The following is a 461373-nucleotide window of genomic DNA, read 5'->3' as shown; positions in this document are numbered from 1 at the left end:
CGAGCCAGACGACCGGTGTCCCGATGGACATCAGCCCGGTCGCGAGCATCGGACCGATCGTCTGTGCGATCCCCCAGCACGTTCCGTACGCCGCCAGGTAGCCCGCACGCGTGACGTCCGTGGCCAGCCCGGCCACGAGCGCGATCGGCGGACCGAGCAGGAGCACCTCGCCGAGGGCGACGATCGCGCAGCCGATCGCGAGCAGCGGCAACGGGGCGGCGTACGCGATCACGGCGAAGCCGCCGGCCATCAGGAGCAGACCCGCGCGCATCAACGGGAACGGTCGGGCGGCGGCGCCGCGGAGCAGGCGTTGGCCGGCGATCGTGACCAGCGCGGCGACCAGGAGCAGCCACCCGGTGGCCGCGGCGTCGTGCCCACGAGCGGAGACCGTGAGGGGGAGGGCGACCACGCTCAGGATCCAGGCTGTCGCGAAGCCGGTGCCGAGGGCGAGCATCGTCAGGAGCCGGCGGTCACGCCAGGGGCTTGCACCAGACTCGTCCCGGCGTGGGCGTGGCCTGCTGGTGTCGCGTACGAGCGCGAGAACCAGTCCCGCCGCGCACAGGCACGTGAGCGCATCGGCGACGAAGAGGAGCCGAAGGTCGACGCCGCCCACGATCGCCGCCAGTGCGCCAGCGGCGACGCCGGCAACCGCCATCGCCGCGCCGTAGAGTCCGTACGCCTGTGGCCGTCGCTCTGGCTCGACGGACTCCGCGATCAGCGCCTGGGAGGCGGGCTCGTAGATCTCGTAGGCCAACCCGAGCAGCGTCGCGCCGATGAGCGCTCCGACGACACCAGGGGAGGCGGCGATGACGAGCTGGGCCGCTGCGCAGGCGACCAGTCCCGTGACGATCGTCGGGCGCCGGCCCACGGCGTCGGCCATCCAGCCGCCGAGGAGGCGCGAGGGGATGGTGGCGAGGCCGAAGGCGGCCACGACTGCTCCGGCGGTCGTGAGCGAGGCGCCGTGGACGTCGACCAGGGCGACCGCGAGGAAGGCCATGGCGAACGATCCCAGCCGGTTGACCGCTCGGGCGATGACCAGAGCGACGAGGAACCGCGGCCACCGCACGCGTTCGTGACTGGTCAATGGTTGAATGACAGTCATGAACGAGACCGTAGATCCGACGACCGTGACTGGTCAAATACATTTCGACAGTCACGTGCATACGGTGACCGAGCAGGCGTGCAAGCTCGTCAACGCCCTGACGGCCGGTTACGACGGCACCCGCGCCGTCGACCCGCCGCCGCTCGGGCAGCGCGCCGGGGTCGTGCAAGGTCTGTTGACCCGTCCCGACTACCAGCCGCAGGTCGACGGGGCTGACGCTGATGGGATGGTGGCGTTGGCCGGATCGCTGCGCGTGGTGTTCGAGGCTGCGGCGAGCGGCGACCTGGACACCGCCGCGATCCAGGTCAACTCACTCATGCGCGAGATGGGCTCGGTCCCGCAGCTCGACCGGGCCCGCGGTGGAGGATGGGCGCTCCACTTCCATGGTCGCGATCCTGGTCTCGTGGTCGGCTGGGGTGCTGGTATCGCCGCCGGTCTGGCGCTGGCCATCGGCTCCGACCTGGCCGGCCGCCTCGGCGTCTGTCGGGCCGACCCGTGCGACCGGGTCTTCGTGGACACGTCCAAGAACGCCGGGCGGCGCTTCTGCTCCACCCGATGCCAGAGCCGGGTGAAGGCCGCCGCCCATCGGGCCCGCCGGGCCACCTCCTGAGCTGCGGGATGCGAGCCTGGAGCAGCGGCTTGCCATGGTGATGACGAGATGCCGCTGAGGCCGGCCGCCGCTGCCAGTAGGGTCTGCGTCGTGCCGACGCCTGATGACTACTTCGTGACCCTGGGAGAGCTGCAGTCCGAGTTCGCGGCCGCGTTGAAGCAGGCCGACCCGGATCTGCCGGTGCCGTCGTGCGACGACTGGTCGGTCGGCGACCTCGCTGACCACCTGGCCGGGGTGCACCACTGGGCCGCCGCGATGGCGCGCGACGAGGACGAGGAGCCGCTGCCGGTCCCGTTGGACCTGGTCGCGACCTACGAGGCCCAGGCCGCCGAGCTGCGTGAGACGCTCTCGGCGCTGGGGCCGGAGGCGACCGGCCGGATCCTCAACGGGCTGACCGAGGACGGCCGCGGGCCGGTCTCGTTCTGGTTCCGGCGTCAGGTGCACGAGAGCCTGGTCCACCTCTGGGACATCCGCTCGGCGTTGGGCCTCAGTGCGCCCGAGGCGACGCCAGAGCTCTGGGCTGACACCGTCGACGAGGTGCTGACCGTGATGTATCCGCGGCAGATCGCGTTGAAGCGCGCGCGCAAGATCGTCACCCGCATCGAGCTCACCGCCACCAATATCGACCGCACCTGGGCGATCGGGGCTTTGAACGCGGTGCAGAAGGTGTACGTCTCCGGGTCGGCGCGAGGCCTCGCCCTCCTGCTGTGGCGCCGCGCCTCCCCGAGCTCCGCCGGCCTGACGGTCACCGGCGACTCCGCCGCGCTCAACGAGGCCCTGACCCGCGCCATCGTCCCCTAGGGCGACCGGTCGGCCCGCCGCGTCACTTCCCGCATGTGCACGGAAGTGGCAGCACCCAGCCGTCAGCGTCCGGTGAGCCGCAACCGGTCGGCACGGCCGGTCCAGTGCCCGACCCAGACCGCCCCGACGAGCGAGAAGAGCCCGATCGCCACCGGCGCGGCGGCGATCGAGAAGACCGCGGCCAGACCGGAGACCAGCAGCGGCCCGCCGGTGCCGCCGATGTCGCCGCACAGCCGCCAGCCGCCCAGGAACTGTGCCCGCCCGTCTGCCGGCGCGGCATCGGCGCCGAGCGTCATCACGATCCCTGAGCCGAGGCCGTTGCCGACCGCGATCAGCGCCATCACCGCGCCGAGCGTGAGCGCCGAGTCGGTGAGAGGCAGCAGCAGGCAGCCGATACCGACGGAGAGCACCACCGGGATCGCAACGACCTGGCGTCCACGGTGGTCGAGCAGCCAGCCGCCGGGAAAGGTGAGCGCGATGTCGACCAGCGCGGCACCTGCGAAGAGCAGGGACACCACCGACGCGTCGAGATGGATGTGGTCTGCCCACAGGGGGAGCAGGCCGATGCGTACGGACCTCGAGATCCCGATGATCACCACCGCGACACCGAGTGTCGCGAAGGTCCGGCGGTGGGCCCACAGCACGCTGCGTACGCTCAGGTGGCCGTGCTCGCGGGACCGGGTCCTGCCGAGCTCCGGCATCCAGCCGCCGATCACCGCCGAGCACAGCGACATCGCGGCCGCGAACAGGAAGACCACGTGGAGGCCGAAGACGTGGATGAGTCCGGCGCCGAGCAGCGGTCCGACGAAGACCCCGACCCGGAACGAACCGCCCAGCAGCGACATCGCCCGTGCCCGGTGGGAGAGCGGGGTCGCGTCGATGAGGAAGCCCTGCCGGGCGATCAGGAACGCGGTCCAGCTCATTCCGCTCACGAAGACCGCGATGGCGAGCACGGCGACCGAATTGCTGAGGAACGCCACGGTCATCGCGACCGCGTCGAGCGCCCCTGCTCCCATCAACGTACGCCGCTCGCCGATCCGCGCCACCAGCGAGCCGGCCGGCAGCGACGTGGCCAGCGACCCGATCCCGAGCAGCGCGACCACGAACGCCGCCATCGATGCGTCCGCGCCCAGGTCGGAGGCCTGGAGCGCCAGGACTGGCATCACCGCGCCGTGCCCCATGGCGCTGACGATCGACGGCGCGTACGCCACCACCGCGATGTCTCGGAACCGGAACTCCTCGGTCGTCGTCTCCGTCGTCACCCCTTTACTCTGCCGGATTCCTTACCAATGCTCACTATTTTTCCGCCGGCCGAGACGACCGGAGCGATATCGAGCGGCAGGTCCGCGCTTCCCGCTCGTCCCGAGCGACGGAGCGGCCGCGCGAAGCGCCGAGACGTCACTGCGGTCGGCCGAGACGTCGCTCCCGTCGGTCGAGACGTCACGTGGTGACGCTTCGGCCGACGGGCCTGACGCTTCGGCCGACCGGGGTGACGTCTCGCCGAGAGGTCACCAGCGTGGGTGGACGGCCTCGCGGAAGTGGGTGTCGTAGATCCGGCGTACGCCGGAGAGCAGCGCTTCGGAGAGCGGCGGGAGCGAGCCGGCGGCGGAGTTGGCGTGGGCCTGGGACGGGTTGCGGGCGCCGGGGATGACGGTGGTGACCCCGTGCTGCTGGGCGACCCAGGCGAGGGCGACCTGGGCAGGGGTGGCGCCCGAGGGGCCGTGCTCGGACACCAGTGCGGCGAACTCCTGGGCGGCCGCGACACCGGTGGCGAAGTCGACGCCGGAGAAGGTCTCGCCGACGTCGAAGGCCTCGCCGTGACGGTTGTAGGTGCGGTGGTCGTCGGCGGCGAAGGTCGTGGACTCGGAGTAGCGACCCGACAGCAGCCCCGACGCCAGCGGCACCCGCGCGATGATCCCGACGCCGGCCTCCGCAGCCGCGGGAAGCACGCGGTCCAGCGGCTTGAGCCGGAAGGCGTTCAGGATGATCTGGACGGAGGCCACGGTGGGCCTCGCGATCGCCGCCAGGGCCTGGTCGCAGGTCTCCACGCTGACGCCGTACGCCGCGATCACCCCTTCCGAGACCAGCGTGTCCAGCGCGTCATAGGTGGCCGAGGACTCGATCGTCTCCGACGGCGGGCAGTGCAGCTGCACCAGGTCGATCGTGTCGACCCCGAGGTTCGATCGAGACCGATCCAGCCACGTCCGGAAGGCGCTCAGCGTGTAGTTCTCGGGCACCTGGTCCACCCGGCGTCCCATCTTGGTCGCCACGAAGATCCCCTCGTGCGACCGGAGGAACCGTCCGATCACCTGCTCGCTGCGGCCGTCACCGTAGACGTCCGCGGTGTCGAGGAAGGTCACCCCGTCGTCCACCGCGGCCTCGAGCACCGCCAGGGCATCGGACTCGCTGACCTCGCCCCAGTCGGCACCGAGCTGCCAGGTGCCGAGACCGATGACCGACGCCGAGCGTCCGATCCTGCCGAAGGTGTGGCTCTCCATGCGGCACAACCTAGTGGGTCCGCCGATTTGGCGGCTCCCCGCGGCGTACGCATAATTGTTCTGAAACCAGAGACCGCCGGTTGTCAGGTGCGCATGCACTCGATCGAAGGTTCCGCAGGATGCGGACGGCCAGCGTAGGTGAAGAGCAAGACGACATCATACGTCACGCCCTGAGCCTGCGCTCGGGGCGTTTGTCATTCACGGGCCCGTCGCCGGTGGGATCGATTCCCGGAAGAAGGAGACCCATGGCGCGGGCTGACAAGCAGGCTGCCGTTGCCGAGATCGCTGACGAGTTCAGCGCCTCGACCGGTGCCGTGCTGACCGACTACCGTGGGCTCACCGTCGGCGAGCTGAAGACTCTTCGTCGCTCGCTCGGTGAGCACGCAAACTACGCCGTGGTCAAGAACACGCTGGCCAAGATCGCTGCCTCCCAGAGTGGCATCGAAGGCTTCGATGACCTGCTGACCGGCCCGACCGCGATCGCCTTCATCAAGGGTGACGTCGTCGAGGCGGCCAAGGGTCTGCGTGACTTTGCCAAGGCCAACCCCAACCTTGTCATCAAGGGCGGGTACCTCGACGGCAAGGCCATCGACGCTGCTGAGGTTGGCAAGCTTGCCGACCTCGAGTCGCGCGAGGTCCTGCTCGCCAAGCTTGCGGGCGCGTTCACCGCGTCGCTGTCGCAGGCTCTGTACGCCTTCAACGCTCTGCCCTCGAAGACCGCGCAGCTCGCTGCCGCTCTCGAGGCCAAGGCCGCGGAGGACCCCTCGATCCTCGCAGGTGGTGCCGCTGAGCCGGCTGCCGCCGAGGAGGCTCCGGCCGAGGTCTGAGACCCCGGTCGTAACTAACCACCACCTGTAACCCGGCCCCGCCGCGTACTCAAACAAACAACGCACGGGGCCACCAAGAAAGGAAGCCATCATGGCTAAGCTCACCACCGCCGAGCTGCTCGACGCGTTCAAGGAGCTCACCCTCATCGAGCTCTCCGAGTTCGTGAAGGAGTTCGAGGAGACCTTCGGCGTCACCGCCGCCGCTCCGGTCGCCGTCGCCGCCGCTGGCGCCCCGGGTGCCCCGGCCGCCGCCGCTGAGGAGGCCAAGGACGAGTTCGACGTCATCCTCGAGTCCGCTGGTGACAAGAAGATCAACGTCATCAAGGAGGTGCGCGCTCTGACCTCCCTCGGTCTGAAGGAGGCCAAGGAGCTCGTCGAGGGCGCCCCCAAGGCTGTCCTCGAGGCCGCCAACAAGGAGACCGCTGACAAGGCGAAGGAGGCCCTCGAGGCCGCCGGCGCCACCGTCACTGTCAAGTGATCTGAGGGCTTCGGCCCTAGCTCTCAGCCCGGGTTCGGCGGTTTCCGCCGGGCCCGGGCTTGCTACATAGCGGGAACAATTCCGCTACAGGTCGGTCAAGTTGCAGCGCAGCTTGTGATCGTTCGAACCGCGGGGGGCTACTCGGGAGTAGCCCCCCGCGGTTCGTTTCGTTATCTTGAACACGCGCCGGACGAGAGGATTCGCCCGATCCGATCGCCAAGGCGTCAGCGGGGGACTTCGTCTCGGGTGGTGATCACCGTCACCGTTCGCAGGCCACTATGGTTTACAAAAGTGTGACGCGTGTCGCGGAAAATGCGTAACCACTGTCACACTCTGCCGTTAGTCGGGCAGTAGGGGACTTGAGGGAGACCCCCGCGAACAGGAAGGGAGCCGGCCCGGATGGGTGTAGACGTAAAGATCGAAGGGCTGACCAAGAGCTTTGGTAAGCAGCTCATCTGGAAAGACGTCACGCTGACGCTGCCTGCGGGCGAGATCAGTGTGATGCTGGGGCCGTCCGGCACGGGTAAGTCGGTGCTCCTCAAGACCCTCATCGGTCTGATCAAGCCCGATCAGGGCTCCGTGGTCATCGAGGGTGTCGACATCGCCAGCTGCTCGGAGAAGGACCTCTACGAGGTCCGCAAGCTGTTCGGCGTCCTGTTCCAGGACGGCGCCATGTTCGGGTCGATGGACCTGTTCGACAACGTCGCCTTCCCGCTTCGTGAGCACACGAAGAAGAGCGAGTCCGAGATCCGCAACATCGTCATGGAGAAGATGGACCTGGTCGGTCTCATCGGCGCCGAGAACAAGCTCCCCGGCGAGATCTCCGGCGGTATGCGCAAGCGGGCCGGTCTGGCGCGTGCCCTCGTCCTCGACCCCGAGATCCTGCTGATCGACGAGCCCGACTCGGGTCTGGACCCGGTGCGTACGGCGTTCATCAACCAGCTCTTCATCGACCTGAACGCGCAGATCGACGCCACGTTCCTGATCGTGACCCACGACATCAACTCGACGCGTACGGTGCCGGACAACATCGGGCTGCTCTACCACAAGCACCTGGCCATGTACGGCCCCCGCGAGATGCTCCTCAGCTCCGAGGAGCCCGTCGTGCGGCAGTTCCTCAACGCCCAGACCATCGGTCCGATCGGCATGTCCGAGGAGAAGGACGCCGACGAGCTGGCCGCGGAGAAGGACATGGGCCTGCCGCCGCTCCCGCCGATCCCGATGCAGCTCGAGCCGTCCAACGGCATCCCGCGCAAATACCAGCGTCCGCCGGGCGCCTGGTGCCGGGAGAACGGTGTCACCCCGCCGCCGGGGTCGTTCCAGGCAGATGCCGCCATGGCCCCTGGTGGCGTGAAAGCAGCTCCTACAGAGGCTCCTTACTGATGTCATCTCTGACCGCCGCCAGGGTCCTGAAGCCGATCGGGACCGCTGGCTCGCTCTTCGCGTTCGGGCTGGATGTGGGCCGTGCCGTTTTCCGGCGCCCCTTCCAGTTCCGCGAGTTCATCCAGCAGGCCTGGTTCATCGCGTCGGTGACGATCGTCCCGACCGCGTTGGTGGCCATCCCCTTCGGCGCGGTCATCGCGCTGCAGGTCGGTGGCCTCGTGGCCCAGTTCGGTGCGCAGTCCTTCGTCGGCTCGGCTGCGGTCCTCGCGGTCGTGCAGCAGGCTGCCCCGATCGCGACCGCGCTGCTGGTCGCGGGTGCTGGTGGCTCGGCGATCGCCGCCGACCTCGGTGCTCGCAAGATCCGTGAAGAGCTCGACGCGATGATGGTTCTGGGCATCGACCCGATCCAGCGTCTGGTGGTCCCGCGTGTGCTCGCCTGCATGATGATCGCGGTCTTTCTCAACGGCCTGGTCTCGATCGTCGGTGTCATGGGCGGCTACGTCTTCAACGTCATCATCCAGGGCGGCACCCCCGGTGCCTACCTGGCCAGCTTCACTGCGCTCGCGCAGATGGCCGACCTGTGGCAGGGCCTCGCGAAGGCGCTCGTGTTCGGTCTGATCGCGGCGATCGTGGCTTCATACATGGGCATGAACGCCGGCGGTGGCCCCAAGGGCGTCGGCGATGCCGTGAACCAGTCGGTCGTCATCACGTTCCTGCTGCTGTTCATCGTGAACTTCGTGATGTCTGCGATCTTCCTGCAGATCATCCCGAGCAAGTCCGGATAGGAGGCGAGACGGATGGCGAACATCAAGTCGATCTACGAGAAGCCTGCCAAGAGCCTCGACCACCTCGGTGACGAGCTCGGCTTCTACCTGCGCGCGGTGTCGTGGTTCCCGCGCACGCTTCGGCGCTACAAGAAGGAGATCCTCCGGATCCTGGCGGAGGTCACGCTCGGCTCGGGGGCGTTGGCCGTCATCGGCGGCACCGTCGGCGTGATCCTGGCGATGACCTTCTTCACCGGGGCCCAGGTCGGGCTCTCGGGCTACACCGCGCTCGACCAGCTCGGCACCTCGGCGTTCTCCGGGTTCGTGTCGGCCTACTTCAACACTCGTGAGATCGCGCCTCTGGTCGCGGGGATCGCGCTCGCGGCGACGGTCGGCTGTGGTTTCACCGCCCAGCTCGGCGCGATGCGGATCTCGGAGGAGGTCGACGCGCTCGAGGTGATGGCGATCCCGTCGCTGCCCTTCCTGGTCACCACCCGGATGATCGGCGGCCTGATCGCGATCGTGCCGCTCTACGTGGTCGGTCTGCTGTCCTCGTACGTCGCCACCCGGTTCACGGTGATCCTCTTCTACGGTCAGAGCGCCGGCACCTACGACCACTACTTCAACACCTTCCTGCCGCCGGTGGACGTGCTCTGGTCCTTCGGCAAGGTGCTGATCTTCGCGGTCGTGGTGATCCTGATCCACTGCTACCACGGCTACAACGCCTCCGGCGGTCCCGCCGGCGTCGGCGTCGCGGTCGGTAAGGCGGTGCGTACGAGCATCGTGGCTGTCTCCGTGCTCGACCTGATGCTGTCGATGGCGATCTGGGGCAGCACGACGACGGTGAGGTTGGCCGGATGACTCAGACACTCAGCCGTGACAGCGTCGAGCACCACGTGCCGGCCCCGCACAAGAGGAGCGCGGCAGCGCTCGCGTGGGGCAGGCAGAAGGGGAAGGTCCTCGGCGTCGTCTTCATCGCCCTGGTCCTCGCCGCGCTCGCCCTGACCTGGGCGCAGTTCACCAACAAGTTCGGCGACTTCGAGGAGATCACCCTCAAGGCCGACCGCATCGGTCTGCAGCTTCCCGACCGTGCCGACGTCAAGGTCCGCGGACTGATCGTCGGCGAGGTCCTCGAGATGAAGCCGACCGACGAGGGCGCCGAGCTGACCCTGGGGCTGTTCCCCGAGGAGATCAGCAAGGTCCACCCCGACGTGACCGGTGCGATCCTTCCCAAGACCCTCTTCGGGCAGAAGTACGTCTCGCTGGTCCCGCCCGACACCGAGTTCACCGAGCCCATCCAGGCGGGCGCCGTGATCGAGAAGACGAGGATGGCCACCGAGGTCCAGGCCGTGCTGCGCGACCTCTACCCGCTGCTGCGGACGATCCAGCCGGCCGATCTCAACAACACGCTCAACGCGCTCGCCACCGCGCTCGAGGGGCGCGGCGACAAGCTCGGTGAGTCGCTCGACACCCTCGACTCCTACCTGAAGCGGCTCAACCCCGAGATCCCGGCGCTGATCGAGGACCTCGAGCTCGCCACCGAGGTCTCGGGCACCTACCAGGCAGTGCTGCCGGAGATCGGCCAGATCCTCCGCAACACCATCGTCACCGCGACCACGCTCGAGGACCGAGAGGTGCAGCTCAACAAGATGCTGACCGATGTGACGGCGTTCTCGAACACCGCCGACGGGTTCCTCGACGAGAACGGCGACACGCTGATCCAGCTCGGCGAGGTCGGCCGGCCGGTCACCCAGGCGCTGGCCCGCTATGCGCCGGTGTTCCCCTGTCTGATCGGAGGCATGGACGTGCTGACCGACGAGTTCACCGAGGTGTTCCGCAACTACACCGTCCACATCACGCTCGAGACCCTCCCGCACCTGACCCGTCCGTACTCGACCAAGGACAAGCCGCGCTACGGCGAGGACAGCGGTCCCCAGTGCGGCGAGCTCCCGAACGCGTCGTGGACCCAGGACAAGCCGTTCGCCCCGTTCCCGAACAAGGACGACGGCGTCGACGAGCCCACCGGAAAGGGCGTGATGCGCTCCGCCACCGGGACCACCGAGTATTCGGCCCTGTCCTACGTCGGTACGTCGGCCGAGGCCGATGTCATCAACGAGCTGTTCGCCCCGGGGATGGGCATGAGTGCCGACGAGGTCCCTGACCTCGGCGCGCTGATGCTCGGTCCGGCGGCGCGTGGAGCGGCGGTGAGCTACGAATGAGCGCAGTGAAGCTCTTCGACGCCAAGACCTTCCAGGACTTCTGGAAGCTGATCATCTTCGTGATCGTCACGACGCTGGCGACCGCCCTGCTCGCGATCACGATCGGCAACGTCACCTTCGGGCAGACCGATGAGTACAAGGCGGTCTTCACCGACGTCACCGGTGTGAACAAGGGCGACGACGTACGCATCGCCGGGGTCAAGGTCGGCTCGGTCAAAGACATCGAGATCTCCGACGACGCCCGCAGCGCCGTGGTCACGTTCTCGGTCGACAGCGCGCAGCAGATCGCGACCACGACCGAGGCGACGATCAAGTACCGCAACCTGATCGGCCAGCGCTACCTCGCGCTGACCAACCAGCTGGTGGGCGACGCGTCGGCGATGCAGGAGGGCCAGACCATCCCGGTCGGACAGACCCACCCGGCTCTCGACCTGACCGTGCTCTTCAACGGGTTCAAGCCGCTCTTCCAGGCGCTGTCGCCCAACGACGTCAACACCCTCTCCTACGAGATCGTCCAGGTGTTCCAGGGCGAGGGCGGCACCTTGGAGAGCCTGCTCTCCCACACGGCCTCGCTGACCTCGACGCTGGCCGAGAAGGACCAGATCATCAACGCCCTGATCGACAACCTCACCGAGGTGCTCGAGCACGTGGGCGACCGGGAGAAGGAGCTCTCCAGGCTGATCGTGACCTTCCGTGACTTCGTCGGCGGTCTCAACAACGACCGTGAGGCGATCCTGGGCTCCCTCGACCAGATCTCGGCGCTCTCGGTGGAGACCGCCGACCTGGTGCACGAGGCGAAGGACCCGCTCCTGGAGGATCTGCGCGAGGCCCGGAGGTTCTCCGACGAGGTCGCCAAGGACAAGAAGCAGCTCGACGACGCCCTCCAGCTCCAGCCCATCAAGCTGGACAAGATCGGTGCGACCGCGAGCTACGGCGGCTGGTTCAACTTCTACCTCTGCGGCCTGCGTGGGACGATCCGGGACGCTGAGGGCAAGGACCAGTTCATCGATCTCTACAAGCCCGGTCAAGCGAGGTGCAACCTCGGATGATTCCCTTCCGCGAACGTAACCCTGTCAAGATCGGCGCCGTCTCGATCGCCGTCCTCGCCATGCTCATGGTGATGGCGTTCAAGGCCGACAGCCTGCCGCTGATCGGTGGTGGCACCACCTACTACGCCAACTTCTCCGAGGCTGGTGGCCTGAAGACCGGCGACGAGGTCCGCGTGGCCGGTGTCCGGGTCGGCAAGGTCGACTCGATCGAGCTCGACGGCAACCAGGTCAAGGTCGGCTTCAAGATCCGCGAGAAGGTCAACTTCGGCGAGGGCTCCGGGGCGGGCGTACGAGTGAAGACGCTGCTCGGCGACATGTTCCTCGAGCTGCAGCCCGCCGGTGAAGGTCAGATGCGGGCGGGCGCGACCATCCCGGTGGACCGCACCGAGTCTCCTTTCGACGTCGTCGAGGCCTTCGAGGGCCTGGCCGACACCTCCGCCAACATCGACAAGGACCAGCTGGCCGCAGCGCTCACCACGCTCGCCGACCTGACCCGGTCGACGCCCGAGGAGTTCCAGGCGGCCCTCACCGGCGTCTCGGACCTCTCCCGCAACCTGGCCGCCAAGGACGAGCGCATCGAGTCGCTGCTGACCCAGCTCGACCGGGTGACCAAGGTGCTCGACGAGCGCGACGGAGACCTGATCACCCTGATGAACGATGCCAACCAGCTCTTCGCGGCGCTGATCCAGCGTCGGGAGGCGGTCCACAACCTGCTCATCTCCACCCAGCAGCTCTCGAAGGAGCTCTCCCAGCTGGTCGATGACAGCCGCGCCGACCTCAAGCCCGCGCTCGAGAGCCTCGACGTGATCCTCGACGTGTTCACGAAGAACGAGGAGAACCTCGAGAAGTCGCTGCAGCTGATGGCGCCGTTCTACAAGGTCTTCAACAACACCCTCGGCAACGGCCCCTGGTGGGACACCTACATCCAGAACATGCCTCCCGTCCCGGCTCTTACTGGGGGGAAGACCCCATGAACAAGATCATCGTCCCGACCATCATCGGTGCCCTGATTCTCGCCGTCGGAGCGTGGGCCCTGGTCCGCGACACCGGCGAGAAGACGCTGGTGGCGCACTTCCCGCGCACGGTCTCGCTCTATGAGGGCAGCGACCTGCGGGTGCTTGGTGTCGCCGTCGGCAAGGTGACCGAGGTCGAGCCGAACGGCACCGACGTCAAGGTCACCATGACCTACAAGAACGACGTCAACCTGCCCGCAGACGCGAAGGCAGTGGTCATCTCGCCCTCGATCGTCGGCGACCGCTACGTCCAGGCCACGCCCGCCTACGACGGCGGGAAGAAGCTGGCCGACGGCGCGGTGCTGAGCACCGACAAGACCTCGGTCCCGGTCGAGCTCGACCAGATCTACTCCAGCGTGGACGACCTGGTGGTCGCGATCGGTCCGGACGGCGCCAACAAGAACGGCGCCCTCACCGACCTGCTGCAGCAGACCGCGAAGAACCTCGGCGGACAGGGCGAGAAGATCAACTCGACCGTCGGCGACCTCGGCAAGCTGACCAAGACGCTCGACAACCGTGACGAACAGTTCTTCAACTCCGCCGAGCAGCTCGAGGGCTTCATCGGCACTCTCGCCGAGAACGACAAGACAGTACGCGACTTCGCCCAGGCCCTCGCGGAGGTCTCCTCCATGCTCGAGGGCGAGCGTGAGGAGCTCGCGGCGTCGATGAAGAACCTCTCGGTGGCGCTGACCAAGGTGACCCAGTTCGTCCGGGACAACAAGGCGATCCTGCGCGAGGACATCCAGAGCCTCAACCGGATCGCGAAGGTGCTCGTACGGCAGCGCAAGGCGCTCGACGAGAGCCTCCGGACCGCGCCGCTGGCGCTCAACAACCTGGGCCTGGCGTACAACCCGGAGACCGGCACGCTCGACACCAACGCGAACATCACCATGGTCCTCGACGAGATCCTCGAGAACCCGGCGTCGTTCCTGTGCAGCCTCGTGGACCAGGCGACCAACGGCAGCAGCGCCGAGACCTGCTCCCAGATCCGACAGCTGCCGGGACTGAACCGGTCCGCGGCGATCGGCCTCGGCACCGGTTCGTCCTACGGCGTCCCCTACGACATGTCGCTCGGCGGCCTGGTGGAGGTGAAACGATGACCGCGATGAAGCGTGCCGTCCAGGCATTCGTGGGCGTGATCGTCGGAGCCATGGTGCTGACCGGCTGTGGGACCTTCTCCGTGTACGACCTCCCGCTGCCGGGCGGTGTGGACGCCGGCAACGACGCGATCTCGGTGACTGCTCAGTTCCAGGACGTCCTCGACCTGGTGCCGCAGTCGACGGTGAAGCTCGAGGACATCGACGTCGGCAAGATCGACAAGGTCTGGCTCGACGATGGTGTCGCGACCGTCGAGATGCTGATCAAGAAGGACGTCGACCTGCCGTCCAACGCGCGCGCCTCCATCCAGCAGACCTCGCTGCTCGGCGAGAAGTTCGTCGCCCTGGAGCGCCCGGCCGAGCCTGAGTCGACCAAGCTCGCCGACGGCTCCACCATCCCGCTGTCGCAGACCGGCCGCAACCCGGAGATCGAAGAGGTCTTCAGCGCGCTGAGCCTGCTGCTCAACGGTGGCGGTGTGGCCCAGCTCAAGACGATCTCGACGGAGCTCAACAAGGCGCTTGCCGGTCGTGAGGACGCAGCTCGCTCCGTTCTCCACCAGGTGGAGCAGCTGGCGCGCGATCTCGACAACAACAAGGAGAAGATCGTCGCGGCCATCGAGGCGCTCGATGGGCTGGCGAAGGCCACCAACGCGCAGATGGGCTCCATCGACGCCGCGCTCGACGAGCTGCCCTCGGCGATCTCGAGCATCGACACGCAGCGTGCTGACCTGGTCAAGATGCTCAAGGCCCTCGAGCGGCTCGGGGACACCGGCGTACGCGTCATCAGGGCGTCCAAGGACAACACCATCGGCATCATCAAGGACCTCGAGCCGGTCCTCTCGAACCTGGCCGACTCCGGCGACAAGTTCGTCCGGGCGATGAACACGATCCTCACCTACCCGTTCGTCGACGCGGCCGTCGGCGGTTCGCCGCAGACCGCCCGCAACCTGCACCAGGGCGACTTCGTCAACCTCGATGTCACCCTCGACCTCAACCTGGACACGCTGCTCCAGAACGCGCCGCGGGTCGGTGACACGGTCTGCTGGGGTCTCGACGAGATCAACCGCAAGATCAAGACGTTCCCCGACGAGAAGACGGCCCTCGACTGGCTCAACAACCTCACGAACGTCTGCAACGAGGGCGGGCTGGCCGGTGCCATCGACACCTGCCAGGAGGCGCTGACCGGGCAGTCCGACGCTCCCGCCGCGTGCGTGACGGGGCTGCTCCGATCGATCGGCAAGACCCTCGAAGGTTTTCTCGGGCTCGGCGTGGCGCCGCCCGCCAGCGGCGGGAGCACCACCGACGACGGGTCCGGGTGTGTCCTGATCCTCTTCTGTCGTGCTGGTGCGACACCAGGGACCCACGCGGTGACCTACGACGAGTTGAGCAAGGAGCTCGACCCCGGTCTGACCTCGCTGATGATCCCGGCGCTGAGCACCTCGGGCAACACCCACCAGGAGGGCGTCTCATGATCACCCGCCGAACGAAGATGCAGCTGATGGTCTTCCTGCTGATCACCCTCGTCGGGGTCAGCTTCGTGGGTGCGCGCTACGCGCGCCTGGGGTCCCTGTTCGTCAAGGACCACTACGTCGTGGTCGCCCACTTCGCGCAGTCCGGCGGCATCTACGAGGATGCCGAGGTCGACTACCGGGGCGTCAAGATCGGCCAGGTCGGTGAGCTGGTGCTCAACCGCTCCGGGGTCGATGTGACCCTGAAGATCGACAAGGACTGGCAGGACAAGATCCCGGCAGACAGCCTCGCCGTGGTCGGCAACCGCTCGGCCGTCGGTGAGCAGTACGTCGAGCTGCAGCCTCAGTCCAAGGGCGCGCCCTACCTAGAGGACGGCTCGGAGATCGCCCGCGCTGCCACGACCACGCCGCTGCCGACCGAGAAGCTTCTCGAGGATGTCGCCACGACGGTCAACTCGGTCGACCAGAAGGCGCTCACGACGACCGTCGACGAGCTCGGCAAGAGCTTCGCCGGCACCGGCCAGGACCTGCAGACCATCATCGACACCGGCACCGCCTTCGTGGAGACCGCCGACCAGAACTTCGAGCTCACCACGCAGCTGATCCGGGACAGCAACACGGTCCTCCAGGGGCAGCTCGACAGCAGCTCGGCGATCAAGTCCTTCGCGACCGACCTGGAGCTGTTCACCGGCACCCTGGCCGGCTCCAACAAGGACCTGATCAGGCTGATCGAGAGCGGTTCGGCCAGCTCCGTCGAGCTGCGTCAGTTCCTGGAGCAGAACGAGGTCGAGATCAGCGAGCTCCTCAACGAGGTGCTGGTGACCGGCAAGGTCGTCCGGAAAAACCTTCCGGGCGTCAAGCACCTGCTCTCGATCTTCCCGACCGTGGTCGAGGGAAGCTTCGCGGTCGTCGACGTCGGCAACCCCGGCCTGGCGCAGGCCCACTTCGGGTTGGCGCTGACCACCCAGACGCCGTGCAAGCAGGGCTACGAGAGCACGAAGAAGCGCAGCCCGCTGGACCTGCAGAGCCGTCCGTTCAACACGGAGGTCTCTTGCACCGAGGACCCGAGCAAGTCGAACCCGCGTGGATCCAGCCAGCTGCCGCGGGCAGCTGCTGGTGAGACCGGCTCGATCGCCACCTTCGACCCCGAGACCGGCGAGCTGACCTGGAGCGAGACCGAGGACGCCTCGGTGTCGACCGCGGCTCCGTCCTCCTACGGGGACGACGCCTGGAAGTGGCTCTACCTCCAGCCCATGGAGACCGAGTAGCCGGACCAGCCGACCACCACCACCGCCGCGGACGGGAACGGGCTCCCGGAGCGGTGCCGCATCGGCTCGATCCGGTCGCGGCGTACGGTGTTGATGCTTGGAACTGGCTCCTCGCCGACCACTGACCGCAACGTCTACAGGAAAAGTGATCCTTTGAGCACCACGACCGATCCCGGCCCCGCCGCGGAGACCGGCGCAGCCTCCGGCCGGGCGAGCGACAAGCGGACGATTCTGCTCCGCTGGGGCATCCTGGCGTTGCTGGTCGCCCTCATCCTCGCTGCTGTCGGCTACGTCGGCTGGCAGCTGACCCGCGGCGCCGACGAGTCCGTGGTGAGCCAGCGCGAGCAGGTGATGGCGGCGGCCGACAAGTTCGTCCAGCGGGTCAACGACTACGGCCCCGAAGACATCGGCAGCGACAAGAAGACCATGCCGACCTATCGCGAGAAGGTCGGCGAGCTGCTGACCCCCAAGTTCGAGAAGAGCTTCCTGGGCAACGTCGCCTTCGCCGAGGCCACCGTCGTCCAGCAGGGCGTCGGCCGCACCAGCGACGTGCACAGCACAGCGGTCGCCGGCCTCGACGAGGACAGCGCGACCGTGCTGGTCGTGGCGGAGCTCGCGATCAGCTACCCGAAGTCCGAGGGCTCCGAGGAGCGTGCCGAGGCGGCGCGTCAGCTCGCCCGGACCGAGGTGGAGCTCGTGAAGCAGAACGGGGAGTGGCTGGTCGACGACTGGTATCCCGCCGAGGAGGCTCCCACCGCGGAGCCCAGCGAAGGGGTGACCCCATGAGCTCGCCGATGAGTTCACCGACCTGGTACGACCTGCTCGACGTCGAGCCCGACGCCTCCACAGCCGAGATCCGCGCGGCATGGAAGGCCGCGATCGCCGACCTGGACCCGACCGACCGCCGCTTCCGCACCCTCAACGAGGCAGCCGCCGTCCTGCTGGACGAGGAGAAGCGGGCTGCGTACGACGCTGACCTCGCCGCTCGCCAGGAGGCTGAGGTCGACGAGGCTGAGGTCGACGAGGCTGAGGTCGACGAGGACGAGGCCGGCAACGACGCTGAGGTCATCGAGGAGACCGCTTTCGTCGAGGCCGGGGCGATCGCCGACGTACGCGACGCTCCGGAGCCTGATGCCGACAGCCCTGACGCCGACAGCCCTGACGCCGACGCGAACGAGTCCGCCGGCCGTACGCTGCCGGTGGTCCCGACGTGGGGGCTGATCGCCGCAGGTGCCCTTGCCGTGGCCGCGGTCATCGCCGCCGGCGTGGTCTTCTTCGGGCAGGAGAAGGTCGTCACCGTCTCGAACGACAACGTCACGACCAGCACGGTCGAGGGTGCGGTCGGCAAGCAGATCACCCGCAAGCACAAGCTCCTCGTCGAGGAGCAGGGCGCGGAGGCGCTCGAGGCGGCGAAGAAGGCCGTCGTCCCGCTGCTCTCCTACGACCACAGCAAGATGGACGAGTCGAAGAGCAAGGCTCACGAGGTGATGACGAAGGACTACCGCGAGGACTACGACCGTCTCTTCGCGGTGCTCGTCGACAACGTCCCGCAGACGAAGACCGTGGTGAAGACGCTCCCGCCTGTCGACGCCGGTGTCATCCGGGTCTCCGAGGAGACCGTGCAGGTCCTGGTCCTGGTCGACCGCCAGGTCACCAACGCCCAGCGGAGCACGCCGATCGGCTACCAGGAGTACGCGATGCTGACGATGGCGAAGGTCGACGACGAGTGGCTGGTGGACAAGGTCGAGACGCGGCCCAGCCAGGACTAGTGCGCCGCGGGGCCCGTCGGCCGCGTCTTTGCGCTACCTGTCAAGTGATTGGAACAACTTCCCGGGAGGCGGACCGATTGGCTCGGACGCTTGACCCGAGGTGCCGATGAGGCGCATGATCATCCGCGATGCTCGACAAGGCAGTGCACCACCAACGCCGAAGCTCGGGCGCCGCAGGTGTGAATGAAGGTACGCCGGACTATTAACTAGGCCCGGTGTTGTGAAGTGCGCTTTTATGGCGTACGATGGCGCTTTGCGCATGCCTTCATATGCCCCTCAGCCTGCCCGGTGGCTGTTCGGTGGTCGGCGTGCTGCGAATCCACCTGCGAACCTTGTCGAAGGATTCCTCTTGGCCGCGCGCACCTCGTCGGGTGACTCCACCCCTCGCCGCATCTCTTTCGCAAAGATCTCAGAGCCTCTCGAGCTTCCCAAGCTCCTCGCCCTCCAGACCGACAGCTTCGACTGGCTGATCGGTAACGAGCGCTGGCAGGAGCAGGTTGCCGCCCGCGAAGCAGCGGGTGAGGACGTGTCTCACAAGTCCGGTCTGCAGGAGATCTTCGAGGAGATCTCCCCGATCGAGGACTTCTCGGAGACGATGTCCCTCTCGTTCGAGAGCCCTGTCTTCTACGACCCCAAGTACACCGTCGAGGAGTGCAAGGAGAAGGACTTCACCTACTCCGCGCCTCTCTATGTCTCGGCGGAGTTCACCAACAACGACACTGGTGAGATCAAGGGCCAGACGGTCTTCATGGGTGACTTCCCGCTCATGACCGAACAGGGCACCTTCGTCATCAACGGCACCGAGCGCGTCGTCGTCTCGCAGCTCGTCCGGTCCCCGGGCGTCTACTTCGAGCGCACCGCCGACAAGACGTCCGACAAGGACATCTACACCGCCAAGCTGATCCCGAGCCGCGGTGCCTGGCTCGAGTTCGAGATCGACAAGCGCGACCTGGTCGGCGTCCGCCTCGACCGCAAGCGCAAGCAGAACGTCACGGTGCTGCTCAAGGCCCTCGGTTGGACCAACGAGCAGATCCGCGAAGAGTTCGGCGAGTACGAGTCGATGATGCTGACCCTCGAGAAGGACAGCACCACCGCGCAGGACGACGCGCTGCTCGACATCTACCGCAAGCTGCGCCCGGGCGAGCCCCCCACGCGTGAGGCCGCGCAGACGCTGCTGAACAACTACTACTTCAACCCGAAGCGCTACGACACCGCCAAGGTCGGTCGCTACAAGGTCAACAAGAAGCTCGGTCTGACCGAGGCCTTCGACCAGCAGACGCTGACCGTCGACGACATCGTCGCGACGATCAAGTACATCGTCGCGCTGCACGACGGGCGTACGCAGCTCGAGATGCCGGCCGGCCTCACCGACGTTGCCGCCGACGACATCGACCACTTCGGCAACCGCCGGATGCGTACGGTCGGCGAGCTGATCCAGAACCAGCTGCGTACGGGTCTTGCTCGTATGGAGCGCGTGGTGCGCGAGCGGATGACGACCCAGGACGTCGAGGCGATCACGCCGCAGTCCCTGATCAACATCCGTCCCGTCGTCGCTGCGCTGAAGGAGTTCTTCGGCACCTCGCAGCTGTCGCAGTTCATGGACCAGAACAACCCGCTCGCGGGCCTGACCCACAAGCGGCGTCTGTCGGCTCTCGGCCCGGGTGGTCTCTCCCGTGACCGCGCCGGCATGGAGGTCCGAGACGTCCACCCGTCGCACTACGGCCGGATGTGTCCGATCGAGACCCCTGAAGGTCCCAACATCGGTCTGATCGGTTCGCTGGCCTCCTTCGGCCGGATCAACCCGTTCGGTTTCGTCGAGACGCCCTACCGCAAGGTGGAGAACGGCGTCGTCACCGACAAGATCGACTACCTGACCGCCGACGACGAGGACCGCTACGTCATCGCGCAGGCCAACGCGGCCGTCGACGAGAACATGAAGTTCGCGACCGAGCGCGTGCTGGTCCGCCAGCGCGACGGTGAGGTCTCCGAGCTCCTGGCCGACGAGGTCGACTACATCGACGTCTCGCCGCGCCAGATGGTGTCGGTCGCGACCGCGCTGATCCCGTTCCTCGAGCACGACGATGCCAACCGTGCGCTCATGGGCGCCAACATGCAGCGTCAGGCGGTGCCGCTGGTCCGCAGCGACTCGCCGCTGGTCGGCACGGGCATCGAGTACCGCGCGGCTGTCGACGCCGGTGACGTGCTCGTCGCGAAGAAGGCCGGTGTGGTCAAGGAGGTCTCCTCCGACCTGATCGAGACCCTCAACGACGACGGCACCTACACCTCGTACAAGCTCGCGAAGTTCGAGCGCTCCAACCAGGGCAACTGCGTCAACCAGCAGCCGCTGGTCGACGAGGGCGCCCGGGTCGAGGTCGGCTCCCCGCTGGCCGACGGTCCGGCGACCCAGGGTGCCGAGATGGCGCTGGGTGCCAACCTCCTGGTCGCCTTCCAGTCGTGGCAGGGCCACAACTACGAGGACGCGATCATCCTCTCCCAGCGTCTGGTGCAGCAGGACTACCTCACCTCGATCCACATCGAGGAGCACGAGGTCGACGCTCGCGACACCAAGCTGGGTCCGGAGGAGATCACCCGGGACATCCCGAACGTCTCCGAGGAGATGCTGGCCGACCTCGACGAGCGCGGCATCATCCGCATCGGCGCCGAGGTCACCACCGGTGACATCCTGGTCGGCAAGGTCACCCCGAAGGGCGAGACCGAGCTGACCCCGGAGGAGCGCCTGCTCCGCGCGATCTTCGGTGAGAAGGCGCGCGAGGTCCGCGACACCTCGATGAAGGTTCCGCACGGCGAGGAGGGCACCGTCATCGGTGTCCGCGTCTTCGACCGTGAGGAGGGCGACGAGCTGCCCCCGGGCGTGAACCAGCTGGTTCGGGTCTACGTGGCGCAGAAGCGCAAGATCTCCGTGGGTGACAAGCTCGCCGGCCGTCACGGCAACAAGGGCGTCATCGCGAAGATCCTGCCGGTCGAGGACATGCCGTTCATGGAGGACGGCACCCCGGTCGACGTCCTGCTCAACCCGCTCGGTGTTCCGCGTCGTATGAACATCGGACAGGTCCTGGAGCTCCACCTCGGTTGGCTCGCCAAGCAGGGCTGGGACCTCAACCTCTCCGAGGACCCCGAGGACAGCGCCTGGAAGCAGCGCCTCATCAAGATCCACGCCGACAAGGCCGACCCGGGCACCAAGGTGGCCACCCCGGTCTTCGACGGTGCGCGTGAGGACGAGATCACCGGTCTGCTCAGCGCGACCCTCCCCAACCGGGACGGTCGGCGTGTGGTCGGCACCGACGGCAAGGCCCGCCTCTTCGACGGTCGCTCCGGCGAGCCGTTCCCGGAGCCGGTGGCCGTGGGCTACATGTACATCCTCAAGCTGCACCACCTGGTCGACGACAAGATCCACGCGCGTTCGACCGGTCCGTACTCGATGATCACCCAGCAGCCGCTCGGCGGTAAGGCCCAGTTCGGTGGCCAGCGCTTCGGTGAGATGGAGGTCTGGGCGATGGAGGCGTACGGCGCCGCCTACGCCCTGCAGGAGCTCCTGACCATCAAGTCGGACGACGTGCCCGGCCGCGTGAAGGTGTACGAGGCGATCGTCAAGGGCGAGAACATCCCCGACTCGGGTATCCCGGAGTCGTTCAAGGTTCTCGTCAAGGAGATGCAGTCGCTGTGCCTGAACGTCGAGGTGCTGAGCCAGGACGGTTCGGCGATCGAGCTCCGTGACGCGGAGGAAGACGTCTTCCGCGCCGCCGAGGAGCTCGGCATCGACCTCTCCCGTCGCGAGCCCTCTTCCGTAGAGGAAGTCTGACGAGTGGGAGGTACGCCTCGGCGTACCTCCCTCCCTCAGTCCCCTTTGAACTTTCCAAGAACTAACGAAGGAACTGGAAGCCACCGTGCTCGACGTCAACTTCTTCGATCAGCTCAAGATCGGCCTGGCTACCGCGGACGAGATCCGCGCGTGGAGCCACGGCGAGGTCAAGAAGCCTGAGACCATCAACTACCGCACGCTCAAGCCCGAGCGTGACGGCCTCTTCTGCGAGAAGATCTTCGGTCCGACCCGGGACTGGGAGTGCTACTGCGGCAAGTACAAGCGCGTGCGCTTCAAGGGCATCATCTGCGAGCGCTGTGGCGTCGAGGTCACCCGCTCCAAGGTGCGCCGTGAGCGGATGGGCCACATCGAGCTCGCCGCCCCGGTGACCCACATCTGGTACTTCAAGGGCGTTCCGTCGCGGCTGGGCTACCTGCTCGACCTCGCTCCGAAGGACCTGGAGAAGGTCATCTACTTCGCTGCGTACATGATCACCTCGGTCGACGAGGACTCGCGTCACCGCGACCTGTCCTCGCTCGAGGCCAAGGTCGACCAGCAGCGCAAGATGCTGACCAGCCGGCTCGACGTGGCGATCAACGACCGCGCCAAGAAGCTCGAGACCGACCTGGCCGCGCTCGAGGCCGAGGGCGCCAAGTCCGACGTCAAGCGCAAGGTCAAGGACGGCGCCGAGCGCGAGATGAAGCAGCTGCGCGACCGCACCGAGCGTGAGGTCAACCGTCTCGACGAGGTCTGGGACACCTTCAAGAACCTGAAGGTCCAGGACCTCATGGGTGACGAGCTCCTCTACCGCGAGATGAAGACCTGGTTCGGGAAGTACTTCGAGGGCCACATGGGCGCCACGGCGATCCAGAAGCGCCTCGAGAACTTCGACATCGAGGCCGAGGTCGAGAACCTGCGCGAGACCATCGCCACCGGCAAGGGTCAGCGCAAGGTCCGTGCGCTCAAGCGCCTCAAGGTCGTCGACGCCTTCCGCAAGACCGGCAACCAGCCGACCGGCATGGTGCTCGACGCCGTCCCGGTCATCCCGCCGGACCTGCGCCCGATGGTGCAGCTCGACGGTGGCCGCTTCGCGACCTCCGACCTCAACGACCTCTACCGTCGTGTGATCAACCGCAACAACCGCCTCAAGCGTCTCCTTGACCTCGGTGCCCCCGAGATCATCGTGAACAACGAGAAGCGGATGCTGCAGGAGGCCGTCGACTCGCTGTTCGACAACGGTCGTCGCGGCCGTCCGGTCACCGGGCCGGGCAACCGCCCGCTGAAGTCGCTCTCCGACATGCTCAAGGGCAAGCAGGGTCGCTTCCGTCAGAACCTGCTCGGTAAGCGCGTCGACTACTCCGGCCGTTCGGTCATCGTCTCCGGTCCGCAGCTCAAGCTGCACCAGTGCGGTCTGCCGAAGCAGATGGCCCTGGAGCTGTTCAAGCCGTTCGTGATGAAGCGCCTGGTGGACCTGAGCCACGCTCAGAACATCAAGTCGGCCAAGCGGATGGTCGAGCGGGCCCGCCCGGTCGTGTGGGACGTCCTCGAAGAGGTCATCACCGAGCACCCGGTTCTGCTGAACCGTGCGCCCACCCTGCACCGCCTCGGCATCCAGGCCTTCGAGCCCCAGCTGATCGAGGGTAAGGCCATCCAACTGCACCCGCTCGTCTGCACCGCGTTCAACGCGGACTTCGACGGTGACCAGATGGCTGTCCACCTGCCGCTGTCGGCAGAGGCCCAGGCCGAGGCTCGCATCCTGATGCTCTCGACCAACAACATCCTCAAGCCGTCCGACGGTCGTCCGGTCACCATGCCGACCCAGGACATGATCATCGGTCTCTACTTCATCACCTCGGACCGCGAGGACGAGGTCGGTGCGGGTCGTGCGTTCTCGTCCCCGGCCGAGGCCATCATGGCCTTCGACCACCTCGAGATCACGCTGCAGTCGAAGATCAAGATCCGTCTCGACGACATCGTCCCGCCGATCGGCTACGACGTGCCGGAGGGCTGGACCGCGGGCGACCCGCTCGTCCTGGAGACCACGCTGGGCCGGGTGATCTTCAACGACACCCTCCCCGCCGACTACCCCTTCGTGAACTACGAGGTCGGTAAGAAGCAGCTCGGCGCGATCATCAACGACCTGGCCGAGCGTTACACCAAGGTCGAGGTCGCGGCGTCGCTGGACGCGCTCAAGGACAACGGCTTCCACTGGGCCACCCGTTCGGGTGTCACGGTCTCCATCGACGACGTCACCACGCCGCCGAACAAGGCCGAGATCCTGGAGACGTTCGAGACGCAGGCTGCCAAGGTGCAGAAGCAGTTCGAGCGTGGTCTGGTCACCGACGAGGAGCGCCGTCAGGAGCTCGTCGAGATCTGGACCGAGGCCGCCAAGGTCGTCGGTGCCGCCATGGAGAAGGCGTTCGACCGCAAGAACCCGATCTACATGCAGGTCACCTCGGGTGCGTCGGGTAACTTCAACCAGATCCGTCAGGTCGGCGCCATGCGAGGTCTGGTGGCGAACCCGAAGGGTGAGATCATCCCGCGGCCGATCAAGTCGAACTTCCGCGAGGGTCTTTCCGTCCTGGAGTACTTCATCTCCACCCACGGTGCTCGTAAGGGTCTGGCCGACACCGCGCTGCGTACCGCCGACTCGGGTTACCTGACCCGTCGTCTGGTGGACGTCTCGCAGGACGTCATCATCCGTGAGGACGACTGCGGCACCGAGCGTGGTCTGCCCAAGGTCATCGGTGTCGAGGCCGGCGGCGTCGTCGTCAAGGACGACAACGCCGAGACCGCTGCGTACGCTCGCACGGCTGCCGTCGACATCGAGCACCCGTCGACCGGCGAGGTTCTCGCCGTCGCCGGCGAGGACCTGGGCGACGTCAAGATCGAGGAGCTGGTTCGCGCCGGCATCACCGAGGTCAAGGTCCGTTCGGTCCTCACCTGTGAGGCCCGCACGGGTACGTGTGCCAAGTGCTACGGCCGCTCGCTGGCCACCGGCAAGCTCGTCGACATCGGTGAGGCGGTCGGCATCATCGCCGCCCAGTCCATCGGTGAGCCCGGCACCCAGCTGACCATGCGTACCTTCCACACCGGTGGTGTGGCGTCGGCCGACGACATCACGCAGGGTCTGCCGCGTGTCGTCGAGCTCTTCGAGGCGCGTACGCCGAAGGGTGTCACGCCGATCTCCGAGGTCGCCGGTCGCGTCGAGATCGAGGAGACCGACAAGGCCCGCAAGGTCCTGGTCACCCCGGACGACGGCTCCGAGGTCAAGGAGTACGTGGTGTCGCGCCGCTCGCGTCTGCGCGTTGGCGACGGCGACCACATCGAGGTCGGCGCGCCGCTGACCATCGGTACGCCGGACCCCAAGGAGGTCCTCCGTATCCTCGGTGTCCGCAAGACCCAGCAGCACCTCGTCGACGAGGTCCAGCAGGTCTACCGGTCTCAGGGCGTGTCCATCCACGACAAGCACATCGAGATCATCGTGCGGCAGATGCTGCGCCGGATCACGGTGCTCGAGTCCGGTGACACCAACCTGCTGCCGTCCGACCTGGCCGACCGCATCGACTTCGAGTCGGAGAACCGGCGCGTGGTCTCCGAGGGCGGCAAGCCGGCCTCGGGTCGTCCGGAGCTGATGGGCATCACCAAGGCCTCGCTGGCCACCGAGTCGTGGCTGTCGGCGGCCTCCTTCCAGGAGACCACCCGCGTCCTCACCGACGCTGCCATCAACGGCCGCTCGGACTCGCTGCGCGGTCTGAAGGAGAACGTCATCATCGGTAAGCTCATCCCGGCCGGCACCGGCCTGGAGCGCTACCGGAACATCAAGGTCGAGCCGACCGACGAGGCTCGCGCCGCGGCGTACTCCGTCACCGGTTACGACAACTACGACTACGAGTTCGGCAACACCGGCGGCCAGGCCGTCGCGCTGGACGACTTCGACTTCGGTTCCTACCAGTCGTGATGTAGTCAGCTGATGGCCCCGCCTCCTTCGGGAGGCGGGGCCATCGGTCTTTTCGGCGAAAGCAAACTTCTTCGTGGATCGCCGCAACGAACCCGCGTGTCCGGGCGTTTCAGGTGTGGACGATGAGTTACTGGCTGGGTTTGATCTGGCTGGCATCTGCTACTCGAGGAGCGAAGATGCGGCACCTACGACTGGTGGTCGGCGTCGGGATCCTCGGCGTGCTCGCGGTGGGAGGTTGCGCGTCGACGAACGAAGGGGCAGTCGACTCGTCACCATCTGCCGCCGGGACCGCGGAACCCGCCCGGGCGAGCAGTGCGTCATCGTCCCCGACTCAGTCCTCACCGGCGGCCACGGGGGGTTCGCCGGTGAGGACTGAGTCTTCAGCTTCCTCCGGGCAGGATCCGGCGGCTCCGGCGACGCCGACGTGCACCAACGCCGATCTGAAGGCCGGCTATCGCGCGACCGACGCGGGCGCGGGATCGCGGTTCGGCGAGATCACGCTGACCAACGTCTCCGATCATGCCTGTGCTCTTGGTGGCTTCGGTGGGCTGTCGTACGTCGGGGGTGGCGACGGCACCCAGATCGGCGCACCGGCGGTCCGAGAGGGCTCCTGGCGCACGGTCATCATGAAGCCGGGTCAGGTGGCCATCAGCGAGGTCGCGGAGTCGACCGCCGAGAACTATCCGGTTGCCGAGTGCAGGCCGACCGTGGTCGACGGATTCCGGGTCTATGTGCCGGACTCCTACGACTCCCAGTTCGTCCGTCACGAGACGACCGGGTGTGCGGACAAGAAGGTGTCGCTCCTGTCTCATCGGGCGTTCCACTAGCGGCCACCCCGGGCCACCGCTGATTCGCCTACCCTCGGGGGTATGACAGCTGATCTGGACAGGCACGTACGCGGGATCGTCGACGACGTCGCCTACCTGGTGCTGGCGACGTCGGATCCCGACGGACGTCCGCGTACGTCCCCGGTCTACTTCTCCCACGACGGCTACCGGGACCTCTACTGGGTCTCGGCGGCCGACTCGCAGCACTCCCGCAACATCGTCCGCGACCCGCGGGTGGCCGGGGTCGTCTTCGACTCCTCGGTGCCGCCGGGATCGGGCGCGAGCGCAGCGTACGTGACGGGGATGGCTCGCCAGGTGCCCGACTTCGAGCTCGAGAAGCGTTGCGCGGTGGCGTTTCGCCGGCTCGTCGGGACCGCGCGGGCCTTCACTCCCGACCAGCTGTGCGGCGAGGCGTCCCTGCGGCTCTACGTGATGGAGGTCGAGCTCTGGGAGGCGCACCTTCCCGGGGTCGACCCGGACGACGAGCAAGCGCCGGAGACCAGGGTCGAGGCGGCCCCGGCGCTCTGACGCGTGGCCGCTGGGTCAGAGCGAGTGGAAGAGGAGGTGGATCTCCTCACGCAGCTCGAGCCTCTCGATGCCGATGTCGTAGACCGGTTCCAGGATCTCGGGGCGGAGCACCTCGTCGACCGTCCCGCGGGCGGCGACGCGGCGCCGGTCGAGCAGCACGAGGTCGTCGCAGTAGCGGGCCGCCAGGTTGAGGTCGTGGAGCACGACGATCGCCGTCGTCCCCAGCTTGCGGACCAGGGCGAGGATCTCGTGCTGATAGCGGATGTCGAGGTGGTTGGTCGGCTCGTCGAGGAGCAGGTGGGTCGCCTCCTGGGCCAGCGCCCTTGCGATCAGTACCCGTTGGCGCTCGCCGCCGGAGAGGGCGGCGAAGGACCGTGGACCGAGGTGGGTTCCGCCGACGCGCTCGAGGCACTCCGCGGCGATCTCCAGGTCGCGCTCACCCGCTCTGGCGAAGGCGGAGAGGTGCGGCGTACGTCCCAGCAGCACCATCTCGCCGGCGGTCAGGGCGCCTGAGAAATTTTGGTCAGTGGTCCCGGACTCCTGGACGACGACGGCCAGGCGGCGGGCGACCTCCTTGGCGGGGAGAGCGGTGAGGTCGTCGCCGTCGATCTCGATGGTTCCGTTGCCGTGAAGGGCACCGTAGAGCAGCCGTAGCAGGGTGGTCTTGCCGCTTCCATTGGGTCCGATCAGACCCAGTACCCGGCCTTCGTGGGAGGCGACGTCGATGTCCTCGAGGATGGTCGTTGCGCCGTACGTCCAGGACAGGCCCGCTGCCTCGATCACTGGCCGAACCTGTCGATGATCCGCTCCAGGCCGTCGACCGAGAGGGCCGAGGGGGGCTCGGTGAAGTTGAAGAGCTGCGCCATCACGTCGCCGTTCTTGACGGCGGTGAGGTCCTCGGCGCCGGCGAGCTGGGTGACCGACTCCTCGACTTCCTTCGGGTCGCCGGCGTTGTGCAGCAGGATGATCACATCGGGGTCGCGCTCGAGAAGGTCCTCGGTCGAGACCTCGAAGACGCGCTGGTCGACGTCGGCGAAGACGTCCTCGAACCCGGCCGCCTCCAGCTGCGGGTGGGCCATCGACCGGGTGCCGTAGGCATAGGTCACGCCACCGCCGACGGTGGGGTAGAGCACTGCCGCCGTACGTCCCTCGCCGACCTTCTTCGCCTCTAGCTCGGTGACGCGTTTGCGCAGGTCAGCGATGGCTCGGGCGGCTTCGTCCTCGCGGTCGAAGACCTTGCCGTAAGCCTCCAGCTGACTGTAGACGTCGGCGAAGCCGGGGTCCTCGACGCCCTCTGGACACATCGCCGGCTCCTCGAGAAGGTCGATGTCGACGGCGTCGAGGGTGTCTCGGGAGAGGTTCTCGACCTCGCCCAGGACCAGGTCGGGCTCCTCGCCGATCACGACCTCCTTGGAGATCTGCAGGTGACCGCTGGTGTCCATCTCGTCGGTGAGCAGCGGGATGTCGTCGAGCTCGGCCTGCGTGTCGGCGTCGTAGTAGTCGGCCGGGTAGTCCCCGGCCCTGGCCACGACCCGGTCCATCACGCCGAGCGCGTGCAGGTAGGGCACCGCTGAGCTCTTCAGCATCACGACGCGCTCCGGTGGGGCGTCGATGTTGACCTCGGCGCCGCAGTTGTCGATCGTGACCGGGAAGCCAGCCGGCGTGGCCTTGTCGTCGGCGGCATCCGCGTCCGCTCCGCACGCGGTGGTCGTGGCCAGCACGAGCGCGGCGGTGGCGATCATGGGACGGATCATGTCGGGGCTCCTGGTGATGGGTCGGACGGTGGGTGATCAGGCGTCGCGCGCCGAGAAGCGCCGGATGAGGACGATGAGGAACGGGGCGCCCAGGAGTGCCGTCACGATCCCGATCGGGATCTCCTGGGGCTGGAGGAGGACGCGGGCGAGCACGTCGGCCCAGATCAGCAGGATCGCGCCCATGAGGGCCGCCGCCGGGATGGCCACGGAGTGGGCGGAGCCGACGGCACGACGAGCCAGGTGCGGCACGACCAGGCCGACGAAGCCGATGCTGCCGGCGGCCGAGACGACCACGCCGACGGTCAGCGCTACGAGGATCAGCAGCAGGGTGCGGAAGCGGTCGGGGGAGATGCCGAGGGTGTGGGCGGTCTCGTCGCCGATCGCGAGCGCATCGAGCCCTCGTCCGGACAGGGTCAGCAGGGTGATCGTGGCGATCACTGCGATGGCCACGACGGCGAGCAGACCGTTCCACTGGGCCAGGCCGAGGGAGCCGAGCAGCCAGAACATCACCGACCGCGCGCCCTCGGCCGAACCCGAGGCGAAGATCAGGAAGCTGGTCAGGCCGTAGAGCAGGTAGCCGACCGCGACACCGGAGAGCAGCAGCCGCAGCGAGGTGACCCGGCCACCGCTGCGCGCCAGCGCGAACACCAGGAACGACGCCGCGAGGGCACCGAGGAACGCCGAGCCCGGGAGTGCGTACGCACCCAGGCTGGTGCCGGCGCCGAAGAGGATCGCGGCCGCGGCGCCGCTGGAGGCGCCGGAGTTGATCCCGAGCAGATAGGGGTCGGCGAGCAGGTTGCGGACCATCGCCTGAAGTGCCATCCCGGTGATGGCCAGGCCGGCGCCGACGAGGGCGCCGAGGAGCACGCGGGGGAGGCGTACCTTCCACACGATCGCCTCCTCGGTGGCCTCCCAACCGCCCTCGGGGAGGCCGAGGAGGTGGTGGCCGAGGATCTGGGCGACCGTCCCCGGAGTGACGTACGCAGCGCCCAAGCCGACCGCGACGACGATCGTCGCCACGACAGCTGCGAGGAGGCCCAGGAGCCAGATGGTCGCGCGCCGGCGACGGCGGCGTACGCCGAGAGGGTCGTGCACGTGGGGGCCTTCCGAGATCGCTCCGAGGGTCTAATGCGAAGAACTTGCAATAACCTAGCAGGGGCTCGCTTCGACCTGAGGTGAGGGTTCTTTCGCGGACCGTTGGCCGGTTCTGGGAAGATATGCGCATGACCTCGTCCCTTCCGCAGTCAGCTGACGTGCTCGTCGTGGGGGCAGGGCCTGCGGGCTCGGCCGCGGCGGCCTGGCTGGCGCGCGCCGGGGTCGATGTCCTGCTGACCGACGCGGCCATCTTCCCGCGCGACAAGACCTGCGGTGACGGGCTGACCCCGCGCGCGACCCACGAGCTGATCCGGCTCGGGCTGGAGGACTGGCTGCGCGCGCACCCGGTCTCCAAGGGCCTGCGGGCGCACGGCTTCGGGCAGACGCTGCACCTGCCGTGGCCCGCTGGGAACCTGCCGTCCTGGGGGTCGGCGGTGCCGCGCACCGAGCTCGACGACCACCTCCGCACGGTCGCGATCAAGTCCGGTGCGACGGCGGTCGACGGCGTGCGTGCGGTCGACGTGCGGTGGGACGGCGAGCGGATCGCTGCGGTCGTCTTCGAGGGCGGCCATGAGGTCGTCTGCCGGTCGGTGGTGGTCGCCGACGGCGTGCGCTCGCCGCTGGGCAAGGTGCTGGGCCGGGAGTGGCACCGCGACACCGTCTACGGCGTCGCCGGACGTGCTTACATCGCCTCCGACCAGGCCGACGACGAGTGGATCTCCTCCCACCTGGAGCTGCGTGACGAGTCCGGTGAGGCGCTGCCGGGATACGGCTGGATCTTCCCGCTGGGGTCGGGCGAGGTGAACATCGGCGCCGGTGCGCTGGCCACCTCCAAGCGGCCTGCGGACGTCGCGATCAAGCCGCTGATGCGGCACTACACCGAGCAGTGCCGCGAGGGGTTCGGGCTCACCGGTGAGCTGCGGGCGGAGAAGTCCGCGCTGCTGCCCATGGGTGGAGCCGTCTCCGGCGTCGCCGGTGCCAACTGGGCGCTGATCGGCGACGCCGCCGGGTGCGTGAACCCGCTCAACGGTGAGGGGATCGACTACGGACTCGAGACCGGACGGATGGTCGCCGACGCTCTGGTCGCGGGAGAGGACCTGGCCACCGCCTGGCCGGCGACCCTGCGTGAGCACTACGGGGAGGCGTTCTCGGTGGCTCGTCGCTTGGCCGGGATCGCGACCCGGCCGCGTCTGGTCTCCACCCTCGGACCCGCCGGCATGCGGTCCGACTGGCTGATGACGCTGGCCCTGCGGTGGATGGGCAACCTGGTCACCGACGAGGACCGCGACCGTGCCGCCAAGGTGTGGCGCTGGGCCGGTCGTCGCTCGCTGGCTCTCGACTCCCGACCCCCGTTCAGCTGATGGCGACGCGAAACCGGAGCCGCGGTGGACGGCGACGCAAGCTCCCGCAGGTGCAGCGAGTCGGGGCGTACGCCGTCATCATCCGCGCTGGTGCGGGCAAGGAGCCGGAGATCCTGCTCAGCCGGCTCTCCGAGAAGGTCACGCCGGAGGAGCGATGGACGCTGCCCGGAGGCGGCATCGACCACGGCGAGGACCCGCGCGACGCGGTCGTGCGTGAGGTCTACGAAGAGGCCGGGGTGCCGGTCGAGATCGGCGTCGATGCGCGGGTCTACTCCGTCCACCAGGCGAAGGCCTGGCGGTTGGGGCGGCGGGTCAACTCGCACGCGATCCGGATCGTCTACGACGGCTGGGTGCCCCACGACGCTCCCGAGCCGCAGACGATGGAGGTCGACGGCTCCACCGCCGAGGCGGCCTGGGTCTCCCTGGCCGCTGTGACGAGCGGTGAGATCCCGACGTCTCCGCTGGTCACCGACGCCCTCGACATGCACGCGCCGACCCGCAACCAGCGGCTGGCGGCGTACGCCTTCATCACCCGGCCCGCCGACGGCGCCGTGCTGCTCACCCGGATCTCGCCGCGGGGGTATCACTCGGGCTCGTGGACGCTGCCGGGAGGCGGGCTCGACTTCGGTGAGCACCCGCGCGAGGCGCTTCGGCGTGAGGTGACCGAGGAGTGTGGCCTGGCCTGCGAGGTCGGAGAGCTGCTCGATGTGCACGACGTCAACATCGTCGGCACCGCACCCAACGGTCGCCACGAGGAGTTCCATGGCGTCCACCTCATCTTCGCCGCGACCGTTCCCGAGGGCGCGGAGCCCGAGGTGGTGGAACAGAACGGCACCACCGACGCCGTCCGCTGGGTCCCCCGTGCCGACCTGCCGACGCTCCCTCTCCTGGACGTGGTGTCCGCCGCCCTAGCCGCCGAGAAGTCAGAATCTGACGCCGAGTAGTCAGAATCTGACGCCGAGACGTCACTTTCTGCGTACGAGACGGCGGTTTCTGACGCCGAGATGACGCGATGGATCGAGAATCGACCTCTCGCGGCCAGAAACCGACCCCTCGCGGCCAGAAACCGACTTCTCGCGGTCAAGAACTGACCTCTCGGGGTGGGTGGTCAGTCCAGGCCAGGTCGGCTTGGGTGCCTGCGTCTCGCGCTTCGGCTACGGCCAGGATCAGCTCTGCTGCGGCAGCGTCTTGGACGCCGAGGCCTACGGAGAGATAAGTGAGCGCGTCGGTCGGGGCGCGATCGACCGATGCTGCGCCGGTGAGGAGCGCGCCCAGGTCGATGATCCGGTCGGAGTCGATCGAGCCGGCGGCGATGGCTTCGACCAACGGGCCGGAGTCGGTCAGGGCCGAGGGGCGGTAGTCGACGACGACCGTGGAGCGGGACAGGAGCGAGGGCGGTAGCTCGACGCGGTCTGGGGCGAAGGAGCCGACGCTGGCCACCGTCGTGCCGTCGGTGACCCAGGCGTCCTCGATCACCGGGGTGAGGGAGGAGGTGCACAGGACGACGACGTCGGCGGCGCCTACCGCGGGCTCCAGGTCCTGCATCGCGGTGGCACCGTGGGATCCGGCGATCTCGGCGGCGGCAGTCTGGTTCCGGCCGTGGACCTGGAGATCGGCATCGGGATGGGTCACGGCGAAGGCGTCGAGGTGGGCCCGGGCCTGGGCGCCGGTTCCGACGACGAGGATGCTCCAGGCATCGGGCGCGACCTGCTGCATGGCGAGAGCGGTCGCGGCAGAGGTGCGTAGACCGGTGACGCTGTCGCCGTTGATGATCGCTCGCGGCGCTCCGGTCATGGGGTCGAGGACCGTGATGACCGAGTGCACGGCGCCGAGGCCGCGGGCGGCATTGGTCGGGTTGACGCTGCCGAACTTGCTGACCGCGGGGGCGTCGGGAGCGATCCGGGAGGAGTAGCAGAACGAGACCGATCTGTCCGGTCCCGGGACGAGGAGCCGGGGAGGCTGGACGACCTCCCCGGCGCCCAGCCGGGTGAACGCCTCGCGCTGGGACTCCAGCGCGAGGCGGGGCGTGAAGATGCTGCGTACGTCTGTGGCAGAGAGGATCCTGACGTTCATCTCTGCCAGGTTAGACGTCAGGCGTTCGTCTTCTCGGGGGTTTCCTCGAGCGCCACGTCCTTGGTCTCCTTGCCGATCAGCAGCGAGATCAGGGTGATCACCGCCATCACGGAGAGGTAGACGCCGACCAGGACGGGGGAGCCGTCGGCCTGCTTCCACAGCGCGACCGCGATGAACGGAGCGACCGCGGCGCCGAGGATCGAGGCGACGTTGTAGGAGATGCCGGAGCCGGTGTAGCGCACGCTGGTCGGGAACAGCTCGGGCAGCAGCGCGCCCATCGGCCCGAAGGTCAGGCCCATCAGCGAGAAGCCGAGGACGAGCCAGAGAACGACGCCGACCGTGCCCGCGTTGACCAGCGGCACCCAGGACAGGCCGAAGACGATGATCCCGAGGGTGACCGCGATCAGCAGGCGGCGTCGGCCGAAGCGCTCGGCCAGCGGGCCGGAGACCATGGTGAAGATGCCGAAGAAGATCACGCCGAAGATGAGCATCAGCACGAAGCTGGTGTAGCCGTAGCCCAGGCCGGGGACCGCGAGGTCCTTGGCTGCGGTGCCGAACGAGAGGGAGAACGCTGTCATCAGGTAGAAGAGGACGTACGTCGCCAGCATGAAGAAGGTGCCGAGTACCAGCTGCTTGCCCTGGTTGCGCACGACCGAGGCCAGCGGGACCTTGCGGACCAGACCGGCGTCCTGGCTCTTGGTGAACACGTCGCTCTCGACCAGGCGCAGCCGGACCCACAGGCCGACGACGACCATGACGGCGGAGAAGAGGAACGGCACCCGCCAGCCCCACTCCAGGAACGCCTCGGACGGCCTGGTCGGGTCGGCGCCCTCGGCGGAGAGCAGCGCCGCGATGGTCAGGAACAGACCGTTGGCAAGGATGAAGCCCAGCGGCGCGCCGAGCTGCGGGAACGTACCGTAGATGGCGCGCTTACCCTCCGGGGCGTTCTCCGTCGCGACCAGGGCCGCGCCGCTCCACTCGCCGCCGAGCGCGAAGCCCTGGGCCAGGCGCATCAGCACGAGCAGTGCGGTCGCGACCCAGCCGACGGTCTCGTACGTCGGCAGCGCGCCGATCAGGAAGGTCGCGATGCCCATGGTGAGCAGCGAGATCACCAGGGTCGTCTTGCGGCCGAGGCGGTCGCCGAGGTGGCCGAAGAAGATCGCGCCGATCGGACGGGCGACCATCGCGGCGCCGAAGACGGCGAAGCTCGCCAGGAGGGCGGTGGTCGGGTCCCCGGCTGGGAAGAAGAGAGCGGGGAAGACGAGGACGGCGGCGGTCGCGTACGCATAGAAGTCGTAGAACTCGATCGTCGTCCCGACGAGACTGGCGACGAGCACGCGTGAGCGCGGGTTGGCCGGGGTGGGGGTGTCGGACATGGTCTCTCTCCGAGGTGTGAGTGGCCCGCCTCGCGCGGGCTGTCCCATCATATGAGAGGGGAGTATCGCTCCGTGAGACGGGTCTGGGTTGTGGGTGCTTGACGTGGGCGTTGCTCGGTGATGATGCCAGGGTCTGTGAGAATGAGCGCGTGAATGCGACTGCCTCGGATCTGGCGAATGAGCTGCGCAACCATGGGATCAGCCGGGTCGACGACTCGCCGCTGGCCCGGGCGCTCTACTCCAGCGACGCGAGCCTCTACCGGGTCGTGCCCTCGGTGGTGGTGCGGCCGCAGTCGCGCGACGAGCTGCTCGGGGTGCACTCGGTGGCACGCACCGCCGGGGCTCCGGTGACGATGCGCGGCGCGGGCACCTCGATCGCCGGCAACGCCGTCGGCCCCGGGATCGTCGTGGACACCCGAGACCTGCGCACCATCTACGAGATCGACCCCGAGGCGCGGACGGCGCGGATCGACCCCGGCGTCGTGCACGCCGACCTGCAGCGGGCCGCGGCACCGCACGGGCTGCGCTTCGGGCCTGATCCGTCCACGCACACCCGGTGCACCATCGGCGGGATGATCGGCAACAACGCCTGCGGCAACCGCGCGCTCGGCTACGGCCGCACCGTCGACAACATCGAGGCGCTGACCGTGCTCTTCGGCAACGGCGAGCAGGCCGTCTATGCCGACGGTGTGTCGACCGGCGAGACGGCAGAGAAGCTGCAGGCGCTCGTCGGCGCCAACCTTGGCCACGTACGCACCGAGTTCGGCCGCTTCGGCCGCCAGGTCTCGGGCTACTCGCTCGAGCACCTGCTGCCGGAGCGGGGTGGCCGGGTCGACCGGTTCCTGGCCGGGTCCGAGGGCACGCTGGCGACGATCCTGGAGACGACGGTGCGGCTCGTCGAGGACTCGCCCGGGCGGTTGCTGCTGGTGCTCGGCTATCCGACGATGGCCGAGGCGGCCGACGCAGTGCCGACGCTTCTCCAGGTGGCACCGGGACGGCTGATCGCGTGCGAGGGGATGGACGCTCGGATCGCCGACCTGGTGCGCGCCAAGGGCCGCGCGGTGCCCGACCTCCCCAAGGGGGCCGGCTGGTTGATGGTCGAGGTCGCCGGGGAGGATGCTCCTGACCTGGTGCAGCGTATCGCCGCCGTGTCGGGATCACTTGAGTCGCGAGTGGTGATCGACCCCCTCGAGGCGGCTGCGCTCTGGCGGATCCGCGAGGACGGTGCCGGGCTGGCCGGAGTCTCGCTGCCCACGCCCGCCCACTCGGGCTGGGAGGACGCGGCGGTCCCGCCGGAGCATCTCGGTGCCTGGCTGCGGGACTTCGAGGAGATCCTGGAGTCGTTCGGCCTGCACGGCTACCCCTACGGCCACTTCGGCGACGGCTGCATCCACTGCCGCATCGACTTCCCCTTCGCGCCGGACGCGCCCGAGTCGGCGCAGGTGTTCCGGGAGTTCATGACCGCATGTGCGACCCGGCTGGTGACCTACGGCGGCTCGCTGTCGGGTGAGCACGGCGACGGTCGGGTGCGCTCGGAGCTGCTGCCGCTCATGTACGACGCCACCTCCATCGATCTCTTCGAGCAGGTCAAGGGGATCTGTGACCCCTCCGACCTGCTCAACCCGGGCAACATCGTGCGGCCCGCATCGATCACCGACGACCTCCGTCCGGTGCGGCCCCGCGCTCTCCCGCGGACCGGCCTGCGGCTTCTTCACGATGGCGGTGATCTGGGTGCTGCCGTGCACCGTTGCACCGGTGTCGGCAAGTGCGTGGCCCCGAAGACCGCCGGAGTGATGTGCCCCTCCTACCTCGCCACGCGCGAGGAGAAGGACGCGACCCGTGGACGCGCGCGGGTGCTGCAGGAGGCGCTCGACGGGTCGCTCGTCGGAGGGCTCGGCGACCCCGCGGTGAGCGAGGCGCTCGACCTGTGCCTGGCCTGCAAGGGGTGTGCGTCCGACTGTCCCACGGGGATCGACATGGCGACGTACAAGTCCGAGGCGCTCTACCAGAAGCACGACGTCCTCGGGGAGCGGCGACCGCGCTCGCACGCTCTTCTTGGCCAGCTGCCGAAGTGGGCGCGGCTCGCGGCGCCGTTCACCGGGATGGCCAACGCCTCGCTGAAGGTCGGCCCGCTGGCGAGGATCGCCAAGAAGACCGCCGGTATCGACCAGCGGCGCTCGATCCCGGCGTTCGCGGCCAAGACGCTGAAGCGGTCGGCGCCGACCGCACGGCTCGGTGTCGAGACCCCGGACGTGTGGATCTGGGCCGACTCGTTCACCGACCACTTCTTCGCGCAGTCCGGTCATGGCGCGATCAAGTGGCTGGAGTCGCAGGGCCTGACCGTGCGTGTGATCGGCGAGAAGGCGTGCTGCGGGCTCACCTGGATCACCACCGGCCAGCTCGATGACGCGCGGAAGATCATGGAGAAGACGGTTCGTACGTTGGCGCCCTACGTCTCCTCCGGCGTGCCCGTCGTCGGGCTCGAGCCGTCGTGCACCGCGACGCTGCGCTCGGACTCGGTGGAGCTCTCGGCGCTGCCCGAGGCCGAGGTCGTACGTGACGGGATGCTCACCTTCGCCGAGCTGGTGACCCGCCTTGTCGGCGAGGGGCGGGTGCGGTTGCCTGATCTGTCCGGTGTGGAGATCGTCGCCCAGCCGCACTGCCACCAGCACGCCGTCCTCGGGTGGGCCGCCGACGAGGCGCTGCTCGTGCAGGCCGGTGCGACGGTCACCCGGGTCTCCGGCTGCTGCGGCCTGGCCGGCAACTTCGGGGTCGAGGAGGGGCACTACGAGGTGTCGGTGGCGGTCGCGGAGACGGCTCTGCTGCCCGCTGTCCGGTCCCACCCCGACGCGGTCATCCTTGCCGATGGGATGTCGTGTCGGGTCCAGCTCGACGACCTCGCCGGTGTGCCGACCATGCACCTCGCCGAGCTCTTCGCCTCGCGAGTGTGAGGGGTCGGCTGGGCTGGTCGTCGGGGGTGTAACACGCTGTTCGTGGGTCTACTCGCCTTTTATGACGACCGGATAGACCTACGAACGACGTGTTACCCGCGCTCGCGACGTACGCGCCGGTCGGGCGGCTGAGGTCGTGGATGGGTGTTGGTGCGCGACGACGCCTAGACTGGAACGGTGAACCCGCGTTACCGCCGACTGATCATTCCCGGCGCGCTGGTCGCCCTTCTCCTGGTGGTCGTCGTCGCGGGGGTGCTGAGTTGAGCAGGGAGTCCGAGCCGCTGCTGCGGGCGCTGAACCGGATGCGATCGGTGATCCTCGATCCCGACCAGCTGGTCAAGGCGGTCGCGTCGGGCAAGCAGCGTGGTACGACCCCGGAGTGGCGTCGCGCGGAGATCCGCTATGTCGACCTGAAAGCGGGGCGACACCTGCAGATCACGACGTACGACGCGACTCAGGCGTTCACCGCGAACCACCCCCTCGGCGATCCGACGGCGCTCGACGACCTGCTCGACGTGCCGTTCGCCAACTGGATCGTGACGACCGCGACCGAGCAGACCCAGATCCAGGCGAAGTCGCCGACGACGGCACTCGTCTCGACCACGGAGCTGACGGCTCCGGTCGAGGCCGAACGCGGCCATGACCAGGCGAAGGAGCGGCTGCTGCCGGAGTCCGACCCGGTCTTCCGGGTGCTCGGACTCTCGGACAAGGACGGGAAGCTGAAGCCGTCGCGCCAGGCGAAGTACCGCCAGGTCGAGGAGTTCCTGCGCCAGCTCGACGCCGCCCTGACCGACGCGATGAAGTCCGGCAAGGTCCGTAAGCCCACCGCCGAGGAGCCGCTGCGGATCATCGATCTCGGCGCCGGCAACGGCTATCTCACCTTCGCCGCCCAGCGCTACCTCACCGAGGTCCGCGAGCTGCCCGTCGTCGTCACCGGCGTCGACGTCAAGGAGCAGTCGCGGGAGCACAACACCCAGATCGCGGCCGAGCTGGGGGTGCACGCCGAGTTCGTGGCCGGGACGATCGACGGCGTACAGCTCACCGAGAAGCCAGACGTGGTGCTCGCGCTGCACGCCTGCGACACCGCCACCGACGACGCCCTCGCCCGCGCGATCGAGTGGGAGGCGCCGCTGGTGCTGGCCGCGCCGTGCTGCCACCACGACATCGCTGCCCAGCTGCGCAAGGCCCCGACTCCGGCGCCCTACTCCATGCTCACCCGCCACGGGATCCTCCGCGAGCGCTTCGCCGACACGTTGACCGACGCCCTGCGCGCATCGCTGCTGCGACTCGCCGGCTATCGCGTCGAGGTGGTGCAGTTCGTGGAGAGCCAGCACACCCCGCGCAACACCATGCTCCGTGCGATCCGCACCGGCTCGCCGGTCAAGGGCGGCTCGGTGAAGAAGGAGTACGACGAGCTGGTGGCCGAGTGGGGCGTACGTCCGAAGCTCGGCGAGCTGCTCTCCGAGCGATGAGCTCCGAGCGATGAAGGCCGTCGCCGCGGCCGCGGGCGCACTCGGACTGGTGCTGATCACGTCCGTGCCCGCGAGTGCCGCCGGCGACGACGTTCTCTTCGCCTTCACCGACCCGACGATCAGCGAGGCCAGCGCCCTGACGCCGCTCGGCAAGAGTCTGTACGCCACCACCAACGACTCCGGGGACAGCGGACGCGTCTTCACCGTCGACTCGAGCGGTGACACGGTCGGGGTGACCCACTGGGCCGCGGACCCGGTCGACGTCGAAGGCCTGGCGCCCGCCGGCCGCAACCACGTCTGGGTCGGCGACATCGGCGACAACAACAGCGTCTGGGACTCGATCAGGATCGCAAAAGTACGCGTCGGGCGGGGTGAGCGCACGGTCTCGCCGACCGTCTACGAGCTCGTCTACCCGGACGGCCCGCACAACGCAGAGTCCCTGCTGGCCCACCCCGACGGCCGCGTCTTCGTCGCCACGAAGGACTGGGGAGGCGGAAGCCTCTACGCCGTCCCGAAGCGTCTCGACCCCACCGGCCCCAACCGGCTGAAGGAGGTCGCCCCGGTCATCCCGATGGCCACCGACGGCGCCTTCTTCCCCGACGGAAAGCACCTGGTCGTACGCGGCTACTACTCCGCCACGATCTACGACTGGCCGTCGATGGACCGCGTGGGCTCCTTCCGGACCCCCGACCAGGAGCAGGGCGAGGCTATCGGCGTCACCCCGAAGGGCGAGCTGGTCGTCACCAGCGAGGGCATCCGTGCCGAGGTGATCAGGGTCGACCCCGAGCTGGTCGGCGAGGTGCTGGGCGACGACCCGTCCCCGACCACCGACCCGATCCCGGACGAGTCCGAGCCGGCGACCGACGGCGAGGCCGGCAAAGAAGGCGACGAAGGTGGCGACGACGACAACGGTTCCGCCGGCCCGATCGCCCTGGTAGCGCTCGCTGTCGCTGCGTACTTCATCTTCCGCAAGCGCAACTGACGCCGAGTCGGCTCGTTCTGACCGAGTTTCCCGCCGAGTCGGCTCGTCATGACGAGCCGACTCGGCAGGGTTGTGCGTCAGAACGAGCCGACTCGGCGGGTCAGAGGCGGTCGACGACCCAGTCGATGCAGGCGGTGAGGGCCTCGATGTCGGCGGCGTCGACGGAGGGGTACATCGCGATCCGGAGCTGGTTGGTGCCGACGCCGCGGTAGGCGTCGAGGTCGACGACGCCGTTCTCGGCGAGCACGCGGCGCAGCTCGTCCTTGTCGATGCCGGCGTCGAGCTCAACGGTGCCGACGACAAGGGAGCGGTGGGTGGGGTCCTCGACGAACGGTCGAACGTACGGCGCCTTCTCGGCCCACGCATAGAGCGCGTCCGAGGAGGCGGTGGTGCGGGCGACCATGGCGTCCAGCCCGCCGGAGGAGTTCATCCAGTCGAGCTGCTCGGCCATCAGGAAGAGTGTCGCGACGGCCGGCGTGTTGACGGTCTGGCCGCTACGGGACTGCTTGATCGCCTCGGTCAACGAGAAGAACGACGGGATGTGCCGCCCGCTCGCCGCGATCTCCTCGGCCCGCGCGATCGCGGCGGGGGAGAGCAGCGCCAGCCACAGGCCGCCGTCGGAGGCGAACGACTTCTGCGGAGCGAAGTAGTAGACGTCGCTCTGGGTCACCTCGAGCGGCAACCCGCCGGCGGCCGAGGTCGCGTCCACGATGGTGAGCTGGTCCGCACCCGCGCCGGCGGGACGTACGACCGGAGCCATCACACCCGTCGAGGTCTCGTTATGTGTCCAGGCGTAAACATCGACGTCGCCCTCGTGCGCAGGCACGGCCAGGGAACCCGGTTCGGCCGAGATCACCGACGGGTCGGCCAGCCACGGCGCCGCCTTGGCCGCGGAGAGGAACTTCTTGCCGAACGCCCCGAACACCGCGTGCTGGCTGCGTTCGCGCACCAGGGTGTATGTCACCAGGTCGAAGAACGCCACCGAGCCACCGTTGCCGATGACGACCTCGTAGCCCTCGGGAAGCGAGAACAGGTCGGCCAGCCCGGTCTGGACGCGGCGGACGAGATCCTTGACCGGCTGCTGCCGGTGAGAGGTCCCCATCACCGACACCCCGGTCGCGGCGAGCGCCTCCAGGCGGCCGGCGGGCACCTTGGACGGCCCGGACCCGAAACGTCCGTCGGCAGGCAGGAGGTCGGCGGGGATCTGCAGCGTCATGACCCCATTCTCGCAAGACGCGGGCGGTGGCCGGACGACGGCGTGGCTACTGAGACTCCCGACATTGGTCTTCCCCCGTGTCGTCAGCTCGTGTTGAGTAGGCTCACCCGCACCCTGCGGGCACAAGGGGAGGACCATGATGCGGACCACACTCAGGCTGATAGCGGCCGCGGCTGCGATCAGCACGGGCATCGGACTGGTCGGCGCGCCGAGCGCGACGGCGCGTACGACGCCCACGGGCCAGCCGGCAGGCCAGGCCGACAAGTCGAGTCTCGGTGCCGGCTACACGCCGCCGCCGATCGCATGGGGCGAGTGCCCGACGGCATCGCTGAAGCAGGCCGGAGCGGTCTGCGGGATGCTGACCGTCCCGCTGGACTACAACCGTCCGAAGGGCACCAAGATCCAGCTCGCTGTCTCCAAGATCGCCCACAAGACCTCGGACGCCGACGCCCAGGGCGCGATGCTGGTCAACCCCGGCGGTCCTGGCGGCTCCGGTCTCGGCCTGGCGCGCCTCGGCCAGTTCGTCCCGAAGCACGGCGGCGACCCGTACGACTGGATCGGCTTCGACCCGCGTGGCGTCGGCCGCAGCACTCCGCAGCTGAGCTGCGACGGCGACTACGCCGCGCCGGGGCGCCCCGCCTACGTGCCTGAGGGTTCGGCCACCGAGAGGTTCTGGTTGAGCAAGGCTCAGGCGTACGCCGCCGACTGCGGCAAGGCCAACGCCGAGTTCCTCGAGCACAACCGCACCACGGACACCGTGGCCGACATGGAGTCGCTGCGCAAGGCGCTCGGGGAGCGCAGGATCAACTTCTACGGGTTCTCCTACGGCACCTATCTCGGCCAGGTCTACGCCACCCTCCACCCGGAGCGGGTTCGCCGCTTCGTCTTCGACGGCGTCGTCGACCATCGGAACGTCTGGTACGAGGCCAATCTCAACCAGGAGCGGCAGTTCGACTCGAACATCGACATCTTCTTCGACTGGGTCGCCGACAACGATGACACCTACGGCTTGGGCACCGACGGGCAGAAGGTGCGCAAGATCTACTACGACACCCTCCAGCAGCTCACCGACGATCCCGAGGAGAACTTCGGCGCGGCCGACTGGAACGACGTCTTCGTGAGCGCGGCCTACTACGTCTACGACTGGGACTCCTACGCCCACATCCTGGCGGCAGCCGCGAACGGTGACTTGGCCCCGGCCAAGGAGTGGTACGGAGACCCGACCGGCCCCGGTGCCGACAACGGCTTCGCGGGCTACCTGTCCGTGCAGTGCACCGACGTCCAGTGGCCCAGCTGGCGCAAGCAGCGACGCGACGCTTACAAGTTGGCAGCGACCAAGCCGTTCCTGACCTGGAACAACACCTGGTACAACGCCCCGTGCCTCACCTGGCCGGCCCCGGCGAGCACGCCGGTGAAGGTCAACGGCCGCAAGGCGCCGGGCATCTTGATGATCCAGGAGACCAACGACGCGGCGACGCCGTGGTCAGGCGCGATCGAGGCGCGCAAGCGGTTCCCCCGGTCGGCGCTGATCGAGGGTGTCGGGGGCACCACCCACTCCGGTTCGCTCTCGGGCGTCGCCTGCACCGACGACCGGATCGCCGACTACCTGCTCACCGGCGAGCTGCCGCAGCGAAAGCCGGGCAACAACCGGTCGGACGTGAAGTGTGACCCGGTGCCGACACCCGAGCCGACCCCGGTCGAGGGCGCGGGTGTGGGCGCGGATGCGCAGAAGGCGGCCGGCGCAGCCAGCCGCCTCGGCTCGCTGCGTACGCAGCTGGTCGACGCTCAGCTCGTCAGTCGCTGACCTGCCCCATAGCGAGGCCGCGATCCCCTTCTTGGGGTCGCGGCCTCGCGCAGCCAGAATGTCCGCGTGAGCATTGAGATTCGCCGGGTCGCGTACGACCACCCGGATGCCCAGAAGCTGGTCGACCGGGTCCAGGAGTTCTACGTCGAACGCTACGGCGAACCCGACTACGACCCGACCGTGCCGGAGATGTTCGAGTCGCCCGCGGGCGCGTACTTCCTCGCCTACCTCGACGAGGTTCCGGTCGCCTCCGGCGCCTGGCGACGCTCCGGCGAGCCCGCCCTCGGGACCGTGGCGACCGCCGAGATCAAGCGGATGTACGTCGTCCCCGAGGCCCAGGGCAAAGGCATCGCGAAGCGGATGCTCGCCCACGTCGAGGCCTCTGCCCGCGCTGCCGGCTTCGAGGCGCTTGTCCTCACCACCGGCGGCCTCCAGTACGAGGCCATCGGGCTCTATGCCGCCAACGGCTACGTCGACGTCGAGCCCTTCGGGTTCTACAAGGACGACGACCTCGTGGTCTGCATGGCCAAGCGCTTCTAGCTCGACGGACGCGGCAGCGGAGCAGTGCGCTCGACGAGCCTCGGACGTACGCTCCGTGTCATGACAGATCCTCAAGAGATCGTGATCACCTTGTCGTCGTTAAGTCGACAGAGGTTGTGAAGCTGAGAGTGACCTATAGATCACTCTCAGCTTCACAACTCTGCTACTTCCCCCAGTCGGCGTTCCAGCCCTCGACCGCGTCGGCGGGGCGGGGAGCGGGGCCGGTGTAGACGGCGGACGGCCGGATGAGTCGGCCGGTCTTCTTCTGCTCCAGGATGTGGGCGGACCAGCCGCCGGTGCGGGCGCAGGTGAACATCGAGGTGAACATGTTGGCCGGGATCTGGGCGAAGTCGAGGACGATGGCGGCCCAGAACTCGACGTTGGTCTCCAGAACACGGTCGGGGCGGCGAGCCCGCAGCTCGGCGAGAGCGGCCTTCTCGAGCGCCTCGGCGACCTCGAAGCGGGGCGCGTTGAGCTCGCGGGCGGTGCGGCGCAGGACGCGGGCACGCGGGTCCTCGGCGCGATAGACGCGGTGGCCGAAGCCCATCAGCCGCTCGCCGGAGTCCAGGAGCCCCTTGACGTAGGCGGAGGCGTCGCCGGACTTCTCGACGTCCTCGATCATGCCGAGCACGCGCGAGGGCGCGCCGCCGTGCAGCGGGCCGCTCATCGCACCGATCGCGCCGGAGAAGGCCGCGGCCACGTCGGCACCGGTGGAGGTGATCACCCGGGCGGTGAAGGTGGAGGCGTTCATGCCGTGCTCGGCGGCCGAGGACCAGTAGGCGTCGATCGCGTGGGCGTGGGCGGGGTCGGCCTCGCCGCGCCAACGGATCAGGAACCGCTCGGCGAGCGTCTTGCCCTTGTCGACCTCGCGCTGCGGCACGATCGGCAGGTGGATGTCGCGGGCCGACTGGCCGGCGTACGACAGGACCATGACGGCAACCCGGGCGAGGTCCTCGCGGGCCTGCTCGTCGGAGATGTCGTAGGTCTGCCCGAAGCCGAACGCGGGCGCGAGCATCGGGATGGCGGCCTGGACGTCGACGCGTACGTCACCGGTGTGCACCGGCAGGTTGTAGGCCTCGGCGGGCGGCAGCCCGGGGCCGTATGAGCCGTCGATCAGCAGACCCCAGACGTTCTCGAACGGGACCCGCCCGACGATGTCCTCGATGTCGACCCCGCGGTAACGGAGGGCCGAACCCTCTTTGTCGGGCTCCGCGATCTGGGTCTCGAAGGCCACGACGCCCTCGAGACCGTGCTGTACCTGGCTCACTGCCGTCTCCCATTCTCCTAGTGTCGCTCCGCATTCTGCCCCACGCGTCCAGAAGATAGGCTCGACGGCATGGATCTGGCAGCTGAGCTGGCGGCAGCACGAGAGAACTACACCCGCAGCGGGCTGCACGAGGACGACCTCGAGGCGGACCCGTTCACGATGTTCGAGAGGTGGTACGCAGAGGCTCGTGATGCGGGCATCGTCGAGCCGAACGCGATGGTGGTCTCCACCGTCTCCGCCGACGGCGCACCCTCCTCACGGACCGTCCTGCTGAAGGGCTTCTCGACCGAGGGCTTCACCTTCTTCACCAACACCGCCTCCCGCAAGGGCTCCGACCTCGCTGCCAACCCGAGGATCGCCGTGCTCTTCCCGTGGCACCCGCTGGAGCGTCAGGTACGCATCGACGGGCTCGCCCGCGAGCTCTCGCGGGCAGACGTGGAGGCCTATTTCTCGCAGCGTCCGCGCGGCTCCCAGCTCGGCGCCCATGCGTCCCACCAGAGCCGGGTCGTCTCCGGCCGCGAGGAGCTGGCGGCGGCGTACGAAAGGGTCGAGGCGCAGTTCGACGGCCAGCCGGTCCCGGTGCCCGAGGAGTGGGGTGGCTACCGGGTCGAGCCGGAGCGGGTCGAGTTCTGGCAGGGCCGGCCGGGACGGATGCACGACCGGCTCGTCTACCTCCGCGAGGGCGAGAAGTGGCGGACCGAGCGGCTCGCGCCCTGACGACGTCTCAGGTTGTGACGGACGACCGGTAACGGCGGGGCTTCCCGTCCCCTAGGCCTGCGATGGTGTCGACACGACGAACGGTGACGTCGCGGGCGAGCATGGCACCGAGCCGTGCGGCGACCGCGTCGGCGTCGCCGCCGGCGATGGTCGCGACGACGCTGCCGTCGGCGGCCTGCTCGACGGACCAGCCGCGCGCGCCCGCGTCCTGGAGGTGCTGGGTGAGGTCGACGGAGGGGATCAGGGCGCCGGCCGGGGTGGTGAAGACGGTCGCCTCGCGACCTTCGAGCGCGTCGATGGCTGGCCTGCCGTCGACGCGAACCAGGCGGCCGGTGTCGCCGGTGCGGTAGCGGACCAGCGGAAGGAAAGCGTTCTCGCCTGCGGTGACGACGATCTCGCCGATCTCGCCCTCAGGGAGGGAAAGACCGTCGGAGCCGAGGACCTCCACGTGCACCCGCCGGTCGGCGACCAGGAACGGGCCGCCGTCGGTGCTGACCGCCACGGGACGGGTCTCGTGAAGGCCGTAGACGTCGAGGACCGGGCAGTCGAAAGTCCGCTCCAGGTCGGCGCGCAGCGTCGCGCTCAATGCCATCGCGGAGGAGATGATCGCGATCGGGCGTACGACCTCGCGGAGGTCGAGAAGATGCTCCAGCGAGGTGGGATGGCCGGAGATCACCTGCGGGTCGGCGTCTCGTAGGAACGCCCGCTGGTCCTCGGCCGCCCACTCGCCCGGATGCAGATTGACCCGCGCGACCAGGCTCTCGCCGAAGCCAGGAGCGACCGAGACGTACGTGAACGCCTGGCGCTGCCACACGACCTGCGCCACGGCGAAGCGAGCCGGATCCGGCTCCCAGCCGCCGGTCAGCCCGGCGATCAGATCGCGCAACCAGTGGAACCCGCGGGCCAGCTCGTCGGGGTCGTCGGGCATGACCAGCGCCGCCCCGGTGCTCCCCGAGGAGGTGCCGTGCAGCATCCGCCCGTAGTCGGCGTCCAGCGGCACGAACCCGCCGATGTCGTCGACCAGGTTCTGCCGGGTGACCAGCGGAAAGTCGGTGAGGGTCTCGAGCGGCCCCCGGTGCCGGCGGTACGCAGGGAGCGACCGCGCGACGGCCAGGTGCCGTTCCAACCATCCCGCGAGCGGCAGCTGGGACCGGGCCGCCTCCTGCTCGGCGCCGGTGAGCCGGTGGCCGACCCGGTGTCGCCAGACCGGCGCCGCGGGATGGGTGCTCGCTGCGGCCAGCCGAGCGGCGCCGACGACCGACAGCCCCGGCCAGCGCTCGGCGTCGGTGAGCGCAGCCGACGCCATCGGGGTGTATTCGGCCAGGTGAAGCGGGTCCGGTGTCTCGGTCAAGGGATCACTCCGGGCTGTAGCGGGTGGCGGCCTCACGCGCCCGCGCTTGCTCCAGGCGCCGCCGGATCTCCGAGCGGTGCTCCCGGTCGCGGCGGGCACGCTCCAGCGCCTCGCCGCGGGCCGCGGAGTCGAGCCGGGACAGGATCGCCCGGGCATTCTGCTCGCTCTCGCCGCCCGGGCACTGCCCGCACCACAACAGCAGGGTGCGGGCCGCCTCCTCCCGACGCTCGGCCTCCTCGACCCACCGCTGGGGTTCGACGACGGCGGCGAGCCGTAGCGACATCGCCAGCAGCGCCCGGTCGAGACGATCGAGCCGTAGGTCGGTCGAGAGCCGTCCGGCGAGCTCCTGGGAGGAGACCAGCCACAGCACGACGGCCACGCCCTGCCGGGCCGCGACCTTGGCGGTCGCCGCCGCCTTCCGTGCCGCCGCGACGACCGGTCCTCCGGACTCGTCCAGGACGTCGCCGGCCAGCGCCACGACGTCGACGGAGTCATCGAGGAACCACGACGGCGTGGTCGAGATCCGGGCCATCACCTCGTCCACCGTCGGGCCCGGTTCCAGACCGTTCCACGCGGCGTCCAGATCGAGCTCCTGGTCGAGCCATGCCCCGAACAGCTCCTCGTCAGCCACTGCTCGCTCCCTTCGCTGTTCCCGCGGTTCTGTATCCGGCGATCCGGGCAGCGAGCGCGGCGCACGCCGCGGGCGCCTGCAGCACGTCCGGGATCTCGGCCACGTCGTAGCCGAGACGCTCGGCCTGCTCGCGCCACTGCCCGCCCCAGCGTCCGATGATCATCAGCGACCCGGTGTCGATCACGCGTCGCACGGCAGCGGCCACACCGGCGTACTCCTCCTGGCCTCGGCCGAGGAACGTGTCGAGCCCGGCGTCGGAGAGCACCACGAGATGGCGCTGCCCCTCGGCGGGTCGTTGGACCTCGGGGTAGCGGGCACGCAGGAGGTCCAGCGGAAAGGTGGTGCCGCCGCCGAAAAAGGTGGTCAGCTGGCGCATGATCTCGACCCGGTCGCGCGTGTAGGTGCTGTCGCCGGCGACCTGTCCGGCCGAGCTCCATGAGGTGACCCGCACACGTCCACCGCCGCGCAGGACGGAGAGCGACAGGATCGTCCCGGCGACGATCGCCGCCGAGCCGCGCTGCGGATTGGTCATCGACCCGGAGGAGTCGAGATAGAGGTCGAGCAGGACGGGCTCGTGGTCCGGCTCCGGCTCGTCCGGGATGAACGTACGCCGCCGGGTGGTCACCCCGGGCACGAACACCGCTCCGGTCGTCAATGTCGCCGGCCAGTCGAGATCGGCCAGGTCGTCGCCGAGCTCCCACTCCTCCAACGGGCCGGGGATCGCGGGGCCGGCGGGGGCGAGTCCCCTCTGCACCAGCGGCTGCACGTGCGGACGCGCCTCGGCCTCGTACCAGGCCGCCATCACCGCGTTGGGGTCCGCGCCGGCCATCAGCTCCAGCGTCCGGGCCAGCCCGAGGGCCTGCCCGCTGCCGTCCGAGGCGGCCGGGTCTGCCGGGGTGCTGCCGTCGGCGACGACGACCTCGGCGTCCTCCGGATGGACCAGCGGCTTCTGCAGCCGCGGGTCGCCGATCGCCCCGGCGAGCTCGGCTGCGCTGGGGATGCCCGTCGAGTCCTCGTGGCACCCGTTGCCCTTGAAGCCCAGCAGCAGATAGGGCGCCATCACCATCGCCCAGGGCACCGCCCCGCTGATCGGGTCGGCTGCGAGCGTACGCACCACGTCAGCCACCGTCGTCGCATCGTGAGCCGGGTCGAGGCTCGCGCGCGGGTCGTACTCGAGCTCGTCGACGTCCCGCTTGAGCTGGTAGGTCTCGTGTCGTTGCTTCGACTTCGAGCCCCGCAGCCGGCGCCGGGCGTTGCGGAGCTGTTGGGCATAGTCCGTCTTCCACCGCGTCGGCGGCTCGGGCCAGGCGAGCTCGCCCTCGGGCAGCCGCCACAGATGCTCGTACGCCCGCTGCACCACCCACCACAGCTCGTTGTCCTCGGCGCCGCGAAGGCCCTTCGCCAACGTGGGTGCGGCCAGCGCCCGGGTGAGCAGCACCATGTCGGGGGTCTCGTCGCGGGCGAGCCGGGCGCGCTGGAGCTGCATCACTCGGTCGTTGATGAGCATGTCGGACCACAGGTTGGCGCAGAATCCGCTCGCGGCCGCGAGGTCCAGGCGGTGACGCCGGTCGTAGAGGTCGATCACCCGGGCCATCTGCTGGCGGATCTTCAGGGAGTCGACCCGAGTGCTGGGGGAGAGCACGTGGTGGCCGATCTCGTGTGCGAAGACGCTGGTCAGGTGGCCTTCTCCGCCGTGACGCGCGAGCTCGCCGGGGTCGACGTTCACCTCCGGCGGAAACCCGAACCAGGCGAAGCTGCCCTGGTCGGAGCGGGTGTGCACGACCGGGTCGTGGAGGTCGACGCCCCACAGGTCGAGGGCTTCCTCCCAGGCCTCGCGCTCGGCTGCGGTCGGCGCCCTCACGCGGCGTCCCGCACGACCTCGAGCAGGTAGGACGTGGGCACGCTGACCACCCTGATGTCCGTGGCTCCGGGACCGTCGACGGGCTCGCCGGCGTCAGCCGGGTCCTCGTCGGCGGGTGAGACCGAGTGGCCGAACAGATCGGCGTCGATCTCCCACAGCTCGTCACCGACCTCGACGAGCCACTGTCCTTCACCTGCCGCGATGACATCACCCGGGTGTGCCAGCCAGGGCCCACCGAGCCCGGCGAACCCACCGACCCGGGCGACCAGATAGGCACGGCCGAGGTGCTGCCAGGCGGGCCAGAAGAACCGGTCCGTACGCTGCCCCTCGAGGAAGCCGGCCACGTCGGAGCCCGGCATCCCGAGCGTCGCGCCGACGGCTTCCCCCAGGCCGGCGTCGAGGCAGGACGCCACCGCCCGGAGGGCATCCGCGCGCAGCCCGACGACCCCGGCGCGCCAGGCGGCGACGGCGGCCAGGTCCTGCCCGATCTCGATCGGGTCGGCGCCACGTCCTGCGAGCCCGGCGGCCAGAAAACCGCCGAACAGCCCGGTGTCGCCGCCCCAGCGGGCGACGTTCGCGACGGCCAGATCCAGGTCGAGCCCGGTCGCCGACGGCAGTGTCGCCGGTTCGCGCCGAACCGAGGCGTTCACGGTGTGGCCGGGACGCCGGATCATGAACCCTCCAGCCAGTGGAGGTAATTGGAGTAGCGCTGGTGGAGATACTTCAGCGCGACCAGGTCGTCGTAGTCGCGGCCGTAGATCTTGCCGACCTTCGAGATCCGGCCGACCTCAGACTCGATCCGGGTCAGCCGCTGCGAGACGGTCAGCCGGTCGAGCCCGTCCAGGCCGCCGCCGAGCTCGGCGAGCAGGTCGCCGACCGGATCGGCATTGTCGAGGCCGAGCGCGACGAACTGCTTCATCGCGGTGTCGAAGAGGTCGACCAGCCAGGAGGCCGGGTCGTGGGCGAGCTCCTTGTCGCCCGCCTCGAAGCGCGGGTGCTGCGGGTTGGGCAGCAGCTTCCCGCGGAGCACGAACGGCACCATGGCACGCACGTCGTCGAGCGCGACGGACGAGGCGCCACGGAACCACGCCGAGGCCTTGGCGTACAGGATCAGGGTCTGCAACGCCCGCACGGAGAGGCCGTTGAGCGTCTGCGAGCCGAGGTCGACGACCAGGTCGGCGCCGGAGTTGGCGTCGATCACCGCGCTCACGTCGCCGCCGGCGGTCGCGACGACGTCCTTGGTGCGGTACTCGAACCGCCGCCCGCCGTGCTGCACGAACTCGAACTGGCCGGTGAAGTACTCCAGCCTCCGGCGTACGTCCGCGGGCAGCGGCACCGCCCGGATGGCGGCCAGCATCGTCGACTGCTCGTCGGGGGAGAAGATCAGCGAGGACGGCACATGCTCCTCGGGTCGCTCACCGGCCTCGACCCGGGTGACCAGCTCGTCGAAGAAGCGGCCGTTGAAGCCGAACGCCTGCACGGTGACGTCGAGCCGGTCCTTGAGGGCCTGGATGACCTGGAAGGTGCCGCCGCCGGCGTCGTCGTTGGCGGTGAAGAACCAGCTCTCGACCCCCGCGGCCGGCGCGGTCCGGCGCAGCTGGTCGTGGCTCTCCACATAGCCCTCGGCGACCATGGTGAGCAGCGCCGACTGGGTCTTGGTGGGGATGCGGTTGTACTCGTCGACGATCTTGACGCGTTCGGTCAGCCAGGACTTCCAGGCGATCGTGATCTCGGCCAGCGAGCCCGCTGAGACGAGATCCCGCGGCAGCGGCAGACCGACCAGGTCCGAGACGGTCAGCTGCGGCTGACCCTGCTGGAGGTGGCGGCGTACGTCGTCCGGGGTCGCCCCGGCCAGCACGCCCATCAGCACCGCGAGGGTCGTCTTGCCGCGGCCCGGTCCGCCGATCATCAGGCACTTCCCGCCGACGGCGAAGGTGAGCAGCGGCAGCAGCACGTTGGAGGAGTAGGCCGGCTGCGTCGGCAGCGTGATCTCCGCGCCGGCGTCGCCGAGCGGGAACCGGTTGGCCTTCGCCGCGTCGAACTCGACGTCGTAGAACGGCGAGATCACCGCCTTGTTGACCAGCCAGAAATACGTACGCCGCAGCTTCTCGTCCAGCTCGACGGTCTCCTCCGGGGACCTGAAGAGGTCGGCGGCGGTGAGCCCGTCACGCGGCCCGCCGTGCTGGACGTGTGGCACGGTCGGCGAAGCCGACGTCTTCTGCCAACGATCGCTCACCCTTGTTCCTCGCTCATCTACCCAGCTCCTCCAATGACGGGCCGATCCGGTTGCTTCGCCCGAGCAGCGGCCCGAGAAATTCTTGGGTGGCGGCGAGCCGCTCCAGCACGCTGCCGCGGACCTCGATCCACGGCACCGGCTGCTCGGCCAGCACCTCGCGGAACCGCTCCTGCATCCCGTGCCGGACGTGCTCGCCGTCGCGCATCCCATCCTGCACGAACGGGATCTCGTCCCCGGTCAGGACGTACGCGACCGGCCGGTGCGCGGCGGCACGATCGAGGAGGTGGTCGGGCGTCGGGCCGACGTAACGCTCGTGCCACAGCGTGGTGGCCAGGACGTCGGTGTCGCAGACCAGGAGCGGCTTCGGGACCCGTCGCCGAGCCGCGTTCTCCCACCCGATCTGCCGGTCCACGATGAGGTCGAACTCGTCGCTGCGCCAAGGCCCGAACAAGCCACCGGGGCGGATCTCCGACCACAGCCGGCCGTACTCCGGGACGCAGTGAGTGCCCAGTTCAGCGGCCAGCTCCTCGGCCAGCGTCGTGGTCCCGGTCGACTCCGCGCCGAGCACGACGATCCGCTCGGTGAGCCAGGCGCGGACCGGAGCGGGCAGCTCGCCCCAGTGGGCGGCCGGGTCGCGTCGGATCGCGGTGCCGGAGACGGGGTTGAGCATCCGTCCCGGATCGACCTGGACCCAGGTCGCATCCAGCCGCCGGGCGAGCTCCTCGCCGTAGGCGTCGGAGGAGAAGACCGCGTCGACCGGGGCCGGGAGCAGGTCGGAGATGACGACCATGTGCTCGTCCCAGGCCTCCGGATCGTCGAAATCGACGCGGCCCTCGTCCATCGCAGCCACCACATGGGCGGTCGGGTGCTCCTCGCGGAGCCACTCCGCGCGCACCTCGAGGGGGATCGTCTCGACCTGAGCGCCGAGGAGCTCGACGGTGACCCGGTCGCAGGCGCGCAGCGCCGCGCGGACGAGCGCCTGGTGGCCGGCGTGAAACGGGTAGAACTTCCCGAGCACCAGCCCGTGCCGATAGGTGTCAGACACCCGCGGCCTCCAGCTCACGCGAGGTGACCGTCACCCGGCGCCAGTCCCGCAGCGCGACCAGGACGATCACGCAGAAGCCGAGGTAGAGCACCGCGGTCGGCCACAGTCCCTTGTAGGCGTACAGGCCGACGGAGACGACGTCGACGGCCAACCAGACCAGCCAGCACTGCCACCAGCGCCGGTTGAGCATGATCTGGGCGATCACGCTGCCCGCTGTCACGGTGGCGTCGGGCAGCTCGGTCGTCGAGTCGGTGAAGGCGTGCAGGACGTACGTGATCGCCACCAGCGCCACCACGAACCCCACTGCCAGGAGCAGCAGCGTCCGACCCGTGGCGGCGCCGACGAAGGCCTCGTCGCGGCGCAGGTGCGCCTCCGACTCGCGCCGCCGGGCCAGTGCCCAGTCGATCCAGCCGGTCACCGAGAGCACCATGAACATGATCTGCAGCGCCGCGTCGGCGTAGAGCGCGCTCCCGGTGAAGACGACCAGGTAGAGCGCGGTGTTCGCGATCCCCACCGGATAGGTCCACATGCTCCTCCGGGCGGCCAGGATCACGCACGCGGCCCCGGTGACGACCCCGGCGATCTCGACCCAGTGCGCTACCAGCCAACTCTGCATGGGCGAACACTAAGGGACGGGAAGGGCCCGGGTGCTCGAGATGAGCATCCGGGCCCTTTTCACGGCGGTAGCGATACCCGGCTGACCGGGTATCGCTACATCCGATCAGCGCTTGCCGACCGCCGCCTTGGCGTTGACGATGCCGCTGCCGTAGAAGCCGTTCGGCGCCTCGCCACCCTCACAGGTGTGGGTGGAGGTGGACGTGGTGCCGTCGGGCAGGTGGCGGACGTAGGTGAAGTCCGCCGGGGTCGGGCAGGCCTTGTCGGTGGCCGACTTGCTCAGGATCTTCTCGACCTTGGCGGGCGAGAGGGTCTTGCCGGAGCGGTCGCGCTTGCCGTACTTGCCGACGATCAGCGCGGCCACGCCAGCAGCGTGCGGGGAGGCCATCGAGGTGCCCTGCAGGTACTGGTAGTAGGAGCACTCGCCGCTGGAGCAGTCCGAGACGGCCCACGGCACCAGGACCTCGCCGGTTGCCGGGTCGATCGCGCCCTCGGCCACGGCCAGGTCGTAGGGGTAGGCGGCCAGGATGTTGGCGGCGTAGTCGCGCTTCCCGTCCGCGGTGTCGTACGCATCCCCACCGGGTGCCGCGACGTCGACGAAGCCGTCGCCGTAGCTGGAGTAGTAGGACTTGCGCTCGGACTGACCGGTGGCGCTCACCGCGATGACCCCGTTGCCCTCGGTGGGCATCGAGACGCAGGACTCCGGGTCGAGCATGTCGCGGACGTACGCAGCCTCGCCGGGCTCGCTCGCGAAGTCAGGGCTGCTCGCGTCGGTCTGCGGCTTGGTGTAGTCGATGGCCTGGTTGCCGGCGGCCGCGACGAGGGTGACGCCGCGGGAGCGGGCGTAGTCGAGACCACGCTGCATCGCGGTGATGATGGTGGCCTGCTCGGCGCGGTCCTCGGCGGAGTCGGCCGGGTGGCTGGTGCAGTTGAACAGCCAGGGGTCGACGTAGTAGCTCATGTTGACCACGTCGATGCCGTTGCTGCCGGCGTAGGTCAGCGCGTCGACGGACGGCTGCAGGAAGAAGTAGCCGGAGTCCTGGCCGACGCGCAGGTTGACGATGTCGGCCTGCGGGGCGACGCCGGTGATGCCGACGCCGTTGACCGGGGAGGCGATGGTCGAGGCGACGTGGGTGCCGTGGCCGTTCTCGTCGACGTCGGCCGCGTCCTCACAGGAGGCGTCGGGCTCCTCCGCGCACGGGCCGTCGACAGTTGCGCCGTTGGCGTCGACCGGGATGTCGGTGGTGAAGTTGCGGCTCAGCTCAGCGTCGAAGTTGGGCGCGATGTCGGGGTGCGAGCCGTCGACACCGGTGTCCATGATGCCGACGCGGACACCCTTGCCGCGCTCGGTCTTGTTGGCGGCCGCGGCGTCGATCTGCTCCATGTCCCACTGCAGACCGGAGAGCGGCTCCGAGGGGCCCTTCGGCTTCGGAGCCTTCGGGGACGTGCCCTTGGCGCCGCTGCGGAACTCGGTCTCGACCTTCGACACCTCCTGCTTGCGGGCCTTGTTCGCGGCGTCCGGGGTGGTGGCCCCCACCGCCCTGTCCTGGGCCGCGCCGACGAGCGCGTCCGAGGCGTTCGCCGCCTTGGCGAAGCCCTCGCCCGCGGTGACCGTCGCGACACCGATGGCACTGTTCTCCGAGACGATCTCGCCCCCGGCGGCCTTCACCGCGGCACGGGCGTCGGCGGCCGAGGATCCCTCGGCGTACGCCACGACATAGCGGACCTCCTGGTCGGAGGTGGCGTTGCCCGAGCTCGCCATGACGAGGGTGCCGGTGACCCCCAGCGCGACTGCGGTCGCGCCTGTCAACAACCTACGCATGCTGTCTCCATTCCGGATTCGGTGGTCGAGATTGTCGGGACCACCGCTGCCCTGGCCCCAGTCGGCCCGACAGTGCGCCCCAGCATGCCTTAGTAGGCATCGTGCCGAACAGGGTTTGGAGGCAGCGTCCTCTCTTTAATCGAGTTGTGAGTGAGTGCTCACTCACTTATCCTGTCTGGCGTGGATGAACGACGTACGCGGGCCAAGCCGATTCCTGCAGCCGATCGGCGTGCCGAGATCATCGCCGTGACCGAGGTGCTGCTGATCGAGCACGGCACGGCAACCACCACCCGGCTCATCGCCGAGGCGGCAGGAGTCGCCGAAGGCACGATCTTCCGGCACTTCCGCGACAAGCGGGAGCTCTATCGGGCAGTGGCCGAGAGCGTGTTCGATCCCGCCCGAGCAGGGCAGGCGATCGCTGAGGTCGTGGAGGGTGCCACTGACATCGAAGACAGGCTTCGCGCCGTCATCGACCTGCTCACCACGTCTTCCCGACGCGGCGTCCTGGTCATGATGGCGGTGCGCTCGACCCTGTTCGAGGAGACGACCTCCGAGGGTGCGCGCCCGCGCATGGGGCCGCCGGCGTTCGTCACCGAAGGCAACAACGCGCTCGTCGACAACCTGGCCCGGCTTGTCTTCGAGCCGTATGAGAGCGAGCTGCGACTTTCGCCGAGAAAGGCTGCGCTGGTGCTGCGCAGCCTCACGACCGGGTCCTGGTTCCCCGGCCTCAACCGAGAAAACCAACCGTTGAGCAGCGAGGACGTCATCGATGTGCTGCTCGGCGGGATTCTTATCGAGCACAGCCCTACCAGAGAGACCGCCTGAATGCTTCTCAGACTCCTTCGGGACTACCTGCTCCCCTACAAGAGGCTCTTGGTCGTCATCGCGATCCTGCAGCTCCTCTCGACCTCGGCGTTCATGCTGCTGCCCAGCCTGAACGCGGACATCATCGACAAGGGCGTGGCCGAGGGCGACACCGACTACATCCTCCGGACCGGCGCGATCATGCTCGGCGTGGCGCTGGTGCAGATCCTCGCCTCGATCGTCAGCGTCTACTTCGCTGCCCGCAGCTCGATGAGCTTCGGCCGCGACCTGCGGGCGGCGATCTTCGCGAAGGTCGGCTCCTTCAGTGCTCGCGAGGTCGGCCGCTTCGGCGCCCCGTCGCTGATCACCCGGACCACGAACGACGTCCAGCAGGTCCAGATGCTCGCCGTGCTCACCTGCACCCTCGCGGTGATGGTGCCGATGATGATGGTCGGTGGCGTCGTGATGGCGATCCGCGTGGACGCCGGGCTCTCCTGGCTGCTCGCGGTCGTCATCCCCGTGCTGCTGATCTCCATGGCCGTGGTCGTACGCGGCATGGTCCCCAACTTCCGCAAGGTGCAGGAGCGCATCGACGCGGTCAACCGCATCCTGCGCGAGCAGATCACCGGCATCCGGGTGATCCGTGCGTTCGTACGTGAACCGCAGGAGACCGAGCGCTTCGCCAAGGCCAACGACGACCTCACCGACGTCGCGCTGCGCGCCGGCCGCTGGATGTCGACGATGTTCCCGCTGATGATGCTGGTCATCAACGTCGCCAGCGTCGCGGTGATCTGGTTCGGCGGCATCCGGGTCGACAACGGGCTGATGCAGGTCGGTCCGCTGACCGCCTTCCTGCAATACCTGATGCAGATCCTGATGTCGATCATGATGGGCACCTTCATGCTCATGCAGGTGCCGCGCGCCTCGGTCTGTGCCGACCGCATCGCCGAGGTCCTCGACACCGAGAGCAGCGTGGTGCCGCCGGCCGCGGGCGTCACCGAGATCTCCCGGCGTGGGCACGTCGACATGGTGGGGGCCGGCTTCACCTACCCCGGCGCCGACCACCCCGTCCTCCACGACCTCACCTTCGAGGCCCGGCCCGGCCAGACCGTCGCGATCATCGGCTCCACCGGCGCCGGCAAGACGACCCTCCTGGGCCTGGTCCCGCGGCTCTTCGACGCGACGGCCGGCGTCGTCCAGGTCGGTGGGACCGACGTACGCGACCTCGACCCGGCCACCCTGCGCAGCAGCCTCGGGCTGGTGCCGCAGAAGGCCTTCCTCTTCACCGGCACGGTCCGGTCCAACCTGCTCCACGGCAAGCCGGACGCCACTGACGAGGAGCTCTGGCACGCGCTCGGGGTCGCCCAGGCGCGTGACTTCGTAGAGCGGATGGCGCCCGCGGACGGCACCGGTCTCGACGCCGAGATCGACCAGGGTGGCACCAACGTCTCCGGAGGGCAGCGACAACGCCTGGCGATCGCCCGCGCGCTGGTGCGGCGTCCTGACATCTATCTGTTCGACGACTCCTTCTCGGCGCTCGACGTCGCCACCGACGCCCGGCTCCGCGCCGCGCTCGCCCCCGAGACCCGCAACGCCACCGTCATCCTGGTCGCCCAGCGCGTCTCCACCATCCGCGACGCCGACAAGATCCTCGTGCTCGAGGACGGCGCCATCGTCGGTGAGGGCACCCACGAGGAGCTGCTCGCGGCGAACGCGACCTACCAGGAGATCGTCTCTTCCCAGCTCAGCGCAGAGGAGGCGGCGGCATGAGCGACCCGCGGAATGTTCACCGAGGTAACTCGGTGAGCGCTCACTTCCTTCGTGGAGTTCCGCGAAGGAACTGCATCCACACCGAGGTAACTCGGTCAGCATCCTCCGAGGAGGCCGCAGCATGAGCGACCAGACGAACGGCCAGATGAAGAAGACCGAGCGGATCGTACGTCCCCAGGGCGGCCCCGGCCCGATGGGCGCGGGCGGCGCGGTGGGGGACAAGGCGATGACCTTCGTCCCCTCGGCCAAGCGCCTGCTGCGCCGGATGGCGCCATACAGGCTCCACGCCGCCGCGACCATCGTCCTGGCCGCGATCAGCGTCACGCTGATGTCGCTGGGGCCGTGGCTGCTGGGCAAGGCGACCGACATCATCTTCGGCGGCATCTTCTCCCGGGAGCTCCCGGCCGGCGTCACCCAGGAGGAGGCGGTCGAGGGGCTGCGGGCCCAGGGCGACGACAGGGTCGCCGACATGCTCTCCGGGATGGACTACGTCACGCCGGGCCAGGGCGTCGACTTCGACGCGCTGCGCAATGCGCTGCTCGTGGTGCTCGCCGTCTACCTGGTGGCCTCGCTGCTCTCCTTCGTGCAGGGCTGGATCCTCAACTCGGTCGTCCAGGGCACCGTGAAGGGGCTGCGTGAGGACGTCGAGAAGAAGGTCCACAACGTCCCGCTCTCCTACTTCGACAAGCAGCCGCGCGGCGAGCTGCTCAGCCGGGTCACCAACGACATCGACAACATCAGTCAGACCCTGCAGCAGACCTTCAGCCAGGTGCTGACCGCTCTGTTCACACTGGTCACGGTGCTGTTCATGATGTTCTGGATCAGCCCGGTGCTGGCCCTGATCGCGCTGCTCGCTGTGCCCGTCTCGCTGGTGGTGACCGGCGCAGTGATGAAGCGGTCGCAGGGACAGTTCGTGGCGCAGTGGCGCCACACCGGCAAGCTCAACGGTCACATCGAGGAGACCTTCTCCGGCCACGACCTGGTCAAGGTCTTCGGGCGTCAGGAGGAGGTCGAGAAGACCTTCGCCGAGGAGAACGACAAGCTTTTCGCCGCGTCCTTCAAGGCACAGTTCATCAGCGGGATCCTGATGCCGCTGATGATGTTCGTCGGCAACCTGATGTTCGTGGTGGTCTGCGTGGTCGGATCGCTCCGGGTCGCCAGCGGAGCCCTGAGCCTGGGTGAGCTGCAGGCCTTCATCCAGTACTCGCGCCAGTTCACCCAGCCCATCACCACCCTCGCCTCGATGATGAACCTGCTCCAGTCGGGCGTCGCCTCGGCCGAGCGCGTCTTCGAGCTGCTCGACGCCGAGGAGCAGTCGGCCGAGGTCGGCACTCCGCGGAACGGCGCCGGAGCCGGCGAGGTCCGGTTCGAGCAGGTGAGCTTCTCCTACGACAAGGACAATCCCCTGATCGAGGACCTGTCCCTGGTGGCTCGCCCCGGGCAGACCGTCGCGATCGTCGGTCCCACGGGTGCCGGCAAGACCACCCTGGTCAACCTGATCATGCGCTTCTACGAGCTCGACGCCGGCCGGATCACCCTCGATGGTGCCGACATCGCCTCGATCCCAAGATCCGACCTGCGTGAACGCACCGGCATGGTTCTCCAGGACACCTGGCTCTTCGAGGGCACGATCCGCGACAACATCCGCTACGGCCGGCCGACCGCGACCGACGAGGAGCTGCTCGAGGCGGCCCGGGCGACGTACGTCGACAGGTTCGTGCACTCGCTGCCCGACGGCTACGACACCCTGGTCACCGACCAGGGCGGCAACCTCTCGGCGGGCGAGCGGCAGCTGGTCACCATCGCCAGGGCCTTCCTCGCCGAGCCGTCGCTCCTGATCCTCGACGAGGCGACCTCCTCGGTCGACACCCGCACCGAGCTGCTCCTGCAGCACGCGATGGCAGCACTGCGCTCGGACCGTACGTCCTTCGTGATCGCCCACCGGCTCTCCACGATCCGCGACGCCGACCTGATCCTGGTCATGCGCGACGGTGCGATCGTCGAGCAGGGCAACCACGCCGAACTGCTCGAAGCCGGCGGCGCGTACGCCGAGCTCTACCAGTCGCAGTTCAGTCACCCGCTCGTCGAGGAGGAGCCGGCGACGGCGTGAAATAAACCCTTTGATCCCGATGTCGCTCGGCGCCTACCGTTGAGGCACACGGGAAAGGAGGTGATCCGATCAGATGAAGAACGATTGGATGCGTGAGGTGGCTGCTCGCTAGCAGCCCTCCAACCAGGATGGGGCTGGCAATTCACCAGCAGCCACCCGACCCGCAGGCGTACCGGACTCATCCACCGGGTTGGCCACCCGGCCCGCCTGCGGGTCGCCCCGTTTTCGGACTCGTACGCGACTCGATCCATGGCACAAGTTGGTTTTAGCAACTAAACCGAAGTACATTGGTTGCCGATATTCAACCAATGTGAGCGAGAGCCGAGTCAGTCCTTGTCAGAGTCCCACCAGTCTTCGCAGGCCATCGTCGCGCCGGAGATGACCCACCGCCAGATCATGGAGGTCCTCTCGGGCCTGCTGATGGCGCTCTTCGTCGCCATGCTGTCCAGCACGTCGGTCGCGAACGCGCTGCCGCGGATCGTCACCGACCTGGGTGGCACCCAGAGCGGTTACACCTGGATCGTCGTCTCGAGCATGCTGGCGATGACCGCGACCACGCCGATCTGGGGCAAGCTCGCCGACCTCTACAACAAGAAGATGCTGGTCCAGGTCGCGCTCGGCCTGTTCATCGTCGGTTCGGCGATCTGTGGTCTGGCGCCGTCGATGCCGGTCATCATCACCGGACGTGTCATCGCCGGCCTCGGCATGGGTGGCATCGTCGCCCTGATCCAGGTGATCATCGCGATGATCGTCTCCCCGCGTGAGCGCGGTCGCTACTCCGGCTACATCGGCGCGGTGTTCGCCCTGGCCACGGTCATCGGCCCGCTGGTCGGCGGCGTGATCGTCGACTCCTCGTTCGGCTGGCCCGGCGTCTTCTACGTCGGTGTGCCGTTCGCGGTGATCGCCTTCGTCCTGCTCCAGAAGACCCTGCACCTCCCGCACGTACGCCGCGAGGTCAGCATCGACTACCTCGGTGCCTTCCTGCTCGTCGCAGGGGTCTCGGCGCTGCTGATCTGGGTCACGCTGGGTGGTGAGTCCTTCGAGTGGGCCTCGCTGACGTCGTACGCCCTGGTCGCGGGCAGCATCGTCGTGCTCGCCCTCGCGATCCTGGTCGAGGGAAAGGTCGCCAAGGAGCCGATCATCCCGCTGCGCCTCTTCCGCGACCGGACGATGGTGCTCTCCACGTTCGCCTCGTTCTTCGTCGGTGCCGGGATGTTCGGTGCGACGGTCTACCTGCAGCAGTACTTCCAGACCGCTCGCGGCATGACCCCGACCCACGCCGGTCTGATGTCGATCTGCATGGTGCTCGGGCTCTCCACGGCGGGCATGGTCACCGGCCGGCTGATCAGCTCCACCGGTCGCTGGAAGCGCTACCTGATCTTCGGCGGCACCATGCTGCCGATCGGCCTCTACCTGCTCAGCACCATCGACGAGCACACGAACCTGGCCGTGGTGGGTGCGTTCATGGCAGTGGTCGGCCTCGGGGTGGGGGCGACCAACCAGAACCTCGTGCTCGCGGTGCAGAACAACCTCGACAACCGCGACATGGGCGCGGGCTCCTCTGTCGTCGCCTTCTTCCGCTCGATGGGTGGCTCGATCGGCATCGCCGCGCTCGGCGCCGTGCTCTCCCACCGGGTCGAGGACGTCATCACCGACGGGATCCCGGAGCTGGTGGCCAGCGGGAAGGTCACCCCCGAGGAGCTCCAGAGTCTGCAGAGCGGCGGCCTCGCCGACCCGGCGAGCATGCCGAGCGCGGTGCAGGCGCTCTACGAGCACGCCTTCGCCGTCGCGACCGCCGACCTCTTCCTGGTGGCCATCCCGTGCGCACTTCTCGCCCTGGTCGCTATCGTGGGCATCAGGGAGGTCCCGCTGAAGACGACCGTGGACGATCTCCCCGAGAAGAAGGCCCTCGCTGAGGCCGAGACCGAGGTCGAGGAAGCTGTGCGGAGATGACTGCCACCGACGAGTCCGCTGAGAGCGACCAGATCGACGCCACCCGGGTGGAGGCGCTGATCCGGCTCGAGGCGGAGCTCGGAGTCTTCCTGCGGCGCGGGAAGCGGGCGATGAGCGCCCGTGGACGGATGCTCCACCCCGACCTGCCGCCGGGCGGCTACATGCTGCTGACCTGGTTGGCCGAGCACGGCCCGGTGCGCGCCTCGGCTCTCGTAGACGGCCTCGGCATCGACAAGGGTGCGGTCAGCCGGATGGTGCAGACGATCATCGACCTCGGCCTCCTCGAGCGCCACCCCGACCCGGAGGACGGTCGCGCCAGCCTGGTCTCGGTGACCGTCAAGGCGCGCGAGGGGCTCGACCGGGTGGCGCGGGAGCGCCGCGTACGTTTCAACGACCGGCTTGCCGACTGGAGTCCGGACGACATCGACCAGCTCAGCGGTATGCTGTCTCGATACAACGAAGCCCTCGAACGCCAGGGCTCCTAAGGGATCGCCCTCACGATCTCCGCTGCAGGTCGCCGTCTCGGACACGCCCTGCTCGTTCGGTTTTTCTGATCGATTCAAGGATGTAGGATCAACTCGTGAGCGACCTCATCGACACCACCGAGATGTACCTTCGCACGATCTACGAGCTGGTCGAAGAGGGAATCGTTCCGCTGCGCGCCCGCATCGCCGAGCGTCTGCACCAGTCCGGCCCCACGGTCTCGCAGACCGTCGCCCGGATGGAGCGGGACGGTCTGCTCACCGTCGAGGGTGACCGCCACCTGCAGCTCACCGACGAAGGCCTTCGCCTGGCCACCCGGGTGATGCGCAAGCACCGGCTCGCCGAGCGGCTGCTCACCGACGTCATCGGCCTCGACTGGGAGCTGGTCCACGAGGAGGCGTGCCGCTGGGAGCACGTCATGTCGGAGACCGTCGAGAGGCGACTGCTCGATCTCCTAGGCGACCCGACCGAGTCGCCCTACGGCAACCCGATCCCCGGCCTCGACGAGCTCGGCGGCAAGCCCGCCGACGAGGACTTCATGGCCGGCGTCCAGTCGCTGACGGCGGCAGCAGGCTCCGAGCGCGCCACCGTCCTGGTGCGACGTATCTCCGAGGAGATGCAGAAGGACGAGTCGCTGATGAGCGCTCTGCGCCGGGTCGGTGCGACCCCCGACCAGACCGTGGCGATCAAGGCGACCCCTGACGGAGTCCTGCTCGGCTCCGGTGGGGAGACCGCGGAGATCATCCCCGAGGCCGCGGACCACATCTTCGTCAAGGCGCTCTGACCCGCAGTAACACCGGGTGAAATTCTCTCGACGTCGGCAGAATCTGGCACGCAACTCTGGACCGATTAGGTCCTAGATGCTTATGTTTGACGTGCAGGGCCTGCTGTAACCCAGGTGATCGGTATGGGTTTCAGTGGTTGTCATGTCGAGACTTGCGGGGGTCTCCGGAGGGGAGAGCTCTATGGAGATCGTTCATCTGCCCGCTCGCGGTCGCGAGCTGGATGAGACGTTCCGCCCAGTCGCCGTCCACCACACCGACACCGGCTTGACCCGTCACCTCGAGCGCGGCGAGGAGATCGTGCTCACCGACCTCGGTGGCGAGTTCCACAGCGCGAAGGTCCTGCTGATCGACGAAGGGCCGGTCTACCACTTCTTCATCGGAGCCAGACTGTCCGTCGACGAGGCTGCCGGCCGGATGGGCAGTCTGCCGACGATCGAGTCACGCTCTGCCTGAGGCTCCGGACCTGCTCTGCGCCACGGTGGTGAGGAACTCGCTGGTTCCGACCTCCAGCTTGTACGTCGCCTCCCCGTCGCCCCTGGTGGCGCCTCGGTTGACGATGACGACCGGGGTCCCGGCCTTTGCCGCCCGGCGCACGAACCGGTAGCCGCTCATCACTGCCAGGCTCGATCCCGCGACGAGCAGTACGCCCCTCCCTGCGATTGCGTCGACCGCCTCCATGCACCGGGCGACCCGGTCCTTGGGGACGTTCTCTCCGAAGAAGACGACATCGGGCTTGAGGATGCCGCCGCAGATCTCGCAGTCGGGCACGACGAAGTCCTGGGTCTCCTCGAGCGCGACGTCGCCGTCCGGGCGAGACTCCACGTCCGCATGTGCCTCGGCCCAACCGGCGTTGAGCACCTCCATCCGCTCCTGGAGCTCGCGTCGCGGGCTCACCGTGCGGCAGGAGAGACAGACCACGTCGGCCACCCGACCGTGCAGCGGCACGATCCGACCGCTCCGGGCCAGTTCCGGTGAGGCCTGCTCGTGCAGCCCGTCGACGTTCTGGGTGATCAGCAGCTCAGGCTCGATCAGGGTCAGGGCGCGATGGCCGGCGTTCGGCACCGCGCTGCCCATCCGCCGCCAGCCGAGGTGGCTGCGGGCCCAGTAGCGCTGCCGTTCCTGCGGTCCGGAGATGAACTGCTGGTAGGTCATCGGCTGCCGGGACGGGCTGCCCGGGCTGCGGTAGTCGGGGATGCCCGAGTCGGTCGAGACCCCGGCCCCGGTCAGCACCACGAGTGGACGGTCCTGGAGGAGGGCCAGCGCTGCGGCGTACGAATCGGTGGTGCTCGCGCTCGCCGAAGCGAGCGTCACGAGGCGTACCTGCCCTCGGCGCGAGCCTTGCGCTTCGCGGCCTCGACCTCGCGGTTCTTCTTGGGCGCGTTGGTGACCAGGTCATCGAGAAGATGCCGGGTGATGTGGGCGATCTCGGCGACGGCTTGGTCGAAGGCCTCCTGGTTGGCGGCAGAAGGCTTGGTCGTGCCGCTCACCTTGCGTACGAACTGCAGGGCGGCAGCGGTGACCTCGTCGTTGGTGGCGGGCGGCTCGAAGTTGTGGAGTGGGCGGATGTTGCGGCACATGCCATCCACGGTACCTGGATCGGAGGAGAGGACTACAGGGATCGGCCGGGCGCACGGGAAGGGGACTGGCCGCGGGGATGCGGGGGCATCAGTCCGCCGCTCGGTCCCGCGCCCTTGGGCTGCCTCATGTCGTCGGCAGGGGGTGCAGGTCGCGGCACGACACCGTCTTCGAGCAGCTGGCTCGCCATCAGGGCGGCCTGGGTGCGGTGGCTGACGCCGAGCTTGGCGAGGAGCCCGGTGATGTGGTTCTTCACGGTCTTCTCGGCCAGCACCAGACGATCGGCGATCTGCCGGTTGGAGATGCCCTCGGCGAGCAGCACCAGGATCCGGCGCTGCTGCGGGGTCAGCTCGGCGACCACCCCGTGCATCCGGCGCCGCTCCTCGACGTTGTGGACCACCTTGGCCGCCGCCTCGGGGTCGAAGAGGGTGTGGCCGCTGGCCACCAGACGTACGCCGGAGACCAGGCTCGACGCCTCGATCTGCTTGACCACATAACCGGCCGCGCCCGCCATGATCGCCTGGCTCATCACCTCGTCGTCGGCGTCGGTGGCCAGGATCAGGCATCGGATGTCGCTCTTCATCGCCAGCGCCTCACGGCACAGCGCGACGCCGGAGGAGTCGGGCAGGTAGGAGTCGAGGATGAGCACGTCAGGGCGGAGCGTCGCGATCAGCGGCCGTGCCTCGGCGGCGGTGCGAGCCTCACCGACGACCTCGATGTCGGACTCGGGTCGTAGGACCGTACGCACGCCGACACGCACGACGTCGTGACCGTCGGCCAGCACAACGCTGATCACCGCGTCACCCACAGGCTCGTCTCGCTCATCTCGTGGTCGGGGATGGTGCCTGGTCGCTCATCTCGATGTTCATCACAAAAGAAACCGCCTAAGCGTATCCCTCTTGATGCAACATTGGATCACTCGCCGACCCGTGCCGTCTCGGATTTCGTTGGTTCTGGAAAGGTAGCGGCTATGACGACCTCTCGCGATCTCGACATCGTCCTGTTCGGCGCGACCGGATTCACCGGAGGGCTGGTGGCCGAATATCTCGCCGAGCACGCGCCCCAGGGGCTGCGGTGGGCGCTCGCGGGCCGCTCCCTGTCGCGGCTCGAGGCCGTGCGCGACTCGCTCGGTTCCGCCGACGTCGAGCTCATCCAGGCCGACGTCAACGACTCCGCTTCCCTCGTCGCGCTGGCGGCTCGTTCGCGGGTCGTGATCACGACGGTCGGGCCCTACCTCGAGTTCGGCGAGCCTCTGGTCAAGGCCTGCGCGGAGGCCGGCACCGACTATGTGGACCTGACCGGAGAGCCCGAGTTCGTCGACCGGATGTTCGTGAAGTACGACGAGACCGCCCGCGCGAACGGCGCCCGGATCGTGCACGCCTGCGGGTTCGACTCGATCCCGCACGACCTCGGCGCCTTCTACACGGTGCGCGAGCTCGCTGCCTCCGCCGGCGGCGCGATCACCGCACCGCTGACGATGAAGGGCGTCGTACGCTCCAACGCCACCTTCTCCGGCGGCACCTTCCACTCCGCACTCGGGCAGATGTCGCGGCCCAAGGAGATGGCAGCGGCTTCGCGTGAGCGTCGGGCGCTCGAGGAGCGGCCGGCGGGGCGTAGGTCTCGGGCTGCGAAGCCTTCGGTCGGTCGCGACAGCGACCTGGGCTATTGGCTGCTGCCGCTGCCGACCATCGATCCGTTCATCGTCGCCCGCTCCGGCCAGGCGCTGGAGGCGTACGGACCCGCCTTCACCTACTCGCACTTCGCCGGGACCAAGACGTTGAGGTACGCCGTCGGCGGTGCCGTCGGTGTCGGTGCCCTCGCGCTCGCGATGCAGGTGCCGCCGCTGCGGGCCAAGCTGGGCGAGCGGGTCAAGCAGGGCACCGGCCCCTCCGAGGGCCGCCGCGAGAAGTCGTGGTTCACCGTCGATTTCGTCGCCGAGACCGGAGGTCGGAAGATCCACACCCAGGTGTCCGGTGGCGACCCGGGCTACACCGAGACCGCCAAGATGCTCGCCGAGTCGGCGCTGTGCCTCGCCTTCGACACGCTCCCCGAGACCTCCGGATCGGTCACCACCGCGGTCGCGATGGGGGATGCGCTGCTGGCTCGCCTGCAGGATGCTGGGATCCGGTTCGAGGTCGTCGAGGCGTCGTAGGGCGCGCTGCTATGGGGTTATGTGTGGAACTGGTGCCCCAGGCAAGAGTCGAACTTGCGACCTTTCGCTTAGGAGGCGGCTGCTCTATCCACTGAGCTACTGGGGCGTTCGCGGATATCTTGCCATGATGACGAGTCATACTACGGTTTGGGGTTCGAAGCGGTCTCAGGTCAAACTTGGGATTCTCGCGTAGGTTGAGTCACCGTCGACTCAACCCGAATCCCCCCGTAATCAAGCGACGAGTGACGGTGATCTATGCCTAGCCCCCCTATGCCTCCCCGCCGTGGGGGTGAGGACGCAGGCTCGGGCGTGTCCGGATTCGAGTGGATGTACGGCGCCGACGAGGCTGCGGGCGAGGAGTCCGAGGGGACTCGCTCCGGCCGTGGCGCTCGAGCCGCGGACGTACCGATAGACCAGCCGTCGGCGGAGCCCGGTGGTGGACGGCGGGCCGCGCGGCCGCAGTCCGACTTCGTGTCGCCGCCGCCTCCCGCTCCGGGAGGGTCCGGCGGCGGTCGCCGGGCTGCGCGCCCGATCCGGGAGGAGCCGGCCCAGGCGGATCCCCGTGGCGCCCAGCCGCCGCGCCCTGAGCCGGTACGCCCCGAACCGCCACGCGCCGAGCCGGAGCGACGGGAGCCGGTTCAGCGAGAGGTCCCTCGGGCCGAGCGCTATCAGGCGATGGGCCGGGGGAGCTCGCGGGCCACCCCGACGCCGGCTCCGCCCGCCCCGCAGGAGTGGAACGACCCGGACGCGACCATGGTCGCCCCGCCGCTGCGGGAGACGTCGCGTCCCGCGCGGGACGTACCTCCGCCGCCGGCTCCCGTGCCGCCGGTGCCCGCCGTGGAGGAGACCGCGGTCGCGCCCGCGCAGGAGTGGTATCGCCAGGATCCCCAGCCTGCTCCGCCGACACCGAAGGCCCCCGACCAGCAGCTGGCCCCGCCGGCTGCCCGCGAGTTCGACTGGAACGACCCCGCCGCGACCACCGTCGCGCCTCGCCCGGCCCCGGCCGAGCGTCCCCAGGAGCGCACCACCTCACGCGACGAGCTGCACGCGGCCCGTCACGAGGCCTATCCCGCCGCCGGGCGACGCGATGCTGCGTACGCGGGGGGTTATGACGACGAGCTCTACGACGACGGGTCGCTCCGGGATGGCTACGAGGAGCCGTACGCCCCTTATCCGGCGGACGAACGCGAAGATCGCGACCGGCCGCGGATCAGTGTGTGGCAGGTGCTCAGCTCGACCCTGCTCGTGCTGGCGCTGTTGGTCGGGCTGTTCACCGTCTACACCTACCGCGACCTGCGGTCGAACATCGACACCGTCAGTCTTGGCGAGGAGGCCGCTGATGTCGGCCCGAAGGAACCGATCAACATCCTCGTGATGGGTTCGGACAGTCGTGACTGCAAAGGGTGCAATGTCGACGGCAAGGCAGGAGGGGGGCAACGGTCCGACACCACCATTCTGCTGCACCTTTCGGCCAACCGAAAGTTCGCCTACGGCGTCTCGATCCCGCGCGACACGATGGTGGATCGACCGTCATGCGAGACCGAAGACGGCAAGTCCGATTCGGCCGAGTACGTCCGCTGGAACGAGGCCTACTCGGCCGGCGGCCCCGCCTGTACAGTCACCCAGCTCGAGTCTGTAGCCAACGACATGTGCGGCAAGAAGTGCGACATCACCGTCAACCATGTTGTGGTGGTCGACTTCACGAGCTTCAAGGGGATGGTCGACGCCATCGAAGGTGTGGACGTCTGTATCCCCGAAGAGGTCGATGACCCCTTCACCGGCGCTCACTTCGAAGCCGGCGACCAGAAGCTGACCGGTAAACAGGCACTCAACTATGTCCGCTTGCGGCACGGTCTCGGCAACGGCGGTGATCTTCACCGATCCCAACGCCAGCAGGCGTTCATCGGCTCGATGGCGGCCAAACTGCTCTCCGGGGACACCCTGTCCAGTCCTACGAAGGTGCTCGGCTTCTTGAATGCTGCGACCAAGGGTTTGACGATGGACGAGGGCCTCAAGGACAACCTCGACACGATGGCCAAGATCGGGGTCGGCTTCCAGAGCATCGGGATGGAGAACATCAAGTTCCTTACGATTCCGGTGGTCACCGACCCGCAGAACGACAACACGGTGGTCCTCGACCCTGAGAAAGCAAAGAATGTCTTCAAGGCGATCGCCAACGACAAGCCGCTGACCAAGAAGATCGCTGCCGGCGCACTGGACGCTGGTGAGGCCTCCGGCAAGAAGAGCAAGAAGTCGGACGACGCGGCGGCGGGTGACGAGGCGACCGGCGAGGCGACTGACGGCGAGACTGCTGGCTCGGCGCCCGGCGACGAGTCTGATTCCACCGAGTCCTCGGAGCCTGCCTCCGGTGGCGCGAGCAGTGGAGCCTCCGAGGATGAGCTCGCCCAGATCGCCGAGGATGCCAAGGCGGCCCGCGAGTCAGCAGGACTGTGCTGATGTCCGACCGGGATGTGTCGACGGAGCAGAATGAACCGAAGGAGCCGGAGTGGAAGCGCAAGCAGCGGCTGGCGCGAATCTTCGGTGACGCACTTCCGGAGACGACCAGCGACGAGCGGGAGCCGTCGGCTGAGTCGGGGGAGTCGGCGTCGGATCGTTGGCTGAAATCGCAGGTGCCGCCTCACCACGGTGGGTGAGACGGCACCTGGGGTGCGAACGCGTCAGCGGGCGCTGAGGCTGTCGCGGATCTGCTTGAGGATGTCGACCTCGGTCTCGCCCGGGTCCGGGTCCGGGAAGTAGCGCTCCTTGGCGTGGGTGTAGGGCTTGACGATCATGAAGTAGACCACCGCGGCCATGATGATGAAGGCGATGACAGCGGTCAGCCAGGCGCCGATGCTTACTCCGCCCGGCTCGTAGTCTGAGAAGTTCGGCGTACCGCCGACTTTGCCGATCAGGTCCATGATCACGTCGACCGTCGCTGTGACGACCGAGGCGAACGCGGCACCCATGATGAAGGCGACCGCCAGCTTGATCAGGTCGCCTTGGAGCAGAAACTTCTTGAAACCGTCCATGTCTTGCTTTCTCCTGTTGCTCATTGTGTGAGGTGTAGGAGACCCCGGAAGTGGCGTTCGTTGGGCTGTCAGTACGCGAAGGTGAGGTAGCCGCCCACCCCTGCGGACGTGACGTCCTCGACGCTGTTCGCGGCGACTCCGACGATGACCAGACGCCCCGCCGAAGCGTTCGTGACGCCAAACCCTTCGGTCTTTCCTTGTGTCATCGAATCATCGCCGCTCGGTTCCGTGCCTTGAGGGAGGCTGAGGATCAGCGTGTCGGTAGTGACCAACACGGTCTCGGCGGTCGCGGGATCGGTGGCGTAGAGGTCGACGGTGTCGCCGACGCGGAGCAGCGCGGCCATCTCGGCATCGGGGAGCCGGACCGGCACGGCGACCAGGTCGGGATGGCCGTCGGTCAACGAGGGGCCGACGAGGCGTACGTCGGTGACGGGCTCGCCGCGCCGCAGCGGAGCCGCGAGCCGCTCGCCGAGCGGGGCCTCGGCGAGGTCAGCGGGCATGCGGCCGGGGTCGGTCTCGACGTCGGTCAGGTCGGCGGCGGTGAGGACCGTGCCGACCGGCAGATCTCGGGCCGCGACCGCCATCGTCGAGGTGTCGGGTGGAGCCGGGCGAGTGGCCGAGAACCCGATCGCGACCGCGGAGGCGGTCAGCAGGAACGCCAGCAGGCGTCGGTGGGCGAGGACCCCGCGGCGTACGCGGCGGGACAGGGACGTGAGTCGAGTGAACATGCGGGCACGCTAAGCCGCCCCCGCAGTTCCCGCATCTCGCTATCCACAGTCCTGAGCAGCCTGTGGGAAAACCTGTGGATAACCACCTGCCGAGGCGTCACTCACGTCGTTCGAGATGGCATCGCGGTGCCATCTCGGCCGACGCGCGTGACGCTTCGGCCGACGGGCGTGACGTCTCGGCGTCAGTCGGAGGAGCTGGAGGCCGCGGCGGGCGCCGGCGAAGAGGTCGAGGACGAGCTCGAGTCCGAGGAGCTCGAGCTGGACGATCCGGACCGGGAGTCGGTGCGGTAGAAACCGGAGCCCTTGAAGACGACCCCGGCGGCGCTGAAGACCTTGCGCAGCTTGCCGCTGCACTCGGGGCACTCGGTCAGCGAAGCCTCGCTGAAGCTCTGGAACTGGTCGAAGGCGTGGCCGCACTCGGTGCAGGCGTACTGATAGGTGGGCACGTTTCTCCTAGAACAGAATCTGGCACTCGACGGGCGCGACTGCCAATATTAGCGAACGCCTAGGAGAAGCGCTGCATTCCCTCCGCGCTCGCGGCCGCGCCGACGGCCTGGTCGTGCGGCTCGACGGGCACCGAGACACCGATCTCCCACGGATAGAGGAGTACGCAGGTGAGGGTCCCGGCCGGCACCCGAGCGAGGATGCGGTCGTAGGATCCGCCGCCTCGTCCCATCCGCCGGCCCTGCGGGTCGACGGCCAGACCTGGGACCAGCACCACGTCCGCGTCGGCGACCGCGGTCACGCCCAACCGCTCCCCGCCCGGCTCCAACAATCCGCGAGGCGCCCGAACCAGGTCCCCGTCATAGACGGCCCAGTCCAGATCGTTGTCCGGCAGCAGACACGGGAGCAGGACACGTGTCCCTGCTGCATCGAGCTCGTCGAGAAGCGGTCCGGTGCCCGGTTCGGTGCCGATCGAGACGTAGAGCGCAACGGTTGCGGCCCGGCGTACCTCTGGAATTTCGATGACCACCTCCGCGAGCGAACGCGCGAGCGAACCGAGCTCGGGGAGCCCGATGCGGCGCCGAGTGGTCAGCAGCTGGTCGCGTAGGGCAGTCTTGCGCCCCACGAAGTCAGCGGGGGCTGGACCGTCAGAACCCGGAGGGGTGTGTGAACCCGACACAACGACAGCCTAGGCTCTCCTCTATGGGTAGCCCAGGTTTGGCCAAGGCAATGGCGAAGATGCGCGATGCCGGCGTGGATGACGTCGCCGTGCAGACGTTCGCACATTACTACCGCCAGCTCGAGCACGGCGAGACCGGGATGATCCCCGAGGACACGATCGAGCCGGTCGACATCCCGTCGATCAGCGACGCCGAGGTCAGCGACGAGGAGGCGCACGCCGCCATCTCGACCACCGCGGTGATCAAGCTCAACGGCGGCCTCGGCACCTCGATGGGCATGGACCGCGCGAAGTCGCTGCTGTGCGTGCGCAAGGGCCTGAGCTTCCTGGACGTGATCGCCCGCCAGGTCCTGCACATGCGCGAGAGGTACGACGTACGCCTCCCGCTGCTGCTGATGAACTCCTTCCGCACCTCCGAGGACAGCCTGGCCGCGCTCGAGCGCTACCAGGACCTCCCCGTCGAGGGTCTTCCGCTGGAGTTCCTGCAGAACCGCGAGCCGCGTCTGCTCGTCGACGACCTGACCCCGGTCGAGTGGCCCAAGGACCCCGAGCTCGAGTGGTGCCCGCCGGGCCACGGTGACATCTACACCGCGCTGCTCGACACCGGCCTCCTCGACCTGCTCATCGAGCAGGGCTACGAGCGGGTCTTCGTCTCCAACTCCGACAACCTCGGCGCGGTCCCCGACGAGAAGGTCGCGGGCTGGTTCGCCAAGTCCGGCGCTCCCTTCGCCATCGAGGCCGTACGCCGCACCCCGAGCGACCGCAAGGGCGGTCACTTCGCGCGCCGCAAGTCCGACGGTCGGCTCATCCTGCGTGAGACCGCGCAGACCCGCGACGAGGACAAGGTGGCCCTGCAGGACCTCGGCCGCCACAAGTACTGCTCGACCAACAACATCTGGTTCGACCTCAAGGCGCTCAAGAAGGTCCTGAGCGAGCGCGACGGCATCCTCGGCCTGCCGCTGATCCGCAACGAGAAGACCGTCGATCCGGCTGATCCGAAGACGCCGAAGGTGGTCCAGATCGAGACCGCCATGGGGGCCGCGATCGAGGTCTTCGAGGGCTCGCAGCTGATCGAGGTCGGCCGCGACCGCTTCGTGCCGGTCAAGACGACCAACGACCTGCTGGTCCTCCGCTCGGACGTCTACGACATCGGCGAAGACTTCGTGCTCGACCAGGTCGCCGAGCAGGTGCCGTTCATCGACCTGGACGGCGACTACTACAAGTACGTCGCCAGCTTCGACGAGCGCTTCCCCGAAGGCGCCCCGTCGTTGCGCAAGGCTTCGTCGCTGACGGTCAACGGCGACTGGACCTTCGGCAAGGGCGTCCAGGTCATCGGTGCGGTCGAGCTCGACGGCGCCAACGCCGAACGCGTCGCGCCTGCCACGGTCCTGGCCGACTAGTGTTTCCGGGGTGACACCCCAGGAATATCGCCAGCGCATTCTCGACGAGCTCGAGCCGATGCCGGCCTACCCGCAGCCCCTGATGGACTGCCTCGGGCTGGCGGTGGCCGAGGACATCCATGCCGCGGTCGCGCTCCCGAGCTTCGACAACTCCTCGATGGACGGCTACGCGGTCCGGTACGCCGATGTCACGACGGCATCGGCCGAGGGGTCGGTGCGGTTGCCGGTGGTCGGCGAGATCGGCGCCGGGCAGGCGTCCCTGCTGGCGCTCCAGCCCGGCGCGGCAGCGAAGATCATGACCGGCGCTCCGCTGCCGACGGGTGCGGACACGGTCGTGCCGTACGAGTGGACCGACCGCGGCGTCGCCACGGTCGAGATCAGGCAGGCGCCGAAACAGGCCCAGCACGTCCGCTACGCGGGCGAGGACGTCGCCAAGGGTGATCTGCTCGTCCCTGCGGGCACCGTGCTCGGCCCGCGCCACCTGGGGCTGATCGCCTCCGTCGGTCGCGCCCAGGTGGCGGTGCGTCCGCGGCCTCGCGTCGTCGTGCTCTCGACCGGCACCGAGCTGCGCGAGCCCGGCGAGACGCTCGGTCATGACTCGATCTACGACGGAAACTCCTTCCTGCTGGCGGGCGCAGCTCGCCGTGCAGGCGCGATCGCCTACCGCGTCGGGATCGTGCCCGACGAGCCGAGGGCGTTCATGACCGCGCTCACCGATCAGCTGGTCCGGGCCGACCTGGTGGTCACCTCCGGTGGTGTCTCGATGGGCGACTACGACGTGGTCAAGGAGGCGCTGGCCCCGGAGGGGGTCTGGTTCGGCCCGGTGAACATGCAGCCGGGCAAGCCTCAGGGGTTCGGGCGGATCGGCGAGGAGCGGATCCCGGTCCTGTGCCTCCCCGGAAACCCGGTCTCCTCGTTCGTCTCGTTCGAGCTCTTCGTGCTCCCCGCGCTGCGCCGGCTGATGGGCATGACCCCCGAGGCTCGGCCGGCCCATCGCGCCGCCCTCACCCGCCCGCTGCGGTCTCCAGAGGGCAAGGAGCAGTATCTGCGCGGGTGGTACGACAGCCACGGCGCCGTCGTCTCGCCCGTCGGTGGCGCCGGGTCCCATCTGATCGGCGACCTGGCCGGCGCCAACTGCCTCATCGTGATCCCGCCGGAGACGACAGCGCTGGACACGGACACCGAGGTGGACGTGATCGAGCTGGACGTGGAGTTCTGATGACCGACAGCGAGCCCCGGCTCACCCACGTCGACGAGACCGGTGCGGCCCGGATGGTCGACGTCTCCGAGAAGGCGGTCACCACCCGCACCGCGACCGCGTCCGGACGCGTCCTCGTCTCGACCGAGGTCATCGAGCTGCTGCGCGGCGAGGGCGTACCCAAGGGCGATGCGCTCGCCGTGGCCCGTATCGCCGGGATCATGGGTGCCAAGAAGACCCCCGATCTGATCCCGCTCTGCCACCCGTTGGCGGTCTCGGGCGTCAAGGTCGAGCTGAGCGTCGCCGACGACGCCGTCGAGATCACCGCGACTGTGAAGACGACCGACCGCACCGGTGTCGAGATGGAGGCGATGACCGCGGTCGCCGTCGCCGGCCTGACCGTGGTCGACATGATCAAGGCCGTCGACAAGCGGGCGGTCATCACCGATGTCCGGGTCGAGACCAAGACCGGCGGAAAGTCAGGAACCTTCCAGCGATGAGCGAGCGTCTCCGAGCGGCCGTCGTCGTCGCCTCCAACCGCGCCTCGGCCGGGATCTACGAGGACACCACCGGCCCGCTCCTGGTCGTCTTCCTGGAAGAGCTCGGCTTCGACGTCGGCCCACCCGAGGTCGTACGCGACGGCGACCCGGTCGGCGAGGCGATCGCCCGCGCTGCTGAGGAGGGAGCGCGGGTCGTTCTCACCACCGGAGGCACCGGCCTGACTCCGACCGACCGCACCCCCGAGGTCACCCGTCCGCTGCTCGACCGCGAGATCCCCGGCATCGCCGAGGGCATCAGAGCGGCCGGAGTGGCCAAAGAGATCCCGACGGCGCTACTGTCCCGCGGTCTGGCCGGTCAGATCGGAGCGTGCGTGGTGGTGAACCTTCCCGGGTCCCGGGGTGGCGTGAAGGACGCGATCGACGTGCTGCGTCCGGTGCTGCCCCACGCCGTGGAGCAGTCGGTCGGCAGCGACCATTGATCGGGATCCTCGATGACTGACCCCGGCTGGCCCGCCGTCCTCTCGCACGGCGCGGTGACCGTACGCCCGCTCGACCGTCTCGACGCCAAGGCATGGACCGATGCGCGCCGCCGTTCGGCGGCCTGGCTGCATCAGTGGGATGCGACCGTGCCGCCGGGATCGACTGCCCGGCCCACGACGTTCGCCAACCTCGTACGTCGTCTTCGGCGTCAGGCCAAGCGTGGCGTCACCTATCCGTTCGCGATCGAAGTGGACGGGGTTTTCGCAGGTCAGGTCACGGTCAACAACATCGTGCGCGGCTCCGCGCAGTTCGCCTCGATCGGCTACTGGATCGACCAGGGCTTCGCCGGCCGCGGTGTGATGCCACTGGCGGTGGCGCTCGTCATCGACCACTGCTTCACCACCGCCAAGCTGCACCGGGTCGAGATCTGCATCCGGCCGGAGAACTCCAACTCGCTGCGCGTGGTGGAGAAGCTCGGCATCAACGAGATCGGATATGCGCCCCGATTTCTGCATATCGACGGAGCCTGGCGAGATCACCGTATCTTCGCGATAACGGTTGAAGAATGTCACCAAGGAATGCTGGCCAGACTCGGTTTGTCACCCGAATGAGGCATTGACTCCGGCGTGTCCCGCTGAAATCACACAAGTCACACGCGACACACCACAGCACGTCCGCCTACGGGCTGGTAATGGCTCCTACGCTTCTTGACGTGGACCCGAGCGCACTCATCTTCGTCGCCCTCGCCGTGGCGTGGGCGGTGTACTTGGTGCCTAAAGCGCTCGAGCAGAACGCGACGGCCGAGGACGGGACGAAGAGCCGGGCGAGCGCGGCGATCTCCAAGTCCCGTCGGATCCTCGCACGCCGAGAGGCCACCAGCAAGGACTCCACCGACCTGGTGACCGAGAAGTCGTCGAAGAAGCCGGAGCCCGAGGTCGAGGAGGCAGAGGAGCTTGCTCCGCGACCCGTCCCGATGGCCGTACGCCGCCGCGCGGCTCGTGCCGCGGCCAAGCGCCGCAGCATCGTGCTCGGCGTGCTCGTCTTCGGTCTGGTCGTGGTCGGCGCTCTCGCCGGCTTCGGTGTCTTCGGACCGGTGTGGATCGCGATCCCGGGTGCGCTGGTCATCGCCTGGCTGGTCACCTGCCGACTCAGCGTGCGCCACCAGCGAGAGGTCTGGGCACGGATCCCGTTCCCCGAGGACATTCCCGAGCCGGAGCCGGCCGCTCCGCCCCGGATCACCTTCGACATCGACCAGGACACCGGCGACCTGGTGGCTGTCGTCGAGCACGACGACACCGGTGAGCAGTTCCCCGCGGGCTCCTGGAAGCCGGTGGAGACACCGCTGCCGACGTACGTCTCCAAGGAGGCCGCGCCGCGCCGCGCCGTGCGCACCATCGACCTGGACGCCACCGGCGTGTGGAGCTCGGGTCGCAACGCCGCCGACTCCGAGCTCGTCCGTCAGGCCGAAGAGGCCGAGCGTGCCGCAGCCGAGGCCGCCGAGGCTGCGCGCAACCGCGCCACCGGCACCTGAGGCCATCCTGATTGGGTAACACCCGCGACGAGATGCTAACGTTTCTCATCGCTTGGGGCTGTGGCGCAGTTGGTAGCGCGTCTCGTTCGCAATGAGAAGGCCAGGGGTTCGAATCCCCTCAGCTCCACCACCTGAAACCCGGTTCTGAACTGCATCTTCACTGCAGCGAAGGGCCGGGTTTCTTGCTTGTCGTCGCGCCGCCCGCGTACGTCTTGTCGATCGACTCGTCACGGCGCGGTCCTCGAATCGTCGCGCGCTGTGCTCTGCGGTCCTCATTGCGGGCGCCTATGGCTGCGATAGCCAATCGAGGGGTTCGCCTGGGCGGATTCGCTGCAATCCTGTTTCAGACCAAAGCGCAGGCATCGTAACGAGCCAGAACCATGGGATGGCAACCGCGGGGCCGCTGAACCTGAGGGGTTGTGCTGTGAACGAGAAGCAGACTGCTATCCAGTCGCGCGACGCGGATGAGGGAAGACGCACCCGTCGCAGAGTCGGGGAGTCGTTGGGGAAGCTCGATCCGATGCGCCCGAAATATCCCCATGACCGGCATCCAGCCCTGGTGCCTGGTATCTCCATCGATGAGCAACGGCGCCGCTACAGCGTCGACAGGCTCGTCTTCGCGATCGCCGGAGGGCTCACGGTCGCCTTCGTGATCTGGGGCGTCGCGGCACCGGACAGCGTTGCCTCGGTCGCCCAGACCGCGTTCGACTGGTCCACGCGGAACGTCGGGTGGCTCTTCAACTCGGTCGCCGTCGTGGTGCTCGTCTCGCTGCTGGTCCTGGCCTTCTCGCCCTACGGCAAGATCCCGCTCGGCAAGGACAACGAGGAAGTCGAGTTCAGCACCTTCGCGTGGGTGGCGATGCTCTTCGCCGCAGGAATCGGGATCGGGGTCATCTTCTTCGGCCCCTCCGAGCCGCTGACCTACTTCACAGATCCGCCGCCGCTCACCAACGAGGCGGGATCGGTCGAAGCGATGCACCGGGCGATGGCGCAGACGTACTTCCACTGGGGGTTTCATGCCTGGGCGATGTACGCGCTCGTGGGTGGCGCCGTCGCGTACTCCGCCTATCGCCGCGGCCGAAGCCTGCTGATGTCCTCGATCTTCCGCAACCTCTTCGGGGAGCGACTCACCGAGGGCTTCGTCGGCAAGCTGATCGACATCCTCGCCATCGTCGCCACCCTCTTCGGCACTGCCGCAGCGCTCGGAATCGCGGCGATGCAGATCGGGACCGGCGTCAGCATCGTCACCGGGGTGGGTCAGCTGACGAACGTCATGGTGGTCGGCATCCTGCTGCTGCTCACCGTTGCATTCGTGATCTCGGCCGTCTCCGGTGTCGCCCGCGGCATCCGCTACCTCTCGAGCATCAACATCGTGCTGACGATCGGGGTCGTCGGGCTGATCCTGGCCGTGGGGCCGACCCTGTTCCTGCTGAACTTCCTGCCATCGGCGCAGCTGGAGTACCTGGGCTCGCTCTTCGACCTGATGGGCCGCTCGCTGTCCTGGGGTGAGGAGACTCAGGAGTTCCAGTCGACCTGGACCGTGTACTACTGGGCGTGGTGGATCTCCTGGTCGCCCTTCGTCGGCATCTTCATCGCCCGCATCTCCCGGGGACGGACCATCCGGCAGTTCCTTCTCGGCACGATCCTCATCCCCTCCACACTGCTCTTCGTGGCCTTCGGTGTGATGGGCGGAACTGCGATGTCGATGTCCCAGGACGGCTCCCTCGCCGGTGACATGGCCCCGCCGCAGGTCTTCTTCGCGATGATCGACAACCTGCCCTACCTGGAGTGGCTGCCTTACCTGATCATCGTGGTGCTGGCCATCTTCTTCATCACCTCCGCGGACTCCGCGTCAGTGGTGATGGGAATGCTGTCGACCCGCGGACACCTGGAGCCGAGCCGCTGGGTGGTCGTCTTCTGGGGACTGGTGATGGCCGGCATCGCCGTGGTGATGCTGCTGCTCGGCGACGCGACCGCCCTGGCAGGACTGCAGCAGCTGGTGATCGTCACGGCGGTGCCGTTCGCGCTGGTGATGCTGCTGATCATCGTGGCCTGGGTGCGCGACCTCACCACCGACCCGTACACCCTGCGGCACCGCTACGCCGACGCCGCGATCCGCAACGCCGTGCTCCAAGGGGTGGAGAAGTACGGCGACAACTTCGCCCTCCAGGTGGTGGAGGCGAGCTGTCCCGAGGAGGGTGCCGGCGCCGAGGTCGACTCGACCGACCAGCGGTACACCGACTGGTACCAGCGCACCGACGAAGAAGGTCATCCGGTCGACTACGACTTCGCCTCCGGGGAATGGGCGGACGGCTTCGACCCGGAGACGGGAGAGGTGCCGGCCGTCCGTCCGGACAGGCCGTGACGGATGTTCGCGGCTATCGCCTGAGGTGATTCCACCGTTTGACGGAGGGGACGGCCACGAGGAGCTCGTGGCCGTCCCCGGTTCTCACTGGGAGATGAAGACGCGTTGCCGGCGCTGTGCGTCGGCGTCCGCATCGTCGGGAGCGGCCGGCCCGTCGAGGTCGATCCGCACCGTGTGTACGGTGCCGGTGAAGGCGTTGTCGACCGCGGCGTACTCGTTGGACACGGGCGTGCCCAGGTCGACCCCGATGTCCAGCGTCTCGTCGAAGGAGAAGTAGTAGGGGATCGTCCGATCCACCCGCCCCTGGGCGACCTTGTCGCCGTCGACCACCAGGATCACATCGCCGCCGAGGCCGTGCCCGTCCCCGTCGTAGTGGAACTCCATCCGGATCTGGTGACGTCCAGGGGACAGCGCCTTCTCGGCGCCGACCGTGAAGTGGGTGAGGTCGAAGTAGCTGTAGTCGTAGCGGACCTTGCCCTCGACGCAGTAGAGCGACCAGCCGCCGAACCGACCGCCCTGGGCCACGACCACTCCGGCGGCACCCGTTGTGGGCACCTCGACGTCAGCGGTGATGCTGTGGGAGCGGTTCTTGACGTTGGGCGTGGTCTCCTCGGTGAACCGCCGCATGCCACCGCGGTAGGTCACCGACCGGCGGTCTCCGAGCAGATCGACGCGCCCGGCCAGCGTGGGGTTCTCCCGCTCCGTCACCCTCGGGTCGAGGGGGAACACCTGACGCTTCGCGGCCTCGATGAGGAACAGCTCCTGCAGCTCGCGCAGCCGCTCCGGCTGCGCTGCGGCCAGGTCATGGGCCTGAGAGAAGTCGGTGTCGACGTGGTAGAGCTCCCAGACGTCGTCGCTGAACCGCCGCCCTCCCTGCGGGACCATCTCCCATGGGGTCCCGTGGCGGGTCACCGCCATCCAGCCCTCGTGGTAGATCCCGCGGTTGCCGCACATCTCGAAGTACTGCGTACGCCGCCGCCCGGTCGCGTCGGCAGCGTCGAAGGTGTAGCGCATGCTGGTCCCCTCGACCGGCTGCTGCGCGACGCCTGCGACGGAGGTCGGCTGAGGGACGCCGGCGCAGTCGAGGACCGTCGGCAGGATGTCGATGACGTGGTGGAACTGGTCCCGTACGCCACCGCGGTCCGCGATCCCCTCCGGCCAGTGCACGATCAGGCCGTCCCGGGTCCCGCCGAAGTGGGAGGCGACCTGCTTGGTCCACTGGAACGGGGTGTTGAGCGCCAGCGCCCAACCGACCGGCGCGATCGGGTACGTCTCCGGGCCGCCGATCCGGTCCAGGTCCGCGATCATCTCCTCGGGGTCGTCCACGAGGCCGTGACCGAGCCGATGCTCGACCGTGGTGCCCTCGATCCCGCCCTCCCCCGACGCGCCGTTGTCGCCGAGCAGGTAGACGAACAGGGTGTTGTCCATCGCCCCGAGCTCCTCGAGCGCGGCGACGAACCGCCCGACCTGCTTGTCGGCGTGCTCGGTGAACCCGGCGAAGGTCTCCATGAACCGCGCTGACAGCGTCCGCTGCGTATCGGAGAGCTCGTCCCAGTGGGGTACGCCGTCGGCCCAGCGAGCCAGCTCGGCGTCGGCCGGTGCCACGCCGAGCCGCTTCTGCTCGGCCAGCGTGCGCTCGCGCTGCTCGTCCCAGCCGTGGGCGAACCGACCCTGATACCTCTCCCGCCACTCCGGCGCCACGTGCAGCGGCGCGTGCGAGGCGCCGAGGGCGATGTAGGTGAAGAACGGCCGGTCCGGGGTCAGGGTGCGCTGGGTGCGTACCCATTCGATCGCCCGGTCGGCGAGGTCCTCGGAGAGGTGATATCCGTCCTCGGGCCGCCGGTCCGGCTCGACGGGCGTCGTGCCTTCGTACAGCAGCGGGTACCAGTGGTTCATCTCCGCTCCCATGAACCCGTAGAACGTGTCGAAGCCCTCGCCTGTCGGCCAACGGTCGAACGGGCCCACCGGGCTGATCTCGCGCGGCGGGGTCTGGTGCCACTTCCCGAAGGCCGCGGTGCTGTACCCGTTGCCCTGCAGGATCTGAGCGATCGTGGCGGCAGACTGGGGCCGGAACCCGTTGTAGCCGGGGGCCGACGTGGCCATCTCGGTGGTGCCGCCCATGCCGACGGAGTGGTGGTTCCGGCCGGTCATCAGGGCCTGTCGGGTCGGCGAGCACAGCGCGGTCACGTGGAAGCGGGAGTAGCGCAGGCCGCCCTCGGCCAAGTTCTCTGCTGTCGGCATCGCGCACGGACCGCCGAACGCGCTGGAGGTTCCGTAGCCCAGATCGTCCATGACGACGATCACGACGTTCGGGGCCTGCGGCGGGGGAACGGTCGGGCGCACCGGCTCGAAGGCGGCGGTCTGGTCCTCGATACCGAGTGCTGTCGCGACGACCTGTGCTGGGTCGGGCTCGGGCAGCACATGCCGGTCGGCGTGGAAGCTGGTCACGATGAGATCTCCTCGGGGGCAGGCGGGCGGGATCGGTCAGGCCGACGGGCCAGCAGGTTGCGGCGAACCAGGGTCGGACGGCTCACCGAGTTTCGTCCCGCGACGCTCGTGCGAGCAACGGCGACCGAACTAGGTCAGCGATAGCCGGTTGCTATGACTCAGGGCGCGGAGGTGGCGCAGGCGTTGACGCAGAAGTCGACGAATCCCAGGGCCAGGTCGCTGGCCCGACGCTTGCGCCAGATCACGTGTACCGACCGACGTAGGGGTGGATCGAGCGGTTGAACTCGGGCTCCCTTGGCTGCGGCATCCTCGGCCATCGCCTTCGGCAGCACGGCGGCGCCCGCTCCCGCCAGGACCAGGGGTGCCACTGCGGCCAGGTGAGCCGTCTCGACGGCGACGTCCGTCGACAGCCCCGCGGCTTCGAGCGGTTCGGCGACGATGCCTCGGAGAACGGTGCCGTCGGGCGTACACACCAGGCCCCGTTCCGAGAGATCGCCGATCGTGATGGATCCCTTGTCCTCGTGGCCGAGTGCCGACTCCGCGTCCGGAGGGCATACGGCCATCATCTCGAGGTCGGCCAGCCATCGGCTCGCCAGGGTTCCGCCAGGAGGGGTGCCGTCGACGAGGCCGAGCTCCGCGCCGCCCATCCGGACGGTCTCCAGCACGTCACCGTGCCACCGCGGGTCAGCCACGGTGACCTGGACACGGGGATGCAGGTCGCGGAACTCGCCGACCAACCGGGCCAGTGGCTCGACGGCCCACAGCGTGTTCGTGATGATGGCCAAGCGACCAAAACCGGCCTGCGACACGGCACGCACCGCGCCGCGGGCCACCTCGAACGATCGCAGCGAGCGTCGCGCGGGCTCGAGCAGGGCCTCGCCGGCCGGAGTGAGCCGCGCGCCCCGGCCGTGTCGGTCGAAGAGTCGGGTGTCGAGATCTCGCTCGAGCCACCCGATGGCGTTGGACAGCGACGGCTGGGCGATGGACAGCGCTTGGGCCGCGCGGGTGAAGCTCCCCAGCTCCGCTACCGTCACGAAGTACTCGAGGTGGCGCCGGTCCATGCATGGAGCATAGTTCGTCGGCGCGGCGGTGAGCCGCGTGCGAAGGCGGGTGCCATTCAGTGGGATCCTGGCGATTCCGCTTCGCTCATTCGAACGACACACGGCAATGCAAGGGCAGGTTCGCAGATGATCAGTACGCCGGGGGATGTCGGTCGTGGACTCCAGCATCTGGGCCACCCACGGGTCTGGGGAGCGGTGATCGGTGGGGTCGGCGGCAGCGTCTTCGTCCACGCCAACCGTGGCGAGCTGCCCGCCGCTGTGTCGATGGGAGCACTGCTCGTCTGGGCCGGTGCGCTCGCAGTCTTCGTGTGGGCGGTGCTGATCACGCCCCGCCTGTTCGTGCCGCCCGGGCCTTTGCCGCGCAGCGCGGGCTGGGTGTACCTCGGCAGCGTCGCCGGCATGCTGCTGGGGATCCAGCTGGGGCGGCTGGCTCTGGAAGCGGTGGAGCGCGTCGACGTCCTGCCCTGTGTGATCGTGTTGGCCGTCGGACTGCACTTCCTGCCGTTCGCGCGTGCCTTCGACACCCCCATGTTCACCCGGCTCGGAGTCCTGATGGCCGTGCTCGGCGTGGCCGGGCTCGTCCTCGGTCTGCTGTGGACAGGGACGGCGGCTGCTGCCGCGGCCGTGGTCACCGGAGTGGTGATGCTTCTCGTCATCTCGCAGGACGCTTGGAGCGGTCGACCCGGCCTTGTTCGTGCCTGAGCGTTCCTCCGGCGATGATGGGGGCATGCGACATGTCGACTTAGTGGTCATCGGTTCCGGCTCGGGCAACGCCATCGTCGACGAGCGGTTCGACGACAGGGAGGTGGTGTACGTCGAGAAGGGTGTCGGGTCCCGAGGCTCGTACGGGGGCACCTGCCTCAACGTCGGCTGCATCCCGACCAAGATGCTGGTGCACACCGCCGACGTCGCCGGATCCCCGGAGGAGGGGAGTCGGCTAGGCGTCGACCTCTCCCTGAACGATGCGGACTGGCCGCGGATCCGCGACCGGGTCTTCGGACGGATCGACCCGATCGCCGATGGCGGTCAGAAGTACCGGCAGACCGGCCGGTCCAACACCAGCCTGCTGATCGGCACTGCGCGGTTCACCGGCCCGAAGCAGCTGAGCGTCATCGACGCCCAGACCGGCGATGCCACCGCGCTCAGTGCCGACCAGATCGTGGTCGCAGCGGGCAGCCGGCCGGCTGTTCCCGATGTCCCGGGGCTGGCCGAGAGCAGGTTCCACACCAGCGATTCGGTGATGCGGCTGGAGCAGGTGCCGACGAGCATGACGATCCTGGGGAGCGGCTTCATCGCCGTGGAGATGGCCCACATCTTCTCCTCCCTCGGGGTGAAGGTCACCGTCGTGGCCCGTTCCGGACAGCTGCTGCGTCAGCTGGACCGCGATGTCGCGCGCCAGTTCACCGAGATCGCCGGTGCGCGTTGGGATGTGCGTCTGAACCGCGCGGTTCGACGGGTCGAGGGAGATGGTGACGGGGCACGGGTGTTCCTCGACGGTCCCGACGGCGAGGAGCGCCTCGAGGCCGACGTGCTGCTGGTCGCTACCGGCCGGGTGCCCAACAGCGACCTGATCGGGGCCGAAGACGGCGGGATCGAGCTCACCGCCGACGGTCGGGTCGTGGTCGACGAGACCCAGGCCACGACGGTTCCCGGCGTGTGGGCCTTGGGCGACATCAGCTCCCCGTACCAGCTCAAGCACGTGGCCAACCGCGAGGCTCGCACCGTCGCGCACAACCTGCTCCATCCCGAGGACCTGATCCGCACCGACCACCGCTACGTGCCGTACGCCGTGTTCACCGATCCGCGGATCGCGTCGGTCGGGCTGACCGAGCAGGAGGCCGAGGCCAACGGCATCGCGTATGTGACCTCGACCCAGGAGTACGCAGGCATCGCCTACGGCTGGGCGATGGAGGACACCACGGGGTTCGCCAAGCTGCTGGCCGACCCGAGCACGGGCGCGCTCTTGGGCGCGCACATCATCGGGCCCGAAGCGCCGACGCTCATCCAGCCGCTGATCCAGGCGATGCAGTTCGGACTCGATGCCCGGACGATGGCGCGCGACCAGTACTGGATCCACCCGGCGATGCCCGAGCTCATCGAGAACGCGTTGCTGGCCCTGCCGCTGGTGTGACCGACCCGCCTGCCTTCCGGCGCGGACCATAGGCTGTGGCCATGTCTGCACGTCGGTGGGTGCTCCGTCTGGAGCGAGCATGGGATGCGGCGAGGCTCCGCCGGGCAGGATCACGGGTGCCGACAGACTTCCGGATCGTGTGCTACGGCGGGCACGGGAGCGCTGCGGGGGTCGTCGTGCGTGGCCGGGTCGTCGACGATCCGCCGTCGTCGGTGGCGGTGGAGGGCGAGGGGGCGGTCGCCGCCGTACGCCGCATGGTCCGCCACTTCGTGACCGACGAGCTGCCGGGCGTACCGCTGCGGATCACCGTCGGCGACGCCGCGGTGGAGACGGTCACCGACGACGAGGGCTACTTCGTTGCGCGGCTACAACCGAGCGCTGACACGCTGGAGGTCCCGTTGACCCATGGTGTCGTCGAGCTGGCCGGCGAGTACCGCGGCCTGGACGGGGTCCACCGAGCCCCAGTGGACGTCCTCGTTCCCGCCGCCGAGGCGCGATTCGGGGTGATCTCCGACATCGACGACACGATCCTCGAGACCGGGGTGCAGCGCGTCGGGCGGATGGTGCGCCAGACGCTCACCGGGTCGGCGCTCACGCGCACCGCGTTCCCGGGTGCGCCCGAGCTCTACCGTGACCTCGCCGCCGACACCAACCCGGTGTTCTACATCTCCTCCAGCCCATGGAACCTGCACTCGTTCCTCAGCGCCTTCGTACGCCACCGCGACTTCCCCCGCGGGCCGCTGCTATTGCGCGACCTGCTCGGTAGCGCTGTCGGCCGGGAGCCCAAGACCGAGCGTATCGACGAGGTGCTCGCGCTCCATCCCGAGCTTCGGTTCGTCCTCCTGGGCGACTCCGGTGAGCATGATCCGGAGACCTACGCCGCCACGATCCGCCGCCATCCCGGCCGGATCCTCGCGGTCTACATCCGCGAGGTGCGGCTCGATCCACACGACGGCCGGGTCGAGCATGTGTGGAGCGAGATGGGCGACGACGTACCGCTCGTGCTCGTCGCCGACAGCGAGGCGGTCCGCCGCCACGCCACCGGTCTCGGCCTCCTCTGACGTGGCGGCAGTACGTCACCGCACTCCGTATCCGTCGATCACCCGCTGCTCGACTGAGCCACCGTCAGCTGTGGTCAGGTCGACCAGCAGCGACACGTCCTTGCCGCTCGCGCCGCTGTGGTCGATCTCCGCGTACCAGGCTCCGTCCTCGTGCACGACCGTCGCGTCGCTCCAGGTAGGAGTGGCCACCTCACCCTCGTACGAGTACTTCACCGTCGCCTTGGTGATCTGACCCGGTGTGTAGTCGCCGTGGCCGGTCGCGGAGAGCCGGATGCGGATCGTGCCGGCCTCTACCCGGTTGGTGGTGTCGACCGGTACGTCGTAGCCGGGGAAGACGAGGGGGAGCGTCTGGGTGTGCACGTCTGGCTTCTCCTCGGACCGGAAGCGGAACGTGGTGATCGCTCCCCAGGGATAGCTGACGGTGCGGTTGCCATACGAACGCAACACCACCTGCTGCAGCTCATAGTCCGCCGGCTCGGAGGTCACCGACCAGGAGCCGTACGGCCAGGCGTGGTCCCACTGCTTCACGCCGTCCTTGTACAGCCGCAGGCTGCCGGCGTCCTTGAAGCCCGGTGCGTACATGAAATGCCCGTCGGCGTCGCTGAACAGGGCGCTCTTGAAGCCCATCAGGTTGCCCTGGCGTTCGCCGGCCAGCTGCTTGTTGCCCGCTCGGTCCAGGGCGGCCGTGGGTCGCATGATGCCCTTGAACCAGGTTTCCTTCAGCCGCTCGCCGCCGTCGAAGGCCCATGCCGGGCCGCGCATCAGCTCGTTCGTGCTGGTGCCGGACTCGGACCAGAGGCCGGCGTCCTTACCGGCAGTGAAAAACTGGGTGCGGGCGAAGGGGACCTTGACGGGCTGCAGGACGCTGCCGCCGACGGCGGACGTCGGGTTCCAGGGGCGATAGTTGTCGATCGTATCCTTGAACTCGGTCGCCGTTCCCACCGAGTACCACTGGGACTCGACGGCGGCGAGGTCGGCATCGGCCGCCTTGAGATGGCGGCCAGGGACGATCACGTCCTTGTCGAAGACCCCCAGGTTGTAGATGTACGGGCTGGCGCTACCGGTGCCCGGCTGGACCGCTCGGAACCAGCTCGCCGCCTCGAATCCGCCCGTGTTTACCGCGCCCTGGCCCCAGGTGTTGATGTGCCGGGCGGTGTCGTACTGGGCTGCCCCGGTGTGCACCCACGAGTTCTGCCCGTCGTTCCACCAGCGTCCGAAGGACAGGGTGGCGGTGGCCGTCTCGGTGGGCTGGTCGGTGGCGTAGGTGACCTCGCGGGCCTTGCGGGCGTCGAGGACGATCTCCATGTCCCTGGTGATCTTCAGCTCGGGGTAGGCGAGCTCGTTGACCGTGTCGAGGACGCCGTCGGCGTTACGGGTCGGCAGGACGCCGTTGATGTAGTACGAGCCCGCCCGCAGGCGCAGCTTCTGCTCGCCGGTCGCCGGGTAGTAACGCCCGCCAGAGACGTCGTCTAGGCCGATGACGTCGAGTACGCCGGTGGGAGTCTGCGGTTTGCCGTCGCGACCGATCAGCTTGACCGTGACAGCGACGGTCTCCGGCTCGAGGTGGAAGCCGAACGGGACGGTCACGGTGGTGCCGTCAGAGGCGTCCGCCAGGATCCGGCCGCCGAAGTCGCCGAACTGAGCGTCCTGGACACCCACCGTCGGGTTCACGGTCAGTGGCACCTTGACGGTGCCCCGCGCCGGCACGGTGACCGTGGACATGCCCAGCTTGACCAGAGCAGTGGTAGTGCGAGTGCCGTCATTGCCGAGCACGGGACCGAGCTTCAGCGAGAGCGTGATGGGGAGATCGGTGGTGTTGGAGTACGTCACCGGGACCGTCTTCGCGGCGGTCTGCGGCCACGCGAGGGTGCCCACGGAGACCGCGCCCGGACCGAGGACGGTCTGCTTCATCGCGTTCGGTACGTCGAGGCTGCCCGCGCCGCTCTCGCGCACGCTGCTGGGGATGTCGCTCTGGGCAGCGGAGATCAGCGCCTGCTTCAGACGCGCCGGGTCCCACTCAGGATGCTGCTGCTTCAGCAGGGCGGCGGCACCCGCGACGTGCGGAGTGGCCATCGATGTCCCGGACATCCGCTGGTAGGCGTTGGTGCCACCGTGCCCGCCGTTCTTCGCGGCGAGGACGTTCACCCCCGGGGCAGCGATTTCCGGCTTCGTGGTGTGCACGCCCAGGACCGAACCACGGGAGGAGAAGTCGGCGGCCTTGTCGGCGGCGTCGATCGCGCCGACCGTCAAGACGCTGGGGGCGCAGCCCGGGGAGGTGATCGACTGCGCTCGGCCGAGGTTGCCGGCCGCGACGACGAACAGGGCCTTGTTCTGCGTGGCGAGGGTCTCGGCCGCTTGGGAGATCGGGTCGCTGCAGTCGCTCGGGGTGGAGGTGCCGATCGACATGGAGACGACGTCGGCACCGGAGTCGACGGCCCATTGCATGCCGGAGATGATCCACGACGCGGCGCCCGTGCCGTTGTCGCCGAGCACCTTGCCGACGAGCAACTCCGCGTCGGGGGCGACTCCGCGCTCCTTGCCGTTCTCGCTCGCGGCGCCGGAGCCGGCGACTGTCGACGCGGTGTGGGTGCCGTGCCCACGGCGGTCGTCGGTGCCGTACTTGGAGCCGGTGAAGTCCTTGGAGGCGGCGATCTGCCCGGCGAAGTCTGGGTGCCCGGCGTCGACGCCCGTGTCCAGCACCGCAACGTCGACCCCCGCGCCGGTGAGGCCTGCCGCCCAGGCGGACTCCGTACCGATCTGGGCGTTCGACTCGGCCATCATCGCCTTCACCCTGGCGTCCAGCCACACCTTGGTGACCTGATCGGCGCTACGGGAGTCGCGGGCCGCGAGGTCCTTCCAGGTGGCTGCCACCTCGTCCTTGGGAACCTCGACGGCCGCGCCCTGCACGGTCGGCAGTGGGCGGACCAGGTCCGCGTCACCGGGCAGGGTGCGGGCGGTGTCGTCCTCGGGAACGGCGGCGACGCTCTCGTACTGGGTGATCAGGGGCAGGGTGTCGGTGTGTGCATCGTCGTAGCCCTGCTCGACGAGCCCAGTGACGTTGAAGAGCTCCTTGTCGAGCCAGCCGTCCTGGATCCCGGCAAACGCGGCGACCGGGATCACGTACTTGCCGCCGCTGTGCTCCTCGGTGACGTGGTCGGTCGGCCTGCTGCCCTCTTTCGTCGGCAGCAGATGGGTGCTGGTGCGTCCCTCGGCGTCGGTGCCCACCTCCACCCGGTCACCCGTGATGAGGGTGACCGACGTCGTGGTACCGGTGCGGGCAGCGGAGCTGCCCGTGATCGGCGTATTCGCGTCGGTCGTGTCGGCGGGTTGGCCGATCGCCGGTAGTGAGGCAACGGTGGCGAGGACGGTGACGGTGGCCGTCGTCGCCACGCGGAGAATCGGGCGCATGTGGCGTAGCTCCCTGTCCGTGAGGTGATGGGGACCTCACGATGGCAGAGGTGGCGGTCCACGGTCGCGGGATCAGCGTGGCGAGGATGTGACGTGGCGCAAGGGCGCCAGGGATCGGTCTGCGCAGGGTGCGGCCAAGTCGGGAGTGAGGCCACCGATGCGGCCGGGTATGCAGATGCACACTTCAGGCCGTGGTTCTGGTTGGTGATGCCGATTGTCGGGGGTTCCTGACCACCGGTGAGATGGGGTGACCGCCACCACACACCCTCACCGCCCCTGGAGTCGCCATGTCAGAGCACGGCCACAGCCGGCACGCCGCAGAGCGTGACCGCCTCGCACCCGCGCGGATGAGGAAGATCGCCACCGCGAGCGTCATCGGAACCACGGTCGAGTGGTACGACCTCTTCATCTTCGCCACGGCGTCAGCCCTCGTGTTCAACAAGGTGTTCTTCCCCGAGGTCTCGCCGGCCGTCGGGACGATCCTGTCGTTCCTCACCTTCGCCTCGGCGTACCTCGCCCGGATCGTCGGCGCCGTCCTCTTCGGCCACTTCGGCGACCGGCTCGGCCGCAAGTCGATGCTGCTGGTCTCCCTGCTCACGATGGGCGCGGCGACGTTCGCCATCGGGCTCATCCCCGACTACGCCGCGATCGGTCTCGCCGCTCCGTTCATCCTGCTGACGCTTCGCGTGATCCAGGGCCTGGCGCTCGGTGGCGAGTGGGGTGGCGCCGTGCTGATGACGGTCGAGCACGCACCCGCCCAGCAGCGCGGCTGGTACGGATCGCTCGTCCAGGTGGGAGTCCCGGCGGGCACCCTGATCGCGAACCTGGCCTTCCTCCTCATCACCGCGTTCGCATCCGAGGACGCGCTGGTCTCGTGGGGCTGGCGGGTGCCGTTCCTGGCCTCGAGCATCCTCGTGGCCGTCGGCATCTACATCCGCCTCAACATCGAGGAGACGCCGAGCTTCCAGCAGGTCAAGGAGCAGGGCGCCAAGGCCAAGCTGCCCTTCGCGGTGCTGATGCGCGACTACTGGAAGCAGGTCGTCCTCGGCGCCGTCGCCACCCTCTCCACCGGCTCGACCTTCACCCTCCTCGTCGCCTCCGGGGTCAGCTACGGCACCTCTGAGCTGGGGCACTCCAACGACGTCATGCTCTGGGCCGTCCTGGTCGCCTGCCTGGTCGCACTCGTCGCGATCCCGGCGTTCGGGCGGCTCTCGGACCGCTACGGCCGGCTCCGCATCATCTCGCTGGGCATCATCGGCGAGGCCCTCTTCGCGATCCCGTTCTTCCTGCTGCTCGACACCGGCTCGACGGTCGCCGTCTTCATCGCCTACTCCGTCATGATGCTCGCGTTCTGCGCGAACTACGGTCCGATCGCGACGTTCCTGGCGGAGCTGTTCGGCTCGAAGGTCCGCTACTCCGGCCTGTCGGTCTGCTACATGTTCTCGGGGCTCCTCGGCTCGGCGATCACCCCCGCCGTCACCGTCGCTCTTCTCGAAGCCACCGGCCGGAGCTCGTCGATCGCCTGGTACGCCTGCGGTGCCGCCGTGGCCTCGCTGATCGCGGTCGCACTGCTGTCCCGCCACCACATCGCCGACCTCGACCGTACCGGTGACGACGCGGACGCTCCGGTCGCGGAGCCGGCGCGATGAGCCTGCGGCACATCCGGACGGTCGCCGGAGTCGGCGAGCCGGTCGGCGCCTTCTCCCAGGCAGTGGTCGCCAACGGGTTCGTGTTCACCTCCGGACAGATCCCGGTCACGAGCGAGGGCCCTGTCGAGGGCGACTTCGAGACCCGCCTGCTCGCCACGCTCGACAACCTGCGGGCGCTGCTCGAGGCCAGCGGCAGCGGGTTCGACCGGATCGTGAAGATCAACGGCTACCTCACCGATCCAGAGCACCTCGAGACGTACAACCGGGTCTTCCACCGGGTCTTCGGCACCGCCGCGCTGCCGGCGCGGACCACCGTCGGCGTCACACTGTGGGGTGTCGAGCTCGAGATCGACTGTGTCGCGCTCGTCGGCAAGGGCAGCGAATGACGGACATCTCGACGACCCTGGAAGCACTGGCAGGTGTGGAAGTGCCGACGCTCGGGCACTTCCTGGAGGACGGCTTCTGCGACACCGGTATCGCGCGCGTCCAGCACGAGGCGCGCCGGATGGTCGGTCTCGCCCACACGCTGCACCTCGCCACCCCCGATGCGCTGGCGGTCAACCGCGCGCTCCTGGAGCTCCCCGTGGGTGCGGTCCTCGTCATCGAGGTCGCCGGCGGCGGGCATGCGCCCGTGGGTGCCGTGACCGCGGCGGTCGCCGTCGCACGGCAGGCTGCAGGCATCGTGGTCGAGGGTCCGGTGACCGACGCGGGGCAGCTGCGCAGCAGCGCGGTCGCCGACGCGCTGCCCGTCTACTCCCGCGGCCTGACGTCGCGGACCACCAAGCGCCTCGGCACGAGCAGCGACGGCCTGCGCCACCCGGTCCAGGTGGGCGGGGTGACCGTCCGGTCCGGCGACATCGTCCTCGGCGACGAGAACGGTGTGCTCGTCATCGACCCGGCCACCCTCGACCCCGATCTCATCGAACGCGCGCGCCGCTCGGACGCCGATGAACCGGCGCTCCTGGACCAGATCGCACAGGGCGCCGACCTCGCCCGACTTCTTCCCACGTCGCCCGAGGCGACAGACAGAAAGGCCTGACATGTACGCCGCCAACGAGACCTCGACCGGCACCCTGTCCGCCGGGCACGCCATCGTCGCGCAGCTCGAGCGGGAGGGCGTCGAGCGCACCTACGCGGTGCCGGGGGAGTCCTTCCTCGACGTACTCGACGGACTGCACGACTCGACGATCACCACCGTGGTGACCCGGCACGAGGGCGGGACCGGTTTCATGGCCCTGGCCGAGGGCCGTCTCACCGGCCGACCCGGCATCGCGATGGTGACCCGAGGGCCCGGCGCCGCGAACGCCTTCATCGCCGTCCACACGGCCTGGCAGGACGCCACTCCGTTGGTTCTCTTCGTCGGGTTGGTCCCGGTTGCCGACCGCGGCAGGTTCTCGTTCCAGGAGTTCGACCTGACCGGCTGGTTCGGGTCGACGGCGAAGAAGGTCGTGACCCTCGACGACCCCACCCAGGCGGCGGCCGTCGTGGCCGACGCGATGCACACCGCGCGCACGGGCCGCCCCGGCCCCGTCGTGATCGGATTGCCCGAAGACGTCATCCGGCAGCCGACGCCGACCCGCACCGTCGTGCCGCTCGCGGACCCTGAGCTGGCCGTCACCGACGCTGCTCGCGAGCGGCTGCAGACCATGCTGGCTGCCGCCCGCCGCCCCGTCGTGGTCGTCGGCGGCGAGGGCTGGTCCAAGGACTCGGGTCCCACGTTGAGCCGGTGGGCGGCGCAGCACGGCATCCCGGTGCTCGGCGACTTCCGTGCCTATGACGCGGTGCCGCACGTCCTCGAGGACGGCCCCGGTGCGTACGTCGGCTTCACGGGCTACGGCCGTGGCGACCACGTCGCCGAGATCCTCGACACCGCCGACCTGGCGATCTATGTCGGCGCTCCCCGGACCGACGTCGGCAGCGACGGCTACACGCTGGGGCTCGACACCCCGACCGTGGTCGCGGTGCCCGGCGAGCCGCTCGGTCACGCCGGCCGGTTGGACGCGCTCGTCACCGCCGCGCCGCAGGCCTTCGTCGATGCGCTCGTGGGTCTCTCTCCGGAGGCGGTGGACGCCGACTGGCTCCCGACCGCCCAGCGCCGATACCAGGAGTTCTCCACGCCGCAGCCGACGCCGAGCGCCGAGTTCGTCGACATGGACGCGGTGATGACGGTGCTTCGCGACGAGCTCGACGACGATGCCGTCATCACCTACGGGGCGGGCAACCACTCCGTGTGGCCGAGCCGCTACCTGCGTCACACGACGCCGGCCTCGCTGGTCGCACCGCGCAACGGCGCGATGGGCGTCGGCATCCCGGCCGCCGTCGCGGCGGCCATGGTCCACCCTGGGCGCCAGGTCGTGTCGATCGCCGGCGACGGCTGCTTCATGATGAACGGGCAGGAGATCGCGACCGCAGTCGGCTACGACGCGCCCTTCATCGCGATCGTCGTGGACAACGGCGTCTTCGCGACCATCCGGGAGCACCAGGAGCGCCACTATCCGGGACGGCCCTCCGGCACTCATCTGACCAACCCCGACTTCGCCGCATGGGCGGAGTCCTACGGTGCGTACGGCGAACGGGTGGAGACGGCGGACGGCTTCGCCGCCGCCTTCCGGCGCGCCGTCGCCAGCGGCCGCCCCGCCGTGCTGCACCTGATCCAGGACCCCGATGTCCGTGCCCCGGAGACGGCGGTGCGCGACGCGCAGACAGGAGACGACGCGTGATGACCGACTACCGAGTGGTCGACCCGGCCACCAACACCGTGCTCGAGACGTACCCGTCGGCGACCGACGCGGAGGTCGCTGCCGCGGTCGAGGCATCGGCCACGGCCTTCAGCGCCTGGCGAGCCCGTCCGGTCGCCGACCGCGCCGCCGCGCTCACCAAGGTCGCCGCGGCGATCCGAGGCGAGATCGACGAGCTGGGCGCGATCGCCACCCGGGAGATGGGCAAGACCGCGGCGGAGGCCCGCGGCGAGCTGCAGATCGTCGCCGACATCTTCGACTTCTACGCCGACCAGGGGCCGGGGTTCATCGCGGATCGGGCCCTGCCCGTGGCGACGGGTGAGGCGACCGTACGTTTCGAGCCGCTCGGCGTTCTCCTCGGGATCATGCCGTGGAACTACCCCTACTACCAGATCGCCCGGTTCGCCGCCCCGAACCTGCTGCTGGGCAACACCGTGCTGCTCAAGCCGGCCCCGGCGTGCCCGGAGTCGGCGTACGCCTTCCAGCGGCTCCTGCGTGGCGCGGGCATCCCCGAGGGCGTCTACGAGACGGTCCTGGCGACCAACGAGCAGGTCGCGTCCGTGATCGAGCACCCTGCTGTGCAGGGAGTCTCGTTGACGGGCTCCGAGCGTGCCGGCCGCGCCGTCGGCGAGATCGCCGGTCGTTCGCTGAAGAAGGTCGTGCTCGAGCTCGGTGGCTCGGACCCCTTCATCGTGCTCGACGACGCCGACGTGGTGGAAGCGGCCAAGGCTGCGGTCGTCGGCCGGATGGGCAACGCCGGCCAGGCGTGCACCGCCGCCAAGCGACTCATCGTGGCCGAGGCCGTCTACGACGAGTTCCTGGCTGAGTTCACCAACCGCGTCGCAGCTCTGCAGGTCGGCGACCCGACCGTTGCGGGCACCGACATCGGCCCGCTCTCCTCGGAGGCGGCGGCCGTGTCGATCGTCGAGCTCGTCGAGGACGCTGTCGCTGAGGGCGCCCGAGTCGTCGTCGGCGGTCCGGCACGGCCGGCAACCGGTGCGTTCGTCCAGCCCACGGTGCTCGTCGACGTGCCGGAGTCCGCACGCGCCTATCGCGAAGAGGTGTTCGGGCCGGTCGCCGTCGTCCACAAGGTGGCCGACGACGAGGAGGCGGTCCGGCTCGCGAACGACACGCCGTACGGGCTGGGCAGCGCTGTCTTCGGCACCGATCCGGAGCGGCTGCGCGAGATCGCTGACCGGCTCGAGGTGGGCATGGTCGCCATCAACCACTCTTCACGGACCCAGGCGGACCTGCCGTTCGGTGGGGTCAAGGCGTCCGGGATCGGCCGAGAGCTCGGCGAGTTCGGCCTGCACGAGTTCGTCAACGTCAAGCTGCTGCGTACGGTCTGAGCGCGTACGCATCGAGGGGCGCGGGTGGCGCTACCCGCGCCCTTCCTCACGTACGTCCGGGGTGCTCATCAGGACGTGGGCGAGCGCGGCCTGCTCGGGCACGGTGATGTCGAGCCCGGTCAGGGTCTGGTAGCGATGCAGCCGCTTCAGGATCGTGTTGCGATGGCAGAACAGGGTCTCGGCGGTCGCGGAGATCGACCCGGTGCTCAGATACTCCCGTGCGGTGCGCAGCAGTGTCGTACGGGCGTGGGTCGGCAGCTCGAGAACGGGGTCGAGACGATCCGCGCCGAGCGCGGCGATGGCGGGGCCGAGGTCCTCGCTCATCAGCTCGGGCCAGTGCTCCTCCATGAGCGCGGCATGCTCGGGCCGGGCCAGCTGCGCGAGCTTGCGTGCCACCGGCCACAGCCCGGGCAGCTGACCCAGGTCGCCGGCTCGCGGCGAGATGCCGGCCGGGAGGCGCAGCATTCGCTGCCAGCCGCCCCTGCCCAGCTGCGGCGGATGCACGATGGCCAGCTCGTAGCCGTCGCTGGAGTGGACCGGGAGCCCGGCTTGGAGCGCCTCGATGCCGTTGCGGAACGCGCGGCTGTGATCGGGCCGGGCCACGACCAGGACCAGCTCCTCGGTCGAGGCGACGCCGAGCGTACGGGCGGTGGCTTCACGTTGTCGCTGGTCGTCGATCCCGGTGACGAGGAGCTGACGCACGAGGTATCCACGCTCCAGCTCGGTCTCCCGCCGCAGGCTCATCAGCTCTTCGGTGTAGGCGGCCTGGACATGGTTGCTGTGGGACTCGACGGTGTCCCACAACGTGACCACGTCGCCGGTGAACTCGTGGGCCTGCTCGGGAGCGACCGCCGAGGTCAGCGACTCCCACAGGAAGCGGAAGTCCATCCGCACCGCGCGCAGCAGGGAGTCCAACGGCAGGCCCAAGCGGGCTCGGTGGCGACCGATCGCGGCCGAGCGCTCGGCGAGCGCGGCGGCGACGTCCTCCCCGGCCAGCTGCCGCAGCATCAGCTCCAGGACAGCCCGGGCGGACCGGTGGAGCTCGTCGTCGCTGATGGTCCCGGGCAGGTATCCGGGGAGTGTCCGGACCTCAGCGCGGTAGCGGAGGGCCATCGCATCGACGTCGCCGAGACACGCGCGTGCGGCAGCCTCGAGACGTCCATGGGGATGCATATGCACATCGTAGGCGTCACATTGCGATGCGGGTGTCACTGGCTCCTCGAGACCGGCTGGACCAGACTCGTCGACGTACGACACCGACGAACCGATACGCCGACGGGCGCGGGACCGAGCAGCACGGAGCAGAGATGACCACCATGACACCGCCTGGCGGCGAGGTCGCCGTGACCGACAAGGAAGCGGCCCGGATCGCCCGCGCCGCGTTCGTGGGCACCGCTCTCGAGTGGTACGACTACTTTCTCTTCGGCACCGCCGCGGCGCTCGTGTTCAACCGGCTCTTCTTCACCGACCTGAACCCGACCGCTGCCACCATGGCGGCATTTGCAACCTTCGGGGTGGGATTCGCGGCTCGCCCGATCGGCGCGGTGATCTTCGGCTACGTCGGTGACCGTTTCGGTCGCCGTCCCGCTCTGCTGACGACGATCGTCATGATCGGCGTCGCGACCGGGGTCATCGGCCTCATCCCCGACTACGGCAGCATCGGTCTGGCCGCTCCCATCGCTCTCGCGGTGCTCCGCCTCGTCCAAGGCCTCGCCGTCGGCGGCGAGTGGGGCGGCGCGGTCACGATCGCGGTGGAGCACGCGCCGCCGGAGCACCGTGGTCGCTTCGCCGCCCTGGTCCAGATCGGCTCGCCGGTCGGCACCCTGCTCTCCTCGACCGCTTTCTCGCTCGTCCTGCTCCTGCCCGAGGAGTCGTTCGACGCGTGGGGTTGGCGCATCCCGTTCCTGCTCGCCTTCCCGCTGCTCGGCATCGCCCTCTACATCCGGATCAAGATCGAGGAGTCGCCGGTCTTCGAGCAGATGGTCGACCTCGAGGAGCGCGCGAAGATCCCCGCCCTCGACCTCTTCCGTCACGCCGGCGGGCGGCTGGTCGTGGCCGTGGCGGCCGCCTTCCTCGGCGTCGGCGGCTTCTACGTGATGACCACCTTCGCCGTCAGCTACGGCGCCAACACCCTCGGGGTGGATCGCTCCGTGATGGTCAACGCGACCCTGATCGCGGCGATCGTCCAGATCCCGATGACCGTGTTCGCAGGCCGCATCGGCGAACGCTTCGGCGCGGGCCGGATGACCGTGGCCGGTGGCGTCGCCACCGCCGTCGGTGCCTACCCGTTGTTCCTGCTCATCGACACCGAGAACCCGGTGGCCATCGTCGTGGCCATCACCGTCGGCATCCTCCTGATCACCATCGCGTACGCCGTCACCGGGGCACTGCTCACCGAGCTGTTCCCTCCGCACCTGCGCTACAGCGGGGTCGCGCTCGGCTACAACCTCGCCGGCGCGCTCAGCGGGTTCCTTCCCCTCGCCGCGACGGCACTGCTCTCGGCGAGCGACGACCAGTCGTGGTCCGTCGCTCTCCTGCTCGCCGGCATCGCCCTCATCACCGCCGTCGGTGGGCTGGTCGGCAGCCGTCTCCGCATCACCGACGACCGTCTTGTCACATCGGCTCACTCCTGAAAGGCCCTTCACATGTCCGAGACCGCAACCCCCGCCACCGTCCTGACCGACGCGCAGCGCCAACGGATCCTGGACGCCGTCGACGCGGCGTTCGACGACCAGATCGCCTTCACCCAGGAGCTGGTCCGCCACCCGTCCGTACGCACCAACGAGCAGTCCGCTCAGGACCTGATCTTCGGCGCGCTGGAGCAGCGCGGCCTGGAGATGGACCGTTGGCAGCTCGACCCCGAGGATCTGGCCGAGCACCCCGGCGCCGGCTACGTCGAGGTCTCCTATGACGGTGTCGACAACGTCGTGGGCACCTACCGACCGGCGAGCGAGGACGGTCGGTCGCTGATCCTCAACGGGCACATCGACGTCGTGCCCGAGGGACCCGAGGACCAGTGGTCCCGCTCTCCCTGGGACGCAGCCATCATCGACGGCTGGCTGCACGGTCGCGGTGCCGGTGACATGAAGTCGGGTCTTGTCGCCAACCTCTTCGCTCTCGACGCCGTGCGCGCTGCCGGGCTGACCCCGACGGGCCGCATCCACCTGCAGTCCGTCGTCGAAGAGGAGTGCACCGGCAACGGATCGCTCTCGGCCCTGATGCGTGGCTACACCGCCGACGCCGTCCTCATCCCGGAGCCGGAGGAGGACATGCTGGTCCGGGCCAACGTCGGCGTCATCTGGTTCCGCGTCCGCGTCTCCGGCCAGCCGACCCACCCGCGCGAGATGTCTCACGGGTTCAACGCGATCGACGCGGCGTACCACGTCGTCGGCCGGCTGCGTGAGCTCGAGGAGCGCTGGAACGCCGAGAAGACGAAGCACCGCTACTTCGAGGACCTCGACCACCCGATCAACCTCAACGTCGGCAAGATCAACGGCGGCGACTGGGGCTCGAGCGTCCCGGCGTGGTGCGAGGTCGACCTGCGGATCGCGCTCTACCCGGGCGTGACCGCCGAGGACGCGTGGCAGGAGATCACTGCCGAGCTCGCGAAGATCACCGAGGACGACGGCGGGCACGCGATCGAGGCGGTCGCGACCCGTACCGGCTTCTTCGCCCAGGGCTACGTCCTGGAGGAGGGTTCCTCGGCCGAGGAGGCCCTGCGGGAGTCGCACCGTGCCGCCTTCGGCGGCGCCGAGCTGGGCAGCTTCACCACCCCCGGCTACCTCGACGGCCGGGTCTTCGTGCAGTACGCCGACATCCCGACCCTCGTCTACGGCCCGGTCTCCGAAGCGATCCACGGCAACGACGAGCGCGTCGACATCGAGTCGATCCGCCGCATCACGAAGTCGATCGCACTGTTCATCGCCGAGTGGTGCGGGGTCGACGACGAGGTGTGACCGCCTGCTCCTAGCGGTCCGTGAAGTGGCGGGCGAGGCGCCGGTGCCGGTGGACGAAGAGACATCGGACCACCGGCTCCAGGGGCCTCGCCAACGCTGCGAACCGAGGCTCGAAGCCGACGACGTCGGTCACCTCCGTGTGGCCGGCGTCGACGGCGTACAGCTCGCGTCGGTGCGTCCAACGACGCATCGACGCCATCGTCGAGACCTCCTGGAAGTGTGAGCCGGGCACGAGCTCGGTGACCATCAGGTCGTCGTAGTCGAGGGGCAGAAACCCCAGGTAGAAGAGCCAGGACCTGCCCAGCGGCACCCCGAGCGGCACGGTGTCCATCGCGGTGTCGCGAATGCCGGCCGGAACCCGCATCCGCATCAGAGGCATCAGCTCGTCGTTGATCCCCTCGAAGTCGGTCACCCGTCGCCAGACCGCATCGAGCGGGGCCGCCACGGTCGATGTCTGCCGGACGATGCGCAAGGTCATGAGGCAAGTCAACCGGGCTGGAGCGCCGAGTTCATCCGACCAGGGTCGCAACTCCTGATGTTCGCGGTCGGATCAGCGGGACGGAAACCTGGCAGACAGAGCAACGTCTGTGGTGATGTGTGGTCGACCGCGTCAGCGCGGCCGCTGAGTCGACCCGAATCACGAGGTACCACCCATGCAATCCGCCGATTCCGTCTCGCCCGTCGACTTGGTCCGCCATCTGTTCGCAGCGCGCAGCATCGCCATCGTGGGGGCGTCCTCGAACGGTCTCAAGGCAGCCGGACGTACGTTGCGCTATCTCGTGATGCACGGCTTCCAGGGCGAGATCTATCCGGTCAATCCGAGCCGGGACGAGGTCCAGGGCCTCCGTTGCCACGCCGCGCTGAGCGAGCTCCCTGTCGTCCCCGAGCTGGCTGTGGTGGTGGTCCAGGCCTCCGAGGTGGCGCCGGCCATCGCCGAGTGCGGCGAGCTCGGTGTGCCCGTCGTGATCGTGTTCGCGTCCGGCTTCGCCGAGACCGGTCCCGAGGGCGCCGCCCTCCAGGACGAGGTCGCGGCGGTCGCGCGCCGCTACGGCGTCCGGGTGCTGGGTCCCAACTGCAACGGGGTGATCGGCGCCGCTGACGGCGTCACCGCGACCTTCATGACCGGGATCGACGACGAGTCGCTCGTGCTGCGCGACGACGGCATCGCGTTCGTCACGCAGAGCGGGGCGATGGGTGCCTTCATCCTGACCGAGGCGCAGACGTCGGGTATCGGGCTCGGTCGGTTCGTCAGCACCGGCAACGAGATGGACATCTCGCTCGCCGAGGTGGTCGAAGGCCTCGTCCAGGACGACGCCACCAAGGTCGTTCTCGGGTACGTCGAGGGAGTGCGTACGCCGCAGCGGCTCCGGCAGGCGTTGGCGACCGCCCGGGCGAACGGCGTACCGGTCTGTCTGATGAAGGTCGGCCGCTCCCGGGCCGGCGCGGCGGCGGCCGCTTCCCACACGGGTGCGCTGGCCGGAGCCGACGCCGTCTTCGACGGGCTGCTCGCCCAGTACGGCGCGGTGCGCGCCCACGACGTGGACCACCTGCTCGACCTCGGGCGGGTGTTCGGGCTGAGCGCTCGGCCGAAGGGCGGCCGACTGACCGTGATCACGCTGTCCGGCGGGGCCGGGGTGCTGATGGCCGACGCCATCGAGGACCACGGTCTCAGCCTCGCGCCCTGGGATCGGGCCTGGGCGGAGCGGATGGCCGCGGTGCTGCCGGCGTTCGCATCGGTCCGCAACCCGATCGACGTGACCGGTGCGCTGGTGACCGATCCCGAGCTGCTCCGCAAGGCCCTCGACGTCGCCATCGAGCATCCCGACACCGACATCATCACGGTGCTGGTGGGCAACATGCAGCGTCAGGAGGACCAGGTCTGCGAGATCGTGGAGTCGGCCGCAGCACGCACCGACAGGCCCATCGTCACCGTGTGGGTCGGCGGCACCGGCCGTGCCGTCCCTCGCCTCGCGCGGGCCGGTCTGGTCGGGTTCACCGAACCGGTCCGAGCGATCCGCGCGCTGTCCTCGCTCGTCCGGTTCTGGGCCCCCGCCGAGTCCACGCCGACCACCTCGGCGGCTGATCCCCACGACGAACCGGTGCCGACGCCCGGCCGCGTGGTCGACGAGGTCGAGGTCAAGCGGCTGCTCGCCGCCCACGGCGTACCCGTCGTGGCTGAAGACGAGGTCACGACGGCGGAGGAGGCGGCAGCGACAGCAGCGCGGCTCGGCTTCCCCTCGGTCGTGAAGATCCTCTCGACCGAGGTTGCGCACAAGTCGGATCTCGGGCTGGTGCAGGTCGGGCTGGTCGACGCGGACCAGGTGCGCGCCGCGGCGGACCGGATCCTCGCGGCCGCCGAGCGGCACGACGTGACCGATCGTCGTCTGGTCGTCCAGCCGATGATCTCCTCGGACACCGAGCTGATCCTCGGTATGCGCCGGGATCCGGTGTTCGGGCCGGTGGTGGTGCTGGGGATCGGTGGCGTACTGACGGAGATCGCCGCCGACGTCCAGGTGCGACTGCCGCCGCTGACCTCCGACGATGCACACGCCATGATGAACAGACTGCGCTATGCCGAGCTCCTCGACGGGCCGCGGGGACGAGTCGCCGTCGATCGGGACGCCCTCGCGGCTGCCGTGGTGAGCTTCTCCGAGCTCGTCGCTCGCGAGACAGCCGACCTGGAGTCCCTCGAGATCAACCCGCTTCTCATCGACGACTCCGGTCGTCCGGTCGCCGTCGACGCGCTGCTCGTCCGGAGCTCGTCAGCGGTCGGTGGCCGGGGCGACTTCCGATGAGGTGACATCGTCGCCTTCGATGGGACGCCGTGACCAGTAGCTCGCCAGGGTCGACCCGGACACGTTGTGCCACACCGAGAAGATCGCGGCGGGCAGCGCGGCGGCGGGCGAGAAGTGGACGGTGGCCAGCGCGGCGGCGAGGCCGGAGTTCTGCATGCCGACCTCGATGCTGATGGCACGTCGACTCGAGACGGGCATGCCGCAGACCCGGCCCACCGCGTACCCCAGGGCCAGGCCGGCGGTGTTGTGCAGGATCACGGCCACGACGATCAGGAGGCCGACGGAGAGGAGGGTCGAGGCGCTGCCGGCGACGACGGCCAGCACGACCGCGGTGATACCGGCGACCGAGATCAAGGGGAGTACGTCGATGACGCGCTCGATGAGGCGGGGCAGCAACAGCCGGAGCACCAGCCCGAGCAGAACCGGGACGAGCACGATCTTCACGATCGAGACGAAGAGGTCGCTCGCTGAGACGGGGAGGTCCTCACCGATCAGCAGGAGGACGAGGAGTGGCGTCATCACCGGAGCGAGCAGGGTCGACACGGAGGTCATGGCCACCGACAGCGCTGTGTCGCCGCGGGCCAGGAACACCATGACGTTGGACGCGGTGCCGCCCGGTGCGCAGCCGACCAGGATCATCCCGGCGGTGAGCACGGCCGAGAGGCTGAGCATGTGGGCGATGCCCCAGCCGAGCAGAGGCATCACCGTGTACTGAGCGGCGACGCCGAGCAGGAGCGCCCAGGGCCGGCGGCCGATGATCGCGAAGTCGCGCGGCCGGAGCGTCATGCCCATCCCGAGCATGATGATCTGGAGGAGCAGAGGAACCTGGGCCGCCCACCCGTCGAACGTGCTGGGGGTGGCCAGCGCGATGGCACCGGCGATCAGGACGATCAAGGCGAACCATCGACCCACGAAAGCGCTGACCTGTCGAACTGTGTTCATGCTGTTCCTTCCACGACATTCGGTACGGGGCGGCCCGATGCCCCGCCCGCCGCGCGATCCTCTCGCAGGAAGCGCGCGGCGGGCGGGACGGGGTATCGGGGGTGTCGGGTCAGGACACCCAGTCGAGCTCTCCGTCGACGTGCTGGTCGCCGAACCGGACGTCGTCGAAGCGCAGGTCCTCGACGTTCTCCAGGACCATCGGCGTCTCGACCTGATCGATCGTGACGTCACGGAGAGTGACGTCGCTCAGCGGCGCGTCGGCGGGCCCGTGGATGTCGAGCCCGGTCTTTGCCGAGGCGACGGTGATGTCGGAGAAGACGATGTCGCGGTAGACGGGCGGATAGTTGCCGCCCAGCTCGCCGGGGTAGTCCAGCTGGAACCAGATGAACGTCTCGAAGCTGCCGACCTCCATGTTGCTGACCCGGATCTTCTCGACCGTGCCGCCACGGTCGAGGTTGCCCTTGAAACGGATCGCCGAGGCGCCGTCGCGCAGTACGTTGTCGGTGAAGTAAACGCCCTTGATGCCGCCCGACATCTCGCTGCCCAGTGCGATGCCGTCCTCGCCGCCCATGTCGTTGCGGCGGATCACGACGTTCTCGCTGGGTCGGGCGATGGTGCGCCCGTCGAGGTCACGTCCCGACTTCACGACGACCGAGTCGTCGCCGGTGCGGAAGCGGTTCTCCTCGATCAGCACGTTGGTGCTGGAGTCGACGTCGATGCCGTCGTTGTTGGCGCGGTGGCTGTCGACGTTGAGCCCTCGTACGGTGGCCTGATCGGTGTAGACGAGGTGGTTGATCCAGAACGGCGAGTTGGTGACGGTGTAGTCCTCCAGCAGAACTCGCTCGGCATTGAAGAACTGGATGGCGCTGGGCCGCAGGAAGGTGCCCTTACCGAAGACGCGCTCTTCGACGGGGACACCGTCGAAGCCCATCTGGCGCAGCCGCAGCTGATCCGGCTTCTCCTGCGCCTTCCAGGCATGGAACTCGGAGTCCTCGTTGCCGTCGATGGTGCCTGATCCGGTGATGGCGACGTCGTGCACGGCGTTGGCGTAGATGAGCGGTGAGTAGCCGTCCAGCTCGGTGCCCTCCCAGCGCGTACGCACCACCGGCAGGTAATCGTCGGTGTCGGTGCCGAACAGCAGCGTGGCCCCGTCGGAGACATGGAGGTCGATGTTGCTCGCGAGGTGCACCGGCCCTTCGGACAGCCACGTGCCCTCAGGGAGTACGACGCGGCCGCCGCCGTCGGCGGAGGCCTTCTCGATCGCCGCCCGGATCGCCGGCAGGGCGTCGGTCGTGCCGTCGCCGACGGCACCGAAGTCGGTGATCTCGTAGTCGCGGTCCGGGATCGCAGGCTCGCCGATGTGGTCGACGATCTTCGCGATCGCGGCAGCATCCGGGCCTCCGGCGGGCCGCTCGACCGGCTGGTCGGCGGTGGCGGGCATGGCCGCGGCGAGCGTTCCGACGAGACCGAGGGCGAGCAGTAAGGGGGTGGTGCGCTTTCGACGATGACGCATGCGTGCTCCTCAACGTTCGACGGCGGCCGAGGCCGCCGCGCGGGGGACGTGGAACTTGTCACACTAGTGACGTACTTGTCATACGTCTATGCCCTCGGAGGGGTGGAACAGAAAGAAGCCAGGTCCCGGCTGGCGCCGGAACCTGGCTTCTCGCAAGAGATCTTGCGAAGACTCAGGTCTTCTTGTCAGGCCTTCTTGGTCGCCCAGAAGATCTCGGCGATCTCGTCGATCTTGGCGAGGAGCTTGTCGGCTACCTCGAGGTCGAGGGTGCCCTTGGTGCCGGAGGCACCGGCGAGCTTGGTGGCCTCGTTGACGAGGGTGTGGAGCTGGGGGTACTTCTCGAAGTGCGGGGGCTTGAAGTAGTCGGTCCACAGCACCCACAGGTGCTCCTTGACCAGGTTGGAGCGCTGTTCCTTGATGATCACCGCGCGGGTGCGGAAGTCGGGGTCGTCGCTGTCGAGGGCCTTGGCGATGACTGCCTTGACGGACTCGGCCTCGATGCGTGCCTGGGCGGGGTCGTAGACGCCGCAGGGCAGGTCGCAGTGGGCGGATACCTCGATGGTGGGAGCGAAAAGACGCATGGTTGGTTCCTCTCGGTGGTGATGTGGAAAGACCGTCGATGTCGACGGTCAGGAAGCCTTCTCCGGCAGGATGCGTTCGAGCGGGAGGGTGCTGACGGCGGGGCCGAGCGACCAGTAGCGCCGGTCGTGGTGCAGGAGCGGCTCGGCAGTGTCGCCGAGCTCCATCGTGTCGACCTCGAGCAGCACCAGCCAGGCCTCCCCGGCCGGGACGACGCGGACCACGTGTCCGTAGAAACTGGCCGCCGCGTCGCGCAGGACCGGCGGCTCTCCGTGGGAGAGCGCCCAGCCCTGGGCGAGAGTGAATCGTGGCGCGTTCCGGTCGGCGAAGGCAGCGGCCACGTCGGCCTGCGATGCGGTCAGGGTGTGCACCGCGAGACGTTCGCTCGCGCTCAGCGCCGGCCCGGACCGGCCCAGCCGGGAGACCGAGAACGACAGCATCGGCGGGTTCGCGCTCACGGAGGCCAGACTCGAGATCGTTGCCCCGACAGGTCCCGTCTCGGTCGAGGTGGCGGCGATGGCCACGCCCGTGGAATATCGACGGAAGCCGGCCTTGAACTGGTCGGTGAGTGTGTCGCTCACACCCCCTCCTCTCTCTTTCACCGCGACGCTAGGACATCAAGTCCGGTTGAGGTCCAGTCATCCAGGGTGTGATCGCCGACTCATCTGTCCGTCCACGCCTGAGATCATGCGGGAGCGCCAGGATTGCTGCTCGTTAGACTAGTTCAGCACTCGTTATACAGCCCGGGTCGGGTGTTGCGACTTCGAAGGTTTGACCTCGGTCGCCTAATCTTCCCCAAAGAACGAACGCTCTGCCTCACGATCTAAGGAGTCCCTTCGTGGACGTCTCACCGCTCATCTGGTGGTTGACCATCGGAATCGCCAGCGCTGTGCTGCTCTTCGACGTACTCGTCATCGGCCGCCGCCCGCACGAGCCCTCGCGCCGGGAGCTGATCGTCGCGCTGAGCGTCTACATCGGTCTGGCCGTGCTGTTCGGCATCGGCGTCTTCGTCTTCTCGGGCGCGAAGTACGGCACTGAGTTCTTCGCGGGCTGGCTGACGGAGTACTCGCTCTCGGTCGACAACCTGTTCATCTTCATCATCATCATGTCGAAGTTCGCGGTGCCGAGGCAGTACCAGCAGAAGGCGCTGCTGATCGGCATCATCCTGGCGCTGGTCTTCCGCGGCATCTTCATCGCCGTGGGCGCGGCCGCCATCGAGAACTTCAGCTGGGTCTTCTACCTGTTCGGCGCGTTCCTGATCTACACCGCGGTCAAGCTGGCCATGGAGGGTGGCGAGGACGAGGACGAGTACGAAGAGCCCGCCATCGTGAAGTTCCTCGAACGGCACATCCCGATGACCTCGCAGTGGACCAGCGCCAAGATGTTCATCCGCGAGAACGGCAAGCGGATCGCGACCCCGATGTTCGTCGTCATCTGCGCCCTGGGAGTCACCGACCTGCTGTTCGCACTCGACTCGATCCCGGCGATCTACGGCCTGACCAAGGAGCCCTACCTGGTCCTGACCGCCAACATCTTCGCGCTGATGGGCCTGCGCCAGCTCTACTTCCTCATCGGCGGTCTGCTCGAGCGGCTGGTCTACCTGTCCTACGGTCTGGCGATCCTGCTCGGGTTCATCGGCCTGAAGCTGGTCTTCCACGCGCTCCACGAGAACGAGCTGCCCTTCATCAACGGTGGCAACCACGTCGAGTGGGCCCCCGAGATCCCGATCTCGGTCTCGCTCAGCGTCATCGTCGGGATCCTGGCGGTCACCACGATCCTGAGCCTGCTGAAGTCGCGGAGCATGTCCAAGGCCGAGCAGGACGACGCCACCGGTCCGCGCAACATGTGACCCAGCACCGACAGCACCACTGAGCTCGGCCAGTAGCTCAGGTCGTGGGCCCGCTCCGATCGGAGCGGGCCCACGGTCGTTCCTGCGCAACAGGCCCTAGGGTTGGCGCATGACCGTGGCAGCTGCTCCCGGGCCTCGCTGGCTCGGAGACGTCGGACAGGTGGCGCTGGCCGGGGTCCTTGCGCTGCTCCTGCTGCCGGTCGGATGGACGTCGGTGACGGCGGGCGCGGTCGCGACGGGGTGGGAGATCGCGCTCCTGCTCGCGCTGGTGGTTCTTCACGTCGCCGTGGCCACCGCACGACGCCGGCCGCTGGCGTCGTACGTCGCCGGGGCGCTGGCCGAGCTGGTGCTGGTCGCCGCACCGGATCTGGGCGGGCCGACCGCAGCTGCTGCCGGCAGCGACTACGGACCGGTGCTGCTGCCGAGCAGCCTGTGCTTCTTCGTGCTGCTCTACGCCGTGAGCGCACAGGACCGGCGACCGTGGCCGGGGATCGCGCTCGGGATCGCGCTGGTGGGCTGTCTGCTGACCGTCGTACGTCTCTCCGGGTTCGACGGCACCGGGCTGGAGGGCTGGACGTGGTGGCTGATGGTCGCCACCGCGACGCTGGCGGCCACCACGGCGGCATGGGCGCTCGGCCGGTTCCGGGCGACCCGGGCCGCCTGGATCGACCAGCTCGCCGACCGGGCCGCCGCCGAGGAGCGTCAGCGGATCGCGCGCGAGATGCACGACGTCGTCGCCCACTCGCTTGCGGTCGTGGTCAGCCATGCGGAGGCCGGCCGGATGGTCGTCGGACAGCAGCCGGAGCGGGCGTCGGGGATCCTCGACACGATCGCGACCACCGGACGGGAGGCGCTGACGGAGATGCGGGGACTGCTCGGGGTTCTCGGCGGCGAGTCGTCGACCGAGCCGCAACCGGGGCTGGCGGACGTCGGTGATCTCGTCGAGCGGATGCGTGCTGCCGGCCTGACCGTACGTCTCGAGGCGGACGAGCCCGTGCAGGTCGCCCCTGCTGTCGGGCTGACTGCCTATCGGGTCGTGCAGGAGGCGCTCACCAACGTCAGCCGGCACGCGGGTCGCGGAGCGGTCGCGACGGTGTCGGTGACCAGCACGGCACGGCAGCTCCAGGTCGAGGTCCGAGATGACGGCGTGGGGATCCAGCGGCCGCCCGGTCGCGGTCTGCGCGGCATGGGGGAACGGGTCGCGGCGGTGGGTGGCACCCTCGAGGCGGGGCCGAGCAGCGAGGGGTGGCGCGTGCGCGCCATGATGCCGCTATGAGCGAGCCTCAGCGACCGACCAGCGTGGCCGAGCCAGAGACCCCGATCCGTGTCGCGATCGTCGACGACCAGGAGTTGATGCGCTCCGCCCTTCGGATGATGGTGGAGAGCCAGGCCGACCTCGAGCTCGCCGGGGAGGCGGCCGACGGTCACGAGGCGCTCGCCCTGGTGCGTACGAAGCGGGTCGATGTGGTCCTCATGGACCTGCGGATGCCGCGCCTCGACGGGATCCAGGCGACGGCCGCGATCACGAGTGAGAAGCCTGCGACGAAGGTGGTCGCGCTGACGACGTTCGACCTCGATGACTACGCGTTCCCGGCGATCCGGGCCGGCGCCAGCGGCTTCCTTCTCAAGGACGCCCGAGCCGAGGAGATCGTCGAGGCGATCCGCACTGTTCACGCCGGTCATGCCGTGGTCGCGCCGTCGACGACGCGACGTCTGCTCGAGCACGTGGCGGCCGCGCCGGCGGCCGACGGTGGCCGGGCCGCCGACATCCGGGCAAGGCTCACGCCCCGCGAGCTCGACATGCTGCTCGAGCTCGCCACCGGAGACAGCAACGCCGAGATCGCCCGCCGCGTCCACCTCTCCGAGGCGACGGTGAAGACGCACGTCGGCCATGTGCTCGCCAAGCTCGGCCTGCGCGACCGGGTGCAGGCGGTCGTGCTGGCGTACGAGGCCGGGCTGGTCGGCCGGCGTACCTGAGTCTCATCCCAGAGGCTGAGGTGCCCGCGACCTGAGGGCGAGGAAGCTCGGCCGAGCGCGGGCCAGTGTGGAGACATGACCACACAAGCACCTCTGAGGACCAGACCGATTCCGTCGGGCGCCTACTCCTGCCGGCCCTGGCGGATCCACGAGATCACCGAGGACTTCGACCTCGAGGACGTCTGGGCATTGCCCGTACAAGGCGGCCCCGACGACCTACCGCGCTTCGTCACAGCGATGATGGCCGATGACGACCGAGACTTCCCGGCGGCGTACCGCTTCCTCTTCGCGGTCCGCTGGGCGCTCGGCAGGGTGCTCGGCACCGATGGCGACGAGCAGGGCCTGGGAAGACGGGTCGCGCCGCTGCGCGATCGCCTGCCCGAGGATCTCAGGAACCGTCCGATAACCGAGAGCGACACCAGCCCGTTCCACTCGCTCTACCTGACGGATCGGGAGTACGCCGCGGAGATCGCCAACCGCACGATGCACGGTGTCCTGCACCTCGGCTGGGTCGAGGACGACAGCGCCCCCGACGGCTACAGCGCGCAGATGAGCGTGCTGGTGCGACCCAACGGGCGGTTCGGCGAGGTCTACATGGCCCTCATCAAGCCCTTCCGCTACGCCATCGTCTATCCGGCCCTGCTGCGCACGGTCGGACAGCGCTGGGTCACGGCCAGGAGCGTGGCCTGATGGCCACCGTGGTGGAACGTATGGAACGTACGCCGCACCGCTCCGTCGTGCTGCGCGCAGCGCCCTGGGTGGCCGGTGCCTGGGCCCTCGTCTTCTGCGCCCTGGCCGGGCTCGCTCTGCTGGGCAGGGCACCGAACCCGTGGGTCCCCGATGCGGCTTCGCCGCTCGGCGCTCTGAGCGGCACCCAGATGTCGTGGGTGATCGCGGTGCTCGCGCTCCTCGCCCTGGTCGCCGGGGGCGTGGTCGCCAACGCGCGGACGCCGCGTAGAACGAGGGTGACAGGGTGGCTCCTGATCGTTCTCGGGCTCGTCGTGGCCGTGGTCGTCTCCGACGTCCGCGCGCTGATGTTCCTCGGCTATCTGCCTCAGGTCCTGCTTGCGATGGTCGGGCTCGGCCCGGGTGCCGGACAGCTCGAGTGGGGTCTCTTCGTCGACTCCGGTGTCGCTCTGGCGCACGCTGCCGGCGGGCTGGCCCTGGTCGTCACCGGTGTCTCCCTGCTCGGTCAGGCCGAGCCCGGCGGGCGTCTGGACTGGGGCCGCTGGGCGCGCTGGGGGCGTCCTGCGGTGGCGGTCGCCATCGTCGTACCTCTTCTCTACGCCGTCACCCGGATCGCCTGGGCGCTGAACATCCCGCTCGGGATCAGCCGCGAGATGCTGGAGGAGCTCGGCGCGGCGAAGTGGGCCGGCTTCGGGCTCGGTGCCTTCGCCGTGGTCGGGGCGATCCTGACCTGGGGGCTGGTGGCACGCTGGGGCGAGGTGTTCTGGCCCTGGGCGCCCCTCATCGGGGGCCGTCCGGTCCCGATCGCGATGGCCCTCGTGCCCGGGACCCTGGTCGCCGGCGTGGTGATGTCCGCCGGGATCTCGTTCTGGCGGATGGCGATCGCGGACGACCTCTGGAGGGTCCCCGGGGCGACCACGGACTGGGCCGCCTGGGCGCCGGAGATGCTCTGGCCGCTGTGGGGCGTCGCGCTCGCCGTCGCCTGCCTCGCCTACCTGGGGCGGCGTACCGCTGCGCGTGGATGACGCGACGGATCCCGCTTGGCCTGGAACCATCCAGGTCAAGCGGGATCCGTGGGTTCAGTCGGTGACCGCGAGCTCGCCGAGCTCGGACCACTTCTGTCCCGGGATGTTGGTGTTGACGATCCGCGGCGTCTCGGCGAGATGGCGCGGGAGGTCCGCCTGGGCCTGCTTGAAGTGGGCCGAGGTGACGTGGGCGGCGCCGGCGTCGTCGTCGGCGAAGGCCTCGAGCAGGAAGTACTCGTTCGGGTCGTCGAGGCTACGGGCCCAGTCGAACCAGAGGTTGCCGGGCTCGGCCCGGGTCGCCTCGGTGAACGGGCCGGAGATGACCGGCCAGTCCTCGGCGTACTCCGGCTTGATCCGGAAGCGGGCGGCGATGAAGATCATGAGCTCTCCTTCATGGGTCGGGTGGAAGTCACGAGAACTGGATGCCCCCGTCGATCATCACGGACTGGCCTGTCATGTAGTCCGAGTCCTTGGAGGCGAGGTAGGACACGAACGCGGCCACGTCCTCCGGGACCGACACCCTGCCGAGGTGGATCAGCTCCGAGTGCTTCTCGATGGCCGCGCCCTTGCGCAGACCCTCGTGCTTGGCCAGCTCCTCGTCGATGTGGTCCCACATCGCGGTGCCGACGATGCCCGGACAGTACGCGTTGACGGTGATGTTGTGCTGTGCCCACTCCATCGCTGCGGCCTGGGTGAGCCCGCGGACGGCCCACTTGGAGGCCGAGTAGGGGCCGAGCAGCGCGAAGGGCCGGTACGCCACGATCGATGCCGCTCCGATGATCTTGCCGCCACCACCCTGCTTGATCATCTGCTTCGCGGCGGCCGTGTAGCAGAGGTACACACCGCGGAGGTTGATCGACATCAGGTGGTCGAACTCCTCGGGGGTCGTCTCCAGCAACGGCTTCACGTCGGCGATCCCGGCGTTGGCCACTGCGACGTCGAGCCGTCCGAGGTCGGCGGCCACCCGGTCCACCATGGCCTGCACCGCCGCCGGATCGGAGACATCGGCCTCGATCGCGGTCGAACGCCTCCCCATCGACTCGATCTCTTCCGCGAGGGTCTTGAGCTGGTCGCCGTTGGCACCGATGTCGTTGACTGCGACGTCGAGCCCGTCAGCGGCGAGACGTAGGGCGATGCCTTTGCCGATGCCCTGGGCTGCCCCGGTCACGAGGGCGACGCGCGGCGATTCTTGGGTTGTGGACATGACTGCCTCCAATATTTGTCGGTACGAATTTCAGGGCTGGGACGCGGGGAGCGGCCGTCCGGATCGGTCGACCGCGGCCTGGATCCGCCGGCCGGCGATGTCCGAGAGCCAGCCGAGGCAGGCGCCGACCACCAGCGCGATGACCGTGCCGCCGAGGTCGAACGAGGTGCCGAAGAGCACCGCGGTGCCGGCGAAGGCTCCGGGGATGAAGGACAGCAGGTCCACGGCCGCCTGCAGGCACAGGATGAATGCGACGACCGTGACCGCCAGGGCGACCGCTCCGGTGAAGGTCGCGTAGGTCAGGACCAGGCTCGCGCCGTATCCCCACAGCGCACCGGCAAGGTTCGCCGCGAGACCCTTGAGGAATCCTTCGCGTCCGCCTCCGGCGGCGAAGTAGCACGCCCAGGCGACGAACCCGACCCATGTGATGAGCGCGAGCTCGATGCTCACCTGGGTCCAGACGCCGGCGAGCACTCCGACCGAGATGCCGATTCCGAGGAGCTTCTTCATCGTCGGCTCCTCAGGGGACCAGGATCGCGCGGCCGCGGACCCGGCCGGCGTCGAGGTCGGAGATGGCGGTCTGGAAGTCGTCGAGGGCGTACTTCTGGGTGTGCAGCGTGACCGCGCCGCGGGCGGCGAGCGCCATCAGGTCGCACAGGTCGTTGTAGGAGCCGACGAGGTTGCCGACGAAGTTGATCTCGGCCGAGATGATGTCGATGGTCGGCACATCGATGTTCTCGCCGTAACCCACGACGTGGTAGTCGCCCGCCTGGCGGAGCATCCGGACTCCCTCCGCCGTCGCGCCGCCTTCGCCGACGAAGTCGACGAGGACCTCGGCGCCATGGCCGTCGGTGAGCTCGAGGACCTGGTCGACCTGGGTGCCCTCGGCGACGACACCGTGGTCGGCGCCGATGTCGAGGGCGAGCTTCACCGCGTCCGGGTTGCGGTCGACCACGATCAGCTCGGCCGGACTGAGTGCCTTCAGCACCTGGATGCCGATGTGCCCGAGCCCGCCGGCGCCGATGATCACGCACCTGTCGCGCGGGGTCAGTCGCCGGGCGGCCTTCGCCGCCGCGTGGTAGGCGGTCAGACCGGCGTCGGCCAGGGCGGCCACGTCAGCGGGCTCGAGGGAGTCGTCGATCTTGACCACTGAGCGCGCGGAGGTCTTCAGGTACTCCGCGTAGCCGCCGTTGGTGTCGATGCCGGGGAACTGGTTGAGCTCGCAGTGCACGTCGTCGCCCGAGCGGCAGGCGCGGCAGAGCCCGCAGGTGATCAGCGGGTGCAGGATCACCTTGTCGCCCTCGGCGACGTTGGTGACGGCGTCACCGACCGCGTGCACCCAGCCGGCGTTCTCGTGGCCGATCGTGTAGGGCAGCGTGACGCCTGACTTCTCCGCCCACTGCCCCTCCAGGACGTGCAGGTCGGTGCGGCACACCCCGGCGCCGCCGATCTTCACGACGACGTCGAACGGGCCGGTCGGCTCGGGGGCCGGGACCTCGGCCATCGCCAGCGGCTGGTGGTAGCCGACCACCTGGACGGCTCGCATGGTGCTCATGATGATGCTCCTTCTCGGTGCAGGTCGGTCAGAGGTACGAAGGCGGGCGAGGTGACCTCGTCGCCGTAGCGCGTCGCCAGCAGACCGCGGCAGAAGTGGGCGTTCCCGTCGATCGAGATCCGGGTCGAACGCGCCCTCCGCAACGCCAGCGGGATGTCGCCGGGCTGCTCGTTGTCGTGGTCGACCAGGACGTACGCCTCCGGCAGGTCGGGCAGCCCGAGGACCGCCCGGCGCCGCCGGAGCGAGGCGGTGAACTCGTCGTCGGGGAGGTCCTGGAGCCGGACCTCGCCCACGGCGTCCGCAGGCAGGTCCGGCTGCCCTCTCAGCAGCCGGGTCAGACAACGCTCGAGCGCAGCCGTGTGTGCCTTGCGGTGGAACGTGGTCCGCAGCTCGTCCAGGGACGACTCGGCCTCGTGGCGGAACGTGCCGACATAGCCGGCATCGGCCGCCAGCCCGGCGTTGATCAGGTCGGAGTCGTGGTGGTCGTCGAGCTCGACGACCACGTGGCCGGTCCACGGCAGTGCGGTCAGTGCGTCCTTGGCGTCGCTCGCCATCAGATAGGCGAAGTTGGGCGAGCAGAACGACGTAGGCAGCCGGAGGTGGGCCTCGACCCTGACCGTTTCGCCGCCCGGCGCGGTCGGGGAGACGGTCAGCGACCGGACGAAGCCGAGATCGGTGATGGGCTCGTCGAGCTCGGGGTCGACGACGGCGTGGAGCGCGGCGTACGCCTCCGCGGCGCGGGTGCTCTCCTGGGTCAGCAGCGACATTTCACACCGCCGCGAGGTCGGCCCGCTCAGGCTCACGGGGACCTGTCGCGGTCTCGTCCGCCTCGGGCAGCCGCAGCTCGGCGGGCACCTCCAGGTCGTACATCTTCGCGGCGTTGAGGCCGAGGATCTTCTTCTTCTGGGTGACCGTCAGCGGGGCGTACTCGGTCATGTCCTCGGGGATCTGGAAGTCGACGAACCGCTCGATCAGCCATCGTGGCGTCCAGATCGCGTAGTCGGAGGAGAACTGGATCCGGTCCTCGCCGATCCAGTAGATGAGCTCCCCGAGGATCTGCGCGAAGTAGCGCGGCCGGGTGTGGATGAACGGCATCGCCACCGCCAGCCCCCCGTGCACGTTGGGCTCCTGGGTGGCGATCCAGCAGAAGTCCTCGAGCCGGGGCAGGCCGACGTGCTCGACGATGAAGTTCAGGTCGGTGAAGTCGCTGGCGACGTGGTCGATGTCGGCGACGTCGAACGCGTCGCGGTCCAGCGGTCGGATCGTCGGGCCCTTGTGGATGTGGATGTTGGTGATCCCGAGTTTCCGGCAGGCCTCGAAGTAGCGGTACGCCCAGGGGTCGGTCAGCTTCCAGCCGCGCGATTCCCCGTGCCACTCGGCGGTGTAGAGCTTGACGCCCTTGAGCCCGAACCGTTCGGCGTCGGCGTGGAGCTGTTCGAGCCCGGCCTCGCCGTTGCGGGGGTCGAAGTGGTGGTTGTACGTCAGCCTGTCGGGGTGCTTCGCGGCCAGTTGCGAGGCTTCCTGGGTCTGCCCGAACCCGTTCGTGTAGAACTCGCCCAGGTGGGCCGGCTGGAAGATCGCGTGGTCGACGTAGCCGACCTCGAACAGGTCGTGCATCAGCCGCTCGCCGCCCTGGTAGAGGTAGTCCTCATAGGGCCAGGCCTCTTCCTCGGGGGAGAGGTTGCGGTGATAGTCGTAGAAGCAGTCGATGAACTGCTTGCCGTGGATGTTGCGCTGGTTCTCCGGACGGGCGTCCCAGAGCGCGACGTGGGCGTCGACGATGAAGTACGACTCGTTGTTCTTGGTGTACATCGGGGTCTCCGTTCTGTGGCTTCCGTCACAGGACGCTAGGGCCGGCGAGGCTCGCGGATCAGGGGTGCGGCGTCTCAATGTGAGATCGCGCCCGTCTCAATCTGAGACGCCGCTCGGCTGCCGTCGGCCACCAACGGATGTAACGTCGATCACATGACAGGTCGCCATCCGATCGCGCAGCGCACCGGGGCCGTCGATGCGACGGCGCTGGCGCCTCGTGTCCGGGCGTCCTGGCAGCGGAGCCAGGAGTACGGGGTCTCCGTCGAGGAGGTCGACCCGGTCTTCTCCGGTGCCTATGACAAGGAGTCGCTCTTCTTCCAGTGCGGGCAGGAGGTGCTCCACGACCTCCATCGGACCCTCGTCGGAGAACCGGTCAGCCTGATGCTCACCGACCCCGTGGGTCTGGTGCTCAACCGCCTCAGCGGTGACCAGCAGCTGCTCCGCGACCTCGACGCGGTGCACCTGGCTCCGGGGTTCAGCTACAACGAGCGCGCGGCCGGCACCAACGGGCTCGGCCTCGCGCTGGCCGACCGGACCCCGACCGTGGTCCGGGCCGACGAGCACTACTCGCTCTCGCTGTGCAGCTACACCTGCGCGGCCGCCCCTGTGATCGACCCGATCAGCGGCCGCCTGGAGGGCAGCGTGAATCTGACCACCTGGTCGGAGTCGTCCCACGAGCTGCTGCTGGCCCTGGCCCAGTCGGCCGCGAGCAACACCGCGTCGCTCATGGTCGCGCGTGCCCGCGGCAGGTTTCCGCGGCCGGCTCCCCGCGGCGAGGTTTTCCGGGTCGAGGCGCCCCGGCTGGAACCGGGCGCAGGCACCCTCCGCGACCTCTCCACCGTCTGGTGCGAGGCGCTGGGGAAGGTGCGCGACGCGCTCGCCGTCGGCCGGCGGGTCGCCGTGGTGGGAGAGCCTGGGGTGGGGCGTACGACCCTGGTCGCTCAGGCCTTCCGCGACCTGCGGCCGCGTGACCGGATCCTGGCGGCGTCCGCCCCGGATCCTGCCGATGCCGAGGCCTGGCTGTCGCTGTGGACGCCGGAGCTCGCCAAGCAGGACACCGCGGTGGTCGTACGCGACGTGAACATGCTCCCGGCCTGGGTGGCGGAGCGGCTGCACGCTCTCCTGGTCGAGGCGACGCCCGGGGCGGTCGCAGGAGTGCCGTTCGCGGTGACCGCCGACACCTTCGAGGGCGTCCCCGCGGCCCTGACGGATCTCGTCGACACGGTGGTCGAGGTGCCGCCGCTGCGGGAGCGGCCGGAGGACGTGCTCCCGCTGGCGCAACGGGTCGGCCTGCGGGTGCGGGGCAGGGAGATCGCGCTGACCCCGGCCGCGGAGCGGGCCCTGCACGACCATGGCTGGCCGGGCAACGTCACCGAGCTCGTCCATGTCGTCCAGCGGGCCGTGAGCGCCGGAGACCAGGTCGACCTGCGTCACCTTCCCGCTGACGTCCTCTCCGACACCAGGCGTCCGCTGTCCCGCATCGACGCCTTCGAGCGCGGTGAGATCGTCCGCGTCCTGACCCGTCGGGGGATCACCATGCAGGAAGCGGCCACGGAGCTCGGGATGTCGCGCGCCACCGTCTACCGCAAGGTGCAGCAGTACGGGATCAGGCTCCGACCGGGCTAGCCCCTCGGGTGCGAATCGAACTCTTGGCCACGCCCAGGAAAACTCTCGGCTGCGACCGGTCCCGAAGGGCTGCTCACCAGGGACTATGGGCCCATGCGGATCCGTCCCCCACGTGCCGGTCGCCAGCATATGACCCATCTGACCGGACAGGGCGGACCTGCTCTGGACGGTCGGAGTCTTGCCGGCCGGCTTGTCCAGGAACATCGACTTCAGCCCGGTGAGGCCTCTGCCATCGTCGGGCAGATCGCGCGCATCCTCGCCGGCGGCCACGCCGCCGGGCAGGTGCACGGCGACATCCGGCCGGCCACCATCGGGTTCGGGGAGGACGGCACGGCCATGCTGATCGGCGCGCCGGCGCCGCGTCCGGGGGAGAGCCTTCCCTACCTGGCTCCCGAGCAGATCGAGCGGCAGCGAGTCGGCCCCGCCAGCGACATCTACTCGCTGGGCGCGGTGTTCTTCGAGCTCCTTGCGGGACGTCCTCCGTACGCAGGGACCGAGCCGGAGCGGATCGGCTCGGTGGTGACGGTGCCCGGTCAGATCGACGGCATCGTCACCGCGATGATCGCCGCGGACCCGGCCGAGCGACCGCGGGCGGACGAGGTCGTGACCGTGCTGGAGAGCGGACTCACCGCCCCGCCGAAGAAGATCGTCCGGCAGCCCGGAGCGAACGCGCGCCGCGCCCGGATCACGTCGACCGTCCTGGGTGTGCTCATGGTCCTGCTTCTGCCGGGGCTGGTCTTCGGCTGCTGGAGCACGCTCCGGGCCGGCGACACGATGTCGAACGTAGGGAACGCTGAGCCGCTCGCGAACATCTTGCCGACCAGCTTTCAGCTCGCCTTCGACCTCTCGATCGAGCGCGATGCTCTGCGGACCGATGCGGCACTGACCGAGGACCTCCTCCAGATCACCGACAGATCCATCGAGGCCTGGGCCGACGAGGTGGAGGCGCTGGACACCGCGGATGATCCGGGTCTGCAGCGGCGTCTGGAGAGGTCGGCGGCTGCCCTCGAGCGGCTCTCCGACATCCGTGCGGCCGCGCGGGCCGGGGACAGGTCCGGCAAGGTGGTAGCCGTCGAGATCTACACGCACGCGGTCAACGGGCTCTTCGACCTCGCCGCCGAGCTGCCTTCGTTCCAGGACGACGAGCTGGCGAAGCAGACGCGGAACCTGGAGCTGATCGGCTCGGTCTCGGAGGTGCTCGGACTCGAGCGGAGGATCATGGCGAACGCCTTGCGAAACGGGCGGATCAGTGACCAGGGGATCGCCGATCTCAGCGCCGCCCAGGACTCCTGGGCGACCCATTCGGCGTCGATCTACGCGCGCGCCGACCCCGGGATGCGGCAGACGCTCGATCGGATCTCGGGCCGGTCGTTCGAGTTCGGCTCCTACGCGGTCTCGTCCCAGCGCGCCGTGATCCGAGTGCTCAACGCCCGTGACGTCGAGGACGTCGTGAGGCAGCTGGAGGCGACCGCGGACGGCAGGCCTGTGGACCAGCTCTGGCTGGCCGATGCGGCCCGCTACGTCCAGGATCTCAAGAGCGTGGTCGTCGACACCGCTCGGCGGCTCGCTGAGGGCGTCGAGCGCGAGCACAGTGACGCTCAGAACCAGACGATCGCCTGGGGTGTCTTCACCGGCATCACGTTGGCCGTGTTCGCGGTGGTCGGGGTCGCCCTGCTTTACGTACGAAGGCGAGCGGTTGACGCGTAAACCGAAGACGACAGCAAAGATCGGCGGGTTCCATCGGTGCGTACACAAGACGCACGGGGTGTGAGTCCGACAACATATGCGCATGCGAACGCGCCCCCCGATCGCAGGCCGATACCGCCTGCACCGCCTGCTTGGCCGCGGCGGGATGGGCGAGGTCTGGCAGGCCGCCGACATCAGGCTCGAGCGCTGGGTGGCCGTGAAGATCGTCGAGATCTCTGCCGACCCGAAGGTGACCGAGCGATTCCGGCGTGAGGCGCTCTCGACGACGGCGGCCAGCCACCCGGGCACGGTGCAGGTGCACGACGTCGGGGTCGAGGAGACCGAGTACGGCAGCATCGTCTACCTGGTCATGGAGCTGCTTCCCGGTCCGACGCTGGCCGATCGGCTCGAGAAGCAGGGGCGGTTCACCGTCGAGGAGGCGAGCGAGGCCGTGGTCCAGGTCGCGCGTACGCTCACCGCGGTCCACGCCTCGGGGATCATCCACCGCGACATCAAGCCGTCCAACCTGGTCTACGACGGCGACGGCCGGATCCGGGTGCTCGACTTCGGCATCGCCCAGCTGGCCAGCCACCAGGCCGAGCGGCTCACCTCGACCCGCCACGTGATGGGGAGCCTGCCCTACATCTCGCCCGAGCAGGCCGCCGACACCGTGGTCGGACCGTCGAGCGACATCTACGCGCTCGGCTGCGTGTACTTCGAGCTGTTGACCGGTCGCGCTCCCTACGCCGGCTCCGAGCCGGTCTCGATGATCTACCAGCACGTGACGGCGCCGGTCCCGCACGTCAACGACGTGGTCGACGTGCCTGCTCACGTCGACGAGTTCGTGGCGGCCATGATGGACAAGGACCCGTCTCGGCGACCCACGGCCGGTGAGGTCGTCGCCTTCGCGCGCCGGCCCGGGGTCATACCTGCGGCCATCCCCGGTGGCCGGGAGCTGCCCTCGTCCCCGAAGCCCGCCGCGATCGCCGCCCCGAAGGCACTCTCGGCTCCCGCGCCGTCATCGGCGACAGCCGTCGCGGGAGTGGTGGAGTCGGCGCAGCGTACGCCTCGGTCTCATGCGGCCCCGAAGCCGGGCGTGCTGCGCACCCGGGTGCTCGGCGCGCTTCTGGTGCCGGTGGTGATCGCGATGGTGGTGGGCGGGTTGGTCTTCGCCGACGCGCTCGAGGAGCGAGGTGTCTCCACCGAGGCGATGACGATCGCGGGCGCGCTCCCGGAGAGCTACGAGCTCGGGATGGATCTCATCTTCGAGCGTGACGCGTTGAGCTCGGACCAGGTCCCGGACGCGGTCCGGCAGGCCTATCGACAGGTGACCGACGACTCGATCGAGGCGTGGCACGACGACATCACCAAGATCGATCTCGCCGAGACCCCGAGCCTGCGGGAGCGGGTCGAGCGCACCTACACCGTCCTCGAGGGCATCGACGCCTACCGCAAGGATCTCGAGGACGGCGACAAGGCGAGCACGGAGGCCGCCGTCGCCGCCTACACCGACACCGCCTACGAGCTGCTCGACTTCGCGGCCGAGATGCCCAACATCCGCAACGAGAAGATCTACAAGCAGGTCGCCAACCTCAAGTACGTCAGGTCGGCCGCCGAGTCCTTGGGGGTCGAGCGCGCGATCATGGTGCCGGCGCTGATGACGGGCCAGCTCGACGAGGAGTCGATGAAGGCGATGAGCGAGGCGCGTACGTCGTGGCAGCTCACCTCCCGCTCCTTCTATGCCGATGCCCCGAAGGCGACCCAGGAGGCGTTGGACAAGATCTCGGACGGCACCTTCGCTGACGGCTCCCGCGGCGTGGTGTCCCAGAACGCCGTGGTCCGGGCCATCAACGACGGCTCGCTCGAGCAGGTGATCCCGGACCTGGAGAGGCAAGGCCCGGGCAGGCCGGCCGCACAGATCTGGTCCGAGGACATGAACCGGTTCATCCAGCTCCTCAAGGACACGATCGTGTCGATGACGCTGATCGTCGCGGACGATGTCGGCGAGGAGCACCGGGATGTCCAGACCAAGGTCGTCCTGAGCGGCCTGCTGGCCGTGGTCGCCCTGCTCGCGGCGTTCGGGCTCCTGGCAGGCATCTTCCTCGGGCGCCCGCTTCGCGGCCGTCGACGGTCCGTCGCAGCCGCGAGCGGCGAGAAGTCGTGGCGGCAGTCGCTCAGACGAGCGCGCTGAGGTTCGAGACCAGTACGTCCCAGCGGCTGTCGACGTCGAAGCCCATCTGGCTCAGCATCGCCCAACCGAAGCCGACGACGGCGTAGAGGCTGATCGGGGTCATCACGACCCACTCGCGGATGGAGCCCGCATCACCGAGGATCGGGAGGGCGAAGTGGCCGCCCCGCGTCCACATGTTGTCGAACGGGAGCCACTTGTTGCGCCGGACCCACTTCGGTGGCTTGGGTGCGATCGGCCAGAACACCGGGATCCCCATCGTGGTCACGAAGTCACCGAGCAGGTGCACGACGCAGCCGAGGGCGACGGAGAACGGCATCCACCACCATTCCTCGGGCGCGAAGATGGCGATCACCGCCGCCAGGGCCACCGCCGGGATCCACGGCCAGTGGACGCCCTTGCGGGTGAGCTTCAGGGCATCCATGGCGAAGGCCACCAGCAGGACGCACATGATGCCCGGACCGATCAGGACGCTGCCGAAGGTCTCGGTCTCGAGCGAGAGCTTCCCCGCGCCCCAGGCGAGGCCGGTGAAGGCGAGCACACCGAGGATCGAATGGGTGCCGTTGCGGTGGCCGCCGGAGACCTTTCCGACGATCTTGGTCAAGCCCTCGGAGACCGGCGGCAGCGAATGAGCGATCGTGCCGTTGTGGTGATCCGCGTCCGGAAGCAGCGCGGCGCCGGCGCACACCAGGGTGCCGGTCATCACGCCGATGTCCGAGACGCCCGGATACCACCCGAGAGCGATCGGTGCTGACGATGTCACTGCGATCCACGCGGCCGCGCCTGAGGCTGCGTGATGCCCGCCCATCATGTGAAGTTGTGTCCCTCTCCAGTGCTCCCCGCCGAATGACCGCGGACGAACGTACCGGTCCGTGGGTTGCTGTCGGCGCGTTGGGGTGGCGTGTCTGGCGACGAGATTCGAATCACTGTTCGACGGAGGATTCGCACCGCGAAAGAGATGCGGTGAGGGTGGCAGTTTCAATATGATGCCCGGTCATGACGACTCCCGGCACCCAAGGCGATGTCCGCCGCGCGCCGTGGGCGTTCGAGACCGGCCGGTGTGCGGCGACGGTGACTCCGGAGGCGATCGAGTTCCGGTTCATGGTCACCGCGCCCGACGGCTCGCTGAGCGAGATGCTGCTCTCGGTGGGCCGGCACGACATGCCGACGCTGCTCGAGGAGATCGCCTACGAGATGCCCGAGGCGCTCGAGTGGATGTCGGCCGCGATCATGACGGTCGCCAGGGATCGTCGTCTGGCCGCGGAGGCCGCGTCCGTCCCGCAGCGACGCGGGGCATAACCTCGCAGCGAGCAGGGTTGTCGTCTCGAAGAGCTCGGGGTGCCTCTGCGTCCAGACCCCGACACCTGAGATCCGAGGAGAGACCTGTGACCACCACGCACGACTTCGAAGCGACGGCCGCCGACGGCAGCACCGTCCGGCTCGGGGACTACCAGGGCAAGCTGCTGCTGATCGTCAACGTGGCGAGCAAGTGCGGCCTGACGTCCCAGTACGAAGGCCTGGAGGCGCTCTACCGGGCCACCAAGGACTCCGGCGTCGAGGTCATCGGGTTCCCGACCAACCAGTTCCTGGGTCAGGAGCCCGGCAGCGACGACGAGATCCAGGAGTTCTGCAAGACCACGTACGACGTCACGTTCCCGGTCCTGGCCAAGGTCGACGTCAACGGGGAGAGCTCCACACCTGTCTACGAGTTCCTGCGCGCCGAGGCACCCGGTGACTGGGGCCCGCACCTGGGCCAGTTCTACGAGGCGGTGAAGGACATCAGCCCGGCGACCGAGCCCGGAGACATCAAGTGGAACTTCACCAAGTTCCTCATCGGCCGCGACGGCGAGGTTCTCAAGCGCTACGAGCCCCCGGTGACGCCGGAAGAGATCCAGTCCGACCTCGCCCAGTACCTCTAACCGCCGAAGCGTCAGTTCTTGACGCCGAAACGTCGATTTTTGACGTCGAGAGGTCAGGAGAACTGACTTCTCGACGTCAGAAACTGACTTCTCGACGTCAGATTTCGACGTCTCGGCGAGTGGGGACGGGATAGTTGGCTGAGAGATAGTTTGGTATGGGATGATTCGCTAGGATCTATTCATGACCGGACCGCGCATCGACCTGTTGTTCCTGCTCAATCAGTCTGCTCATGCCTTCGCGGCCCAGTTCGGCGATGCGCTCGCCGGCGTGGGGCTGTCGGTGCGGGAGTACTGCGTGCTGCTGAAGGCGGCCGAGGGGACGTACACCCAGAACGCTGTGGCTGAGATGGCGATGCTCGACAAGACCACCATGGTCACCACGCTCGACAACCTCGAGCGCCGCGGTCTCGCCGAGCGGCGGGTCTCGGACACCGATCGCCGCGCGCGCATCGTCGCGCTGACCCGGGCCGGGGAGGAAGCCCTCGAGGAGGCCTCGAAGACCTACAACGCGACCGTGGCCAAGGCGCTCGAGGGTCTGGCGCCGAGCGAGGGCGAGGCGTTCGTCGAGGCGCTCCAGCGCCTGGTCGAGGGGCCCTGGGCGACACCGTCGCACACGATGACGCTGCGACGCCGTGCTCCTGCCTCGGCGCGCTGAGAAATAGATCCATAACTGAATATCCCGAAAAAGATTGTTTCATAACAAACAATCTTCTATGGTCGTATCTATGACGACCAAGACAGTCGCGCTCGCGACCCTCGCAGCCACTCAGCTGATGGTGATCCTCGACGGCACGGTCGTGACCGTCGCCCTTCCTGCAATCCGTGACGACCTCGGCTTCGGCGATACCTCGCTGGCATGGGTCGTCAACGGGTTCCTGCTCGCCTTCGCGCTCGTCCTGCTCCCCGCAGGCCGGGCCGGTGACGTCTTCGGCACCCGCCCGGTCTTCCTCACCGGGCTGAGCATCTTCACCCTCGCCTCGGCATGGTGCGGCCTCGCCTGGGACCCGGCCTCGCTGGTCCTCGCGCGGTTCGTCCAAGGTCTCGGCGGCGGCATCGCCTCGGCCGTGGTGCTCGGCATGATCGCCGGTCTCTACGCCGAGCCCCGCGAGCGGCTCCGCGCCTTCGCGGTGCTCGCCTTCATCGGCTCCGTCGGTGCGTCGGTGGGTACGGTCCTGGGCGGTCTGCTCACCGAGGTCGCATCCTGGCGCTGGGCCTTCCTGATCAACCTTCCGATCGGCATCATCGCGTTGGTGGTCGCGCTCCGCGCGGTGGCGGGTACGCCGCCAACCGGTGCCAAGGGTGGCCTGCTCCCGCGCGCCCTGTTCGCCGAGCACCGGTTCGTGCTCGGCAACCTGCTCCTGCTGAGCCTGACCTTCGGTGGCTTCACCTTCCAGTTCGTCACCACGCTCTACCTCCAAGACATCCTCGGCTTCGGCGCGCTCACAACCGGCCTGGCCTTCCTTCCGGTCAGCGCGGTGATCGCCGTCGCGTCCCTCGGGTTCAGTGCGGCGCTGGCGGGTCGGTTCGGTTCGGAGCGCGTCATGCTGGTCGGCGTGCTCGGCTTCGCCGCAGGCATGCTCTACCTCGTCCGCATCCCCGACTCGGGCAGCTTCGTCCTCGACGTCCTCCCCGGCACGGTCGTGATGGGTCTCGGCTTCGGGATCGCGATGCCGCAGGCGACGGCGCTGGTGATGGGCGCGCTGGCCCCCGAGCTCTCCGGGATCGGCTCGGGCCTGACGACGACCACCCAGCAGGCCGGCGGCTTCCTCGGCACCTTGATCGCCGCCGGTCTGGTTGCGACCGTCGGCTACCACGCCGCCTACGCCTCGGCGGCGATCGCGCTGGCCCTGGGGGCTGCGGTCGCGGCGTACCTGCTCGTGAAGGCCCCACGTGGCCACGACCCGAAGGTCACTGAGCACGTAGTGGAGGAAGCCGCCACAATCTGACTCCTCGACGCCAGATACTGACTCCTCGACGCTATTTCCGGGCCGGGAGGGTCAGCGTCGAGGGGGTCGTCGCCCCGTGGTGGACGGTCACCACGCCGGCGACGCCGCGGACCAGCTGCTTGACGTTGGGCAGCAGGTGGGGGACGTCGTAGGAGTGGACGGTGACGCGGAGGCGGTGGCCCTTCTTGATCACCGCGCCGGTCGGGAAGACCTCGACGGGAACACGGTAGATCTGGCCCGGCCTGACCGGCTGCTCGGCCTCGCGGGTGAAGGGATGCCAGGGCTGGACGACCTGCCCGTTCAGCGTCCGCGACCTCGCCGGATCGACAGCACGATGGCGCAGGGTCTGCCAGCCGCCGGTAATGCGGTCGACGGATCCGTCGGGCGCGACGTCCTCGACCGAGACCGAGATCAGGCCGTCGGTGCCGGTCGTGGAGACGGACAGGTCGGCGTTCAGCGGACCGGAGAAGGCCAGGTCCGAGGTCGCCGGCGCAGTCTCGTAGGAGGCCCCGAGCGCGTCGTTGATCCGGTTGTCGGTCTCGCAGCCGGGGATCGCGAGGGCGCCGGCGGTCCACTGAGAAGTGCTGCGCGAGCACAGTCCTTGCACCGGCAGCGGCAGGATGGTGTCACCACCGACGGGCTTCAGGGTCGACCCGAGGGCGTACGTCTTGGCGCGGACCTCGCTCCCGAGCCACGACTGCATCGTGCGCCACTTCCCGGACCCGATCTCGTGGTAGGTCACCGGCGCGACGTCCCGGTCGAGGGTGGAGTCCGGCCGGCCCATGAGGTGCGTGTCGAACCACCGCAGCGCCATCTCGTTGAGGCTGTTGATCCCGCTCCCCTCCAGTCCGGCGGCCGTCGCGGCCTCGGTGTGTGTCCACGGCCCGACGAGCAGCTTGGTGTCCACGCCGTTGCGCTGCATCCGGTCGAAGAGCATCGGGGCTCCGCGCTGGAAGATGTCGTACTGCCCGGCCGTCACGAACGTCGGTACGTCGATCTCGTCGACCACGCTCAGCGGCGAACGCTTCCGATAGAAGGCCCCGTCGTAGGCGGCGTCGCTGCCCAGCACCGCACTGGCGAGCATCGGCACCTGGAACCCGAGCGCACCGCTGGCGTGCTGCAGCAGCGTGGTCAACGTGGCCTCGGGGCGGGCCTTGTTCACGGCCGGCGGCACCAGTCCCGCACCCGTGACGAGCCCGAACCACAACGGGATGAACCCGGCGTCGATCTGTCCGCCGGAGGCGACCACGTCACGGTAGACGTCGCCGGCCGGCACGATCGGGAACATCGCCTTGAGCCCACGCGGGTGCTGGGCGGCGGTGAAGAACTGGTTGATGGCCATGTAGGACGCGCCCCACAGGCCGAGCTCGCCGTTGCTCCAGGGGCGCTGCTTCGAGGTCGCCCAGTTGGCGACCTCGAGGCCGTCCTTCTGCTCGCGGTCACCGAAGGCGTCCCACTGGCCGGCGGAGGAGCCGGTGCCGCGTACGTCGGTCTGCACGAACACGTACCCGCGCTGGACGAAGTAGTCGCCGCCGCTCCCGCCGGACGCGTTCTTGTTGTAGGGGTTCTGCGTCAGGATCACCGGGAACCGACCTGCGGCCGGAGTGCCGTCGGCCTTCGCTGGACGGTGGATGTCGGCGAGCAGGACGACTCCGTCGGACATCGTGATCGCGACGTCCTTCTCGACCACCACGTCGTACGTCGCCGGGCGCGGCTTCCACGCCCCGACCCGTGCCTGCGGCGGCTGAGCGGCCACCGCAGGCGCGGCCTGGGCGGCGCTCGGGGTGAGCGCCGGTGGCAGGAAGGTCGTGATGAGCGCCAGGAACGGGAAGAGGAATGCCAGTCTGCCGAGTTTCACGACTCACTCCAGGGGTGTGGTGGGTGTCACACCTCGAACGACGGAGTGCAAACGCGAGTTACGTCTCGGCGTACCCGGTTTTGAATAGTGAGACTAAGCAGTCAGGGCGACGGTCTTGTCGACGACGGGGGCCCCGGTGGCCGCGACGACCTCCTCGTACGTCACTCCGGGAGCGAGCTCGACGAGCTCGAACGCTTCGCCCGCCACGTCGAGAACGCCCAGGTCGGTGATGACCCGCTTCACGATCCCGCGTCCGGTCAGCGGCAGGTCGCAGGCCGCGAGCAGCTTGGGAGCGCCCTTCTTGGTGACGTGCTCCATCAGCACGATCACCCGCCCGGCGCCGGAGACGAGGTCCATCGCGCCGCCCATGCCCTTGACCATCTGGCCCGGCACCATCCAGTTGGCGATGTCGCCGTTGGTCGAGACCTGCATCGCGCCCAGGACGGCGACGTCGATGTGGCCGCCGCGGATCATCGCGAAGGAGGTCGCGGAGTCGAAGTAGGAGGCACCCGCGAGCACGGTCACGGTCTGCTTGCCGGCGTTGATCAGATCGGGGTCGACCTCGTCCTCGTAGGGGAACGGGCCGACGCCGAGGATGCCGTTCTCGGCGTGCAGCACGACCGTCGAGGTCTCCGGGATGTAGTCGGGGATCAGCGTCGGCAGGCCGATCCCGAGGTTGACGTAGTCGCCGTCCTGCAGCTCCTGTGCGGCGCGCGCGGCCATCTGGTTGCGGTCCCAAGCCATGACTCAGGCCTCCTTGCTCGAAGTGGTCTCGGTCGGGCGATCGCCCCGCGTCGTACGCTTCTCGATGTCCTTGCGCGCTGCCTGCTCGGGCGTCAGCGCGACGATCCGCTTCACGAAGATCCCCGGGAGATGTACGTCGGCGGGGTCGATCTCACCCACCTCGACGACCTCTTCGGCCTCGACGACGGTGATCCGACCTGCCATCGCGGCCGGGACGTTGAAGTTGCGGGTGGAGGCGTTGAACTGGGCGTTGCCGGCCCGGTCGACGCGGGTCGCGCGCACCAGCGCGAAGTCGGTGACGATGCTCTCCTCGAGCACCATCTGCTTGCCGTGGAACTCGCGGACCTCCTTCGGCTCGGAGGCCTCGGCGATCGTCCCGTCGGGGTGGTAGCGGTAGGGGAGGCCGCCGTCGGAGACCATCGTGCCGACGCCGGTCGGCGTGTAGAACGCCCCGATCCCGCTGCCACCCGCGCGCATCCGCTCCGCGAGCGTGCCCTGCGGGGTGAGCTCGAGCGTGAGCTCACCGGCCAGGTACTGCCGGCCGAACTCCTTGTTCTCGCCGATGTAGCTCGCGATCACCCGGGTGATGCGGCGGTCGTCGAGCAGCAGCCCGAGTCCCGCGCCGTCGACGCCGCAGTTGTTGGAGACGACCATCAGGTCGTCCGCGCCCTGCTCCCGCAGCGCTTCGATCAGGAACCACGGGATCCCCACCAGGCCGAAGCCGCCGACGGCCAGGCTCGCTCCGCTGTGAATGTCGGCAACCGCTTCCGCGGCCGATCCGACCACCTTGTCCAGACCCATGTCTTCTCTGCTCTCTGTGTTTCGGTGGTCGAGCTTGTCGAGACCCACCGTCGTGATACCTCAGCCGGGCTCCGCTTCAGCGGACCGACTCGAACACTGCCGCGAGCCCCTGCCCGCCACCGATGCACATCGTCTCCAGGACGTAGCGGGCCTCGCGCCGCTGCGCCTCGCGGGCAGCCGTGGCGAGGATCCGCGCGCCGGTGGCGCCGATCGGGTGGCCGAGCGAGATGCCCGAGCCGTTGGGGTTGAGCCGCTCGTCGGTCGCGTCGACCTTCCACTCGCGCAGGACGGCGAGGACCTGAGCGGCGAAGGCCTCGTTGAGCTCGATCAGGTCGATCTCGTCGAGGGTCAGCCCGGCGCGATCGAGGGCGGCGCGGCTGGAGAGGACGGGCCCGATGCCCATCCGCTCGGGCTCGCAGCCGGTGACGGCCCATGACTTGAGCGCCAGCAGGGGAGTCAGGCCGCGCTTCTCCGCCTCGGCGCGGGTGGTCACGACGCACATGGCGGCGCCGTCGTTCTGGCCGGACGCGTTGCCGGCGGTGACGGTCGACTCCTCGTCGACCTTCAGCCGGATCGGGCGCAGCGAGGCGAGCTTCTCCAGCGAGATGTCGGCGCGCGGGTGCTCGTCGCGGTCGACGACCGCGTCCGGCTTACGGCGCCCGCCAGGCACGGTCACCGGGACCAGCTCGTCGGCGAACTTGCCGGCCTCGTGCGCGGCCACCGCGCGCTGGTTGGAGCGCAGCGCGAGCTCGTCCTGCTCCTCGCGCCCGATGCCGTACTCGCGGCGCAGGTTCTCCGCCGTCTCGATCATGCCGCCAGGGATCGGGTGGTCCTTGCCGCCGGCGGTCTCGCGGGCCCGGTCGAGGCGGTCGAGCAGCTGGATGCCGCCCTGCTTCACCCCGCCGCGCAGCCCGAGCGCGTAGTGCTCGACGTTGGACATCGACTCCGCCCCGCCGGCCACGACGAGGTTCGCGGCGCCGGTCGCGACCGAGCCTGCGGCGTACAAGATCGCCTGAAGACCGGAACCGCAGCGGCGGTCGATCTGGAGACCGGGTACGCCGTTGCCGAGCCCGGCGTCGAGGGCCGCGATGCGGCCGATCGCGGGGTTCTCGCCGCTCGCGTAGCCGTTGCCGAGGATGACGTCGTCGACGTCGCCCTCCTGCAGGCCGGTGCGTTCGACCAGCTCGCGCAGAACCGTCGTGGCGAGGTCGGTCGCGGTCAGCGGAGCCAGGGCACCGAGGAACCGGCCGACCGGGGTGCGGAGGGGCTCGCAGATGACGATGTCGTTGGCGGCGCTCATGTCCTCGACGGTACGCGGGGGGCCATGACTTGAGAAGTATTCATTTGTGGTGCATTGAAACTTGCGAAGTCTTGGTCTGAGATCAGGCGATGCGCGGAGACGGCTATTGCGATAAGTTCGCGTTTAGCAACCCCCACTCCAGACCAAGAGGTGACCATGCACGTCCCCGACGGCTTCCTCGATGCGCCGACGTCGATCGCCACCGGCGCTGTCGCCGTCGCCGCCGTCGGCGTCGCGCTGCGCGGCGCTCGCCGCGAGCTCGACGACAAGACGGCCCCGCTGGCCGGCCTCGTGGCCGCGTTCGTCTTCGCGACCCAGATGATCAACTTCCCCGTCGGGGCGGGCACCAGCGGTCACCTGATGGGTGGTGCGCTGGCTGCGGTGCTGGTCGGTCCGTGGAGCGCGGTGCTGTGCGTCTCGGTCGTGCTGATCGTGCAGTCGCTGCTCTTCGCCGACGGCGGGATCACCGCGCTCGGCACCAACATCCTGCTGATCGCCGTCACCACCGTGGTCGTCGGCTGGTTCGTCACCAAGGTGCTGCTCAAGGTGCTGCCGAAACGGGTCGGCATGGTCGCCCCCGCGGCCGCGATCGGTGCTTTCGTCTCCGTCCCCGCGGCGGCGCTGGTCTTCACCGGTCTCTACGCCGTCGGCGGCACCGCCGACATCTCGCTGAGCACGCTGGCCACCGCGATGCTCGGATGGCACACGATCATCGGTCTCGGCGAGGCCGCGATCACGTTCCTCGCGGTCGGCGCGATCCTGTCCGTACGTCCCGACCTCGTCTACGCCGCCCGAGGCGTGATCGCCGATCGTGAGCTGGTCATCAAGGCGAAGGAGTCGGTGGCATGACCGCGGAGTCGAAGAGGGCCGTGCCGTTCAAATGGGTGGCCCTCGGCATCGCCGTCGTCGCGCTGCTCCTGGCCGGTGTGGTCTCCTACTACGCCTCTGCCAACCCCGACGGCCTCGAGTACGTCGCCGAGGAGACCGGCTTCCTCGACCGCGCCTCCGAGCACGGTGCGGCCGACGGGCCGTTGGCGGACTACAGCACCAAGGGCGTCGACGACGCGCGGCTCTCCGGCGGCCTCGCCGGGGTGATCGGCACAGCCGTCGTGCTGCTCGTCGCGGGCGGCCTCGTCCTGCTCGTACGCCGCCGGCCCACTGCCTCCTCCGATGAGTAGTCGCGCGCCCGTGCCTGCACATCTGAAGGTGGTCGCGCTGGTCGGTTTCATGCTCGTGGTGGTCGCCACCCCGCGGGAGTGGTTCGCTGCGTACGCCTTCTTCCTCGCCGTCCTGGTGACCGTCGGCGCGGTGGCGCGGGTGCGGCCGGGGTGGGTGCTGAAGCGGATGGTCGTGGAGACGCCGTTCGTGGTCTTCGCGCTGCTGATGCCGTTCATCGCGCAGGGGCCGCGGGTCGACGTGCTCGGGCTCAGCCTGAGCGAGTCGGGGCTGCTCTCGGCCTGGGGGCTGCTCGCCAAGGGCACGCTCGGCGTGATCGCCGGCCTGCTGCTCGCCGCGACGACGACGCCTCAGGAGCTGGTCCGCGGCCTGGAGAGGCTACGGATGCCCGAGCAGCTGGTGCAGATCATGGCGTTCATGGTCCGCTACCTGGAGGTGGTGACCGACGAGATGCGCCGGATGGCGGTGGCGCGCGCCTCGCGTGGTTTCGAGGCCCGCAACCCGCTCCACTGGCCGGTGCTCGCCCGCTCGGTCGGTGCGCTGTTCATCCGCTCCTTCGAGCGTGGTGAGCGGGTACACCTGGCTATGGTCTCGCGCGGCTACACGGGGAGAATGCCCCGGTGACCACTCCAGTCCTCGACGTACGCGGCTTGGCCTTCGCCTACCCCGACGGCCATCAGGCGCTCTTCGGTGTCGACCTGCACGTCCATCGCGGCGAGCGGGTGGCGCTGCTGGGTCCCAACGGGGCGGGCAAGACGACGCTCGTCCTGCACCTGAACGGCATCCATCTCGCCGGCGCCGGGTCGGTCACGGTTTCGGGGCTGCCCGTCACCAAGGCCAACATCAAGGAGATCCGCCGCCGCGTCGGCATCGTCTTCCAGGACCCCGACGACCAGCTCTTCATGGGCACCGTCCGCGAGGACGTCGCCTTCGGCCCCGCCAACCTCGGCCTCCGCGGCTCTGCGCTTGATGCGAAGGTGACCGAGGCGCTCGCGAAGGTCGGCATGGAGGACTTCGCCGACCGCCCGCCCCACCACCTCTCCTTCGGCCAGCGCCGCCGGGTGGCGGTGGCGACAGTGCTGGCGATGGACCCCGAGATCCTGGTCCTCGACGAGCCGTCCTCCAACCTCGACCCGGCCTCCCGCCGCGAGCTCGCCGACATCCTCCGCGACCTCGACGTGACGGTCCTGATGGTCACCCACGACCTGCCCTACGCCCTCGAGCTCTGCGACCGCTCCGTCATCCTCGACGGCGGCATCGTGGCAGCTGAGGGCCGCACCGTCGACGTACTCTCCAACGCCGACCTCATGTGCGCCCACCGCCTCGAGCTCCCGTTCGGCTTCGACCCTGTTGCCGCAGCCGCCACCCTCTAGCCGAGGCGTCACTTAGGTCGGCCGAGACGTCACGTGGGTCGGCCGAGTTGGCACTGCGATGCCGACTCGGCCGACGTACGTGACGTCTCGGCCGACGGGCCTGACGTCTCGGCCGACGGGCCTGACGTCTCGGCAGGGGTCAGTCGGCGAGGCGGCGGGAGCGGTAGTGGATCTTGGCGCTGACGTAAGCGCGCCAGCCGAGGAGGGTGACGCTGAGGAAGATGATCGAGACGACGAGGAAGGCCGGCGCGAGACCCTCGCCGGTGAGGCCGCGCAGCGCCATCCCGATGACGTACGTCGCGAGCCAGACGATCACACCAGCCGGCCAGGTGCGAGCGGCGGTCCAGCGGCGCCAGGCCAGGACGGCCCAGGCCACGGCGAGCCCGATCAGGAAGGGCCAGGCGATGCGGAGCACGACGAGCGCCGGGCCGGAGTCGTGCGACTGGCGCCCGGCGAAGGCGAAGAGGAGCACGAAGAAGACGTCCGCGGCGAACGCGGCGAGCGCCCACTTGGGCACGAGCCCGGCGATGAGTGGTGACGTGTCGTCGGGTTTCGTGGAGGACATGGTGCCCAGAATACGAGCCTGGCCGGAGGATCAGGACAGTGTGGTCAGCCAGGCCCCGCCGCGCATCACCCGGGCCGGCTGCAGCGACTCGTCGGTGAGCACGAGGTCGGCGCGGGCGCCGGGCTCGAGGCGGCCCGCGTCGATGCCCACGACCGATGCCGGCCGCAGGCTCGCAGTCTTCATCAGCATCGCCAGGTCGATCCCGGTGGCCGCATGCCGGCGCACCTGGTCCAGGAGTCGCGAGGTGCCCCCGGCGATCGATCCGTTGCCGGTCCCGTCGGCGACGCGGGCGACCCCGGAGCGTACTTCCACGGACAGCGGGCCGAGCTGGTAGTCACCGTCGGCCATCCCGGCGGCGGCCATCGCGTCGGTGACGAGCACGACCGAGCCGGGCACCATCGACATCACCGCCCGGACGGTCTCGTCCGCAAGGTGTACGCCGTCCGCGATCAGCTCCACACAGGCATCCCCGACACCCGCGGCTCCCAAGGATCCGAGCACGGGGCCGGGGTCGCGGTGGTGTGCGGGTGGCATCCCGTTGAAGAGGTGGGTGACCAGGCTCCCCGGGCCGGAGAGGAACGCGCGGGCCTGAGCGGCGGTGGCCGCGGTGTGCCCCAGTGCCACCACGACCCCGGCCTCGGTGAGGATGGCGGCGACCTCGTCGGCCCCGGGCAGCTCCACCGCCAGCGTCATCACACGCAGATGCCCTCGGGCGGCGGCGATGAGCTCGCGGGCCAGCCCGGCGTCCGGCGCCATCAGCAGCTCGGGGTCGTGCGCTCCGCGGCACGAGTGCGCCAGGAACGGGCCCTCCATGTGGATCCCGGCGATCAGGCCGCTCTCTGCAGCCGACGCCAGCGCAGAGACCACCGACAGCAGTCGTGAAGGCGCGTCCGTGACCGTCGAGGCCAGCAGCGTGGTCGTGCCGGCCGCGTGGTGAACCCCGGCCGCGACGGCGATCTCGTCCGACGAGGTCGAGTGGAACGACGCACCACCGCCGCCGTGGTTGTGGATGTCCACCAGGCCGGGGAGCAGGATCCCCGACGACTCGGGATCGCCGGCGACAGGCCCTCGGACGTCGGTGACGACCCCAGCGGCCACCGTCACGACGACATCGTCGAACCCGCCCGGCCGGGGCGCCTGCCCGCGCACGACATGCTCTAGATCCATCGCTTGAACCATATTCTCGTCAGCCATTCCTGCCGGGTGAGCAGCTCGTCGGTGTAGATCGGCCAGAACCACGCGAAGTTGCAGATCACGAGCACGACGAAGATCCCCCCGGCGACAGCCCCGCCGACGCGCCGCCGGGTGCCACGACTGCCACCGGCCAGCGGTGGCGGTCGGTCGAGGAGCTTGCCCAGGCACAGACACAGGCCGAGCACCAGGAACGGCAGCGCGATGATCATGTAGAAGGAGAAGATCGGCCGCCCGGCGTACTGCAGCCAGGGCAGCCAGGTCGACAGCACCCCGACCACGGCGACCCCGAACCTCCAGTCCCGCGCGGCGACCCACATGAACGCGGAGACGATCAGCGCGACGAACGCGCCCCACCACAGCACCGGTGTGCCCAGGAGCAGCACCTGCCGCAGGCACGTCCCCGCCTCGTCCGGGCCGTCGCCGTCGGGATCTGTCGAAGGGGCGGCGTCACACATCTCGCCGCGCGACTTCGAGCCCGACAGGATCCCGGTGTCGGCGGCGACCCCGACCGGGCGGTTCAGGACGAGCCAGCCGATCGGGTGCGAGCCGTAGGTGTGCTCTGCGCAGTCGAGGAAGTGGGTATGGAAGGTGAAGACGTCGCGGTGGTAGTACCATAGCGACCGCAGCGACTGGGTCGCCTCACCGAGCCCGGACGCGTCCGGCTCGGTCGCGGTCGGCCACCGCTTGTCGTTGAGGTTCTCGGGGACGTACGACTTGTCCTTGCAGTGACCCTCGCCGGTGTAGCGCGTGTACTGCGTCGCGGAGAGCGACTCCTCGTAGACGTCGGCGTGGGTCATCCACGGGATCCACGTCATCACGTAGACCGCGAGCGCGACCCCGACCAGATGCACGAACGCCGTCGGCCCGTCGGCCACACACGCGCGGAGCCAGGAGAGTCGTACGCCGAAGGAGCGCCGCATCCCAGCGGACCAGGCCACATAGAGGAGACCGAAGGCGGCCAGCGGGTAGAGCGCCTCCCACTTGCAACCGATCGCCAGCCCCCACGCGACACCCGAGCAGAGCAGCCACGGGCGGAACAGCATCCGGCGGATCGGTCCCCAGGCGCCGGGCTCGGCGAGCTGAGCAGGTACGAGCGAGGCGAACCGGCGCCGACACCAGTCACGGTCCATCACCATCAGGTGCACCGCGAGCAGCAGGAAGAACGCCACGAAGAGATCGAGCAGGGCCAGCCGCGAGAGGACGAAGGCGAGTCCGTCGAACGTGACCAGGAGGCCGCCGACGAGGCCGAGCAGCATGGAGCCGGAGACGCGGCGTACGAACCGGATCGTCAGCAGCACCAGGAGCGAGCCGACCACGACCGAGGCGATCCGCCAGCCGAACGGATCCATACCAAATAGTTTGATACCGATCGAAATGATCCACTTGCCGACATCGGGGTGGACGATCATCGACGGTCCGTCGGCGAACTGTCCGTCGAGCTGCCCGGCCAGGATGTTGTCGTCGGCACCTTCGATGAAGTTGCGCGCGTAGCCGAACTCGAGCAGTGACCAGGCGTCCTTGGCGTAGTACGTCTCGTCGAAGGCGAAGACCTTCGGGGTCCCCAGGTGCCACAGCCTCAGCAGGAACGCCAGCACGGTGATCCCGATCGTCGCCGCCCAGCCGGCTCGCGACCCGCCGTTGATCCGGCGTCGGGCGCGTTCCCAGGCGGTCGGCAGGAGGTGACCGGAGGGGGTGCCGGCCACGCCCTCGATGGGCTCCGGCTCCTCGGTCACCGTCGTCGTCACGAGGGAACCTTATAAGCCTGCAACAATATCGGTGTGGTAGATCCAGAGGACGGCGTGCTCGTACTTGCGGCAACCCCGATCGGACGGGTCGAGGATGCCCCACCCCGGTTGGCTTCCGAGCTCGCCACCGCGGACGTCATCGCAGCTGAGGACACCCGTCGACTGCGTCGTCTGACCACCGATCTCGGGGTCGAGATCAAGGGCCGCATCGTCTCCTATTTCGAGGGCAACGAGAACGCTCGTACGCCCGCGCTGCTCGCCGATCTCCTCGACGGCAACCGCGTCCTGCTGGTCACCGATGCCGGCATGCCGTCGGTCTCCGACCCGGGTTATCGGCTGGTCGCCGCAGCGGTCGAGAAGGACGTACACGTCACCGCGGTGCCCGGCCCCTCGGCCGTCCTCACCGCCCTGGCCGTCAGCGGCCTCCCCGTCGACCGGTTCTGCTTCGAGGGCTTCCTGCCCCGAAAGGCCGGCGAGCGCTCTCGTCGTTTGACGGGCCTGGCCAAGGAGGAGCGCACCATGGTCTTCTTCGAGGCCCCGCACCGCACCGAGGCCGCGTTGGCAGCCATGCGCGACGCCTTCGGCGACACCCGCGCCGCAGCCGTATGCCGCGAGCTCACCAAGACCCACGAAGAAGTACGCCGCGGGGGACTCGCCGAGCTCGTCGAGTGGGCCGCAGACGGGGTGCGCGGTGAGGTCACCATCGTCGTCACCGGCGCCGACCCCTCCGCCGAGGTCGCCAACGACCCCGACTCCCTCCGCGCCGCCGTAGCCGACCTGGAGGCCGAGGGCCGCACGAAGAAGGAAGCCATCGCCGAAGCAGCAAAGCGAGCAGGAGTCCCCAAGCGTGAGGTCTACGACCTAGTCCACAAACCCGCCGACTAGTCAGTTTCTGGCGCCGAGAAGTCAGTTTCTGGCCGCGAGAAGTCGGTTTCTGACGGCGAGACGGCAGCTTCTGACCCAGGAGGTCGATCACCTGACGCCTCGACGTCAAGAACTGACGCCTCGACGTCAAGAACTGACCTCTTGACGTCAACAATCGACGCCTCGGCGTCAGAAACTGACTTCTCGGCGGGAACTAGGATCGGGGGCGTGAGTTTTCCGCCGCTTCCTGAACCGCTGCCCGCGCCTGTTGTCGACAACCACACGCACCTCGACATCGTCAGGGGGGACGAGAGTCTCCCGGTCGAGGAGGCGCTCGCGCAGGCGGCTGCGGTGGGGGTGACCAGGGTGGTGCAGATCGGGTGCGATCTGCCGGGCGCGCGCTGGGCCGTGGAGGCTGCCGAGACGTACGACAACATGGTCGCAGGGGTGGCGCTCCACCCGAACGACGCACCTCGCCAGCCCGACCTCGAGGCCGCGCTCGACGAGATCGAGAAGCTCGCCGGGGCGCACGACAAGGTGCGTGTGGTGGGGGAGACCGGGATGGACTTCTTCCGTACCGACGAGGAAGGCCGGGAGACCCAGGCCTATTCGTTCCGGCGCCACATCGACATGGCCAAGCGGCTCGACAAGACCCTGATGATCCACGACCGCGACGCCCACGAGGCGGTGCTCGAGGTGATCGACAGCGTCGGCCCGCCGGAGCGCTGGGTGATGCACTGCTTCTCCGGCGACGCCGAGTTCGCCCGCCAGTGCCTCGACCGGGGTGCCTACCTCTCCTTCGCCGGCACGGTGACGTTCAAGAACGCGCAGTACCTCCGCGACGCCCTCGCGATCACGCCCCAGGACCGCATCCTGGTCGAGACCGACGCCCCGTTCCTGACGCCTCACCCGCATCGCGGCGCGAACAACTCGAGCTACATGATCCCGGCGACGATGCGGGTCATGGCGGACGTACGCGGCGAGGACCTCGAGGCGCTCTGCAACGCAGTCAACACCAACACCGATACCGCTTTCGGCGGCACCTGGTAATCAGGCACCGACGGGAGAAGGGCCCGAGGCGATCGCCTCGGGCCCTTCTCCGTGCTGTGAATCAGATCAGGAGACGTTGATCTTCATGATGCCCTTGCGCTCGTCCGAGGAGAGCACCTGGATCTTGACGCCGCTGCCGGCCGTCTTGGTGGAGTGCGCCGGGTTGGCCGCGTCCCAGTACGCCGTCTCCGAGCTGTCGAAGAAGGTCGGCACGCTCTTGCGGCGCGGTACGTCGAGGACGTTGTTCGGAGCGCCGGCGACCTCGTTCTCGAGGTGGAGCCGGTCGGTGCGGTCCACATCGAACGTCGAGTCGTACCCCTGCATCCGGTTGCGCGACAGGGTGCCGTCCGACCACTTCTGGACGCCCGAGGTGGAGTCGACGATCAGCGCCTGGCCGCCGCCGGGGTGCTCAGAGGTGTTGTTGTCGTTGAACTCGCCGTTCTTGTACCAGATCAGCAGACCGTCCTGGTAGGCGTAGTGGTCGACCTTGTCCGGTGCGGTGACGCCGTAGCCGAAGTTGTACGGACCCGTGGCCAGCGTCTTGTCGTAGCCCTGGTACTGCCGGTTCTCAGCGATGTAGAAGCGCGGGTACGTCGAGATGTAGGTCCCGTCGGTGATGCCCATGTACTCCTTGTTGGTCCAGCCGTCGAAGGACGAGAAGTCCGTCGTGTAGGCCGTGCCGACCGAGAGGTCGTCGATGGCGAAGCCGTAGTAGGCGACGCCGCCGTCGTTGGCGGTGCGGAAGCGGAGCTTCACGTTCTTGCCCGCGTACGCCGCCAGGTCAGCGGTCAGGTCGACGTACTCCTCCGGGTTGTGGTCGGCGCAGTTGCCGTCGCAGCTGCTGTCGGAGGTGCCGTGGATGCCGTTGTTGTACTCCGCCGAGGACAGGTTCGTCGCCAGCGGGGCGGACCAGGTGGTGCCGCCGTCGGTGGAGGCCTCCAGGAAGGTGAAGTCGTACTCCGCCTCGAGGTCGTACTTCACCTTGGCCGAGAGCGTGCCGCCCGCGGGGACCGCGATCTCCGGGCTGACCGCGGTTGCCGTGCGGTCATCGCCCTTGCCGGAGTAGAGGAACGACTTGTCGGAAGTGCCGGAGCCGACGTCGTGGGTGGTCTCCCCGTCGGGCAGGTTGACCACGAGTGCCTGCGGGGTCTTCGACCCGGTGTCGTGGACGCTCGGACCCAGGGTCAGCTTCTTGGACGTACCGGCCTCGACCGTGTCGTAGTTGAGCCAGCCGAGGAAGAGCTTCTCCGGGGCACCCATGTGGTTGGGGGTGGTGCCGATGGATCCGTCACCGTGGCCCAGCCAGGAACCCGAGCTCATCAGGGTCCAGAAGCCGGTGCCGTTCTCGCCGCCCGCGGTGTCGTAGAAGTCCGGCAGACCGAGGTCGTGGCCGAACTCGTGGGCGAAGACGCCCAGGCCGCCGTTCTCGGGCTCGGTGGTGTAGTCGCGGATCCAGATGTCGGTGTTACCGATCTTGACGCCGCCGGCCTTCGGGAAGTTCGCCGGACCGTCCGAGCCGGAAGCGTTCGCCGCCCAGCGGTGCGACCAGATGGTCCACGGGTCCGCGCCGGCCTCCTCGCCCTCGCCGGAGTGGATCGCCTGGAAGTGGTCGACGTAGCCGTCGGCCTCGTTGAAGTTGCCGTCACCGTCGAGGTCGTAGCGGTCCCAGACGTCGTAGTCCTGGAGGTAGGCCGTGATCTCGGCGTCGGTCTTGCCGGCCGCCTTCTGTGCGTCGTACCAGGCGTTGGCGCTGTCCTGGATGAAGTTCTTCATCGAGGTGGCGGACTCGTCGCCGGTCTCGTCCTGGTAGTAGGACTCCGCGTGCGGAAGCGTCACCCAGTCGCTCACGTCACCTTGGAGGTCGAAGCGGCCGCTCGACATCTCCTTGTAGACGTTGTGGAAGGACTCGGTGCCCTTGTCCTGGTTGAAGAACATGTTCATGTAGTGCTCGCGGGAGAAGTCCTCCTCCCAGTAGGTGGAGTTGTCATCCCCAGCCGGCGGCGCGATCTCGTTGTGGAGCGGGCCGGAGGTGTTCTCGGGGAAGGCCGGGTTGCCGCCCTCTCCGAACTCGACCAGGAAGCTCAACAGCTGGGACTTCTCGGTGGGCTCGTGCTCCACCCAGCGGGTGTTCTTGCCCGAGCCCATCTTGACGACTTCGCTGCCGTTCTTGGTGACGGTCTTCTTCTCGCCCGTGGCGACGGCGGTGGCCGCGTTGGTCTTGAGCTCGCGGCGCTTGGTGTTGAGCGCGTCGGGCTTGTCATCGACCTTCTGCTTCACAGCGGCGGCGGCTGGGGTCCCCGCGTCCTCGACGGCGCTTGCCGACGAGTGCGTCAGGGCCACCGGCGTCACGCCTGCGACCGCGACCGCAGCGAGAACGCTGGTAAGGCGTCTGTTCATCGTTCCTCCGGAGTCTGGTGACATCGCGCACATGTGCTTTACCCGAGATCCGCCCCGGCACGATGGGCCATCACGACACAGATGGCTCGGAGTACAACACCAAGCAACACAGTTACCTGTAAAGGATTTGTCGCCTATTGGCCAGCGAGCGTGATAATTCGTGGCGGGATTACGACATCCGCCCCGATCGGCCCGCTTGACCTGCGGATTCGGGTGGTGAATCGCACACCTGTCATTCGCTACGACAGGTATGGACAGCGTCCCCTGGCGGCCGTTCGATGCCGAGATTGCATGCTTGTAATTGCCTGCGGAGCGGTCGGGCGACTTGCATTTAACCGACCGAATTTGTTCCGCTGTCGGGCGAGAAAGCCGGGATCGGGACAGATCCGGACGGTGTTGGGGGTGGGCCTCAGCGCGTAGATCACCAGATCTCGCAACACCGTTCGCCCGTGCCCGGGTAGAACGAACATCGGAGCATCGTGCCCGCCAGCAGCACCAACTCGTGGTTCCGCAACATCGCTTCAACCCGCCGTCGCAAGGCCATCGTGGTCGGCGGACTCGCCGCAGCTGTGGTCGCCGCCGGCGGCGCAGCGTACGGGGTCAAGACCTCCCAGACCGACGTCATCGTCTCGGTCGACGGCAAGGCCAAGGACGTCAGCGTCAACGCCGACACCGTCGGAGAGGTCCTCGAGGCCGAAGGCATCAAGGTCGGCGACCGTGACGCCGTTGCTCCCTCGGTCGACACCAAGGTCGAGGACGGCAGCGCGATCAGCGTTCGCTACGCCCGGCCGCTGAGCCTCGAGGTCGACGGCAAGGCCCAGGACCACTGGGTCACTGCGACCACCGTCGGCGGTGCTCTTGCCGAGCTCGGCCGCGACTACGACCGGGCCGAGCTCTCCACCAGCCGTGGTGCCTACATCGGCCGCGACGGGATGTCGCTCGACGTCGTGACTCCGAAGAACGTCAAGGTCGAGCTGGCCGGCAAGAAGGCCAAGAAGGTCAGCGTGACCGCGCTGACCGTCGCCGACGCGCTCAAGGACCTCCGGGTCGAGGTCGAGCCCCGGGACAAGGTCTCCCCGGCCCCCGGCAAGGCCCTGAAGACCGGTCAGAAGATCGTCTTCACCGACTACTCCGCCAAGGAGCAGAAGGTCGCCCGCGAGGCCGTCGACGCGCCGGTCGAGGAGCGCGAGGACCCGTCGATGTACGAGGGCGAGACCGAGGTCGTCGAGGAGGGCTCCGACGGGGCCCGTTCGGTGACCTACCGCGTCCTCTACAAGAACGGCGAAGCGTACTCCCGCGATGTCCTCACGCAGAACGTGATCGAGAAGCCCGAGCCGCGCATCGTCAAGGTCGGCACCAAGGAGAAGGAGGCCCCTGCGGCCAACTTCGCCGGTGGCAGCACCGTCTGGGACCAGCTCGCGCAGTGCGAGTCCGGCGGCAACTGGGCCATCAACACCGGAAACGGCTACTACGGCGGTCTGCAGTTCAACCTGCAGACCTGGCAGGCCTACGGCGGCTCGGGCCTCCCGAGCGAGAACAGCCGTGAGAGCCAGATCGCGGTCGCGACCAAGGTCCGCGACGCCAACGGCGGCTACGGCTCCTGGCCGCACTGCTCGCAGCAGCTCGGTCTGCCGCAGTAAGGCTGTTTTGGTCCTCGGGCCATAGTCTGTACCCATGACCGACCGCACCCCGCCGCGCCTGTTGGGCCCGGCGGAGGTGCGGTCGCTCGCATCCGAGCTCGACCTTCGCCCCACCAAGCAGCGCGGTCAGAACTTCGTGATCGACGCCAACACGGTGCGCCGGATCGTTCGCGAGTCCGGCGTCGGCGCCGACGACGTCGTGGTCGAGGTCGGTCCCGGTCTCGGGTCGCTCACCCTCGCCATCCTCGAGACCGGCGCCAAGGTGACCGCGATCGAGATCGACGAGACCCTGGCCGGGCGGCTGCCGAGGACCATCGCGGAGTACGCCCCCGACCACGTGGACGCGTTCAGCCTGGTCCGCGCGGACGCGCTGCGGGTCGAGTCGGTCCCCGGGCTGCCGCCCACCGCCCTGGTCGCGAACCTGCCCTACAACGTCTCCGTCCCCGTCCTGCTGCACCTGATGTCGCTGCTGCCCTCGCTGCGCCACGGCCTGGTGATGGTGCAGGCCGAGGTCGCCGACCGGCTGGCGGCCAAGCCTGGGTCCAAGATCTACGGCGTCCCGTCGGTCAAGGCCGCCTGGTACGCCGAGGTACGCCGCGCCGGCGTGATCGGCCGCAACGTCTTCTGGCCGGCGCCCAACGTCGACTCGGGCCTCGTCTACTGGCGCCACCGCGAGCCGCCGTCGACCGCGGTCTCGCGCGAGGAGGTCTTCGCGGTCATCGACGCCGCGTTCGCGCAGCGGCGTAAGGCGCTTCGTGGCGTACTCAAGCCGCTGGCCGGCTCCGCCGACGCCGCCGAGAAGGCGCTGGTCGCGGCAGGCATCGACCCGCTGGCGCGAGGTGAGTCGTTGACGATCACGGACTTCGTACGCATCACCGAATCGCTCCAGAAGGTGTCCTCATGACGATCACCGTCCGCGCGGCCGCGAAGTTCAACCTGCACCTCGGGGTGGGCCCGGTCCGCGACGACGGGTTCCACCCGCTGGCGACCGTCTACCACGCGATCGGCCTCTACGACGACGTCACCGTGACCGAGGCCGCTCAGTGGCAGGTCACGCTCACCGCCGAGGACCACATCGCCACCGCGGAGGTCCCGACAGGGGACGACAACATCGTCGTACGCGCCGGCAAGGCCCTCGCCGCTCATCACGGCGTCGAGCGGGCGGCGACGATCGCGATCCACAAGGGCATCCCGGTTGCCGGCGGTCTCGCCGGCGGCTCCGCCGACGCGGCCGCGACGCTGGTCGCCCTCGATCGGCTCTGGTCGCTGGAGACCAGCGACGAGAACCTTCTGCGCCTGGCGGGACAGCTGGGATCCGACGTACCTTTCGCGCTCATCGGGGCCACCGCCATCGGTGGTGGCCGTGGCGAGATCGTCGAGCCGGTCACCGACAACGGTGCGTGGTGGTGGGTCGCGGTCGGCAACGAGCAGGGGCTGTCGACGCCCGCGGTCTACCGTTCGTTCGACGAGCTGGCCGGCACCGAGGTGGGCGACCCCCACGTGCCCGAGCGCCTCCTGATGGCCTTGGAGAAGGGCGACGCGGAGCTCCTCGCCGAGGCGCTCGCCAACGACCTGCAGGCTCCGGCGCTGGCACTGCGCCCCGACCTCGCCCAGACCTTCGCCGACGGCGCCGAGGCCGGTGCCCTGGCCGTGCAGCTCTCCGGCTCGGGCCCGACGGTCCTGATGCTGTGCCGCGACGCCGCCCACGCTCGCGAGGTCGCCGGAGCGATGCAGGCGAAGGCGTACGACCGCGTCTGGACCGCACCGGGCCCTGTCGCGGGCGCCCACGTCGTCACGTACTGATCTCAACCCCTGCCGAGACGTCAGCCCCGTCGGTCGAGACGTCAGCCCCGTCGGTCGAGACGTCAACTACGTCGGCCGAGACGTCAGCGCGTGACGCGTCGACCGATGCGAGTGACGCCTCGACCGGCGTACGTGACGCCTCGTCGGCGGAGGTCAGGCGGCGCTGGAGACGACCTCGTCGGAGATGGCTGCGGCGGCGCGGCGCAGGTGGCGGGTGATGCTCGCGGCGTTGAACCCGGTGGCGCTGCCGGAGACGGAGACGGCGGCGATCGCACGGCCGTCGATCATGATCGGGACTGCGGCGCAGACGATGCCGATCTGGGCCTCCTCGCGGTCGAAGGCGATCCGCTCGCTGTTGGCGCGGCGGAGCTCGGCGAGGAACTTCGCCGGGTCGCCGTGCGAGTGACGCGTACGCCTCACCAGGCCGGACTCGAGCACGGCCGCGATGTGGTTGCGGTCGCTGAAGGAGAGGATCGCCTTGCCGAGCGCGGAGCAGGCGGCGGGCGCTCGCCCACCGACGTACGTGTCCGGCTGGATACCACCGCGGCCGGTGATCTTCTCCAGGATGACGATGTCGGTGCCCTCGAGGATCGCGAGGTGGACGGTCTTGCCGGTCGCCACGTAGAGCTCGGCCAGATGTGGCATCGCGGTCTCCCGGATGCCCTGTGGGCGACAGATCTGCACCGCGTTGCCGAGCTCGAACAGCCGCCGGCCGAGCACGTAGTGCCGGCCGGTGCGCTCGACGTATCCGCTCTGCTCGAGGTGGCGCAGAAGACGGAAGGCGGTGGACTTGGGTAGCCCCGCGGTGCGCGCGATCTCGCTGACACCGAGCTTGGGGCCGGCTCCGAGAAATGCCTCCAGGATCTGGAGGGCCTTCGTCGCAGACGGGGTCGCCGAGGAGGTCGTCCTCGGGGAACCTTCATGGTCGTGCTGACTAGCCAGGGTGGGGATAGCAGAGACGCTCATGGGGGGATCTCCTTTACTGAGACAGAGGCGCACCACGATGGGGGGATCTGATGGCTCTGACTCTCTGTGACAGCAGTCACTGTAACGATCGTTCCGGAGGTTGTGGGAGAAATGTTGAATAAATCTCATTCCTGACCTGCGGAAATAGATGACACGGCACATATTTCGATACGTTTTCGACCGTTAGCGTCGTGGATCCTCTGTGGATCCAAGGTAGTCGGTCAGTGACTTATCTGTGTAGGAAACGGCGTCGCCGCGACCAGTCGCGCCAGCAGGTCCGAGGTCGTGGCCGCTGGCATGTCGGCGCGTTCGAGGGCTTCGGAGAAGAGAAGTCCGTCCGCGATCACGAGCAGTAGCGCGGCCATCTCGTCGGCGTGCTCGGCCCCGTCATCGCCGAGCGCTCCGCGGAACCAGCCGGCGAAGTCCTCCCGGGACTGGCGGCGTACGGCAAGGAACCGGTCCTGACCCGGTAGCGGCTCGAGGCGCTTCGGGAGCACCAGCATCAGGCCGATCCGCAGGAATGGAGGCAGCCGGCGGAGGCTGGCCACCAAGGGTGTCAGAATCCGGGGGAGCTCGATGGACCAGTCGATGTCCGCGCTCGGTGGTTGCCAGGAGGACTGCGCACTGCTCCAGGCGCGGTAGGAGTCGTCCACGGCAGCGGAGAACAGGTCGCCCTTGTTCGCGAAGTGCCAGTAGACCGACGAAGCCGGAAGGCCCGCCGCGGCACAGATCCGGCTGATCGAGGCGCCTTCGTAGCCGCTCTCCGCAGCGACCTCCAGCGCTGCCGCGATGAGCCTCTCGCGGCTGCTGCTCCCGGCCTCGTACGTCGCCGGCGCCACGTCCACCGCAGCCGGCGTCGCCACCAGGTCCTGCTTCCCGAGATGGCCCGCGACCTCGATCAGACCGTCGGCCAGCCGTTGCCGGAGCGAGTCGACCTCGGCGTACCCCCCGGTCTGGGTGTAGATGAAGAGGCCGTCGTGAGCAGCGAGCGTCAGGCGCGCCAGGATCTCGGTGTGCGCGGGCGGAAGGTCGACGGCCTCGGACCACCACAGCTCGAAGCCGGCCAGCGTCTGGGTGCGGATCTGAAGGAAGCGCTCTCGTGGCCCGTCGCCGACCGTCGGTCCGGACTCGAGCGCGAGCATCAGCCCCATCCGCCACCAGTCGGCCGACGAGTCGTGGGTGTTCGAGGTCGTACGGCGCAGGTTGGCCAGCAACCCGTCGCGGAGGTCACCGCCGGTGCGGGTCGGCTCCCAGCGCGGGACGACGCGTCGCCAGCGGGTGTAGCCATGCTCGAGCGCCTCGGCGAGGAGCTGGTCCTTGTTGGGGAAGTGCCAGTAGAGCGAGGAGGGCGGGAGGCCGGTCGCGCGCCGGACCAGCGCCATCGTCGTGCCGACGTAGCCACGCTCGGCCGCCAGCCGGAGCGCGGCTTCGAGGATCGTCTGACGCGACCCGGGGGTGTGCTCGCGGAGCGCCTTCTCGACCATTGCACGGAGTCTAGGCAGGTCAGGGGCTCTTTGTCCGCCGGCTGTGCCACTGGATGGCCGCCGCGATGATGGCCGCCTCACCGGCCTCGGGGACAATGGGAGGCGATATGGCGAACCTCCTCAACCTCGAGCACGTCTCCAAGGCGTACGGCATCCGGCCCCTCCTCGACGACGTCTCCCTTGGCATCAACGCCGGCGAGCGGATCGGCATCGTCGGACGCAACGGCGACGGGAAGACGACACTGCTTCAGGTGATGACCGGTCTGGAGGAGCCCGACTCCGGCCGGGTCTCGCGCCAGCGGGGTCTGCTGGTGGGGTTCCTGCACCAGGGCGACCAGCTCATCGACTCCCACAGCGTGCGTGAGGCCGTGCTCGGCGGGCGTTCCGACCACGAGTGGGCGGGCGTCCCCGTGCTCCGCGAGATCGTCGAGCAGCTCTTGGCCGGGATCGACCTCGACCGCTCCGTCATGGGGCTCTCCGGCGGCGAGCGCCGTCGCTGTGCGTTGGCAGAGCTGCTCCTGGGGGACCACGACCTGATCGTGCTCGACGAGCCCACCAACCACCTCGACGTCGAGGCCGTGGCCTGGCTCGCCTCACACCTGGCTCAGCGCGCCTCCGCTCTCGTCGTGGTCACCCACGACCGCTGGTTCCTCGACGCCGTGTGCCAGTTCACCTGGGAGGTCCACGACGGCCAGGTCGACGCCTACGAGGGTGGCTATGCCGCCTTCGTCCTCGCCAAGGCCGAACGGTCCCGTCAGGCGGCCGCCTCCGAGGTACGCCGCCAGAACCTGGTCCGCAAGGAGCTGGCCTGGCTGCGTCGCGGCGCCCCGGCGCGTACGTCGAAGCCGAAGTTCCGCATCGACGCGGCCAACCAGCTCATCGAAGACGTACCTCCGCCGCGCGACCGTTTCGAGCTGCAGAAGTTCGCCACCCAGCGGCTCGGCAAAGACGTCATCGACGTCGAGGACGTCGACCTCTTCCGTGGTGAGCGCCAGCTGCTGTCGCACGCGACCTGGCGCATCGGTCCCGGCGACCGGATCGGCATCGTAGGCGTCAACGGTGCCGGCAAGACCTCGGTCCTGTCGCTGCTCGACGGCACGCTCCCGCCTGCCGTCGGGAAGGTACGCCACGGCCGCACCATCGCTCTCCAGCACCTGACCCAGCAGCTCGACGACCTCGACCCCGAGGCGCGGGTCCTGCCGACCGTGGAGTCGATCAAGCGGGTCACCAAGACGACCGACGGGCAGGAGCTCTCGGCCACCTCGATGCTCGAGCGCTTCGGTTTCACCGGCGACAAGCTGGTCACCCGGATCGGTGACCTCTCCGGTGGCGAGCGCCGCCGCTTCCAGCTGCTGCGTCTGCTGCTCACCGAGCCCAACGTACTGCTGCTCGACGAGCCCACCAACGATCTCGACATCGAGACGCTCAACGTCCTCGAGGACTTCCTCGACGCCTGGCCCGGCACCCTGATCGTCGTCTCCCACGACCGCTACTTCCTCGAGCGCGTCACCGACTCTGTCTGGGCTCTCCTCGGCGACGGCCAGATCTCCATGCTGCCGCGCGGCGTCGACGAATACCTCGAGCGCCGCCTCCCGATCCCCGTCGGCGGGTCGGCCCCGTCGGCACCGCAGGCCGAGGCGTCACGCGCGTCGGCCGAGACGTCACCGTCGAGCTCGTCGAAGGCCAAGGCCGGCTCCGCCGAGGAGCGGGCCGCGAAGAAGGTCATCGCCCGGATCGACAAGCAGCTCGAGCGGATCGCCGAGCAGCAGCAGAAGCTCGAGCTCGCGATGGCCGAGGCGGTCAACGACTACACCCGCCTCGCCGAGCTCAGCGCCGAGCTGGACAAGCTCTCTGCCGAGAAGGACGAGCTCGAGATGGAGTGGCTCGAAGCCGCGGAGGCGTTGGAGTAGCGCTGGTCGGCGAGCACGGCTGTTCGGCGGCTCGCGGAGCTGTAACACGCTGTTCGTAGTACTACTCGCCCTATCAGAACGACCGGATAGTGCTACGAACAGCGTGTTACACGTGTTCGGCGCGCCGCTCGCGGCCCCGCGATCAGCCCGAGAACGGGACCAGCAGCCGACGCAGCAGATCGGTGAGCTGGCTCTGCTGGTCGCCGGAGAGGCCGGCGAGGAACTCCCGCTCGGCCGCGAGCAGCGCCTCGAAGGCGCTGTCGACGGTCGCCTTGCCGTCCGGGGTGAGCCGGACGAGCACACCCCGCCGGTCCGCCGGGTCCGGCAGCCGTTCGACGAGGCCGCGGGCGGCCAGCCGGTCGACGCGGTTGGTCATGGTTCCGCTGGTCACCAGGGTCTCGCGCAGCAGTCGTCCGGGGGAGAGCTCGTAGGGGTCGCCCGCGCGGCGCAGCGCGGCGAGCACGTCGAACTCCCAGGACTCGATCCCGGAGGTCGAGAAGGCGTCGCGTCGCGCGAGGTCGAGGTGGCGCGAGAGCCGCGAGAGCCGCGAGAAGATCTCGACGGGGCCCAGGTCGAGATCGGGCCGCTCGTGTGCCCAGGCCTCGCTCAGGTCGTCGACTTCGTCGCGCATGGCGTGAGCGTAGCCCAAGTTCGCCTCATCGAGAATCTTGACATCGAGACAAGCCGGGAGGACGATCAAGATATCTTGACGTCAAGAGAAACCGAGAGGACGTACGCCATGACCGCATGGGACCCCGAGCGTTATCTGACCTACTCGGAGGAGAGGGCTCGACCGTTCACCGACCTCCTTCGCCGGGTCGGCGCAGATCGGCCGAAGGCCGTGGTGGACCTCGGCTGTGGTCCGGGCAATCTGACGGCCCTTGCGGCCGACCGTTGGCCGCAGGCGCGCGTGGTCGGGCTGGACTCCAGCCCGGCGATGATCGACAAGGCCCGCGCGAGTGTCGACGGCATCGATTTCGCGGTGGCGGATCTGCGTGACTGGGCCGAGTCTGCGGCGCCCGGATCTGTCGACGTACTCCTCTCCAACGCGACCCTTCAATGGGTTCCTGGCCACCTGGACCTGCTGCCGGCTCTGGCCCGGGCCGTGAGTGACCGCGGCTGGCTCGCCTTTCAGGTCCCCGGCAACTTCGACGAGCCCAGCCACCGGCTTCGCGCCGAGCTGGCCGCCGGGGCGCCGTACGCCGATCACACCCGCCATCTCGAGGCGCCCGCGTCGCACGACCCGGCCGTCTATCTCGACGAGCTGGTGAAGGAAGGCTTCGAGGTCGATGCCTGGGAGACGACGTACCTGCATGTGCTGACCGGCGATGACCCGGTCTTCACCTGGATCGCTGGAACGAGTCTGCGCCCGACGGCAGCCGCCCTCGAGAAGGCCGGCCTCTTCGAACCGTTCGCCGTGGAGCTCAAGGATCGTCTCGCGCGGGCCTATCCGGAACGAGAAGATTCCGTAGGAAACAGTTTCGTGCTGCTCCCGTTCCGCCGCGTCTTCGTGGTCGCCCGCAGGCTGGCAGCATGATGCGGATCCATCACGTGCAGGTCGGCATGCCCGCCGGCCACGAGGACGAGGCCCGAACCTTCTACGCGGATGGGCTCGGCCTGACCGAGGTGCCGAAGCCGACCGAGCTGGCCAAGCGCGGTGGCGCCTGGTTCCGTTCGCCCGGCGGCGCGGAGATCCATGTCGGGGTCGAGGAACCGCACCGACCGCAGGCCAAGGCCCACCCCGCGCTCGCGGTGGAGACCGAAGCGGACCTGGAGGCGATGGGGGCGCGGCTGATGAGACTCGGCTTCGACGTCGACTGGAGTCAGCGCCACAACGCCGACGGATTCCAGCGATTTCACGTCCATGATCCGTTCGGCAACCGTGTCGAGATCGTGTGGCCGCTCGACGGATAGCACGATCTGCGTCTCTGTGTGGGCGAAAACTGGAATCAAGCAAAAAGGACCGTAACGCCCACTGGTCTGGACCGTTGTCCCCCGGGGGATACAACAACGATGCCAGAAACGATGGAAGGCAAGACTTTGACTGACGACGTGACCGTCCCCCAGCCTCGGGACGCGGAGACGACAAGCGTGGTCAATCGAGTCCGCCGGGCTCAAGGCCAGCTCGGTGGGGTGCTCCGGATGATCGAAGACGGCCGTGAGCTGGCTGACGTGGTCGGGCAGCTCAAGGCAGTGACTCGTGCTCTCGACAAGGCAGCTTTCGCGCTCCTCTCCAACGAGCTGCGCCGCGCGCACGCCGACGGGGATCGCCCCGAGGAGATCGAGGAGCTCGAGAAGGTCTTCCTCTCCCTCTCCTGATCTCGGGCCAGGAGAGGGGAGGAGGTTACCCTCGGGTAACCTGACTGCCATGAGCCAGCTCTACGACCTCTGGAAGTCCTTCAACCGCGTCCCGGTTGTCGGCAAGCGAGCATTCTCGGTCGCGTTCGCGAAGAAGGCGCCGTACTTCGGGTCCATCCACCCGCTGGTCAACCAGCTGCGGCCCAACTATGCCGAGGTCGTCGTGCCCAACCGCAAGGGCAACCACAACCACATCGGGACCGTGCACGCCATCGCGCTGTGCAACGGTCTCGAGATGGCGATGGGTGCCCTTGCGGAGGTCACCATCCCGCGCGACAAGCGCTGGATCCCCAAGGGGATGACCGTCGCCTACACGGCCAAGGCCTCCACCGACATCACCTGCATCGCGGAGACCGACCAGGAGCAGTGGGACACCGCCGACGGTGACCTCGAGGTGAGGGTCAAGGGCCTCCGCGAGGACGGCACCGTCGTCATCGAGGGCACCATCAACCTCTGGGTGACGCCGAAGAAGAGATGAGAACGAGTACGTAGCGGTCCGCTGCCCCTAGGGGCAGCGGACCGCTTGTCGTTCTAGGTGCCACCTGCCAGCGTTACCGCCGGGGCTGGCCTACTTGGCCAGTGCAGCCTCGTCGGCCACAGGGTCGACGGCGCCTGCGTGACCGACCGGCGCTGCGGTGCGAGCCACCCGCCGCGTACGTCCCTCGATCCAGGTGGCCACCAGGCCGAGGACCGTGTTCAGGGCGATGTAGATGACTGCCACGACGATCGCCGCCGGGATCAGGTTGTGGAAGTTGGTGTCGAGTTGCTTCACCTGGTTGAGCAGTTCGCTGTAGCCGAGCACATAACCCAACGCGGTGTCCTTCAGTAGCACCACTAGCTGGGCGATGATCGCGGGCAGCATCGACCGGACCGCCTGCGGCAGCAGGATTGTACGCATCACTTGGCCACTGGTGAGGCCGATGGCGACTCCCGCCTCCTCCTGGCCCTTCGGGAGAGCACGTACGCCGGCGCGGATGATCTCGGCGATGACGGAGCCGTTGTAGAGCATCAGACCCAGCACGACGGCCCAGAAGATGCTGGTCGGTGTGATCCCGAGCGAGGGCTGCATGAAGTAGATGAAGAACATCAGCAGCAGCATCGGGATCGATCGGAAGAACTCCACGACGATGCCGCACGGGATGCTGACGAACTTCAGGTTCGAGAGCCGCCCGACAGCGAAGACGAATCCGAAGACCATGGCGAGCAGCGACCCGACCGCGAATGCCCGCAACGTCTCGATCATGCCGGGGATCAGCAGGTTGTTCCACACGTCGGCGTCGATGAACGGCGTCCACTTCTCACTCTCCCACTGGCCGGTCTCGTTGAACTTCGAGAAGACCAGCCAGGCGACGAAGCCGAGAACGACGAGGGTGACGCCGGAATAGACCCAGTTCAGCGCCTTCGCGCGGGGGCCGGGAGCGTCGTACAGAACAGAGGTGCTCATCGGATCACCGCGAACTTCTTGGAGGCCCAACCGGCGAGGAAGCCGACGGGCAGGGTCATGAGCATGAACCCGATCGAGAAGATGATGAAGATCAGCACGATCTGGTTGGGCTCGTTCTCCATCATCGTGCGCATCTGGCCGGACGCTTCATTGACGCCGGTGGCGGTGACGACGCCGATGGTGACCGCCACCGTGGTGTTCTTGATCATCGCGATGATGACGCTGGCCAGTGGGTTGAGCACCGACCGCAAAGCCTGCGGAAGGACGATCAGCCGAAGGTTCTGGGAGAAGGTGAGCCCGACCGCCCGGGCGGCCTCGGCCTGCCCGAGGGGGACGGTGTTGATCCCCGAGCGGAGGACCTCGCAGACGAAGGTCGAGGTGTAGACGGACAGCGCCAGCACTGCCATCCAGAAGTTCTGCTCGCTGAGGGAGAGCGTGACCTCCTCGGGCGGGCCGTAGATGTGGAGCTGGTAGACGAGCCCGAAGAGCGCGAAGAACATCACCAGCGTCAGCGGCGTGTTACGGAACGTGTAGACGATCGCGGCACCGATCCAGCGCAGCACCGGCACTGGAGAGACCCGAAACACGGCGAGTACGACGCCGAGCAGCAGCGCGAAGGTGCCGCTGAAGACAGCAAGTCTCAGGGTCAGTAAGAACGCTTCGAGGATGGCCGACCCATACTCGGAGAAGAGGTCCATGAGGTCCTTCCAGGATTTGCGGAGACGCCGAGTCGGCGCCGGACGGTCCGCGTTGCGGTCCGCTTGGCGCCGACTCGGCTATCGCTGAACGCTCAGTAGCGATCGACGGTCGGGGGCTCCGGCAGCTGGTAGCCGGACTCGCCGAGGTTGTCGTTGAACGCCTCTTCCCAGGCGCCGTCCTCGAAGGACTTCTCGATCAGGTCGTTGATCTTGTCGCGGTCCTCGCTGCCCTTGGGCAGACCCACGCCGTAGTTCTCCTCGGAGAACGGCGCGCCGACGATCTTGAACTCACCGGGGAACTGCTCGGCGTAGCCGGCCAGGATGATGTCATCGGTCGACATGGCGTCGATCTGACCGCCCTGCAGCGCCGTGACGCACTTGCTGTAGGTGTCGAACTCCTGCAGCTGCGCCTGCTTGGAGTAGTTGTCCTTGATGTTCTGGGCCGGGGTAGAGCCCGTCACCGAACACAGCTTCTTCCCGTTGAGCGAGTCCGGACCGGTGATGTCGGTGTTGTCTGCCTTGACCAGGAGGTCCTGACCGGCGACGTAGTAAGGCCCGGCGAAGTCGACCTCGGCCTTGCGCTCGTCGGTGATCGAGTAGGTCGCCAGGATCATGTCGACGGTGCCGTCCTTGAGGAACGTCTCGCGGTTGGCGGAGACGGCCTCGACGAACTGGATCTGGTCGTCGTCGTAGCCGAGGCCCTCGGCGATGTATTCCGCCATGTCGACGTCGAAGCCGGAGTAGTCGCCGTCGGCCTCCTTGAAGCCGAGACCGGGCTGGTCGAACTTGATGCCGATCTTGATCTTGTCGCCGCCGGCGTCGGAGCCGGTGTCGTCGCTGCCGCCACAGGCAGCGAGCGAGCCGGCGAGCGCGAGAGCGCCTGCGATCGCGGCGATCTTCTTGAGCTTCATCGTTTCCACCTTCTGGAATGTTTAAGGGTTTGGTGCGGTGCGGGGTTCAGGAGCCGAACGGCTCACCCGAGACGTACGTCAGTGCTTGAGGATCTTGCCGAGGAAGTCCTTGGCGCGCTCGGACTTCGGGTTGTCGAAGAACTCGTTCGGAGTGTTCGACTCGACGATCTGGCCGTCGGCCATGAAGACGACGCGGTCTGCGGCGACGCGGGCGAAGCCCATCTCGTGGGTGACCACGATCATGGTCATGCCCTCCTTCGCGAGGCTGACCATGACGTCGAGCACCTCCTTGACCATCTCCGGGTCGAGCGCGGAGGTGGGCTCGTCGAAGAGCATCACCTGCGGCCTCATCGCCAGCGCCCGCGCGATCGCGACGCGCTGCTGCTGGCCGCCGGAGAGCTGCGCGGGGTACTTCGCGGCCTGGGCGCCGACGCCGACGCGGTCGAGCAGCTTCTTCGCCTCCGCCTCGGCCTCGGACTTCTTGAGCTTGCGCACCTTCATCGGGCCGAGCGTGACGTTCTGCAGGATCGTCTTGTGGGCGAAGAGGTTGAAGCTCTGGAAGACCATCCCGACCTCGGCGCGCAGCTTGGCCAGGCCCTTGCCCTCTGCCGGCAGCTCCTTGCCGTCGAGCGTGATCGTCCCGGAGTCGATCGTCTCCAGCCGGTTGATCGTGCGGCAGAGGGTCGACTTCCCCGAACCCGAAGGCCCGATCACCACGACGACCTCGCCACGCTTGATCTCCAGGTTGATGTCCTGGAGCACGTGCAGGTCGCCGTAGTGCTTGTCGACGTGGTCAAGAACCACCAAAGCGTCTCCCGAAGGTGCGCTGGCGGGTTCGGTGTCAAGCACGGTCATGCCGCAGACCTAACCACATCCTGCATTGCACATCCATGACTTGGTCCCCGGTATCGGTTACAAGCAGATAACTGGTCGGGATTTCCTGCCGTTGGACCACATCGCCGTACTCTTGAGGACGCTATGACCGTGTCCACCGCCTCGAGCTCCGCATCGGCCCGTACGTACGAAGTCCGCACCTACGGCTGCCAGATGAACGTCCACGACTCCGAGCGCCTTTCGGGGCTGCTCGAAGATGCGGGCTACGCCAAGGCGAGGGCGGGCCAGCAGGCAGACGTGGTCGTCTTCAACACCTGCGCGGTCCGGGAGAACGCCGACAACAAGCTCTACGGCAACCTCTCCCACCTGGCCCCGATCAAGCAGGCCAACCCGGACCTCCAGATCGCCGTCGGCGGCTGCCTCGCCCAGAAGGACCGCGACACGATCACCAAGAAGGCGCCGTACGTCGACGTCGTGTTCGGGACGCACAACATCGGCTCGCTCCCGGTGCTGCTCGAGCGGGCCCGGGTGCAGGAGGAGGCCCAGGTCGAGATCCTGGAGTCCCTCGAGGTCTTCCCGTCCACGCTGCCGACCAAGCGGGAGTCCGCGTACGCAGCCTGGGTCTCGGTCTCCGTCGGCTGCAACAACACCTGCACGTTCTGCATCGTCCCCTCGCTGAGGGGGAAGGAGAAGGACCGGCGACCGGGCGAGATCCTCGCCGAGATCGAGGCGCTGGTCGCCGAGGGCGTCACCGAGGTGACCCTGCTGGGCCAGAACGTCAACGCCTACGGCGTCGAGTTCGGTGACCGGCAGGCCTTCTCGAAGCTGCTGCGCGCGTGCGGCGAGATCGAGGGCCTGGAGCGGGTCCGGTTCACCTCGCCTCATCCCGCCGAGTTCACCGACGACGTCATCGACGCGATGGCCGAGACGCCCAACGTGATGCCGTCGCTGCACATGCCGCTGCAGTCCGGCTCCGACCGGGTGCTGAAGGCGATGCGCCGCTCCTACCGCTCGACCAAATTCCTCGGCATCATCGAGCGCGTCCGCGCCGCCATCCCGGACGCGGCGATCACCACCGACATCATCGTCGGCTTCCCGGGGGAGACCGAGGAGGACTTCCAGGCCACCCTGGACGTGGTCCGTGAGTCTCGTTTCGCCTCGGCCTTCACGTTCCAGTACTCCAAGCGCCCCGGCACCCCGGCCGCCGACCTCCCCGACCAGATCTCTCCCGAGGTCGTCAAGGACCGCTATCAGCGCCTCGTCGACCTCGTCAACGAGATCGCCCACGAGGAGAACAAGAAGAACGTCGGGCGTACGTTGGAGCTCATGGTCGCCGAGGGCGAGGGCCGCAAGGACGCCGAGACCCACCGGCTCTCCGGTCGCGCGCCCGACAACCGCCTGGTGCACTTCAACTCGGCTGGAGCCGAGGGCGTACGTCCCGGCGACATGGTGAAGGTCGAGATCACCTACGCGGCCCCGCATCACCTGGTCGCCGACAGCCCCGTGCTCGAGGTGCGCCGCACTCGGTCCGGTGACGCCTGGGAGGCGCGCCAGGTGGTCTCGACGAGCTCGACCAACGGAGCCTCGGCGTCGGTCGGACTGGGCATGCCGTCTGTCGGGGTGCCCGCTCCGTTGCCGGCGGCTCCGGCCTGCGGCTGATCATTCGGAATCTCGTTACCCCGACAGCAAATTATCCGTAGCACCGTTCCCGGCGAGGGTATTTCTGCTCTAGCCTGAGGCAACTTGTCTCAGGAAGGGATTACCCATGTCGATTCCCAAGCTGGTCAACAGAGCAGTGGCGATGGGCGCGCTCGGAGTGCTCGTCGCGTCAGGTCTGGCAGCCGCGGCACCCGCAGGTGCGATGCAGGCGGCCGGGGGAGGCGGTGAGTGCTTCGACCCGCACGAGGCCGGTGCCGCCCGGGTCGCCGAAGGCACCAAGCAGGTCCACGACACCAACCACCTGACCGCGAAGCAGGCCGAGGCCAAGGAGAAGGCGCTCGCCGGCGCGCTTGCTGCGAAGGGGAAGAAGGGTGGCAACGCCAACCTCGGGCCGACGACCATCCCGACCTACATCCACGTCATCCAGGAGAACGCCACCACCGGCGCCGTCCCGCAGGCGAACATCGACGCTCAGATCGACGTGCTCAACGCGGCGTACGCCGGCACGCCGTTCTCCTTCGAGGTCGCCGGCCAGGACACCACGGTCAACCCGGCTTGGTATCCGATCATCTCCGGTTCGACGGGGGAGCGGGACATGAAGACTGCTCTGCGCCAGGGCGGCGACAACGCGCTCAACGTCTACATCGGCGAGATCGACGACGGACTGCTCGGCTGGGCGACCTTCCCGACCAAGAACATCGGGTCCCAGGACGGTGTGGTGATCCTCGCGGGCTCCCTGCCCGGTGGTGACGCGGCGCCGTACGACGAGGGTGACACCGGGACCCACGAGGTCGGCCACTGGCTGCACCTCTACCACACCTTCCAGGGTGGCTGTAAGGGCAAGGGCGACCAGGTCGCTGACACCCCGGCCGAGGCGGCCCCCGCCTTCGGCTGCCCGGAAGGATCCGACACCTGCACGGCTCCGGGCCTCGACCCGATCCACAACTTCATGGACTACACCGAGGACGCGTGCATGGACGAGTTCACGCCGGGTCAGGTGCAGCGCATGATCGACGGGTGGGTGGCGTACCGCGCCTGATCGCTGCTTGATCGGCTGTCTGTGAAAAGCGTCGAGCGCCGGGTCCCTTACGGGCCCGGCGCTCGATCCGTGTGATCAGCAGATCTGGATCAGTACTGCGACTGGCCCTGCTCGCCGCCGAAGCCGCCCTCGTTCGAGCCCTCGTTCGAGCCCTCGTCGGAGCCGTAGGAGGAGCCCTCGGACTGCTCCTGGCCGCCTCCGAAGCCGCCCTCGTTGGACTGCTCGCCGCCGCCGAAGCCACCCTCGCTCTGGCCACCCTCGGAGCCGTAGGACGAGCCGCCCTCGTTGGACTCCTGGCCGCCGAAGCCGCCCTCGGACTGCTCCTGGCCGCCTCCGAAGCCGCCCTCGTTGGACTGCTCGCCGCCGCCGAAGCCACCCTCGCTCTGGCCACCCTCGGAGCCGTAGGACGAGCCGCCCTCGTTGGACTCCTGGCCGCCGAAGCCGCCCTCGGACTGCTCCTGGCCGCCGCCGAAGCCGCCCTCGTTGGACTGCTCGCCGCCGCCGAAGCCGCCCTCGCTCTGGCCGCCCTCGCTCTGGCCCTCGGAGCCGCCGAAGCCGCCCTCGTTGGAGGACTGCTCGCCGTAGGAGGAGCCCTCGTTGGACTCCTGGCCGCCGAAGCCGCCCTCCTGGCCGCCCTCCTGGCCGTAGTTCTGCTGCTCGTCGCTGTTGCCGTAGTTCTCAGACATATTGGTCCACACTTCCGAGTAGTTGTGATCGGACCGGACTCGAAGCATGCAGGGCATGCTCCGCCCCCCGGCTGCCCCCTCGGTGGGGGCACGAGATTGAGACGGTCTAGACCGTTCCACGTGACGGCACTTCTGGCAACAGGTCCGTAACAGTGTTTCGGAAAAAGCCACGAAAAATGTCCATCAGGTGTACAAGGTCCGCAATGCGAGGCGGGGAGCAACCCGGTATGGGCTGCTCCCCGCCTCGCGGTAGGCGATGGCTCACTCGTTGCCGAGGTGCTCGTCACCCTTCTCGCGGGCGACGTCAACGCCCTGGTCGATCTTGTCGCTGAACTTCCCACCGGTCTTCTCGTCGACGGTGTTGCCCACCTGGTCGAGTCCGCCGTCGAGTGCCTTGTCGCTGATGCCCTCGGCCTTCTCGCTGCCGAGCAGGTCCTTCGCCTTGTCCAAGAAGCTCATGCTTCCCCCTCTGGATCGGTGGCTCCCCGTTTGAGCCAACTTGCGGCCAGACTAGTCACATGAAGGACGGCAGCAACAGGGGGACACGCGACGTAAATGGCTCATCTGAACTATCCGATCCAGGGACTTTTGCCCTACCGGGTATTCCGATCGTAGCCGTGGTCGGTGCCACCGCAGCGGGGAAGACATCGCTCTCCCTGGACCTCGCCGAGGCCCTCGATGGCGAGATCATCAACACCGACGCGATGCAGGTCTACCGCGGCATGGACATCGGGACGGCGAAGCTTCCGGTCGCCGAGCGACGAGGGATCCCACACCACCTGCTCGACCTGCTCGACATCGCGGAGCCGGCCTCCGTCGCCGACTTCCAGAGGCTGGCGCGAGACGAGATCGCGATGCTCAGGAAGGCCGGGAAGACGCCGGTCCTGGTCGGTGGCAGCGCGCTCTACACGCGCGCGATCCTGGATCGGTTCGACTTCCCGGGGACGTCGGACGAGATTCGGGAGCGACTGGAGCGAGAGCTCGAAACCGCAGGTGAGAAGGCGCTTCACGACCGCTTGCGCGCCTTGGATCCGGTCGCTGCCGAGCGGATCGAGATCGACAACGGTCGTCGTGTCGTACGCGCGCTGGAGGTCATCGAGCTGACCGGCGAGCCGTTCAGCGCGCGCCTTCCCGAGCAGGTCTACCACGACCCTGCCTCCATCCAGATCGGCGTCGACATCTCCCGAGAATCCTTGGACGTACGCATCCGGCAGCGCGTCGCGGAGATGTTCGAGTCCGGGTTCGTCGACGAGGTTGCCCGCCTTCTGGAGGCCGGGCTGGGACGGTCGCGGACGGCGGCCAAGGCCATCGGCTACCAGGAGGTCGCGGCGTACCTCTCCGGGGAGATGACCTTGGAGGGCGCCATGGAGCGGACCGCCATCAAGACGCGGCAGTTCGCGCGGCGCCAGGATGCCTGGTTCCGCAAGGATCCGAGGGTCGTGTGGGTCTCATATGATGATCCTTTTCGTCTCGAGAAGGCCGTCGCGGCGGTGCGGGCGGTGGGAATGTGAGCGAGCACGAGCGTGACCGTCTGCGGGAGCTGCTGGACGTGGTGCTCGCCGGCGCCGACAACGGCGAGCCGCGCACGCTGGCGCAGATGGCGGGGGACGCCTACACCTCGCCCTATCACTTCAACCGGCTCCTCTCCCGAGGCGCGGGCGAGCCGCCGGTGGCGATGCGGCGGCGGGTGATGCTCGAGCGGGCGGCCTGGCAGTTGAAGCACGGACGTACGGTGACCGATGCCGCGTGGGCGGCCGGGTACGAGTCGGTGGAAGGGTTCTCGCGGGCGTACGCGAAGGCCTTCGGCCACCCGCCGAGCACGGCCGCGGCCAGCCACTGGCTGCCGGCGCCGAACGGCATCCACTTCCACCCGCCGGAGTCGCTGTGGGTCGACTCGCAGGAACGGGTGCTCTCACCGCTGACCGAGCAGCTGGTGATGCACGACCTCGACGACACCAAGGCACTGCTCGACCAGGCCGCGGGCCTGCCCGAGGAGGTCCTCACCGAGGTCCGGCTGCCGGGTCACGAGGTCCTGACGTGGGACGGGCCGGAAGAGTCGATCCTCCAGGTCCTGGCGGCCACGGTGTGGTCCAAGGAGTGCTGGGTGGCCTCCATCGAGGGACTCTCGATGCCGGTCCGTGGCACTCCTGGCACGATCGCCGAGCTGGCCAGGCGTCACGATGCCGTGGCAGAGCGGTGGCTCGCCGTCGTGCACGACATCGAGCGTCGCGGAGCCTGGGAGGATCGGCTCATCGATGCCTTGTGCGAGCCACCGGAGAGCTTCCAGATCGGGTCGGTGGTCGCCCACGTCCTGACGTACGCAGCTCATCGGCGTCTGCTCGTCCGGGCGATGCTCCGGATGGCCGGTGTCGAGGTGGACCAGGGCGACCCGATCGAGTGGCTGCGGGCCCGCCGGGGTGAGGTGCCGTCGGTCTGAGCAGCCGCGGAATTGATTCGGCGCCCGTGCCGGGGCCTCGTACCCTGGGGCGGTGACCCCTACCTGGACTGAGATCAGCACCCTCGAGCAGCTCGTCGACCTGGTCGGCACCCCGCACGAGCGGGCCGTCAACAAGGGGCGGCCGGCGCTGCTCGACATCGACCGGGAGTGGCTCGCGGCGACGCCGTTCTGCGTGGTCGCGACCTCGGACGAGTCCGGGAACTGCGACGCCTCGCCCAAGGGGGACCCGGCCGGGTCGTTGGTGCACGTCATCGACGACAAGACGATCGCGATCGCGGAGCGTCCGGGCAACAAGCGCGTCGACGGCTACCGCAACGTACTCGTGAACCCGCACGTCGGGCTCAACTTCCTGATCCCGGGCCGTGGCGACACGCTGCGCATCAACGGGCGCGCGCGACTGGTCTCCGACGCGCCGTTCTTCGACGAGATGGTTGTCAAGGGCAAGCGGCCGATCCTCGCCCTGGTGGTCGACATCGACGACATCTACTTCCACTGCGCGAAGGCCTTCCTGCGCTCGGGCCTGTGGGACCCGGAGACCTGGGACCCCGGCCACCTCCCCAAGCGGGCCGTCATCGCCAAGCAGGTCGAGAACGACCCGCGTACGCTGGCGGAGATGGAGGACTACTACCGCACCGACACCTACTCGAAGTTCCTCTACTGATGACCTACCCGTATGTGAAGGGGCACGGCACGGAGAACGACTTCGTGCTGCTGCCGGACCTCGACGGGTCGGTGCACGGGATGCTGTCGGACGGGGCGATGGCCGATCGGGTCCGCGCCCTGTGCGACCGGCGGGCCGGCATCGGGGCGGACGGGATCCTGCGGGTGATCCGGACCGCCGCCTACGCCGGCGAGGACCGTCCGGTCAGCGACGCCGAGTGGTTCATGGACTACCGCAACGCCGACGGCACCGTGGCGGAGATGTGCGGCAACGGCACCCGGGTGTTCGCGGAGTACTTGCGCACGGCCGGGCTCGCCGGCGACGTCGTCACCTTCGCCACCCGTGCGGGCGACAAGACGCTGCGCGCGTCCGGTGACGTATGGACCGCCGACCTGGGCTCGCCGAAGCTGCTCGGGTCGACCCAGGTCTCCGTCGCCCACCACTTCTGGTCGGCCTGCAACGTCGACATGGGCAACCCGCACGCCGCCGCCGAGGTCGAGTCGATCGACCCCCACGGCCCGGTCGGCGACCTCTACGAGTCACCGATCTTCGACGAGGCGGTCTATCCCCACGGGGTCAACGTCGAGTTCTTCGTACGCGTGGCCGACCGCCACGTCGCCATGCGGGTCTTCGAGCGGGGCGCGGGCGAGACCCGCTCCTGCGGCACCGGCGCCTGCGCGGTGATGGTCGCCGCCGCCGAGGCGGACGGTCTCGGCGTCGCGCGCGATGCTGACGTGACGTACCGCGTCGACGTCCCCGGCGGCACCCTCCACGTGACCTGGACGACCGACGACCGCATCCTCCTCACCGGGCCTGCGGTCCTGGTCGCCGAAGGCACCACCACCCTCTGACCCGCCCTGCCGAAGCGTCAGGCAGGTCGGCCGAGACGTCGCTCCGGTCGGCCGAGACGTCATCCGGTGACGTCTCGGCCGACGTACGTGACGCCTCGGCCAGCGCGACTGACGTCTCGGCCAGCGCGACTGACGTCTCGGCCAGCGCGACTGACGTCTCGGCCAGCGCGACTGACGTCTCGGCCGACGCGAGTGACCTCTCGGCGAGATGGTTAGCGGGTATTCACCTCAGTGAGGGCAGTCACGTCTAGGGTGCTGCCCATGGAGTTGACTGATAGCACAGCGATCGTGACGGGTGCGGCCAGCGGGATCGGGGCGGCGACGGCCCGGGCGCTGGCGGCCAAGGGTGCGACGGTGATCGTCGCAGACATGCAGAAGGACAAGGGCGAGGCCCTGGCGGAGGAGATCAAGGGGCTGTTCGTGCCCGTCGATGTCACCGACACCGACCAGATCACCAACGCCGTGGAGCGGGCCGTGGAGATCGCCCCGCTGAAGGCGGTGGTCAACTCGGCCGGGATCGGCTGGGCACAGCGCACCATCGGGCGCGACGGTGAGATCGGGTCGGCGCACGACCTGGATGCGTACAAGAAGGTCATCGCGATCAACCTGATCGGCACCTTCGACATGTGCCGCCAGGCTGCGACGTACATCAGCCGCAACGAGCCGGACGCCAACGGCCAGCGTGGCGCGATCGTCAACCTGGCCAGCGTGGCCGCCTTCGACGGCCAGATCGGACAGGTCTCCTACTCCTCGTCCAAGGGGGGCGTCGTCGGCCTCACCCTCCCGCTCGCGCGCGACCTCGCCGCGGTCGGGATCCGGGTCAACACCGTCGCCCCCGGCCTGATCGACACCCCGATCTACGGGGAGGGCCCGGAGTCCGAGGCGTTCAAGGCCAAGCTCGGCGAGAGCGTGCTGTTCCCGCACCGCCTCGGCGTACCCGAGGAGTTGGCGAGCATGGTCGTGGAGTGCCTGACCAACGACTACATGAACGGTGAGACGATCCGCGTCGACGGCGGCATCCGGATGCCACCGAAGTGACCGGACGGGACTGAACCCAGATCCCACCGGACGCAAGGAGTACCCCGACGGCTGGCGCACCGCTAATGTGTGCGCCAGCCGCGGACAGCCCAGACCGCTCCGCGGACGTCGGAGCCAGGAGAGTTCGCATGTCCGATAAGGCGGACACCAGTACGTCGAAGGCGCTCGCGATCATCGAGTCCGAGGAGCCCGCCGAGCAGGCGGCGCCGACCGAGCCCGAGCGAAAGCTGCTGCTCACCCGGGAGACCATCGGCGTGATCGCGGTGGCAGCGGGCGTTCTGGCGGCGTGCCTGGTCGCGACGGCGCTGGTCGCCAACGGCAAGCCGGCCACCAGCGTCAGCCGGACCTGTCTGGGCCCGCCGATGACGGTCGCGGTGGCTCCCGAGGCGGAAACAGTCGTTGGTGACATCCTCGAGGACGCCGGCTGCGGTCAGATCGAGGTGCAGGCGACGAAGGCCGACCAGGTCCTCCAGCCGATGGCGGTCGGCGGTGATCTGCCCGACGTGTGGATCCCGGACTCCTCGCTCTGGCTGGAGCGCATCAAGCCGGCCGTCGAGCCGGTCACGCTGCGGGCCTCGATGGCCTCCTCCCCGGTCGTGCTCGTCTCCGGTGACGGGCTCGCCCGCACCTCCTACGCCGAGGCCTTCGCCGAGGACGACCTGCTGATGGGCGATCCGCAGCGGATGCTGAGCGCGCTCGGTACGGTCGTCGCCAGCCAGGGGAAACCTGAGCGCGAGACCAAGCTGGAACCGTACGCCGCAAGGATCGCCTCCGGCGAAGAGGGCATCGCGCCGACCGACACCGCGCGCCTGGCAGAGCTGCAGACCGTGATGAGCGGAGTGACTGCGACCAGCGAGCAGCAGTGGTCGACGTACGCGCCGATGCTGAAGGCCAGTGCGCCGAAGGAGGGCACGGTGGTGCTCGACTACCCGGTCCTGATCACCGCCGACTCCTCGCGTCGCAACGCGATCGCCTCCACGATCACCGCCTTCGCGCGGGTGCTCGACAGCGGGGCCGCCGACACCGCGCTGACGCAGGCCGGGTTCCGCACCGCCGGCGCCGGCAAGCCGTCTCCCAACGTCGGTGCGTTCACCCGGGTCGAGCCCGCCGTCGTAGACAAGGCCGCCTCGGACTGGAGCGCCAAGCTGCTGCCCACCCGAACGATCGCGGTCGTGGACGTATCCGGGTCGATGGCCTGGCCGGCTGCTCCCGACAGCGCGACGACACGCCTCCAGGTCACCCAGGCGGCGGTGTCCGAGGCCCTCGAGGTCCTGCCGGGCGGCGCCGCGCTCGGGCTGTGGGCCTTCTCCGAGAAGACCGAGGGCGAGCTCGACGGCGACCACGCCGTGCTCGTCCCGACCCGCCAGCTGGTTGCGAAGGGCCAGCGCACGCAGCTGACCGAGGAGATCTCCGGTCTCACCGGGCGCACCGGCGGCGGCACCGCCCTGCACGACAGCGCGCTCGCCGCCTACCAGGCCGCGGTCGCCTCCTATGACCCGCTCGCCTCCAACAGCGTGCTGATCTTCACCGACGGCACCAACGACGACCCCGAATCGCTGGACCTCGACGAGCTCCTGCGTCAGCTCGAGGCCGCCTCCGACCCACGGCGGCCGGTCCGGGTGCTGGGCGTCGGGATCACCGCCGACGCCGACATGGGCGCGCTGCAGGCGATCGCGGATGCGACCGGTGGGGCTGCGTACGTCGCAGAGCGCCCGGAAGACGTGGAGAACGTCCTTCGAGAGGCCCTCGGGCAGCGCTGAGGCGCGCTCTTGGACAAGCCTTCAGATAAGCATTGTCCCCCGGGTGGTGTGGCGCCGTATCCTTGTTGGTATATGACGAACAACGCACACGATTTTTCACTCGCTGACGAGCTCGAGGCCACCGAGGACTGGGACGCGCTCGACACCGAGCCCGATGCGGATGGCTTCGAGAGCGCCGAAGAGTATGGGTACAGCGCCGACGAGGATCCCGAGGACATCGACCCGACCGTCGGTGCCATGGAGCTCGCCGAGCGGCACGCGCTCAAGCGAGTCGCCAGCCTGCGCACCGAGCTCGAGGACATCACCGAGGTCGAATACCGCCAGCTGCGGCTGGAGCGAGTGGTGCTCGTGGGCGTGTGGGCCGGTGGCACCCAGACCGACGCCGAGAACTCCCTGGCCGAGCTCGCACTGCTCGCCGAGACGGCCGGCTCGGAGGTGCTCGAGGCGATCTACCAGCGTCGCCAGGCGCCGGACCCCGCGACGTACATCGGACGCGGCAAGGTCGAGGCGCTCAAGGAGATCGTCGCCGCGACCGGCGCCGACACCGTGATCGCCGACGGCGAGCTGGCGCCGAGCCAGCTGCGAAACCTCGAGGACCGCACCGGGGTCAAGGTCGTCGACCGCACCGCGCTGATCCTCGACATCTTCGCTCAGCACGCCAAGTCGCGTGAGGGGCAGACGCAGGTGGAGCTCGCCCAGCTCAGCTACATGAAGCAGCGGCTTCGTGGCTGGGGTGGCAACCTGTCGCGCCAGGCCGGTGGCCGGGTCGCCGGTGGTGCCGGTATCGGTGGACGTGGTCCCGGTGAGACGAAGATCGAGACCGACCGCCGTCGGATCAACACCAAGATCGCCAAGCTCAACCGTGAGCTGAAGGCGATGAAGGGCACCCGCGACACCAAGCGTGCCGACCGCAAGCGCCACCACATCCCGGCGGTCGCGATCGCCGGCTACACCAACGCCGGCAAGTCGTCGCTGCTCAACCGGCTCACCGGCGCCGGCGTGCTCGTCGAGGACGCTCTCTTCGCGACCCTGGACCCGACCACGCGCAAGACGACTACCGACGACGGCCGGGTCTACACGATGTCCGACACCGTCGGGTTCGTGCGCCACCTGCCCCACCAGCTCGTCGAGGCCTTCCGCTCGACGCTGGAGGAGGTCGCCGACGCCGATCTGGTCGTGCACGTCGTCGACGGCTCCCACCCCGACCCCGAGGGTCAGCTGGCCGCGGTGCGTGAGGTGTTCGCCGAGATCGGTGCCAGCGAGGTGCCCGAGCTCGTCGTGATCAACAAGGCCGACATCGCCGACCCGCTCGTGATCGCCAGACTGCAGCGGGCCGAGCCGCACTCGGTCGCGGTCTCGGCCAAGACCGGCGAAGGTATCGACGCGGCCATCAAGGCCGTCGAGACCGACCTCCCGAGGCCGGGCGTGGAGTTCTCCGCGCTGGTTCCCTACGAGCGAGGTGACCTGGTCAACCGGATCCATCAGCACGGTGAGATCGACCACCTCGAGCACACCGCCGAAGGCACCGTCGTCAAGGGCCGTGCCAACGCGGACCTGGCCGGCGAGCTGGCCGCATATTCTGCGTGACCTCAGACCGCTGACCTCAGGCCGCTGATCCAGCGGCGGTATCGGCGTTTCGACGTTGGCGATGCCAGGCTCGTCCCGCACACTTGGGACGATCGGTCGTTGGGGAGGGCACGGATGCGAAGACAGGTACGCCGGGCGACGCGCGCGACGATCGTGAGCGCGCTGGCCGGTGCTGTCCTGGTGGCCACGCTCGCAGGCTGTTCCCGCGAGGAGGACGGCGCGCTCCCCGGGCAGGTGCCGGGCCACGAGACGCAGGTGACCCAGGACCTGTGCACGCGGCTGGCCGCCGAGTCGGTGGCCCGTGCCGCGGTGGTGACGGGGGCCGGTGAGCGGATCGTCGTGATCGGTGACTCCTGGGCCTCCGGCTTCGGGCTGGACGACCCCGGCCAGTCGTGGCCGCGCTACCTCGACGGCGAGGTGCGCGTCTCCGGCTTCGGGGGCACCGGCTACTCGCGTGGGCTGATGGAGCGGTGCGGCCCGATCTCCTTCCCAGAGCGCGTTCCCGACGTGCTCACCCAGGGAGCCGACCTGGTCGTCCTCGAGGGCGGCATCAACGACTCCAAGAGCGATCTCGACGAGGTCGAGAAGGGCTTCCGGGCCACCCTGGACAAGCTGAAGGACTACGAGGTCATCGTGCTCAGCGCCCCCAAGGTGAACTCGCGCGCCAAGGCCATCAGGGTCGTCAACAAGATGATGCGACGGGTCGCGGCGGAGTACGGAGTGACGTACATCAATGTCTTCGACCTGGAGCTGCCCATGCTCGAGGACAACACTCATCTGACCGTCGCGGGTCACATGCAGTTCGGGGAGATCGTCGCCCGGCGGATCGCGGAGAGCCGATCGGAGACTGTCCCCGCGCACGGCTAAGGTTGCCCGAGTGACCGCAACCGAAACCGTCCCCCAGTCGCCCGTTCGCGAAGCCCTCGCGGATGCGGTCGCGACCCTCGGCGGGGCCACTCGCGAGGGTCAGGTGCTGATGGCCGACGCGGTCGCGCAGGCGCTCGCCGACGAGGAGCACCTGCTGGTCGAGGCCGGCACCGGCACCGGCAAGTCGCTGGCCTACCTGGTCCCGTCGCTGCTCCACGACAGCCGGGTCGTGGTCGCCACCGCGACGCTGGCGCTGCAGCACCAGCTCGTCGAGCGCGACCTGCCGCGCCTGGTCAAGGCGATCGGCTCGCGCCCCGGCGTCGACGCCTCCTACGCCGTCCTCAAGGGCCGCTCCAACTACGCCTGCCTTCATCGCGTGCGCGAAGGGGCTCCCGACGATCAGGGCACCCTGGTCGACGTCCCGCTGGGCCCGATGGCCGAGAAGGTCCTCGAGCTTCGCAGCTGGGCCGAGAAGGAGGCCGAGAAGGGCGGCAGCGGCGAGCGTGACTCCGCGCCCCGCCACACCGACCGCGAGTGGCGTCAGGTCTCGGTCAACCACCGCGACTGCCTGGGCGCCGCCAAGTGCCCCTTCGGCGAGGAGTGCTTCGTCGAGGTCGCCCGCGACAAGGCCCAGAAGAGCCACCTGATCGTCACCAACCACTCCCTGCTCGCGATCGACGCGATCGAGGGCGTGCCGATGATCCCGGAGTACGACGCCGTGGTGATCGACGAGGCCCACGAGCTCGTCGCCCGAGTGACCCAGGCGGCGACCGACGAGCTGACGGCCGCCGAGGTGGAGCGGGCCGCCCGCCGGGCTCAGAAGCACATCGACGGATCCGAGGCCGACGACCTGGCCGACGCCTCCGACGCGTTGCGGGCGGCGATCAACGAGAGCTCACCCGGGCGGTTCGTGACCCTCCCCGAGGTCATCTCCGACGCGCTCGTGCTGGTGCGCGACGCCGCGCGGTCCGCTATCTCCGCGCTCCCCAAGCCGAAGGACTCCGACGGCGCCGACCCCGGCTTCCAGCAGGCCAAGGGTGGCCTGCAGGAGGTCTTCACCACCGCGGAGCGGATGGCCGCTGCCTCCGAGCACGACGTGATCTGGCTCAACGAGGGCGGCGATCGGATCCCTCCCCGCCTGTGCGTCGCTCCGCTGCAGGTCTGGGCGCAGATGCGCGAGAAGCTGCTCACCGAGAAGACCGTCGTCTTCGCCTCGGCAACCCTCAAGCTCGGCGGCGACTTCGGCCCCGTGGCCGGATCCCTCGGGCTGAAGGCGGAGGAGCGCACCGAGCTGGGCGCCGGGGCACAGCGTACGGACGATGTGCTGCCGTGGGTCGGGCTGGATGTCGGCAGCCCGTTCGACTACGGCAGGCAGGGGATCTTGTACGTCGCCCGCCACCTGCCCCCTCCTGGGCGCGACGGCATGGGCGCCAAGACCATGGACGAGATCGTCGACCTGGTCGACGCCGCGGACGGGCGTACGCTCGGCCTCTTCTCCTCACGTCGTGCCGCCGAGGCGGCGGCCGAGGTCGTGCGTCAGAAGCTGCCCCACCTGACCACCCTGGCCCAGGGCGACGCCCAGCTGCCCGAACTCGCCGCGCAGTTCGTCGCCGACCCGCACACGGTGCTCTTCGGGACGCTGTCGCTGTGGCAGGGGCTCGACGTGCCCGGCGACACCTGCCAGCTGGTGATCATCGACCGGATCCCGTTCCCGCGGCCCGACGACCCGCTGATGTCGGCCCGGCAGCAGGCCGCCGACAAGGCCGGCGGCAACGGGTTCATGCAGGTCGCGGCCACCCATGCGGCGCTGCTGTTGGCGCAGGGGGCCGGTCGGCTGATCCGCACCACCAGCGACCGTGGGGTCGTGGCGGTGCTCGACGCCCGTCTGGCGACCGCCCGTTACGGCGGGTTCCTCAAGGCGAGCCTGCCGCCGATGTGGGCCACCACCGACCCCGATGTCGTCCGGAAGGCGCTCAAGCGGCTCTCCGAGCTGGCCTCTGCCTGAGCCGGCGGCTATCGGCTCGTCCAGACAAAACTCACGCCGAGTCGGCTCGTCAGAACGAGCCGACTCGGCGTGAGTTCGTGCGTCAGCGGTAGGTCTTCGCCCACCAGCGGTGGGTGGCCTTGTCGGGCGAGGCGACACCGCGGCAGGAGAAGGCGGTGCCCTGGCCGCACTTGAAGTTGCTGCTCGCGTTGGCGAAGGTGACCTCGACCTTGCGGATCCGCTTGGAGGAGAAGCCCTCGATGGTCTTGGTGGCGATGCCCTTGCTGTTGGGCTTGAGGTGGTAGACGCCGCGGGTGCCGTCGGTGCGGAAGATGCTGATGACGGCGGCGTTGGCGCTGGGGCGAGCCACGTCGACCTTGATCCGCAGCTTCCAGCCCTTGCCGACCTTCTTCGGGACCAGGCGCTGGGAGGCGTAGGTGAGGTGCTTGAGGGTGAACTTGCCGTCGACCGTCTGCCGCTTGGCGGGCAGCGCGGTGCGGCCGTCGTAGACCGGCGCGTAGTAGGCGCCGCCCTCGCTGTAGTTCTTCGAGGGAGCCAGGTTGGCGGCGGCGAAGCGGGCGTACTGAGTCTTCAGGGTGGTGCCTCGGGCCGCGAGCGCCCGGCGGATGGCGAGGGTGGAGTAGGTCGACGGGGCGCGGTTCCAGACGTCGAGGACCACCGCCGGCAGGTCGCCGCGCTCCCGGGTGAAACGCTCGGAGAGGTAGCGGAAGAAGATCCAGTTGCCGTAGATGCCGAGGTTGGAGGCGTAGGAGTTGTCCAGCGGCTTGCGCTGGTCCTCGAGCTGGCCGTAGCCCAGATACTGCCGGTTGTCGTTGATGCTGTCGTAGACCTCGTCCTCGACCCAGGTCGCGGTGGACTCCATCATCCAGCGGTCCTCGCCGGCGTCGTAGGCGAACTGGACCGCGTGGAAGTACTCGTGGGCAGCCGTCACCCGAAGGTTCTCGGTCGGTGTGTTGAACGAGCCGTACTCGCTGGTGGCGTAGTCGTTGTCCAGGACGCAGTAAGCGGTCGCGGCGGTCTTGGAGACCTTCGTCTCGGGCGCGCAGTAGCCGTAGTAGCCCTCGTCGTAGAGGTTCTCCAGGTAGATGTCGACCTTGCCCGGGGTGACCGCCTTGTCGGCTGCGGGCTTGCGGTAGCCGGCCTTCACGTAGATGTTGTGAACCTTGGTGACGACGTCGCGGACCTGGGTCGCGTACGCCACGGAGGCCCTGTCGCCGCCCTTGCCCGGGGTGTAGTGGACGCAGACCGCGGTGCTGCAGGTCTGGGTGGCGGCGCGGGGGCGGGCGAGCAGCTCGCGCGCGGCCGTCTCGTTGGAGCCGTCCAGGGCTTCCTTGGCGTTCCACAGGTCGGCCAGCGCGATCGTCGCGTCAGGCCGGCCGGCGACGTGCCGCCCGGGCACGACCTGTCGAGTGCCGCGCACCGACTGGTTGCGCTTGATCTTCTTGGCGGTGGCGAGCGCCTCTTCAGCCGCCTCCTCCGTCACCGGCTGCGCGGTCGCCTGCTCCTCGGCGCTGACCTCACCGCCGGTCCTCACCGACGCAGGGGTCGACCCGGTTGCGGGCATGGTGGCGGCGAACGTCGCTACGACCATGCCTGCGATCAGGACGAGGGAGCGTTGTTTGCGGGTGATCCGGCGGGCAATGTTTCGCATGAGATACCAGACGTTCGGGAAGGCAGACCAGGGCAGTCTAAGCGCAGGGGGCCGACCCTACACCGGTGAAACGCCTGAACGGGCCGCGAGACGTGATGGAGGCGGTTGCTCCCGGTTGCGGTGGCGTACGCCCCGCTCTGCGTGAAAACGACGCAGCCGCCGACCCGTCGTGGGTCGGCGGCTGGACTTCACGCAGTAGTCAGGCCTCAGAGGCTACGGAGAACCGCTGTCACCTTGCCGAGGATCGTCGCGTGGGTGCCGTCGATCGGCTCGTACGCAGCGTTGTGCGGCAGCAGCCACACCTTGCCGTCCTTGCGGGAGAGCGTCTTGACCGTCGCCTCGCCGTCGATCAGCGCGGCCACGATCTCGCCGTTCTCCGCGGTCGGCTGCTGGCGGACGACCACGAAGTCGCCGTCGCAGATGGCGGCGTCGACCATCGAGTCACCGGAAACCGAGAGCAGGAAGAGGTCGCCGTTGCCGACCAGCTGCTTGGGCAGCGGGAAGACGTCCTCGACGCTCTGCTGGCTCGAGGTCTCCTCGGCCAGGATCGGGCCACCGGCCGCGATCCGACCGACCAGCGGGACCATGGCGGCGTCGGGGTTGGGGTTGACGGCGGCCTCGGCGGCGATCGTCGACTCGGCTGTGCTGGTCTCCTCGGGCTCGCCGGACATGGCCTTGCGGTGGGCCATCACCTCCGGGAGGAAGACCTCGAGGGCGCGGGGTCGCTTCGGGTCCTTGCGGATCAGACCACGCTGCTCGAGCGCGCGGAGCTGGTGGGCGACGCTGCTGGTGCTGGTCAGCCCGACCGCGGCGCCGATCTCGCGCATGCTGGGCGGGTAGCCGCGCTGCTCGATGCTGTCGCGCAGGTGAGCGAGGATGCGCTGCTGACGCGGCGTGAGCCCGGTCGCGTCCGGCGGCCCGTCGGGCAGCTCGCGGACGCGGCTCTTCTTCGAACCGCCTGATCCGGTGCCTGTCTTCTGCGTGGTCATGTCATCACATTAGTCCCTCTGGCACCACGACTTCAAACATCTGTTCGATCTCTTCTGCATCGCGTGTCGGCGGTCGAAAAATCTTGGGCGCGTTACTTGCGTTGTTCGAACACGTGATCTAACTTCGAACATGTGCTCGATCGAACACGTGATCGAGAGACTCATGATCTGGAGGCCTTGATGAGTGCAACCGTCTATGTGCTGCCCGTAGCCGAGCCGCCCCGTCCTGTGCGGGAGGAGCGCCGTTCGACCGTGCGGCTCACCCGGCGGGGACGGGTCGTCGTGTTCGCGTTCGCGCTCGTCGTCCTCTTCGGAATCGCGCTGATCGGGGCGCGGGTGGCGTTCGCGGCGGAGAACGGTGCCGAAAAAAGCTCCGGTTCCTCCGCCCACACGATGGTCGTCGGCGATGGCGACACCCTCTGGGACATCTCGGCGAAGGCCGTCGTCGGCACCGATGCTTCGATTCGGGAGATGGAGCAGGCGATCAAGGAGCTCAATGGCCTCGAGTCCTCGATGCTCCTTTCCGGGCAGACCCTGATCGTCCCGACTGCGCCGTAGGGCGCTCCACAGATGTCCGGCTGCTCCCTCACCCTGGCGGCCGGCCACCGGGAAGAAGTGAGAGTGCTGCAGACGATGGGAAGCGTCTGCAGCACTCTCGCTGTCTCCGGGTCAGTGGCGTCCGCGGTAGGGGCCGTCCGGCTCGGCCGGCGGCCACTGCTTGTTGCGGATGCTGTGGCGCGGTGGCCACTCCTCGTCCGGTTGGGCGGGCGGCTCCTGCGGCTGCCGCTGAGTCGGCATCGCCTGCGTCGCGCCCGGGTCCGGGGTCAGACGAGCCCTGGAGCCGGTCTGGCCCTGGCTGATCGGGGCAGGGTAGGAGCCCGACTGGTACTGCGGCGTTCCGGCCTGCTGGGTCGGATAGCTGTCGGTCGTGTATCCCTGCGCTCCGTACCTCGGGATGCTCTGTGGTGTCGAGGCCGGTGTCGAGGTCGGCGTGGTGGGGCTGGAGTAGTAGGGCTGCGGGGTCGGCGGGGGACTGGTCGGCGGCTGGTAGGCCGATGCGCCGTAGGCAGCCCGGCTGCCGGTGTTGCCGTATCCCTGGTCGTCTCCGGGATAGCCGTACGGCGACTGGGAGCCCGCGTCGGTGTAGGCCGAGCGACTCCCGGTGCCGCCGTAGGGCGGCTGGCTCCCGGTATCGGTGCTGTGTCGGGCGTAGGAGCCGGTGTCCTCGTAGCCGTAGGAGCCGGTGCCGTAGTAGTCCTGGTCCGAATAGGCCTGCTCGGAGTAGGCCTGGTTGGGGTAGTCCTGCTCCTCGACGTAGGCGTTGGAGTGGTTTCCGGCGTAGTCGTCGGTGGGCGGCGGGGTGGAGGAGCCGGTGAAGGCCCGCCAGGCCTTTCCGGCGAAGGTGAAGGTCAAGAAGAGACAGGCGACTGCGACGACCGCCGCGATGGCGAGCTTCACCCAGGCGCCGGAATCGCCTCCCCGTGCGTCGGCCCCGAAACCGACGGCGACCCACACCAGCACTCCCCAGATGATCAGGAATGCCAGTGTCGCGATCGCAGGCAAGATGAAAGGTGGCCGGGGACCGCTTCTAGGGCGCGTGCCTCTCCGCGACCCGACGCGATTTCCTCCGGAAATGTTTGTCACGGGGGTCATTCTTACGCATGGAGTCCAGCCCGGTGCCGTTGAACCGGAATCTTTCGGTGTTTGGCTCGGCGACACGCCGTGCAGGCGGGAAACCCGACGCTCGCTTGCATCGACTGAGGGGCGGGCGTACGGTTACCACTACATCTAGTAGTTACACGGCTGTAGTTATCCACATCTAGTTCACATGAACGGGTGGATGACTCACAGCCATGAGGGTGTTGTTCCACAGGGGTCCACGCTCGTATCCACAGGTTCCACAGGCTCGGGCCGCCGTTGAGACGGCCTGGATCCACAGGCTTCATGAGAGGGGCTCGACCGTGCACTGTCCGTTCTGCCGACACAGCGACACCAAGGTGCTCGACTCCCGTGTGGCCGAGGAGGGTGGCCAGATCCGGCGCCGCCGGGTGTGCCAGGAGTGCGGGAAGCGGTTCACGACCGTCGAGCAGATGCAGCTGATGGTGGCCAAGCGCTCCGGCGCAGCGGAGCCGTTCAGTCGCGACAAGGCGGTGCACGGCGTACGCAAGGCGTGCAAGGGCCGCCCGGTCACCGAGGACCAGCTCGCCTGCCTCGGCCAAGAGGTGGAGCAGGCGCTGCGCAGCCAGGGGTTGGCCGAGGTTCCCAGCCACGAGGTGGGGTTGGCGATCCTCGCGCCGCTGCGCGAGCTCGACGAGGTGGCGTATCTGCGCTTCGCCAGCGTCTACCGGGCCTTCGGGTCGGCGGACGACTTCGAGCGGGAGATCCAGATGCTGCGTACGGAACGGGAAGTCAAGAACTTCGAGGCAGAGCATCCGGTCGAGGCGCCGGTAGGCACCGACTAGATCACACAGACCGGCCCGGGCAGGCCGTGGGGAAGCGACCTGTCCGGGCCTCAAAACGGCAGAGCCAGCACGACTCAGAACAAGAAGTACGAAGCCCGAACGGGCGCAACAGGAGACTCCACCATCAGCACCGACCAGCAGCACGGCACAGCGATCGATGACAACAGGGGGAACGGAATGACAGACACAGCAGCAGAGGCACAGGCATCGGCGAAGGCGGGCGCCGGGCTGAAGATCGAGCGGATCTTCAGCACCGAGGGCGTCCACCCGTACGACGAGATCACCTGGGAGCGACGCGATGTCGTCCAGAAGAACTGGAAGACCGGCGCGACCGTCTTCGAGCAGACCGGTGTGGAGTTCCCCGACTTCTGGTCGATCAACGCCTCGACGATCGTGACGACCAAGTACTTCCGCGGTGCGCTCGGCACCGAGAAGCGTGAGCAGAGCCTGAAGCAGCTGATCGACCGGGTCGTGAACACCTACGTCGCCTCCGGCAAGGAGAACGGCTACTTCGCCTCCGACGCCGACGCCGATCTCTTCGGTCGCGAGCTCACCTGGCTGCTGGTCAACCAGCACTTCGCGTTCAACTCGCCGGTCTGGTTCAACGTCGGCACCGAGTCCCCCCAGCAGGTCTCGGCCTGCTTCATCCTCTCGGTCGACGACTCCATGGACTCGATCCTGAACTGGTACAAGGAGGAGGGCCTGATCTTCAAGGGCGGCTCCGGTGCCGGTCTCAACCTCTCCCGCATCCGCTCCTCCAAGGAGCTGCTGAAGTCCTCCGGCGGCACCGCCTCCGGCCCGGTCTCCTTCATGCGTGGCGCCGACGCGTCCGCGGGCACCATCAAGTCCGGTGGCGCCACCCGCCGCGCGGCGAAGATGGTCGTGCTCGACGTCGACCACCCCGACATCGAGGAGTTCGTCGAGACCAAGGCGCGCGAGGAGGACAAGATCCGCGCGCTGCGCGACGCCGGCTTCGACATGGACCTGGGCGGCAAGGACATCTCGTCCGTGCAGTACCAGAACGCCAACAACTCCGTGCGCGTCTCCGACGAGTTCATGCGTGCCGTCGAGGAGGGCAAGAAGTTCGGCCTCCGCGCGCGCACCACCGGTGAGGTCATCGAGGAGGTCGACGCCCGCGAGCTGTTCCGCAAGATCTCGGTCGCCGCGTGGGAGTGTGCCGACCCGGGCCTGCAGTACGACGACACCATCAACGACTGGCACACCAACCCGGAGACGGGCCGAATCACCGGCTCCAACCCGTGCTCGGAGTACATGTCGCTGGACAACTCCTCCTGCAACCTGGCGTCGCTGAACCTGCTGAAGTTCCTCAAGGACGACGACACCTTCGACGCCGTGCGCTTCGAGCAGGCCTGCGAGGTCGTCTTCACCGCGATGGACATCTCCATCTGCTTCGCCGACTTCCCGACCGAGGCGATCGGCCAGACCACCCGCGACTACCGCCAGCTCGGCATCGGGTACGCCAACCTCGGCGCGCTGCTGATGGCGATGGGTCTCGGCTACGACTCCGAGGGTGGCCGCACCATGGCTGCCGCCATCACCTCGCTGATGACCGGCGCCGGCTACAAGCGCTCGGCCGAGCTGGCCGGTGTCGTCGGTCCGTACGCCGGTTACGCCCGCAACGCCGAGGCCCACCTGCGGGTCATGCGCAAGCACCAGGCCGCCAACGACGCGGTCCGCTCGATCAACCCGGTCGACCGCAACATCATCGACGCGGCGACCAAGGTGTGGGCCGACGTCATCGAGATCGGCCGGGTCAACGGCTTCCGCAACGCCCAGGCCTCGCTGCTCGCGCCGACCGGCACCATCGGCTTCATGATGGACTGCGACACCACCGGCATCGAGCCCGACTTCTCGCTGGTCAAGTTCAAGAAGCTCGTCGGTGGCGGCTCGATGCAGATCGTCAACCAGGTGATCCCGCGGGCGCTGAAGAAGATGGGCTACCAGCCCGAGCAGATCGAGGCGATCGTCGACTACATCGCCGAGAACGGCCACGTCATCGACGCGCCGGGCCTGCGCCAGGAGCACTACGAGGTCTTCGACACCGCGATGGGCAAGCGCGCGCTGAAGCCGATGGGCCACGTACGCATGATGGCCGCGACGCAGCCGTTCCTCTCCGGTGCGATCTCCAAGACGGTCAACCTGCCCGAGACCGCGACGGTCGAGGAGATCGAGCAGGTCTACATGGAGTCGTGGAAGCTGGGCCTGAAGGCCACCGCGATCTACCGCGACAACTGCAAGGTCGGCCAGCCGCTGGCCGACGGCAAGTCGGAGGGTGCGAAGAAGGACCAGGGTCTCTCCACCGCTGCCGCCGCTGCTGCCGTGGCTGCTGAGGCCGAGGTCGAGCCCGAGGTCGTCGAGAAGATCATCGAGAAGATCGTCTACGCGCCGACCCGCAAGCGCCTGCCGAAGTCGCGCGTCTCGCGCACCACCTCCTTCACGGTCGGTGGCGCCGAGGGCTACATGACCTCCGGTGCCCACGCCGACGGCGAGCTCGGTGAGGTCTTCCTCAAGCTCGGCAAGCAGGGTTCGACCCTGGCCGGTGTCATGGACGCGTTCTCCATCGCGGTCTCCGTCGGCCTCCAGTACGGCGTTCCCCTGGAGACCTACGTCTCCAAGTTCACCAACCTGAAGTTCGAGCCCGCCGGTCTGACCGACGACCCGGACGTACGCATGGCGCAGTCGCTCATGGACTACGTCTTCCGCCGGCTGGCGCTGGACTACATGTCCTTCGAGGACCGCTCGGCGCTCGGCATCTACTCGGCCGACGAGCGTCAGCGCTACCTCGAGACCGGCTCGTACGAGCAGCTCGCCAACGGCGGCACCACCGCCGCCGAGCTCGTCCAGAAGCCGGCTCAGGAGCGCAAGGCCGCCCCGGAGGCGAAGTCCGAGGTCGTCGACGCCGACATCAAGGAGGAGGTGGCTGCGGAGGAGGCGCCCAAGGGCGAGGCCAAGACCGCGCACACCACCGCCGAGCTGCTCGAGTCGATCAGCGGCATGGCCATCGACAGCCCGCTCTGCTTCACCTGCGGCACCAAGATGCGCCCCGCCGGCTCCTGCTACGTCTGCGAGGGCTGCGGCTCGACGTCTGGTTGCAGCTGAGCCTGAAGTCTGAGTGAGTCCGGTCCCGCACCCGAGTTTCTGGGTGCGGGACCGGACTCATGTGTGGGGTCCTAGGGTTGCGCGGGTGGATCCATCGAGCGCTGGGGCCGGGTATCGCGGGGACGACTTCTACTGCGACGTCGCGATCCCGCACCCCGACCGGCTCGAGGTGGTTCACGAGGACGATCGGGTGCTGGCGTTCCACCACACCCGGCCGTTCTGGGCTGTTCACATCGTCGTCGTTCCCAAGCGGCACATCCCGTCGTTGACCGCCGCGACGGCTGCTGACGAGGCGGATGTCCGTGCCCTGCTCGAGCTGGTGCAGGCGGTGGCGCGCGAGGTGGAGTCGACGCACGGTGCCGCCGCAGTCCTCACCAACCTGGGTGCGTACCAAGACTCCAAACACCTCCACGTCCACATCCACAGTGGGAACCGCGTCGTCGCACCGTGACGTGGGACTTCTGGTGTCACTGGGTGACGCCAGGACTCCCAGGTCCGGAGGGTATGCGGACGTAGTTGTCGCGGTTCCAGCCGGACTCGTCCAGGACGAAGCGGAGGAGCACGGAGTCGCCTGTGCCGACCAGGTCGGGGGCGAGGTCGTTCATCGTCGAGGAGCCGAGGCCTGGGACGCACGCATCGAGGGCCTGCCTCCTTCTCGCCTCGGTGGTAGATGGTCCGGTGATCGTGATGCCGTCGACGCGGGAGTCGCGGTGGGTGGCGTCAGGACTCCCAGATCGTCCTCGAATACCCTGCGGCGTGTGAGAGACGAGGATCTGGCCGAGGTGATGGCGCTCGAGCGCGAGCTGCAGACTGCGGCGGTTCGCGCGGACCAGGAACGACTCGTCGGACTGCTGGCGCCAGACTTCGAGGAGATCGGGGCCTCGGGGCGGGTGTGGGACCTCCAGTCGATTCTGGGGATGCTCTTGGCCGAGGATGACGAGACTCCCGACATCGAGGTCCACGGACTCATCGGGCGCGCGATCACGGAGGACGTGGTGATCCTGCGGTGGCAGTCGGTCAGAGGCGATCGCCGGGTCCAGCGAACCTCTCTCTGGCAGCGACGTCCCGAAGGTTGGCGCCTGGTCCACCACCAAGGAACACCCGCGTTCTGACCAGGTGCGGGAGAAACAAACCGACGACGTTGGAGTCTCGGTGTCACTGGGTGACCCTTCGACAAGCTCAAGACACCGCCTCAGAACTCCCAGGTCGCCAGGTCACAGCCTTTGCCACAGGGGAGCGGAGTGCCTGTCCAGCCTCGGTTCTTGAGTATCTGGCTGACTCTGGCGGCGGTGCGGCAGGCGGTGTCGTAGACCTGGGGCCAGCGGAGCCTCGCTGTGGCACGACCGCCTCGGGCCAGGTCGTCGAGGTCGCGGTCGGCGTCACGGCCCTGAGCTTTCCAGGACTCATGGTTGAGTCGGCCGTCCAGCTCGACGACGAGGCCGTACGCCTCGTACTCGACGTCACGGAACTCTCGGCCGTTCGGCGTCTGACGTGGGCTCTGGCGGGTGCCAGGCGGCAGGCCGTGGGCGCGTTCGACGCGGATGAGGTAGGCGTGCTCGAGGACCGAGCAGGCGCCGGCGTCGATGTCGGCGAGGAGATCGATGACGAAAGCGCGGCGGGAGAGTCGCGGGTGGCGCTTGAGGGCGGTGCGTACGGCATTGGTGGTCACGCCGCGGCGGCCGATGGTGTCGGCCAGGAGGCCGATGACCTCCATCTCGGAGGTTGCGCCCCGGGCTCGGAGGAGGGCGTTGTCCTCGAGCTTGAGGCGGGGTGGGCGTGCGCCGGCGAACATCTGGCGGGAGAGACCGACGACTCGGTGGACGACGATGCCGGGTGGTGGGTCGAGGCGGCGGGTGTGGTCGATGGCTACGTGGATGGGGCCATGGGACTCGTCGGTGAGCTTCGGCTCGAGAACGGATGGTCCGCACAGCGCCGCCGGCCCGGCGTAGAGGACCGCTGCCCAGGCGCGCTGGCGCCAGGTGAGGGGGCCGGTGTGGGTGACATAGACGCCACGGTGGACAGGTTGCAGCTCGCGGCGCCTGATCGCGCGACGGATGCCGTTCGGGCTGTATCCACCCCAGGTGAGCTGGGCCCGGCTGGCGACGCCGTCCTGCAGCTCCAGCTCACGGGCAGCCCACATTCGCCGCGCTGCGAGATCGCGAGCGGTGCGCTCGGCATCGATGTCGGTGTCCATCGTCCTGCCTTTCGAACGCCCGTCTCCGGTTTCCCGATGCTGTCTCTCGAGACGATAGGTGCGGCCACCGACAGTCTTGTGAGGATCGTGTAGGCGCTGGTCAGTAGGCCAATTACTGTCCACAGGCGAGTTGGGGATCGAGTTATCCACAGGTCCGTCGAAGAGGGTGGCGGAGACATGCGGATCGGAGATCTGCTGGTCCCATGCCCAAACGAAAGAAGCGCGAGAAGGCGCCCCGGCCGCGCAACAGATTCGGGGACCCTCGGCGGCGGTCGTTCGCCGAGAAGGTGGTCGACAGTCCCTACTGGCCGGCGATGTTCGCGGTGAACGACGCCGAGGCTCGAGGTGATGTGAAGGCGGCCCTGGAGATCGTTCGGCGGACCACCGACCAGCTCGACAAGGAGCAGTTCTGGCATCCGTCGCGACTCGAGCGGCTCGAGCAGATGTGGCTGCTCGGGGCGCTCATCCCCCGATGGGCCCACTCGCGGTGGCTCCTCGCCCAAGCGCTGCAGGGGACCCATTCGCGCAACAAGTGGCGGATGGCGAAGGCGATCAACCTCGCTCTGGACGTCCGTGGCGGACCCCATCCCGGCCGCGACCGCGAGGAAGACCGGATCCAGATCTTGGATCGCGACTGGGTCTACCGCCAGACGTTCCTCTACGACCTCGGCGGGCTCGAGGCGTTTCTGCGCCACGACGCGTCTGGCGACCTCATCGCCGGCGCCGACCGGATCTGGGAGTGGGCGCGGGCGCCGATGCGCGGCGTACGTCTGCTGGCGCGCGAGCCGCGGCAGCTGCTCTGGGAGGATCCGGCGACCGGAGAGCAGTTGTCGACGATCAACATCGGCGCAGGACTCCTCGTCGATGACGGCGAGTGCGTGATCGGCCGGAGCGTGCCGATCGACGGCGGCCGGATGTTCGAGACGGCCCCGCTGCGGGTGCCTGAGGAGGTGGCGTACGCCGTCGCGGACGAGCCCGAACGGTGGATCGACGCGCTGCGGGATGCGAGCGAGCGGCCCGAGCATGACCCGGGGGAGATCTGGACGCACCGTGGTCTGCGCGACTACGGCCTGCTCACCGACATTCCCTACGGGCTGGCCAATCTCGCCATGGATGCGGGCCTGCACGCGTTCCGAAACCCAGACGAGGAGCATGACGAGCTCGATGAGCTGTTCGACCACGCCGCCGACTATCCAGCGTGCCTGGCCGCGTGGCTGGTGCGGCCGGCGACGATCAAGGCGCTGCGTGGGGGTGTGCCGGTGGAAGGCCTTGCCGCGCTCGGCGGGTTCATCGACTTCGTCCACGAACCAGCCGCGAGCCTCATCCGCGAGCTGACCGACCATCACGAGGAGGCCGCCTGACATTCCGCAAGAATCCCGCACTCGACCCCGAGGTTTGGCTTAGTTTGATTGCAGTCGAGACGTGGGGGTCGCCATGGCTGCACAGCAGGCCGCATCGGACACCGAGCCTCAGCTGAGCCGTCGCCGGATCAACCTGATCTTCGGCACCGTGCTCCTCGGCATGCTGCTCGCGGCGCTCGACCAGACGATCGTGTCGACCGCTCTGCCGACGATCGTGGCCGATGTCGGAGGCGCCGGCCACCTGTCATGGGTGGTCTCCTCCTACCTGCTGGCCGAGACCGTGGCGACCGTGCTCGCCGGAAAGTTCGGCGATCTCTTCGGCCGCAAGCTGCTGCTGCAGGTCTCCGCCGGGCTCTTCATCCTGGCCTCGGCGGCGTGCGGCTTCGCGACGGACATGGCCTGGCTGATCGGTGCGCGAGCTGTCCAGGGCATCGGCGCCGGCGGACTGATGGTGACCGCGACGGCGCTGATCGGCGACATCATCCCGCTGCGTGAGCGCGGGAAGTATCAGGGCGCGCTCGGTGCCGTCTTCGGCGCCACCACCGTCCTCGGCCCGCTCCTCGGCGGGCTCTTCACCGACCACCTCTCCTGGCGCTGGGCGTTCTACATCAACCTGCCGCTCGGGATCGCGGTGATCGCGATCGCCAGCCTCACGCTGCCGCAGATCGCCCGCGGGAAGCGCCCGTCGATCGACTACCTCGGCATCCTCTTCGTCGGTCTCGGCGCCTCGATGTTGACGCTGGCGGTCAGCTGGGGCGGGACGGAGTACGCCTGGGGGTCGGCGACCATCATCGGCCTGTTCGTCGGCTCCGCCGTCGCCTTCGCGATCTTCGTGTGGGTCGAGTCGCGGGCGGTGTCGCCGATCCTGCCGCTGCGACTGTTCCGGGACCGGGTGTTCACGGTGAGCGTCCTGCTCTCGTTCATCGTCGGCTTCGCGATGCTCGGCGCGATGACCTACCTGCCGACGTATATGCAGTATGTCCACGGCGTCTCCGCGACGTCGTCGGGAATCCGCACTCTGCCGATGGTCATCGGCCTGCTGGTGACCTCGACGCTCGCGGGGTCGATCGTGGGCCGGACGGGGCGCTACAAGATCTTCCCGGTCGCCGGGGCGCTGATCATGGCCTTGGGGCTCTATCTGCTCTCGACCATGGACGCCGACACCAGCACCTTGATGATGTCGGTCTACCTGCTGATCATGGGCATGGGTGTCGGCCTGAGCATGCAGATCCTCACGATCATCGTGCAGAACACCGCGGCCTACGAGGACCTGGGTGTGGCCACCTCCGGGGTCACCTTCTTCCGGACGATGGGAAGCTCGTTCGGAGCCTCGATCATGGGCACCGTCTACGCCAACGAGCTCGCCGATCGGCTGCCGGCTGCGATCGCCTCGGCAGGGGTCTCCGCCGACGCGGTCGCGACGCCCGCCGCGCTCCATGCGTTGACCGACGCCCAGAGCGCTCCGATCATCGACGCCTACGCGGAGACGCTGCATCTGGTCTTCCTTGCCGCGGTGCCGGTCGCCGGGCTGGCGTTCCTGCTCGCGCTCTTCCTCAAGGAGGTGCCGCTGCGCGGCACCTCGCGGGCCGCCGCGACCGACGCGGGCGACGGTTTCGCGATGCCCAGCTCGTCCGACAGTGCGACGCGGCTCGCCGTCGCCGTCGCCCAGCTGGTCCGCCGTCAGCCGCCGGAGACCTTCACGATGCTGCGGGAGTCGGCGGTCGACCTCGGCGCGGCGACCGCATGGTGCGTACGTCAGGTCGGGATCCGTGAGCGGGTCGGGGCTGACACCTCGCTGGTGGCGATCGGCCATCGCCTCGGGATGCCCGGTGAGGTGCTGGCGCCGGCGTTCGCCGCTGCCGCCGCGCAGGGCTACCTCGCCGGTGACGAGACGGCGTACGCGTTGACGGAGGCCGGCCGGGCGGAGCTGGACGAGCTGGTCGCCGCCTTCAAGGCATGGCTCGCCGCCGAGCTCTCCGACTGGGGCGCCGACGACGCCAAGCTCGACGCGGCGCTCGCCGCCCTCTCCCGCAGGATCGTCGACGACGAGCAGGATCTGCAGAACGCCGGGACCGCCTTGATGCCCCGCCCATAGAGGCTTTTACCCTTGTCGTGTTTGAAATCGGCGAAACGGGGTAGGACGAAGACATGACCGAAGACATGCACGTCGATCCCGACGATCTCAGGTCCATCAAGAACACGCTCAACACCGCCGGCGGCGACCTCTTCAAGCAGGCCGAGCCGCTGCAGAAGACGCCGGACGTCGGCGAGTCGTCCTCCGAGGTCGCGACCGCGCTGGCGTCGCTGGCGGCGGCCGTCGGTGGCATGTCCGAGGGCCTCGGTTCGCTCAGCGACGGCGTACAGAATGCTCTCGACCACGCGACCACCAGCGACGAGGCGGCCGGCGAGGCGGGCCGGCGTCAGGAGCAGAAGGTGAGGGGCAGCTGATGCCTGAGGCGATGGACACCAAGGTCTACGGCGACGCGGCGGCGGCGCAGACCGCGGCGGACGCGTGCACGACCGCCAAGGATGCGGTCGGCGATGCGCTCGACGACCTGGGCAAGGCGATCAAGACCGCCGGCTCGTGGAAGGGCCAGGCCGGTGCCGCCTTCGAGACGAAGGCGGAGAAGCGCAAGAGCGACCTACGTCAGCTCGAGTCGCGCATCGAGGCCATGGGCAAGGGCCTCTCCACGTTCTCGGGTGACCTCAAGGCGGTCGAGACCAAGATGTCCACGATCCGCGCCGAGGCCAGCGGCGCCGGGCTGACGGTCAGCGGCACCATGATCTCCCCGCCGACCGACCCGGGCGAGAGCGCGTCCGAGGGCGACGTCAAGGCTCACAACACCAAGGTCGAGAAGTGGAACGCGCTGGTCAGCCGGGTCGAGACGGCTCGCAAGGACGAGGACAACGCCCACGAGGACCTCGGCAAGGCGATCTCGAAGTCGACCGGTGACGGCTGGATCGAGGACCGCCTCGAGGACCTGGGTCTGCTGCCGAAGGACTTCTCTGACGGCATGCAGATCGGTGCGTACGCTCTGGGCCTGGCCGGCCTCGGCGCCGGCGCCGGCATCGACTGGATGGTGAAGAGCCGCTACGGCGTTTTCCAGCCGCGCGTCAACGGAAACTTCGCCAGCCCGGCGAGTCTGACCAAGCTCGAGCGTGCCGCGAAGGTGCTCAGCGACAAGAACTGGCACGCGAAGGCCTACAAGGCAGAGGTACGCGGCAAGTGGCTGACCGCGGGCAAGTGGGCGACCCGCGCCGGCTGGGTGGTCACGGCCGGCACCTCGGCGTGGGAGCAGTGGCAGAAGGACGCCGACGACCCGTCGCTGTCGACGACCGAGCGCGTGAGCCGCACCGTGAGCACCTCGGCGATCACGACCGCAGGCGCCGCGGGTGGCGCCTGGGCCGGTGCCCAGGCCGGAGCCGCCATCGGCAGCATCTTCCCCGGACCGGGAACGGTCATCGGCGGTGTCGTCGGCGGTCTGGTCGGCGGTGCGATCGGCTCCGGGCTGGCAGGCAAGGCGGCCGACTTCGTGGTCGACGAGGCCGGTGAGCTCGGTGAGGCCGTCGTCGACGGGGTCAGCGACTTCGCGGAGGGCGCCGGCGAGGTAGCCTCCGATGTCGGCGACGCCATCACCTTCTGGGACTAGGACCGCAATGATCTGGGCCGTACTCATCCTGGCCGCCGGTGCCATCGGCGCCGGGGTCAGCATCTGGCAGCATCTCGGGCTCTCGGCCGGCGCCCGCTCCTGGGCGAGCTCGTGGAACCGGGGCGGAGTGGGCGAGGACGTCGTCCTCATCCATCTGCCCTGCATCTCCGCGCTGGCCATCACCGGCTCGACGGCGTTCGGGTTGGTGCCGGAGCAGACCGCGGCGTGGACGATCATCGGTGGGCTCTTCCTGCTCACCTGCCTCGTCTACCCGCTGCTGGTCATCCTGCCGACCCCGCCGTTCATCAAGCCGAAGTGGTATCGCGAGTCGCAGCCGAAGAAGAAGCGCACCGCGGGAAAGAAGTGACCGTGCCCGAAAGCTCCGACGACCAGACGACCATGACCCTCCCGGACGGCTGGGAGAGCGTCGAGCCACCCGAGGGCGTACGCTTCCTGGCGCTCGCGCCGGTCGACGGCACCTTCCGCGCCAACATCACGGTGACCGCGCAGACCAACGGTGACCTGGGGTTTCGCGACTGGCAGGTCGGCTCGGAGATGGCGTTCGCCGAGATGATGCCGGGCTACACGCCGATCGACCTCGAGCGACTCACGATCGCGGGTCAGGAGGCGGGGCGGCGGTTGGCGATGTACGACGGGCCGGGCGAGACCGCGCTGACCATGGAGCAGTGGTTCGTGGCCATCGACGGGGTCGGCCACACCCTCACCGCGACGGTTCCGACCAGTGCCTACGCCACCTGGGCCGCCCAGATCGACGCCACCGCTGCGACCTGGAGCCCGGCATGAGCGCCGCGGCGGAGGTCGCCTGGATCCTGGCCGGTCCCGGCGGGCGGCTCGAGCACCGCGCCACGGTCGGCCCCGAAGGCATCCACCTCGAGCTGGGCGTCGACGGCACCCGTACGCAGCCCCTCGACCTCCCGCGCGGTCACCTCGTCCCGAGCCTGGTCCGCACCCTGAAGATCCGTCCGGTCAAGGGCGCGGCCGGGTCAGTGCGTCCTTTCCCGACTGCCCGGATGGCCGAGCTGCTGGGCGAGGACCAGGCCGTCCGAGACGCGGCCCTGTACGAGGTCAGCGCCCGCACCGCCTGGTCGATCACGGTCGGCTCGTGGCAGCTCGCCGGTGTCAACGGCTCCGATGGGGTCCATCTCGCCCTGGGCGACAAGCTCACCCCGATGACCAACACCGCCTTCTACCGCCTGCTCTGCCAACAGCTCGGCGCCTACTGAACGATGAGATGGCGCCGGTGCTCGACGGTCGCGGCACTCCTCGTCGCGCTGAGCGGCTGCGGGTCGGCTGTGCCGGGATTCGAGGACGGTGGCGAGCCGCCCGACCCGAGCTCGCCGGCAGCCACACCCGACGTCGACTTCTCGGCCGACATCGAGGCCGACCCGACGACGGTCGCGGTGACCTACACGGTCACCAACAACGAGGCGACCGAGGTCTTCGTCGCAGACCGGACGCTGGTCTCGTCGGGGGCAGGGACGAAGCTGTCGACCGCCCCGTACGTCACCGCCGAGAGCAGTGAGGACGGCCCCGTCCTGGTGCTCTCTCATCGAGCGTTCCCCTGGCCGCCAGGCGTCGAGCTGGCAGTCGCGCCCACGGGTGGCGGTCACCTGTTGGCTCCGGGGGAGACGTTGACGGTCGAGACCGGCACCGACCTCCCGGCGACCCGCAACCAACCCTTCGGGGACGATCTCGGGCACGGGAAGATCACGCTGCCTCAGGAGCTGGTGGCCGTACGCTTCTGCGTCGGCGTGGTCGCCTCGCCGATCCCGTCCGCGCCGAAGGTCGAAGAAACCGACGGGGGTCTCACCTTCGCGCACGGCAACGCCGGTCACGATGCGCAGCATCTGTTCTGCAGCGCGACCGAGCCGTTGGCTACTGATCCCTCTTGAGGGTGAGGGTCGCGAAGTCGGCTCCGAGAATGCGGAAGGCGTCGACGAGGAGCCCGGCGACGAGCGACGCTTCGGCCCGGGGGACCGTGCGCCAGTAGTGCGGCGCCGCCGGAGCCGGCGCGATCGGGTCGGTCTCGTCGGGCGTCAGCCAGCCGGCCGCGCGAACCGCCTGGTGCTGGTCGGCGGAGGCCTCCCAGGTGCCGCCGATGTGCTGCGTACCGGCGAACTCGGCGTAGAGCACGTCATCCACGCACAGCACCTGTCCCCAGCGTGACGGCGCAGCTGACCGGGATGCCTTCGACCTGAGCCGGGCCAGGAATCCGGTCGGCTCCGGGGCCGAGGGCTCGGGCTCGCTGATGATCACGAACTCCTGCTGCCGGAGGCCGGCGAGCTCAGAGGTGATCCGTTCCTGCCACTGCGTTGCGTCCACCGGTCCATCCAAGCAGGGAATGGACGGCGGACCGATCTCAACCGTGAGCGTCGGTTGACGACAGCGGTCCTGGGCTGGCTACGTTGAACAGGTGGCGAAGAACCGGAAGAAGGCCGACCACCCCCGACGCCCGAGGATCGAGCGCAGGGAGGTGACGACGCGCGCCGAGGACATGCCGTTGATGAAGGAGTTCAAGCGAGCCCTGTACGCAGACCATCCCCTCGACCTCCTTGCTCTCGTGTCCTCGGTGATGGAGTTGGCCACGGTTCCGCCGCATCCGTTCGAGGACAAGCCGCAGGGCCCGGGACTGGCCGAGCTGGTCGAGAGCTTCCTCGGCACGGACCTGGCGCCCTCGACCGCCGCGCTGCACGTGATCGCAGCACTCACCGACGACGACGAGCTCGCGGGCCGGATCCGAGAAGCGCTGGCGACACGTACGCAACCTATGCCGGGGTGGCTGCGTGACCTGGCTGCGGCGAAGGTTGACCGCGTCGTGGAGATGAAGGACGCGGCGCTCCTGGACGGCGAGAACTACTACATCGGAGTCGAGCTCGCCGACGGGTCCGCGTTCACCTTCGTTGCCTACGTCGACAACAACCTCGGGCGGGTTCTCAAGGACGGTTTCGTGGTCCCGGAGGCGCTGGACGAGACGGTGCTGATGGTCAGCGCGCACCCCGAGCGAGACTCCGACCTGACCTTCGGCCATGTCGATCCGGCATGGGCACGGGCATACGTCGAACGGGCCGTCGACGTTGGTGCGATGACGTTTCCGCCGCTCACGTCGGAGGCCTGGCCTCAAGCCCGTCCGCTGCTGCGCTGGGCGCTGCGGCTGCTGCCGGAGGGTGGTGTGCTCCCTGAACAAAAGCCGATGTCCGAGGCAGCGAAAGAGGCACTGATCGAGGAGTTCGTGGCTTCGCCCGAGGGCAAGGCGTACGCCGCCGACCCCGAGGCCCGCGGGCTCGTCGGTCCGCTCATCTGGCTCGGCACCGAGTACGGCAACGGCGACCCGCTCCGGTGGAGTCCGGTGCGAGCGGAGATGCTGCTGGCCGACTACTTCCCGCGCAAGGTGAGGGCACCGCTCGAGGAGATGGTGCTGCTGCCGGACGTCCTGACAGCATGGGTACGTTTCGGCCACCGCCTCCGCGGCATCCGCCGGGACCGCACCGAGGAGACCGTTCGGGCCATCGCTGCGTGGACTCCGACGTACCTGTCGCGGATTCCGCAAGGTGGCGGCTACGGTTTCGGGCCCGGCCAGCTAGCGGACCTGGTCGGTGGACGCGAACCGCTCGATGCTCTGAACGCCGATCCGCTCCCCGGCGATGAGCCCTTCGACTGGACCGGCGTACGCGAGGACATCCGCCCGAAGATCGAGGAGATCCTGGCCCTGTGCGATGCCTCCGCCGAGCGCGATCTCGACCTCGAGCACCGCACCGCCAACCGTCGGCTCCTGCACCGTCTCGCGGTCGCCGACCCCGATTACTTCCTCGGCCGCGCTGCGGCCCGTACGTCTGCTGCTGCGGTCGCGTGGATGATCGCTCACGCCAACGACTCCGTCGGCCCTTACACCCACGTGACTGTCGGTGAGCTCCTGGAACCGTTCGGTGTGAAGTCGGCGTCTCAGCGAGCCAGCCGGTTCCGCAAGATGCTCGGGTTGCCTGAGCACTTTCCCGCGGACGGTGCGATGGTCCTCGGCACCGCAGACCTGCTCGTCTCCGGCCGCCGGGCCGAGATCATCGCCGACCGCGACGGGATCGACCCCCTCGATCTCCTCCTCGACGAGCTCGCCGACCTGGGCGATCTCGACGAGGACGAGGACCTCGAGGACTGATTCCGGCCGCTCGTTCTCGCAGATCAGGTCGTCTGTGAGAAGTCGAAGAGCGCGATCGGGGCCGAGGTCGGCTCCTCGGACCCTCCGTCGGGCTCGACGGTGATCCCGGCGGCGCTCGCGTCCGCGGCGTCACCCTCGAGGACGATCGTCTGGTCGCTGTCGTCGGGCATCAGGCCGGCCGGGACCATGACGTCGTCGTGCTGGAGCCAGAGCTCGTAGACCTTGCCGTCAGGTGCCGGCGGCATGTCGGAGGTGACCAGCACCGCCTTGCCCTCCGAGACCGAGCGGACGATCCGGGCATGAGCACCGCGAGGCAGCTCGACCGCGACGGTCGTGGCGTCCTCGGCGCTCAGCACGCGCTCGGCCGTCGAGACGGTCTGGGTCGAGTCGTCGCGGGTCAGCTCGACCACGGCGACCGTGCCGGTGCCGACGATCGCCAGCACCGCCGCTGCGGCCGCGAGCAGGCGCCACCCTCGGCGACGAGGTCCGGCTGAGCCCGAGGGGCTGGAGGGAACGGAGCTGTCGGCGTGAAGCGCAGCGCCGATACCCTCGATGCTGGACGGAGTCTCGGGCGGCAGCGGGCGGATCTCCTTGATGCCCGCGAGGAGCCGATCACGCATCTCCGGCGGCGGAGCGACGTCGGTCAGCGCACCGAGCAGGCCGGCGCTCTCCTGCAGGCTGGCCACCTCGGCGCGGCAGTCCGCGCAGACCGCCAGATGCTGCTCGAAACGGGCACGTTCGATGTCGTCGAGGGCGTCCACGGCGTACGCACCGGAGAGAGCGTGGATGTCTTGCGTTGTCATTGGTTCACTCCCATCGCGTCGCGAAGCCTGATCAGCCCGTCCCGGATACGGGTCTTTGCGGTGCCGACCGGCAGCTCGAGCATGGCGGCGACCTCAGTGTGGGTGTAGCCGCCGAAGTACGCCAGCTGTAATGCCTCGCGTTGAGCTGCGGTCAGGGTTTCCAGTGCGGCATGGACCCGGCGAGCCTCCAGCGAGCTCTCCGCCGCTTCGGCAGTGGTGTCGTGCGGCGGAGCATGCGTGGTGCCGTGGTAGGCGGTGTCGTTGCGGCCGGCGGACTCCGCCGACCTGACCCGGTCCACCGCACGACGATGAGCCAGCGTCAGGAGCCACGAATGGGCACTGCCGAGGTTCTCGTCGTAGCGGCTGGCTTGGCGCCACACCTGGAGGAAGGCCTCCTGGGTGACCTCTTCGGCCTGGGCCCGGTCACGAACGACTCTGAGCACGAGCCCGTGGACTCGAGCGGCGGTCTGGTCGTAGAGGGCCGCGAAGGCGGCTTCGTCGCCTCGGGCGATGCGACGCAGGAGCCCCGCAAGCCCGGGCGACCCGGTTCCCTCCGGCGACGGGTCGCCGGAGGGAACTGAGCTGAGCGGTCTCATGTGTCGATCCTCGCGGATATCCGGTTGGATGTCTTGATCAGGGCATCAGCACGGTGTCGACGACGTACACCGTGGCGTTGGCGGTCGGGATGTTGCCGCAGAGAACCTTGGCGTTCTCCTTGCCGACGGTGAACTCCTCGCCCTCTCCCTCGACGGTGATCATGGTTCCGGCCAGGGTCTCGTGCTCACCCGCGACCTCTTCGGGGCTGAGCTGTCCGGCCACCACGTGGTTGGTGAGGACCTTGGTCAGCGTGGGCTTGTCCGCCAGCACCGCGTCCAGGTCGGCCTTCGGGATCTTCGCGAAGGCGTCGTCGGTCGGCGCGAAGACGGTGAGCGCGTCCGCACCGTTGAGGGTGTCGACCAGGTCGGCCTCGCCGACGGCCGTCACGAGCGTCTTGAGCAGCGGGTTGGCGCTGGCAGCGGACGCGACGGGTGCGGTCGCCATGCCGTTGAACGAGCCTTCGCCCTCGGCGGGGATCAGCTTGCAGCCCTCGCCGAAGGTCTCCGCGCCGGCCTCGGTCGCCTCGGTCTCCTCCGACGTGGACTCGGACGACTCGGAGGTGCCGGAGCCGCTGGAGCCGGAGTCGCTGTCGTCAGAGCCGCAGGCCGAGAGGCCGAGACCCATCATGAGAGCCAGGGAGGCGGCGACGCCGCCGGTGCGCGTGATGGTGTTGAGCTTCATGAGAGAGCCTTTCAAGGAATGTTGCTTCTCTTGCTGTCATGAGTGCTTCGGCGTGCTCGCCGAAGCGGATTTCCTCCAGCGGGTTTTCTTTCTGCGGACTTTCAGCCGACGGTGACGACGATGTCCTGGATGCCGCTGGAGCCTTCGGGGAACGGAGTGGCCCGGTCGGTGCTCTGCAGCGTTCCGTCGCGGTCGGTGACGCGGACGGCCAGCTGATGGCTGCCTTCCTCGGCGACCCAGGGCAGATACCACTGGCGCCAGTAGTCGATCCCGGCGTCCGGGCCGAGCTCGGCTGGCTGCCAGCGACCTCCGTCGATGCGTACCTCGACCTTGGCGACCCCGTGCTGCTGGGCCCAGGCGACCCCGCCGATCACGGTGCGACCCGCCGGGATGTTGCTCAGCGGTCGCGGCGTGTCGATCCGGCTGGACAGCTTGATCGGGGCGTCGGTGGCCCAGTCACGGTCGGTCCAATAGGCGGTCGCGGCGTCGTACCTGGTCAGGGTCAGCTTGGTGACCCACTTCGTGGCGCCGACGTAGCCGTAGAGACCGGGTACGACCAACCGTGCCGGGAAGCCGTGGGTGCGGGAGAGGACCTCGCCGTTCATGCCGAGGGCGATCATCGCGTTGCGCCCGTCCAGCGCGGCCTCGAGCGGGGTGCTGATCGTGAAGCCCTCGACATCGGTCGAGAGGATCTGGTCGGCACGATCGCCGATGCCGGCCTCTTCGAGAAGGTCCTTGAGCGGTACGCCGGTCCAGCGGGCGGCGCCGACCAGCTTGCCGCCGACCTCGTTGGAGACGCAGGTCAGGGTGATGTCGTGCTCGACGTTCTCGCGTTCGCGCAGATCGTCGTAGCTGAAGGTGAGCTCCCGCTCGACGTCCCCGTCGATCGTCAGCGTCCAGCTGTCCTGGTCGACGATCGGGACGGCGAGCTTGGTGTCGACCCGGTAGAAGTCACGGTTGGGTGTGCGGAACGAGGAGATCCCGTCGTACGTCTCCTCCAGGCCGGTCGGCAGCGCCGGCAAGGGCTTGCCGACCCGGGGCAGCTTGAGGTTGGCGATCGCGGTGCGGCTGCGCACGACCAGCTCTCCGCCGGCCGCGGCCGCCGCAGAGAGCAGCGTCAGGGCGCCGAACCCGATCAGGACGTTGCGGCGGGTGGAGAGGCCCCCGCTCTCGGCGTCCGTCGGGTGAACGGTCGGGCCCTCGGGCGTCTGGCCCGGAGTGTGCTCTTCGGCGGCGTTCAGAGCGCGGGTCAGGACCACCAGCGCGGCAGGCCCGAGGACGAGCGCCACGAGCGTGGGGATCAGGTCGCTGGCCTTGAAGAGCGGCTGCAGGACCACTGCGGCTCCGGGGAGCAGAACCAGGCCCGCGAGGAGCAGGACGCCCAGCCGCAGCCGTCGTCGGGCGACGACGCCGATCACGGCGGCGAACGCGATCGTGGCCAGCAGCACGCTGCCGATCAGGATCGGCTTGTCCGCGTGGCCGAGCTCGCGTACCGCCCACTCCTTGACGGGAGTGGGCGTCGCGTTGATGACCGCGGTGCCGACCGCGAGCGCTGGAGATGACGCCGGGGTCAGCAGCGCGGCCGTGAGGTGGGCGACGGACATGCCGACCACCCCGGCGAGCACGCCTGCGGCGGCATGGGCGATGGTGCGGCGATTCAGTCGTCTCATGGCGGGGGTTCGTGCCCGAGCCCCGATCGGATTTGATGCCGCGAGCGCGGAGACGCTCCGGGAACCGCCTAGTCGGAGTCGCGCATCTTGGCGAGCCTGGCCCGCAGCCCGGCCTCGCGATGCGCGTTGGCGCGCAGACCGACGTACGCATCGCCGTAGACCCAGAGCAGCGCGTCGTCGAGCCGCCGGACCGCACCCGGCGGATAGCGGTAGTCCATCCGCGCCATCAGGGTCTCCTCGTCGACCGAGCGCAACGCCTCGCCGAGCTCGGTCAGCGAGGTGATGCCGAGCTCGAGGATGACGCCGGAGATCCAGCCGTAGTGGTCGGTCCGCGACCAGCCGGCGTCGGCGTACTGTCCCGCCAGGAACGCTGCCAGCTCACGCGGGCTGATCCGCGGGTCGTCGTCGAGGGCCTCCGTGCCGGCGGCTGCCGCGCCCTCCCGGAGCCGATCCCTGATCGTGGAGAACTCCCGGTCGGCGAGCTCGAGCAGGCCGGCGGCGAGCGTGAACCGTCGGTCGAACTCGGGGACGTGCTCGCTGGGGATCGTGCCCTTGTAGCGGATGTCGTGCTCGAACTCGGCCCAGGCGTGCTGCAGCACGGTGCGGATCTGGATCTGCGCCTGACGGCCTCGCAACAGCTCGTACGCCGCCTGGCTCTCGCGCGCGGGGTCGAGACTGACCAGCAGATGGCGGCTGGCATACCCGAACCGGCCCTCGCTCGCGGTCTCCTCGCCCATGTCACGGTCGTCGTGGACCACCACCTGGTCGTCGAGGAGGTCGACGACCGCCTGGACGTCGCTGTGGACGTAGGTGATCACCCGCAGCCCGATCTGGTCGGTGATCTGGCGGAGCGGGTCGGTGAAGACCTGCCGTCCGTCGACGGTACGAGCCGCCTTGGCCGCGAACGACGCGACCGACTTCGCGCGCGAGGTCACGGTGAGGTAGTTGATGCCGGCGTCGTCGAGGATCGAGGTCACCAGCTGTACGTACTGGTCGGCTGCTTCTTGCAGCGTCGGCTGCATCGCGGCGTACTCACGGACCGCGGTCGTGGGGTCGTGGGCCTTCGCCCCGGCCCGCCCACGGGGTGTCGGGGTGAGATCGTCGGGCAGCGTCGGAGTGACGATGTAGCCGGTGGCGAAATCGCCGTAGGTCGTGGTCCGGTCCGGTGCGCGGGTCGCGAACAGGCCGATGTAGGCGCACAGCACCGCGTCGACCTGGTCCTCGACCACGCGCAGCTCGCTCTTGCGCACCGCACTCTCGGCGGCCGCTCGCAGGGTCTTCCAGGACGGGTTGTCGAGCAGCAGCGGCGGGTCGGCGCTGGCGAGACCCTCGACCAGACCGAGCAACATGATCAGCTCGGCGCGGAGCTGGTCGATGTCACGCCCCGACTTGTGCTTGTACTTCAGCGTGCGGCCCAGGCGGAAGAGGGCGACGGTGGCGGGGTGGGGGTAGACCTCGATCGCCCGGCGCCGCCGGCCGGACCGGGGGTCCATGTCGAGCCCGAGCCGAGCCGCGATCCGGGCGCCTCGAGGCTGCTCGCTGAACTCCGACTTGCTGGTGTTGGAGGGGTGCGCGCCGGCGTCGAAGCGGGCGAAGTCCTTGTTGAGCGCGGCCTCGGCCGGACGGTTCCCGGTGGGGTTGGTGACGATCAGGGGAGCATCGATCGCGACCAGACAGTCGTTGTCGGCGTAGGGCTCCAGGGCGGCGACGATCTCGTCGTCGGTCTTGGCGGCAGAGACGTGCACGAGGCGGCCCTCCTCGTCCAGGACGGCCAGACCGGTGGGCCTGCGCACGCCCCAGGCGAGGTCGACTCCGAGGAAGTACATGGGGCCAGACTGCCCTGCCTGCGACGATTTGTGGCAACTCCACGCGGCTGGCGCCGCTGGTCGGCCGAGCTCCGCCGGTCGAGCCGGGTTCGTGAGGAACGAACGAATCCGTGTCGAGACCAACACAGTCCCTTGGCCGCTCGATAGAACCGTGTCGGTGTCGACACCGCTCGTGAGTGCTCGCGGCTCAACCAGCGGCGCGAGTCGCCTGCACGATCGTGATCGGGCCGAACCGGTGGTCGATGTGGTCGACCTCGCGGGCGTCGGTGAACCCGGCGGCGGTCAGCAGGCTGACGATCCCGTTGTCGAGGTTGCGCTCGGTATAGGCGTTCATCCCACGGTGGCGGCGGCTCCCGTGCTGGTGGTTGTGGCCGTGGTCATGGCCTGGCCCGTGGTCGGGGGCGCCGAAGTCGACGATGGTGACCCGCCCGCCGGGCCGCAGGATCCGGTGAGCCTCTCGTCCGAACCCCTCGCGCCCGGCGTCGTCGACGTGGTGAAGCGCGAGCGAGGAGACGACGTGGTCGACGCTGCCGTCCTCGGGCAGCAACCGGTCGGCGTACCCCTGCACCAGCGAGAGACGTACGCCTCGCCGACCCGCCTTCCGAGCGGCGATCCGCAGCGCGCCGGCGTCAGGGTCGTGCCCGGTGACGACGGCTCCCGGGACGGCACGAAGCACCGAGAAGGAGAGGTTGCCGGTGCCGCAGCCGACGTCGAGCACCGTTTGCCCAGGCGAGATGCCGGCGAGCTCGACCGTCCGGTCGTGGAGCGCGCGCACGCGGGCGAACCGGGTGAAGAGGTCGTAGAGGGGAAGGAGCCAGGTGCGGCCCATGCCGGGGAGGAACGGGCGGTCCCGTTCGCCCTCGGCGCGGCCGTCGATGATCTGTATGGTGGTCATAGCTCCACGATGGGACATCTTGCGGATCTACAGTGGGAGGGAAGTCGGTCGACATGGGACGTTCTTCGGATTCGACCTCGGTGCTCGCTCGAGCCGTGCGTACCGTGCGCGCCGACGGCACCCCGGTCTACGCCTGGGACCAGCGCCCTGGCAGACCTGCCGTCAGGGTCGTACCCCTCGATCCCGACTGCGACACCGAGCACCTGCCGCCCGACAACCGGCACGCCCACGACTTCTGGATCCTCGCCTACGTCGAGCGCGGCGGCGGCACCGTCGACCTCGACGGCGAGCAGGTGGCGCTGCGCGACGGCGAGGTCCACGCGGTGGCTCCCGGCGAGGTCGTCGCCTCGGAGTCGCTGGCCGAGCTCACCCACGCGCGGGCCTGGTCGGTGGCGTTCACCCCCGACGCCATCCCCTCCCTCGCCTCCATCTCCCCACTCACCTGGGCCCACCACCCGCTGCTGGCCCTCTTTGCCGCCGACGGCCGCCTCGGCATGGTCCCCGAGGCCGAGCGCCCCCGCTGGCACGCGTGGCTCACCGAGCTCGACGACGAGCTACGCCACCCCGAACGCCTCGGCTCCCACGACGCCGTCACCGCGATCCTCACAAACCTCCTGGTCGCGTCGGCGCGGTTGGCCCCCAGCGCCCCCATCGCCCCCGACCCGCTGGTCAGCCGCGTCTTCGACGAGATCGAGAGGACGTACGCCACCAAGGTCTCCGCCGGCGACCTCGCCCGCACCCTGGGCTACACCCCAGGCCACCTCACCACTGTCATCCGCCAACGCACCGGCCGCACCCTCCTCGACTGGCTCACCGAGCGCCGCCTCACCGAAGCCCGCCGCCTCCTCCGCGAAACGGATCTGCCCTTGTCGGTCATCTCCACCCGAACCGGCCTCACCGACCCCGGCTACCTAGTACGCCGCTTCAAGGCCCGCTATGGCACCACCCCCGACCGCTGGCGTCGGGAGGCGTAGGACCAGCGCGATCCGGATCCGCCGCCCGTGCGGCGCGGACGTTCGATCTGAGCTGTCGACACGCGGGCCACCACCGTTTAGCGCTCGTACGCGCGTCTGAGATCTCGTCGGCCCGCCACCAGCCCTCGGGTTCCGGGGATACGCTGATCGGGTGCGTGGTGCTGGGGATCGATTCACCGTGGGTGAGCGCGTCGCGTTCTATCGGCGCAGACGCGGACTGACCCAAGGTGTGCTCGCTGGTCTTGTAGGCCGGTCCGAGGACTGGTTGAGCAAGATCGAGCGCGGTGAGCGGGAGTTGCGCAAGGTCGATCTGCTGGTGGAGATTGCTGGATATCTCAAGGTGACCGTCGGCGATCTGCTCGGGCAGCCGGTGCTGCTGGAGGACGAAGATCCTGAAGCGCAGGACATTCCCGCAGTTCGAGACGCGCTGATGTCGCCACGGAGGTTGTCGCGGGTGCTGTTTGCACGTCGAGGCGACACGGCCGTTGTGCCACGTCACGTCGCGGTTTTCGCCGAGCAGACATGGAGTGATTTCCAGTCCGGCAGGATCGGGCTCGTTGTCAAGGCTCTGCCTGGCCTGATCGAGTCGGCGCAAGCCTTGGAGGAGCTTGACGAGCCAGCATCGCGATGGGCGGTTTCGGCGCGGATCCATCACCTTGCGGCGTCGACGTTGAGCAAGATCGGCGAAAGTGACCTCGCCTGGCTGGCGGCCGAGCGGGCGATGCACGCGGCCGATCGATCCGCAGATCCACTTGTGCTGGCATCTGCTGCACGCGCCGGGACACATGCACTTCTTGCAGCCGGGCGCTATGAAGAAGCCATCGAACTGGGCAGCTCGGCGGCGGAGTGGCTGAGGCAAGACATGATCGCTGACGATCCGAGCGCGATCAGCCTCCTCGGGATGCTTCACCTTCGAGTCGGTGTCGCTGCTGCACGGCACGATGATCGGTCGACAGCGAACGATCATCTGCGGCTGGCCGAGGAGCTCGCCGACATTCTTGATGGGGATGGCAACTACTGGCAGACCGCGTTCGGTCCGACGAACGTCCGTCTCCACCAGGTCTCGATAGCCCTGGATCTAGGAGACGTGGCGTACGTTGTCGATCACGCTGATGATGTCGACACGACGGCGGTGCCGGTTGAGCGTGGCGCCTGCCACCGCATCGACATGGCGAAAGCACTCAGTTTGGTCGCCGAGGACGAGCGGGCCCTGGCCTTCTTGTTGGAGGCTGAGGGGCAGGCGCCACAGTTGGTCCGGCATAGTGCGACCGTCCGTCAGACCGTCAAGGCTCTGCAGCGCCGTGCCCCCTCGACCGGGCAGGCATCGTCGCCTCTGATGGCTCTCGCAGAGCGATGCCGGGCGGTCGGATGAGTGTTGTCGCCGTTGTCGGCTGTGCGGCCGGAGGTTTGGAGACGTTGCTCGATGGTCTCGTGCGCCCCCTGATCGAGGAGGGACACATCGTCCCTGTCGTGGTCACGCCCGCGGCGTACGCGTGGCTCGTCGACATCGGCCACGACGCAACGATCGCAGAGGTGACAGGACTGCCGTTGCGATCGGCTGCGCGCCTACCGCGGGAGCCGAGTCCGCATCCGGCACCTGATGTGCTGGTAGGTGCACCGATGAGCGCCAACAGCGTCGCGAAACTCGCTCTCGGCATAGGAGACAATCAAGCGCTCACGCTGCTGTGTGAGAACCTCACTGTCCGGCCGACCGTGATCTTTCCGAGAGTCAACGCGGCGCACGCGAGACAACCCTCCTGGGCCGGCCACCTTGCCGCCCTGCGATCGGCCGGTGTCGACATGGTCTATGGCGAGGATGTCTGGCCGCTTTACGAACCACGCGAAGCGCCGTCGGGGCGTGGGCTCCCGTGGAACGCGGTGCTGGCCCGCACCAGGGCGTTGTTGTCAGCCTGACCTGCGATGACGATGCCCGGACAGTTTGTCCGGGTCCAAGAACTCGCACGGCAGTTTGATGTTCTCACCGCCGCCGCACGGAGCGGCAGCGTGAGAGGAATGCCATGTCCACGATCACCGATTTCTCGGCCGCCAGACGTCCATCAAGTGCGAGGCCCGCGCGCGGGCGACGAGCTGGCCGCCCGCGGCATACGGGCCAGAGCGCATCGACCGCACCGCGTGACGACATCCTCGACCACGCCGCTCGCCTGTTCACCACCCGCGGTTACGCAGGCACGTCCACCCGCGACATCGCCGAAGCCGTCGGCATCCGACAGTCGTCCCTCTACTACCACTTCGCCGATAAAGCCGAGATTCTCAGCGAACTCCTCGACCAGACGATCCGCCCCACCATCGACAAGGTCGAGGAGATCGAGAGTCTCGCCGCCGAGCACGGCTGGGAGACCGTACTGTACGTCCTCGTACTCGTCGATGTACACACCCTTGCCGTCGCGCCCCACAACGCTGGGATGCTCCCCAGGCTGCCGGATGTCACCCGTCAGCCGCTGTTCGATCGCTCCAAGACCGTACGCCGTGAACTCATCGACGCCTACGACCGCATCGCCTCACGCTTCGCTGACCGCAGCGACCACGACCTCCACCTCGGCAACGTGCTCCTCCAGCTCGTCGAAGTCGTCATCAGCATCCGCCGCTCCGGTGACACGTTCACCGACACCAGATGCCACGCCATCGCAGCCTCAGCACTCCGTATCTGCGATGTGCCCGAAGAACAGATCTGGACCGCCGCTCTCACCGCAGAGCGCGTGGTCGGCCAGTTCACCTAGTCTCCCGGCCGGGGCGCTCCGATGGGGACTGATCGTGGGGTTCGTTGGCCCTGCTGATGTCAGCGTCTGAGCACAAACTGCTGAAATTCCTTCCAAGTGTCGGGTTCGTTACTAGTCTCGGCAGAGTGGAGCGAACTGGGATGCGAGGCGTGCGGTCGGGCGAGACTGTGGGGCGACCGAGTGAGTCGAGCGCTGAACGCGTCAGCATCGTGCCTGGTGTGTCGATCCTGGGAGTCCTCGGTCACCTGAACTACGAACCGTGGTTTGCGCTGGCTGAGTACGTCGATAATGCGATCCAGAGCGCCTCGAAGTCGTTCGCGCAGATCGTCCGCGTCGAGCCGAAGTACAGGCTGCGCGTTGACATCGACTACCAACGCGAGAATGGCGGTCGCATTGTCATCGCAGACAATGCCGGCGGGATTGCCCATCAAGACTTTCCCCGCGCTTTCAAGGCAGCCGAGGTGCCATCGGATCGAACCGGACTGTCCGAGTTCGGCATGGGTATGAAGAGCGCCTCGATCTGGTTTGCACAAAACTGGCGGGTCGTCACGACGAGCATTGGCGATCCAACGGAGTACTCGATCGAGTTCAACATGGAATCGGTTCTGCGTGACCAGGTAGAAGATCTGATCGTCACTACTCGACCCTCGCCGCCGGACGCGCACTACACGCGGATCGAGCTCTGGGACCTCAACCAGTTCCTTCCCGGGCGCACCATGGGCAAGGTGCGGGACCACCTGAGGGAGATCTATCGCGGGTTCCTACGAGACGACCGCCTGATCCTGACGGTCGCGGGGCAGAACATGGAGTACGAGGAGCCGCAAATCCTCCGCGCCGTCGACGTTCGCTCCGAGGCCAACCAGGATCTCTCCAAGGAGCCGAAGGAGTGGCGCAAGGAGGTCGACTTCGCCTTCGGCGACGACGTCAAGGTCGCCGGGTGGTGTGCGATCCGAGCCGAGGGCCGAACCAGCGGCAACGGACTCTCCCTCTTTCGGCGTGGGCGAGTCATCGTCGGAAGTGGCGAGTCGCCGTACCGCCCCACTCGCATCTATGGAGGCGGGAACTCCTACAGGTCTCAGCGCCTCTTCGGCGAGCTCGAGATCACCGGACTGCCGGTCAGTCACACCAAGGATGGATTTCAGTGGCACGGACATGAGGAGGAGTTCGAGGAGAACCTGCGCGCGGTCCTCGATTCCGAGCCCTTGCCGCTGCTAAAGCAGGCCGAGCACTATCGCGCGCGGCAAGCCTCCAAACAGGAGCAGAAACGAATCCGCGAGGCGACCGAGAACACCGCAGACGTGGTCGAGCGTGAGCTGCCAACCGCGCTGGCCGAAGTCATCAAGGACCCGGCTGACTCGCCCGTTCCTTCGGATGCCGACACATCGGAGGACGACGTCGGTGACGTGGAGAGAGAGTTCTCGTTCGACCACCAGGGCCGCACGTGGACGCTCCGGATGACCGCGTCCTCCCGACCCGGCGAGGCTCGCTGGCTCGTGCGGCACGTCGAGGCTGAGCCACGGACTGGGGATGTAACGGCGCACGTGGTTCTGAACACGGCTCACCCGTTCCTCAAGCAGTTCGCACTGGGCAGCACCGACGCGATCGAGGCCGTGCTCCGGATAGCGGTCGCAATGGTCGTCTCTGAAAGCGTCCTCAATTCATCAGGTGAGGGTGAGATCGCCGGAACCTTCATGCGTCAGGTCGAAACGCTGCTGAGCGGCGCACTGGCGAAGCGGCTGAGGAGCGACGCTTGACCGGCCCGACGATGTCGCCGGCAAGTGCGGCCGACAAGATGCCGACCGTTGCCTCAGGGGATACCTTCGCCGGCTTCCTTAGCGAGGTCGTTCGGCCTGAGGCGCGGCCGGCAGTTCGGGCAAGTGCGGTTGAAGTCCTGCGCGGTGCGCTGGCAGCAGGGCCGAGGTCTACCGGTTTGGTCGTAGGCCGGGTCCAGTCCGGAAAGACTTTGTCGTACGAAGGCGTCATCTCTCTCGCCCGCGACAATGACTTCGCGGTCGTGATCGTCATCAGCGGTATCTCGAACCCGCTTCTGGCGCAGGGCCAGCGGCGACTCAAGAAGGACCTCAACGAAGCGTCGCCGGCCGGGTGGACGTTCCTCGACCCTGCGGACAACCTCCAGCCGTCGGACCACGTTGAGCGGGAACTTGTGCGTGTGAAAGCGAACTGGATGAATCCTGCAACGCCGGCTGCCTACAAGGAGACCGCTGTTGTTGTCGTCCTCAAGAACTACACCCGAATCGCAGATCTCGCTGGAGCGCTCGAACGAGTAGATCTCTCAGCTCTCCATGTCCTGATCGTCGACGATGAAGCTGACCAAGCCAGCCTCAACACATTGGTTCGGCGTGGCCGAGAGTCCTCCACGTACTCCAACTTGCAGGCGCTGCGGCAGGCAGTGCCAAATCACTTCTATCTCCAATACACGGCGACTCCACAGGCGCCACTGCTCATCGCAATCGACGACGCGCTATCGCCCGATTACGTCCGGGTGCTCGAGCCGGGCGAGGGCTACACCGGAGGCGAGGTCTACTTCGGTGGCAGCGAGCCATCCCAGCACGTACATGTCATCGACGCCGCGGACCTTCAGGCGGCGAGCAATCCGAACGGTCCACCACCCTCCGGATTGCGTCAGGCATTCCTGCTCTTCCTCGTAGGAGCCGCGCACGTTGTTGCCGGTGGACGGCCAGAGACGAGGTCGATGCTGGTCCATCCATCGCGAGGGACAGCCGACCAGGGCACCTTTGCCACCTGGATCCGCGACATGAAGACCACATGGCAGGACCGTCTCGAGCATGCCGGTGACGCCGACCCCGTCAAGCTTCGCGGCGACTTCCGGACTGCTTGGGAGGATCTCAAGAAGACGTATCCCGAGCTTGTGGACTTCAAGAGTTGTTGGCAAGCGCTCGGATTCGTTCTCAACAACCTCGATGTCACGGAGGTCAACACTCGACTCGGTCAGACGCCTGTCATCCAATGGATAAGGACCAAGTTCTACGTGCTCGTCGGGGGCCAGGCGATCGATCGAGGCTTCACGGTCGAGGGTCTCACGGTGACGTACATGCCGCGGGGCGCTGGCATGTCCGTCGCAGACACCATCCAACAGCGCGCCCGGTTCTTCGGATACAAGGCCGCGTACCTAGGACTCTGTCGTGTTTTCCTCGACGCGGACGTGCGAGACGCCTTCGTAAACTACGTGCACCATGAACGAGACATGCTCGAGTCACTGAGAGCGATTCAGGACGGCTCCGAGACGCTGAAGGAGTGGCGGCGGAAGTTCCTCCTAGACCCCAGCATGCGGCCGACCAGGGCGTCGGTGATCGGGATGCCGCTAACTCGAGTCGCGATGGCTGACAAATGGATCACTGATCGACAGCCAGTAAGAGTGGATGCCCCCGCGCTCGACGACAACGTCAGGACGGCCGAACGGATCCTCCAAGGCGTCAGTTGGAGTCCCGACCCTTACGGCCATCGGCGCGCGTACACCTCACCGCACGTCGCGCTGGAACTTCTCGAGGCCGCGACGCCGCCGTCGTGGCTGGGCGACGGACAAGCGCAGGCGCTGTCGCTCGCGCTCGCGCGTCTCTCCGACGAACCCGGGGGCGATCACTCGATAGCCGTCTACTGGATGAGGCCCGGCGAGCCGGGCCGCCGGCAGGAGACAGCTGGAGGAGGAATCCAGATCTTCCAGGGACGCTCTGGCGATTATCCGGGAGATCGGAGAATCGGCGCGGATCACCATGGCATCGCAGTTCAGTTACATCGGGTGGCGGTTGAGTCGCGCGACCGCGAGCCTCTCGGGCGCTATCTCGTGACTGCATGGCACGTTCCGAGCTCGGCTGCTAGTGGGTGGATCATCGAGGTCGGGTCCTAGTGTCAGTAGACCGGCGCGCCGAGTTGCGTGACGCGATGGCGTCCGGCTCTGAAAGGGCTTCTGCGGAGGGCCTGCTCGATCAGACTCTCGCTGTCAGCGCCATTGCAACGGAGGCCGGCGACACCTTGGCGTACGCGGGCGGCGCGGCCAGCGGGGAGTACGTTGCCGCGATCGTGGCTCGCGCAGGGACCTCGAGTCCGGTCCCGGTGCGAATGGCTGCACTGAGTGCCGAGTTCGGTGTCCGGTATCGCCTTGACGATGGGATCACACAGCGGACGATGCGGGTCTCGGTGATTCGCTGCCGCAGCGTTGATCCCGAAGTACAGACCTTGTTCGCTTCGTTCATCCACGAACTGCTTCTCGCGCTTCCAAGCGACCCGGCCGAGACTGATGTTGCTGACGAACTCGCGCGGTGGCTTGGCCTGTTCTGGAGGCTTCAGGCTCCGCCAAGAACCGACGTGGTGGGCTTGGTCGGCGAGTTGACGTTGATCGGCGCCGCCAGGCGACCTGAGGCTTGGGTTCGCGGGTGGCACAGCGTGCCGACGAGCACCATCGACTTCGTGCTGACACAGCCGCCTGTCGAGGTCGAGGTGAAGGCGACCCAGTCCGCCACGCGAGCCCACACGATCTCTGCAGACCAGGCGTTCAGCTCGGGGAACCGCTACTTCGCCTCCGTTCGGGTCGAGTTGCGTGAGAGTGGGATGACCATTGGCGACTTCGCTCGAAGGATCGCGGACGGCCTAGGTGCCAGTCAGGATCGAGAAGCGTTCTGGGCGATCTTGGCGGCGGAGTGCGGGGCGTCGTTCGGAGAGTTCATGGCGGAGCGGTTCATCGCAGACGTGAGCGACCGGAGCCTCGAGTTCTTCAGGCGGGAGGACGTTCCACGGCCAGAGCTCGGATACCCGCTGCCTCCCGACGTCTCGGGTGTGACCTTCCGATCTGACTTCTCAGCCTCACCCTCACAGGGCCCGGATGACTTCTTCGCAGAATTGGGACTGTGATCTCTGATCTGCGCCTTACGGGTTACGAGGCTGCGACGCTGGTCGAGACCAACGGAACATCGATCCCCAGCGACTCCAGGATGGACGTGCCGGCCGGTCCGCATGCAGCGATGTCATCGGCGTTCTTCTCAACGAATGCCTTGAAGACGTGTCGTACCACGCCGACGTTGACGGCATTGCCCATCTGCTTGTAACTCGCGCTGTCGGACTGATCGGCGAACGAGAACGTTGCCGGATCGAATCCCTGCAGCCGAGCGGCCTCGAGTGGAGTCAGCCGGCGACGACGCGGACCGAAGATCGGCGTTTGGCTCATGGCCACAAGCGCCGGTGCATAGGTTGCCTGTTTGACGCGGATGCCGGACGGCCTGAATTGCATCAGGTGCTTCCACAGATTCCGCTCGCCTGAACCGGCCTGCCACTCAAGCTTCCTGCGGGACGCCGGAAATCTGGAGAGTGGAATCTCTCGATCCCTTGATCGCCACGCATCGATTGCGCCGCGGTGTGCCAGGTAGAAGTCCCGGTTCTGTTCGACGAGTCGCTGCTTCCAGGCCGGCATCGTTCGAAAGCCGTTCGGGCGCCGCTCGTGCCACGCAAACTCCCACAGCGGAAAGCCAGACAATTTGGCATCGCCCAGCATCTGGAGCAACTCGTTCCAGGTGTCGATCCAGGCGATCTCATCGCCGCCGAGCTTGTAGCGGTGGATGTCAGCCGCCGATGGATCAGGTAGGAGCACGTCCGACTCGATGTTCCAATCACCTACGCGCCACCCTTGTTCGACTTCGTGGGGAACGACCGGGTCCAGATCGACCTCTGTCATCGCCCTGTCTCGACCGACCCAGACGCCGAGGATGTAGACGCGATCCCGAACTTGAGGAGCGCCGCCCGAATCGGGTGACAAGAGGTGCGGCGAGAAGACGGTGGGCCGACTCCCAACTCGGTACCCCGCCTCGCGTAGGCCCCGCAGGATGCGGGACCACGCCGCACTTTGGCGTGGTCCCGCGAGGTTGCGGACGTTCTCTAGCATGACGACCGGAGGCTGCTTGGCCGCCAGAATTTTCAGAATGTCCTCAAAGAGCGTGCCTCTGTCTTCGGCAACACCGAGTTGGCGACCAGACTTGCTGAAGGGCTGACATGGGAAGCCGCCCGTGAGCACCGAGTGGTCCGGGATCGTGTCCGGATGCTGCGCGAGCTCGCGGACGTCCTTCTCGGGCTTCAGGTTCCAGTTGTGCTCGTAGATCGCCGCAGCCTTCGGATCGATCTCGCAGGCTTGAACGGCTCGCCCGCCGAGGCCGTCCAGGGCAGCATGAAACCCGCCGACGCCAGCGAAGTAGTCGACGAAATCGAACATGGGGCAAGCTTACGGGTAACCACCGACAAGTTGGCGCAGAACCCGCGACCATGCCTTCAGAATGTGACCTAACCATCACTGAGATGCGACGTCACGAGGCTCAGGCGTGGCGACGGGATGGTTCCTGAGTCGTTTGCAAGACGGCCGCGGGTCTGTGCGGCAACCTGGTTGACATGGGCAGTAGTCCGTGGAACGACGAAGAGATCGGGGTGACGGTTGACGTCGACTTCAGAATGCTGACCCTCGAGCTCGCGGGCGAGAACTACACCAAGCCTGAGTTTCGAAGAGAAGTTGAGCGCGATGTCGATCGCTCGCCCGGCGCGATCGAGTACAAGTTCAACAGTGTATCGGCGATCCTCGATGAGTTGGGCTGTCTGGATCCCCAGCTACAAGCCGCTGCGCAACGTCCAGGATCGCTTACGGACCGTCCGCGAGCGCTTTGAGGAGGGCAGCGAACTCCGGGCCTTCGTGCTCATGGTGGTGGCTGACGGTGACGTCCCCCACTCCGAGATCGGCCCAGAGGTTGACCCGCCGAATGCTGACTGGCCAATGAGCCGGAGAGCGCGCCTTACTGTCCCCGACGTCAACTTGACCGCCATCGAGTCTTCCAGCTGGGCTCTCGGCCGCGCCGGCGAGGAATCCGTCGTTGCCGCTGAGCGAAAACCGTCTGACCGCCGCCGGTAGGGAAGATCTGGCGGTCGAGGTCCGACACGTTTCGGTCGGCGACGGCGACGGCGACGGCCTCGGGTACGACATCCAGTCCTTCCAGGGACCCGCCGGCGAGCCGGTCTTTATCGAGGTCAAGACGACCGCGGTACGGCAAGGAGGTGCCCTTCGACATATCTGCAACCGAGGTCGAGGCATCCATCGACCGGGGCCGACCTACCGGCTGTGGCGCCTCTACCGCTACGGCAAACCGGACACTGGTCACTATCGGTTGCCAGGTCCGCTGACGCAGTGCGCATGCCTCAGACCAGACTCCTATCGCAGGTTGCCCTCAGTCGGATCCTGACCCCGGACGGCTGTAACAACGGTCGCTGCGACCGACTCGGGATCCTCATGCTCCCAGAAGCGGAGGACGGTCCATCCAGCGTCCTTCAACCGCGTACTCGTGTCGATGTCACGGGCCACATTGCGCGCCAACTTCTCCGACCAATAGGTCGCGTTCGCTCGGGCAACGGTCCGATGCTCCGGGCAGGCATGCCAGTAGCAGCCGTCGATAAAGACCGCGACGCGCTGCTTGGTGAAGACGATGTCGGCTGTCCGTCGTAGTGATGGCTCGGGTCGGTAGTCGACCCGGTAGCGAAGTCCAGCGGCGTGCAGGAGGCGCCGAACTGCCAATTCGGGCGAGGTGTCGCGCGACTTGTTGCCCTGCATGACCCTTCTGGAGGCTGGGCTGCTTGCCCAGCTTTCGTACTCCGGCACAGACCCATTTTGCGAGGAGTAGTCAAGGCCTGTGGATCGGCGAGTTTCATGCAACTGCGGGCTCGCCTCCGGCCTGTTGCTCCTGTGACTGATGTGACTCCTTGGCGTCGCTGCTCGTCGGGCTAACGCTCGACCAACTTGCCCTTCTCGAAGCGTGCGCGCCGGCTTGTAGCAAAGGCAAAGAGCCGTACATGGAAGCGGCGAGGCCCTGACCTCTTACTGAATGTCGGATATGGGGCTGTGCGTGCGACCGGCCAACCAGATCTCCCGGTGGCCGCGGGTGGACCATCCATCTCCGCCAGTGTGGTTCGCATACGCTGACTCATATGATCAGGGGGCCGCTGCGGGCGACGGTGAAGGATGTCGCGGCGCTGGCGGGGGTGTCGCCGAAGACGGTTTCGAACGTGATGAACGGGACGGTGTTCGTACGTCCCGACACGCAGGAGAAGGTGCTGGCGGCGGTCGAGGAGCTGGGGTTCGTACCGAACCTGAGTGCTCGGAGCCTGCGCAACGGCCGGACCGGGGTGATTGCGCTCGCGCTGCCGGATCTGGCGACAGCGTTCTCGGCGGACTTGGTGCACCGGGTGGTGCAGGTTGCGCACGAGCGCGGGATGACGGTCCAGGTCGCGGAGACGGCCGCGAAGCCGCGGCGAAGGGTGCGACTTCGTCTCGTGCGCCCGGGAAGGTCCTCGATAGCCGAGGCTGTTTGCCAGGAGGGCAGCATTCGCAAGGGCGGATACTAGAAGCCCGCTGAGATGTACAACAGGAAGCGGCTGAAACGTACAGTAGGGGCTGCCGGTCTGCGAGGTCGATGGCCCAGGCCGCTTGCGCGTCGGCTTCAGCGAGCACTTCGTCCCGTACCGACCTGGTCGGGGCCGAATGCCTGGCAAAGTCGATCGAGGCGGAACCGCCGCAGCCTGGGGCGAGGGTCCTTGACTGGACGGAACTTGACGCGACGGTGACAGGGCCACCCCACGCGCGGTAGCCATCTCACACGAGTTGGTCGTCCGGGGAGCACTGCGCGGTAGCTCGGGCGCGGCGTACCTAGTGGGCGGCCCGGTGGCCGCGTGTGATCCACACGCCGACCAGGATGCCCAGCAGGTAGCCGATACCCGCAGCGACGAGCATTGTCGTGCTCATCGCGATGGCGGCTTTCGGGACTTCATGCTTCCCATTGGCACTCGTGATCGTGCCGTGGTCGGCCGGCGGAGGGAGGGATCCTCCGAATCGGGGAGATGGCGACCCTTGCCAGGCGGATTGCAACGACGGAATCGTTCCTGGTGACGATTCAAGACCGGCTGAAGGCCGTCTTCGCGGCAACAAGGAGCTCTATGACCCACGCACGTATCACCATCGACCGCGACTTCACGATCGCCGACGTACCCCGACGTCTCTTCGGGTCGTTCGTCGAGCACATGGGGAGGTGCGTCTACACCGGCATCTACGAACCCGGCCACCCGACCGCCGACGACCGTGGCTACCGCAAGGATGTGCTCGAGCTCGTCCGGGAGCTGGGGCCGACGGTGGTGCGCTACCCCGGGGGAAACTTCGTCTCCGGGTATCGCTGGGAGGACGGGGTCGGGCCGGTCTCCGAGCGGCCGCGGCGGCTCGACGGCGCCTGGCACACGATCGAGACCAACGAGTTCGGGCTGCACGAGTTCATGGGCTGGGCGCGTGAGGCTGGCGTCGAGGTGATGGAGGCGATCAACCTCGGTACGCGTGGGGTCGAGGAGGCGCGGGCGCTGGTCGAGTACGCGAACCATCCCGGCGGGACGTACTGGTCGGATCTTCGGCGGAAGAACGGAGCCGAGGATCCCTTCGACATCAAGCTGTGGTGCCTGGGCAACGAGCTCGACGGGCCGTGGCAGATCGGCCACAAGACGGCGCACGAGTACGGCCGGCTGGCGCAGGAGACGGCCAAGGCGATGAAGCTCGTCGACGACTCGATCGAGCTGGTCGCGGTCGGCTCATCGAACCGCTACATGGAGACGTTCGGGTCCTGGGAGCACACCGTGCTGACCCATGCGTACGACGAGATCGACTACATCTCGATGCACGAGTACTACCAGGAGAGATCGGGCGATGCGGCCTCGTTCCTGGCCGAGGCTGTCGGGATGGACGCCTTCATCGACGGTGTGGTGGCCACGATCGACGCCGTCAAGGCGGCCGGCAAGCACACCAAGCAGGTCGACATCTCCTTCGACGAGTGGAACGTCTGGTATTTCGAGGGGTTCGACGCCGACGACCAACCGGACCAGGCGAAGAAGGAGTGGCGCGAGCACCCGCGGCTGATCGAGGACGAGTACTCGGTCACCGATGCCGTGGTCGTCGGGACCCTGCTCAACAGCCTGCTGCGCCACGGTGACCGCGTACGCATCGCCAACCAGGCGCAGCTGGTCAACGTGATCGCGCCGATCCGCTCGGAGGAGGGCGGCCCGGCCTGGCGGCAGACCATCTTCTGGCCGTTCGCCCGGATGGCTTCCCTGGCCCGCGGGCAGATCCTCCGGCTGGCGGTCTCGGCCGACCAGATCGCCACCGAGAAGTTCGGTGACGTCGACGTCATCGACGCGGCCGCGACCTGGTCCGAGGCGGACGGTCGGGTCGCGCTCTTCGTCGCCAACCGAGGGCTCGACGAGGCCGCTGATGTCACCGTCGATCTGCGTGGCCTCGGGGTCTCGCGGGTGGCGAACGCCGAGGTGCTCACCATCCCGGAGGGCGGCGATCGGCACGCGTCCAACGTGGAGTCGGCGCCAGATCGAGTGGGGCTCGTGCAGCTTCGCGACGTAGGTGTCCAGGAGGGTGCCGTACGGCTGAACCTTCCGCCGTTGTCTTGGTCGGTCATCGAGCTCGAGGTGGCGGTGGTGTGACGGCCCGGGCGTAGCTCGACGCCTGGCCGGATCACACGGCGTCAGCGGCGCGTTCCGCCATGCTTTTACTAGACGATGACACTCTGTGAACCGTTCACAAAGTGTCATCGTCTAGTAAAAGGCCCGATTGCCGGGGTCTCCGGTGCGTCGTGGAGGTTTGCCTTGACCCTCAGTGGAAACGGACTCGTTCGGCTGGCGGAGCAGATCAGGGAGAAGGCAGGCGCCAGGTTCGTGCTCGGAATCGTCGGGCCTCCGGGAGCCGGGAAGTCGACGTTGGCGGAGCGGCTTCGGGACGTACTCAACCAGTCCGGGAACGTTGCGGTGGTGGCGCCGATGGACGGCTTCCACCGGAGCAACGCGGAGCTGGACGCGATGGGAGCGCGGGGGCGGAAGGGCGAGCCGGACACCTTCGATGCCGAGGGGTACGTCGCCGCCCTGCGACAGGTCCGGGAGCGGCATGGGCGGGTCGAGTGGCCGACGTTCAGCCGGGTCACGGACGAGCCCGTGCCCGGTGGCGTCGTGATCGAGGACGAGCCGATCGTGATCACCGAGGGCAACTACCTGCTGCTCGATGAGGGGCCGTGGAAGGACGTACGCGGTCTGCTGGACGAGGTGTGGTTCGTCGACGTCCCGGACGACGTCCTCGTGCCCCGGTTGCTCGAGCGGTTCCTCGCCGGCGGGAGGTCGCGCGAGGAGGCGGAGGCGAAGATCGCCGACAGCGATCTGCGCAACGCCGCGCTGGTGCGGGCGACGCGGGATCGAGCAGATCTCGTGCTGTGAGCCGTCAGCCCTCGGCGGTGGCGCAGTCGACGAAGAGGGCCATCAGCTCGGTGGCGTCGTCGGTGGTGAACAGGGTGTCGAGGGCGTGGTCGAGCTCGAGGCGACGGGCGTAGGGGACGGTGACGGCGTCGAAGCCGTTCGAGATCAGGATGCCGTTCATCATCAGCAGGGCGGTGCGTTTGTTGCCGCCTGGGTAGAACCGGGTCCGGGCGGCGGCGCAGACGTAGATGAGTGCCTGGAGCCACGGGTCGTCGGTCTCGGCAAGGTGTTGGCGCAGCATCGCGTATCGGGCTCGGAGGAGCTCGCTGCCATTGCGGCGCAGAGTGCCCTCGCCGCGGAACCTTCCGGCGTCGGGCGTCTCGTGGCGGGCGACGAGGCGGTTGAGCCGGTCGGACGTCGATTTGTCGACTCCGAAGGTGCCGTAGCCGACCAGGTCGCGGAGCGCGCCGTACGCCTCGCGGAGCGCCAGCACCTGCAGCTCCTCCGCGGTCCGGTGGCCACCGACGGAGACTCCGTCGAGGAGGGAGCGCACCTCGGGCAGGGTGAAGCTGTTGCCCTCGAGCCTCGCGGAGTTCCAGATCAGCTCGGGCAGCCGTGCGCGGAACCGACGCCAGGCGCCGTCGGTGTCGCTCGGGCGGAGGCGTGCCGTGTCGACCTCGGTCCACCAGATGCCGGTGTCGCGCAGCTGGTCCTCACGGTCGGGGACCGAGTGGTAGGCGTCATTCGTGACCGACTTGCGGGCGGCGTACGTCTCGGGGTCCGGGGCCCAGCGGGGCTGCTTCGTCACCATGTCCGGATCTCCTCGCGGGCGCGGTCTGCGGCCTCACCGCCGACCGAGATGGCGTCGATGGCGATCTGGATCGGAGCCGCGTAGACGATGCGGTCACGTTCGAACGTACCGAGGAACAGGTCGGGTTCGGCGGCGGCGATGACCACGGTGGCGCGGTGCGGGGCAGAGGCCGGGCGGAAGTTTCCGCCGGAGAGAAGGGGGCGGACCGCGCTCGGGTCCTCGCACCACAGCACCGAGATCCGGGGAACGGCCTCGTCGAAGGAGGGGAGCTCCAGGCCGGCCGCGCCGGATAGCGCCCATCGCTGGCCCGAGGAGTCGGCGGCCGAAGCGAGCCGGCCGACGGTCGCCTCCCCGCTGAGGCGGACGGCGCCCGGACGGTGGAGAACGCCCGAGGCGCGCGCGGCCTCCTCGATGATCTGGACCGGGTCGCCGTCGGTCCAGGCGTCGATCCGGCCGGCCCACAGAGCGATGTCGGCCTCCACGTCGGCTGGATAGTGCTCGTCGAGGATGGCCCGTGCCGCGGCAGCGGCTTCCGGGGAGGCCAAAGGCGAAGCGCTCATCGTCAGATCGAGACCGGCCGCGGCGGTGATGTCGTGGAGCGTCGAGATCGACGGACTGACCTGCCCGTTGAGGATCCGATGGACCGTCGACGCGGACACTCCGGCGCGCGCTGCCACCTGGCGCGCGTTGAGTCCCGAGCGCTCGATGCACTCGGCGATCAGCCGCCCGACGTCCGGTTCCATATATGCAACCCTAGGGCGATCTGTTGCATATATGGAACAGGCGCGACGGGCGTACGTTCTTCTAAGGTGTGCGCCATGACACGACCGATCACGCTGCTCGTCGAGGGAGAGTCGGACAAGGCTCTGGTGGAGGCGCTGGCGCCGCGCTACGGGGTCGACCTGGCAGAGCTCGGGATCGAGGTCGTCTCCATGGGCGGCGCCGGCAACGCGGGACGGTTCATCCGGGAGACGACCGCAGCGGGGCACCGGGTCGGCGGGCTCTACGACGAGGCGGAGGAGCACTTCGTCACCAACGCGCTCGGCCGCCAGCTCGGCGAGGACCTCTCCGGGCAGGGGTTCTTCGCATGCCGGCAGGACCTCGAGGACGAGATGATCCGGGCGATCGGCGCGGCGCGGATCGTCGAGATCCTCGAGGCCAACGGCGAGGGCGGCAAGTTCCGTACGCTGCAGAACCAGCCCGAGCACCGCGGCGAGGAGGTCGCCGACCAGCTGCACCGCTTCTTCGGCACCGCCTCGGGACGCAAGATCCGTTACGGCACGATCCTCGGCGAGGCCGTCGAGCTCGAGTCGATCCCGGACCCGCTGATCGGGCTGCTGACCTGGTGCTGGGGCTGAGCGCGTCTCCGCGAATCTCACCGCGGTGAGAGACGTGGATGCTCCGACTCGTCCGGGACGTGGATCAGCAGGTCGCCGGGTTGGCAGTCGAGCTCGCGGCAGATGGCATCGAGGGTGGAGAGGCGGATCGCCCGCGCCTTGCCGGTCTTGAGGATGGAGAGGTTGGCAAGGGTGATCCCGACCCGGTCGCTCAGCTCCGTGAGGGTCATCCTCCGGTCGAGCAGGACATGATCGAGTCGGACGTCGATCGCCATTACACCGTCAGCCTCTGTTCGTGTTCCAGTCGTACGCCACGCTTGAAGACCTCGGCCAGGAGCAGCAGCAGGATCCCGAAGAGGATTGGGGTGAGCTGCAAGCCGGGCTCCATGGAGCCTAGTTCAAGCCCGTGGACGTCGCTCCTCGTCGTCAGGCCGTAGTCCCAGGCCTTTGGGCTGAGGAACAGCCACAGGAACGGCTCAGCAACTTCCCAGGCGACGAGTGTCGTGCCGATGATCCGTAGTCGACGTACGACCCGGTCTGTAAACGGATCGCCCTGGGAGGCCGCGCGCAGCAGCAGCCACAGCTGCATGAGGAGGAAAGCGACGATGAGCAGGCTGAGGACGGTCATCCCGTACAGCGACGCGATCAGCGGGTTCCAGCCCGGGTCCGCCTCGAAGTACATTCGGCCCTCCAACAGGACACCCGCTGCCCGGACGTCGTCCGGAATCACGACATTCCCTTCCATGCGTTCCTCCCGATGGCGGAAGTTGATGTATTCGCAGTCCAGGGTGGCGGGGTCCACGTTGATGTCGATGCGGGGGCATACGTCGATGTACGCGCCGACCTCCCATGACGGCTGATAGGTCACCTGCACCAGATCGGTCCCGGGGACGAGATTGATCTGGTTGGACAAGGCGGTGCGCCCGGACAGCCCAGAGATGGCGACTGCGGTCAGGATCAGAGCCGCCAGGGTGGTGCCCACCGCGGCCGTGAAGGCGACCCAGGCGGCGATGGCGAACGTACGGTTGCGACGCATGGGGGCTCCCCGCTTTTCGATAGAGTTTTATCGAAAAACAATATAGAACGACGCGCGACGGTCGTCTCGAAAACTGCCGATCTCGTCCCGGCAGGCCTCGGGCAGGGCCCTACGGCTCCATGTCGTCGTGGACGACGACCCGAGAGAGCTCGATGGTGCCGTCGGGGCACTTCCAGAAGTGCAGCCGGCGGGCGCTGGGGGTGTGGATCTGCATCGAGACGCGGTAGCAGACCGCACCGTCTGGACGGGACTGTGGCGCGGAGTTCCCCCCGACAGAGGTACGCAGCTGGTGCAGCTCGCGGCCCGTCGACTGCTCCGCGAGGCCGGTGAGCACCTCCATGACCACGTCGGCGATCTTGTCGGTGGCGATGCCCTCGAGCGCGTCGACGCTGTCGAGGAACTTCTCGCCGATCGCGAAGCCGGGCAGCGGGCGCGTGGGCTGCTCGCCGACCGGGATCCGGCGGGCCCAGGCGGCCTCGACCAGGTGGCGGAAGCCGCGCTCACGATCGGCGAAGACGGGTGGCGCGACCTCGGGCGGGGCGGTCCGCTGCTTGGCGCGACGCAGCTGGGAGCGCATCCGGGCCAGCTCCGCGTCTCGGGTCTCGACCTGACGCGCGGCGCGCGCCAGGTCCTTGGCGAACTGCACCCGCTCGTTGCGCAGCCCGGAGACCTGGTCACGGAGCTCGGTCAGCTCGGCCTCGAGGTGGGCCTTCTCGGCCTTGATCGCGGTGACCTGCAGCGACATCGACAGCACCGCGGCCTTCTTCGCCGGAGCGGGCTCAGTCGTCGGCGCCGGCTCGGGCTCGGGTTCGGGCGGCCGGACCGCGCGGACCGGCTCCCCCTTGCGCCGCGGCATCATCGCCGGGCTCGGGACCGCGGGCTTCGGCGGGGAGGCGGGAGAGGCCTCGGCCGGCTCGACCTCCAGGAGCGGCTCCGGGACTACCGTCGGGGCTGCGGGCTCGGTCTCGACATGCTCGACGGGTGCAGGCGGCGGGGCATCCGGATCGAGCCAGGGCGGCCCGCCGGCGTACAGGGCCAGGGCCTCGCGGGCGGTGTCGTGCTCGCCGACCCCGCGGAGCGAGAGCCGCCACTTGGGGCCGGTCGCGACGACCCGCGCGAGCACGACCTCGCCCGGGGTGAGGAGGGCCTGGAGGTCGTCGTCGGGGTCGCCGGTCACGTCGGAGCGGAAGAGCTCGACGGTGACGTCAGGATGCAGGCGCAGGTCCGCCGAGCCGGCCAGGACCGAGCGGACCTCGGCGGGGACTACGTCCCCGGCTGCGTACGTCTTCAAGGCCTCGTCGGCGGTGGGACGGCTCTCTCGGATGTCGAGCCAGCGGGATTTCTTCTCCAGGACGCCCGCGACGGGCATCCCCGGCGCGAGGACACGCTCGATCGGCACCCCCGCCTGGGCGAGCTGGGGCGGTATCGAGGCGAGGTCGCCGGAGCCGAGGTCGACGAGCGCGCGCTCGCTCATGATCGACAGGACCGTGCCGGCGCGGCGCTCGCGGGTGGAGGCGGTGCGGGCGCTGTCGAAGAGGCCGGCTGCCGCGGCCATGTCGAGGGCGTCGTCGATGAGCTGCCCGGTGAGCTTCTTGCCCTCGGACTTGTTCCAGGCGAACCGCAGCGGCGCCTGCTTCAGATCGATGTTCCACGCCAGCCCGACGGGGTAGACCCGGCCGGCACCGCCGTAGACCTGGGTGCCCGGCGTCATCTTGTTGGAGAAGGCCCAGGTGTGGCCGCCGGTCGTGACGAGGTAGAGATCGGCCAGGTCGCCGATCTCGGCCGCGATCCGCTCCACGTCGGCGTAGGGGTCCGTGTGTCCGGAGGCGACTGTCACCACGACGGTCGGTTTCGTGCGGGTGTCGCCGTTGAGCAACGCCGCGAGGGCCTCGGCCTCGGACGTGTTCGTCACGCGCTTGATCGCAGACATGCCCCTCCTTTCACAAAACGTACAGCGAACGGAAAGCGGACCCAGGGCAACGACCCGGCCTTTGACGGAGCATTCGAGGACGCCGATACCGGGGGTGGGTGTCAATGACGAGCCCGTGTCATATTTGCCTCACCAAACTAATCATAGGTCGTGGCGGTTTTACGACAATGGCAGATATCTGCCGCTCTGGTGCGCCCCGAAAGCCTGCGGCTGCAACAAATCCGGAGAACGCTGTCCGGTGGCAATAATCGATCCGTCCGCGTTCCCGGGAAGTAGCGCACGATCAGTTTCACGGGTTTGCCGGCGGTATCCGCAAGGAGACCCCCTTGAGATATTCACGCCTCGGCCGATCGGCCGTCGTAGCAGCCACCGGCATACTCGCCGTCACGGCTGCGATGTTTGCCGCCCCCTCATTCGCCGGCACCCCTACCGCCGACGACACGGCCCCCGCGGCCAAGCTCACATCCACCCTGGAGTCCACGTTCGAGAAGTCCGGTCCGACCGACTTCTGGCTCCGCTTCTCCGACAAGGCCAACCTCGGCCCCGCCTCCTCCATCAAGGACTGGACCGAGCGCGGCCAGTACGTCGTCGACGCGCTGGAGAAGACCGCCAAGGCATCTCAGGCCGGCGCCGTCGCCGAGCTCGAAGCCGCCAAGGTGACCTACAAGACGTACGCGATCTCGAACGCGATCCTGGTGAAGGACGCGTCCGAGGACCTGGCGCTGAAGCTGGCTGCCGACCCGGAGATCAAGACCGTCCACGAGCGGGCCAAGCTCTCGCTCGTCGAGCCGGTCAAGAAGGAGGCGTCCACCAAGGCGCCGCAGGGCATCGAGTGGGGCATCGACTTCGTCAACGCCCCCGAGGCGTGGGAGCAGGGTGCCACCGGCGCCGGCATCGTGGTCTCCAGCGTCGACTCCGGCACCGACTACACCCACCCGGCCCTGGTCGACCAGTACCGCGGCAACAACGGTGACGGCTCCTTCACCCACGACTACAACTGGTACGACGCCTACGACGACTGCTCGAACGGTCCCTGTGACCTCGACGGCCACGGCACCCACACCATGGGGACCATGGTCGGCGACGACGGCGCCGGCAACCAGATCGGTGTCGCTCCCGACGCCGAGTGGATCGAGACCAACGGCTGCTGCGGCTCCGACGCCGGACTCCTCGACTCGGGCTGGTGGCTGCTGGAGCCGACCGACGCCAACGGCGAGAACCCGGACGTCTCCAAGCGTCCGCACGTCATCAACAACTCCTGGGGTTGGAACGGGGTCGGTCACATCGACTCCTTCTTCGACGACGTGAACGCCGCCTGGAACGCGGCCGGCCAGTTCTCCACGTGGTCCTCCGGCAACCCCGGATCCATGTGTCAGGGAACGTCCTCGCCGGGCGCGAACACGCTCACCTACGCGGTGGGTGCGGTCGACTCCTCCGGCAACATCGCCTCGTTCTCGGGTCGTGGCCCTGGCCAGGACGGCCTGACCAAGCCCAACATCGCGGCGCCGGGCGTGAACGTACGCTCCTCCCTCCCGGGCGGTTCGTACGGCAGCTACAACGGCACCTCGATGGCTGCCCCGCACGTCGCGGGCGCCGTTGCGGCGCTGTGGAGCTACAACCCGACCCTGGTCGGTGATGTCGAGGAGACCCGTCGCCTGCTCAACGAGGCGGCGACCGACGTCGACGACACCACCTGTGGTGGCACCGCCGAGAACAACAACGTGTACGGCGAGGGCCACCTCGACCTGGCACGTCTGATCGCGCTGGCCCCGGCCGAGGGCGGCACCGTCGCCGGCACCGTCACCAGCGGCGGTGAGCCCATCGAGGGCGCGACCGTCGAGCTCGACGGCGCGACCCTCGACCGCACCCTCACGACCGACGCCGAGGGTCACTTCTCGGCCGACGTCTACGTCGGTGACTACGAGCTGACCGCCTCGGCGTTCGGCTTCGTGACCGAGACCGGCTCAGCGGCGGTCGCCGAGGACGCCACCGCGACGGTCGACTTCGACCTCGCCGAGGCTCCGAAGTACACCGTGAGCGGAGCGGTCACCAACGCCAGCACCGGCGCCCCCGTCGCCGGGGCCGAGGTCATGCTGTCGCCGGGCAACCTGTCGGCGACCTCGGGTGCCAACGGTGCCTACACGCTCGCGGGCGTCCCGGAGGGGACGTACACGATCTTCACCGAAGGGTCCGGCTGTGCCGCGCCGACGAGCGCAGAGGTCGTCGTCACGGGCAACAAGACCCACAACGTCAAGCTCGTCTTCTCCTACGACGACCACGGGTACTTCTGTGCGGAGGGATCGAGCGGCGTACGTTCCGGAACCACCGCGCTCGGGCTCGAGGGTGACGATGTGTCCGGAGCGGTGGACCTGCCGTTCAGCTTCCCGCTCTACGGGGGCAGCTATGCCAAGGCGTACGTGTCGTCCAACGGCCACGTGAACTTCCTGGCGGCCAACACCTCCTACAGCAACGTGGCCATCCCGGCCGCCGGGGTGCCGAACGCGGCGCTCTACGCGTTCTGGGACGACCTCGACACCCGAGGCGCGGCCGACGTGTTCACCGGGGCGACGACCGTCGACGGCGTGGACGCGTTCGTCATCGAGTGGCGCGACGTCTACCCGCGGGGCGCCGCGGACCAGCTGATGGACTTCTCGGTGACCCTCTTCGAGGATGGCCGGGTCGAGCTGGGCTACGGAGATCTGCCCGGCGCGGACCGAACGCTCGGCAGCTCGGCCACGGTCGGCATCGAGAATGCGAACGGCTCGATCGCCACGCAGTACTCGTTCAACACCGCCTCGCTCAGCGACAGCAAGTCGATCACCTTCGACATGGCCCCGCGGGGCACGGTCGCCGGTGTCGTCAAGGACTACAACACCAAGTCCGGCATCGACGGCGCCGAGGTCACCCTGACCCCTGCCGGCGGTGGCAACGCCAAGACGGTGACGACGGGCGCCGACGGCTCCTACAGCGTCGACACCGTGACCGGAAAGTACGCGGTCAGCTTCGCGGCGCCCGACTACCAGCCGATCAGCCGCAACATCGCCGTCACGGAGGACACCACGCTCACCTCCAACGCCCAGCTCAAGGCCGGGCGGCTCGCCGTCACCCAGACGTCCCTGGACGCCGGCCTGGCGATGGGCGGGTCGGTCTCTCGCAACCTGAGGATCACCAACTCGGGCTCCGCGCCTGCCGGGGTGAACCTGGGGGCAGCGGGCGAGGAGGTCGTCATCCAGGGTGAGAAGAGCACCTCGGCCGGCGTCACCAAGAGCGTCACGAAGGAGGCCACGAAGGTCGAGACCAAGCCGGAGGCCGGTTCGAAGGCGTCCGGTCTGACTTCGTCCAAGTCGGGGAGCAAGCTCGGGTCGACGGGGCAGCCGTCGGTCACCGCGCTCGCGCCCACTCCGGCGGGTGAGACGACGCTGTCCCACTCGACCTCGCACGAGGTCGCGCAGGCCAGCTCCGTCGCGTGCCCCTCGGGGACCACGACGATCCTGCGGACGTACTCGCCGGGTGACTTCGGGATCTCCGGAGGCTTCACGCCCACCAGCGTGAGCTTCGCGGTCCAGGAGACGGCCAACGGGAACACGCCGGTGACGGCGACGCTCTACACGTTGCCGGAGGGTGCGGCGTTCACCTTCGCCAACCTGACCCCGATCGGGTCGGGTACGACGACGGTGAGGGACGAGTTCGGCTCGCTCTACACGGTGCCGATCGCGACGTCGACGGAGATCGCTCCGGACGACATCCTGGTCGTCGGGGTCGCAGGTGGCGCGGTCTACTTCGGGGGCAACCCCGCGGCCGAGACCTCGCCGACCTATCTGGCCTCCGACGCGTGCGGTACGCCGGAGCCGACCGATGCCGCGGGGCTCGGGTTCCCCGACTCCAACATCATCCTGGACGTGACCGGTGAAGCCGGTGGCGCCGGGGGTGGTCCGGCATGGCTCGACATCCAGCCGCCCGCGTTCACCCTGGCGCCGGGGCAGTCGGTCGTCGCGGTGGCCTCGTTCACCGCTGCGGTCGACCAGCCGGGCACCTACACCGCTGACGTCGTCATCGGGAACAACACTCCCTACACCGTGGCGCCGGTCCCGGCGACCATGACCGTGAAGGCGCCCGCAGGCTGGGGCAAGATCACGGGAACGGTGACGGGCTCGGGTGAACCGCTCGAGGGTGCGGTCGTGGCTCTCGACGGCGTGTCCTACGACGTGACGCTGCGGACGGATGCGGACGGTGGGTACGCCTACTGGATGCAGAAGTCCAACGCGCCGCTCCAGGTGGTCGTCGCGGCCGACGGGTTCGTGCCCGCGACCAAGAAGGCGCAGATCGTGGCTGGTCAGACGACCGTCTACGACTTCGACCTGAAGCCGCTCGAGTAGCTCCACAGCGCGGCCCCGGACGCCGTTCGGTGTCCGGGGCCTTCGCGCCCCGCGATCAGATCAAGTGTTCGGAACGGCGCTGGTGGGGCTCGAATGTCGGTGCTGCGGTGTACGATCGCCGCGCTTGCGAGAACAACCCCCTAACCAGCCCCTATGCCTCATTCCTCCGTGCCGGCCGTCGCCGAGATCCTGCGCCTGCGGGCTCCGTTGAGCCTGCAGGTCCTGCGCGCCGCGTTGAAGGGCAAGCGGGTGCTGCTGACCGAGGAGGAGCTGCTCGCCATCCTGAGCTCGGGCGGTTTCGTCGAGGGGCCTCCGGGACAGTGGAGCCTGGCTCCGGTCTCGTCTGCGGCTCCCGCGCCGGCCCGGTTCAACCAGGCCTCGCTGGCCTCGCGTGCGGGGGTGGATGGCGGCGTACTCCTGAAGGTGCTCGAGGCGCTGGTCACCGACCACCCCGAGGTCAACTGGGGCGCGCTGCGGGACCGGCTTGAGTCGGGTGCCGATGTCGCGGTCTCCGAGCGCACGCTCGGGCTGCTGGAGGAGGGCGTACGCCGCTTCGAGGTCGCCCGGCTCCGTGCCGAGAAGCAGCGGGCCGAGGAGCGGACTCGGGAGGCCGAGCGGCGCCGTGAGCTGCAGCAGCTGGCCGAGAGCGAGGTCGCGATGCTGCGCGCCGAGCTCGACGACGAGCGGCGTCGGGCGCACGACGCCGCGGTGGAGCGGGATCGGCTGCGGCAGGAGGCGGAGAAGCTGGTGGCGTTGAAGGAGCAGGAGACCGCTGCCTGGGTGGCCACGGCCGCCGGCGGCTGGATGCTCGACCTCGGCGCGCCCGAGACCTTCGGCGAGGAGAAGCTCCGCCAGGCGCTCGGTCAGCTCGAGTCGGCCCTGGTCGTGCTCAACGTCCCGGTCGCCGGCCGCGAGATCGAGGCGGTCGTGGTCCATCCCGGCGGGATCGCCGTGGTGGAGCAGTACGACATCCCCTCGACCGCCGGTGTCGTCTCTGTGCCCGCCTCGGGGACTGCATCGGTCGAGGATCGCGCCCTGGAGGTCAGCGACCCGCGCGGCGAGGTGCTCGGCGCCGTACGTGTCCTGCAGAAGGCCGTCTCGCTCGACCTCACCTACCTGCCCGTCGTCGCCTTCCAAGGGCCCGCCGACGCCGAGGGCGAGGACGTGCTCGTCTGCCTCACCGCCGAGGTCGACCTCGCCGTCGACGACCTGCTCCACTCCCAACCGTCGCGCGTCTCGGCCGACGACGCGATCACGTTGCTGGCGAAGCTCGGCGTCCCCGACCTCCCGGAACCCCCCTCAGGCTTCTGACCTCCTGCCGAGACGTCACTGCGGTCGGCCGAGACGTCAGTTAGGTCGTTCGAGACGGCACGTAGATGCCCACTCGGCCGACGGGAATGACGCTTCGGCCGACGGGAGCGACGTCTCGGCGGGGTGTCAGATCAGGCCGGCGGCGCGGGCCGCTTCGGCGTACGCAGCGGCGAGGGTCGGGACGGTCTCGTGGGCGTTGAGGCCGGACGGGTTCGGTACGACCCAGAGCTCGGCGCCGGCCAGCGGCTCCGGCTGGCGGCCCTGCTTGGCCTTGGGGCGGTTGAAGGCGGTGCGGTACGCAGTGATCCCGGCGATCGCTACGACCTCTGGCTTTCTACGTGCGACCAGCGAGAACAGCTCGGCGCCGCCCTCCTTGAGCTCGACGTTGGTGAGCTCGGAGGCCTTGGCGGTGGCCCGGCGGACGATGTTGGTGAAGCCGATGCCTCGGTCCCGGAAGTAGTCACGGTCCTCCGCCGTCATCCCCGCCGAGGCGTCGATCGGACGGGTGGTGATCCCGGCCCGGAAGATCGACGGATAGAACCGGTTGAGCGGGTGCGCGAAGTGGGTCTGCGTCGCCGCGGTCCACAGGCCGGGGTTGATGCCGACGAAGAGGAGGCGCAGGGGCTGGTCGTCTGCGGGAAGGAGGTCGGGGACCGAGGCGCCGTAGTAGGTCTGGAGCTCGGCCTGGGTGAAGCGGGCCACGGCGTGATCTTCCCATCTGTGCAACACCTTGGTGCCGCGGGGAGTATGTGAGATATGCACCCCAAGCGTCTTCTCGCACTCGCACTCGCTGCGACGGCGCTCCTGGTCGCGGCCTGCGGCACCCCCGAGGAGGCGACGGACCCGGTCTCCTCGCCCTCGGCCTCCTCCGCGCCGGCGTCATCCCCGCCGCCCAAGCCGAAGCCCCAGCCGGAGCCGTCCCGGCCACCGAGCTCGGAGAAGCCCGTCCGCGGCATCGTCTCCGCGGGAGGGGCGGCCGAGGGCGCCCTGGAGGCGACCGCAACCCCGCTTCCGGACAGGGCCGCGATCGAGGCGTACGCCGCCACGCTCGGCACCTCGCTCCAGGATCCGTTCACCACCGAGGCGACCAGGCTGCTCGCGCACGTCCCGGCGGGCCAACGGCTCTACGCCCAGACCGTCTACGACGGCTGCGAGTCCCCGGACCCGGCGACCATCACGGCTCGTACGACCGGCAGCGACGTGGTCCTCGACGTCGCGGTGCCGAAGGGGACCACGATCCAGTGCCTGGTCGCCGAGCGGTCGGTCGCGCTGTTATCCACTCGAGAGGCGCCTGTCGGCTAACGTTCCCCGCGTGAGGGAGCCGTGGAACACGTTCGTCGAGGGCGACAACCTCGATGTGCTCCAGGCGCTCGCGAAGGCCGGGGAGAAGTTCGACCTGATCTACATCGACCCGCCCTACAACACCGGCAGCCTCTTCGCCTACCACGACGACCGGCGCGGTGAGGATGGCCGCCGTGCCGGCCGCCACGAGGCCTGGGTCGCGATGATGAGGCCACGGCTGGAGGCGGCGAGCGCCGTCATGTCGGACCGCGCGGCGATCTACGTCTCCATCGACGACAACGAGGCCGCCCATCTCAAGGTCCTGATGGACGAGGTCTTCGACGAGCGCAACCGGGTCGCGCAGATCGTGGTCAACCTCAACCCCAAGGGTCGCCAGCTCGGCAACGGGTTCGCGACCTCCCACGAGTATCTGCTGGTCTACGCCAAGGACGCCCGTTCCTGTGCGCTCGAGTCGAGCATCCCGGAGGCCGTGAACGAGCGGGACTTTCCGCTGGTCACCGACGACGGGCGTCACTACCGACGGCTGCCGCTGCGCAACACCAACAAGAAGTTCAACCCGGCGACCGCCAAGACGCTCCACTTCCCGGTGTGGGGCGACCCAGAATCGGGTCGCGTCGAGATCGAGCCGTTCGACGGTGCCCAGGAGATCTGGCCGGTCTTCGGCGACGGTCGCCCGGCCGTCTGGCGGTGGAGCGCCCCGCTGATCGCGGCTCGCCCCGACGACCTGATGTGCCGCCGCGTACGCGGGAAGCTGGGGGAGCGGGTCGACGTCTATCAGCGCGACTGGCTCTCCAGGGACGCGTCCGGCGACGCGCGCCGGAAGAAGCTCACCACGATCTGGCTGACCGAGGAGATCGGCTCGACCGACTCTGCAGTCGCCGAGCTGAAAGCGCTGGTGGGGCCGCTGTTCGAGTCGCCGAAGCCGACCGGTCTGATCCGGCGGATCCTGGCGACGATGCCCGCCGACGCCAGGGTCCTCGACTTCTTCGCCGGCTCCGGCACCACCGGCCATGCGGTCGCGCTGGCCAACGTGGAAGACGGGGCGCGGCGTACCTGCTGGTCTGTCCAGATCGCCGAGGCGACCAGGGAAGGGTCGAACGCGGCCAAGGCCGAGATGGCGTACGTCTCCGACATCACCCGTGCGCGGCTGCGCGCGGTGGTCGCCGCCCACGGGAACGGCGACACACAGGGGTTGGTCGAGCGCGACCTGGATGAACTTCTCGAGACATCTGGTAACCGCGTTACACGGGGTGCGTAAAACGCGGCATCGTCTGGGAGCGACCGAACACCTCACCTCGGGAGACCCCCATGAAACTCCGTGGCCTGTTCATCCTCGCCTGCGGCGCCCTCGTGCCGCTCACGACTCCGGCGGCAGCGCACGCCGAGTCCTACTCGCAGTCGCTCTCGACCGCCATCGCCGACCTCCCGGTCGCGGCCGAGAACCGCACCGGCTACAACCGTGACCTCTTCCAGCACTGGACCGACGCCGACGGCGACGGCTGCAGCACCCGCAACGAGGTGCTGATCGCGGAGGCCGACGAGGCCCCGACGGTCGGGTCCGGCTGCTCGCTGTCGGGCGGCCGCTGGTACTCCTACTACGACGGTCTCTCCTGGACCGCCACCAGCGACATCGACATCGACCACATGGTCCCGCTCGCCGAGGCGTGGGACTCCGGGGCGCGCACCTGGACCTCGACCGAGCGCCGCGACTACGCCAACGACCTCGGCTTCTACGGCTCGCTCGTCGGCGTCACCGACAACGAGAACCAGGAGAAGTCCGACGCCGACCCGGCCGGGTGGATGCCCGACCTCCAGAAGTGTCGCTACCTGAAGGAGTACGTCTCGGTGAAGATCCGCTGGGGCCTCTCCGTCGACAGCACCGAGAAATCGGCCCTCACCAACCTCACCTCGGCGAACGGCTGCGGCAACCAGGCCGTCTCGGTGACCCTCGCTCGCTGACCCAGCCCCTGCCGAGACGTCACTACGGTCGGCCGAGACGTCACTACGGTCGGCCGAGTGGGCACCGCAGTGCCCACTCGGCCGACGCGAGTGACGTCTCGGACGGCGGGGCTGACGTCTCGGCCGGAGGGGCTGACGTCTCGGCCGACGCGAGTGACGCCTCGGCGGGGGTCTGGGCCGATAGAATTCCGACCATGGCGTTCTCTGCTCGGCGGGTCACACGTGAGCAGGTGGATTCCGACGTACGTCGCCGGCTGGCTCGACTGAAGTCGAAGCGGTGGCACGTGCTGCAGGCCGCGGGGGCGGCGGGGGCGGCGTGGTTCATCGCGGCCGGTCTGCTCGGTCACGTCCAACCCGTCTTCGCGCCGATCGCGGCCGTGGTCAGTCTCGGCACCTCCTACGGACAGCGGTTGAGGCGGGTCACGGAGGTGACCATCGGGGTCGCGCTCGGGGTCTTCCTGGGCGACGTCGTGGTCCAGATCATCGGCGAGGGTGCCTGGCAGATGACCCTGGTGGTCGCGATGGCGATGTCGGTGGGCATCTTCATCTCCTCGGGCCAGGTCTTCCGCAACCAGGCCGCGGTGCAGTCGATCTTCGTGATGGGCCTGCTGCCGACGCCCGGTGCGGCGTTCACGCGCTGGACCGACGCGCTGATCGGTGGTGCGGTGGCACTGGTGGCCGCCTCGATCGTGCCGGCCGCACCGCTGCGGCGACCCGGGGAGCAGGCGGCCGTGGTCGCTAGGAAGATCGCCTCGCTGCTGCGTGCCGCCGGCCAGGTGATGCTCGATGCGGATGCTGTCCATGGACTCAAGGTGCTCGCCGACGCGCGTGCGACCGACCCGCTGATCCGCGAGCTGCAGGATGCCTCCGACGAGGGCATGTCGGTGCTGGCCGTCTCGCCGTTCCGGTTCCGACATCGCAGCCACGTACATCGGATGGCCGAGCTCGTCGAGCCCCTCGACCGTGCGCTGCGCAGCACCCGGGTGCTGGTACGCCGCGCGGCGGTGTCGGCCTATCGCGGGGACGTCGTGCCGGAGAGCTACTACCAGCTGGCGTTCGGGCTCGCCGACGCCGTCGACGTGGTCGAGGCCGAGCTGGCCGAGGGCCGCAGCCGGGACGGACTGAGCCACGAGTCCAGGTCGGTGCTGCTGGCGATCGGCGAGCAGTCGGCCGAGGTGGAACGTACGGAATCGCTCAACGCCGAGGTCATCCTCGTCCAGATCAGGTCGATCATCGTCGACCTGCTCGGGGTCACCGGGATGGGGCAGTTCGAGGCGACCGACGCCCTGCCGCCGCTGCCGCCTCGCTGAATGTTCACCGAGGTAACTCGGTGAACGCGTGCTTACCTCGCGGAACTCCACGAGGTAAGTGACGGCTGACCGAGTTACCTCGGTCAGCATCCGCGCTAGAGCGACCCGCGCAGATCACGTACGACCGAGTCGACCACCGCGACCAGATCACCTTCAGTGGACGCGGCGATGGCGCGTTGTCGCTGGTAGGAGGCGCCTTTGTGAATGATGTCGTGCACCCCGGCGAGCTCCTTCTCGCAGCCGAGGCGGGCAGCCACCGGCTCCAGCCGCACCAGCAGGTCGGCGAGGTCCTCGGTGACCAGTCTCTCCTCAGAGGCGCCGTTGAGGATTACGATCGCGTCGAGCCCGTAGCGGGCCGCGCGCCACTTGTTCTCCTGGACGTGCCACGGCGGCATCGTGGCGATGGGCTCCCCGGCAGCCACCCGCGCGTCCAGGTCGACGCAGAGGCAGTGCGCCAGCGCGGCGATCGCACCCAGCTCCTGGATGGTGGCGACGCCGTCGCAGATCCGGTTCTCGATGGTGCCGAGCCGCGGCGAGGGCCGGATGTCCCAGCGGATCTCGCTGATGTCCTCGATCACGCCGGTGGTCGTCTGGTCCGAGACGTACGCCTCGAACTCCTCCCACGCCGCGAACTGGAACGGCAGCCCGGCGGTCGGCAACTGCTGGAACATCAGGGCCCGGTTGGACGCATATCCGGTGTCCACGCCCGCCCAGATCGGCGACGACGCCGACAGCGCCTGGAAGTGGGGGTAGTAGGTCAGCAGCCCGTTGAGCACCGGCAGCACGCGCTCGCGCGAGGGCAGCCCGACGTGCACGTGCACACCCCAGATCAGCATCTGGCGTCCCCACCACTGGGTGCGGTCGATCAGCTCCTGGTAGCGATGCCCGGCAGAGAGCTCCTGCGTGGTCCACGACGCGAACGGGTGGGTCCCGGCGCCGAAGAGGTCCACGCCGAGGTCGTCGCCGGCGCTCACGACACCCGCGGTCGTCTCCCGGATCTGGTCCATCGCCTCCTCGACGCTCTCGCAGACCCCGGTCACGATCTCGACGGTGTTGCGCAGCAGCTCCTTGTGGATCCGCTCTGGGTTGGGGACCCGCGGCTTGGCGCGGGCGAAGAGGTGGTCGGCGACGTTGACCAGGTCCCTGGTCTCGCGATCGACGAGAGCAAGCTCCCACTCGACGCCGAGCGTCGGCCGTGGCGAGGGATGGAAGTCGATCCGCATGTATCGAGCGTTCCTTGAGCGGGCGTGTTTGTCGAGCACCGTGGATGCCTGTCGGTCACCGGGCCAATGGCACCCTGTGACGGTGGACGCACGCGAGGTGAATCTGACTCTGGACTTCTGCCTCCGCGTCGGTGAGCTGTTGATCTCGACCGGCGCCGGGGCGGCTGACGTGACCGCGACGATGAGGTCGCTCGCCCAGCATCTGGGACTGCGCGAGGCCGAGGTCGACGTCACCTACACCAGCCTCTCGATGAGCTTCCAGGGCGATCCCGAGGCGATCCCGGTGCACACCACCCGTCAGGTCAAGCACCGCACCATCGACTATGACCACCTGACCGCGGTCGACCATCTGGTCCGCCAGGTCGTACGCGACGAGGTCGACCTCCAGGGAGCCCGGATCGCGCTCGGCCGGATCATCTCCGGCGGCCACCGCCGGCCGCGCTGGGCGGTGACGCTCGGCATGGCACTGATGGCCGCGGCGTTCACGGTCTACGTCGGTGGTGAGATCCGCGTGATCATCCTGGCCTTCATCTCCGGTGCCACGATCGACCAGCTCCAGCACTACCTCCACCGTCGCTGGCGGCTGCCGCTCTTCTACCTGCAGGTCGCCGGGGCCGGCGTGGCCACGCTGCTGGCTGTCGTCGCCGCGGCGCTGCCGCTGGACCTGGACGTCTCCACCTCGATCACCGCCAACATCACCGTGATGCTGGCAGGCATCAGCTTCATGGGTGCCCTGCAGGACGCGCTCACGGGCTTCCACGTCACCGCCAGCGCCCGGATCCTGGAGGCACTGGTCTCCACGGCAGGGATCATCGCCGGGGTCACCGGCGGACTGGTCTTCGCGGCCGCGGTCGGGGTGCCGATCCACGGGGCGGTGACCGGCAACGTCACCACGCTGCAGTCGATCACCCTGGCCACCGTCGGCGGAGCGGTCGGCGCTGCGGCCTTCGCCTACGCTGCGTACGCGCCCAAGCGGACGCTGGCACCGATCGCGGTCATCGCCGGTATCGCCGTGGTCCTGTCGATCGCCGTGCCCGGGGACGTCGGACGTACGTGGCGGGTGGCCGTCTCCGCCCTCTTCATCGGTCTGGTCGCCTACTCGGTCGCCACCCGGCTGAAGGTGCCGCCGCTGGTCATCGTGGTCTCCTCGGTCGTGCCGTTCCTGCCCGGCTACTCGATCTACCGCGGGCTCACCATGCTCGCCCAGGAGACGCCGGCGACCACCTCGGTCGGCCTGGTCGCCCTCTTCACCGCGGCCTCGGTCGCGCTGGCGCTCGCCTCCGGCGTCTACCTGGGCGAATACATCGCCCAGCCGCTCAGCCGACGGTCATGGCGCATCGAGACACGTCTGTCCGGGCCGCGCCTCGTCGGTCCGCTGCGAAAGGACAAGTCCACTCCGGTGGTGCCTGCGGCCGAGACGGACTCGTAGGCCGGCAGCGGGGGCGCTTGTTCGTCTAGGTATGCAGAGAAACCGTCACATCCCAAGCGGAGTTCCGCGAGGGATGTGACGGTTCGGCTACATACCTAGACGAACAAGCGCATCGAACCAGCGCTCGGTGGTGACATCGTCGTACGGCGCCCGGCTCTCCTTGACCGCGAGGAAGACGCGCTCGGCGGACTCCTCGGTCATCGAGATGATCTCGGGCGGATAGCCGTACTCGAGCTGGTGGTGCTCGAACTCGTCCTCGTCATCGATGTAGACCGAGCCGTCGAACTTCTTGACCACGTCGAGGTCCAGGTCGATGCAGGTCACCGTCGAGTCCTGCCACTGCGGCGGGGTGCACATGTCGATGTAGATCTGCGAGCTCACGCGGGTGTTGGGCCGGTTGAAGGCGGGGAAGTGCGCCGCGTCGTGGTGGGGGACGAGGCTGACCGACTCCCAGTCGGCGACCCAGCCGTGCCCGGGACGGGCGAACTCGGTGCCGACCGGATGGCCGATCCACTCGCCGTGCTCGTCCTCGCCGAGGTAGAGGCCGGCGAAGGACCAGTGAGGCCGGCCACCCCATTTCGTGAACTCGACACGAACAGGATGACCGGCCTCGAAGCGCATGGCGCTCAGTCTAGGGTCGCGTGCGGGCCTCAGCCGTTCTTCTTCGGCATCACGTACTTCGCGCCGAGGGCGATCAGGTCCTGGTAGCGCGAGCCGGTGAACTTGCCGAAGTTGTGGATCACGTGGGCGTCGAGGCCGACCAGCACGCGGGCCTGCTTCTTCTCGATGCCCTTGATGATGATCTCGGCGGCGCGAGCCGGCTCCATCTTGGCGAGCTTCTCGTCGAAGAACTTCGCGGTCGCGGCCTGGTCGTCCTTGGCCGAGACGCGGGCGCTGCGGGCGACCGCGGTCTTGATGCCGCCGGGGTGGACCGAGGTGACACCGACGTTGTGACCGTCGATCAGCATCTCCTCGCGCAGCGCCTCGGTGAAGCCGCGCACGGCGTACTTCGCCGCGTTGTAGAACGCCTGGTCGGGCATCGAGACCAGCCCGAACAGCGAGGAGATGTTCACGATGTGCGCGTCGCCGGACTCGATGAGGGACGGCAGGAAGAACTTCGTGCCGTGCACGACGCCCCACCAGTCGATGCCCATGATCCAGTCGATGTCCTCCCAGTCGAGGTCGTTGACCCGACCGGACAGGGCGACGCCGGCGTTGTTGATCACCACGTTGACCTGGTTGAAGTGGGCGATCACGCCCTCTGCGTATGTCTCGAACGCCTCGCGGTCTGCCACGTCGAGCTTGTCTGCCTTGATCTCGCGGGCGCCGGCCTGCTTGGCGAGCTCGACGGTCTCGGCCAGACCGGCCTCGTTGACGTCGGAGAGCGCCAGCCGGGCGCCGCGGCCGGCGAGGTCGACCGCCAGGGCGCGGCCGATCCCGGAGCCGGCTCCGGTGAGTACGACTACCTTGTCGTCGAAGGACTTCATGCGGGGACACTCTCCTTGATCGGGGCGGTGGTGGTCGCTGCGGTGACCACGTACTTGTCGACGTCGAACTTGCTGGTCAGATGGCGGAACAGGAACGTGAAGCTCGGCCACAGGGTGGTGTTGCGGCCGTGCTCGTCGAGATACCACGACGCGCACCCGCCCTCGGACCAGACGGTGTTCGCCATCTTGCCCTGCAGGTCGTCGTTCCAGGCCGAGGTGGCGTCCTCGGTCGGCTCGACCGTGGCGTAGGCGTTGGTACGCATGGTGCGGATCGCATCGCGGACGTAGGCCACCTGCGACTCGATCATGTAGACCATCGAGGAGTGGCCCAGGCCGGTGTTGGGGCCGACGATGAAGAACAGGTTGGGGAACTCGGGGACCGTGGTGCCCTTGTAGGCGCTCATCCCGGTCTCCGCGAACCGCTCCGCCATCGTGCGGCCCTTGCTGCCGGTGAGGGCGTGGGCGATCGGGAGATCTGTGGTGTAGAAGCCGGTCGCTACGACGAGGACGTCGATCTCGCGGGTGGTGCCGTCCTTGGCGACGATCGCGTTCTCGCTCACCTGGGCGATGCCGTCGGTGATCAGATCGACGTTGTCGGCGGCCAGCGCCGGGTAGTAGGCGTTGGAGATCAGCGTGCGCTTGCAGCCGAGGGTGTAGTCGGGGGTGACCTTGCGGCGCAGCTCGGGGTCCTTGATGCCGCGACGGATGTTGTTCCTCGCCATGAGCTCGTGGGCCTTGGTCAGCTGGGGCTGCACGGCGAGGCCGAGGACGCGGACCTCGAGGCCCCAGTAGACCGCCGCGCGGGCGAGTCGCTGGACGCCGGGGACGTGACGGAAGGCGGCCTTCTCGAGCTTGGAGTAGCGGTGCTCGTTGCGGGGGAGGACCCAGGGTGCGGTGCGCTGGTAGACGTCGAGACGGGCAGCCTTCTTCTGGATCTCCGGGACGATCTGGATCGCGCTGGCGCCGGTGCCGATCACCGCGACGCGCTTTCCGGTGAGATCGATGTCGTGGTTCCACTTCGCGGAGTGGAAGATCTCGCCCTGGAAGGTGTCGATGCCGGCGATGTCCGGGAGCCTGGGCTCGGAGAGTGCGCCGGGGCCAGCGATGACGGTGGTCGCTGCGTACGTCTTCTTCCCGGCCTTGCCCTCGGTCTCGACGAGCCAGCGCTGCCGGTTCTCGTCCCAGGTCGCGGCGGTCATCGCGGTGTCGAAGACGAAGCGGTCCAGCGTGCCGGATCCTTCGGCGACCTTGTTGATGTACGCCTCGATCTCCGGCTGCGGCGAGAAGCTCATCGACCAGTCGGGGTTGAGCGCGAAGGAGTAGCTGTAGAGCTGGCTGGGCACGTCGCAGGCGGCACCGGGGTAGGTGTTGTCGCGCCAGGTGCCGCCGACGCCGGAGCCCTTCTCGATGACGACGAAGTCGCGCTCGCCGTCCTCCTCGAGCTTGATCGCCGCGCACAGGCCTCCGAAGCCGGCACCGACGATCAGGTGGTCGACAGGGGTGAGGTCAGCAGTGGTCATACTTCGAGTATGGCTTGCTTATTGAACAGGTGTCAATAGGATGGACGGCATGAGCCAACGCACGAGACTGACGCCCGAGCAGCGTCGCGAGCAGCTGCTCGACCTGGGCATTCGCCTCTTCGCGAACCACTCCCTCGACGAGATCTCCATCGACGTGGTGGCGCGCGAGGCCGGCATCTCGCGCGGGCTGCTCTACCACTACTTCGGCGACAAGATGGCCTTCCGTGAGGCGGTCGTACGCCGCGCCGCCGACGCTCTCGTCGCCCAGACCGCGCCGCCCGAGGCAGGGGATCCGGTCGAGCGCCTGCTGGCGTCGATGACCGCCTATGTGGACTTCGTCGACGCCAACTACGAGGGATACGTCTCGATGGTTCGCGGCGCTGCGAGCGACCCGGTCCTGCGCGCGATCTACGACGAGGCCTTCGGTGCCCTCGGTGCCCGCATCTTCGAGGCCGACGTCGACTTCGTCGCCGACACCGCGGCCGCCCGGCTGATCGTCAGGGGATGGCAGGCGATGTCCGAGGAGCTGGTCCTGTCGTGGAAGGCCGACTCGGCCGGGTTGTCGCGCGAGGAGCTGCTCGGGGTGCTGGCGGGGTCGCTGCCGGTGCTGTTGGAGTTGCTGGGTCCGGGGTCGGGGTCGGGGTCGGGGTCGGCTGTAACACGTCGTTCGTAGGACTATCCGGTCGTTATAAAAGGCGAGTAGTCCTACGAACGACGTGTTACACGCGCGGAGGAGCGGCCCGCGGATCAGTCACGCGGACCCAACCGATCCGGCTCCGATTACGTCAACAGGGCGTCGGGGGTCGGAGTCGGAGGAGGAGATCGTTGAGCAGGGACGAGGAGTTCACCGCCTACGTCAGGGAGAGACGCGCGCATCTGTTCCGCGCGGCCTACCTGCTGTGCGGTGACGAGCATCGTGCCGAGGACATCGTGCAGCTGACGCTGTCGAAGGTGTACTCGGCATGGCGAAAGGTGCGGAAGGCCGACAGCGTCGATGCCTACGTACGCCGGGTGCTGGTCAACAGCCACCTGGACGAAGGCCGCCGTCCGTGGCGGCGTGAACGATCGGGCGAGGTCGCCGACCACCCGGTACCGACCGGCCTGGGCGCCGAGGAGGTCGACGAGCTCTGGACTGCGCTGCGATCCCTTCCCGCAGGTCAGCGCCGCGTTGTCGTGCTCCGGCACTACTGGGGGCTGTCGGTCGAGGAGACCGCCGCCGACCTCGGTATCAGTGGCGGAACGGTCAAGAGCCAGACCTCGGCGGCCCTGGCCAACCTGCGACGCACCCTCCGTCCTGGCCTTGCTGCTCCTGATGCTGCCCGAGGAGGCCGGCGATGAACACCTTCGACGATGACACCCTCCTGCGCGAGGGTCTCTACCGCATCGGCGGCACCGCTCCGGTCCCGCGCATCGACCCGTCCGAGGACATCCGTCGCGGCCGCCGGCGCGTGCGCCGGAACCGCCTTGTTGCCACCGCCGGGACCGTCATGGCCGTCGGGGTCATCGCCCTCGGCGGGGTGGCGCTGCGGCCGGTCATCGCGGACCGAGCCACAGATCCAGCAGGTTCCCCGACCTCGACATCGACCTCGGTGAGCAGGGCCGAGTCGGTCGCGCAGGCGCTACCCAGCACCTTCGACCTCGCGATCACCCTGACCTTCGAGGGCAACGCCGTCGAGGCAGGCGTCCCCGACGTGGTGATGAAGCCGATGCATGCCGCGACTGACGAGGCCATCACGATCTGGACTGCGAAGGCGGAGCGGATCGACGCCGGAGAGGACCAAGAGCTCGCGGCTGCCATCTCCGGGGTCCAGCGGTCGTTGGAAGCCCTGCCGGAGACGCGATCCAAGATCCGTACGAAAGAGACTCGGGTGGAGGGGGCGTTGGCCTATGCGTCACTCTCCGACGACCTCCTCGCGATCTCGACGCTCGTGCCGCCTGTCGGCGACGCCGAGATCGACGCCGAAATCGAGGCGCTCGGCCACCTGCGCTCGGCTTTCGAATCGTTCCGTAGGGAGCAGGCCATCATGACGACTGCGCTCGCCAAGCGGGAAGTGATGCAGCGTATGGGCGCTGCGGGCGAGTCTCTCAGCAAGGCGGAGCTCGCCGATCTCGCAGACGCCGAGGCCACCTGGCGTCGATCGCTCGCGGACTTCCACACCTCGACCTCGGACCGTCAGCGCGAGTCTCTTGACCTGATCACCCGTGGCACCGCGACCGAGGGGGCGATCGGCGCTCCCGCGCAGCAGGTGGTGGACCAGATCCTGTCCGCCGGCAACCTCGATCGCGTCACGATGGTCCCGGACGAGTACGTGATGTTCTGCACCGAGCTGATCCGAGCAATGCAGAAGCTGTCGGTCGCGGCCGCGAACGAGATCATCGAGGATCTGGCCGCCCTCGACTGAGCTCCAGAGCCCGGATACGACGGGACGTTCTCGTGGTCTACCAGCTGGTAGCCGACAAGAACGTCCCGTCGTATCGCTGGGGTCAGGCCTTGACGGCCGCCTCGAGCTGATCGAGGGCCCAGTTCAGGTCGTCCTCGGTGATCACCAGGGGCGGGGCGAGGCGGATCGTGCTGCCGTGGGTGTCCTTGGCGAGTACGCCGCGGGCGAGGAGGCGCTCGCAGATCTCGCGGCCGGTGCCGATGGCCGGGTCGATGTCGACGCCGGCCCACAGGCCGCGGGAGCGGAACCCGACGATGCCGTTGCCGACCATCGCCAGCAGACGGTCGCTCAGGATCTGGCCGAGCGCCTCGGCGCGGGCCTGGAACTCGCCGGTCTCGAGGAGGTCGACGACGGCGGTGCCGACGGCGCAGGCGAGCGGGTTGCCGCCGAAGGTGGAGCCGTGCTGGCCGGGGCCGATCACGCCGAGGACGTCGCGGTCGGCAACGACGGCCGAGACGGGGACGATGCCGCCGCCGAGCGCCTTGCCGAGGATGTACATGTCCGGCTTCACCCCGGCGTGGTCGCAGGCGAAGGTGTAGCCCGTGCGGCCCAGGCCGGCCTGGATCTCATCGGCGGCGAAGAGCACGTTCTCGCGGGTGCAGAGCTCGCGCAGCCCGATCAGGAAGTCGTCGGCGGGGATGACGACGCCGGACTCGCCCTGGATCGGCTCGACCAGCACAGCCACCGTGTTGGGGGTGATGGCGGCCTCGATCGCGGCGAGGTCGGCGTAGGGGACCATCACGAAGCCGGGGGCGAACGGGCCGAAGCCATCGCGCGCGTCGGCGTCGTCGGAGAAGCCGACGATCGTGGTGGTGCGGCCGTGGAAGTTGCCGGCCATCACGATGATCTCGGCCTGGTCGGCGGGGACGCCCTTCACGTCGTAGCCCCACTTGCGGGCGACCTTGATCGCGGTCTCGACCGCCTCGGCACCGGTGTTCATCGGCAGCACCATGTCCTTGCCGCACATCGCGGCCAGGCGGGCGGTGAACTCGGCGAACTGGTCGTGCACGAACGCACGCGAGGTCAAGGTGACCTTGTCGAGCTGCTCACGGGCAGCGGACAGCAGAGCGGGGTGGCCGTGACCGAAGTTCAGCGCGCTGTAGCCGGCCAGCATGTCGAGGCAGCGGCGACCGTCGACGTCGGTCACCCAGGCACCCTCGGCGTGGCTGATCACCACCTCGAGAGGGTGGTAGTTGTGCGCGGAGTGTGCCTCGGCAGCCGCAAAGGCGGCGGGGGTCAGGCTGGTCGCAACGGTGTCCTGAGCCTCGTTGAGCAGGGTCATTCGCACTCCTCCATCTCGTGGGGTCCTGGTGATCTGAGCAGGATCATCTGATTGTCAGACAATCCTACGATCAGGGTACGCCACATGTCCCATCGCTGTCGCCGACTCGGTCGCTCGGCAGCCGAGGCGTACGCCTTGATTTGTCTCTGCTATGCGGCGGCTCGTAACCTTGTTCGGTCGTGACTCCTGCCGCGTCCTGCTGTGTTTGATCCTCTTGGTTCGCACGTCGGGGACGCAGATCCGGATGACTGTCGCTGGGAGCTCCCAGAGGCAGGGCAAGCCGGGCCGTGTTCGTCAGAAGCCACGCAGCAACATCCCGCCGCTGCACCCGCTGGGCGGGCACTACGAACTAAGAAGGCACACGTGCGTACTTACGCTCCCAAGCCTGGCGACATCGAGCGCGCCTGGCTCGTGATCGACGCGGCCGATGTCCGTCTCGGCCGCCTCGCCGTCCAGACCGCTGAGCTCCTCCGCGGCAAGCACAAGGCGATCTTCGCGCCCAACGCGGACACCGGCGACTTCGTCATCATCATCAACGCCGAGAAGGTCTCCCTCTCCGGCAACAAGGCCAAGACCAAGCTGTCCTACCGCCACTCGGGCTACCCGGGCGGTCTGACCGCGACCCCGATCGGCGAGATCCTCGAGAAGGACGCTCGCAAGGCGATCGAGACCGCTGTGTGGGGCATGCTGCCGAAGAACAAGCTCGGCCGTCAGATGCTCAAGAAGCTCAAGGTCTACTCCGGTCCGACGCACCCGCACGTCGCGCAGCAGGCCGTTCCGTTCGAGATCAAGCAGATCTCCCAGTGAGCCAGGACCAGGACATGACTGAGAACACCGCAGAGGTCGAGGAGACCTTCGAGACCGACGAGCAGGGCGTTGCTTTCACCTCCGAGAGCGCCCCGTCCGCCGACACCCCCGAGCGCCCGGCGACCATCGCCCCGGCTGCCGCCACCGGCCGCCGCAAGGAGTCCGTGGCCCGCGTCCGGATCGTCCCGGGCACCGGTTCGTGGACCATCAACGGTCGCACCATCGAGGACTACTTCCCCAACAAGCTGCACCAGCAGATCGCGAACGAGCCGTTCGCCGCGCTGCAGCTCGAGGGCCGCTTCGACGTGATCGCCCGTATCGACGGCGGCGGCATCGCCGGCCAGGCCGGCGCGCTGCGTCTCGGCGTGGCCCGCTCGCTCAACATCGTTGACGAAGAGGCCAACCGCCCGACCCTGAAGAAGGCCGGTCTGCTGACCCGCGACGCTCGCGTCGTGGAGCGGAAGAAGGCCGGTCTCAAGAAGGCCCGTAAGGCTTCGCAGTTCAGCAAGCGCTGATCGCCCAAGAGATCGCCTAGCATTGTTGGGGTGCCTCGGCTTGCCGAGGCACCCCAACTCTTTTCGGGCGGGGGCCGACGTACGTAGGAAAGAAGGTCACACGCACGTGGCACGCCTTTTCGGCACTGATGGAGTTCGCGGTCTCGCGAACGGCGAGGTTCTCACCGCCTCGCTCGCCCAGAACCTGGCGACGTCTGCAGCACTGGTCCTGACCGAGGAGCTGCGGGTGGTCTCGACAGGCTCGGGGCCACTCCGTTCAGACCCCGATGGACCGCGCAAGCCGCTGGCCGTCATCGGCAACGACTCGCGCGTCTCGGGACAGTTCCTGCAGGCGACGGTCGCCGGCGGTCTGGCCTCGGCCGGCTGCGACGTGATCGAGGTGGGCGTGCTGCCGACCCCGGGGGTCGCCTATCTCACGGCGGCTCTTCAGGCTGATCTCGGCGTGGTCATCTCGGCCTCGCACAACCCGATGCCCGACAACGGCATCAAGTTCCTCCAGCGCGGCGGGCACAAGCTCGACGACGTGCTCGAGGACCGGATCGAGGCGCACCTCGACGAGCCGTGGGACCGCCCGACCGGCGCATCGGTGGGCCGGATCTCGTTCCACGAGAACCCTGTGGAGGCGTACGCAGCCCACTTGGTCTCCACGCTCGAGCAGCGCCTCGACGGACTGACCGTCGTCGTCGACTGCGCCAACGGCGCTGCGGCCACTGCGGGCCCGCTGGCCCTGCGCGAGGCCGGCGCGACGGTGATCGCGATCAACGACGTCAACGACGGGCTCTCGATCAACGACGGCGTCGGCTCGACCCACCCGGAGATGCTGCAGAAGGCGGTCGTCGAGCACGGCGCCGACGTCGGGTTCGCCTGGGACGGCGACGCCGACCGCTGCCTGGCCGTCGATGGCGAGGGCAACCTCGTCGACGGCGACCAGCTCATCGCGATCCTCGCCCTCGGGCTCCACGACGCCGGCCGGCTCCCGGGCGACACCGTGGTCGTCACTGTGATGAGCAACCTCGGTTTCGTCAAGGCGATGGAGGCCGCGGGCGTCCACGTGAAGCAGACCGCCGTGGGCGACCGCTACGTCCTCGAGGAGATGCGCCGCGGCGGCTATGCCATCGGTGGCGAGCAGTCCGGCCACATCATCATGAGCGAGCACGCCACCACCGGCGACGGCATCCTCACCGCGCTGCACGTCCTGCAGCGGATGACCCTCACCGGCCGCACCCTCGCCGACCTCGCCTCCGTCGTCACCCGACTCCCGCAGGTCCTGCTCAACGTCAAGGGCGTCGACAAGGCCCGATGCAAGACCGACTCCGGTCTCCTCGAGGCCGTCGCCGCCGAGGAGACCGCCCTCGCCGGCTCCGGGCGGATCCTGCTGCGCCCGTCCGGCACCGAGAACCTCGTACGCGTCATGGTCGAGGCTCCGACTCACCACGAGGCCGAGGCGTGTGCCGAGCGGCTCGCGGACGTCGTACGCGCGCGGCTCGCGCTCTGATCAACCACCGTCGGTCGAGCCGCCGGAGCCGCTAGGCGGAGGCGTGTCGAGACCAACACAGTCCATCGAGCGCTGATGGGACCGTGTTGGTCTCGACACGGGTTCGATCGTTCCTCACGAACCCGGCTCGACCAGCGGAGGGATCAGATCTTCCGCAGGCGTACGTAGCGGACGGAGTGGTCGCGGTCCTTGCGGAGGACGAGGGTGGCGCGGGAGCGGGTGGGGAGGACGTTCTCGCGGAGGTTCGGCCCGTTGATCTCGTTCCAGATCGCGGTGGCACGGGTGACGGCCTCGTCGTGGGACAGGGCGGCGTATTTGGTGAAGTACGACGACGGGTCGCGGAAGGCGGTCTCGCGCAGCCGCAGGAAGCGCTCGACGTACCACTGCTTGATGTCGCGCGAGTCGGCATCGACGAAGACGGAGAAGTCGAAGAAGTCGGAGAGGGCCAGCGAGATGGTGCCGTCGGCGCGGACCCGCGAGGGCTGCAGGACGTTGAGCCCCTCGAGGATGACGATGTCGGGCTTCTTGACTGTCACCGTCCGGTCGGTGACGTCGTAGGTCAGGTGTGAGTAGATCGGCGCGCGCACCTCGTCCTCACCAGACTTGAGGTCGACGAGGAAACGGAGCAGGGCCTTGCGGTCGTAGGACTCCGGGAAGCCCTTGCGCTCCATCAGGCCGCGCCGCTCGAGCTCGGCGTTGGGGTAGAGGAACCCGTCGGTGGTGACCAGCGCGACGTTGGGGTGCTCGGGCCAGTGGGCGAGCATCTGCTGGAGCACGCGGGCGGTGGTCGACTTGCCGACGGCGACGGACCCGGCGACGCCGATGACGAAGGGCGTACGCTCCGGCATCGCCTTGCCGAGGAACAGCTCCTGCTGGTCGTGGAGCCTGTCCGAGGCGCTGACGTAGAGGCTGAGCAGCCGACTCAGCGGCAGGTAGACCTCCTCGACCTCGTTGAGGTCGATCTGGTCGCCCAGGCCACGTAGCGACTCGATCTCGGCCTCGGTCAGCGGACTCTCGGTCTCGGTCGCGAGCTCTGCCCACGCGCTACGGTCGAGCTCGACGTAGGGCGAAGAGCCGCGGTCATCGCCGTGTGGCCCGGGGTGTGACATGGCAACGATTGTTACGCACCATCGCCGCCGCTTCCTTATGGGGCCCATGAGAGCCGTAGGATCATCGGCCATGTGCGGCATCGTTGGGTACGTCGGAGACCGGTCGGCGCAGGGCGTCGTGATCGATGGCCTGCGGAGGTTGGAGTACCGCGGCTATGACTCGGCGGGGATCGCCCTCGTGGCGGACCGCGAGCTGGCCGTGGACAAGAAGGCCGGCAAGCTCGCCAACCTGGAGAAGGCGATCGCGGACTCGCCGTTGCCTGCGTCGACGACCGGGATCGGCCACACCCGCTGGGCGACCCACGGCGGCCCGACCGACGGCAACGCCCACCCGCACGTCGGCCGCACCGGCCGCGTCGCGGTCGTGCACAACGGCATCATCGAGAACTTCGCCGAGCTGCGGGCCTCGCTGGAGAGCGACGGTCACGAGTTCACCTCGCAGACCGACACCGAGGTCGCGGCCCACCTGCTCGAGCGCGAGGTCGTCGGCGGAGCCGATCTGACCGTCGCGATGCAGAAGGTCTGCTCGATCCTCGAAGGTGCGTTCACCTTCGTCGCCATCGACGCCGAGGACCCGTCCAGGGTCGTCGCCGCCCGGCGCAACAGCCCGCTCGTGGTCGGTCTCGGCGAGGGGGAGTCGTTCCTCGGCTCCGACGTCGCCGCCTTCATCGAGCACACCCGCGAGGCCCTCGAGCTCGACCAGGACCAGGTCGTCACGATCACCCGCGAGGGGGCGACGGTCACCAACTTCGACGGCACCGTCACCGAGGGTCGCCGCTTCCACGTCGACTGGGACCTGGCCGCCGCCGAGAAGGACGGCCACGACTGGTTCATGCGCAAGGAGATCCTCGAGCAGCCTCGGGCCGTCGCCGACTCGTTGCTGGGGCGGCGTACGCCTTCGGGGTCTCTGCACCTCGACGAGATGCGGCTCGACGACGACGAGCTGCGCGAGGTCACCAAGATCATCATCATCGCCGCGGGGACGTCGTTCTACGCGGGCATGGTCGCGAAGTACGCCATCGAGCACTGGTGCCGGATCTCGGTCGAGGTCGAGCTGGCCTCCGAGTTCCGCTACCGCGACCCGATCCTCGACAACTCCACCCTCGTGGTGGCGATCTCGCAGTCCGGCGAGACCGCCGACACGCTGCAGGCGATCCGGCACGCGCGCTCGCAGCGCTCGAAGGTGCTGGCGATCTGCAACACCAACGGCTCCACGATCCCGCGCGAGTCCGACGCGGTCATCTACACCCACGCCGGCCCGGAGATCGGGGTCGCCTCGACCAAGGGGTACGTCACCCAGCTGGTCGCCTGCTACCTGCTCGCGCTCTACCTGGCCCAGGTCAAGGGCACCATGTACGGCGACGAGATCGACGGCGTGATGACCCAGCTCGAGGCGATGCCCGCGGCAGTCGAGAAGGTGCTGGAGACGGCGCCGCAGGTCTATGACCTCGCGCGTGAATATGCGGGCCGCCGGGCGTTCCTGTTCCTGGGGCGCCACGCCGGCTACCCGGTCGCGCTGGAGGGTGCGCTCAAGCTCAAGGAGCTCGCCTACCTGCACGCCGAGGGCTTCGCCGCCGGCGAGCTCAAGCACGGCCCGATCGCGCTGGTCGAGGAGGGGCTGCCGATCTGGTGCATCGTGCCCCCGCGCGGCCGCGACTTCCTGCACGACAAGATGCGCTCGGGGATCATGGAGGTGCGCGCTCGCGGGGCGCGGACCATCGCTCTGGTCGAGGAGGGCGACGACTCGGTCGACGCGGTCTCCGACACGATCATCCGGCTGCCCAAGGTGCCGGTGCTGCTCCAGCCGCTCGTCGCGGTCGTACCGTTGCAGCTCTTCGCCTGCCAGCTCGCCACCGAGCTCGGCTACGACGTCGACCAGCCCCGCAACCTCGCCAAGTCCGTCACGGTCGAGTGATGCGCTGATGGCTGTGATCGGAGTCGGGATCGACGTCTGCGACCTCGGACGCTTCGAGGAGTCGCTGGAGCGTACGCCGCGGCTGCGCGAGCGCCTGTTCACTCCCGCTGAGGCGACCAAGCCGATGGCGTCGCTGGCCGCCAGGTTCGCCGCGAAGGAAGCGCTCGCCAAAGCGCTCGGTGCCCCGCAGGGGATGGAGTGGCACGACGCCGAGGTGGTCTCGGAGTCGTCCGGGCAGCCGCGGTTCGAGCTCCGGGGCACGGTGCTGGCGCAGGCCACGAAGCTCGGGGTCGTCACCGTCCATCTCTCGCTCTCCCACGATGCCGGGATCGCCTCGGCCATGGTCGTCCTGGAGGACTGACAGGGCTTGATCGAGCCCTTCGGCGCTTGATCGAGCCCTTCGGTGTTGGATCGAGCCCTTCGGCCCGTCCGGTCCAGGGCCGGGACGCGTAGGCTTGGTCGCATGCGGCGTGCGCACTCGGTTGAGCAGGTCAGAGCAGCAGAGAGAGCCTTGATGGCGAGCCTGCCCGAAGGCGCCCTGATGCAGCGTGCGGCCGCCGGACTGGCCTACGCGGTCATCGATCACTTGGGCGGCGCCTATGGGAAACGGGTCGTGCTGCTCGTCGGGAGCGGGGACAACGGCGGAGATGCGCTGTACGCCGGGGCGCTGCTCGCGCGTCGTGGGGCATGGGTCGAGGCGTGGTTGCTGTCGGACCGGGCGCATGCGGGCGGGGTGGCGGCGTTGAGGGCGGCGGGAGGGCACTGTGTTGGTCTCGACACGGGTTCGTTCGTACCTCACGAAACCGGCTCGACCGACGGGGGCGCCGCTCGTCGAGCCGACGCAACGCTGGTCGAGCCGGGCGAGCGCCAGCGAGCCCGTGTCGAGACCAACACGGTTGATGTCGTGATCGACGGGATCGTGGGGATCGGCGGGAAGCCAGGCCTGCGCCCGGAGGCCGAGGCGGCGCTGGAGGGGCTCGCCGGGGTTCCTGTGGTCGCGGTCGACACGCCGAGCGGGGTCTGCGTCGATACCGGGGAGATCGACGGAGCTCACGTGAGCGCGGACCTGACCGTCTCTTTCGGCACCTACAAGCCGTGTCATCTGCTCGACCCGGCGGCCTCCGCGTGCGGCACGGTGCGGCTGGTCGACATCGGGCTCGAGCTGCCGGCGCCGATCATCGAGAGCCTCGAGGCCGTCGATGTGGCCGCCTTGATGCCGCGACCGGCGCCCGACGTGCACAAGTACAGCCGCGGCGTGGTCGGGCTGCGGGTCGGCAGCGCCACCTATCCCGGCGCTGCGCTGCTGGCCGTCTCCGGCGCCAACACCGGGCTCGCCGGGATGGTGCGCTACGTCGGCACCGCCTCGGAGTGGGTCAAACGGCTCCACCCGGAGGTCGTCGGCGACGGCCAGGCGCAGGCTTGGGTGGTCGGCTCCGGCAGCGCCGACGGTGCCAACAGTGCGCTCGCGTTCGCGCGGGCCAGCGGCGTACCGCTGGTCATCGACGCCGACAGCCTGCGTCCGCTGACCGGGCCGCTCGGTGTGCCCGCGATCCTGACGCCGCACGCAGGCGAGCTGGCGGCGCTGATCCGCGAGGACCGCGGCGACATCGAAGCGCGTCCGCTGCACTATGCGCGGCTCGCGGCCAAGCGGTTCGACGCCGTGGTGCTGCTCAAGGGGCGGCGTACCACGATCGCCTCACCCGACCCCGACACGCCGGTACGGGTCAACACGACCGGAACCTCATGGCTCGCCACCGCCGGGTCCGGGGACGTGCTCGGCGGGCTGATCGGCTCGCTGCTCGCTGCCGGGCTCGCCCCCATCGACGCCGCCTCGGCAGGGGCCTGGCTGCACGGCGCGGCTGCGACGCTGGCGAGCGCGGGTGGACCGGTCACTGCGAGCGGAGTCGCTGCCGCGATACCAGCCGTCATCCGATCCCTTCCTGCTGTCTCGCCCCCTTCCCGATAGAGCGCTGCGCACGAACTACCCTTGACACCATGTCACCGAGGCCAGCGACTCGGGCTCCGCTGCGGCGAGCCGAGATCGTCATCGACCTCGCCGCGATCCGACACAACGTCTCGCGGCTGAGGGAATATCTGCGTACGCCGATCATGACGGTCGTCAAGGCCGACGGCTACGGGCACGGCCTGGTCGAGGCCGCGCGGGCGGCCCGTGAGGGCGGCGCGGACTGGCTCGGGGTGGCCTCTGCCGACGAGGCACTCGCGTTGCGTGCGGCCGGCGACCAGGGTCGGTTGCTGGCGTGGTTGATCATGCCCAGCGAGCCCGTCGAGGACCTCGTGGCCGCAGACATCGACGTCACCGCCTACACCGTCACCGACCTGGAGAAGTTCGCCGCGGCCGGCGACGCCCTGGGACGTACGCCGCGGGTGCAGCTCAAGGTCGACACCGGGCTCTCCCGGGGCGGCGCGGCGTTCGCGGACTGGTCGAACCTGGTCGCGCTGGCGCGCATCCTCGAGGCCGAAGGGGCGCTCCGCGTCACCGGGATCTGGTCGCACTTCGCATCCGGGGAGGATCCCGCGGATCCGGCCAGCGCACTCCAGGAGAAGGTCTTCGCCGAGGCGGTCACGATCGCCGAGCAAGCGGGCCTGCGGCCCGAGGTACGCCACCTCGCCAACTCCGCGGGAGCGCTGCTGCGTCCCAGCGCGCGGCTGGATCTGGTGCGGGTCGGGGTCGCGACGTACGGCATCGACCCTGCGCCCGGCGTCGATGGATCGCCGTGGGCGGAGCTCGGGCTCGTTCCGGCGATGACCGTGCGGGCCGAGCTGGCGCTGGTGAAGCGGATCGACGCCGGCGCTGGCGTCTCCTACAACCACACCTGGGTGGCCGAGGAGCCGACGACGGTGGGGCTGATCCCGGTCGGCTACGCCGAGGGCATCCAGCGCCGCGCCGGAAACCGGGCGTCGGTGTGGGTCGGTGGGGTGCAGCGGCCCGTACGTGGCACCGTCTGCATGGACCAGATCATGGTCGACCTCGGCGACGACACCTCGATCGAGCCGGGTGCCGAGGTGGTCCTGTGGGGGACCGGCGCCGACGGTGAACCGACCGCCCAGGACTGGGCCGAGGCGAGCGAGACCATCGCCTACGAGATCGTCACCCGGATCGGCGGGCGGATGAAGCGGCGTTACGTCGACAGCGAGCAGGAAGGCGACCAATGAGCATCGCAACACGAGTCGGCCAGATCGCGGCCGGGACGTTGGGAGCGGCGGCGGTGGCCGCTGCCGCGCGGGGCGCGATGGTGGTCAAGAAGCGCCGTCGCGCGATCGAGGAACGCCCCACGGACCGGACTCCGCTCGGCACGCTGCGATCGTGCCCGGTCACCGTGGTGACCGCCGACGGCGTACCTCTTCACGTCGAGGTCGACGAGGTCGACCCGGCTCACAACGGCGGGTCGAGCGAGGTGACGCTCGTCTTCGTCCACGGCTACTGCCTCAACCTCGACTGCTGGCACTTCCAGCGGGCGGCGTACCGCGGTCTGGTGCGGTCGGTCTTCTACGACCAGCGCAGCCACGGTCGCAGCGGCCGGTCCTCGCTCGGCAACGCCACCATCGACCAGCTCGGTGACGATCTGCTCCGGGTGCTGGACGCGGTGGTGCCGGAGGGGCCGGTGATCCTGGTCGGCCACTCGATGGGTGGGATGACCATCGCCGCGCTCGCCGAGGACCATCCCGAGCTCTTCGCTCCCTACGACGAGGGCGGCCGAATCATCGGCGTCGCCCTGATCTCGACGACCGCAGGTGGCCTGGACCCGAGCCGGCTGTTGATCCCGGTGCTTCCGGCCAAGCTGTCCGGCGGGATCGCCAACCGCACCATCAGGACGCTCGCGAGGGGGCATGGGATCGTCGACCGGTTCCGCGCCATGGGGGCCTCGGTGGCGACCGTGTTCACCGACGTGTTCGCCTTCGGGGACGAGGTGCCCGAGACGTACGTCCAGTTCGTCGACGGACTGCTCTCGCAGACGCCGTTCGAGGTCGTCGCAGAGTTCTTCCCGAGCTTCCGCGCGCTGGACAAGTTCTCGAGCGTCGCCGCGATGGGGCGGGTGCCGACCACGATCATCTGCGGCACCGCCGACCGACTCACCGGGATCGGTCACAGCCGCAAGCTGCACTCCTACATTCCCGGGTCGCGGCTGGTCGAGTGCGAGAAGGCCGGGCACATGGTCATCCTCGAGAGGCACGGTCAGGTCAACGCCGAGCTCGATCAGCTGCTGGCCTCGGCGACCCGGGATGCGGCTTCGGCATGACGCTCGTCTTCGAGCGGGTCGGGCCGGAGGCTGCGGCCGAGGTGCTCGGTATCGTCCGGGCTGCCTTCTCGGCCCGCCCGCCGTTGGACCCGCCGGCTGAGGCGCTCGGCGAGACCGAGGGATCGATGAAGGAGCGCCTCGCCGGGTTCGGGGGCGTGCTGGCGCGGTTGGACGGTGTCGCTGTCGGGGCCGTTCTCATGGACCCCGCGGACTTGACGATGTGGCTGCGCCGGTTCGCTGTTCTACCTGATCAGCAGGGTCATGGGGTGGCGCACAAGATGGTGACGTACGCCGCCGGAGTCGCGCGTGCGGAGGGTTTCGGCGACCTTGCGGTGATCGCGCGCGAGGAGCTTCCGGAGACGTTGCGGTTCTGGGAGCGGCAAGGCTTCAGGCGCGAGCGGGGCCGCGAGCAATCCCGGGCGGTACCTGAGATCCGGCTCCGTCGTCCGCTGAACGAGCACGTCGTCGAGGCACTCGACGCCGACGCCATGTTCGAGCTGGGCCGACGGGTGGCCGCGCTGGTCGACGCGGGGGACGTGCTCGTCCTCTCCGGCGGTCTCGGTGCCGGCAAGACCACCTTCACCAAGGGCCTCGGTGCCGGGCTCGGCGTACGTGGCGAGGTCACCTCCCCGACCTTCGTGATCGCTCGGGTGCATCCTTCGACCGTCGGCGGGCCAGAGCTCGTCCACGTCGACGCCTATCGACTCGGTGGGATCGAAGAGCTCGACGACCTCGATCTCGACACCGATCTCGACGATGCGGTCACGGTCGTGGAGTGGGGTGAGGGCCTGGCCGAAGGGCTCTCCGAGTCGCGGCTGGAGATCCGGATCGTGCGTGCCGAGGCTGACGAGGCTCCGCTGGACCTGGTCGAGGCGCCCGACGGCGCGGATCCTCGACGCGTGGAGATCGTCCCGGTCGGGGCCCGCTGGCGCGGCGTGGACCTCAGCGCGCTCTAGGCTGTGAGTGTGCTTCTCGCTTTTGACACCGCCACGCCACAGGTGACCGTGGCTCTCCACGATGGCGACGACGTCGTCGCCGAGATGGTCTCCGACCGTGCCATGAAGCATGGCGAGCAGCTCGCGCCGCTGATCTCCGAGGTCCTGACGGCGGCCGGGATCGTACGCCAGGACCTGACCGCCATCGCCGTCGGAGCCGGGCCTGGACCGTTCACCGGGCTGCGGGTCGGGCTGGTCACGGCGCGGACGCTCGGGTTCGCGCTGGAGATCCCGGTCTATGCGGCGTGCTCGTTGGATGTGCTGGCGGTGGAGGCTGTGTCGTCCGGGGTGGTCTCGACAAGCTCGACCACCGACGGATCGTTCTTTGTGGCGACGGATGCGCGGCGCAAGGAGGTCTACCTGGCTTCCTATGGCCCCGACGGTGCTCGCCTCGAGGGGCCTGTCGTGGCCCGGCCGGCGGAGGTGGCGACCTCGGTGCCGGTGGTCGGGGAGGGGGCTCTGCTCTATCCGGACGCGTTCCCCTCGCCGCTGGGGCCGCAACGTCCGTCTGCGGGTTGGCTGGCACGGGCGGTGGCCGAGGAGCGGATCGAGCTGATGGACCCTGAGCCGCTCTATCTGCGCCGGCCCGACGCGGTGGATCAGGCTGCTCAGTCCAAGAAGACGGTGACCCCCAGGTGACCGTACGCTCGGCCGGCCCGGACGACGTCGACGAGATCGCCGCGCTCGAGCTCGAGGCTTTCCCCGACGACGCGTGGACGCCTGCGTATCTGCAGGTGGCGATCGAGGGCAAGATGCCCACGGTCCGCATCCTGGTGGCCGAAGATGATGCGGGAACCGTCGTCGGGCATGCGTTGGTGAGCGTGGTCTACGAGATCGCAGAGCTCCAACGGATCGCGACCGCCGAACAGCAGCGCCGCCGTGGCATCGGTGGTTCGCTTCTCACCGCTTCGATCGACCTTGCTCGGAGCGAAGGCGCCGAGCGCCTCCTTCTCGAGGTGCGCGAGAACAACGTCGCGGCCCTCGAGTTCTATCACCAGGCCGGATTCATCGAGATCGACCGCCGCGAGCGCTACTACCGCGATGGGGCGACGGGGATCGTGCTGGCGATGGATCTGCCCGGCTCAGCTGCGTCCTCTGGCTGAAATGTCGGTGGTCTGTGGTGCGATCAATGCCATGGCCTTCAACCGCAACAGGTTCGAATCTCAGACGGCTGGTGTCGCATTGGCGCGGACGATCGGCCGTGACGGCCTGCGTCCACCCACTCTCAGAGTGGTTGCCGACGCAGCGAACATGGGCTCGTCGACGCTGCACACCTGGTTCGCCGGTTACGAGAGCATGCTGCCCCATGCGGCCTCGGGATTTGCCGGCATCTACTGGGAGCAGCTCGCCCAGCGAGTGAACGACCGAGGATGGGACGGGTATCTTCCCTCGACCGCCGACGAGAAGTTCTTCGCGCGGGCCTGGTTGGGGATCGAGGAGCTCGCGAGATCGAACGACGACGTCGGCGAGGCCGTCCGAGAGCTCTGGCACGACGTCAGGTTCTGGTTCCGTAGCTCGATCGGCCGCGAGCTCACCGACTTCGAGTCGAGCGGGCTGGTGATCCTGCTTCGCGGGCTGTGGGACTCGCTCTGCTCCGCAGATCCGATCGACACCGGGGTTGCGCACGACCTCTGGGCCGCGGCCTTCGCCGCGCTGAGCGATGACCAAGGCAGCAGCGCTGACGGTCGTGGTCGTGAGGATCGTGATCGTGAGGATCGTGGTCCTGGGGATCGCGGCCTCGCGGCCTGACGGATCGCGACGATCTGCCAAGTGTTGGCCGGCGGACATCTGCTCGGTCGGCGGGAGGGTGGTGTCTGGCGTGAACGAATGTTCGTTCGGGACGGCGGGGTGAATGAATGTTCGTTCGGGAGGGCGGGGTGAATGAATGTTCGTTCGGGAGGGCGGGGTGAATGAATGTTCGTTCGGGAGGGCGGGGTGAATGAATGTTCGTTCGGGACGGCGGGGTGAACGAATGTTCGTTCGGGACGGCGAGGTGAATGAACGTCCGTTCCGGTCATCGCGGCCGAACGAAGAATCGTTCGGCCGCGAGAGACACCACAGAGCGCGGACGGGGCCAGCGCGGACGGGGCCAGCGCGGACTGCGCGTCCGCCGGGTGCTGCGGCGCCAGATGTCGGGGTGAAGGCAGAATGGGCCCATGACTTCTGGCGCCCTCGTTGATGAGCCCTTGGTCCTCGGGATCGAGACGTCGTGCGACGAGACCGGGATCGGGGTGGTGCGCGGTCACACGCTGCTGGCAGACGCGGTGGCGAGCAGCGTCGAGGAACATGCCCGGTTCGGTGGGGTCGTGCCCGAGGTAGCGAGTCGGGCGCACCTGGAGGCGATGGTGCCGACGATCGAGCGTGCCTGTCAGGAGTCGGGCATCAAGCTTCACGACGTCGACGCGATCGCCGTCACCTCAGGCCCCGGGCTCGCCGGCGCTCTGTTGGTCGGCGTGGCGGCGGCCAAGGCGCTCGCGCTCGGTCTCGACAAGCCGATCTACGGGGTCAACCACCTCGCTTCCCACGTCGCAGTCGACCAGCTGCAGCACGGACCGCTTCCGGAGCCCTGCGTCGCCATGCTCGTCTCCGGCGGCCACTCCAGCCTGCTCAAGGTCACCGACATCACCGTGGGCGTCGACCCGATGGGTGCGACCATCGACGATGCCGCCGGTGAGGCCTTCGACAAGGTCGCTCGTCTGCTCGGTCTCGGGTTCCCCGGCGGCCCGGTGATCGACCGGACCGCCACGTCGGGCAGCTCGATCGCGATCGACTTCCCTCGCGGGCTCACCAACCGTCGCGACCTGGAACGACACCGCTTCGACTTCTCCTTCTCGGGCCTCAAGACAGCGGTCGCCCGCTGGATCGAGGCCAAGGAGCGCAGCGGCGAGCCGGTGCCGGTCGCCGATGTGGCCGCCAGCTTCCAGGAGGCTGTGGTCGACGTCTTGGTGAGGAAGGCCCTCGATGCAGCCTCCTCCGAAGGCATCGAGGACATCATCATCGGTGGCGGAGTGGCGGCGAACAGCCGGCTTCGGGTGCTCGCGGAGGAGCGTGCCACCAAGCTCGGCATCCGGGTTCGGGTCCCACGCCCCGGCCTGTGCACGGACAACGGCGCGATGGTCGCGGCTCTGGGGTCAGAGATGGTCGCGAGGGGACGTACTCCCTCGGCCCTGGACCTTCCCGCCGACTCTTCCCAGCCCGTGACCAGCGTCCTGGTCTAGAAGGGCCGCACCAACAGGCACGTTCCTTCTCCGCCAACCCTGGTCAGCACGATCGTGGCCTCCTCGGGACCGGACAGTGCCAGCCGCTTGCGAAGCTGCTCGGGCACGACCTGTACACCGCGTTTCTTGATCGTCAGCCTCCCGACGCCACGCTCGCGCAGCGCCGCCTTGAGCTGCTTCTCTCGATACGGAAGCTCCTCGAGCACCTGATAACCGCGGGCGAAGGGCGTCTCGAACGAGGCGGAGGAGGTCACGTACGCGATGTGCTCGTCGATCAGATGACCCTGCACCCCGGCGGCGACGGCGGTGACCAGCCCGGCACGGATGACCGCCCCGTCCGGCTCGTAGAGGAACTCGGCGACGGCGCCGACCTCACCGCCCGGGTCGTCCTCGGTGGTGAGCGTCGCCAGGCCGCGCTCGCCGATCACGGTGGCCCGCCGCTGCGTACTGGCCAGCGAGCCCGACCACAGTGCGGCCTCCTTGACCTCGCCACGGTCGCTGACCCACTCGGCCTCGACCTTCTCGGGTACGAGGTCGTGCGGGATCCCCGGCGCGACCTTCACACACGCATCCCGCGCGAAGAGCGTCTCCACCCACGACCACGGCGGCGTCCACCCCTCCGCGGAGAAGACTCGGCCCTTGGCGCCACGACGCGCCGGATCGGCGTACGCCACGTCGAAAGGCGAATGATCGACGGTCGTCGCGTCGGCGACGGTGACGGCGCCGGGCAGCCCTAGGGCGTCGAGGTTCGCCTGGGCGATGGCGACTCGCTCCGGATCGTGATCGACCCCGGCAGCGGTGAGGCCTGCACGCGCGGCCGCGATCAGGTCGCCGCCGATCCCGCAGCCCAGATCGATGACGCTCGCCGCGTTGAAGGCGCGCAGGCGGGCGGCCCGATGGTGGGCGACGGCGAGGCGAGTGGCCTGTTCGAGACCGTCGGGGGTGAAGTACATCTTCGGCGCCAGGTCACCGAACTTGGCTGCCGCCTTCCGGCGCAGATCCACCTGGGTCATCGCCGCGGCCACGCGCTCGGCCGTCTCGTCCTTGCGCAGGGCGGCCTGCACGGCCAAGGCCGAACTCTTGCCCTCACCCTTGCCCGCAGCCCTGCTCGCAGACTTGCCGCCAACCCTACCGCCGGTCGGTGCCGCCGCTGTCATCTCGGTCGCCCGGGCCAACAGCCGCTGGCCGTCGTCGGTCAGCAACCAGGCGAAGGCGGCGAGATCCATACTCCGATCCTCTCAGGCCGGTTTCCGGTCCGGACAAAAGCCCATTACCCCAGTGGGTGTTTCTGCCCTAGGATCCGCCGGGTGTGCAGACCCCCGCGTCGAGTCCCGGCGAGCCTCTGGGCGCTTGCAGGGATGACGGTCCTGCTGTCGTTGCTGTTCGCTGCGCCCGCATCGGCCGACACGATCACGCCGGTGCGCGACTGCGGGCACGGAGACGGCTACCGCGAGCTGGACGGTGACTCCTCGGCAGTGGCGACCTCGCCCGAGGGCTACCTGATCGTCTCCTACTGCGTGGACAGCCGGGGCCGGAAGGGAGGCTCGGAGGTGCGGACGCTCTCCACGCCGCAACGTACGGCGGTCGTCTGGCACAGCGGCGGGCGGCCGCTCGCGGGCTATTCGGTGGAGTACGCCCGGGTCGTCGATGCCTCCGACGAGCCCGACGCCGACAACGACACCGACACCGACGAGCATCCCCAGGACGACCGCGACGACGGGAACGACTGGGACGACCGCGACAAGGGCGACCGCGACGACCGAGACGAGCGCGACGAAGGCCGCAAGCCCGACAAGGCCGACGAGACGGCCGAAGCCGAGGCGCACCAGAGCACCCCGGCAGAGAGCAAGAAGACGGACGCCGCGAAGAGGGGCGAGCAGAGCGAACGTACGCCGTCGGCCAGTGCGTCCCCGGCGACCCCGGCACCCGGTCGGCAGACTCCCAAGGATATCTCCGAGCAGTCCGAGGAGTCGTCACAGATGACGCGGCTGAACGACGGTGAGGAGCTCCGGGTCACCTCGCTCGACGAGGACGACGACGAGGATGGTCTGCGGTCGCTCGTGGTCGCCGCCGGCATCATCATCGTCGGTCTCCTGGCCGGCATGATCGCACTGCTCGTGAGGCTCCCCGGCCAGCGATAGAGCGGTCACGCTGGCACTCATTGCGGGCGAGTGCTAACGTCTGCATTGGCACTCTCCCCCTGAGTGTGCCAACGCTTGCGAGCCGGGTGCGACCCCCGCGACGGCGTACGTGGCACATCGCAAGCACAGACGTAGCAACACCCACCAGTCTGACTCCGTAGAAAAGAAATGGGGAGGTCGACACAGTGTCGGTCAACATCAAGCCTCTTGAGGACCGGATCGTCGTCAAGGCCGTCGAGGCCGAGCAGACCACCGCCTCCGGTCTGGTCATCCCGGACACCGCCAAGGAGAAGCCCCAGGAGGGCGAGGTCCTGGCGCTCGGCCCGGGTCGTATCGACGACAAGGGCAACCGCGTTCCGCTGGACGTCGCCGTCGGCGACAAGGTCATCTACAGCAAGTACGGCGGCACCGAGGTGAAGTACGCCGGCGAGGAGTACCTCATCCTCTCCGCCCGCGACATCCTCGCGGTCATCGCCTGACGATCATCCGTCTCGCACATCTGACGCGGCCGGGCCAGCCGGCCCGGCCGCGTCCGTGCGTACTAGGGAGTATGTGAAATGCCGAAGATCCTGGAGTTCGACGAGAACGCCCGCCGCGCCCTCGAGCGTGGCGTCGACGCCCTCGCCAACGCCGTCAAGGTGACGCTGGGGCCCAAGGGCCGCTACGTCGTCCTCGACAAGAAGTGGGGCGCCCCGACGATCACCAACGACGGTGTCACCGTCGCCCGTGAGATCGAACTGGACGACCCGTTCGAGAACCTTGGTGCTCAGCTCACCAAGGAGGTTGCGACCAAGACCAACGACATCGCTGGTGACGGTACGACCACCGCGACCGTCCTCGCCCAGGCGATGGTCCACGAGGGTCTGCGCGCGGTTGCCGCCGGCGCGAACCCGATGAGCCTCAAGCGCGGTATGGACGCAGCTGCGACCGCCGTCGGCGACGCGCTGCGCGCCGCCGCCCGTGAGGTCGTCGACGAGTCCGACATGGCCTCCGTCGCCACCATCTCCTCCCGCGACGCGAAGATCGGCGAGATCCTCGCCGAGGCCTTCGCCAAGGTCGGCAAGGACGGTGTGATCACCGTCGAGGAGTCCAACACCACCGGGACCGCGCTCGAGTTCACCGAGGGTATGCAGTTCGACAAGGGCTACATCTCTCAGTACTTCGTGACCGACCAGGAGCGGATGGAGGCCGTCATCGACGAGCCGCTGATCCTGCTCGTCCAGGGCAAGATCAGCTCCGTCCAGGAGTTCCTGCCGCTGCTGGAGAAGGTCATCGCCGCCGGCAAGCCGCTGTTCATCATCGCCGAGGACGTCGAGGGCGAAGCCCTCTCGACCCTGGTCGTGAACAAGATCAAGGGCACCTTCAACGCGACCGCCGTCAAGGCGCCCGCGTTCGGTGACCGCCGCAAGGCCATGCTGCAGGACATCGCGATCCTGACCGGTGCGCAGGTCGTCGCCGAGGAGGTCGGCCTCAAGCTCGACCAGGTCGGCCTCGAGGTGCTCGGCACCGCTCGTCGCGTGACCGTGTCCAAGGACAACACGACCATCGTCGAGGGTGGCGGCGACGCTGCCACCGTCGAGGCTCGTGTCAACGAGATCAAGGCCGAGATCGAGCGCACCGACTCCGACTGGGACCGCGAGAAGCTCCAGGAGCGCCTCGCGAAGCTCGCCGGTGGCGTCTGCGTGATCAAGGTCGGCGCTCACACCGAGGTGGAGCTCAAGGAGAAGAAGCACCGCATCGAGGACGCTGTCTCCGCGACCCGCGCCGCCATCGAGGAGGGCATCGTCCCCGGCGGTGGCTCGGCCCTGATCCACGCCGTCTCGGTGCTGGAGAAGGACCTCGGCCTCGAGGGCGACGAGGCGGTCGGCGTACGCGTCGTCCGCAAGGCCGCCGACGAGCCGCTGCGCTGGATCGCCGAGAACGGTGGCGACAACGGCTACGTCATCACCACCAAGGTCCGCGAGCTCGGCGTCGGCCAGGGCTTCAACGCCGCCACGGGTGAGTACGGCGACCTGGTTGCCCAGGGCGTCATCGACCCGGTCAAGGTCACCCGCTCCGCGCTGATCAACGCCACCTCGATCGCGGGCATGCTGCTCACGACCGAGACCCTGGTCGTCGACAAGCCGGAAGAGGACGAGGCGCCCGCAGGCGGCCACGGCCACGGTCACGGCCACTGATTGACAGCCGAGTCGGCGCATCTGACCCCGTGTCTCGCGAGCGAAGCGAGCGGGAGGGGTTGGATGCGCCGACTCGGCGATTTCAGCGAACAACCAGCGAGTCGAGGTCCACGTCGTCGGAGAGCACGTTCATGTCGACGTACGCCTCATCATCGCTGCCCACCCCGTCGAGCCGGTCGCGGCTGGAGTACTGCCAGATCGACCAGTCGCGTCCGTCCGGCACCCGCGGCGGCCAGGCGACGGACCGGAACCAGATCGGATTGTCGGGGTAGCGGTCGACCAGATAGGCACGATAGGCCGTCGGCGTGGTGTAGATGACCGGCGCGATCCCGTAGTAGTCCTCGAGCGTGCTCAGCAGGGGATCGAGGATGGCGTGCACCTCGGTGGCCGGCGGCAGGTTCCCCTTGAAGGAACCGTACGGTTCCAGGTCGACGACAGGCGCGAGCATGCCGTCGACGCGGGGGACCGTGGCGATCATGTTGTGCGCCTGGTCCGCGCCAGGACTCTCGAAGCTCATGAAGTGGTAGGCGCCGGTGGTGATCCCGGCGGCACGCGCTCCTGACCAGTTCGCGGCGAACCGCGAGTCGACGTGCGCGGACCCCTCGGTCGCCTTGAGCCAGGCGAAGCCGATGTCCTGCTCGGCGACCTGCGGCCAGTCGATGGTGCCGTTGTGGTGGGAGACGTCGATGCCGCGTACGTCGTACTTCGCCGCGAACAGGCGGGTGGGCATGACCACGCCGGTGTAGACCAGCAGCGTGAGGGTCAGAGCGACGGCGACGAAGACACCGGCCGCGACGGCGAGGCGGCGCCTCGCTGGGATTCGACTCACTGGGATTCCAACAGCTTCTGCATGATTCCGATCTCGGTCTTCTGGGAGGCTTCGACGTCCTGGGCCATCTCCATGGCGATGGTGTCGCTGCCCTTGCGGAGCACGGGTGCGGCCATCACGAGAGCGCCCTCGTGGTGAGCGATCATCCGGGTCAGGAAGAGCCGGTCGAACTCTTCGCCCCGAGCCGCCCCGAGCTCCTTCAGCTGCTCGGGAGTGAGCATGCCGGCCATGCCGGCGTGGTCCGACAGATCGTCGGCGGCGGGCACCTCGAGGTCGCGAGCCTGGAGCCATCCGCTCATCGAGACGATCTCGGGCCCCTGCGCCGCGGTGATGCTTCTGGCCAGCGATTTCACCTCGTCGCTGGCGGCACGGGTGACAGCCAGCTCGGTCATCTCCAACGCCTGGGCGTGGTGCGGGATCATCATCGTGACGAAGGTGGCGTCGGTCTGGTTCCACTCGGCATCGGCCGGTACGTCCGAAGGCCCGATCGTTCCCGCGGACTCACCTGGAGCGCCCGGCTGCAAGATGGGCGCCGACTGGGTCGACCCTGTCGAGCTCGGTTCGTGGCCGGCGTGAGGCTCCTGTTCTTCGGCACAGCCGGTGAGCAACAGCAGAGCGAGTGCAATGGTGGGGACACCGATTTTCCGCATGGACCTGCCTTCCGAGGCGTACGCAGGTAGCAAACTTATGCAATTTCGTCGTCCATGGAAGGAAATTTCCTTAGACTCGACGAGCCCGTGGTTTGTCCGCACGGCAGTCGACTCGGAAGGCGACCCCCGCATGAGACGTCCCATCCATATCCTGGCCGGAGTCGCATCGGCCATGATCGTCGCTGGAGGGCTGGCCGTCGCGGCCCCGTCCTCGGCCGACGAGTCCCACTCCCACGACGGCTCGAAGAGCGCCGCCCCTCAGCCGAGCTGCACCGAGGCGGAGAAGAAGGTCCTGGCCGCGGCCGGTGACAACTTCGCCTCTGCCTGTGCGCCAGGCAACGACATCGCGAAGCTCGGCGTCAACAACCCGGTCGTGGAGGCCGGCGACACCGATGGCACTCCCAACCTGAACCTGATCGCGAACCTCCCCAAGTCGGGGGCGTTCACGCCGACCAGCGCACTCAACAGCGACCTGGCGTTCCAGGGCGACTACGCCTTCGCCGGCAACTACGACGGCTTCAACGTCATCGACATCAAGAAGCCCCACAAGCCTCGGCTGGTCACCCAGGTCGTGTGCCCGGGATCGCAGAACGACATCTCGGTCCACGGCGACCTGCTGGTCCTCTCCGTCGACTCCAGCCGCAGCAACAACACCTGCGACAACGTCGCGCAGTCGGCGGCGATCAAGGAGTCCTGGGAGGGCATCCGGGTCTTCGACATCAGCAACCCGGCGCAGCCGGCATATGTCGCCGCGGTCGAGACCAAGTGCGGCTCGCACACACACTCGCTGGCGCCTAGCAAGGACGGCAAGGCCGTCTACGCGTACGTCTCCTCCTACGGTCCCCGCGACGAGTTCCCCGACTGCCAGCGGCCGCACGACAAGATCAGCGTCGTGAAGATACCGACGAAGACGCCGGAGACCGCCGCCGTGGTGAACGAGCCGGTGCTCTTCCCAGACGGTGGCTACACCAACACCGCGGGGTGTCACGACATCACCACCTACCCGAGCAAGGACATCGCAGCGGGTGCGTGCATGGGTGACGGCATCCTGATGGACATCTCCGATCGCGAGAACCCGGTCGTGACCGAGCGGGTGCGAGACACCGAGAACTTCGCGTTCTGGCACTCGGCGACCTTCAACAACAGCGGCACCAAGGTCGTCTTCACCGACGAGCTCGGCGGCGGCGGCGCGCCGGTCTGCAACCCGGAGGTCGGCCCCGAGAAGGGCGCCAACGGCATCTACGACATCGAGGGCTCCGACCTGGTCTTCAAGTCGTACTACAAGATCCCGCGCACCCAGTCCAACACCGAGAACTGCGTCGCCCACAACGGCTCGCTGATCCCGGTCAAGGGCAAGGACATCATGGTCCAGGCCTGGTATCAGGGCGGCATCTCCGTCTACGACTTCACCGACTCGGCCAACCCGAAGGAGATCGCCTGGTTCGATCGTGGTCCCTTCGAGGACACGACGACCATCGCCGGCGCGTGGTCGACCTACTACTACAACGGCTACATCTACTCCAACGAGATCCAGCGCGGCTTCGACGTCTTCGACCTGCGTGACCCGCGGGTCGCCTCGGCGAAGAAGGTCAAGTTCGACGAGCTGAACGTGCAGGCTCAACCCTCCTACTGAGAGATAGCCGAGTCGGCGCATCTGACCCCGTATCTCGCGAAGCGAGCGAGAGGGGTCGGATGCGCCGACTCGGCGATTTCAGCGAATGACCAGCTGTCCGAAACCTCCTGGTCACCGGGTGACGCCAGGGTTCACGGCGATGACCGAGACGGCTGCCGACGACGACCGTGTTGGTCTCGACACGCTCGCTAGCGCTCGCGGCTCGACCGACGGGAAGCCCGCTGGTCGAGCCGCCGGAGCCGCTAGGCGGAGGCGTGTCGAGATCAACACAGTCGAATGGGCGATCGCTGCCCTCGTCGGCCTCCTTCTCCTGAGGCTCCTGTGGAGCCTGGCGACCAACGAGAACCTGCTCCCGCGCGCGGTCGTCGGCCACCTGCTCCATCCTGACGTCCTCGCCGGGGTCTGGCTGACCCTCCGGCTCACCGTGCTGGTCTTCGCCCTGGCCTCAGCGCTCGGGCTGGTCCTGGGCAGGATGGAGCGGACGGCGAACCCGGTGCTGAGCAGTGTCGCGGCGGCGTACGTCTGGATCTTCGGCGGCATCCCGGTGCTCGTCCACCTGCTGCTGTGGAGCAACATCGCGCTGGTCTTTCCCGACATCACCTTCGGGATCCCGGGGGTGCACATCGACACGGTCCGGCTGGTCACACCGGTCCATGCGGCGATCGTCGGGCTGGCGCTGGCGCTGGGAGCGTACGCAGCGAGGGCTCTCTCCGGCGGCGACCGGCTCACCGCGCTCGGCGACCTGCTGGTGACGACGCTCCAGGCGACCAGCCTGGTCTCGGTGCTCGCCGTCACCGACCTGCTCGGGGTCGTCCAGGCGCTCGAGGAGCGCAACCATCTGATCATCCCGCTGCTGATAGTGGCCGCGATCTGGTACCTCGTCCTGGCCACCGCAGCGCGCGGCGCGATCCGCCTGCTGGCGACGGTCCACAGGAAGGCACAGACGCCCCGCGGGTGAAGCCGAGGGTAAAAGTCGGCGACTATTGCAAGACCTGGCAACGCAGATCTTTGTAGAGTGCGGCGCGTGACTTTCGAGCAGGCGTGGCAACAGTGGCGCGATGAGCGGGAGGCCGAGCTGAGAAGCCCGGAAGGCTTCCTGGCGATCACCGGCCTGCACTGGCTCGGCGCGCAGCCGCAGCGGTTCCCCGGGATCCCGGGGGCCTGGTCGAACGCCCCGGAGGGCGCCGTCGTGGAGCTCGGCCCCGGCGAGTGGCTCGAGCTCGGTGGCACCACCCTGGCCGGTCGCTACGTCTTCGGGCACGTCGATCCTGTCGGGGTGGTCGCGACCTTCGACGCCGGGACCGTCGAGGTCGCCGACCGTTTCGGCACCCCGGTGCTCCGGCCTCGGCAACCCGACGGCCCGTTCCTGCGCGACTACACCGGCACACCGACGTACGCTCCGGACCCGGCGTGGCGCGTGACCGCCGACTTCACCGCCTACGAGACGAGCCGGCCGATCTCGGTCGGCTCCGTCGTCGAGGGCCGCTCGAGCGTCATCGACGCCGTGGGGGAGGTGGCCTTTGAGGTCGGTGGTCGCCCGCAGCGGCTGATCGCCTTCGACGGCGGCGACGACGAGCTGTGGCTGCTGTTCACCGACGAGACCAGCGGGGTGACGACCTACGCCGCCTGCCGTCAGCTCGCCGTCGAGCCGCCCGCCGACGGCAAGGCAGTCCTCGACTTCAACCGCGCGGCCAACATGCCCTGTGCCTACACGATCCACGCCACCTGCCCGCTCCCGCCCGCCAGCAACCACATCGACGTGCTCGTCGAAGCGGGCGAGCAGACCCCGCCGCGCCCACCCGCCGACTGAGACCCGCAGCCGGCTCCAAGGTTTAACCGTGCGTAACGGACCAGAAACAGCGAACCAGGCAGACTAGGGCCATGGCGGGGACGATCTTGTGGAGAGTGCGTACGACGCTGCCGGACCGACCCGGTGCGCTGGCGGTGCTCGCGCAGCGCTGCGGCAAGGCCGGGGTCAACATCTTGGGGATGCAGATCTTCCCCGGGCTGGCGCAGGTGACCGACGAGTTCGTGCTGCGTACGCCCAAGGACTGGGGCGAGGCGGAGATCTGTGACCTGATCGCCGCATCGGGTGGCGACGACACCGTCATCCAGGCCGCCAACGAGGCGGCTCTGGCCGACCAGCCGACCCGCTACGTACAGGCCTGCCGGCACATCCTGGAGCGGCCGATGTCGTTCCCGGACGTCGTCGCGCACCTCTTCGACGCCGAGGCAGAGGCCCCGCCCGGGGTCGTCCACGACACCATGGAGCTGCGGGTCGCCGACGTCGACGTGCAGCTGCACCGTACGGCCCCCTTCACCGCCACCGAGCACGCCCGCGGCGCCGCCATGGCCGACCTGCTCAATGACGTCCTCGACCGAAGCCGCGAGTCGGCGGCGATCGGCACCACTCCGCCCGTACGTCGCCTCGGCACCGGAAGCACCCCCGATCTCGTCGTCACCGGCGAGACCGTCTCCGCCCTGATCGACGGGGTCGCTGTCGGTATCGGCGAGGTCTTGGGGCCGACCGAGGGGGACGAGAACGTCCGCGAGATCAACCTGCGCGTCGACCCGGCGTGGCAGCGCCGCGGCATCGGGACCCGGCTGCTGGTCGACACCGCCAAGCTGGCGCACATGCTGGGCGCCGACGAGATCCTGGTCACCACCCACTCCGACAACCAGGCCGTGCTGCCCATGGTCCTCGCTGCCGGCATGCGCGGCCGGATCCGGATGGCCGGTGATCTGCTGACCGTCAAGGTGCCGGTGCGGGATCTCAGGCCGCTGGACCGGTAGGGCAACACCACAGGTGTGCCGGAAACACCTGAGAAGTCTCGCCGTTTCGCCGATCCCTGGGGAAGGGCCGTAGCATTTCTCCATGGAGATCCCGGAGAAGTTCGCGACGCTCGGCCTCACCTACGACGACGTCCTCCTGATGCCCGGATATTCGGATCTGGCGCCGTCCGACATCGATACGACCTCCAGACTGACCCGCGAGATCAACCTGCGGGTCCCGCTGATCTCCGCGGCGATGGACACCGTGACCGAGTCGCGGATGGCGATCGCGATGGCCCGCCAGGGCGGCATCGGGGTCCTGCACCGCAACCTGAGCATCGAGGATCAGGCCTACCAGGTCGACCTGGTCAAGCGCACCCAGACGGGGATCATCTCCAACCCGGTCACCATCGGGCCCGACGCGACGCTGGAGCAGCTCGACAAGCTCGCCGGTGAATACCGGATCTCCGGGTTCCCTGTGGTCGACGTCGACCAGAAGCTGATCGGCATCATCACCAACCGCGACCTCCGGTTCACCCCGGTCGCGGAGTGGGCGACCACGAAGGTCAACGAGGTGATGACCTCGCGTGACCTGATCACGGGCCCCTCCGAGATCTCCCGCGAAGAGGCCACCAAGCTGTTGCGCCAGCACAAGCTCGAGCGGCTCCCGCTGATCGACGCCGACGGCCGCATCACCGGTCTGATCACCGTCAAGGACTTCGTGAAGTCCGAGCAGTTCCCCGACGCCTCCAAGGATGCTCAGGGCCGCCTGCTCGTCGGTGCCGCGATCGGCTACTTCGGTGACGCCTGGGAGCGGGCGACCACGCTCATCGATGCCGGTGTCGACGTGCTCGTCGCGGACACGGCCCACGGCAACGTACGCATGCTGATCGACATGGTCCACCGGCTCAAGACCGACCCGGCCACCAAGCACGTCCAGGTCATCGGCGGCAACGTCGCCACCAAGGAAGGCGCGCAGAGCTTCGTCGATGCGGGCGCCGACGCGGTCAAGGTCGGTGTCGGCCCGGGTTCGATCTGCACCACCCGCGTCGTCACCGGCGTCGGCGTTCCCCAGATCTCGGCCGTCTACGAGGCGAGCCTGGCCTGCAAGCCCGCCGACGTCCCGGTGATCGCCGACGGCGGCCTGCGCTACTCCGGCGAGATCGGCAAGGCCATCGTCGCCGGCGCCGACACCGTGATGCTCGGCTCGATGCTCGCCGGCACCGAGGAGACCCCCGGCGACCTGGTCCTGATGAACGGCAAGCAGTTCAAGGCCTACCGCGGCATGGGCTCCATGGGCGCGATGTCGTCGCGCGGCAAGAAGTCGTTCTCCAAGGACCGCTACTTCCAGGCCGAGGTCACCGACGACGACATGATCGTCCCCGAGGGTGTCGAGGGCCAGGTCGCCTACAAGGGCGCCCTGGCGACGGTCGCCCACCAGCTCACCGGCGGTCTGCACCAGACGATGTTCTACGTCGGCGCGCGCACCATCCCCGAGCTGCAGGAGAAGGGCCGCTTCATGCGGATCACCTCCGCCTCGCTCAAGGAGTCGCACCCCCACGACGTCCAGGTCACCGCCGAGGCGCCGAACTACCACGTCTGACCTGCAACAACACGAGCCCCGGATCCACCGATCCGGGGCTCGTCCCATTTCGTGCGACGAGATGATCACGATGTGACGAATTCGGGCACGAATCCGGACCGGTCGGAGTTCAATCCGGTGCCAGCATTCTGAGCCTTCCGGGAGGACCCATGACCGTCACCGATACCGATGTCTTCGCCCAGGAGTGGGCGGCGTGGCACGAGGAGCACGAGAGGAAGCGGGCCTCGGCCCACGGTTTCCTCGCGATCACCTCGATGCGCTGGCTCGCCGAGGAGCCGGAGATGTACGTCGACGTTCCGGGCGCCTGGTCGAGCGGTCAGGACGGCATCGTGGTCTCGCTGGCCCCGGGGGAGTCGCTGGTCGTCGACGGCGTCGAGATCACCGGCCGGCACTCGTTCGGCGTCATCGACGAAGGCGGCGGAGTCACCGCCCTGTTCGGCGACGCGGCGGTGGAGATCGCCAACCGAGGCGGCAGCGCCATCATCCGCCCTCGCCATCCCGACAACCCGGTCCTGACCGGCTACCGCGGCACCGAGGCCTACGCACCCGACCCGCGATGGGCGATCCAGGGTCGCTTCGTCGCCTACGACCCACCGGTGCCCACGACCGTGGGCTCGGTCGTCGACGGCCTGGAGCACGTCTACGAGGCTGTCGGCGAGATCGAGTTCGAGGTCGACGGGGCGGCGTACAGGCTGATCGCCTTCCCCGGCTCCGCCCCGGGTTCTCTGCACGTGCTGTTCCGCGACGGGACCTCAGGCCGGACGACGTACGCCGCCACCCGCTCGCTCTCCGTCGAGGCGCCCGACGCGAAGGGCGATGTGCTGATCGACTTCAACCGCGCGACCAACCTGCCGTGCGCCTACACCGCTCACGCGACCTGTCCGCTTCCGCCGGCCGCCAACCGGCTGTCGATTGCGGTCGAGGCCGGGGAGAAGATGCCCGCCTGAAACGAGCTCGTGCTGCTGAGCGGCGGCGGGAAGCCGAGCTCAGCAGCACGAACGCCCGGGTTCAGGCGGGTTCCACCACCGGACGGCGCATCGGAAGCCCACCGGCCACCAGCGCCGCGGCGACGAGAACGAGGGCGGCGTTGACACCGATCGCCACCTGAAGTGCCCCGAGCGATGCGACGCCGCCGGCGGCGGTGGCCACCGTGGACATGATCGGGATGCCGAGCGCGATCGCGACCTGCTGCGTCATCATCGCGAGCCCGGTGGCCAGTCCCTGCTCGTGGTCGGGGAGCCCGGAGGTCGCGGCGACCATGAACCCGACGATCGCGGCGACGTGTCCGATGGCGCCGACGAAGTTCATCAGGCCGATGAACCACAGCCAGCCGACCGAGGGCCCGATCAGGACGAGCGCTCCGGTGGTCACGGCTTGGAGGGCGAGGCCGCCCGCCACCGTGTTCCGGACGCCGAAGCTCTCGATGAAGCGCGGCCCCACGGCCCCGCCGATGATCGCCCCCAGGCCCATCGCGACGAGCATCAGACCTGTCTGGAGGGCGTTGAGGTCGAGGACATGCTGGAGATACATCGTCAGCACGAAGACGAGCGAGGACTCGAAGGCGAACGTCGCGAAGCCGGCGATGTTGCCGAAACCGACGGTCCGGCGGGTGAGGATCTGCAGCGGCACCAGCGGGTGCGGGTGGGTGGACTCGGCCCGCCAGAAGGCCACCAGCAGCACCACCGCGACGGCGATCGCGGCCAGCCCCCACGCATCGGTGATGCCGGCCTCGCCGAGGCGGGTCGCACCGTAGACGAGCGCCAACAGCCCAGAGGTCACCAGGACGGCGCCGGGGAGGTCGAGCCGCGACCGCTCCCGGTCGGCGGAGTCACGCAGCACGAACGGCGCGACGGCGACCACCAGCAACGCGATCGGCACGTTGACGAGGAACGCCCAGCGCCACGACAGCAGATCGGTGAGTACGCCGCCCAGCACCGCCCCGGCAGTGAACCCGGTCGACATCACCACGCTGTTGAGCCCCAGCGCACGCTGCCGCAGCGGCCCCTCGGGGAAGGAGACGGTGAGCAAGGAGAGTGCCGCCGGAGTGACCGCAGCGGTCGCCAGACCTTGAGCGACCCGGGCGGTGAGCAGCAGCTCGGGCGAGGTGGCCACCCCGCCCAGCAGCGAGGCGGCACCGAGCGCGACCATGCCGATCATGAAGACCCGGCGCCGGCCGACGTAGTCGCCGATCCGGCCGAAGAGCAACGTGAAGCCGGCCGCGCTCAGCGCGAACGCGGTGGCGATCCATTGCACGTTGGCCTCGGCGAAGCCCAGGCTGGCGCCGACGGTGGGCAGCGCCACGTTGAGGATCGAGAAGTCGACGGTGAGGGTGAACTGGGAGGCGAGCAGCAGCAGGAGCACCAGCAGCTGCCCGCGAGTCATGGTGGCCTTGCGTACGGGCTCGGCCTGGGTTGTGGTGGTCATGGGCTCAACGGTCCGCCGGTCGAGGTGCCCCAGCCAGACACCTGTCTTGCCATCCCTCCGCGTGCCTAGCACTGACAGGGTCAGGAAGAAACCTCGGTTCGGCGGCACTATAGAGACCATGACGACTGAGCTGGGCGAGTTCCTGCGGAGCCGACGGGCGGCGATCAGCCCGGAGGAGGCGGGCGTGGTCTCCTACGGTGCCCGACGGGTGCCGGGGTTGCGGCGCGAGGAGCTGGCGATGCTCGCCGGTGTCTCGCCGACCTACTACACCCGGTTGGAACAGTCCGACCACCAAAACGCCTCCGACTCGGTGATCGACGCGCTTGCCCGTGCACTGCGGCTGAGCGCCGAGGAGCACGACCACCTGCGCCGACTCGCCCGCCCGGCCGGGCCGGGCCCGGGGAGGGCCCGCGACGAGGAGCCCCGGCCGAGCGCGGTCGCCATGCTGATGGACTACCCGGGTCCGGCCCTGATCGTCGACCACGCCAACTACGTGCTCGCCTGGAACGACCTCGGACACCGCATCTACGGGCACGGGCTGGACTTCGACGCTCCCTACGCGGATCGCTCGATGCGCCCCAACCTGGTCCGTCGGTTCTTCCTGGAGCCGGAGGGGCCCGAGCTCTTCGTCGACCCCGGCGCCGCCGGGCTGCAGCTGGTCGGCTTCCTGCGCTACTCCTCCGGGCTGCACCCCGAGGACCACATCCTCAGCTGCCTGGTCGGCGAGCTCGTGCAGCGCAGCGACCTGTTCGCCGAGCTGTGGGCCGAGCATCCGGTGATGGACTGCGGCTATGGCATCAAGCGACTGCGGCATCCGGTGGCCGGGCGGCTGGACCTCTCCTATGAGGCGATGGTGCTGCCGGAGACCAGCCAGCGGCTGGTGCTCTACCGGGCCGAGCCCGGCTCGCCGTCAGCGGACGGGCTGTCGCAGCTTGCCGGTCAGTGAGTTGTGAAGCTGAGAGTGGTCTATGGGTCACTCTCAGCTTCACAACTACAGATCCTTGGCGTACGTCGCCGGCGGCTGTCCCACGACGTCGCGGAAGGTGCGCACCAGGTGGGCCTGGTCGCTGAAGTCCAGCTCTGCCGCCACCGCGGCCCAGTCGACGTCACCGGAGTGGGCGCGGGCGGCGACCTCCAGCACGCGGAACCGCTGCACGACCCACTTCGGGCCGACCCCGACGTACTCGCTGAACAGTCGCTGCAGCGAGCGCAGGCTCAGCCCGGCACGTTCGGCGAGCTGCTCGGCGCGGGTGATCGAGCGGTCGTCCTCGGCGAGGGCCATCCAACGGCGAACGTCCTCGGCAACCGGGTCCGTGGGGAGACCGACCGCCAGCAGGTAGGTCTCCAACGCCGCAGCCATCTCGGCAGGGTCGTCGGAGGCGAGAATCTGGTCCGCCACCGGCCGGTCGTCGACGGCCAGCAGCTCCTGGGCGGGGAGGACCTGATCGGCGATGGCGCTGACCCGGCTGCCGAGCACGGGACGGAAGAGCCCGGGCAGGAACGAGACGCCGAGCGTGTGCCCGCGGCCGGTCAGGTGGCGCCGGAACGGCCTGCGCCCGATGCCGTGCACGAGCAGGCGGCCGTCCTCGGCCGCGATGTGGATCCGGGGCTGCGGGATGATCTGCTGGTCGTGCGGCTGCTCGAGATCCCAACCGACGTACCAGTGGTAGTCGACGTGTCCTGCGAGCGCCGGGGACACCGCGAACCGTTCCGTCGTGATCGTCCGTGCCGCCGTCACCGGCCGCACGATCGCGTCCGGATAGCCTCTGCTCTCCGCGTCGCCAGCCATGCCGCCAACGATATGGCGCGTTCCTTCAATCGCGCGCCCCTGCTTCCGCGACAGGGTGGACCCATGAGCGAACAGAGCACCGACAAGACCTACAGCAACAAGGCCAGCACCACGATGACCGTCGCGCGCTGGCAGGAGGCGGCCTACGTCGACATCGACGGCGAGGGCACCAAGATGGGCGACGACGTCTACATCCCCCACCGCGGCCTGACCACCGCCGAGACCGACTACACCTACACCGGCGAGATCCAGGGCACGGGCGTGGCGCGGATGATCGGCGCCTACGGCAACCCCGCCGGCGGCGCGATCTTCGAGGCGTACGAGCAGTTCACCGGCTCCATCGCCGGCCAAGAGGGCTCGTGCGTGTGGCGGATCAGCGGGACGTACGCCGACAAGACCGTGCGCTCCCACCTCACCGTCGTCCCCGGGCTCGGCACCGGTGGCCTCGAAGGGCTCGTCGGCGAGGCCGAGATGGTCCTCTCCGAGGAGGGTGGCGGGGAGACGTACGGATTCGTGCTCTCCTACGACTGGAGCTGAACGCGGGGGCGGGGGACGCGGGCGGCCGAGGACTGGCCTAGCCAGGCGGGGAGGGCGCGGCGGACGCCCTCGGTGGCGGTGATGGTGACCCTCTCCGCGCGCAGGGCAAGCGGCCAGGCCAGGTCGCCGCGCCAGATCTCGGTGAGCGTACGCAGGCTGCAGGTGAGCCGCGCATCGACCTCGAACCCCGGGTCGAAGTCGCAGACCTCGGCCTGGTCGGCGGCGACCACGAGCCACCAGCGGGCGACCTTCGGGTCGACATCGGTGAGGTCGAACTCGACGACGGTGCGCTGCCGTCGCCAGGCGTCGACCGGGATCGTGCGGCGCATGTCCCAGAAGAGCAGGTGCGGGTCGAGGTCGGCCTGGCCCAGCGACCCGACCCAGCGCGCGCCCCACTCGTTGAGCGCGGTCACGACCGTGGCGAGCTCTTGGCCGGAGGCGGTGAGGTGGTAGGACGTACGTTTCCCCTCGCCGCGCTGCTGGACGATGCCCGCGCGCTCCAGGGTGCGCAGCCGTTTCGAGAGCAAAGCCGGCGACATCTTCGGGACACCCCGGCGCAGCTCGTTGAAGTGGGTGCTGCCGAGCAGCAGCTCGCGTACGACCAGCAGCGTCCACCGCTCGTCGAGCACCTCCATGGCCTTCGCCATCGGACAGAACTGGCCGTAGCCCGCCATCGGACCGCCTCCCGCTGGTGCGGCCCGAGATCCGCTCCTCCCAGTAGACCGCTGGAGGGGTCGGGTGGCAAGTACAGATCCAGAACCTTCCGAGGTTCAGATCCGGCACTATCGGTGCGGCGCGCTACCGGCGAGTCTGGGGTCAGCTCTCGGGTCGACGTTGGAGGAGACATGACCGCTACACCCGTTCAGCCAGACCTCAAGGCCCGCCATCGCGCGATGTGGGGGCTGGGGAACTATGCCCGGGTCGCCGACGAGCTCATTCCCGAGCTCGGCCAGGTGATCGTCGAGGCGTGCGAGATCGCTGCCGGCGACCGCGTCCTGGACATCGCCGCCGGCACCGGGAACGCCGCCATCCCCGCCGCCCTCGCCGGCGCGGACGTGATCGCGAGCGACCTGACCCCGGAGCTGCTCGAGATCGGGCAGACTCATGCGGAGGAGGCGGGCGCCGGCTCACTCACCTGGCGGGTCGCCGACGCCGAGACGCTGCCGTTCGACGACGCCGCGTTCGACGTCGTCATGTCCTGTGTCGGGATCATGTTCGCGCCGTTCCACGAGAAGGCGGCCGCCGAGCTGCTCCGGGTGGTGCGTCCGGGCGGCCGGATCGGCCTGGTCAGCTGGACCCCCGAGGGCTTCATCGGCCAGATGTTCGCGACCATGAAGCCGTTCATGGCACCCCCGCCCGAGGGTGCGCAGCCGCCCCCGCGGTGGGGCGACGAGACCCACGTACGCGGCCTGCTGGGTGACTCGGTTACCGATCTCCGGGCCGAGAAGCGCACGGTGGCCGTCGACTCGTTCGAGACCGGCGCGGAGTTCCGCGACTTCTTCAAGGCCTGCTACGGGCCGACGATCGTCGCCTACCGCGGGATCGCCGAGGACGAGGCCCGGATCGCCGCGCTCGACTCGGCGCTCGCCGACCTGGGGGACCGCTACCTCACCGCCGGGACGATGAAGTGGGAGTACCTGCTGCTGACCGCGGTACGTCGCTAGCGGCCCGACGGCCCAGGTCGGTGCGTGCTTTCCGATCTCGATCCGGTCCCGTGGAACAATCCGTCATGTGACTGAGATCGAGATCGGCAGGGCCAAGCGGGCACGACGGGCGTACGCCTTCGACGACGTGGCGATCGTGCCGTCGCGGCGCACCCGCGACACCACCGAGGTGAGCACCGACTGGCAGATCGACGCCTATCGCTTCGACACCCCGCTGATCGCTGCGCCGATGGACTCGGTGATGTCGCCGTCGACCGCGATCGCGATGGGCAAGCTCGGCGGCCTCGGGGTGCTCAACCTCGAGGGCGTGTGGACGCGGTACGACGACCCGCAGCCGCTGCTCGACGAGCTGGCCGGGATGAGCGGTGTCGACGCGACCCGGCGTCTGCAGGAGATCTACGAGGCTCCGATCCGGGCCGAGCTCATCACCGAGCGGCTGCGCGAGGTGCGCGCCTCGGGGGTCACCGTCGCTGGGGCGCTGTCGCCGCAGCGTACGAAGGAGTTCGCCAAGGCAGTCGTGGACGCCGGCGTCGACCTCTTCGTCATCCGTGGCACCACGGTCTCGGCCGAGCACGTCTCCTCGCAGTCCGAGCCGCTCAACCTCAAGGAGTTCATCTACGAGCTCGACGTCCCGGTGATCGTGGGCGGGTGCGCGACCTATCAGGCGGCGCTCCACCTGATGCGCACCGGCGCGGCCGGTGTGCTCGTCGGCTTCGGCGGTGGTGCGGCGCACACGACCCGGACCGTGCTCGGCGTGGCCGTGCCGATGGCCTCCGCCGTGGCCGACGTCGCCGCCGCGCGTCGTGACTACCTCGACGAGTCCGGCGGCCGCTACGTGCACGTCATCGCCGACGGTGCCGTCGGCCGCTCAGGGGATATCGCCAAGGCGATCGCCTGCGGCGCCGACGCCGTCATGGTCGGTAGCCCGTTCGCCCGGGCCACGGACGCCCCCGGCAAGGGCTTCCACTGGGGCAACGAGGCCCACCACGCCGACCTGCCCCGAGGCCAGCGCGTTGCCTTCGAGCCCGTCGGCACCTTCGAGGAGGTCCTCTACGGTCCCTCCCACGTCGCCGACGGCACCATGAACCTCGTGGGCGCCCTCAAGCGCGCGATGGCCACCACCGGTTACACCGACCTCAAGGAGTTCCAGCGGATCGAGGTCGTCGTCGGCTGACCTCCGCCGAAACCGCACTTCTGGCGGGCCGAATCTTCGGTTGTGGGCGACGAAACCCTGGTTTCGTCGCCCACAACTGCTTTTCGACGCGCCTTCCCGTCATGTGACCGACATGCCGAGGCGTCACTCCGGTCGGTCGAGGTGGCACCGTCGTGACGTCTCGGCCGACGCGCGTGACGTCTCGGCCGGCCGGCGTGACGTCTCGGCCGACGTACCTGACTTCTCGGCATTGCTTGGACATCGACCTTCCATGTTCTTGGGCTACCCCGTAGAGTGACCGTCATCACCACCTAAGCAAGCGCTTAGATTAGCCGAGCACAGACGAGGGATGGAACATGTCGAGGTTCGAGGGACGTACGGCGATCATCACCGGGGCCAGCCGAGGGATCGGGCTGGGTATCGCCCAGCGCCTGGTGGACGAGGGCGCCAGGGTCGTCATCACCGCCCGCAAGCCCGAGGCGCTGGCCGAGGCGGTCGAGTCTCTCGGGGGCAAGGAGTACGCCCTCGGTATCGCTGGCAAGGCCGACGACCCCGCTCACCAGGAGGAGGTCGTCAAGGCGGCCATCGACACCTTCGGCAGCGCCGACTTCATGGTCAACAACGCCGGCATCAACCCGAAGGCGGGCGGGCTGATCGACCTGGACCGGGAGTCGGCCCGCAAGACCGTCGAGGTCAACTGCCTCTCGCCGATCGGCTGGACCCAGCAGGTCTGGCGGCAGTGGATGTCCGAGCACGGCGGCGCGGTCGTCAACATCTCCTCGGTCGCCGGTCTCGCCCCGACGCCGCTGATCGCAACCTACGGCGCGAGCAAGGCGATGCTCAGCTACATCACCCAGGAGCTCTCCGTCGAGCTCGGCCCGAAGGTACGTGTCAACGCGATCCTCCCGGCCGTGGTGAAGACCAAGTTCGCCGAGCTCCTCTACGAGGGCCGCGAGGAGGAGGTCTCGGCCGCCTACCCGCTCAAGCGCCTCGGGACCCCCGAGGACATCGCCGGTGCCGCCGCGTTCCTCCTCTCCGAGGACGCAGGCTGGATGACCGGGCAGCTCGTCACCGTCGACGGCGGCCTCACCCTCGCCGGCGGACGCGTCTGATGCCCATCGCTCCCGACAGCACCGCCGTCGTCACCGGCGCCGCGGGTGGGATCGGCCGTGCCCTGGCCGCCCGCCTCGTCACCGAGGGCGTCCGCGTCGTGGTCAACGACATCGACGAGGTACGTCTTGCCGAGACGGCCACGGAGATCGGCGCCCACCCGGTGGCCGGCGACGCGGCCTCCGTCGAAGGCGTGGAACGCCTGGTGGGTGCGGCGAAGGACCACCTCGGTCAGATCGACACGTGGTACGGAAATGCAGGCATCGACCGCGGTGTCGGCCTGGACTGCCCCGAGGAGGACTGGCAGGCATCGCACGAGGTCAACGTGATGGCGCACGTCCGGGCGGCCAGGCTCCTCGTCCCCGACTGGGTCGAGCGGAAGAGTGGTCGCTATGTGGTGACGGCGAGCGCGGCGGGGCTGCTGATGATGATCGGCGCGCCGACCTACACCGTCACCAAGCACGCCGCGGTCGCCTTCGCGGAGTGGCTCTCGGCGACGTACCGCCATCACGGGGTCGTCGTCCAGGCGATCTGCCCGCAGGGCGTGCAGACCGGGATGCTCGAGCGGTCGGGCCAGATGGCCGACCTGCTCGGCCGCGACGGGACGCTGACGCCCGAGCAGGTCGCCGAGGCCGCCTGGGAGGCGACGAAGGACGACCGCTTCCTGGTGCTGCCGCACCCGGAGGTGGGCGACTACTACGCCGCGCGCGCCACGCAGACCGACAAGTGGCTCGGCGGGATGAATCGACTCTGGCAGCACGTGGAAGGACAGGTATGAAGGCATGGCGGATCGGCTCGCTCGGCGAGCCCAAGGACGTGATGCGGCTCGAGGAGGTGCCCGACCCGACCCCCGGAGCCGGTCAGCTCGTCGTGAAGGTGCTGGCCAGCCCGGCCAACTTCCCGGATGTCTTGATGGCCCGAGGTCTCTACCAGGTCAAGCCCGAGCTCCCGTTCACCGCGGGCGTCGAGCTGTGCGGTGAGATCGTCGCGCTCGGCGAAGGCGCGGAGGGTTTCAACGTCGGGGACCGTGTGATCGGCGGCGGATCGCTGCCGTACGGCGGCTTCGGCGAGCTCGCGCTGATGGACGCCGCAACCACGTTCCCGGCGCCGGAGGCACTCACCGACGCCGAGGCGTCGAGCCTCTACATCGGCTACCAGACCGGCTGGTTCGCGCTCCACCGCCGTGCCCACATCCAGCCCGGCGAGACGCTGCTCGTGCACGCCGCGGCCGGCGGGGTCGGCAGCGCCGCGATCCAGCTCGGCAAGGCCGCCGGGGCCACCGTGATCGGTGTCGTCGGTGGGCCGGAGAAGGCTGCGGTCGCCAAGCAGCTCGGCGCCGACGTGGTCATCGACCGCCACACCGAAGACTTCGTGAAGGTGGTCAAGGAGGTCACCGGCGGCAAGGGCGCCGACGTGATCTACGACCCCGTCGGCGGCGACACCTACGACCGCTCCACCAAGTGCATCGCCTTCGAGGGCCGGATCCTGATCATCGGCTTCGCCGGCGGCCGCATCCAGGAGGCGGCGCTCAACCACTCGCTGATCAAGAACTACTCGATCGTCGGGCTCCACTGGGGCCTCTACAACATGCTCGGACCCGAGCTCGTCAAGGAGTGCCACGCCGAGCTCACCCGGATGGCGGACGAGGGCTCGATCAAGCCCCTGGTCAGCGAGGAGCTGTCCCTGGGCGAGGTGGCCGACGGCGTCCAGCGTCTTGCCGACGGCACCACGGTCGGACGGGTCGTGTACGTCGCATGAAGGCTGTCATCTTCGACTACGGCGGGGTGCTGACCACGCCCATCGGCGACTCGATCCGGACCTGGCTGGCGGCTGACGGTATCAAGCCGGAGAGCTTCACGAAGGTGCTCAAGGAGTGGCTGGGCCGCTACGCCGACGCCGGCACCCCGATCCACCGCCTCGAGCTCGGCGAGCTCTCGGTCAAGGAGTTCGACAAGCTCCTGGCCGCTCGCCTGGAGACGTACGACGGTGGCCCGGTCGAGCCCAACGGCGTCCTGTCCCGGCTCTTCGCCGGGATGCGGCCCAACCCGGAGATGTTCGCGCTGGCCGAGGAGCTCCGCGACGCCGGGATCCGGCTCGCCCTGCTCTCCAACAGCTGGGGCAACTTCTACCCCCGCAAGCAGGTCGACTCGCTGTTCGAGGTGGTGGTGATCTCCGAGGAGGTCGCTATGCGGAAGCCGGAGCGGCCGATCTTCGAGCGCACTCTGAGCAGGCTCGGTCTGCCGGCCGAGGAGTGTCTCTTCATCGACGACGCCGAGCCCAACGTCCTCGGCGCGCGGGCGGTCGGTCTCGACGCACTGCTGCACACAGATCCGGCGAGCACCCGCGCAGCGCTCGCCAGCATGATTCCCGCCCTCGGAGGTGCCGCGTGATGACCGATTCTCTGCCTGGACTCGACCTGGACCGGCTCGGTCCGTGGCTGGCCGAGAACGTGACGGGCGCCGGGGAAGAGCTGAGTGCCACCCACATCTCCGGAGGCAAGTCCAACCTGACGTACGCCGTCTCCGACGGCACCCACGAGTGGATCGTCCGGCGCCCGCCGCTGGGCCACGTCCTCGCCACCGCGCACGACATGAAGCGGGAGCACACCGTGATCACGGCGCTGCGCGACACCGACGTGCCGGTGCCGCACACCTACGCGTTCTGCGGTGACGAGGAGATCCTCGGGGCGCCGTTCTACGTGATGGAGAAGGTCGACGGCCGGCCCTACCGTTTCGCCCGCGAGCTCGAGCCGCTCGGTCCCGAGCGGACCACCGCCATCTCCGAGCAGCTCATCGACGTGATGGCCGCGCTGCACGCGGTCGACCCGGCCGAGGTCGGGCTGAGCGAGTTCGGCCGCCCCGAGGGGTTCCTCTCGCGGCAGGTCAGGCGCTGGAAGAAACAGCTCGACGCGTCGTACTCCCGCGACCTCCCCGCCGCCGACGAGCTCCACGCGCTGCTGGAGGCGCGGGTCGGTGCCGCCGAGGCCGCTTCGACCGGGCCGGGGATCGTGCACGGCGACTACCGGCTCGACAACGTGCTCACCGACGAGGCCGACCAGATCAAGGCGGTCGTCGACTGGGAGATGGCCACGCTCGGCGACCCGGTCACCGACCTGGCGATCCTGCTCACCTACCAGCAGATGGCAGAAGTCTCCGGCGACGGCACCGTGACCGACGTCAGCAACGCGCCCGGCTGGCTCACCGAGGACGAGATCATCGCCCGCTACGACGCCGCCAGCCCGCGTGACCTGAGCGAGTTCGGCTTCTACCGCGGGCTCGCCGCCTACAAGCTCGCCGCGATCCTCGAGGGGATCCACTACCGCTACCTGAAGGGCCAGACCGTGGGGCCCGGATTCGACAAGATCGGGGACGGGATCCACCCGCTCCTCGACATGGGCATCAACGCGATGAAGGGAAAGTAAGCGTGGACTTCAAACCCGACGCCAGGACCGAGGAGCTCGTCGCCTCGTTGCAGGACTTCCAGAAGACGCACGTCGAGCCGAACGAGGGCGTCTTCCACGAGCAGCTCGCCGCCCAGGACGACAAGTGGGCCTGGGACACCGTCCCGGTCCTCGGCGAGATCCGCGCCGAGGCCCGCAAGCGCGGCCTGTGGAACCTCTTCCTCCCCGGTGAGGGCGGCGCGGGTCTGACCAACCTGCAGTACGCCCCGCTGGCCGAGATCACCGGTCGCAGCCACCTCGGGCCGGCCGCGCTCAACTGCGCCGCGCCCGACACCGGCAACATGGAGGTGCTGCACGACTTCGGCAACGACGCGCAGCAGAAGGAGTGGCTCGAGCCGCTTCTGGAGGGACAGATCCGCAGCGCCTTCGCGATGACGGAGCCGGGCGTCGCCTCCTCCGACGCGACCAACATCGAGACCTCGATCGCGCTCGACGGTGACGAGTACGTCATCAACGGCCGCAAGTGGTGGATCACCGGCGCGATGAACCCCAACGCCAAGATCTTCATCGTGATGGGCAAGACCGACCCGACCGCCGAGCGTCACAAGCAGCAGTCGATGATTCTGGTTCCTCGTGACACCCCCGGCCTGGAGATCAAGCGCGGGATGGAGGTCTTCGGCTACGACGACCACGACCACGGCGGCCACGCCGAGCTGATCTTCACCGACGTCCGGGTTCCGGTCGGCAACCTCATCGGGACCGAGGGCATGGGCTTCGCGATCGCGCAGGCGCGCCTGGGTCCGGGCCGCATCCACCACTGCATGCGTTCCATCGGGCTCGCCGAGCGGGCGATCGAGCTGATGTGTGCTCGGGTCGAGGACCGCGTCGCCTTCGGGAAGCCGCTCTCCGAGCAGGGAGTGATCCGCGACTGGATCGCCGAGTCCCGGGTGCGGATCGAGCAGCTGCGCCTCCTCGTCCTGAAGACCGCCTGGCTGATGGACACCGTCGGCAACAAGGGCGCCCACACCGAGATCCAGGCGATCAAGATCGCCACCCCGGCGACTGTCCAGTGGATCCTCGACAAGGCCATCCAGGCGCACGGCGCCGGCGGGCTCTCGCAGGACTTCCCGCTGGCCCGCGCCTACGCCGGCATCCGCACCCTCCGGTTCGCCGACGGCCCCGACGAGGTCCACAAGAACGCGTTGGCGAAGGCGGAGCTGCGTAAGCAGGCCGCTCGACGGGCCTGATCGGTGGTCGAGCTCGTCGAGACCCACCCCACGAAGAATGCCAATCCGAGAGCAGAGGTGTGATGAAACCCGAAGATCTGACCGCGCGGGTAGAGGAGTTCCTCGCCGCACATGACCCGGCGGCAACGCCGCCGGGGGAGTTCCTGCACGCCCGCTACCGGGCCGGTCTGGCCTGGGTCGCCTTCCCGGAGGGCTACGGCGGTCTCGGGCTGCCGCGGGCGATGCAGCCGCAGGTCGACAAGCTCTTCGCGGCAGCTGGCGCCCCCGACAACAACCCCCGGCGCAACGGGATCGGGCTGGGCATGGCCGCGCCGACGATCCTCGCCTACGGCACCCCGGAGCAGAAGTCGCGGTTCCTGGAGCCGCTGTGGTGCGGTGATGAGATCTGGTGCCAGCTCTTCTCCGAGCCCGGCGCCGGCTCCGACCTCGCCGGGCTGGCGACCAGGGCGGTTCTCGACGGCGACGAGTGGGTCGTCAACGGCCAGAAGGTGTGGACCTCGGGCGCCCACAACGCCGACTTCGCGATCCTCGTCGCGCGCACCGATCCGGACGTCCCGAAGCACCGCGGTCTGACCTACTTCTTGTGCAACATGCACGATCCAGGCGTCGAGGTACGTCCGCTGCGCCAGATCACCGGCGAGGCCGAGTTCAACGAGGTCTTCCTGACCGACGTGAGGATCCCCGACGCCCACCGGCTCGGCGCGGTCGGTCAGGGCTGGGAGGTCGCCAACGCCACCCTCAACAACGAGCGCGTCGCCATCGGTGGCGCCGCCATGCCTCGTGAGGGCGGGATGCTCGGCCTCGTGGCCGAGTCGTGGCGTACGCATCCGGACAACCACACCCCGGAGCTGCGCGACCGGCTCCTGAAGTTGTGGGTCGAGTCGGAGGTGGCCCGGTTGACCGGGACGCGCCTGCGGCAGAAGCTGGCCGTCGGCCAGCCCGGCCCCGAGGGGTCGGCGATGAAGCTGACCTTCGCCAAGGTCAACCAGCAGCTCACCGGGCTCGACCTGGAGCTGCGCGGCGAGGAGGGCCTTCGCTACGAGGACGGCGACGGCTGGGCGATGGTCCGGCCCGAGCACGTCGACTTCGGCGGCCGCGACGCCGTCTATCGCTACCTGCGTGCCAAGGGCAACTCCATCGAGGGCGGCACCTCGGAGATCCTGCGCAACATCGTGGCCGAGCGAGTCCTCGGTCTCCCCGGGGAGCACCGAGTCGACAAGGACGTTTCCTGGAAGGAGATCCCGCGATGAGCACTGTGCCCACCTCTGAGGTCGAACTGCTCGACAACGAGCTCGATGCCGACCTGCGTGCCACGGTCAGGTCGTTCCTGTCCGAGCGTTGCGAACCTGCCGAGGTCGTCAAGGCGTACGACGGCGACAGCTCCCTCGCCCCGGTCCTGTGGAAGGGCCTCTCGGTCGAGCTCGGCTTGGCCGGTCTGCTGGTCCCGGAGTCCTACGGCGGAGCCGGAGCGTCCGCCCGCGAGGCCGCGGTGGTCCTGGAGGAGCTGGGGCGCTCGGTCGCCCCGGTGCCCTTCCTGACCAGCGCGGTGGTCGCGACCTCTGCCCTGCTCGTCGCGCCCACCGAGAAGGGCGTGGAGCTGCTGGGAGGCCTGGCGGCAGGAGAGCGCACCGCGGCTCTGGTCGTCCCGTTGACCGCCACGACTACTCAGCCGCTCGAGCCCGAGGAGGTCACGGTCAGATCCGTTGCCGGTGCCCTCGAGGCCGACACGCTCCTGGTGCCCGTGGCGACGCCCGCCGGCACCGAGGTCCGAGCCGTCCCCGCCGGCCAGGCGACGATCACCCCGGTGAGCTCGCTCGACATGACCCGTCAGCTCGCCGACGTACGCCTCGACCCGGCGGCCGGCGAGATCGTCGTGTCCGCGGAGCACGGCGCGGATGCCGTACGTTCCGCTCTGCTCGCCGGCGCCGCGCTGATGGCCTCCGAGCAGGTCGGGGTGGCGCAGTGGTGCTTGACCGCGACGGTGGAGTACCTCAAGGTGCGGCGCCAGTTCGGCCGGATCGTCGGTGGCTACCAGGCGCTCAAGCACCGGCTCGCCGACCTCTACACCGGCGTCGAAGGCGCCGGCGCGGCCGCACGCTACGCCGCCGGGGCGCTGGCTCTCGGGAACGAGGAGGAGGCCCAGATCGCGACCCATGTCGCCGCTGCGTACTGCGGTGATCTCGCCGTCACCGCGGCCGAGGAGGCCGTGCAGCTGCACGGCGGGATCGGGATGACCTGGGAGCACCCCGCCCACCTCTACCTCAAGCGGGCCAAGGCCGACCAGATCGCGTTCGGCCTCCCCGGCCTCCACCGCGACCGTCTGGGGGCGCTCGTCGACCTCTGATGCCGAAGCGTCACTCCCGTCGGCCGAGTTGGCACCCCGGTGCCAACTCGGCCGACGGGAGTGACGTCTCGGCTACTTCTCCAGGGCCATCAGCGCGAGCGCGAACAGAAGGCGGTCGTGGGGGTTGGTGATGCTCCGGCCGGTGAGGTCCTGGATCTGCTTGATCCGGTAGATCACCGTGTTGCGGTGGCAGATCAGGTCCTGCGCGGCGTGGGTGGGGGAGCCGCCGTGGGCGATGAGGGCGCGGAGCGTCGCCAACAGCACGTCCGACTGGTGCGTCGGCTGGGTCAGGATCGGGCCGAGGGTGCGGCGGATGAGCAGATGGGAGACCGCCGGGGAGGCGGTCAGGAGCACCTGCGGGAGCCGTTCGTCGACCACCGCGATGTCCGTACGCCCCCGGGGCACCGTCTCCACCGTGTGCGTGGCGAGCTGGAAGGCAGTGCCGAAGCCGCTCAGGTCGTCGGCGGTGGCGATCCCGACGCGGCCCGAGTTGCAGCCGGCGAGCTGGGCGACCAGATCGGCAACGGCGTCCGTGACCGGCCGCGAGCCCAGCGGGACCAGCCCGAAGTGGTGATCACCGCGGACATGCCAGAACGACATCAGACCGTTCTTCTCCAGCCGGTCGTCGGGGTTGCGCAACGGTGAGTCGCGGTTGCCGTCGAAGGCGGCGACCACACAGGCCATCTGCGCGTCGGCGGCGACCCCGAGGATGTCCTGCACCTCGGCGGCGAAGGCCGGGTCGCCACCGCGGCCTTCCGCCAGCCCGTCCAGGAGCCGGCCCTGGAGCTGCAGGTCGCGACGCTGCAGCAGCGCCGCCTCCTTCCGGTAGGCCCCCGACATCACCGAGTTCTGCACGTCCAGGTCGGTCCACACCTGACGCCCGGCGAGCACCATCACCCGGTCGTCGATCCCCAGTGCCTCCTGCTGGTGGACCATCGCCTCCCACAGCATCCGGGTGCCGACGGTGTAGGCGTTGAGGCAGAACTCCAGAGGTACGCCCTGCCGCGCGCGCCGCCGACCGGTCTCGCGCCACAGGTCGACGGGATTGGCGCCCGGAGTGAGCCCGGCCATGGCGCGGATGCCGCGGCGTACGTGCTCACGGGTGCTCGAGCGCAGGTCGGCTCGGATCGAGGGGTCGGCGTTCCGGTGCCATTCCGGCTGGATCGCGATGAGCGTCAGGGTGATGTCGTCCGCGATCGCATCCGCCTGGCTCACCAGGGAGGCCCAGGCACGCTCCACCAACGGACGAAGTTCCGAGTCGGGAGATGTGTCACGCATCACATCCATGTGCGGAGCGTCCCACGCGGACCGCCGTGTCCGCCAGCAAACCAAGGAATCTCAGACGGAGCGCCTGAAAGATTTTGTGCGCACTGCCCATACCCCCGGTTGTGCGGAGAGTCCAAAGTGATAGCCGTCACAACAGGGCGAAGGGAGCACGATGCAGATGCCTGGCGAAGGCCCGCTGTTCGCGGTCGAGGGGGTCTCGGTCCGATTCGGCGGCGTGCGCGCGCTCGAGGACGTCTCCTTGGAGGTCGCGCCCCATGAGGTGCACGGCGTCATCGGCCCCAACGGTGCGGGAAAGACCACCCTGTTCAACGTCGTGTGTGGCTTCGTCAGCCCCGGCGAGGGCGAGCTCCGGCTGCGCGGCAAGACGATCGACGCTCTCCGTCCGCACCAGCTCGCCGGCCACGGCATCGCCCGGACCCTGCAGGGGCTCGGGCTGTTCGAGAAGATGACGGTGCTCGACAACGTGATGGTCGGCGCCGACCGTCTCGCCCGCGCCGGCTTCGTACGCGGCCTGCTCGGCCTCGGTCATCGCGACGACGCCCGGTTGGCAGCCAAGGCGCGAGAGGTGCTCGGCGAGCTCGGCATCGAGTCGTACGCCGCCCGCTACCCCGGCAGCCTGCCCTACCCGATCCGCAAGAAGGTCGCGCTCGCCCGCGCGCTGGTCGCCGAGCCGGAGCTGCTGCTCCTCGACGAGCCCGCCAGCGGGTTGAGCGCCGAGGAGATGAGCGAGCTCGGCGAGATCATCGCCGGTCTGACCGAACGCACCGCCGTGATGCTCGTCGAGCACCACATGGACCTGGTGATGTCGGTCTGCCACCGGATCACCGTGCTCGACTTCGGCCGCGTCATCGCTGCCGGCACACCCGACGAGATCCGCAACGACCCGGCCGTCCTCGCCGCCTACCTGGGCGACCAGGTCGAGCACGACGACAACGCCGAGGTCCATCCGCTGGTTTCCACGAACGCGACCGCCGATGGGGAGGACGCCTGATGTTCGCCGTCGAGGACCTGAGCGCTGCGTACGGACCGGTCAAGGCGCTCAACGGCGTCAGCTTCACCGCGGAGAGAGGCCAGGTCACCGCGGTCCTGGGTGCCAACGGCGCAGGGAAGACCACGTTGCTGCGCACCGTCTCCGGGCTGGTGAGATCCACCAAGGGCAGCGTGAAGCTGGATGGCAAGGACATCACCCGCACCGCGACCGAGAAGCTGACCTCGTACGGCCTCTCCCACGTCCCGGAAGGACGCGGCGTCATCGCCGAGCTGACCGTCGTGGAGAACCTCCGCCTCGGCGGCCTGCACCGCGCGACGGGCTCCGAGCCGATGTCGATCGAGCGGGTCTTCGAGCTCTTCCCCCGCCTGGGCGAGCGCCGCGAGGCCACCGCCCACATGCTCTCGGGCGGTGAGCGGCAGATGCTCGTCATCGGCCGCGCGCTGATGGCGCGACCGACCGTGCTCCTGCTCGACGAGCCGTCCCTGGGGCTCGCGCCCCGGGTGGTGGCCCAGATCTTCGACCTGCTCCGCGGGCTCGTGCAGACCGAGGAGCTCACCGTCGTGCTCGTCGAGCAGAACGCCCGTAGTGCCCTGTCCATCGCTGACCACGGCGTCGTGCTCAACCTCGGCAAGGTCGTCGCCTCGGCGCCGGCCGCCGAGCTGGCCGCCGACGAGCAGCTCCGCCACGCCTATCTCGGGTTCTGAGGAGCAGACACAACATGCAGCAGTTTCTCGACACGACCCTCGGAGGGCTCGTCCTGGGCGCGGTCTACGCCGCGTTCGCGCTGGCCCTGTGCCTGATCTGGCGCTCGACCCGGATCGTCAACTTCGCCCAGGCCGCGATGGCCATGGTGACCACCTACATCGCGCTCTCGCTCATCAACGTCGACGTCCCCTACTGGGTCGCCTTCCTCGCCGCGATCGCCGCCGGATTCGTGCTCGGCGCGGTGATCGAGCGGGTGATCATCCGCCCGGTCGAGGGCAAGGCCGAGCTCAACGCGGTCATCCTGACCCTCGGACTGTTCATGGTGCTCCACGGGCTCACCGCGCTCGTCTTCGGTGTCCAGCACCGCGGCTTCCCGGCCCCGGTCAGCACCAACGCGATGACGGTCGGGGACACCTCGATCGGGATCACCCCGTTCGGCATCCTCACCATCGTCGTGGTCGCTGTGGTGATGGCCGGGCTCGTCGTCCTGTTCCGCTTCACCGACCTGGGCCTGCGGATGCGGGCCTCGGCGTTCAACGGGGAGGTCTCCCGGCTCCTGGGCGTACGCGTGGGCCGCATGCTCACCCTCGGCTGGGCGCTCGCCGCAGCCGTGGGCGCGGTGGCCGGGATGCTCATCGCCGGCGGCGACCTGGTGAACCCGGCGTTCATGGACCCGTTCGTGATCTACGGCTTCATCGCCGCGGTGCTCGGCGGCCTCGACTCGCCGATCGGATCGGTGATCGGCGGGTTGATCCTCGGGCTCTCGCTCTCCTACGTCACCGGCTACGTCGGAGAGCACCTGGCGCCGCTGGTCGCGCTGGGGATCTTGATGCTGGTGCTGCTGGTGCGTCCCAGCGGCCTCTTCGCGGCGGCTGCGGCCAGGAGGGTCTGACTCATGAAGCTCACGGAGCGTCTGCGTTCTCTCACCCGTCCGGTCCGGAGCGTGCCGCTGGCTCGGCACCTCCTCGTCGGCCTGATCGCGTTCCTGGTGGTGGCGGCGATCATCGGTTCCTCCAGCCAGTATCTGCAGACCCGCTACGCCGAGATGGCCTTCTTCGCCATCGCCGCCGGCGGCCTCACGGTGCTGACCGGGCTCTCCGGCCAGCTCTCGCTCGGCCACGGCGCCCTGATGGCCGTCGGGGCGTACGCCGCCACCCTGGTGCTCGAGCGCACCGGCGGCGAGACCTTGGCCGACGTCTTCGTCGCGCTGCTGGTCGCGATCGCCGTCTGTGCCGTGGTGGGGGTGATCGTCGGGGTACCGGCAGCGCGGTTGCACGGGCCGTACATCGCCGGCGCGACCCTGACGCTGGCCGTCGCGGTGCCGCGCCTGGCCAACCAGTGGGAGTTCCTCGGCGGCGAGCAGGGGCTCCAGGTTCCGGTGCCGCGGGCTGCTGAGCTGCCGGTGTGGATCCAGGACCTGGTCTGGTTCTTCACCGCCGCCGAGATCGACCAGTACTCCTTCCTCGCCTACCTCGGCTGGTTTCTCCTGATCCTCGCCTTCGTCGCGCTCGCCAACCTGAGCCGGTCCCGGATCGGCCGCCGCTGGCGGGCGGTCCGCGACGACGACGTGTCGGCCGAGCTGGCCGGCATCCACCTCGGCCGGGCCCGTGTGGTCGCCTTCACGGTGAGCGCCATGTGCGCCGGGCTCGCGGGCGGGCTGATGGCCATGAACGTACGTCTCACGGCGCCGGGCGCGTTCACGATCACCCTCTCGCTGACCCTGCTGGCAGCAGTGGTCCTCGGTGGGCTGGGCAGCCTGACCGGGGCGCTCATCGGGGCCGGCGTCCTCGCCTTCCTTCCCCACTTCGCCACCGATCTCGGTGAGTCGGCCGGGCTCAGCGCAACCCAGGCCGCGGAGGTCACTCCGGTGGTCTACGGGCTGGTGCTGATGCTCGTCATCCTCCTCGCCCCAGCAGGGATCGTCGGCAGTCTGCGCATGTTCCTAGCGCGCTCATCTCTCGGGCAAACCAAGGAGAAGACAACATGAGAAACACTGCACGCAGAGCCGTTCAGGTCGTCTGTGTCCTCACCACTGCCTCGCTCCTCGCGGCCTGTGGCGCGGGGAAGGAGCGGCCCTCCGAGGACGGGACGGCGGTGGGTGTCACCGACACCACGATCAAGATCGGTGCGCACTTCCCGCTGACCGGTCCTGCCGCGCCCGGCTACTCGGAGATCCCGTCGGGTCACCAGGCGCTCTATGAGTACGTCAACGACAACGGCGGCGTCCACGGGCGTGAGATCGAGATGGTCGTCAAGGACGACGCCTACAACCCGACCAACACCAGCGCCGTCACCAATGACATGATCCTGCAGGACGAGATCTTCGCGATGGTCGCGGGCCTCGGCACTCCCACGCACCGCGCGGTCGTGCAGCGCCTCAACGACGACGGCATCCCCGACCTGTTCGTCTCCAGCGGCTCGCTGCAGTGGGGCGACGACCCGGCGACCTCGCCGATGACGTTCGGCTGGCAGCCGGACTACGAGATCGAGGGCAAGATCATCGGGCAGTACGTCAAGGAGAACATGCCCGACGCGAAGGTCGGGCTCTTCCTGCAGGACGACGACTTCGGCGAGGACGGCGAGAAGGGTGCGCGCCAGTTCCTCGACTCCCAGATCGTCGACGTACAGAAGTACACCCCGGGCGGATCGACCGACTTCTCCCCGCAGATGTCGTCGTTCAAGTCCAAGGGCGTCGACCTGGTCCTCGGCTTCAACACACCCTCCTACACAGCACTGAGCCAGATCGCCGCGCAAGGTGTCGGGTTCAAGTCGAAGTGGTTCTACTCGAACGTCGGCGCGGACCCGGCGCTCGTCGGTGGCCTGCTGGCCTCGATGACCAAGGGCAAGATCCCGGCCGAGCAGGGCGTGAAGCTGATGGACGGGATGATGACGACCGAGTACATCCCCGGCGTCGACGCTCCTGACGACGAGTGGGTCAAGCTCTGGCAGAAGGTCTGGGACGAGTACTCCAAGAAGGGCTCGGAGAAGCTCACGAACTACCGGATCTACGGCATGTCGCAGGCCTACACCTTCGTCCAGGCGCTGCAGGCCAACGGCAAGGACCTGACCCGGGAGTCGATCGTGGAGACGATCGAGAAGGAGGGCGCCTCCTTCGAGGGACCTGGCCTCGCGCCGTTCCGGTTCTCCGAGGACTCGCACATGGGCATCTCGGGCGCGAGCGTCGTCGAGCTCAAGAACGGCGCCGCCGAGCCGCTGACCCCGGTGCTCGTCACCGACATCGGCGACGCGCCGATCGAGGAGGACGACAGCGCCGCCTCGGACGCGCCGCCCGCCTCGGGGCTGCCTGAGTGAACAGCTCATACTGATCCACCGGTGGTCGAGCTTGTCGAGACCCACCACACACGTACTGATCAGTAGGTTGCTGCACGTTCACGGACCGGCCTCGGTTACAGTGGTTGACCCTCACTAACGCCACTGGAGGTGGTCGGTCCGTGAACGTACTCGCACCCGGTAGCGGCGTGGTTGTGACCGGAGCAGCCCGCGGGATCGGGAAGGCCATGGCCACGCGGTTCGCTGCGGAAGGGTGCCGGGTCGTCGTGGCAGATGTCGACGCCGCCGAGCTCCGCTCGGTGGCCGACTCGATCGGCGCCTTCGCGGTCCCCGGCGATGCCGCCTCGGCGGCAGGCACCGCAGCGCTCGTGGACGCGGCGCGGGAGGAGCTCGGCAAGATCGACGCCTGGTACGGCAACGCAGGCGTCGAGCGCGGCCGCGGCCTCGAGGCCTCCGACCACGCCTGGTTGACCTCCTACGAGGTCAACGTCCTCGCCCACGTACGCGCCGCACGGCTGCTGCTGCCCGAGTGGGTCGCCCGCGGGGCCGGGCGGTTCGTGGTCACCTCCTCGTCCGCCGGTCTCCTCACGCTGCTCGGCTCGCCGTCCTATGCGGCCACCGAGCACGCCGAGATCTCCTTCGCCGAGTGGCTCGCCGCCACCTACCGGCACCAGGGCGTCGTCGCTCAGGCGATCGTCGCGCGCAGCGTGAAGACCGCGATGCTCGAGCGCTCCTCCGGGCTCCCGGGTTTCCGGTCGGCCGAGGGTGCGCTCACCGCCGAGGAGGTCGCCGATGCCGTCTGGGAAGCCGGGCAGAGCTCGCAGTTCTGGATTTCGCTCGAGCCCGACGTGGCCGAGGAGTACGCCACGCGTGCCTCGGACGTCGACGCCTGGATCGACGGCGTGAACCGTGTCCGCCAGGAGCTCGACGGGCTGTCCGACCAGTAGTGAGGTGGGCGAGCGCCACGAGCGCTCGCCCACCTCACTGGCCGGGTGCGCGGTCAGTCCGCGGGCGTCACCTCGGCCGTGACCGGGTTGGAGCAGCGGTCGGTCCCGGTGTCGCAGATCCGGTATTCGGACGACGATGTCGAGCGGTCCACGATCTCATCGGTGTAGCGGCCGGTGTTCGGGACTGTTGCGACGACCACGCCGCCGCGGACGACGTCGACCTGCGGGGCGGTCGCGCCGTGCCAGGCCAGGTCCGCTGCGAAGCCGGTCCGGGTCTCGTGAGCCTCGGCGCTCAGTCGATAGGGCGCGCCGACCCGGACCTTGACCACCTTGCCGGGGCCGGTCCTGGTTCCGAAGTAGACATGCTCGCCCTTGGGATCGATGATCGCCGAGACGAGCCCGTCCTCGCCCTTGCCGAGAGTGACCGACCCGGACTTCTCGAAGGTGTCGAGATCGATGTTGAACACCCGACCTGGTGTATCGACGGTGCCGAACGTCGCGAACCGACCGGAGGGGTCGATGACGCCGGAGGTCAGCCCCACGGCCACGTCGATGGCCGTGTCGCGCTTGAACTCGGCCAGGTCGACGCGTACCAGCTTGCCGGCGCTGGCCTCGCCGCTGCCGAAGTAGGCGTAGCGGCCGGCCGGGTCCATCACCGACGAACGCAGGTAGCGCTCGCCTGAGCCAAGGGTGATCGAACCGACCTGGGCCATCGTGTCGAGATCGACCTTCACCACACGGGCTTCGGGATAGTTCATCGTGCCGAAGTAGCCGAACTCGCCCGCGGGATCGATCACTCCCGTGGCCAGGTATTCACCGGTGACCACGGCGGCACCCACACGGGTGAAGGTCGCGAGGTCGACCTTGACCACTTTGCCCGGGTTGGTCCCGGTGCCGAAGTAGGCGTAGCGACCGTCAGGGTCGATGATCGAGGAGCGGATGTTGTACTCGTCGGCCGCCAGCATCAGGATCTTGTCCATCTTGAAGGTGTCCAGATCGATCCGCACCACGCGCGCCGGCGAGGTCGCGATCCCGAAGTAGGCGTACTTCCCGGACGGATCCATGACGCCGGTCTGGAGCATCTTCTGGCCGATGCCGACGCTGATGGTGCCGACCCGCTTGAACGTCTTCAGGTCGTACTTGACGATGACGCCCGGAAGCGGCTCTCCCAGGTTGGCGGTTCCGAAGTAGGCGTACCGCCCGGCCGGATCGATCACCGCGGACTGCAGGTACTTCTGCAGGCTCGCCGTCTGCAGGCTGCCGACTCGTGCCGGGATCGGCGTACCGGCGCCTTGGACGCTGATCCGCTGGTCGGGGTCGGCGCTGCTCGCGATCGCAAGACTGGTCTGCGACGGTCCCTGCTCGGTCGGGCGGAAGCTGATCTCCAGCGTGCAAGTCTCCAGCCTGCTCAGCTGGAACGGAACACCGGAGCACGTCCCGCCCTCGTGGACGAACCCGTTGGCGTGGTCGGTCACGTCGAACACGGTGACCGGCACCCCACCGGTGTTGGTCAGGGTGATCGTCTCCGCGTCGGCGGTGGTTCCGATGGGGACCGAACCGAAGTCGAGCGCGTCGTCGGACAGCGCGAGAGCCTTGCCGGCAGGTGCCTCCAGCGCCAGGTCGACGGTGGTGGTCTCGCCGGTCCCGACGGCGGCCGGCTGAGAGCCGTCGACGTAGGCGGTCGCGGAGGCGGTGACGGTGTAGCTGCCGGTGGAGACGAGGGCCGAGAAGCGGCCCTCGGCGTCGGTCGTCGCCGGCAGGCCGACCGGGCCTGACGACGCGTTCACCGAGATGGTGGCGTTCGCCACCGGCGCCCCGGTCTCAGCGTCGGTGACCGTCCCGGACACGGTCCCGGTCTCGCCGCGCGGCGCGGCCGCAGCGGCGGCGTACGTGTCGAGGCGGCCCTGCCCCCACACGTTGTTGTCTCCGGCGGTCCCGCCGCAGCTGAGGTCCTCGACGTCGATCGCGGTCTCGTCCAGAAGCCGCCGGGTCAGGTCGATGTCACGCCTGACGGCGGGTGCTGCCGACCACAGCAGTGCGATCGAGCCGGCGACGTGCGGGGCGGCCATGGACGTGCCGCTGCCGACGGCGTACTTGCTGCCGGGGTAGGAGGAGCGGATGGCGACGCCGGGCGCAGAGACGTCGGGCTTGATCAGGTCGTCGTCCCACTGCGAGGGACCGCGGCTGGAGAACGAGGCGATGTTGCCGTCGGCGTCGAACGCGCCGACGCCGTAGCTCGCCTCCATGTTCCCGGGGTTGCCGTCGCTGCCACAGGTGGGGCCCTCGTTGCCGTTGGAGAACACCGGGAAGATGCCGGCGGCGACCCAGGCGTCGACCGTCTGCTTGAACCACGGGTCCTCACCGGCGGCCGCGCTTCCCCAGGAGTTGTTGATCACGTCGGGACGGAGGTCCGGGCGCGGGTTGCGGCCGCCACGGGTGGTCGGCGCCAGCATGAACTCGCCGCTGGACAGCAGCATGCTCTGGTTGCAGGTCGAGCCAGAGCATCCCTTGGCCGCGATCCACGTCGCCCCGGGCGCGACACCGATGTGGTTGTCGCCGCCGTCGTCGCCGACCATCGTGCCGACGGTGTGGGTGCCGTGACCGACGTTGTCGCACGGCACCGTGTTGATGATCCCGCACGAGACGCCCGGGTCCCACCAGCTGTAGTCGTGGCTGAAGGTGCCGTCGCCGTTGTTGCCGCGGTACTGCTCGACCAGCGCCGGATGGTTGTACTGGACGCCGGAGTCGATGCTGCCGACCACGATGCCCTCGCCGTCGGCGTCGAACTCGTCCCAGACCTTGGGGGCGCCGATCCGGTCGATGCCCCATTCGACGTCGCCGGTGGCGGCGATCTCGCCGGCAGGGGTCGGCTCGGGCAGCGTGTAGGTCCGGTCGGCGGTGACCTGGTCGACCTCCGGCAACGAGGTGATCCGGTCGAGCAGGTCGGCGTCCCCGGTCACCTCGACGGCGTTGGCGATCCAGAACGGCTGGTAGTCGGCCCCGGCCTCGTCGAGGACCTCGATCAGGCCGGCCTGGCTGGCCTTGGCGGTCTCCTGCAGCTCGTCTCGTACGACCTCGCCCTGCCGGGCGCGATCGGTGATCCGCGCCGCGTCGTCGAGTTCGGCCTTGCCCTCGAGGTAGACCCAGAAGGTCGTGGTGTCGTCGCGGGACAGCTCCGTGAGGACCCGTGGCTCGACCTCGGGACCCGCTTCCGCGTCAGCTGCGGAGGCGGCGGACAGGGTCGCTCCGGCGGGCAGCGCGACCGCGGCCAGGGCTGCGGCCAGCACCATGTGCGCCGTACGTGGCCTGGTTGTGCTCAACCAGGCGGGCTTCCATCTCGTTGTGGTCATGGTTTCCTCTCGCGGTGGGGGCAGGGCGGGACGGGCGATCACAGCGGTTCGAAGCCGGCGGCGGACTGGTCGTCCGGCTCGGGGTCGTGGTCCGCGGTGGGGTCGCTGACAGGGTCTGGATCGTCGGGGCAGTCGTGGGGGCCGCACATAGTCGTCAGCGTGGCCGGGCCGGCGTCGCGACGCGAGTGGGCAGATGACCCAATCAATGGCCGTCAGGCGCGGGGGTGTCCAGGAGTCCCGTCTCGACGGCGGTCATCGCGGCCGCGGTGCGGGTCGACACCTGGAGCTTGCGCATGGCCGAGCTGAGATGACGGCCGACGGTGCGCGGCGAGAGGAACAGGGCCGTGCCGATCTCGCGGTTCGTCATGCCCGTCGCGACGAGGGCGAGCACCTCGCGCTCCCGCGGGGACAGCTCCTCGCCGTACCCGTGCCGGCCGCGTCGCCAGGTCCGGGCCACGTCGGCGCCCTCCGCACGCAGCCGGCGCGCGACCCGGTCGGCATCTCGGCGGGCGCCGAGTGCCGCGAAGCCGGTCTGGGCGCGGCCGAGGACGGCCAGTGCTTCCTCGGTGTCGCGATTCTCCGCCCCCAGCAGGTTGCGACCGTGGCCCTCGAGAGCGATGAGCTCGTCGTACGGCCGGGGGATCGCCGCCCACCCGGTCGCGCTGTCTGCGTAGTGCTGGGCGGCCAGGTCGACGTCACCGGCGGTCTCGGCGAGGACGGCGCGGCAGGCTGCGATCGCCGCTGCTGGCGCGGGAGCGGCGGCGAGATCCAGGGCGTCGGCCATGGTCGTGACCAGCTCGACGGCCTGATCGCGTCTCCCGGTGCGGGCCAGCGCCTCGACGTGAACGACGGCGAGGTCGGTCGCCCACAGCCACACTCCTTTGGTGGCGACCATGTCCATCGCGGGGCCGGTGAGCGTGAGCGCGCCCTCCGGGTCGCCGTCGACCAGGGCAGTGCGGCCCAACGTCGCCGCCGGCACCACTGTCATCGGCTCGGCGATGCCGAGCTCTCGCAGCGTGCTCGCGACCTCGGCCAACCCGAGCGCACCGGCATCGCCGTGCTGGCCGGTGACGTGGCGGACCAGGCCGGACAGCACGGTGGCGAGCAGCCGGTCGTGCACCTCGGTCGTCTCCCGGCGCGCCAGGCCGGTCATCGCCTCGGCCAGGCCGTCCCAGGTGCCGGTGTACCAGGACAGGATCGCGGCCGTGATCTGCGAACCCTCTGCGACCCGATGATGCTCGGAGTCGGGGAGGTGGTCCTTCGCGGAAGCGATCAGTCTCCGGGTCTCGTCGAACCGACCCCACGGAAGCGAGGCCGCAGCGACGTTGAGCAGGCCGGCCGCGAACAGGCTCGAGTCCCGTGCCGTGGCCTCACCCGGCCGGTCGATGAGGTTCACCGCGTCCCACGCGGTCTCGTTCCCCAGCAGAAGCAGCGCGGAGGGGCGAGCGGTGCTCAGCGCCACGGCGAGCTGCGGCGCCTCGACCGTGGCGGCCAGCTCGGTCGCCCGATGGAGCCATTCGTAGTGACGTACGGCCGGCCATTCGGGCACGAGCGGCATCGCCAGGTTGCACATCGTCATCCCCGCCAGGTCCGGACGGTGGCTCAGGTCCGGGACCGCCGCCTCGAACTCCCTGAATGCGGTCCGTTGCCTGCCCGCCCGCCACAACGATCGGCCCAGCAGCAGCCGGAGCTCGCCACGATCCGATGCGCCCAGCCGGTCGTCGGCGAGGACCCCGTGAATCGTCTCGATGACCCGGTCGACGACGTCACCGAGGGTGGCGCCGCCGTAGAAGACGGCCTCGCCGAGCTTCGCCGCCAGCCGCAGCCGCCGGTCGACGGGATGATCCAGGGCGAGCAGCTGCAGGAGCAGGGTCACGGCATTGCGATCGTCGCCCGACTGCAGTGCCACGTCGGCGCCGTCCTCGGCGTACCTGCACCACGACGTGGTGTCGCCAGCCTCGCGCGAATGTCGGATCAGCCGGTCCAGCGCATCCCGGTCCAGCCGCTCCACCGCTGCCGCCGCGCGAGCGTGCAGGTGCCGCCGCCGCGAAGCGGGCATCGCCTCGCCCACGGCCTGCGCGTCGAGAGCGTGCCGGAAAGCGAACCTTCCTGTGCCGGACTCCTGCATCAGACCCGACGACAGCGCCGCGGCGACGCCGTCCCGGGCTGCCGAGTCGGACAGGTCGGCGACCTCGGCCAGCAGAGGCGGGTCGACCGGTACGCCCAGCACCCCGGCCGCCTCGAGCACGGACCGGGCGGTCGATGGCAGGCGCACCAGTCGCTCCACGACCGAGTCGCGCACCGTCGCCGGCACGGCGAGCTCGCCCAGCACGCGTCGGACCCACTGGCCCTCGCGACGTACGATGTCGCGACGGTCGGCCAGTAGGCGGACGCACTCCTCGACCGCCAGCGGCACCCCATCGGTGTGCTCGTGCAGGAAGGCCGCGAAGCCGGTCGACACCTGGTCGGAACCGAACATCGACCCCACCAGCCGGCCGGTCTCCTCCACGGACAGCGGCGTGAGCTCGACGCGTACTCGGTTCATCCCGACCGGGGCCCTCGACGTGAGGAGGAGGAGCGGTGCCGACTCCGCGACCTCTGCAGGCCGGTAGGTCACCACCAGCGAACGGTCCCCGGTGCCGGTCGCGACCAGGCTCAGCAGCAGCTCCAACGTCGCAGTGTCCGCCCAGTGCGCGTCCTCCAGGACCAGGACCGAGACCTCGAGCCGGTCGAGGAGCTCCGTGAGAGCGCGGAAGACGCGATGCCTGGTCGCGCCTGCTGTGTCCAAGGGGTCCAGTGCCGGTGGCAACTGGTCGGTCCACTCCGGGAAGAGCGGCCGGAGAGCCCCCGCGATCGGGCTCAGCCCGACCGGCACCCGCCCTGGGGTGAGTCGCCGGATGCCATCGACGATCGGGCCCAACGGGAACGGCTCCGAGAGCGGCGGAGCCGTGCAGGTCAGCACCGTGCGGATGTCGGTGAGCTCCTCGGTAGCCCGCCGAACCAGACTGGTCTTGCCGATCCCCGGCTCACCCTCGATCACCACCAGCGCGGGCCCGTCTCGCAGCGCGTCGACGATCGAGGCGAGGTCGCCGTCGCGTCCCACGAAGGCTGGTGGCGCGCCCATGGGATCCGTCGACTCCCGGATCAAGCCGCTCACCTCGCTGTCCTCGCCCCAGGTGGGGCGGGGACAGGCTAGCGGGTGGCTCCGGCCGATGTAACACGTCGTTCGTGGGTCTACTCGCCCGTTATAACGACCGGATAGACCCACGAACAGCGTGTTACCCGCCGGCGCGACCCGGTTCGTCGATGAGACCAGCGCGAACGGGACTCTTCAACTAGTCTCGCGGGCGTGGAACCTTTGGTCTCGACCTGGCTCAGCGGCTTCGACGGCATCCCGACGCAGGCGCAGAACGTCAACCAGCAGCACTATGCGGCGAGCCTGATGAAGCTGCCCGTCGCGATCGCGGCCTATCGGCTGCGCGATCGCGGGCTGCTGTCGCTGGACGAGCCGATCTCGGTGCATCCCGACTTCGACTCCGCTGTCGTCGGGTCGCGCTTCGAGATGTCGCGGGAGGAGGATCAGGATCCTGAGACCTGGGAGGCGGTCGGCTCCCAGCTGCCCCTGGGTGATCTCGTACGCCGCTCCCTGACCGTCTCCGGCAACCTGGCGGTCAACCTCGTGCTGGAGCGGGTCGGGCTCGAGGAGGTCGTGGCCGTGCTCGCGGACGCCGGTGTGACGCCGATGACGACCGTCTCGCGGGGGATCGAGGACGCGCCCGCGCGCGAGGCCGGGCTGCAGAACCTGGTCACCGCCAACGACATGGGCAAGCTGCTCACCAAGCTGGCCTCCGGTCGGCTGCTGTCGCCCGAGTCGACCGCCGAGATCGAGGGGATCCTGATCGCGCAGGAGTATCGCGACGCGATCCCGCTCGGGGTGCCCGAGGACGCGGTGGTCGGCAACAAGACCGGCTGGGTGGACGGGGTCCGTCACGACATGGCGATCATCCGGCCGGCGGACGGGGATCCGCAGGTGATGGTGGTGCTCACGACCGGGCTGGACGACGACGAGTCGGAGTTCCGGATCAGCGAGGTCGCGCGTTATCTGTGGTCGACTCTGTGACTTCTCCGCGCGTCGTCGCGGTGCGCACCCAGCGTGTCCGGGTGCCGCTGCACACCCCGTTCGTGACCGCGCTGCGGCGTACGGAGTTCGCGGAGACGGTCGTCGCCACGGTCGAGGACTCCGACGGGTGTGTCGGCTGGGGTGAGGCGCCGCAGGTCTGGAAGGTCACCGGCGACTCGCTCGCCGGCTCTTCCGCCGCTCTCGAAGGGCCCATCGCCGACGCGCTTATCGGCGCCGCCGCTGACCTGTCGTCGGCGAGGCTGATCCAGGGCGCGGTCGTCGGCAACCGGTCGGCCAAGATGGCCGCCGACATCGCACTGCACGACCTCGTCGCCAGGCGTGCCGGCGTCTCGATGGCCGATCACCTGGCTGGCGGGCCAGATGGCCCGACGCACCTCACCACCGACATGACCCTCTCTGTCGGCACTCCCACCGAGCTGGCGGAGGCAGCGGCCGCGCGAGCCCGAGACGGCTTCACGACGCTGAAGATCAAGGTGGGGACCGACGCCGCCGGTGACGCCGAGCGCGTGCTCGCGGTCCGTGAGGCGGCCCCGGGCTGCGTACTCCGCCTGGACGCCAACACCGGCTGGCGCGCGGACGAGGCGGTGGCGGTGCTCCGCACGCTTGCCGACCAGGACGTCGAGCTCGAGTTCGTCGAGCAGCCGGTGGCCCGGCGGGACCTGGAGGGGATGGCGTACGTCCGTCGTCATCAGCCCTACCGGATCCTCGCCGACGAGTCGGTCTTCGACCTCGAGGACCTCGTCGACGTCATCCGGGCGGGCGCGGCGGACGCGATCAACGTCAAGCTGGCCAAGTGTGGCGGGATCACGCCTGCGATCGAGCTGCTCGAGGTCGCGAAGCGCCATGGCCTCGGCCGTCTGGTCGGCTGCATGATGGAGTCCCACCTCGGTATCGGCGCGGCGGCCGCCCTGGTCGCGGCGACGGGCATCCCCGGCGAGCAGGATCTCGACGCGGGCTGGTGGGCGAAGTCCAGTCCGTACGCCGGTGGGATCACCTACGACGGCCCCTGCATCGACTTCCCGCACGCCAACGGTCTCGGTATCGAAGGAGTCCTCCCATGACCACCGTCAGCCAACCCACCTTCGTCGTCGCCGAGCCCGCGGGCGACGCCGAGCACGAGACCGAGGTCGTCCCCGGCGAGGAGGTCGTCGTCCTCGACACGCAGGGGGAGTGGACGTACGTCGTCGTCCCCTCGCACGCGTCCTCGAAGGACGAGCGCGGCTATCCCGGCTGGATGCCGGCGGGTGCCTTGGCCGACGCCGCGGAGCGGACTGTTGAGACGGCTGCCGGCGTCGAGGCCCTCCTGGCCAAGGCACGCAGTTACCTTGGCGTCCCCTACGTCTGGGGCGGCACCACGGACGCCGGCATCGACTGCTCCGGCCTCGTCTTCCGAGCCGCAGAGGCCATCGGCGTACGCCTCCCGCGGGACGCCCGTGACCAGGCTGTCGCGCTCGCGGCGATCGACCTCGACGAGGTCACCGCCGGCGACCTCTACTTCTTCGCCCTGGAACCTGGGGCCCGGATCACCCACGTCGCCATCGCCACCGCGCCTCCCGAACCCGACGGCGTACGTCCGATGATCCACGCCGACGGCGACAAGATGCTCGTCGTCGAGGAGTCGATGCCCACCGACCGCGTCGCGACCCTCGTCAGCGCTGCCCGCCTCTGACGCCGAGACGTCACTAAGGTCGGCCGAGACGTCACTGGCGTCGGCCGAGGCGTCACTGGCGTCGGCCGAGGCGTCACCGCCCTGCCAACTCGGCCGACCTACCTGACGCCTCGCGCGGCAGAAGTGACAATTCGATGTGGTGGGCTAACTTCGAACGTATGACTCGTACCGGGGCACTGAGTCCACACAGCCGCGACCTCGCGATCGGCGCCATGGTCGGCGCCGCGGGGGAGCCCGAGCTCGACGTACTCGTCGTCGGCGGGGGTGTGACCGGCGCCGGGGTGGCGCTGGACGCGGTCACCAGAGGCCTGAGCACGGGCCTGGTGGAGCAGCGCGACCTGGCCTCGGGGACGAGCTCGCGCAGCTCGAAGCTCGTCCATGGCGGCTTGAGATACCTGGAGATGCTCGACTTCGAGCTGGTCCGCGAGGCGCTCCAGGAGCGCGGGCTGCTGCTCAACACCCTCGCCCCGCACCTGGTCCGTCCGGTGCCGTTCCTCTACCCGCTGACCAACCCGGTGTGGGAGCGGTTCTACATCGGGTCAGGCCTCGCCCTCTACGACGGGATGGCGAGCTTCGGTCCGCTCTCCGGGATGGGCAACTCCGGCTTGCCGCGCCACCGCCACCTCACCCGCAAGGGCGTCGCCAGGATCGCTCCTGACTTCAACACCGACACGATCACTGGTGCGATCCAGTATTACGACGCCCAGGTCGACGACGCCCGCCTGGTGATGACCATCGCCCGCACCGCCGCCTCCCACGGCGCCCAGATCGCGACCCGGGTCCAGGTGACCGGGTTCTTGCGCGAAGGGGAGCGCGTCGTTGGCGTACGGGCGCGCGACCTCGAGCACGACCAGGACCTGGTCATCCGTGCGAAGACGGTCGTCAACGCCGCCGGGGTGTGGACCGACGACATCCAGGCCATGGTCGGCGGCCGCGGCGCCCTGCACGTCAAGGCGTCCAAGGGCATCCACCTCGTCGTCCCGCGCGACCGGATCCGCTCCGAGTCGGGCTTCATCGTCCGCACCGAGAAGTCGGTCCTCTTCGTGATCCCGTGGGGCCGCCACTGGATCATCGGCACCACCGACACCCCCTGGACCTACGACCTCGCCCACCCGGCCGCCTCCAAGACGGACATCGAGTACGTCCTGGAGCACGTCAACGCGATCCTGCGGGTCCCGCTCGACCTCGAGGACGTCGAAGGCGTGTACGCCGGGCTCCGCCCGCTCCTCACCGGCGAGTCCGACCAGACCGCGGCGCTCAGCCGGGAGCACACCGTCGTCACGCCGCTGCCGGGCCTGGTCCTGATCGCCGGGGGCAAGCTGACGACCTACCGGGTGATGGCCAAGGACGCCGTCGACGCCGCGGCCCATTCGCTGGGGACGACCACCAACATGACCCTGCGCGACTCGATCACCGACAAGGTCCGACTGGTCGGCGCCGAGGGTTTCGAGACCCGCTCCAACCAGCGCGTCCTGCTGGCCCGCCGCTCCGGTCTGCACGTCGCCCGGATCGACCACCTCCTCGGCCGCCACGGCGGCCTCATCGACGACGTCCTCGACCTCATCGCCCAGCGCCGTCCTCTCGCGTTGCCGCTGGAGGGCGCCGAGGACTACCTCGCCGCCGAGGTCGTCTATGCCGTCAACAGCGAGGGCGCCCGCCACCTCGACGACGTGCTCGAGCGGCGCACCAGGATCTCCATGGAGACCTTCGACCGCGGCGTCTCCGCCGCTCCCGGCGTCGCCAAGCTGATGGCCGACGAGCTCGGCTGGGACGAGCAGCGCGCCAAGGAGGAGGTCGACCACTACCTGCGCCGCATCGAGGCCGAGCGCCGCTCCCAGCTCATGGTCACCGACGAGGACGCCGATCGCGCGCGCCTGGAGGTGGAGGACCTCGTCTGACTCGAGCGTCGTGCCTACTGAAACATCTACTGAAACATCAGTGTTGCAGTAGGTCAGTGGAGGGACCAAGACGCTCGCGGGTCCTTCGGCCCCTGGCCGTTCCACACGACCAGTCCGTGCTTCCGCAGCGTCTGCAGATGCCGACCCGCCGTGGGGCGAGCGATGCCGACAAGGTCGGCGACCTGCCCTGTGCTCATCGGCCGGCTGGTCACTCTCAGGGCGTCCAGTACCGTCCGCGCGCCGGTCGGCAACGTGGCGCGGAGGTCGTCAGGAAGTGCGTCCGCTGACGAGAGTGTCAGCCGTACGGATCCGCTGGTCTGAGAGTAGATCGGGTCGGTGAGTCCGAGGCGCCGCATCTCCTCGAAGATCCGCTTGATTCCTTCGCCCAGTTCTCGCGCGATTCCCAGGTCAGAACAGACCCGTACGATTCGAGGGTTGCGGGCATAGCGGCTGATCGACAGCGGCTTGGTCGGGTTCGCGAGTCCGGGGAACCGGCCAGGATTCTCGATCTCGATCCGGTTGGGGAAGATCTCGACTCGGATGTGGTCCCCGGCCATTGAGTACGACCGGTGGAGAACAGCGTTCACCAGGCCCTCGAGCCATACGTCGCGGGGAATGATCGGTCGCGGCTCGAATCGGCCGCTCGGCGCGAGAGCCTGGACCTTCGGAACCCACTCCGTAACCAGAGCAGCGGCCTTGGTGATCTGCTCAGGAATCGAGCCGTCCAGACGCACGTCGCCGTCGTCGTACAGGGACATGCGGGCGCCCGTGCCACGGTCGTTCTCGGCGTAGCGCAGCACTCGGATCACGGCACTGGGAAACAGCGACTGCGGCCGCGCTGCGAACAGCAGCCAGGCAGCCACGGTGAGGCGTCCGTCGCGGGTGAGAAGGTCACGAGCTGAGAGCATTCCTTCGGGGCTCTTTGCCCCGATCGCCTGTTGGTAAGAGACAACCTGCTCGCGATCGAGGTCGGTGATCCCGGCATCGACGATGGTGCCATCGAATGGAGCGCTGCCTCGGTCGTACTCCAGTTCACGACGCTGGGCGAATCCAAGCCGACGGGATTCGTCGCCGACTCTGAGGAAGACATCGCCTTTGGTGGTCTCATGAACCTGCTCTCCGGGTGCCACGCGAATGACGAGCAAGATCGTTCCGTCGTGGCTGGAGAGCTCGGTGGTGGAGCAGCGAACGGTGGGTATGGTGAAGTCGTACGCCGCTTGGCGAAGGGCATTGATCCGCTCCTCGCCCACGCCATCGGCATTGCCGTCGTGAATCCCGACGACGATGCACCCGCCTTCGGCGTTGGCCATCGCAACGAGAGGGACTGCGAGGTCTTTCGCGCTGATCCGCCCAGATTTGCGTTCGAACCACTGGCTCTCACGCAACTGAATCAGTTGTTCGAGCGCATCGTCCGCAGGAAGCGCCAGGATGCGATCGACCTCAGCAGGCGACATAAATCTACTGTAACAATGTTTCAGTAGATTCGAGCGGCTTGTGAGGTGGCATGGCGTGCCGCAGCCACGCAGAGCTGTCGGCACTCCACCATGGTCTCGACGATTGCGCCTCTTGCCGGCCGAAGAGAAATTGTCGTGGCGGAGCAAGCGGTTGACGTAGCACTCTGTTCGCATGTTCCCATCGGCAGGCTTCCATCGCTTGGTCGCAGATCCCCCCGAGCCACTGGCCACCGACGACTTCGTGCTCGCGCCGCTCCGGCCTGAGTTGCTCGACCTGGACACCGAGGCCTACCTGGCCAGCCCTGACGTGATCCGCGACCACAGCTACGGCCGCTGGCCGCAAGACGGCTTCGGCAACGACGACAACCTGCCGCTGGTGATCCGGCACTGGTCCGACCACCAGGCGGGCCGCGCCTTCACCTACCTCCTCCTCGACCCCGAGCACACCTCGTCGCTCGGCTGCCTCTACGTACAGCCTCTCTTTCCCTACCTCGAAGCGATGGGCGCCGACGCCCAGACCCTGCTCAGGTACGCAGGTGGCGCCACCGCCCGGGTCAGCTACTGGCTCCGCCAGGACCGGGAACCCGGGCTCACCGAGTCGGTCTCCGAGCGGATCGACGAGTGGTTGCGTACACAATGGTCATTGGACGCCTACCTCTACCGAGCCGCTCCCGCGGAGGAGTGCACCGTGCATGCCCTGGACCGGTTGCCCCTGGACCGCGTCGACATCGACCTTCCCGCCGAGCGTTACAGCTACCTGTGGTGGGCGGCGGACGTTCGCATGGTGAGTTAGTGGGACGACTGTCTGGCTTCCGAGACGCCGGTCACATACTCTCGGTACATGAGCGCATCGAACCCGACCCCTCCCGGCGGCCCGATCGTCGAGGGCCCGCTCGATCCCGAGCACGACGCCACGGCGTCCCTGGCCCTTGAGCCTGACTACGTCTCCCGCCTGACCGGACTCGTCGTGGCGACCACGGGGGAGTCTCGAGAGGTCATCAGCCCGCTCAACGGGGCGCCGCTGGCGCACATCCCGCAGTCGAGCGATGACGACGTCGCCGCGGCGTTCGCCAAGGCCCGGGTGGCGCAGGAGAAGTGGGCCGCGACCCCGGTCGCGGAGCGCGAGCGCATCTTGCTCAAGCTGCACGACCTGGTCCTCGACCGGCAGGACGAGATCCTCGACCTGATCGTGCTGGAGTCGGGCAAGGCCCGCAAGCACGCCTTCGACGAGCCGCTGCACATCGCGCTGACCGCGCGCTACTACGGGCGGAGGAGCAGCAAGATCCTCGACACCGAGCGCAAGCTCGGGGTCATCCCGGTGCTCACCCGGGTCGAGCTCAACCACGTTCCCAAGGGCGTCGTCGGCATCATCAGCCCGTGGAACTACCCGTTCACGATGGCGCTGTGCGACGGCATCGCCGCGATCGCCGCGGGCAACGCGGTGGTCATCAAGCCCGACTCGCAGACGATGCTCAGCGCGCTGCTCGGCGCCGAGCTGCTCGCGGAGGCCGGGCTCCCGGAGAACCTGTGGACGGTCGTGGCCGGTCCGGGCTCGGAGGTCGGCACGAGCATCATCCAGCGCGCCGACTACGTCTGCTTCACCGGCTCGACCAGCACCGGCAAGCTGGTCGCCAAGCAGGCGGCTGAGCGCCTCATCGGCGCGTCCCTCGAGCTCGGGGGCAAGAACCCCATGCTCGTCCTCAGGGACGCGGACATCGAGAAGGCCGCCGAGGGTGCGACCCGCGCGGTCTTCTCCAACTCCGGCCAGCTCTGCGTGAGCGTCGAGCGGCTCTTCGTCGACGACCACGTCTACGACCGCTTCGTGGAGCGGTTCGTCGCCCGCACCCAGGCGATGACCCTCGGCGCCACCCTCGGGTGGGAGAACGACATGGGCACCCTGATCTCGCAGGCTCAGGTGGACACCGCGACCGCCCACGTGGAGGACGCCGTCTCCAAGGGTGCCCGGGTGCTCACCGGCGGCAAGGCCCGCCCCGACCTGGCGCCGTTCTTCTTCGAGCCGACCATCCTCGAGGGCGTCACCCCGGAGATGACCTGCTTCGGCAACGAGACCTTCGGCCCGGTCGTCTCCCTCTACCGCTTCCACAGCGAGGAGGAGGCGATCGAGCGCGCCAACGACGGCGAGTACGGCCTCAACGGCTCGATCTACAGCCGCGACACCTCGCGCGCCCGCCGCATCGCCCGGCAGATCAAGTGCGGCACGATCAACATCAACGAGGCCTTCGGCGCCACCTTCGCCAGCATCGACGCCCCGATGGGCGGCATGCGCGAGTCCGGACAGGGCCGTCGCCAGGGTGTCGAGGGCATCCTGCGCTACACCGAGACCCAGTCGGTCGCCTCCCAGGCGGTGCTCCGCTTCGCTCCCCAGTTCGGGATGAGCGAGCAGGCGTACGCCAAGTTCATGACCGCCTCGCTGCGGGTGCTGAAGTCGCTGGGCCGCGCATGAGGAGCCACTACGACGTACTCGTCATCGGGTCGGGCTTCGGCGGATCGGTCAGCGCGCTGCGCCTGACCGAGAAGGGCTACTCCGTCGGGGTGGTCGAGGCGGGTCGCCGGTTCAGCGACGACGAGCTGCCCAACACCTCCTTCGACCTGCGCAAATACCTCTGGGCGCCGGCGATCGGCTGCTACGGGATCCAGCGCATCGACATGGTCAAGGACGCCGTGATCATGGCGGGCGCGGGCGTCGGTGGCGGCTCGCTGGTCTACGCCAACACCCTCTACGAGCCGCTCGACCCGTTCTACGAGGACCCGTCCTGGAGTCACATCACCGACTGGAAGGACGAGCTCGCTCCCTACTACGAGCAGGCCAAGCGGATGCTCGGCGTCACCCTCTACCCGCACCTGACCCCGGCCGACGAGGTCATGCAGAAGGTCGCGGCCGAGGCCGGGCGCGGGGACACCTTCCACAAGGCGCCGGTCGGCGTCTTCTTCGGCGGCCCGGGCCATGTGGAAGGGCAGGAGGTGGCCGACCCCTACTTCGGCGGAGAGGGTCCTGACCGGCGTACGTGCACCAACTGCGGCGAGTGCATGACCGGCTGCCGTCACAACGCGAAGAACACCCTGGTGAAGAACTACCTCTACCTGGCCGAGAAGAACGGCGCCGAGGTGCACCCACTGACCACGGTGACGCGCGTCTACCCGGCCAAGACCGGACGCGGGTACGTCATCGAGACCCGCTCCACGAAGGCCAAGCTGGGCATCGGCCGCACGAAGCGGTTCACCGCCGACCAGGTGATCTTCTCGGCAGCCTCGCTCGGCACCCAGAAGCTGCTCCACAAGCTCAAGCGCACCGGCGACCTGGCCCAGATCTCCGACCGTCTCGGCGAGCTGACCCGCACCAACTCCGAGTCGATCCTGGGCGCGATCGCTCCGGACAACGCCATCGACTACACCGAGGGCGTGGCGATCACTTCCTCGTGGCACCCCGACGAGCACACCCACATCGAGCCGGTCCGCTACGGCCATGGCAGCAACGCGATCGCGGCGATGCAGACGGTGCTCACCGAAGGTGGACCCCGACGGTTCCGCCGGTGGCTCAAGGAGATGTGGCTGCAGCGGCGGTCGCTGCGTACGTTCTACGACTTCAAGCACTGGTCCGAGCGCACCGTCATCGCGCTGGTCATGCAGGCGCTCGACAACTCGATCACGACCTTCCCGAAGCGGACGATCTTCGGGTGGCGGATGTCGTCGAAGCAGGGTCACGGCAAGCCGAACCCGACCTGGATCCCGGCGGGTCTGGACGCCGTGCGGAAGATGGCCGGAGTGATGAGCTCAGGGGAGAAGCCGGGATACGCCGGCGGCACCATCGGCGAGCCGTTCAACAAGCCGATGACCGCCCACTTCATCGGCGGCTGCACCATCGGCGACTCGGCCGACACCGGTGTCATCGATCCCTATCAGCGGCTCTACGGCCACGAAGGCCTGCACGTCGTCGACGGCTCCGCGATCTCTGCCAACCTGGGTGTGAACCCGTCGCTGACGATCACCGCACAGGCCGAGCGGGCGATGGCGTTCTGGCCCAACAAGGACCAGGCCGACCCGCGCCCGGAGCTGGGTGCCGGCTACGCCCGGATCCAGCCGGTCCAGCCGACCTCGCCAGCTGTGCCGGTCACGGCGCCGGCCGCTCTGCGGCTGCCCATTGTCGAGGTTCGGTGACCTACCTGTTGGGATGGTGACGGCGGCCGTGCGTAGGAAGTTTTCTGGCAGGAACTTTCTGGTTGGCCCGTAACCACGGTTAAGAGAGTTCGTTGGAGTGATCAGACCCGGGATTGCTCCCTCCCTAATACATCGCCGGGTCTTACGTCCGGGACAGTCTTGCCTCGGGCAATCAGGGCCCGGCCAACCTCCCTCCCCGGCCGGGCCCTGGTGCATTTCCAGGGTGGCCACAGGAGATTCGGCTCGCGGCGTACGTCCTCGTTAGGATTCGTGCATGACGCAGGCTGCTGGGGCGGAAGAGCACGATCTGGTTCTCGTGGTGGACTTCGGTGCGCAGTATGCGCAGCTGATCGCCCGCCGCGTACGTGAGGCGAAGGTCTACTCCGAGATCGTGCCGCACTCGATGCCGGTGGCCGACATGCTCGCCAAGAACCCGAAGGCGATCATCCTCTCCGGCGGCCCCTCGAGCGTGTACGCCGAGGGTGCCCCGGCCATCGACAACGGTCTGTTCACCGCGGGCACCCCGGTCTTCGGGATGTGCTACGGGTTCCAGTTGATGGCGCAGGGCCTCGGCGGGACGGTCGACGACAACGGCGCGCGGGAGTACGGCCGCACGCCGGTCACCGTCGGTGTCTCCGGCACCCTGCTCAAGGACATCCCGCCGGCCCACAACGTGTGGATGTCGCACGGCGACTCGGTCTCCGAGGCGCCCGAGGGCTTCACCGTGCTCGCGAGCACTGCGGACACCCCGGTGGCGGCCTTCGAGAACGTCGAGAAGCAGCTCGCGGGCGTGCAGTGGCACCCCGAGGTGCTCCACTCCGAGCACGGCCAGAAGGTGCTCGAGCACTTCCTGTGGGACATCGCGCAGTGCCGTCAGACGTGGACCATCGGCAACATCGCCGAGGACCAGATCGAGCGGGTCGCTGCGCAGATCGGCGAGCACCGCGCGATCTGCGCGCTCTCCGGCGGAGTCGACTCCGCGGTGGCGGCCGCCATCGTCGCCAAGGCGATCGGTGACCGGCTGACCTGTGTCTACGTCGACCACGGCCTGATGCGGAAGAACGAGTCGGTCGCGATCGAGAAGGCGTTCCGGGAGTCGACCGGCGCCGAGCTGAAGATCGTCGACGCCGAGAAGGAGTTCCTCGACGCGCTCGCCGGGGTCACCGACCCGGAGGAGAAGCGCAAGATCATCGGGCGCGAGTTCATCCGCTGCTTCGAGCGGGCCGAGGTCGAGATCCTCGGTGACTCGGACGAGAAGGTCGCCTTCCTCGTCCAGGGCACGCTCTACCCCGACGTCGTCGAGTCCGGTGGCGGTGCCGGCACCTCCAACATCAAGTCCCACCACAACGTCGGCGGCCTCCCCGAGGACCTCGAGTTCGAGCTCGTCGAGCCGCTGCGTGAACTCTTCAAGGACGAGGTGCGCGCCGTCGGCTCCCAGCTCGGCCTGCCCGACGAGATCGTCCAGCGCCAGCCCTTCCCGGGCCCGGGGCTCGGGATCCGGATCATCGGCGAGGTCACCAAGGAGCGGCTCGACATCCTGCGTGAGGCCGACGCGATCGCCCGCGAGGAGATGACGAAGGCCGGTCTCGACCGCGACATCTGGCAGATGCCGGTCGTGCTCCTCGCCGATGTCCGCTCGGTCGGCGTCCAGGGCGACGGCCGCACCTACGGCCACCCCGTCGTGCTCCGCCCGGTCACCTCCGAGGACGCGATGACCGCCGACTGGGCCCGACTGCCCTACGAGGTCATGGAGCGCATCTCCACCCGGATCACCAACGAGGTGAGCGAGATCAACCGCGTCACCGTCGACATCACCTCGAAGCCGCCGGGCACCATCGAGTGGGAATGAGTCGGTAGCGGGTCTCGGCCGTGGACAATGTCGTCCATGACCGAGCCTGATCTGGCCCAGCGCCTCCTCGACGCACATGTCGCCCACGAGATGGCGGCACTGCGCGGCGTACGCTTCCTCGATCTCGTCACCGGCGAGGTCGACTTCGCGCTGCGCGCCGCCAGCGACCTGACTCTCGACCAGGTGATGCACCGCGACCTGATCAAGGAGGTCGCGCTGAAGTACGTCAGCACCTTCCGGCTCCCGGGTGCGATCCCGGAGGTCGCCGGGGCGATCGCAACCCGCTTGCGGGCTCATCCTGCCAACGAGACGCCGCTGGGTGAGGTGGTCAGCAGACCGCGGGTCGCGGAGCTGGTCGAGGCCCTCGTCGAGATGCGTACGCTGCGCCAGCAGGTCCTGCGCAGCCTGGCCGACAACTCCGGGATCCAGGCGGGCGTCGGCACGTTGATGCGCGGCACCGCCAAGGGCGCCGTCGACACCGGCCGTCGGATCGCCGACAACCTTCCGGGCGGCTCCCTGGGCTTCTCGATCGCCGAACGCGTCGCCGGTCGGATGGCGGGCACGGTGAAGGGCACCCCGGTCGGCGCAGCCGTCGACCAGAGCGCCCGCGAGCTCGCAGAGCGCGGCACGGGTGCGCTGCTCGGGTACCTCACCGAGACCGCCGCGAGCTCGGTCACCGACGAGGAGGTGGGTGACGCGCTGATGGAGGTCTGGGACGCGCTCTCGACCCGTCCGGTGCGCGAGCTCGCCGACCTGATCGACGACGAGCAGCTGGTCGCCGTCTTCGTCGGCCTCTACCAGGTCTGGCTCGACGTCCGAGACTCCGACTATCTGCAGGCACTGGTCGACACCGGTGTCGACTTCTTCTTCGACACCTATGGAAGCTTCACCCTCGACCGGCTCCTCGAGGAGTGGGGTCTGGACCGCGACGACCTGGTCGAGGAGGCGCTCCGCTTCGGTCCGCCGGTGATCGAGGCGCTCGCCGAGGCGGGTGTTCTCGAGCAGCTGGTCCGCCGTCGGCTCTCGAGCTTCTACGACTCTGCTGAGGCTCGCGCGCTACTGGGATGACGGTCGAAGGGGCCGTTGTCCCGACGTGGCGGGAAATGCCGGCCCGTCCCGCTGAACGGCCGTCATTTCCACGCCATGGCGGGAATGTGCGCCGGTTACAGCGCCTTGTAGTAGATGACGTTCGGGAACGGTGTCATCCCGAGACTGTCGTAAAGCTGTCTCGCAGGAGCGTGGAACCGGTCGCCGCCGGTTCCGATGGTGACGACCTCGACCCCGGTGGCACGCATTGAAGCGAACGCGTGCTCGCACAGCTCCGTCGCGAGGTGTGAGCGTCGGTAGGTGGGGCGGACGGCGACGTACTGCACCTCGCCGCTCCGTCTGTCGGTGTCGACCGTCCAGGCAGTGAATCCAGCCAGGACACCGTGATCCTCGGCTACGACGGCGTACTTCTGCTTCTCGGGGTCATGGATCGTCGCGAGATCGCGGTGGTAGTCGCCGCGCCAGTCGCGGTGCTGGTTCTCGAAGATCTGCTGGCCGACGACGGAGCGCAGCGAGTCTTCGAAGAATGGGCCGAAGACCTCGATGGCGATTCGGACCACGAGGTCGTGGTCGGTGTCTGCGTACGCACGGATGTCCATGCTCTTGCCTCTCTGAGGGTTGCCGGAACGCCCGCCGAGAGTTCGGCGGGCGGGACGAGCGGCTCAGACGGAGCCGCCCCTCAGGCGCGGGTGCGGCCGGACGCGTGCAAGAACGTGAACACACCGAGGAGCCTAGTGATCGGGCCGACAGTCGTTCAACGGATATTGCCTCGGACGACGAGCGAACGGTGTTCATCCGGGCCCAGGAGGGTACCGGGGCAGGGAACGCGAACGCGCACGAAGGAGGCACGAGATGGCCGAGACGATCGTCGACGACAGGCTCTGGGAGAACTTCCACCGCGCGGTGAACATGACCTCGCGCGACCTGCGGCAGTGGCTCGCGGTGCAGGGCGCGGGGGAGACGACCGAGACCGAGCCGGATCGAGCCGGCAGCGAGCTCGGTCAGCGGGTGGCCGACATCCTGGGCAAGCGCCGCTCCGATCTCACCCCTGACGACGTGGACGTCATGGCGCGGGTCGTCGACAAGGTCACGGACCTGCGCGGCGGGGACACCGGCCAGTGGGAGCCGACCGCAGGCGACGCTCAGTGGCGGCGCCGGCTGATGAACGTGGGCCACGACCCGCTCGCCCCGTGAGCGTCGCATGAGTGCCGCGGAGTGGGTTCCGGAGTCGCCGACGCTCGCCGATCTGCGCAGCGCCGTCCAGGAGTGCCGCGGCTGCGAGCTCTACCGCGACGCGACCCAGGGCGTGATGGGTGAGGGTCCTACGCCGGCTCCGCTCATGTTGCTCGGTGAGCAGCCCGGCGACCGGGAGGATCGCGAGGGGGAGCCGTTCGTCGGCCCGGCGGGCGGGATCCTCCACGAGGCGCTGGCCGACGCCGGGATCGACCCGGAGGCGACGTACACGACGAACGTCGTCAAGCACTTCCGCCACCGCCTCTCGGGCAAGCGCCGCATCCACCAGGCGCCGACGAGCAAGCAGGTCGGTGCCTGCGCTCCGTGGCTGGCGGCGGAGCTCGATCTGGTACGCCCCGCCGGGGTGGTCCTGCTCGGCGGCACCGCCGGCAAGGCACTGTACGGCTCCTCCTTCCGCGTCGGTGAGGCACGTGGCCACCTCCTCGACTGGCCCGAGGCCATCGCGTCGGCAACCCTCGACCCCTGGGTGCTCGCGACGACCCACCCCTCCGCCGTTCTCCGCGCCGAGGACGAGAGGCAGGCGACGTACGACGGTCTGGTCGCCGATCTGAAGGTCGCGGCGGCCGCTCTGAAGAAAAAGACGAAGAAGTGACGGAGGCGATGTCGAGATCCCGGGTGCGCGCTCGACGCATGGGTGAGAGCAACACCACCCACTCTGAGGAGATCGAGATGAGCACCAACGCACAACGAGCCGGCTGGATCATCACCGTATTGGTCACCCTGTTCCTCGGCTTCGACATCGTCATCCACCTGCTCCGGGTCGAGTCCGTCATGGCCTTCAACGACAAGATCGGGGCACCGGGCTGGTTCCCAGTCCTCTGTGGCGCCGTCCTCGGCCTGTCGCTGGTCGCCTACCACGTCCCGGCCACCCGCGCGATGGGGACGATCCTGATCACCGCCTACCTCGGCGGTGCGGTCACGGTGAACCTTGTCTTCGGGCAGCCGGCCTTCAACACCGTCTTCGCCATCGCCACCGCTGTCCTCGTCTGGGCCGGTGCCTGGCCCCGCGACGAGCGGCTGCGCGGCCTGGTCACCGCCTGAGGTAGGCGGCATCGTCGGGGTAGTCCGGGAGCGAACTGCCCATTACTCGCCAGTAAATGGGCAGTTCGCTCCCGGACTACCCCCCTCACCACGAGGCGTCAGCCGTGGCGGAGGCGGGTGAAGGCGCCGAGGACGGTGCGCTCGGAGAGGACGAGGTAGTCCTGCAGCTCGGCGGCGGCCGCGGGACCGCCCTGCTCGAGGAAGGTCTCGAGCAGGGCGCGGTTGCGGGTGACGAACGGTGCGTGCAGGGCCTCGGGGTTGTCGATCTCGAGGAAGGCCAGCCGCAATTCGGCGGCGATGTCGCGGAAGAGTCGCTCCAGGCGCGGGCTGTCGGCGAGGGCGACGATGGCGTCGTGGAACGCCATGTTGGCGGTGCCCAGCGTGCGCCAGTCGCGCGCCTCGAGGCTGGTCTCGCCGTGCTCCACTGCCTCGCGCATCGCCGTCACTGCGGGATGGAGCGGCGAGCCGGCGGCCAGCGCGGCAGGCTCGACGTAGCGCCGTGCGCGATAGATGTCGACGACGTCGGCCACGGTGGGTGAGGCGACCGAGACCCCGCGGTTGGGTACGTGCTCGACCAGCCCCTGCTCGGACAGGACGCGGAAGGCTTCTCGCAGCGTGTTGCGAGAGACGCCGAGCTTCTCGGCGAGGGAGATCTCCGACAGCCGTGTGCCGGGTGCGAACTCGCCGTCGATGATTCGTCGGCGCAGGACGTTCGTCAGGGTGTCGTCGACCTCGGGCATGTCCGCATCCTAGGGGAATCGCATCCGTGGACAATCGAAACATCATTTTAACGATCGCGGGTGTTGTTGTTGAACAATTTGTGCCATCTTGTACTACATACTGAATGTGGTGTCAGCCACACGGCCCGCTGATGGCAGGAGTCCCCCATGCCCGAGACAACGAGCGCCGAGCGCGCGAAGAGTTTCGCCCGTTCCCGTCGAGGTCCCATCCTCGGCGCCATCTTCCTGATGGCCACCTCGGCCATCGGCCCAGGTTTCATCACCCAGACCGCGACGTTCACCGCGCAGCTCGGCGCAGCGTTCGCCTTCGCGATCCTGGTCTCGATCCTGATCGACTTCGCGCTGCAGATGAACGTGTGGCGCATCATCACCGTCTCCGGCAAACGGGCCGGCGACCTGGCCAACGAAGCCGTGCCGTTCTCGGGGCACGTGCTGGCGACGTTGATCGTGATCGGTGGTCTGGCGTTCAACATCGGCAACATCGCGGGCGCCGGGCTCGGCCTGAATGCGCTGTTGGGCATCGAGCCGAAGATCGGCGGCCTGCTCTCGGCGCTGCTCGCGATCGGCATCTTCCTCTACAAGCGCGCCGGTCGTGCCGTGGACATGGTGGTGCTCGTGCTCGGCACGACAATGATCGCGCTCACGATCTTCGTGGCGATCGCGTCGCAGCCTCCGGTCGGTGACGCGCTGCGGCAGACCTTCGCGCCCGACACCCTCAACTTCGCGACGATCACCACGATCGTCGGCGGCACCGTCGGTGGCTACATCACCTACGCCGGCGCCCACCGCTACCTCGACTCGGGCCTGACCGGTCCCGAGCACGTGCCGGCCGTGCACCGTGCCTCGATGAGCGGCATCCTCGTCACCGGGATCATGCGCTACGTACTGTTCCTCGCGATCCTCGGTGTCGTTGCCTCCGGTGTCACCCTCGACCTCTCGAGCCAGGCGGCCAACCCGGCGGGTCAGGCATTCGGGGCGGTGCTGGGCGACGCGGGCATCCGCATCTTCGGCGCGATCTTCTGGGCCGCGGCGATCACCTCGGTCATCGGCGCCGCGTACACGTCGGCCACGTTCATCTCGACCTTCTCGAAGAAGCTGGGATCGGGGTGGCCGCTGCAGCTCGCGACGGTCGCCTTCATCCTGGTCTCCCTCGTCCTCTACCTGCTGATCGGCGCTGCGCCCGCGGCTATCCTGGTCTTCGTCGGCGGCTTCAACGGCCTGATCCTCCCGATCGGCATGACGATCTTCATGTACATCGGCTGGTTCCGTCAGCGCGACGTCCTGCACGGCTATCGCTACCCGGTGTGGCTGCTGGCGGTGGGGACGATCGCGACCCTGCTCAGCTGGTACATGGGCATCGTCTCGATCCGTCCGATCTTCGCCTTCATCGGCATTGGAGCGTGAGCACCGTGAACGACATGGCAGCAACCATCGACCTGAACTCCGACCTCGGTGAGAACGCGCCCGACCGGGTGGTCGCCGACGATGCGGCGATGCTCGCGATCGTCTCGAGCGCCAACGTCGCCTGCGGGTTCCACGCCGGCACCCCCGAAGGGATCCGTACGACGCTCGCCGACGCCGTCGCCAACGGCGTCACGATCGGCGCGCATCCCGGCTACCGCGACTACGAGGGCTTCGGACGCCGCGCCATGGACATCGACTCCGCGACGCTGCAGGCGCACGTGGAGTACCAGCTCGGCGCGCTGATCGGCCTGACCTCGTCGGTCGGCGGCACCGTCCGCTATGTGAAGCCGCACGGCGCGCTCTACAACACGATCGCCCGCGACGAGCGACAGGCGCGTGACGTGGTCGCCGCGGTCAAGGCGATCGACCCGTCGCTCGTGCTGCTCGGGCTCGCGGGTGGCGTCGTGCTCGACGTGGCCGAGAGCGCCGGGCTCGCGACGGCCGCGGAGGCCTTCGCGGACCGCGCCTACACGCCCGGCGGCGAGCTGGTCTCGCGCGCCGAGCCCGGTGCGGTCCTGCACGACGCCGACGCCGTCGCGGCCCGCATGCTGCGGCTCGCGCGCGAGGGTGTTGTGGAGGCGATCGACGGCACCGACGTCGCCGTACGCGCCGACTCGATCTGTGTGCACGGCGACAGCGACGGGGCGATTCGGATGGCCGCCGCGACCCGCGCCCTGCTCGAGGCCGAGGGCATCGTGATCGCCCCGTTCGCCGGAGCCGAGGCATGACCGCGAGCATCACCCAGCTCGCCGCGGCTCGCGCCGCACGCACCTCCTACCGGGCGGGCGAGGTCGCACCGACGAGTGGCGTCGCCCACGGCCTGGTGCAGGCGAACCTGATCTCGGTGCCGGCCGAGTGGGCCTTCGAGGTGCTGCTCTTCGCGCAGCGCAACCCGAAGCCGTGCCCGGTGCTCGAGGTGCTCGACCCGGGCGCCTACGAGTCGACGCTGGCGCCCGGCTCCGACCTGCGCACCGACATCCCGGCGTACCGGATCTGGCGGGATGGCGAGCTGACCGAGGAGGTCACGGACGCGAGCGCGGCGTGGGAGGAGCACCCCGACCTGGTCTCGTTCCTGATCGGCTGCAGCTTCACGTTCGAGGCGGGCCTGGCCGACGCCGAGATTCCGATCCGTCACCAGGAGCTCGGCCGCAACGTGCCGATGTACCGGACGTCCCGCCCGTGCGCCCCCGCCGGGCGCCTGCGCGGCGACATGGTCGTCTCGATGCGCCCGATCCCCGCTGATCGCGTCGCCGATGCCGTACGCATCTCTGGGCGCTATCCGGCGGTGCACGGTGCGCCGGTGCATGTCGGTGACCCGGCCTCGCTCGGCATCGCCGACCTCGCCGCTCCCGAGTTCGGGGACCCGCCGGAGGTGCGCGACGGCGAGGTGCCGGTGTTCTGGGCCTGCGGGGTCACCCCGCAGGCCGCGATCATGGACTCGTGTCCGCCGTTCGCGCTCACCCACGCGCCCGGCCACATGTTCATCACCGACGTACGGGATACGGAGTATCTGGCGTGAGGCGCGTGCTCATCGCATCGGACCGGGCGCTGCTGGTCGAGGAGGACGACCTCGAGGGCGCGATGCGGCTGCACGCGGCGCTCGTCGCCGCGCCGCCCACCGGCGTCGTCGAGCTGGTGCCCGCTGCCCGGACGGTGCTCGTCCGGTTCGACCCGACGCTGGTCGACGAGGCGAGCCTCGCCAAGGAGCTGGGTCGCGTCGAAGCCGTCCACGGTGGCCTTCCGACCGCTGGTTCGGTGACCATCGGCGTCCGCTACGACGGGCAGGACCTCGACGAGGTCGCCGAGCTGCTCGGGGTCAGCGCCGAGCAGGTCGTCGCGCGCCATACGGCCGCGACCTGGCGGGTGGCCTTCACCGGCTACGCGCCCGGTTTCGGCTACCTCGTCGGCGACGACCCGCTCTTCGACGTACCGCGGCGCTCCTCTCCGCGCACCCGGATCCCCGCTGGCTCGGTGGGGCTGGCGGGGACGTTCTCGGGCGTCTACCCGCGGGAGAGCCCCGGTGGCTGGCAGCTGATCGGGCGTACGGACGCGCCGATGTGGGACCTGCACCGGGATCCGCCCGCCCTGCTCGCGCCCGGGATGACCGTGCGGTTCGAGCGGCTCGAGCGTGAGTCGGTCGCGGTGTCAGAATCCTCCCCGGTCGCTGACGCGGCGGAGCATTCGTTCGCCGTGGAGGTCGTACGCCCCGGCCTGCAGCTGGTGCTCGAGGACCTCGGCCGCCCCGGCCATGCCGCGCTCGGCGTCTCCGCCTCGGGAACGGCCGACCGCCGCGCCCTGCGGGCCGCGAATCGTGCCGTGGGGAACGCCCCTGGCACGGCAGGTCTCGAGCTCGCCGGTGGCGGCGCGGTCCTGCGCTTCACCGGCCCTGCGGTCGTCGCGGTCGCGGGTGGCACTGCCGAGACGACCATCGTACGCAGCGAGGCTCCGCCGCTCCCGGTCGAGCACGGCGCCGCGACCGCGATCGAAGACGGCGAGGAGCTGCATCTCGGCTGGGTCAGCGAAGGCCTGCGTACGGTGATCGCGGTCCGCGGCGGTCTCGATCTTCCGCCTGCGCTCGGCAGCCTCTCCAGCGACACCCTCGCGAGCCTCGGCCCCGGCGACCTCGGCGGACGGCCCCTGCGCGCGGGCGATGTCGTGCCGCTGCGCGGCCCCGCCGCTGCGCCCCATGCGGTCGACCCGAACCCCGCTCCCGCGGACCCGCTGCCCGCGCCCGGCGACACGGTCGAGCTGCGCATCGTGCTCGGGCCCCGCGACGACTGGTTCACTCGAACCGGCGTACGCACCCTCGTCGAGCAGGAATGGACCGTCACGCCACGCTCCGACCGGGTCGGCGTACGTCTCGAAGGAGCCGTCCCGCTCGAGCGGTACGTCGCCGGCGAGCTGCCGAGCGAGGGAGCGGTGACCGGCGCGATCCAGGTGCCGCCCGACGGTCAGCCCGTGCTGTTCCTTCCGGACCACCCGCTCACCGGCGGCTATCCGATCATCGGCGCGGTCATCGACCGCGACCTGGACCTGGCCGGTCAGCTGCCGCCTGGGGTCCGCATCCGCTTCCGACCCGTCGCGCCCACTGTGCCTATTTTGCCTATTGGGCCGACGACCGAGATCCGAGGAGACTGACATGCGCAGGGTGCTCATCGCGAACAGGGGAGAGATCGCCGTCCGCGTCGTGCGGGCGGTCGCCGAGGCCGGCCTCGTGTCGGTCGCCGTCTACGCCGACCAGGACGCCGACGCGCTGCACGTGCGTCTCGCCGACGAGGCGTACGTGCTGGGCGGCGCCACCGCCGCCGAGTCCTACCTCAGCATCGAGTGGCTGATGGCCGCGGCGCAGGCCTCCGGCGCCGACGCGGTGCATCCGGGCTACGGGTTCCTCTCGGAGAGCGCCGAGTTCGCGCGCGCCGTCGAGGCCGCCGGACTGATCTGGATCGGCCCGAGTCCCGAGAGCATCGACAGCCTCGGCGACAAGATCACTGCACGCCGGATCGCGCAGAGCGTCGGCGCACCGCTGGTGGCGGGCACCGACCGGCCGCTGGAGTCGGCCGACGAGGCGGTCGCGTTCGCGCGCGAGCACGGGCTTCCCATCGCGATCAAGGCCGCCTTCGGCGGCGGTGGCCGTGGGCTGAAGGTCGCCCGCGAGCTCGAGGACGTCGCCGATGCCTTCGACTCCGCCTCGCGCGAGGCACTGGCCGCGTTCGGCCGCGGCGAGTGCTTCGTCGAGCGGTTCCTGGAGCGCCCGCGGCACATCGAGGCGCAGGTGCTCGGCGACGGCACCGGGCATGTCGTGGTCGTCGGCGACCGGGACTGCTCGCTTCAGCGCCGCAACCAGAAGCTCGTCGAGGAGGCGCCCGCGCCGGGGCTGACGGACGAGCAGCGCCGCCGCATCCACGACGCCGCGCGCGACATCTGCGCGGCCGTCTCCTACCGCGGGGCCGGGACCGTCGAGTTCCTGATGGGGGAGGACGGGGTGATCTCGTTCCTCGAGGTGAACACCCGCCTCCAGGTCGAGCACCCGATCACCGAGGCCGTCACCGGCGTTGACCTCGTCGCGGAGCAGCTGCGCATCGCCGCGGGGGAGGGCCTCTCCTTCTCGGAGACGCCGGCGCCGACGGGCCACGCGATCGAGCTGCGGATCAACGCCGAGGACCCGGGCCGCGGCTTCCTGCCGAGCCCCGGAGTCGTGACGGGCCTGCGGGTCCCAGCTGGCCCCGGGATCCGCTGGGACGCCGGGATCGAGGCGGGCGACACGGTGCAGAGCGCCTTCGACTCGTTGATCGCCAAGCTGATCGTGCACGCGCCGGACCGGGACACCGCCGTCGTACGTGCCCGCCGCGCGCTCCGCGAGCTCTCGGTTGAGGGCGTCGCGACCGTCGTACCTTTCGCTCGCACGCTGATCGATGACCCGGCATTCTCGACCGCCGGGTTCGCAGTGCACACGCAGTGGATCGAGACCGAGCTGATGCCGCGTCTGGAGACCCAGCGGCGACCCGAGCCGGTGCCGGACCAGGCCCTGCGGCGGATCCCGATCGAGATCGACGGACGCCGGGTGATGCTGGGCCTTCCCGACGAGCTGCTGCGGGGGATCGCCGCGGGCGGTACGGCGGCCGATCCCGCACCGGCGGCCGCCGTCGCTGATCCGGCCGTGCTCGAAGCCCCGGTCCCCGGCGTACTCGTCGATTGGCTCGTCCCTGACGGCGCCGACGTCACCGAAGGCCAGGACGTCGCGGTGATCGACGCCATGAAGATGGAGACCCGCGTCGCCGCACACCGCGCGGGCGTGCTCGCCCGTGGCACCGACGTCGGTGGGACGGTCGCGATCGGAGACGTGCTCGGGAAGATTGGCTAGATGCTAGATGCGTGGGCCGATCTGCGCCTCCGCTGGTCGAGCCGCCGGAGCCGCTAGGCGGAGGCGTGTCGAGACCAACACAGTCCCCTGTCGCGCTCGATAGGACTGTGTTGGTCTCGACACGCTCGGCCGCGGGCGGCCTCGCGGCTCGACCATCGGGGCCGATGCCGTCACGCGACCACGCTCGCCACACGGATCGCGGTGCATCAGGCGGATTCGATCATCTAGCTCGTGTGATCGATGATCGCCGGGATGACCTTGTCCCAGGTGGAGGGCGGGGGCGGCTCGTGCCCGACGCCGTCGAGGACGAGGAGCGTCGCGTCGGGGATGTCGCGGGCGAGGATCTCGGCGTGGCCGATCGGGAACAGCGGGTCGCGGGTGCCGTGGATGACCAGCGTCGGGGCGGCGATGTCGGCGAGGGTCGCCTCGACCGGCTCGCCGTCGCTCATCGCCTGGTGGTTGGCGAAGCTCGGCCGCATGTCCGGCGTGCGACGTACGACCCGCTCGACGACGGCCCGCATCCTGACCTCGTCGTAGCCCTCTGGGACGAACGCACGCTGGTCCTCGACCAGCATCGACACCAGGGCTTCATGGTCGTCGGGATCCGGGACCGTGCTCTCGGCGGCCTTCGCGAAGAAGTCGGCCAGCTCCTCGCCGATGGGCGGCAGGTCGGGTACGCCGTCGAAGGCCGGTGAGGTCTCGTTGAGGATCAGCGTCTCGACCCGCTCCGGATAGAGCACCGCCGCACACTGGGCCAGCGCCCCGCCCATCGAGATGCCGAAGACGTGGCCCTTGTCGAGGCCGAAGGCGTCGAGCAGAGCCGGGATGTCCGCGATCATGTCGCGCCCGGTGTAGCCCGGCTCTCCCGGTGGCCAGGTCGTCGAGCGGCCGGTGTCGCGATGGTCGTAACGGATCACGAACCTCCGGCCCGCGGCCAGCGCCTGGCAGAAGTCGTCCTCCCAGTAGTCCATCGAGGCGCTCATCCCACCGACGAGCAGGATCGGCGGGTCCGCAGGACTCCCGAACGTCTCGACGCACAGCTCGATCCCGTTGACCGCCAGAGTCAGCTCGCCCATGCCGACCACCTTAAGACGTGGCGTACGCGTCGATCTCGGTGTGCAGATTGGCCTTGATGTCGTCCGGGGCATAGGAGACGTCGACCGCGGCACGCGCGAGGTCGGCGATGCCGGTGGTGTCGAGGCTGAGGAGGTCGGCCGCGATCTCGTACTCCTGGTTGAGCGTGGTCGCGAACATCGGCGGGTCGTCGGAGTTGACCGTGACCGGCACGCCGGCGTCGACGAACGTCTTCAGCGGGTGCTCCTCGAGCGTCGCGACGGCGCCGGTGGCGACGTTGGACGAGGGGCAGACCTCGAGCGGGATCCGGTGCTCGGCGAGGTGGGCGAGGAGGGCGGGATCCTGGGCCGCCGAGGTGCCGTGGCCGATCCGCTCGGCCTTCAGCACGGTCAGGGCGTCCCAGATCGTCTGCGGTCCGGTGGTCTCGCCGGCGTGCGGCAGCGAGCGGAGCCCCGCGGCACGGGCCGCGTCGAAGTGCCTTTCGAACTGCGGCCGGGGAACCCCCACCTCCGGCCCGCCGAGGCCGAACCCGATGAGCGCCTCGGGGCCGTGGTCGACGGCGTACGCCAGGGTCGCATCGGCCGCCGGGATCCCCGACTCGCCCGGGATGTCGTAGATCCAGCGCAGCGTGATCCCGAAGTCGCGCTCGGCGCCCACCCGGGCGTCCTCGAGGGCCTCGGTGTAGGCCTCGATCGCCATCCCGGCGTGTCCGGTCCCCGGCTCTCGGACCGCCAGGTCGGGGCGTACGGAGGTGTAAGGGGTGCAGGTCAGCTCGGCGTAACGGACCTGCTGGGTCTGCGCCAGGTCCCGAGCGATCTCGTAGGTCAGGTAGCGGATGTCCTCCGGCGTACGGACCAGGTCGACGACCGAGAGGTAGACCTCGATGAAGTGCGCGAAGTCGCTGAAGGTGAAGTACTCACGCAGCAGCTCGACATCGGCTGGCACGGTCCCCGGGTGTCGAGCGGCCAGCTCCGCCACGATCCGCGGCGACGCCGACCCCACGTGGTGGACGTGCAGCTCAGCCTTGGGCAGTCCCGCGATGAACGTCTTCAGATCACTCACGGCTCCGATCCTCACACGCCCCGTGCCGCTCCCGCGACTCGGTTTCTGGCTAGATCGGACGAGATCGAGGCTAGGGTGAACGCATGCGGGCGATCCATCATTGGGACCTCTGGGTCGACGACTTCGAGACGGCCTCGGGGGAGTGGGGCTGGCTCTTCGGCGAGCTCGGCTGGGAGGCCGGCGAGAAGGGCCACTTCTGGGAGGCGTCGGACGGGACGTACGTCTTCATGGAGCACTCCACGGACCAGCACGGCGCCCAGGACCGGCTCCGGCCCGGCGTCAACCACATCGCGTTCATGATCGACGACCGCGACCAGCTCGATCGGATCCGCGCGGCGTCGACGGAGCACGGCTGGCACGAGCTGTACGCCGACCGCTACCCGCACGCCGGCGGCGAGGAGCACACCGCGCTCTACCTGGAGAGCTCGGAGGGGTTCGAGGTCGAGATCGTGCTGGAGATCGAGGACCTCACCGCCTAGGAGTCTCAGCGGTAGCCGTCGCCGTCCTCGTCGCTCTCGTCGATGATGTGCATCGCGGCTTCCTCCGCGGTGGCACCGGCTCCGTCGATGCCGGCGTCGATCCCGTAGACCTCGGAATCGGTGTCCTCGCCGGTCCCACGGTCGGGATCGACCAGCCGGCCCGCTCGCTTGTTGCCGACCTCGCGGCCGTCGGGGTCGTCGCTCTCCTCGGCGTCGTCGTACTCGACCGCATAGGGATCAGGCTCCGGCACCTCCTGCTGACGCCGCTGGTCGATGCACTCCCGGTGTTCCTCCTCCCACGGCGTGTTGCCGTAGTCGGTGGAGTAACGGTCGGCGGTGACGATGCCGTGGTCGAGCTCATCGCGCACCTCACCTTCGAGGACGTCGCCGGAGAGCGAGTCCTCGCCGGTGATCTGGTCCTCGTCGTCGACGCTGTAGTCGCCGTAGTTCTCGCGCGATTCGCTCACCTGAGTCTCCTCATCGACCGGCATTGGGGTCATCGATGTCCCCTTCGGTAACGTTAACCCGGTCCGGTAGGGAGTGGAACCGGACGGAAACACACGACGCGGGGATCGACCGAGGGAGCAGACACGGATGGCGCCTCGCGCCCGTTTGGCTGTGGCGGCTGTTGCCGTACTCGCCGGCTCGTCGATCGCGCTCGGAGCGCTGCCCGACTCGGGAGGTCCGCTGGGGTCGTTGGGGTCCCTGGCAGGGAGCGCCTTCGCGCGTGTCGTCAACGCTCCTGTCGAGGGCGTGGTGCCTCCGACGCCCACCTCGACGCCTGACTGGGCGCCTTACTCGACCAAGCCCAACATCCTCATGATCACGGCGGACGACCTCGCCTACGATGACCTCGAGTACATGCCCCACGTACGCAGCCTCCTGGCCGACCAGGGCACCTCGATGACCGAGGCGATCGCGCCCACGCCGATCTGCGTGCCCGCCCGCGCGTCGCTGCTGACCGGGCAGTACTCCCACAACCATCAGACCGTGACCGTCAACGGCGAACGCGGCGGCTACACGTCGATGGACCACACCGGCACGCTGCCCGAGGCGATGCAGGAGGCCGGGTACGACACCCTCTTCACCGGGAAGTACCTCAACGGCTACGGCCTCGACGGGACGGCCAAGGACGTGCCGCCCGGCTGGACCGACTGGCGGGCGACGACCGACATGTCGACCTACAACTTCCTGCACCCGCGGATCAACCACAACGGCAAGCTGAAGACCTACCACCGCTACACGACCTACGTCATGCGGGACCAGGCCAACGAGATGATCTCGGCGCCTGAGCGCACCGACAAGCCGTGGTACATGTGGGTCAACTACGTCGCGCCGCACCACGGCGGGCCGGGGGAGAAGGACGACCCGGAGGGCACCAGCACCACCAGGCCGGCCGACGAGGACAAGCACTCCTTCGACGGCCTCGAGCTGCCTGACACGCCCAACATGTTCCGCACGCCGACCGATGCGCCGCGGATCTCGGCCTCCCGCAAGTTCTTCGACGCCCAGGGCCGATCCGAGCTGCGGATCGCTCACGAGCAGCGCGTCGAGTCCGTCCAAGCGGTCGATCGCGCGGTCGCCAGCCACGTACTCCGTCTCGAGGCGACCGGACAGATGGACAACACCATCGTCGTCTTCTCCTCGGACAACGGCTACACCACCGGCGGCCACAACATCAACGGCAAGCTGATGCACTACCGCGAGACGCAGCGGATCCCGCTGATCCTCCGTGGACCGGGCATCCCAGCCGGTCGGACCCTGTCCACCGGTTTCGGCAACCCCGACATCGCCACCACGATCATGGCCGTCGCCGGAGCCGAGCCCGGCCGGCCGCAGGACGGCGTCAACATCATGCCCTGGCTCTCCGCCCCGGCGCAGGACCGGGTGATCCCGCTCTCCGCCTGGCGGGTCAGCGACGGCCACAAGCAGATCTACTCCGGGATCCGGTTCGGAGACTGGACCTACGCTCGCTTCTCCGACGGCAGCGAGGAGCTCTACGACCTGGACGAGGACCCCTATCAGGTCCGTTCGCTCGCGCTGCTTCCCGGGTTCGCCGACCAGCTGGCCGAGCTGCGCGCGCTGAGCAAGAAGTACGCGACCTGCGCGGGTGACGAGTGCCCGAAGGAGTTCTACCCCGCCGGCTGATCAGCAGCGCAGCGGAAGCCGAGGTTGCCTGCGGTCGAGTCGGGCGGGCTGCTGGAGCGCGCAGAGAGCCGGTAGCGGTGGCAGTAGGAGTCGTGGCAGAGGTAGGAACCGCCGCGCATCACCCTGGTGAGCCCTTCGGCCGGGCCGCGCGGGTCGGCGGTCTCGCCGGAGTCGACCAGATCGGCGTAGTAGGTCGGCGAGAACCAGTCTGCGCACCACTCCCAGACGTTGCCGATCATCTGGAACAGCCCGAAGCCGTTGGGGTCGTACGTCCGGACCGGAGCGGTCGTGACGAACCCGTCAGCGGCGGTGTTGGTGTCGGGGAAGGCTCCCTGCCAGACGTTGGCGTGGTGGGTGCCGTCCTGCTCCAGCTCGTCACCCCACGGGAACCGCGAGCCGGCGCGACCGCCGCGGGCGGCGTACTCCCACTCGGCCTCGGTCGGCAGTCTCGTCCCGGCCCACTCGCAGTAGGCCAGCGCGTCGTCGTGGGAGACGTGCACGACGGGGTGGTTGCCCCGGCGGCCGACGTTGGTGCCGGGGCCCTCTGGCGCCCTCCAGGAGGCGGCGCGCACGCCGAGCCACCAGGGCGCCTCCGGGGAGCGGCCCAGCACGTCGCGGGGGTCACCGTCGAAGGCGAGATGGAAGACGGCGGAGAAGCCTTCACGCTCGGCCGTGGTGACATGGCCGGTCGCCTTCACGAACCGCGCGAACTCCTCGTTCGTCACTGCGGTCGCGTCGAGCCGGAAGCCGGGCAGGACGACCGGGTGCACCGGGCCTTCGCCGTCAGCCTGGTAGCCCTCACCGAAGGTGTCCCCGGCCGCGTACGGCCCGCCGGGGAGGTCGACGAGCGTCCGGCGGCGCTTGCGGGGCAGGGCCGGCGGGCGCCGAGCCGGGTCGGGGCCGGGCCCGCGGGTCGCGCCGAAGGTCAGGTCGGAAGGCACGACCACCAGCCTACGAGTCGGGGTACGTCGCCCTCAGACTGCCTGCGCTGGCGACGACCTTCCCCTTCTTGCCCGTGACCAGGAGGCCGGGCGTGCGGGCCTTGCCGTCGGTGTCGGCCTTGATCTTGACCGTGCAGGTCGGCTTCTTGCCGGCGCACTTGAAGTCGCCCGTCGGTCGGTAGGTGACCGTCATCGTCTGGTTGTCGGTCAAGCCCTCGACGTAGGCGGCCATGTAGGTGCACCTCGGCTTGTCCTTCGGGCAGGAGCGCTCGACGGTGCGCCACTCCATCTTGGCCGCGGCCGCCTTGCCACAGACCTTGGCTGGCTCGCCGGTGCGGACCGTGCCCCAGGCGTACGTCACCGTGGTGGTCGCCTGCACGCAGGCCTCGGCGCCGCCCTGGGCGACCGGCAGGGTGTAGGTGAGCTCCGGGTCCTCGCCGGAGGTCGGCTGCGCCGTGCCGTCGTCGAGGGACACGACGCCGGCGGCAACCGTCGGCGCGGTGACCTTCAGCGTGACCTCGCGGTAGCCCGCGGCCGCGGCGCCGGTCGGTGCCTCGGGCGTGCGGGCGTAGCAGCTGTCGAGGTCGGTGATAGCGGCGATGTTCTTGGCCGCGAGGTCTTCATCAGCGAGCCGCAGGTTGGTGACCGCGAGGACGCCGGCGATCGCGGGGCGGCCGACCTGCCGCAGACATCGTGGGTCATCGAGCGTCCAGGCGCCGGCGACCTGCTTGCTCCAGGTGGCTGAGTCACTGTCGGGGCCATCGCCGGCGCAGTCGAGGAGCTCTGCGTACCACTGCGAGCCCAGCTCCGAGGGCCACTCGCCGGTGTAGCTGAAACCGCTGCCCTGCGGGGCGACGACCCCGGCCGCGGCCAGCCCGGCGCTGCCCTCGTCCTCGACGACGGCCTCCGCGGCGCAGCGGATCTGGCCGGGGTCGGCCCAGGCGGGAGTGTCTCCGGCGAGACTGAGGACGCGAGCCACCTCCTTGTCGTCACCGCGCATCGGCCCGATGACGCCGGTCAGATAGGCCCACGCCGTCGTGGCGAGGAACGCGACCGCCACGAGCGCACCGACGACGGTGAACCAGCGCAGCGCCCGACGTACGGTCCGGCCCCGGGTGCGCCGCCGCCGGGGCAGCGGAGGCAGCCCGAGCCGTCGCCGGCGGGCCTCCTCGGCCGCGGCGTTGGCGAGCTCGGTCGGTTTGGGGCGGTGCTGAGCGGTGCTTCCGGTGGGGTCGGACATCTCACTCTTCCTCGGCGATGCGTTCAGCGAGGATCGTAGAGGGTGGTCCTCTCCGATACCGCCCGGCCTATGCCTGCCCCGATCTCCTCGAGCTCGGCGACGGTCTTGGCCGAGCCGTGCTCGGAGCCGGCCATCCGGGAGATGGTCTCCTCCATCAGGGTGCCGCCGAGGTCGTTGGCGCCAGCCTGGAGCATCGCCCGGGTGCCGTCGACGCCGAGCTTGACCCAGCTCGTCTGGATGTTGTCGATGCGGCCGTGGAGCATGATCCGGGCGAGCGCGTGGACGGCGAGGTTGTCGCGCATGGTCGGCCCCGGACGGGCCGCCCCGGCGAGGTAGATCGGCGCGCTCGTGTGGACGAAGGGGAGCGGTACGAACTCGGTGAGCTCGGCGTTGCCATGCTCGCGTGCTCGGTCCTGGATCCCGGCGAGGACGCGGAGGTGGCCGACCCAGTGGCGCGGGTTGTCGACGTGGCCGTACATCATCGTCGACGTCGTCGGGATGCCGACGCGATGCGCGGTGGAGATGATCTCGATCCAGGTCTTCGCGGGCAGCTTGCCCTTGGTCAGCACCCAGCGGACCTCGTCGTCGAGGATCTCCGCTGCCGTGCCGGGGATGCTGCCGAGCCCGGACTCGCGGACCTTGATCAGGAAGTCCTCGATCGAGAGCCCGGTGCGGGCGGTGCCGTTGACGATCTCCATCGGGCTGAACGCGTGCACGTGCATCTCCGGCACCCGCTGCTTCACGGCCTGGACGAGGTCGAAGTAGGCGGTGCTGGGGAGCTCGGGGTCGATCCCGCCCTGCATGCAGACCTCGGTGGCGCCGAGGTTCCACGCCTCCTCGGCGCGGTCGGCGACCTGGTCCAGATCGAGAGAGTACGCATCCGCGTCCGTCCGCCGCTGGGCGAAAGCGCAGAACCGGCAGCCGACGTAGCAGACGTTGGTGAAGTTGATGTTGCGGTTGACGACGTACGTCACGGTGTCGCCGTTGACCTCTTTACGCAGGTCGTCGGCGAGCCTGGTGACCTGGCGCAGCAGGTCCCCCTCGGCGGTCATCAGCGTCAGCGCGTGCTCGTCGGAGAGGTTGCCGGGGTCCTTCTCGGCTGCCTTGAGCGCAGCCTTCCCCTCGCTGGTCGAGCCGCCCCCGCTGGTCGAGCCGCCGGAGCCGCTAGGCGGAGGCGTGTCGAGACCAACACGGTTCCCGTCGGCGCTCGAGGGGACCGTGTTGGTTTCGACACCGGCTCGCTGGCGCTCGCCGGGCTCAACCAACGGTTGGCTGGTGGTCTTGGCCGCCTCGCGGATGGTGTCCCAGTCGCCGTAGACCGTCTCGAAGTCGTCGCGTCGGTCGTTGGTGCGTCCGGTGGTGTCGACGGAGGCGTGCAGGTCGACGCGCCCGGCGGCGGTGAAGCCGCCGTCCGGCTCCTGCCAAGGTCGGCCCTCGGGCCGGATCCCCTCGCGGGCGAGCCCGTCTTCGTCGGCGAGCGCCTCGACGTGGGACAGGACCCGCGGGTCGATCCAGGACTGGCCGTCGCGCAGCGTGCCGGCGACGTACTCCGGATGGACGGTCAGCCGCGGCCTCAGCTGGAAGCCGGCCTCGGCGGTGACCTGGCGCAACGCGTCCAGCGAGGGCCAGGGCCGCTCGGGGTTGACGTGGTCGGGGGTCAGCGGGGACACGCCGCCCCAGTCGTCGATCCCCGCGCCGAGCAGCGCCCGGCACTCGTCGAGGTCGACGAGGTTGGGCGGGGCCTGGACCCGGGCCTTCGGGCCGAGGACGATCCGGCTGACCGCGATCGCGGCCAGATACTCGTCGAGTCCCAGGTCGTCGACGTGGCGCATGGCGGTCGACGGCTTCGCCCGGAAGTTCTGGACGATGATCTCCTGCAGTCCCGCGTACGCCTTGTGTACCTTCCGCAGCGCGAAGATCGTCTCCGCGCGCTCGGTGAGCGTCTCGCCGATGCCGACCAGGAGGCCGGAGGTGAACGGGATCGAGAGGCGGCCGGCGTCCTCGAGGACTCGGAGCCGCACGGAAGGATCCTTGTCGGGTGAGCCGTAGTGGGCCTCGCCCTTGGTCTCGAACAGCCGGCGCGACGTGGTCTCGAGCATCATCCCCATCGACGGGGAGACCGGCTTGAGCCGGTTCATCTCCTCCCACGACATCACGCCGGGGTTGAGGTGGGGGAGCAGCCCGGTCTCCTCGAGGACGCGGACCGCCATCGCCCGTACGTAGTCGAGGGTCGACTCATAGCCCCGGCTCTCCAGCCACTCCTGCGCCTCCGGCCAGCGGTCCTCGGGCCGGTCGCCGAGGGTGAACAGCGCCTCCAGGCAACCCAGCTTCGCGCCTTCGGCGGCGATCTCGAGGATCTCGTCGGGGCTCAGGTAGGGCTCGCGGCCCTCACGCTCGGCCTGTCCCGGCGTCTCCACGAACGTGCAGTAGTGGCAGCGGTCCCGGCACAGCCTGGTGATCGGGATGAAGACCTTCGGGGAATAGGTCACCGTCTCCGGTCGTCCCGCGGCGACCAGCCCGGCGTCGCGTACCTTCGCCGCGGCGGCCGTCAGTCGGTCGAGGTCGTCGCCCCGGGCCGCCAGGAGAGCCGAAGCCTCCGTGACGTCCAGGGCTGCGCCGCGTTCGGCCCGGGCCAGCGCCCGGCGGATCTGCTGGGGTGTCGGCTGCTCGCTCATCACGAGCAGCCTAGTCGGCGAGAACTAGTTGTCGATCTGGGCGCTCGCGCCGGGGGCGCTGGCGACGAACTTGTCGTTCCAGACCTTGGGGCCCGACCAGTCGACGACCGCGCCCTTGCCCTCGCCATCAGGAGTGCCTTGCCAGTCGCACTTGGCATTCTTGCCGGTCGAGCACTTGCCGCCGTTGCGGGTGAGCTTCACGTTGAACTTCTCGCCGGACTGGAACCCCTCGAAGGTGAGGCGCCAGGTGTTGCACTCGATCTTCTGCCGGGTATAGGTCGGATCGGTGCACTTGTCCAGCTTGACCCACTCGAGCTTCTTCGGCTCGGCCTTGCCGCAGACATCGGCGTCGGTGGCCTTCTCGGTGCCCCAGGCGAAGGCGACGTTGGTCTTCACCGCGATGCAGCCCTCGACACCGCCCTCGGTGACCGGGAGCTCGTAGGTGGAACCCTTGAGCTCGTCGTAGCTGCTGCTGCCCTTCTTGGCGATCGTGATCTCCGACTCCCCGCCGGGAGCGGTGGGCTCCTGGACGTCGAAGTCGACCTGCATGTAGGCAGGTTTCGGGGTCACCTTGGCGCCGAGCGCATCGGCCTTGACGTAGCACGCGTCGAGGGCCTCGACGGCCTTCTCCTTCGCCGGGCCGGCAGCGCCCGGGTCACCGTCCTTGAGGAGATCGGTGACCGCGATCAGGCCGGCCATGGAGGTCTTGTCGACCTCCTTCTCCATGCAGCGGGTGTCCCCGACCTTCCAGTTGTCACCGATCTCGGTCGCCCAGGACTCGGTGCAGTCGAGCAGACCCTGGGAGAACTTCATCGCGTCGTCCGCGGGCCACTCGCCGGTGTAGGTCCAGTCGTCGCCGGCGTCCACGACCCCGTGGGAGCGCAGCTCGGCGGCGGGAACCTTCTCGACCAGACTCTCGGCGGCGCAGGTCATCTGGTCCTCGGTGGCCCACCCCGGCTTGGGTACGCCGCTGGCGATCGCCTCAGCAGCCTTGGCGTCGTCGCCGTGGAGCCCGAAGATGCCGAAGCCCTGGGTGAAGATGCCGGCTCCGATGAGCAGGACCGCGGCGACGCCGCCGCCGATGATGGCGTAGCGCTTCTTCTTGTCGCCGCCATCGCCACTGCCCTGGCCGGCGCTGGAGTGGTGCGAGGGCAGCCACTCGGGCTGGCCCGCTCCGGCGGCCGTGCCGGAGGCCGTCGCGGCGGCAGCGGCGTGGGGCAGACCCTTGCCGCTGTGCACGACCGTGGAGTCGGTCTCGTTGGCGAGCGGGGCGGGAGTCGGGGTGCCTTCGCCCGGGCGCTTGACGATCGTCGGCTGGGCCTCGGCCTCGGGCGCTCGGTCGACGGCGCCGGTGGTGCCGTCCGCGGTGGTGTCCCAGGTGACCCCGGGGCGGGAGCCGAGGTCGGCGGCGGCCGCTGCGGCAGCGCCACCGACGACACCACCGCCCAGACCGGACTCCTCGAGCCGGTCGGCGGCCTTGTCGAGCGCCTTGGCGAGCTCGGCGGCGGTCCGGAAGCGGTTCTCCGGCTTCTTCGCCAGCGCCCGCTGGATGATCGGGTTGAGCAGGTCGGCGCCCGGCGTCGAAGCGGGCAGCCGCGGCACCGGGTTGTTGATGTGGGCACTCATCAGCTCGAAGTCGCTGCCGGTGTAAGGGGCCTTGCCGGTCAGGCAGGCCCACAGCAGACAGCCGGCGGCGTAGATGTCGCCCGACGCGGTCGCCTGCTCGCCCATGTGCCGCTCGGGCGACATGTAGGGCAGCGAGCCCACCACGGACCCTGCCCGGGTCACGTTGGAGTCGCCCTCGGTCGCGATGCCGAAGTCGGTCAGGTAGGGGACGAGCTCGCCCTCCTGGCGCTCCCACAGGAGCACGTTGGACGGCTTGACGTCGCGGTGGACCACCCCGGCGCGGTGGGCGTCGAAGAGCGCGTCGCTGACGTCGCCGACCAGGCGCAGCGCCTGGACGGTCTCCAGCGGCCCCTTGGTCTTCAGCCAGCCGTGCAGGTCGCCGTCGGGGACGTACTCGGTGACGAGGTAGACCGTTCCCTCGACCTCGCCGTACTCGATGATCTGCACGATGTTGCGCGAGCGCAGCTTCGCCAGGATGTTGGCTTCCCGCTCGAAGCGGGTGATGAAGTCCTTGTCGACGGTGAGCGAGGGCAGCACCAGCTTGAGCGCCACCTTTCGGCGCAGCGCCGGGTCTTTCGCCTGGTAGACGACACCCATGCCACCTTGACCCAGGACCCGTTCGATCACGTAGCGACCGAACTGTTCGCCTTCCTGGGGGAACGCAACCATCGTTAGAACCTCGCCCTGATTTTTTTACCCGATTCGACCTCTGCCGAAACCCTAGCGTCCCGTCAACGAACGTCGTGCGGCAACGCCACGGACGAGACGGAATGTGTGTCCAAATGCCTGGGTCCTAGTTGGGCAATCGGGCGGTCAGCCCGTCGACCTCGGCGGTGAACCGATCCTTCCAACCCTTCGGTGCGGTCCAGTTGGTCCAGGTGCCGCTCGGCTTGGTGACGAAGGCTCGGTCCGAGCACGATCCGGAGGCGGAGCGGCAGTCGCCGCCGTTGAGCTTCAGCTTGATCGTGACGCTGGAGAGGAGCTCGTAGCCCTCGTAGTGGAGCGTCCAGGAGTTGCACGGGGCGTACCTCGGCTGGGCGCACGACTTGTCCTTCGTCCACCACAGCCGTCGGTCCTTCGCCTTGCCGCAGGCCTCGTCCTCGCTGGTCTTGGTGGTGCCCCACGGGTAGCTGATCGAGGCCTCGAAGGTGGCGCAGCCCTCCTGGCCGCCCTCACGGACGGGGATGCTGACCTTGCCGTTGGTCACCGGCTTCCACTCCGAGGAATCGGCGGACTTCGCCCGCAGGATGACCTCGCTGCCCTCGACGGCAGGCGCCTCGACCGAGAAGTCGACGCCGAGCACAGCGGGAGTCGCGGTCGCAGTCGGTGTGGTGAGCTCGTCGCTCGCGTAGCACTCGTCCAGCGCCGAGACCGCCTTGTCGGCCTGCTTGGTGACGCCGGCGTCCTCGATCTCCATGGTCTGGGTGGCGATCAGTCCGGCCATCGCGGTCTCGTCCACGTCGCCGAGGCAGTCGGTGTCGGCCAGGGCCCACTCCTTGCCGATCGTCTTGCTCCAGTCGCCCGAGCAGGAGAGCAGACCCTCGGAGTACGCCGTCGCCTGCGGCCCGCGCCAGGCGCCGGTATAGGTCACCGTCTCCCCGGTGACCTTGATCAGCCCGGCCTTGCTCAGGGCGTCGCTGCGCTCGTCCTTGACCAGCTGCTCGGCGGCGCACTTTGCGTCGCCGTCGGTGGCCCAGGCCGGCTTCGGGGCGTCTGCGGCGATCGCGACCACCGCCTTCTCGTCCTCGGCGCTCAGCGGTCCGAACCCGAGTCGCCCGGTGAAGAACGCCCACGCACCCGTGCCGAGCAGCGCGACGAGCACCACCGCGCCCGCGGCACCCAGCCCGATCAGCAACCCCTTGTTGCTCTTCTTCGGCTGATGGTGCGGCGGTAGACCATAACCCGAGGCGTACGCAGCCGGCGGCTGTCCCGGAGGCGGCCCGTAGCCGCCGGCCGCCGCCACCGGCATCGCCATCGTGGGTGGTGGCGGGGGCGGTGTCGTCGGCCGCTGGGAAGGCGGCGGCTGGGTCGGCGGTCCGGAAGGCGGCGGAGACGACGGTGGCGGCGGAGGGGGTGGCGGCGTTGCGGCAGGTGTCGGCGGCGGAGGCGGTGCGGGGCTCGAGCCGGGGATCCGGGTCGCGTCCGGGTCGACCGGGTTCGCCGGCTCAGGCGCCGGAGGCGGGGTCGGCCGCGGCGTGCCCGGTCTCGTCTTGTCCTGGTCGTCTGGCCCCATGTCGCACGCCCCGCATGTCAGTGAAGTGGAGCGACCGGGCCGAGCGACCCGAGTCGTACGCACATCGTAAAGACACTTCGCCGAATTCGCAGCCGAGCGGTCAGTACCGGCGCGGATCTCGGGGCCTCGCCTCGGTCTCGGACCAGCCGCGTCTGCTGGTGAACGAACGTTCGTTCGCGGGTGAGCTGGTGAATGAACGTTCGTTCGCGGATCTACCGGTGAATGAACGTTCATTCACCGGCGGGCGAGCCTGCTCGGCCAGATGATGTCGCCGAGGGAGGTGCGCCGCTCACCGGGGGCGGCAGGCGTCAGGCCAGCCACTCCTTGACCTGGGCGATCGACGCAAGCGCATCGGTGCCGAAGGCCGGAGTCACCTGCAGGCTGGTCACGCCGGCCTCCTTGAACGCCGCGATCCGCTCCCTGACGAACGACTCCGGACCGACCAGGTTCCCGGCCTCGAGCCAGGCCTCGGGCACCTCGGCCTCGGCGTCCCGCTTGTGCCCGTCGAGATAGAGGTCCTGGATCTTCTTGGCCTCGGCCTCGAAGCCGTACTTGACCGCCATGTCGTTGTAGAAGTTCTTGCCGCGTGCGCCCATGCCGCCGACGTACAGCGCGATCAGGCCGCGCATCGTGTCGCGGTGACGCTTGGCCTCGTCGGGGTCGTCGGTGATCGCGAGCAGACCGCCGGCGGAGATCTCCAGCGGCTTCAGGTCGGAGGAGCGCTTGGCCAGACCCTTGTCGATGGCCTCGCCCCAGACGTCGCGGGCCTTGTCCGGCAGGAACTGGAACGGCAGCCAGCCGTCGGCGACCTCGGCGGTCATCGCGACGTTCTTGTCACCCAGCGCGGCCACCCACAGCGGAGTGTCGGGGCGCTCGGGCTTGTTGAGCAGCTTGAGCGGCTTGCCGAGGCCGGTGCCCTGGTCGGCGGGCAGGGGGAGCTTGTAGAGCCCGTCGCTCTGCAGCCGCTCGCCGCGCAGCCCGGCGCGCAGCAGGCCGATGATCTCGCGGGTGCGCGTCAACGGCTTGTCGTACGCCACCCCGTGGAAGCCCTCGATGACCTGCGGCCCGCTCGCGCCCAGGCCGAGGATCGCGCGGCCTTCGGAGACGTTGTCGAGGCCGGCCGCGGTCTGGAGCAGCGCTCCCGGCGTACGGCTGTAGATGTTGAGGATGCCCGCGCCGAGCTCGACGGTCTCGGTCTTGGCGGCCAGGTAGCCGAGCAGAGAGACCGCGTCGAAGCCGTACGGCTCGGCGACCCAGAGCTGGTCGAGGCCCGCCTTCTCCAGGCCGACGACCTGGTCTGCGGTCTCGCGCGGGTTGCCGAAGTAGGTCAGGGGCATCGCAAGCTTCATGCCGATGAGGCTACCGTGATCGTGTGACGGAGATCAGGTTCGGATACAAGGCGTCCAACGAGCAGTTCGCACCCACGGAGCTGCTGAACTACGGCGTGATGGCGGAGGAGCAGGGTTTCGACTCGGTCTTCATCTCCGACCATCTCCAGCCCTGGCGGCACGACGGCGGGCATGCGCCGTTCGCCATGACGTGGCTGGGTGCGCTCGGTGCACGCACGGAGCGGATCACCATGGGGACGTCCGTGCTCACCCCGACGTTCCGCTACCACCCCGCGATCGTGGCGCAGTCCTTCGCGACCCTCGGCTCCCTCTTTCCCGACCGCGTCGTGCTCGGGATGGGCACCGGTGAGGCGATGAACGAGGCGCCGCTGGGTGTGGAGTGGCCCGAGGGCAAGGTGCGCTTCGCCCGGTTCCGCGAGGCCGTCCGGGTGATCAAGAAGCTCTGGTCCGAGGACCGGGTCACCTTCGAGGGCGACTACTACCAGCTCGACCGGGCGACCATCTACGACAAGCCGTCGACCCCGGTCCCGATCTACCTGGCGGGTTCGGGCCCGGCCGCCACGAAGTACGCCGGCCGTGCCGGTGACGGCTACATCACCACCTCCGGCAAGGGCGCCGAGCTCTACACCGACACCCTGCTCCCAGCCGTACGGACCGGCATCGAGCTCTCCGAGCGCAAGCCGGAGGACGTCGACATGATGATCGAGGTCAAGGTCTCCTTCGACCACGACCTGGAGCAGGCGATGGAGGCCACCCGCTTCTGGGGCGCCCTCGGCCTCACCCCCGAGCAGAAGCACTCCGTCGAGGACCCGGTCGAGATGCAGCGTCTCGCCGACGCGCTCCCGACCGAGGCGACCGCCAAGCGGTTCATCGTCTCGACCGACCCCGACGAGCACGTCGCCCGGATCAAGGAATACCTCGACATGGGCTTCACCCACCTGGTCTTCCACGCCCCGGGCCCGGACCAGGCGAAGTTCCTCAAGCTCTACGGCGAGGAGATCCTGCCGAAGCTTCGGGCTCTGGTCTGAGCAGAACCAGGACCCCGGCCGGCAGACTCAAGCCGGGGCCCTGGGAGGACCGCCCCACGTAACGCCATACGTCGCGTGGACGAGTTGTGTTGCACCTGTTTGAGATCGGTTGCCGATTTCGTCGCCGGTGTGGCTGACAGGCCCTACGCTCACCACCCATGAGCGTGATGGTCGACCCGTTCGTGGACGCTGCCGAGAAGCACCGACGCGAGCTGAGGGTGCACTGCTACCGGATGGTGGCCAGCTTCGACGAGGCCGAGGACCTGGTCCAGGAGACGATGGTCAAGGCGTGGGAGCGCCGCGACCAGCTGACCGACCCGGAGGCGGTCCGGGGATGGCTCTACCGGATCGCGACGAACACCTGCCTCGACTTCCTGCGCCGCAACGAGCGGCGCCCGAAGACGTACGCCCCGCTGCCAGGGTTCGACCACGGCACCGGTGAGCCCCCGGAGCTGCTGGAGTGGCTGCAGCCGTTCCCCGACGCCCTGCTGGAGCCCGAACGACCGGAGGACGAGGCGGTCGCACGGGAGACGATCGAGCTGGTCTTCCTGACCGCGATCCAGCATCTGACCCCGCAGCAGCGGGCGGTGTTCGTCTTCCGCGAGGTGCTCGGCTGGTCGGCTGCGGACACCGCGGCCGCGCTCGACGTCACCGTCGCCACGGTGAACTCGTTGCTGCAGCGGGCCAAGCCGGCGCTGCGCCGGCACCTGCCCGAGGACCGGTCGACCTGGCGCACCGAGGGGCCGACCGAGGAGGAACGCAAGGTCATCGACGCCTACATCGCGGCGGGGGAGAGCAACTGGCGTGAGGGCATCGCCGACCTGCTGACCAGCGATGCCGTGCTGACGATGCCGCCGAACCCGTTCTGGTTCTCCACCCGCCAGGCGCTCCTGGACTTCGTGCTGCCCAACCTCGACCCGTCCTCGCCGACCTACCTGGGTGAGTGGTGCTTCATCCCGGCGGCCGCCAACCGGATGCCGGCGGTCGCCGGCTACGTACGCCGGCCGGGCACCACGATCTACCGTCCGCAGGTGCTCGACGTGCTCCGGGTCGTCGGTGGCAGGGTCGCCCAGATCACCACCTTCGAACCGCATCTGTTCCCTGCCTTCGGACTCCCGCAGGCGCTCTCCTGAAGAAAGTTCGCGCTGACCCGATGAGTCGGCGGTCTCGCGTACGTCCTAACGGGCAGATCACGCACACCAGGTGCGCGAGGACAGCTCCAGGAGACACCATGAACGCACAGCTCCATGACCGCACCGCCATCGTCTGGGGCGGCGCGGGCGACATCGGCTCGACGACCGCCAAGGCCCTCGCCGGGGCCGGCGCCAAGGTCTACCTCGCCGGCCGCACGGAGGCCACGCTCGCGGCCAAGGCCGAGGAGGTCGGCGCGGCCGGCCACGGCGTGGTCGACGTCCTCGACGAGGCCGCCGTGGTCGCCTTCGTCGAGCGGGTCGTCGAGGAGACCGGCTCGCTCGACATCTCCTTCAACGTCGCCGACCGCGGCGACATCCAGGGGCAGGCCCTGCTGGAGATCTCGGCCGCCGACTACACCCAGCCCGTCGTACGCGGCATCGCCGGCTCCTTCCACACCGCCCGCGCAGCCGCCCGGCAGATGGTCTCGCAGGGCCGCGGGGTCGTGCTCGCCCTCGACTCCGGCTCCGCCCGCGGCTCCGCGCCCGGCATGGGCGGGACCAGCGCTGCCGACGGGGCGCTCGACGCGCTGATGCGGGACCTGGCCGCGGAGGTCGGACCCTCCGGCGTACGCGTCGTGGGGATCTGGACTGCCGGGATCACCGAGACCTTCACCGCGGAGAAGTTCGAGCGGGTCCTCGGCACGCGGCTCCCGGAGGAGGCCCTGGATGGGATCCGGACGAACCTCGACGACATGCGGATGACCAAGCGGTCGCCGCGGCTGAAGGAGGTCGCCGACACCGCGGCCTTCCTCGCGTCCGACGGCGCGGGCGCGATCACCGGCACCTGGCTCAACGTGAGCAGCGGGATGTATCCCAGCTGAGCGGGTCCCGAACTGTCGGTGCTCGATGATGTGATTGTTCTGAGGACGGCGAGCACGCACAATGACAGGAGTTGATCGTGTGTTCGCACAACAGGTTGGAGGTGCCATGTCCGTCGACGCCGAGCACCAGGTCGTCGAGGTCGGCGGCATGCACCGCGAGCGGATGTCCTACGAGGAGTGGCTCGCGCTTCCGGAGAAGCCGAAGGCCGAATGGGTCGACGGCTGGGCGGTGTGGTCGCTGATGCCGCCGACACCGGCTCATGGACGATCTCAGATCAAGCTCGGGATCTTCTTCGACAAGGTGCTTCCCGGGCTGTTCGGGCACGCGGAGACCTACTACCGGGTGGCGCCCAACAAGGTGCGGATCCCGGACTTCATGCTGCTCACCTACGAGACCGACGCGCGCGAGATCGAAGGCGCCGTGGTGGTGCTTGTCGAGGTGCTGTCCCCGTCCACGCAGGGGCAGGACACCGTCGTGAAGGCGAACGAATACGTCCGAGCCGGCGTTGGCCAATATTGGCTCCTCGACCCGGTCGCCCGCACCCTTGGCATCTACGACAGCAGCAGCGGCGGTTGGGACGAGCTGCTGCTGCTGACCGAAGAGCGGCCGAGCGGCACGGTGACCGTAGGCGAGCACGGCACGATCGAGGTCGACCTCCACGAGTTGCTCCCTGCGACTTAGCCAGCAACGAGGCCGGTCAGGTGCGCCAGGAGTCCCAGAGCTTCGCATAGGACCCGCGAGCGGCGACGAGCTCGTCGTGCGGGCCGAACTCGGTGATCCGGCCGCCCTCGACCACGGCGACGCGGTCGGCGTCGTGGGCGGAGAAGAGCCGGTGGGCGATCGCGATGACCGTACGTCCCTCCAGCACCGCGGCCAGCGACCGCTCCAGGTGCCGGGCGGCGCGGGGGTCGATCAGCGAGGTCGCCTCGTCCAGCACCAGGGTGTGCGGATCGGCGAGGACGAGCCGGGCGAGGGCGATCTGCTGGGCCTGGGGTGCGGTCAGGGCACGGCCGCCGGAGCCGACCTCGGTGTCCAGCGCCTCCGGGAGCGCCGCGACCCATTCGCGGGCGTCCACCGCCGCCAGGGCGTCGAGCACGTCCGTGTCCGAGGCCCCTGGACGCGCCAGCACCAGGTTGTCGCGCACGGTCCCCGCGAAGACGTGGTGCTCCTGGGTGACCAGTGCGACGTGGCCGCGCAGATCGTCGAGCGGGAGGTCGACCAGCGGCACGTCGCCGACCGTCACGGCTCCCGAGCCCGGCGGGTGGATGCCGGCGAGGAGCCGCCCGAGCGTCGACTTGCCGGCGCCGGAGGGCCCGACCATGGCCACCCGCTCGCCGACCCCGATGTCCATCGAGATGCCGTGGAGGACGTCGCGGCCCTCGACGTAGGAGAACGTCACCTCGGACGCGGCGATCTTCTCGTCGGCGGGCTCGGCGCCGGTGGCGACCCGGTCGTCGGGGACGTGCGCGACGCCGAGCAGGCGAGCCAGGGACGTGTTGCCCATCTGCAGCTCGTCGAGGATCGAGACGATCCGGTTGACGGGGTCGATCAGCATCTGGACATAGAGCGTCGCCGCGGTCACATCGCCGAGCGAGCAGACCCCCTGGGTGTAGAGCCAGCCGCCGAACAGCAGCGTGGCGACCGTGGGGACGAGGTAGGAGATCTCCATCGCCGGGAAGAAGACCGTACGCAGGAACAGCGTGTAGCGCTCGGCACGGAACGAGGTCGCGATGTCGGCGTCGGCGGCCTCGATCCGGGCGCGCTGGAGGCCGAGCGCCTCGACCGTACGCGACCCCTCGGCCGTCTCGGTGAGCGTCGAGTTGATCTGCGAGTAGGTCGCCGACTCGCGCAGATAGCCGCCCTTGGCGCGGCGGAGGTACCAGCGCAGCCCGATCGCGAGCGCGGGCACGCCGAGCAGGCACGGCAGTACTACCCACCAGCCGACGGTGAGGGCGGCGACGAGCGTCGCGACCGCGGTCAGGCAGGCGATCGTCCACTCCGGCAGGGCGTAGCGGATCGACCAGTTGAGCTGGTCGACGTCGCGGCCGGTGCGGGTCAGCAGGTCGCCGGAGCCGGCGTCCTCGACCGTGCCCAGCGGCAGCGCCAGGGTGTTCTCGACGAACTCCTCGCGCAGCTCGGCCAGCACCTGCTCGCCGAGGACCTGGGAGAGGAACCGGGCATAGCGGGTGAGCAGCACCTGGACCACGAGGAACCCGGCCAGCAGCGCGAGCAGGAGGTCGACGTGCCCGGTCGTCGTGCCGGTCTCGACCGACTCGACGAGGTCGCCGATCAACCGTGGCGGTGCCAGCGCGGCGCCTGCGGCGAGCAGGTGCAGGCTCAGCGCACCCCAGAGCATCCGCGGGTGGCGGCGGGCCAGGGTGGCGACATAGGCGCGGACGTCCTTGTCCGTCGCCACCGGGAGCGCGGTCGTCACGAGGTGACCTCCTGTACGTCCTGTACGTCTCGCACGACCACCCGGCGGTAGCCGGGGCAGCTCTCCATGAGCTCATGGTGCGTGCCGGTGGCGGTGACCTTCCCGTCCTCGAGGAGGACGACGACATCTGCGGTGTCGAGCAGCAGCGGACTGGTCGTGGTGACCACCGTCGTACGCCCGGCGCGGTGGGCACACAGGCGCGAGGCGATCCGCGCCTCGGTGTGCGCGTCGACCGCGGAGGTCGGCTCGACGAGGACCAGGATCTCGGGGTCGACGGTGAGCACGCGGGCCAGCGTCAGCCGTTGCCGCTGGCCGCCGGAGAGGCTGCGACCGCGCTCGGAGACCTGCGCGCGGTAGCCGTCGGGGAGGGCCTCCAGGATGTCCTCCGCCGACGCGGTGTGCACGGCTGCTTCGGCTCCGCCACGGCCCGCCCGGCCGGTGACGTCGAGGACCTCGCCGAGCGCGCCCGAGAAGAGCTGGGTGCCAGTGTCGGAGACGATGATCCTGCGGCGTACATCGTCCAGCGGGAGGTCGAGAAGAGGAACCCCGCCGAGGGTGACCGACCGGTCTGTCGGGTCGTCGGGCGACATCCGACCGAGCCGGTCGGCGAGGTGGGAGGTGTCGTCGGGTTGCTCGGAGACCAGCGCGGTCAGTAGGCCCGGCTCGATGCGCAGCCCGGAGGCGTCGTCGCGCAGCTCGGACCCTTCCGGGGGCACCGGCAGCAGCGAGTCGAGGGAGGCGTTGTCGGGGTCCAGCGCGAGGACCTTGATGATCCGCTTGGCCGAGACCCGGGCGCGGATGAGCTTGTTGGCGTACTCGACGACCGTCCGCAGCGGCAGCATCAGGAACGCGGCGTAGCCGTAGAACGCGACCAGCTGTCCCGCGGTGATCTCGCCCGCGACCGCCATCCGCGCGCCGAGCCACACCACGGCGACGACGAACAGTCCGGGCAGCAGGATCTGCATCGCGTCGAGCACCGACTGCAGCCGGGCGACGCGGACCCCGGCGTGGCGTACGTCCTGCGACTGCCGTCGGTAACGCGCGCTGAAGACGTCCTCGCCACCGATCCCGCGCAGCACCCGCAGGCCGCCGACGATGTCGGAGGCGGTGTTGGACAGCTCGCCCATCAGGTGTCGCTGGTCGGCCGAGACCTTCTGCAGCGGCGAGAGGAGCGGGCCGACGAGGAGCACGACAAGGGGTACGCCGACCAGCACCACCAGTCCGAGCGTGACCGAGGTCTGCAGCAGGACGACGGCGACGACGAAGAAGGAGACCACCGCGCCGGCGAACCGGGCCGAGACGTCCATGACCTGCCCGATGTGGGACAGGTCGGAGGTGCCGATCGCGGCGACCTCGCCGGTCGAGACCTTGCGGGGGAGCGAGGCGCCGAGACGTACGGACTGTCGAGTCACCAGCTGCACCACCCGGTAGGCGGCCGTCAGCCAGTTGGTCACCGCGAACCGGTGGCGAACGATCCCCGCGACGGCCTGAACGAGACCGACACCGAGCAGCACGGCCGCATAGGTCGCCAGCGTGGGGACGTCCTTGGTGGCCACGCCCTCGTCGATCGCTCGACCGATCACCAGCGGCATCACGGCCTGGGCGCTCATCCAGACGACCCCGAAGAACATGCCGCCGAGCAGTGTGTCCCACTGCTTCCTCGCCATCCACCACAGGAAGCTGCCGGGGGACCGATGGTCCGCGACCCCGGGATGGTCGAGAGGGAGTCTGCGCACCTGGTCGATTATCAGCATTCCGGGGTGCGGTAGCGAACTGTTTTCCTGGCGACCGCGCCGTGCGGGTTATGGTTCGCGGCATGTCATGGACCAGGGGTGAGCGGCTCACCGATGTGCATCGGGAGCGGCTCATCGCCGCAGGGCTCGCGCCGGAGGTGCTCGTCGGGCTCGAGCTGAGCGAGATCACCGGGCCGCTGCCGGAGTGGTGGCACGAGGGTGGCAACGCGCTCTACCTGCGCGACGGCTATCCGCTCGATGTGCGACTGATCGACCTGCTCGGCTTCTACCCGTTCTCCGACGCGCTGATCGTGGTGGCCACCGACATCACCTCGATGCAGGCGCTCCTGGTCGGTGGCGACTCGCCGACCATCTTCATCGGCCCGAACACCAGCATGGTCTGGGGCGAGATCTACTGCGGCGGCGGCTCCTCGGTGGTCCTCTCCGGTGGCCTCGTCGCCACCTCGCGCGCGCAGATCGACGCCCGCAACGGCGGCTCGATCGTCGCCGCGCCCGACCAGCTCTGGGCCGCCAACGTCTACGTCGCCACCGACGACATGCACCGGCTCGAGGACGGTGAGACCGGTCAGCGCATCAATCCGTTCGGGGCTCACATTCGCTTCGGCGAGCACGTCTGGCTCGGCCGCGACGCCATCGTCACCGGCCACGCCGAGATCGGCGACGGCGCCGTCGTCGGCATGCGCAGCATGGTCCGCAACCAGAAGGTCGAGCCGCGTACGGCCGTCGCCGGCGTCCCCGCCCGGCTCATCCGCGAGAACGTCGTCTGGTCCGGCGACGACACCCCCTGATCCCTGTCGTGCATTCGACCTGGTCAGAGATCGAGCAGCGGCACGAGAGCGCGAGCGAACTCCGCGGGAACCGCACTGGCGCCCACGTGGTTGCCGGGCATGTCGATCAACGGCTGACACAGCAGAGCGGCGAGGGCGTGGGACGCCCGACGCGCCATCTGGTGATGGCTCGAGGAGCCGGCGCACACGGTCAACCGGGCTCGACGTACGGCCTCGATGTCGGGCTCGTAGAAGACGCTGGGGCCGGCCATCTGACCGAGGAAGTAGCGGTTCTTGTCGAGCTCCTCGGACGGTAGCGCCGGCAGCTCGATGTGCGCGGGAGGCATCTGATCCTTGCCGGTGTGGTGGGCGGCGCCGCTGAGATCGAAGAACGCCTGCACGGCTTGCTGGGGATCAGTCGTCGCGACGGCGAACGCGGCCGCCGCTCGATCGGCGAGGGTGGCATCGCCCAGGAGAGTGATCAGGGGCGGCTCGTGCAGCACGGCCGATCCGATGAGGTCGGGATGCTGCGTGGCCAGTTCGAGAAGGGTCACGGCTCCACCGCTCGTACCTACGAAGAGCGCCGGCGCGCCAGTGAACGCGTCGACCAGTGCAGCAAGGTCTCCAGCGAGGACCTCGGGCGTCGGCGCAGCCATTCCAGGCGTCACGCGACTGGCCCCGATGCCGCGAGGATCATGGGTGACGACGGTGAACTGGTCCGCCAGCTCTCCCGCGAGAGCCGCGAACCCAGCTCGCCCTGCCGGCGCTCCCACCAGGAAGAGCAGCGGCCCCTTCCCCTGGACGCTGTAGGTGATCTCCGTGTCTGGCCGCTTCAGGATGTTCAGCGAGCCGGTCGCTTGATCGGAGTAGTCCGCGATCTTGCGACTGATCACCTCGAGGGCCCGGTCCAACGCCTCGCGGCGATCCTCGACGCGACGGCGATGCGCGGTGAGCAGCTCCAACCGCAACCGCGACGGGTCGGTGACCTCGGTGTCGGCCCCGGTGAACTGCGCGATGTCGGCCAGCGGCATCCCGGTCTCGCGCAGGTGGACCAGCATGCGGATCAAGTCGACGTCGGCCGCAACGTACTGACGGCGCCCTGAGACGTCGCGCCGAGGGGCGGGCACGATCCCCTGCCGCTCGAAGTACCGCAGCGTGTCGGGTTCGAGGCCGGTACGCGCCGCGACCTCGCCGATGCCGAACTGCATTTCCTGCTCGCTCATGGTGCAAGCCTCGGACCTGGACCTCGGTTCAGGTCAAATGAATCGACAACCCAGGCTCGAGCGCCCGCTCTTGGCGGCTCGCACAGGCACTTGTGGAGATCGAGACGTCACCGGCTGGCACCATCCGGTCGGCGGCACCAAAAGGCCCGTTGATCTGCGAAAACGTCGTTGGATCTCGGGGTTCATAACATGCGAACTTGGTAGCATATGGGCATGGAAACCTCGCTCGAACCCGAGTCCTCGCCCGGCCTGCTGGCCGCGGTGCGGGCCTCGCGTGCGGTCGAGGACCAGGCTGCCCGCGAGACCCTGATTCTTGCGGCGAAGTACGCAGCGGCGAACGTCGTCACGACCATCGGCGAGGCAGCGGTCCTGGAGGTCGACTCCTACGGCGATCGGGCGGTCTTGTTGACCGGGCCTGGTGCGCCGATGGTCTCCGAGGCTGCGGTGGTCGAGTTCGCTGCGGTGCTGGGGTATTCGACCTACACCGGCCGGAAGTATCTCGCCGACGCTGTCGAGCTGGCCTGGCGGCTGCCCCGGACCTGGGCCCGGATCCTGGACGGCACCCTGGCGGCGTGGCGGGCGCGCCGGGTCGCTGACGTCACCCGTCACCTGGACCCCGAGGTCGCCGCCTGGGTCGATTGTCAGGTCGCTGCGCATGCTCACAAGATCGGGATCACCCAATTGGAGCGGACCGTGAAGGAGGCCGCGGCGCTGTTCGAGCCCGACCTGGCTGCGGCGATCGCCGAAGAGGCTGTCGACTATCGCCGCTGTGACATCGACACCAACCCGAGCCTGTTCCTGCCCCCGGTCGGTGCTGAACAAGGCCAAGCCGCCGGGGCGACTGCCGAGATCACCGCGACCCTGGATGCTGCTGATGCGCTCGATCTCGAGATGGCGGTCGCTTCGATCGCCCACGGTCTGCTCGACCACGAGGCCACCGCCGACTTGTCCCTCGACGCCCGCCGCGCCGCCGCCCTGGGAGTCCTGGCCCGGGCCTACAACACCGGCACCTCGGCCGTAGACGCTCTTCCCGGCCAGGGCCGGGTGATCGATCTGAAGATCCACACCGACACCCGAGACCTGGCCACCACCGGCCTCATCCGCATCGGGAGCACTCATGGCCTGGCCACCATCGAACAATTGGACCGGTGGGCATCGTTGCCGGGGGTGGTCATCAAGCCGATGACGGTGATCGACCTCAACGAGGAGATCACCACCGAGAGCTACACCCCTACGGCTCGGTTGCGGACCCAGGTCCAGCTCATCGACCAGACCTGCGCCTTCCCCAACTGCCAGGTGAAGGCCGAGAACTGCGACCTCGACCACCGCATCCCCTACGACCAGGGCGGGAAGACCACCACCTCGAACCTGACCTGCCTGTGCCGACGACATCACCGCGCCAAGACCCACCTCGGATGGTCATATGAACGCCTCGGCCCCGGGGCGTTACCGGTGGCGATCCCCACACGGCTATGAGTTCCTCACCAGCCCCGAGGGCACAACCGACATCACCGACATGCCCGTCCCCGAAGCGGTGAACGACGTCGGCCACGACGACGCGGCCTGACCCCGCAAGACACACTCGCGACCTGCGTACGCACTCACCTCTCAAACCCGGTCAGGGACAGATATCCCGACGCAACCCCAAGGCAAGGCTGGAAGTCCACAAGACAGCCACATGGCACCCAGCCCGGACACTTTGCTTCTAAAACTGCCCAACCCAAGCCCGGTATCGGCCCCACCCGCCCTACGGCCCCCGGACAGGCACCCAAGCCGCTCAGCCGACCGCAGCAGGGATCTGACAAGAGGTCTACCCCGGACGAGGCAGGCCTCTCAGAGACGACCGTGACGCATGGGTGGTCTCGACAAGCTCGACCACCGGTGGGTGAGCTCGACCATCGGTGGACAAGAGGCCTCGATCTGAAACAGCCCGCCGCTCGTAATGTCCTATTCACATTCCGCCCGCCGCGGAGTCGCCACCGGCACGCACGCTGGCGTCATGGCATCGGCCCACCGCCCTCTTGTGATCGGCCATCGCGGAGCACCCGGCTATCTGCCGGAGCACTCCCTGGAGTCCTACCGTCTGGCCCTGCGCCAGGGGGTGGACGCGCTCGAGACCGACGTCGTGATGACCAAGGACGGCGTGATGGTGCTGCGGCACGAGAACGAGCTCAGCCGCACGACGGACGTGGCCTCGCACGAGGAATTCGCGGAGCGGCGTACGACCAAGGTCGTCAGCGGCAAGAAGTGGACGGGGTGGTTCACCGAGGACTTCACGTTCCCCGAGCTGCTCACCCTGGGGGCGCCGACGACGAGCCAGCCGATCATCACTCTGGACACGCTGCTGCTCCTCGTCGCCGACGAGTCGCAGCGCCGCGGACGGCGGGTGGGGCTGCACGTGGAGGTCAAGCACCCGACGTACTTCGCCTCCATCGGCCTGCCCGTCACCGAGGTCCTTCTGCAGACCTTGACCGACCACGGCGTCGATGCCTGGAACAGCCTCCCGGGCCTGCCCACTCAGCGGCTCTGGCTGCAGAGCTTCGACGAGGCCTGGGTGCGCGAGATGAGCACCCGGACCGACCTTCCGCTGGTGCAGCTGATCGACAAGAAGTGGGGTGCGGTCGACTGTGCGGAGATCGCGACGTACGCCCAGGCCATCGGGCCCAAGAAATCGATGGTCCGCAAGAAGGGACAGGCACCGACCGGCTTGGCCGACGAGGCCCACCGGCATGGCCTGAAGGTCTTCGTCTGGACCCTGAAAGCCGGGCGTGACCAGGCAGATCGCCTCTTCGAGGCAGGGGTCGACGGGGTGTTCGCCGACTATCCGAACCGGCCGATCGCGGCCTTGGCCGACATCACCCAGGCACAGACCGCCTGAGGTGGGCGTACCCACGTAGGGTGTGGGCATGCCGCCCCTGAACGCGGACCGAGCGGTCCTGATCGCAGCTCGTGAGGTCCTGCTCAGGGATCCCCACGCGACGATGGCCGCGGTCGCCGAAGAGGCCGGGATGGGCGTGGCTGGGCTCTACCGTCGCTACGCCAACAAGCAGGCGCTGCTGCGTGCGGTCGCCGCCGACAACTATCGCCGCTTCATCGCCTTCGCGGAGGCGGCGCTGAGCGACACCGACGACCCGTGGCACGCGTTCACCGGCTTCCTGAGCCAGGTTCTCGACGACGGGCTCCCGCGGCTCACCCTCGCGCTGCGTGGCGAGGTGGAGCTCGACCAGGGCTTGCGTGACCTGGACAGGCTCGCCGTCGACACCACCAACCGGCTGCTGCGGGGCGCCCGCGGCAGCGGGATACTCCGCCCCGACGTCACCCGCGCCGACATCACCGTGCTCCTCGAGCAGATCGCTCGCCTCGACGTAGGGGACGACGTACGCAGCGCCGCCCTGCGCCGCCGCTACCTGGTCCTCGTCTGCGACGGCCTGCGGGCCGAGGCTGCGAGTCGCCGGCTCCCCGGCCCGCCCCCGCACGAGGGCGAACTCATCGGACGCTGGACCGGAGAGGTCTCCAGCGCGTAGCCGAGGCCGGGCGGGTCAGCTCTTCCTGAGCAGTGCGGCGAGCAGGCCGACGGAGCCGCCGACGATCCAGGGGAGCGGGAGGAGCCAGCGGAGGTCCTCGATGCTGTGGATGACGACGGTGTCGCTGGCGATCAGGGCCCAGACGCCGACGAAGACGAGGAAGGCGAGGCCCATGACCAGGTGGCCGATGTTGACCGGGTGGCGCCCGGTGCGCTTCGGCGGCCGGGCCTCGTCCTCAAAGCGTCGGGGCGGGGCGTAGTCCTGGCTCATGGGGTGCTCCTCTCGGTCGGCTCGACGAAGCGTGCGGCTCGGGGGTCGCTCTTCTCGTAGACGTTGATCGCACCGAGGTCGGCCGACGCGGTCAGCTCGAGGTCGGCGTCGTCGGCGAGGCCCGACTTGCTGCCGGTCTCACCGGCGACGTGGGTGCGCTCCACGGTGAACCCGCCGGCTTCGCTGCGGGTCTCGTCGAAGACCTGCGCCTCGCCGAGGGCATCGATCGTGGCCTCCACCGAGACGGTGGCGTCGTCGGGGACGATCACCGTGATCTCGCCGAGCGAGCTGCTGATGTCGAGATCCCGGCCCTCGAAGGTCTTCGGGTCGATGGCGCTCAGGTCCAGGACGATCGCGCCCGCGTCGACCACATAGGAGCTCTCCAGAGCCGCGACGCTCTGCGGGTGCGACTCGACGCTGCTGCCGGTCTGGATGTTCGACGGGTCGATCATGGTGAGCGGCAGCGCGGCCAGCGCCAGCAGCCCGAGGAAGATCAGCCCGCCCGCTCGGCCCCAGAAGGCGCCGAGCACGAGGAAGCCACCGAAGACGGCCAGGAGCGCAGCCGGATAGGCGCTGGTCGGGATGTGAGCCCAGTCGGCGACATCGATGAGCCCGAGGACACCCACCACCAGGGCGGCCACCGCGATGGCCCGGCCGAACAGCAGCGGCGGGCGCCGGCGACCGGCCGGCGCCATCGGCACCTGAGGGTCGTAGGAGCCGGCCGGCCACGGAGCCGGGAGGTGGCGCGTGGGAGCAGGAGGCGCGTCCATGCGTACGGTTGCCGGCGACGGGTTCGAAGAAGGGGCCGAAGAAGGGGTCGAAGAAGGACTCGACGGAGTCGTGGTGGGCGGCGGCGGGGTCTGCCCGCTGCGTCGGCCGCTCAGCTTGCCGCGGTTGGCGTACCAGAGCGCGACGACCGCGAGCACCGCGAGCCAGAACCAGGGGATGCTGGTGTCGCCGAACGCGTCGCCGAGCAGCGAGATGCTCGCGATACCGCCGGCGATCCAGAGCAGGAGGTTGCGGGCGGGAGGTCCGACCGGGATCAGCCCGTCCTCGGCACCTTCCTCGGGTGCCAGGACCCAGGCGGCGACGTACACGATCCCGCCGGCCCCGCCGAAGAAGACCGACACCACCAGCAGCACCCGCACCAGGAGCGGGTCGACGTCGAGATGGCGCGCGATCCCACCCGCGACACCGGCGATGTGCCGTCCCTCCGGGGAGGCATGGGTCGTACGCCGCAGGGCACCGAGGTTGCGCAGCTGCTCGCCACTGGGGCGAGTGCGCTTCTCGGAGACAGGCGGCGGCTCCGGGGTGGGAGGCAGCGGCGCCTCGGGCGGGATCGTCACACCCCTACTCTGACTCCTCTTCCCGCCGCAGACCATCAGGGACGGCCCTGAGTTCTCGACGCGCCAGGATCAGGGTGAATCCTCATGGTCAGCGCCCGCGTGAGGTGTGACGATGGATGTCATCATGACGACAACCCATGCGACGCCGGAGCCGCCGGCACCGCCCCCGGAGCCGACGGGGCCCATTGCTTCGGGCTCCGCTTCAGCAGTACGCCGCGCCTACCGCGACACCGACGCCTCGGTGATCGGTGGCGTGGCCGCCGGGCTGGCCGAGCACCTCGGCCTGCCAGTGCTGGCGGTGCGTACGTTCTTCGTGGTGACCGCGGTCTTCAGCGGCTTCGGCGTGGTGCTCTACGCCGCGCTGTGGATCTTCATCCCCGCCGCGCCCCACCTGGTGCAGTCCACGCCGGGCGGCGAGAGCGCGACCCGCGGTGGCCGCCGCCCGTCCTCGCGGCAGGGCGGGGTCGACAAGGGGCCCGCGATCGCGCTGCTCGCCCTCGGCTTCGGCGCCGTGGTGCTCTTCGACACCGTGCTGGGCGCGGGGGCGCTGATCTGGCCGGCGATGCTCGGCGTCGTGGGTGTCGCGCTGCTGTGGCGTCAGGCCGACGCCGCCCAGCGCGAGCGCTGGATCGACGGCACCGGCCGCCTCGACCTGGTGCGGATGGTCTTCGGGAAGGGCGGTTGGCAGGCGTACGTCCGGGTCGGGGTCGGCGTCGGGCTGATGCTCTTCGCGGTGATCCTCGCTGGCGGCCAGCTCGACCTCGGCAATGCCACCGCACTGATCATCGCCGGGCTGATCGTGCTGGGTGCGGGCTTCCTCGTCGCCGGCCCGTGGGTGCGTCAGCTCGCCAGTGACCTCGGCAGTGAGCGCGAGGAGCGGATCCGGTCCCAGGAGCGCGCCGACATGGCCGCCCACCTGCACGACTCGGTGCTCCAGACCCTGGCCTTGATCCAGCGCAACTCCGACGACCCGGCGATGGTGCAGAAGCTCGCCCGAGCCCAGGAGCGCGACCTGCGCGAGTGGCTCTTCTCCACCCCGGCCGAGGCCGACGAGACGTTCGCGGCCGCTCTGAAGGCGGCCACCGCGGAGGTCGAGGACGCCCACGGGGTGACCGTCGACGTCGTGGTCGTCGGCGACGGCCCCTTCGACGAGACGGTGCGCCCGATCGTCGCTGCCGCCCGCGAGGCGGTCACCAATGCCGCCAAGCACGCCGGCACCGGACGGGTCGACGTCTACGCCGAGGCGACGGACGAGGCCTTCGAGGTCTTCGTCCGCGACCGTGGTGCAGGCTTCGTCGTCGACGAGGTCTCCGCCGACCGACATGGCGTACGCGACAGCATCATCGACCGGATGTCGCGCCACGGCGGCAGCGCTGTGGTGAGATCGTCACCAGGTGAAGGCACAGAGGTGCGGCTGAAGCAGCCTCGCACGAAGGAGGCTGGACATGAAGGAGATCGGTCATGAGTGAGGTCAAGGTCGTCATCGTCGACGACCACGCGATGTTCCGCACGGGCGTACGCGCCGAGCTGAGCCGGTCCCCGGTGATCCGGATCGTCGGCGAGGCCGAGGACGTCGACACCGCGGTCAAGGCGATCGCCGAGGGCAAGCCCGACGTGGTGCTGCTCGACGTCCACCTTCCCGGTGGGGGCGGTGTCGAGGTGATGCGCAAGGCGCCCGCCGTCGACGGTTCGCCACGCTACCTGGCGCTCTCTGTCTCCGACGCCGCCGAGGACGTCATCGGCACCATCCGCGGTGGCGCGCGCGGCTATGTCACCAAGACCATCACCGGCTCCGAGCTGGTCGCGGCGATCCAGCGGGTCTCCGGGGGAGACGCGGTCTTCTCGCCGCGCCTGGCAGGCTTCGTCCTCGACGCCTTCGCCGGCACCATCGCGATCGCCGACATCGACGAGGATCTCGACCGGCTGACCGAGCGAGAGCGCGAGGTGATGCGCCTCATCGCTCGCGGCTACTCCTACAAGGAGGTCGCCGCCGAGCTGTTCATCTCGATCAAGACGGTCGAGACCCACATGTCCAACGTGCTGCGCAAGCTGCAGCTGTCGAGCCGTCACGAGCTCACCCGCTGGGCCAACGATCGCCGCCTGCTCTAGATCGCCTAGGCCGGCTCCGGCGGGCGCGCCTCCATCAGGTGGGCGAGCTCGTCGGTCTCGGCGTCGGTCAGGGTCGTGAACCCGTCCTCGCGCAGGATCTGAAGCGTCCCGTCGGCGATGTCCAGGAACAGCCCCACGAGACGTACGTCCCGGTCTGTCAGGAGCTGTCCGAGCCGGTCGATCATCACCGCGACGTTGACCTGGGAGACCTGGTCGACCTCGCTCCGGCCAGCCGCGGCGGCAGCGGCGCCGACCGGGTGCCCGGCCTGCCACTCCTGGATCGCCGGAGTGGCGTGGCGCAGCCAGTCGCCGACCGGCCCGGCCGGCACCTCGCCGGCCCGGGCGCTCTCCAGGGCCGAGGTGATCGCACCGCAGCGGGAGTGACCGCAGACGACGACGGTGTCGATGCCGAGGTCGTCGACGCCGAACAGCATCGGCGCTGCGACCGAGCTGTCCGGGCTGTCGGGCTCGGGCACGAGGTTGCCCAAGGTGCGGACCGTCAGCAGGTCGCCGGGGCCGCTGGCGGTGATCAGGTTGGGCACGACCCGGGAATCGACGCAGGTCAGGAAGACAGCGTGCGGTTCCTGGCCCTCGGCGAGGCCCTCGTAGACCGGCCGCAGCGGCTCCGCGTGGCGGCGGTGGTATTCGCGCACGCCCAGGGCCAGCGGGTGGTGCGGATCGATGCGGTCGGAGCGTACGTCCTGCCAGGCGCTCCACGGCAGCAGTGCCCGCGGGCTGATCGGCGGCGCCTTCAGCGCTCGTTGGTCACGGGGTGCCTCCGGCCCGTGCGGCCCGGAGTGCTCCACGATCACCGTGCCGCCGGCGGCCTCGTAACGGGCCCGCCAGTGGTCGAGCTGGTCACGCCCGGCGGGGTCGAGGTAGTCGACCAGGAGGTCGAGCTCGACCAGCTGCCCGTCCGGGATCGCGTAGAGCCGGCTCACCAGGGTGGGCGTCGCCAGGAAGGAGAGGCTGCCGTGCACCTCGACCAGCCACTTCTCCTGGCCGTCGGCGACCTGGCCGGCCCGGCGTACGTCGATCCGCACGTGGACCAGACGCCACAGCACCAGGACGAGCGCGGCGACCAAGCCGATCAGCACACCCTCGATCAGGTTGAACGCGAGCACGCCCGCGATCGTGAGCGCGTAGATCCACAGCTCGCCACGCGCGTGCGCCTGGGTGATGTCGGCGGGACGGACCAGACCGGTGCCCATCATGATCAGCAGCCCGGCCAGCGCCGCGAGCGGGATCTGCTCGACGAGCCCGACGAGCACCAGGGCGAACAGGAGCACCCAGAACCCGTGCAGGATCGCGGAGGCGCGGGTGCGTGCTCCGGCGGTGACGTTCGTCGAGCTCCGCACGATCACACCCGTGACGGGGAGTCCGCCGAGCGCGCCGGAGGCGGCGTTGGCCAGCCCCTGGCCGACCAGCTCACGGTCGAGGTTGCTGCGCGGGCCGCCGTGCAGTTTGTCCACGGCGACCGCGCAGAGCAGGCTCTCGACGCTCGCGATCAGGGCGAAGGTGAGCACCGCGCCGGCGATCGCGAGCGGGGTCCCCTCCGGCAGCGCGACCGAACCGATCTCGTCGAGCAGGTCGTTGCCGAGCTCGACCCGCTCGGCGCCCGGGAGCCAGGCGGCCGCGAGCAGGGTGAGAGCGACGATCGCGACCAGCTGGCCGGGAACCGCGCGGACCCGCTGCGGCAGCCGGGGCCAGGTGATCAGGATGCCGATCACCCCGAGCCCGGCCAGCACGGCGTGGATGTTGGGTTCCTGCGCGTTGCTGAAGATGTGCTCGACGTTCTCGATCGCGCTGGACTGCGACCGACCGCCGAGAGCGACGTTGAGCTGGCCGAGCACGATCGAGATGCCGATGGCGGCGAGCATCGCGCTGACGACGGTGGGCGAGATGGCCAGCGCGTACCGACCCAGGCGGGTGGCACCGAGCACGATCTGCAGGATCCCGGCCATCACGGTGATCGCACAGGTCGCCTCCCAGCCGAACTCGGCGACCGTCTCGGCCACCACGACGGTCATGCCGGCGGCCGGGCCGCTGACCTGCAGCGGGGAGCCGCCGAAGACACCGGCGACGATGCCGCCGGCCACGGCAGCGATCAGGCCGGCGGCGACAGGCGCACCGGAGGCGACAGCGATGCCGAGCGAGAGCGGCACGGCGACGAGGAAGACGACCAGAGAGGCAGGTACGTCGAAGCGGACGGTGCGGCGAAGCTGGTCGAGCGGTCGGGACCTGCCTTCGGGCAGGGGTGGGTTGGGTGATGACACGTCAGAATCCTCCATACGGAGCCGAGAGCGACAGTGGCGGTCACCGTGAGCGTAGGCAGACGAACGGGCATTCCCCAAGGCGAACCGGATCAAAAGCGTGCCGTCGTTCGAATATGTGCCTCGCGGGGTACCGTCGGGCTGCCGCCGAGGCGGGACCTCTAGGCTGAGCGCATGGAGTTCGTGCGGCACATTCTGCTCGTCATTCACCTGCTCGGCTTCGCCGCGCTCTTCGGCGGTCTGCTGGTGCAGATCAAGGCCCCTGACAAGGTCGCCAACGGCCTCATGCGGGACGGCTCGGGCACCGCGTTCCTGGCCGGTCTGCTGCTCGTCGGCGTTCTCGAGATGGGCGACGGCGCGGTCGACCACGCCAAGGTCGGCGTGAAGCTGGTGATCGGCCTGGTCATCCTCGGCCTCGTGATGTCCCAGCTGCGCAAGCCCAAGATCTCCGACGGGCTCTACTGGACCATCTTCGGCCTGACGATCGTCAACGTCTGCGTGGCGGTCTTCTGGTCCTCCGCGCACGTCGCGGCGTAACTCTCCCGACAGGCTCGCCGACCCCCGACTTGTCGGTGCCAGCCCCTAGGCTGGAGCCAGCATGAGTACGCCTGACCAGACCCCTGTTGCCACCATCCCGGGCCTCGAGGCCTTCGCCTCGGCGACCCCGGCCGACGAGCCGCGTACGAAGCGACGCGGACCGAGCTCCGAGGAGCTCCTCGACGGTCTCAACGAGCCTCAGAAGGCGGCCGTGCAGCATCACGGCGCGCCGCTGCTGGTCGTCGCCGGTGCGGGGTCGGGCAAGACCCGGGTGCTGACCCGGCGCATCGCCTGGCTGATCTCCCAGCGCGGTGCCCACCCCGGCAGCATCCTGGCGATCACCTTCACCAACAAGGCCGCGGCCGAGATGAAGGAGCGCGTCGAGGTCTTGGTCGGCAAGCGCGCCCGGATCATGTGGGTCTCCACGTTCCACAGCGCGTGCGTGCGGATCCTCCGCAAGGAGATCGACAAAGTGGGCCTCAAGTCCAACTTCTCGATCTACGACGCCCAGGACCAGAAGCGGCTGATGCAGCTGGTGCTCAGCGATCTCGATCTGGACCCGCGCCACTACCAGCCTGGCCAGGTGCTCAACTGGGTCAGCGACCAGAAGAACGAGCTGCGCGATGTCGAGGCGGCCGAAAAGGACGCGCGCAACCACCTCGAGCAGACCTTTGTGGCGGCGTACAAGGAGTATCAGAAGCGGCTGCGGCAGGCGAACGCCCTCGACTTCGACGACCTGATCATGTCCACCGTCGAGCTGTTCCGTGCTTACCCGGAGGTGCGCGAGGTCTACCGGCGCCGGTTCCGGCATGTGCTGGTCGACGAATACCAGGACACCAACCACGCTCAGTACGCGCTGGTCCACGAGCTCTGCGCCGACCGGATGGACGACACCTCGCTGACGGACTCGTACGCCGACGAAGCCCCGCGTAGCGACCCCGCCGAGCTGATGGTGGTCGGCGACGCGGACCAGTCGATCTACGCCTTCCGCGGCGCCAACATCCGCAACATCCTCGACTTCGAGCAGGACTTTCCCAACGCGTCCACGATCCTGCTGGAGCAGAACTACCGCTCCACCCAGACGATCCTCACTGCCGCCAACGCGGTCATCAAGAACAACAAGGGTCGCAAGGAGAAGGCGCTGTGGAGCGATGCCGGCAACGGTGAGCGCATCGTCGGCTACGTCGCCGACGACGAGCGCGACGAGGCCCGGTTCGTCTCCGACGAGATCGACAAGCTCGTCGACGGAGGGCTCAAGGCCGCCGACGTGGCCGTCTTCTACCGCACCAACGCCCAGTCGCGCGTCTTCGAGGAGGTGTTCATCCGCACCGGCCAGCCCTACAAGGTCGTCGGTGGGGTGCGCTTCTACGAGCGCAAGGAGGTGCGCGATGCCCTGGCCTATCTGCGCACCCTGGCCAACCCCGACGACCAGGTCTCGCTCCGAAGGATCCTCAACACCCCCAAGCGGGGCATCGGGGACCGCGCCGTGGCGTGCGTCAACGCGCTCGCCGAGCGCGACGGCCTGACCTTCTGGGAAGCGCTGCAGCATGCCGAGGACGCCCCGGGCATGGCCACCCGCAGCCTGACCAACATCAAGGCCTTCGTCGCGATGGTCGAGGAGCTGCTGCAGATGGTGGACGCCGGCGAACGTGCCGACGTCATCCTGGAGACCGTGCTCGACCGATCGGGCTACCTCGCCTCCCTGGAGGCGTCCGACGACCCGCAGGACGAGACCCGCGTGGAGAACCTCGCCGAGCTCGTCGCGGTGGCCCGCGAGTTCTCCGACGACCCGGTCGCGGCCCCGAGCGCGGACCCCGCCGATGTCGATGCGGGCACCGTGGTGCCCGGCCTGCCCGACTTCCTGGAGCGGGTCGCCCTGGTGGCCGACACCGACCAGATCCCCGACGACGAGGACGGGGTGGTCACCTTGATGACCCTTCACACCGCGAAGGGCCTGGAATTCCCCGCAGTCTTCCTCACCGGCATGGAGGACGGCGTCTTCCCGCACTCCCGGGCCCTCGGTGACGGCACCGAGCTCGAGGAGGAGCGTCGGCTGGCCTACGTCGGCATCACCCGGGCCGAGAAGCGGCTCTTCATCTCACGTGCCGTGGTCCGCTCCGCCTGGGGAGCGCCCTCGCACAACCCCGGCAGCCGTTTCCTCGACGAGCTCCCGGTCGACCTGGTCGACTGGCGGCGTACGGAGCAGGAGATGTCCTCCTGGGGTCGCCCCAGCTTCGCCGGCGACAGCTGGGGTGGTGGCCAGCGGCTCGGGCAGCCCACCGCGGCGGGACGTCGCAACTTCTCCTCCGCCGCGCTCCGTGCCGACGCCGCATCGAAGTCGAAGCCGGCTCGGGAGATCCCGTCGCTGGACCCGGGTGACCGCGTCACCCACGACTCCTTCGGCCTCGGGACCGTGGTGACCATCGAAGGCACTGCCGACAAGCAGGTCGCCAGCATCGACTTCGGTGACACCGGGGTCAAGCGGCTGTTGCTGCGCTACGCCCCGGTAGAGAAGCTGTAGCCACGCCGAGTCGGCTCGTTGTGACGGGCCGACTCGGCTACACATTTACGCGCTGCGCGCACTCAGCTCGGGTCTACGCCGTGCTCGTTGAGGGCGGCGTCGGGGTCGACGGCGTCACCACCACCGGGGCGGACCTCGACGTGGAGGTGGTTGCCGGTGGAGTTGCCGGTCGAGCCGACGTAGCCGATGACGTCGCCGGGGGAGACCGTGTCGCCGACGGAGACGCCGTAGTCGCTCTGGTGGCAGTACCAGATCTCGGTGCCGTCCTCGAGGGTGATGATCGTCCGCTCTCCGTACGCCCCGCCCCAGCCGGTCTCGGTGACGGTGCCGCGGGCGATGGCGTGGATCGGGGTGCCGAGCGGGGCTGCGAAGTCCAGGCCCGTGTGGGTGCTGGACCAGTTGGAGCCCGAGGAGCCGAATGTGCCGGTGATGCGGTAGACGCCAGCAGTGATCGGCAGCTCCCACATGTTGGACTTGAGGAACTTGTCCTGCTTGTCCGCCTGGACGTCGACGCCCTGGAGCGCCTTCTCGCGGTCGCTCGCCGCGGTGTCGGCCTCGGTGCGCTCGTCGTTGCGGGTCACGGTCGCGGAGCGGTCACCGACGACGACCATGTCGCTGTCGCCACCGAGCGCGGTGGCCCCGACGAGGCGTACGTCATCGGCGGCGACCATCGTCGGACCGCCGGTCAGCGCGATGCCACCGATGGCGGCGGCGAGAGCGGCGGCACCGGCGGTCAGCGGGACGGTCGGGCGGCCGCCGGCGGCAGCGGCGGCTGCGCGCCGGGTGCGCGGACGGGTGGGGCCGCCGATGCCGACCATGGTCCCGGTGGTCTCGACCGCCGGGAGGTCGTGCAGCTCGGGGCGGTAGGTCGCGATCTCGCTGATGCTCGGCAGGTCGATGCTGCCGGTGTCGGCGCGGAAGTAGGCCTCGGCCTGGTGTGAGTCGCTGCCGTAGGTGTAGTCGTCCTGGTAGAACGCCTGCTCGGCCTGCGGCTCCTCGAAGTAGGGCGCGTCGGCGGTGTAGGTCTCGGCGGGAAGATCGATCGCCATCGAGTCGAAGTCGATCTGCTCGGGCAGCGACACCGGCGGAGCCGGGAACGTGGTCGTGTCGATCTTGAAGGAGGCCGGCGGAGCGTCGAACGCCTCCTGGAACCCGCGGGGCTCCCTGGCTTCCGGAAGCTCCGGCTCGTAGACCGATGCGGCCACCGGCGGAGCCGGGATCTGCCGAGCCTCGCGCACGGCGCGGATCTTGCCGGTCAACGGCGCAAACGTGTTGGCCATCCGCAGCGGTTTCGGGGTGTGCGCCTCGACTGGCTCAGCGTTCCAGGTCGGCTCGGGAGCCTGGACGATCGGCTCGGGCACGACGGATGCGACAGGAGCAGCCGGGGCGATCGGCTCGGGAAGCACCGGCTCGGGAAGCACCGGCGCGGGAGCTGCCGGGGCGGCCGGGATGCCGCGCGGCGGGGTCTTGGTCGATACCGACCTGCTCGACGCGCTCTTCATCGGCGCGGGCTTGGTCGGCTGGGTCAGGAACATGGTGAGCTCGGAGGTCGTCATGCCTCCGACACCGAGGTCTTCGAGCACCTCGGGGGTCACCTTGTCCGGGTCGATGCCCATCGAGGAGAGCAGGTCGGCCAGGACCGGGTCGATCTGGACGGCCCGACGCTGCACGGGGACGATCGGCCGGGAAGCCGCCTTCACGGGAGGCGGCGTCGCCGGGAACGAGGTCGGGAACGACGGGCCGCTGTCGCCCTCGACGAGAGCACGCAGCTCACCAGTCGAGATACGGCCGTCGTTGCTCTCGTCGCGGGGTGATCCGACGACCGGCAGCGTGCCGGTCTGCTCGAGGACCACCCGGTTGGGCCGGGCCTTGGCGACCGGCTCCTCAGGAGTCTCAGGGGCGGGGGATGGCTTTGCGGTCCCGACGGTGGGAGACGGCGCTGCGCGTCGCTTCCCTACGTAGGAGGTCGATCCGGTCGCTCGCGGGGCAGGCCTGGAGGCAGGGCTGTCGGTCGCCGGCGCTGCGCGCCGCTTCCCAACGTAGCTGCTGCTGCTCGTGGTTGCTCCGGGGGAAGGGGTGACCGAACGCGGACTGTCATTTGTGACGTCGGCTCGGTGGTTGCCCATCAGTTCATATCTCCGCTGTTCGGGGTTCAGACGGCGAGCCATGACTGTAACGGACCGGAGGGCGCGGTCAAGAAATGTGGAGGGCTCGTGTCGCTGATTTCACCTTCGGCGACAGCGGATTCCGTCGCTGATCTGCGCAAATCCGCGAGATTCGGAATTGGATTGCGGGTTCGTCGGGTGTCGCGAAACGCGTGTCACCGGCCTGTTTGGGCCTCCATACCGTGTCGAAATCAGTCGTCCCTCGGGCAGAGAACCGCCTGATACGTGGGCAAACGTGCCCCGCTACGTGGCGCTACGGGTTGTTACTCAACGTTGCCGATCTGTTGGTAAATGGCCGGTGTGTCCGCTTGGGTGAGCCCTAGTGGCGTACGTCACGTCGTGGCCCCTGGGCTCGTAACCCGGCGTCAGCGGGGTCTAAGGTGCTGAACGGACACATCTGAAGACGAGGGCGTCACCGCTGAATCACTGCGGAATGCCGCCCCGTACCGCAACACACAGACCAGGTGGATCAGTGGATCTCATGGAGTACCAGGCGAAGAAGCTCTTCGCCAAGCACGGCGTCGCCGTGACCGAAGGTGTCGTCGTCGAGACGGCTGAGGAAGCCAGGAAGGCCGCCGAGGAGATCGGCTTCTGCGTCGTCAAGGCGCAGGTCAAGGCCGGTGGCCGAGGCAAGGCCGGTGGCGTGAAGCTGGCCAAGACCGCGGACGAGGCGTTCGAGCACGCCTCGAACATCCTTGGCATGGAGATCAAGGGCCTGAAGGTCAACCGGGTGCTGATCACTCCGGCGACCCCGCCGGTGGAGGAGTACTACTTCTCCTTCCTGCTGGACCGGTCGAACCGGCAGTACCTCTGCATCGCGTCCGTCGAGGGTGGTGTGGAGATCGAGGAGGTCGCCAAGACCAACCCCGACGCCGTGAAGAAGATCGGCATCGACCCCGGCACGGGCGTCGACGAGGCCAAGGCGCGCGAGATCGCGACCGAGTGCGGCTTCCCGGAGCCCGTCTTCGAGCAGGCCGTCTCGATGATCCAGAGCCTCTACACGGTGTTCACCGAGGAGGACGCGACGCTCGTCGAGGTCAACCCGCTGGCTCGCCTGGAGGGCGACAAGCTGGAGGCCCTGGACGGCAAGGTGTCCCTGGACGAGAACGCCTCCGAGGTCCGTCACGAGGACCACGAGCAGTTCGTCATCCGTGACGAGGAGGACCCGCTCGAGGCCAAGGCCAAGGACAAGGGCCTCAACTACGTCAAGCTCGACGGTCAGGTCGGCATCATCGGCAACGGCGCGGGTCTGGTCATGTCGACCCTCGACGTCGTCGCCTACGCCGGTGAGGCACACGGCGGCGTGAAGCCCGCCAACTTCCTCGACATCGGTGGCGGCGCCAACGCGCAGGTCATGGCCGACGGTCTCGACGTCATCCTGAACGACGAGCAGGTCAAGTCCGTGTTCGTGAACGTCTTCGGTGGCATCACCGCGTGTGACGAGGTCGCCAAGGGCATCGTCGGCGCGCTGGACATCCTCGGCAACGAGGCCACCAAGCCGCTCGTCGTGCGTCTGGACGGCAACAACGTGGACCTGGGTCGCCAGATCCTCAGCGAGGCCAACCACCCGCTGGTCACCATCGTCGACACCATGGACGGCGGCGCCGACAAGGCCGCCGAGCTGGCCAACGCCTGAGGTCGGGAGAGAGAAACATGAGCATCTACCTCAACAAGGACAGCAAGGTCATCGTCCAGGGCATCACCGGCGGCATGGGTGCGAAGCACACCGCCCTGATGCTCGACTCGGGCGCCCAGATCGTCGGTGGCGTCAACGCCCGCAAGGCCGGCACCACGGTCACCCACAAGGACCACGAGGGTAACGACGTCACCCTTCCGGTCTTCGGCACCGTCGAGGAGGCGATGAAGGAGACCGGCGCCAACGTGTCGGTGCTCTTCGTGCCGCCGGCCTTCACCAAGGCCGCCGCGATCGAGGCCATCGACGCCGAGATGCCGCTGATCGTGGTCATCACGGAGGGCGTCCCGGTGCAGGACACCGCCGAGGTGTGGTCCTACCTGCAGGGCAAGGCAACCCGCATGATCGGCCCGAACTGCCCCGGCATCATCACGCCGGGCGAGTCGCTGGCCGGCATCACCCCGCACACCATCACGGGCAAGGGCCCGGTCGGTCTCGTCTCGAAGTCGGGCACGCTGACCTACCAGATGATGTACGAGCTGAAGGACTTCGGCTTCTCCACCGCCATCGGCATCGGGGGTGACCCCATCGTCGGCACCACCCACATCGACGCCCTCGAGGCGTTCGAGAAGGACGACGAGACCAAGGTCATCGTCATGATCGGTGAGATCGGTGGCGACGCCGAGGAGCGGGCCGCGGCCTACATCAAGGAGAACATCTCCAAGCCTGTCGTCGGCTACGTCGCCGGCTTCACGGCTCCGGAGGGTAAGACCATGGGTCACGCCGGTGCGATCGTGTCCGGCTCCGCCGGCACCGCACAGGCGAAGAAGGAGGCCCTCGAGGCCGCCGGCGTCAAGGTCGGCAAGACCCCGTCGGAGACCGCTGCTCTCGCTCGCGAGATCTTGCAGTCCCTCTGACGTACGTCAGCAGCTGAGCGCCCCGCGACCGGATCCGGTCGCGGGGCGCTTCGCGTCTCGGCTCGGTCTCAGACCGCGCGCAGCGCGCCCGAACGACGGCGCCGCATCGCGTCGAGCGACTCGGCGGTCGCCTCGTCGGCGGGCATCAGCACCAGGATCTGCTGGTTGTCCGCCGCCGGGAGCTCGAGCTCCTCGACGTCGAAGCGTAGCTCGCCGGCGTCGGGATGGCGCCAGCGCCAGACGCCGCCGTGCGGCGGGTCGTGGCGGTTCAACCGGTCGGTGAACTCCGGACCCACCTGCTCCGACATCGCCTCTATCATCATCCGCGCGGCGACCGGGTTGGGTCCGCGGTAGAGGTTCGAGACGAGGTCGTCGGCCACCCGCTCCCACTCAGGGAACGCCTCGCGGGCGTGTGGGTGCAAGAAGGCGTACGCGGTCAGGTTGGGCTCGGCGTGGTCGAGCATCCCGAGGGGGCGGGCGAGCATGTCGAACGTGGAGGTGTGGGCGAGCAGGTCGCCGAGCCGGTTCGTGAGCACAGCGACGCCCGGCTCGAACTGCTCCACCAGGGCGCGTGCGCCCGGACGTACGTCACGACCGGAGGAGAACGGCCCGACGCACTGTCCGCTGGAGGCCATCGCGAGCGTGCGCAGGTGCTCCTGGTCGGCGGCGCCGAGACGGAGCGCGTCCCCGATGGCCCGCAGGACCTGGGGCGAGGGGTGACGGTCGCGGCCCTGCTCGATCCGGACCAGGTATTCGACGCTGATCCCGGCGAGAGTGGCCAGCTCGGAGCGGCGCAGACCGGGGGCCCGGCGGCGTACGCCTTCCGGGAGGCCGACGCTCTCCGGCGTGGTCTGGTCGCGGCGGTCCCGGATGAACGAGCCGAGGGCTCCCGCGTTGGCTGGCATGCGATCAAGCCTACGGGCCGGTCGGGCAGTGAAGGTGGCCCTGCTGGGGCCAGCCTCGCCTCGGTCTCCCGCCTGTCTCCGATCCCGGCAAACCTGGATGACATGAACACACCACCACGTATCGCCGTCATCACTGCCAGCGTCCGGGAAGGCCGAGGGGGACCGATCTTCGGCTCCTGGATGGCCGAGCAGGCCGAGACGTACGGCGGTCTCGAGGTCGAGCTGATCGACCTGGCCGACCACGAGATCCCGTTGTCCCTGCCCGCAGAGTCGCCGAAAGCCGCCGGCGACGACTATCCGCGGCCGGAGGGCCAGCGCGACCTGACCGATGCCCTCGAGGCGGCGGACGGGTTCGTCATCGTCACCCCCGAGTACAACCACAGCTACCCGGCCTCGTTGAAGTCGGCGCTGGACTGGCACTTCACCCAGTGGCAGGCCAAACCGGTCGCGTTGGTCTCCTACGGCGGGGACAGCGGCGGCCGCCACGCGGCCCTGCACCTGGAGAACGTGCTCACCGAGCTGCACGCACATCCGCTCCAGGCGCGCCTCGCCTTCCCCCGCTACTGGGAGCGCCTGGACGAGGACGGTCGTCCGAACGACCCGGAGTCGGCGGTCTACGCCAAGGCTATGCTCGCCCAGCTCGCCTGGTGGGCCGACGCCCTGCGGACCGCGCGGCGCGACGCGCCCTACCCCGGCTGAGGACAGCGAACGCCCCGACAGCCGTCGTGGCTGCCGGGGCGCTCGTCCGCGTACGTCCGTGTGCGTCCGTGGAAGGTCAGGCGGCGACCGTCTCCTTGGTGGGCTCCTCGTCGATCAGCAGACCCTCCGCCGAGGCGGAGCTGTAGCGGTCGATGTCGAGGATGCCCTCGCGCTTGGCCACGATCGTTGGGACCAGCGCCTGTCCGGCGACGTTGACCGCGGTGCGGCCCATGTCGAGGATCGGGTCGATCGCGAGCAGCAGACCGACACCGGCCAGCGGCAGGCCGAGGGTCGAGAGGGTCAGCGTCAGCATCACGACGGCACCGGTGAGACCGGCGGTGGCGGCCGAGCCGACGACCGAGACGAAGGCGATCAGCAGATAGTCGGTGATGCTCAGGTCGATCCCGAAGATCTGGGCGACGAAGATCGCCGAGATGGCCGGGTAGATCGACGCGCAGCCGTCCATCTTCGTGGTCGAGCCCAGCGGGACGGCGAACGAGGCGTACTCCTGGGGGACGCCGAGGTTCTTGACCGTCACCTGCTCGGTCACCGGCATGGTGCCCACCGAGGAGCGCGAGACGAAGGCGAGCTGGATCGCCGGCCAGGCGCCGCGGAAGTACGCCAGCGGGTTGAGACCGTTGATCCGCAGCAGCACCGGGTAGACGACGAACAGGACCAGCGCCAGACCGACGTAGACGGCGACCGCGAACCAGGCCAGCGAGCTCAGCGAGTCCCAGCCGTAGGAGGCGACCGCGTTGCCGATCAGACCGAGGGTGCCGATCGGGGCAAGCCGGATGATCCACCACAGCACCTTCTGCACGATGGCCAGGAAGGAGCGGTTGAAGGCGAGGAAGGGCTCGGCCTTCTCGCCGGTCTTGAGCGCCGCGATGCCGATGGCGAGGGCGACCACGAGCACCTGGAGGACGTTGAAGCTCAGCGCGGTCTCCGCGATCGGGCTCCCGCCGACCTGCTCGATGCTGGTCGAGGCGTCGAGACCGAGGAAGTTGCCGGGGATCAGACCCTGGAGGAAGTCGAGCCACGAGGCGGACGCCCCGGTCTCGGCCGCGTCCGCGGTGCTGACCGCGGTGTTGCTGCCGGGCCGGAAGAGCAGCCCGAGGCCGATGCCGATGGCGACCGAGATCGCTGCCGTGATGGCGAACCACAGCAGCGTCTGTCCCGCGAGCCGGGCCGCGTTGCTGACCGTACGCAGGTTCGCGATCGAGGCGATGATGGCGGTGAAGATCAGCGGTACGACGACGGCCTTGAGCAGCGAGACGAACGAGTCGCCGATCGTGGCCAGGGTCGTCGTCAGCCAGTTGGCCTCGTCTCCGGCTCCGGGGCCGATCGCTCGCGCGATCGCGCCGAGCGCGACGCCGAGGACGAGGCCCAGGATGATCTGGACCGAGAAGGACGGGAATTTCAGCCGCCGTCGGGCGGTGGGGGTGGTGGACACGAGGGCTTCTCCAAGGTCGGCGCGGTTCGGGGCTCTGTTGGGCTCGAACGCCCTGACGAGTACGTGTCTTCCCCGGGACCGTGTCGTGTGACCGGAGTCACCTGGTGATGCCTGTCAGCGGAGGTCGCTGATGCCGGCTGTGACCGCTGCCTTCTCGATCGCGAGGATGCGGTCGGGCCACGAGTCGGGCTGCTCGGACTGGTAGCACGGATCTTCCTTGTCTCCGGTGCTCGGCGGGCACGGGCCTGCGAGCTCGGCGTAGCCGACCAGGACCAGCCGGGTCTCGTACTCGGCGACCAGCTCGGTCTCGAACCAGATGCTGTCGTTGCCGTCCGTCCCGGGGTACGTCGCCTGTGATCGTGCCGCGCGTTTCGGCCCGGCATCGAGGTCGGCACTGACATCGATGGGCAGCGCGGTGACCTGCGGGTCGACCCCGAGCTTGTTGGCCGGGCAGACCTCCTGCCACTCCATGACCTCGTTGTATGCAGCGCCGGCGGCGTTCGCGTCGGAGAACTCGAGCACCGCCATGTGGACCTGGCCGACCATGGCGCCGTCGGCGTCCCACCGGTAGTCGGACGCGATCTTCGCCGTGGCGCCGAGCGAGGAGAGCCATTCCTTCTGGCACGCGATGGTCGGCACGTCCTGGGCCGGTGTGTACTGGCTCCAGCCGCGGGAGCTCTCGAAGCGGTCGAGCGCGGGCAGGGTGCTGCCGTCGATCAGGTTGACGGCGCTGAGACCGTCCGCGGCGGGCGGTCCGGTGTCCGTCGAGTCGGCGGACGGATCGGCGGAGGGCGTGGCGCCGACCATCCGGTAGGCGGCGTTGACGGCAGAGGTCTGCAGATCCGTCGGCGAGACGTAGTCCTGGACGCCGCGCTTGCGCGTCATCACCAGCACCCGGTCCTCGGCAGAGACGACGGCGGTCGCGACCTCCCAACGGGCGTTCATGCCGGGGTCGTCGGGCAGGTAGGTGACGACGTCGACGTTGCCGCCAGAGATGACGCCGCCCTCGACGGGGAGGTAGCCCGCGATCTCCGCCCCGTCCACGCCGGGGCACGAGGTGGCGGCGTCGGTGAGATCGCTGCGTACCTTCTCGGCCTCGTCGGCCGAGCCGAACTCGGCGACGACGGCGTTGAGCGTGCCTGCCGCGTCTGCCATCTCGTCCCCGGGCTTCGCGACGAAATCACGACGGAACGTCGCCAGCGCGCCCGAGTCGGCCAACGACTCGGTGAGGCAGTCGTTGGAGGGGTCGGTGCCCTCGCCGTCGTAGGTCTGCTCCTGGACCCATGCCGGATAGGGCTCGTCGGCGACGAGGTCGCCCTCGGTCGGCAGGTTGGCCCGGCTGAGATCGGAGGCGGAAGCAGAGGCCGACCGGGACGTGCTGGGGACGGCCGCGCTGTCGCTCGGTGCGGGTGCGGGGTCGATGCCCTTGTCACCGAGCCCGGTGGACAGGAAGATGATCGGTCCGGCGACGACGGCGGCCACGGCGGCCGCTCCTGCGGCGACCACGGTGCGCTTCCGCCGACGGATCTGATCACCCCGCTTCCGAGCCTCGGCTGGGGAGGTCATCGGGGCCCCGGGGGCGTCGGCGCGGAACTGGTCCAGGCGCGAGATCGGGTCACTCATCTCAGGCCTCCTTCCAGACGGTGCCGGGATCGCCCTCGGCGAGCAGCTCCGCGAGGGCGGCTCGTCCGCGAGCCAGGCGGGCTTTGATGGTGCCGGTGGGCGCGCCGACCTCGGCGGCCACCTGATGGATCGGCAGATCGGCGATGTGGTGCAGGACGATGGCCTGGCGCTGTGCCTCCGGGAGCTGCCTCAGCGCGGCGACGAGGGCGACATGGGACTCGTCGACCGCCGGCATCTCCGTGCGGACGCCGACGGCTCTGTCGGCGGCCCTCCCGGCGTACTTCTTTCGGCGCCAGCGGCCCACCGCGAGCCGGTAGGCGGTGGTGCGGACCCAGGCTTCGGGGTAGTCGACCGAGGACATCTTCCGCCGGTGCGCCCAGGCCCGGGCGAAGGCCTCCTGCACGCACTCCGCGGCCTCGTCGAAGTCGCCGATCATGGCGTACAGCTGAGCACACAAGCGGCGGTACGACGCGTGGTACAGCGCGTCGAACTCGTCCTCGTCCATCGTTCGCCTCCCCAGCCGGCTGTCCCCGAATCTTGCCCGTGCGCCAGTGTCTGCGGCGGCATAGGGGAGCGTAAAGGTCAATTGCACTGAGTCCTCATCAAGACAGGTCCTCGACGGCCCGGCCCACCGCGGCCTGCACCGTCTGGGCGACCCGGTTGTCCCACTCGATGTAGTCCGACGCCTCCTCCGGCGGGCAGGCGCGGGTCGGCGGGCAGGGGCCACCTGCCTCGGCGTGGGTGACCAGCACCAGCCGGGTCCCGAGCTGGGCGACCGTCTGGTGGTCGTACCAGGTGGCGTCGCAGTCCTCGCCGCCGCAGTCGCCTGCATACTCGGCGAGCGCTTGCGCGGCTCGGTCGACCCCGGGGGTGGTCCCCGTCTCGATGGACTCGACCGGTCTGGCGATGAAGAGCTTCGCGTTGTGCATCGACGCCGGGCAGGCGTCGAGCCACCCCTGAACGGTCCCGTACGCCGCGTCGGCAGCAGGCTTCGTCGCGAACTCCAGCACCGTCACGTTGACCTTGCCGAGCTGGCTGCCGCCGTTCTCGAGGCGGAACTCCCGGCTGACCGACTCGGCGGCCTTCAACGAGGAGAGCCATGCGCCCTGGCAGTAGAGCGTCGGAGTGGACTGCGGGGCGATCTGCTGCCACACCGCTGACGACTCGCCCTCCATCGGCAGCCCCGGCAGCGACCCGGCCGCGACGAGATGTGCGTCGCTGAGGATCGCCGCGGGCGCCGACGAGCCTGGCGACGAGGTCGCCGGGCTCGACCCAGGCGACCCAGACGACCCAGACGACGCAGGGGACTCAGGCGGGGCGGGCGGCTCGGCGCCGGCCATCCGGTGGGCGGCGTTGACCGCGGAGGTCTGCAGGGAGGTCTGCAGGAACTCGGGCGAGACCTGCTCCTTCGCGCCACGCTGACGCGTCAGCACCAGCACCCGGTCCTCGGCGACGACGACAGCAGTCGCGACCTCGGGGCGAGCGTTCGCGCCGGGCTCGTCGGAGACATAGGTGACGACGTTGATGTCGCCGCGCGAGATGACGCCGCCCGCGACCGGCAGCGAACCGGCCGGAGTCGCGTCGAGCGGGGTGCAGGCGGCGGCCGCAGTCGAGAGGTCGGCACGGATGTCCTCGGCGGCTTCGGGCGAGCGGAACTCGGCGACCACCGCGGTCATCATCCCGTAGTCGTCCGCCTCGGCGTTCAGTGACGGACCGATCGCGAAGTCGCGGCGGAAGGCCGCCTCGGCAGCGGACTCGCCCAACGTCGTGGTGAGGCACGGGTTGTAGGCGTCGCTGCCCTCCCCGTCGTAGGTCTCGGTCTCGACCCAGGATGCCTCGAGCGGGGCGACCAGGTCCTTGGCGACCGGGAGGCCGGCACGGGTCAGCGTCGACGGGCCTGCGGATCCGGACGGACTGGGCGTGATGGTGCCCGGCGTCTCGCTCGGCTGCGGTGCTGGTGTCGGGTCGTTGGCCCGTTCGCCGAACCCGGCGGAGAGGAAGATGATCGGTCCGGCCACGACCGCGGCGAGCGCCGCGGCTCCGGCGGTGACGAGCACACGCTGGCGGCGGCGGATCTGGTCACCCCGTCGGCGTACCTCGGCTGCGGACTTCATCGGCGCTCCAGGGGTGTCGGCGCGGAACTGGTCCAGGCGCGAGATCGGGTCACTCATCTCAGGCCTCCTTCCAGACGGCGCCGGGTGCTTCGTCGGCGAGCAGCTCGGCCAGGGTGGCTCGTCCTCGAGCCAGCCGGGCCTTGATGGTGCCGGTGGGGGCGCCGACCTCGGCCGCGACCTGGTGGACGGGGAGGTCGGCGATGTGGTGCAGGACGATGGCTTGGCGCTGGGCCTCGGGGAGCTTCTTGAGCGCAGCGACGAGGGCGACATGGGTCTCGTCGACGGCGGGCATCACCGTACGGACGCCGACGGCCCTGTCGGTGACGCGGCCGGCGTACTTCTTTCTGCGCCAGCGGCCCACCGCGAGCCGGTAGGCGGTGGTGCGGACCCAGGCTTCGGGGTAGTCGACCGAGGAGAGCTTGCGCCGGTGCGCCCACGCGCGGGCGAAGGCCTCCTGGACGCATTCGGCGGCCTCGTCGGAATCGCCGATCATGGCGTACACCTGAGCGCACACGCGGCGGAAGGACGCGTTGTAGAACGCGTCGAACTCATCCTCGTCCATCGCTCGCCTCCCAGACTGGCCCGATCTGGCGCTACGCCAGTCTCACTGGGTCAGATGCCTGGGAGGCGGGTCCGGTTGCATCCGGGGCCAGAAAAGTCTCGAGGAGACTCGGGGTGTCTCAGAGGTATTCGAGCCGGTACGCAGCGCGCTTGGCGAGCGCGACGAAGTCGGAGTTGCTGATGTCGGCGTCGCCGTCGGGGTTGAAGCTCATCTGGGCGACGTTGGCGCCTCGCCGGATCGCGGCCATCCGGTAGAAGACCGAGGAGTTCTCGAGCTCGACCCGGATGTCCCAGACCGTGATCGCACCGTCCTTGATCGGCTCGGTCGCGATCTGGGTGACGTGGCTGCCGAGCTGCTTGTCGCTGCACTTGTTCAGGCGGGTCTTGATCGCCACGTTGAAGGCCTGCGCCTCCTGGGCGGAGCCGAACTTGCCGACGGTCTCGGTGAGCCCGAAGGTGGCGGCGAGCTTCTTCTTGGTCTCGGGGATCACGAAGTCGCGGGTCTGGGCCCCGGACATGCCCTTGGCGTTGAACTCGGTGTTGTCGCAGCGGGTCTGGGCCGGGTTGGTCTTGGCCGGCTTCGCCTCGGTGCCGAGCCACGGGTCGCCGATGGTGCTCACCGGGGGGAGGTCGGTCTCGTTGATCAGGCCGGGCGCCTCGCCGGTGGCCAGCGGGACGATCGTCTCCCGCGGTCGCTTGGTCTCCACGCACGCACCCGCGCCGGGCATCGAGCAGAGGTTGTGGACGGCGCTGCCGAGCATGGTCGAGGTCTTGGCCGCGGTCGTGCTGGACTTGCCCTCGACCTTCACCGTCACCGCGGTGGTGTGGTTGCCGGTTCGAGCGACCCCGTAGGTCACCGCCCGGTCGTTCTCCCAGTCGCGGTAGGTGAAGAGGGTCGCCTCGTCGCCGATGCCCTTGACCGACTCGGTGAACATCAGCTGGTAGCGGGGCTCGGCGCACGCTGCGTACCACTTCTGCATCTTCTTGTACGCCGCAGTCGCCGCCTTCGCGTCGACGGACGACTCGATCGTGGTGCCGGCGGTGGTCGCCTTCGCCTTGGCGGTGAAGGTGCGCGCCAGGCTGGCCACCGGTCGCTTGTCGGCCGAGGGCTCGATCTGGCAGGGGATGGTGAGGCCGGTGCCCTCGAGGTTGTCCGAGGAAATGTCGACGGCCCAGGAGCCGCCGTAGATCTTCGACACCTCGTCCTCGGTCATCAGGTCCTTGGCGGTCAGCTTCTTGCCGGGGATCTCACTCGGCTCGACCTCGAACTCCTCGGCCGCCGACTTCATCGAGAGCGTGTTGAGCCGTGGCTCGGTCTCGGCGTCCTGGGTGACGAAGAAGCCGGTGCCGACCAGGGCGGCGATGGCCGCGGCGGCGCCGATGGCGGTGTGCACCCGGCGGCGTACGGCACCGGAGGTCGTGATCGTCGAGGTCTTCGGCCAGGGCTGCTCGGTGAGCACGTCGACGAGCGGGTCGAAGATCGACTGCAGCTGCTCCGGGGCGATCCCGAGCTCGTCGCAGATGGCGGCGTTGGCGCCCTGCAGGTCGGTCTCGGTGCGGCTGATCGGGGTGCTGACCTCGCGGGCGAGCTGGGCGAGGTCGACGCTGGTGAGATGGCCCAGCAGGAAGACCTTGCGGTCGTGGAGCGGGAGGCTGCGCAGCGCGGAGAGGGTGCTGCGGGCCTCCGGCGCGATCGTCTGGTCGCGGTGGAGCAGCGGGACCGAGTGGTTGCGGATCGCCTTGGACCACGCGATCGGGCGGACCCAGTCCTCGCGCTCGAAGTCGTCCATCGGCTTCACCTTGCGCCAGTGGTGCCAGGTGATGACCATCGCGCCGCGCACGGCGGCCTTGGCAGCCTCCAGATCCCCGGTCAGCGACCAGGTTTGGAGGAGGAGTCGTCCTCGGACGTCCTGATAGAACGCCTCGAAGGTCTCGTGGTCTGCCGTGGTCATGCCCATGTCAGCGGTCAACTGTAGGTGATTCGATCGAATGAACGGCAATGGTCGCTGATGCACAGGTGGGTATCAGGGGTGCACAAGACGGATCCGGGCGGCGCGTCGCCCGGATCGGGGAGGCCGGGATTGGGAGGATGAGTGGCGATGTCGTCCTTGTTGCCTCCACGCACCCCTGACCGCGGGCGAGTCGCGGACGATCTCCACGATCTCCGCCACCGCCGCCCGCTGGTCGCGGTCGCCCTGCTGGGTGGCATCGGCACGGCAGCCGCCACGCTGGTGGTCTGCCTGGCGATCGGCATCCTCGGCTGGTTCATCAGCGACATGGGGGCTCACGGCGAGCCGTCGGACGCCCTGCGGGTCGCCGCGCTCGGGTGGCTGCTCGGCCATGGTTCGGGCGTCGTCGTCTCCGGAGTCGCGATCACCCTCGTCCCGCTCGGGCTGACTCTCGTCCTCGCCTGGGCGATGTGGCAGGTCGCGATCCGGGTCGGTGACTCGGTGTCGCTGCACGGTCCCGACGCCAACGCCCTCGCCGACGGTGAGCGCGACCTGACCGTCCCGGTGGTGGCCGGGCTCTTCGCGCTGGGCTATACGACCACCGCGGTGGCGACCGCGATCATCGCTGGCACGCCGGAGACCGCGCCGAGCGTCATCGGCGTGTTCGCGTGGTCGGTCGGGCTCTGCATCGTCGTGGCCCTGCCCGCGATCGCGGTCGGCTCCGGCCGCGCGGCGCTGTGGATCACCCTGCTGCCGCGGGCGGCCGTGGACGTGCTGGTGATGGTCAGGTCGATCCTGGTCTGGTGGTTCGCGGTCAGCACCCTGCTCTTCTTCGCAGCCCTCTTCGCCGACTTCACCACCTCGATCAACGTCGTCTCCCAGCTCCACCTCGACGTCGGCGGGATCATCCTCTACTCCCTGCTCGCCGTCCTGGTGCTCCCCAACGCCGTGCTCTTCTCCAGCGCGTACGCCCTGGGTCCGGGATTCTCGGTCGGTGTCGGCACCACGGTGACCCCCACGGCGGTCACCCTCGGACCGCTGCCGATGTTCCCGATGCTCGCCGCGCTCCCCGACAACGGCGCCCCGCCCGCCTGGGTCGCCGCGGTGATGGCGCTCGGCCCGCTGACCGCCTTCGTCGCGGTCTGCCGCGTACAGCGCCGCCGCCCGACCCTGCGCTGGTCCGAGGGTGCGCTGCGCGGCGTCAGCGCCGGCGTCGTCGCCGGGCTCCTCCTCGCTGTCCTGTCCGGCATCGCAGGTGGCGCCGTCGGCCCCGGCCGGATGCTCGACGTCGGGCCGTACGCCGGGCAGGTGCTCGTCAACGCCATCGCCTTCTTCGGTCTCGCCGGTCTGCTCGCCGGGCTCACGATGACCTGGTGGCACCGGCGTTCCCTCCCTGCCGACGCATCCGCCTAGAGTTCGCAGCATGTCGCTGCGCCTCGTCGTCCTCGTGTCCGGCTCGGGCACCAATCTCCAGGCCCTGCTGGATGCCTGCGCGTCTCCGGAGTTCGGAGCCGAGGTGGTGGCGGTCGGGGCCGACCGCGACGGGATCCAGGGGCTGACCCGGGCGACCGACGCCGGGATCCCGACGTTCGTGCACCGGGTCAAGGACTTCGGGTCGCGCGAGGAGTGGGACGCGGCGCTGGCCGAGTCGGTGGCTGCGTACGAGCCTGATCTGGTGGTCTCGGCGGGCTTCATGAAGCTCGTGGGGGAGGCGTTCCTGGACCGGTTCGGGGGGAAGACGCTGAACACGCACCCGGCGCTGCTGCCGTCGTTCCCCGGGATGCATGGTGCTCGGGATGCGCTCGAGTATGGGGTCAAGGTCACCGGGGCGACGCTCTTCATCGTCGACGCCGGGGTCGACACCGGGATGATCATGGCCCAGGTGACCGTGCCCGTGGAGGACGACGACACCGAGGAGACGCTCCACGAGCGGATCAAGGTCGTCGAGCGATCGATGCTCGTCGAGACGGTCGGACGGATCGCCCGCGAGGGCTACACCGTCGACGGCAGGCGAGTTCGATTCGGGCCCGCCTGAGCGGTTAGAGTGACAAGCACACGACTGGCGCAGGTGGGGGACCACCGGGGAGTGTGAGAGACGGCATCGACCGCCTGGGTGCCCTCATCGAAATCGTTGACCGATGAGGAGATTGCTGTGCTCGATCAGATCACCATCAAGCGGGCCCTGGTGTCCGTCTACGACAAGACCGGTCTCGAGGACCTGGTCCGCGGCCTCCACGACGCCGGTGTCGAGCTCGTCTCGACCGGTGGCTCGGCGGCGCTGATCGAGAAGCTGGGCCTTCCTGTGACCAAGGTCGAGGACCTGACCGGCTTCCCCGAGTGTCTCGACGGCCGCGTGAAGACCCTGCACCCGCGCGTGCACGCCGGCATCCTCGCCGATCGTCGCCTCGAGTCCCACGTCGAGCAGCTCAAGGAGCTGGAGGTGGAGCCCTTCGACCTGGTCGTCTCCAACCTCTACCCGTTCGTGCAGACCGTCGCCTCCGGCGCCGGGCCGGACGAGGTCGTCGAGCAGATCGACATCGGCGGCCCCTCGATGGTCCGTGCCGCCGCGAAGAACCACCCCTCCGTCGCGATCGTGACCTCCCCGGAGCAGTACGCCGAGACGCTCGCTGCCGTCGCTGCCGGTGGGTTCACCTACGACCAGCGCAAGGCCCTCGCCGCGGCCGCGTTCGTCCACACCGCTACGTACGACGTGGCCGTCGCCTCCTGGATGGGCTCCGTGCTCACCGACACCTCCGAGGGCACCGGTTTCCCGGCATGGGTCGGCGGGACGTACGAGAAGTCTGCCGTTCTTCGGTATGGCGAGAACCCGCACCAGAAGGCTGCGCTCTACCTGAACGGCCACGGGCCGGCCGGGCTCGCCCGCGCCGAGCAGCTGCACGGCAAGGAGATGTCCTACAACAACTACACCGACACCGACGCCGCTCGCCGCGCCGCCAACGACTTCGCCGAGCCGGCGGTCGCGATCATCAAGCACGCCAACCCGTGCGGTCTGGCCGTCGGCGCGGACATCGCCGAGGCTCACCGCCGCGCCCACGCCTGCGACCCGGTCTCCGCCTATGGTGGCGTGATCGCCTCGAACCGGCCGGTCTCGGTCGAGATGGCCCAGCAGGTCGCCGAGGTGTTCACCGAGGTCATCGTGGCTCCCGGCTACGAGGACGGTGCCGTCGAGATCCTGCAGGCCAAGAAGAACATCCGGATCCTGGTGGCCGCCGCCGACGAGAAGGCTGCGGTCGAGACCCGTCCGATCTCCGGCGGCCTGCTGATGCAGCAGGTCGACCACGTCGACGCCGAGGGCGACGACCCGGCTTCGTGGACGTTGGCCGCGGGTGCGGCCGTCGACGAGGCCACCCTCGCCGACCTGGCGTTCGCCTGGAAGGCCTGCCGCTCGGCCAAGTCCAACGCGATCCTGCTCGCCTCCGGCGGCGCGTCAGTCGGCATCGGCATGGGCCAGGTCAACCGCGTCGACTCCTGCCGCCTGGCGGTGGAGCGGGCCAACAGCCTCGCCGAGGGCGCCGAGCGTGCCCGTGGCGCCGTCGCCGCCTCCGACGCTTTCTTCCCCTTCGAGGACGGCCCGCAGATCCTGATCGACGCCGGCGTCAAGGCGATCGTCCAGCCTGGTGGCTCCATCCGCGACGAGCTCACCATCAAGGCCTGCGAGGCTGCGGGCGTGACGATGTACTTCACCGGGACGCGCCACTTCGCGCACTGACAGCACTACGAATGAGGGTCCGACCTTGTGAAGCGTTCACAAGGTCGGACCCTCATTCGTAGTCCCCGCAGGCACCTCAGTGGTGACCGCCTGGGCCCCGATCATCACAGCGCAGACGAACCTGGAAACGGCGGGTAACACCGCATACGTACGCCGGACCGAAATGGGTCGACGGCCCTATGTTCAGCGCTCCATCCCTTCAGCTTGAAAGAGGCCGGGCATGATCCGCCGTACTGCCGTTGTCGCCACTGTCGTCGCCGCTGTCGCCATCCCCACCGGATTCGCGCTGAACTCTGCGAGTGCGGTGGCGTCCTGCGATGGGAAGGCCGCCACTATCGTCGGGACCGCGAGTGCCGACCGGCTCGTCGGCACTGCTGGAGCCGATGTCATCGTCGCGGGCGGCGGCGCCGACGTGATCGTCGGCAAGGCAGGGAACGACGTCGTCTGCGGCGGCGCTGGGGACGACACGATCACCGGAAATCTCGGCAAGGACCGTGTCTTCGGCGGCCTCGGGGCGGACAAGATCGACAACTCGAATGGCCACGAGGGCGTCGACCGGCTCTGGGGCGGTCCTGGTGACGACACGGTGTTCGGGCAGACGGTGGGCGATGTCGTCTATGGCGGCGACGGACGTGACTGGATCCATCTGTGGGGTGGAGTTGGACACGGTGGTCCGGGTGCGGACGGGATCGGTGTAGCCGAGGGCAAGGCCTATGGAGGCACGGGCAACGACAAGCTCGAGCCGTTCGGCGATGGGATCCGTCTCGTGGGCGGACCGGGAGCGGACACCCTCCTTCTGGGAGCAGCAGACACAGGTGGTGCTCGCGTCGACCTTGCCGCCGGCACCGGGCGCACGCTGACGTTCCCGGGAACGGCTGACCACGGGGTGTTCGAGTTCACCTTCACCGGGGTAGAGAACTTCGACGGCACCGGCTACCGCGACATCGTCTACGGGACGTCCGGGGCTAACGTGCTCGATGGCGACGGTGGCAGGGACACGGTCTACGGGCGGGCCGGAAGCGACGCCTGTCGGGCTGAGGTCAAGTACGGCTGCGAGCGGCTGATTCCCTGACGCCCGTGGGCCTCCGCAGACGACACATCGGTGGACCCTAGGATGGTAACCGTGACTGCACAGAAGCTGGACGGCACCGCCACCCTCAAGACGATCAAGGCCGAACTGGCCGACAGGGTGCAGAAGTTGAAGGCCGCGGGCATCACGCCGGGGCTCGGCACCGTGCTGGTGGGCGACGACCCGGGCAGCCGGTGGTACGTCAACGCCAAGCACAAGGACTGCGCCGAGATCGGCATCGAGTCGATCCGGGTGGACCTGCCGGGGACAGCGACCCAGGAAGAGGTCGAGGCCGAGATCGACCGCCTCAACGCGGACCCGGCCTGCACCGGCTTCCTCGTGCAGCAGCCGACCGGTCTGGACGAGTTCGCGCTGCTCTCCCGCGTCGCCCCGGAGAAGGACGTCGACGGGCTGCACCCGCACAACCTCGGCAAGCTGGTCCTCGGCGAGGACGGTCCGCTGCCCTGCACCCCGGTGGGGTGCATCGAGCTGCTCCGCCGCCACGGCGTGGAGATCAACGGCGCCGAGGTGGTCGTGGTCGGTCGCGGGCTGACCGTCGGCCGCCCGCTGGGCCTGCTGCTGACCCGCCGCAGCGAGAACGCCACGGTCACCCTGTGCCACACCGGCACCCGCGACCTGGCCGCCCACACCCGCAACGCCGACATCGTGGTGGCCGCTGCGGGCGTGCCCGGGATCATCACGAAGGACATGGTCAAGCCCGGCGCGGCCCTGTTGGACGTCGGCGTCTCCCGAGTCGACGGTAAGATCGCAGGAGACTTGGCCGAGGACGTGTGGGACGTGGCTGGTTGGGTGTCGCCGAACCCGGGTGGGGTGGGTCCGATGACACGGGCCATGCTGCTCTCCAATATCGTCCTCAGCGCCGAGAAGGCTCTCGAAAGGCTCTGACACCGTGTCCGTCCACCCCCCGCTAAGCCCCGCACCGGAGGCTTCCGCACCGGTGGCGGGGACACCTGAGCACGAGAAGGCGGACCCCGAACACGTACGCAGCTTCCCCTCGACCATCGGCGGGATCGTCTATCTCGGCGTGCTGGCCGCAGCGCTCGCGGGTCTCGGGATCGTCGTCTTCGGCCACTGGCGGGTGGGGATCATCGTCCTCGCCGCCGGGGTGGGGGCGGCGTCGCTGGGGCGTGCGGTGCTGCGTACGAAGGATGCCGGGATGCTGGCGGTGCGCAGCCGTTGGTTCGACGTGGTGCTGCTGGCGCTGACCGCGGGCGCGCTGTGGATCCTCGCGGTGACCGTCCCCGGCGAATGACGTAGAGAACGACGAAGGCCGCCCCTCGGGGCGGCCTTCGTGTTTTCGATGGTTACTGCTCGATCGGGACCCACTCCTGCTTGGCGTAGTCCCAGCGCCAGCCGTCCTGCTCGTAGACCGGCAGGTCGCCCTCGGTGGTCTGCGCAGGCTGCTGCCAGGCCTGCTGACCGCCGGCGCCGCCGGTGCTGGCGCCGCCGGAGACGATGGTGCGGTCGCTGGTGTCGGGGGCAGCCGGGGCCGTCGGGTCTGCGGCCGGAGCGGCCGGGGCTGCCGGGGTGGAGGCCGCCGGAGCGGGAGCAGCGTGCGTCGCAGGAGCCGCGTTCTGAGAGTCCCAGGACTGGTAGCCCTGGGCAGGGGCCATGCTGTCGCCGCCGAAGGCGAGGCCCGCTCCGACGATCTCGGAGCCGTCCTTGTTGAAGAGCAGCGGATAGACGAACCCGGCGAGGGCGCCGCCGACCGCGGGGACGATCAGGAAGACCGGGAGGTCGACCAGCGCGTCGGTGCCCGAGAAGAGGGCGGGGCCGAACGAACGGGCGGGGTTGACCGAGGTGCCGGTCAGCGGGATGCCGACGAAGTGGATCGCGGCCAGGGCGAGACCGATGGCCAGCGGTGCTGCGGTCGCGTTGGTGCCCGCGCGCTTGTCGGTGACACCGAGGATGACGAAGACGAAGATGAACGTGAGCACGAGCTCGACGAGGATCGCACCGATGAGTCCGGTGCCGGCTCCGTCGCCCCAGCCGTTGGAGCCGAGGCCGCCGTCGTTCCACGAGTTGTAGCCGGACGAGAGCGCGATGAGGAACAGCACGATCGCGCCGATGACGGCGCCGACGAACTGCGCGCCGATGTAGGCGCCCGCGTCCTTCCAGCTGATCCGGCCGGCCGAGGCCACGCCGAGGGTCACGGCCGGGTTGAAGTGACCGCCGGAGATGCGGCCGAAGGTGTAGGCGCCGATCACGACGGCGATACCGAAGGCGAGGCCGACAGCCGCGACCTCGAGGCGCCAGGGCGAGTTGCGCAGGCCGGCGTGGGTGACGCCGGCGAAGACCGCGACGACTGAACCACAGCCGAGGAACACGAGAATGAAGGTCCCGATGACCTCGGCTGCGAGTTTCTGGATGAAGGTCGGCTCAGCTGCCGACAGAGATTCCTCGGTCATGTCCCCTTAAGCCCTTCAATGTCGGTTGACGTCGGTCAGACCCTTCGATGCCCGAGAAGCTGGTCCGACCGGCGGACAGACCTCTCAGGCATCAGCAGTCACCTGAACAACATGGAGGTGTTGTCACACAGTAACTCTTTTGCGACGGCACATCGTGGTGCTTAGGTAGGGCGGGGCGGTGTCGCATCGTGTATCAGGTATCTTGACGTCAAGGCACTTTCCGGATGCCCGGGTCCCCGACCACAGTCAGCAGCACCGCAGATCGCAACTTGTCAGGAGTAGCCAAACCAATGGCCGCACGAATCATCTACACCCACACCGACGAGGCGCCGCTGCTCGCGACGTACTCCTTCCTTCCGATCGTCTCGGCCTACGCGGCCAAGGCGGGCGTCGAGGTCGAGACGCGTGACATCTCCGTGGCCTCGCGCATCCTGGCCCAGTTCGGCCTGGCCGACGACGCCCTCGGCGAGCTCGGCGAGCTGGCGAAGACGCCGGAGGCCAACATCGTCAAGCTCCCCAACATCTCCGCCTCCGTCCCGCAGCTGAAGGCCGCGATCAAGGAGCTGCAGGAGAAGGGCTACGAGCTCCCCGACTACCCCGAGGCGCCTTCCACCCCCGAGGAGGAGGAGATCCGGGCCAAGTACGACAAGGTCAAGGGCTCCGCGGTCAACCCGGTCCTGCGCGAGGGCAACTCCGACCGTCGGGCGCCGGGCTCGGTCAAGGCGTACGCCAAGGCCCACCCGCACACCAACAAGCCGTTCGGCGAGGGCTCGAAGACCGCCGTCGCCACCATGGGCGAGCACGACTTCAAGTCCAACGAGAAGTCCGTCACGCTCGCTGCCGACGACACCCTCTCGATCGTTCTCGAGAAGGCCGACGGCTCGACCGAGACCCTCCTGGCCGAGCTTCCCGTGCTCGCCGGTGAGATCGTCGACGCCACCAAGATGGAGGCCGCACACCTGCACGCCTTCCTCGCCAACGCCATCGCGAAGGCGAAGTCCGAGGACGTGCTGTTCTCGCTGCACCTCAAGGCGACCATGATGAAGGTCTCCGACCCGATCATCTTCGGCCACGTCGTGAAGGCCTTCTTCAAGGACGTCTTCGACAAGTACGGTGACGACCTGGCCAAGGCCGGTCTCTCCGCCAACGACGGCCTCGGCTCCATCCTGCCGGGCCTCGACGCGCTGTCCAACGGCGCCGAGATCAAGGCGGCGTTCGAGTCGGCGCTGGCCAACGGCCCGCGCCTTTCCTACGTCAACTCCGACAAGGGCATCACCAACCTGCACGTCCCCTCCGACGTGATCATCGACGCCTCGATCCCGGCGCTGGTCCGCAACGGCGGCAAGCTGTGGGGCGCCGACGGCGGCGAGGACGACACCCTCGCGGTGATCCCGGACTCCTCCTACGCGGGCGTCTACGAGACCGTCATCGAGGACGTGAAGAAGAACGGCCCGCTCGACCCGGCCACGATCGGCACCGTCCCCAACGTGGGTCTGATGGCGCAGAAGGCCGAGGAGTACGGCTCCCACGACAAGACCTTCGAGATCTCCTCTGCTGGCACCGTGCGCGTGCTGAACAAGGCCGGCGAGGTGCTCATCGAGCACGACGTCGAGGCCGGTGACATCTGGCGCGCCTGCCAGACCAAGGACATCCCGGTCCGCGACTGGGTGAAGCTGGCCGTCAGCCGCGCCCGCGACTCCAAGACCCCGGCCGTCTTCTGGCTCGACGAGTCGCGCGCCCACGACGCCGAGCTGATCAAGAAGGTCACCACCTACCTGACCGAGCACGACACAGAGGGTCTCGAGATCAAGATCCTCTCGCCCGACCTCGCCACGGCGTACTCCCTCGAGCGCCTGCGCAACGGCGAGGACACCATCTCGGTCACCGGCAACGTGCTGCGTGACTACAACACCGACCTGTTCCCGATCCTCGAGGTCGGTACGTCGGCGAAGATGCTCTCCATCGTCCCGCTGATCGCCGGTGGCGGCCTGTTCGAGACCGGTGCGGGCGGCTCGGCCCCGAAGCACGTGCAGCAGCTGGTCGAGCAGGACTACCTCCGCTGGGACTCGCTGGGTGAGTTCTTCGCGCTGGTGCCCTCGTTCGAGAAGTACGCCGAGCAGGCCTCCGCCCCGGCCGCGAAGGTGCTCGCCGGTGCCCTCGACCGGGCGACCGCGACCTTCCTCGAGAACGACCGCTCCCCGGGTCGCAAGCTCGGCACCACCGACAACCGCGGCTCGCACTTCTACCTCGGCTTCTACTGGGCCCAGGAGCTCGCCGCGCAGACCGAGGACGCCGAGCTCGCTGCGGCGTTCAAGGGTCTCGCCGAGACGCTCGCCGCCAACGAGGACAAGATCGTCGAGGAGCTTCTCGCGGTCCAGGGCAAGCCGGCCGACATCGGCGGCTACTACCTGCCCGACGCCGAGAAGGTCACCGCAGTGATGCGTCCCTCCGCGACGCTCAACGAGGCGATCGACGCGTTCTGACCGTTTCGGCGGTCGAGCCGACGGCCCAGCACGGACTCCGTGCTGGGCCGTCGTCGTCTTCCGGACACCTTCCCGGGCGGAGTGACCTTGGTCTCCAAAACTTTCTTCTGATTCCTATAGATGCAGGTCAGCGTCGTGTTCGTCGCGGCGATGGGGCGGAAAACCTTTAGGTGAGTGTCGGTGGTCACGAATACCGTGATCTTCTGATGACTGCGACGCTCTCGACTCCGCCCGCGCCCACTTCGGGCAAGGCTCTCGGAGTCCCCGCCAACCCTGTCGACCCGAGCCGACAGGTCGACTGGCGACGCCTCAAGGGGCCGGTGACGGTTGCGGCGCTGGTCGCCCTGGCGATCGCCATGGTGGCGCAGTCGATCGGCACCGTCGTGGCCGGTCGACTAGCCGAGAACCCGACCGCCAGCCTGGTCGGCTGGCTGGCGCTGTGCGTGATCGGCGCCTCGCTGGTCGACTCGACCGCCAAGATCGGCTGGGTCGGGGTCGCCGACCGGGTCGAGGGCAAGCTGCGTGAGGACGTGCTCCAGGCCGCCATGCGACAGCCGCTCTCCGAGCTGAGCGAGCAGGCAGTCGGGGAGATCCTCGACCGCGTCGACGACGACTCCCACGAGGTCGGCAACCTGCTGCGCTGGCAGTTCTGGATGCTGTTCCGCTCGATCTTCGCGGCGCTGCCGATGTGGATCGTGGCCAGCTTCACCTGGTGGCCGGCGGCGATCCTGTTCCCGCTGCTCGCGGTGGTGACCTGGTTCGTCATCCGCCGACTGCTGGGCGAGATCTCCCGGCTCAAGGTCATCGAGGAGGCTTCCTGGACCGACCATGCCGCCGTGCTCGAGGAGGGCATCGCGGGTCGTGACGACCTGCGTACGAGCCTGGGGCAGGAGCATGTCGTCGGCCGGGTCGCGAGGCTTTCGGCCACGGTCCACGAGAAGTTCCGCGCCGTCGTCACGGTGGAGGCGAAGGTCGGCAGGCGCGCCGGCGTCCTGCTGCACTCCCTGCTGGCCGGTATCGGTCTCGCCGGGGTGGCGCTCGCCGCCAACGACCGGCTCGGGATCAGCGCGCTGGTGACGTTGTTCCTGGTCACGAGCACGTTCGTGGGTCAGATCGCGATGCTCGCCAACCACCTGCCCGACATCCAGGCAGGCCTGGGAGCGGTCATCCGGCTGCGTCAGATGATGGCCTCCGAGCCGGAGCCCGAAGGTGGCGCTCCGGTGCCCGACGGGGGAGCGCTGGAGGTCGACCTGCGCGACCTGACCTTCTCCTACGCCGAGGGCACCTTCGCTCTTCAGGGCATCTCGCTCACGGTTCCCGCGGGCGACACCATCGCCCTGGTCGGCCGCACCGGCTCGGGCAAGTCGACGCTCGCCTCGCTGCTCTCCCGGGCGGTCGAGCCGCCGTGCGGCTCGGTCTTCCTCGGCGGCGTGGACGTGCGCGACCTCGACCTGCAGCAGCTGCGGGCCTCCGTGGGCGTGGTGACGCAGCGTACGGAGATCCTGGCCGGCACGCTCGCCGAGAACATCACGCTCTTCGACGACCTGCGGCCGCGCGAGGACATCGAGCGGGCAGTCGCCCGGCTCGGGCTATCCGAGTGGGTCGCGGGTCTGCCCGGCGGACTCGACACTCTGCTCGGCCCCGGCGGCACCTCGCTGTCGGCGGGGGAGGAGCAGCTGGTCGCGTTCGCCCGGCTGCTGGTGCGTGACGTGCGCGTGGTCGTCCTCGACGAGGCGACCGCACGGATGGACCCGCTCACCGAGCGCCGGGTCGTCGCGGCCGCCGACCGGCTGCTGACCGGGCGTACGGGCATCCTGATCGCCCACCGGCTCTCCACGATCGAGCGGGCGCCGCACGTGGCCGTGCTCGACCATGGCCGGGTGATCCAGCACGGCCTGCGTGCCTCTTTGGCGACCTCGCCGGGCCCGTTTCGTGACCTGCTCGAGGCCAGCCGCACCGATCATCACGACTCACCCTCGCCCGATGCCAAGCCTGTCGACCACTCGACCCTTGACCACGTCGCGAGCGGCAATGTGGGTGGGACGCGGCGCTCGGGTGAGCCGCCCGTGGTAGCCGAGGTCGGCAACGGTCCGTCGCTCGCCCGAGGGATCCTGCACGCCCTGTTCATCCGCCCCGAGTGGGGCGTCGCGGGTGCGCTGCTCTTCCTGTTCGCCTCGATGACCGGCGCCCAGGGCGCCTTCACCGGGCTGCTGTGGGGCCTGATCGTCGAGTCGCTGCAGGACGGCGGCAGGCCGACAGTGATGTCGGTGCTGCTCGTGGTCAGCCTGCTGGCCGCGCCGCTGATGCTGGCCGACGCCTTCTACCGCTACCCGCGCTGGTGGATCGAGGTCATGCTGCGCGCGCGGATGGCCGTCCTCTACGGCCAGACCAGCCAGCACCGGCTGACGCGCACCCCGCCGGGTGAGGTCGTCGCGCGGTCGATGGACGCCGACCGGTACGCCCGCTACGCCGACCGCTGGGTCGACTTCGTCAACGGCCTCGTGATCGCGACGATCACCGCTCTGCTTGCCGGCACCGCGCTCGCCGGAGCCGTGCTCCTGGTCGTCATGGTCGCCTCCGCGCTGGCCTCGGCGGTCGGTCGACCCATCGCGGGTCGTTCGGCCTCAGCCTCCTCCGCTGCTCGCGCCCGGTTCGGCCGCGCGGTGGTCTCCGCGCTGGAGTCCGTACGCACCGTGAAGCTGGCCGCGGCGACCCCGCAGGTCCACGCCCACCTGCAGCACGTGGACGCAGGGAGGGTCGAGGCGGCGGTGAAGGAGCATCGGGTGCAGGCGTTCCTCGACGGAGTTCCTGCGCTCATGGTGCAGTGCGGCGTCGTGGCAGCCTGGGGGATCTACTTCGGCGGCGGCTGGGGCCTGGCCACCGCGCTGCTGGTGGCCAACGCCGTCTCGGGCTTCGACTGGTTCGGCCGGGTGGCCGGCATGGTCGTCACCGAGGCTCCCGGCACGCGTGCGTGGCAGAAGGAGACCAGCCGGTTCGCCGGCGGGCGTGACCTGATGGACCTGCCTCCGGGTGTCGATCTGGTCTCCGGCGAGGCCCCGGCGCCGGCCCCGGTCGAGCAGGTTCCGCTCCACTCCGTGGAGCTCTCGGCCCTGTCCGCGGTCCACGACGACGGCACCATCGGTGTCTCCGACGTCTCGCTCACCATCTCGCGCGGCGAGCTGGTCCTGCTCGTGGGCCAGGTCGGCTCCGGCAAGTCGTCCCTGCTGGCTTCGATGGCCGGCCTCATCGAGCACACCGGCACGATCCGGTGGAACGACGAGCTGGTCGAGGACCCCCAGTCCTTCCTGAGGCCCGGCCAGGTCGCGTACGTCGCTCAGGTGCCGCGGGTGCTCTCCGGCACCTTCTCCGACAACATCCGGCTGGGCCACGACCGGCCGTTCGACAGCCCGGTCGCCGACGCGCGGCTCGAGCTCGACGTCAAGGAGGCAGGCGGCCCCGACGCGATCGTCGGCCATCGCGGCGTACGCCTCTCCGGGGGGCAGGTCCAGCGCCTCGCCCTGGCGCGGGCGCTGGCGGCGGAGACCGAGCTGCTCCTGGCCGACGACGTCTCCAGCGCGCTCGACGCGGCCACCGAGATCGAGCTCTGGCGGGCGCTCCGCGACCGGCACACCACGGTCATCGGAGCCACCTCGAAGCGGGCCGCGCTCGCTCAGGCAGACCGGGTCGTCGTCATGGTGAACGGCGAGGTCGCCGCGGTGGGTCCGTGGACCGAGCTGGCTCCGGCCTGGTCCCACCTGGCCGGCTGACCCTGCCGAAGCGTCACCCCCGTCGTTCGAGTGGGCACGTCGGTGCCCACTCGAACGACGTACGTGACGCCTCGGTCCGCGGGGGTGACGCCTCGGCGTCAGGCGGCCTCGTCGTGCTCGAGCGTGCGGCGCAGCGCAGCAGCATCCACGTCGAGCGCCCGTAGTGCAGCATGGCCTTCTCCCTCCGCGCGGAGGATGCCGAGCAGGATGTGCTCGGTGCCGATCGAGCGGTCCTCGAGCCTGATCGCCTCGCGCAGCGACAGCTCGAGGACCTTCTTCGCATCCTTGGTGAAGGGGATGTGGCCGCCGAGCCGACGGCGCGGCTTACCGCCGTCGAGCGCTCCCGCGCCGAAGACCTCCTCGACCTTGGAGCGCACCGCGTCCAAGTCGATCCCGAGCGTGGACAGGGCGTCGGCGTCGTCGTTGCCGAGGCGCCCGTGGGCCCGCTCGACCTCCGCTCGCAGCCTGGCTGCATCGACGCCGCAGTCTGCGAGCGCGCGGGCGGCGGTCGAGTCGCTGCTGGCGCGGATCGCGAGCAGCAGGTGGTCGTCGCCGATGCGCTCGTGACCGAGCTCGGCGGCGTACGTCTGTGCGGCAGTCACCGCATCGCGGGCCGGTCTGGTGAACCTCTCGAACATCACATCTCCTTCGCGTACTTCTTGTGGACCGCCTGGCGACTGACCTCCAGCGCGTCGGCGATCTCCTGCCAGGCCCACCCCTGTCGGCGGGCGTTCACCACCTGCAGTCGCTCGAGCGAGTCGGCGAGGCGACGTAGTGCGAGCGCGGCACGCAGGCCTGTGCTCGGGTCGGCGCTCGCGGCCGACTCGGCGAGATCCTTGGCATCCGTCATGGTGTCAATATAAGTTGACGACGCCAGGTTGTCAATAAAAGTTGACACCTCCCGTCGAGGCGTCACGTACGTCGGCCGAGTGGGCACGCCGATGCCCACTCGGCCGACCGGAGTGACGCTTCGGCAGGGACGCGGGTCACACGGATTCACGGAATAGCCCCTGAATCGCCGAGGGTTAGGCAGTAGTGACCGACATCGCCAGCCCCGAGACCGCCGTCCGACCGGTCACCCCAGTCCGGTTCGTGATCGCGATGCTCGCCCTCGCGATGGGCGGGTTCGCGATCGGTACGACCGAGTTCGTCACCATGGGCGTGCTCCCCGAGATCGCCGAGGGTGTCGGGGTCGGCACCTCCACGGCCGGCCACCTGATCAGCGCCTACGCGGTCGGGGTGGTGGTCGGCGTACCGATCCTGTCGTTCTTCGTGGCCCACCTTCCGCGGAAGGGGCTGCTGCTGTCGCTGATGGCGGCGTACGCGCTCTTCAACGTGCTCAGCGCTGTCGCCGTCGACTACCAGATGCTCCTGGTCGCGAGGTTCCTGGACGGCCTGCCGCACGGCGCCTACTTCGGCGTCGCGACCATCGTCGCGACGTCCATGGCCGCCCCCAAGCACCGCGGCCGGGCCGTCGCTCTGGTGATGCTCGGGCTCTCGGTCGCCAACGTGATCGGTGTCCCGTTCGCGACCTGGCTCGGGCAGAACGCCGGCTGGCGGGCTCCGTACGCCGCAGCAGCAGGTCTCGCGCTGCTGACCGTGCTCCTGGTGCAGGTCTCCGTGCCCCACTTCCCGGGTGACGCGAACGCGACCGGTCGCAGCGAGGCCGGCCGGTTCTTCACCAACAAACAGGTCTGGCTGACGATGCTCGCCGGCGCGATCGGCTTCGGCGGCATGTTCGCGGCGTACTCCTACATCTCCCCGATCGTCACCGGCACCGCCGGGCTCGCGGAGGGCGCGGTGCCGTGGTTCGTCTTCGCCTTCGGCGCCGGAATGGTGGTCGGCACCTGGGTCGCGGGCGAGCTGGCGCGATGGTCGGTGATGGGCTCGCTGCTCGCCAGCAGCCTCGGCATGGTGGCGGTGCTGACCCTCTTCTGGCTGGTCGCCCCGGCCGGGTGGTGGCTCGCGCCGGTCGCCTTCCTGACCACCGCGGTGGCGTCGGTGCTGGTGATCAACCTGCAGGTGCGCCTGATGGACGTCGCCGACGACGCGGTGACCCTCGGCGCCGCGATGAACCACGCGAGCCTCAACATCGCCAACGCGCTCGGCGCCTTCGCCGGCGGCATGGCGCTCGACCTCTGGAGCGCCCGCGAGGCGCCGCTGGTCGGCGCCGGCCTGGCCGTCGCCGGGATGGTCGTGCTGCTCTGGAGCACCACGATCCACCGGCGTCAGGCCTAGCAGAGCGCCGAGTCGGCTCATCCTGACGCCAAACGATGCCGAGTCGGCGCGTTAGAACGCGCCGACTCGGCGAAAATCTTCTAGAACTCGGTCCCATCGTCAGGCGCCGAGGCGGTGGCCGCCTCGACCGCCGCGAGGAACCCGTCGGCCCAGGCCTTGGAGTCGTGGTGACGGACGGTGTCCCACAGCCCGCGCATCCGGTCCTTGGCCTCGGCCTCGTCCATGTCGACGGCCTGCAGGAAGACCCGGACCATGTCGGTGACGTCGTGAGGGTTGGTCAGCACCGCGCCGCGCAGCTCGGCGGCCGCGCCGGCGAACTCGGAGAGCACCAGGGTGCCGCTCGTGCCGAGGAGGCCGTGGACGGCGACGTACTCCTTGGCGACCAGGTTGAGGCCGTCGCGCAGCGGGGTGATCCACATGAGGTCGGCGTTGGCGTAGTAGGCCAGCAGCTCCTCGAACGGGATCGGCCGGAAGTAGAAGTGGACCGGCATCCAGCCCATCCGCGAGAACCGGCCGTTGATCCGTCCGACGGCCTGCTCGATCTGGTTCTGGAGCGTCTTGTAGACGGTCATCTCGCCGGCCGCGGGCACGCACACCAGCACCAGCGACAGCTCGCCCAGCAGCGACGGGTCCTCGAGCAGTGCCCGTTCGAAGGCCTCGAGCTGCTGCAGCACACCCTTGGTGTAGTCGAGGCGGGAGACTGCCAGTGCGATCCGCTGCCCCTCGAACTCGTCCTTGACCCGGGCGATAGAGGTCTGCACCGCCGAGGACGCCAGGGTCTCCTCGATCCGCCTGGTGTCGACGCTGACCGGGTTGGCGCCCAGGTGCACCCGGCGACCACCGACGTCGATGACCGACGGCATGACGTCGAGGCCCAGTGCGAAGCCGTACGTCCGGAAGCGGGGAGCACAGTCCTCCGTCTCGATCACCTCGACCGGGGCCACGCCACGGGCCACGTCGACGAAGTTCTCGACCTGGCGGGGGATATGGAACGAGATGTAGTCGCACTGCAACAGCGAGCCGATGATCTCGCGGCGCCACGGCACCACGTTGAACACGTCCGCGCCCGGGAAGTGCGTGTGGTGCAGGAACGCGATCTTCACGTCCGGCCGCATCTCCCGCAGGTAGGCCGGAACCATCCACAGGTTGTAGTCGTGGATCCAGACGATGCCGCCGTACGCCGCCTCGGCCGCCGCCTGCTCGGCGAACGCCCGGTTGACCCGGCAGTAGACCTTCCAGTCCTCCTCCTTGAACTTCGCGCGCTCCCAGAAGGTGTGCAGCAGCGGCCAGAACGCCTCCTTGGAGAAGCGCTTGTAGAAGACGTCGACGTCCTTCTTCGACAGCGGCAGCCGGGAGGCCACCAGGCCGGGATAGAGCTTGGGGTCGACGACCGTGTGGGTGGCGAACTCGCCGCGCTTGGGGTCGTCGACCGACCAGGCGACCCAGGAGCCGGTGCGCTCGGTGAAGAAGGACAGCAGCGTCGGGATGATCCCGTTGGGCGACTTCGGTCGCCGGCGCTTGACCTCGCCCTCCTCGATCACCTCGTCGTAGGGAAGCCGGTGGTAGACCATGACGAGGTCGGACTTCCCGGGGTCGTCGGCGTCGTTCTCCGGGTCGTAGATGTGCTCGTCGTCGAGCAGATTGAAGTGCCGGATCGCCTGCAGGATCCCGCCGGTGCCGGGGGCGGTCGCGTGCAACGTACGCTCCTGGTCGCGGGTCGCGTCGAGGAGCTTGTCCTCGGCCTCGCCGACGCAGACGCCCTGGAACCCGATGTCGTACATCGCCAGGTCGTTGAGGGTGTCGCCGGCGACCAGCACGCGGTCCTTGGGGATGCCGAGGTGCTCGACGAGCTTGGTGACCGTGTGGCCCTTGTTGATCCCGCCGGGCAGCACGTCGAGGTAGTGGCTGAGGGAATAGAGCAGGTCGCAGCCGATCTCCGCGACCAGCGGCGCCAGGTCGGCGGTGACCGCCTCCGGGTCGCAGAAGTAGGAGACCCTGCGGTCCTGGGGCACGTTCTGACGCACCAGTCCGGGCCGGTCGCCGATCTTCTCGAGCACGGCGAGCTCGCCGGGCCACTTGGCGGCGATCTCCTGCTGGATGGGCTCGACCGCGAGCAGGTCGTGTCCGGTCACGACGGTGGCGCCGACGTCGCAGATGATGAAGTCGGGCGTCGGGATGGTCGGGTCGGCCAGCAACGGCAGCACCGACTCCAGCCCGCGACCGGTGACGAAAGACAGGAGTACGTCCTCGCGGCGGCTCAACGTTTGATACAGCTTGACCTTCGCCTCGGGGTCGCCGGCTAGGAAGGTTCCGTCCAGATCGGTCGCAAGCAGCATGCGTGTATCGGCAGCGGACGTGGGGTTCACAAGTCTCCTCGAGGGTCGCCTGGCCTCGAGGCCGATTCGGCAGCTGGCCCGAGGCTGCGGACCCCTGGGAGGATCCGCGGGTCGGCCAACCACGTTAACAGGGACGGATGTCGCGCCGGGAACAGGGATTTGACGGGGCATCGAATCATCACTGAGTAGAGCCTCTCAAGAGATCCACAAACTCCTAAAATTGGCCGTGTCTGTTCGATAACCCCGTCGAGGATCCGTCGTTGATGGGTCATGCGGATCCTGCCCGCGGCCTTCCAGACCGCGGGCGACCACGGTCCTCGACGTTGATCACGGGGGGCGCCGAGGCCCATGGCCGGCACGCAGATCGGTGCCGCGGGCAGGATCCACAGCTCGTACAGATCGGTCCTCGATCCACTTCCTCCCACCATTTCGAGCCTTTCGGCGGGTGGCTGACAGAATGCGCACATGACCGGCAGCACCGCTCCTACGACTAGGCCCAGGGTCCTCTCCGGCATCCAGCCGACTGCGGACTCCTACCACCTCGGCAACTACCTCGGCGCGGTCCGGCAGTGGGTGAACCTGCAGGAGGAGCACGAGCCGTTCTTCTTCATCGCCGACCTGCATGCGATCACGGTCGAGCAGGACCCGAAGGTGCTCCGGGAGCGTACGCGGCGCGCCGCCGCCCAGCTCCTGGCCGCCGGCGTCGACCCGGAGCGGTCCGCGATCTTCGTCCAGTCCCACATTCCGGAGCACGCCCAGCTCGGCTGGGTGATGCAATGCATCACCTCCTTCGGCGAGGCCCGCCGGATGACCCAGTTCAAGGACAAGTCCGCCAAGGGCGGTGAAGGTGCCGCCTCCGTCGGCCTCTTCTCCTACCCGATGCTGATGGCCGCCGACATCTTGCTCTACCGCCCGGCGTACGTCCCGGTCGGCGAGGACCAGCGGCAGCACCTCGAGCTGACCCGTGACCTGGCGCAGCGGTTCAACAGCCGCTACAAGAAGACGTTCAAGCTTCCCGAGCCCTACATCCTCAAAGAGGTCGCGAAGATCTACGACCTCCAGGACCCGGCGATCAAGATGTCCAAGTCGGCGTCGTCGCCGACCGGCTTGATCGACATGCTCGACGACCCGAAGGTCTCGGCGAAGAAGATCCGCTCCGCGGTCACCGACTCGGAGATGGAGATCCGCTTCGACGAGGAGGCCAAGCCGGGCGTCTCCAACCTGCTCCGGATCTACTCCGCACTGACCGGCTCCGACATCGACACCCTGGTCGGCAAGTACACCGGCAAGGGCTACGGCGACCTCAAGAAGGATCTCGCCGAGGTCGTCGTCGACTACGTCACGCCATTCCGCGAGAAGACGCATCAGATCCTCGAGGACCGGGCGTACCTCGACGGCATCCTGCAGCAGGGTGCGGAGAAGGCGAGCGTCGTCGCCCGCAAGACCCTGGCCGACGTCTACGAGCGGGTTGGCTTTGTGCCCCCCGCGTCGCCTCTCGGCTAGTAAGGTCGGCGCATGCGCACCATCGGTGTTGCCATCGCTATCCCGGAGCCATGGGCAAGTCAGCTCCAGGACTACCGGACGTCTCTCGGGGACGCGACGGCGACCATGATCCCGACGCACATCACTCTCGTTCCACCGACGGAGATCCACGACGATCTGCTGCCGGACGTCGAGAGCCATCTCGAGTCTGCGGCCGCGCGGGTCGCCCCGTTCGGGGTGCATCTGCGCGGCACCGGCACCTTCCGGCCGGTCTCGCCAGTGGTGTTCGTCGCCGTGGTGCAGGGCATCTCAGGTTGTGAGCAGCTGGCCAACACGGTCCGGCAAGGGCCGCTCGACCAGAAGCTCACGTTTCCGTATCACCCGCATGTCACGATCGCTCATGACCTTCCCGACGCTAGCCTCGACAAGGCTTTCGGTGAGTTGGCCGACTTCGAGTGCGAGTGGTCGGTCGAGGAGTTCCACCTCTACGTGCACGACGACACGGATGGCTGGCGCCCGACGCGGGAGTTTGCACTGAGAGCAGCACTGACCGGCTGAGGCGGGCTCGCTTCCCGCCCACCTTTCGACGGATGGGGGATCTCGGGATGGAGAAGATCAAGGCAAAGGTCGCCGAGCTGCGCGCTCGCTTCCCGGCGCTGGACCGGGTGGTACGCACGCAGGAGCACTATGGCGAGGTCGGTGCCGCCCAGCAGGCTGGGGCGATGACCTATTTCGGCTTCCTGTCGACCTTCCCGATCCTCGCGCTCGCGTTCTTCGCCGTGGGCGAGATCGCCAAGGTGTACGCCGGCGCCGAGAGCGACCTCGTCGAGGCGATCGACCAGGTCCTGCCCGGGCTCGTCGGCAACGGCCCCGGCCAGCTGAAGATCGCCGACATCGAGAGCGCGGCCGGCACCGTCGGGATCATCGGTGTCTTCGGTCTGCTCTACGCCGGCCTCGGCTTCGTCGACGGGCTGCGCAAGGCCCTCGAGGCGGTCTTCGTGATCCCCGACGACGCTCAGCCCGGCTTCCTGGCTGCGAAGCTGCGAGACCTGGTCGCCCTGGTCGTGCTCGGCATGATCCTGCTGGTGGCCGTCGCGGTCACCGGGCTCATCCGTACGTTCTCGGTCAACGTCCTGGAGTTCATCGGCCTCGATGACGGCTTCGGCTGGCTGGTCGTCCTGGTCACCCTGGTGCTCGGTCTGGCGGCCAACACCGTGCTCTTCTTCTCGATGTTCCACCTGGCGCCCCAGAAGGGCACCCCGAAGGGCCCGCTGTGGGCAGGCGCGGTGCTCGGCGCGATCGGCTTCGAGATCCTCAAGCAGGCCTCCACCATTCTGTTGAAGGCCACCCAGGGCCAGCCCGCCTTCCAGGCCTTCGGCATCGCCCTCATCCTGGTCGTCTGGATCCACTACACCTCGATGGTGATCCTGTACGCCGCCTCGTATGCCTACGTCCGGGCAAACCCGAGCGACCCGGCTGATGGGGCCGATCCGGCCGATCCGGCCGATCCGGCCGGTCACCAGGACGACACCGACGGATGAGAGAGTCGTACTCATGAAGCTCGAGAAGACTGACGGCGCGCTCCTCCTGGTGATCGGGATCTGGACGATCGCGATCTGGACCAACTTCGGCCGCAACCTCGTCAAGACCGCCAAGGACCCGGAGCAGACCCGGCCCAAGCCCTATTACATCGCCCACGCGGTGCTCGTAGTCGTCGATGTCCTGCTCGGCGGGCTGCTGATCAAGCTCGGCGTGCAGCGGCTGCTGACGCGCGGATAGATCTATCCTCTGGCGGAGTCGGCAGTATCGAGGTGGTCGACCAGCTCGGTGAGCTGGTCGCGCAGTGCGAGCGCCTCGTCACGGGTGATCCCCATCGACGCGCCGAGCTCCTGAGGTACGTCGGAGACCTGCTCCTCGAGGTCCCGGCCGTCCTCGGTCAGGCTGACCAGCACCCGGCGCTCGTCGCCAGGGTCACGTTCGCGTCGTACGAGGCCGGCCGTCTCGAGGCGCTTGAGCAGAGGCGTCAGGGTGCCGGAATCGAGCCGCAGGCGCTGACCGAGGGAGGTCACCGAGAGCGGCTCGTCGCTCTCCCAGAGCACCAGCATCACCAGATACTGCGGATAGGTCAGCCCGGTCCCCTTGAGCAGCGTCACGTAGCGCTTCGTGACGGCTCGGGTCGCTGCGTACAGCGGGAAGCAGAGCTGCGCGTCGAGCGCGAGCTGCGGATAGGTACGTCCGGACACATCCACCAGTCTACCCCCTTGCGCGATTAAGTTGTGCGCAATACAGTTGTGCACATGACACCGATCTACACAGCCACCGCAGTCAGCACCGGCGACGCCCGCAACGGCCACGTCCAGTCCACCGACGGTCTCATCGACGCCGACGTCCGTATCCCCAAGGAGATGGGTGGCGCCGGCGGTGCCACCAACCCCGAGCAGCTCTTCGCCGCCGGGTACGCCGCCTGCTTCCATTCGGCGCTCAAGCTCGTCGCCGGCAAGGCCAAGGTCGACATGACCGACTCCGAGGTCGTCGCCGACGTGAGCATCGGCGACAACGGCCAGGGCGGCTTCGGCCTGGCCGTGCAGCTCGAGGTGACGATCCCCGGCACCGACCCCGTGACCGCCCAGCAGCTAGCCGACCAGGCCCACCAGGTCTGCCCGTACTCCAACGCCACCCGCGGCAACATCGAGGTCAAGCTCACCGTCGCCTGACCCAACCAGATACGACGGGACGTTCTTGTCGGTTACCCATCGGTAGACCGACAAGAACGTCCCGTCGTATCTGGCGTTGTGGCGTGTTATCCACAGGCGGGCGGGTGGGCGGCCTATGCCTGGGCGGGGGCGCGCTGGTTCGACGGGGTCGACGGGAAGGGCGATGCGCGACCCGTGCCGATCGTCATCACCAACCATCGCTATCGGACACGGCCGGGCATCCGGTTGACCGCGGAGCGGATGTCGAAGAGCGAGGGGTACGTCCTCGACGGCGTCAACGGGACCCACCCCCTGCGTTCCGCCGCCTACGAGGCGCGTCATGCGACGTCGCTCCGGCAGGCAGTGGTCGCGCTCGACATGGCGCTGCAGACCGATCAGGTGTCGATCGCCGAGCTGACCGACCACGCCGACGCTCAACGGCTGGTTCGGGATCGCGCGGCTCCGTCAGGCCATCGCCCTCGCCGACGAGAACAGCTGGTCGCCGATGGAGCCCGAGATGCGGCTTCACTGGCAGCTCGACCTCGGGTTGCCGCATCCGTTGTGCAACCACCCGATCTTCGATCTGGCCGGCAACCACATCGGGACGCCGGACCTGCTCGATGTCGAAGCAGGGGTCGTTGGTGAGTACGACGGTGGCCTCCATCTCGCCGGGGAGCGCCGTGCCGGCGACATCCAGCGCGAGAGTCTTTTCCGCAGGTCTGGGCTGGAGTACGTCACCATGACCTCGATCGACCGGCGAGACCCGACCCGGTTTCTGCGGCGTACGCAGGAAGCGCGGGAGAGAGCACTGCGCTTTCGTCCAGAGCGCCGATGGACCGTGGATCCGCCGAACTGGTGGACCCCGACGGTCACGGTAGAACAGCGCCGATCCTTGACGGCTGCCCAACGAGAGCGCTTCCTGAAGAACCGCGCCGCCTGAGATGGATACGACGGGACGTGCTTGTCGATTTACCCGTCAGTAACCGACAAGAACGTCCCGTCGTATCCGGAGATCGCGAAAGGGCCGCTCTCCCGAAGGAGAGCGGCCCTTTCGGGTGGAACCAGAGCGTCAGCCGAGGATCATCGAGTTGCGAAGGTCCTTGTTCAGCTGCGAGATCACGTCTAGCGGGATCTCCTTGGGGCAGGCGGAGGCGCACTCACCGATGTTGGTGCAGCCGCCGAAGCCCTCGTGGTCGTGCTGCGCGAGCATCGACTGCACGCGCGAGTAGCGCTCGGGCTGGCCCTGCGGCAGCTCACCGAGGTGGGTGATCTTCGCGCCGAGGAACAGCGAGGCGGAGCCGTTGGGGCAGGCGGCGACGCAGGCGCCGCAGCCGATGCAGGTGGCCGTGTTGAACGCCCGCATGGCCTTGTCGCGCGGGGCCGGCACCGAGTTTGCCTCGGGGGCCGAACCGGTGTTGGCCGAGATGTAGCCGCCGTTCTGGATGATCCGGTCGAACGCGGAGCGGTCGACGATCAGGTCCTTGACGATCGGGAACGACGCGGCGCGCCACGGCTCGATGGTGATGGTGTCGCCGTCCTTGAACGAGCGCATGTGCAGCTGGCAGGTCGTGGTGACCTCCGGGCCGTGTGCCTCGCCGTTGATCATCAGCGAGCACATGCCGCAGATGCCCTCGCGACAGTCCGAGTCGAACGCGACCGGCTCCTCGTCGTTGTGCAGGAGCTGCTCGTTGAGCAGGTCGAGCATCTCGAGGAAGGACATGTCCTGCGAGACGCCGTCCAGCTCGTACGTCTTGAGCGCACCCTTGTCGGACGCGTTGGCCTGCCGCCAGATCTTGAGCGTCAGCTTCATTACTTGTACGACCTCTGCTTCATCTCGATGGCGGTGTAGATCAGGTCTTCCTTGTGGAGGATCGGGGCGCCGTCCTCGCCACCGAACTCCCAGGCCGCGACGTAGGCGAACTCGTCGTCGTGACGCAGCGCCTCGCCCTCCTCGGTCTGGGACTCGCTACGGAAGTGGCCGCCGCAGGACTCGCGGCGGTTGAGCGCGTCGATGCACATGAGCTCACCGAGCTCGATGAAGTCGGCGACGCGGTTGGCCTTCTCGAGGTCCTGGTTGAGCGAGTCGGCGGAGCCGAGGACCTTGACGTTGGTCCAGAACTCCTTCTTCAGCTCCCGGATCAGGCCGATGGCCGTCTTGAGGCCCTCCGCGTTGCGGTCCATCCCGCAGTATTCCCACATGATCTGGCCGAGCTCCTTGTGGATGGACTCCACGGAGCGCTCGCCGTTGATGCTCATCAGCTTCTCGACCCGGGACTTGACCCCGTCGAGAGCCTCGACCACGGCCGGGTGGGACTCGTCGACCTTGTCGAACGGGCCGTCGGCGAGGTAGTCGGTGATGGTGTTCGGCAGCACGAAGTAGCCGTCGGCGAGGCCCTGCATCAGCGCCGAGGCGCCGAGGCGGTTCGCGCCGTGGTCGGAGAAGTTCGCCTCACCGGTGCAGAACAGGCCGGTGATGCTGGTCTGGAGCTCGTAGTCGACCCAGAGCCCGCCCATCACGTAGTGCACCGCGGGGTAGATCCGCATCGGCACCTCGTAGGGGTTCTCACCGGTGATCCGCTCGTACATGTCGAGGAGGTTGTCGTACTTCTCCTCGATCTTGTCCTTGCCGAGACGCTCGATCGCGGCGCCGAGGTCGAGGTAGACGCCACGGCGGAACTTCTTCACCGAGCCGTCGGGCTGGGTCTCCTCGACCTCCGGCCCGACGCCGCGGCCCTCGTCGCACATGTACTTCGCGGCACGCGAGGCGATGTCGCGGGGGACCAGGTTGCCGAACGCCGGGTAGATCCGCTCCAGGAAGTAGTCGCGGTCCTCCTCGGGGATGTCGCGTGGGTCCTTGGTGCAGTCCTCGGCGTTCTTCGGGACCCAGATGCGGCCGTCGTTACGCAGCGACTCCGACATCAGGGTCAGCTTCGACTGGTGGGCGCCGGTCACCGGGATGCAGGTCGGGTGGATCTGCGTGTAGCAGGGGTTGGCCATGTAGGCGCCCTTGCGGTGCGCGCGCCACGCGGCCATGACGTTCGACCCCATCGCGTTGGTCGAGAGGTAGAAGACGTTGCCGTAGCCGCCGGTGGCGAGCACGACCGCGTCGGCCAGGTGGGTCTCGATCTCACCGGTGACCATGTTGCGGGCCACGATGCCGCGGGCGCGGTCGTCGACGATGATCACGTCGAGCATCTCGTGGCGCGTGAACTCCTCGACGGTGCCGGCGGCCACCTGGCGCTCCATGGCCTGGTAGGCACCGAGCAGCAGCTGCTGACCCGTCTGGCCGCGGGCGTAGAACGTACGCGACACCTGGACGCCACCGAACGACCGGTTGTCCAGCAGACCGCCGTAGTCGCGGGCGAACGGGACGCCCTGCGCCACGCACTGGTCGATGATGTTGGTCGAGACCTCGGCGAGGCGGTAGACGTTCGACTCGCGCGAGCGGTAGTCACCGCCCTTGACCGTGTCATAGAAGAGCCGGTAGTCGGAGTCGCCGTCCGACTTGTAGTTCTTGGAGGCGTTGATACCGCCCTGGGCGGCGATCGAGTGGGCACGACGCGGGGAGTCCTGGTAGCAGAACGTCTTCACGTTGTAGCCGGCCTCGCCGAGCGTGGCGGCAGCGGCGCCACCGGCCAGGCCGGTGCCGACGATGATCACGTCGAGCTTGCGGCGGTTGGCCGGGTTGACCAGGCGGTTCTCGAACTTGCGGGTCGTCCAGCGCTCCGCGATCGGGCCGGTCGGGGCCTTCGGGTCGACGAGCTTGTCGCCGAGCACGTAGTAGCCCGCGGCGTCGTCGGATTTCTGGACCGATGCCTCGTTGGTCGGGGTGAGGCCGGGCAGGTAGTGGGTTCCAGCAGCCATGTGTGTCAGATGTCCTTACGAGATGACGCCGAAGACGGTGAACAGGGGAACCAGCGAGAAGCCGCCGGCGACCACGATCGCGACGACCCAGCCGGCGACGCGGGCCCTGGCACGCGACTCAGCGGTGTTGGTGAACCCGAGCGTCTGGATGGCGCTGAAGGTGCCGTGGTGCAGGTGGAAGGCGAGCGCGAGCATCGAGGCCAGGTAGATGAGGACCATCCACCACTGCTCCGGCTGGAACGCGTTGATCAGCAGCTGGTAGGGGTTCTCGGTGATTTGCGGAGTCTGCCCGCCCTCACCCACGTTGACCTTCACGATGGTGAACTGGAGCAGGTGCCAGACGACGAAGAGGAGCAGCGCCACGCCGCCCCAGCGCATGGTGCGCGAGGAGAGCGACGAAGCCTTGTTCTTCTTCACCGCGTACTTCACCGGGCGCTGCGCGTGGGCACGGATGGAGAGCGCGACCGCCGAGCCGACGTGCGCGACCAGCGAGCCCAGGAGCACTATCCGCAGGATCCAGAGGAGCCCGCCGTACGGCAGCATCGGCTCCCCGAACGTACGCAGGTGCTCGGCGTACTCGTTGTAGGCCATCTCGCCGCTGAAGGCTTTGAGGTTGCCGTACATGTGCGCCAGCACAAACAGGATGAAGACGATGCCGCTGGCCGCCATAAGGAGCTTCAGGGCGATCGTCGAGCGCGTCGACCGCGCGCCTTTGATCAGAGTCGTGGTTGCCACGGCACGCACGCTACTACTCCCGCTACCCGAACTTGTACGCAGGGAGTATGTGACATTTCAGTCTCTGCTGGGGCGGGCGAGGTTACTGACGAGTATCATCGCGGTGAGTTAGGCAAGCCTAACAGCACGATGGGCGTCGTTCGTCTCGGTGGCGTGAGATCGTGAGGAGCGGGCTGCGTCGAGCGAGACCAGCCGGGCCAGCAGCTCGTCGACGGCGTCGCTCCAGGGGCGCGTCGCGACCAGCTCGCGACCACGGTCGCCGAGCAGGCGCCGACGAGGGTCGGAGACCACCGAGGCGACCGCGTCGGCGAGCTCCCGGCGGCGGGCCGGGTCGTAGAGCACGCCGGTCTCCATGTGGTGGACGAGCTCGGCGGCCGCGCCGGCGCGCGGGGCGACCACCGGGACGGCGCTGGCCGCGGCCTCACGCAGGATGTGGCCGCATCCCTCCTCCTCGCCGGGGTGGACGAGCACGTCGAGCGAGGCGAGCGCGATGGCCATGTCGCCGGTGCCCAGAGGTCCGGTCAGCTTCGCCTGCGGGATCCGCTGCTTGAGCCATCCGCGCTGCGGTCCGTCGCCGATGATCACCAGGCGGATGCCGGGCACGGTGGTCAGCTCGGCGAGGCGGCGTACGCGGTGACCCTTGGCCAGATTGCCCGCGTAACCGACCACGACCAGCGGGGTGGGGCGCGACTTCGCCTTGGCCCAGCGGCGGTGCAACCAGTCGTCGCGCAGAGTGGGGGAGAAGGCGGCGGTGTCGACCCCGGGCTCCCAGATCTCGGCGCGGACGTCGATCGCGGCGAGCAGGCGCCGCAACCACTCGCTTGTGACAAAGATCTCGTCGGCGTAGGCGGCGATCGAGGTGTTCCAGGTCAGCGCAGCCTTGGGAGGGACGAGGGACTGCTGGACGACCAGTGTGGTCGCGTCGGCCGCTGTCGGGGACGAGAGCGCCTTGCGGCCCAAGGGTCCCGGGTCGAAGCTGACCACGACGTCAGGAGCGAAGGACTCCAGGGCGCTGCGTACCTGACGGCCAGTCTTGGCGATCGGCGAGACCCGGACGACGCGACTGTTGCGATAGACCGGCAGGCCGGGGCCGGGGGCGATGAACCGCACCTCGTGCCCCGATTCGATCAGGCGGTCGGCGATGGCCTTCACCGTGGTTGTGACACCATCGATGGTAGGAAAGAAGCTCTCGGTGACCAGCGCCATCTTCATGCGACCAGCGTCCTGCTCCGGGGTGGCGAGAGCGCGACAGGTGCGTTGATCTGGGATGAACCGTCGGCGTAGTGGCAGGCTTTCCGCGCGGCCAGCGGGCCCAGTGACGACGACCAGGGTGATGAGGACAATCAGTGGCGGTATCCAGACGGGTCCGGACATTCTCGGCGGCGCTCGCGGTTGCGGGGATCGTGGGGATGACGGGCTGCGGTGAGGCACCGACGCAGAAGCCGTCCGCCGAGCCGTCCGCCGAGCAGACCGCGAGCGAGACCCCGGCATTCGAGATGCCGGTGGAGAAGCCCAACCTGTTGATGATCACGGTCGACGACCTCTCGGCCTTGGACATGGACTATCTGCCGAGTGTCAAGCGGCTGGTCGGCGAGAGCGGAGTGACCTTCTCGGACGCGGTCGCGCCGACACCGATCTGCGTGCCGGCCCGAGCCTCCCTGCTCTCGGGGCAATACGCCCACAACCACGGCGCCCACACCATCCACGGTCCTGAGGGTGGCTACCCGTCCTTCGACGACTCCGAGACCCTGGCCACCTCGCTGCAGGATGCGGGCTACACGACGCTGTTCACCGGGAAGTACCTGAACGAGTACGGCGTGGGCAAGAGCCGGCGCGACGTACCTCCGGGGTGGGACGAGTGGCGCGCGACGATCGATCCGTCGACCTACAACTATCTGGGTGCGAAGTTCAACGTCAACGGACGCGTCGTCAAGCCGAAGGGCTACTCGACCACGGTCATCACCCAGCAGGCGCAGGCCGCGCTGAAGGATGCGAAGAAGCGGGCTGCCCGATCGACGAACCAGACCGAGGGCCAGACCGAGGGCCAGACCGAGGGCCAGACCGATAGCCGGGCGAAGCCGTGGTTCCAGTGGGTCAACTACGTCGCGCCCCACCTCGGCGGTCCGACGCAGAAGGGCGACCCCAAGCAGCGCTTCCGGGGCACCAAGGGCGCGATCGGCGTTCCGGTCCCGGACGCCCAGGACCGGGACGTGTACGCCGACAAGCCGATCCCGCCGCAGCCCAACCTGTTCCCGGAGGACCGGCAGGAATTCCCCAAGGGCTCACCGTCGCGGAAGCGGCCGACCCAGATCGAGAAGGACGCCTACCGGATCTCCTACCAGCGACGGATCGAGTCGGCGCGCAGCCTGGACCGCAACATCGCCTCGCTCCTCGAGGGGTTGAAAGCGAGCGGTGAGCTGGCCCGGACGCTGGTCGTCTTCACCTCCGACAACGGCTTCTCGAGCGGCTATCACAACTTCAACGGCAAGCTCTGGTACTACCAGGAGAGCCTCGGGATCCCGGTGCTGATGAGCGGGCCCGGTGTGCCCAAGGGACGTGCTGTGGCGACGCCGCTCACGAATCCCGACATCGCCACGACGCTGCTCGCGGCTGCCGGTGCCGACGACCCGCACGAGCCCGACGGCATCGACATCCTCCCGTGGCTGAGCGCGCCCGAGCAGGCCCGCGTCATCCCGATCGAGGCGTGGCCGACCTCTGACGGCACCTCCCGGCTCTGGTCCGGTGTGCGCGTGGGTCGGTGGACCTATATCGAGCTCAGCACCGGTGGCGTCGAGCTCTACGACCGGGTGGCCGACCCCTACGAGATGAACAACCTCGCCGACGACCCGGCCCACGAAGAGACGGTCTCGCGCCTCGCGGAGTTGACCGACAAGTATCGCGACTGCTCCGGCGACAGCTGCCCCAAGGAGATGTACGCAGCCGACCGCCCGCTCGATCTCGCCGGTCTCTGAGGCGCGCAACGTCGGGGTAGTCCGGTAGCAAACTGCCCATTTACTGGTCAGTAATAGGCAGTTTGCTACCGGACTACCTCGACGCCGCGTTAAAGTAGACTAAATAACTCGTATTACTTAGGAGTGTTTGGTCATGTCGCTCGGCAACCTGTTCACCCGCCGCAAGCGGGCCGCCGTGGCGACGGCTGCGATGAGCGCCCTCGCGGTGACCGGGCTGGTGCACGAGCCGGCCGCGGTGGCAGCCGCCGCGACGCGTACGCCTGGTCTCGAGCGGCCTGTGGAGAAGCCGAACCTGCTGATGGTCACGGTGGACGACCTCTCCTCTCTCGACATGGACCATCTGCCGCAGGTGCGGAAGCTGGTCGAGCGGGCCGGGGTCTCCTTCGCCGAGGGGATCGCGCCGACACCGATCTGCGTGCCGGCCCGGGCCTCGTTGCTGACGGGGCAGTACGCCCACAACCACGGTGCGCGCACGATCGAGGGGCCCTACGGCGGCTATCAGGCCTTCGACGACTCCTCGACGGTGGCCACCTCGCTGAAGGATGCGGGCTATTCGACGATCCTGGCGGGGAAGTACCTCAACGGCTACGGCGAGGGTGCGACCCGCGGCGAGGTGCCGCCCGGGTGGGACCAGTGGCGCGCGACCGTGGACCCGTCGACCTACAACTTCCGGTCGCCGAAGTTCAACGTCAACGGCGAGATCATCAAGTCGAAGGGCTACTCCTCGACCGTCATCACCGAGCAGGCGAAGGCCGGCATCGCGGCCGAGCGCCGGTCGGGGAAGCCCTGGTTCGCCTGGGTCAACTACGTGGCACCGCACCACGGCGGGCCCTCGGGACCCGACGACCCGAAGAAGATCTACCCCGGCACCGACGCCGCGGTGTCGGTGACCGTGCCCGATGCTCAGGACCGTGGCCACCACGACGGCGTGCAGATCCCGGCGCGGCCCAACCTATTTCCCGAGGACACCTCCGGCTATGCGAAGGGGTCGCCGGCGCGCGGGCAGTTCGACCCGCGCCAGAAGAACGCCCTCCGGATCGCCTATCAACGCCGTCTCGAGGCCAATCGCAGCCTGGACCGCAACATCGCCTCGCTTCTGGTCGGGTTGAAGAAGCGCGGCGAGCTGAAGCGCACTCTGGTGGTCTTCACCTCCGACAACGGCTTCTCGAACGGCTACCACAACCTCAACGGCAAGCTGTGGCACTACGACGAGTCGCTGCGGATCCCGGTGCTGATGAGCGGCCCGGGGGTTCCGCGCGGCAGGACGGTGCGGACACCGGTCACCAATCCGGATCTGGCCGTGACGCTGCTGGCGGCGGCCGGGGCTCGGCCGCCGCGGACGCCGGACGGGATCGACATCATGCCGTGGCTGCGCGCGCCCGAGCAGGTGCGCGCGATCCCGGTCGGCGGCTGGCGGGTCGTCGACGGCAGCCGCCGACTCTGGTCCGGGATCCGGGTCGGCTCCTGGACCTACGCCCGCCTGCACACAGGTCAGGTCGAGGTCTACGACCGCTCCTCGGACCCCTACGAACAGCACAACCTCGCCGCGGATCCGGCGTCCGCGGAGACGGTGAAGGCCCTCGCGGCCCTGGCCGATCGCTACGAGACCTGTGCCGGGTCGACCTGCCCGAAGGACCTGTATGCGGCCGGGCGGGCCCTCGACCTGGAGGGGCTGTGACGAGGGTCGGCGACCTGGAGCGGGAGGCTGCGCGGGCTCGGCTCGTCGAGGCGTACGCCGCTGGGCGGCTCGATGCGCCCGAGCTGGAGTCGCGTGCCGCGGCGGTGTGGGGTGCGGTTCGGTCGGCCGACCTCGCCGCGGTGGTCGACGACCTGGGTGCGGATCCGGCTCCGCCCGGTGGGGCGGGCCCCCGCCTCGTACGCGATCTGCTGGTCTTCCTGATCTGCGGAGCGATCGCCGTCCTGGTCTGGCACCTTGCCGGCAGGGGGTTCTTCTGGCCCGTGTGGGTGCTGGTCTACACGGGCCTGCCGCTGTTGCGCCCCTGGCCCTAGGACTGCTTGGTGAGGGTGTCCGCGGGGACGCTGCCCGACTCGATCTCCCGCGCCAGCTCCTGGATGCGTACGCCGCTGGCGGTCCAGCCACCGGAACGCTCTTCGTGGATCGGGGTGAAGCCGCGGCGCACCTCGACGGTCCAGTGGCGGCCGAAGGCCACCCGGGCGCCGATGGCGAAGGGGAGGACGGCGAGCAGCAGGACGAGCTCGATGCCGGTCAGCAGCATGACCGCGACGACCACGACGATGATCGGTATGGCGATGACCAGCCAGAGAATCATCAGGATCGCGCTGATCGGATCGTCGCCGGACGGCGGGCTGATCGGGAGCTCGAGCCCGTCGAGACTCAGCCGACGTGACTTCCGCTGCCACGGGACCCAGCGACGGGAGACGCGGTAGACCGTCCCGCCGGGAGTGCGTACCTTCACGGCGGTCAAACTAGTGCCGCGTCTCAGTTAGCGGTTGTAAACCTCACACTTTGTGGTCACCGCCACTCCGTCGGCCTAAGGTTCGACCCATGAACGACGCCGTTCGCGACGACTCGTTGCGCCTCGCCCAGCCGGCAGACGCCCATTCGCAGGAAGAGTGGGAGGCGGCGACCGCTGCCGTCCTCCGCAAGAGCGGTCGGCTGACATCCGACGACGCCGACTCTCTCGTCTGGGACAAGCTGACCCGCACCTCGCTCGACGGACTCCGAATCGCCCCGCTCGGGCTGCCGGACACGTCTTTCGCCGACACGGTCCGTCCGACGCGCGCCGGCGCGTGGGACATCCGTTCGCTCGTCTCCGGGCTCTCCGGGGTCGATGCCAAGGTGGCCAACGAGGCGGCTCTGGTCGACCTCGACGGCGGGGTCTCCTCGCTGTGGGTGGCCGCCGACGAGTCCACCGACCTGAACGTGCTGCTCGACAAGGTCCTCCTCGATCTGGCGCCGATCGTGCTCGACGCGCCGATCGGTGCGGTCAAGGTCGCCCAGAACCTGCTCGCGCTGATCGCCGAGCGCGGTGCCGGGCTGCACGCTGCGACCAACCTGGGTGCCGACCCGATGGGTGCGCTGCTGCGCGAGCTGCCGCTGGCGCCCGACGAGGCGTTCGCCGAGCTGGTCGATCTGGCTCGGCTGGCCCAGGGGATCGGCGTGCGCGCGATCGTGGTCGACGGCACTGCCGCGCACGATCTGGGCGCGTCCGACGTGCAGGAGCTCGGCTGGTCGATGGCGGTCGGCGTGGCCTACCTGCGCGCGCTGACCGAAGCCGGATTCTCGCCTGCTGTGGCGGCGAGCCTCATCGAGTTCCGCTACGCGGCGACCGACGAGCAGTTCCCGACGATCGCCAAGCTGCGGGCCGCCCGGCAGCTGTGGGCGCGTGTCCTCGAGCTGTGCGGTGCCGAGGGCGTGGAGATGCGCATCCACGCGGTGAGCTCGCGGCCGATGCTGTCGAAGTACGACCCCTACGTGAACATGCTGCGCGGCACCGTCGCGGCCTTTGCCGCGGGTGTCGGCGGGGCCGATGCGGTGACCGTGCTGCCCTTCGACTCCGCCAACGGCGTCCCGGACGGGTTCGGGCGCCGGATCGCCCGCAACGTTTCCCACCTGCTGATCGACGAGTCGCACGTTGCAGCCGTCGCGGACCCTGCTGGTGGGGCGTACGCCGTGGAGCAGCTGACCGCCGACATGGCCGCCGCCGGGTGGGACGCGTTCGTCCAGATCGAGGACGAGTGGACCGGGCACACCACCGGGGGCCACGACTTCTCGCCCTTCCGCGACCGGATCGCCGCGGTCTCGGCCGCGCGGGAGAAGGCGATCGCACGCCGCAAGCGTCGGATCACCGGGCTCACCGAGTTCCCCAACCTCGCCGAGACGCTCCCCGAGCGACCGGTGGACCCGCTCAACGAGCGGGTGGTGCGCTACGGCGCGTCCTTCGAGGCCCTGCGCGACGATCCCGCCACCGCCGCGGTCTTCCTCGCGACCCTCGGCACCGTCGCCCAGCACACCGCCCGGGCGACCTTCGCAACGAACCTGCTCGCCGCCGGCGGCATCGGCGTCGAGGTCGCAGGTGCGACCAGCGATGCCGAGGACCTGGCCGGGAAATACCGTTCGGCCGGTGCACCGGCCGTCGTCTGCCTGGCCGGGTCGGACAAGACCTACGCCGCATGGGGCGCAGACGCGATCGCAGCCCTCCGCGAGGCGGGTGCCACGCACGTGATCATCGCCGGGAAGCCCGACGCCGTCGACGCCGAGGTGGACGACGCCGCCTCGATGGGCGTCGACGCACTCGCCTTCCTGACCGCTACGAGGGAGAAGCTGGTATGAGCATTCCTGATTCCTTCAAGGGGTTCTCGCTGAACGACCGTGTTGATCTCGACACGCCTCCGCCTAGCGGCTCCGGCGGCTCGATCAGCGGCGGCGAACCTTGGCTGAGCCCCGAGGGCATCGAGATCCAGCCGGCGTACGGGCCGGCGGACCTCGAGGGTCTCGACGCGCTCGACACCTTCCCGGGGCTGAGCCCGTTCCTGCGCGGGCCCTACCCGACGATGTACACGACCCAGCCGTGGACGATCCGGCAATACGCCGGGTTCTCGACCGCGGAGGAGTCCAACGCGTTCTACCGCCGCAACCTGGCCGCCGGCCAGAAGGGGCTCTCCGTCGCCTTCGACCTGGCCACCCACCGCGGCTATGACTCCGACCACCCGCGGGTGCGGGGCGATGTCGGCATGGCGGGCGTCGCGATCGACTCCATCTACGACACCAGGACGCTGTTCGACGGCATCCCGCTCGACGAGATGTCCGTCTCGATGACGATGAACGGCGCGGTCCTGCCGGTGCTGGCGCTCTACATCGCCGCGGCCGAGGAGCAGGGGGTGAAGCCGGAGCAGCTCGCGGGGACGATCCAGAACGACATCCTCAAGGAGTTCATGGTCCGCAACACCTACATCTACCCGCCGGCGGCGTCGATGCGGATCATCGGCGACATCTTCTCCTACACCGCCGCGAAGATGCCCCGGTTCAACTCGATCTCGATCTCCGGCTACCACATGCAGGAGGCCGGGGCGACGGCCGATCTCGAGCTCGCCTACACGCTGGCCGACGGTGTCGAATACCTGCGGACCGGTCTGGCCGCGGGCCTCGACGTCGACGCGTTCGCGCCGCGGCTCAGCTTCTTCTGGGCGATCGGGATGAACTTCTTCATGGAGGTCGCCAAGATGCGCGCGGCCCGCGCGCTGTGGTCGCGTCTGGTCTCGCAGTTCGACCCGACGAACCCCAAGTCGCTGTCCCTGCGGACCCACTCGCAGACCTCCGGCTGGTCGCTGACCGCCCAGGACGTCTTCAACAACGTCGGCCGCACCGCGATCGAGGCGATGGCTGCGACCCAGGGCCACACCCAGTCGCTGCACACGAACGCGTTGGACGAAGCGATCGCGCTGCCGACCGACTTCTCGGCCCGGATCGCCCGCAACACCCAGCTGCTCCTGCAGCAGGAGTCCGGGACGACCGAGATCATCGACCCGTGGGGTGGCTCCTACTACGTCGAGCGTTTGACGCATGATCTCGCCGAGCGCGCCTGGGCCCACATCCAGGAGGCCGAGGCGGCCGGCGGGATGGCCAAGGCGATCGAGCAGGGCATCCCGAAGATGCGCATCGAGGAGGCGGCCGCCCGCACCCAGGCGCGTCTCGACTCCGGCGCCCAGAAGCTGATCGGCGTCAACACCTTCCGGCTCCCGTCCGAAGACCCGCTCGACGTGCTCAAGGTCGACAACGACCAGGTCTACAAGCAGCAGCTCGCCAAGCTCGAGCGGCTGCGTGCGGAGCGCGACGACGAGGACGTACGCCGCACCTTGGAGGCCATCACCAACGCAGCCGGCTCGACGAGCAAGCCGAGCGGGACCGGAAATCTGGACGGCAACCTGCTCAAGCTGGCCGTCGACGCGGCCCGCGCCAAGGCGACCGTCGGTGAGATCTCCGACGCGATGGAGAAGGCATGGGGACGGCACCAGGCCGTCATCCGTACCATCTCCGGTGTGTATCGGGACGAGGCGACGACGTCGGGTGACTCGAAGGTCACCGAGGTGCTGAAGGCGACCAAGGAGTTCGAGGAGGCCGAGGGTCGCCGCCCGCGGATCCTGGTCGCGAAGATGGGCCAGGACGGCCATGACCGCGGCCAGAAGGTCGTGGTCTCGGCCTTCGCCGACCTCGGCTTCGACGTCGACGTAGGCCCGCTCTTCTCCACCCCCGAGGAGGTCGCGCAGCAGGCGGTCGACGCCGACGTACACATCGTCGGGGTCTCGTCGCTGGCTGCCGGTCACCTCACGCTGCTCCCGGCGCTGAAGGCGGCGCTGGAGGAGCAGGGGCGCCCGGACATCATGATCGTCATCGGCGGGGTCATCCCGCCCGACGACGTGGCCACGCTCGAGCAGATGGGCGCGGCCGCGGTCTTCCTCCCGGGCACCGTGATCGCCGACTCCGCCATCGACCTGCTCGGACGCCTGCGGGAGCAGCTCGATCACTGACCCTCCGGGGTATGTCCTCGCCGGGGGCGTCGGGCTCGTCTAGCCTCAGAGGTGTGACGGACCTGCGCCCCGGGCGGGCATCCGCGGACGGGCTGGTGAGGGTCGGCGACTACGAGCTCCTCACCAAGCTCGGTGAGGGCGGCATGGGCGTGGTCCATCTGGCCCGCCACGAGGAGACCGGCGAGCGGGTGGCGCTGAAGGTGCTGCGTACGCATGTCGTGGGGGACGAGGAGACCCGTGCCCGGCTGGAGCGCGAGGTCCGGTCGCTGCGGCAGGTGCACAGCCCCTGGATCGCCGAGATCCTCGATGCCGACCCCTATGCGGACCTGCCCTACGTCGCCACCCGCTATGTGCCCGGCCCGACGCTGTACGACCGGATCAAGGACGACGGACCGATCCTCGGCGAGGACCGGTTCTGGCTGGCCCGCTGCCTCGCCGACGGTGTCGCGGCCTGTCATGACGCCGGGGTCCTCCACCGCGACGTGAAACCCTCCAACGTCGTGATGGAGGGACGTACGCCGGTGCTCATCGACTTCGGGCTGGCGCGGGTCGCCGACGATCCCAAGATCACGCTGACCGGGTGGCTGGTCGGCACCCCGGGCTACCTGGCGCCCGAGATCCTGGAAGGCGTGCCGGCGACGACGGCCAGCGACGTGCACTCGTGGGCGGCCACGACGTCCTATGCGCTGCTCGGCCGGCCGCCGTTCGGGACGGGGCCGTCGATGGCCGTCCTGGACCGGGTACGCCGCGGCCAGCACGATCTCGGCGGGATCGAGGGTTCGATGCGGGAGGTCCTGGCGGCCGCGCTGGCGACCGACCCCGCCGACCGACCGGGCCTCGAGGAGCTGCAGGAGTGGCTGATGGAGCCCGAGGAGCCGTGGTCGGGGCGTGATGCCGCCGCGGTGACGGAGGTGCTGCCGGTGACGCTGCCGTTGGCGATGGCGCCGACAGCGGTCGAGCAGCCGAGGCCGACGCTCGTCGATCCGGACGCAGCAGACGATGCCGTGACCGAGGTGGCGGAGGCCGAGGAGGTGCCGCCGACCGCGGTGACGGACGCGGTGACGGACGCGGTGACGGACGCGGTGACGGACGCGGCGGCAGCGATCGAGCCCGTGATGGTGCGCCGGTTCGACCCGCAGTCGGCACCGCCGCCGGCCCCGTCACCCGAGCCTGGCTGGAGCCCGCCCAGCAAGCACGCCAACCTGAAGCGCTGGCCGGGGCCGATGCACTTCCTGGTCCTGGTCGCGCTCGCCGCGATCCTCGCCGGGGTCGTCGCTGCGTACCCGTTCCTGGGTGCCACCCTGCTCTGCGCCGGGCTCTGGCTGCTGCGGGCCGTGTCGCTCGCCGCCGACCAGCTCTCCAAGCGCCGCGAGGCCCGTGGACGCAAGTGGTACGACGGGATGTGGGCGCTCATCCGTTCGCCCTGGGACCTGGTTCGCGCGATCCCCGGCACGGCGGTGCTGACGGCGTTGACCGGGGTGATCGCTGTGGCCGTCGCGGTGGGCTGCCTGGCCTTCGGTGCGCCGACTACTGCCGTGCTCTATGCCGCGGCGATGACCTTCATGTCCGCCGCCTGGCTAGCCTCGCAGCGGGTCCGCGACACCCTCGGCCCGGTCGCCCGGGCGGCGTCCTCGCCGTCTCAGCGGTGGGTCGTCGCCGTCGTCGGCCTGGCGATCATCGCTGTGGCCGTCGCCTTGTACGCCCTGCAGATGGGCGTCTCCTGGGTCCCGTTCGATGAAGGTCGGGCGGGTCGGCTGCCGGATGCCGTCCGCGATGTCCTGCGGCGCGCTCGCTGACGGCCGTGACCGCGGTGCACCACCTCCGGGATCGCCGCCCTCGAGGCAGCGGAACGTCGTTGGCCCGGGAAGTCCCGTGGTGCCTTGATCGCGGCCCTAGCCGAGGAGGGTGCGAAGGCCCTCGAACGTGAGGAGGCCGATCAGCTGGCTGCGCGGCGACGCGGCGAGGGTCATCTCGAAGAGTTGCGCGAGGACTGGCCAGCTTGATTGGGCGCCACTCCACTCAAGATGCCGGACTGCTGTGTCCTCGTGGCCGCCACCGCGCATGCGGCGTCGCTCGCCAGCTTCGACGAGCGGCTTCGCGAAGTGGCTCGAAGCCGCGGCCTTCACGTTCTTCCGTGACGCAGCGGCGCTGCCGGTCACAGTCGGGCAAGAAGCGCTCCACCGTGGATACCGACGACCTGGCCGGTGGTGAAACCGGCGTCAGGTGAGGTCAGGTGAGCGACTAGGGCGGCGACCTCGTCAGGCGTGCCCGGGCGGCCCACCGGGATCCGGGAGGTCCGCTCCTCGATCAGCTCGGTGCTGCGGCGGGAGTCCCAGAACTCGGTGTCCGGGACGAAGCCGGGGGCGACTGCGTTGGCGGTGATCCCGTCCGCCGCGACCTCGGCCGCGAGCCCGGTGATCCAGGTGTTGATGGCGCCCTTGGCGGCTCCGTACGAACCGTGGCCGCGTAGTGCCGAGATCGAGCTCATCGCGACGATCCGGCCGCCGGGACGGGCGAGTCGGGGGAGCAGAGCCTCGGCCGGGAGCACCGCGGTGAGCACATTGAGCCGGTAGTCCGCCGCCCACTCGTAGGCCAGGGACTCCAGGTCGTCGCCGGACGCCGGAGTGAAGCCACCGGCATTGAGGACGAGCACGTCCAGACGGTCTGGGCAGGCATCGGCCAGGGCGCGCACGTCACCTGGTTCGGCACAGTCGGCGACGACGTACGTCACCCGATCTGCGTGCACGGCGGTGTTGATCTCCTCGGCCGCGGTCTTCAGCGTCGTCGCTCGCCGCCCGACGATGGTCACGGCAAGCCCGTCGGCGGCGAGCCGCCTCGCGATCGCGCGTCCGAGACCAGTTCCGCCACCGGTCACCACTGCTGTTCTCGTCACCTCGGTCACGGTGGCCGAGCGTAGAGCCGGACATGATCGTGGTCCAAAGAATTAGTTGGCGGGTTCGGCTCGATGGTCGAGCCGAACGATCCGCATGCCGATGATTTGGCTAAGGTGCTGGCCATGCCTGGGCCCGACGTACACGACCTTCTCGACGGCATCCGCGACGGTAGACGGGCGGCGGTGTCACGGGCGATCACCTTGGTGGAGTCGACCAAGCCGCAGCACCGGGACATCGCGCGCGAGCTGCTCACTCGCCTGCCTGCGGGTGACACCGTGCGGGTCGGGATCTCCGGAGTCCCGGGGGTCGGCAAGTCGACCTTCATCGAGGCGCTCGGCAGCCGGCTGACCGCTGGCGGCCTCAAGGTCGGCGTGCTGGCGGTCGACCCCTCTTCGGTACGCACCGGCGGCTCGGTCCTGGGAGACAAGACCCGCATGGCCCGACTGAGCGTCGACCCGAACGCCTTCATCCGGCCCTCGCCCAGTGCCGGGACGCTGGGCGGTGTCGCCAGGGCGACCGTGCAGGCGATGGCGGTGCTGGAGGCGGCGGGCTATGACGTGGTGCTGGTCGAGACGGTCGGTGTCGGGCAGTCCGAGGTGACGGTCGCGGGGATGGTCGACACGTTCCTTTTCCTCACCATCGCACGCACCGGCGACCAGCTGCAGGGCATCAAGAAGGGCATCCTGGAGATCTCCGACGTGATCGCGGTCAACAAGGCCGACCCCGATGATCCCAACCGTGCGCAGGAGGCGCGCGCGGCAGCGCGCGAGCTCGCCGGCGCGCTCCGGCTGGTGCGCTCGCGCGAGGAGTGGGCACCGCCGGTGATCACCGCCTCGGCGCTGCACGACGACGGCGTCGACTCCGTCTGGGAGCAGGTCATGGCCCATCGCAAGCACCTCGGCGAGGACGGGCTGAGGACCAAGCGCGCCGAGCAGCAGCTCGACTTCACCTGGGCGCTCGTCCGCGACGAGCTCGACCAGCGGCTCAAGCACTCCTCGGGCGTCAAGGCGATCCGAGACGAGGTCCGCGAAGAGGTGCTCTCCGGGGAGCTTCCGGCCACGGTGGCAGCGGACAGGATCCTCGCCGCCTACGACAACGATTAGTCTGGCGGAACCATGCTGGAGCCTGCTGCTTTCCTCGCCGAGCGAGTCGATGCCTACGACGCCGAGCTGACCGACCTGCGCCGCGACATCCACGCGCACCCGGAGCTCTCCTGGCAGGAGCATCGCACCACCGAGCTGATCGTCGAGCGGCTCGAGAAGGCCGGCTGGCAGGTCGACAGGCCGTCCACGACCGGCCTGATCGCCGATCTGGGCGGGGACGGGAAGGACACCAAGGTCGTCGCGCTGCGCGGCGACATGGATGCGCTGCCCGTCGACGACGTCACCACCGACGTCTGGACGAGCACCGTTCCCGGCGTCGCGCACGCCTGCGGCCACGACGTGCACACCACAGCCCTGCTCGGTGCGGGGCTGGCGCTGGCCGACCTGCACCGGGAGTCACCGTTGCCCGGCGGCGTACGCCTGCTCTTCCAGCCCGCCGAGGAGGTCATGCCGGGCGGTGCGCTGCACCTGATGAGCCTGGGTGCGCTCGATGACGTCGAGCGGATCTTCGCGCTGCACTGCGACCCGACCGTCGACGTCGGGCGCGTCGGGGTCCGTGCCGGCTCGCTGACCAGTGCGTCCGACGTGATCGACGTGCATCTGAGCGGCACCGGCGGACACACCTCGCGCCCGCACCTGACCGGCGACCTGGTCTTCGCGCTCGCGAAGGTCACCACCGAGCTGCCGGTGATCCTGAGCCGGCGGATGGATCCCCGAGCCGGCATCAGCGTGGTGTGGGGCAAGGTCTCGGCCGGCCTGGCCCACAACGTGATCCCCGCCCACGGTTCTGTCGGGGGGACGGTGCGGATCCTCGACAGCGACGCCTGGAGCGAGGTAGAGCACGTGGTGCGCGAGGTCGTCGCGGAGATCATCGCGCCCTACGGGGTGACGGCTGCGGTCGACTACACCCGGGGTGTCCCGCCGGTGAGCAACGACGAGACCTCCCACCAGATCCTCCTCGCCACGGTCCGCGACATCCTCGGCGAGCGCGGGGCGGTCGTCTCCGCCCAGAGCCTCGGCGGCGAGGACTTCGGCTGGTATCAGGAGCAGGTCCCGGGCTCGATGTTCCGCCTCGGCGTGCGCACCCCCGGCGGCCCCACCTACGACCTCCACCAGGGCGACCTGCGCATCGACGAGCGAGCGGTGGGGGTCGGCGCCAAGGTCCTGGCCGCCGCCGCCCACCGCACGCTGAGCGAGCCCCGCTAGCCCTTGCGGTAGGGCACGCCGTCGGCGGCAGGTGCCCTGGAGTGGCCGACCAGGCCGGCGACGGCGAAGATGGTCACCACGTACGGCAGCATCAGCATGAACTGCGACGGCACCGGTGAGCCGATGACCGAGAGCACCGACTCGACGTTCGAGGCGAAGCCGAACAGCAGCGCCGCCAGAGTCGCCTTGATCGGATCCCACTTCCCGAAGATGACCGCAGCCAGGGCGATGTATCCCGCGCCGCCGGTCATCTCACGGCCGAAGGACGGCACCGAGACGAGCGTGTACGTCGCACCGCCGATGCCCACGATCGCGCCGGCCAGCAGCACCGTCCGATAGCGGGTGGCGATCACGTCGATGCCGACGGTGTCGGCGGCCTTCGGGTGCTCGCCGACCGCGCGCACCCGCAGGCCCCACTTGGAACGGTAGAGGGCCCAGGCGACCAGGAAGACCGCGGCGTACATCACGTAGACCAGGATGGTCTGGCGGAAGAAGATCGGGCCCAGGACCGGGACTCCGGACAGCAGCGGGATCTCCAGGCGCGGGAAGTGCGGCGGGTTGTTGAGCGTGCCGGCGTTCTCCGAGAGGACCTGGGAGAACATGAAGCTGGTGAACCCGATCACGAGCACGTTGAGGACGACGCCGACGATGACCTGCTCGACCCAGTAGGTGATGGCGAACAGGCCGAGCAGCAGCGCGACGAGCATGCCGGCGACCATCGCCGCGACGAGCCCCGCCCACGGCGAGCCGGTGAGCGAGGCGGTGATCGCCGCGCCGAAGGCGCCGAAGAGCAGCTGCCCGTCGATGGCGATGTTGACCACGCCCGCACGCTCACCGAGTACGCCGCCCAGGGCACCGAACACCAGCGGCACCGCCAACGCGAGCGCGCCGGCGAGCAGACCGACCACGGGAAGGGTCTTGCCCGCGACCGCCCACGCCAGGAAGCCGCTCACCGCGAACAGGGCGAACGCGGCGACCACCACCAAGGGCGTCTTGAGCCGGGAGTAGGACCGCCAGGCTGCGTACGCCGTGCAGAGCAGGCAGAGCAGCACAGCGACCCACACGATGAGGTTGGCCGGGAGCGAGACGTCCGGGATGGCGAACCAGTCGCCTTCCCGGCTCCACCTGAAGGTGGAGTCACCATCGCGTGGGCTCACCAGGACCAGGAGCGCCACCAGAATCGTGAACACGCCCATGACGATCGGCGGCTTCCACAGGCCAGGGATCCGTTCGGCGACGCCTTGGGCGTCGGCCTGCACCGGAAGATCGACAGCAGACACAGTTCTCAGGCCTCCTTCGTGGGGAGTCGGAAGATCGCCTTCACCAGAGGCGGCGCGGCGAGGAACAGCACGATCAGCGACTGCACCACCAAGACGATGTCGACCGGGATGCCTTCGGAGGCCTGCATGAAGAAGCCGCCGGACTTGAACGCGCCGAACAGGACACCGGCGGCCAGGATGCCGAACGGTCGCGACCGCCCCAGCAGCGCGACGGTGATGGCGTCGAAGCCGATCGCGGCATCGAGCCCGCTGGTCGCGCCGTCGGTCACCGAGCCGAGCACCTGGTTGACGCCGGCCAGGCCGACGAGCGCACCCGAGATCATGAAGGCGCTGACGTAGGCGACCCCGACGTTGATGCCGGCCGCCCTCGCCGCCGCGGGGTTCTCACCCACGGCTCGGAACCGGTAGCCGAGCGAGGATCGGTTGAGGATCCACCAGACCAGGAACGTCGCCAGCACCGCGAGCAGGAACCCTGCGTGCAGGTTGAACTGGGGCCCGAGCAGGTCCGGCAGGATCGCCGACTCCGGCATCGGCGCCGACTTCGGGTTGGCCGAGCCGGGCGCCTGCAGCAGCGACTCGCGGGTCAGCGCGTAGAAGACCAGGTAGTAGCCGACGTAGTTGAGCATGATCGTGACGATCACCTCGTGGGCGCCGGTGAGCGCCTTCAGGATGCCGGCGATCCCACCCCACAGCGCGGCGACCAGCGCGCCGGCGAGGATCGCGAGCGGCAGGTGCACGATCATCGGCAGGTCGAGCTTGACCGCGACGAACGCGGCTGCGGCGCCACCGAGCAGCATCTGGCCGCGGCCGCCGATGTTGAAGAGACCAGCGCGGAAGGTGAGGCCGATGCCGAGCCCCGCCAGGGTCAGCGGCGCAGCGAACTTCAGCGTCTCGGTGATCGGCTTGATCTGCTGGGTGAACGTGCCGCCCAGGTCGTTGAAGACCGCACCCCGCCACAGCGAGACGTACGCCCCCGAGATGGCCTCCCAGCCGTAGTAGAACGTGTCGGAGGGGCGGGCGAAGAAGTAGGAGAGCCCGTAGCGGACGTCCTCGTCGGTGAAGAGGATCATCAGCGACCCGAAGAACATCGCCAACAGCACCGAGAGCACCGCGACCAGGGCGTTGCCCGTGGTGATCTCGCGCAGCGCGAGGTGCCAGCGGCTCGCCTCCGGCACTCGGTCAGCATCGGACGACGAGTCCATGAGGCCCTCACCGATGCGGTCATCTGACGTCTCGACCGGCTCGTTCTCGACCGGCTCGTTCTCCGGTCCCTTCTCGCTCACGACTCGATCCCTTCAGGAGTCTCGCCGGCCATCATCAGGCCGAGGGTGTCGCGGGAGGTGTCGGCGGGGACGATGCCCACGACCCGCCCGCGGTAGAGGACCATGATCCGGTCGGCGAGAGCGGCGATCTCGTCGAGCTCGGAGGAGACGACGAGCACGGGGACACCCGAGTCCCGTGCCGCCACGATCTGCTTGTGGATGAACTCGATCGAACCGACGTCGACGCCGCGAGTCGGCTGAGAGGCGACGAGAAGCCGCAGGTCACGCGAGAGCTCGCGGGCGACGACGACCTTCTGCTGGTTGCCGCCCGAGAGCTGCCCGGCCAGGGTCGAGACCCCCGGGGCGCGTACGTCGTACTCGGCCAGCTTCTCCTTGGCGAAGGTGTCGAGCTTCTTCAGGTTCAGCGACCCGCCGGAGACGAAGGGCTTGTCATAGCTGCGGTTGAGCATGAGGTTCTCGGCGATGGTGAAGTTGCTGACCAGGCCGTCGACCTGGCGGTCCTCGGGGATGAACCCGATGCCCGCCTCGAGCGCCTTGCGCACCGAGCGGCCCACGATCTCGCGTCCGTCGAGCTTGATCGAACCCTCGACGTGAGGGGCCAGGCCGACCATCGCCTCGGTGAGCTCGGTCTGGCCGTTGCCCTGGACGCCCGCCACCGCAAGGATCTCGCCGGCGTCGATGTGGAAGCTGACGCCGTCGACGTGGACGTGGCCGTCCTCGTCGGCGACGACGAGGTCGGAGATGACCAGCGCGCGCTCGCCCGGCTGAGCCGGTTCCTTGTGCACCTTGAGCTCGACCGGACGGCCGACCATCAGTGCCGCGAGCTCGGCGTTGGAGGCCTGGGGGGAGGCCTCACCGACCACGGTGCCACGACGGATGACCGTGATCCGGTCGGCCACCTCGCGCACCTCACGGAGCTTGTGGGTGATGAACACGATCCCGGTGCCGGACTCCTTGAGCTGGCGCATGATCGCCATCAGCTCGTCGGTCTCCTGGGGCGTCAGGACGGCGGTCGGCTCGTCGAAGACGAGCACCTCGGCGTGGCGGGAGAGCGCCTTGATGATCTCGACGCGCTGCTGCACACCGACCGGAAGGTCCTCGACGAGCGCATCGGGATCCACCTGGAACCCGAAGCGCTCGGAGATCTCCTGGACCAGCTTGCGCGCGGCGTCGAGGTCGAGCTTGCCGGCGAAACCGGTCGCCTCGTGACCGAGCATGACGTTCTCGGCCACGGTGAAGACGGGGATGAGCATGAAGTGCTGGTGCACCATGCCGATGCCGGCGGCCATGGCGTCACCGGGGCCCTTGAAGCGCTGTGGCTCGTCATCGATGAGGATCTCGCCCTCGTCGGCCTGGTAGAGGCCGTAGAGCACGTTCATCAGCGTGGACTTGCCCGCGCCGTTCTCGCCGAGGAGGCAGTGGATCTCACCTGGCTCGACGGTCAGAGAGATGTGGTCGTTGGCGACCAGGGAGCCGAAGCGCTTGGTGATGTCGCGAAGCGCGAGTCTCATGGCACGGATCATTCCTTGCAGGGACGGAGAAATTCCAGAGGTGAGGGGGCCGGGTGACCCGGCCCCCTCAGGTGCTCAGCTGAGCTGGGTCACTTCGCGAGGTAGGAGTTGACCTTGATCGAGCCGTCCTTGATCCCGGCGGTGACCTCCTCGAGCTCGGCCGGAAGGGTGTCGGAGACCTTCGACTCGAAGTTGTGGAACGGCGCCAGGCCGACCCCGTCGTTCTCGAGGGTGCCGACGTACGGCGTCGCGTCGAACTCGTCCTCACCGGCGGCCTTGACGACGTCCGTGGTGGAGGTCTTCATGTTCTTCAGGATCGAGGTGAGCACGACGTCCTGGGTCTTCGGGTCGGTCTCGTAGAAGTCGGCGTCGACACCGATCAGGGCGACCTCCTTGCCAGAGTCCTCGATCGCGGTGAGCGCACCCTGGTAGATCGGGCCGCCGACCGGCAGGATCACGTCGGCGTCCTGCTGGATGATCTGGCGGGCGGTGTTGGTGGCCTTCTCGTTGGCGACGAACTCGCCGGTGAAGGAGCCCTTCTCGCCGCCTTCGTAGCCGACGACCTTGACGTCCTTCTTCTTTGTCTTCGCGTAGTACTCCACGCCCTGCTTGAAGCCGTCCATGAAGATCGTCACGGTCGGGAAGGGCTGGCCGCCGTAGGTGCCCACGACGCCGGTCTTGGTGTAGTCGGCGGCGACGTAGCCGGCCAGGAACGCGGCCTGGGCGGTGTCGTAGAGGATCGGCTTGATGTTCTCGGCGTCGGTCTTACCGTCGAAGTCGGCGTCGGCCGCGTCGTCGATCAGGACGTACTCGGTCTCCGGATTGGCCTTCGCGGACTCGATCGTCGCCGCCGAAAGAGCGAAGCCGACGGTCACGATGGTGTCGCAGCCCTGCCCGACCAGGCTCTCCAGGTTGGAGGTGTAGTCGTTGGGGCTGTTGGACTCGACGTCCTTGAAGCTCGCGCCCAGCTCGTCGGCGGCTTCCTTCACGCCCTCGTAGCTGAGCTGGTTGAACGACTTGTCGTCGAAGCCGCCCTCGTCGGAGACGATGCAGGGAAGGTAGTCGCTGTTCCCCTCTCCGGCGCGCTCGGCCGGCGCCTCTCCGCACGCGGCGAGCGCGGCAGCGGTCAAAACCGCGGCGAAACCGCCGGCGGCGGCCTTTTTGATGTTGTTCTTCACTGGTGCCTCCAGGTCGTTGCTCCGCGAAAAGCGGCGCAAAGGACATTCATGGTCCGAACGCTCTCCCCTATGACCGAGCAATTCCAGGGATTACGCGAACGGTTACCAACTTTTGATCTCGGCGAATCTTAAGCCTCCTTCGTTGTATTCGGTTATCTGGACAGGCTCTAAGGTCGGACCATGACCGAGAAGCAGACGTACGCCGCAGACGGCTTTGACTGGGAAGGCCTGCGTGCGCACGCGGTCGACGCCGCAAAACATGCGTACGCGCCCTACTCCAACTACCCCGTCGGGGTCGCCGGCTACGCAGACGACGGGCGCCTGCTGCAGGGGTGCAACGTCGAGAACGCGGGTTACGGGGTGACGCTGTGCGCCGAGTGCGGGCTGGTCTCCTCCCTGCACATGACCGGCGGCGGCCGGCTCACCCACGTCGTCTGCGTCAACGGCTCCGGCGAGGTGATCATGCCGTGCGGCCGCTGCCGCCAGCTCCTCTGGGAGAACGGCGGCCCCGAGCTGCTGCTGATGACCGTCTCGGGCGTGAAGCCGATGTCCGAGGTCCTCCCCGACGCCTTCGGCCCGGAGGACCTCGCGTAACCGAGCTGTCCACGGCCGGTCGTCGGTCGGGAGCGTCGTCCGTTAGGGGACCTGCGGCGGTATCGCCTTACGCTGTCCGCATGGCGGAACATGATGCGGTCGAGGTGATCCTCGCCAAGCGCGACGGTGGCGAGCTGAGCGACTCGCAGGTCGACTGGATGATCGGGGCCTACACGGCCGGGGACGTGGCCGAGGAGCAGATGTCGGCGCTCAACATGGCGATCCTGCTCAACGGGATGTCGCGGCGTGAGATCGCCCGATGGACGGCGGCGATGATCGCGTCCGGTGAGCGGATGTCTTTCGACTCTCTGGACCGGCCGACCGCCGACAAGCACTCCACCGGAGGTGTGGGCGACAAGATCACGCTGCCGCTGGCACCGCTGGTCGCAGCGTGCGGCGTGGCCGTGCCGCAGCTGTCCGGACGCGGGCTCGGCCACACCGGTGGCACCCTCGACAAGCTCGAGTCGATCCCCGGCTGGCGCGCCTCGCTCTCCAACGAGGAGATGATGGCTCAGCTCGGATCGGTCGGCGCGGTGATCTGCGCGGCCGGTGAAGGGCTCGCTCCGGCCGACCGCAAGCTCTACGCACTGCGCGACGTCACCGGCACCGTCGAGGCGATCCCGCTGATCGCCTCCTCGATCATGTCCAAGAAGATCGCCGAGGGCACCGGCGCGCTGGTCCTCGACGTCAAGGTCGGCGCCGGGGCGTTCATGAAGACTCTGCCGTCCGCGCAGGAGCTCGCCCGCACCATGGTCGACCTCGGCACCGATGCCGGCGTCAACACGGTCGCGCTCGTGACCGACATGGCCACGCCGCTCGGTCTGACCGCGGGCAACGCGATCGAGGTCGCCGAGTCCGTCGAGGTCCTCGCCGGCGGCGGTCCCGCCGACGTCGTCGAGCTCACCGTGGCGCTGGCCCGGGAGATGCTCGCCGCTGCCGGTGTCTCCGGACCGGACCCGGCGGATCTGCTCGCCTCAGGCAAGGCCATGGACTCCTGGCGGGCGATGATCTCGGCGCAGGGCGGCGACCCGTCGGCGCCGCTTCCGGTCGCGCGCGAGACACATGTGGTCACCGCCGCGACCTCCGGCGTGCTGACCCGGCTCGACGCGATGGCCGTCGGGCTCGCCGCCTGGCGCCTCGGCGCCGGGCGGGCGCGCAAGGAGGACCAGGTCCAGGCCGGAGCCGGGGTCACCTGGCACGCTCGCCCGGGCGACTCGGTCGCTGCTGGTGCGCCGCTGTTCACCCTCCACACCGACACGCCCGAGAGGTTCGACCGGGCGCTCGCGGCGCTCGAGGGTGGCTACGAGATCGGGGACGGGGCGGCGTACGAGGCGACGCCGTTGATCCTCGACCGAATCAGCTGAGGGGCGCGGGCCGGCGGTCTGAACGCGCCCGCCTCCGCGAGCTGTAACACGTCGTTCGTGGTACTACTCGCCCTTTATAACGACCGGATAGACCCTGTAACAGCGTGTTACACCTCGGTCGCCGGGCGGAAAGCGCTGCTCCAGCAGCAGCGGCTGGCGGATAACCGGTCGCTTCGCAGATCCCCAACCCGTCAGACTTCGGCAATGAAGATCGTCAAGCCACCCAAGGCCGTCGCGGGCGACAAGGTCGCCGTGCTGTCACCCTCGTTCGCTGCGCCCGGGGTGGCGCCGGCGATCCACGAGCAGGCACTGACGCGGTTGACCGAGGCGACCGGCCTGGTGCCGGTGGAGTATCCGACGACCCGGAAGCTGGGGGCGACGGCGCAGGAGCGGGCGGCCGACCTGAACGCCGCGTTCGCCGACCCGGAGATCCGGGCGGTGCTGGCGACCATCGGGGGCGAGGATCAGATCACCGTGATCCCGCATCTCGACGCCGACCTCCTCAGGGCCGACCCGAAGCCGTTCCTCGGCTACAGCGACAACACCAACCTGCTCAACTGGCTGTGGACCAATGGTGTCGCCGCGTTCCACGGCGGTTCGACCCAGGTCCACCTCGGCCCCGGTCCGGGCCTCGACCCGATCCACAAGGCCTCGCTCGAGGCGGCGCTCCTCACCGGCGGAACCCTGGAGATCACCGAGCCGGGCGAGTCCGAGGACATCGGGCACGATTGGCAGGACCCGCGGGCGCTGACCGAATACGGTGAGCGTGAGGCGACCGAGCCGTGGACCTGGGCGGGTCCCGAACGGAAGATCACCGGCCGCACCTGGGGAGGCTGCATCGAGATCCTCCAGTGGGTGCTGACCGCCGGACGCTTCCCGGCCGACCCAGGGGTGCTGGAGGGCGGCGTACTCCTCCTGGAGACCTCCGAGGAGCTCATCCCGGCTCACGAGTTCGGCTGGATCGCGCGAGCGATGGGCGAGAGAGGGCTGCTCGAGGAGGTCGACGCGGTCGTCGTCGCCCGCCCGCCCACCTCTGACTTCGAACGCCGGCCCAGCGCCGAGGAGCGCGCTGCCAAGCGCGCCGAGCAGCGCGATGCGGCGATCGAGACCGTCGCCCGCTACAACCCCGACGCGGTGGTCGTTGTCGGCCCAGCGTTCGGGCACACCCGGCCACAGTGGATCCTGCCCTACGGCGGCGAAATGACCGTCGACGGCACGACCCAGCGCCTGTGGGCCAACTACTCCTGACGACAAGACCGCCCGAAGAGTCGAAATCTGACGCCGAGAAGTCAGTTTCTGGCCGCGAGAGGTCGATTCCTGGCGTCGAGGAGTCAGTTTTTGGCGTTGAAGGGTCTGGAACTGACCCCTCGTGGTCAAGAACTGACTTGTCGGCGTCAGAAACTGACGTCTCGGCGTCAAGAACTGACGTCTCGGCGTCAAGAACTGACGTCTCGGCGGGCGGGGGCCTAGCCTTCCAGGAGGAGGACGACGGACTCCGCGACGCACGCGGGCTTGTCGGCGCCCGCGATCTCGATCGTCGTCTTCACGACGAGCTGGAGGCCGGTGGGGAGCTCGGTGACCTCGCCGAAGGCGACGACGGCGCGGATGCGGGAGCCGACCAGGACCGGGGTGGGGAATCGGACTTTGTTGAGACCGTAGTTGAGCTTCGCGCCGGGGGTCTCGAGCGAGTAGACGCTCACGCCGAGGTAGGGGAGCAGCGACAGCGTGAGGTAGCCGTGGGCGATGGTGCCCCCGAACGGGCCCTCCTTGGCCCGTGACTCGTCCACGTGGATCCACTGGTGGTCACCGGTGGCCTCGGCGAAAGCGTTGACACGGTCCTGGTCGACCTGGAGCCATTCTCCGGTGCCGATCTCGGTGCCGGCGGCTGCGGAGACTTCTTCGAGAGAGGTGAATGTGCGCACAGCCCGGAATCTAGCCTGATGCGGAATGATGGGCCCATGGAACCGTCCGACATGCAGATCAAGGCGGCGCCGAAGGTGCTGCTCCACGACCACCTCGACGGTGGTCTACGTCCCTCCACGATCGTCGAGCTCGCCGCCGAGGTGGGGCACGAGCTCCCGGAGGGGACCCAGGGAGACCCGGTCGCGCTGGAGGAGTGGTTCGTGACCAGCGCCGACTCGGGTTCGCTGGAGCGCTACCTCGACACCTTCGCGCACACGCTGGCGGTCCTCCAGACCCTGCCTGCGCTGACCAGGGTCGCTCGTGAGTGCGTCGAGGACCTGACCGAGGACGGGGTCGTCTACGCCGAGGTCCGCTGGGCGCCGGAGCTCCACGTGGCCAACGGCCACGAGCTGGACGAGGTCGTCGCGGCCGTCCAAGCCGGGTTCGACGAGGGGATGGCTGCGGTCGCGGCGACAGGCCGGAAGATCGTCGTACGTCAGCTGCTCACCGCCATGCGGCAGGCTGCTCGCGCCGCCGAGATCGCCGAGCTCGCGGTCACTTGGCGCGACCGCGGGGTCGCCGGGTTCGACATCGCCGGGCCGGAGAAGGGCTTCCCGCCGAGCCGGTTCCTGGCGGCGTTCGAGCAGCTGGCCGCCGACAACATGCGCTTCACGATCCACGCCGGCGAGGGCTTCGGGCTGCCGTCGATCTGGGAGGCGGTGCACCCCTGTGGCTGCGACCGGCTCGGTCACGGCGTACGCATCGTCGACGACATCACCGTCGAGGACGGCGAGGCGCCGCGGCTCGGCCGGCTCGCTGCGTACGTCCGGGACCGGCGGATCCCGCTCGAGCTCTGCCCGCGCTCCAACGTGCAGACCGGGGCCGCGAAGTCGATCGCCGAGCACCCGATCGGGCTGCTCTACGACCTCGGGTTCCGGGTCACCATCAACACCGACAACCGGCTGATGTCACGCACCTCGATGACGGCGGAGATGACCGGCATCGTGGAGGCCTTCGGCTGGGGCCTTCCCGAGCTCCAGCGGCTGACGACCAACGCGATGAAGTCCGCGTTCATCCCCTACGACGAGCGGGTCGACCTGATTCACGAGATCAAGGACGCGTACGCGGCGCTGTGAGCCGTTCGATGGCGACGTAGCCGTGCTTCGGGTAGACCGCGGTGCAGCCCTTGGCGACCGCGTCCGCGACGACCTCCGGCTGCGCGCGCATCAGCGCCAGGCCCCGCTTGACCAGCACGTTCGGTGGCTTGCGGTGCTCGCGCAGATCGCGGGTGAGGCGTCGCCAGAAGGTCACCGTCGGAGACTGGGTGACGCAGTAGGCCGCGGCCAGCAGTCCCGCGGCGCGACAGTCGGCCACGATGTCCTGGGCGAAGATCCCCTCGGCGACGAAGAACGCTTCGTCGCCGAGGGTCAGCGACTGCCAGCCGGTGCGGCCGTCGTGAGCGATGTCGTAGACCGGCACCTCTGCGGCGCCGGTCTCGCAGAGCTCGGCGATGGTCTTCACCGCGTCGTCGGGAAGCCAGGAGTCGGGATGATCCCAGTCGACCAGGCCCGCGTTGGGACCCTCGGTGATCCGGGGGAGCGAGGGGTCGGAACCGTCCTTGTAGAAGTCGTCCAGCCGGAGGACCGGCAGACCCAGCCGCTCGGCTAGGCGGGACTTGCCGGCGCCCGAAGGACCGGCGAGGACGATGACCTGAGCACGCACCGGAGCATTCTCACCGATGCCGCGGCGAAGTCAGTAGCCGGCGGCAGACCCCGGCGCCCCGGCGAGCAGCGCGCGGGAGCCCGACACCCCGAGCCTGGTCGCTCCGGCGGCGATCATCTGCTCGGCCTGCTCCATCGTCCGGACCCCGCCCGAGGCCTTGACCCCGACGTCGGGGCCGACGGTCTTGCGCATCAGCTCGACCGCGTGGACGGTGGCGCCGCCGGCGGGGTGGAAGCCGGTGGAGGTCTTCACGAAGTCGGCCTCGGCGCGCACAGCAGCCTGGCAGACGCCGACGATCTCGTCGTCCTCGAGAGCCGCGGACTCGATGATCACCTTGAGCACGGTGGGGGCGGGAACGGCTGCACGGACGGCGGCGATGTCGGCCTCGACATCGGTGTAGCGCTTCTCCTTCGCTGCGCCGACATCGATGACCATGTCGACCTCGTCGGCGCCGGCCTCGACCGCCGCAGCAGCCTCGGCGGCCTTGACCGAGGAGATGTGCTTGCCGCTGGGGAAGCCGCACACGACAGCGATCTTGAGCTCGGCTGGCGCGTTGACCGGGAGCATCGACGGCGAGACGCACACCGAGTAGGTGCCGAGCTCGGCGGCCTCCACGATCAGCGCCTCGACGTCGGCGTGGGTCGCCTCGGGCTTGAGGAGGGTGTGGTCGATCAGCTTCGCGATGTCAGAGGCGTTGGGCACGTGTTCAGCATACGAGGGCTAAGGTGTGCGCCGTGAATGACGATCAGCCCGAGGAGTGGTTCCGCCACTCCAGCAGCACCGTGTGGGGTCTCCTCTCGATAGGCGGCGCCGTCGCGGTCATCGTGATCGATGCGGTCACCGGCTGGCACCCCGAGACGACCGCCGGCGGGCTGCTCTTCGCGCTGGTGGCGTACGCCGCGTTCATCCGCACCAAGGTCGGCGTCAGCGAGGGCGACTTCGTCCTCTACCACCTCTACTCGACCGTGCGCTTCCCGCTGGCTGCGCTGGAGAGCGTCTCGGTCGGCCGCACCCTGGGTGCCTACTCAGGCGGCCGCACCCACGTCAGCGGTGCCGTCGGTCGTCCGATGCGCGAGGCGGTCAAGGGCGGCAAGCGCGATCACAAGCCGTTGAGCAACCAGTCCGACTTCATCGAGGACCGGCTCAACTCGCTGGCGCAGGATGCGCGCGAGCGGCGCGGGATCAAGCGGGACTCCGACGAGCAGTTCGCCCTCGCCGAGGACGTACGCCGCAGCTGGGACTGGCCGCTGATCGCGATCACCGCAGTGGTGGCCGTCGCCTTCGTCGTCCTGCTCGTGATCTAGCGACTGGTCTAGCGACTGGTCTAGCGACTGGGCAGGGTTCGTTCACATGCCGAGCGCGGCGCGGATGTCGACCTTGAGCGCCCCGAGCGCGATCTCGGCCCCGGCACGTGCCTGCGGCAGCGCGGAAGCGTCGGCGACCGGCTGCACGACCTCGAGGTAGCACTTGATCTTGGGCTCGGTGCCGCTGGGCCGCACGATCACCCGTGACCCGCCGGCCAGCTGGTAGCGGATCCCGTCGGTCGGCGGCAGCCCGCCATCCCCAGCAGCGAGATCGTCGATCTGCTGCACCGCGGTCCCGGCGAGCGCGGTGACTGGGCGGTCGCGGAGCCGCTGCATCCCGGCGGCGATCTGAGCCGGGTCCTCGAGCCGGATGGAGAGCTGCGAGGTGGCGTGCAGGCCGTGCGCCACCGCGAGGTCGTCGAGCAGGTCCGCGAGGGTGCGTCCCTCGGCCTTGAGCGAGGCGGCCAGCTCGCACAGGAGCAGCAGTGCCGAGATGCCGTCCTTGTCGCGTACGTGCTCGGGGTCGACGCAGTAGCCCAGCGCCTCCTCGTAGCCGAACGCGAGGCCGGGCGCGCGCGAGATCCACTTGAAGCCGGTGAGGGTCTCGGCGTAGGGCTGTCCCGCGGCCGCTGCGATCTTCCCGAGCAGCGAGGAGGAGACGATCGAGGCGGCGTACGTCCCGGTCACGCCCTTGCGGATCAGGTGGGTCGCCAGCAGTGCGCCGACCTCGTCACCGGTCAGCATCCGCCATGTCTTGCCGACGGGGATGGCGGCGGCGCAGCGGTCGGCGTCCGGGTCGTTGGCGATGACCAGATCGACGCCCTTCTTGCTCGCCAACGCCAGCGCCCGGTCCATCGCGCCGGGCTCTTCGGGGTTGGGGAAGGCGACGGTCGGAAACTCGGGGTCGGGCCGTTCCTGTTCCTTGACGACGAGCGGCGCGGGGAAGCCGGCGAACTTCATCGCCAGCTGCACCAGGTCGCCCCCGACACCGTGCAGCGGTGTGTAGACGGTCGTGAGGTCGCGCGCACCGCCCTCCTCGAGCAGCCCGACGACCGTGTCGAGGTAGCTGTCGACGAGGTCCTCGCTGATCGTGCGCCCGGGGGCTCCCCGGGTGACCGAGCTGATCTTGTCGACGGCCGCGATCCGCTGCGCGATGGCGGCATCGGCCGGCGGTACGATCTGCGAGCCGTCGCCGAGATAGACCTTGTAGCCGTTGTCCTGCGGTGGGTTGTGGCTGGCGGTCACCATCACGCCGGCACTCGCGTCGAGGGCCTTGACGGCGTACGCCAGGACCGGTGTCGGCAACGAGCGAGGCATCACCAAGGCGTGCAGGCCCGCTCCGGTCATCACCTCGGCGGTGTCGAGGGCGAAGACGTCGGAGTTGTGCCGAGCGTCGTACCCGATCACCACCGGCCCTTGTGCACCGGTGGCGACCAGGTAGCGGGCAAGCCCCGCGGCAGCCTTGATCACGACCACCCGGTTCATCCGGTTGGGCCCCGCCCCGAGCGCCCCCCGCAGTCCTGCAGTGCCGAACTGCAGCGTGCCCGAGAACCTGTCGGCCAGGTCGGCTGCGGCCTCTGGGGCCGCGGAGGTCAAGAGGCTCTCGAGCTCTGCTCGGGTCTGTGCATCGGGGTCGTCGGCAAGCCATTCCCGGGCCTGGACGACGAGCGCAGATCGATCGGTGGGCACCATGGATCTGACCCTAGGTCATCTGGTGGCGGAAGACCGAAGACAAGCGAGGGCGTCGAGCGACTCAGATCTTGGGAACGAGGTTGCTCAGCAGCCCGCCCATCCGGGTGGCGGCGTTGCGGCCGGCCTCGAGGACCTCGGCGTGGTTCAGCGGCTGGTCGGAGATGCCCGCGGCCAAGTTGGTGACCAGCGAGATCCCGAGGATCTCCATCCCGGCCTCGCGGGCCGCGATCGCTTCGAGAGTGGTCGACATGCCGACCAGGTCGCCGCCGAGGATCCCGGCCATCTTCACCTCGGCAGGGGTCTCGTAGTGGGGGCCGGTGAACTGGACGTACACGCCTTCGTCCAAGGAGGAGTCGACCTGCTTGGCCAGGTCGCGCAGACGCGCGGAGTAGAGGTCGGTGAGGTCGACGAAGTTTGCCCCGACCAGCGGGGACGAGGCGGTGAGGTTGATGTGGTCCTTGATCAGGACCGGCGTGCCCGGCGACCACGACGGGTTGAGGCCCCCGCAGCCGTTGGTCAGAACCATCGTCGAGCAGCCGGCGGCCGCCGCGGTGCGGATCGGGTGCACGACCGCGGCGACGCCCTTGCCCTCGTAGAAGTGGGTGCGGCTGAGGAAGACCAGCAGGTTGCGACCGCTCGCCGACCGGATCGAGCGGATCTTGCCGCTGTGACCGGCGACCGCGGCGGCGCTGAAACCGGGCAGGTCGGTGGTGTCGATCTCGGTGTAGTCAGCCCCCAGCGCGTCGGCGGCGGGCAGCCAGCCCGAGCCCAGCACCAGCGCGACATCGTGCTTCTCGACACCGGTCTTCTCTGCGAGCGCGGCGGCGGCTTCCTTGGCGAGTTCGTAAGGCGTGGTCACTCGCTGAGTTTAGACCTGGTCCCGACGAGCTCGACCACCGCCACGAGCCTCAGTCGTTGGACCGGCAGGGCCTCGTACGCAGCGCATGCACGTAGTCGTCCGGCGCCCCGGCCGCCTCGGCGGCATCGGCGAGCGCGCCCAGGTAGCGGGCGTCCGGGATCCCGCCCTCGTACGTGTCCAGCACATAGGCCTCGCAGAGCAGGTCCTCGGCCAGGGCGGAGATCCGCACCTTGGTCTTGAAGTAGAGGCCCATGTCGGCCAGCTCCCACTTCTCCAGCGCTTCCATGTCCTGGTCCACGACGTCGTAGACGGCGACGAAGACCTGCTCGAAGGGATCCTGGACGATGGTGACCATCGGTCCCTCGCGCAAGGCGTTGTCCTCGCCGCCGAAGGTGAGCCGCCAGCCGCTGAGCCAGCCGGTGGTCCGTAGCGGGGAATGGGGGCAGCGCTCGCTCATCAGCGCTGGGTCGAGGTTGACGCCATAGGCCGCGTAGAGAGTCACGGAACACGAGGTTACCGCTCAGTCGCTGGCCCGACTGGGATCTGTGTGTTATCGGCGGTCTACCCTTGGATGCGTGACCCACTTTGATGTTCTCGTCCTCGGCGCTGGCCCCGGTGGCTACGTCGCCGCCATCCGTGCCGCTCAGCTCGGCAAGTCCGTCGCCGTCGTCGAAGACAAGTACTGGGGCGGCGTCTGCCTCAACGTCGGGTGCATCCCGTCCAAGGCGCTGCTGAAGAACGCCGAGCTGGCCCACACCCTCAACGACCCGAAGGAGAAGCAGAAGTTCGGGATCGTCGGTGACGCCCACCTCGAGTTCTCCACGACCCACGCGCGCTCCCGCCAGGTGAGCGCCGGGATCGTCAAGGGCGTCCACTTCCTGATGAAGAAGAACAAGATCACCGAGATCGACGGCTGGGGAACGCTCACCGGTCCGAAGTCGATCTCGGTCGCGAAGGACGGTGCCAACACCGACTACACCTTCGACAACCTGATCATCGCCACCGGCGCCACGGTCCGCAGCGTCCCGGGTGTCGTGCCGAACGGCAAGAACATCGTCACCTACGAGGAGCAGATCCTCGATGCCGAGGTGCCGAAGTCCATGGTGATCGGCGGCTCCGGCGCGATCGGCGTCGAGTTCGCGTACGTCATGAAGAACTTCGGCGTCGACGTCACCATCGTCGAGTTCCTCGACCGGATGGTGCCCACCGAGGACGCCGACGTGTCCAAGGAGCTGCTCAAGCACTACAAGAAGCTGGGCGTCAAGGTCCTCACCTCGACCGCCGTCAAGGGCGTCGAGGACACCGGCTCGGGCGTGCGCGTGACCGTCGCGCCGGCCGCCGGTGGCGAGGAGACCGTCATCGAGGCCGACAAGTTCCTGGCCGCGTTCGGCTTCGCGCCGCGCGTGGAGGGCTACGGCCTGGAGAACGTCGGCATCGAGCTGACCGACCGCAAGGCCATCGCGATCGACGGCCGCGGCCGCACCAACATCGAGAACGTGTACGCCATCGGTGACTGCACCGGGAAGTTCATGCTCGCCCACGTCGCCGAGGCCATGGGCATCGTCGCCGCCGAGACCATCGCCGGCGCCGAGACCATGGAGATCAACTTCGACATGGTTCCGCGGGCGACCTACTGCCAGCCGCAGATCGGTTCCTTCGGCTACTCCGAGGCGCAGGCCAAGGAGAAGGGCTACGACGTCAAGACGGCGACCTTCCCGTTCTCGGCCAACGGCAAGGCCCAGGGTCTGGGCGACGCGGTCGGTTTCGTGAAGATCGTCGCCGACGCCGAGCACAACGAGCTCCTCGGCGCTCACCTGATCGGCCCGGACGTCACCGAGCAGCTCCCGGCACTGACCCTCGCGCAGCAGTGGGACCTCACCGCCGACGAGATCGGGCGCAACATCTTCGCCCACCCGACGCTCTCCGAGGCCGTCAAGGAAGCCATCCACGGCATCGCGGGACACATGATCAACCTGTAGGTCTGAGGCAAGAGGCCCGGAGCCCGCGTACGTAGCGCGGTTCCGGGCCTCTTCGCGTGTGCGCGGCGGCTGAGGTCGGTCGGGTTAGCGGGCGGGCGTGACCGGGCCGATCTCGATCCCGAGCAGGCCCCACGCCCGGCAGGCGGTGGCCTCGCGGGCTTCGGGGGTGGGTCCGTGCACCGCGCCGGAGACCATCGCGATGGCCAGCATGATGTCGTCGGTGCCATGTGTCTCCGTGGGGAGTCCGTCGACGGCGGTGCGTACCCGGTCGGCAAGGTCCTGCGAGGTCTCCTCGCCGCTGATGCGGACGATGCCGATGAAGGCGGTCGAGCGGATCATCTGCCAGGTGACGACCCCGAGCACATCGGCCAGGGTCGCATCTGGTCGGGCCGCGATCTGCTCGATGTCGCGTACGTTCTCCTCCAGCACCGCCGTGGCCAGGGTGAGCCGGTCGGGGAAGTGCCGGTAGAGGGTGCCTTGACCCACACCCGCGCGCTTCGCGACGGCAGACATCGGAGCGTCGAGACCCTGCTCGGCGAGGATCTCGCGGGCAGCGGAGACCAAGAGGTCGCGGTTGCGGACCGCGTCGCTTCGGGTCGGGGTGGCAGGGCTCGTCATCCCTGCAGGTTAATCGCCGCAGAACTCCTGCCAGATCCGGGTTCATTGAGGACAGATCCTGACCTGATTGGCGCATAACGTTGGTCGTGTCAGAGGGAAACACGACCAAGGAGCCCAAGTCATGACCGCAACCGCCGTGAACGCCACCACTGCGACCCTGAGCCGCGAGCGCGCCGACCTGCTGGAGACGCTGGCGAACCACCGCCGTTTCCTGCGCTTCGCTGTCCGGAACCTGACCGACGAGCAGGCCCGGCTCACCCCGACAGTGTCCGAGCTCAGCCTCGGCGGCCTGGTCAAGCACGTCGCTGCCGTCGAGCGAGGCTGGGCCGACTTCATCGTCCGTGGCACGGTGGCGCAGGAACTCAGCCCGGAGAAGTACGCCGAGTTCGCCGCCGACTTCGTGCTCGCCGAGCACGAGACGCTGGCGGGTGTCCTCACGGCGTACGAGGACGTGGCCGCCGCCACCGACGAGCTTGTCCGCACCGTCGATCTCGACGCTGACCACGCCCTTCCCGAGGCTCCGTGGTTCGAGTCCGGTGCGCGCTGGTCCAACCGCCGCGCTCTCGCCCACATCCTGGCCGAGACCGCCCAGCACGCGGGCCACGCCGACATCATCCGGGAGACCATCGACGGTCAGAAGACGATGGGCTGATTCTGTCGTTCCAGTGGCGTGGAAGAATGCGGCCCATGGCGCGGGTGACGATCATTGGTGGGGGTCCAGGCGGATACGAGGCGGCGCTGGTCGCGCAGCAGCTCGGCGCGGAGGTGACGGTCGTCGACCGTGACGGCCTGGGCGGCAGCGCGGTGCTCACCGACTGCGTGCCCAGCAAGACCCTGATCGCCACCGCCGAGCTGATGTCGGACATGACGCTCGCCCGCGACCTGGGCATCCACTTCCGCGATCACCAGGGCGACCCGGCCACCGAGCTCTACGCCGACCTGGAGCTGGTCAACAAGCGCGTCAAGCTGCTCGCGCTGGCGCAGTCGAGCGACATCGAGAGTCGGCTGGCCCGGCGCGGGATCCGGATCGTCAAGGGCACCGGGCGTATCGACGCCGACAAGCGTCAGGTGGTCGCGACCCGGGCCGAGGACGGTGGCGAGGAGGCCATCGAGAACGACGCAGTCCTGATCGCCACCGGTGCCCGTCCGCGAGTGCTGCCCACCGCGCAGCCCGACGGCGAGCGGATCCTGACCTGGGAGCAGGTCTATGACCTCGACGACCTGCCCTCGCACATGATCGTCGTGGGCTCGGGTGTCACGGGTGTCGAGTTCGCCAGCGCCTACCTCAACCTCGGTTCACAGGTCACCCTGGTCTCCTCCCGCGACCGGGTTCTCCCGGGTGAGGACGCGGACGCGGCGACCGTGCTCCAGGACGTACTCGAGCGTCAGGGCATGAACATCCTCAGCAAGTCGCGGATGGAGTCGGTGACCCGCTCCGGCGACGTCGTCACCGTGAAGCTGACCGACGGCCGGGAGGTCACCGGCAGCCACTGCATCCTCGCCCTCGGCTCGATCCCCAACACCGAGGGCCTCGGCCTCGAAGACGCCGGTATCGAGCTCGACGAGGGCGGGTTCATCCGGACCGACAAGGTCTCGCGCACCTCCGCCTACGGCGTGTACGCAGCCGGCGACTGCACCGGCGGCTTCATGCTCGCCTCGACGGCCGCCATGGCCGGCCGGATCGCGATGCGCCACTTCCTCGGCGACGCGGTCATCCCGATGGACCTCAAGGAGGTCGCGGCCAACGTCTTCACCTCGCCCGAGATCGCCACGGTCGGCTACTCGCAGGCCCAGGTCGACTCCGGCGAGGTCGTCGCCGAGACCTTGCGCCTCGACCTCAAGGGCAACCCGCGCGCCAAGATGCAGGGCATCTCCGACGGCTTCGTCAAGCTCATCTCCCGCCCGGGCACCGGTGTCGTCATCGGCGGCGTCGTCGTCGGCCCCCGTGCCTCCGAGCTCATCCACCCGATCGCGCTCGCCGTCTCGACCGGGCTGACCGTCGACCAGATCGCCAACACCTTCACCGTCTACCCCTCGATCTCCGGCTCCACCGCCGAGGTCGCCCGCCGCCTCCACCACGTCGAGTAGTCACCCGCGTCGGTCGAGACGTCACTCCGAAAACGGTGTGCGAGCGGAGCCGCGGCTTCGCTAGCGTGAGCGCCATGGGTACCTGTTGCATGACGACGTACGTCCGGATCCGCCGCCGCTGACGGCGCGGATCTCCCCGAAGCACTCGTCGCATTCGCGCCGCCACCTGGCAATCTGCCGGGCGGCTCCGAGTGCTACCCGTATGCCGCCCGGCTCCTTCTGTCTCGAGGAGCATCCATGCCCGACGTACGCCCTGGCCGGCACGAGCTCGGCCAGAACTTTCTCACCGACAGGTCGGTTCTCGACCGCATCGTCCACCTCGCCTCGCAGCGCCCGGGTCCCCTGGTCGAGTGGGGCACCGGCAACGGTGCCATCACCTTGGCGCTGGCCGAGCTGGGCCGGCCCCTGCAGGGGGTCGAGATCGACTCCCGCCGGGCCGCCTCGCTGCGCCGCCGGATCGCGTCGCACGTGTGCATCGCGGAGGGCGACATCCTGCGCCACGCGCCACCGCAGGACGCGGTCGTCGTCTCCAACGTCCCGTTCCACCTGACCACCCCGATCCTGCGCCACCTGCTCGCGGTGCAGACCTGGCGCCATGCCGTACTCCTCACCCAGTGGGAGGTCGCCCGCAAGCGTGCAGGCGTCGGTGGCACCACCCAGCTCACCGCGCAGTGGTGGCCGTGGTTCACCTTCACCCTCGACCGCCGGGTCCCGTCGACGGCGTTCCGTCCGAGCCCCAATGTCGACGGCGGCCTGCTGCTCATCGACCGCCGTCGCGACCCGTTGCTCCCCGAGTCGGAGCTCCGTGACTTCCAGTCCAGGGTGGCGAGGGTCTTCGCCAGCCGGGGCCGCGGGGTAGCCGAGATCCTGCGCCGCAACGGCACCCCCGCTGCCCTCGCCGATCAGATCGCCCGGCGCCGCCGGCGCTCTCAGGCACCCGTACTGCCGCGGGACCTACGCGCAGAAGACTGGGTCGAGGCGTACGCCGTCCGTCTCTAACTTGCCGAGACGTCGCTTACGTTGGCCGAGACGTCGCTTACGTCGGCCGAGACGTCGCTTACGTCGGCCGAGATGGCACCAAGGTGCCATCTCGGCCGACGGGCGTGACGTCTCGGCTCAGTCGAGAACCAGGACCAGGTCGCCGCCGTCTACGGCTTGGGTGCCGGAGAAGGCGAGGCGGGAGACGGTGCCGTCGACGGGGGCGGTGATGGCGGCCTCCATCTTCATGGCCTCGATGGTGGCGACGGTGTCGCCGGCCTTGACCGACTCACCGGCCGCGACCGAGATGGTGACGACGCCCTGGAACGGCGCCGCGACCTGGCCGGGGACGGCCGGGTCGGCCTTCTCGGCGGCGGCGACCTCGGCGGCGACGGAGCGGTCACGTACCCCGATCGGGCGCAGGTGGCCGTTGATCGTCGCCATGACGGTGCGGATGCCGCGCTCGTCGGGCTCGGAGACGGCGGTGAGCCCGAAGATGACCGTCTTGCCCTCGGAGAGCTCGACGACGTGCTCCTCGCCCTCGCGCAGGCCGTAGAGGTAGTCGAGGGTCGAGATCACCGACACGTCCCCCCACTTCGACCGCGCCTCGGCGAAGTCCTTCGTCGGGCCGGGGAAGAGGAGCCGGTTGAGCGTCCCGCGACGGTCCGACTTCAGCCCGGCGGCGTCCTCCTCCGACAGGGTCGGCGACGGCGACTTCCAGGTGCGTCCCGCGATCGCCTTGCTGCGGAACGGCTCGGGCCAGCCGCCGGGCGGGTCGCCGAGCTCTCCGTTGAGGAAGCCGATGACCGAGCCCGGGATGTCGTACGCGGCCGGGTCGGCCTCGAACGCGGCCGGGTCGGCACCGGCCGCGACCAACGACAGTGCCAGGTCGCCGATGACCTTCGAGGACGGGGTGACCTTGGGGACGCGGCCGAGGATCTGGTTGGCCGCGGCGTACATGTCCTCGATCTGCTCGAACTTCTCGCCCAGCCCGAGAGCGATGGCCTGCTGGCGCAGGTTGGAGAGCTGGCCGCCCGGGATCTCGTGGCGGTAGACCCGGCCGGTCGGCGCGGGCAGGCCGGACTCGAAGGGAGCGTAGACGCGGCGTACGGCCTCCCAGTAGGGCTCGAGCGAGTTGACCGCAGACAAGGACAGACCGGTGGCACGCGGGGTCTGGTCGGTCGCCGCCACCAGCGAGGAGAGCGGCGGCTGGGAGGTGGTGCCGGCCATGGACGCGGTCGCGGCGTCGACGGCGTCGACCCCTGCCTCGATCGCGGCCAGGAGCGTGGCCAGCTGGCCACCTGCGGTGTCGTGGGTGTGCAGGTGGACCGGCAGGTCGAACCGCGAGCGGAGCGCGGTCACCAGGGTGCGAGCTGCGGGCGCGCGCAGGAGCCCGGCCATGTCCTTGATCGCCAGCACGTGCGCCCCGGCGGAGACGATCTCCTCTGCCAGCCGCAGGTAGTAGTCGAGGGTGTAGAGCTTCTCGTCGGGTGAGGAGAGGTCGCCGGTGTAGCAGAGCGCCACCTCGGCGACGGAGGTCCCGGTCGCCCGCACCGCGTCGATCGCCGGCCGCATCTGCGAGACGTCATTGAGCGCGTCGAAGATCCGGAACACATCGATCCCGGTCGAGGCGGCCTCCGAGACGAACGCGTCGGTGACCTCGGTCGGGTAGGGCGTGTAGCCCACCGTGTTACGACCGCGCAGCAGCATCTGCAGGTTGACGTTGGGGACCGCCTGACGCAACGCGGCGAGCCGCTCCCACGGGTCCTCGGAGAGGAAGCGGAGAGCCACGTCGTACGTCGCCCCGCCCCAGGCCTCCAGCGACCACAGTTGCGGTGTCAGCCGGGCGACATGGCCGGCGACGCCGAGCAGGTCGGTGGTGCGTACCCGGGTCGCGAGCAGCGACTGGTGGGCGTCGCGGAACGTGGTGTCGGTGACCGCCACCGCCTCCTGGGCGCGCAGCGCGTCCGCGAAGCCCGACGGCCCGAGCTCGCGAAGCAGATCACGTGAGCCCGGCGGCGGCGCGACGGACAGGTCGACCGCAGGCAGCTTCTCGACGGGATGGAGAGACACCGGAGCGGCGCCGTGCGGCTGGTTGACGGTCACGTCGGCCAGGTAGGTGAGCAGCTTGGTGCCGCGGTCGCCCGAGGCGCGCGCGGTCAGCAGCTGCGGGTGGGTCTCGATGAACGAGGTCGTGATCGAGCCGGCGATGAAGTCGGGGTCGTCGAGCAGCGCCTGCAGGAACGGGATGTTGGTCGCGACCCCGCGGATGCGGAACTCCGCGACGGCCCGGCGGGCCCGGGTCACGGCGTCCTCGAAGGTACGCCCACGACAGGTGAGCTTGGCGAGCATCGAGTCGAAGTGGGGCGAGACCTCGGCCCCGGCGTACGTCGTGCCACCGTCGACGCGGATCCCGGCACCGCCGGGGGAGCGGTAGGTGGTGATCATGCCCGTGTCGGGGCGGAAGTTGTTGGCTGGGTCCTCGGTGGTGATCCGGCACTGCATCGCGGCGCCGCGCAGCTGGATGGAGTCCTGGGTCAGACCCAGGTCGGCCAGCGTCTCGCCGGACGCGATCCGCATCTGCGAGCGGACCAAGTCGACGTCGGTGACCTCCTCGGTCACGGTGTGCTCGACCTGGATGCGCGGGTTCATCTCGATGAAGACGTAGTTGCCGGCGGGGTCGAGCAGGAACTCGACGGTGCCGGCGCAGGAGTAGCCGATCTCCTTGGCGAACCGCACCGCGTCCGCGCAGATGCGTTCGCGCAGCTCAGGGTCGAGATTGGGGGCGGGGGCGATCTCCACGACCTTCTGGTGGCGGCGCTGCACCGAGCAGTCACGCTCGAAGAGGTGGATGACGTTGCCCTCGCCGTCGGCGAGGATCTGCACCTCGATGTGACGCGGCTCGACCACGGCCTGCTCGATGAACACGGTCGGGTCGCCGAAGGCGGCCTCGCCCTCGCGCATGCAAGTCTCGACCGCCTCGCGCAGCTTGTCGGGGGAGTCGACCCGCCGCATCCCGCGACCACCTCCACCCGCGACCGCCTTGACGAAAAGCGGGTAGGGCAGGACGGAGGCGGCGGAGACGAGCGCGTCTACATCGGTGGACGGCTCGACCGACTGCAGAGTCGGTACGCCGGCAGCCTTCGCCGCCGCGATGGCGGTGGCCTTGTTGCCGGTGAGCGTGAGGACCTCCGCCGACGGCCCGATGAACGTGATCCCGGCCCGGGCGCAGGCCTCGGCCAGCGCCGGGTTCTCGGAGAGGAACCCGTAGCCGGGGTAGATCGCGTCCGCGCCGCTCTGCTTGGCGACCTCGACGATCGCGTCGGGATCGAGGTAGGCCCGGATGGGGTGACCGAGCTCTCCGATCTGGTAGGCCTCATCGGCCTTCAACCGGTGCTCGGAGCCCCGGTCCTCGTAGGGAAAGACGGCGACCGTCTTGGCGCCGAGCTCGAAGCCTGCGCGGAAAGCTCGGATCGCGATCTCGCCGCGGTTGGCGACCAACACCTTCGTGAACATGGCGGTCACGGTACCCATCCGAACCGGCTCGTCCAGGTTATGGGACGTTACCGCCCAGTTGATGGACGCCCCGTCTGCAGAACGGTGCGGATTCGTTGGGACCGCTCACCGCCTCCGGGGACATACCCTCAGCGGCATGAAGCTCATCACTCGACAGCGTCGTTCGGCCTTGGCCGCCATCGCAGGTACGGCCCTGCTGGCCGGATCGCTCACCGCGATCGGAGCGGCAGCCTCACCGGCTGCCGCGGCCGGCACCGTGAACTGCAGCGGTTCGATCAACGGCAAGGCCGGCGGCTACATCCGTAAGCGCGGCATCAGGAACAGCACGGTGACCAGCAGCTACCGCAGCGCCAGCACCGTGAGCTGGTCGCCACGGGCTTGGATCGAGGTGGGTGGCGCCGGTGACCAGACCACCTGGATGACGTCCTACATCGTGCCTGGCACCGATGGTCGGGGCCGTTATGTGACGCTCAAGGGGACCAACGGCGGGTCTGTGCTGGGCGAGACGAGGGTCGAGCAGCTCTACCGCACCAGCGGCACCGCGGTGACCGGTTGGAGCCCCAAGAAGGTCGTCAACGGCCCGACGCGAGAGGTCTACACCGTCACGACCTCTGGCGTCGTGCAGCAGACCAAGCTGGCCTTCCCGGGTGCACGCTTCGGCACGGTCAAGAACCTGCCGGTCACGCTGCCGAGCGCCACGACCGTCGCCGGGGTGTGGACGACCCACAACGGAGTGAAGTACGACCTGCTCTACTCGATCAACCCGACCACCAAGAAGCTCGAGCAGATCGTCGTGCCGACGGACAACCCGGCAGGCGCGAAGAAGTACGTCGTCCGCAGCATCGGCACCGGATGGCGCTACATGTCCGTCCACAACTGCTACGACGCCGACGGCATGGTCGCTGCCAAGGACATCGTGCTGATCAACCCGACCACCGGTAACGCCGTACGCATCCGCCAGAGCAACGGCATCGGCCACGGCACCACCTTCTCAGCCCCGGTCCGGGTCGGCACCGACGGCAGCTGGAAGTGGAGCGGGATCAGCAGCTAGCTATCCCGGCCAGAGGTCGAGCAGGTCCCCCGGGCGCAGCCCGAGGGCATGCTCGATGTCACCCGGCGAGGTCTCCCGCAGATACTCCGAGACCAGCTGCGCCAGCTCCATCCAGTAGCCGCGCAACGTCGACTCGGACAGATACATCGTCCGGCTCATCTCGGCGTACGTCAGGCCGCGGGCGCGATGGGCGAGGACCTCCCGCTGCCGCGGGGTGAGGACGGTGATGCTGCGGCGGCGTACGAGGACCTCGATGAGACCGGTGATTCCCGGGGGGATCACCGGCTCTCCGGCGGCAACGGCGCGGAACGCCGCCTCCGCCTCGGCGAGCGAGGCCGCCTTCGAGACGACGCCGGTCGCCCCGGCGGCGAGGCAGGCTGCGAGCACGAACCGGCGCTCCTCCTGGGAGTAGATACAGACCCGGTAGCCGGCCTCGACGATGCGCCGGATGGCCGTGGTGCCCTGGGAGGCGTCGGGCTGGCCGGTGTTGGCGAGGTGGAGATCGAGGATCACCACGTCGGCTTCCGGCCGCGCCGTCAGCAAGCCCTCGACGGATCCGTGGCTCGACACGAACCTCAGGTCGGGCAGGAGCAGGCTGAGCGAGGCGCGCATCGCGGTCGCGTCGTCCACATGGCTGAAGCGTGGCCCGGAGGTTGCCGCAGACATCAGGGCACCTGCACGGACGCGGTGGTCTGGGTGAGCGTGACGGTCGTGCCCAGGTCGGGGATGCTGCTGATCTCGACGTCGACGCCTGAGCGCGCGAGCTGTGTCACGACCACCTCCCGCAGGCCGACGCCGTACGCCGTGGTCGAGGTGTCGAAGCCGATGCCGTCGTCGTGCAGGGTGACCTCCCAGCCGGAGCCGTCCTCGTCCTCCGCGGCGTGCAGGACGACTCGGGTCGCCTGAGCATGCTGGCGTACGTTGAGGAGCAGGCTGCGCAGCGCGGCCGCCAGGTCGTCGGCGAGAGCTCGGGGGAGGGTGATGTCCTGGGCGAGGTCGGCGACCACCGTGATCGGGAGGTCGTCGAACTCCGCGCCGAGGGCGGTGGCCACCGCGGCAAGGTTGGTCGCCTCGTTCGCCGGCGCCGGGGTGTGGCCGCTCAGATAGGCGCGCATCCGGTTGAGCTCGACCTCGGCCTGTGAGCGCAGTGCGCCGTTGCCGTCAGCGGCGTCGGTCTCCACCAGCAGCCGCATCATCGCGGTGCCGTTGTGGATCGCGAGCCGGGCGCGGCGCTCCTCCTCGGCCTTGGCCGCCGCAGCGGCATACCGCCGCGCCTCATCGGCCTCGGTCCCGATCCGGACGATGGTCCGACAGCCGAACCAGGCCAGCGGCCCGAGGATCAGCAACGTAAGCCAGGTGCTCAGCGCGCCGGTGAGATCGGCCAGACCGTCCACGGTCGGCGCGATGTAGACCGCCTCGGCGAGTGCCAACGAGACGAGCAGGAACATCCACAGCCACCGGGAGCGGATGGCCGACAGTGAGCAGGAGACGCACAGGGCGTAGCCCAGCTGGAACCCCACCCAGCTGCCCGTACGCAGCTCGACCGGGACCGTCCACAGCCCCACGACCAGCAGTGCCACGGCCACCGCCACGTCGACCACCGCAAGCGCCACCCCGGGCGGCCGCCGCGTGACCACGGCGACCGCGGCGATGACGACGAGCATGACGGTGGCGAGGATCCACGTCGCCCCGGTCAGCCACGGGTGATCCGCTCGGGACAGCGCAGGCATCGCCGCCAGCAGGGTCGGCGCCATCTGCGCGAGGGTCGCCAGTCGCATGCCGGCCACGAAGAAGGCCACCAGACGGACGGCGGCTGCCCGGGTCGAATGTGGCACCAGCGAATTGTCGCTGATGGCAGGGGAAGCTGCGGCGCATGGGTCCAGGATCCAGGCACCGTGCGTGCCGCCGACACCAACGAATCCGCGGACCACGGAGCGGCGTCAGCGGCCGAGCAGGGCGTCCTCCTGATCGGCCATCTGCTCCCGCAGACCACCCACGACAGCGGCCACCGCCGGCCGGCGCCACGACTCCGGGTGCACCACCGCCCAGTACGGCAGCCGCTGGTGGATCTCTTCGCGGAGCAGCCGGACGAGATCGGGATGGCGGTCGGCCATGAAGCAGGGCAGCAGGCCCAGGCCGGCGCCGGCACGGGTCGCCTCGACGTGCACGAAGACGTTCGTCGAGGTGACCGCGTCGCGGATGCCGGGCAGCAGCCGCCGGGGGACGTCGAGGTCGTCGACCTGGAGCATCGAGTCTACGAAGTAGACCAGCCGGTGGCGTACGGCCTCCTCGATCGTGCCGGGCCTGCCGTGACGCTCCAGATAGTCGGGGGACGCGTAGAGGCCGAGCTCGTAGCCGCCCAGGTGGAGCGCGCGACCACGCATGACCGCCGGCTCGCCGACGACCACCTCGATGTCGACGCCGGAGCGGTGCTGGGCGGCCTGGCGGGTCACGGTGACGATCTCGACGGCGAGCTCGGGATGGTCCTGTCGCAGCGCGGCGACGGCCGGCGAGGCGACGTACGCAGCAAACCCGTCGGTCGTCGACATCCTGACCACGCCGGCGACCGGGTCGGCGGGCTCGTCGGCGGCCAGCCGGGCCAGCGACGCAGCGACCCCCTCGGCGGCCCTAGCAGCGCGTTCGCCGAGCGCGGTCAGCGCCCAGCCGTCGGAGCCGCGCACGAGGATCCGGCCGCCGAGCGAGCGCTCGAGGGCGGAGATGTTGCGGCTGACTGTCGTGTGGGTCAGGCCCAAAGAACGGGCCGCTGTGGTGAAGCGGCCGCTGCGCGCCACCTCGAGAAGCACCAGCAGCTGGTCGGCGGAGGGCGGGGTCGACGGGGAGGCGGCCATCGCCCCAGCCTAGCCCTTGGTGTGCATTTTCGTTCATAGCGTGTGCCAACATGCGCGTTGCAGGCACATTATGATCGCTGTCACACTCCCAGCCATGTCCTCGACACAGCCGGGCGCCACCGCCGCCCCCAACGACCCCCCAGTCGACCAGAGCCTGCTCCGCAGGACCGTGGCGGCCTCCATGGCCGGCACGGTCGTGGAGTGGTACGACTTCTTCCTCTACGCCACCGCCTCGGCGCTCGTCTTCGCCAAGGTGATCATGCCGGCGACCGGCAACGCCTACGACGCGATCATCGCTGCCTTCGTGACGTACGCCATCGGGTTCGTCGCGCGCCCGCTGGGTGGCGTCGTCTTCGGTCACATCGGCGACCGCCTCGGCCGCAAGTACACGCTGCAGCTGACGATCATGCTGATCGGTGTCGCCACCGTCCTGATGGGCTGCCTGCCGACGTACGACCAGATCGGCCTCCTCGCGCCGATCGCGCTGGTCGTGCTGCGGTTCGTGCAGGGGCTCGCGCTGGGCGGTGAGTGGGGCGGCGCCGTGCTGCTGGTCGCCGAGCACGCCCCCGACGACCGGCGGGCGACCTGGGCCGCCTGGCCGCAGGCCGCGGTGCCGGTGGGCAATCTGCTCGCCACGCTGGTGCTCACGCTGATGACCATCACGCTCTCCGACGCTGCGTTCCTGTCGTGGGGCTGGCGGGTCGCGTTCTGGCTCTCCGCCGTCGTGGTCGTCGTCGGCTACTACATCCGTCGCTCGGTGTCCGACTCGCCGATCTTCGAGGAGGCGAAGGCCGAGCAGGGCGAGGCCGCCTCGGCCGGCTACGGCGTCTTCGAGGTGGTCCGCCGCTACCCGCTCGGGGTGCTCAAGGGGATGGGCCTCCGGTTCGCGGAGAACATCATGTACTACCTGGTGGTCTCCTTCTCGATCGTCTACCTGGTCGAGGACCAGAAGATGGACCAGGGCGCCCTGCTCGGCCTGATCGCGGTCGCGCACGCCTGTCACTTCTTCTTCATCCTCGCGGTCGGCCGGCTCGCCGACGGGGTGGGCCGCATGCCGGTCTACCTGGTGGGCGCGGTGCTCGGCGCGACCTGGGGCTTCTGGGCCTTCCCGATGCTCGACACCCGTAACAACGTCGCGATCGTGGCGGCGCTGATCGCCGGTCTGGCGATCCATGCCCTGATGTACTCCACCCAGCCCGCGATCATGGCCGAGATGTTCCCGACCCGGATGCGCTACTCCGGCATCTCCATCTCCTACCAGGTGACCTCGATCTTCGCCGGCTCGCTCGCGCCGCTGCTGGCCATCGCCTGGCTCAAGGACACCGGCACCTGGACCAACACCGCGATCTACCTCGCCGTGGCCGGCATCATCACGGGCCTGGTCGTGCTCACGCTGAAGGAGACCAAGGGCACCTCGCTGCGGGCCCTGGACCGCGCCGATGCCGACCGCACCGAGCGCGAGGTGAGCCCGGCGTGAGCTCCGCGACGACGGCCCCGCCCGCGTCGGCCGATTCCGGACGTACGCTGCGGGGCCGCCGCGCCCTGGTCACCGGCGGCGCCTCGGGGATCGGTGCAGCGGTGGCCCGCGAGCTCGCCGCCCGTGGCGCGCGGGTCGTCGTCGCCGACGTGGCCGGCGACGCCGCCCATGCCCTCGCCGACGAGATCGGCGGCGAAGCGTGGGTGGTCGACCTGACCGCGACGCACGAGCTCGACGACCTACGTCTCGAGGTCGATGTGCTGGTCAACAATGCCGGCATCCAGCGGGTCAGCCCGATCGAGGAGTTCGACCCCGACGACTTCCGCAGGATCCACTCGATCATGCTCGTCGCGCCGTTCCTGCTGGTCAGAGCCGCCCTGCCGCACATGTACGCCAACAGCTGGGGCCGCATCGTCAACATCTCCTCCGTGCACGGTCTGGTCGCATCCCCCTTCAAGAGCGCCTACGTCTCGGCCAAGCACGGCCTGGAGGGACTCTCGAAGGTCACCGCCCTCGAGGGCGGACCGCACGGTGTGACCAGCGTCTGCATCAACCCCGGCTACGTGCGTACGCCGCTGGTGGAGAAGCAGATCGCCGACCAGGCCAAGGTGCACGGTGTCCCGGTCTCCGAGGTCGTCGAGCAGGTGCTGCTGAAGGATGTCGCGGTGAAGCGGCTGGTCGAGCCGAGCGAGGTCGGCTCCCTGGTCGGCTGGCTCACCGGCCCCGACGCCTCGATGGTCTCGGGTGCCTCCTGGGCCATGGACGGCGGCTGGAGCGCCCGGTAGCTCCCGCCCTGCCATGCTCAGGCCTGCGTACGCCACCAGTCCACCGTTGCCTTGGCCCCGGTCTCGAGCGGGGTCGGGGCCATTCCGAGCCGCGCCTCGCTCGCCGTGGAGTCCATCACGAACGGCTTGTCGAACTGGTACGCCAGCTCGGCCAGCTCCCGGGTGCCGGGGTGCACGGTGCCGATCGCCTTCATCGCCCAGCCGGGGATGGCGGCGACCCGGGGAGCGGGGACACCCGCTGTCTCGGCGTACGTCCGCACCAGGGCGCGCTGCGAGATCGCCGGCGCTGTCGGCGCGTGCAGGAAGGTGTTCCACAGGCTCTCGTCATCGGCGCTCCGGATCATCGCGGCGCCGAGGTCCGGGACGTACGTCCACGAGTGCGGCGCATCCGGGTCGCCGATGACCCACATGGTGCGGCCGGCGAGCACCGTCGGGACCATCCGCTCGCCGGCGTGGGCGGTGCGCACCAGCGGACCGTAGAAGTCGGACGCGGCGACGCTGACCGTGGGAGTCACAGACGCGTCGCGGGCCTTGAGAAGCTCGACCCGCACCGCGGGCTTGCCGAAGTCGGCGGTCCGCGGCGTCTGCTCGGTCATCGGCCCGGTGACGCGACCGTAGGCGTAGAGGCTCTCCGGGAAGACGACCACGGCACCGGCCCGTCCGGCGGCCTCGAGCACGACCTGCTCCGCCCGCGGGAGCTCGGCGCGCCAGGTGGCCGCGGCGTAGGCGCTGCCGTGCATGCAGTGGAAGACCGCGCGAACGCCCGCCGCGGCCTGGGTCACGGTCTCCGGGTCGGAGGCGTCGCCGTGCAGGCGCTCGATGCTCGCGTGCACCGGGCCGCTGCCGGAACGGGTGAGGAGGCGTACGCGGTCGCCGCGGTCGGCGAGCTGCTGGGCGATGGTCGCGCCGACGGGGCCGGCGCCGATGACGAGGTAGGTGCTGTTCATGGCTGTCTCCTTTTGCTTCGGTGGTCGAGCCTGTCGAGACCCGATCAGAGAGCAGTGCTCTCGTCATGAGTCTGGCGCGTGATCACCTCGAAAGCAAGAGCAGTGCTCACTTTTGTTGACATCGCTCTCGACTGCGGGCCACGATGACGACATGACAGGCACTCCACGCGAACGGGCGCGGGCCCAGACCATGGACGAGATCGTCCGGATCGGCCGCGAGCACCTGGCCGTCCACGGGGCCGCTGCGCTCTCGCTGCGCGCGGTCGCCCGCGACCTCGGGGTGGTCTCCTCGGCGGTCTACCGCTACGTGAAGAACCGCGACGAATTGCTGACGCTGCTGCTCGTCTCCGGGTATGACGAGGTCGGCGACGCCGTCGACGCCGCCGTCGCCGCTGCCCCTGAGGACGACCCCCGAGCCCAGTTTGCGGCGCTCGGCCGCGCGGTCAGGACCTGGGCGCTCGCCGAGCCGGCGACGTACGCCCTGCTCTTCGGGTCGCCCGTCCCCGGCTACGCTGCGCCGGACGAGCGCACCAGCGTCCCCGGCACCCGCGTCCCGACCGCGATGCTGCGCCTGTGTGCCGGGGCGCTCGATGCCGGCCGCCTGACCCTGCCAGAGGCGCCGGGGAAGATCTCGCCAGAGCTCGCGGTGGGTCTGCAGGGCATCCGCGACCAGCTCGGCCTCGACCTGCCCGACGCCGCGCTCGCCCGCGGCGTACTCGTCTGGACGAGCCTCTTCGGTCGCGTCAGCTTCGAGGTCTTCGGCCAGTTCGGCCCCGATGCCTTCGGCGACCCCGCCGCCCTCTTCGAGGTCCACCTGGCCACGCTGGCTGACGAGCTCGGGTTGGACGAGCGGTCGTGAACCGGTACGTGCCCTAGGCGTCGACCTTGTCGCGCAGTCTTCGGATGGCAGCGAGCAGCGGACCCAGGTCGGTCTTGACTGTCTCGGCGATGATGTCGGTTGAGCTCAGGAAGTAGCGATGGGCAAGATGATCGCGCATGCGGCGATCTGCTTCCACGGGATATCGGGCTCGGTCGCGAGTACGGCTTCGTCCAGACACTTGACCGCCTCGCCGATCTCGAGGAGTCGCATCCTGACGGCGTCGACAACGACATCCTCTTCGAGGGTGCCCTTCGTCAGATGGTTCCTGATCGCCGTCACAGCATCGACGATGTCGTCGAGGCGCTCCTGGCCTGAGCGTGTCACAGCGCGATCAGATCGCTCTCGACGCGAGCACGGATCCGAGCCTGCAAACCTGAATCAGCAACGAGGTCCACCCGTGCACCGAGGATCTCCTCGAGCTCGTCCTGCATGCGAAGGATGGTGAACAGGCTGGTTCGGGGCGGGAAGTCGACAAGCAGGTCGACATCGCTGTCCGGACGGTCGTCACCGCGGGCGAGGCTGCCGAAGATGCGTACGTTGCTGACCCCGTGTCGGCCCAGCGCATCCAGTAGGTCGTCGCGCTTGGACGCCACAACGCGGCCCACGGGACCGTGGAGCGCGGCCAGGTGTGCTGCGGATGTCATGTCTGAATCATAGCCGCGACACGGGGCGTGGGGCCGCTCCGACGGGTTCGGGCCGAGCGCCGCGCGCCGTTTACCGAGTTACCTCGGTCTGCACGCACTTCCTTCGTGGAGTTCCACAAAGGAGGCGGCCGTTCACCAGGTAACTCGGTGAACGGCCGCCGCTGGTTCAGCCGACCAGCTACTTGATCTCGGCGATGACCGCCCCGTTGGCAACGGTCTCGCCGACGGTGGCGTTCAGGCCGGTGATGGTGCCGGCCTTGTGGGCCTTGAGGGGCTGCTCCATCTTCATGGCCTCGATGACCACGACGACGTCGCCCTCGGCGACCTCCTGGCCCTCCTCGACGGCGATCTTGACGATGGTGCCCTGCATCGGCGAGGCGACGGAGTCGCCGGAGGCGGCAGCGCCGGCCTTCTTGGCCGAGCGCTTCGGCTTCTTCGCGGCACCGGCGCCACCGCCGACGGCGAGGCCACCGAGCCCGGCGGGGAGGGAGACCGACAGGCGCTTGCCGCCGACCTCGACCACGACGGTCTGTCGCTCGCCGTCCTCGGCGGGCTCACCGGCGGCACCGGCGTACGGCGTGATCTGGTTGTCGAAGTCGGTCTCGATCCAGGTCGTGTAGACGTCGAAGGAGCCGTTCTCGGCGGTGTAGGCGGGGTCGTTGACGACGGCCTGGTGGAACGGGATGGCGGTCGGCATGCCGTCGACCTTGAACTCGTCGAGCGCCCGGCGGGAGCGCTCGAGTGCCTGCTTACGGCTCGAGCCGGTGATGATCAGCTTCGCGATCAGCGAGTCGAACGAGCCCGGGATGGTCTCGCCCTTCTCGTAGCCGCCGTCGAGGCGTACGCCGGGGCCGGCCGGGGGCGCCCACTCGGTCAGCGTGCCCGGGGCCGGCATGAAGTTGTTGCCGCCGTCCTCGGCGTTGATGCGGTATTCGATCGAGTGGCCGCGGACCTCGGGGTCGTCGTAGCCCAGCTCCTCACCGGCGGCGATGCGGAACATCTCACGCACCAGGTCGATGCCGGTGACCTCCTCGGAGACACAGTGCTCGACCTGGAGGCGGGTGTTGACCTCGAGGAAGGAGATGGTGCCGTCGGCGGCGACCAGGAACTCACAGGTGCCCGCGCCGACGTAGCCCGCCTCGCGCAGGATCGCCTTGGAGGACTCGTAGAGGCGCTTGTTCTGCTCGTCGGTCAGGAACGGCGCGGGGGCCTCCTCGACCAGCTTCTGGTGACGGCGCTGCAGCGAGCAGTCGCGGGTGGAGATGACGACCACGTTGCCGTGCTGGTCGGCCAGGCACTGGGTCTCGACGTGACGCGGCTTGTCGAGGAACTTCTCGACCAGGCACTCGCCTCGGCCGAAGGCGCCGACGGCCTCGCGGACGGCGGACTCGTAGAGCTCGGGGATCTCCTCGAGGGTGCGGGCGACCTTGAGGCCGCGACCGCCACCACCGAAGACCGCCTTGATGGCGACCGGAAGGCCGTGCTCCTTCGCGAAGGAGACGATCTCGGAGGCGTCCTTGACCGGGTCCTTGAGCCCCGGAGCCAGCGGCGCGCCGGCCTTCAGCGCGATCTGCTTGGCCTTGGCCTTGTCGCCGAGCGCGTCGATCGCCTCGGGCGAGGGGCCGATCCAGGTCAGGCCGGCGTCGATCACGGCCTTGGCGAAGTCGGCGTTCTCGGCCAGGAACCCGTAGCCGGGGTGGACCGAGTCCGCGCCGGACTGGCGGGCGACATCGAGGATCTTCTCGATGGACAGGTAGGACTCCGCAGGCGTCGCCCCGCCGAGCGAGTAGGACTCATCGGCCAGACGCACGAAGAGCGCGTCACGGTCGGGGTCCGCGTAGATCGCTACGGAGCCGATTCCGGCGTCCTTGCACGCGCGGATCACTCGAACGGCGATCTCACCGCGGTTGGCGATCAGGACCTTTGTCAGTGGCTTGCTCAACGAGAACTCCTCCATCGTGAATGCAAGGACATGCTAGGGGAGGCTCTCCTGCCCTGGCTCCAGCCGTCCGTAGTAACGATTGTCACACTTCGGTGAGCTGAGCGAGCGAAGAGGTTACTCGACGGTACACGGCGTCGTCGACGACCACGCCCGCATGCCTCAGCGCCAGCACCGCCGCTCCGGCCAGGCCGTCATAGGCGACGACGGCGCCAGGAGCGACCCGGGCGGCGAAGTCCGGTTGCCGGGCCAGGACGCTCCCGGCGGCGACCAGCGGCCCCTCGACATCAGGCGTACGCACCGCCGCAAGCGTCTCGGTCAGCCCCGCCGCCGCTCGGTCGAGGATCCCTGCCGCGACCTGGTCGTCGGCACCTGCCGCAGTGAAGACGAGCGCAGCGAAGTCGGCCAGCCGCAGCGGCGGCATCGCATAGAGAGCGGCTGTGGCTGCGACGAGAGTCCCGGTTCGGCCGCCTTCGCGCTCGGCGACCGGCGAGATCTCGAGCCGGTCGAGCAGCAGGTCGGTCAGCAGTGTCGCGCTGCCGCGTCCGTCGAGGGGCGCCAACCCGGCGCGTACGGCCTCGCGGCCGAGCCAGAAGCCCGATCCGATGTCCCCGAGCAGCCAGCCCAGCCCGTCCGAGATCGCCGCCAACCGACCGTCCTCGACCCGCACGGCCGACGCCCCTGTGCCGGAGAGCAGCACATATCCGTCGGGGGCGGCCGTCCCCGAGAAGTACGCCGCCAGCACATCGAAGTCGAAGACCGGCTCGCTCGCGACCAGGTCGGCGAGCACGGCCACGATCGCGGCCTTGTGGCCGGCAGGGCCCGCTCCGGCCACGGCCAGCGCGGCGCCATCGACCTGTCCGGTCCCGGCTGCGTTCAGCGCCTGAGTGACCGCGGCCCGGATCGCGGTGGTCGCAGCGTCGACTCCGGCGGAGGTCGGGTTGCCGCTACCGGCTTTTCCGACGCCCTTGCAGAGTCCGTCGATGGAGACGACGACGGCGCGAGTGCTGGTGCCTCCCGCGTCGAGTCCCAGATAGTGATGAGTCATTGACACCGTTTCGTAACAGAAAACCATTGCCAGGCGTACTCTCTCCAAATAGTTTTCGTGCGCAGGGCTCGTCATACGGTCGCGGCCCGAGTTTGCAAAGTGGGTGGACTAATTGATCAGTGACGTGTTCGGAGCCTTCGACGAGCAGGTTCGCACACGCCTGTCCGAGCTGCAGGCCATTGCACAGTCTGGTGGCTTCGACGAGGCGGTCGAGCTGATGGTCAGCAGCATTCGCAACGGCGGCGTGCTGCAGGCGTTCGGCACCGGTCACTCGCAGGCGTTCGCGATGGAGATCGCCGGACGGGCCGGCGGTCTGATCCCCACTCACGCCATCGCGCTGCGGGACACGGTCCTCATGGGCGAGCGTCCCGCCACCGATCTGGCGGGCGGTCTCCTCGAGCGTGACAGCAACATCGCGAACGAGCTCTGGGATCTCCACGAGTTCCATGCCGAGGACGTCTTCCTGATCGCGTCCAACTCCGGTGTCAACGGTTCGATCGTCGGCATCGCGCTGCGCGCGAAGGAGGAGGGCCACAAGGTGATCGCGGTGACCAGCCTCGAGCACACCAACGCGGTCACCCCCAAGCACCCGAGCGGCAAGCGCCTGGCCGAGATCGCCGACGTGGTGATCGACAACCTGGCTCCCTTCGGCGACGCGACGGTGTCGCTCGGCGACGTCGCGGACGGTGCCCAGGGAGTGATGGGCGGAGCCGTCTCCTCCATCACGGCTGCGTACATCGCTCAGCTCCTGACCATCGGCACCGCGGCCACGCTTCAGGCCGACGGTGAGACCCCGCCCCTGTATCTCTCCGCCAATATCCCGGGTGGCGATGAGCACAACGATGCGCTGAAGGCTCGCTACGGCGAGCGCATCGGAAGCATGGCCTGAACACCCGTAAGAAGAAGCAAAGAAGGAATCCCACCCGAAAGAAGGCAGCACGATGTCCCAGCAGCTTCACGGCCGGCTCGACCGCCGGACCCTTCTGCGCGGCAGCCTCGCCGGCGCGGCGCTCCTGTCGTTCTCCGGTGCGCTCGCCGCCTGCGGCGCACCCGGTAGCGACTCCGACAACACCGGGGGCGGCACCAAGTCCGACTCCAACCCGTTCGGCATGGCGGAGGACGCCACCGTCGACGTGGTGATCTTCGACGGCGGCTACGGCTTCGACTACGTCGAGTTCGCCGCCGGTGTGGCGGGCAAGGAGTTCGCCGACGCCGACTTCAAGGTCAGCGCGACCACCGAGATCGCCACCGAGCTCCAGCCGCGCTTCGTCGGCGGCACACCGCCGGACCTGATCGACAACTCCGGCGCCGACCTGATCGGCTTCAGCTCGATCGCCGACCAGCTCGAGGAGCTCGACGACGTCTTCGAGGCCGAGAGCTACGAGGGCGTCAAGATCGCCGACACCCTCTACCCCAACGTCAAGGACCCCGGCACCTTCAGTGATCGGTTCGTGGCGATCAACTACGTCATGACCATCTACGGCGTGTGGTACTCGGCCTCGCTGTTCGCGGAGAACGGCTGGACCCCGCCGAAGACCTGGGACGAGGCCCTCGAGCTCGGCGCCAAGGCCAAGGCCAAGAAGAAGTACCTCTGGGTCTGGGGCACGGAGGCGGCGACCTATTACCGCACCCTGGTGATCGACTCGGCCGCGAAGGAGGGCGGCGACGAGGTGCGCCTCGCGCTGGAGAACCTCGAGAAGGGCGCCTGGTCCCACCCGGTCATCCAGGGCATCCTGGAGAAGCTCGGCGAGATGGTGAGCAAGGACATGTTCATCCCTGGTGGCGCGGGCACCCAGTTCACCGCCGCCCAGGCCAAGTGGTCCAACGACCAGCAGGCGCTCCTCTACCCGACCGGTGGCTGGATCGAGAACGAGATGAAGGACGTCACGAAGGAGGGCTTCGAGATGACCGGCATCCCGGAGTTCGTCCTCTCCGACAGCCCGGCGCTGCCGTACGAGACCATCCGTGCCGCCGCGGGTGAGTCGTTCATCGTGCCGAGCAAGGCGAAGAACCCGGCTGCGGGCAAGGAGATGCTCCGCGCGATGCTGTCGAAGGAGGCGGCCACCAACTTCGCCAAGACGAAGCTGGCGCCGACCATCGTCAAGGACACCGTCCCGGCCGACGGTTTCGGCTCCGCGGCGCTGAAGTCGCAGAGCGCGATGCTCGACGCCGCCGGCGAGAACACCTTCAACTACCAGTTCTACGACTACTACGGCACCAACGCCGACGAGCTGGTCGTGTGGAACTCGTTCCTCTCCGGTGACCTCGACGTCAAGGGTCTGACCAAGGCCGTCCAGGGCATCTTCGACAAGATCGCCGACGACTCGTCGATCGAGAAGCTCAAGATCACCTGATCCGACTCACAGATCGCGAACCACCCATGTCTGCATCAGCCACTGATGCGACGACGGCGGACGGGCTCCCCGAGGAGAACCCTTGGGGAGCCCCACCGCGCCGTCGCCGCCGCAAGCTCACTCTCGACCGGGCCGTCTTCATGGCGGTCTTCCTCGGCCTGCCGGTCGCCGTCTTCGTCATCTTCGTCGTCATCCCGATCGGTCAGGCGCTGTTCTACTCGCTCACCGACTGGAGCGGCTTCTCACCGGTGATGAACGTCGTGGGGCTGGACAACTACGCCAGGCTCCTCGACGACGACACCTTTCTCAAGGCACTGCGCAACAACGTCCTGCTCGCGCTCGTGGTTCCTCTGGTGACCCTCGTCGCGGCACTGGCGATCGCGGTGGTCGTGACCACTGCCGGCCCCAGCACCGGTCAGGTGCGCGGCCTGAACGGCTCCGGGTTCTACCGGGTCGTCTCGTTCTTCCCCTACGCCGTCCCGGCCGTCGTCATCGGCCTGCTCTGGGCCAGGGTCTACGACCCGGCCTCCGGTCTGCTCAACGGCATGCTCACCGGCATCGGTCTCGACGGCTTCCAGGACTACGCCTGGCTCGGCGAGGTGCGCGCAGCCATGCCTGCCTCGATGTTCGTGATCATCTGGGCCAGCATCGGCTTCTACACCGTTCTTTTCGTGGCCGCGATCAAGGGCGTCCCGGCAGAGATCTACGAGGCTGCCCGGATCGATGGTGCCAGCCGGATGCGCACCGCCGTCTCGATCACGCTCCCCTCGATCCGTGAAAACGTGCAGACGGCCTACATCTACCTGGGGATCCTCGCCCTCGATGCGTACGTCTTCATGGCGGCGCTCGCCCCGGGCGGCGGGCCTGCGAACTCGACTCTGACCATGAGCCAGCACCTGATGAACACCGCCTTCAGGAAGGGCCAGTTCGGCTATGCCACGTCGATGGGCGTGGTGCTCGCCCTGGTCACGCTGCTCTTCGCGGTCTTGGTCTTCGCGGTCTTCTACCTGGCCGGTGGACGAGACAAGAAGGGAGAGGTTGCCCGATGAGTGCTGTGACTCTCGACAAGCAGGCGGCGCCGGCACGCTCAGACAGCGGCAGACGAACGCCCGGTGACGCCCTGGTGGCAGGCACCTCCCACACGTTGCTGATCCTGTGGTCGGCGATCGTGATCCTGCCCTTCTGCTGGGTGGTGCTCTCCTCGTTCAAGTCGTCGAAGGAGATCTTCTCCTCGCCGTTCTCGCTGCCGTCGCAGTGGAGCTTCGACAACTACGTCAGCGCCTGGACGAAGGCAGGCATCGGGACGTACTTCTTCAACACGGTCATCGTCGTCGGCGTCGCCCTGGTGCTGGTGATGCTGCTGGGAGCGATGTGCGCCTATGTGCTGGCCCGGTTCGAGTTCTTCGGTCGCAAGGTCATCTACTACTCGATGCTCGCCGGGCTGACCTTCCCGATCTTCCTGGTCATCGTGCCGCTGTTCTTCGTGCTCCAGGGCTTCGGGCTGCTCAACACGCTGCCCGGCCTGATCCTGACGTACGTGGCCTATGCGCTGCCGTTCACCGTCTTCTTCCTCTACGCCTTCTTCAAGACGCTGCCTGACGACGTCTACGAGGCCGCGATGATGGATGGTGCAGGGGAGTGGCGCACGTTCTTCCAGATCATGCTGCCCATGGCCGCGCCCGGGATGGCAGGTGTGGCGATCTTCAACTTCCTCGGGCTGTGGAACCAGTTCCTGCTCCCGGTGGCGCTCAACACCGACCGGGACAACTACGTCCTCACCCAGGGCATGGCGTCGTTCGCGTCATCGGCGGGCTACAACGTCGACTTCGGTGCGCTCTTCGCCGGAGTGGTGATGACGGTCCTTCCGGTCCTCCTCGTCTACCTGATCTTCCAGCGGAGGATCGCCGGGACCGTCTCGACGGGCACGTTCCGCTGAGGCTGCGCCAGCTGTAACACGCTGTTACATGCTCTATCCGGTCGTCACAACGACCGGATAGAGCCACGAACAGCGTGTTACAGGCCTCGCGCCCGAGGTTAATAACCGCTAACCTGGGATGCGTGACCGCTTTTCTCCAGCCCGAGCACGAAGAGCTGCGTGCTGTCGTCCGTGACTTCGCCCAGAAGGAGATCGCGCCCCATGCCTCGCAATGGGACCGCGACCATCACTTCCCCGTCGACGTGGTCCACAAGATGGGTGAGCTGGGCCTCTTCGGTCTGACCGCCCCCGAGGCGTACGGAGGGGGCGAGGGTGACCTCGTCGCGCTCTGCGTCGCGATCGAGGAGCTCGGCCGCGTCGACCAGTCGATCGGGATCACGCTCGAGGCCGCCGTCGGTCTCGGCATCAACCCGATCCTCACCTACGGCACCGACGAGCAGAAGGAGCGCTGGCTCCCTGACCTCGTCGCGGGCAAGAAGCTGGCCGGGTTCGGGTTGACCGAGCCGGGTGCCGGCTCCGATGCCGGCGCGACCGCCACCAAGGCCGTGCTGGACGGCGAGGAGTGGGTCGTCGACGGCTCCAAGCAGTTCATCACCAACTCCGGCTCCTCGATCACCTCGGTCGTGACCGTCACCGCGCGCACCGGCACCCGCGACAACGGCAAGCCCGAGATCAGCACCATCATGATCCCCTCGGGCACGCCCGGGTTCACGGCCGAGAAGGGCTACGACAAGCTCGGCTGGCACGCCTCCGACACCCACCCGCTCTCCTTCGACGGCGCCCGGGTGCCGGCCGACCATCTCCTCGGTGAGCGCGGCCGCGGCTACGCCCAGTTCCTGGCCACCCTCGACGACGGCCGCGTCGCGATCGCCGCGCTCGCCGTCGGCTGCATCCAGGCCTGCCTCGACATGGCGCTCGAGTACGCCGGGGAGCGGCAGACCTTCGGCGGCCCGATCGGTCGCAAGCAGGGCGTCGCCTTCCAGATCGCCGACCTCGAGGTCATGCTGCGGGCTTCGCGCCTGCTGACGTACGAGGCCGCAGCCATGAAGTCCGGGCTCGACTCGGGTGCCGTCTCGATGAAGGAGTTCAAGCAGGCGGCCGCCGCCGCCAAGCTGTACGCCACCGAGTCGGCCGTCACCGCGACCCGCATCGCCACCCAGGTCTTCGGCGGTTACGGCTTCATGGAGGAGTACCCGGTGGCCCGCTTCTACCGCGACGCGAAGATCCTGGAGATCGGCGAAGGCACCTCCGAGGTGCAGCGGATGCTGATCGCGAGAGGTCTCGGCCTGCCTGTGGAGTAGAGCCGTCGAGGCGCGAATCCTACGGCACGCTGAACGAAACCCGCGAAGTAATCAAGAGCCATCTCACCATTGACCGTTTACTGTGGCCACATGGTGTTCGGGGGACAGCTGCTTGGACGGCTGCATCGCACCCGCCTCTTGGGAGAGGCGGTCCGCTTCATGATGGTCGGCGGAATCGCGACAGCAGTCGCTTTCGTGCTGTTCAACGGGCTCGTCCACGGCTTCTTCACGGGGGCCGGACCGATGAACGGTCAGCCTATCCCGGCCTACATCATCGCCAACACCGTCGGCATGCTGATCAGCTACGAGCTGAGCCGCCGCTGGACGTTCCGCCACCGCACCTCCGACCATGCGGACGGTGGATTCACCGCCTACGTCGTCATCAACGCGGTCACCATGCTGCTGCCGATCGGGTGCCTCTACGTCACCCGCAGCGTGCTCGGCTGGGACAGTGCGATCGCCGACAACCTCTCGGCCAACGTGGTCGGAGTGATCCTGGGCCAGATCGCCCGATTCTTCCTGTTCCGGAAGTTCGTCTTCGGTCGGCCGATCCGCTACACGGAGGTCTACGGCAGCGTCGAGGAGGAGGCCGCCGCGCTCAGCGGCGCCGAGGGCGGGGCTGTCGTCCTGGCCACGGAGCAGCGAGAACCGGTCATCGGTTCCACAGATCCGGCCACGCATGACCGAGCTGGTTGAGCAGGTCGCGCAGCAGCGGCAGGCTCAGCCCGACCACGTTGTGATGGTCGCCCTCGATCCCGGTCACGAACGCTCCGCCCAGTCCGTCGATCGTGAACGCACCGGCGACGTGCAGCGGCTCGCCGGTGGCGACGTACGCAGCGATCTCCTCGTCGCTCACCTCGGCGAAGTGCACAGTCGTGGCCGCGGTCTGCGACACCTGCCGGCCGGTCGCGGTGTCGACCAGCGCATGCCCTGAGACGAGTACGCCGCTGCGGCCCCGCATCTCCCGCCAGCGCTGGGTCGCCTCCTCGGCGTCGCGCGGCTTGCCCAGCGGCTTCCCGTCCAGCTCGAGGACGCTGTCGCAGCCCAGCACGAGCGCTCCTTCTGGCACCTCAGGTCGCCCGACCACGGCGTCCCGCTTGAGCTCGGCCAGACCGAGGGCCAGCTCGGTCGGGGGCAGCCCGTCGAGCCTGCTCTCGTCGACGCCGGAGACGATCACGACCGGCTCGACTCCTGCGTTTCGCAGCGTCTGCAGCCGGGCGGGGGACTGGGAGGCGAGGACGAGCGTGGTCATGGGGCAACCCTAGGGGGTGGGGGTGCTTTACCCCGGTCTCCGTCCCGACTAGGTTTCGCACATCCAACCCCATCTCAACGAGGAGAAATCCGAAGTGACGGATTACCCGCCGCCCCCGCCCCCGCAGCAGCCGTACGGTGCTGGTCCCGTGGGCGAGCTGCCGCTGAGCCAGCCGCTCCGCGGCGCGTCGCCCGGCGACGCCATCGTTCGCTTCTTCAAGAAGTACGCCACCTTCGAGGGCCGCGCCAGCCGGTCCGAGTTCTGGTGGCCCTGGCTGTTCGCCGTCGCCGTCAACATGGCGATCAACCTGATCCTCGGCGCCGACTCGACCGCCGGCACCATCATCGGCGGCATCTTCGCGCTCGCCATCCTGGTCCCGCAGCTCTCCGTCGGCGCTCGTCGCCTGCACGACACCGGCCGCTCCGGCTGGTGGCAGCTGCTCTACCTGACCTGCGTCGGCATCATCGTGCTGATCGTCTTCTGGGCGCTGCCCGAGAAGGCCGAGGGCGACAAGTACAACGTCGCCTGACGCGACTCTGGTACTACGCAGTAAGCCTGGCCACCGAAAGTGTCGGTGGCCAGGCTTACTGTCATTTCCATGGCTTGGCGGAAGTACACACAGGAGATGTTGCAGGAGGCGGTCGACAACTCGACATCCGTCGCCGGAGTTCTGCGGCATCTTGGCCTCAACCAGGCGGGCGGAACTCACGCCCACATCAGCAGGATGCTCAAGAAGATGGGTATCGACACCAGCCACTTCGTTCGGTACGTCGGTACCGGTGCACATGCTCGACACTCGTCGGAGGAGATCCTCGTCGTCCGCCCACCAGGCAGTGGCCGAGCGAAACCACCCATGCTGAGACGCGCGCTCCTCGAGATAGGACGTCCGTACGTCTGTGCTGAATGTGGCTGCGGCGGCGAGTGGCGCGGCAAGCCGCTCCGACTGCACGTCGACCATATCGACGGCGACTTCCATAACAATCGCGCAGACAATCTCCGGTTCCTCTGCCCCAACTGCCACAGCCAAACGCCAAACTTCAGCGGCGCGAGTCGTGGGAAGTACACCTTGGTTGACGGATAGCGACTCGTCAGTTTCCAACGCCGCCAACTGTCTGGTTGGGGCTGTCAGCCCATAGACTGATCGCCGCTCGGCCGAAGTGGTGGAATTGGCAGACACGCAGCACTTAGGATGCTGTGCTCCAGGGCGTGCGGGTTCAAGTCCCGCCTTCGGCACACAGAGTCCGGGTTCGACCCGGGGCGATCCAGGGTCGATCCCGATGGACAACGGGCACGCGACCCCCAAGGATGGAAGCACAACACCCCATCCATGGAGAGGGATGAAGTCATGTCGTTCAAGGACAACGCGTCCAACTGGCGCGATGGCGTCCAGAAGGGCGTCGAAGGCGCCAAGCCCGCTGTTGAGGACGCCAAGGTGAAGTCAGCACCTCACCTTGTCACCGGCGGTGAGAAGACCGTCGAGAAGGCCGGCGAGTTCAAGGCGCAGATCGAGGCCAAGCGGGTCGAGATCGGGTCAGCACCTGACGCCGACTCACCGCGCAACCAGGCGCTGTCGGGTCTGCTCCAGGTCGGCGTCGCCGCAACCGATGCCGCCGCCCACGCGGGCGAGTGGCTGAAGGAGACCGGCGCGAAGTGGAGCGCCGGCACCGGACCTGTGGTCGTCGAGCCCCCGAAGGAGATCCCGGGGGACGTACCTCCTCCGCCGGAGTTCCGGAAGCCCGACGACCAGCCGTAAGCAGGACCGAGGACTACGAAGCGAGGCCGAGGTCGCGGCGGAGCTTGGCCACGTGGCCGGTCGCCTTGACGTTGTACTGCGCGACCTCGATCTTGCCTTCCTCGTCCACGACGAACGTCGAGCGGATCACGCCCTCGACGACCTTGCCGTAGAGCTTCTTCTCGCCGTACGCGGCGTACGCCTTGTGCACCGAGAGGTCCTCGTCGGAGGCCAGGGTGATGGTGAGCGCGTCACGCTCGCGGAACTTCGCGAGCTTGGCGGGCTTGTCCTTGGATACGCCGATGACCTCGTAACCGGCGGCCTTCAGCGAGTCGATCGAGTCGGTGAAGTCGCAGGCCTGCTTGGTGCAGCCGGGGGTCATCGCGGCGGGGTAGAAGTAGACGATCACCTTGCGGCCGCGGAGGCTGCTGAGCGAGACCTCGGCTCCGGTGTCGTCGGGAAGGGTGAAGTCGGGGGCAACATCGCCCGGCTCGAGACGCGTCATGGAGCCAACCTAACGGCACGTCTGTGAAGTTCCCAGGCGAACCGCAGCGGTGGAGCGCGCTGCGGACGTACGTCGGTTGCTAAGGTCTGCGCATGTCCAAGGACCAGACTTCCTCGCTCGAGTCCGAGATCGAAGAGATCCGTGAGCGGCTCGCAGGCACCATCGACGAGCTGATCTACCGGGGCAGCCCGAAGACGATCGTCCAGCGCCAGGTTGCGGCCGTCAAGGCGGTCTACGTCGACCCGGTCTCCGGCGAGCCGAGGATGGGCAACATCGCCAAGACCGTCGGTGGGGTGGTGGGCACGCTCGTGCTCATGGCGACGCTGCGTAAGATCTCCAAGGTCAACTGACCGTCCCCCACCAGCAAGGCAATGACCGACGTGACCGACAAGACCCCCATCAAGATGCTCCACGACCGGGTCCTGGTCGAGGTCGGGGCTGACGCCGGTGAGCGCCGCTCGTCGGGTGGCATCGTCATCCCGGCCACGGCCGCCATGGGAGCGGCCCGACGGCTCACCTGGTCGCGTGTGGTCGCGGTCGGCCCGCACGCTCGGGCCGTCGAGATCGGCGACCGGGTGCTCTTCGACGCCGACGACAAGCCTGAGGTCGAGGTCGCCGGCGAGGTCTATGTCCTGATGCGCGAGCGCGACGTGCATGCGGTCGCGGCTGAGCGGATCGCCGACGAATCGACTGGGTTGTACCTGTGATCCTGCCGAGTCGGCACTACTTCTTGTCCTTCGGCAGCGCATTGAACCGATGCGCGAGCACGACGATGTTGCTGTCGTAGCTCGAGCCGTTCCAGTCGGTGCAGGTGATGATCACCAGCCGGCCGTCGCCGTGGTCCTGACCGAAGATGCGCTGGGCCTGCTCGGCGAGCTCCTTGCGACTGAGCACCTCGACGGAGTCGACCTGGTGCTGGAAGGTCCCGTCCTTGGTGACGACGTCGACCTCCTGCCCCTCCTCGATGTGGTCGAGCTTGTTGAGGCTGCCGCCACCGGTGTGCACCGTGTGACCAGTGACGACCGTCTGTCCCCGCGCCGAGCCCGGCTTGGCGCTGCCGACCCACCAGCCGATCTCGCGCGGATTGCGCGGCGGGTCGAGCACCTCGCCGTCGAGCCGGATCGGGACGACCTTCGCCTTGGTGTTCATCCCAGGCAGCTCCAGGCGCTGCGGAGCGCCCGGCGGCACCTCCACCGCGGCGCTGCCGCTCGGCCACATCAGGCCGGCCAGCACCATCGCGACGGCGAGCACGACCAGCGCGGTCCAGAGCCCGCTCGCCGCCGCGGCAAGCCGCGGCGGCGAGTCAGCAGTTGATTCAGCCACGCCGCAACATGCGGAGGTACGTCGCCGCACCGGCGCCTGCGGCCGCGAGGAGCAGCAGGGTGACGAGGGCGATGCGTCCGGCGCTGCCGTCGTCGTAGCTCTCCATCCCGGCGGTCACCACGGTCGGGACCGTGGCCGGAGGGTTGGCCGCCTTGGGCGGCGGGTTGTTGGCCACCGTCTTCGCGACCGGGCTGTTCGGGCCACAGCTGCTGGTGCCGATGGTCAGGTGGGTCAGCGGCCCGCCGACGAACGGCTCGGCCGCGGGCAGGATCTTCGCGTCGAGCGCGGTCACGGTGATCGCGCCGGGAGAGGTCTCCTGCGCGTTCAGGGTGATGTCGAGGAGGTTGTCTTCCAACGGCGCGAGCTGGCCCTCGATCGAGGTCAACAGCGTGTTGAGCACCTGCTTCTGCAGCTCGACGACGACGGGATCGATCGGCTGGAGCGCGCCGCCGAGACCGTTGGCCAGCTGCGTACGCAGGCCCTTGATGACCACATCGACCACGCCGGAGAGGTCGGTGACGACCTTCTGGTTCACGGTGGGGTCGACCGGGAGGTCGACGACGGTCTCTCGTTTGCCGCCGGGCAGGACCACGTAGACAGACGAGCTGGCGATGGTGCTGTCGCCTCGCGCGGTGTCGTCGTCGGCAGTGCAGTGGCTTTGTACGGCACCGAGGTCAACGTAGAGACCCGCGCCATCCAATCCGTCGACCACGGGGGCGAGGAGCTGGTCGAGCGCGCCGGTGATCTGGGTCTGGAACGGCTTCAGCGCCTCCTGGACCTTGGTGTCCATGCCCTGGAACAGGTCGGACTGGATCACCTCCAGCTCGCTGAAGTCGAGGCTGGCCGCGTCGAGCTTGATGTTGTTGCCGCCGCTGAGGCAGTCGCCGGAACCAGCGGCGACCAGGGTGGCACCGTCACCGGCGATGCCGGAGCAGGCCGCCGAGGTGGCGTTGCGGTTGGCGACCGCGTCCTGGGCCAACGTGCCCACGTGGACCGCTTCCTGGCCGGCGAGCAGGTTGACGACGGGCTTGTTGGTGCCTTCGGAGGACTCGGTGCTGCCGTCGTTGGTGACGGCGTAGGTGCCTGAGTCCGTTGCCGCGCCGCCGGCGGGCGTGAAGCTCAGCGCGGTTGCGGACGCCTGCGACACCGTGGCGGCGCTCGCAGGTGCGGCCGACAAGGCGACCATGGCGGCTGCAGCAGCCACCGCGGTCCCTCGCGCGATCAATTGTGTGCGCACGTAAATCTCCCCTCCCTTTGACCTTCGTCACACTCAACGGACGAGTGACCCCGCACGTTACGGCCTGGGGTATGCCTTGACCTGCGGAATCCCAGTATCTGGGTCAACTGTCGCAGACAGATCCGTCTTTGTCGCCGTCGCGATACCAGTCGTACTCCGGATCGCGACCCTTCCGGTACGGCCCGTACCCCTCCGTGATCGCCTTGGCGCAGGTGTCGAAGCGCGGATCGTCACGGCCGGGCTCGCCGCTGGGCTCGCCGCTGGGCTCGCCGCTGGGTTCGCTGCTGGCTGCGTCGCTGGGAGGTGGGTTCACCTGGGCCAGTCGGACGGTGATCTCGGGGTTGTCGCAGCCCGAGGCGATGTCCTCGAGCGCAGCCTTCTCCGCACGGTCGGCGAAGAGGCTCCAGCGGATCTTCACGGCGACCCAGTCGGCGGCGTACCTGCAGTGATAGGCCGCGGCGTCCGGCATCCAGTCGGCCGGGTCCTGGTCGCCCTTGCTGCGGTTGGTCGCGGCGGTGACGGCGATGAGTGCGCGCGGGTCGCCGAGGTCGTTGGCGTACGCCTCCCGCTCCTCGTCGCTCCACGCGTGGGCGCCGGACTCCCAACCCTCCTTGAGCGCGACCATGTGGTCGATGTCGAGGCCACCGGGGCGTTTGAGGGTGACGTCGTCGTACGCGGAGAACCAATCACCTCGGGTCACCTCGCACCTGCCGCGTGCCTTCTTCCGCGACTCTTCGAGGAGCACCTCGGCGCGGGCGTCCTGGCAGTCGCCGTCGGCATCGACCCAGTGGTTGAACTTCTCCCGCTCGTAACCGGAGCTGACCTCGGGGGCGACCGGAAGCTTCGCGATGGCTTCGGTCAACGGAAGGGTGACCTTCTCGCCGCTGTCGGCGCCGTATCCGGCTTGGACGGCGGCGTCGGGCTCGGAGACCTCGGCGGCGCAGCTGGAGCAGAGGAGTATGACGGCGAGCAGGGTCGCCAACGGGCGCAGCATGAGGTGACTCCAGAGAGATGGGGGAAGGGCCCGGGGGAGCGCCGGGGCGGCTCAACTCTGTCGGATCCCGCGGTAGGCGGCACGCAGGCGCGCCGCCGGGGGCCGCCCCTGCTCGGAAATGAGGAATCCCGGGCCAGGGCTTGATGCCTGGCCCGGGATACCGGGTGCTACAGGTGAGGGCTGATCAGTCGATCAGGCCTGGGCGCGGCGCAGCAGGAACCACCGGGTGGCGGCGGCTGCAGCGACGAGCAGCGCGAGCGCGCCGGCGGCGAATCCGCCCTTGGCGGCCGGCGAGGAGAGCAGGTCGAGCTCGGCGTTGGCCGGCGCGTTGTCCGGCTTGACTGCGAGGCTCGTGTCCGGGTCGGACTTGTCGCCGGAGACCACGACGTCGATGTTCTTCTTCTTCTCGCCCGTGGCGACGGCCTTCTCCTCGGAGACAGTGAGGCCGTTGGTGCCGCAGGTGCTGGTGCCGATGGCGACGTCGGCAGCGGTCGGGGCGCCGACCTTCTTGACGGCGTCGAGGACCTTGATGTCCAGGGCGGAGACCTCGAGCGACTTCGCGGTCTTCTCCTGCTTGTTCATGGTGAGCTTGACCAAGTCGGTCTCGAGGCCCTTGAGCAGCACGGCGAGCTGCTCCTTGATGTGCTCGATCAGGTCGATACGGATCGAGATGCCCATGTCGTCGGGCGTGAACTTGTTCTCCAGACCGGACTTGAGCAGCGTGTCGACGCGGCCGAGGACGGCGTCGGTGACCGGGGAGAGGTCAGGCACGACCGTCGTGTTCTTCTTCGGGTTCGCCGGCAGGTCGGCCAGCTTGATGTCGCCCTTGCCGGGGACGTTGACGGTGACGGCCGCGTTCTTGAGCTGGGTCTTGCCCGTGAACGAGGAGCCCTGCGCCATGCAGGTGCTCTCCGCGGCGTCGAGGTCGACGCCGACCGAGAGCTTGCCGACCTTGGCGAGCACGCCGGAGACGATGGCCTGGACAAGGTCGTTGACCGGGCCGAGCTTCACGTGGACCGACTTGCTCTGGTCGGTGAGCAGGTAGTCGGTGGTCGCGCCCAGCTTCTGGAGGTCGAGCTCGGCGAGGTTCACCGTGACGGCCTCGCCCGGCTTGACGCAGCTCGAACCGTCACCGATGGCGACCAGGGTCGCACCCTTGCCGGCAAGTGCCGAGCAGGCGCCGGAGTACGCGGTGCCGTCCTGGAGGGCAGCGGCCGCGTCCTGGGCGAAGACGCCGACCGAGAGCAGCTTCTGGTCGCTCCCGAGGAGCGGCAGGGCCGGCTTGTTGGTGCCGGAGTTGACGGTCTTCTTGCCGTTGTAGGTGGCGGTGTAGCGACCGGTGTCGACCTTGACCTTGTCGGACACGTTGACGGTCAGAGCGACCGACGATGCCTTGGCCTGGGGCTTCTCCGCCGACGCAGTCGCCGGGGCCGCGGTCACGGTGAGACCGATCATCGCGGTCGCCGCAACAAGGGCGGCTCCGCGGACCGAGAGTGGGGAGCGCAAGTGACTTCTCCAATGATGTTGATATCTGTCGATGACAGGGCACGACGAGTAGAAGTCAGCCTCTGCAGCCCCCCGGTTGCTGTGACTCGCCGTGACGAAGCGGGGAGTCTAGCCACGTCGATTCGCCGCCGACCAGCGCCGACCTCATGCCTGAGGTCACACAATCTCCCCGTAACTTCGCCGGTAACAGGTCGTGCCGGAGGTCGATCTCGACAAGGAAATGATCGATGGCCGCGTTGGGGCCCTGGATATGGATCTGTCGTATGGATCCTGTGCCTGGAATGTTCCGCTGAGGCCGGATGGCAAAAAGTCGGCCTCAATCACGTCGAGGCTCAGTTAGGGTGACCTAAGTAGAGGCTTGAGGGCTTTCTGACAATGTGTCAGTATCTTCCCGGAACGCCGTTCTCTTGACGCCCCGACCTCACTGGAGCACCTATGTCTGCCCAACTCGTCGACGAGATCTACGGCGCCCCGCTCTCCGCGCTGATGCGCGAGGGCTCTCGAGCCCAGCACACCGCGGCCGAGAGCTCCTCGTTCATGGAGGAGCTGCTGGCCGGTCGGGTCAACGAACAGGGGTACGCCGACTATCTGCTGCGCCTGCGCAAGGTCTATGCCGCGCTCGAGGCGGTGGGGCGCGACCTGGCCGCCACCGATACCGTCGCCGCGGCCGTCCACGACGTTGCTCTGGAGCGTCTGGCTGCGATCGATGCCGACCTGGCCGTCTGGGCGCCAGGAGTCGACGACGGCTCCGTGGAGTCGGCGGCTGCCGATGCGTACGTCGCTCGGATCGAGGCCTCCCGCGCCTGGGGTGGTCTCTACGCCGCCCACCACTACACCCGCTATCTCGGTGACCTCTCCGGCGGCCAGGCGATCGGCCGGCTGCTCGACCGGTTCTTCGAGCTCGACGGGGAGGGCGTGGCGTTCTACGAGTTCGCCGAGATCCCCAAGCCGAAGCCCTACAAGGACGGCTACCGCGCCCGTCTGGACGTGCTGGATCTCGACCCCGCCGAGAAGCTCCGCATCGTCGAGGAGGTCCAGGTCGCCTTCGGGCTCAACCAGGCGCTCTTCGAGGAGCTCGGCGCTCGCCTCGACGACTACCGCAGGTGAGCTGAGGTCCGCCCTCATGCCTCGGATCGCAGCCGAGAGCGTCCCCGAGCACCGCAGGCTGGTGCGCGAGCGGATCTTCGCCGCGTTCGCGGAGCTGATGGTCGAAGGCAGCTACGACGCCATCAGCATGTCGAGGCTGGCGGAACGCGCAGGGATCGGCCGCACCGCGATCTACCACCACTTCAAGGACCGTGACGCGGTGATGGTCGCCTTCGCGACCCACGAGACCTCGGAGTACGTCGCGTCCCTGCAGGCTCAGCTCGCCGTGAGCGAGGAGCCGGCGGAGCGGCTGCGGATCTACGTACGCAACCACATCACCTTGGGGGAGCGGTTTCACATGGGGTTCGGCCCGCAGGTCTACGGCGCGCTCCCCGAGGAGGCTCGTCAGGAGATCCGCGAGCACGTCGTCGCCGTCGAGCAGGTCCTTGCTGGGATCCTCGAGCAGGGCGCCGAGCAAGGCATCTTCGCCGTCACCGACGTCGACGCGACCATCTCCCTCATCCACGCCGTCCTAGGCGCGCGTCGCGTCCCCGCCGAGCGGGTCGAGGAGTTCGTCCTCCGCGCCGTCGGTGCGTCGTAACAGGTTCGGCGCCTGAATTCGTGGTGGGCCGCATGGGCAGGGGTCCGCCCATGCCTCGCCCGCGCCGCCCGCCTCATACGAAAATGCCATCGCGGGGCGAACGAAAGTTCGTTCGCCCCGCGATGGCACCGCTGGCTCGGTGGTCGAGTTTCCGCTTCTGCGAACTGACCGAGCTGCGTCGTACGAACCGTCAGGCGCCGATGGCGATGACGGGCTTCTTGGTGGGGTCGAGAAGGCTGAAGTACTCCTTCATCATCCAGCGCGGGACGCTGACGCAGCCGCCTGTCGCGCCCGAGCCGTTGACATGCAGGAAGATGCCGGCGCCGCGGTAGCGGACCGGCTTGTCGTAGTTGTACTTGATGACGACCGCATACTCGTACTGCGTCGGGTATGCCGCCAGTCGCTCGGAGCTGTTCACGTCGCTGGCGGGGAGCCAGTAGCGGAAGCCGCCCTGGGACTTGAGACGGTAGCGGTTGTAGTAGGCGGAGTTGTTGTCCTGGACCCAGTAGGCGTCGCTGGTGATCTTGCGGTGGCTGAGCTTCTGGGTGCTGGTCTTGGCATACCTACCGAAGGTCGACATCAGGCTGAAGGTGCCCATCGGGGTGGTGCTGGTGCCCTGCTTGCGCTTGTCGCGCGCCACGAGCCCACCGGAGCCGATCCGGCCCTTGGTGGTCATGAACTTCTGGGTCCACCTGCCGTCGGTCTTCTGCCAGAACCGGACGTTGGCGTATGTCCCTGAGCTGCGGTTCACGGTGACGACCTGGGTGCCGCCGTAGGGGACGGAGACCGAGACGCCGTCCAGGACCACGGTCGTCGCGGCGCCGGCATTGGAGGGAAGCAGGGAGAACATGGCGGCGGCGGTCGCGACGACGGCGACGACACCGCCGACCAGACCTGTTCTTCGGTCGATCGAGAGTCTCACGAGACTTCTCCTTGTACATGGGGGATTGCTCGATCCGAGCGATCGAACCGCGGGAGCCTAGCGGGGTATGCGCGGCTTTACCTGCGAGTAGCGGTAACGAGTCCGGAACAAACCCCGACCAGGTCGCCGTCCTGGTCGGGGTTTGCGTGCCCGATGATGCGCCAGGGTCAGATAGCAAAGAACCGGCCCTCCCCTGGAAGTCCAGGTGAGGGCCGGTTTCGATGTACGCCATGTAGGACTTGAACCTACAACCCGCTGATTAAGAGTCAGCTGCTCTACCAATTGAGCTAATGGCGCACGTCCCGCGAGCTGCTTGCGCGCTCGGCGACGAGAAGAACACTAGCAGCGGGCTCGGATCCGCCCCAAATCGAGGCTGTGCTTGGGTCAGCGGAGCTCGAGGACCGCCTGGGCGGCGTTGTGGCCGCCGAGGCCGGAGACGGCGCCGCCGCGTACGGCGCCCGAGCCGCACGTCAGGACGGTGCCGAGGTCGGTGGCGACGCCCCAGCGCGCGGCGGGGGTAGTGAGGGCGGCGTGGTCGGGGGCCCAGGGCCAGGCGAGGTCGCCGTGGAAGATGTGGCCGCCGGGCATGGCCAGGTCGGCCTCGATCTCCTGGGGGATCTTGGCCTCGATGCACGGCGTCCCGTCCGAGGTCCGTGCGACGACGGAGGAGATCGGGTCGAGCAGGTGGCGGTCGAGGGAGGCGATGGCGCGCTCGACCGCCTGGGCCTTGCGCTCCTCGCGCGTGGCCGGGTCCTCGAAGAGGGTCGCGGGCGCGTGCAGGCCGAAGTAGGTGAGGGTCTGGGTGCCGGGCGGGACGTCGCCGAGGATGGAGGGGTCGGTCAGCGAGTGGCAGTAGACCTCGCCCGGCATCTCGGTCGGCACCGAGCCGGCGGCAGCCTCGGCGTACGCCTTCTCGAGCTCGGAGTAGGACTCGCCGAGGTGGAGGGTGCCGGCGAAGGCGACCTTCGGGTCCTCGCCGGAGCGCAGCCGGGGGAGGCGCTCGAGGAGCATGTTGATCTTGAGCTGGGCGCCCACCGGCTTGCTCGTGGGAGAGGGAGCGCGGCCGAGGAGGCCGTCGAGGACGTACGGAGCCAGGCCGGAGAGCACGAAGTCGGCCGCCACCGTGTGGGAGCCGGAGGCGTCGGTCCAGGTGACCTCGGCGCCCTCGCCGACGGCACCGCCGCGGATCGAGGTGACGGTCGCGCCGGTGAGGACCTGCGCGCCGCCTGCGTACGCCGCCTTGGCGATCGCCCCGGTGACCGCGCCCATGCCTCCGATCGGCACCCGCCACTCGCCGGTCCCGTTGCCGATCAGGTGGTAGAGGAAGCAGCGGTTCTGGATCAGGCTCGCCTCGCCGAGTCCGGCGAAGGTGCCGATCAGGGCGTCGGTGGCGACCACGCCGCGGACGAGGTCGTTGGCGAAGCGGCGCTCGATCGCCTCCCCGAGCGGCCGCTCGACGATGTCGCGCCAGATCGGCGCACCCACCTCCGATCGGATCGCGGCACCCGTGGGAAGCGGGGAGGTGAGGGTGGGGGCGACCGCCCGGGCGAGGTCCGAGACCTCGTCGTAGAACGACTGCCACGCGGCGTACTCCTCGTCCGACCCGGTCACCGCGCGGAAGCTCGCCGCGGTGGCCTCGCCCTCGGGCGTCTCCACGAGGAGGCCGGTGGCCCGCGAGCCGTCGAGGAAGGGAGAGTACGACGCGGTCTGCCGCGACGCGAGCTCGATGTCGAGCCCGAGATCGGTGCGGATCTGCTCGGGGAGCAGCGAGACCAGGTAGGAGTAGCGCGAGAGCCGGGTCGGGAAGCCCTCGAACGCCTGGGCCGAGATCGCGGCACCCCCGACGTGGTCGAGCCGCTCGAGCACCAGGACCGAGAGGCCCGCCCGGCTCAGATAGGCCGCGGCGGTGAGGCCGTTGTGTCCGCCGCCGGCTACTACTACGTCGTACTTCTCCTGTGCCATGGCCCCGATACTAGGAGGTGGCCAGAGCGGCGTCGGCCCGTTCGGTGAGGGTGGCCAGGACGCGGGCGGTCACGACCAGGTCCTCGGCCGGGATGTCGGCGAAGAACGTCCTGGTCAGTGGCTGGACACGCTCGGTGATCTGCTGCTGGAGACTGTCGCCCTGCTCGGTCAAGGTGAGTCCGTCGGCGATCAGTCCGCGGGCGATCGCGGCGTCGAGATGCGACTCGACCTCGGCCGCGGAGATCTTGATGTTGTCGGCAGTCGCCGCGATCAGATCGGCACGCGTGGCGTCGCCCTGGCGCAGGTAGTTGAGCAGGAGCGACTGCTCGAAGGTCAGGTCGTAGTCGTCGAGCACGTTGAGAAGGTTCTTGCGCACGGCGAAGTAGGCGACGCCCAGGTTGGCGCCGGTGAGGGGAGGAGTGGCAACGGTCATGATCGGTCTCCGGGTGTGGGGTCGGTGTCGATGGGGGCGGCGAGCATCGCCTCGAGCGCTGCTTGCGCCTCGGCGGCTCGGCGGCTGTTGCGGCCGCCGAGCGGTGCGGTGAGCTGGTCGAGCAGCCGACCGGTCACCGCGATCGCCTCGCGGGTCACCTCGGTGCCCTCGGGCGTGATGACGAGGCGTACGGCCCGGGTGTCCTTGGGATCCCGGACGCGCTTCACCCAGCCTTTCGCCTCGAGCTGGCGGGCGAGCTTGGAGACGTACATCGGCTCGAGTCCGGTGAGGTCGGCCAGCTGCCTCTGGGTCGGGTCCTCCGAGGCGCGGAGACCGTGGAGGGAGGCGATGAGGGAGTACTGCGCGTGGGTGAGCCCCAACGGCGCGAGCGCTCGGTCCATCGACACCCGCAGGCGCATGGCCAGGCGCCATGCGACGTGTCCGATCGTCTGCTTCTTCACGGGCGAAACGGTACATGTTGATAATAAACATGTATAGCGATTAACGCTGTCGGTGGTCCCTGGCAGGATCAGTGTCATGGCTGAGCGTCCTGAGGTGCCCCGGGCGATGGTGGCGCGGCTGAGGGAGATCCTCGCCGCGTTTCCGAAGTGCATCGAGGAGGATGCCTGGGTGGGCGTGCGCTGGCGGGTCGGTCAGGCGACGGTGGTGCACGTCTTCGGCGGTGAGGACCAGCTGTTCCGGATCATGTTCCGTGGTGAGCCTGACGAGGTGGTGGCCTTCGAGCACCTGGGTCATCCCTATTTCAAGGCCGGGTGGGGTGGCAACGTCGTCGGGATGATCCTCGATGACGACACCGACTGGGATGAGGTCGCCGAGCTCCTGACCGATTCGTACTGCATCCAGGCCCCGGCGAAGCTGGCCGCTCTCGTCGAGCGTCCGACCGTGGGGTCGGAATAGCGCCGCTCGGAGGCCTCTCCGCAAGCTTTCGCTGGTCACGTCCGGTTTCTCGTGGCGCCGACGATCCGAGCTGCTTCGTACTGCGGAAATAGTCTTCAAGAGTCGCGGCCCGATTGGGACCTTAGACCCTAGGCCGACTGCTCATACTCGGGCATGTTGCCATGGTAAATCAGGGGGAACAGTTTCCTTTCCATGGCAACAAATTTCATAAGGAGTGCGTGTGCGTCGCATGGCCATGCTGATCCTCGGGGGAGCCGTCGCGGCGGCCGGGGTCGGCTGCGGTTCGGACAGTTCCATCGACTACGGGGTCCACACCAACGATCACGGTGAGAATCCCGCGATGGAGAAGAAGGTGATCACCGTCGACAGCACCGAAAGGATCGAGCAGAACCAGCAGCTCGGGTTGACGGCAGAAGGAACCATCAAGGGCAAGGCGCCAGGAATCCTGTTGCGGGTGATCGTGCAGGACGTCTTCGAGACGTCGTTCACCGACGGGACCAAGGCCCCGCCGGGAATGCGTGTGATGGCAGTGGAGGTCCAGATCGTCAACGCCGGGTCGCGGGTCTTCAACGACTCGCCGGCGGCTGGCACGACGGTCGTCGATGCCGCGGGCAAGAAGTACACGAGCCTGCCCGGCGCGGTGGCCGTGGACGGCGGCGAGGTGTTCCCGAACCCGTTCGGGTTGCAGCCGCGGGATCAGCGGACGGCCCTGGTGCCGTTCGTCGTGCCGGTCGGGGTGAACATCAAGCAGGTCGGCTTCCGGGTCGACAAGGGCGGCGAGAGCGGTCTGTGGCGGGTTCCGTGAGACAGAAACACTGAATCCGGGCTCAGCACCAACCTCCAGGCAACCGTCTGGCGGCATCACGCGTCACCACCCTGTGTGGTGATGAGACGATAAGGCGTCTCGGGCGTAATGCTGCGCGGTCAATGGGAGGTGTGGTGCGGGTCCGGGTCTTAGGTGCCGTCGAGCTGATCCATGACGACGGCACCGCACAGAGGCTGTCGCGCACGCGGCGTACGCTGCTTGCGCTGCTGGTCGCCGCGCGTGGGACGCCGGTCTCCACCGACCTGCTGATCGACGAGCTGTGGAGAGGTTCGCCCCCGGCGACGGGGGTGAACCTGCTCCACCAGCGCATCCGTGACCTGCGCCGGGCGCTCGGCGAGGATCGCCGCCATCTGCAGCGCCGGGCGAACGGCTACGCGCTGGTCGGAGCGGACGTCGACCAGGCCCGCTTCGAGGACCTGGTCGAGCAGGGCCGGATCTCCGTGGAGGCCGGGGACCCCGAGCGGGCCAGCATGCTCTTCGACGCTGCGCTGGGGCTGTGGGCCGGAGGCGCGTACGGAGCGGTCGGGGAGTCGCCGATGATCCTGACCGAGGCGGCGCGGCTCGAGGAGCTGCGCCTGGTCGCCGTCGAGTCCAGGGC

General features: G+C 68.8%; 417 protein-coding genes, 4 tRNA genes and 1 riboswitch (2 of these 422 running past the window's edge). Of the genes, 257 read left to right on the top strand and 164 right to left on the bottom strand.

The annotated features are described in order from the left end of the window. Window positions 1–1102 carry the 5' portion of an MFS transporter gene (locus IEY84_RS03115; protein WP_183542116.1) on the bottom strand. 71 nt of this gene lie to the left of the window's left edge, so the window shows 1102 of its 1173 coding nt (coding positions 1–1102); its start codon is at window positions 1100–1102; its stop codon lies beyond the left edge, outside the window. 64 nt (window positions 1103–1166) lie between these two features. Between IEY84_RS03115 and IEY84_RS03110 the strand changes: the two genes are divergently transcribed. Continuing rightward, window positions 1167–1712 (top strand): CGNR zinc finger domain-containing protein, encoded by a 546-nt coding sequence (locus tag IEY84_RS03110; RefSeq protein ID WP_229788250.1) that lies wholly within the window; start codon window positions 1167–1169, stop codon window positions 1710–1712. A 90-nt stretch (window positions 1713–1802) separates the two neighbouring features. Then, complete coding sequence (locus IEY84_RS03105) at window positions 1803–2513, top strand: maleylpyruvate isomerase family mycothiol-dependent enzyme (protein ID WP_183542113.1); 711 nt, start codon at window positions 1803–1805, stop codon at window positions 2511–2513. 62 nt (window positions 2514–2575) lie between these two features. On the opposite strand, the gene IEY84_RS03100 is transcribed toward IEY84_RS03105, so the two are convergent. Next, on the bottom strand, window positions 2576–3775 hold the full coding sequence (locus IEY84_RS03100) for an MFS transporter (RefSeq protein ID WP_183542111.1): 1200 nt from the start codon (window positions 3773–3775) through the stop codon (window positions 2576–2578). A 246-nt stretch (window positions 3776–4021) separates the two neighbouring features. Further along, window positions 4022–5011 carry an aldo/keto reductase gene (locus IEY84_RS03095; RefSeq protein WP_183542109.1) on the bottom strand — a complete coding sequence of 330 codons (990 nt, stop codon included), beginning with the start codon at window positions 5009–5011 and terminating at the stop codon, window positions 4022–4024. Window positions 5012–5256: 245 nt separating this feature from the next. Between IEY84_RS03095 and rplJ the strand changes: the two genes are divergently transcribed. The 11 genes from rplJ (at window position 5257) to IEY84_RS03040 (ending at window position 16578) form a co-directional block, all read left to right on the top strand. Then, window positions 5257–5838, top strand: a complete 582-nt coding sequence (rplJ, locus tag IEY84_RS03090; protein ID WP_183542107.1) for a 50S ribosomal protein L10 — start codon at window positions 5257–5259, stop codon at window positions 5836–5838. Between the two features lie 91 nt (window positions 5839–5929). Beyond that, window positions 5930–6316: a 50S ribosomal protein L7/L12 gene (gene rplL, locus IEY84_RS03085; RefSeq protein WP_091042766.1), complete on the top strand. Its 387-nt coding sequence runs from the start codon at window positions 5930–5932 to the stop codon at window positions 6314–6316. Between the two features lie 399 nt (window positions 6317–6715). Beyond that, the gene (locus tag IEY84_RS03080; RefSeq protein WP_183542105.1) at window positions 6716–7699 is read left to right on the top strand and encodes an ABC transporter ATP-binding protein; all 984 of its coding nucleotides are present in this window, start codon (window positions 6716–6718) and stop codon (window positions 7697–7699) included. Further along, window positions 7699–8484 (top strand): MlaE family ABC transporter permease, encoded by a 786-nt coding sequence (locus tag IEY84_RS03075; RefSeq protein WP_160025586.1) that lies wholly within the window; start codon window positions 7699–7701, stop codon window positions 8482–8484. The genes IEY84_RS03080 and IEY84_RS03075 overlap by 1 nt, the downstream gene beginning before the upstream one ends. Before the next feature lie 12 nt (window positions 8485–8496). Further along, window positions 8497–9324, top strand: a complete 828-nt coding sequence (locus tag IEY84_RS03070) for an MlaE family ABC transporter permease (RefSeq protein ID WP_183542103.1) — start codon at window positions 8497–8499, stop codon at window positions 9322–9324. Continuing rightward, window positions 9321–10682 carry an MCE family protein gene (locus IEY84_RS03065; RefSeq protein ID WP_229788249.1) on the top strand — a complete coding sequence of 454 codons (1362 nt, stop codon included), beginning with the start codon at window positions 9321–9323 and terminating at the stop codon, window positions 10680–10682. Before IEY84_RS03070 ends, IEY84_RS03065 begins: the two co-directional genes overlap by 4 nt. Continuing rightward, complete coding sequence (locus IEY84_RS03060; RefSeq protein WP_183542101.1) at window positions 10679–11731, top strand: MCE family protein; 1053 nt, start codon at window positions 10679–10681, stop codon at window positions 11729–11731. The genes IEY84_RS03065 and IEY84_RS03060 overlap by 4 nt, the downstream gene beginning before the upstream one ends. Further along, window positions 11728–12705 (top strand): MCE family protein, encoded by a 978-nt coding sequence (locus tag IEY84_RS03055; protein WP_183542099.1) that lies wholly within the window; start codon window positions 11728–11730, stop codon window positions 12703–12705. The genes IEY84_RS03060 and IEY84_RS03055 overlap by 4 nt, the downstream gene beginning before the upstream one ends. Further along, entirely contained in the window at window positions 12702–13844 is a 1143-nt protein-coding gene (locus IEY84_RS03050) for an MCE family protein (RefSeq protein WP_183542097.1), read from the top strand. The genes IEY84_RS03055 and IEY84_RS03050 overlap by 4 nt, the downstream gene beginning before the upstream one ends. Next, window positions 13841–15313, top strand: a complete 1473-nt coding sequence (locus tag IEY84_RS03045) for an MCE family protein (RefSeq protein ID WP_183542095.1) — start codon at window positions 13841–13843, stop codon at window positions 15311–15313. The genes IEY84_RS03050 and IEY84_RS03045 overlap by 4 nt, the downstream gene beginning before the upstream one ends. Beyond that, window positions 15310–16578, top strand: a complete 1269-nt coding sequence (locus tag IEY84_RS03040; RefSeq protein WP_183542093.1) for an MCE family protein — start codon at window positions 15310–15312, stop codon at window positions 16576–16578. The genes IEY84_RS03045 and IEY84_RS03040 overlap by 4 nt, the downstream gene beginning before the upstream one ends. On the opposite strand, the gene IEY84_RS03035 is transcribed toward IEY84_RS03040, so the two are convergent. After that, window positions 16551–16709, bottom strand: a complete 159-nt coding sequence (locus IEY84_RS03035; protein ID WP_183542091.1) for a hypothetical protein — start codon at window positions 16707–16709, stop codon at window positions 16551–16553. The genes IEY84_RS03040 and IEY84_RS03035 overlap by 28 nt on opposite strands. A 22-nt stretch (window positions 16710–16731) precedes the next feature. On the opposite strand from IEY84_RS03035, the gene IEY84_RS03030 reads away from it, so the two are divergent. From IEY84_RS03030 to IEY84_RS03005, 6 genes are all read left to right on the top strand, one after another. Next, window positions 16732–17364, top strand: a complete 633-nt coding sequence (locus IEY84_RS03030; RefSeq protein WP_183542089.1) for a hypothetical protein — start codon at window positions 16732–16734, stop codon at window positions 17362–17364. An 8-nt stretch (window positions 17365–17372) separates the two neighbouring features. Next, on the top strand, window positions 17373–18347 hold the full coding sequence (locus IEY84_RS03025; RefSeq protein WP_183542087.1) for a J domain-containing protein: 975 nt from the start codon (window positions 17373–17375) through the stop codon (window positions 18345–18347). 349 nt (window positions 18348–18696) lie between these two features. After that, window positions 18697–22167 (top strand): DNA-directed RNA polymerase subunit beta, encoded by a 3471-nt coding sequence (gene rpoB / locus IEY84_RS03020; RefSeq protein WP_183542085.1) that lies wholly within the window; start codon window positions 18697–18699, stop codon window positions 22165–22167. Window positions 22168–22252: 85 nt separating this feature from the next. After that, complete coding sequence (locus IEY84_RS03015; protein ID WP_183542083.1) at window positions 22253–26128, top strand: DNA-directed RNA polymerase subunit beta'; 3876 nt, start codon at window positions 22253–22255, stop codon at window positions 26126–26128. Window positions 26129–26493: 365 nt separating this feature from the next. Then, complete coding sequence (locus IEY84_RS03010) at window positions 26494–26955, top strand: DUF4232 domain-containing protein (RefSeq protein WP_183542081.1); 462 nt, start codon at window positions 26494–26496, stop codon at window positions 26953–26955. Between the two features lie 42 nt (window positions 26956–26997). After that, on the top strand, window positions 26998–27483 hold the full coding sequence (locus IEY84_RS03005) for a pyridoxamine 5'-phosphate oxidase family protein (RefSeq protein WP_183542079.1): 486 nt from the start codon (window positions 26998–27000) through the stop codon (window positions 27481–27483). A gap of 15 nt (window positions 27484–27498) precedes the next feature. Here the strand turns inward: IEY84_RS03005 and IEY84_RS03000 are convergent, their stop codons facing one another. The 3 genes from IEY84_RS03000 to IEY84_RS02990 are packed head-to-tail and all read right to left on the bottom strand — an operon-like array spanning window position 27499 to window position 30332. Then, complete coding sequence (locus IEY84_RS03000; RefSeq protein ID WP_183542077.1) at window positions 27499–28266, bottom strand: ABC transporter ATP-binding protein; 768 nt, start codon at window positions 28264–28266, stop codon at window positions 27499–27501. Continuing rightward, window positions 28263–29237, bottom strand: a complete 975-nt coding sequence (locus tag IEY84_RS02995; protein WP_183542075.1) for an ABC transporter substrate-binding protein — start codon at window positions 29235–29237, stop codon at window positions 28263–28265. Before IEY84_RS02995 ends, IEY84_RS03000 begins: the two co-directional genes overlap by 4 nt. 36 nt (window positions 29238–29273) lie before the next feature. Next, window positions 29274–30332, bottom strand: a complete 1059-nt coding sequence (locus IEY84_RS02990; protein WP_221208444.1) for a FecCD family ABC transporter permease — start codon at window positions 30330–30332, stop codon at window positions 29274–29276. A gap of 128 nt (window positions 30333–30460) precedes the next feature. Here IEY84_RS02990 and IEY84_RS02985 point away from each other — a divergent pair, with 128 nt between their 5' ends. Both IEY84_RS02985 and IEY84_RS02980 read left to right on the top strand, forming a co-directional pair. Beyond that, a complete protein-coding gene (locus IEY84_RS02985; protein ID WP_183542073.1) occupies window positions 30461–31693 on the top strand; it encodes a geranylgeranyl reductase family protein in 1233 nt (410 codons plus the stop codon). After that, entirely contained in the window at window positions 31693–32637 is a 945-nt protein-coding gene (locus tag IEY84_RS02980; protein WP_183542071.1) for an NUDIX domain-containing protein, read from the top strand. Before IEY84_RS02985 ends, IEY84_RS02980 begins: the two co-directional genes overlap by 1 nt. Before the next feature lie 136 nt (window positions 32638–32773). On the opposite strand, the gene IEY84_RS02975 is transcribed toward IEY84_RS02980, so the two are convergent. Both IEY84_RS02975 and IEY84_RS02970 read right to left on the bottom strand, forming a co-directional pair. Next, window positions 32774–33766 carry an ornithine cyclodeaminase family protein gene (locus IEY84_RS02975; protein WP_189129288.1) on the bottom strand — a complete coding sequence of 331 codons (993 nt, stop codon included), beginning with the start codon at window positions 33764–33766 and terminating at the stop codon, window positions 32774–32776. Window positions 33767–33783: 17 nt separating this feature from the next. Then, entirely contained in the window at window positions 33784–35142 is a 1359-nt protein-coding gene (locus IEY84_RS02970; RefSeq protein WP_183542067.1) for an MFS transporter, read from the bottom strand. A 149-nt stretch (window positions 35143–35291) separates the two neighbouring features. Here IEY84_RS02970 and IEY84_RS02965 point away from each other — a divergent pair, with 149 nt between their 5' ends. From IEY84_RS02965 to IEY84_RS02955, 3 genes are all read left to right on the top strand, one after another. After that, window positions 35292–38093: an FAD-binding and (Fe-S)-binding domain-containing protein gene (locus IEY84_RS02965; RefSeq protein ID WP_183542065.1), complete on the top strand. Its 2802-nt coding sequence runs from the start codon at window positions 35292–35294 to the stop codon at window positions 38091–38093. Between the two features lie 260 nt (window positions 38094–38353). Beyond that, window positions 38354–39565, top strand: coding sequence for a class I SAM-dependent methyltransferase (locus IEY84_RS02960; RefSeq protein WP_229788246.1), 1212 nt, complete (start codon window positions 38354–38356; stop codon window positions 39563–39565). Window positions 39566–39575: 10 nt separating this feature from the next. Further along, on the top strand, window positions 39576–40547 hold the full coding sequence (locus IEY84_RS02955; RefSeq protein WP_183542063.1) for a hypothetical protein: 972 nt from the start codon (window positions 39576–39578) through the stop codon (window positions 40545–40547). 100 nt (window positions 40548–40647) lie between these two features. Here the strand turns inward: IEY84_RS02955 and serC are convergent, their stop codons facing one another. Further along, entirely contained in the window at window positions 40648–41763 is a 1116-nt protein-coding gene (serC, locus tag IEY84_RS02950) for a phosphoserine transaminase (protein WP_183542061.1), read from the bottom strand. 139 nt (window positions 41764–41902) lie between these two features. On the opposite strand from serC, the gene IEY84_RS02945 reads away from it, so the two are divergent. Both IEY84_RS02945 and IEY84_RS02940 read left to right on the top strand, forming a co-directional pair. After that, window positions 41903–43567, top strand: a complete 1665-nt coding sequence (locus tag IEY84_RS02945) for an alpha/beta hydrolase (RefSeq protein WP_183542059.1) — start codon at window positions 41903–41905, stop codon at window positions 43565–43567. A 66-nt stretch (window positions 43568–43633) separates the two neighbouring features. Continuing rightward, entirely contained in the window at window positions 43634–44107 is a 474-nt protein-coding gene (locus tag IEY84_RS02940) for a GNAT family N-acetyltransferase (protein ID WP_183542057.1), read from the top strand. 163 nt (window positions 44108–44270) lie between these two features. Here IEY84_RS02940 and IEY84_RS02935 read toward each other — a convergent pair whose 3' ends face one another. Continuing rightward, the gene (locus IEY84_RS02935) at window positions 44271–45374 is read right to left on the bottom strand and encodes a citrate synthase 2 (protein ID WP_183542055.1); all 1104 of its coding nucleotides are present in this window, start codon (window positions 45372–45374) and stop codon (window positions 44271–44273) included. 69 nt (window positions 45375–45443) lie between these two features. On the opposite strand from IEY84_RS02935, the gene pdxH reads away from it, so the two are divergent. Further along, complete coding sequence (pdxH, locus tag IEY84_RS02930; RefSeq protein WP_183542053.1) at window positions 45444–46091, top strand: pyridoxamine 5'-phosphate oxidase; 648 nt, start codon at window positions 45444–45446, stop codon at window positions 46089–46091. Window positions 46092–46098: 7 nt separating this feature from the next. Here pdxH and IEY84_RS02925 read toward each other — a convergent pair whose 3' ends face one another. From IEY84_RS02925 to IEY84_RS02890, 8 genes are all read right to left on the bottom strand, one after another. Further along, on the bottom strand, window positions 46099–47442 hold the full coding sequence (locus tag IEY84_RS02925) for a phenylacetate--CoA ligase family protein (protein ID WP_183542051.1): 1344 nt from the start codon (window positions 47440–47442) through the stop codon (window positions 46099–46101). Window positions 47443–47446: 4 nt separating this feature from the next. After that, a complete protein-coding gene (locus tag IEY84_RS02920) occupies window positions 47447–48073 on the bottom strand; it encodes a phosphohydrolase (protein WP_183542049.1) in 627 nt (208 codons plus the stop codon). Then, complete coding sequence (locus tag IEY84_RS02915) at window positions 48066–49934, bottom strand: DUF58 domain-containing protein (RefSeq protein ID WP_183542047.1); 1869 nt, start codon at window positions 49932–49934, stop codon at window positions 48066–48068. Before IEY84_RS02915 ends, IEY84_RS02920 begins: the two co-directional genes overlap by 8 nt. Beyond that, complete coding sequence (locus tag IEY84_RS02910; RefSeq protein ID WP_183542045.1) at window positions 49931–50608, bottom strand: potassium transporter Kef; 678 nt, start codon at window positions 50606–50608, stop codon at window positions 49931–49933. The genes IEY84_RS02915 and IEY84_RS02910 overlap by 4 nt, the downstream gene beginning before the upstream one ends. Next, window positions 50605–52170 (bottom strand): MoxR family ATPase, encoded by a 1566-nt coding sequence (locus IEY84_RS02905; protein ID WP_183542043.1) that lies wholly within the window; start codon window positions 52168–52170, stop codon window positions 50605–50607. Before IEY84_RS02905 ends, IEY84_RS02910 begins: the two co-directional genes overlap by 4 nt. A gap of 13 nt (window positions 52171–52183) precedes the next feature. Continuing rightward, window positions 52184–53215: an AAA family ATPase gene (locus IEY84_RS02900; protein ID WP_183542040.1), complete on the bottom strand. Its 1032-nt coding sequence runs from the start codon at window positions 53213–53215 to the stop codon at window positions 52184–52186. Beyond that, window positions 53208–53831 carry a nicotinamide riboside transporter PnuC gene (pnuC, locus tag IEY84_RS02895; protein ID WP_183542038.1) on the bottom strand — a complete coding sequence of 208 codons (624 nt, stop codon included), beginning with the start codon at window positions 53829–53831 and terminating at the stop codon, window positions 53208–53210. The genes IEY84_RS02900 and pnuC overlap by 8 nt, the downstream gene beginning before the upstream one ends. Before the next feature lie 105 nt (window positions 53832–53936). Further along, window positions 53937–55652 carry a S8 family peptidase gene (locus IEY84_RS02890; RefSeq protein WP_183542036.1) on the bottom strand — a complete coding sequence of 572 codons (1716 nt, stop codon included), beginning with the start codon at window positions 55650–55652 and terminating at the stop codon, window positions 53937–53939. Between the two features lie 180 nt (window positions 55653–55832). Here IEY84_RS02890 and IEY84_RS02885 point away from each other — a divergent pair, with 180 nt between their 5' ends. The 7 genes from IEY84_RS02885 (at window position 55833) to IEY84_RS02855 (ending at window position 64010) form a co-directional block, all read left to right on the top strand. Then, window positions 55833–56477 (top strand): TetR/AcrR family transcriptional regulator, encoded by a 645-nt coding sequence (locus tag IEY84_RS02885; RefSeq protein WP_183542034.1) that lies wholly within the window; start codon window positions 55833–55835, stop codon window positions 56475–56477. Further along, a complete protein-coding gene (locus IEY84_RS02880; RefSeq protein ID WP_183542033.1) occupies window positions 56478–58226 on the top strand; it encodes an ABC transporter ATP-binding protein in 1749 nt (582 codons plus the stop codon). Between the two features lie 121 nt (window positions 58227–58347). After that, entirely contained in the window at window positions 58348–60336 is a 1989-nt protein-coding gene (locus IEY84_RS02875) for an ABC transporter ATP-binding protein (RefSeq protein WP_183542032.1), read from the top strand. A 333-nt stretch (window positions 60337–60669) separates the two neighbouring features. Next, window positions 60670–62289, top strand: coding sequence for an MDR family MFS transporter (locus tag IEY84_RS02870; protein ID WP_221208443.1), 1620 nt, complete (start codon window positions 60670–60672; stop codon window positions 62287–62289). Then, window positions 62286–62774 (top strand): MarR family winged helix-turn-helix transcriptional regulator, encoded by a 489-nt coding sequence (locus IEY84_RS02865; RefSeq protein ID WP_183542031.1) that lies wholly within the window; start codon window positions 62286–62288, stop codon window positions 62772–62774. The genes IEY84_RS02870 and IEY84_RS02865 overlap by 4 nt, the downstream gene beginning before the upstream one ends. 95 nt (window positions 62775–62869) lie before the next feature. Continuing rightward, window positions 62870–63556: an iron-dependent transcriptional repressor DtxR gene (locus tag IEY84_RS02860; RefSeq protein WP_183542030.1), complete on the top strand. Its 687-nt coding sequence runs from the start codon at window positions 62870–62872 to the stop codon at window positions 63554–63556. A 181-nt stretch (window positions 63557–63737) separates the two neighbouring features. Next, the gene (locus IEY84_RS02855; protein ID WP_183542029.1) at window positions 63738–64010 is read left to right on the top strand and encodes a hypothetical protein; all 273 of its coding nucleotides are present in this window, start codon (window positions 63738–63740) and stop codon (window positions 64008–64010) included. On the opposite strand, the gene IEY84_RS02850 is transcribed toward IEY84_RS02855, so the two are convergent. From IEY84_RS02850 to IEY84_RS02840, 3 genes are read right to left on the bottom strand one after another with little or no spacing between them, the layout of a single operon-like run. Then, a complete protein-coding gene (locus IEY84_RS02850) occupies window positions 63996–64868 on the bottom strand; it encodes a Sir2 family NAD-dependent protein deacetylase (protein ID WP_183542028.1) in 873 nt (290 codons plus the stop codon). The genes IEY84_RS02855 and IEY84_RS02850 overlap by 15 nt on opposite strands. Continuing rightward, window positions 64865–65134 carry a DUF2277 domain-containing protein gene (locus IEY84_RS02845; protein ID WP_183542027.1) on the bottom strand — a complete coding sequence of 90 codons (270 nt, stop codon included), beginning with the start codon at window positions 65132–65134 and terminating at the stop codon, window positions 64865–64867. The genes IEY84_RS02850 and IEY84_RS02845 overlap by 4 nt, the downstream gene beginning before the upstream one ends. A 32-nt stretch (window positions 65135–65166) precedes the next feature. After that, a complete protein-coding gene (locus IEY84_RS02840) occupies window positions 65167–65928 on the bottom strand; it encodes a response regulator transcription factor (RefSeq protein WP_183542025.1) in 762 nt (253 codons plus the stop codon). A 174-nt stretch (window positions 65929–66102) separates the two neighbouring features. Here IEY84_RS02840 and IEY84_RS02835 point away from each other — a divergent pair, with 174 nt between their 5' ends. Continuing rightward, complete coding sequence (locus IEY84_RS02835; RefSeq protein WP_183542023.1) at window positions 66103–67284, top strand: saccharopine dehydrogenase family protein; 1182 nt, start codon at window positions 66103–66105, stop codon at window positions 67282–67284. Window positions 67285–67314: 30 nt separating this feature from the next. On the opposite strand, the gene IEY84_RS02830 is transcribed toward IEY84_RS02835, so the two are convergent. After that, window positions 67315–67390 (bottom strand) — tRNA-Arg (locus IEY84_RS02830). 203 nt (window positions 67391–67593) lie between these two features. On the opposite strand from IEY84_RS02830, the gene IEY84_RS02825 reads away from it, so the two are divergent. Together IEY84_RS02825 and IEY84_RS02820 are read left to right on the top strand one after the other, a co-directional pair. Then, window positions 67594–69741, top strand: coding sequence for an LCP family protein (locus IEY84_RS02825; protein ID WP_183542021.1), 2148 nt, complete (start codon window positions 67594–67596; stop codon window positions 69739–69741). Then, window positions 69741–69938, top strand: a complete 198-nt coding sequence (locus IEY84_RS02820; RefSeq protein ID WP_183542019.1) for a hypothetical protein — start codon at window positions 69741–69743, stop codon at window positions 69936–69938. Before IEY84_RS02825 ends, IEY84_RS02820 begins: the two co-directional genes overlap by 1 nt. Window positions 69939–69962: 24 nt before the next feature. On the opposite strand, the gene IEY84_RS02815 is transcribed toward IEY84_RS02820, so the two are convergent. The 4 genes from IEY84_RS02815 to IEY84_RS02800 form a co-directional block, all read right to left on the bottom strand. Beyond that, window positions 69963–70313 (bottom strand): MscL family protein, encoded by a 351-nt coding sequence (locus IEY84_RS02815; protein ID WP_183542017.1) that lies wholly within the window; start codon window positions 70311–70313, stop codon window positions 69963–69965. A gap of 68 nt (window positions 70314–70381) precedes the next feature. Then, window positions 70382–71041 (bottom strand): SAF domain-containing protein, encoded by a 660-nt coding sequence (locus IEY84_RS02810; protein WP_183542015.1) that lies wholly within the window; start codon window positions 71039–71041, stop codon window positions 70382–70384. Between the two features lie 182 nt (window positions 71042–71223). Then, complete coding sequence (locus IEY84_RS02805) at window positions 71224–71487, bottom strand: FmdB family zinc ribbon protein (protein WP_183542013.1); 264 nt, start codon at window positions 71485–71487, stop codon at window positions 71224–71226. A 59-nt stretch (window positions 71488–71546) separates the two neighbouring features. After that, window positions 71547–72110 carry a 5-formyltetrahydrofolate cyclo-ligase gene (locus IEY84_RS02800; RefSeq protein ID WP_183542011.1) on the bottom strand — a complete coding sequence of 188 codons (564 nt, stop codon included), beginning with the start codon at window positions 72108–72110 and terminating at the stop codon, window positions 71547–71549. Window positions 72111–72187: 77 nt separating this feature from the next. Between IEY84_RS02800 and IEY84_RS02795 the strand changes: the two genes are divergently transcribed. From IEY84_RS02795 to IEY84_RS02760, 8 genes are all read left to right on the top strand, one after another. Then, on the top strand, window positions 72188–73564 hold the full coding sequence (locus IEY84_RS02795; protein ID WP_183542009.1) for a UTP--glucose-1-phosphate uridylyltransferase: 1377 nt from the start codon (window positions 72188–72190) through the stop codon (window positions 73562–73564). A gap of 10 nt (window positions 73565–73574) precedes the next feature. Beyond that, on the top strand, window positions 73575–74783 hold the full coding sequence (gene glp, locus IEY84_RS02790) for a molybdotransferase-like divisome protein Glp (protein ID WP_183542008.1): 1209 nt from the start codon (window positions 73575–73577) through the stop codon (window positions 74781–74783). Then, entirely contained in the window at window positions 74783–75262 is a 480-nt protein-coding gene (gene moaC, locus IEY84_RS02785) for a cyclic pyranopterin monophosphate synthase MoaC (protein WP_183542007.1), read from the top strand. The genes glp and moaC overlap by 1 nt, the downstream gene beginning before the upstream one ends. Next, entirely contained in the window at window positions 75259–75741 is a 483-nt protein-coding gene (locus IEY84_RS02780; RefSeq protein ID WP_183542006.1) for a MogA/MoaB family molybdenum cofactor biosynthesis protein, read from the top strand. The genes moaC and IEY84_RS02780 overlap by 4 nt, the downstream gene beginning before the upstream one ends. Before the next feature lie 12 nt (window positions 75742–75753). Beyond that, window positions 75754–76353 (top strand): GNAT family N-acetyltransferase, encoded by a 600-nt coding sequence (locus IEY84_RS02775; RefSeq protein ID WP_183542005.1) that lies wholly within the window; start codon window positions 75754–75756, stop codon window positions 76351–76353. A 101-nt stretch (window positions 76354–76454) separates the two neighbouring features. Beyond that, window positions 76455–77273, top strand: a complete 819-nt coding sequence (sepX, locus tag IEY84_RS02770) for a divisome protein SepX/GlpR (protein ID WP_183542004.1) — start codon at window positions 76455–76457, stop codon at window positions 77271–77273. Between the two features lie 54 nt (window positions 77274–77327). Continuing rightward, window positions 77328–77403: transfer RNA gene (locus IEY84_RS02765), tRNA-Ala, on the top strand. A 429-nt stretch (window positions 77404–77832) separates the two neighbouring features. After that, window positions 77833–79638, top strand: coding sequence for a BCCT family transporter (locus tag IEY84_RS02760; protein ID WP_221208442.1), 1806 nt, complete (start codon window positions 77833–77835; stop codon window positions 79636–79638). An 84-nt stretch (window positions 79639–79722) separates the two neighbouring features. On the opposite strand, the gene IEY84_RS02755 is transcribed toward IEY84_RS02760, so the two are convergent. Together IEY84_RS02755 and IEY84_RS02750 are read right to left on the bottom strand one after the other, a co-directional pair. Further along, on the bottom strand, window positions 79723–82086 hold the full coding sequence (locus IEY84_RS02755; RefSeq protein WP_183542001.1) for an arylsulfatase: 2364 nt from the start codon (window positions 82084–82086) through the stop codon (window positions 79723–79725). Between the two features lie 158 nt (window positions 82087–82244). After that, complete coding sequence (locus IEY84_RS02750; RefSeq protein ID WP_183541999.1) at window positions 82245–83147, bottom strand: LysR family transcriptional regulator; 903 nt, start codon at window positions 83145–83147, stop codon at window positions 82245–82247. A gap of 126 nt (window positions 83148–83273) precedes the next feature. Here IEY84_RS02750 and IEY84_RS02745 point away from each other — a divergent pair, with 126 nt between their 5' ends. The 3 genes from IEY84_RS02745 to IEY84_RS02735 are packed head-to-tail and all read left to right on the top strand — an operon-like array spanning window position 83274 to window position 86339. Continuing rightward, window positions 83274–83849 carry a hypothetical protein gene (locus tag IEY84_RS02745; protein WP_183541997.1) on the top strand — a complete coding sequence of 192 codons (576 nt, stop codon included), beginning with the start codon at window positions 83274–83276 and terminating at the stop codon, window positions 83847–83849. Window positions 83850–83874: 25 nt separating this feature from the next. After that, a complete protein-coding gene (locus IEY84_RS02740) occupies window positions 83875–85278 on the top strand; it encodes a mycothione reductase (protein ID WP_183541995.1) in 1404 nt (467 codons plus the stop codon). A 41-nt stretch (window positions 85279–85319) separates the two neighbouring features. Then, complete coding sequence (locus IEY84_RS02735; RefSeq protein WP_183541993.1) at window positions 85320–86339, top strand: phosphatase domain-containing protein; 1020 nt, start codon at window positions 85320–85322, stop codon at window positions 86337–86339. A 15-nt stretch (window positions 86340–86354) separates the two neighbouring features. Here the strand turns inward: IEY84_RS02735 and IEY84_RS02730 are convergent, their stop codons facing one another. Further along, complete coding sequence (locus tag IEY84_RS02730) at window positions 86355–89747, bottom strand: S8 family peptidase (protein WP_183541991.1); 3393 nt, start codon at window positions 89745–89747, stop codon at window positions 86355–86357. Between the two features lie 287 nt (window positions 89748–90034). On the opposite strand from IEY84_RS02730, the gene IEY84_RS02725 reads away from it, so the two are divergent. The 5 genes from IEY84_RS02725 to IEY84_RS02705 are packed head-to-tail and all read left to right on the top strand — an operon-like array spanning window position 90035 to window position 95483. Next, on the top strand, window positions 90035–91396 hold the full coding sequence (locus IEY84_RS02725; protein ID WP_221208441.1) for an MFS transporter: 1362 nt from the start codon (window positions 90035–90037) through the stop codon (window positions 91394–91396). Beyond that, window positions 91393–91782, top strand: coding sequence for a RidA family protein (locus tag IEY84_RS02720; RefSeq protein ID WP_183541987.1), 390 nt, complete (start codon window positions 91393–91395; stop codon window positions 91780–91782). The genes IEY84_RS02725 and IEY84_RS02720 overlap by 4 nt, the downstream gene beginning before the upstream one ends. Continuing rightward, the gene (locus IEY84_RS02715) at window positions 91779–92435 is read left to right on the top strand and encodes an RraA family protein (RefSeq protein ID WP_183541985.1); all 657 of its coding nucleotides are present in this window, start codon (window positions 91779–91781) and stop codon (window positions 92433–92435) included. Before IEY84_RS02720 ends, IEY84_RS02715 begins: the two co-directional genes overlap by 4 nt. A gap of 1 nt (window position 92436) precedes the next feature. Continuing rightward, the gene (locus IEY84_RS02710) at window positions 92437–94116 is read left to right on the top strand and encodes a thiamine pyrophosphate-dependent enzyme (protein ID WP_183541983.1); all 1680 of its coding nucleotides are present in this window, start codon (window positions 92437–92439) and stop codon (window positions 94114–94116) included. Beyond that, a complete protein-coding gene (locus tag IEY84_RS02705) occupies window positions 94116–95483 on the top strand; it encodes an NAD-dependent succinate-semialdehyde dehydrogenase (protein ID WP_183541982.1) in 1368 nt (455 codons plus the stop codon). Before IEY84_RS02710 ends, IEY84_RS02705 begins: the two co-directional genes overlap by 1 nt. Before the next feature lie 30 nt (window positions 95484–95513). On the opposite strand, the gene IEY84_RS02700 is transcribed toward IEY84_RS02705, so the two are convergent. Further along, on the bottom strand, window positions 95514–96656 hold the full coding sequence (locus tag IEY84_RS02700; protein ID WP_183541981.1) for a PucR family transcriptional regulator: 1143 nt from the start codon (window positions 96654–96656) through the stop codon (window positions 95514–95516). A gap of 134 nt (window positions 96657–96790) precedes the next feature. On the opposite strand from IEY84_RS02700, the gene IEY84_RS02695 reads away from it, so the two are divergent. Beyond that, window positions 96791–98116 (top strand): MFS transporter, encoded by a 1326-nt coding sequence (locus IEY84_RS02695; protein WP_183541980.1) that lies wholly within the window; start codon window positions 96791–96793, stop codon window positions 98114–98116. Window positions 98117–98128: 12 nt separating this feature from the next. Then, complete coding sequence (locus tag IEY84_RS02690) at window positions 98129–99439, top strand: ArgE/DapE family deacylase (RefSeq protein ID WP_183541979.1); 1311 nt, start codon at window positions 98129–98131, stop codon at window positions 99437–99439. A 10-nt stretch (window positions 99440–99449) separates the two neighbouring features. On the opposite strand, the gene IEY84_RS02685 is transcribed toward IEY84_RS02690, so the two are convergent. Beyond that, entirely contained in the window at window positions 99450–99917 is a 468-nt protein-coding gene (locus IEY84_RS02685; RefSeq protein ID WP_183541978.1) for an Rv1443c family protein, read from the bottom strand. Between the two features lie 175 nt (window positions 99918–100092). Here IEY84_RS02685 and IEY84_RS02680 point away from each other — a divergent pair, with 175 nt between their 5' ends. Beyond that, complete coding sequence (locus IEY84_RS02680) at window positions 100093–102234, top strand: acetate--CoA ligase family protein (protein WP_183541977.1); 2142 nt, start codon at window positions 100093–100095, stop codon at window positions 102232–102234. On the opposite strand, the gene IEY84_RS02675 is transcribed toward IEY84_RS02680, so the two are convergent. From IEY84_RS02675 to IEY84_RS02660, 4 genes are all read right to left on the bottom strand, one after another. After that, window positions 102202–103176: a bile acid:sodium symporter family protein gene (locus tag IEY84_RS02675; RefSeq protein ID WP_183541976.1), complete on the bottom strand. Its 975-nt coding sequence runs from the start codon at window positions 103174–103176 to the stop codon at window positions 102202–102204. The genes IEY84_RS02680 and IEY84_RS02675 overlap by 33 nt on opposite strands. A 109-nt stretch (window positions 103177–103285) precedes the next feature. Further along, on the bottom strand, window positions 103286–104689 hold the full coding sequence (locus tag IEY84_RS02670) for a glycoside hydrolase family 28 protein (RefSeq protein WP_183541974.1): 1404 nt from the start codon (window positions 104687–104689) through the stop codon (window positions 103286–103288). A gap of 185 nt (window positions 104690–104874) precedes the next feature. After that, window positions 104875–105270, bottom strand: coding sequence for a superoxide dismutase, Ni (sodN, locus tag IEY84_RS02665; protein ID WP_183541972.1), 396 nt, complete (start codon window positions 105268–105270; stop codon window positions 104875–104877). A gap of 48 nt (window positions 105271–105318) precedes the next feature. Continuing rightward, complete coding sequence (locus tag IEY84_RS02660) at window positions 105319–105849, bottom strand: flavin reductase family protein (RefSeq protein ID WP_183541970.1); 531 nt, start codon at window positions 105847–105849, stop codon at window positions 105319–105321. Window positions 105850–106106: 257 nt separating this feature from the next. Between IEY84_RS02660 and IEY84_RS02655 the strand changes: the two genes are divergently transcribed. From IEY84_RS02655 to IEY84_RS02635, 5 genes are all read left to right on the top strand, one after another. Next, window positions 106107–107117 carry a TerC family protein gene (locus IEY84_RS02655; RefSeq protein ID WP_183541968.1) on the top strand — a complete coding sequence of 337 codons (1011 nt, stop codon included), beginning with the start codon at window positions 106107–106109 and terminating at the stop codon, window positions 107115–107117. 109 nt (window positions 107118–107226) lie between these two features. Beyond that, the gene (locus tag IEY84_RS02650) at window positions 107227–108393 is read left to right on the top strand and encodes a sensor histidine kinase (RefSeq protein WP_183541966.1); all 1167 of its coding nucleotides are present in this window, start codon (window positions 107227–107229) and stop codon (window positions 108391–108393) included. Beyond that, window positions 108390–109094, top strand: coding sequence for a response regulator transcription factor (locus IEY84_RS02645; protein WP_183541964.1), 705 nt, complete (start codon window positions 108390–108392; stop codon window positions 109092–109094). Before IEY84_RS02650 ends, IEY84_RS02645 begins: the two co-directional genes overlap by 4 nt. 75 nt (window positions 109095–109169) lie before the next feature. Beyond that, a complete protein-coding gene (locus IEY84_RS02640; protein WP_183541962.1) occupies window positions 109170–109784 on the top strand; it encodes a DUF2867 domain-containing protein in 615 nt (204 codons plus the stop codon). Then, window positions 109784–110806: a hypothetical protein gene (locus IEY84_RS02635; protein WP_183541960.1), complete on the top strand. Its 1023-nt coding sequence runs from the start codon at window positions 109784–109786 to the stop codon at window positions 110804–110806. Before IEY84_RS02640 ends, IEY84_RS02635 begins: the two co-directional genes overlap by 1 nt. Window positions 110807–110860: 54 nt before the next feature. Here IEY84_RS02635 and IEY84_RS02630 read toward each other — a convergent pair whose 3' ends face one another. Genes IEY84_RS02630 through IEY84_RS02605 form a run of 6 tightly spaced genes read right to left on the bottom strand, consistent with a single transcriptional unit; the run spans window position 110861 to window position 115377 of the window. Then, window positions 110861–111187 (bottom strand): putative quinol monooxygenase, encoded by a 327-nt coding sequence (locus IEY84_RS02630; protein WP_183541958.1) that lies wholly within the window; start codon window positions 111185–111187, stop codon window positions 110861–110863. A 28-nt stretch (window positions 111188–111215) separates the two neighbouring features. Continuing rightward, a complete protein-coding gene (locus IEY84_RS02625; protein ID WP_183541956.1) occupies window positions 111216–112010 on the bottom strand; it encodes an acetoin reductase in 795 nt (264 codons plus the stop codon). Window positions 112011–112040: 30 nt separating this feature from the next. After that, a complete protein-coding gene (locus tag IEY84_RS02620; RefSeq protein WP_183541954.1) occupies window positions 112041–112520 on the bottom strand; it encodes a DUF1097 domain-containing protein in 480 nt (159 codons plus the stop codon). Window positions 112521–112530: 10 nt separating this feature from the next. Next, window positions 112531–113565 carry an NAD(P)-dependent alcohol dehydrogenase gene (locus tag IEY84_RS02615; protein WP_229788243.1) on the bottom strand — a complete coding sequence of 345 codons (1035 nt, stop codon included), beginning with the start codon at window positions 113563–113565 and terminating at the stop codon, window positions 112531–112533. Then, on the bottom strand, window positions 113562–114332 hold the full coding sequence (locus tag IEY84_RS02610; RefSeq protein ID WP_183541952.1) for an iron-sulfur cluster assembly protein: 771 nt from the start codon (window positions 114330–114332) through the stop codon (window positions 113562–113564). Before IEY84_RS02610 ends, IEY84_RS02615 begins: the two co-directional genes overlap by 4 nt. A gap of 1 nt (window position 114333) precedes the next feature. After that, window positions 114334–115377, bottom strand: coding sequence for an amidohydrolase family protein (locus IEY84_RS02605; protein WP_183541950.1), 1044 nt, complete (start codon window positions 115375–115377; stop codon window positions 114334–114336). A 153-nt stretch (window positions 115378–115530) separates the two neighbouring features. Between IEY84_RS02605 and IEY84_RS02600 the strand changes: the two genes are divergently transcribed. The 3 genes from IEY84_RS02600 to IEY84_RS02590 all read left to right on the top strand — a co-directional run bounded on the left by IEY84_RS02600 (window position 115531) and on the right by IEY84_RS02590 (window position 120880). Then, on the top strand, window positions 115531–117003 hold the full coding sequence (locus IEY84_RS02600) for an AAA-type ATPase lid domain-containing protein (RefSeq protein WP_183541948.1): 1473 nt from the start codon (window positions 115531–115533) through the stop codon (window positions 117001–117003). A gap of 129 nt (window positions 117004–117132) precedes the next feature. Then, on the top strand, window positions 117133–118710 hold the full coding sequence (locus IEY84_RS02595; protein ID WP_189129287.1) for a serine/threonine-protein kinase: 1578 nt from the start codon (window positions 117133–117135) through the stop codon (window positions 118708–118710). Between the two features lie 82 nt (window positions 118711–118792). After that, window positions 118793–120880: a protein kinase domain-containing protein gene (locus IEY84_RS02590; protein WP_183541944.1), complete on the top strand. Its 2088-nt coding sequence runs from the start codon at window positions 118793–118795 to the stop codon at window positions 120878–120880. On the opposite strand, the gene IEY84_RS02585 is transcribed toward IEY84_RS02590, so the two are convergent. After that, window positions 120864–121685, bottom strand: coding sequence for a metal-dependent hydrolase (locus IEY84_RS02585; RefSeq protein WP_260173260.1), 822 nt, complete (start codon window positions 121683–121685; stop codon window positions 120864–120866). The two genes, IEY84_RS02590 and IEY84_RS02585, sit on opposite strands and share 17 nt — an antisense overlap. A 188-nt stretch (window positions 121686–121873) precedes the next feature. On the opposite strand from IEY84_RS02585, the gene IEY84_RS02580 reads away from it, so the two are divergent. From IEY84_RS02580 to IEY84_RS02565, 4 genes are all read left to right on the top strand, one after another. Then, window positions 121874–122176, top strand: coding sequence for a hypothetical protein (locus IEY84_RS02580; RefSeq protein WP_183541940.1), 303 nt, complete (start codon window positions 121874–121876; stop codon window positions 122174–122176). An 86-nt stretch (window positions 122177–122262) separates the two neighbouring features. Then, the gene (locus IEY84_RS02575; protein WP_183541938.1) at window positions 122263–122796 is read left to right on the top strand and encodes a glutathione peroxidase; all 534 of its coding nucleotides are present in this window, start codon (window positions 122263–122265) and stop codon (window positions 122794–122796) included. 181 nt (window positions 122797–122977) lie between these two features. Next, a complete protein-coding gene (locus tag IEY84_RS02570) occupies window positions 122978–123451 on the top strand; it encodes a MarR family winged helix-turn-helix transcriptional regulator (protein WP_183541936.1) in 474 nt (157 codons plus the stop codon). A 70-nt stretch (window positions 123452–123521) separates the two neighbouring features. Further along, window positions 123522–124742 (top strand): MFS transporter, encoded by a 1221-nt coding sequence (locus IEY84_RS02565; protein ID WP_183541934.1) that lies wholly within the window; start codon window positions 123522–123524, stop codon window positions 124740–124742. 31 nt (window positions 124743–124773) lie between these two features. Here IEY84_RS02565 and IEY84_RS02560 read toward each other — a convergent pair whose 3' ends face one another. The 4 genes from IEY84_RS02560 to IEY84_RS02545 form a co-directional block, all read right to left on the bottom strand. Then, the gene (locus tag IEY84_RS02560) at window positions 124774–126600 is read right to left on the bottom strand and encodes a CocE/NonD family hydrolase (protein ID WP_183541932.1); all 1827 of its coding nucleotides are present in this window, start codon (window positions 126598–126600) and stop codon (window positions 124774–124776) included. Window positions 126601–126693: 93 nt separating this feature from the next. After that, window positions 126694–127344 (bottom strand): CoA transferase subunit B, encoded by a 651-nt coding sequence (locus tag IEY84_RS02555; RefSeq protein WP_183541930.1) that lies wholly within the window; start codon window positions 127342–127344, stop codon window positions 126694–126696. A gap of 3 nt (window positions 127345–127347) precedes the next feature. Next, the gene (locus tag IEY84_RS02550; protein WP_183541928.1) at window positions 127348–128145 is read right to left on the bottom strand and encodes a CoA transferase subunit A; all 798 of its coding nucleotides are present in this window, start codon (window positions 128143–128145) and stop codon (window positions 127348–127350) included. A gap of 76 nt (window positions 128146–128221) precedes the next feature. Beyond that, window positions 128222–129445: an acetyl-CoA C-acetyltransferase gene (locus IEY84_RS02545; RefSeq protein WP_183541926.1), complete on the bottom strand. Its 1224-nt coding sequence runs from the start codon at window positions 129443–129445 to the stop codon at window positions 128222–128224. Window positions 129446–129601: 156 nt separating this feature from the next. On the opposite strand from IEY84_RS02545, the gene IEY84_RS02540 reads away from it, so the two are divergent. From IEY84_RS02540 to IEY84_RS02525, 4 genes are read left to right on the top strand one after another with little or no spacing between them, the layout of a single operon-like run. Beyond that, entirely contained in the window at window positions 129602–130294 is a 693-nt protein-coding gene (locus IEY84_RS02540) for an energy-coupling factor ABC transporter permease (RefSeq protein ID WP_183541924.1), read from the top strand. Next, window positions 130291–130623, top strand: coding sequence for a PDGLE domain-containing protein (locus tag IEY84_RS02535; protein ID WP_183541922.1), 333 nt, complete (start codon window positions 130291–130293; stop codon window positions 130621–130623). Before IEY84_RS02540 ends, IEY84_RS02535 begins: the two co-directional genes overlap by 4 nt. A gap of 10 nt (window positions 130624–130633) precedes the next feature. Then, window positions 130634–131245, top strand: coding sequence for a cobalt ECF transporter T component CbiQ (cbiQ, locus tag IEY84_RS02530; protein WP_183541920.1), 612 nt, complete (start codon window positions 130634–130636; stop codon window positions 131243–131245). Further along, window positions 131242–131994, top strand: coding sequence for an energy-coupling factor ABC transporter ATP-binding protein (locus IEY84_RS02525; protein WP_183541918.1), 753 nt, complete (start codon window positions 131242–131244; stop codon window positions 131992–131994). Before cbiQ ends, IEY84_RS02525 begins: the two co-directional genes overlap by 4 nt. A gap of 139 nt (window positions 131995–132133) precedes the next feature. Here IEY84_RS02525 and IEY84_RS02520 read toward each other — a convergent pair whose 3' ends face one another. The 3 genes from IEY84_RS02520 to IEY84_RS02510 are packed head-to-tail and all read right to left on the bottom strand — an operon-like array spanning window position 132134 to window position 135498. Beyond that, the gene (locus tag IEY84_RS02520) at window positions 132134–132559 is read right to left on the bottom strand and encodes a DUF3054 domain-containing protein (RefSeq protein ID WP_183541916.1); all 426 of its coding nucleotides are present in this window, start codon (window positions 132557–132559) and stop codon (window positions 132134–132136) included. A 30-nt stretch (window positions 132560–132589) separates the two neighbouring features. Next, a complete protein-coding gene (locus IEY84_RS02515; protein ID WP_183541914.1) occupies window positions 132590–133726 on the bottom strand; it encodes an N-acetylglucosamine-6-phosphate deacetylase in 1137 nt (378 codons plus the stop codon). Then, entirely contained in the window at window positions 133717–135498 is a 1782-nt protein-coding gene (locus tag IEY84_RS02510) for a dolichyl-phosphate-mannose--protein mannosyltransferase (protein ID WP_183541912.1), read from the bottom strand. The genes IEY84_RS02515 and IEY84_RS02510 overlap by 10 nt, the downstream gene beginning before the upstream one ends. 33 nt (window positions 135499–135531) lie before the next feature. Here IEY84_RS02510 and rsmI point away from each other — a divergent pair, with 33 nt between their 5' ends. Both rsmI and IEY84_RS02500 read left to right on the top strand, forming a co-directional pair. Continuing rightward, window positions 135532–136383, top strand: a complete 852-nt coding sequence (gene rsmI, locus IEY84_RS02505) for a 16S rRNA (cytidine(1402)-2'-O)-methyltransferase (RefSeq protein WP_229788239.1) — start codon at window positions 135532–135534, stop codon at window positions 136381–136383. 207 nt (window positions 136384–136590) lie between these two features. After that, window positions 136591–137412 carry a TatD family hydrolase gene (locus IEY84_RS02500; RefSeq protein ID WP_183541910.1) on the top strand — a complete coding sequence of 274 codons (822 nt, stop codon included), beginning with the start codon at window positions 136591–136593 and terminating at the stop codon, window positions 137410–137412. A 66-nt stretch (window positions 137413–137478) separates the two neighbouring features. Here IEY84_RS02500 and IEY84_RS02495 read toward each other — a convergent pair whose 3' ends face one another. Further along, a complete protein-coding gene (locus IEY84_RS02495; RefSeq protein WP_183541908.1) occupies window positions 137479–139809 on the bottom strand; it encodes an immune inhibitor A domain-containing protein in 2331 nt (776 codons plus the stop codon). Between the two features lie 479 nt (window positions 139810–140288). On the opposite strand from IEY84_RS02495, the gene IEY84_RS26585 reads away from it, so the two are divergent. The 3 genes from IEY84_RS26585 to IEY84_RS02480 are packed head-to-tail and all read left to right on the top strand — an operon-like array spanning window position 140289 to window position 143252. Then, window positions 140289–141449 carry a resuscitation-promoting factor gene (locus IEY84_RS26585; protein WP_183541906.1) on the top strand — a complete coding sequence of 387 codons (1161 nt, stop codon included), beginning with the start codon at window positions 140289–140291 and terminating at the stop codon, window positions 141447–141449. 34 nt (window positions 141450–141483) lie between these two features. Continuing rightward, a complete protein-coding gene (rsmA, locus tag IEY84_RS02485) occupies window positions 141484–142353 on the top strand; it encodes a 16S rRNA (adenine(1518)-N(6)/adenine(1519)-N(6))-dimethyltransferase RsmA (protein WP_183541904.1) in 870 nt (289 codons plus the stop codon). After that, complete coding sequence (locus tag IEY84_RS02480) at window positions 142350–143252, top strand: 4-(cytidine 5'-diphospho)-2-C-methyl-D-erythritol kinase (RefSeq protein ID WP_183541902.1); 903 nt, start codon at window positions 142350–142352, stop codon at window positions 143250–143252. Before rsmA ends, IEY84_RS02480 begins: the two co-directional genes overlap by 4 nt. A gap of 153 nt (window positions 143253–143405) precedes the next feature. Here the strand turns inward: IEY84_RS02480 and IEY84_RS02475 are convergent, their stop codons facing one another. After that, entirely contained in the window at window positions 143406–144218 is an 813-nt protein-coding gene (locus IEY84_RS02475) for an IclR family transcriptional regulator (protein ID WP_183541900.1), read from the bottom strand. A 221-nt stretch (window positions 144219–144439) separates the two neighbouring features. Then, on the bottom strand, window positions 144440–145702 hold the full coding sequence (locus tag IEY84_RS02470) for a TetR/AcrR family transcriptional regulator (RefSeq protein ID WP_183541897.1): 1263 nt from the start codon (window positions 145700–145702) through the stop codon (window positions 144440–144442). A gap of 107 nt (window positions 145703–145809) precedes the next feature. Between IEY84_RS02470 and IEY84_RS02465 the strand changes: the two genes are divergently transcribed. Next, complete coding sequence (locus tag IEY84_RS02465; RefSeq protein WP_183541895.1) at window positions 145810–147612, top strand: ABC-F family ATP-binding cassette domain-containing protein; 1803 nt, start codon at window positions 145810–145812, stop codon at window positions 147610–147612. 142 nt (window positions 147613–147754) lie between these two features. Here the strand turns inward: IEY84_RS02465 and IEY84_RS02460 are convergent, their stop codons facing one another. Further along, complete coding sequence (locus IEY84_RS02460) at window positions 147755–148243, bottom strand: MarR family winged helix-turn-helix transcriptional regulator (RefSeq protein WP_183541893.1); 489 nt, start codon at window positions 148241–148243, stop codon at window positions 147755–147757. 108 nt (window positions 148244–148351) lie between these two features. On the opposite strand from IEY84_RS02460, the gene IEY84_RS02455 reads away from it, so the two are divergent. The 4 genes from IEY84_RS02455 to IEY84_RS02440 all read left to right on the top strand — a co-directional run bounded on the left by IEY84_RS02455 (window position 148352) and on the right by IEY84_RS02440 (window position 150448). Next, window positions 148352–149149 (top strand): methyltransferase domain-containing protein, encoded by a 798-nt coding sequence (locus tag IEY84_RS02455; RefSeq protein WP_183541890.1) that lies wholly within the window; start codon window positions 148352–148354, stop codon window positions 149147–149149. Further along, window positions 149146–149526, top strand: coding sequence for a VOC family protein (locus IEY84_RS02450; RefSeq protein WP_183541888.1), 381 nt, complete (start codon window positions 149146–149148; stop codon window positions 149524–149526). The genes IEY84_RS02455 and IEY84_RS02450 overlap by 4 nt, the downstream gene beginning before the upstream one ends. A 138-nt stretch (window positions 149527–149664) precedes the next feature. Further along, window positions 149665–149931 carry a metal-sensitive transcriptional regulator gene (locus IEY84_RS02445; protein ID WP_179661117.1) on the top strand — a complete coding sequence of 89 codons (267 nt, stop codon included), beginning with the start codon at window positions 149665–149667 and terminating at the stop codon, window positions 149929–149931. Window positions 149932–149980: 49 nt separating this feature from the next. Beyond that, window positions 149981–150448 carry a hotdog fold domain-containing protein gene (locus tag IEY84_RS02440; RefSeq protein ID WP_183541886.1) on the top strand — a complete coding sequence of 156 codons (468 nt, stop codon included), beginning with the start codon at window positions 149981–149983 and terminating at the stop codon, window positions 150446–150448. Between the two features lie 90 nt (window positions 150449–150538). Here IEY84_RS02440 and IEY84_RS02435 read toward each other — a convergent pair whose 3' ends face one another. The 4 genes from IEY84_RS02435 to IEY84_RS02420 form a co-directional block, all read right to left on the bottom strand. Further along, on the bottom strand, window positions 150539–151414 hold the full coding sequence (locus IEY84_RS02435) for an amino acid ABC transporter permease (protein WP_183541884.1): 876 nt from the start codon (window positions 151412–151414) through the stop codon (window positions 150539–150541). Then, entirely contained in the window at window positions 151411–152112 is a 702-nt protein-coding gene (locus IEY84_RS02430) for an amino acid ABC transporter permease (RefSeq protein WP_183541882.1), read from the bottom strand. Before IEY84_RS02430 ends, IEY84_RS02435 begins: the two co-directional genes overlap by 4 nt. Before the next feature lie 92 nt (window positions 152113–152204). After that, window positions 152205–153023, bottom strand: coding sequence for a glutamate ABC transporter substrate-binding protein (locus IEY84_RS02425; RefSeq protein ID WP_183541880.1), 819 nt, complete (start codon window positions 153021–153023; stop codon window positions 152205–152207). Window positions 153024–153101: 78 nt separating this feature from the next. Beyond that, on the bottom strand, window positions 153102–153878 hold the full coding sequence (locus IEY84_RS02420; protein WP_373292278.1) for an amino acid ABC transporter ATP-binding protein: 777 nt from the start codon (window positions 153876–153878) through the stop codon (window positions 153102–153104). 123 nt (window positions 153879–154001) lie between these two features. Between IEY84_RS02420 and miaB the strand changes: the two genes are divergently transcribed. Both miaB and IEY84_RS02410 read left to right on the top strand, forming a co-directional pair. Beyond that, entirely contained in the window at window positions 154002–155516 is a 1515-nt protein-coding gene (gene miaB, locus IEY84_RS02415) for a tRNA (N6-isopentenyl adenosine(37)-C2)-methylthiotransferase MiaB (RefSeq protein WP_183541878.1), read from the top strand. 106 nt (window positions 155517–155622) lie between these two features. Beyond that, the gene (locus IEY84_RS02410; RefSeq protein WP_183541877.1) at window positions 155623–156555 is read left to right on the top strand and encodes a zinc metalloprotease; all 933 of its coding nucleotides are present in this window, start codon (window positions 155623–155625) and stop codon (window positions 156553–156555) included. Between the two features lie 89 nt (window positions 156556–156644). Here the strand turns inward: IEY84_RS02410 and IEY84_RS02405 are convergent, their stop codons facing one another. Both IEY84_RS02405 and IEY84_RS02400 read right to left on the bottom strand, forming a co-directional pair. Further along, window positions 156645–157241, bottom strand: coding sequence for a hypothetical protein (locus IEY84_RS02405; protein ID WP_189129286.1), 597 nt, complete (start codon window positions 157239–157241; stop codon window positions 156645–156647). A 261-nt stretch (window positions 157242–157502) separates the two neighbouring features. Then, window positions 157503–157700, bottom strand: a complete 198-nt coding sequence (locus IEY84_RS02400) for an antitoxin (protein ID WP_183541875.1) — start codon at window positions 157698–157700, stop codon at window positions 157503–157505. A 158-nt stretch (window positions 157701–157858) separates the two neighbouring features. Between IEY84_RS02400 and miaA the strand changes: the two genes are divergently transcribed. The 9 genes from miaA (at window position 157859) to IEY84_RS02355 (ending at window position 168468) form a co-directional block, all read left to right on the top strand. Then, window positions 157859–158752, top strand: a complete 894-nt coding sequence (gene miaA / locus IEY84_RS02395) for a tRNA (adenosine(37)-N6)-dimethylallyltransferase MiaA (RefSeq protein ID WP_229788236.1) — start codon at window positions 157859–157861, stop codon at window positions 158750–158752. Further along, window positions 158749–159678, top strand: coding sequence for a helix-turn-helix domain-containing protein (locus IEY84_RS02390; RefSeq protein WP_183541874.1), 930 nt, complete (start codon window positions 158749–158751; stop codon window positions 159676–159678). The genes miaA and IEY84_RS02390 overlap by 4 nt, the downstream gene beginning before the upstream one ends. A gap of 52 nt (window positions 159679–159730) precedes the next feature. Continuing rightward, window positions 159731–160360 (top strand): pyridoxamine 5'-phosphate oxidase family protein, encoded by a 630-nt coding sequence (locus IEY84_RS02385; protein WP_183541873.1) that lies wholly within the window; start codon window positions 159731–159733, stop codon window positions 160358–160360. Beyond that, window positions 160360–161211: a diaminopimelate epimerase gene (gene dapF, locus IEY84_RS02380; RefSeq protein ID WP_183541871.1), complete on the top strand. Its 852-nt coding sequence runs from the start codon at window positions 160360–160362 to the stop codon at window positions 161209–161211. The genes IEY84_RS02385 and dapF overlap by 1 nt, the downstream gene beginning before the upstream one ends. 261 nt (window positions 161212–161472) lie before the next feature. After that, a complete protein-coding gene (locus IEY84_RS02375) occupies window positions 161473–162249 on the top strand; it encodes an SDR family NAD(P)-dependent oxidoreductase (RefSeq protein ID WP_183541868.1) in 777 nt (258 codons plus the stop codon). 128 nt (window positions 162250–162377) lie between these two features. Next, entirely contained in the window at window positions 162378–164009 is a 1632-nt protein-coding gene (locus tag IEY84_RS02370; RefSeq protein WP_183541867.1) for a VWA domain-containing protein, read from the top strand. Window positions 164010–164081: 72 nt separating this feature from the next. After that, window positions 164082–165596, top strand: a complete 1515-nt coding sequence (gene hflX, locus IEY84_RS02365) for a GTPase HflX (RefSeq protein WP_183541865.1) — start codon at window positions 164082–164084, stop codon at window positions 165594–165596. Window positions 165597–165710: 114 nt separating this feature from the next. Next, complete coding sequence (locus IEY84_RS02360) at window positions 165711–166463, top strand: SGNH/GDSL hydrolase family protein (protein WP_183541863.1); 753 nt, start codon at window positions 165711–165713, stop codon at window positions 166461–166463. Window positions 166464–166473: 10 nt separating this feature from the next. Further along, on the top strand, window positions 166474–168468 hold the full coding sequence (locus tag IEY84_RS02355) for an ATP-dependent DNA helicase (protein ID WP_183541861.1): 1995 nt from the start codon (window positions 166474–166476) through the stop codon (window positions 168466–168468). A gap of 82 nt (window positions 168469–168550) precedes the next feature. On the opposite strand, the gene IEY84_RS02350 is transcribed toward IEY84_RS02355, so the two are convergent. Beyond that, on the bottom strand, window positions 168551–170119 hold the full coding sequence (locus IEY84_RS02350) for an MXAN_6640 family putative metalloprotease (protein ID WP_183541859.1): 1569 nt from the start codon (window positions 170117–170119) through the stop codon (window positions 168551–168553). A 206-nt stretch (window positions 170120–170325) separates the two neighbouring features. After that, window positions 170326–171108, bottom strand: a complete 783-nt coding sequence (gene lexA, locus IEY84_RS02345) for a transcriptional repressor LexA (RefSeq protein ID WP_221208438.1) — start codon at window positions 171106–171108, stop codon at window positions 170326–170328. 180 nt (window positions 171109–171288) lie between these two features. Here lexA and IEY84_RS02340 point away from each other — a divergent pair, with 180 nt between their 5' ends. Then, on the top strand, window positions 171289–171666 hold the full coding sequence (locus IEY84_RS02340) for a LysM peptidoglycan-binding domain-containing protein (protein ID WP_183541857.1): 378 nt from the start codon (window positions 171289–171291) through the stop codon (window positions 171664–171666). A 111-nt stretch (window positions 171667–171777) separates the two neighbouring features. Here IEY84_RS02340 and IEY84_RS02335 read toward each other — a convergent pair whose 3' ends face one another. Next, complete coding sequence (locus IEY84_RS02335) at window positions 171778–172671, bottom strand: hypothetical protein (protein ID WP_183541856.1); 894 nt, start codon at window positions 172669–172671, stop codon at window positions 171778–171780. Between the two features lie 398 nt (window positions 172672–173069). On the opposite strand from IEY84_RS02335, the gene nrdR reads away from it, so the two are divergent. The 3 genes from nrdR (at window position 173070) to IEY84_RS02320 (ending at window position 177141) form a co-directional block, all read left to right on the top strand. After that, complete coding sequence (gene nrdR / locus IEY84_RS02330; RefSeq protein WP_183541854.1) at window positions 173070–173570, top strand: transcriptional regulator NrdR; 501 nt, start codon at window positions 173070–173072, stop codon at window positions 173568–173570. A gap of 177 nt (window positions 173571–173747) precedes the next feature. Further along, window positions 173748–176690, top strand: a complete 2943-nt coding sequence (locus tag IEY84_RS02325) for a vitamin B12-dependent ribonucleotide reductase (RefSeq protein WP_183541852.1) — start codon at window positions 173748–173750, stop codon at window positions 176688–176690. 85 nt (window positions 176691–176775) lie between these two features. Further along, entirely contained in the window at window positions 176776–177141 is a 366-nt protein-coding gene (locus IEY84_RS02320; protein ID WP_183541850.1) for an HIT domain-containing protein, read from the top strand. 16 nt (window positions 177142–177157) lie between these two features. Here IEY84_RS02320 and IEY84_RS02315 read toward each other — a convergent pair whose 3' ends face one another. Continuing rightward, window positions 177158–177295 carry a hypothetical protein gene (locus tag IEY84_RS02315; RefSeq protein ID WP_183541848.1) on the bottom strand — a complete coding sequence of 46 codons (138 nt, stop codon included), beginning with the start codon at window positions 177293–177295 and terminating at the stop codon, window positions 177158–177160. 153 nt (window positions 177296–177448) lie between these two features. On the opposite strand from IEY84_RS02315, the gene IEY84_RS02310 reads away from it, so the two are divergent. After that, a complete protein-coding gene (locus IEY84_RS02310; RefSeq protein ID WP_221208437.1) occupies window positions 177449–177802 on the top strand; it encodes a nuclear transport factor 2 family protein in 354 nt (117 codons plus the stop codon). A gap of 80 nt (window positions 177803–177882) precedes the next feature. On the opposite strand, the gene IEY84_RS02305 is transcribed toward IEY84_RS02310, so the two are convergent. Further along, complete coding sequence (locus tag IEY84_RS02305) at window positions 177883–178884, bottom strand: type IV toxin-antitoxin system AbiEi family antitoxin domain-containing protein (protein WP_183541846.1); 1002 nt, start codon at window positions 178882–178884, stop codon at window positions 177883–177885. Window positions 178885–179087: 203 nt separating this feature from the next. Between IEY84_RS02305 and IEY84_RS02300 the strand changes: the two genes are divergently transcribed. The 8 genes from IEY84_RS02300 to IEY84_RS02265 all read left to right on the top strand — a co-directional run bounded on the left by IEY84_RS02300 (window position 179088) and on the right by IEY84_RS02265 (window position 185808). Next, window positions 179088–180245 carry a hypothetical protein gene (locus IEY84_RS02300; protein WP_183541844.1) on the top strand — a complete coding sequence of 386 codons (1158 nt, stop codon included), beginning with the start codon at window positions 179088–179090 and terminating at the stop codon, window positions 180243–180245. 73 nt (window positions 180246–180318) lie between these two features. After that, on the top strand, window positions 180319–182340 hold the full coding sequence (locus tag IEY84_RS02295) for an MDR family MFS transporter (RefSeq protein ID WP_183541842.1): 2022 nt from the start codon (window positions 180319–180321) through the stop codon (window positions 182338–182340). A 53-nt stretch (window positions 182341–182393) separates the two neighbouring features. Then, a complete protein-coding gene (locus IEY84_RS02290) occupies window positions 182394–182693 on the top strand; it encodes a hypothetical protein (RefSeq protein WP_183541840.1) in 300 nt (99 codons plus the stop codon). Next, complete coding sequence (locus tag IEY84_RS02285; RefSeq protein WP_183541838.1) at window positions 182693–183895, top strand: glycine zipper domain-containing protein; 1203 nt, start codon at window positions 182693–182695, stop codon at window positions 183893–183895. The genes IEY84_RS02290 and IEY84_RS02285 overlap by 1 nt, the downstream gene beginning before the upstream one ends. Window positions 183896–183902: 7 nt before the next feature. Continuing rightward, window positions 183903–184262 (top strand): hypothetical protein, encoded by a 360-nt coding sequence (locus IEY84_RS02280; RefSeq protein WP_183541837.1) that lies wholly within the window; start codon window positions 183903–183905, stop codon window positions 184260–184262. Between the two features lie 2 nt (window positions 184263–184264). Beyond that, window positions 184265–184699 (top strand): hypothetical protein, encoded by a 435-nt coding sequence (locus IEY84_RS02275; protein WP_183541836.1) that lies wholly within the window; start codon window positions 184265–184267, stop codon window positions 184697–184699. After that, the gene (locus tag IEY84_RS02270) at window positions 184696–185139 is read left to right on the top strand and encodes a hypothetical protein (RefSeq protein WP_183541835.1); all 444 of its coding nucleotides are present in this window, start codon (window positions 184696–184698) and stop codon (window positions 185137–185139) included. Before IEY84_RS02275 ends, IEY84_RS02270 begins: the two co-directional genes overlap by 4 nt. Window positions 185140–185142: 3 nt before the next feature. Beyond that, window positions 185143–185808 (top strand): hypothetical protein, encoded by a 666-nt coding sequence (locus IEY84_RS02265; protein WP_183541834.1) that lies wholly within the window; start codon window positions 185143–185145, stop codon window positions 185806–185808. On the opposite strand, the gene IEY84_RS02260 is transcribed toward IEY84_RS02265, so the two are convergent. After that, window positions 185792–186238 carry a TY-Chap domain-containing protein gene (locus IEY84_RS02260; RefSeq protein WP_183541833.1) on the bottom strand — a complete coding sequence of 149 codons (447 nt, stop codon included), beginning with the start codon at window positions 186236–186238 and terminating at the stop codon, window positions 185792–185794. The two genes, IEY84_RS02265 and IEY84_RS02260, sit on opposite strands and share 17 nt — an antisense overlap. A gap of 91 nt (window positions 186239–186329) precedes the next feature. Here IEY84_RS02260 and IEY84_RS02255 point away from each other — a divergent pair, with 91 nt between their 5' ends. Then, entirely contained in the window at window positions 186330–188066 is a 1737-nt protein-coding gene (locus tag IEY84_RS02255; RefSeq protein WP_183541832.1) for a hypothetical protein, read from the top strand. A 23-nt stretch (window positions 188067–188089) separates the two neighbouring features. Here the strand turns inward: IEY84_RS02255 and IEY84_RS02250 are convergent, their stop codons facing one another. From IEY84_RS02250 to IEY84_RS02225, 6 genes are all read right to left on the bottom strand, one after another. Continuing rightward, the gene (locus tag IEY84_RS02250) at window positions 188090–188869 is read right to left on the bottom strand and encodes an anti-sigma factor (protein ID WP_183541830.1); all 780 of its coding nucleotides are present in this window, start codon (window positions 188867–188869) and stop codon (window positions 188090–188092) included. Further along, window positions 188866–189465 (bottom strand): ECF RNA polymerase sigma factor SigK, encoded by a 600-nt coding sequence (gene sigK, locus IEY84_RS02245; RefSeq protein ID WP_183541828.1) that lies wholly within the window; start codon window positions 189463–189465, stop codon window positions 188866–188868. Before sigK ends, IEY84_RS02250 begins: the two co-directional genes overlap by 4 nt. 37 nt (window positions 189466–189502) lie before the next feature. After that, window positions 189503–190147 (bottom strand): fasciclin domain-containing protein, encoded by a 645-nt coding sequence (locus IEY84_RS02240; protein WP_183541826.1) that lies wholly within the window; start codon window positions 190145–190147, stop codon window positions 189503–189505. 101 nt (window positions 190148–190248) lie between these two features. Continuing rightward, window positions 190249–191817, bottom strand: coding sequence for a molybdopterin-dependent oxidoreductase (locus IEY84_RS02235; RefSeq protein WP_183541824.1), 1569 nt, complete (start codon window positions 191815–191817; stop codon window positions 190249–190251). 68 nt (window positions 191818–191885) lie between these two features. Further along, window positions 191886–193643, bottom strand: a complete 1758-nt coding sequence (locus IEY84_RS02230) for a DUF429 domain-containing protein (RefSeq protein ID WP_183541822.1) — start codon at window positions 193641–193643, stop codon at window positions 191886–191888. A 187-nt stretch (window positions 193644–193830) separates the two neighbouring features. Next, window positions 193831–194538: a class I SAM-dependent methyltransferase gene (locus IEY84_RS02225; protein ID WP_183541820.1), complete on the bottom strand. Its 708-nt coding sequence runs from the start codon at window positions 194536–194538 to the stop codon at window positions 193831–193833. 95 nt (window positions 194539–194633) lie between these two features. On the opposite strand from IEY84_RS02225, the gene IEY84_RS02220 reads away from it, so the two are divergent. The 7 genes from IEY84_RS02220 (at window position 194634) to IEY84_RS02190 (ending at window position 203137) form a co-directional block, all read left to right on the top strand. Next, window positions 194634–195512, top strand: a complete 879-nt coding sequence (locus IEY84_RS02220; protein WP_229788234.1) for an AraC family transcriptional regulator — start codon at window positions 194634–194636, stop codon at window positions 195510–195512. Window positions 195513–195690: 178 nt separating this feature from the next. Next, complete coding sequence (locus IEY84_RS02215; protein ID WP_221208436.1) at window positions 195691–196884, top strand: helix-turn-helix domain-containing protein; 1194 nt, start codon at window positions 195691–195693, stop codon at window positions 196882–196884. Then, entirely contained in the window at window positions 196881–197426 is a 546-nt protein-coding gene (locus tag IEY84_RS02210; protein WP_183541814.1) for a flavoprotein, read from the top strand. Before IEY84_RS02215 ends, IEY84_RS02210 begins: the two co-directional genes overlap by 4 nt. 104 nt (window positions 197427–197530) lie before the next feature. Next, window positions 197531–198250 carry a TetR/AcrR family transcriptional regulator gene (locus tag IEY84_RS02205; RefSeq protein WP_183541812.1) on the top strand — a complete coding sequence of 240 codons (720 nt, stop codon included), beginning with the start codon at window positions 197531–197533 and terminating at the stop codon, window positions 198248–198250. Between the two features lie 218 nt (window positions 198251–198468). After that, window positions 198469–200004: an ATP-binding protein gene (locus tag IEY84_RS02200; RefSeq protein WP_183541810.1), complete on the top strand. Its 1536-nt coding sequence runs from the start codon at window positions 198469–198471 to the stop codon at window positions 200002–200004. Continuing rightward, a complete protein-coding gene (locus IEY84_RS02195) occupies window positions 200001–202136 on the top strand; it encodes a Z1 domain-containing protein (protein WP_183541808.1) in 2136 nt (711 codons plus the stop codon). The genes IEY84_RS02200 and IEY84_RS02195 overlap by 4 nt, the downstream gene beginning before the upstream one ends. Window positions 202137–202171: 35 nt before the next feature. Further along, window positions 202172–203137 (top strand): PD-(D/E)XK motif protein, encoded by a 966-nt coding sequence (locus IEY84_RS02190; protein ID WP_183541805.1) that lies wholly within the window; start codon window positions 202172–202174, stop codon window positions 203135–203137. A gap of 22 nt (window positions 203138–203159) precedes the next feature. Here IEY84_RS02190 and dcm read toward each other — a convergent pair whose 3' ends face one another. Then, the gene (gene dcm / locus IEY84_RS02185; protein ID WP_183541803.1) at window positions 203160–204485 is read right to left on the bottom strand and encodes a DNA (cytosine-5-)-methyltransferase; all 1326 of its coding nucleotides are present in this window, start codon (window positions 204483–204485) and stop codon (window positions 203160–203162) included. Between the two features lie 173 nt (window positions 204486–204658). Here dcm and IEY84_RS02180 point away from each other — a divergent pair, with 173 nt between their 5' ends. Together IEY84_RS02180 and IEY84_RS27050 are read left to right on the top strand one after the other, a co-directional pair. Then, entirely contained in the window at window positions 204659–204928 is a 270-nt protein-coding gene (locus IEY84_RS02180) for a hypothetical protein (RefSeq protein WP_183541801.1), read from the top strand. Between the two features lie 203 nt (window positions 204929–205131). Then, entirely contained in the window at window positions 205132–205497 is a 366-nt protein-coding gene (locus IEY84_RS27050) for a protein NO VEIN domain-containing protein (protein WP_183541799.1), read from the top strand. Here the strand turns inward: IEY84_RS27050 and IEY84_RS02170 are convergent. Then, window positions 205467–205910, bottom strand: a complete 444-nt coding sequence (locus IEY84_RS02170; protein ID WP_268244432.1) for a very short patch repair endonuclease — start codon at window positions 205908–205910, stop codon at window positions 205467–205469. The two genes, IEY84_RS27050 and IEY84_RS02170, sit on opposite strands and share 31 nt — an antisense overlap. Before the next feature lie 326 nt (window positions 205911–206236). Between IEY84_RS02170 and IEY84_RS26990 the strand changes: the two genes are divergently transcribed. The 3 genes from IEY84_RS26990 to IEY84_RS02155 all read left to right on the top strand — a co-directional run bounded on the left by IEY84_RS26990 (window position 206237) and on the right by IEY84_RS02155 (window position 209557). Further along, complete coding sequence (locus tag IEY84_RS26990; protein WP_183541795.1) at window positions 206237–206653, top strand: LacI family DNA-binding transcriptional regulator; 417 nt, start codon at window positions 206237–206239, stop codon at window positions 206651–206653. Between the two features lie 588 nt (window positions 206654–207241). Next, on the top strand, window positions 207242–208777 hold the full coding sequence (gene arfA / locus IEY84_RS02160) for an arabinosylfuranosidase ArfA (protein ID WP_183541793.1): 1536 nt from the start codon (window positions 207242–207244) through the stop codon (window positions 208775–208777). Between the two features lie 162 nt (window positions 208778–208939). Next, window positions 208940–209557, top strand: a complete 618-nt coding sequence (locus tag IEY84_RS02155; protein ID WP_221208434.1) for a nucleoside/nucleotide kinase family protein — start codon at window positions 208940–208942, stop codon at window positions 209555–209557. 4 nt (window positions 209558–209561) lie between these two features. Here IEY84_RS02155 and IEY84_RS02150 read toward each other — a convergent pair whose 3' ends face one another. Further along, a complete protein-coding gene (locus tag IEY84_RS02150; protein WP_221208433.1) occupies window positions 209562–210347 on the bottom strand; it encodes a Fic family protein in 786 nt (261 codons plus the stop codon). Further along, complete coding sequence (locus IEY84_RS02145) at window positions 210341–211090, bottom strand: helix-turn-helix domain-containing protein (protein ID WP_183541789.1); 750 nt, start codon at window positions 211088–211090, stop codon at window positions 210341–210343. The genes IEY84_RS02150 and IEY84_RS02145 overlap by 7 nt, the downstream gene beginning before the upstream one ends. A 75-nt stretch (window positions 211091–211165) precedes the next feature. Between IEY84_RS02145 and IEY84_RS02140 the strand changes: the two genes are divergently transcribed. Beyond that, complete coding sequence (locus IEY84_RS02140; protein WP_183541787.1) at window positions 211166–211705, top strand: TOPRIM nucleotidyl transferase/hydrolase domain-containing protein; 540 nt, start codon at window positions 211166–211168, stop codon at window positions 211703–211705. 17 nt (window positions 211706–211722) lie between these two features. Here IEY84_RS02140 and IEY84_RS02135 read toward each other — a convergent pair whose 3' ends face one another. The 3 genes from IEY84_RS02135 to IEY84_RS02125 form a co-directional block, all read right to left on the bottom strand. Then, window positions 211723–211959, bottom strand: coding sequence for a helix-turn-helix domain-containing protein (locus IEY84_RS02135; protein ID WP_183541785.1), 237 nt, complete (start codon window positions 211957–211959; stop codon window positions 211723–211725). Continuing rightward, window positions 211959–212720 carry a DUF2975 domain-containing protein gene (locus tag IEY84_RS02130; protein ID WP_183541783.1) on the bottom strand — a complete coding sequence of 254 codons (762 nt, stop codon included), beginning with the start codon at window positions 212718–212720 and terminating at the stop codon, window positions 211959–211961. The genes IEY84_RS02135 and IEY84_RS02130 overlap by 1 nt, the downstream gene beginning before the upstream one ends. A gap of 109 nt (window positions 212721–212829) precedes the next feature. Next, window positions 212830–214650 (bottom strand): hypothetical protein, encoded by a 1821-nt coding sequence (locus tag IEY84_RS02125; protein WP_183541781.1) that lies wholly within the window; start codon window positions 214648–214650, stop codon window positions 212830–212832. A 326-nt stretch (window positions 214651–214976) separates the two neighbouring features. On the opposite strand from IEY84_RS02125, the gene IEY84_RS02120 reads away from it, so the two are divergent. Together IEY84_RS02120 and IEY84_RS02115 are read left to right on the top strand one after the other, a co-directional pair. After that, entirely contained in the window at window positions 214977–219026 is a 4050-nt protein-coding gene (locus IEY84_RS02120; protein WP_229788232.1) for a carboxypeptidase regulatory-like domain-containing protein, read from the top strand. 153 nt (window positions 219027–219179) lie between these two features. Further along, complete coding sequence (locus IEY84_RS02115) at window positions 219180–220337, top strand: hypothetical protein (protein ID WP_183541779.1); 1158 nt, start codon at window positions 219180–219182, stop codon at window positions 220335–220337. 126 nt (window positions 220338–220463) lie between these two features. Here IEY84_RS02115 and IEY84_RS02110 read toward each other — a convergent pair whose 3' ends face one another. Further along, window positions 220464–221039 carry a mismatch-specific DNA-glycosylase gene (locus IEY84_RS02110; protein WP_183541777.1) on the bottom strand — a complete coding sequence of 192 codons (576 nt, stop codon included), beginning with the start codon at window positions 221037–221039 and terminating at the stop codon, window positions 220464–220466. A 54-nt stretch (window positions 221040–221093) separates the two neighbouring features. On the opposite strand from IEY84_RS02110, the gene IEY84_RS02105 reads away from it, so the two are divergent. The 4 genes from IEY84_RS02105 (at window position 221094) to IEY84_RS02090 (ending at window position 224908) form a co-directional block, all read left to right on the top strand. Continuing rightward, a complete protein-coding gene (locus IEY84_RS02105) occupies window positions 221094–221639 on the top strand; it encodes a hypothetical protein (protein WP_183542274.1) in 546 nt (181 codons plus the stop codon). Between the two features lie 10 nt (window positions 221640–221649). Continuing rightward, window positions 221650–222897: a site-specific DNA-methyltransferase gene (locus tag IEY84_RS02100; RefSeq protein WP_229788230.1), complete on the top strand. Its 1248-nt coding sequence runs from the start codon at window positions 221650–221652 to the stop codon at window positions 222895–222897. 50 nt (window positions 222898–222947) lie between these two features. Continuing rightward, window positions 222948–223598 (top strand): HNH endonuclease family protein, encoded by a 651-nt coding sequence (locus IEY84_RS02095; RefSeq protein WP_183541775.1) that lies wholly within the window; start codon window positions 222948–222950, stop codon window positions 223596–223598. 194 nt (window positions 223599–223792) lie between these two features. Further along, window positions 223793–224908 carry an FUSC family protein gene (locus IEY84_RS02090; RefSeq protein WP_183541773.1) on the top strand — a complete coding sequence of 372 codons (1116 nt, stop codon included), beginning with the start codon at window positions 223793–223795 and terminating at the stop codon, window positions 224906–224908. Window positions 224909–225003: 95 nt separating this feature from the next. Here IEY84_RS02090 and IEY84_RS02085 read toward each other — a convergent pair whose 3' ends face one another. Beyond that, window positions 225004–226131, bottom strand: a complete 1128-nt coding sequence (locus tag IEY84_RS02085; RefSeq protein WP_183541770.1) for a glutamate--cysteine ligase — start codon at window positions 226129–226131, stop codon at window positions 225004–225006. A gap of 82 nt (window positions 226132–226213) precedes the next feature. On the opposite strand from IEY84_RS02085, the gene IEY84_RS02080 reads away from it, so the two are divergent. Then, entirely contained in the window at window positions 226214–227560 is a 1347-nt protein-coding gene (locus IEY84_RS02080; protein ID WP_229788229.1) for a threonine/serine exporter family protein, read from the top strand. A gap of 87 nt (window positions 227561–227647) precedes the next feature. Here IEY84_RS02080 and IEY84_RS02075 read toward each other — a convergent pair whose 3' ends face one another. The 3 genes from IEY84_RS02075 to IEY84_RS02065 are packed head-to-tail and all read right to left on the bottom strand — an operon-like array spanning window position 227648 to window position 230567. Further along, window positions 227648–228181: a DUF402 domain-containing protein gene (locus IEY84_RS02075; RefSeq protein ID WP_183541768.1), complete on the bottom strand. Its 534-nt coding sequence runs from the start codon at window positions 228179–228181 to the stop codon at window positions 227648–227650. Window positions 228182–228210: 29 nt separating this feature from the next. Then, the gene (locus IEY84_RS02070) at window positions 228211–229047 is read right to left on the bottom strand and encodes an SDR family NAD(P)-dependent oxidoreductase (RefSeq protein WP_183541766.1); all 837 of its coding nucleotides are present in this window, start codon (window positions 229045–229047) and stop codon (window positions 228211–228213) included. After that, window positions 229044–230567 (bottom strand): flavin-containing monooxygenase, encoded by a 1524-nt coding sequence (locus tag IEY84_RS02065; protein ID WP_183541764.1) that lies wholly within the window; start codon window positions 230565–230567, stop codon window positions 229044–229046. Before IEY84_RS02065 ends, IEY84_RS02070 begins: the two co-directional genes overlap by 4 nt. Window positions 230568–230616: 49 nt before the next feature. Between IEY84_RS02065 and IEY84_RS02060 the strand changes: the two genes are divergently transcribed. The 3 genes from IEY84_RS02060 to IEY84_RS02050 all read left to right on the top strand — a co-directional run bounded on the left by IEY84_RS02060 (window position 230617) and on the right by IEY84_RS02050 (window position 232969). Beyond that, window positions 230617–231240, top strand: coding sequence for a TetR/AcrR family transcriptional regulator (locus tag IEY84_RS02060; protein ID WP_229788227.1), 624 nt, complete (start codon window positions 230617–230619; stop codon window positions 231238–231240). A 152-nt stretch (window positions 231241–231392) separates the two neighbouring features. Further along, the gene (locus IEY84_RS02055) at window positions 231393–231905 is read left to right on the top strand and encodes a SigE family RNA polymerase sigma factor (RefSeq protein ID WP_183541760.1); all 513 of its coding nucleotides are present in this window, start codon (window positions 231393–231395) and stop codon (window positions 231903–231905) included. Continuing rightward, the gene (locus tag IEY84_RS02050; RefSeq protein ID WP_183541758.1) at window positions 231902–232969 is read left to right on the top strand and encodes a nitrate- and nitrite sensing domain-containing protein; all 1068 of its coding nucleotides are present in this window, start codon (window positions 231902–231904) and stop codon (window positions 232967–232969) included. The genes IEY84_RS02055 and IEY84_RS02050 overlap by 4 nt, the downstream gene beginning before the upstream one ends. An 82-nt stretch (window positions 232970–233051) precedes the next feature. Here IEY84_RS02050 and rocD read toward each other — a convergent pair whose 3' ends face one another. Next, complete coding sequence (rocD, locus tag IEY84_RS02045) at window positions 233052–234290, bottom strand: ornithine--oxo-acid transaminase (RefSeq protein WP_229788225.1); 1239 nt, start codon at window positions 234288–234290, stop codon at window positions 233052–233054. Window positions 234291–234653: 363 nt separating this feature from the next. Between rocD and rplM the strand changes: the two genes are divergently transcribed. The 3 genes from rplM (at window position 234654) to glmM (ending at window position 237107) form a co-directional block, all read left to right on the top strand. Continuing rightward, entirely contained in the window at window positions 234654–235097 is a 444-nt protein-coding gene (gene rplM, locus IEY84_RS02040) for a 50S ribosomal protein L13 (RefSeq protein ID WP_183541756.1), read from the top strand. Window positions 235098–235111: 14 nt separating this feature from the next. After that, window positions 235112–235612, top strand: a complete 501-nt coding sequence (gene rpsI, locus IEY84_RS02035) for a 30S ribosomal protein S9 (RefSeq protein ID WP_183541754.1) — start codon at window positions 235112–235114, stop codon at window positions 235610–235612. 106 nt (window positions 235613–235718) lie between these two features. Then, a complete protein-coding gene (glmM, locus tag IEY84_RS02030) occupies window positions 235719–237107 on the top strand; it encodes a phosphoglucosamine mutase (protein ID WP_183541752.1) in 1389 nt (462 codons plus the stop codon). A gap of 143 nt (window positions 237108–237250) precedes the next feature. On the opposite strand, the gene coaA is transcribed toward glmM, so the two are convergent. Next, the gene (gene coaA / locus IEY84_RS02025; RefSeq protein ID WP_183541750.1) at window positions 237251–238216 is read right to left on the bottom strand and encodes a type I pantothenate kinase; all 966 of its coding nucleotides are present in this window, start codon (window positions 238214–238216) and stop codon (window positions 237251–237253) included. Window positions 238217–238286: 70 nt separating this feature from the next. Here coaA and glmS point away from each other — a divergent pair, with 70 nt between their 5' ends. The 10 genes from glmS to tsaD all read left to right on the top strand — a co-directional run bounded on the left by glmS (window position 238287) and on the right by tsaD (window position 248603). Continuing rightward, window positions 238287–240131, top strand: a complete 1845-nt coding sequence (glmS, locus tag IEY84_RS02020) for a glutamine--fructose-6-phosphate transaminase (isomerizing) (RefSeq protein WP_183541749.1) — start codon at window positions 238287–238289, stop codon at window positions 240129–240131. Window positions 240132–240138: 7 nt separating this feature from the next. After that, window positions 240139–240492 (top strand): holo-ACP synthase, encoded by a 354-nt coding sequence (locus IEY84_RS02015; RefSeq protein WP_183541746.1) that lies wholly within the window; start codon window positions 240139–240141, stop codon window positions 240490–240492. A gap of 153 nt (window positions 240493–240645) precedes the next feature. Continuing rightward, window positions 240646–242097: a bifunctional ADP-dependent NAD(P)H-hydrate dehydratase/NAD(P)H-hydrate epimerase gene (locus IEY84_RS02010; protein ID WP_229788223.1), complete on the top strand. Its 1452-nt coding sequence runs from the start codon at window positions 240646–240648 to the stop codon at window positions 242095–242097. Window positions 242098–242126: 29 nt separating this feature from the next. Beyond that, complete coding sequence (alr, locus tag IEY84_RS02005) at window positions 242127–243305, top strand: alanine racemase (protein ID WP_183541742.1); 1179 nt, start codon at window positions 242127–242129, stop codon at window positions 243303–243305. Continuing rightward, the gene (locus IEY84_RS02000) at window positions 243302–244390 is read left to right on the top strand and encodes an alpha/beta fold hydrolase (protein WP_183541740.1); all 1089 of its coding nucleotides are present in this window, start codon (window positions 243302–243304) and stop codon (window positions 244388–244390) included. The genes alr and IEY84_RS02000 overlap by 4 nt, the downstream gene beginning before the upstream one ends. Further along, window positions 244387–245346 carry a tRNA (adenosine(37)-N6)-threonylcarbamoyltransferase complex ATPase subunit type 1 TsaE gene (tsaE, locus tag IEY84_RS01995; protein WP_183541737.1) on the top strand — a complete coding sequence of 320 codons (960 nt, stop codon included), beginning with the start codon at window positions 244387–244389 and terminating at the stop codon, window positions 245344–245346. The genes IEY84_RS02000 and tsaE overlap by 4 nt, the downstream gene beginning before the upstream one ends. A gap of 9 nt (window positions 245347–245355) precedes the next feature. Further along, window positions 245356–246024, top strand: a complete 669-nt coding sequence (tsaB, locus tag IEY84_RS01990) for a tRNA (adenosine(37)-N6)-threonylcarbamoyltransferase complex dimerization subunit type 1 TsaB (RefSeq protein ID WP_183541736.1) — start codon at window positions 245356–245358, stop codon at window positions 246022–246024. After that, window positions 246021–246488, top strand: coding sequence for a ribosomal protein S18-alanine N-acetyltransferase (gene rimI, locus IEY84_RS01985; RefSeq protein ID WP_183541733.1), 468 nt, complete (start codon window positions 246021–246023; stop codon window positions 246486–246488). Before tsaB ends, rimI begins: the two co-directional genes overlap by 4 nt. Window positions 246489–246615: 127 nt before the next feature. Continuing rightward, the gene (locus tag IEY84_RS01980; RefSeq protein ID WP_183541731.1) at window positions 246616–247134 is read left to right on the top strand and encodes a hypothetical protein; all 519 of its coding nucleotides are present in this window, start codon (window positions 246616–246618) and stop codon (window positions 247132–247134) included. Between the two features lie 407 nt (window positions 247135–247541). Then, complete coding sequence (gene tsaD, locus IEY84_RS01975) at window positions 247542–248603, top strand: tRNA (adenosine(37)-N6)-threonylcarbamoyltransferase complex transferase subunit TsaD (RefSeq protein ID WP_183541729.1); 1062 nt, start codon at window positions 247542–247544, stop codon at window positions 248601–248603. Here tsaD and IEY84_RS01970 read toward each other — a convergent pair. Then, the gene (locus tag IEY84_RS01970) at window positions 248600–249829 is read right to left on the bottom strand and encodes a class I SAM-dependent methyltransferase (protein ID WP_183541727.1); all 1230 of its coding nucleotides are present in this window, start codon (window positions 249827–249829) and stop codon (window positions 248600–248602) included. The two genes, tsaD and IEY84_RS01970, sit on opposite strands and share 4 nt — an antisense overlap. A gap of 81 nt (window positions 249830–249910) precedes the next feature. Here IEY84_RS01970 and IEY84_RS01965 point away from each other — a divergent pair, with 81 nt between their 5' ends. The 3 genes from IEY84_RS01965 to groL all read left to right on the top strand — a co-directional run bounded on the left by IEY84_RS01965 (window position 249911) and on the right by groL (window position 252921). After that, on the top strand, window positions 249911–250744 hold the full coding sequence (locus IEY84_RS01965) for a hypothetical protein (protein ID WP_183541725.1): 834 nt from the start codon (window positions 249911–249913) through the stop codon (window positions 250742–250744). Window positions 250745–250929: 185 nt separating this feature from the next. Continuing rightward, entirely contained in the window at window positions 250930–251223 is a 294-nt protein-coding gene (gene groES, locus IEY84_RS01960; RefSeq protein ID WP_008362423.1) for a co-chaperone GroES, read from the top strand. A 78-nt stretch (window positions 251224–251301) separates the two neighbouring features. Then, window positions 251302–252921 (top strand): chaperonin GroEL, encoded by a 1620-nt coding sequence (groL, locus tag IEY84_RS01955; RefSeq protein WP_183541723.1) that lies wholly within the window; start codon window positions 251302–251304, stop codon window positions 252919–252921. Between the two features lie 82 nt (window positions 252922–253003). On the opposite strand, the gene IEY84_RS01950 is transcribed toward groL, so the two are convergent. Then, window positions 253004–253750 carry a GH25 family lysozyme gene (locus IEY84_RS01950; RefSeq protein ID WP_229788222.1) on the bottom strand — a complete coding sequence of 249 codons (747 nt, stop codon included), beginning with the start codon at window positions 253748–253750 and terminating at the stop codon, window positions 253004–253006. Beyond that, window positions 253747–254400: a DUF305 domain-containing protein gene (locus IEY84_RS01945; protein ID WP_183541721.1), complete on the bottom strand. Its 654-nt coding sequence runs from the start codon at window positions 254398–254400 to the stop codon at window positions 253747–253749. Before IEY84_RS01945 ends, IEY84_RS01950 begins: the two co-directional genes overlap by 4 nt. A 130-nt stretch (window positions 254401–254530) precedes the next feature. On the opposite strand from IEY84_RS01945, the gene IEY84_RS01940 reads away from it, so the two are divergent. The 6 genes from IEY84_RS01940 (at window position 254531) to IEY84_RS01915 (ending at window position 261355) form a co-directional block, all read left to right on the top strand. Next, window positions 254531–256033 carry an LVIVD repeat-containing protein gene (locus IEY84_RS01940; RefSeq protein WP_183541720.1) on the top strand — a complete coding sequence of 501 codons (1503 nt, stop codon included), beginning with the start codon at window positions 254531–254533 and terminating at the stop codon, window positions 256031–256033. Between the two features lie 139 nt (window positions 256034–256172). Continuing rightward, a complete protein-coding gene (locus IEY84_RS01935) occupies window positions 256173–256991 on the top strand; it encodes an ABC transporter permease family protein (protein ID WP_183541719.1) in 819 nt (272 codons plus the stop codon). Between the two features lie 66 nt (window positions 256992–257057). After that, window positions 257058–257843: a DUF1684 domain-containing protein gene (locus IEY84_RS01930; protein ID WP_229788221.1), complete on the top strand. Its 786-nt coding sequence runs from the start codon at window positions 257058–257060 to the stop codon at window positions 257841–257843. A gap of 71 nt (window positions 257844–257914) precedes the next feature. Beyond that, on the top strand, window positions 257915–258826 hold the full coding sequence (locus IEY84_RS01925; RefSeq protein WP_183541717.1) for a GNAT family N-acetyltransferase: 912 nt from the start codon (window positions 257915–257917) through the stop codon (window positions 258824–258826). A gap of 82 nt (window positions 258827–258908) precedes the next feature. Further along, on the top strand, window positions 258909–260408 hold the full coding sequence (gene guaB / locus IEY84_RS01920) for an IMP dehydrogenase (protein ID WP_183541716.1): 1500 nt from the start codon (window positions 258909–258911) through the stop codon (window positions 260406–260408). 149 nt (window positions 260409–260557) lie between these two features. Continuing rightward, a complete protein-coding gene (locus IEY84_RS01915) occupies window positions 260558–261355 on the top strand; it encodes a DUF1684 domain-containing protein (protein WP_183541715.1) in 798 nt (265 codons plus the stop codon). A gap of 61 nt (window positions 261356–261416) precedes the next feature. On the opposite strand, the gene IEY84_RS01910 is transcribed toward IEY84_RS01915, so the two are convergent. Beyond that, entirely contained in the window at window positions 261417–262832 is a 1416-nt protein-coding gene (locus tag IEY84_RS01910; protein WP_183541713.1) for an MFS transporter, read from the bottom strand. Window positions 262833–262950: 118 nt separating this feature from the next. Here IEY84_RS01910 and IEY84_RS01905 point away from each other — a divergent pair, with 118 nt between their 5' ends. Further along, a complete protein-coding gene (locus tag IEY84_RS01905) occupies window positions 262951–263778 on the top strand; it encodes a helix-turn-helix transcriptional regulator (protein ID WP_183541711.1) in 828 nt (275 codons plus the stop codon). Between the two features lie 45 nt (window positions 263779–263823). Here the strand turns inward: IEY84_RS01905 and IEY84_RS01900 are convergent, their stop codons facing one another. Further along, window positions 263824–264621 (bottom strand): helix-turn-helix domain-containing protein, encoded by a 798-nt coding sequence (locus tag IEY84_RS01900; RefSeq protein WP_183541709.1) that lies wholly within the window; start codon window positions 264619–264621, stop codon window positions 263824–263826. Window positions 264622–264684: 63 nt separating this feature from the next. Between IEY84_RS01900 and IEY84_RS01895 the strand changes: the two genes are divergently transcribed. Continuing rightward, window positions 264685–265158, top strand: coding sequence for a DUF3224 domain-containing protein (locus tag IEY84_RS01895; RefSeq protein WP_183541707.1), 474 nt, complete (start codon window positions 264685–264687; stop codon window positions 265156–265158). Here IEY84_RS01895 and IEY84_RS01890 read toward each other — a convergent pair. Further along, window positions 265143–265832, bottom strand: a complete 690-nt coding sequence (locus tag IEY84_RS01890; RefSeq protein ID WP_183541706.1) for a winged helix-turn-helix transcriptional regulator — start codon at window positions 265830–265832, stop codon at window positions 265143–265145. The two genes, IEY84_RS01895 and IEY84_RS01890, sit on opposite strands and share 16 nt — an antisense overlap. A gap of 171 nt (window positions 265833–266003) precedes the next feature. On the opposite strand from IEY84_RS01890, the gene IEY84_RS01885 reads away from it, so the two are divergent. The 10 genes from IEY84_RS01885 to IEY84_RS01840 all read left to right on the top strand — a co-directional run bounded on the left by IEY84_RS01885 (window position 266004) and on the right by IEY84_RS01840 (window position 276076). After that, window positions 266004–266822, top strand: coding sequence for a class I SAM-dependent methyltransferase (locus IEY84_RS01885; protein ID WP_183541704.1), 819 nt, complete (start codon window positions 266004–266006; stop codon window positions 266820–266822). A 67-nt stretch (window positions 266823–266889) separates the two neighbouring features. Then, window positions 266890–267996, top strand: coding sequence for a GuaB3 family IMP dehydrogenase-related protein (locus IEY84_RS01880; RefSeq protein ID WP_183541702.1), 1107 nt, complete (start codon window positions 266890–266892; stop codon window positions 267994–267996). 335 nt (window positions 267997–268331) lie between these two features. Further along, window positions 268332–269087 carry an SDR family oxidoreductase gene (locus IEY84_RS01875; protein ID WP_183541700.1) on the top strand — a complete coding sequence of 252 codons (756 nt, stop codon included), beginning with the start codon at window positions 268332–268334 and terminating at the stop codon, window positions 269085–269087. Further along, window positions 269087–269863 (top strand): SDR family oxidoreductase, encoded by a 777-nt coding sequence (locus tag IEY84_RS01870; RefSeq protein ID WP_183541698.1) that lies wholly within the window; start codon window positions 269087–269089, stop codon window positions 269861–269863. Before IEY84_RS01875 ends, IEY84_RS01870 begins: the two co-directional genes overlap by 1 nt. Continuing rightward, window positions 269860–270843 (top strand): NADPH:quinone oxidoreductase family protein, encoded by a 984-nt coding sequence (locus IEY84_RS01865; RefSeq protein WP_183541696.1) that lies wholly within the window; start codon window positions 269860–269862, stop codon window positions 270841–270843. The genes IEY84_RS01870 and IEY84_RS01865 overlap by 4 nt, the downstream gene beginning before the upstream one ends. Then, complete coding sequence (locus IEY84_RS01860; RefSeq protein ID WP_183541694.1) at window positions 270840–271475, top strand: HAD family hydrolase; 636 nt, start codon at window positions 270840–270842, stop codon at window positions 271473–271475. The genes IEY84_RS01865 and IEY84_RS01860 overlap by 4 nt, the downstream gene beginning before the upstream one ends. After that, window positions 271475–272506 (top strand): phosphotransferase family protein, encoded by a 1032-nt coding sequence (locus IEY84_RS01855; RefSeq protein WP_183541692.1) that lies wholly within the window; start codon window positions 271475–271477, stop codon window positions 272504–272506. Before IEY84_RS01860 ends, IEY84_RS01855 begins: the two co-directional genes overlap by 1 nt. Window positions 272507–272508: 2 nt before the next feature. Beyond that, a complete protein-coding gene (locus IEY84_RS01850) occupies window positions 272509–273732 on the top strand; it encodes an acyl-CoA dehydrogenase family protein (RefSeq protein ID WP_183541690.1) in 1224 nt (407 codons plus the stop codon). A 62-nt stretch (window positions 273733–273794) separates the two neighbouring features. Continuing rightward, window positions 273795–274982: an acyl-CoA dehydrogenase family protein gene (locus tag IEY84_RS01845; protein ID WP_183541688.1), complete on the top strand. Its 1188-nt coding sequence runs from the start codon at window positions 273795–273797 to the stop codon at window positions 274980–274982. Further along, window positions 274979–276076, top strand: a complete 1098-nt coding sequence (locus IEY84_RS01840; protein ID WP_183541686.1) for an acyl-CoA dehydrogenase family protein — start codon at window positions 274979–274981, stop codon at window positions 276074–276076. Before IEY84_RS01845 ends, IEY84_RS01840 begins: the two co-directional genes overlap by 4 nt. A 72-nt stretch (window positions 276077–276148) precedes the next feature. Here the strand turns inward: IEY84_RS01840 and IEY84_RS01835 are convergent, their stop codons facing one another. Beyond that, window positions 276149–277363, bottom strand: coding sequence for a PucR family transcriptional regulator (locus tag IEY84_RS01835; RefSeq protein WP_183541684.1), 1215 nt, complete (start codon window positions 277361–277363; stop codon window positions 276149–276151). A 151-nt stretch (window positions 277364–277514) separates the two neighbouring features. Between IEY84_RS01835 and IEY84_RS01830 the strand changes: the two genes are divergently transcribed. The 6 genes from IEY84_RS01830 (at window position 277515) to IEY84_RS01805 (ending at window position 283297) form a co-directional block, all read left to right on the top strand. Then, the gene (locus IEY84_RS01830) at window positions 277515–278354 is read left to right on the top strand and encodes an ABC transporter ATP-binding protein (RefSeq protein ID WP_183541682.1); all 840 of its coding nucleotides are present in this window, start codon (window positions 277515–277517) and stop codon (window positions 278352–278354) included. Then, a complete protein-coding gene (locus tag IEY84_RS01825) occupies window positions 278354–279058 on the top strand; it encodes an ABC transporter ATP-binding protein (RefSeq protein ID WP_183541680.1) in 705 nt (234 codons plus the stop codon). The genes IEY84_RS01830 and IEY84_RS01825 overlap by 1 nt, the downstream gene beginning before the upstream one ends. A gap of 14 nt (window positions 279059–279072) precedes the next feature. Then, complete coding sequence (locus tag IEY84_RS01820) at window positions 279073–279951, top strand: branched-chain amino acid ABC transporter permease (RefSeq protein ID WP_183541678.1); 879 nt, start codon at window positions 279073–279075, stop codon at window positions 279949–279951. Window positions 279952–279954: 3 nt separating this feature from the next. After that, window positions 279955–281046 carry a branched-chain amino acid ABC transporter permease gene (locus tag IEY84_RS01815; RefSeq protein WP_183541676.1) on the top strand — a complete coding sequence of 364 codons (1092 nt, stop codon included), beginning with the start codon at window positions 279955–279957 and terminating at the stop codon, window positions 281044–281046. After that, window positions 281043–282371 carry an ABC transporter substrate-binding protein gene (locus IEY84_RS01810; protein WP_183541674.1) on the top strand — a complete coding sequence of 443 codons (1329 nt, stop codon included), beginning with the start codon at window positions 281043–281045 and terminating at the stop codon, window positions 282369–282371. Before IEY84_RS01815 ends, IEY84_RS01810 begins: the two co-directional genes overlap by 4 nt. 140 nt (window positions 282372–282511) lie before the next feature. After that, window positions 282512–283297, top strand: coding sequence for an SDR family NAD(P)-dependent oxidoreductase (locus IEY84_RS01805; RefSeq protein WP_183541672.1), 786 nt, complete (start codon window positions 282512–282514; stop codon window positions 283295–283297). Window positions 283298–283350: 53 nt separating this feature from the next. Here the strand turns inward: IEY84_RS01805 and IEY84_RS01800 are convergent, their stop codons facing one another. Both IEY84_RS01800 and IEY84_RS01795 read right to left on the bottom strand, forming a co-directional pair. Further along, window positions 283351–286647, bottom strand: a complete 3297-nt coding sequence (locus IEY84_RS01800) for a S8 family serine peptidase (protein WP_183541670.1) — start codon at window positions 286645–286647, stop codon at window positions 283351–283353. A 202-nt stretch (window positions 286648–286849) separates the two neighbouring features. Further along, window positions 286850–289804, bottom strand: a complete 2955-nt coding sequence (locus IEY84_RS01795; protein WP_183541668.1) for an ATP-binding protein — start codon at window positions 289802–289804, stop codon at window positions 286850–286852. Between the two features lie 192 nt (window positions 289805–289996). On the opposite strand from IEY84_RS01795, the gene IEY84_RS01790 reads away from it, so the two are divergent. The 4 genes from IEY84_RS01790 to IEY84_RS01775 all read left to right on the top strand — a co-directional run bounded on the left by IEY84_RS01790 (window position 289997) and on the right by IEY84_RS01775 (window position 294355). After that, window positions 289997–290767, top strand: a complete 771-nt coding sequence (locus tag IEY84_RS01790) for a serine hydrolase (RefSeq protein WP_183541666.1) — start codon at window positions 289997–289999, stop codon at window positions 290765–290767. Continuing rightward, the gene (locus IEY84_RS01785; RefSeq protein WP_183541664.1) at window positions 290764–291849 is read left to right on the top strand and encodes a dipeptide epimerase; all 1086 of its coding nucleotides are present in this window, start codon (window positions 290764–290766) and stop codon (window positions 291847–291849) included. The genes IEY84_RS01790 and IEY84_RS01785 overlap by 4 nt, the downstream gene beginning before the upstream one ends. Next, entirely contained in the window at window positions 291846–292457 is a 612-nt protein-coding gene (locus tag IEY84_RS01780) for a C40 family peptidase (protein ID WP_183541662.1), read from the top strand. Before IEY84_RS01785 ends, IEY84_RS01780 begins: the two co-directional genes overlap by 4 nt. 158 nt (window positions 292458–292615) lie before the next feature. Further along, entirely contained in the window at window positions 292616–294355 is a 1740-nt protein-coding gene (locus IEY84_RS01775; protein WP_183541660.1) for a glycerol-3-phosphate dehydrogenase/oxidase, read from the top strand. Window positions 294356–294408: 53 nt separating this feature from the next. On the opposite strand, the gene IEY84_RS01770 is transcribed toward IEY84_RS01775, so the two are convergent. Then, window positions 294409–295809: an ATP-binding protein gene (locus tag IEY84_RS01770; RefSeq protein WP_183541658.1), complete on the bottom strand. Its 1401-nt coding sequence runs from the start codon at window positions 295807–295809 to the stop codon at window positions 294409–294411. Window positions 295810–295981: 172 nt separating this feature from the next. Here IEY84_RS01770 and IEY84_RS01765 point away from each other — a divergent pair, with 172 nt between their 5' ends. The 5 genes from IEY84_RS01765 (at window position 295982) to IEY84_RS01745 (ending at window position 302902) form a co-directional block, all read left to right on the top strand. Beyond that, window positions 295982–296602, top strand: a complete 621-nt coding sequence (locus IEY84_RS01765) for a hypothetical protein (RefSeq protein ID WP_183541656.1) — start codon at window positions 295982–295984, stop codon at window positions 296600–296602. Between the two features lie 48 nt (window positions 296603–296650). Next, window positions 296651–298273 (top strand): succinic semialdehyde dehydrogenase, encoded by a 1623-nt coding sequence (locus tag IEY84_RS01760; RefSeq protein ID WP_183541654.1) that lies wholly within the window; start codon window positions 296651–296653, stop codon window positions 298271–298273. Then, the gene (locus IEY84_RS01755) at window positions 298270–299985 is read left to right on the top strand and encodes a GMC family oxidoreductase N-terminal domain-containing protein (protein WP_183541652.1); all 1716 of its coding nucleotides are present in this window, start codon (window positions 298270–298272) and stop codon (window positions 299983–299985) included. Before IEY84_RS01760 ends, IEY84_RS01755 begins: the two co-directional genes overlap by 4 nt. A 274-nt stretch (window positions 299986–300259) precedes the next feature. Further along, complete coding sequence (gene guaA / locus IEY84_RS01750; protein ID WP_183541650.1) at window positions 300260–301834, top strand: glutamine-hydrolyzing GMP synthase; 1575 nt, start codon at window positions 300260–300262, stop codon at window positions 301832–301834. A 36-nt stretch (window positions 301835–301870) separates the two neighbouring features. Beyond that, entirely contained in the window at window positions 301871–302902 is a 1032-nt protein-coding gene (locus IEY84_RS01745; protein ID WP_183541648.1) for a hypothetical protein, read from the top strand. Window positions 302903–302997: 95 nt separating this feature from the next. On the opposite strand, the gene IEY84_RS01740 is transcribed toward IEY84_RS01745, so the two are convergent. After that, window positions 302998–303480, bottom strand: a complete 483-nt coding sequence (locus IEY84_RS01740) for a GNAT family N-acetyltransferase (RefSeq protein ID WP_183541645.1) — start codon at window positions 303478–303480, stop codon at window positions 302998–303000. A gap of 253 nt (window positions 303481–303733) precedes the next feature. Here IEY84_RS01740 and IEY84_RS01735 point away from each other — a divergent pair, with 253 nt between their 5' ends. The 3 genes from IEY84_RS01735 to IEY84_RS01725 all read left to right on the top strand — a co-directional run bounded on the left by IEY84_RS01735 (window position 303734) and on the right by IEY84_RS01725 (window position 305176). Continuing rightward, window positions 303734–304075, top strand: a complete 342-nt coding sequence (locus tag IEY84_RS01735) for a DUF3140 domain-containing protein (RefSeq protein WP_183541644.1) — start codon at window positions 303734–303736, stop codon at window positions 304073–304075. 7 nt (window positions 304076–304082) lie between these two features. After that, on the top strand, window positions 304083–304727 hold the full coding sequence (locus IEY84_RS01730; protein WP_183541642.1) for a UdgX family uracil-DNA binding protein: 645 nt from the start codon (window positions 304083–304085) through the stop codon (window positions 304725–304727). Between the two features lie 77 nt (window positions 304728–304804). Further along, window positions 304805–305176: a DoxX family protein gene (locus tag IEY84_RS01725; RefSeq protein WP_183541640.1), complete on the top strand. Its 372-nt coding sequence runs from the start codon at window positions 304805–304807 to the stop codon at window positions 305174–305176. A gap of 98 nt (window positions 305177–305274) precedes the next feature. Here the strand turns inward: IEY84_RS01725 and IEY84_RS01720 are convergent, their stop codons facing one another. Further along, the gene (locus tag IEY84_RS01720; RefSeq protein WP_183541638.1) at window positions 305275–305916 is read right to left on the bottom strand and encodes a GntR family transcriptional regulator; all 642 of its coding nucleotides are present in this window, start codon (window positions 305914–305916) and stop codon (window positions 305275–305277) included. 147 nt (window positions 305917–306063) lie between these two features. Here IEY84_RS01720 and IEY84_RS01715 point away from each other — a divergent pair, with 147 nt between their 5' ends. From IEY84_RS01715 to IEY84_RS01695, 5 genes are read left to right on the top strand one after another with little or no spacing between them, the layout of a single operon-like run. After that, entirely contained in the window at window positions 306064–307320 is a 1257-nt protein-coding gene (locus IEY84_RS01715) for an NRAMP family divalent metal transporter (RefSeq protein WP_183541636.1), read from the top strand. Window positions 307321–307334: 14 nt separating this feature from the next. After that, window positions 307335–308108 (top strand): LamB/YcsF family protein, encoded by a 774-nt coding sequence (locus IEY84_RS01710; RefSeq protein ID WP_183541634.1) that lies wholly within the window; start codon window positions 307335–307337, stop codon window positions 308106–308108. Next, window positions 308105–308899 (top strand): putative hydro-lyase, encoded by a 795-nt coding sequence (locus tag IEY84_RS01705; RefSeq protein WP_183541632.1) that lies wholly within the window; start codon window positions 308105–308107, stop codon window positions 308897–308899. Before IEY84_RS01710 ends, IEY84_RS01705 begins: the two co-directional genes overlap by 4 nt. 5 nt (window positions 308900–308904) lie before the next feature. Next, window positions 308905–310518: a 5-oxoprolinase subunit B/C family protein gene (locus IEY84_RS01700; RefSeq protein WP_229788217.1), complete on the top strand. Its 1614-nt coding sequence runs from the start codon at window positions 308905–308907 to the stop codon at window positions 310516–310518. Between the two features lies 1 nt (window position 310519). Continuing rightward, window positions 310520–312241, top strand: a complete 1722-nt coding sequence (locus tag IEY84_RS01695; RefSeq protein WP_183541630.1) for an acetyl/propionyl/methylcrotonyl-CoA carboxylase subunit alpha — start codon at window positions 310520–310522, stop codon at window positions 312239–312241. A 224-nt stretch (window positions 312242–312465) separates the two neighbouring features. Here IEY84_RS01695 and IEY84_RS01690 read toward each other — a convergent pair whose 3' ends face one another. Continuing rightward, entirely contained in the window at window positions 312466–313317 is an 852-nt protein-coding gene (locus IEY84_RS01690; RefSeq protein WP_183541628.1) for an alpha/beta fold hydrolase, read from the bottom strand. 10 nt (window positions 313318–313327) lie between these two features. Beyond that, window positions 313328–314377, bottom strand: a complete 1050-nt coding sequence (locus IEY84_RS01685; RefSeq protein WP_183541626.1) for an adenosine deaminase — start codon at window positions 314375–314377, stop codon at window positions 313328–313330. 83 nt (window positions 314378–314460) lie between these two features. Between IEY84_RS01685 and IEY84_RS01680 the strand changes: the two genes are divergently transcribed. Beyond that, window positions 314461–314856 carry a VOC family protein gene (locus IEY84_RS01680; protein ID WP_183541625.1) on the top strand — a complete coding sequence of 132 codons (396 nt, stop codon included), beginning with the start codon at window positions 314461–314463 and terminating at the stop codon, window positions 314854–314856. 5 nt (window positions 314857–314861) lie between these two features. Here IEY84_RS01680 and IEY84_RS01675 read toward each other — a convergent pair whose 3' ends face one another. Further along, window positions 314862–315323: a DUF5709 domain-containing protein gene (locus IEY84_RS01675; protein ID WP_183541622.1), complete on the bottom strand. Its 462-nt coding sequence runs from the start codon at window positions 315321–315323 to the stop codon at window positions 314862–314864. A gap of 151 nt (window positions 315324–315474) precedes the next feature. Between IEY84_RS01675 and IEY84_RS01670 the strand changes: the two genes are divergently transcribed. Beyond that, on the top strand, window positions 315475–317004 hold the full coding sequence (locus tag IEY84_RS01670) for a sulfatase family protein (RefSeq protein WP_183541620.1): 1530 nt from the start codon (window positions 315475–315477) through the stop codon (window positions 317002–317004). On the opposite strand, the gene IEY84_RS01665 is transcribed toward IEY84_RS01670, so the two are convergent. The 6 genes from IEY84_RS01665 to IEY84_RS01640 form a co-directional block, all read right to left on the bottom strand. Continuing rightward, window positions 316989–317945: a formylglycine-generating enzyme family protein gene (locus IEY84_RS01665; protein WP_308424442.1), complete on the bottom strand. Its 957-nt coding sequence runs from the start codon at window positions 317943–317945 to the stop codon at window positions 316989–316991. The two genes, IEY84_RS01670 and IEY84_RS01665, sit on opposite strands and share 16 nt — an antisense overlap. 10 nt (window positions 317946–317955) lie before the next feature. Next, the gene (locus IEY84_RS01660) at window positions 317956–319185 is read right to left on the bottom strand and encodes a hypothetical protein (RefSeq protein ID WP_183541616.1); all 1230 of its coding nucleotides are present in this window, start codon (window positions 319183–319185) and stop codon (window positions 317956–317958) included. A gap of 23 nt (window positions 319186–319208) precedes the next feature. Further along, window positions 319209–321860, bottom strand: a complete 2652-nt coding sequence (locus IEY84_RS01655) for a bifunctional FO biosynthesis protein CofGH (protein ID WP_183541614.1) — start codon at window positions 321858–321860, stop codon at window positions 319209–319211. A gap of 24 nt (window positions 321861–321884) precedes the next feature. Beyond that, window positions 321885–324155: a serine/threonine protein kinase gene (locus tag IEY84_RS01650; RefSeq protein ID WP_183541612.1), complete on the bottom strand. Its 2271-nt coding sequence runs from the start codon at window positions 324153–324155 to the stop codon at window positions 321885–321887. Between the two features lie 124 nt (window positions 324156–324279). Next, window positions 324280–325461, bottom strand: a complete 1182-nt coding sequence (locus IEY84_RS01645; protein ID WP_183541610.1) for a hypothetical protein — start codon at window positions 325459–325461, stop codon at window positions 324280–324282. A 566-nt stretch (window positions 325462–326027) separates the two neighbouring features. Next, window positions 326028–327068, bottom strand: coding sequence for an LLM class F420-dependent oxidoreductase (locus IEY84_RS01640; protein WP_183541608.1), 1041 nt, complete (start codon window positions 327066–327068; stop codon window positions 326028–326030). 23 nt (window positions 327069–327091) lie between these two features. Between IEY84_RS01640 and fgd the strand changes: the two genes are divergently transcribed. The 4 genes from fgd (at window position 327092) to IEY84_RS01620 (ending at window position 330792) form a co-directional block, all read left to right on the top strand. Continuing rightward, complete coding sequence (fgd, locus tag IEY84_RS01635; protein ID WP_183541606.1) at window positions 327092–328096, top strand: glucose-6-phosphate dehydrogenase (coenzyme-F420); 1005 nt, start codon at window positions 327092–327094, stop codon at window positions 328094–328096. 158 nt (window positions 328097–328254) lie between these two features. Further along, complete coding sequence (locus IEY84_RS01630; RefSeq protein ID WP_183541604.1) at window positions 328255–329229, top strand: RNA polymerase subunit sigma-70; 975 nt, start codon at window positions 328255–328257, stop codon at window positions 329227–329229. A 98-nt stretch (window positions 329230–329327) separates the two neighbouring features. Next, window positions 329328–330110, top strand: a complete 783-nt coding sequence (locus IEY84_RS01625; RefSeq protein ID WP_183541602.1) for an SDR family NAD(P)-dependent oxidoreductase — start codon at window positions 329328–329330, stop codon at window positions 330108–330110. Between the two features lie 106 nt (window positions 330111–330216). Continuing rightward, on the top strand, window positions 330217–330792 hold the full coding sequence (locus IEY84_RS01620) for a Uma2 family endonuclease (RefSeq protein WP_183541600.1): 576 nt from the start codon (window positions 330217–330219) through the stop codon (window positions 330790–330792). A gap of 16 nt (window positions 330793–330808) precedes the next feature. Here the strand turns inward: IEY84_RS01620 and IEY84_RS01615 are convergent, their stop codons facing one another. Then, window positions 330809–332545: an ABC transporter ATP-binding protein gene (locus tag IEY84_RS01615; protein WP_183541598.1), complete on the bottom strand. Its 1737-nt coding sequence runs from the start codon at window positions 332543–332545 to the stop codon at window positions 330809–330811. Next, window positions 332542–334281 carry an ABC transporter ATP-binding protein gene (locus IEY84_RS01610; protein ID WP_229788216.1) on the bottom strand — a complete coding sequence of 580 codons (1740 nt, stop codon included), beginning with the start codon at window positions 334279–334281 and terminating at the stop codon, window positions 332542–332544. The genes IEY84_RS01615 and IEY84_RS01610 overlap by 4 nt, the downstream gene beginning before the upstream one ends. Window positions 334282–334361: 80 nt before the next feature. On the opposite strand from IEY84_RS01610, the gene IEY84_RS01605 reads away from it, so the two are divergent. Then, complete coding sequence (locus IEY84_RS01605) at window positions 334362–335087, top strand: acyltransferase (protein WP_229788215.1); 726 nt, start codon at window positions 334362–334364, stop codon at window positions 335085–335087. A gap of 23 nt (window positions 335088–335110) precedes the next feature. On the opposite strand, the gene IEY84_RS01600 is transcribed toward IEY84_RS01605, so the two are convergent. Then, entirely contained in the window at window positions 335111–336289 is a 1179-nt protein-coding gene (locus IEY84_RS01600) for an alpha/beta fold hydrolase (RefSeq protein WP_183541592.1), read from the bottom strand. A 213-nt stretch (window positions 336290–336502) separates the two neighbouring features. Between IEY84_RS01600 and IEY84_RS01595 the strand changes: the two genes are divergently transcribed. The 3 genes from IEY84_RS01595 (at window position 336503) to IEY84_RS01585 (ending at window position 339813) form a co-directional block, all read left to right on the top strand. Beyond that, entirely contained in the window at window positions 336503–337765 is a 1263-nt protein-coding gene (locus IEY84_RS01595) for an HNH endonuclease signature motif containing protein (protein WP_183541590.1), read from the top strand. Window positions 337766–338288: 523 nt separating this feature from the next. Next, window positions 338289–339167, top strand: coding sequence for a glycerophosphodiester phosphodiesterase family protein (locus IEY84_RS01590; RefSeq protein WP_183541588.1), 879 nt, complete (start codon window positions 338289–338291; stop codon window positions 339165–339167). A gap of 28 nt (window positions 339168–339195) precedes the next feature. Then, on the top strand, window positions 339196–339813 hold the full coding sequence (locus IEY84_RS01585) for a TetR/AcrR family transcriptional regulator (protein ID WP_183541586.1): 618 nt from the start codon (window positions 339196–339198) through the stop codon (window positions 339811–339813). Window positions 339814–339828: 15 nt separating this feature from the next. Here IEY84_RS01585 and IEY84_RS01580 read toward each other — a convergent pair whose 3' ends face one another. Both IEY84_RS01580 and IEY84_RS01575 read right to left on the bottom strand, forming a co-directional pair. Further along, window positions 339829–340083, bottom strand: coding sequence for a hypothetical protein (locus IEY84_RS01580; protein WP_183541584.1), 255 nt, complete (start codon window positions 340081–340083; stop codon window positions 339829–339831). After that, window positions 340080–341429: a PspC domain-containing protein gene (locus IEY84_RS01575; RefSeq protein WP_183541581.1), complete on the bottom strand. Its 1350-nt coding sequence runs from the start codon at window positions 341427–341429 to the stop codon at window positions 340080–340082. Before IEY84_RS01575 ends, IEY84_RS01580 begins: the two co-directional genes overlap by 4 nt. A 124-nt stretch (window positions 341430–341553) precedes the next feature. Here IEY84_RS01575 and IEY84_RS01570 point away from each other — a divergent pair, with 124 nt between their 5' ends. Both IEY84_RS01570 and IEY84_RS01565 read left to right on the top strand, forming a co-directional pair. Next, window positions 341554–342894, top strand: coding sequence for an ATP-binding protein (locus tag IEY84_RS01570; protein ID WP_183541579.1), 1341 nt, complete (start codon window positions 341554–341556; stop codon window positions 342892–342894). Beyond that, complete coding sequence (locus IEY84_RS01565; protein ID WP_183541577.1) at window positions 342891–343538, top strand: LuxR C-terminal-related transcriptional regulator; 648 nt, start codon at window positions 342891–342893, stop codon at window positions 343536–343538. Before IEY84_RS01570 ends, IEY84_RS01565 begins: the two co-directional genes overlap by 4 nt. 5 nt (window positions 343539–343543) lie before the next feature. Here IEY84_RS01565 and IEY84_RS01560 read toward each other — a convergent pair whose 3' ends face one another. Further along, the gene (locus IEY84_RS01560) at window positions 343544–345814 is read right to left on the bottom strand and encodes a SulP family inorganic anion transporter (protein WP_183541575.1); all 2271 of its coding nucleotides are present in this window, start codon (window positions 345812–345814) and stop codon (window positions 343544–343546) included. 171 nt (window positions 345815–345985) lie between these two features. Here IEY84_RS01560 and IEY84_RS01555 point away from each other — a divergent pair, with 171 nt between their 5' ends. Together IEY84_RS01555 and pcrA are read left to right on the top strand one after the other, a co-directional pair. After that, the gene (locus IEY84_RS01555) at window positions 345986–346348 is read left to right on the top strand and encodes a hypothetical protein (RefSeq protein ID WP_183541573.1); all 363 of its coding nucleotides are present in this window, start codon (window positions 345986–345988) and stop codon (window positions 346346–346348) included. A 61-nt stretch (window positions 346349–346409) separates the two neighbouring features. Further along, window positions 346410–348869: a DNA helicase PcrA gene (pcrA, locus tag IEY84_RS01550; protein WP_183541571.1), complete on the top strand. Its 2460-nt coding sequence runs from the start codon at window positions 346410–346412 to the stop codon at window positions 348867–348869. 62 nt (window positions 348870–348931) lie between these two features. On the opposite strand, the gene IEY84_RS26570 is transcribed toward pcrA, so the two are convergent. After that, window positions 348932–350722, bottom strand: coding sequence for a M23 family metallopeptidase (locus tag IEY84_RS26570; RefSeq protein WP_221208426.1), 1791 nt, complete (start codon window positions 350720–350722; stop codon window positions 348932–348934). 784 nt (window positions 350723–351506) lie between these two features. On the opposite strand from IEY84_RS26570, the gene sucC reads away from it, so the two are divergent. Beyond that, the gene (gene sucC / locus IEY84_RS01540) at window positions 351507–352670 is read left to right on the top strand and encodes an ADP-forming succinate--CoA ligase subunit beta (protein ID WP_183541569.1); all 1164 of its coding nucleotides are present in this window, start codon (window positions 351507–351509) and stop codon (window positions 352668–352670) included. 17 nt (window positions 352671–352687) lie between these two features. Beyond that, window positions 352688–353584, top strand: coding sequence for a succinate--CoA ligase subunit alpha (gene sucD / locus IEY84_RS01535; RefSeq protein ID WP_183541567.1), 897 nt, complete (start codon window positions 352688–352690; stop codon window positions 353582–353584). A gap of 68 nt (window positions 353585–353652) precedes the next feature. Here sucD and IEY84_RS01530 read toward each other — a convergent pair whose 3' ends face one another. Next, a complete protein-coding gene (locus IEY84_RS01530; RefSeq protein ID WP_183541566.1) occupies window positions 353653–354489 on the bottom strand; it encodes a helix-turn-helix domain-containing protein in 837 nt (278 codons plus the stop codon). Between the two features lie 102 nt (window positions 354490–354591). On the opposite strand from IEY84_RS01530, the gene IEY84_RS01525 reads away from it, so the two are divergent. Then, window positions 354592–355188, top strand: a complete 597-nt coding sequence (locus IEY84_RS01525) for an NADPH-dependent FMN reductase (RefSeq protein ID WP_183541564.1) — start codon at window positions 354592–354594, stop codon at window positions 355186–355188. A 76-nt stretch (window positions 355189–355264) separates the two neighbouring features. On the opposite strand, the gene IEY84_RS01520 is transcribed toward IEY84_RS01525, so the two are convergent. From IEY84_RS01520 to IEY84_RS01495, 6 genes are all read right to left on the bottom strand, one after another. Next, a complete protein-coding gene (locus IEY84_RS01520; protein WP_183541561.1) occupies window positions 355265–356641 on the bottom strand; it encodes a dicarboxylate/amino acid:cation symporter in 1377 nt (458 codons plus the stop codon). A 114-nt stretch (window positions 356642–356755) separates the two neighbouring features. After that, window positions 356756–358264 (bottom strand): hypothetical protein, encoded by a 1509-nt coding sequence (locus IEY84_RS01515; RefSeq protein WP_183541559.1) that lies wholly within the window; start codon window positions 358262–358264, stop codon window positions 356756–356758. A gap of 1 nt (window position 358265) precedes the next feature. Continuing rightward, a complete protein-coding gene (locus IEY84_RS01510; protein ID WP_183541557.1) occupies window positions 358266–358769 on the bottom strand; it encodes a SigE family RNA polymerase sigma factor in 504 nt (167 codons plus the stop codon). 97 nt (window positions 358770–358866) lie between these two features. After that, entirely contained in the window at window positions 358867–360435 is a 1569-nt protein-coding gene (locus tag IEY84_RS01505) for a hypothetical protein (RefSeq protein ID WP_183541555.1), read from the bottom strand. Between the two features lies 1 nt (window position 360436). Next, on the bottom strand, window positions 360437–360940 hold the full coding sequence (locus tag IEY84_RS01500) for a SigE family RNA polymerase sigma factor (protein ID WP_183541553.1): 504 nt from the start codon (window positions 360938–360940) through the stop codon (window positions 360437–360439). Window positions 360941–361058: 118 nt separating this feature from the next. Next, window positions 361059–362891: a hypothetical protein gene (locus tag IEY84_RS01495; RefSeq protein ID WP_229788213.1), complete on the bottom strand. Its 1833-nt coding sequence runs from the start codon at window positions 362889–362891 to the stop codon at window positions 361059–361061. 147 nt (window positions 362892–363038) lie between these two features. On the opposite strand from IEY84_RS01495, the gene IEY84_RS01490 reads away from it, so the two are divergent. The 6 genes from IEY84_RS01490 (at window position 363039) to IEY84_RS01465 (ending at window position 368960) form a co-directional block, all read left to right on the top strand. Continuing rightward, entirely contained in the window at window positions 363039–364301 is a 1263-nt protein-coding gene (locus IEY84_RS01490; RefSeq protein ID WP_221208424.1) for a cell division protein PerM, read from the top strand. A gap of 10 nt (window positions 364302–364311) precedes the next feature. After that, window positions 364312–364923 carry a phosphoribosylglycinamide formyltransferase gene (gene purN, locus IEY84_RS01485; RefSeq protein WP_183541547.1) on the top strand — a complete coding sequence of 204 codons (612 nt, stop codon included), beginning with the start codon at window positions 364312–364314 and terminating at the stop codon, window positions 364921–364923. 10 nt (window positions 364924–364933) lie between these two features. Next, window positions 364934–365010: riboswitch (ZMP/ZTP riboswitch) on the top strand. 30 nt (window positions 365011–365040) lie between these two features. Continuing rightward, window positions 365041–366618, top strand: a complete 1578-nt coding sequence (gene purH, locus IEY84_RS01480) for a bifunctional phosphoribosylaminoimidazolecarboxamide formyltransferase/IMP cyclohydrolase (protein WP_183541545.1) — start codon at window positions 365041–365043, stop codon at window positions 366616–366618. A 220-nt stretch (window positions 366619–366838) separates the two neighbouring features. Next, window positions 366839–367690, top strand: a complete 852-nt coding sequence (locus tag IEY84_RS01475; RefSeq protein ID WP_183541543.1) for a calcium-binding protein — start codon at window positions 366839–366841, stop codon at window positions 367688–367690. 51 nt (window positions 367691–367741) lie between these two features. Next, the gene (locus IEY84_RS01470; RefSeq protein ID WP_183541541.1) at window positions 367742–368593 is read left to right on the top strand and encodes a bifunctional methylenetetrahydrofolate dehydrogenase/methenyltetrahydrofolate cyclohydrolase; all 852 of its coding nucleotides are present in this window, start codon (window positions 367742–367744) and stop codon (window positions 368591–368593) included. Window positions 368594–368645: 52 nt separating this feature from the next. Further along, window positions 368646–368960, top strand: coding sequence for a DUF3017 domain-containing protein (locus tag IEY84_RS01465; RefSeq protein ID WP_183541539.1), 315 nt, complete (start codon window positions 368646–368648; stop codon window positions 368958–368960). A gap of 52 nt (window positions 368961–369012) precedes the next feature. Here the strand turns inward: IEY84_RS01465 and IEY84_RS01460 are convergent, their stop codons facing one another. Beyond that, window positions 369013–370116, bottom strand: coding sequence for an MIP/aquaporin family protein (locus tag IEY84_RS01460; RefSeq protein ID WP_221208421.1), 1104 nt, complete (start codon window positions 370114–370116; stop codon window positions 369013–369015). Between the two features lie 290 nt (window positions 370117–370406). Here IEY84_RS01460 and IEY84_RS01455 point away from each other — a divergent pair, with 290 nt between their 5' ends. Both IEY84_RS01455 and IEY84_RS01450 read left to right on the top strand, forming a co-directional pair. Beyond that, window positions 370407–372599, top strand: coding sequence for an NADP-dependent isocitrate dehydrogenase (locus tag IEY84_RS01455; RefSeq protein WP_183541537.1), 2193 nt, complete (start codon window positions 370407–370409; stop codon window positions 372597–372599). 206 nt (window positions 372600–372805) lie between these two features. Beyond that, complete coding sequence (locus IEY84_RS01450) at window positions 372806–376366, top strand: ATP-binding cassette domain-containing protein (protein ID WP_183541535.1); 3561 nt, start codon at window positions 372806–372808, stop codon at window positions 376364–376366. Window positions 376367–376464: 98 nt separating this feature from the next. Here IEY84_RS01450 and IEY84_RS27045 read toward each other — a convergent pair whose 3' ends face one another. Then, window positions 376465–377004 (bottom strand): Clp protease N-terminal domain-containing protein, encoded by a 540-nt coding sequence (locus tag IEY84_RS27045; protein WP_373292277.1) that lies wholly within the window; start codon window positions 377002–377004, stop codon window positions 376465–376467. Then, a complete protein-coding gene (locus IEY84_RS01440) occupies window positions 377004–377216 on the bottom strand; it encodes a helix-turn-helix domain-containing protein (protein WP_179656125.1) in 213 nt (70 codons plus the stop codon). Before IEY84_RS01440 ends, IEY84_RS27045 begins: the two co-directional genes overlap by 1 nt. Before the next feature lie 185 nt (window positions 377217–377401). On the opposite strand from IEY84_RS01440, the gene IEY84_RS01435 reads away from it, so the two are divergent. Next, window positions 377402–378604, top strand: a complete 1203-nt coding sequence (locus tag IEY84_RS01435) for an MFS transporter (RefSeq protein WP_183541533.1) — start codon at window positions 377402–377404, stop codon at window positions 378602–378604. Between the two features lie 80 nt (window positions 378605–378684). On the opposite strand, the gene ggpS is transcribed toward IEY84_RS01435, so the two are convergent. Next, a complete protein-coding gene (ggpS, locus tag IEY84_RS01430) occupies window positions 378685–380940 on the bottom strand; it encodes a glucosylglycerol-phosphate synthase (protein WP_183541532.1) in 2256 nt (751 codons plus the stop codon). A 465-nt stretch (window positions 380941–381405) separates the two neighbouring features. Here ggpS and trpS point away from each other — a divergent pair, with 465 nt between their 5' ends. From trpS to IEY84_RS01410, 4 genes are read left to right on the top strand one after another with little or no spacing between them, the layout of a single operon-like run. Further along, complete coding sequence (gene trpS / locus IEY84_RS01425) at window positions 381406–382443, top strand: tryptophan--tRNA ligase (RefSeq protein ID WP_183541530.1); 1038 nt, start codon at window positions 381406–381408, stop codon at window positions 382441–382443. Window positions 382444–382455: 12 nt separating this feature from the next. Continuing rightward, window positions 382456–382980 (top strand): 2'-5' RNA ligase family protein, encoded by a 525-nt coding sequence (locus tag IEY84_RS01420; RefSeq protein ID WP_183541528.1) that lies wholly within the window; start codon window positions 382456–382458, stop codon window positions 382978–382980. A gap of 47 nt (window positions 382981–383027) precedes the next feature. Further along, window positions 383028–383963 (top strand): YihY/virulence factor BrkB family protein, encoded by a 936-nt coding sequence (locus IEY84_RS01415; RefSeq protein ID WP_183541526.1) that lies wholly within the window; start codon window positions 383028–383030, stop codon window positions 383961–383963. Between the two features lie 13 nt (window positions 383964–383976). Next, window positions 383977–384201, top strand: coding sequence for an SCO4848 family membrane protein (locus IEY84_RS01410; RefSeq protein ID WP_141791899.1), 225 nt, complete (start codon window positions 383977–383979; stop codon window positions 384199–384201). A gap of 2 nt (window positions 384202–384203) precedes the next feature. Here IEY84_RS01410 and IEY84_RS01405 read toward each other — a convergent pair whose 3' ends face one another. After that, the gene (locus IEY84_RS01405; protein WP_183541524.1) at window positions 384204–384671 is read right to left on the bottom strand and encodes a MarR family winged helix-turn-helix transcriptional regulator; all 468 of its coding nucleotides are present in this window, start codon (window positions 384669–384671) and stop codon (window positions 384204–384206) included. A gap of 48 nt (window positions 384672–384719) precedes the next feature. Here IEY84_RS01405 and IEY84_RS01400 point away from each other — a divergent pair, with 48 nt between their 5' ends. Next, a complete protein-coding gene (locus IEY84_RS01400) occupies window positions 384720–385136 on the top strand; it encodes an organic hydroperoxide resistance protein (protein ID WP_183541522.1) in 417 nt (138 codons plus the stop codon). A 496-nt stretch (window positions 385137–385632) separates the two neighbouring features. Then, window positions 385633–386055 carry a hypothetical protein gene (locus IEY84_RS01395; protein WP_183541520.1) on the top strand — a complete coding sequence of 141 codons (423 nt, stop codon included), beginning with the start codon at window positions 385633–385635 and terminating at the stop codon, window positions 386053–386055. A gap of 129 nt (window positions 386056–386184) precedes the next feature. Here the strand turns inward: IEY84_RS01395 and IEY84_RS01390 are convergent, their stop codons facing one another. The 4 genes from IEY84_RS01390 to IEY84_RS01375 all read right to left on the bottom strand — a co-directional run bounded on the left by IEY84_RS01390 (window position 386185) and on the right by IEY84_RS01375 (window position 390926). Beyond that, a complete protein-coding gene (locus IEY84_RS01390) occupies window positions 386185–386925 on the bottom strand; it encodes a succinate dehydrogenase/fumarate reductase iron-sulfur subunit (protein WP_183541517.1) in 741 nt (246 codons plus the stop codon). After that, window positions 386925–388979 (bottom strand): fumarate reductase/succinate dehydrogenase flavoprotein subunit, encoded by a 2055-nt coding sequence (locus IEY84_RS01385; RefSeq protein ID WP_183541515.1) that lies wholly within the window; start codon window positions 388977–388979, stop codon window positions 386925–386927. Before IEY84_RS01385 ends, IEY84_RS01390 begins: the two co-directional genes overlap by 1 nt. Before the next feature lie 15 nt (window positions 388980–388994). Further along, on the bottom strand, window positions 388995–389714 hold the full coding sequence (locus tag IEY84_RS01380) for a succinate dehydrogenase cytochrome b subunit (RefSeq protein WP_183541513.1): 720 nt from the start codon (window positions 389712–389714) through the stop codon (window positions 388995–388997). 108 nt (window positions 389715–389822) lie between these two features. Beyond that, window positions 389823–390926 (bottom strand): glycosyltransferase, encoded by a 1104-nt coding sequence (locus tag IEY84_RS01375; protein ID WP_183541511.1) that lies wholly within the window; start codon window positions 390924–390926, stop codon window positions 389823–389825. 134 nt (window positions 390927–391060) lie between these two features. Here IEY84_RS01375 and IEY84_RS01370 point away from each other — a divergent pair, with 134 nt between their 5' ends. The 3 genes from IEY84_RS01370 to IEY84_RS01360 all read left to right on the top strand — a co-directional run bounded on the left by IEY84_RS01370 (window position 391061) and on the right by IEY84_RS01360 (window position 394696). Beyond that, window positions 391061–392686: a sulfatase-like hydrolase/transferase gene (locus IEY84_RS01370; RefSeq protein ID WP_229788211.1), complete on the top strand. Its 1626-nt coding sequence runs from the start codon at window positions 391061–391063 to the stop codon at window positions 392684–392686. A 133-nt stretch (window positions 392687–392819) separates the two neighbouring features. After that, window positions 392820–394364 carry a sulfatase family protein gene (locus IEY84_RS01365; protein WP_183541509.1) on the top strand — a complete coding sequence of 515 codons (1545 nt, stop codon included), beginning with the start codon at window positions 392820–392822 and terminating at the stop codon, window positions 394362–394364. Next, window positions 394361–394696 (top strand): DUF1707 SHOCT-like domain-containing protein, encoded by a 336-nt coding sequence (locus IEY84_RS01360; protein ID WP_183541507.1) that lies wholly within the window; start codon window positions 394361–394363, stop codon window positions 394694–394696. The genes IEY84_RS01365 and IEY84_RS01360 overlap by 4 nt, the downstream gene beginning before the upstream one ends. Here the strand turns inward: IEY84_RS01360 and IEY84_RS01355 are convergent. After that, the gene (locus IEY84_RS01355; RefSeq protein WP_183541505.1) at window positions 394693–395124 is read right to left on the bottom strand and encodes a hypothetical protein; all 432 of its coding nucleotides are present in this window, start codon (window positions 395122–395124) and stop codon (window positions 394693–394695) included. The two genes, IEY84_RS01360 and IEY84_RS01355, sit on opposite strands and share 4 nt — an antisense overlap. An 89-nt stretch (window positions 395125–395213) precedes the next feature. On the opposite strand from IEY84_RS01355, the gene IEY84_RS01350 reads away from it, so the two are divergent. From IEY84_RS01350 to IEY84_RS01340, 3 genes are read left to right on the top strand one after another with little or no spacing between them, the layout of a single operon-like run. Then, on the top strand, window positions 395214–397001 hold the full coding sequence (locus IEY84_RS01350; RefSeq protein ID WP_183541503.1) for a methylmalonyl-CoA mutase family protein: 1788 nt from the start codon (window positions 395214–395216) through the stop codon (window positions 396999–397001). Beyond that, window positions 396998–399196, top strand: a complete 2199-nt coding sequence (scpA, locus tag IEY84_RS01345; RefSeq protein ID WP_183541502.1) for a methylmalonyl-CoA mutase — start codon at window positions 396998–397000, stop codon at window positions 399194–399196. The genes IEY84_RS01350 and scpA overlap by 4 nt, the downstream gene beginning before the upstream one ends. A gap of 53 nt (window positions 399197–399249) precedes the next feature. Beyond that, window positions 399250–400992, top strand: a complete 1743-nt coding sequence (locus IEY84_RS01340; protein WP_183541500.1) for a serine/threonine-protein kinase — start codon at window positions 399250–399252, stop codon at window positions 400990–400992. 96 nt (window positions 400993–401088) lie between these two features. Here the strand turns inward: IEY84_RS01340 and IEY84_RS01335 are convergent, their stop codons facing one another. Next, the gene (locus IEY84_RS01335; RefSeq protein WP_183541498.1) at window positions 401089–401355 is read right to left on the bottom strand and encodes a hypothetical protein; all 267 of its coding nucleotides are present in this window, start codon (window positions 401353–401355) and stop codon (window positions 401089–401091) included. Beyond that, complete coding sequence (locus tag IEY84_RS01330; RefSeq protein ID WP_229788209.1) at window positions 401352–402098, bottom strand: SDR family NAD(P)-dependent oxidoreductase; 747 nt, start codon at window positions 402096–402098, stop codon at window positions 401352–401354. Before IEY84_RS01330 ends, IEY84_RS01335 begins: the two co-directional genes overlap by 4 nt. Before the next feature lie 96 nt (window positions 402099–402194). Between IEY84_RS01330 and meaB the strand changes: the two genes are divergently transcribed. Together meaB and IEY84_RS01320 are read left to right on the top strand one after the other, a co-directional pair. Then, window positions 402195–403193 (top strand): methylmalonyl Co-A mutase-associated GTPase MeaB, encoded by a 999-nt coding sequence (meaB, locus tag IEY84_RS01325; RefSeq protein ID WP_373292276.1) that lies wholly within the window; start codon window positions 402195–402197, stop codon window positions 403191–403193. A 12-nt stretch (window positions 403194–403205) separates the two neighbouring features. Beyond that, entirely contained in the window at window positions 403206–404399 is a 1194-nt protein-coding gene (locus tag IEY84_RS01320; RefSeq protein ID WP_183541493.1) for an amidohydrolase, read from the top strand. Here IEY84_RS01320 and IEY84_RS01315 read toward each other — a convergent pair. The 4 genes from IEY84_RS01315 to IEY84_RS01300 all read right to left on the bottom strand — a co-directional run bounded on the left by IEY84_RS01315 (window position 404396) and on the right by IEY84_RS01300 (window position 409651). Then, window positions 404396–405679 (bottom strand): ABC transporter permease, encoded by a 1284-nt coding sequence (locus tag IEY84_RS01315; RefSeq protein ID WP_183541491.1) that lies wholly within the window; start codon window positions 405677–405679, stop codon window positions 404396–404398. The two genes, IEY84_RS01320 and IEY84_RS01315, sit on opposite strands and share 4 nt — an antisense overlap. A gap of 5 nt (window positions 405680–405684) precedes the next feature. Then, on the bottom strand, window positions 405685–406962 hold the full coding sequence (locus IEY84_RS01310; RefSeq protein WP_183541489.1) for an ABC transporter permease: 1278 nt from the start codon (window positions 406960–406962) through the stop codon (window positions 405685–405687). After that, window positions 406959–408473 (bottom strand): ABC transporter ATP-binding protein, encoded by a 1515-nt coding sequence (locus tag IEY84_RS01305; RefSeq protein WP_183541487.1) that lies wholly within the window; start codon window positions 408471–408473, stop codon window positions 406959–406961. The genes IEY84_RS01310 and IEY84_RS01305 overlap by 4 nt, the downstream gene beginning before the upstream one ends. 89 nt (window positions 408474–408562) lie before the next feature. Continuing rightward, window positions 408563–409651, bottom strand: coding sequence for a BMP family lipoprotein (locus IEY84_RS01300; RefSeq protein ID WP_183541485.1), 1089 nt, complete (start codon window positions 409649–409651; stop codon window positions 408563–408565). Between the two features lie 180 nt (window positions 409652–409831). Here IEY84_RS01300 and IEY84_RS01295 point away from each other — a divergent pair, with 180 nt between their 5' ends. The 3 genes from IEY84_RS01295 (at window position 409832) to IEY84_RS01285 (ending at window position 412857) form a co-directional block, all read left to right on the top strand. Further along, the gene (locus IEY84_RS01295) at window positions 409832–410245 is read left to right on the top strand and encodes a cytidine deaminase (protein ID WP_183541483.1); all 414 of its coding nucleotides are present in this window, start codon (window positions 409832–409834) and stop codon (window positions 410243–410245) included. Between the two features lie 80 nt (window positions 410246–410325). Then, a complete protein-coding gene (locus IEY84_RS01290) occupies window positions 410326–411609 on the top strand; it encodes a thymidine phosphorylase (RefSeq protein WP_183541482.1) in 1284 nt (427 codons plus the stop codon). A gap of 204 nt (window positions 411610–411813) precedes the next feature. Continuing rightward, window positions 411814–412857: a S66 family peptidase gene (locus IEY84_RS01285; RefSeq protein WP_183541481.1), complete on the top strand. Its 1044-nt coding sequence runs from the start codon at window positions 411814–411816 to the stop codon at window positions 412855–412857. Window positions 412858–413075: 218 nt separating this feature from the next. Here the strand turns inward: IEY84_RS01285 and IEY84_RS01280 are convergent, their stop codons facing one another. After that, window positions 413076–413531 carry a MaoC family dehydratase gene (locus tag IEY84_RS01280; RefSeq protein WP_183541480.1) on the bottom strand — a complete coding sequence of 152 codons (456 nt, stop codon included), beginning with the start codon at window positions 413529–413531 and terminating at the stop codon, window positions 413076–413078. A gap of 36 nt (window positions 413532–413567) precedes the next feature. Here IEY84_RS01280 and IEY84_RS01275 point away from each other — a divergent pair, with 36 nt between their 5' ends. Beyond that, on the top strand, window positions 413568–414647 hold the full coding sequence (locus IEY84_RS01275; RefSeq protein ID WP_183541479.1) for an adenosine deaminase: 1080 nt from the start codon (window positions 413568–413570) through the stop codon (window positions 414645–414647). Here the strand turns inward: IEY84_RS01275 and IEY84_RS01270 are convergent. Both IEY84_RS01270 and deoC read right to left on the bottom strand, forming a co-directional pair. Then, a complete protein-coding gene (locus tag IEY84_RS01270; protein ID WP_183541478.1) occupies window positions 414622–415233 on the bottom strand; it encodes a uridine kinase family protein in 612 nt (203 codons plus the stop codon). The two genes, IEY84_RS01275 and IEY84_RS01270, sit on opposite strands and share 26 nt — an antisense overlap. A gap of 30 nt (window positions 415234–415263) precedes the next feature. After that, window positions 415264–415935 (bottom strand): deoxyribose-phosphate aldolase, encoded by a 672-nt coding sequence (gene deoC, locus IEY84_RS01265; RefSeq protein ID WP_183541476.1) that lies wholly within the window; start codon window positions 415933–415935, stop codon window positions 415264–415266. 32 nt (window positions 415936–415967) lie between these two features. On the opposite strand from deoC, the gene IEY84_RS01260 reads away from it, so the two are divergent. Further along, window positions 415968–416537 carry a hypothetical protein gene (locus IEY84_RS01260; RefSeq protein ID WP_183541474.1) on the top strand — a complete coding sequence of 190 codons (570 nt, stop codon included), beginning with the start codon at window positions 415968–415970 and terminating at the stop codon, window positions 416535–416537. Between the two features lie 42 nt (window positions 416538–416579). Here IEY84_RS01260 and IEY84_RS01255 read toward each other — a convergent pair whose 3' ends face one another. From IEY84_RS01255 to IEY84_RS01245, 3 genes are all read right to left on the bottom strand, one after another. Further along, entirely contained in the window at window positions 416580–418229 is a 1650-nt protein-coding gene (locus tag IEY84_RS01255) for a phospho-sugar mutase (protein ID WP_183541472.1), read from the bottom strand. Between the two features lie 61 nt (window positions 418230–418290). After that, window positions 418291–419088: a purine-nucleoside phosphorylase gene (locus IEY84_RS01250; protein WP_183541470.1), complete on the bottom strand. Its 798-nt coding sequence runs from the start codon at window positions 419086–419088 to the stop codon at window positions 418291–418293. A 49-nt stretch (window positions 419089–419137) separates the two neighbouring features. After that, window positions 419138–419590: a gamma-glutamylcyclotransferase family protein gene (locus IEY84_RS01245; RefSeq protein ID WP_183541468.1), complete on the bottom strand. Its 453-nt coding sequence runs from the start codon at window positions 419588–419590 to the stop codon at window positions 419138–419140. Between the two features lie 73 nt (window positions 419591–419663). Between IEY84_RS01245 and lpdA the strand changes: the two genes are divergently transcribed. Continuing rightward, window positions 419664–421067 carry a dihydrolipoyl dehydrogenase gene (gene lpdA / locus IEY84_RS01240; protein WP_183541466.1) on the top strand — a complete coding sequence of 468 codons (1404 nt, stop codon included), beginning with the start codon at window positions 419664–419666 and terminating at the stop codon, window positions 421065–421067. Window positions 421068–421151: 84 nt separating this feature from the next. On the opposite strand, the gene IEY84_RS01235 is transcribed toward lpdA, so the two are convergent. Further along, window positions 421152–421685 (bottom strand): TetR/AcrR family transcriptional regulator, encoded by a 534-nt coding sequence (locus IEY84_RS01235; protein ID WP_183541464.1) that lies wholly within the window; start codon window positions 421683–421685, stop codon window positions 421152–421154. A gap of 121 nt (window positions 421686–421806) precedes the next feature. Between IEY84_RS01235 and IEY84_RS01230 the strand changes: the two genes are divergently transcribed. The 3 genes from IEY84_RS01230 to erm all read left to right on the top strand — a co-directional run bounded on the left by IEY84_RS01230 (window position 421807) and on the right by erm (window position 424772). Next, window positions 421807–422337 carry a DinB family protein gene (locus IEY84_RS01230; protein ID WP_183541463.1) on the top strand — a complete coding sequence of 177 codons (531 nt, stop codon included), beginning with the start codon at window positions 421807–421809 and terminating at the stop codon, window positions 422335–422337. Window positions 422338–422372: 35 nt separating this feature from the next. Continuing rightward, entirely contained in the window at window positions 422373–423773 is a 1401-nt protein-coding gene (locus IEY84_RS01225; RefSeq protein WP_221208419.1) for an NAD(P)H-quinone dehydrogenase, read from the top strand. A gap of 237 nt (window positions 423774–424010) precedes the next feature. Continuing rightward, window positions 424011–424772 carry a 23S ribosomal RNA methyltransferase Erm gene (gene erm / locus IEY84_RS01220; protein WP_183541459.1) on the top strand — a complete coding sequence of 254 codons (762 nt, stop codon included), beginning with the start codon at window positions 424011–424013 and terminating at the stop codon, window positions 424770–424772. A 117-nt stretch (window positions 424773–424889) separates the two neighbouring features. On the opposite strand, the gene IEY84_RS01215 is transcribed toward erm, so the two are convergent. Next, a complete protein-coding gene (locus IEY84_RS01215) occupies window positions 424890–428267 on the bottom strand; it encodes a pyruvate carboxylase (RefSeq protein ID WP_183541457.1) in 3378 nt (1125 codons plus the stop codon). A 136-nt stretch (window positions 428268–428403) separates the two neighbouring features. Between IEY84_RS01215 and IEY84_RS01210 the strand changes: the two genes are divergently transcribed. Then, window positions 428404–429318 (top strand): hypothetical protein, encoded by a 915-nt coding sequence (locus IEY84_RS01210; RefSeq protein WP_183541455.1) that lies wholly within the window; start codon window positions 428404–428406, stop codon window positions 429316–429318. Here the strand turns inward: IEY84_RS01210 and IEY84_RS01205 are convergent, their stop codons facing one another. The 3 genes from IEY84_RS01205 to IEY84_RS01195 all read right to left on the bottom strand — a co-directional run bounded on the left by IEY84_RS01205 (window position 429319) and on the right by IEY84_RS01195 (window position 432167). Next, entirely contained in the window at window positions 429319–429984 is a 666-nt protein-coding gene (locus IEY84_RS01205) for a response regulator transcription factor (protein WP_183541453.1), read from the bottom strand. Next, the gene (locus IEY84_RS01200; RefSeq protein ID WP_183541451.1) at window positions 429984–431153 is read right to left on the bottom strand and encodes an ATP-binding protein; all 1170 of its coding nucleotides are present in this window, start codon (window positions 431151–431153) and stop codon (window positions 429984–429986) included. The genes IEY84_RS01205 and IEY84_RS01200 overlap by 1 nt, the downstream gene beginning before the upstream one ends. A 105-nt stretch (window positions 431154–431258) precedes the next feature. Beyond that, complete coding sequence (locus tag IEY84_RS01195; RefSeq protein WP_183541449.1) at window positions 431259–432167, bottom strand: LysR family transcriptional regulator; 909 nt, start codon at window positions 432165–432167, stop codon at window positions 431259–431261. A 94-nt stretch (window positions 432168–432261) separates the two neighbouring features. On the opposite strand from IEY84_RS01195, the gene IEY84_RS01190 reads away from it, so the two are divergent. Both IEY84_RS01190 and IEY84_RS01185 read left to right on the top strand, forming a co-directional pair. Further along, window positions 432262–433644 carry an MFS transporter gene (locus IEY84_RS01190; protein WP_183541447.1) on the top strand — a complete coding sequence of 461 codons (1383 nt, stop codon included), beginning with the start codon at window positions 432262–432264 and terminating at the stop codon, window positions 433642–433644. Next, window positions 433641–434429 (top strand): 3-hydroxybutyrate dehydrogenase, encoded by a 789-nt coding sequence (locus tag IEY84_RS01185; RefSeq protein WP_183541445.1) that lies wholly within the window; start codon window positions 433641–433643, stop codon window positions 434427–434429. The genes IEY84_RS01190 and IEY84_RS01185 overlap by 4 nt, the downstream gene beginning before the upstream one ends. A 17-nt stretch (window positions 434430–434446) precedes the next feature. On the opposite strand, the gene IEY84_RS01180 is transcribed toward IEY84_RS01185, so the two are convergent. Further along, window positions 434447–435376 carry an NAD-dependent epimerase/dehydratase family protein gene (locus IEY84_RS01180; RefSeq protein WP_183541443.1) on the bottom strand — a complete coding sequence of 310 codons (930 nt, stop codon included), beginning with the start codon at window positions 435374–435376 and terminating at the stop codon, window positions 434447–434449. A gap of 151 nt (window positions 435377–435527) precedes the next feature. Between IEY84_RS01180 and IEY84_RS01175 the strand changes: the two genes are divergently transcribed. Continuing rightward, window positions 435528–436235, top strand: a complete 708-nt coding sequence (locus tag IEY84_RS01175) for a TetR/AcrR family transcriptional regulator (RefSeq protein WP_183541440.1) — start codon at window positions 435528–435530, stop codon at window positions 436233–436235. 13 nt (window positions 436236–436248) lie between these two features. Here the strand turns inward: IEY84_RS01175 and IEY84_RS26895 are convergent, their stop codons facing one another. From IEY84_RS26895 to IEY84_RS01155, 4 genes are all read right to left on the bottom strand, one after another. Further along, entirely contained in the window at window positions 436249–436374 is a 126-nt protein-coding gene (locus tag IEY84_RS26895) for a ribonuclease HepT family protein (protein ID WP_260173257.1), read from the bottom strand. A gap of 202 nt (window positions 436375–436576) precedes the next feature. Continuing rightward, entirely contained in the window at window positions 436577–436900 is a 324-nt protein-coding gene (locus IEY84_RS01165) for a nucleotidyltransferase family protein (protein WP_183541438.1), read from the bottom strand. A 178-nt stretch (window positions 436901–437078) separates the two neighbouring features. Then, the gene (locus tag IEY84_RS01160; RefSeq protein WP_183541436.1) at window positions 437079–438857 is read right to left on the bottom strand and encodes an acetyl/propionyl/methylcrotonyl-CoA carboxylase subunit alpha; all 1779 of its coding nucleotides are present in this window, start codon (window positions 438855–438857) and stop codon (window positions 437079–437081) included. Window positions 438858–438924: 67 nt separating this feature from the next. After that, complete coding sequence (locus IEY84_RS01155) at window positions 438925–439887, bottom strand: N-acetylglucosamine kinase (protein WP_183541434.1); 963 nt, start codon at window positions 439885–439887, stop codon at window positions 438925–438927. Window positions 439888–439999: 112 nt separating this feature from the next. On the opposite strand from IEY84_RS01155, the gene IEY84_RS01150 reads away from it, so the two are divergent. The 6 genes from IEY84_RS01150 (at window position 440000) to IEY84_RS01125 (ending at window position 446174) form a co-directional block, all read left to right on the top strand. After that, window positions 440000–440776, top strand: a complete 777-nt coding sequence (locus IEY84_RS01150) for a sugar isomerase domain-containing protein (protein ID WP_221208418.1) — start codon at window positions 440000–440002, stop codon at window positions 440774–440776. 52 nt (window positions 440777–440828) lie between these two features. Beyond that, window positions 440829–442241, top strand: coding sequence for an N-acetylglucosamine/diacetylchitobiose ABC transporter substrate-binding protein (gene ngcE / locus IEY84_RS01145; protein ID WP_183541432.1), 1413 nt, complete (start codon window positions 440829–440831; stop codon window positions 442239–442241). Between the two features lie 26 nt (window positions 442242–442267). Then, complete coding sequence (locus IEY84_RS01140; protein WP_183541429.1) at window positions 442268–443290, top strand: carbohydrate ABC transporter permease; 1023 nt, start codon at window positions 442268–442270, stop codon at window positions 443288–443290. Further along, window positions 443287–444177 carry a carbohydrate ABC transporter permease gene (locus IEY84_RS01135; protein ID WP_183541427.1) on the top strand — a complete coding sequence of 297 codons (891 nt, stop codon included), beginning with the start codon at window positions 443287–443289 and terminating at the stop codon, window positions 444175–444177. The genes IEY84_RS01140 and IEY84_RS01135 overlap by 4 nt, the downstream gene beginning before the upstream one ends. A gap of 122 nt (window positions 444178–444299) precedes the next feature. After that, the gene (locus IEY84_RS01130; RefSeq protein ID WP_183541425.1) at window positions 444300–445478 is read left to right on the top strand and encodes an acyl-CoA dehydrogenase family protein; all 1179 of its coding nucleotides are present in this window, start codon (window positions 444300–444302) and stop codon (window positions 445476–445478) included. 90 nt (window positions 445479–445568) lie between these two features. Then, window positions 445569–446174, top strand: coding sequence for a GtrA family protein (locus IEY84_RS01125; RefSeq protein ID WP_183541423.1), 606 nt, complete (start codon window positions 445569–445571; stop codon window positions 446172–446174). Here IEY84_RS01125 and IEY84_RS01120 read toward each other — a convergent pair. Then, complete coding sequence (locus tag IEY84_RS01120; RefSeq protein ID WP_183541421.1) at window positions 446131–446730, bottom strand: Maf family protein; 600 nt, start codon at window positions 446728–446730, stop codon at window positions 446131–446133. The genes IEY84_RS01125 and IEY84_RS01120 overlap by 44 nt on opposite strands. A 94-nt stretch (window positions 446731–446824) precedes the next feature. Here IEY84_RS01120 and IEY84_RS01115 point away from each other — a divergent pair, with 94 nt between their 5' ends. From IEY84_RS01115 to IEY84_RS01100, 4 genes are all read left to right on the top strand, one after another. Next, window positions 446825–447259: a DUF805 domain-containing protein gene (locus IEY84_RS01115; RefSeq protein WP_229788207.1), complete on the top strand. Its 435-nt coding sequence runs from the start codon at window positions 446825–446827 to the stop codon at window positions 447257–447259. A gap of 69 nt (window positions 447260–447328) precedes the next feature. Continuing rightward, on the top strand, window positions 447329–447811 hold the full coding sequence (locus tag IEY84_RS01110) for an HNH endonuclease signature motif containing protein (protein ID WP_183541419.1): 483 nt from the start codon (window positions 447329–447331) through the stop codon (window positions 447809–447811). Window positions 447812–447881: 70 nt separating this feature from the next. Continuing rightward, a tRNA-Leu gene (locus IEY84_RS01105) sits at window positions 447882–447963 on the top strand. A gap of 112 nt (window positions 447964–448075) precedes the next feature. Further along, window positions 448076–448483, top strand: coding sequence for a hypothetical protein (locus IEY84_RS01100; RefSeq protein ID WP_183541417.1), 408 nt, complete (start codon window positions 448076–448078; stop codon window positions 448481–448483). A gap of 13 nt (window positions 448484–448496) precedes the next feature. Here IEY84_RS01100 and bcp read toward each other — a convergent pair whose 3' ends face one another. Beyond that, a complete protein-coding gene (bcp, locus tag IEY84_RS01095) occupies window positions 448497–448967 on the bottom strand; it encodes a thioredoxin-dependent thiol peroxidase (RefSeq protein ID WP_183541415.1) in 471 nt (156 codons plus the stop codon). Window positions 448968–449059: 92 nt separating this feature from the next. On the opposite strand from bcp, the gene IEY84_RS01090 reads away from it, so the two are divergent. Together IEY84_RS01090 and IEY84_RS01085 are read left to right on the top strand one after the other, a co-directional pair. After that, complete coding sequence (locus tag IEY84_RS01090; RefSeq protein WP_183541413.1) at window positions 449060–449317, top strand: DUF3618 domain-containing protein; 258 nt, start codon at window positions 449060–449062, stop codon at window positions 449315–449317. A 21-nt stretch (window positions 449318–449338) separates the two neighbouring features. Further along, window positions 449339–449674 (top strand): GroES family chaperonin, encoded by a 336-nt coding sequence (locus IEY84_RS01085; protein ID WP_183541411.1) that lies wholly within the window; start codon window positions 449339–449341, stop codon window positions 449672–449674. Window positions 449675–449690: 16 nt separating this feature from the next. Here the strand turns inward: IEY84_RS01085 and IEY84_RS01080 are convergent, their stop codons facing one another. The 4 genes from IEY84_RS01080 to IEY84_RS01065 all read right to left on the bottom strand — a co-directional run bounded on the left by IEY84_RS01080 (window position 449691) and on the right by IEY84_RS01065 (window position 454027). Next, entirely contained in the window at window positions 449691–450290 is a 600-nt protein-coding gene (locus IEY84_RS01080) for a class F sortase (protein ID WP_183541409.1), read from the bottom strand. After that, a complete protein-coding gene (locus IEY84_RS01075; RefSeq protein WP_183541407.1) occupies window positions 450283–451527 on the bottom strand; it encodes a hypothetical protein in 1245 nt (414 codons plus the stop codon). Before IEY84_RS01075 ends, IEY84_RS01080 begins: the two co-directional genes overlap by 8 nt. 103 nt (window positions 451528–451630) lie before the next feature. Continuing rightward, the gene (locus IEY84_RS26890) at window positions 451631–452521 is read right to left on the bottom strand and encodes a GmrSD restriction endonuclease domain-containing protein (RefSeq protein ID WP_183541405.1); all 891 of its coding nucleotides are present in this window, start codon (window positions 452519–452521) and stop codon (window positions 451631–451633) included. Window positions 452522–452713: 192 nt separating this feature from the next. Beyond that, window positions 452714–454027, bottom strand: coding sequence for a hypothetical protein (locus IEY84_RS01065; RefSeq protein WP_183541403.1), 1314 nt, complete (start codon window positions 454025–454027; stop codon window positions 452714–452716). A 435-nt stretch (window positions 454028–454462) separates the two neighbouring features. Between IEY84_RS01065 and IEY84_RS01060 the strand changes: the two genes are divergently transcribed. Together IEY84_RS01060 and IEY84_RS01055 are read left to right on the top strand one after the other, a co-directional pair. Then, window positions 454463–455134: a biliverdin-producing heme oxygenase gene (locus IEY84_RS01060; protein ID WP_183541401.1), complete on the top strand. Its 672-nt coding sequence runs from the start codon at window positions 454463–454465 to the stop codon at window positions 455132–455134. A 16-nt stretch (window positions 455135–455150) separates the two neighbouring features. Further along, entirely contained in the window at window positions 455151–455714 is a 564-nt protein-coding gene (locus IEY84_RS01055; protein WP_183541399.1) for a TetR/AcrR family transcriptional regulator, read from the top strand. Between the two features lie 190 nt (window positions 455715–455904). Here IEY84_RS01055 and IEY84_RS01050 read toward each other — a convergent pair whose 3' ends face one another. The 5 genes from IEY84_RS01050 to IEY84_RS01030 form a co-directional block, all read right to left on the bottom strand. Continuing rightward, on the bottom strand, window positions 455905–456636 hold the full coding sequence (locus IEY84_RS01050; protein ID WP_229788205.1) for a L,D-transpeptidase family protein: 732 nt from the start codon (window positions 456634–456636) through the stop codon (window positions 455905–455907). Between the two features lie 224 nt (window positions 456637–456860). After that, a tRNA-Lys gene (locus IEY84_RS01045) sits at window positions 456861–456933 on the bottom strand. A gap of 87 nt (window positions 456934–457020) precedes the next feature. Continuing rightward, the gene (locus tag IEY84_RS01040; protein WP_183541397.1) at window positions 457021–458598 is read right to left on the bottom strand and encodes a phytoene desaturase family protein; all 1578 of its coding nucleotides are present in this window, start codon (window positions 458596–458598) and stop codon (window positions 457021–457023) included. Window positions 458599–458608: 10 nt separating this feature from the next. After that, a complete protein-coding gene (locus tag IEY84_RS01035; RefSeq protein ID WP_183541395.1) occupies window positions 458609–459031 on the bottom strand; it encodes a winged helix DNA-binding protein in 423 nt (140 codons plus the stop codon). Beyond that, entirely contained in the window at window positions 459028–459492 is a 465-nt protein-coding gene (locus tag IEY84_RS01030) for a MarR family winged helix-turn-helix transcriptional regulator (RefSeq protein ID WP_183541393.1), read from the bottom strand. The genes IEY84_RS01035 and IEY84_RS01030 overlap by 4 nt, the downstream gene beginning before the upstream one ends. 76 nt (window positions 459493–459568) lie before the next feature. Here IEY84_RS01030 and IEY84_RS01025 point away from each other — a divergent pair, with 76 nt between their 5' ends. The 3 genes from IEY84_RS01025 to IEY84_RS01015 form a co-directional block, all read left to right on the top strand. Further along, complete coding sequence (locus IEY84_RS01025; protein ID WP_183541391.1) at window positions 459569–459949, top strand: MmcQ/YjbR family DNA-binding protein; 381 nt, start codon at window positions 459569–459571, stop codon at window positions 459947–459949. Between the two features lie 220 nt (window positions 459950–460169). Then, complete coding sequence (locus IEY84_RS01020) at window positions 460170–460754, top strand: hypothetical protein (protein WP_183541389.1); 585 nt, start codon at window positions 460170–460172, stop codon at window positions 460752–460754. Window positions 460755–460888: 134 nt separating this feature from the next. After that, window positions 460889–461373 carry the 5' end (the start) of an AfsR/SARP family transcriptional regulator gene (locus IEY84_RS01015; protein WP_183541386.1) on the top strand. The gene runs 2254 nt beyond the window's last position, so only the first 485 of its 2739 coding nucleotides appear in the window; its start codon is at window positions 460889–460891; its stop codon lies beyond the right edge, outside the window.

It is taken from the genome of Nocardioides albus (assembly GCF_014648255.1).
Classification (GTDB): domain Bacteria; phylum Actinomycetota; class Actinomycetes; order Propionibacteriales; family Nocardioidaceae; genus Nocardioides; species Nocardioides albus.
Note: the sequence above shows the minus strand (reverse complement) of the source record. Positions and strands in the feature narration are given on the sequence as shown.

Bases quoted from the DNA above. Each gene is read 5' to 3' on its own strand.
- IEY84_RS03095 (WP_183542109.1), bottom strand. From the start codon at position 5,011: ATGGAGAGCCACACCTTCGGCAGGATCGGACGCTCGGCGTCGGTCATC.
- rplJ (WP_183542107.1), top strand. From the start codon at position 5,257: ATGGCGCGGGCTGACAAGCAGGCTGCCGTTGCCGAGATCGCTGACGAG.
- rplL (WP_091042766.1), top strand. From the start codon at position 5,930: ATGGCTAAGCTCACCACCGCCGAGCTGCTCGACGCGTTCAAGGAGCTC.
- IEY84_RS03080 (WP_183542105.1), top strand. From the start codon at position 6,716: ATGGGTGTAGACGTAAAGATCGAAGGGCTGACCAAGAGCTTTGGTAAG.
- IEY84_RS03075 (WP_160025586.1), top strand. From the start codon at position 7,699: ATGTCATCTCTGACCGCCGCCAGGGTCCTGAAGCCGATCGGGACCGCT.
- IEY84_RS03070 (WP_183542103.1), top strand. From the start codon at position 8,497: ATGGCGAACATCAAGTCGATCTACGAGAAGCCTGCCAAGAGCCTCGAC.
- IEY84_RS03065 (WP_229788249.1), top strand. From the start codon at position 9,321: ATGACTCAGACACTCAGCCGTGACAGCGTCGAGCACCACGTGCCGGCC.
- IEY84_RS03060 (WP_183542101.1), top strand. From the start codon at position 10,679: ATGAGCGCAGTGAAGCTCTTCGACGCCAAGACCTTCCAGGACTTCTGG.
- IEY84_RS03055 (WP_183542099.1), top strand. From the start codon at position 11,728: ATGATTCCCTTCCGCGAACGTAACCCTGTCAAGATCGGCGCCGTCTCG.
- IEY84_RS03050 (WP_183542097.1), top strand. From the start codon at position 12,702: ATGAACAAGATCATCGTCCCGACCATCATCGGTGCCCTGATTCTCGCC.
- IEY84_RS03045 (WP_183542095.1), top strand. From the start codon at position 13,841: ATGACCGCGATGAAGCGTGCCGTCCAGGCATTCGTGGGCGTGATCGTC.
- IEY84_RS03040 (WP_183542093.1), top strand. From the start codon at position 15,310: ATGATCACCCGCCGAACGAAGATGCAGCTGATGGTCTTCCTGCTGATC.
- IEY84_RS03025 (WP_183542087.1), top strand. From the start codon at position 17,373: ATGAGTTCACCGACCTGGTACGACCTGCTCGACGTCGAGCCCGACGCC.
- IEY84_RS03005 (WP_183542079.1), top strand. From the start codon at position 26,998: ATGACAGCTGATCTGGACAGGCACGTACGCGGGATCGTCGACGACGTC.
- IEY84_RS02995 (WP_183542075.1), bottom strand. From the start codon at position 29,237: ATGATCCGTCCCATGATCGCCACCGCCGCGCTCGTGCTGGCCACGACC.
- IEY84_RS02985 (WP_183542073.1), top strand. From the start codon at position 30,461: ATGACCTCGTCCCTTCCGCAGTCAGCTGACGTGCTCGTCGTGGGGGCA.
- IEY84_RS02980 (WP_183542071.1), top strand. From the start codon at position 31,693: ATGGCGACGCGAAACCGGAGCCGCGGTGGACGGCGACGCAAGCTCCCG.
- IEY84_RS02975 (WP_189129288.1), bottom strand. From the start codon at position 33,766: ATGAACGTCAGGATCCTCTCTGCCACAGACGTACGCAGCATCTTCACG.
- IEY84_RS02970 (WP_183542067.1), bottom strand. From the start codon at position 35,142: ATGTCCGACACCCCCACCCCGGCCAACCCGCGCTCACGCGTGCTCGTC.
- IEY84_RS02955 (WP_183542063.1), top strand. From the start codon at position 39,576: ATGAAGGCCGTCGCCGCGGCCGCGGGCGCACTCGGACTGGTGCTGATC.
- serC (WP_183542061.1), bottom strand. From the start codon at position 41,763: ATGACGCTGCAGATCCCCGCCGACCTCCTGCCTGCCGACGGACGTTTC.
- IEY84_RS02945 (WP_183542059.1), top strand. From the start codon at position 41,903: ATGCGGACCACACTCAGGCTGATAGCGGCCGCGGCTGCGATCAGCACG.
- pdxH (WP_183542053.1), top strand. From the start codon at position 45,444: ATGGATCTGGCAGCTGAGCTGGCGGCAGCACGAGAGAACTACACCCGC.
- IEY84_RS02910 (WP_183542045.1), bottom strand. From the start codon at position 50,608: ATGATCCGGCGTCCCGGCCACACCGTGAACGCCTCGGTTCGGCGCGAA.
- pnuC (WP_183542038.1), bottom strand. From the start codon at position 53,831: ATGCAGAGTTGGCTGGTAGCGCACTGGGTCGAGATCGCCGGGGTCGTC.
- IEY84_RS02890 (WP_183542036.1), bottom strand. From the start codon at position 55,652: ATGCGTAGGTTGTTGACAGGCGCGACCGCAGTCGCGCTGGGGGTCACC.
- IEY84_RS02880 (WP_183542033.1), top strand. From the start codon at position 56,478: ATGCTTCTCAGACTCCTTCGGGACTACCTGCTCCCCTACAAGAGGCTC.
- IEY84_RS02875 (WP_183542032.1), top strand. From the start codon at position 58,348: ATGAGCGACCAGACGAACGGCCAGATGAAGAAGACCGAGCGGATCGTA.
- IEY84_RS02865 (WP_183542031.1), top strand. From the start codon at position 62,286: ATGACTGCCACCGACGAGTCCGCTGAGAGCGACCAGATCGACGCCACC.
- IEY84_RS02855 (WP_183542029.1), top strand. From the start codon at position 63,738: ATGGAGATCGTTCATCTGCCCGCTCGCGGTCGCGAGCTGGATGAGACG.
- IEY84_RS02845 (WP_183542027.1), bottom strand. From the start codon at position 65,134: ATGTGCCGCAACATCCGCCCACTCCACAACTTCGAGCCGCCCGCCACC.
- IEY84_RS02835 (WP_183542023.1), top strand. From the start codon at position 66,103: ATGACGACCTCTCGCGATCTCGACATCGTCCTGTTCGGCGCGACCGGA.
- IEY84_RS02820 (WP_183542019.1), top strand. From the start codon at position 69,741: ATGTCCGACCGGGATGTGTCGACGGAGCAGAATGAACCGAAGGAGCCG.
- IEY84_RS02815 (WP_183542017.1), bottom strand. From the start codon at position 70,313: ATGGACGGTTTCAAGAAGTTTCTGCTCCAAGGCGACCTGATCAAGCTG.
- IEY84_RS02810 (WP_183542015.1), bottom strand. From the start codon at position 71,041: ATGTTCACTCGACTCACGTCCCTGTCCCGCCGCGTACGCCGCGGGGTC.
- IEY84_RS02795 (WP_183542009.1), top strand. From the start codon at position 72,188: ATGGGTAGCCCAGGTTTGGCCAAGGCAATGGCGAAGATGCGCGATGCC.
- moaC (WP_183542007.1), top strand. From the start codon at position 74,783: ATGACCGACAGCGAGCCCCGGCTCACCCACGTCGACGAGACCGGTGCG.
- IEY84_RS02780 (WP_183542006.1), top strand. From the start codon at position 75,259: ATGAGCGAGCGTCTCCGAGCGGCCGTCGTCGTCGCCTCCAACCGCGCC.
- IEY84_RS02775 (WP_183542005.1), top strand. From the start codon at position 75,754: ATGACTGACCCCGGCTGGCCCGCCGTCCTCTCGCACGGCGCGGTGACC.
- IEY84_RS02750 (WP_183541999.1), bottom strand. From the start codon at position 83,147: ATGGACCGGCGCCACCTCGAGTACTTCGTGACGGTAGCGGAGCTGGGG.
- IEY84_RS02745 (WP_183541997.1), top strand. From the start codon at position 83,274: ATGATCAGTACGCCGGGGGATGTCGGTCGTGGACTCCAGCATCTGGGC.
- IEY84_RS02740 (WP_183541995.1), top strand. From the start codon at position 83,875: ATGCGACATGTCGACTTAGTGGTCATCGGTTCCGGCTCGGGCAACGCC.
- IEY84_RS02735 (WP_183541993.1), top strand. From the start codon at position 85,320: ATGTCTGCACGTCGGTGGGTGCTCCGTCTGGAGCGAGCATGGGATGCG.
- IEY84_RS02730 (WP_183541991.1), bottom strand. From the start codon at position 89,747: ATGCGCCCGATTCTCCGCGTGGCGACGACGGCCACCGTCACCGTCCTC.
- IEY84_RS02725 (WP_221208441.1), top strand. From the start codon at position 90,035: ATGTCAGAGCACGGCCACAGCCGGCACGCCGCAGAGCGTGACCGCCTC.
- IEY84_RS02720 (WP_183541987.1), top strand. From the start codon at position 91,393: ATGAGCCTGCGGCACATCCGGACGGTCGCCGGAGTCGGCGAGCCGGTC.
- IEY84_RS02715 (WP_183541985.1), top strand. From the start codon at position 91,779: ATGACGGACATCTCGACGACCCTGGAAGCACTGGCAGGTGTGGAAGTG.
- IEY84_RS02710 (WP_183541983.1), top strand. From the start codon at position 92,437: ATGTACGCCGCCAACGAGACCTCGACCGGCACCCTGTCCGCCGGGCAC.
- IEY84_RS02705 (WP_183541982.1), top strand. From the start codon at position 94,116: ATGACCGACTACCGAGTGGTCGACCCGGCCACCAACACCGTGCTCGAG.
- IEY84_RS02700 (WP_183541981.1), bottom strand. From the start codon at position 96,656: ATGCATCCCCATGGACGTCTCGAGGCTGCCGCACGCGCGTGTCTCGGC.
- IEY84_RS02695 (WP_183541980.1), top strand. From the start codon at position 96,791: ATGACCACCATGACACCGCCTGGCGGCGAGGTCGCCGTGACCGACAAG.
- IEY84_RS02690 (WP_183541979.1), top strand. From the start codon at position 98,129: ATGTCCGAGACCGCAACCCCCGCCACCGTCCTGACCGACGCGCAGCGC.
- IEY84_RS02685 (WP_183541978.1), bottom strand. From the start codon at position 99,917: ATGACCTTGCGCATCGTCCGGCAGACATCGACCGTGGCGGCCCCGCTC.
- IEY84_RS02680 (WP_183541977.1), top strand. From the start codon at position 100,093: ATGCAATCCGCCGATTCCGTCTCGCCCGTCGACTTGGTCCGCCATCTG.
- IEY84_RS02675 (WP_183541976.1), bottom strand. From the start codon at position 103,176: ATGAACACAGTTCGACAGGTCAGCGCTTTCGTGGGTCGATGGTTCGCC.
- IEY84_RS02670 (WP_183541974.1), bottom strand. From the start codon at position 104,689: ATGCGTCATCGTCGAAAGCGCACCACCCCCTTACTGCTCGCCCTCGGT.
- sodN (WP_183541972.1), bottom strand. From the start codon at position 105,270: ATGCGTCTTTTCGCTCCCACCATCGAGGTATCCGCCCACTGCGACCTG.
- IEY84_RS02650 (WP_183541966.1), top strand. From the start codon at position 107,227: ATGACCGTGGCAGCTGCTCCCGGGCCTCGCTGGCTCGGAGACGTCGGA.
- IEY84_RS02645 (WP_183541964.1), top strand. From the start codon at position 108,390: ATGAGCGAGCCTCAGCGACCGACCAGCGTGGCCGAGCCAGAGACCCCG.
- IEY84_RS02640 (WP_183541962.1), top strand. From the start codon at position 109,170: ATGACCACACAAGCACCTCTGAGGACCAGACCGATTCCGTCGGGCGCC.
- IEY84_RS02635 (WP_183541960.1), top strand. From the start codon at position 109,784: ATGGCCACCGTGGTGGAACGTATGGAACGTACGCCGCACCGCTCCGTC.
- IEY84_RS02630 (WP_183541958.1), bottom strand. From the start codon at position 111,187: ATGATCTTCATCGCCGCCCGCTTCCGGATCAAGCCGGAGTACGCCGAG.
- IEY84_RS02625 (WP_183541956.1), bottom strand. From the start codon at position 112,010: ATGTCCACAACCCAAGAATCGCCGCGCGTCGCCCTCGTGACCGGGGCA.
- IEY84_RS02620 (WP_183541954.1), bottom strand. From the start codon at position 112,520: ATGAAGAAGCTCCTCGGAATCGGCATCTCGGTCGGAGTGCTCGCCGGC.
- IEY84_RS02615 (WP_229788243.1), bottom strand. From the start codon at position 113,565: ATGAGCACCATGCGAGCCGTCCAGGTGGTCGGCTACCACCAGCCGCTG.
- IEY84_RS02610 (WP_183541952.1), bottom strand. From the start codon at position 114,332: ATGTCGCTGCTGACCCAGGAGAGCACCCGCGCCGCGGAGGCGTACGCC.
- IEY84_RS02605 (WP_183541950.1), bottom strand. From the start codon at position 115,377: ATGTACACCAAGAACAACGAGTCGTACTTCATCGTCGACGCCCACGTC.
- IEY84_RS02600 (WP_183541948.1), top strand. From the start codon at position 115,531: ATGACAGGTCGCCATCCGATCGCGCAGCGCACCGGGGCCGTCGATGCG.
- IEY84_RS02595 (WP_189129287.1), top strand. From the start codon at position 117,133: ATGACCCATCTGACCGGACAGGGCGGACCTGCTCTGGACGGTCGGAGT.
- IEY84_RS02590 (WP_183541944.1), top strand. From the start codon at position 118,793: ATGCGAACGCGCCCCCCGATCGCAGGCCGATACCGCCTGCACCGCCTG.
- IEY84_RS02585 (WP_260173260.1), bottom strand. From the start codon at position 121,685: ATGGGCGGGCATCACGCAGCCTCAGGCGCGGCCGCGTGGATCGCAGTG.
- IEY84_RS02580 (WP_183541940.1), top strand. From the start codon at position 121,874: ATGACGACTCCCGGCACCCAAGGCGATGTCCGCCGCGCGCCGTGGGCG.
- IEY84_RS02570 (WP_183541936.1), top strand. From the start codon at position 122,978: ATGACCGGACCGCGCATCGACCTGTTGTTCCTGCTCAATCAGTCTGCT.
- IEY84_RS02565 (WP_183541934.1), top strand. From the start codon at position 123,522: ATGACGACCAAGACAGTCGCGCTCGCGACCCTCGCAGCCACTCAGCTG.
- IEY84_RS02555 (WP_183541930.1), bottom strand. From the start codon at position 127,344: ATGGCTTGGGACCGCAACCAGATGGCCGCGCGCGCCGCACAGGAGCTG.
- IEY84_RS02550 (WP_183541928.1), bottom strand. From the start codon at position 128,145: ATGGGTCTGGACAAGGTGGTCGGATCGGCCGCGGAAGCGGTTGCCGAC.
- IEY84_RS02545 (WP_183541926.1), bottom strand. From the start codon at position 129,445: ATGAGCGCCGCCAACGACATCGTCATCTGCGAGCCCCTCCGCACCCCG.
- IEY84_RS02540 (WP_183541924.1), top strand. From the start codon at position 129,602: ATGCACGTCCCCGACGGCTTCCTCGATGCGCCGACGTCGATCGCCACC.
- IEY84_RS02535 (WP_183541922.1), top strand. From the start codon at position 130,291: ATGACCGCGGAGTCGAAGAGGGCCGTGCCGTTCAAATGGGTGGCCCTC.
- IEY84_RS02520 (WP_183541916.1), bottom strand. From the start codon at position 132,559: ATGTCCTCCACGAAACCCGACGACACGTCACCACTCATCGCCGGGCTC.
- IEY84_RS02515 (WP_183541914.1), bottom strand. From the start codon at position 133,726: ATGGATCTAGAGCATGTCGTGCGCGGGCAGGCGCCCCGGCCGGGCGGG.
- IEY84_RS02495 (WP_183541908.1), bottom strand. From the start codon at position 139,809: ATGAACAGACGCCTTACCAGCGTTCTCGCTGCGGTCGCGGTCGCAGGC.
- rsmA (WP_183541904.1), top strand. From the start codon at position 141,484: ATGACCGACCGCACCCCGCCGCGCCTGTTGGGCCCGGCGGAGGTGCGG.
- IEY84_RS02480 (WP_183541902.1), top strand. From the start codon at position 142,350: ATGACGATCACCGTCCGCGCGGCCGCGAAGTTCAACCTGCACCTCGGG.
- IEY84_RS02475 (WP_183541900.1), bottom strand. From the start codon at position 144,218: ATGAGCGTCTCTGCTATCCCCACCCTGGCTAGTCAGCACGACCATGAA.
- IEY84_RS02470 (WP_183541897.1), bottom strand. From the start codon at position 145,702: ATGGTCGAGAAGGCGCTCCGCGAGCACACCCCCGGGTCGCGTCAGACG.
- IEY84_RS02465 (WP_183541895.1), top strand. From the start codon at position 145,810: ATGGCGAACCTCCTCAACCTCGAGCACGTCTCCAAGGCGTACGGCATC.
- IEY84_RS02460 (WP_183541893.1), bottom strand. From the start codon at position 148,243: ATGCGCGACGAAGTCGACGACCTGAGCGAGGCCTGGGCACACGAGCGG.
- IEY84_RS02455 (WP_183541890.1), top strand. From the start codon at position 148,352: ATGACCGCATGGGACCCCGAGCGTTATCTGACCTACTCGGAGGAGAGG.
- IEY84_RS02450 (WP_183541888.1), top strand. From the start codon at position 149,146: ATGATGCGGATCCATCACGTGCAGGTCGGCATGCCCGCCGGCCACGAG.
- IEY84_RS02440 (WP_183541886.1), top strand. From the start codon at position 149,981: ATGAGCCAGCTCTACGACCTCTGGAAGTCCTTCAACCGCGTCCCGGTT.
- IEY84_RS02435 (WP_183541884.1), bottom strand. From the start codon at position 151,414: ATGAGCACCTCTGTTCTGTACGACGCTCCCGGCCCCCGCGCGAAGGCG.
- IEY84_RS02430 (WP_183541882.1), bottom strand. From the start codon at position 152,112: ATGGACCTCTTCTCCGAGTATGGGTCGGCCATCCTCGAAGCGTTCTTA.
- IEY84_RS02425 (WP_183541880.1), bottom strand. From the start codon at position 153,023: ATGAAGCTCAAGAAGATCGCCGCGATCGCAGGCGCTCTCGCGCTCGCC.
- IEY84_RS02420 (WP_373292278.1), bottom strand. From the start codon at position 153,878: ATGACCGTGCTTGACACCGAACCCGCCAGCGCACCTTCGGGAGACGCT.
- miaB (WP_183541878.1), top strand. From the start codon at position 154,002: ATGACCGTGTCCACCGCCTCGAGCTCCGCATCGGCCCGTACGTACGAA.
- IEY84_RS02410 (WP_183541877.1), top strand. From the start codon at position 155,623: ATGTCGATTCCCAAGCTGGTCAACAGAGCAGTGGCGATGGGCGCGCTC.
- IEY84_RS02405 (WP_189129286.1), bottom strand. From the start codon at position 157,241: ATGTCTGAGAACTACGGCAACAGCGACGAGCAGCAGAACTACGGCCAG.
- IEY84_RS02400 (WP_183541875.1), bottom strand. From the start codon at position 157,700: ATGAGCTTCTTGGACAAGGCGAAGGACCTGCTCGGCAGCGAGAAGGCC.
- dapF (WP_183541871.1), top strand. From the start codon at position 160,360: ATGACCTACCCGTATGTGAAGGGGCACGGCACGGAGAACGACTTCGTG.
- IEY84_RS02375 (WP_183541868.1), top strand. From the start codon at position 161,473: ATGGAGTTGACTGATAGCACAGCGATCGTGACGGGTGCGGCCAGCGGG.
- IEY84_RS02370 (WP_183541867.1), top strand. From the start codon at position 162,378: ATGTCCGATAAGGCGGACACCAGTACGTCGAAGGCGCTCGCGATCATC.
- hflX (WP_183541865.1), top strand. From the start codon at position 164,082: ATGACGAACAACGCACACGATTTTTCACTCGCTGACGAGCTCGAGGCC.
- IEY84_RS02360 (WP_183541863.1), top strand. From the start codon at position 165,711: ATGCGAAGACAGGTACGCCGGGCGACGCGCGCGACGATCGTGAGCGCG.
- IEY84_RS02350 (WP_183541859.1), bottom strand. From the start codon at position 170,119: ATGCGAAACATTGCCCGCCGGATCACCCGCAAACAACGCTCCCTCGTC.
- lexA (WP_221208438.1), bottom strand. From the start codon at position 171,108: ATGACCACGCAGAAGACAGGCACCGGATCAGGCGGTTCGAAGAAGAGC.
- IEY84_RS02340 (WP_183541857.1), top strand. From the start codon at position 171,289: ATGAGTGCAACCGTCTATGTGCTGCCCGTAGCCGAGCCGCCCCGTCCT.
- IEY84_RS02325 (WP_183541852.1), top strand. From the start codon at position 173,748: ATGACAGACACAGCAGCAGAGGCACAGGCATCGGCGAAGGCGGGCGCC.
- IEY84_RS02315 (WP_183541848.1), bottom strand. From the start codon at position 177,295: ATGAACGACCTCGCCCCCGACCTGGTCGGCACAGGCGACTCCGTGCTC.
- IEY84_RS02305 (WP_183541846.1), bottom strand. From the start codon at position 178,884: ATGGACACCGACATCGATGCCGAGCGCACCGCTCGCGATCTCGCAGCG.
- IEY84_RS02300 (WP_183541844.1), top strand. From the start codon at position 179,088: ATGCCCAAACGAAAGAAGCGCGAGAAGGCGCCCCGGCCGCGCAACAGA.
- IEY84_RS02295 (WP_183541842.1), top strand. From the start codon at position 180,319: ATGGCTGCACAGCAGGCCGCATCGGACACCGAGCCTCAGCTGAGCCGT.
- IEY84_RS02290 (WP_183541840.1), top strand. From the start codon at position 182,394: ATGACCGAAGACATGCACGTCGATCCCGACGATCTCAGGTCCATCAAG.
- IEY84_RS02285 (WP_183541838.1), top strand. From the start codon at position 182,693: ATGCCTGAGGCGATGGACACCAAGGTCTACGGCGACGCGGCGGCGGCG.
- IEY84_RS02280 (WP_183541837.1), top strand. From the start codon at position 183,903: ATGATCTGGGCCGTACTCATCCTGGCCGCCGGTGCCATCGGCGCCGGG.
- IEY84_RS02270 (WP_183541835.1), top strand. From the start codon at position 184,696: ATGAGCGCCGCGGCGGAGGTCGCCTGGATCCTGGCCGGTCCCGGCGGG.
- IEY84_RS02265 (WP_183541834.1), top strand. From the start codon at position 185,143: ATGAGATGGCGCCGGTGCTCGACGGTCGCGGCACTCCTCGTCGCGCTG.
- IEY84_RS02250 (WP_183541830.1), bottom strand. From the start codon at position 188,869: ATGACAACGCAAGACATCCACGCTCTCTCCGGTGCGTACGCCGTGGAC.
- sigK (WP_183541828.1), bottom strand. From the start codon at position 189,465: ATGAGACCGCTCAGCTCAGTTCCCTCCGGCGACCCGTCGCCGGAGGGA.
- IEY84_RS02240 (WP_183541826.1), bottom strand. From the start codon at position 190,147: ATGAAGCTCAACACCATCACGCGCACCGGCGGCGTCGCCGCCTCCCTG.
- IEY84_RS02235 (WP_183541824.1), bottom strand. From the start codon at position 191,817: ATGAGACGACTGAATCGCCGCACCATCGCCCATGCCGCCGCAGGCGTG.
- IEY84_RS02230 (WP_183541822.1), bottom strand. From the start codon at position 193,643: ATGTACTTCCTCGGAGTCGACCTCGCCTGGGGCGTGCGCAGGCCCACC.
- IEY84_RS02225 (WP_183541820.1), bottom strand. From the start codon at position 194,538: ATGACCACCATACAGATCATCGACGGCCGCGCCGAGGGCGAACGGGAC.
- IEY84_RS02210 (WP_183541814.1), top strand. From the start codon at position 196,881: ATGAGTGTTGTCGCCGTTGTCGGCTGTGCGGCCGGAGGTTTGGAGACG.
- IEY84_RS02205 (WP_183541812.1), top strand. From the start codon at position 197,531: ATGTCCACGATCACCGATTTCTCGGCCGCCAGACGTCCATCAAGTGCG.
- IEY84_RS02190 (WP_183541805.1), top strand. From the start codon at position 202,172: ATGGCGTCCGGCTCTGAAAGGGCTTCTGCGGAGGGCCTGCTCGATCAG.
- dcm (WP_183541803.1), bottom strand. From the start codon at position 204,485: ATGTTCGATTTCGTCGACTACTTCGCTGGCGTCGGCGGGTTTCATGCT.
- IEY84_RS02180 (WP_183541801.1), top strand. From the start codon at position 204,659: ATGGGCAGTAGTCCGTGGAACGACGAAGAGATCGGGGTGACGGTTGAC.
- IEY84_RS26990 (WP_183541795.1), top strand. From the start codon at position 206,237: ATGATCAGGGGGCCGCTGCGGGCGACGGTGAAGGATGTCGCGGCGCTG.
- arfA (WP_183541793.1), top strand. From the start codon at position 207,242: ATGACCCACGCACGTATCACCATCGACCGCGACTTCACGATCGCCGAC.
- IEY84_RS02150 (WP_221208433.1), bottom strand. From the start codon at position 210,347: ATGGTGACGAAGCAGCCCCGCTGGGCCCCGGACCCCGAGACGTACGCC.
- IEY84_RS02145 (WP_183541789.1), bottom strand. From the start codon at position 211,090: ATGGAACCGGACGTCGGGCGGCTGATCGCCGAGTGCATCGAGCGCTCG.
- IEY84_RS02140 (WP_183541787.1), top strand. From the start codon at position 211,166: ATGACACGACCGATCACGCTGCTCGTCGAGGGAGAGTCGGACAAGGCT.
- IEY84_RS02135 (WP_183541785.1), bottom strand. From the start codon at position 211,959: ATGGCGATCGACGTCCGACTCGATCATGTCCTGCTCGACCGGAGGATG.
- IEY84_RS02130 (WP_183541783.1), bottom strand. From the start codon at position 212,720: ATGCGTCGCAACCGTACGTTCGCCATCGCCGCCTGGGTCGCCTTCACG.
- IEY84_RS02125 (WP_183541781.1), bottom strand. From the start codon at position 214,650: ATGTCTGCGATCAAGCGCGTGACGAACACGTCCGAGGCCGAGGCCCTC.
- IEY84_RS02115 (WP_183541779.1), top strand. From the start codon at position 219,180: ATGCCTCATTCCTCCGTGCCGGCCGTCGCCGAGATCCTGCGCCTGCGG.
- IEY84_RS02105 (WP_183542274.1), top strand. From the start codon at position 221,094: ATGCACCCCAAGCGTCTTCTCGCACTCGCACTCGCTGCGACGGCGCTC.
- IEY84_RS02095 (WP_183541775.1), top strand. From the start codon at position 222,948: ATGAAACTCCGTGGCCTGTTCATCCTCGCCTGCGGCGCCCTCGTGCCG.
- IEY84_RS02090 (WP_183541773.1), top strand. From the start codon at position 223,793: ATGGCGTTCTCTGCTCGGCGGGTCACACGTGAGCAGGTGGATTCCGAC.
- IEY84_RS02085 (WP_183541770.1), bottom strand. From the start codon at position 226,131: ATGCGGATCGACTTCCATCCCTCGCCACGGCCGACGCTCGGCGTCGAG.
- IEY84_RS02075 (WP_183541768.1), bottom strand. From the start codon at position 228,181: ATGCGCTTCGAGGCCGGTCATCCTGTTCGTGTCGAGTTCACGAAATGG.
- IEY84_RS02070 (WP_183541766.1), bottom strand. From the start codon at position 229,047: ATGAAGTCCTTCGACGACAAGGTAGTCGTACTCACCGGAGCCGGCTCC.
- IEY84_RS02065 (WP_183541764.1), bottom strand. From the start codon at position 230,567: ATGACCACTGCTGACCTCACCCCTGTCGACCACCTGATCGTCGGTGCC.
- IEY84_RS02060 (WP_229788227.1), top strand. From the start codon at position 230,617: ATGAGCCAACGCACGAGACTGACGCCCGAGCAGCGTCGCGAGCAGCTG.
- IEY84_RS02050 (WP_183541758.1), top strand. From the start codon at position 231,902: ATGAACACCTTCGACGATGACACCCTCCTGCGCGAGGGTCTCTACCGC.
- rocD (WP_229788225.1), bottom strand. From the start codon at position 234,290: ATGACCCTGCTCAACGAGGCTCAGGACACCGTTGCGACCAGCCTGACC.
- rpsI (WP_183541754.1), top strand. From the start codon at position 235,112: ATGACTGAGAACACCGCAGAGGTCGAGGAGACCTTCGAGACCGACGAG.
- coaA (WP_183541750.1), bottom strand. From the start codon at position 238,216: ATGTCACACCCCGGGCCACACGGCGATGACCGCGGCTCTTCGCCCTAC.
- glmS (WP_183541749.1), top strand. From the start codon at position 238,287: ATGTGCGGCATCGTTGGGTACGTCGGAGACCGGTCGGCGCAGGGCGTC.
- IEY84_RS02015 (WP_183541746.1), top strand. From the start codon at position 240,139: ATGGCTGTGATCGGAGTCGGGATCGACGTCTGCGACCTCGGACGCTTC.
- IEY84_RS02010 (WP_229788223.1), top strand. From the start codon at position 240,646: ATGGCGAGCCTGCCCGAAGGCGCCCTGATGCAGCGTGCGGCCGCCGGA.
- alr (WP_183541742.1), top strand. From the start codon at position 242,127: ATGTCACCGAGGCCAGCGACTCGGGCTCCGCTGCGGCGAGCCGAGATC.
- IEY84_RS02000 (WP_183541740.1), top strand. From the start codon at position 243,302: ATGAGCATCGCAACACGAGTCGGCCAGATCGCGGCCGGGACGTTGGGA.
- tsaE (WP_183541737.1), top strand. From the start codon at position 244,387: ATGACGCTCGTCTTCGAGCGGGTCGGGCCGGAGGCTGCGGCCGAGGTG.
- tsaD (WP_183541729.1), top strand. From the start codon at position 247,542: ATGACTTCTGGCGCCCTCGTTGATGAGCCCTTGGTCCTCGGGATCGAG.
- IEY84_RS01970 (WP_183541727.1), bottom strand. From the start codon at position 249,829: ATGGATCTCGCCGCCTTCGCCTGGTTGCTGACCGACGACGGCCAGCGG.
- groL (WP_183541723.1), top strand. From the start codon at position 251,302: ATGCCGAAGATCCTGGAGTTCGACGAGAACGCCCGCCGCGCCCTCGAG.
- IEY84_RS01945 (WP_183541721.1), bottom strand. From the start codon at position 254,400: ATGCGGAAAATCGGTGTCCCCACCATTGCACTCGCTCTGCTGTTGCTC.
- IEY84_RS01940 (WP_183541720.1), top strand. From the start codon at position 254,531: ATGAGACGTCCCATCCATATCCTGGCCGGAGTCGCATCGGCCATGATC.
- IEY84_RS01935 (WP_183541719.1), top strand. From the start codon at position 256,173: ATGACCGAGACGGCTGCCGACGACGACCGTGTTGGTCTCGACACGCTC.
- IEY84_RS01925 (WP_183541717.1), top strand. From the start codon at position 257,915: ATGGCGGGGACGATCTTGTGGAGAGTGCGTACGACGCTGCCGGACCGA.
- guaB (WP_183541716.1), top strand. From the start codon at position 258,909: ATGGAGATCCCGGAGAAGTTCGCGACGCTCGGCCTCACCTACGACGAC.
- IEY84_RS01915 (WP_183541715.1), top strand. From the start codon at position 260,558: ATGACCGTCACCGATACCGATGTCTTCGCCCAGGAGTGGGCGGCGTGG.
- IEY84_RS01910 (WP_183541713.1), bottom strand. From the start codon at position 262,832: ATGACCACCACAACCCAGGCCGAGCCCGTACGCAAGGCCACCATGACT.
- IEY84_RS01905 (WP_183541711.1), top strand. From the start codon at position 262,951: ATGACGACTGAGCTGGGCGAGTTCCTGCGGAGCCGACGGGCGGCGATC.
- IEY84_RS01900 (WP_183541709.1), bottom strand. From the start codon at position 264,621: ATGGCTGGCGACGCGGAGAGCAGAGGCTATCCGGACGCGATCGTGCGG.
- IEY84_RS01895 (WP_183541707.1), top strand. From the start codon at position 264,685: ATGAGCGAACAGAGCACCGACAAGACCTACAGCAACAAGGCCAGCACC.
- IEY84_RS01890 (WP_183541706.1), bottom strand. From the start codon at position 265,832: ATGGCGGGCTACGGCCAGTTCTGTCCGATGGCGAAGGCCATGGAGGTG.
- IEY84_RS01885 (WP_183541704.1), top strand. From the start codon at position 266,004: ATGACCGCTACACCCGTTCAGCCAGACCTCAAGGCCCGCCATCGCGCG.
- IEY84_RS01875 (WP_183541700.1), top strand. From the start codon at position 268,332: ATGTCGAGGTTCGAGGGACGTACGGCGATCATCACCGGGGCCAGCCGA.
- IEY84_RS01870 (WP_183541698.1), top strand. From the start codon at position 269,087: ATGCCCATCGCTCCCGACAGCACCGCCGTCGTCACCGGCGCCGCGGGT.
- IEY84_RS01865 (WP_183541696.1), top strand. From the start codon at position 269,860: ATGAAGGCATGGCGGATCGGCTCGCTCGGCGAGCCCAAGGACGTGATG.
- IEY84_RS01860 (WP_183541694.1), top strand. From the start codon at position 270,840: ATGAAGGCTGTCATCTTCGACTACGGCGGGGTGCTGACCACGCCCATC.
- IEY84_RS01855 (WP_183541692.1), top strand. From the start codon at position 271,475: ATGACCGATTCTCTGCCTGGACTCGACCTGGACCGGCTCGGTCCGTGG.
- IEY84_RS01845 (WP_183541688.1), top strand. From the start codon at position 273,795: ATGAAACCCGAAGATCTGACCGCGCGGGTAGAGGAGTTCCTCGCCGCA.
- IEY84_RS01840 (WP_183541686.1), top strand. From the start codon at position 274,979: ATGAGCACTGTGCCCACCTCTGAGGTCGAACTGCTCGACAACGAGCTC.
- IEY84_RS01835 (WP_183541684.1), bottom strand. From the start codon at position 277,363: ATGGATGTGATGCGTGACACATCTCCCGACTCGGAACTTCGTCCGTTG.
- IEY84_RS01830 (WP_183541682.1), top strand. From the start codon at position 277,515: ATGCAGATGCCTGGCGAAGGCCCGCTGTTCGCGGTCGAGGGGGTCTCG.
- IEY84_RS01825 (WP_183541680.1), top strand. From the start codon at position 278,354: ATGTTCGCCGTCGAGGACCTGAGCGCTGCGTACGGACCGGTCAAGGCG.
- IEY84_RS01820 (WP_183541678.1), top strand. From the start codon at position 279,073: ATGCAGCAGTTTCTCGACACGACCCTCGGAGGGCTCGTCCTGGGCGCG.
- IEY84_RS01815 (WP_183541676.1), top strand. From the start codon at position 279,955: ATGAAGCTCACGGAGCGTCTGCGTTCTCTCACCCGTCCGGTCCGGAGC.
- IEY84_RS01810 (WP_183541674.1), top strand. From the start codon at position 281,043: ATGAGAAACACTGCACGCAGAGCCGTTCAGGTCGTCTGTGTCCTCACC.
- IEY84_RS01800 (WP_183541670.1), bottom strand. From the start codon at position 286,647: ATGACCACAACGAGATGGAAGCCCGCCTGGTTGAGCACAACCAGGCCA.
- IEY84_RS01780 (WP_183541662.1), top strand. From the start codon at position 291,846: ATGACCACCGTCAGCCAACCCACCTTCGTCGTCGCCGAGCCCGCGGGC.
- IEY84_RS01775 (WP_183541660.1), top strand. From the start codon at position 292,616: ATGACTCGTACCGGGGCACTGAGTCCACACAGCCGCGACCTCGCGATC.
- IEY84_RS01770 (WP_183541658.1), bottom strand. From the start codon at position 295,809: ATGTCGCCTGCTGAGGTCGATCGCATCCTGGCGCTTCCTGCGGACGAT.
- IEY84_RS01765 (WP_183541656.1), top strand. From the start codon at position 295,982: ATGTTCCCATCGGCAGGCTTCCATCGCTTGGTCGCAGATCCCCCCGAG.
- IEY84_RS01760 (WP_183541654.1), top strand. From the start codon at position 296,651: ATGAGCGCATCGAACCCGACCCCTCCCGGCGGCCCGATCGTCGAGGGC.
- IEY84_RS01755 (WP_183541652.1), top strand. From the start codon at position 298,270: ATGAGGAGCCACTACGACGTACTCGTCATCGGGTCGGGCTTCGGCGGA.
- guaA (WP_183541650.1), top strand. From the start codon at position 300,260: ATGACGCAGGCTGCTGGGGCGGAAGAGCACGATCTGGTTCTCGTGGTG.
- IEY84_RS01745 (WP_183541648.1), top strand. From the start codon at position 301,871: ATGACCGAGCCTGATCTGGCCCAGCGCCTCCTCGACGCACATGTCGCC.
- IEY84_RS01740 (WP_183541645.1), bottom strand. From the start codon at position 303,480: ATGGACATCCGTGCGTACGCAGACACCGACCACGACCTCGTGGTCCGA.
- IEY84_RS01735 (WP_183541644.1), top strand. From the start codon at position 303,734: ATGGCCGAGACGATCGTCGACGACAGGCTCTGGGAGAACTTCCACCGC.
- IEY84_RS01730 (WP_183541642.1), top strand. From the start codon at position 304,083: ATGAGTGCCGCGGAGTGGGTTCCGGAGTCGCCGACGCTCGCCGATCTG.
- IEY84_RS01725 (WP_183541640.1), top strand. From the start codon at position 304,805: ATGAGCACCAACGCACAACGAGCCGGCTGGATCATCACCGTATTGGTC.
- IEY84_RS01720 (WP_183541638.1), bottom strand. From the start codon at position 305,916: ATGCCCGAGGTCGACGACACCCTGACGAACGTCCTGCGCCGACGAATC.
- IEY84_RS01715 (WP_183541636.1), top strand. From the start codon at position 306,064: ATGCCCGAGACAACGAGCGCCGAGCGCGCGAAGAGTTTCGCCCGTTCC.
- IEY84_RS01710 (WP_183541634.1), top strand. From the start codon at position 307,335: ATGGCAGCAACCATCGACCTGAACTCCGACCTCGGTGAGAACGCGCCC.
- IEY84_RS01705 (WP_183541632.1), top strand. From the start codon at position 308,105: ATGACCGCGAGCATCACCCAGCTCGCCGCGGCTCGCGCCGCACGCACC.
- IEY84_RS01695 (WP_183541630.1), top strand. From the start codon at position 310,520: ATGCGCAGGGTGCTCATCGCGAACAGGGGAGAGATCGCCGTCCGCGTC.
- IEY84_RS01690 (WP_183541628.1), bottom strand. From the start codon at position 313,317: ATGGGCGAGCTGACTCTGGCGGTCAACGGGATCGAGCTGTGCGTCGAG.
- IEY84_RS01680 (WP_183541625.1), top strand. From the start codon at position 314,461: ATGCGGGCGATCCATCATTGGGACCTCTGGGTCGACGACTTCGAGACG.
- IEY84_RS01660 (WP_183541616.1), bottom strand. From the start codon at position 319,185: ATGTCCGACCCCACCGGAAGCACCGCTCAGCACCGCCCCAAACCGACC.
- IEY84_RS01655 (WP_183541614.1), bottom strand. From the start codon at position 321,860: ATGAGCGAGCAGCCGACACCCCAGCAGATCCGCCGGGCGCTGGCCCGG.
- IEY84_RS01650 (WP_183541612.1), bottom strand. From the start codon at position 324,155: ATGGTTGCGTTCCCCCAGGAAGGCGAACAGTTCGGTCGCTACGTGATC.
- IEY84_RS01645 (WP_183541610.1), bottom strand. From the start codon at position 325,461: ATGGCGATGCCGGTGGCGGCGGCCGGCGGCTACGGGCCGCCTCCGGGA.
- IEY84_RS01640 (WP_183541608.1), bottom strand. From the start codon at position 327,068: ATGAAGCTTGCGATGCCCCTGACCTACTTCGGCAACCCGCGCGAGACC.
- IEY84_RS01630 (WP_183541604.1), top strand. From the start codon at position 328,255: ATGAGCGTGATGGTCGACCCGTTCGTGGACGCTGCCGAGAAGCACCGA.
- IEY84_RS01625 (WP_183541602.1), top strand. From the start codon at position 329,328: ATGAACGCACAGCTCCATGACCGCACCGCCATCGTCTGGGGCGGCGCG.
- IEY84_RS01620 (WP_183541600.1), top strand. From the start codon at position 330,217: ATGTCCGTCGACGCCGAGCACCAGGTCGTCGAGGTCGGCGGCATGCAC.
- IEY84_RS01605 (WP_229788215.1), top strand. From the start codon at position 334,362: ATGTCATGGACCAGGGGTGAGCGGCTCACCGATGTGCATCGGGAGCGG.
- IEY84_RS01600 (WP_183541592.1), bottom strand. From the start codon at position 336,289: ATGAGCGAGCAGGAAATGCAGTTCGGCATCGGCGAGGTCGCGGCGCGT.
- IEY84_RS01595 (WP_183541590.1), top strand. From the start codon at position 336,503: ATGGAAACCTCGCTCGAACCCGAGTCCTCGCCCGGCCTGCTGGCCGCG.
- IEY84_RS01590 (WP_183541588.1), top strand. From the start codon at position 338,289: ATGGCATCGGCCCACCGCCCTCTTGTGATCGGCCATCGCGGAGCACCC.
- IEY84_RS01585 (WP_183541586.1), top strand. From the start codon at position 339,196: ATGCCGCCCCTGAACGCGGACCGAGCGGTCCTGATCGCAGCTCGTGAG.
- IEY84_RS01580 (WP_183541584.1), bottom strand. From the start codon at position 340,083: ATGAGCCAGGACTACGCCCCGCCCCGACGCTTTGAGGACGAGGCCCGG.
- IEY84_RS01570 (WP_183541579.1), top strand. From the start codon at position 341,554: ATGACGACAACCCATGCGACGCCGGAGCCGCCGGCACCGCCCCCGGAG.
- IEY84_RS01565 (WP_183541577.1), top strand. From the start codon at position 342,891: ATGAGTGAGGTCAAGGTCGTCATCGTCGACGACCACGCGATGTTCCGC.
- IEY84_RS01555 (WP_183541573.1), top strand. From the start codon at position 345,986: ATGGAGTTCGTGCGGCACATTCTGCTCGTCATTCACCTGCTCGGCTTC.
- pcrA (WP_183541571.1), top strand. From the start codon at position 346,410: ATGAGTACGCCTGACCAGACCCCTGTTGCCACCATCCCGGGCCTCGAG.
- sucD (WP_183541567.1), top strand. From the start codon at position 352,688: ATGAGCATCTACCTCAACAAGGACAGCAAGGTCATCGTCCAGGGCATC.
- IEY84_RS01530 (WP_183541566.1), bottom strand. From the start codon at position 354,489: ATGCCAGCCAACGCGGGAGCCCTCGGCTCGTTCATCCGGGACCGCCGC.
- IEY84_RS01525 (WP_183541564.1), top strand. From the start codon at position 354,592: ATGAACACACCACCACGTATCGCCGTCATCACTGCCAGCGTCCGGGAA.
- IEY84_RS01515 (WP_183541559.1), bottom strand. From the start codon at position 358,264: ATGAGTGACCCGATCTCGCGCCTGGACCAGTTCCGCGCCGACGCCCCC.
- IEY84_RS01510 (WP_183541557.1), bottom strand. From the start codon at position 358,769: ATGGACGAGGACGAGTTCGACGCGCTGTACCACGCGTCGTACCGCCGC.
- IEY84_RS01505 (WP_183541555.1), bottom strand. From the start codon at position 360,435: ATGAGTGACCCGATCTCGCGCCTGGACCAGTTCCGCGCCGACACCCCT.
- IEY84_RS01500 (WP_183541553.1), bottom strand. From the start codon at position 360,940: ATGGACGAGGATGAGTTCGACGCGTTCTACAACGCGTCCTTCCGCCGC.
- IEY84_RS01495 (WP_229788213.1), bottom strand. From the start codon at position 362,891: ATGACCACGGCAGACCACGAGACCTTCGAGGCGTTCTATCAGGACGTC.
- IEY84_RS01490 (WP_221208424.1), top strand. From the start codon at position 363,039: ATGTCGTCCTTGTTGCCTCCACGCACCCCTGACCGCGGGCGAGTCGCG.
- purN (WP_183541547.1), top strand. From the start codon at position 364,312: ATGTCGCTGCGCCTCGTCGTCCTCGTGTCCGGCTCGGGCACCAATCTC.
- IEY84_RS01475 (WP_183541543.1), top strand. From the start codon at position 366,839: ATGATCCGCCGTACTGCCGTTGTCGCCACTGTCGTCGCCGCTGTCGCC.
- IEY84_RS01460 (WP_221208421.1), bottom strand. From the start codon at position 370,116: ATGACCGAGGAATCTCTGTCGGCAGCTGAGCCGACCTTCATCCAGAAA.
- IEY84_RS01455 (WP_183541537.1), top strand. From the start codon at position 370,407: ATGGCCGCACGAATCATCTACACCCACACCGACGAGGCGCCGCTGCTC.
- IEY84_RS01450 (WP_183541535.1), top strand. From the start codon at position 372,806: ATGACTGCGACGCTCTCGACTCCGCCCGCGCCCACTTCGGGCAAGGCT.
- IEY84_RS27045 (WP_373292277.1), bottom strand. From the start codon at position 377,004: ATGTTCGAGAGGTTCACCAGACCGGCCCGCGATGCGGTGACTGCCGCA.
- IEY84_RS01440 (WP_179656125.1), bottom strand. From the start codon at position 377,216: ATGACGGATGCCAAGGATCTCGCCGAGTCGGCCGCGAGCGCCGACCCG.
- ggpS (WP_183541532.1), bottom strand. From the start codon at position 380,940: ATGCTGCTTGCGACCGATCTGGACGGAACCTTCCTAGCCGGCGACCCC.
- trpS (WP_183541530.1), top strand. From the start codon at position 381,406: ATGACCGGCAGCACCGCTCCTACGACTAGGCCCAGGGTCCTCTCCGGC.
- IEY84_RS01420 (WP_183541528.1), top strand. From the start codon at position 382,456: ATGCGCACCATCGGTGTTGCCATCGCTATCCCGGAGCCATGGGCAAGT.
- IEY84_RS01415 (WP_183541526.1), top strand. From the start codon at position 383,028: ATGGAGAAGATCAAGGCAAAGGTCGCCGAGCTGCGCGCTCGCTTCCCG.
- IEY84_RS01410 (WP_141791899.1), top strand. From the start codon at position 383,977: ATGAAGCTCGAGAAGACTGACGGCGCGCTCCTCCTGGTGATCGGGATC.
- IEY84_RS01400 (WP_183541522.1), top strand. From the start codon at position 384,720: ATGACACCGATCTACACAGCCACCGCAGTCAGCACCGGCGACGCCCGC.
- IEY84_RS01395 (WP_183541520.1), top strand. From the start codon at position 385,633: ATGCGGCTTCACTGGCAGCTCGACCTCGGGTTGCCGCATCCGTTGTGC.
- IEY84_RS01390 (WP_183541517.1), bottom strand. From the start codon at position 386,925: ATGAAGCTGACGCTCAAGATCTGGCGGCAGGCCAACGCGTCCGACAAG.
- IEY84_RS01385 (WP_183541515.1), bottom strand. From the start codon at position 388,979: ATGGCTGCTGGAACCCACTACCTGCCCGGCCTCACCCCGACCAACGAG.
- IEY84_RS01375 (WP_183541511.1), bottom strand. From the start codon at position 390,926: ATGAAGATGGCGCTGGTCACCGAGAGCTTCTTTCCTACCATCGATGGT.
- IEY84_RS01365 (WP_183541509.1), top strand. From the start codon at position 392,820: ATGTCGCTCGGCAACCTGTTCACCCGCCGCAAGCGGGCCGCCGTGGCG.
- IEY84_RS01350 (WP_183541503.1), top strand. From the start codon at position 395,214: ATGAACGACGCCGTTCGCGACGACTCGTTGCGCCTCGCCCAGCCGGCA.
- scpA (WP_183541502.1), top strand. From the start codon at position 396,998: ATGAGCATTCCTGATTCCTTCAAGGGGTTCTCGCTGAACGACCGTGTT.
- IEY84_RS01320 (WP_183541493.1), top strand. From the start codon at position 403,206: ATGCTGGAGCCTGCTGCTTTCCTCGCCGAGCGAGTCGATGCCTACGAC.
- IEY84_RS01305 (WP_183541487.1), bottom strand. From the start codon at position 408,473: ATGAGACTCGCGCTTCGCGACATCACCAAGCGCTTCGGCTCCCTGGTC.
- IEY84_RS01295 (WP_183541483.1), top strand. From the start codon at position 409,832: ATGACCGAGAAGCAGACGTACGCCGCAGACGGCTTTGACTGGGAAGGC.
- IEY84_RS01290 (WP_183541482.1), top strand. From the start codon at position 410,326: ATGGCGGAACATGATGCGGTCGAGGTGATCCTCGCCAAGCGCGACGGT.
- IEY84_RS01285 (WP_183541481.1), top strand. From the start codon at position 411,814: ATGAAGATCGTCAAGCCACCCAAGGCCGTCGCGGGCGACAAGGTCGCC.
- IEY84_RS01275 (WP_183541479.1), top strand. From the start codon at position 413,568: ATGGAACCGTCCGACATGCAGATCAAGGCGGCGCCGAAGGTGCTGCTC.
- IEY84_RS01255 (WP_183541472.1), bottom strand. From the start codon at position 418,229: ATGGTGCCCACCGATCGATCTGCGCTCGTCGTCCAGGCCCGGGAATGG.
- IEY84_RS01235 (WP_183541464.1), bottom strand. From the start codon at position 421,685: ATGACGAGCCCTGCCACCCCGACCCGAAGCGACGCGGTCCGCAACCGC.
- IEY84_RS01230 (WP_183541463.1), top strand. From the start codon at position 421,807: ATGACCGCAACCGCCGTGAACGCCACCACTGCGACCCTGAGCCGCGAG.
- IEY84_RS01225 (WP_221208419.1), top strand. From the start codon at position 422,373: ATGGCGCGGGTGACGATCATTGGTGGGGGTCCAGGCGGATACGAGGCG.
- erm (WP_183541459.1), top strand. From the start codon at position 424,011: ATGCCCGACGTACGCCCTGGCCGGCACGAGCTCGGCCAGAACTTTCTC.
- IEY84_RS01215 (WP_183541457.1), bottom strand. From the start codon at position 428,267: ATGTTCACGAAGGTGTTGGTCGCCAACCGCGGCGAGATCGCGATCCGA.
- IEY84_RS01210 (WP_183541455.1), top strand. From the start codon at position 428,404: ATGAAGCTCATCACTCGACAGCGTCGTTCGGCCTTGGCCGCCATCGCA.
- IEY84_RS01205 (WP_183541453.1), bottom strand. From the start codon at position 429,984: ATGTCTGCGGCAACCTCCGGGCCACGCTTCAGCCATGTGGACGACGCG.
- IEY84_RS01195 (WP_183541449.1), bottom strand. From the start codon at position 432,167: ATGGCCGCCTCCCCGTCGACCCCGCCCTCCGCCGACCAGCTGCTGGTG.
- IEY84_RS01190 (WP_183541447.1), top strand. From the start codon at position 432,262: ATGTCCTCGACACAGCCGGGCGCCACCGCCGCCCCCAACGACCCCCCA.
- IEY84_RS01180 (WP_183541443.1), bottom strand. From the start codon at position 435,376: ATGAACAGCACCTACCTCGTCATCGGCGCCGGCCCCGTCGGCGCGACC.
- IEY84_RS01175 (WP_183541440.1), top strand. From the start codon at position 435,528: ATGACAGGCACTCCACGCGAACGGGCGCGGGCCCAGACCATGGACGAG.
- IEY84_RS26895 (WP_260173257.1), bottom strand. From the start codon at position 436,374: ATGCGCGATCATCTTGCCCATCGCTACTTCCTGAGCTCAACCGACATC.
- IEY84_RS01165 (WP_183541438.1), bottom strand. From the start codon at position 436,900: ATGACATCCGCAGCACACCTGGCCGCGCTCCACGGTCCCGTGGGCCGC.
- IEY84_RS01160 (WP_183541436.1), bottom strand. From the start codon at position 438,857: ATGGAGGAGTTCTCGTTGAGCAAGCCACTGACAAAGGTCCTGATCGCC.
- IEY84_RS01155 (WP_183541434.1), bottom strand. From the start codon at position 439,887: ATGACTCATCACTATCTGGGACTCGACGCGGGAGGCACCAGCACTCGC.
- ngcE (WP_183541432.1), top strand. From the start codon at position 440,829: ATGTCCCAGCAGCTTCACGGCCGGCTCGACCGCCGGACCCTTCTGCGC.
- IEY84_RS01140 (WP_183541429.1), top strand. From the start codon at position 442,268: ATGTCTGCATCAGCCACTGATGCGACGACGGCGGACGGGCTCCCCGAG.
- IEY84_RS01135 (WP_183541427.1), top strand. From the start codon at position 443,287: ATGAGTGCTGTGACTCTCGACAAGCAGGCGGCGCCGGCACGCTCAGAC.
- IEY84_RS01125 (WP_183541423.1), top strand. From the start codon at position 445,569: ATGGTGTTCGGGGGACAGCTGCTTGGACGGCTGCATCGCACCCGCCTC.
- IEY84_RS01120 (WP_183541421.1), bottom strand. From the start codon at position 446,730: ATGACCACGCTCGTCCTCGCCTCCCAGTCCCCCGCCCGGCTGCAGACG.
- IEY84_RS01110 (WP_183541419.1), top strand. From the start codon at position 447,329: ATGGCTTGGCGGAAGTACACACAGGAGATGTTGCAGGAGGCGGTCGAC.
- IEY84_RS01100 (WP_183541417.1), top strand. From the start codon at position 448,076: ATGTCGTTCAAGGACAACGCGTCCAACTGGCGCGATGGCGTCCAGAAG.
- bcp (WP_183541415.1), bottom strand. From the start codon at position 448,967: ATGACGCGTCTCGAGCCGGGCGATGTTGCCCCCGACTTCACCCTTCCC.
- IEY84_RS01090 (WP_183541413.1), top strand. From the start codon at position 449,060: ATGTCCAAGGACCAGACTTCCTCGCTCGAGTCCGAGATCGAAGAGATC.
- IEY84_RS01085 (WP_183541411.1), top strand. From the start codon at position 449,339: ATGACCGACGTGACCGACAAGACCCCCATCAAGATGCTCCACGACCGG.
- IEY84_RS26890 (WP_183541405.1), bottom strand. From the start codon at position 452,521: ATGCTGCGCCCGTTGGCGACCCTGCTCGCCGTCATACTCCTCTGCTCC.
- IEY84_RS01060 (WP_183541401.1), top strand. From the start codon at position 454,463: ATGTCTGCCCAACTCGTCGACGAGATCTACGGCGCCCCGCTCTCCGCG.
- IEY84_RS01055 (WP_183541399.1), top strand. From the start codon at position 455,151: ATGCCTCGGATCGCAGCCGAGAGCGTCCCCGAGCACCGCAGGCTGGTG.
- IEY84_RS01040 (WP_183541397.1), bottom strand. From the start codon at position 458,598: ATGGCACAGGAGAAGTACGACGTAGTAGTAGCCGGCGGCGGACACAAC.
- IEY84_RS01035 (WP_183541395.1), bottom strand. From the start codon at position 459,031: ATGACCGTTGCCACTCCTCCCCTCACCGGCGCCAACCTGGGCGTCGCC.
- IEY84_RS01025 (WP_183541391.1), top strand. From the start codon at position 459,569: ATGGCTGAGCGTCCTGAGGTGCCCCGGGCGATGGTGGCGCGGCTGAGG.